Source organism: Enterobacter ludwigii (assembly GCA_023023105.1).
Taxonomy (GTDB): Bacteria; Pseudomonadota; Gammaproteobacteria; order Enterobacterales; family Enterobacteriaceae; genus Enterobacter; species Enterobacter adelaidei.
Genome location: CP083824.1, coordinates 2,820,056 through 3,281,428, shown reverse-complemented (window position 1 = coordinate 3,281,428; position 461,373 = coordinate 2,820,056). Strand labels below are relative to the sequence as shown.

The 461,373-nt window shown below is 52.7% G+C and carries 423 protein-coding genes, 9 tRNA genes, 17 pseudogenes, 1 riboswitch and 1 other annotated feature (1 of these 451 running past the window's edge); of the genes and pseudogenes, 247 read left to right on the top strand and 202 right to left on the bottom strand.

Going from position 1 to position 461,373, the window contains the following annotated elements:
- Positions 1-74 precede the first annotated feature (74 nt).
- From LCD46_15885 to LCD46_15855, 7 genes and pseudogenes are all read left to right on the top strand, one after another.
- Positions 75-1,195 (top strand): IS3-like element ISSen4 family transposase gene (locus LCD46_15885; GenBank protein UOY69547.1). Its coding sequence is split into 2 segments (ribosomal slippage): positions 75-333 and positions 333-1,195, totalling 1,122 coding nucleotides; the frame shifts between segments, so codons are not numbered across the junction.
- 51 nt (positions 1,196-1,246) lie between these two features.
- Positions 1,247-2,170, top strand: a complete 924-nt coding sequence (locus LCD46_15880) for an IS5 family transposase (GenBank protein ID UOY69546.1) — start codon at positions 1,247-1,249, stop codon at positions 2,168-2,170.
- 55 nt (positions 2,171-2,225) lie between these two features.
- Positions 2,226-2,984, top strand: a pseudogene (locus LCD46_15875) (IS30-like element IS30 family transposase).
- An 83-nt stretch (positions 2,985-3,067) separates the two neighbouring features.
- Positions 3,068-3,508 (top strand): IS66 family insertion sequence hypothetical protein, encoded by a 441-nt coding sequence (locus LCD46_15870; protein ID UOY69545.1) that lies wholly within the window; start codon positions 3,068-3,070, stop codon positions 3,506-3,508.
- On the top strand, positions 3,505-3,855 hold the full coding sequence (gene tnpB / locus LCD46_15865; GenBank protein ID UOY69544.1) for an IS66 family insertion sequence element accessory protein TnpB: 351 nt from the start codon (positions 3,505-3,507) through the stop codon (positions 3,853-3,855). The genes LCD46_15870 and tnpB overlap by 4 nt, the downstream gene beginning before the upstream one ends.
- Before the next feature lie 30 nt (positions 3,856-3,885).
- Positions 3,886-5,478 (top strand): IS66-like element ISKox1 family transposase, encoded by a 1,593-nt coding sequence (locus LCD46_15860; protein UOY69543.1) that lies wholly within the window; start codon positions 3,886-3,888, stop codon positions 5,476-5,478.
- A 31-nt stretch (positions 5,479-5,509) separates the two neighbouring features.
- A pseudogene (locus LCD46_15855) lies at positions 5,510-5,665 on the top strand (IS30 family transposase).
- A gap of 12 nt (positions 5,666-5,677) precedes the next feature.
- Here the strand turns inward: LCD46_15855 and LCD46_15850 are convergent.
- The 14 genes and pseudogenes from LCD46_15850 to LCD46_15785 form a co-directional block, all read right to left on the bottom strand.
- Positions 5,678-5,935 (bottom strand): annotated as a pseudogene (locus tag LCD46_15850) (transposase).
- A 74-nt stretch (positions 5,936-6,009) separates the two neighbouring features.
- The gene (locus tag LCD46_15845) at positions 6,010-7,509 is read right to left on the bottom strand and encodes a kinase (protein ID UOY72980.1); all 1,500 of its coding nucleotides are present in this window, start codon (positions 7,507-7,509) and stop codon (positions 6,010-6,012) included.
- A gap of 25 nt (positions 7,510-7,534) precedes the next feature.
- On the bottom strand, positions 7,535-9,172 hold the full coding sequence (locus LCD46_15840; protein ID UOY69542.1) for a protein phosphatase 2C domain-containing protein: 1,638 nt from the start codon (positions 9,170-9,172) through the stop codon (positions 7,535-7,537).
- Positions 9,172-10,212, bottom strand: coding sequence for a VWA domain-containing protein (locus LCD46_15835; GenBank protein ID UOY69541.1), 1,041 nt, complete (start codon positions 10,210-10,212; stop codon positions 9,172-9,174). Before LCD46_15835 ends, LCD46_15840 begins: the two co-directional genes overlap by 1 nt.
- Before the next feature lie 85 nt (positions 10,213-10,297).
- On the bottom strand, positions 10,298-10,936 hold the full coding sequence (locus LCD46_15830) for a VWA domain-containing protein (GenBank protein UOY69540.1): 639 nt from the start codon (positions 10,934-10,936) through the stop codon (positions 10,298-10,300).
- On the bottom strand, positions 10,936-11,577 hold the full coding sequence (locus LCD46_15825) for a TerD family protein (protein UOY69539.1): 642 nt from the start codon (positions 11,575-11,577) through the stop codon (positions 10,936-10,938). The genes LCD46_15830 and LCD46_15825 overlap by 1 nt, the downstream gene beginning before the upstream one ends.
- Before the next feature lie 22 nt (positions 11,578-11,599).
- Complete coding sequence (locus LCD46_15820) at positions 11,600-12,238, bottom strand: VWA domain-containing protein (GenBank protein UOY69538.1); 639 nt, start codon at positions 12,236-12,238, stop codon at positions 11,600-11,602.
- 464 nt (positions 12,239-12,702) lie between these two features.
- Positions 12,703-13,170, bottom strand: coding sequence for a tellurium resistance protein TerW (terW, locus tag LCD46_15815; protein ID UOY69537.1), 468 nt, complete (start codon positions 13,168-13,170; stop codon positions 12,703-12,705).
- 17 nt (positions 13,171-13,187) lie between these two features.
- A complete protein-coding gene (locus tag LCD46_15810) occupies positions 13,188-14,396 on the bottom strand; it encodes a DUF4236 domain-containing protein (protein UOY69536.1) in 1,209 nt (402 codons plus the stop codon).
- A gap of 10 nt (positions 14,397-14,406) precedes the next feature.
- Positions 14,407-15,363, bottom strand: coding sequence for an HpcH/HpaI aldolase/citrate lyase family protein (locus tag LCD46_15805; GenBank protein ID UOY69535.1), 957 nt, complete (start codon positions 15,361-15,363; stop codon positions 14,407-14,409).
- Complete coding sequence (locus LCD46_15800; GenBank protein UOY69534.1) at positions 15,363-16,442, bottom strand: cysteine protease StiP family protein; 1,080 nt, start codon at positions 16,440-16,442, stop codon at positions 15,363-15,365. Before LCD46_15800 ends, LCD46_15805 begins: the two co-directional genes overlap by 1 nt.
- Entirely contained in the window at positions 16,429-17,217 is a 789-nt protein-coding gene (locus LCD46_15795; protein UOY69533.1) for a hypothetical protein, read from the bottom strand. The genes LCD46_15800 and LCD46_15795 overlap by 14 nt, the downstream gene beginning before the upstream one ends.
- On the bottom strand, positions 17,210-18,352 hold the full coding sequence (locus LCD46_15790; GenBank protein ID UOY69532.1) for a phosphoribosyltransferase family protein: 1,143 nt from the start codon (positions 18,350-18,352) through the stop codon (positions 17,210-17,212). Before LCD46_15790 ends, LCD46_15795 begins: the two co-directional genes overlap by 8 nt.
- 9 nt (positions 18,353-18,361) lie before the next feature.
- Positions 18,362-19,420: an ATP-grasp domain-containing protein gene (locus tag LCD46_15785; protein ID UOY69531.1), complete on the bottom strand. Its 1,059-nt coding sequence runs from the start codon at positions 19,418-19,420 to the stop codon at positions 18,362-18,364.
- Between the two features lie 321 nt (positions 19,421-19,741).
- Between LCD46_15785 and LCD46_15780 the strand changes: the two genes are divergently transcribed.
- The 6 genes from LCD46_15780 to LCD46_15755 all read left to right on the top strand — a co-directional run bounded on the left by LCD46_15780 (position 19,742) and on the right by LCD46_15755 (position 24,292).
- Positions 19,742-20,323 (top strand): tellurium resistance-associated protein TerZ, encoded by a 582-nt coding sequence (locus LCD46_15780; protein ID UOY69530.1) that lies wholly within the window; start codon positions 19,742-19,744, stop codon positions 20,321-20,323.
- The gene (locus LCD46_15775) at positions 20,323-21,480 is read left to right on the top strand and encodes a TerD family protein (protein ID UOY69529.1); all 1,158 of its coding nucleotides are present in this window, start codon (positions 20,323-20,325) and stop codon (positions 21,478-21,480) included. The genes LCD46_15780 and LCD46_15775 overlap by 1 nt, the downstream gene beginning before the upstream one ends.
- 22 nt (positions 21,481-21,502) lie before the next feature.
- The gene (locus tag LCD46_15770) at positions 21,503-21,958 is read left to right on the top strand and encodes a tellurite resistance TerB family protein (protein ID UOY69528.1); all 456 of its coding nucleotides are present in this window, start codon (positions 21,503-21,505) and stop codon (positions 21,956-21,958) included.
- Positions 21,959-21,980: 22 nt separating this feature from the next.
- The gene (gene terC, locus LCD46_15765; GenBank protein UOY69527.1) at positions 21,981-23,021 is read left to right on the top strand and encodes a tellurium resistance membrane protein TerC; all 1,041 of its coding nucleotides are present in this window, start codon (positions 21,981-21,983) and stop codon (positions 23,019-23,021) included.
- A gap of 48 nt (positions 23,022-23,069) precedes the next feature.
- Positions 23,070-23,648: a tellurium resistance membrane protein TerD gene (gene terD / locus LCD46_15760; GenBank protein UOY69526.1), complete on the top strand. Its 579-nt coding sequence runs from the start codon at positions 23,070-23,072 to the stop codon at positions 23,646-23,648.
- Positions 23,649-23,716: 68 nt separating this feature from the next.
- Complete coding sequence (locus LCD46_15755; protein UOY69525.1) at positions 23,717-24,292, top strand: TerD family protein; 576 nt, start codon at positions 23,717-23,719, stop codon at positions 24,290-24,292.
- 559 nt (positions 24,293-24,851) lie between these two features.
- Here the strand turns inward: LCD46_15755 and LCD46_15750 are convergent.
- From LCD46_15750 to LCD46_15735, 4 genes and pseudogenes are all read right to left on the bottom strand, one after another.
- A pseudogene (locus LCD46_15750) lies at positions 24,852-25,073 on the bottom strand (transposase).
- Positions 25,074-25,216: 143 nt separating this feature from the next.
- Positions 25,217-26,416: a tyrosine-type recombinase/integrase gene (locus tag LCD46_15745; protein UOY69524.1), complete on the bottom strand. Its 1,200-nt coding sequence runs from the start codon at positions 26,414-26,416 to the stop codon at positions 25,217-25,219.
- 175 nt (positions 26,417-26,591) lie between these two features.
- Positions 26,592-26,666: transfer RNA gene (locus LCD46_15740), tRNA-Arg, on the bottom strand.
- Positions 26,667-26,741: 75 nt separating this feature from the next.
- On the bottom strand, positions 26,742-27,671 hold the full coding sequence (locus LCD46_15735; protein UOY69523.1) for a formate/nitrite transporter family protein: 930 nt from the start codon (positions 27,669-27,671) through the stop codon (positions 26,742-26,744).
- Between the two features lie 314 nt (positions 27,672-27,985).
- Here LCD46_15735 and mlaA point away from each other — a divergent pair, with 314 nt between their 5' ends.
- Positions 27,986-28,738, top strand: a complete 753-nt coding sequence (gene mlaA / locus LCD46_15730) for a phospholipid-binding lipoprotein MlaA (protein UOY69522.1) — start codon at positions 27,986-27,988, stop codon at positions 28,736-28,738.
- 43 nt (positions 28,739-28,781) lie between these two features.
- Here the strand turns inward: mlaA and fadL are convergent, their stop codons facing one another.
- The gene (gene fadL / locus LCD46_15725; GenBank protein ID UOY69521.1) at positions 28,782-30,122 is read right to left on the bottom strand and encodes a long-chain fatty acid transporter FadL; all 1,341 of its coding nucleotides are present in this window, start codon (positions 30,120-30,122) and stop codon (positions 28,782-28,784) included.
- Between the two features lie 372 nt (positions 30,123-30,494).
- Between fadL and LCD46_15720 the strand changes: the two genes are divergently transcribed.
- The 4 genes from LCD46_15720 (at position 30,495) to sixA (ending at position 35,115) form a co-directional block, all read left to right on the top strand.
- Entirely contained in the window at positions 30,495-30,779 is a 285-nt protein-coding gene (locus tag LCD46_15720) for a YfcZ/YiiS family protein (GenBank protein ID UOY69520.1), read from the top strand.
- A 183-nt stretch (positions 30,780-30,962) separates the two neighbouring features.
- The gene (gene fadI, locus LCD46_15715) at positions 30,963-32,273 is read left to right on the top strand and encodes an acetyl-CoA C-acyltransferase FadI (GenBank protein UOY69519.1); all 1,311 of its coding nucleotides are present in this window, start codon (positions 30,963-30,965) and stop codon (positions 32,271-32,273) included.
- Positions 32,273-34,420, top strand: coding sequence for a fatty acid oxidation complex subunit alpha FadJ (fadJ, locus tag LCD46_15710; protein ID UOY69518.1), 2,148 nt, complete (start codon positions 32,273-32,275; stop codon positions 34,418-34,420). Before fadI ends, fadJ begins: the two co-directional genes overlap by 1 nt.
- A gap of 209 nt (positions 34,421-34,629) precedes the next feature.
- Positions 34,630-35,115, top strand: a complete 486-nt coding sequence (sixA, locus tag LCD46_15705) for a phosphohistidine phosphatase SixA (protein UOY69517.1) — start codon at positions 34,630-34,632, stop codon at positions 35,113-35,115.
- Between the two features lie 48 nt (positions 35,116-35,163).
- Here the strand turns inward: sixA and smrB are convergent, their stop codons facing one another.
- Positions 35,164-35,715, bottom strand: coding sequence for an endonuclease SmrB (smrB, locus tag LCD46_15700; protein UOY69516.1), 552 nt, complete (start codon positions 35,713-35,715; stop codon positions 35,164-35,166).
- Positions 35,716-35,860: 145 nt separating this feature from the next.
- Between smrB and prmB the strand changes: the two genes are divergently transcribed.
- The 6 genes from prmB to LCD46_15670 are packed head-to-tail and all read left to right on the top strand — an operon-like array spanning position 35,861 to position 40,412.
- The gene (gene prmB, locus LCD46_15695) at positions 35,861-36,793 is read left to right on the top strand and encodes a 50S ribosomal protein L3 N(5)-glutamine methyltransferase (protein UOY69515.1); all 933 of its coding nucleotides are present in this window, start codon (positions 35,861-35,863) and stop codon (positions 36,791-36,793) included.
- A 60-nt stretch (positions 36,794-36,853) separates the two neighbouring features.
- Positions 36,854-37,939, top strand: coding sequence for a chorismate synthase (aroC, locus tag LCD46_15690; protein ID UOY69514.1), 1,086 nt, complete (start codon positions 36,854-36,856; stop codon positions 37,937-37,939).
- Positions 37,940-37,941: 2 nt separating this feature from the next.
- Positions 37,942-38,766 (top strand): penicillin-insensitive murein endopeptidase, encoded by an 825-nt coding sequence (gene mepA / locus LCD46_15685; protein ID UOY69513.1) that lies wholly within the window; start codon positions 37,942-37,944, stop codon positions 38,764-38,766.
- Entirely contained in the window at positions 38,766-39,578 is an 813-nt protein-coding gene (locus LCD46_15680) for a sulfite exporter TauE/SafE family protein (protein ID UOY69512.1), read from the top strand. Before mepA ends, LCD46_15680 begins: the two co-directional genes overlap by 1 nt.
- Positions 39,575-40,120 (top strand): elongation factor P hydroxylase, encoded by a 546-nt coding sequence (locus LCD46_15675; protein ID UOY69511.1) that lies wholly within the window; start codon positions 39,575-39,577, stop codon positions 40,118-40,120. Before LCD46_15680 ends, LCD46_15675 begins: the two co-directional genes overlap by 4 nt.
- Before the next feature lie 13 nt (positions 40,121-40,133).
- Positions 40,134-40,412: a YfcL family protein gene (locus LCD46_15670; GenBank protein ID UOY69510.1), complete on the top strand. Its 279-nt coding sequence runs from the start codon at positions 40,134-40,136 to the stop codon at positions 40,410-40,412.
- A gap of 45 nt (positions 40,413-40,457) precedes the next feature.
- Here LCD46_15670 and mnmC read toward each other — a convergent pair whose 3' ends face one another.
- Entirely contained in the window at positions 40,458-42,455 is a 1,998-nt protein-coding gene (gene mnmC / locus LCD46_15665) for a bifunctional tRNA (5-methylaminomethyl-2-thiouridine)(34)-methyltransferase MnmD/FAD-dependent 5-carboxymethylaminomethyl-2-thiouridine(34) oxidoreductase MnmC (GenBank protein ID UOY69509.1), read from the bottom strand.
- A 158-nt stretch (positions 42,456-42,613) separates the two neighbouring features.
- On the opposite strand from mnmC, the gene fabB reads away from it, so the two are divergent.
- Both fabB and LCD46_15655 read left to right on the top strand, forming a co-directional pair.
- Positions 42,614-43,831 (top strand): beta-ketoacyl-ACP synthase I, encoded by a 1,218-nt coding sequence (fabB, locus tag LCD46_15660; protein ID UOY69508.1) that lies wholly within the window; start codon positions 42,614-42,616, stop codon positions 43,829-43,831.
- A 208-nt stretch (positions 43,832-44,039) separates the two neighbouring features.
- Positions 44,040-45,218 (top strand): MFS transporter, encoded by a 1,179-nt coding sequence (locus LCD46_15655; protein UOY69507.1) that lies wholly within the window; start codon positions 44,040-44,042, stop codon positions 45,216-45,218.
- A gap of 42 nt (positions 45,219-45,260) precedes the next feature.
- On the opposite strand, the gene flk is transcribed toward LCD46_15655, so the two are convergent.
- Positions 45,261-46,265, bottom strand: coding sequence for a flagella biosynthesis regulator Flk (gene flk / locus LCD46_15650; protein UOY69506.1), 1,005 nt, complete (start codon positions 46,263-46,265; stop codon positions 45,261-45,263).
- Between the two features lie 113 nt (positions 46,266-46,378).
- Here flk and pdxB point away from each other — a divergent pair, with 113 nt between their 5' ends.
- From pdxB to hisP, 15 genes are all read left to right on the top strand, one after another.
- Positions 46,379-47,515: a 4-phosphoerythronate dehydrogenase PdxB gene (pdxB, locus tag LCD46_15645; protein UOY69505.1), complete on the top strand. Its 1,137-nt coding sequence runs from the start codon at positions 46,379-46,381 to the stop codon at positions 47,513-47,515.
- A gap of 67 nt (positions 47,516-47,582) precedes the next feature.
- Positions 47,583-48,596 (top strand): aspartate-semialdehyde dehydrogenase, encoded by a 1,014-nt coding sequence (locus LCD46_15640; GenBank protein ID UOY69504.1) that lies wholly within the window; start codon positions 47,583-47,585, stop codon positions 48,594-48,596.
- Positions 48,596-49,408 carry a tRNA pseudouridine(38-40) synthase TruA gene (truA, locus tag LCD46_15635; GenBank protein ID UOY69503.1) on the top strand — a complete coding sequence of 271 codons (813 nt, stop codon included), beginning with the start codon at positions 48,596-48,598 and terminating at the stop codon, positions 49,406-49,408. Before LCD46_15640 ends, truA begins: the two co-directional genes overlap by 1 nt.
- Positions 49,409-49,436: 28 nt before the next feature.
- On the top strand, positions 49,437-50,096 hold the full coding sequence (locus LCD46_15630) for a DedA family protein (protein UOY69502.1): 660 nt from the start codon (positions 49,437-49,439) through the stop codon (positions 50,094-50,096).
- A gap of 154 nt (positions 50,097-50,250) precedes the next feature.
- Positions 50,251-51,156, top strand: coding sequence for an acetyl-CoA carboxylase, carboxyltransferase subunit beta (gene accD, locus LCD46_15625; GenBank protein UOY69501.1), 906 nt, complete (start codon positions 50,251-50,253; stop codon positions 51,154-51,156).
- Positions 51,157-51,226: 70 nt separating this feature from the next.
- Positions 51,227-52,495 (top strand): bifunctional tetrahydrofolate synthase/dihydrofolate synthase, encoded by a 1,269-nt coding sequence (gene folC, locus LCD46_15620; GenBank protein ID UOY69500.1) that lies wholly within the window; start codon positions 51,227-51,229, stop codon positions 52,493-52,495.
- The gene (gene dedD, locus LCD46_15615) at positions 52,485-53,183 is read left to right on the top strand and encodes a cell division protein DedD (protein UOY69499.1); all 699 of its coding nucleotides are present in this window, start codon (positions 52,485-52,487) and stop codon (positions 53,181-53,183) included. The genes folC and dedD overlap by 11 nt, the downstream gene beginning before the upstream one ends.
- Before the next feature lie 165 nt (positions 53,184-53,348).
- Positions 53,349-53,837: a colicin V production protein gene (cvpA, locus tag LCD46_15610; GenBank protein UOY69498.1), complete on the top strand. Its 489-nt coding sequence runs from the start codon at positions 53,349-53,351 to the stop codon at positions 53,835-53,837.
- Positions 53,838-53,870: 33 nt separating this feature from the next.
- Positions 53,871-55,388, top strand: a complete 1,518-nt coding sequence (purF, locus tag LCD46_15605; GenBank protein ID UOY69497.1) for an amidophosphoribosyltransferase — start codon at positions 53,871-53,873, stop codon at positions 55,386-55,388.
- A gap of 89 nt (positions 55,389-55,477) precedes the next feature.
- The gene (locus LCD46_15600) at positions 55,478-56,047 is read left to right on the top strand and encodes a UbiX family flavin prenyltransferase (protein UOY69496.1); all 570 of its coding nucleotides are present in this window, start codon (positions 55,478-55,480) and stop codon (positions 56,045-56,047) included.
- A gap of 291 nt (positions 56,048-56,338) precedes the next feature.
- The gene (gene argT, locus LCD46_15595) at positions 56,339-57,121 is read left to right on the top strand and encodes a lysine/arginine/ornithine ABC transporter substrate-binding protein ArgT (protein UOY69495.1); all 783 of its coding nucleotides are present in this window, start codon (positions 56,339-56,341) and stop codon (positions 57,119-57,121) included.
- A 226-nt stretch (positions 57,122-57,347) separates the two neighbouring features.
- Positions 57,348-58,130 (top strand): histidine ABC transporter substrate-binding protein HisJ, encoded by a 783-nt coding sequence (gene hisJ / locus LCD46_15590; GenBank protein ID UOY69494.1) that lies wholly within the window; start codon positions 57,348-57,350, stop codon positions 58,128-58,130.
- An 88-nt stretch (positions 58,131-58,218) separates the two neighbouring features.
- Positions 58,219-58,905, top strand: coding sequence for a histidine ABC transporter permease HisQ (locus LCD46_15585; GenBank protein ID UOY69493.1), 687 nt, complete (start codon positions 58,219-58,221; stop codon positions 58,903-58,905).
- On the top strand, positions 58,902-59,618 hold the full coding sequence (locus LCD46_15580; GenBank protein ID UOY69492.1) for an ABC transporter permease: 717 nt from the start codon (positions 58,902-58,904) through the stop codon (positions 59,616-59,618). Before LCD46_15585 ends, LCD46_15580 begins: the two co-directional genes overlap by 4 nt.
- 8 nt (positions 59,619-59,626) lie before the next feature.
- The gene (hisP, locus tag LCD46_15575; GenBank protein ID UOY69491.1) at positions 59,627-60,400 is read left to right on the top strand and encodes a histidine ABC transporter ATP-binding protein HisP; all 774 of its coding nucleotides are present in this window, start codon (positions 59,627-59,629) and stop codon (positions 60,398-60,400) included.
- Positions 60,401-60,447: 47 nt separating this feature from the next.
- On the opposite strand, the gene LCD46_15570 is transcribed toward hisP, so the two are convergent.
- From LCD46_15570 to yfcG, 4 genes are all read right to left on the bottom strand, one after another.
- Positions 60,448-60,957 carry a GNAT family N-acetyltransferase gene (locus LCD46_15570; protein ID UOY69490.1) on the bottom strand — a complete coding sequence of 170 codons (510 nt, stop codon included), beginning with the start codon at positions 60,955-60,957 and terminating at the stop codon, positions 60,448-60,450.
- 44 nt (positions 60,958-61,001) lie between these two features.
- Positions 61,002-61,895 (bottom strand): TIGR01777 family oxidoreductase, encoded by an 894-nt coding sequence (locus tag LCD46_15565; protein ID UOY69489.1) that lies wholly within the window; start codon positions 61,893-61,895, stop codon positions 61,002-61,004.
- Positions 61,896-61,908: 13 nt separating this feature from the next.
- Positions 61,909-62,277, bottom strand: a complete 369-nt coding sequence (gene folX, locus LCD46_15560) for a dihydroneopterin triphosphate 2'-epimerase (GenBank protein ID UOY69488.1) — start codon at positions 62,275-62,277, stop codon at positions 61,909-61,911.
- A gap of 67 nt (positions 62,278-62,344) precedes the next feature.
- A complete protein-coding gene (gene yfcG, locus LCD46_15555; protein UOY69487.1) occupies positions 62,345-62,974 on the bottom strand; it encodes a GSH-dependent disulfide bond oxidoreductase in 630 nt (209 codons plus the stop codon).
- 139 nt (positions 62,975-63,113) lie between these two features.
- Here yfcG and yfcF point away from each other — a divergent pair, with 139 nt between their 5' ends.
- Genes yfcF through yfcD form a run of 3 tightly spaced genes read left to right on the top strand, consistent with a single transcriptional unit; the run spans position 63,114 to position 64,976 of the window.
- Positions 63,114-63,758 (top strand): glutathione transferase, encoded by a 645-nt coding sequence (gene yfcF, locus LCD46_15550; protein UOY69486.1) that lies wholly within the window; start codon positions 63,114-63,116, stop codon positions 63,756-63,758.
- A gap of 56 nt (positions 63,759-63,814) precedes the next feature.
- Positions 63,815-64,366 (top strand): phosphodiesterase, encoded by a 552-nt coding sequence (gene yfcE, locus LCD46_15545; GenBank protein UOY69485.1) that lies wholly within the window; start codon positions 63,815-63,817, stop codon positions 64,364-64,366.
- A gap of 55 nt (positions 64,367-64,421) precedes the next feature.
- Positions 64,422-64,976: an NUDIX hydrolase YfcD gene (gene yfcD / locus LCD46_15540; protein UOY69484.1), complete on the top strand. Its 555-nt coding sequence runs from the start codon at positions 64,422-64,424 to the stop codon at positions 64,974-64,976.
- 3 nt (positions 64,977-64,979) lie between these two features.
- Here the strand turns inward: yfcD and LCD46_15535 are convergent, their stop codons facing one another.
- A complete protein-coding gene (locus LCD46_15535) occupies positions 64,980-65,999 on the bottom strand; it encodes a LacI family DNA-binding transcriptional regulator (protein UOY69483.1) in 1,020 nt (339 codons plus the stop codon).
- 235 nt (positions 66,000-66,234) lie between these two features.
- On the opposite strand from LCD46_15535, the gene LCD46_15530 reads away from it, so the two are divergent.
- The 5 genes from LCD46_15530 (at position 66,235) to LCD46_15510 (ending at position 70,217) form a co-directional block, all read left to right on the top strand.
- Positions 66,235-66,678: a PTS sugar transporter subunit IIA gene (locus LCD46_15530; protein UOY69482.1), complete on the top strand. Its 444-nt coding sequence runs from the start codon at positions 66,235-66,237 to the stop codon at positions 66,676-66,678.
- 80 nt (positions 66,679-66,758) lie between these two features.
- Positions 66,759-67,031: a PTS sugar transporter subunit IIB gene (locus LCD46_15525; GenBank protein ID UOY69481.1), complete on the top strand. Its 273-nt coding sequence runs from the start codon at positions 66,759-66,761 to the stop codon at positions 67,029-67,031.
- A gap of 21 nt (positions 67,032-67,052) precedes the next feature.
- Positions 67,053-68,444 (top strand): PTS ascorbate transporter subunit IIC, encoded by a 1,392-nt coding sequence (locus tag LCD46_15520; GenBank protein UOY69480.1) that lies wholly within the window; start codon positions 67,053-67,055, stop codon positions 68,442-68,444.
- Positions 68,441-69,271 carry a transketolase gene (locus tag LCD46_15515; GenBank protein ID UOY69479.1) on the top strand — a complete coding sequence of 277 codons (831 nt, stop codon included), beginning with the start codon at positions 68,441-68,443 and terminating at the stop codon, positions 69,269-69,271. Before LCD46_15520 ends, LCD46_15515 begins: the two co-directional genes overlap by 4 nt.
- A complete protein-coding gene (locus LCD46_15510; GenBank protein ID UOY69478.1) occupies positions 69,264-70,217 on the top strand; it encodes a transketolase family protein in 954 nt (317 codons plus the stop codon). Before LCD46_15515 ends, LCD46_15510 begins: the two co-directional genes overlap by 8 nt.
- A gap of 44 nt (positions 70,218-70,261) precedes the next feature.
- Here the strand turns inward: LCD46_15510 and pta are convergent, their stop codons facing one another.
- Positions 70,262-72,403 (bottom strand): phosphate acetyltransferase, encoded by a 2,142-nt coding sequence (pta, locus tag LCD46_15505; GenBank protein UOY69477.1) that lies wholly within the window; start codon positions 72,401-72,403, stop codon positions 70,262-70,264.
- A 76-nt stretch (positions 72,404-72,479) separates the two neighbouring features.
- On the bottom strand, positions 72,480-73,682 hold the full coding sequence (ackA, locus tag LCD46_15500) for an acetate kinase (GenBank protein ID UOY69476.1): 1,203 nt from the start codon (positions 73,680-73,682) through the stop codon (positions 72,480-72,482).
- Between the two features lie 337 nt (positions 73,683-74,019).
- Here ackA and LCD46_15495 point away from each other — a divergent pair, with 337 nt between their 5' ends.
- From LCD46_15495 to LCD46_15480, 4 genes are all read left to right on the top strand, one after another.
- The gene (locus tag LCD46_15495; GenBank protein UOY69475.1) at positions 74,020-74,475 is read left to right on the top strand and encodes a DUF412 domain-containing protein; all 456 of its coding nucleotides are present in this window, start codon (positions 74,020-74,022) and stop codon (positions 74,473-74,475) included.
- 91 nt (positions 74,476-74,566) lie between these two features.
- The gene (locus tag LCD46_15490) at positions 74,567-75,061 is read left to right on the top strand and encodes a YfbU family protein (protein UOY69474.1); all 495 of its coding nucleotides are present in this window, start codon (positions 74,567-74,569) and stop codon (positions 75,059-75,061) included.
- A gap of 11 nt (positions 75,062-75,072) precedes the next feature.
- Positions 75,073-75,732: a sugar phosphatase gene (locus LCD46_15485; GenBank protein UOY69473.1), complete on the top strand. Its 660-nt coding sequence runs from the start codon at positions 75,073-75,075 to the stop codon at positions 75,730-75,732.
- A gap of 76 nt (positions 75,733-75,808) precedes the next feature.
- The gene (locus LCD46_15480) at positions 75,809-77,641 is read left to right on the top strand and encodes an SLC13 family permease (protein UOY69472.1); all 1,833 of its coding nucleotides are present in this window, start codon (positions 75,809-75,811) and stop codon (positions 77,639-77,641) included.
- A 40-nt stretch (positions 77,642-77,681) separates the two neighbouring features.
- Here LCD46_15480 and yfbR read toward each other — a convergent pair whose 3' ends face one another.
- Positions 77,682-78,281, bottom strand: a complete 600-nt coding sequence (yfbR, locus tag LCD46_15475) for a 5'-deoxynucleotidase (GenBank protein ID UOY69471.1) — start codon at positions 78,279-78,281, stop codon at positions 77,682-77,684.
- Positions 78,282-78,375: 94 nt separating this feature from the next.
- Positions 78,376-79,590, bottom strand: a complete 1,215-nt coding sequence (gene alaA / locus LCD46_15470) for an alanine transaminase AlaA (protein UOY69470.1) — start codon at positions 79,588-79,590, stop codon at positions 78,376-78,378.
- A gap of 936 nt (positions 79,591-80,526) precedes the next feature.
- On the opposite strand from alaA, the gene lrhA reads away from it, so the two are divergent.
- From lrhA to nuoN, 14 genes are all read left to right on the top strand, one after another.
- Complete coding sequence (gene lrhA, locus LCD46_15465) at positions 80,527-81,465, top strand: transcriptional regulator LrhA (protein ID UOY69469.1); 939 nt, start codon at positions 80,527-80,529, stop codon at positions 81,463-81,465.
- A 630-nt stretch (positions 81,466-82,095) separates the two neighbouring features.
- On the top strand, positions 82,096-82,536 hold the full coding sequence (gene nuoA, locus LCD46_15460; GenBank protein UOY69468.1) for an NADH-quinone oxidoreductase subunit NuoA: 441 nt from the start codon (positions 82,096-82,098) through the stop codon (positions 82,534-82,536).
- Between the two features lie 15 nt (positions 82,537-82,551).
- On the top strand, positions 82,552-83,226 hold the full coding sequence (gene nuoB, locus LCD46_15455; protein ID UOY69467.1) for an NADH-quinone oxidoreductase subunit NuoB: 675 nt from the start codon (positions 82,552-82,554) through the stop codon (positions 83,224-83,226).
- A gap of 89 nt (positions 83,227-83,315) precedes the next feature.
- Positions 83,316-85,118, top strand: coding sequence for an NADH-quinone oxidoreductase subunit C/D (gene nuoC / locus LCD46_15450; GenBank protein ID UOY69466.1), 1,803 nt, complete (start codon positions 83,316-83,318; stop codon positions 85,116-85,118).
- Positions 85,119-85,120: 2 nt separating this feature from the next.
- Positions 85,121-85,621 carry an NADH-quinone oxidoreductase subunit NuoE gene (nuoE, locus tag LCD46_15445; GenBank protein UOY69465.1) on the top strand — a complete coding sequence of 167 codons (501 nt, stop codon included), beginning with the start codon at positions 85,121-85,123 and terminating at the stop codon, positions 85,619-85,621.
- Positions 85,618-86,955 (top strand): NADH-quinone oxidoreductase subunit NuoF, encoded by a 1,338-nt coding sequence (nuoF, locus tag LCD46_15440; protein ID UOY69464.1) that lies wholly within the window; start codon positions 85,618-85,620, stop codon positions 86,953-86,955. The genes nuoE and nuoF overlap by 4 nt, the downstream gene beginning before the upstream one ends.
- A gap of 54 nt (positions 86,956-87,009) precedes the next feature.
- Entirely contained in the window at positions 87,010-89,733 is a 2,724-nt protein-coding gene (nuoG, locus tag LCD46_15435) for an NADH-quinone oxidoreductase subunit NuoG (protein UOY69463.1), read from the top strand.
- On the top strand, positions 89,730-90,707 hold the full coding sequence (gene nuoH, locus LCD46_15430; GenBank protein UOY69462.1) for an NADH-quinone oxidoreductase subunit NuoH: 978 nt from the start codon (positions 89,730-89,732) through the stop codon (positions 90,705-90,707). Before nuoG ends, nuoH begins: the two co-directional genes overlap by 4 nt.
- A gap of 13 nt (positions 90,708-90,720) precedes the next feature.
- Positions 90,721-91,263 (top strand): NADH-quinone oxidoreductase subunit NuoI, encoded by a 543-nt coding sequence (nuoI, locus tag LCD46_15425; protein ID UOY69461.1) that lies wholly within the window; start codon positions 90,721-90,723, stop codon positions 91,261-91,263.
- 10 nt (positions 91,264-91,273) lie between these two features.
- A complete protein-coding gene (gene nuoJ, locus LCD46_15420; GenBank protein ID UOY69460.1) occupies positions 91,274-91,828 on the top strand; it encodes an NADH-quinone oxidoreductase subunit J in 555 nt (184 codons plus the stop codon).
- Positions 91,825-92,127, top strand: a complete 303-nt coding sequence (gene nuoK / locus LCD46_15415) for an NADH-quinone oxidoreductase subunit NuoK (protein UOY69459.1) — start codon at positions 91,825-91,827, stop codon at positions 92,125-92,127. The genes nuoJ and nuoK overlap by 4 nt, the downstream gene beginning before the upstream one ends.
- Positions 92,124-93,965 (top strand): NADH-quinone oxidoreductase subunit L, encoded by a 1,842-nt coding sequence (gene nuoL / locus LCD46_15410; protein ID UOY69458.1) that lies wholly within the window; start codon positions 92,124-92,126, stop codon positions 93,963-93,965. Before nuoK ends, nuoL begins: the two co-directional genes overlap by 4 nt.
- A 76-nt stretch (positions 93,966-94,041) precedes the next feature.
- Positions 94,042-95,571, top strand: a complete 1,530-nt coding sequence (gene nuoM / locus LCD46_15405) for an NADH-quinone oxidoreductase subunit M (GenBank protein ID UOY69457.1) — start codon at positions 94,042-94,044, stop codon at positions 95,569-95,571.
- A gap of 6 nt (positions 95,572-95,577) precedes the next feature.
- Positions 95,578-97,035 carry an NADH-quinone oxidoreductase subunit NuoN gene (nuoN, locus tag LCD46_15400; protein ID UOY69456.1) on the top strand — a complete coding sequence of 486 codons (1,458 nt, stop codon included), beginning with the start codon at positions 95,578-95,580 and terminating at the stop codon, positions 97,033-97,035.
- 36 nt (positions 97,036-97,071) lie between these two features.
- Here nuoN and LCD46_15395 read toward each other — a convergent pair whose 3' ends face one another.
- Together LCD46_15395 and rbn are read right to left on the bottom strand one after the other, a co-directional pair.
- Positions 97,072-98,076: a chemotaxis protein gene (locus tag LCD46_15395; protein ID UOY69455.1), complete on the bottom strand. Its 1,005-nt coding sequence runs from the start codon at positions 98,074-98,076 to the stop codon at positions 97,072-97,074.
- 64 nt (positions 98,077-98,140) lie between these two features.
- Positions 98,141-99,058, bottom strand: coding sequence for a ribonuclease BN (gene rbn, locus LCD46_15390; GenBank protein UOY69454.1), 918 nt, complete (start codon positions 99,056-99,058; stop codon positions 98,141-98,143).
- A 71-nt stretch (positions 99,059-99,129) separates the two neighbouring features.
- Between rbn and LCD46_15385 the strand changes: the two genes are divergently transcribed.
- The 10 genes from LCD46_15385 (at position 99,130) to LCD46_15340 (ending at position 109,007) form a co-directional block, all read left to right on the top strand.
- The gene (locus LCD46_15385; protein ID UOY69453.1) at positions 99,130-99,591 is read left to right on the top strand and encodes a GNAT family N-acetyltransferase; all 462 of its coding nucleotides are present in this window, start codon (positions 99,130-99,132) and stop codon (positions 99,589-99,591) included.
- A gap of 53 nt (positions 99,592-99,644) precedes the next feature.
- Positions 99,645-99,950 (top strand): stress response protein ElaB, encoded by a 306-nt coding sequence (elaB, locus tag LCD46_15380; protein ID UOY69452.1) that lies wholly within the window; start codon positions 99,645-99,647, stop codon positions 99,948-99,950.
- Positions 99,951-100,046: 96 nt separating this feature from the next.
- The gene (menF, locus tag LCD46_15375) at positions 100,047-101,342 is read left to right on the top strand and encodes an isochorismate synthase MenF (protein UOY69451.1); all 1,296 of its coding nucleotides are present in this window, start codon (positions 100,047-100,049) and stop codon (positions 101,340-101,342) included.
- Between the two features lie 88 nt (positions 101,343-101,430).
- Positions 101,431-103,101 (top strand): 2-succinyl-5-enolpyruvyl-6-hydroxy-3-cyclohexene-1-carboxylic-acid synthase, encoded by a 1,671-nt coding sequence (gene menD, locus LCD46_15370; GenBank protein ID UOY69450.1) that lies wholly within the window; start codon positions 101,431-101,433, stop codon positions 103,099-103,101.
- A complete protein-coding gene (gene menH, locus LCD46_15365) occupies positions 103,098-103,859 on the top strand; it encodes a 2-succinyl-6-hydroxy-2,4-cyclohexadiene-1-carboxylate synthase (protein ID UOY69449.1) in 762 nt (253 codons plus the stop codon). The genes menD and menH overlap by 4 nt, the downstream gene beginning before the upstream one ends.
- Before the next feature lie 10 nt (positions 103,860-103,869).
- Positions 103,870-104,727: a 1,4-dihydroxy-2-naphthoyl-CoA synthase gene (menB, locus tag LCD46_15360; GenBank protein UOY69448.1), complete on the top strand. Its 858-nt coding sequence runs from the start codon at positions 103,870-103,872 to the stop codon at positions 104,725-104,727.
- Positions 104,727-105,692 carry an o-succinylbenzoate synthase gene (menC, locus tag LCD46_15355; GenBank protein ID UOY69447.1) on the top strand — a complete coding sequence of 322 codons (966 nt, stop codon included), beginning with the start codon at positions 104,727-104,729 and terminating at the stop codon, positions 105,690-105,692. The genes menB and menC overlap by 1 nt, the downstream gene beginning before the upstream one ends.
- The gene (gene menE / locus LCD46_15350) at positions 105,689-107,050 is read left to right on the top strand and encodes an o-succinylbenzoate--CoA ligase (protein UOY69446.1); all 1,362 of its coding nucleotides are present in this window, start codon (positions 105,689-105,691) and stop codon (positions 107,048-107,050) included. Before menC ends, menE begins: the two co-directional genes overlap by 4 nt.
- Positions 107,051-107,174: 124 nt before the next feature.
- Complete coding sequence (locus tag LCD46_15345) at positions 107,175-107,714, top strand: YfaZ family protein (GenBank protein ID UOY69445.1); 540 nt, start codon at positions 107,175-107,177, stop codon at positions 107,712-107,714.
- Positions 107,715-107,807: 93 nt separating this feature from the next.
- A complete protein-coding gene (locus LCD46_15340) occupies positions 107,808-109,007 on the top strand; it encodes a nicotinamide mononucleotide deamidase-related protein YfaY (protein ID UOY69444.1) in 1,200 nt (399 codons plus the stop codon).
- Between the two features lie 33 nt (positions 109,008-109,040).
- On the opposite strand, the gene glpC is transcribed toward LCD46_15340, so the two are convergent.
- From glpC to glpA, 3 genes are read right to left on the bottom strand one after another with little or no spacing between them, the layout of a single operon-like run.
- Entirely contained in the window at positions 109,041-110,231 is a 1,191-nt protein-coding gene (glpC, locus tag LCD46_15335; GenBank protein ID UOY69443.1) for an anaerobic glycerol-3-phosphate dehydrogenase subunit C, read from the bottom strand.
- Entirely contained in the window at positions 110,228-111,445 is a 1,218-nt protein-coding gene (gene glpB, locus LCD46_15330; GenBank protein UOY69442.1) for a glycerol-3-phosphate dehydrogenase subunit GlpB, read from the bottom strand. The genes glpC and glpB overlap by 4 nt, the downstream gene beginning before the upstream one ends.
- On the bottom strand, positions 111,435-113,063 hold the full coding sequence (gene glpA, locus LCD46_15325) for an anaerobic glycerol-3-phosphate dehydrogenase subunit A (protein ID UOY69441.1): 1,629 nt from the start codon (positions 113,061-113,063) through the stop codon (positions 111,435-111,437). Before glpA ends, glpB begins: the two co-directional genes overlap by 11 nt.
- A 256-nt stretch (positions 113,064-113,319) precedes the next feature.
- On the opposite strand from glpA, the gene glpT reads away from it, so the two are divergent.
- Positions 113,320-114,672 (top strand): glycerol-3-phosphate transporter, encoded by a 1,353-nt coding sequence (gene glpT / locus LCD46_15320; protein UOY69440.1) that lies wholly within the window; start codon positions 113,320-113,322, stop codon positions 114,670-114,672.
- Between the two features lie 11 nt (positions 114,673-114,683).
- Positions 114,684-115,736, top strand: coding sequence for a glycerophosphodiester phosphodiesterase (gene glpQ / locus LCD46_15315; protein UOY69439.1), 1,053 nt, complete (start codon positions 114,684-114,686; stop codon positions 115,734-115,736).
- A 23-nt stretch (positions 115,737-115,759) separates the two neighbouring features.
- Here the strand turns inward: glpQ and LCD46_15310 are convergent, their stop codons facing one another.
- From LCD46_15310 to ubiG, 4 genes are all read right to left on the bottom strand, one after another.
- Complete coding sequence (locus LCD46_15310; GenBank protein UOY69438.1) at positions 115,760-116,014, bottom strand: 2Fe-2S ferredoxin-like protein; 255 nt, start codon at positions 116,012-116,014, stop codon at positions 115,760-115,762.
- Positions 116,014-117,144 (bottom strand): ribonucleotide-diphosphate reductase subunit beta, encoded by a 1,131-nt coding sequence (gene nrdB / locus LCD46_15305; protein UOY69437.1) that lies wholly within the window; start codon positions 117,142-117,144, stop codon positions 116,014-116,016. The genes LCD46_15310 and nrdB overlap by 1 nt, the downstream gene beginning before the upstream one ends.
- Before the next feature lie 51 nt (positions 117,145-117,195).
- On the bottom strand, positions 117,196-119,481 hold the full coding sequence (nrdA, locus tag LCD46_15300; GenBank protein UOY69436.1) for a ribonucleoside-diphosphate reductase subunit alpha: 2,286 nt from the start codon (positions 119,479-119,481) through the stop codon (positions 117,196-117,198).
- A gap of 347 nt (positions 119,482-119,828) precedes the next feature.
- Positions 119,829-120,557, bottom strand: coding sequence for a bifunctional 2-polyprenyl-6-hydroxyphenol methylase/3-demethylubiquinol 3-O-methyltransferase UbiG (gene ubiG / locus LCD46_15295; GenBank protein UOY69435.1), 729 nt, complete (start codon positions 120,555-120,557; stop codon positions 119,829-119,831).
- Between the two features lie 146 nt (positions 120,558-120,703).
- Between ubiG and gyrA the strand changes: the two genes are divergently transcribed.
- Entirely contained in the window at positions 120,704-123,340 is a 2,637-nt protein-coding gene (gene gyrA, locus LCD46_15290) for a DNA topoisomerase (ATP-hydrolyzing) subunit A (GenBank protein ID UOY69434.1), read from the top strand.
- A 134-nt stretch (positions 123,341-123,474) separates the two neighbouring features.
- Positions 123,475-126,321, top strand: a complete 2,847-nt coding sequence (rcsC, locus tag LCD46_15285) for a two-component system sensor histidine kinase RcsC (protein ID UOY69433.1) — start codon at positions 123,475-123,477, stop codon at positions 126,319-126,321.
- Between the two features lie 65 nt (positions 126,322-126,386).
- Here the strand turns inward: rcsC and rcsB are convergent, their stop codons facing one another.
- Together rcsB and rcsD are read right to left on the bottom strand one after the other, a co-directional pair.
- Positions 126,387-127,037 (bottom strand): transcriptional regulator RcsB, encoded by a 651-nt coding sequence (rcsB, locus tag LCD46_15280; GenBank protein ID UOY69432.1) that lies wholly within the window; start codon positions 127,035-127,037, stop codon positions 126,387-126,389.
- A gap of 16 nt (positions 127,038-127,053) precedes the next feature.
- A complete protein-coding gene (gene rcsD, locus LCD46_15275) occupies positions 127,054-129,726 on the bottom strand; it encodes a phosphotransferase RcsD (GenBank protein UOY69431.1) in 2,673 nt (890 codons plus the stop codon).
- Positions 129,727-130,469: 743 nt separating this feature from the next.
- Between rcsD and LCD46_15270 the strand changes: the two genes are divergently transcribed.
- From LCD46_15270 to mqo, 7 genes are all read left to right on the top strand, one after another.
- Positions 130,470-131,582 (top strand): porin OmpC, encoded by a 1,113-nt coding sequence (locus tag LCD46_15270; GenBank protein ID UOY69430.1) that lies wholly within the window; start codon positions 130,470-130,472, stop codon positions 131,580-131,582.
- Positions 131,583-131,698: 116 nt separating this feature from the next.
- A complete protein-coding gene (apbE, locus tag LCD46_15265; protein ID UOY69429.1) occupies positions 131,699-132,757 on the top strand; it encodes an FAD:protein FMN transferase ApbE in 1,059 nt (352 codons plus the stop codon).
- A gap of 72 nt (positions 132,758-132,829) precedes the next feature.
- Positions 132,830-133,888: a bifunctional DNA-binding transcriptional regulator/O6-methylguanine-DNA methyltransferase Ada gene (ada, locus tag LCD46_15260; GenBank protein UOY72979.1), complete on the top strand. Its 1,059-nt coding sequence runs from the start codon at positions 132,830-132,832 to the stop codon at positions 133,886-133,888.
- The gene (gene alkB / locus LCD46_15255; GenBank protein UOY69428.1) at positions 133,888-134,538 is read left to right on the top strand and encodes a DNA oxidative demethylase AlkB; all 651 of its coding nucleotides are present in this window, start codon (positions 133,888-133,890) and stop codon (positions 134,536-134,538) included. The genes ada and alkB overlap by 1 nt, the downstream gene beginning before the upstream one ends.
- A gap of 75 nt (positions 134,539-134,613) precedes the next feature.
- Complete coding sequence (locus tag LCD46_15250) at positions 134,614-136,257, top strand: multidrug ABC transporter permease/ATP-binding protein (protein UOY69427.1); 1,644 nt, start codon at positions 134,614-134,616, stop codon at positions 136,255-136,257.
- 144 nt (positions 136,258-136,401) lie between these two features.
- Complete coding sequence (gene mgtE, locus LCD46_15245) at positions 136,402-137,838, top strand: magnesium transporter (protein ID UOY69426.1); 1,437 nt, start codon at positions 136,402-136,404, stop codon at positions 137,836-137,838.
- A gap of 255 nt (positions 137,839-138,093) precedes the next feature.
- Positions 138,094-139,743, top strand: coding sequence for a malate dehydrogenase (quinone) (gene mqo, locus LCD46_15240; protein ID UOY69425.1), 1,650 nt, complete (start codon positions 138,094-138,096; stop codon positions 139,741-139,743).
- Between the two features lie 35 nt (positions 139,744-139,778).
- On the opposite strand, the gene eco is transcribed toward mqo, so the two are convergent.
- Complete coding sequence (gene eco / locus LCD46_15235) at positions 139,779-140,282, bottom strand: serine protease inhibitor ecotin (GenBank protein ID UOY69424.1); 504 nt, start codon at positions 140,280-140,282, stop codon at positions 139,779-139,781.
- A 208-nt stretch (positions 140,283-140,490) separates the two neighbouring features.
- On the opposite strand from eco, the gene LCD46_15230 reads away from it, so the two are divergent.
- Positions 140,491-140,751 (top strand): DUF2534 family protein, encoded by a 261-nt coding sequence (locus LCD46_15230; protein ID UOY69423.1) that lies wholly within the window; start codon positions 140,491-140,493, stop codon positions 140,749-140,751.
- Positions 140,752-140,875: 124 nt separating this feature from the next.
- Complete coding sequence (locus tag LCD46_15225) at positions 140,876-142,063, top strand: MFS transporter (protein ID UOY69422.1); 1,188 nt, start codon at positions 140,876-140,878, stop codon at positions 142,061-142,063.
- 164 nt (positions 142,064-142,227) lie between these two features.
- Here LCD46_15225 and hcp read toward each other — a convergent pair whose 3' ends face one another.
- The 7 genes and pseudogenes from hcp to LCD46_15190 all read right to left on the bottom strand — a co-directional run bounded on the left by hcp (position 142,228) and on the right by LCD46_15190 (position 146,255).
- Positions 142,228-142,713 (bottom strand): type VI secretion system tube protein Hcp, encoded by a 486-nt coding sequence (hcp, locus tag LCD46_15220; protein ID UOY69421.1) that lies wholly within the window; start codon positions 142,711-142,713, stop codon positions 142,228-142,230.
- A gap of 13 nt (positions 142,714-142,726) precedes the next feature.
- Positions 142,727-143,164: a hypothetical protein gene (locus tag LCD46_15215; GenBank protein UOY69420.1), complete on the bottom strand. Its 438-nt coding sequence runs from the start codon at positions 143,162-143,164 to the stop codon at positions 142,727-142,729.
- Positions 143,142-143,534, bottom strand: coding sequence for a Rhs-Related protein (locus LCD46_15210; GenBank protein UOY69419.1), 393 nt, complete (start codon positions 143,532-143,534; stop codon positions 143,142-143,144). Before LCD46_15210 ends, LCD46_15215 begins: the two co-directional genes overlap by 23 nt.
- A 212-nt stretch (positions 143,535-143,746) precedes the next feature.
- Positions 143,747-143,881, bottom strand: a pseudogene (locus LCD46_15205) (recombinase).
- Positions 143,882-144,098: 217 nt separating this feature from the next.
- Positions 144,099-144,175 (bottom strand) — tRNA-Pro (locus tag LCD46_15200).
- 72 nt (positions 144,176-144,247) lie between these two features.
- Positions 144,248-146,008: an LPS biosynthesis-modulating metalloenzyme YejM gene (gene yejM, locus LCD46_15195; GenBank protein ID UOY69418.1), complete on the bottom strand. Its 1,761-nt coding sequence runs from the start codon at positions 146,006-146,008 to the stop codon at positions 144,248-144,250.
- Positions 146,009-146,027: 19 nt separating this feature from the next.
- Positions 146,028-146,255, bottom strand: coding sequence for a YejL family protein (locus LCD46_15190; protein UOY69417.1), 228 nt, complete (start codon positions 146,253-146,255; stop codon positions 146,028-146,030).
- A 134-nt stretch (positions 146,256-146,389) separates the two neighbouring features.
- On the opposite strand from LCD46_15190, the gene yejK reads away from it, so the two are divergent.
- A complete protein-coding gene (gene yejK / locus LCD46_15185) occupies positions 146,390-147,397 on the top strand; it encodes a nucleoid-associated protein YejK (GenBank protein ID UOY69416.1) in 1,008 nt (335 codons plus the stop codon).
- Between the two features lie 50 nt (positions 147,398-147,447).
- On the opposite strand, the gene rplY is transcribed toward yejK, so the two are convergent.
- Entirely contained in the window at positions 147,448-147,732 is a 285-nt protein-coding gene (gene rplY, locus LCD46_15180) for a 50S ribosomal protein L25 (protein ID UOY69415.1), read from the bottom strand.
- A 125-nt stretch (positions 147,733-147,857) separates the two neighbouring features.
- Positions 147,858-149,618 (bottom strand): DEAD/DEAH box helicase, encoded by a 1,761-nt coding sequence (locus LCD46_15175; GenBank protein UOY69414.1) that lies wholly within the window; start codon positions 149,616-149,618, stop codon positions 147,858-147,860.
- A gap of 151 nt (positions 149,619-149,769) precedes the next feature.
- Here LCD46_15175 and rsuA point away from each other — a divergent pair, with 151 nt between their 5' ends.
- The 3 genes from rsuA (at position 149,770) to LCD46_15160 (ending at position 152,313) form a co-directional block, all read left to right on the top strand.
- The gene (rsuA, locus tag LCD46_15170) at positions 149,770-150,477 is read left to right on the top strand and encodes a 16S rRNA pseudouridine(516) synthase RsuA (GenBank protein UOY69413.1); all 708 of its coding nucleotides are present in this window, start codon (positions 149,770-149,772) and stop codon (positions 150,475-150,477) included.
- 15 nt (positions 150,478-150,492) lie between these two features.
- Positions 150,493-151,689, top strand: a complete 1,197-nt coding sequence (locus LCD46_15165; GenBank protein UOY69412.1) for a Bcr/CflA family multidrug efflux MFS transporter — start codon at positions 150,493-150,495, stop codon at positions 151,687-151,689.
- Between the two features lie 279 nt (positions 151,690-151,968).
- Positions 151,969-152,313, top strand: a complete 345-nt coding sequence (locus LCD46_15160; GenBank protein UOY69411.1) for a YejG family protein — start codon at positions 151,969-151,971, stop codon at positions 152,311-152,313.
- Positions 152,314-152,316: 3 nt separating this feature from the next.
- Here LCD46_15160 and yejF read toward each other — a convergent pair whose 3' ends face one another.
- From yejF to LCD46_15115, 9 genes are all read right to left on the bottom strand, one after another.
- Positions 152,317-153,906, bottom strand: coding sequence for a microcin C ABC transporter ATP-binding protein YejF (yejF, locus tag LCD46_15155; GenBank protein UOY69410.1), 1,590 nt, complete (start codon positions 153,904-153,906; stop codon positions 152,317-152,319).
- A gap of 1 nt (position 153,907) precedes the next feature.
- A complete protein-coding gene (locus tag LCD46_15150) occupies positions 153,908-154,933 on the bottom strand; it encodes an ABC transporter permease (GenBank protein ID UOY69409.1) in 1,026 nt (341 codons plus the stop codon).
- Positions 154,933-156,027, bottom strand: coding sequence for a microcin C ABC transporter permease YejB (locus LCD46_15145; protein ID UOY69408.1), 1,095 nt, complete (start codon positions 156,025-156,027; stop codon positions 154,933-154,935). The genes LCD46_15150 and LCD46_15145 overlap by 1 nt, the downstream gene beginning before the upstream one ends.
- A gap of 9 nt (positions 156,028-156,036) precedes the next feature.
- Positions 156,037-157,842: an extracellular solute-binding protein gene (locus LCD46_15140; GenBank protein ID UOY69407.1), complete on the bottom strand. Its 1,806-nt coding sequence runs from the start codon at positions 157,840-157,842 to the stop codon at positions 156,037-156,039.
- A gap of 74 nt (positions 157,843-157,916) precedes the next feature.
- Positions 157,917-159,473 carry a cyclic di-GMP phosphodiesterase gene (locus LCD46_15135; protein UOY69406.1) on the bottom strand — a complete coding sequence of 519 codons (1,557 nt, stop codon included), beginning with the start codon at positions 159,471-159,473 and terminating at the stop codon, positions 157,917-157,919.
- Between the two features lie 127 nt (positions 159,474-159,600).
- Positions 159,601-160,170 (bottom strand): bifunctional murein DD-endopeptidase/murein LD-carboxypeptidase, encoded by a 570-nt coding sequence (gene mepS / locus LCD46_15130; protein ID UOY69405.1) that lies wholly within the window; start codon positions 160,168-160,170, stop codon positions 159,601-159,603.
- Positions 160,171-160,585: 415 nt separating this feature from the next.
- The gene (locus LCD46_15125) at positions 160,586-161,299 is read right to left on the bottom strand and encodes a phosphatase PAP2 family protein (GenBank protein ID UOY69404.1); all 714 of its coding nucleotides are present in this window, start codon (positions 161,297-161,299) and stop codon (positions 160,586-160,588) included.
- 33 nt (positions 161,300-161,332) lie between these two features.
- Positions 161,333-162,319 carry a GTP-binding protein gene (locus tag LCD46_15120; protein UOY69403.1) on the bottom strand — a complete coding sequence of 329 codons (987 nt, stop codon included), beginning with the start codon at positions 162,317-162,319 and terminating at the stop codon, positions 161,333-161,335.
- Between the two features lie 123 nt (positions 162,320-162,442).
- Complete coding sequence (locus tag LCD46_15115; GenBank protein UOY69402.1) at positions 162,443-163,909, bottom strand: fructuronate reductase; 1,467 nt, start codon at positions 163,907-163,909, stop codon at positions 162,443-162,445.
- A gap of 205 nt (positions 163,910-164,114) precedes the next feature.
- Here LCD46_15115 and uxuA point away from each other — a divergent pair, with 205 nt between their 5' ends.
- Complete coding sequence (gene uxuA, locus LCD46_15110; GenBank protein ID UOY69401.1) at positions 164,115-165,305, top strand: mannonate dehydratase; 1,191 nt, start codon at positions 164,115-164,117, stop codon at positions 165,303-165,305.
- A gap of 34 nt (positions 165,306-165,339) precedes the next feature.
- Here uxuA and yeiP read toward each other — a convergent pair whose 3' ends face one another.
- Entirely contained in the window at positions 165,340-165,912 is a 573-nt protein-coding gene (yeiP, locus tag LCD46_15105; GenBank protein UOY69400.1) for an elongation factor P-like protein YeiP, read from the bottom strand.
- Positions 165,913-166,076: 164 nt separating this feature from the next.
- Between yeiP and LCD46_15100 the strand changes: the two genes are divergently transcribed.
- Positions 166,077-166,331 carry a YkgJ family cysteine cluster protein gene (locus LCD46_15100; GenBank protein ID UOY69399.1) on the top strand — a complete coding sequence of 85 codons (255 nt, stop codon included), beginning with the start codon at positions 166,077-166,079 and terminating at the stop codon, positions 166,329-166,331.
- On the opposite strand, the gene setB is transcribed toward LCD46_15100, so the two are convergent.
- Positions 166,328-167,509: a sugar efflux transporter SetB gene (gene setB / locus LCD46_15095; GenBank protein UOY69398.1), complete on the bottom strand. Its 1,182-nt coding sequence runs from the start codon at positions 167,507-167,509 to the stop codon at positions 166,328-166,330. The two genes, LCD46_15100 and setB, sit on opposite strands and share 4 nt — an antisense overlap.
- Before the next feature lie 361 nt (positions 167,510-167,870).
- Between setB and fruB the strand changes: the two genes are divergently transcribed.
- Genes fruB through fruA form a run of 3 tightly spaced genes read left to right on the top strand, consistent with a single transcriptional unit; the run spans position 167,871 to position 171,641 of the window.
- Complete coding sequence (gene fruB / locus LCD46_15090) at positions 167,871-169,001, top strand: fused PTS fructose transporter subunit IIA/HPr protein (GenBank protein UOY69397.1); 1,131 nt, start codon at positions 167,871-167,873, stop codon at positions 168,999-169,001.
- Positions 169,001-169,939, top strand: coding sequence for a 1-phosphofructokinase (fruK, locus tag LCD46_15085; protein UOY69396.1), 939 nt, complete (start codon positions 169,001-169,003; stop codon positions 169,937-169,939). The genes fruB and fruK overlap by 1 nt, the downstream gene beginning before the upstream one ends.
- Positions 169,940-169,955: 16 nt before the next feature.
- Entirely contained in the window at positions 169,956-171,641 is a 1,686-nt protein-coding gene (fruA, locus tag LCD46_15080) for a PTS fructose transporter subunit IIBC (protein ID UOY69395.1), read from the top strand.
- Between the two features lie 46 nt (positions 171,642-171,687).
- Here fruA and nfo read toward each other — a convergent pair whose 3' ends face one another.
- Together nfo and LCD46_15070 are read right to left on the bottom strand one after the other, a co-directional pair.
- The gene (gene nfo, locus LCD46_15075; protein ID UOY69394.1) at positions 171,688-172,545 is read right to left on the bottom strand and encodes a deoxyribonuclease IV; all 858 of its coding nucleotides are present in this window, start codon (positions 172,543-172,545) and stop codon (positions 171,688-171,690) included.
- Between the two features lie 64 nt (positions 172,546-172,609).
- On the bottom strand, positions 172,610-173,656 hold the full coding sequence (locus LCD46_15070) for a YeiH family protein (GenBank protein ID UOY69393.1): 1,047 nt from the start codon (positions 173,654-173,656) through the stop codon (positions 172,610-172,612).
- 97 nt (positions 173,657-173,753) lie between these two features.
- Here LCD46_15070 and LCD46_15065 point away from each other — a divergent pair, with 97 nt between their 5' ends.
- The 3 genes from LCD46_15065 to cirA all read left to right on the top strand — a co-directional run bounded on the left by LCD46_15065 (position 173,754) and on the right by cirA (position 178,449).
- Positions 173,754-174,620 carry a LysR family transcriptional regulator gene (locus LCD46_15065; GenBank protein ID UOY69392.1) on the top strand — a complete coding sequence of 289 codons (867 nt, stop codon included), beginning with the start codon at positions 173,754-173,756 and terminating at the stop codon, positions 174,618-174,620.
- A gap of 164 nt (positions 174,621-174,784) precedes the next feature.
- Entirely contained in the window at positions 174,785-176,254 is a 1,470-nt protein-coding gene (locus tag LCD46_15060) for an amino acid permease (GenBank protein UOY69391.1), read from the top strand.
- A gap of 224 nt (positions 176,255-176,478) precedes the next feature.
- Positions 176,479-178,449: a catecholate siderophore receptor CirA gene (gene cirA / locus LCD46_15055; protein UOY69390.1), complete on the top strand. Its 1,971-nt coding sequence runs from the start codon at positions 176,479-176,481 to the stop codon at positions 178,447-178,449.
- A 111-nt stretch (positions 178,450-178,560) separates the two neighbouring features.
- On the opposite strand, the gene fghA is transcribed toward cirA, so the two are convergent.
- On the bottom strand, positions 178,561-179,388 hold the full coding sequence (gene fghA, locus LCD46_15050; protein UOY69389.1) for an S-formylglutathione hydrolase: 828 nt from the start codon (positions 179,386-179,388) through the stop codon (positions 178,561-178,563).
- A 138-nt stretch (positions 179,389-179,526) separates the two neighbouring features.
- Between fghA and LCD46_15045 the strand changes: the two genes are divergently transcribed.
- From LCD46_15045 to mglC, 7 genes are all read left to right on the top strand, one after another.
- Positions 179,527-180,675 (top strand): MFS transporter, encoded by a 1,149-nt coding sequence (locus LCD46_15045; GenBank protein UOY69388.1) that lies wholly within the window; start codon positions 179,527-179,529, stop codon positions 180,673-180,675.
- 102 nt (positions 180,676-180,777) lie between these two features.
- Positions 180,778-181,446 (top strand): GTP cyclohydrolase I FolE, encoded by a 669-nt coding sequence (gene folE / locus LCD46_15040; GenBank protein UOY69387.1) that lies wholly within the window; start codon positions 180,778-180,780, stop codon positions 181,444-181,446.
- 19 nt (positions 181,447-181,465) lie between these two features.
- A complete protein-coding gene (locus tag LCD46_15035) occupies positions 181,466-182,623 on the top strand; it encodes a DUF418 family protein (GenBank protein UOY69386.1) in 1,158 nt (385 codons plus the stop codon).
- A gap of 155 nt (positions 182,624-182,778) precedes the next feature.
- Positions 182,779-183,801 carry an HTH-type transcriptional regulator GalS gene (gene galS, locus LCD46_15030; protein UOY69385.1) on the top strand — a complete coding sequence of 341 codons (1,023 nt, stop codon included), beginning with the start codon at positions 182,779-182,781 and terminating at the stop codon, positions 183,799-183,801.
- A 295-nt stretch (positions 183,802-184,096) separates the two neighbouring features.
- Complete coding sequence (mglB, locus tag LCD46_15025; GenBank protein UOY69384.1) at positions 184,097-185,095, top strand: galactose/glucose ABC transporter substrate-binding protein MglB; 999 nt, start codon at positions 184,097-184,099, stop codon at positions 185,093-185,095.
- 79 nt (positions 185,096-185,174) lie between these two features.
- Entirely contained in the window at positions 185,175-186,695 is a 1,521-nt protein-coding gene (gene mglA / locus LCD46_15020; GenBank protein UOY69383.1) for a galactose/methyl galactoside ABC transporter ATP-binding protein MglA, read from the top strand.
- Between the two features lie 15 nt (positions 186,696-186,710).
- On the top strand, positions 186,711-187,721 hold the full coding sequence (mglC, locus tag LCD46_15015) for a galactose/methyl galactoside ABC transporter permease MglC (GenBank protein UOY69382.1): 1,011 nt from the start codon (positions 186,711-186,713) through the stop codon (positions 187,719-187,721).
- A gap of 49 nt (positions 187,722-187,770) precedes the next feature.
- Here mglC and LCD46_15010 read toward each other — a convergent pair whose 3' ends face one another.
- The 5 genes from LCD46_15010 to LCD46_14990 form a co-directional block, all read right to left on the bottom strand.
- Complete coding sequence (locus LCD46_15010) at positions 187,771-189,159, bottom strand: glutamine synthetase family protein (GenBank protein ID UOY72978.1); 1,389 nt, start codon at positions 189,157-189,159, stop codon at positions 187,771-187,773.
- 121 nt (positions 189,160-189,280) lie between these two features.
- Positions 189,281-190,000, bottom strand: a complete 720-nt coding sequence (sanA, locus tag LCD46_15005; protein ID UOY69381.1) for an outer membrane permeability protein SanA — start codon at positions 189,998-190,000, stop codon at positions 189,281-189,283.
- 127 nt (positions 190,001-190,127) lie between these two features.
- Positions 190,128-191,012, bottom strand: a complete 885-nt coding sequence (cdd, locus tag LCD46_15000; GenBank protein ID UOY69380.1) for a cytidine deaminase — start codon at positions 191,010-191,012, stop codon at positions 190,128-190,130.
- A gap of 129 nt (positions 191,013-191,141) precedes the next feature.
- Positions 191,142-191,837 carry a CidB/LrgB family autolysis modulator gene (locus tag LCD46_14995; protein ID UOY69379.1) on the bottom strand — a complete coding sequence of 232 codons (696 nt, stop codon included), beginning with the start codon at positions 191,835-191,837 and terminating at the stop codon, positions 191,142-191,144.
- Positions 191,834-192,229, bottom strand: a complete 396-nt coding sequence (locus tag LCD46_14990; protein UOY69378.1) for a CidA/LrgA family protein — start codon at positions 192,227-192,229, stop codon at positions 191,834-191,836. Before LCD46_14990 ends, LCD46_14995 begins: the two co-directional genes overlap by 4 nt.
- Positions 192,230-192,396: 167 nt before the next feature.
- On the opposite strand from LCD46_14990, the gene dusC reads away from it, so the two are divergent.
- Both dusC and mdtQ read left to right on the top strand, forming a co-directional pair.
- Positions 192,397-193,329 carry a tRNA dihydrouridine(16) synthase DusC gene (gene dusC, locus LCD46_14985; protein ID UOY69377.1) on the top strand — a complete coding sequence of 311 codons (933 nt, stop codon included), beginning with the start codon at positions 192,397-192,399 and terminating at the stop codon, positions 193,327-193,329.
- Positions 193,330-193,474: 145 nt separating this feature from the next.
- On the top strand, positions 193,475-194,893 hold the full coding sequence (gene mdtQ, locus LCD46_14980) for a multidrug resistance outer membrane protein MdtQ (protein UOY69376.1): 1,419 nt from the start codon (positions 193,475-193,477) through the stop codon (positions 194,891-194,893).
- 8 nt (positions 194,894-194,901) lie between these two features.
- On the opposite strand, the gene LCD46_14975 is transcribed toward mdtQ, so the two are convergent.
- The gene (locus LCD46_14975; protein UOY69375.1) at positions 194,902-195,474 is read right to left on the bottom strand and encodes a DedA family protein; all 573 of its coding nucleotides are present in this window, start codon (positions 195,472-195,474) and stop codon (positions 194,902-194,904) included.
- A 157-nt stretch (positions 195,475-195,631) separates the two neighbouring features.
- On the opposite strand from LCD46_14975, the gene LCD46_14970 reads away from it, so the two are divergent.
- Both LCD46_14970 and pbpG read left to right on the top strand, forming a co-directional pair.
- Positions 195,632-196,219, top strand: a complete 588-nt coding sequence (locus LCD46_14970) for a YIP1 family protein (GenBank protein UOY69374.1) — start codon at positions 195,632-195,634, stop codon at positions 196,217-196,219.
- 166 nt (positions 196,220-196,385) lie between these two features.
- Positions 196,386-197,309, top strand: a complete 924-nt coding sequence (pbpG, locus tag LCD46_14965) for a D-alanyl-D-alanine endopeptidase (protein ID UOY69373.1) — start codon at positions 196,386-196,388, stop codon at positions 197,307-197,309.
- A gap of 41 nt (positions 197,310-197,350) precedes the next feature.
- Here pbpG and LCD46_14960 read toward each other — a convergent pair whose 3' ends face one another.
- Positions 197,351-197,905 (bottom strand): N-acetyltransferase family protein, encoded by a 555-nt coding sequence (locus tag LCD46_14960; GenBank protein UOY69372.1) that lies wholly within the window; start codon positions 197,903-197,905, stop codon positions 197,351-197,353.
- 136 nt (positions 197,906-198,041) lie between these two features.
- Positions 198,042-199,766, bottom strand: a complete 1,725-nt coding sequence (gene dld, locus LCD46_14955; protein UOY69371.1) for a D-lactate dehydrogenase — start codon at positions 199,764-199,766, stop codon at positions 198,042-198,044.
- Positions 199,767-199,955: 189 nt separating this feature from the next.
- On the opposite strand from dld, the gene bglX reads away from it, so the two are divergent.
- From bglX to LCD46_14930, 5 genes are all read left to right on the top strand, one after another.
- On the top strand, positions 199,956-202,253 hold the full coding sequence (gene bglX / locus LCD46_14950; GenBank protein ID UOY72977.1) for a beta-glucosidase BglX: 2,298 nt from the start codon (positions 199,956-199,958) through the stop codon (positions 202,251-202,253).
- Between the two features lie 146 nt (positions 202,254-202,399).
- Positions 202,400-203,317: an ABC transporter substrate-binding protein gene (locus tag LCD46_14945; GenBank protein ID UOY69370.1), complete on the top strand. Its 918-nt coding sequence runs from the start codon at positions 202,400-202,402 to the stop codon at positions 203,315-203,317.
- A 12-nt stretch (positions 203,318-203,329) separates the two neighbouring features.
- On the top strand, positions 203,330-204,487 hold the full coding sequence (locus LCD46_14940) for an ABC transporter permease (protein ID UOY69369.1): 1,158 nt from the start codon (positions 203,330-203,332) through the stop codon (positions 204,485-204,487).
- Positions 204,480-205,430 carry an ABC transporter ATP-binding protein gene (locus LCD46_14935; GenBank protein ID UOY69368.1) on the top strand — a complete coding sequence of 317 codons (951 nt, stop codon included), beginning with the start codon at positions 204,480-204,482 and terminating at the stop codon, positions 205,428-205,430. Before LCD46_14940 ends, LCD46_14935 begins: the two co-directional genes overlap by 8 nt.
- Positions 205,414-206,151, top strand: coding sequence for an ABC transporter permease (locus tag LCD46_14930; protein UOY69367.1), 738 nt, complete (start codon positions 205,414-205,416; stop codon positions 206,149-206,151). The genes LCD46_14935 and LCD46_14930 overlap by 17 nt, the downstream gene beginning before the upstream one ends.
- Here LCD46_14930 and LCD46_14925 read toward each other — a convergent pair.
- Both LCD46_14925 and mlrA read right to left on the bottom strand, forming a co-directional pair.
- Entirely contained in the window at positions 206,126-206,239 is a 114-nt protein-coding gene (locus LCD46_14925) for a protein YohO (GenBank protein UOY72976.1), read from the bottom strand. The genes LCD46_14930 and LCD46_14925 overlap by 26 nt on opposite strands.
- A 69-nt stretch (positions 206,240-206,308) precedes the next feature.
- The gene (gene mlrA, locus LCD46_14920) at positions 206,309-207,049 is read right to left on the bottom strand and encodes an HTH-type transcriptional regulator MlrA (protein ID UOY69366.1); all 741 of its coding nucleotides are present in this window, start codon (positions 207,047-207,049) and stop codon (positions 206,309-206,311) included.
- Between the two features lie 217 nt (positions 207,050-207,266).
- Between mlrA and LCD46_14915 the strand changes: the two genes are divergently transcribed.
- Genes LCD46_14915 through LCD46_14905 form a run of 3 tightly spaced genes read left to right on the top strand, consistent with a single transcriptional unit; the run spans position 207,267 to position 210,182 of the window.
- Entirely contained in the window at positions 207,267-208,952 is a 1,686-nt protein-coding gene (locus LCD46_14915) for a sensor histidine kinase (protein ID UOY69365.1), read from the top strand.
- On the top strand, positions 208,946-209,665 hold the full coding sequence (btsR, locus tag LCD46_14910; GenBank protein UOY69364.1) for a two-component system response regulator BtsR: 720 nt from the start codon (positions 208,946-208,948) through the stop codon (positions 209,663-209,665). The genes LCD46_14915 and btsR overlap by 7 nt, the downstream gene beginning before the upstream one ends.
- Positions 209,666-209,711: 46 nt before the next feature.
- Entirely contained in the window at positions 209,712-210,182 is a 471-nt protein-coding gene (locus LCD46_14905) for a DUF1456 family protein (protein ID UOY72975.1), read from the top strand.
- A 31-nt stretch (positions 210,183-210,213) separates the two neighbouring features.
- On the opposite strand, the gene metG is transcribed toward LCD46_14905, so the two are convergent.
- A complete protein-coding gene (gene metG, locus LCD46_14900) occupies positions 210,214-212,247 on the bottom strand; it encodes a methionine--tRNA ligase (protein ID UOY69363.1) in 2,034 nt (677 codons plus the stop codon).
- Positions 212,248-212,384: 137 nt separating this feature from the next.
- Between metG and apbC the strand changes: the two genes are divergently transcribed.
- Positions 212,385-213,494, top strand: a complete 1,110-nt coding sequence (gene apbC / locus LCD46_14895; GenBank protein ID UOY69362.1) for an iron-sulfur cluster carrier protein ApbC — start codon at positions 212,385-212,387, stop codon at positions 213,492-213,494.
- 93 nt (positions 213,495-213,587) lie between these two features.
- On the opposite strand, the gene LCD46_14890 is transcribed toward apbC, so the two are convergent.
- Together LCD46_14890 and LCD46_14885 are read right to left on the bottom strand one after the other, a co-directional pair.
- Positions 213,588-214,067: a GNAT family N-acetyltransferase gene (locus LCD46_14890; GenBank protein UOY69361.1), complete on the bottom strand. Its 480-nt coding sequence runs from the start codon at positions 214,065-214,067 to the stop codon at positions 213,588-213,590.
- On the bottom strand, positions 214,018-214,350 hold the full coding sequence (locus LCD46_14885) for an RcnB family protein (protein UOY69360.1): 333 nt from the start codon (positions 214,348-214,350) through the stop codon (positions 214,018-214,020). Before LCD46_14885 ends, LCD46_14890 begins: the two co-directional genes overlap by 50 nt.
- Before the next feature lie 471 nt (positions 214,351-214,821).
- On the opposite strand from LCD46_14885, the gene LCD46_14880 reads away from it, so the two are divergent.
- From LCD46_14880 to LCD46_14865, 4 genes are all read left to right on the top strand, one after another.
- The gene (locus LCD46_14880; GenBank protein UOY69359.1) at positions 214,822-215,961 is read left to right on the top strand and encodes a polysaccharide export protein; all 1,140 of its coding nucleotides are present in this window, start codon (positions 214,822-214,824) and stop codon (positions 215,959-215,961) included.
- Positions 215,949-216,410 carry a protein tyrosine phosphatase gene (locus tag LCD46_14875; GenBank protein UOY69358.1) on the top strand — a complete coding sequence of 154 codons (462 nt, stop codon included), beginning with the start codon at positions 215,949-215,951 and terminating at the stop codon, positions 216,408-216,410. The genes LCD46_14880 and LCD46_14875 overlap by 13 nt, the downstream gene beginning before the upstream one ends.
- Entirely contained in the window at positions 216,410-218,608 is a 2,199-nt protein-coding gene (gene etk / locus LCD46_14870; GenBank protein ID UOY69357.1) for a tyrosine-protein kinase, read from the top strand. The genes LCD46_14875 and etk overlap by 1 nt, the downstream gene beginning before the upstream one ends.
- Positions 218,609-218,708: 100 nt before the next feature.
- Positions 218,709-219,224 (top strand): protein disulfide oxidoreductase, encoded by a 516-nt coding sequence (locus LCD46_14865; GenBank protein UOY69356.1) that lies wholly within the window; start codon positions 218,709-218,711, stop codon positions 219,222-219,224.
- A 36-nt stretch (positions 219,225-219,260) separates the two neighbouring features.
- Here LCD46_14865 and LCD46_14860 read toward each other — a convergent pair whose 3' ends face one another.
- The 3 genes from LCD46_14860 to LCD46_14850 form a co-directional block, all read right to left on the bottom strand.
- Positions 219,261-220,727, bottom strand: a complete 1,467-nt coding sequence (locus LCD46_14860) for an aspartate aminotransferase family protein (protein UOY69355.1) — start codon at positions 220,725-220,727, stop codon at positions 219,261-219,263.
- 18 nt (positions 220,728-220,745) lie between these two features.
- A complete protein-coding gene (locus LCD46_14855; protein ID UOY69354.1) occupies positions 220,746-222,122 on the bottom strand; it encodes a diaminobutyrate--2-oxoglutarate transaminase in 1,377 nt (458 codons plus the stop codon).
- A gap of 336 nt (positions 222,123-222,458) precedes the next feature.
- Positions 222,459-223,463, bottom strand: a complete 1,005-nt coding sequence (locus LCD46_14850; GenBank protein ID UOY69353.1) for a LacI family DNA-binding transcriptional regulator — start codon at positions 223,461-223,463, stop codon at positions 222,459-222,461.
- Positions 223,464-223,701: 238 nt separating this feature from the next.
- Between LCD46_14850 and LCD46_14845 the strand changes: the two genes are divergently transcribed.
- Together LCD46_14845 and LCD46_14840 are read left to right on the top strand one after the other, a co-directional pair.
- Complete coding sequence (locus tag LCD46_14845) at positions 223,702-224,943, top strand: MFS transporter (protein ID UOY69352.1); 1,242 nt, start codon at positions 223,702-223,704, stop codon at positions 224,941-224,943.
- A 16-nt stretch (positions 224,944-224,959) separates the two neighbouring features.
- Complete coding sequence (locus LCD46_14840) at positions 224,960-226,390, top strand: glycoside hydrolase family 32 protein (GenBank protein ID UOY69351.1); 1,431 nt, start codon at positions 224,960-224,962, stop codon at positions 226,388-226,390.
- 232 nt (positions 226,391-226,622) lie between these two features.
- Here LCD46_14840 and LCD46_14835 read toward each other — a convergent pair whose 3' ends face one another.
- Genes LCD46_14835 through LCD46_14825 form a run of 3 tightly spaced genes read right to left on the bottom strand, consistent with a single transcriptional unit; the run spans position 226,623 to position 227,529 of the window.
- The gene (locus LCD46_14835) at positions 226,623-226,955 is read right to left on the bottom strand and encodes a hypothetical protein (GenBank protein UOY69350.1); all 333 of its coding nucleotides are present in this window, start codon (positions 226,953-226,955) and stop codon (positions 226,623-226,625) included.
- Between the two features lie 18 nt (positions 226,956-226,973).
- Positions 226,974-227,228, bottom strand: coding sequence for a hypothetical protein (locus LCD46_14830; GenBank protein UOY69349.1), 255 nt, complete (start codon positions 227,226-227,228; stop codon positions 226,974-226,976).
- Between the two features lie 10 nt (positions 227,229-227,238).
- A complete protein-coding gene (locus LCD46_14825) occupies positions 227,239-227,529 on the bottom strand; it encodes a hypothetical protein (GenBank protein UOY69348.1) in 291 nt (96 codons plus the stop codon).
- Between the two features lie 199 nt (positions 227,530-227,728).
- Between LCD46_14825 and LCD46_14820 the strand changes: the two genes are divergently transcribed.
- Positions 227,729-228,849, top strand: a protein-coding gene (locus LCD46_14820; protein UOY69347.1) for an IS3-like element ISSen4 family transposase whose coding sequence is annotated in 2 segments (ribosomal slippage) — positions 227,729-227,987 and positions 227,987-228,849 — 1,122 coding nt in all. Because the reading frame shifts where the segments join, the coding sequence is not laid out codon by codon here.
- Between the two features lie 269 nt (positions 228,850-229,118).
- Here LCD46_14820 and LCD46_14815 read toward each other — a convergent pair.
- Positions 229,119-230,075: a YadA C-terminal domain-containing protein gene (locus LCD46_14815; protein ID UOY69346.1), complete on the bottom strand. Its 957-nt coding sequence runs from the start codon at positions 230,073-230,075 to the stop codon at positions 229,119-229,121.
- Between the two features lie 145 nt (positions 230,076-230,220).
- Here LCD46_14815 and LCD46_14810 point away from each other — a divergent pair, with 145 nt between their 5' ends.
- From LCD46_14810 to LCD46_14795, 4 genes are all read left to right on the top strand, one after another.
- A complete protein-coding gene (locus LCD46_14810) occupies positions 230,221-231,201 on the top strand; it encodes an IS5 family transposase (GenBank protein ID UOY69345.1) in 981 nt (326 codons plus the stop codon).
- Between the two features lie 865 nt (positions 231,202-232,066).
- Positions 232,067-232,163, top strand: a riboswitch (TPP riboswitch).
- Between the two features lie 35 nt (positions 232,164-232,198).
- A complete protein-coding gene (gene thiM, locus LCD46_14805; protein ID UOY69344.1) occupies positions 232,199-232,969 on the top strand; it encodes a hydroxyethylthiazole kinase in 771 nt (256 codons plus the stop codon).
- Positions 232,966-233,766 (top strand): bifunctional hydroxymethylpyrimidine kinase/phosphomethylpyrimidine kinase, encoded by an 801-nt coding sequence (thiD, locus tag LCD46_14800; protein ID UOY69343.1) that lies wholly within the window; start codon positions 232,966-232,968, stop codon positions 233,764-233,766. Before thiM ends, thiD begins: the two co-directional genes overlap by 4 nt.
- 42 nt (positions 233,767-233,808) lie before the next feature.
- Entirely contained in the window at positions 233,809-234,555 is a 747-nt protein-coding gene (locus tag LCD46_14795) for a GntR family transcriptional regulator (protein UOY69342.1), read from the top strand.
- On the opposite strand, the gene LCD46_14790 is transcribed toward LCD46_14795, so the two are convergent.
- The 3 genes and pseudogenes from LCD46_14790 to LCD46_14780 form a co-directional block, all read right to left on the bottom strand.
- Positions 234,529-235,482, bottom strand: coding sequence for a PfkB family carbohydrate kinase (locus LCD46_14790; protein UOY69341.1), 954 nt, complete (start codon positions 235,480-235,482; stop codon positions 234,529-234,531). The two genes, LCD46_14795 and LCD46_14790, sit on opposite strands and share 27 nt — an antisense overlap.
- Positions 235,479-236,483 carry an ADP-ribosylglycohydrolase family protein gene (locus LCD46_14785; GenBank protein UOY69340.1) on the bottom strand — a complete coding sequence of 335 codons (1,005 nt, stop codon included), beginning with the start codon at positions 236,481-236,483 and terminating at the stop codon, positions 235,479-235,481. The genes LCD46_14790 and LCD46_14785 overlap by 4 nt, the downstream gene beginning before the upstream one ends.
- Positions 236,480-237,756: pseudogene (locus tag LCD46_14780) on the bottom strand (nucleoside permease). Before LCD46_14780 ends, LCD46_14785 begins: the two are co-directional and overlap by 4 nt.
- A gap of 249 nt (positions 237,757-238,005) precedes the next feature.
- Between LCD46_14780 and fbaB the strand changes: the two are divergent.
- Positions 238,006-239,058 (top strand): class I fructose-bisphosphate aldolase, encoded by a 1,053-nt coding sequence (gene fbaB / locus LCD46_14775; protein ID UOY69339.1) that lies wholly within the window; start codon positions 238,006-238,008, stop codon positions 239,056-239,058.
- 68 nt (positions 239,059-239,126) lie between these two features.
- Here the strand turns inward: fbaB and yegS are convergent, their stop codons facing one another.
- The 7 genes and pseudogenes from yegS to LCD46_14740 form a co-directional block, all read right to left on the bottom strand.
- Positions 239,127-240,026 (bottom strand): lipid kinase YegS, encoded by a 900-nt coding sequence (gene yegS / locus LCD46_14770; protein UOY69338.1) that lies wholly within the window; start codon positions 240,024-240,026, stop codon positions 239,127-239,129.
- Between the two features lie 176 nt (positions 240,027-240,202).
- Positions 240,203-240,808, bottom strand: a complete 606-nt coding sequence (locus LCD46_14765; GenBank protein UOY69337.1) for a hypothetical protein — start codon at positions 240,806-240,808, stop codon at positions 240,203-240,205.
- A gap of 7 nt (positions 240,809-240,815) precedes the next feature.
- Positions 240,816-241,127, bottom strand: a pseudogene (locus tag LCD46_14760) (hypothetical protein).
- A 55-nt stretch (positions 241,128-241,182) separates the two neighbouring features.
- A complete protein-coding gene (locus LCD46_14755) occupies positions 241,183-242,151 on the bottom strand; it encodes an IS5 family transposase (GenBank protein ID UOY69336.1) in 969 nt (322 codons plus the stop codon).
- A gap of 33 nt (positions 242,152-242,184) precedes the next feature.
- Positions 242,185-242,322, bottom strand: a pseudogene (locus LCD46_14750) (sugar dehydrogenase).
- A gap of 65 nt (positions 242,323-242,387) precedes the next feature.
- The gene (locus LCD46_14745) at positions 242,388-243,089 is read right to left on the bottom strand and encodes a DsbA family oxidoreductase (GenBank protein ID UOY69335.1); all 702 of its coding nucleotides are present in this window, start codon (positions 243,087-243,089) and stop codon (positions 242,388-242,390) included.
- A 65-nt stretch (positions 243,090-243,154) separates the two neighbouring features.
- The gene (locus LCD46_14740; protein UOY69334.1) at positions 243,155-244,261 is read right to left on the bottom strand and encodes an alkene reductase; all 1,107 of its coding nucleotides are present in this window, start codon (positions 244,259-244,261) and stop codon (positions 243,155-243,157) included.
- A 212-nt stretch (positions 244,262-244,473) separates the two neighbouring features.
- Here LCD46_14740 and LCD46_14735 point away from each other — a divergent pair, with 212 nt between their 5' ends.
- Complete coding sequence (locus tag LCD46_14735) at positions 244,474-244,803, top strand: thioredoxin family protein (protein UOY69333.1); 330 nt, start codon at positions 244,474-244,476, stop codon at positions 244,801-244,803.
- Between the two features lie 29 nt (positions 244,804-244,832).
- Here the strand turns inward: LCD46_14735 and LCD46_14730 are convergent, their stop codons facing one another.
- The 4 genes from LCD46_14730 to LCD46_14715 all read right to left on the bottom strand — a co-directional run bounded on the left by LCD46_14730 (position 244,833) and on the right by LCD46_14715 (position 247,258).
- Entirely contained in the window at positions 244,833-245,171 is a 339-nt protein-coding gene (locus tag LCD46_14730) for a carboxymuconolactone decarboxylase family protein (protein ID UOY69332.1), read from the bottom strand.
- Positions 245,172-245,175: 4 nt separating this feature from the next.
- Positions 245,176-245,757 carry a TetR/AcrR family transcriptional regulator gene (locus LCD46_14725; GenBank protein UOY69331.1) on the bottom strand — a complete coding sequence of 194 codons (582 nt, stop codon included), beginning with the start codon at positions 245,755-245,757 and terminating at the stop codon, positions 245,176-245,178.
- Between the two features lie 141 nt (positions 245,758-245,898).
- A complete protein-coding gene (locus tag LCD46_14720) occupies positions 245,899-246,456 on the bottom strand; it encodes an OsmC family protein (GenBank protein ID UOY69330.1) in 558 nt (185 codons plus the stop codon).
- A 184-nt stretch (positions 246,457-246,640) separates the two neighbouring features.
- Positions 246,641-247,258: a recombinase family protein gene (locus LCD46_14715; GenBank protein ID UOY72974.1), complete on the bottom strand. Its 618-nt coding sequence runs from the start codon at positions 247,256-247,258 to the stop codon at positions 246,641-246,643.
- A gap of 24 nt (positions 247,259-247,282) precedes the next feature.
- On the opposite strand from LCD46_14715, the gene LCD46_14710 reads away from it, so the two are divergent.
- Positions 247,283-247,987, top strand: a complete 705-nt coding sequence (locus LCD46_14710; GenBank protein UOY69329.1) for an IS6-like element IS26 family transposase — start codon at positions 247,283-247,285, stop codon at positions 247,985-247,987.
- A 33-nt stretch (positions 247,988-248,020) separates the two neighbouring features.
- Here LCD46_14710 and LCD46_14705 read toward each other — a convergent pair whose 3' ends face one another.
- Positions 248,021-250,606 (bottom strand): EAL domain-containing protein, encoded by a 2,586-nt coding sequence (locus LCD46_14705; GenBank protein ID UOY69328.1) that lies wholly within the window; start codon positions 250,604-250,606, stop codon positions 248,021-248,023.
- A 222-nt stretch (positions 250,607-250,828) separates the two neighbouring features.
- Between LCD46_14705 and LCD46_14700 the strand changes: the two genes are divergently transcribed.
- Positions 250,829-251,526 (top strand): IS1 family transposase gene (locus tag LCD46_14700; GenBank protein ID UOY69327.1). Its coding sequence is split into 2 segments (ribosomal slippage): positions 250,829-251,078 and positions 251,078-251,526, totalling 699 coding nucleotides; the frame shifts between segments, so codons are not numbered across the junction.
- A 34-nt stretch (positions 251,527-251,560) separates the two neighbouring features.
- Here the strand turns inward: LCD46_14700 and LCD46_14695 are convergent.
- From LCD46_14695 to LCD46_14685, 3 genes and pseudogenes are all read right to left on the bottom strand, one after another.
- Positions 251,561-252,790, bottom strand: a complete 1,230-nt coding sequence (locus LCD46_14695) for an EAL domain-containing protein (protein UOY69326.1) — start codon at positions 252,788-252,790, stop codon at positions 251,561-251,563.
- Positions 252,791-252,893: 103 nt separating this feature from the next.
- Positions 252,894-253,598 carry an IS6-like element IS26 family transposase gene (locus LCD46_14690; GenBank protein ID UOY69325.1) on the bottom strand — a complete coding sequence of 235 codons (705 nt, stop codon included), beginning with the start codon at positions 253,596-253,598 and terminating at the stop codon, positions 252,894-252,896.
- 216 nt (positions 253,599-253,814) lie between these two features.
- A pseudogene (locus LCD46_14685) lies at positions 253,815-253,990 on the bottom strand (integrase core domain-containing protein).
- Positions 253,991-254,044: 54 nt separating this feature from the next.
- Between LCD46_14685 and LCD46_14680 the strand changes: the two are divergent.
- Together LCD46_14680 and LCD46_14675 are read left to right on the top strand one after the other, a co-directional pair.
- A protein-coding gene (locus LCD46_14680) for an IS1 family transposase (GenBank protein ID UOY69324.1) occupies positions 254,045-254,742 on the top strand; the annotation gives its coding sequence in 2 pieces (ribosomal slippage) (positions 254,045-254,294 and positions 254,294-254,742; 699 coding nt in all).
- Positions 254,743-254,970: 228 nt separating this feature from the next.
- A complete protein-coding gene (locus tag LCD46_14675; GenBank protein ID UOY69323.1) occupies positions 254,971-255,939 on the top strand; it encodes an IS5 family transposase in 969 nt (322 codons plus the stop codon).
- Positions 255,940-255,983: 44 nt separating this feature from the next.
- Here LCD46_14675 and LCD46_14670 read toward each other — a convergent pair whose 3' ends face one another.
- The 10 genes from LCD46_14670 to yegD form a co-directional block, all read right to left on the bottom strand.
- Entirely contained in the window at positions 255,984-256,658 is a 675-nt protein-coding gene (locus tag LCD46_14670; protein UOY69322.1) for a hypothetical protein, read from the bottom strand.
- Positions 256,659-257,074: 416 nt separating this feature from the next.
- Positions 257,075-258,436: a tRNA 5-hydroxyuridine modification protein YegQ gene (yegQ, locus tag LCD46_14665; protein UOY69321.1), complete on the bottom strand. Its 1,362-nt coding sequence runs from the start codon at positions 258,434-258,436 to the stop codon at positions 257,075-257,077.
- Positions 258,437-258,591: 155 nt separating this feature from the next.
- Positions 258,592-258,924: a YegP family protein gene (locus LCD46_14660; GenBank protein UOY69320.1), complete on the bottom strand. Its 333-nt coding sequence runs from the start codon at positions 258,922-258,924 to the stop codon at positions 258,592-258,594.
- A gap of 134 nt (positions 258,925-259,058) precedes the next feature.
- A complete protein-coding gene (gene baeR / locus LCD46_14655; protein UOY69319.1) occupies positions 259,059-259,781 on the bottom strand; it encodes a two-component system response regulator BaeR in 723 nt (240 codons plus the stop codon).
- Entirely contained in the window at positions 259,778-261,181 is a 1,404-nt protein-coding gene (gene baeS / locus LCD46_14650; GenBank protein UOY69318.1) for a two-component system sensor histidine kinase BaeS, read from the bottom strand. The genes baeR and baeS overlap by 4 nt, the downstream gene beginning before the upstream one ends.
- Positions 261,178-262,593 (bottom strand): MFS transporter, encoded by a 1,416-nt coding sequence (locus LCD46_14645; GenBank protein UOY69317.1) that lies wholly within the window; start codon positions 262,591-262,593, stop codon positions 261,178-261,180. Before LCD46_14645 ends, baeS begins: the two co-directional genes overlap by 4 nt.
- Positions 262,594-265,671: a multidrug efflux RND transporter permease subunit MdtC gene (gene mdtC, locus LCD46_14640; protein UOY69316.1), complete on the bottom strand. Its 3,078-nt coding sequence runs from the start codon at positions 265,669-265,671 to the stop codon at positions 262,594-262,596.
- Entirely contained in the window at positions 265,672-268,794 is a 3,123-nt protein-coding gene (locus LCD46_14635; GenBank protein UOY69315.1) for an MdtB/MuxB family multidrug efflux RND transporter permease subunit, read from the bottom strand. It lies immediately after the preceding gene.
- On the bottom strand, positions 268,794-269,996 hold the full coding sequence (locus LCD46_14630; protein ID UOY69314.1) for an MdtA/MuxA family multidrug efflux RND transporter periplasmic adaptor subunit: 1,203 nt from the start codon (positions 269,994-269,996) through the stop codon (positions 268,794-268,796). The genes LCD46_14635 and LCD46_14630 overlap by 1 nt, the downstream gene beginning before the upstream one ends.
- Before the next feature lie 159 nt (positions 269,997-270,155).
- The gene (gene yegD, locus LCD46_14625) at positions 270,156-271,508 is read right to left on the bottom strand and encodes a molecular chaperone (GenBank protein UOY69313.1); all 1,353 of its coding nucleotides are present in this window, start codon (positions 271,506-271,508) and stop codon (positions 270,156-270,158) included.
- Positions 271,509-271,638: 130 nt separating this feature from the next.
- On the opposite strand from yegD, the gene alkA reads away from it, so the two are divergent.
- On the top strand, positions 271,639-272,511 hold the full coding sequence (gene alkA, locus LCD46_14620) for a DNA-3-methyladenine glycosylase 2 (GenBank protein ID UOY69312.1): 873 nt from the start codon (positions 271,639-271,641) through the stop codon (positions 272,509-272,511).
- Here alkA and LCD46_14615 read toward each other — a convergent pair.
- Positions 272,476-275,805 carry a diguanylate cyclase gene (locus LCD46_14615; GenBank protein UOY69311.1) on the bottom strand — a complete coding sequence of 1,110 codons (3,330 nt, stop codon included), beginning with the start codon at positions 275,803-275,805 and terminating at the stop codon, positions 272,476-272,478. The two genes, alkA and LCD46_14615, sit on opposite strands and share 36 nt — an antisense overlap.
- Before the next feature lie 343 nt (positions 275,806-276,148).
- Here LCD46_14615 and udk point away from each other — a divergent pair, with 343 nt between their 5' ends.
- The 3 genes from udk (at position 276,149) to asmA (ending at position 279,336) form a co-directional block, all read left to right on the top strand.
- Positions 276,149-276,790, top strand: coding sequence for a uridine kinase (gene udk, locus LCD46_14610; GenBank protein UOY69310.1), 642 nt, complete (start codon positions 276,149-276,151; stop codon positions 276,788-276,790).
- 91 nt (positions 276,791-276,881) lie between these two features.
- Entirely contained in the window at positions 276,882-277,463 is a 582-nt protein-coding gene (gene dcd / locus LCD46_14605; GenBank protein ID UOY69309.1) for a dCTP deaminase, read from the top strand.
- A 22-nt stretch (positions 277,464-277,485) separates the two neighbouring features.
- Positions 277,486-279,336: an outer membrane assembly protein AsmA gene (gene asmA / locus LCD46_14600; protein UOY69308.1), complete on the top strand. Its 1,851-nt coding sequence runs from the start codon at positions 277,486-277,488 to the stop codon at positions 279,334-279,336.
- A gap of 42 nt (positions 279,337-279,378) precedes the next feature.
- Here asmA and LCD46_14595 read toward each other — a convergent pair whose 3' ends face one another.
- The gene (locus LCD46_14595) at positions 279,379-280,962 is read right to left on the bottom strand and encodes a TerC family protein (GenBank protein UOY69307.1); all 1,584 of its coding nucleotides are present in this window, start codon (positions 280,960-280,962) and stop codon (positions 279,379-279,381) included.
- Positions 280,963-281,654: 692 nt separating this feature from the next.
- Between LCD46_14595 and LCD46_14590 the strand changes: the two genes are divergently transcribed.
- The 35 genes from LCD46_14590 to ugd all read left to right on the top strand — a co-directional run bounded on the left by LCD46_14590 (position 281,655) and on the right by ugd (position 319,492).
- The gene (locus LCD46_14590; protein ID UOY69306.1) at positions 281,655-282,794 is read left to right on the top strand and encodes a polysaccharide export protein; all 1,140 of its coding nucleotides are present in this window, start codon (positions 281,655-281,657) and stop codon (positions 282,792-282,794) included.
- A 6-nt stretch (positions 282,795-282,800) separates the two neighbouring features.
- Positions 282,801-283,244, top strand: a complete 444-nt coding sequence (gene wzb, locus LCD46_14585; protein ID UOY72973.1) for a low molecular weight protein-tyrosine-phosphatase Wzb — start codon at positions 282,801-282,803, stop codon at positions 283,242-283,244.
- 2 nt (positions 283,245-283,246) lie between these two features.
- The gene (gene wzc / locus LCD46_14580; protein UOY69305.1) at positions 283,247-285,409 is read left to right on the top strand and encodes a tyrosine-protein kinase Wzc; all 2,163 of its coding nucleotides are present in this window, start codon (positions 283,247-283,249) and stop codon (positions 285,407-285,409) included.
- Between the two features lie 66 nt (positions 285,410-285,475).
- The gene (wcaA, locus tag LCD46_14575; GenBank protein UOY69304.1) at positions 285,476-286,318 is read left to right on the top strand and encodes a colanic acid biosynthesis glycosyltransferase WcaA; all 843 of its coding nucleotides are present in this window, start codon (positions 285,476-285,478) and stop codon (positions 286,316-286,318) included.
- Positions 286,318-286,809: a colanic acid biosynthesis acetyltransferase WcaB gene (gene wcaB / locus LCD46_14570; protein UOY69303.1), complete on the top strand. Its 492-nt coding sequence runs from the start codon at positions 286,318-286,320 to the stop codon at positions 286,807-286,809. The genes wcaA and wcaB overlap by 1 nt, the downstream gene beginning before the upstream one ends.
- Positions 286,806-288,023 (top strand): colanic acid biosynthesis glycosyltransferase WcaC, encoded by a 1,218-nt coding sequence (gene wcaC / locus LCD46_14565; protein ID UOY69302.1) that lies wholly within the window; start codon positions 286,806-286,808, stop codon positions 288,021-288,023. Before wcaB ends, wcaC begins: the two co-directional genes overlap by 4 nt.
- Positions 287,998-289,218 (top strand): putative colanic acid polymerase WcaD, encoded by a 1,221-nt coding sequence (gene wcaD, locus LCD46_14560; GenBank protein ID UOY69301.1) that lies wholly within the window; start codon positions 287,998-288,000, stop codon positions 289,216-289,218. The genes wcaC and wcaD overlap by 26 nt, the downstream gene beginning before the upstream one ends.
- Positions 289,219-289,230: 12 nt before the next feature.
- Positions 289,231-289,977 (top strand): colanic acid biosynthesis glycosyltransferase WcaE, encoded by a 747-nt coding sequence (gene wcaE / locus LCD46_14555; GenBank protein ID UOY69300.1) that lies wholly within the window; start codon positions 289,231-289,233, stop codon positions 289,975-289,977.
- Between the two features lie 16 nt (positions 289,978-289,993).
- Positions 289,994-290,542 (top strand): colanic acid biosynthesis acetyltransferase WcaF, encoded by a 549-nt coding sequence (wcaF, locus tag LCD46_14550; GenBank protein UOY69299.1) that lies wholly within the window; start codon positions 289,994-289,996, stop codon positions 290,540-290,542.
- A gap of 24 nt (positions 290,543-290,566) precedes the next feature.
- Entirely contained in the window at positions 290,567-291,688 is a 1,122-nt protein-coding gene (gene gmd, locus LCD46_14545) for a GDP-mannose 4,6-dehydratase (protein UOY69298.1), read from the top strand.
- A 2-nt stretch (positions 291,689-291,690) separates the two neighbouring features.
- Positions 291,691-292,656: a GDP-L-fucose synthase gene (locus LCD46_14540; GenBank protein UOY69297.1), complete on the top strand. Its 966-nt coding sequence runs from the start codon at positions 291,691-291,693 to the stop codon at positions 292,654-292,656.
- A 2-nt stretch (positions 292,657-292,658) separates the two neighbouring features.
- Entirely contained in the window at positions 292,659-293,252 is a 594-nt protein-coding gene (locus LCD46_14535; GenBank protein UOY72972.1) for a GDP-mannose mannosyl hydrolase, read from the top strand.
- Positions 293,253-293,257: 5 nt separating this feature from the next.
- A complete protein-coding gene (gene wcaI / locus LCD46_14530; protein UOY69296.1) occupies positions 293,258-294,481 on the top strand; it encodes a colanic acid biosynthesis fucosyltransferase WcaI in 1,224 nt (407 codons plus the stop codon).
- Between the two features lie 3 nt (positions 294,482-294,484).
- On the top strand, positions 294,485-295,921 hold the full coding sequence (cpsB, locus tag LCD46_14525) for a mannose-1-phosphate guanyltransferase (protein UOY69295.1): 1,437 nt from the start codon (positions 294,485-294,487) through the stop codon (positions 295,919-295,921).
- Between the two features lie 109 nt (positions 295,922-296,030).
- Positions 296,031-297,401, top strand: coding sequence for a colanic acid biosynthesis phosphomannomutase CpsG (cpsG, locus tag LCD46_14520; protein ID UOY69294.1), 1,371 nt, complete (start codon positions 296,031-296,033; stop codon positions 297,399-297,401).
- 46 nt (positions 297,402-297,447) lie between these two features.
- The gene (gene wcaJ, locus LCD46_14515; GenBank protein ID UOY69293.1) at positions 297,448-298,842 is read left to right on the top strand and encodes an undecaprenyl-phosphate glucose phosphotransferase; all 1,395 of its coding nucleotides are present in this window, start codon (positions 297,448-297,450) and stop codon (positions 298,840-298,842) included.
- A gap of 1 nt (position 298,843) precedes the next feature.
- Complete coding sequence (gene wzxC / locus LCD46_14510; GenBank protein UOY69292.1) at positions 298,844-300,322, top strand: colanic acid undecaprenyl disphosphate flippase WzxC; 1,479 nt, start codon at positions 298,844-298,846, stop codon at positions 300,320-300,322.
- A 17-nt stretch (positions 300,323-300,339) separates the two neighbouring features.
- Positions 300,340-301,620 (top strand): colanic acid biosynthesis pyruvyl transferase WcaK, encoded by a 1,281-nt coding sequence (wcaK, locus tag LCD46_14505; protein ID UOY69291.1) that lies wholly within the window; start codon positions 300,340-300,342, stop codon positions 301,618-301,620.
- A complete protein-coding gene (gene wcaL, locus LCD46_14500; protein ID UOY69290.1) occupies positions 301,617-302,837 on the top strand; it encodes a colanic acid biosynthesis glycosyltransferase WcaL in 1,221 nt (406 codons plus the stop codon). The genes wcaK and wcaL overlap by 4 nt, the downstream gene beginning before the upstream one ends.
- Positions 302,838-302,849: 12 nt before the next feature.
- The gene (gene wcaM, locus LCD46_14495; protein UOY69289.1) at positions 302,850-304,247 is read left to right on the top strand and encodes a colanic acid biosynthesis protein WcaM; all 1,398 of its coding nucleotides are present in this window, start codon (positions 302,850-302,852) and stop codon (positions 304,245-304,247) included.
- 180 nt (positions 304,248-304,427) lie between these two features.
- The gene (locus LCD46_14490; GenBank protein UOY69288.1) at positions 304,428-305,423 is read left to right on the top strand and encodes an NAD-dependent epimerase/dehydratase family protein; all 996 of its coding nucleotides are present in this window, start codon (positions 304,428-304,430) and stop codon (positions 305,421-305,423) included.
- A gap of 215 nt (positions 305,424-305,638) precedes the next feature.
- Positions 305,639-306,535 carry a GalU regulator GalF gene (gene galF, locus LCD46_14485; GenBank protein UOY69287.1) on the top strand — a complete coding sequence of 299 codons (897 nt, stop codon included), beginning with the start codon at positions 305,639-305,641 and terminating at the stop codon, positions 306,533-306,535.
- 351 nt (positions 306,536-306,886) lie between these two features.
- Positions 306,887-307,972 (top strand): dTDP-glucose 4,6-dehydratase, encoded by a 1,086-nt coding sequence (rfbB, locus tag LCD46_14480; protein UOY69286.1) that lies wholly within the window; start codon positions 306,887-306,889, stop codon positions 307,970-307,972.
- On the top strand, positions 307,972-308,835 hold the full coding sequence (rfbA, locus tag LCD46_14475) for a glucose-1-phosphate thymidylyltransferase RfbA (GenBank protein ID UOY69285.1): 864 nt from the start codon (positions 307,972-307,974) through the stop codon (positions 308,833-308,835). Before rfbB ends, rfbA begins: the two co-directional genes overlap by 1 nt.
- A 3-nt stretch (positions 308,836-308,838) precedes the next feature.
- Positions 308,839-309,234 (top strand): FdtA/QdtA family cupin domain-containing protein, encoded by a 396-nt coding sequence (locus LCD46_14470; protein UOY69284.1) that lies wholly within the window; start codon positions 308,839-308,841, stop codon positions 309,232-309,234.
- Complete coding sequence (locus tag LCD46_14465; GenBank protein UOY72971.1) at positions 309,234-309,698, top strand: N-acetyltransferase; 465 nt, start codon at positions 309,234-309,236, stop codon at positions 309,696-309,698. The genes LCD46_14470 and LCD46_14465 overlap by 1 nt, the downstream gene beginning before the upstream one ends.
- Complete coding sequence (locus LCD46_14460; protein ID UOY69283.1) at positions 309,695-310,798, top strand: DegT/DnrJ/EryC1/StrS family aminotransferase; 1,104 nt, start codon at positions 309,695-309,697, stop codon at positions 310,796-310,798. The genes LCD46_14465 and LCD46_14460 overlap by 4 nt, the downstream gene beginning before the upstream one ends.
- A gap of 2 nt (positions 310,799-310,800) precedes the next feature.
- Positions 310,801-312,057 (top strand): O-antigen translocase, encoded by a 1,257-nt coding sequence (locus tag LCD46_14455; protein ID UOY69282.1) that lies wholly within the window; start codon positions 310,801-310,803, stop codon positions 312,055-312,057.
- Positions 312,058-313,374 carry an oligosaccharide repeat unit polymerase gene (locus LCD46_14450; GenBank protein UOY69281.1) on the top strand — a complete coding sequence of 439 codons (1,317 nt, stop codon included), beginning with the start codon at positions 312,058-312,060 and terminating at the stop codon, positions 313,372-313,374. It begins immediately after the preceding gene.
- Positions 313,358-314,236 carry a glycosyltransferase gene (locus LCD46_14445; protein ID UOY69280.1) on the top strand — a complete coding sequence of 293 codons (879 nt, stop codon included), beginning with the start codon at positions 313,358-313,360 and terminating at the stop codon, positions 314,234-314,236. The genes LCD46_14450 and LCD46_14445 overlap by 17 nt, the downstream gene beginning before the upstream one ends.
- Positions 314,236-314,904 (top strand): haloacid dehalogenase-like hydrolase, encoded by a 669-nt coding sequence (locus tag LCD46_14440; protein ID UOY69279.1) that lies wholly within the window; start codon positions 314,236-314,238, stop codon positions 314,902-314,904. Before LCD46_14445 ends, LCD46_14440 begins: the two co-directional genes overlap by 1 nt.
- Positions 314,905-314,906: 2 nt before the next feature.
- Entirely contained in the window at positions 314,907-315,695 is a 789-nt protein-coding gene (locus LCD46_14435; GenBank protein ID UOY69278.1) for a hypothetical protein, read from the top strand.
- Entirely contained in the window at positions 315,688-316,515 is an 828-nt protein-coding gene (locus tag LCD46_14430) for a glycosyltransferase (GenBank protein UOY69277.1), read from the top strand. Before LCD46_14435 ends, LCD46_14430 begins: the two co-directional genes overlap by 8 nt.
- A gap of 178 nt (positions 316,516-316,693) precedes the next feature.
- A complete protein-coding gene (gene gndA, locus LCD46_14425; protein UOY69276.1) occupies positions 316,694-318,100 on the top strand; it encodes an NADP-dependent phosphogluconate dehydrogenase in 1,407 nt (468 codons plus the stop codon).
- 225 nt (positions 318,101-318,325) lie between these two features.
- A complete protein-coding gene (ugd, locus tag LCD46_14420) occupies positions 318,326-319,492 on the top strand; it encodes a UDP-glucose 6-dehydrogenase (GenBank protein ID UOY69275.1) in 1,167 nt (388 codons plus the stop codon).
- Positions 319,493-319,545: 53 nt separating this feature from the next.
- On the opposite strand, the gene LCD46_14415 is transcribed toward ugd, so the two are convergent.
- Positions 319,546-320,550, bottom strand: coding sequence for an NAD-dependent epimerase (locus tag LCD46_14415; GenBank protein ID UOY69274.1), 1,005 nt, complete (start codon positions 320,548-320,550; stop codon positions 319,546-319,548).
- 193 nt (positions 320,551-320,743) lie between these two features.
- Between LCD46_14415 and wzzB the strand changes: the two genes are divergently transcribed.
- Positions 320,744-321,724 carry an LPS O-antigen chain length determinant protein WzzB gene (wzzB, locus tag LCD46_14410; GenBank protein UOY69273.1) on the top strand — a complete coding sequence of 327 codons (981 nt, stop codon included), beginning with the start codon at positions 320,744-320,746 and terminating at the stop codon, positions 321,722-321,724.
- A 38-nt stretch (positions 321,725-321,762) separates the two neighbouring features.
- Here wzzB and hisIE read toward each other — a convergent pair whose 3' ends face one another.
- From hisIE to hisL, 9 genes are all read right to left on the bottom strand, one after another.
- Positions 321,763-322,374, bottom strand: a complete 612-nt coding sequence (gene hisIE / locus LCD46_14405) for a bifunctional phosphoribosyl-AMP cyclohydrolase/phosphoribosyl-ATP diphosphatase HisIE (protein ID UOY69272.1) — start codon at positions 322,372-322,374, stop codon at positions 321,763-321,765.
- Positions 322,368-323,144 (bottom strand): imidazole glycerol phosphate synthase subunit HisF, encoded by a 777-nt coding sequence (hisF, locus tag LCD46_14400; GenBank protein ID UOY69271.1) that lies wholly within the window; start codon positions 323,142-323,144, stop codon positions 322,368-322,370. Before hisF ends, hisIE begins: the two co-directional genes overlap by 7 nt.
- A complete protein-coding gene (gene hisA, locus LCD46_14395) occupies positions 323,126-323,863 on the bottom strand; it encodes a 1-(5-phosphoribosyl)-5-[(5-phosphoribosylamino)methylideneamino]imidazole-4-carboxamide isomerase (protein UOY69270.1) in 738 nt (245 codons plus the stop codon). The genes hisF and hisA overlap by 19 nt, the downstream gene beginning before the upstream one ends.
- Positions 323,863-324,453 (bottom strand): imidazole glycerol phosphate synthase subunit HisH, encoded by a 591-nt coding sequence (gene hisH, locus LCD46_14390; GenBank protein ID UOY69269.1) that lies wholly within the window; start codon positions 324,451-324,453, stop codon positions 323,863-323,865. Before hisH ends, hisA begins: the two co-directional genes overlap by 1 nt.
- Complete coding sequence (gene hisB / locus LCD46_14385; GenBank protein ID UOY69268.1) at positions 324,453-325,520, bottom strand: bifunctional histidinol-phosphatase/imidazoleglycerol-phosphate dehydratase HisB; 1,068 nt, start codon at positions 325,518-325,520, stop codon at positions 324,453-324,455. Before hisB ends, hisH begins: the two co-directional genes overlap by 1 nt.
- Positions 325,517-326,578: a histidinol-phosphate transaminase gene (gene hisC, locus LCD46_14380; GenBank protein UOY69267.1), complete on the bottom strand. Its 1,062-nt coding sequence runs from the start codon at positions 326,576-326,578 to the stop codon at positions 325,517-325,519. The genes hisB and hisC overlap by 4 nt, the downstream gene beginning before the upstream one ends.
- A complete protein-coding gene (hisD, locus tag LCD46_14375; protein UOY69266.1) occupies positions 326,575-327,879 on the bottom strand; it encodes a histidinol dehydrogenase in 1,305 nt (434 codons plus the stop codon). The genes hisC and hisD overlap by 4 nt, the downstream gene beginning before the upstream one ends.
- Positions 327,880-327,884: 5 nt before the next feature.
- The gene (gene hisG, locus LCD46_14370) at positions 327,885-328,784 is read right to left on the bottom strand and encodes an ATP phosphoribosyltransferase (GenBank protein ID UOY69265.1); all 900 of its coding nucleotides are present in this window, start codon (positions 328,782-328,784) and stop codon (positions 327,885-327,887) included.
- A 45-nt stretch (positions 328,785-328,829) separates the two neighbouring features.
- Positions 328,830-328,953: a sequence feature (His leader region), on the bottom strand.
- On the bottom strand, positions 328,929-328,979 hold the full coding sequence (gene hisL, locus LCD46_14365) for a his operon leader peptide (GenBank protein ID UOY72970.1): 51 nt from the start codon (positions 328,977-328,979) through the stop codon (positions 328,929-328,931). (Overlaps the previous feature by 25 nt.)
- A 175-nt stretch (positions 328,980-329,154) precedes the next feature.
- Here hisL and LCD46_14360 point away from each other — a divergent pair, with 175 nt between their 5' ends.
- From LCD46_14360 to LCD46_14345, 4 genes are all read left to right on the top strand, one after another.
- Entirely contained in the window at positions 329,155-329,979 is an 825-nt protein-coding gene (locus LCD46_14360; protein UOY69264.1) for an SDR family oxidoreductase, read from the top strand.
- A gap of 41 nt (positions 329,980-330,020) precedes the next feature.
- Positions 330,021-330,950 carry a LysR family transcriptional regulator gene (locus LCD46_14355; protein ID UOY69263.1) on the top strand — a complete coding sequence of 310 codons (930 nt, stop codon included), beginning with the start codon at positions 330,021-330,023 and terminating at the stop codon, positions 330,948-330,950.
- Positions 330,951-331,169: 219 nt separating this feature from the next.
- Positions 331,170-331,232: a membrane protein YoeI gene (yoeI, locus tag LCD46_14350; protein ID UOY72969.1), complete on the top strand. Its 63-nt coding sequence runs from the start codon at positions 331,170-331,172 to the stop codon at positions 331,230-331,232.
- Entirely contained in the window at positions 331,222-332,580 is a 1,359-nt protein-coding gene (locus LCD46_14345; GenBank protein ID UOY69262.1) for an APC family permease, read from the top strand. Before yoeI ends, LCD46_14345 begins: the two co-directional genes overlap by 11 nt.
- A 60-nt stretch (positions 332,581-332,640) precedes the next feature.
- Here the strand turns inward: LCD46_14345 and sbcB are convergent, their stop codons facing one another.
- A complete protein-coding gene (gene sbcB / locus LCD46_14340; protein UOY69261.1) occupies positions 332,641-334,065 on the bottom strand; it encodes an exodeoxyribonuclease I in 1,425 nt (474 codons plus the stop codon).
- Between the two features lie 181 nt (positions 334,066-334,246).
- On the opposite strand from sbcB, the gene LCD46_14335 reads away from it, so the two are divergent.
- Positions 334,247-335,425 carry a site-specific integrase gene (locus LCD46_14335; GenBank protein ID UOY69260.1) on the top strand — a complete coding sequence of 393 codons (1,179 nt, stop codon included), beginning with the start codon at positions 334,247-334,249 and terminating at the stop codon, positions 335,423-335,425.
- Here LCD46_14335 and LCD46_14330 read toward each other — a convergent pair.
- From LCD46_14330 to LCD46_14270, 13 genes are all read right to left on the bottom strand, one after another.
- Positions 335,406-335,597, bottom strand: coding sequence for an AlpA family phage regulatory protein (locus tag LCD46_14330; protein UOY69259.1), 192 nt, complete (start codon positions 335,595-335,597; stop codon positions 335,406-335,408). The two genes, LCD46_14335 and LCD46_14330, sit on opposite strands and share 20 nt — an antisense overlap.
- 106 nt (positions 335,598-335,703) lie before the next feature.
- A complete protein-coding gene (locus LCD46_14325) occupies positions 335,704-335,976 on the bottom strand; it encodes a hypothetical protein (GenBank protein UOY69258.1) in 273 nt (90 codons plus the stop codon).
- Positions 335,977-335,985: 9 nt separating this feature from the next.
- Positions 335,986-336,225 carry a DUF4222 domain-containing protein gene (locus LCD46_14320; protein UOY69257.1) on the bottom strand — a complete coding sequence of 80 codons (240 nt, stop codon included), beginning with the start codon at positions 336,223-336,225 and terminating at the stop codon, positions 335,986-335,988.
- Positions 336,203-336,700, bottom strand: a complete 498-nt coding sequence (locus LCD46_14315; GenBank protein ID UOY69256.1) for a class I SAM-dependent methyltransferase — start codon at positions 336,698-336,700, stop codon at positions 336,203-336,205. Before LCD46_14315 ends, LCD46_14320 begins: the two co-directional genes overlap by 23 nt.
- A 51-nt stretch (positions 336,701-336,751) precedes the next feature.
- On the bottom strand, positions 336,752-336,919 hold the full coding sequence (locus LCD46_14310; protein UOY69255.1) for a TraR/DksA C4-type zinc finger protein: 168 nt from the start codon (positions 336,917-336,919) through the stop codon (positions 336,752-336,754).
- Positions 336,920-336,921: 2 nt separating this feature from the next.
- Entirely contained in the window at positions 336,922-337,191 is a 270-nt protein-coding gene (locus LCD46_14305; protein UOY69254.1) for a hypothetical protein, read from the bottom strand.
- An 88-nt stretch (positions 337,192-337,279) separates the two neighbouring features.
- Positions 337,280-337,471, bottom strand: a complete 192-nt coding sequence (locus LCD46_14300) for a DUF1382 family protein (protein UOY69253.1) — start codon at positions 337,469-337,471, stop codon at positions 337,280-337,282.
- Positions 337,468-338,334 (bottom strand): MmcB family DNA repair protein, encoded by an 867-nt coding sequence (locus tag LCD46_14295; protein ID UOY69252.1) that lies wholly within the window; start codon positions 338,332-338,334, stop codon positions 337,468-337,470. Before LCD46_14295 ends, LCD46_14300 begins: the two co-directional genes overlap by 4 nt.
- The gene (locus tag LCD46_14290) at positions 338,331-338,549 is read right to left on the bottom strand and encodes a hypothetical protein (GenBank protein ID UOY69251.1); all 219 of its coding nucleotides are present in this window, start codon (positions 338,547-338,549) and stop codon (positions 338,331-338,333) included. The genes LCD46_14295 and LCD46_14290 overlap by 4 nt, the downstream gene beginning before the upstream one ends.
- Positions 338,546-339,097 (bottom strand): phage N-6-adenine-methyltransferase, encoded by a 552-nt coding sequence (locus tag LCD46_14285; GenBank protein ID UOY69250.1) that lies wholly within the window; start codon positions 339,095-339,097, stop codon positions 338,546-338,548. The genes LCD46_14290 and LCD46_14285 overlap by 4 nt, the downstream gene beginning before the upstream one ends.
- 10 nt (positions 339,098-339,107) lie before the next feature.
- On the bottom strand, positions 339,108-339,842 hold the full coding sequence (locus LCD46_14280) for a DNA cytosine methyltransferase (protein UOY69249.1): 735 nt from the start codon (positions 339,840-339,842) through the stop codon (positions 339,108-339,110).
- A complete protein-coding gene (locus LCD46_14275) occupies positions 339,839-339,991 on the bottom strand; it encodes a DUF1317 domain-containing protein (GenBank protein UOY69248.1) in 153 nt (50 codons plus the stop codon). The genes LCD46_14280 and LCD46_14275 overlap by 4 nt, the downstream gene beginning before the upstream one ends.
- 11 nt (positions 339,992-340,002) lie before the next feature.
- Entirely contained in the window at positions 340,003-340,611 is a 609-nt protein-coding gene (locus LCD46_14270; protein ID UOY69247.1) for a hypothetical protein, read from the bottom strand.
- Between the two features lie 89 nt (positions 340,612-340,700).
- Here LCD46_14270 and LCD46_14265 point away from each other — a divergent pair, with 89 nt between their 5' ends.
- From LCD46_14265 to LCD46_14230, 8 genes are all read left to right on the top strand, one after another.
- On the top strand, positions 340,701-341,108 hold the full coding sequence (locus tag LCD46_14265) for a hypothetical protein (protein ID UOY69246.1): 408 nt from the start codon (positions 340,701-340,703) through the stop codon (positions 341,106-341,108).
- Complete coding sequence (locus tag LCD46_14260; GenBank protein UOY69245.1) at positions 341,105-341,821, top strand: hypothetical protein; 717 nt, start codon at positions 341,105-341,107, stop codon at positions 341,819-341,821. The genes LCD46_14265 and LCD46_14260 overlap by 4 nt, the downstream gene beginning before the upstream one ends.
- Positions 341,818-342,150, top strand: coding sequence for a hypothetical protein (locus tag LCD46_14255; GenBank protein ID UOY69244.1), 333 nt, complete (start codon positions 341,818-341,820; stop codon positions 342,148-342,150). The genes LCD46_14260 and LCD46_14255 overlap by 4 nt, the downstream gene beginning before the upstream one ends.
- The gene (locus LCD46_14250; GenBank protein UOY69243.1) at positions 342,147-343,565 is read left to right on the top strand and encodes a baseplate J/gp47 family protein; all 1,419 of its coding nucleotides are present in this window, start codon (positions 342,147-342,149) and stop codon (positions 343,563-343,565) included. The genes LCD46_14255 and LCD46_14250 overlap by 4 nt, the downstream gene beginning before the upstream one ends.
- Before the next feature lies 1 nt (position 343,566).
- A complete protein-coding gene (locus tag LCD46_14245) occupies positions 343,567-344,271 on the top strand; it encodes a hypothetical protein (GenBank protein ID UOY69242.1) in 705 nt (234 codons plus the stop codon).
- A 325-nt stretch (positions 344,272-344,596) separates the two neighbouring features.
- Positions 344,597-345,379, top strand: a complete 783-nt coding sequence (locus LCD46_14240) for a hypothetical protein (protein ID UOY69241.1) — start codon at positions 344,597-344,599, stop codon at positions 345,377-345,379.
- A 1-nt stretch (position 345,380) separates the two neighbouring features.
- Positions 345,381-345,797, top strand: coding sequence for a tail assembly chaperone (locus tag LCD46_14235; GenBank protein ID UOY69240.1), 417 nt, complete (start codon positions 345,381-345,383; stop codon positions 345,795-345,797).
- A gap of 10 nt (positions 345,798-345,807) precedes the next feature.
- A complete protein-coding gene (locus LCD46_14230) occupies positions 345,808-345,972 on the top strand; it encodes a hypothetical protein (protein UOY69239.1) in 165 nt (54 codons plus the stop codon).
- A gap of 55 nt (positions 345,973-346,027) precedes the next feature.
- Here the strand turns inward: LCD46_14230 and LCD46_14225 are convergent, their stop codons facing one another.
- Genes LCD46_14225 through LCD46_14215 form a run of 3 tightly spaced genes read right to left on the bottom strand, consistent with a single transcriptional unit; the run spans position 346,028 to position 348,640 of the window.
- Positions 346,028-347,356, bottom strand: coding sequence for a hypothetical protein (locus LCD46_14225; GenBank protein UOY69238.1), 1,329 nt, complete (start codon positions 347,354-347,356; stop codon positions 346,028-346,030).
- The gene (locus tag LCD46_14220) at positions 347,349-348,281 is read right to left on the bottom strand and encodes a glycosyltransferase family 2 protein (GenBank protein UOY69237.1); all 933 of its coding nucleotides are present in this window, start codon (positions 348,279-348,281) and stop codon (positions 347,349-347,351) included. The genes LCD46_14225 and LCD46_14220 overlap by 8 nt, the downstream gene beginning before the upstream one ends.
- On the bottom strand, positions 348,278-348,640 hold the full coding sequence (locus LCD46_14215; GenBank protein ID UOY69236.1) for a GtrA family protein: 363 nt from the start codon (positions 348,638-348,640) through the stop codon (positions 348,278-348,280). The genes LCD46_14220 and LCD46_14215 overlap by 4 nt, the downstream gene beginning before the upstream one ends.
- Before the next feature lie 113 nt (positions 348,641-348,753).
- Here LCD46_14215 and LCD46_14210 point away from each other — a divergent pair, with 113 nt between their 5' ends.
- The 5 genes from LCD46_14210 (at position 348,754) to LCD46_14190 (ending at position 352,890) form a co-directional block, all read left to right on the top strand.
- Positions 348,754-349,143: a LexA family transcriptional regulator gene (locus LCD46_14210; GenBank protein ID UOY69235.1), complete on the top strand. Its 390-nt coding sequence runs from the start codon at positions 348,754-348,756 to the stop codon at positions 349,141-349,143.
- A gap of 342 nt (positions 349,144-349,485) precedes the next feature.
- Entirely contained in the window at positions 349,486-350,652 is a 1,167-nt protein-coding gene (gene dacD, locus LCD46_14205) for a serine-type D-Ala-D-Ala carboxypeptidase DacD (protein ID UOY69234.1), read from the top strand.
- Between the two features lie 119 nt (positions 350,653-350,771).
- On the top strand, positions 350,772-351,245 hold the full coding sequence (sbmC, locus tag LCD46_14200) for a DNA gyrase inhibitor SbmC (GenBank protein ID UOY69233.1): 474 nt from the start codon (positions 350,772-350,774) through the stop codon (positions 351,243-351,245).
- Positions 351,246-351,337: 92 nt separating this feature from the next.
- On the top strand, positions 351,338-352,396 hold the full coding sequence (locus LCD46_14195) for an FUSC family protein (protein ID UOY69232.1): 1,059 nt from the start codon (positions 351,338-351,340) through the stop codon (positions 352,394-352,396).
- 158 nt (positions 352,397-352,554) lie between these two features.
- Positions 352,555-352,890 (top strand): DUF496 family protein, encoded by a 336-nt coding sequence (locus LCD46_14190; protein ID UOY69231.1) that lies wholly within the window; start codon positions 352,555-352,557, stop codon positions 352,888-352,890.
- A gap of 47 nt (positions 352,891-352,937) precedes the next feature.
- Here LCD46_14190 and LCD46_14185 read toward each other — a convergent pair whose 3' ends face one another.
- Positions 352,938-353,273 carry a gamma-glutamylcyclotransferase gene (locus LCD46_14185; GenBank protein ID UOY69230.1) on the bottom strand — a complete coding sequence of 112 codons (336 nt, stop codon included), beginning with the start codon at positions 353,271-353,273 and terminating at the stop codon, positions 352,938-352,940.
- Positions 353,274-353,328: 55 nt separating this feature from the next.
- Positions 353,329-353,404, bottom strand: a tRNA-Asn gene (locus tag LCD46_14180).
- A gap of 6 nt (positions 353,405-353,410) precedes the next feature.
- Between LCD46_14180 and LCD46_14175 the strand changes: the two genes are divergently transcribed.
- From LCD46_14175 to LCD46_14165, 3 genes and pseudogenes are all read left to right on the top strand, one after another.
- Positions 353,411-353,503, top strand: coding sequence for a DUF5951 family protein (locus tag LCD46_14175; GenBank protein UOY69229.1), 93 nt, complete (start codon positions 353,411-353,413; stop codon positions 353,501-353,503).
- A pseudogene (gene emmdR, locus LCD46_14170) lies at positions 353,466-355,020 on the top strand (multidrug efflux MATE transporter EmmdR). Before LCD46_14175 ends, emmdR begins: the two are co-directional and overlap by 38 nt.
- A 103-nt stretch (positions 355,021-355,123) precedes the next feature.
- Positions 355,124-355,199 (top strand) — tRNA-Asn (locus LCD46_14165).
- A gap of 142 nt (positions 355,200-355,341) precedes the next feature.
- Here the strand turns inward: LCD46_14165 and LCD46_14160 are convergent.
- From LCD46_14160 to shiA, 3 genes are all read right to left on the bottom strand, one after another.
- Complete coding sequence (locus LCD46_14160) at positions 355,342-357,108, bottom strand: aminopeptidase P family protein (GenBank protein UOY69228.1); 1,767 nt, start codon at positions 357,106-357,108, stop codon at positions 355,342-355,344.
- 18 nt (positions 357,109-357,126) lie between these two features.
- On the bottom strand, positions 357,127-358,581 hold the full coding sequence (locus LCD46_14155) for an AMP nucleosidase (GenBank protein ID UOY69227.1): 1,455 nt from the start codon (positions 358,579-358,581) through the stop codon (positions 357,127-357,129).
- 73 nt (positions 358,582-358,654) lie between these two features.
- The gene (gene shiA, locus LCD46_14150) at positions 358,655-359,971 is read right to left on the bottom strand and encodes a shikimate transporter (protein UOY69226.1); all 1,317 of its coding nucleotides are present in this window, start codon (positions 359,969-359,971) and stop codon (positions 358,655-358,657) included.
- 256 nt (positions 359,972-360,227) lie between these two features.
- On the opposite strand from shiA, the gene pagP reads away from it, so the two are divergent.
- On the top strand, positions 360,228-360,803 hold the full coding sequence (pagP, locus tag LCD46_14145; protein UOY69225.1) for a lipid IV(A) palmitoyltransferase PagP: 576 nt from the start codon (positions 360,228-360,230) through the stop codon (positions 360,801-360,803).
- Here the strand turns inward: pagP and LCD46_14140 are convergent.
- The 3 genes from LCD46_14140 to LCD46_14130 are packed head-to-tail and all read right to left on the bottom strand — an operon-like array spanning position 360,800 to position 365,906.
- Entirely contained in the window at positions 360,800-361,765 is a 966-nt protein-coding gene (locus LCD46_14140) for an acyltransferase (GenBank protein ID UOY69224.1), read from the bottom strand. The two genes, pagP and LCD46_14140, sit on opposite strands and share 4 nt — an antisense overlap.
- Positions 361,762-364,824, bottom strand: a complete 3,063-nt coding sequence (locus LCD46_14135) for an efflux RND transporter permease subunit (protein ID UOY69223.1) — start codon at positions 364,822-364,824, stop codon at positions 361,762-361,764. The genes LCD46_14140 and LCD46_14135 overlap by 4 nt, the downstream gene beginning before the upstream one ends.
- Positions 364,824-365,906: an efflux RND transporter periplasmic adaptor subunit gene (locus LCD46_14130; protein UOY69222.1), complete on the bottom strand. Its 1,083-nt coding sequence runs from the start codon at positions 365,904-365,906 to the stop codon at positions 364,824-364,826. The genes LCD46_14135 and LCD46_14130 overlap by 1 nt, the downstream gene beginning before the upstream one ends.
- A 397-nt stretch (positions 365,907-366,303) precedes the next feature.
- Here LCD46_14130 and LCD46_14125 point away from each other — a divergent pair, with 397 nt between their 5' ends.
- Genes LCD46_14125 through ldtA form a run of 3 tightly spaced genes read left to right on the top strand, consistent with a single transcriptional unit; the run spans position 366,304 to position 370,435 of the window.
- Positions 366,304-366,735, top strand: coding sequence for a universal stress protein (locus LCD46_14125; GenBank protein UOY69221.1), 432 nt, complete (start codon positions 366,304-366,306; stop codon positions 366,733-366,735).
- Positions 366,736-366,782: 47 nt separating this feature from the next.
- Positions 366,783-369,479, top strand: coding sequence for a cation-transporting P-type ATPase (locus LCD46_14120; GenBank protein UOY69220.1), 2,697 nt, complete (start codon positions 366,783-366,785; stop codon positions 369,477-369,479).
- 59 nt (positions 369,480-369,538) lie between these two features.
- Positions 369,539-370,435: a L,D-transpeptidase gene (gene ldtA / locus LCD46_14115; GenBank protein UOY69219.1), complete on the top strand. Its 897-nt coding sequence runs from the start codon at positions 369,539-369,541 to the stop codon at positions 370,433-370,435.
- A 76-nt stretch (positions 370,436-370,511) separates the two neighbouring features.
- Here the strand turns inward: ldtA and LCD46_14110 are convergent.
- Positions 370,512-370,587: transfer RNA gene (locus tag LCD46_14110), tRNA-Asn, on the bottom strand.
- A 319-nt stretch (positions 370,588-370,906) separates the two neighbouring features.
- Here LCD46_14110 and nac point away from each other — a divergent pair.
- Both nac and cbl read left to right on the top strand, forming a co-directional pair.
- Positions 370,907-371,824, top strand: a complete 918-nt coding sequence (gene nac, locus LCD46_14105; GenBank protein ID UOY69218.1) for a nitrogen assimilation transcriptional regulator NAC — start codon at positions 370,907-370,909, stop codon at positions 371,822-371,824.
- Positions 371,825-371,920: 96 nt separating this feature from the next.
- A complete protein-coding gene (gene cbl, locus LCD46_14100) occupies positions 371,921-372,871 on the top strand; it encodes an HTH-type transcriptional regulator Cbl (protein UOY69217.1) in 951 nt (316 codons plus the stop codon).
- A 42-nt stretch (positions 372,872-372,913) separates the two neighbouring features.
- Here the strand turns inward: cbl and LCD46_14095 are convergent, their stop codons facing one another.
- Entirely contained in the window at positions 372,914-373,522 is a 609-nt protein-coding gene (locus LCD46_14095; protein UOY69216.1) for a glutathione S-transferase family protein, read from the bottom strand.
- Positions 373,523-373,692: 170 nt separating this feature from the next.
- Here LCD46_14095 and LCD46_14090 point away from each other — a divergent pair, with 170 nt between their 5' ends.
- Positions 373,693-374,586 carry a LysR family transcriptional regulator gene (locus LCD46_14090; protein ID UOY69215.1) on the top strand — a complete coding sequence of 298 codons (894 nt, stop codon included), beginning with the start codon at positions 373,693-373,695 and terminating at the stop codon, positions 374,584-374,586.
- A gap of 13 nt (positions 374,587-374,599) precedes the next feature.
- Here LCD46_14090 and LCD46_14085 read toward each other — a convergent pair whose 3' ends face one another.
- The 5 genes and pseudogenes from LCD46_14085 to LCD46_14065 all read right to left on the bottom strand — a co-directional run bounded on the left by LCD46_14085 (position 374,600) and on the right by LCD46_14065 (position 381,496).
- Positions 374,600-375,553, bottom strand: a complete 954-nt coding sequence (locus LCD46_14085) for an SPASM domain-containing protein (GenBank protein ID UOY69214.1) — start codon at positions 375,551-375,553, stop codon at positions 374,600-374,602.
- 168 nt (positions 375,554-375,721) lie between these two features.
- Complete coding sequence (locus LCD46_14080) at positions 375,722-377,332, bottom strand: bifunctional metallophosphatase/5'-nucleotidase (GenBank protein ID UOY69213.1); 1,611 nt, start codon at positions 377,330-377,332, stop codon at positions 375,722-375,724.
- A gap of 22 nt (positions 377,333-377,354) precedes the next feature.
- Positions 377,355-378,200, bottom strand: a complete 846-nt coding sequence (locus tag LCD46_14075) for a nucleoside-specific channel-forming protein Tsx (protein UOY72968.1) — start codon at positions 378,198-378,200, stop codon at positions 377,355-377,357.
- A gap of 91 nt (positions 378,201-378,291) precedes the next feature.
- Positions 378,292-379,854 (bottom strand): annotated as a pseudogene (locus LCD46_14070) (bifunctional metallophosphatase/5'-nucleotidase).
- Between the two features lie 88 nt (positions 379,855-379,942).
- A complete protein-coding gene (locus LCD46_14065) occupies positions 379,943-381,496 on the bottom strand; it encodes a bifunctional metallophosphatase/5'-nucleotidase (protein ID UOY69212.1) in 1,554 nt (517 codons plus the stop codon).
- Positions 381,497-381,628: 132 nt separating this feature from the next.
- Here LCD46_14065 and LCD46_14060 point away from each other — a divergent pair, with 132 nt between their 5' ends.
- Positions 381,629-382,756 (top strand): cytoplasmic protein, encoded by a 1,128-nt coding sequence (locus LCD46_14060; protein UOY72967.1) that lies wholly within the window; start codon positions 381,629-381,631, stop codon positions 382,754-382,756.
- A gap of 75 nt (positions 382,757-382,831) precedes the next feature.
- On the opposite strand, the gene LCD46_14055 is transcribed toward LCD46_14060, so the two are convergent.
- The 4 genes and pseudogenes from LCD46_14055 to LCD46_14040 form a co-directional block, all read right to left on the bottom strand.
- Positions 382,832-384,358, bottom strand: a complete 1,527-nt coding sequence (locus LCD46_14055; protein UOY69211.1) for an aryl-sulfate sulfotransferase N-terminal domain-containing protein — start codon at positions 384,356-384,358, stop codon at positions 382,832-382,834.
- 252 nt (positions 384,359-384,610) lie between these two features.
- A complete protein-coding gene (locus LCD46_14050) occupies positions 384,611-385,000 on the bottom strand; it encodes a M15 family metallopeptidase (GenBank protein UOY69210.1) in 390 nt (129 codons plus the stop codon).
- Positions 384,987-385,298, bottom strand: coding sequence for a phage holin family protein (locus LCD46_14045; protein ID UOY69209.1), 312 nt, complete (start codon positions 385,296-385,298; stop codon positions 384,987-384,989). The genes LCD46_14050 and LCD46_14045 overlap by 14 nt, the downstream gene beginning before the upstream one ends.
- A 348-nt stretch (positions 385,299-385,646) precedes the next feature.
- Positions 385,647-386,566: pseudogene (locus LCD46_14040) on the bottom strand (LysR family transcriptional regulator).
- A gap of 141 nt (positions 386,567-386,707) precedes the next feature.
- Here LCD46_14040 and LCD46_14035 point away from each other — a divergent pair.
- The 3 genes from LCD46_14035 to LCD46_14025 all read left to right on the top strand — a co-directional run bounded on the left by LCD46_14035 (position 386,708) and on the right by LCD46_14025 (position 387,978).
- Positions 386,708-387,097, top strand: a complete 390-nt coding sequence (locus LCD46_14035) for a RidA family protein (protein UOY69208.1) — start codon at positions 386,708-386,710, stop codon at positions 387,095-387,097.
- Positions 387,098-387,387: 290 nt separating this feature from the next.
- Positions 387,388-387,645: an antitoxin gene (locus LCD46_14030; GenBank protein UOY69207.1), complete on the top strand. Its 258-nt coding sequence runs from the start codon at positions 387,388-387,390 to the stop codon at positions 387,643-387,645.
- Positions 387,646-387,978 carry a type II toxin-antitoxin system PemK/MazF family toxin gene (locus LCD46_14025; GenBank protein UOY69206.1) on the top strand — a complete coding sequence of 111 codons (333 nt, stop codon included), beginning with the start codon at positions 387,646-387,648 and terminating at the stop codon, positions 387,976-387,978.
- A 54-nt stretch (positions 387,979-388,032) separates the two neighbouring features.
- On the opposite strand, the gene LCD46_14020 is transcribed toward LCD46_14025, so the two are convergent.
- The 6 genes from LCD46_14020 to LCD46_13995 form a co-directional block, all read right to left on the bottom strand.
- Positions 388,033-388,108: transfer RNA gene (locus LCD46_14020), tRNA-Asn, on the bottom strand.
- Positions 388,109-388,272: 164 nt separating this feature from the next.
- Positions 388,273-390,462, bottom strand: coding sequence for a TonB-dependent siderophore receptor (locus LCD46_14015; GenBank protein ID UOY69205.1), 2,190 nt, complete (start codon positions 390,460-390,462; stop codon positions 388,273-388,275).
- Between the two features lie 26 nt (positions 390,463-390,488).
- Positions 390,489-391,814 (bottom strand): SidA/IucD/PvdA family monooxygenase, encoded by a 1,326-nt coding sequence (locus LCD46_14010; protein UOY69204.1) that lies wholly within the window; start codon positions 391,812-391,814, stop codon positions 390,489-390,491.
- Complete coding sequence (gene iucC, locus LCD46_14005) at positions 391,811-393,520, bottom strand: aerobactin synthase IucC (protein ID UOY72966.1); 1,710 nt, start codon at positions 393,518-393,520, stop codon at positions 391,811-391,813. Before iucC ends, LCD46_14010 begins: the two co-directional genes overlap by 4 nt.
- A gap of 29 nt (positions 393,521-393,549) precedes the next feature.
- Positions 393,550-394,497, bottom strand: a complete 948-nt coding sequence (locus tag LCD46_14000) for an acetyltransferase (protein ID UOY69203.1) — start codon at positions 394,495-394,497, stop codon at positions 393,550-393,552.
- Entirely contained in the window at positions 394,497-396,239 is a 1,743-nt protein-coding gene (locus tag LCD46_13995) for an IucA/IucC family siderophore biosynthesis protein (protein UOY69202.1), read from the bottom strand. Before LCD46_13995 ends, LCD46_14000 begins: the two co-directional genes overlap by 1 nt.
- A gap of 138 nt (positions 396,240-396,377) precedes the next feature.
- Between LCD46_13995 and LCD46_13990 the strand changes: the two genes are divergently transcribed.
- Positions 396,378-397,589, top strand: a complete 1,212-nt coding sequence (locus LCD46_13990) for an MFS transporter (protein UOY69201.1) — start codon at positions 396,378-396,380, stop codon at positions 397,587-397,589.
- On the opposite strand, the gene mtfA is transcribed toward LCD46_13990, so the two are convergent.
- Positions 397,586-398,383 carry a DgsA anti-repressor MtfA gene (gene mtfA / locus LCD46_13985; GenBank protein ID UOY69200.1) on the bottom strand — a complete coding sequence of 266 codons (798 nt, stop codon included), beginning with the start codon at positions 398,381-398,383 and terminating at the stop codon, positions 397,586-397,588. The two genes, LCD46_13990 and mtfA, sit on opposite strands and share 4 nt — an antisense overlap.
- Positions 398,384-398,717: 334 nt before the next feature.
- On the opposite strand from mtfA, the gene LCD46_13980 reads away from it, so the two are divergent.
- Complete coding sequence (locus tag LCD46_13980; protein UOY69199.1) at positions 398,718-399,617, top strand: LysR family transcriptional regulator; 900 nt, start codon at positions 398,718-398,720, stop codon at positions 399,615-399,617.
- Here LCD46_13980 and LCD46_13975 read toward each other — a convergent pair.
- From LCD46_13975 to LCD46_13960, 4 genes are all read right to left on the bottom strand, one after another.
- A complete protein-coding gene (locus tag LCD46_13975; protein ID UOY69198.1) occupies positions 399,592-400,380 on the bottom strand; it encodes a substrate-binding domain-containing protein in 789 nt (262 codons plus the stop codon). The genes LCD46_13980 and LCD46_13975 overlap by 26 nt on opposite strands.
- Positions 400,377-401,690: an MFS transporter gene (locus tag LCD46_13970; protein ID UOY69197.1), complete on the bottom strand. Its 1,314-nt coding sequence runs from the start codon at positions 401,688-401,690 to the stop codon at positions 400,377-400,379. Before LCD46_13970 ends, LCD46_13975 begins: the two co-directional genes overlap by 4 nt.
- 482 nt (positions 401,691-402,172) lie before the next feature.
- Positions 402,173-403,822, bottom strand: coding sequence for a fumarate hydratase (locus LCD46_13965; protein UOY69196.1), 1,650 nt, complete (start codon positions 403,820-403,822; stop codon positions 402,173-402,175).
- Between the two features lie 55 nt (positions 403,823-403,877).
- A complete protein-coding gene (locus tag LCD46_13960) occupies positions 403,878-405,386 on the bottom strand; it encodes an anion permease (protein ID UOY69195.1) in 1,509 nt (502 codons plus the stop codon).
- Between the two features lie 608 nt (positions 405,387-405,994).
- Here LCD46_13960 and LCD46_13955 point away from each other — a divergent pair.
- Positions 405,995-408,775: a flavocytochrome c gene (locus tag LCD46_13955; protein ID UOY69194.1), complete on the top strand. Its 2,781-nt coding sequence runs from the start codon at positions 405,995-405,997 to the stop codon at positions 408,773-408,775.
- Positions 408,776-408,868: 93 nt separating this feature from the next.
- Positions 408,869-409,831 (top strand): FAD:protein FMN transferase, encoded by a 963-nt coding sequence (locus LCD46_13950; protein UOY69193.1) that lies wholly within the window; start codon positions 408,869-408,871, stop codon positions 409,829-409,831.
- On the opposite strand, the gene dcuR is transcribed toward LCD46_13950, so the two are convergent.
- Complete coding sequence (dcuR, locus tag LCD46_13945; protein ID UOY69192.1) at positions 409,812-410,531, bottom strand: two-component system response regulator DcuR; 720 nt, start codon at positions 410,529-410,531, stop codon at positions 409,812-409,814. The genes LCD46_13950 and dcuR overlap by 20 nt on opposite strands.
- A complete protein-coding gene (locus tag LCD46_13940) occupies positions 410,528-412,144 on the bottom strand; it encodes a sensor histidine kinase (protein UOY69191.1) in 1,617 nt (538 codons plus the stop codon). Before LCD46_13940 ends, dcuR begins: the two co-directional genes overlap by 4 nt.
- Before the next feature lie 165 nt (positions 412,145-412,309).
- Here LCD46_13940 and LCD46_13935 point away from each other — a divergent pair, with 165 nt between their 5' ends.
- Positions 412,310-413,173, top strand: a complete 864-nt coding sequence (locus LCD46_13935) for an N-acetylmuramic acid 6-phosphate etherase (protein ID UOY69190.1) — start codon at positions 412,310-412,312, stop codon at positions 413,171-413,173.
- 55 nt (positions 413,174-413,228) lie between these two features.
- Here LCD46_13935 and ompC read toward each other — a convergent pair whose 3' ends face one another.
- A complete protein-coding gene (gene ompC, locus LCD46_13930; protein UOY69189.1) occupies positions 413,229-414,392 on the bottom strand; it encodes a porin OmpC in 1,164 nt (387 codons plus the stop codon).
- 435 nt (positions 414,393-414,827) lie between these two features.
- Between ompC and drpB the strand changes: the two genes are divergently transcribed.
- The 4 genes from drpB to LCD46_13910 are packed head-to-tail and all read left to right on the top strand — an operon-like array spanning position 414,828 to position 417,799.
- A complete protein-coding gene (gene drpB, locus LCD46_13925) occupies positions 414,828-415,097 on the top strand; it encodes a cell division protein DrpB (protein UOY69188.1) in 270 nt (89 codons plus the stop codon).
- 51 nt (positions 415,098-415,148) lie between these two features.
- On the top strand, positions 415,149-415,850 hold the full coding sequence (locus tag LCD46_13920; GenBank protein UOY69187.1) for a phosphohydrolase: 702 nt from the start codon (positions 415,149-415,151) through the stop codon (positions 415,848-415,850).
- Between the two features lie 43 nt (positions 415,851-415,893).
- Positions 415,894-417,327, top strand: a complete 1,434-nt coding sequence (locus LCD46_13915) for a DNA cytosine methyltransferase (GenBank protein ID UOY69186.1) — start codon at positions 415,894-415,896, stop codon at positions 417,325-417,327.
- Entirely contained in the window at positions 417,308-417,799 is a 492-nt protein-coding gene (locus tag LCD46_13910; GenBank protein ID UOY69185.1) for a very short patch repair endonuclease, read from the top strand. Before LCD46_13915 ends, LCD46_13910 begins: the two co-directional genes overlap by 20 nt.
- Here LCD46_13910 and yedA read toward each other — a convergent pair.
- Positions 417,771-418,685, bottom strand: a complete 915-nt coding sequence (gene yedA / locus LCD46_13905) for a drug/metabolite exporter YedA (protein UOY69184.1) — start codon at positions 418,683-418,685, stop codon at positions 417,771-417,773. The genes LCD46_13910 and yedA overlap by 29 nt on opposite strands.
- Before the next feature lie 175 nt (positions 418,686-418,860).
- Between yedA and LCD46_13900 the strand changes: the two genes are divergently transcribed.
- From LCD46_13900 to yedQ, 3 genes are all read left to right on the top strand, one after another.
- Entirely contained in the window at positions 418,861-419,775 is a 915-nt protein-coding gene (locus LCD46_13900) for a DUF808 domain-containing protein (protein ID UOY72965.1), read from the top strand.
- A 77-nt stretch (positions 419,776-419,852) separates the two neighbouring features.
- The gene (locus LCD46_13895; protein ID UOY69183.1) at positions 419,853-420,035 is read left to right on the top strand and encodes a DUF2158 domain-containing protein; all 183 of its coding nucleotides are present in this window, start codon (positions 419,853-419,855) and stop codon (positions 420,033-420,035) included.
- Positions 420,036-420,110: 75 nt separating this feature from the next.
- Complete coding sequence (gene yedQ, locus LCD46_13890; GenBank protein ID UOY69182.1) at positions 420,111-421,811, top strand: cellulose biosynthesis regulator YedQ; 1,701 nt, start codon at positions 420,111-420,113, stop codon at positions 421,809-421,811.
- On the opposite strand, the gene LCD46_13885 is transcribed toward yedQ, so the two are convergent.
- Entirely contained in the window at positions 421,778-422,596 is an 819-nt protein-coding gene (locus LCD46_13885; GenBank protein UOY69181.1) for a mannosyl-3-phosphoglycerate phosphatase-related protein, read from the bottom strand. The two genes, yedQ and LCD46_13885, sit on opposite strands and share 34 nt — an antisense overlap.
- A 300-nt stretch (positions 422,597-422,896) precedes the next feature.
- The gene (gene yodD, locus LCD46_13880; GenBank protein UOY69180.1) at positions 422,897-423,124 is read right to left on the bottom strand and encodes a YodD family peroxide/acid resistance protein; all 228 of its coding nucleotides are present in this window, start codon (positions 423,122-423,124) and stop codon (positions 422,897-422,899) included.
- Positions 423,125-423,260: 136 nt separating this feature from the next.
- On the opposite strand from yodD, the gene dsrB reads away from it, so the two are divergent.
- Entirely contained in the window at positions 423,261-423,449 is a 189-nt protein-coding gene (dsrB, locus tag LCD46_13875) for a protein DsrB (protein UOY69179.1), read from the top strand.
- Between the two features lie 102 nt (positions 423,450-423,551).
- Here the strand turns inward: dsrB and rcsA are convergent, their stop codons facing one another.
- From rcsA to fliF, 14 genes are all read right to left on the bottom strand, one after another.
- A complete protein-coding gene (rcsA, locus tag LCD46_13870) occupies positions 423,552-424,175 on the bottom strand; it encodes a transcriptional regulator RcsA (protein UOY69178.1) in 624 nt (207 codons plus the stop codon).
- 294 nt (positions 424,176-424,469) lie between these two features.
- Positions 424,470-425,255 (bottom strand): flagellar type III secretion system protein FliR, encoded by a 786-nt coding sequence (gene fliR, locus LCD46_13865; GenBank protein ID UOY69177.1) that lies wholly within the window; start codon positions 425,253-425,255, stop codon positions 424,470-424,472.
- A gap of 7 nt (positions 425,256-425,262) precedes the next feature.
- Positions 425,263-425,532, bottom strand: a complete 270-nt coding sequence (fliQ, locus tag LCD46_13860; protein UOY69176.1) for a flagellar biosynthesis protein FliQ — start codon at positions 425,530-425,532, stop codon at positions 425,263-425,265.
- A 9-nt stretch (positions 425,533-425,541) separates the two neighbouring features.
- Positions 425,542-426,279, bottom strand: a complete 738-nt coding sequence (gene fliP / locus LCD46_13855) for a flagellar type III secretion system pore protein FliP (protein ID UOY69175.1) — start codon at positions 426,277-426,279, stop codon at positions 425,542-425,544.
- Positions 426,279-426,653 (bottom strand): flagellar type III secretion system protein FliO, encoded by a 375-nt coding sequence (gene fliO, locus LCD46_13850; GenBank protein ID UOY69174.1) that lies wholly within the window; start codon positions 426,651-426,653, stop codon positions 426,279-426,281. The genes fliP and fliO overlap by 1 nt, the downstream gene beginning before the upstream one ends.
- 2 nt (positions 426,654-426,655) lie before the next feature.
- Positions 426,656-427,069 carry a flagellar motor switch protein FliN gene (gene fliN / locus LCD46_13845; protein UOY69173.1) on the bottom strand — a complete coding sequence of 138 codons (414 nt, stop codon included), beginning with the start codon at positions 427,067-427,069 and terminating at the stop codon, positions 426,656-426,658.
- Positions 427,066-428,070 (bottom strand): flagellar motor switch protein FliM, encoded by a 1,005-nt coding sequence (gene fliM / locus LCD46_13840; protein UOY69172.1) that lies wholly within the window; start codon positions 428,068-428,070, stop codon positions 427,066-427,068. Before fliM ends, fliN begins: the two co-directional genes overlap by 4 nt.
- 4 nt (positions 428,071-428,074) lie before the next feature.
- Positions 428,075-428,545, bottom strand: coding sequence for a flagellar basal body-associated protein FliL (fliL, locus tag LCD46_13835; protein ID UOY69171.1), 471 nt, complete (start codon positions 428,543-428,545; stop codon positions 428,075-428,077).
- A gap of 106 nt (positions 428,546-428,651) precedes the next feature.
- Positions 428,652-429,881: a flagellar hook length control protein FliK gene (gene fliK, locus LCD46_13830; protein ID UOY69170.1), complete on the bottom strand. Its 1,230-nt coding sequence runs from the start codon at positions 429,879-429,881 to the stop codon at positions 428,652-428,654.
- Complete coding sequence (gene fliJ / locus LCD46_13825; protein ID UOY69169.1) at positions 429,878-430,321, bottom strand: flagella biosynthesis chaperone FliJ; 444 nt, start codon at positions 430,319-430,321, stop codon at positions 429,878-429,880. Before fliJ ends, fliK begins: the two co-directional genes overlap by 4 nt.
- A 21-nt stretch (positions 430,322-430,342) precedes the next feature.
- Positions 430,343-431,713 carry a flagellum-specific ATP synthase FliI gene (fliI, locus tag LCD46_13820; GenBank protein ID UOY69168.1) on the bottom strand — a complete coding sequence of 457 codons (1,371 nt, stop codon included), beginning with the start codon at positions 431,711-431,713 and terminating at the stop codon, positions 430,343-430,345.
- On the bottom strand, positions 431,713-432,420 hold the full coding sequence (fliH, locus tag LCD46_13815; GenBank protein ID UOY69167.1) for a flagellar assembly protein FliH: 708 nt from the start codon (positions 432,418-432,420) through the stop codon (positions 431,713-431,715). Before fliH ends, fliI begins: the two co-directional genes overlap by 1 nt.
- Positions 432,413-433,411, bottom strand: coding sequence for a flagellar motor switch protein FliG (gene fliG, locus LCD46_13810; protein UOY69166.1), 999 nt, complete (start codon positions 433,409-433,411; stop codon positions 432,413-432,415). Before fliG ends, fliH begins: the two co-directional genes overlap by 8 nt.
- A complete protein-coding gene (fliF, locus tag LCD46_13805; GenBank protein UOY69165.1) occupies positions 433,404-435,083 on the bottom strand; it encodes a flagellar M-ring protein FliF in 1,680 nt (559 codons plus the stop codon). Before fliF ends, fliG begins: the two co-directional genes overlap by 8 nt.
- A 228-nt stretch (positions 435,084-435,311) precedes the next feature.
- On the opposite strand from fliF, the gene fliE reads away from it, so the two are divergent.
- Together fliE and LCD46_13795 are read left to right on the top strand one after the other, a co-directional pair.
- The gene (gene fliE / locus LCD46_13800) at positions 435,312-435,626 is read left to right on the top strand and encodes a flagellar hook-basal body complex protein FliE (protein UOY69164.1); all 315 of its coding nucleotides are present in this window, start codon (positions 435,312-435,314) and stop codon (positions 435,624-435,626) included.
- Positions 435,627-435,700: 74 nt separating this feature from the next.
- Positions 435,701-436,114 carry a lipoprotein gene (locus LCD46_13795; protein ID UOY69163.1) on the top strand — a complete coding sequence of 138 codons (414 nt, stop codon included), beginning with the start codon at positions 435,701-435,703 and terminating at the stop codon, positions 436,112-436,114.
- Between the two features lie 42 nt (positions 436,115-436,156).
- On the opposite strand, the gene amyA is transcribed toward LCD46_13795, so the two are convergent.
- Genes amyA through fliD form a run of 4 tightly spaced genes read right to left on the bottom strand, consistent with a single transcriptional unit; the run spans position 436,157 to position 439,927 of the window.
- Complete coding sequence (amyA, locus tag LCD46_13790; protein UOY69162.1) at positions 436,157-437,644, bottom strand: alpha-amylase; 1,488 nt, start codon at positions 437,642-437,644, stop codon at positions 436,157-436,159.
- A 52-nt stretch (positions 437,645-437,696) separates the two neighbouring features.
- On the bottom strand, positions 437,697-438,071 hold the full coding sequence (gene fliT, locus LCD46_13785; protein ID UOY69161.1) for a flagella biosynthesis regulatory protein FliT: 375 nt from the start codon (positions 438,069-438,071) through the stop codon (positions 437,697-437,699).
- A gap of 5 nt (positions 438,072-438,076) precedes the next feature.
- The gene (fliS, locus tag LCD46_13780) at positions 438,077-438,481 is read right to left on the bottom strand and encodes a flagellar export chaperone FliS (protein ID UOY69160.1); all 405 of its coding nucleotides are present in this window, start codon (positions 438,479-438,481) and stop codon (positions 438,077-438,079) included.
- A gap of 21 nt (positions 438,482-438,502) precedes the next feature.
- Complete coding sequence (gene fliD, locus LCD46_13775; GenBank protein UOY69159.1) at positions 438,503-439,927, bottom strand: flagellar filament capping protein FliD; 1,425 nt, start codon at positions 439,925-439,927, stop codon at positions 438,503-438,505.
- Positions 439,928-440,314: 387 nt separating this feature from the next.
- Here fliD and LCD46_13770 point away from each other — a divergent pair, with 387 nt between their 5' ends.
- The 5 genes and pseudogenes from LCD46_13770 to LCD46_13750 all read left to right on the top strand — a co-directional run bounded on the left by LCD46_13770 (position 440,315) and on the right by LCD46_13750 (position 443,858).
- Positions 440,315-441,142: a flagellin FliC gene (locus LCD46_13770; protein ID UOY72964.1), complete on the top strand. Its 828-nt coding sequence runs from the start codon at positions 440,315-440,317 to the stop codon at positions 441,140-441,142.
- A gap of 193 nt (positions 441,143-441,335) precedes the next feature.
- A pseudogene (tnpA, locus tag LCD46_13765) lies at positions 441,336-441,794 on the top strand (IS200/IS605 family transposase).
- Positions 441,795-442,088: 294 nt separating this feature from the next.
- Positions 442,089-442,417 (top strand): annotated as a pseudogene (locus LCD46_13760) (IS630 family transposase).
- A gap of 71 nt (positions 442,418-442,488) precedes the next feature.
- Positions 442,489-443,609, top strand: a protein-coding gene (locus tag LCD46_13755) for an IS3-like element ISSen4 family transposase (protein ID UOY69158.1) whose coding sequence is annotated in 2 segments (ribosomal slippage) — positions 442,489-442,747 and positions 442,747-443,609 — 1,122 coding nt in all. Because the reading frame shifts where the segments join, the coding sequence is not laid out codon by codon here.
- Positions 443,610-443,639: 30 nt separating this feature from the next.
- Positions 443,640-443,858 (top strand): annotated as a pseudogene (locus LCD46_13750) (IS630 family transposase).
- A 678-nt stretch (positions 443,859-444,536) separates the two neighbouring features.
- On the opposite strand, the gene LCD46_13745 reads toward LCD46_13750, so the two are convergent.
- From LCD46_13745 to LCD46_13730, 4 genes are all read right to left on the bottom strand, one after another.
- On the bottom strand, positions 444,537-444,947 hold the full coding sequence (locus LCD46_13745) for a hypothetical protein (protein UOY69157.1): 411 nt from the start codon (positions 444,945-444,947) through the stop codon (positions 444,537-444,539).
- A gap of 1 nt (position 444,948) precedes the next feature.
- Positions 444,949-445,646, bottom strand: a protein-coding gene (locus LCD46_13740) for an IS1 family transposase (GenBank protein ID UOY69156.1) whose coding sequence is annotated in 2 segments (ribosomal slippage) — positions 444,949-445,397 and positions 445,397-445,646 — 699 coding nt in all. Because the reading frame shifts where the segments join, the coding sequence is not laid out codon by codon here.
- Positions 445,647-445,679: 33 nt separating this feature from the next.
- Positions 445,680-446,639 carry a hypothetical protein gene (locus tag LCD46_13735; protein UOY69155.1) on the bottom strand — a complete coding sequence of 320 codons (960 nt, stop codon included), beginning with the start codon at positions 446,637-446,639 and terminating at the stop codon, positions 445,680-445,682.
- The gene (locus tag LCD46_13730; GenBank protein UOY69154.1) at positions 446,632-449,028 is read right to left on the bottom strand and encodes a hypothetical protein; all 2,397 of its coding nucleotides are present in this window, start codon (positions 449,026-449,028) and stop codon (positions 446,632-446,634) included. The genes LCD46_13735 and LCD46_13730 overlap by 8 nt, the downstream gene beginning before the upstream one ends.
- A gap of 238 nt (positions 449,029-449,266) precedes the next feature.
- On the opposite strand from LCD46_13730, the gene LCD46_13725 reads away from it, so the two are divergent.
- The 7 genes from LCD46_13725 to sdiA all read left to right on the top strand — a co-directional run bounded on the left by LCD46_13725 (position 449,267) and on the right by sdiA (position 454,955).
- Positions 449,267-449,986, top strand: a complete 720-nt coding sequence (locus LCD46_13725; protein ID UOY69153.1) for an RNA polymerase sigma factor FliA — start codon at positions 449,267-449,269, stop codon at positions 449,984-449,986.
- A gap of 54 nt (positions 449,987-450,040) precedes the next feature.
- Positions 450,041-450,592: a flagella biosynthesis regulatory protein FliZ gene (fliZ, locus tag LCD46_13720; GenBank protein ID UOY69152.1), complete on the top strand. Its 552-nt coding sequence runs from the start codon at positions 450,041-450,043 to the stop codon at positions 450,590-450,592.
- 86 nt (positions 450,593-450,678) lie between these two features.
- Positions 450,679-451,479 (top strand): cystine ABC transporter substrate-binding protein, encoded by an 801-nt coding sequence (gene tcyJ, locus LCD46_13715; GenBank protein UOY69151.1) that lies wholly within the window; start codon positions 450,679-450,681, stop codon positions 451,477-451,479.
- Between the two features lie 106 nt (positions 451,480-451,585).
- Positions 451,586-452,572: a D-cysteine desulfhydrase gene (dcyD, locus tag LCD46_13710; protein UOY69150.1), complete on the top strand. Its 987-nt coding sequence runs from the start codon at positions 451,586-451,588 to the stop codon at positions 452,570-452,572.
- A gap of 21 nt (positions 452,573-452,593) precedes the next feature.
- Complete coding sequence (tcyL, locus tag LCD46_13705) at positions 452,594-453,262, top strand: cystine ABC transporter permease (GenBank protein UOY69149.1); 669 nt, start codon at positions 452,594-452,596, stop codon at positions 453,260-453,262.
- Positions 453,259-454,011 (top strand): L-cystine ABC transporter ATP-binding protein YecC, encoded by a 753-nt coding sequence (gene yecC / locus LCD46_13700; GenBank protein ID UOY69148.1) that lies wholly within the window; start codon positions 453,259-453,261, stop codon positions 454,009-454,011. Before tcyL ends, yecC begins: the two co-directional genes overlap by 4 nt.
- Positions 454,012-454,232: 221 nt before the next feature.
- Positions 454,233-454,955, top strand: coding sequence for a transcriptional regulator SdiA (sdiA, locus tag LCD46_13695; protein UOY69147.1), 723 nt, complete (start codon positions 454,233-454,235; stop codon positions 454,953-454,955).
- Positions 454,956-455,021: 66 nt separating this feature from the next.
- Here the strand turns inward: sdiA and LCD46_13690 are convergent, their stop codons facing one another.
- A complete protein-coding gene (locus LCD46_13690; GenBank protein ID UOY69146.1) occupies positions 455,022-455,246 on the bottom strand; it encodes a DUF2594 family protein in 225 nt (74 codons plus the stop codon).
- A gap of 466 nt (positions 455,247-455,712) precedes the next feature.
- Here LCD46_13690 and uvrY point away from each other — a divergent pair, with 466 nt between their 5' ends.
- From uvrY to LCD46_13645, 9 genes and pseudogenes are all read left to right on the top strand, one after another.
- Complete coding sequence (uvrY, locus tag LCD46_13685; GenBank protein ID UOY69145.1) at positions 455,713-456,369, top strand: UvrY/SirA/GacA family response regulator transcription factor; 657 nt, start codon at positions 455,713-455,715, stop codon at positions 456,367-456,369.
- Complete coding sequence (gene uvrC / locus LCD46_13680; GenBank protein ID UOY69144.1) at positions 456,366-458,198, top strand: excinuclease ABC subunit UvrC; 1,833 nt, start codon at positions 456,366-456,368, stop codon at positions 458,196-458,198. The genes uvrY and uvrC overlap by 4 nt, the downstream gene beginning before the upstream one ends.
- 56 nt (positions 458,199-458,254) lie before the next feature.
- Positions 458,255-458,803, top strand: coding sequence for a CDP-diacylglycerol--glycerol-3-phosphate 3-phosphatidyltransferase (pgsA, locus tag LCD46_13675; protein UOY69143.1), 549 nt, complete (start codon positions 458,255-458,257; stop codon positions 458,801-458,803).
- Positions 458,804-458,955: 152 nt separating this feature from the next.
- Positions 458,956-459,031, top strand: a tRNA-Gly gene (locus LCD46_13670).
- Between the two features lie 46 nt (positions 459,032-459,077).
- Positions 459,078-459,151 (top strand) — tRNA-Cys (locus LCD46_13665).
- 11 nt (positions 459,152-459,162) lie between these two features.
- A tRNA-Leu gene (locus LCD46_13660) sits at positions 459,163-459,249 on the top strand.
- Positions 459,250-459,509: 260 nt separating this feature from the next.
- Positions 459,510-459,803: pseudogene (locus tag LCD46_13655) on the top strand (type I restriction-modification system subunit M N-terminal domain-containing protein).
- A 51-nt stretch (positions 459,804-459,854) separates the two neighbouring features.
- Positions 459,855-460,552, top strand: a protein-coding gene (locus LCD46_13650; protein UOY69142.1) for an IS1 family transposase whose coding sequence is annotated in 2 segments (ribosomal slippage) — positions 459,855-460,104 and positions 460,104-460,552 — 699 coding nt in all. Because the reading frame shifts where the segments join, the coding sequence is not laid out codon by codon here.
- Between the two features lie 16 nt (positions 460,553-460,568).
- Positions 460,569-461,373 (top strand): annotated as a pseudogene (locus tag LCD46_13645) (type I restriction-modification system subunit M); it runs 437 nt beyond the window's last position.

Below are 461,373 nucleotides of genomic sequence, written 5' to 3'. Positions count from 1 at the left end.
CTCTGACCTGCTCCCCGTTGATTAGTACACCCCGATGTTAGTAATGTCTTCATAAGCCACATGAGGACATCCCCATGAAGAAGCGTTTTTCCGACGAACAGATCATCAGTATTCTCCGCGAAGCCGAAGCTGGGGTACCCGCCCGTGAACTCTGCCGCAAGCATGCCATTTCCGATGCCACGTTTTACACCTGGCGTAAGAAGTATGGCGGTATGGCGGTGCCTGAAGTTAAGCGCCTGAAGTCGCTTGAGGAAGAGAACGCCAGACTCAAGAAGCTGCTTGCCGAAGCCATGCTGGATAAAGAGGCGCTTCAGGTGGCTCTTGGGCGAAAGTACTGACGACAGACCAGAAGCGGGAAGCCGTGATGTTGATGTGTGATGCGACCGGTCTGTCGCAACGTCGTGCCTGCAGGCTTACAGGTTTATCCCTGTCGACCTGCCGCTATGAGGCTCACCGTCCGGCTGCTGATGCGCATTTATCAGGGCGCATCACTGAGCTGGCACTGGAGCGCAGGCGTTTTGGCTACCGTCGTATTTGGCAGTTGCTGCGCCGTGAAGGGCTTCATGTTAATCATAAGCGCGTGTACCGGCTTTATCACCTCAGTGGCCTGGGCGTAAAACGCAGAAGACGTCGTAAAGGGCTGGCAACAGAACGTCTGCCGCTGCTCCGTCCGGCGGCGCCCAATCTGACCTGGTCGATGGATTTCGTCATGGACGCACTTTCCACCGGTCGCAGGATCAAGTGTCTTACCTGCGTCGATGATTTCACAAAGGAATGCCTGACGGTCACTGTTGCCTTTGGGATTTCAGGCGTTCAGGTCACGCGTATTCTGGACAGCATTGCACTGTTTCGAGGCTATCCGGCGACGATAAGAACTGACCAGGGGCCGGAGTTCACTTGCCGTGCACTGGATCAATGGGCCTTTGAGCATGGTGTTGAGTTGCGCTTAATCCAGCCGGGCAAGCCAACGCAGAACGGATTTATTGAGAGCTTTAACGGACGATTTCGCGATGAATGTTTGAATGAGCACTGGTTCAGCGATATCGTTCATGCCAGGAAAATTATTAATGACTGGCGGCAGGATTATAACGAATGCCGCCCGCACTCCACGCTGAATTATCAGACACCGTCTGAATTTGCAGCGGGCTGGAGAAAGGGTCATTCTGAGAATGAAGATTCCGACGTTACTAACTGAGTGTTGTATCTAATCGTGGGGGCAGGTCATCCCGACAACACAGACCATTCCGTGGCAAAGCAAAAGTTCAGAATCACCAACTGGTCCACCTACAACAAAGCTCTCATCAACCGTGGCTCCCTCACTTTCTGGCTGGATGATGAGGCGATTCAGGCCTGGTATGAGTCGGCAACGCCTTCATCACGAGGAAGGCCCCAGCGCTATTCTGATCTCGCCATCACCACCGTTCTGGTGATTAAACGCGTATTCCGGCTGACCCTGCGGGCTGCGCAGGGTTTTATTGATTCCATTTTTGCCCTGATGAACGTTCCGTTGCGCTGCCCGGATTACACCAGTGTCAGTAAGCGGGCAAAGTCGGTTAATGTCAGTTTCAAAACGTCCACCCGGGGTGAAATCGCACACCTGGTGATTGATTCCACCGGGCTGAAGGTCTTTGGTGAAGGCGAATGGAAAGTCAGAAAGCACGGCAAAGAGCGCCGTCGTATCTGGCGAAAGTTGCATCTTGCTGTTGACAGCAACACACATGAAGTTGTCTGTGCAGACCTGTCGCTGAATAACGTCACGGACTCAGAAGCCTTCCCGGGCCTTATCCGGCAGACTCACAGAAAAATCAGGGCAGCCGCGGCAGACGGGGCTTACGACACCCGGCTCTGTCACGATGAACTGCGGCGTAAGAAAATCAGCGCGCTTATCCCGCCCCGAAAAGGTGCAGGTTACTGGCCCGGTGAGTACGCAGACCGCAACCGTGCCGTTGCTAATCAGCGGCTGAGCGGAAGCAATGCACGGTGGAAATGGACAACGGAATATAACCGTCGCTCGATAGCGGAAACGGCAATGTACAGAATGAAGCAGTTGTTGGGAGGTTCACTGACGCTGCGTGACTACGATGGTCAGGTAGCGGAAGCTATGGCCATGGTGCGTGCGTTGAACAGGATGACAAAGGCTGGGATGCCAGAAAGCGTGCGTATTGCCTGAAAATCCAGCCAGCTACAGGGTCGTTCGCACGAAATCTTATTTATTCAACAAAGCCGCGCTGAATCGCAGTCCTTCGACGATCTCACGTGAAGTTCAGCGTAATCGGGGCAGACGCTATTACAAAGCTGTTGATGCTAATAACCGAGCCAACAGAATGGCGAAAAGGCCAAAACCGTGCTTACTGGATCAAAATTTACCATTGCGAAAGCTTGTTCTGGAAAAGCTGGAGATGAAATGGTCTCCAGAGCAAATATCAGGATGGTTAAGGCGAACAAAACCACGTCAAAAAACGCTGCGAATATCACCTGAGACAATTTATAAAACGCTGTACTTTCGTAGCCGTGAAGCGCTACACCACCTGAATATACAGCATCTGCGACGGTCGCATAGCCTTCGCCATGGCAGGCGTCATACCCGCAAAGGCGAAAGAGGTACGATTAACATAGTGAACGGAACACCAATTCACGAACGTTCCCGAAATATCGATAACAGACGCTCTCTGGGGCATTGGGAGGGCGATTTAGTCTCAGGTACAAAAAACTCTCATATAGCCACACTTGTAGACCGAAAATCACGTTATACGATCATCCTTAGACTCAGGGGCAAAGATTCTGTCTCAGTAAATCAGGCTCTTACCGACAAATTCCTGAGTTTACCGTCAGAACTCAGAAAATCACTGACATGGGACAGAGGAATGGAACTGGCCAGACATCTAGAATTTACTGTCAGCACCGGCGTTAAAGTTTACTTCTGCGATCCTCAGAGTCCTTGGCAGCGGGGAACAAATGAGAACACAAATGGGCTAATTCGGCGTAAGCGTCAAGTCACTGCCGCCTGTGATTCCAGTCCCGGGATCGCTAGCTTAGAGCTCCGTCTAATTTAGAAGGAGCTCTGTTTATGGAAAATGCTGCCAACTGGCGAACTGAATCGCGTACCGTCTATTCCAGTGACTTCAAACTTCGGATGGTCGAACTGGCTTCACGACCAGATGCCAACGTCGCACAACTGGCGCGGGAACATGGCGTTGATAATAATCTCATTTTTAAGTGGCTACGCCTCTGGCAGAGAGAGGGGCGAATCTCTCGTCGAATGCCTGCAACTATCGTGGGGCCGGTGGTACCTCAATCTCTTCCGGCTTCTCCGACTCTGTTGTCCGTCGACGTTATCAACGACCCGTTGCCCGCAGCAGAGAATGACACTCTGTGTACGTTCTCCTCCGCTCACGCCAGCGCCACTTCCTGTCATGTTGAGTTCCGCCACGGCAAAATGACGCTGGAGAACCCGTCGTCAGAGTTGCTGACTGTGCTGATCCGCGAATTGACCGGGAGGACACCATGATATCCCTCCCGTCAGGCACCCGCATCTGGCTGGTCGCCGGGGCCACGGATATGCGTAAATCCTTCAACGGGCTGGGCGAACAGATACACCACGTTCTGGATGAGGATCCCTTCTCCGGCCATCTGTTTATCTTCCGGGGACGCCGTGGCGATACCGTGAAAATACTTTGGGCTGATGCTGATGGTCTGTGCCTGTTTATCAAACGCCTGGAAGAGGGACAGTTCGTCTGGCCTGCTGTACGCGACGGCAAAATCGCGATCACCCGCTCACAACTTGCCATGCTCCTTGATAAGCTGGACTGGCGCCAGCCAAAAATATCCCGCCTTAACTCACTGACAATGTTGTAAAAAAATCATAACCGCATTATAAAAGCGGTTATGAATCACGACTATCTCGCCCGTATCGCTGCGCTGGAAGACGCGCTTCGCCAGAAAGACAGTCAGCTCAGTCTCGTTGCAGAGACTGAGTCGTTCCTGCGTTCTGCACTGGCCCGCGCAGAAGAGAAAATAGAGAACGAAGAGCGCGAGATAGAGCATCTGCGGGCACAGATAGAAAAACTGCGTCGAATGTTGTTCGGTACCCGCTCCGAAAAACTTCGCCGACAGGTTGAAGAAGCCGAAGCCCTGCTGAAACAGCAGGAGCAGCAAAGCGATCGCTACAACGGACGGGAAGACGATCCGCAGGTACCTCGCCAGTTGCGTCAGTCCCGCCATCGTCGCCCGTTACCAGCACATCTTCCCCGCGAGATACATCGGCTGGATCCTGCGGAAACCAGCTGTCCGGAATGCGGCAGCAGTATGGCGTACCTCAGCGAAGTCAGCGTGGAGCAGCTGGAACTGGTCTCCAGCGCCCTGAAAGTGATCCGCACGGTCAGGGTGAAAAAGGCCTGCACCCGATGTGACTGTATCGTTGAAGCACCTGCGCCATCACGTCCCATCGATCGGGGTATCGCCGGGCCGGGTCTGCTGGCCCGCGTGTTAACGGCCAAATACTGCGAACACCTGCCGCTGTATCGCCAGTGCGAAATCTTTGCCCGTCAGGGCGTGGATCTGAGCCGGGCTCTGCTCTCCAACTGGGTGGATGCATGTTGCCGGTTAATGGCCCCGCTGGATGAGGCCCTTTACCACTACGTGATGGACTGCCACAAACTGCATACGGATGACACTCCGGTTCTGGTGCTTGCACCGGGCAGAAAGAAGACGAAAACCGGGCGTATCTGGACGTATGTACGTGACGACAGAAGCGCAGGTTCATCAGATCCGCCAGCGGCATGGTTCGCCTTCTCGCCAGACCGGCAGGGAAAACATCCTCAGCAACACCTTCGCCACTATCATGGTGTGCTGCAGGCGGATGCCTTCGCAGGCTACGATCGGTTGTTCAGTCCGGAACGTGAAGGAGGGCCGCTGACAGAAGCCGCATGTTGGGCCCATGCCCGCCGAAAAATCCATGATGTCTATATAAGCACTCACACAGCGACAGCGGAAGAAGCCCTGAAACGTATCGGTGAGCTGTACGCGATAGAAGAAGAAATACGCGGCCTCACGACAGAAGAGCGTCTGGCAGCCAGACAATCGCAAAGCAAACCACTGCTGGCATCGCTGCATGAATGGCTGGTAGAAAAAAATGAGACGCTGTCGAAAAAGTCCCGTCTGGGCGAAGCGTTCGCTTATGTCCTGAACCAGTGGGATGCGCTGTGCTACTACTGTGAAGATGGCCTGGCAGAGCCTGATAACAACGCTGCCGAACGAGCCCTTCGTGCCGTCTGTCTTGGGAAAAAGAATTTTATCTTCTTCGGCAGCGACCACGGTGGTGAGCGCGGAGCCCTGCTGTACGGACTGATCGGGACGTGCAGGCTGAATGGTATCGATCCGGAAGCCTACCTTCGCCATATCCTGAGCGTACTGCCGGAGTGGCCCAGCAACAAAGTGGCCGAACTGCTGCCATGGAACGTGGTTCTTACCGATAAATAACCGTCAATACGGCGCTCACTTAACGCTTACAATTCGGCAGTACTTTCCTAAAAAGACATGTCTTGCCCAATATACTCAACATGAACTAGATCTGGTTGCTGCTCAGCTAAACAACAGACCGAGAAAGACACTGAAGTTCAAAACACCGAAAGAGATAATTGAAAGGGGTGTTGCATTGACAGATTGAATCTACAGTAGCCTTTTTTAATATTTCATTTTCCATTTCAATACGTTGTAGCTTTTTCCTGAGCTCACGGATTTCAATTTGTTCCGGGGTAATGGGGGAGGCTTTTGGTGTTTTGCCCTGCCGTTCATCACGTAATTGTTTCACCCATCGCGTCATTGTGGAAAGGCCGACATCCATAGCGCTGGCTGCATCTGCCACGGTGTAGTTCTGGTCAACGACCAGTTGAGCGGATTCGCGTTTAAACTCTGCGCTGAAATTTCTTTTTTTCATTATGACACCTGTGTTGTTCTGAGGTGAGCATATCACCTCTGTTCAGGTGGCCAAATTCAGTAAACCACTTCACGTTAGTTTTCTACTAACTGAACGACGACTAGCCTGCCGCCTTCCTCCTTTGACAGAACAAACTGAGCGTTATTCGTCAGTTCAATTTTTTCACCAATGGCAATCTGTCGTTTATCCGGTAATGACATAAGCCCATTTATGCCTTCATTTACTAACCACCACTGATCGTTATGGAAAACAAAATACCCAACTCGTTTCCTTTGTGCATCGGTTGTGCGCTCATTTGGCGCAATGAGGCGATTCACATGCCACGCATAGATTGACTGCCCGCTCCACACCATCAACCGGTGATCGTCAGGACGATAACTGCCTTCCTTTCGGGATGAATATAAATTTAGAACCGGTAATTTACCCTTGTATGGCGTACCGCAGTAGGGACAAACCGGCTTTGTCTTACCTGAGAAAACGTACCATTTCTGTTCACACGCCTTGTTCTGGCAGGGCTGTATCAGATCGACTGTTTTAACCAGGGCACTTTCCCACTCATCGGCGGTCGGGCGTTTAGTGGCATCGTGTAAGCCATCAATAAAGGCGCGTTCAAACAAAGGCGTCAGATAAGGGCCCATGATGGTGTAAGGAATTTTCTCCGGGTCAGCCCAGGGCAGTGAAAAGGAGGATAGCTGACTGACTTTGACTGCATTGCTTTTGTCTGTCGGATGTTCAATGAAGAGTGCCTTCTCACCCATAGATAAGGTCTCATCACGTACTTCATCCGACATGTCATGTATTTTTCCGCCACGTAGCGGATGACGGAAGAACAGATACATGTAGATAAGCACCGACAGCGCATGACGGTCAGTAGAAATGCTTGGCAATACGCGGTTCGGATCCTCTTTGGAAAGATGGCTGGTTTTCACCACTTCCGGAGCGATAAAATCCGGGGTGCCCACGACGTCGGGAGGATACTTTCCAGGGACAACCAGGCCGTCTACGTCAATGATGCAGGCATGTCCCATTTCTGGATCGATAAGCACGTTTTTATAGCTTAGATCGCTGTGACAGAGACCTGCCGCATGCATCCTTCTGACGGCTCTTGTTAGCAGCAGACAGACCTTGAGATAGGTAAGCGTATTGCCTCGTTCACGTGGGTCGAGAAATTTATTCTGGTTGCTGGCGCTGGCAAACCATTTGCCTTCCTTTTCACGGCCTTTTATGCCAAGAAAATCATCGTTTTTAGAGCCGTATTTAAAGAAAAAGTAGCTTTTGTAGGTTGGAACCACGATGCCGATTTTATCCCCATGCTCAACAACGTGGGTCGGCCAGCAAAACAGGTCCTTCCAGTATTCACCTCCGGACTGGCCAAAAATGTTTTGCCTGTAGCGTCCGGTGATCATATCAATCCGATCCCGGGCCTGCTCGTTCTGCGGTTTATGATAAAAAGCGACGACGTATGATTTATCAGGCGAGAAGTAAACATCCTTCATCGAGCCCGAACCAATTACCTCGTCAACATACTGGACTGTTTCGCCGTCCTTTGTTTTGCACGTAACAATATTTGCCATATTGATCACCGAAGAAGCGTATGCCTTACCACAACACCGCAATAGTGCGGTCATCGTGGTTCCCTGTGGAGAAAAAGTTAAGCCAGTCGCCTAACCTCTCAGGCGCAATACTGGCGTCTGTAAGGACAGGGATGAGCTCATCAAGGAGACGGGTCCATTTTTCGTCACTGCGAAGCCCGTTATCTGTCTCAAACAGAGGGTCTGATACGCCATCTGTCATGAGGATCAAGTGAGATACATCATTCCATTTACCCACGCTGATGCGGCCGCTAAACGAGGGGTCTGCGATAATGCTCTGGTCAAGAAAGCGGGTTTGTCCTGCGTATTCTCCGCTATCGGGATTTCCCAGTATCCTGACTTTACCGGAAGGGCTGTATGCACCTATCGCACCATCACCAAGCCAGAATGCAGCCGCAAACAGCTCATTATCAGTTCGTAGCGCTACAGTTGCCAGTAGGGTTGTTGAATAGGATTTCACAGGTTGTTCTGCACAAATGGCTTCGTTCTGGATACTGTTGACCGCGAGCGTAGCTGCCTGTTTAAAATGATGAAGCATGGCGTTTATGGTTGCCTGCTGATCGCTCCCTTCCCACGCCGTGATGTGCTGCTTTAGATGGACGCCTTTCAAACCACTGAGCTGATTGAAAAGGTAATCGCCAGCCGTTTGGACTGCAATCCGGGAGCCTTCCCGGGAATTTACCGCACTACCGGCCCCGTCTGCGACCAGCATGACAGACCATCCTGTTTCCTGGCAGTGGTTGATATAGAAGTCGTCATCTCTGAAGCTCCCGGCATGCTCATGAGATCGTCCCCGGCGACTGGCGGCAGCAATACGTATGTCACCCTTGACCAGGCCAGCAGCGTCCAGATGGGACTTAGGGTAGGAAGCGCCTGCTGGTGGCTCTACCACCTTCCACAGGCTTCTCGGATCGGGATTGACTATAAAAAGCTGTTTTGTTTCGCATTCGTCGTGCGAAGCGCATGACCAGAGTACTGAAAGCTCTATATCGCCGCTTTCGGTGGGTGTACCTGTCAGCAACTTATGCTCTTTGTCAAAGGTCAGGCCAATGTTCCTGGGAAAGACAACGTCCCTGACAGTAGCCTGCTGGCCCTCATCCAGAACTATAGCAACCGGCGAAGAGAAACGTTCGCCTGCGCGGGCGTTGGGAATAACTATTTTAGCTCTCGGGGGAACGGCAGGTGGCACAGCTAATCCGGCCCGCTGCTGGCCTGTCGGTATCTGCCCGGGTTTTAATACCAGGGAAGACAGGTTTTCGTCTTCCCTCTGTGCTGGTTTATCAAATTCGTAATAAGGCATCAGCTTCCAGAACGGAGGATGAGGTTCATTTTCTGGCAGGGGTTGCAGTAATGGTGTATCGGTAGCGTCAATGCCCGGGTTATCTGCATCACTTACGACCGTTTGTTGCTGATCGGAAAGGCTGGATGCTGACGAGGGGGCGATCTCTGCGTCGTTATAACCTTCGCTAACCCGCGCAGATAAACCCTGTGCAAGGCTCTCAATCCGCTCTTTAAGCCGCATAATCTCTTCAGTAAGGGAAGGGTCGTGCGATAGAAGAAAAAGCCGCTCACCTTCTACAGGGTGGCCCAGCTCAGACAGCACTAAGCGGATAATCTTCTCTTCAAGTAAAGCATTTTGCGACATCAACCTCTCCCTCTGTTTACGTCGAAGTTAGTGTTTCCGCCATCATTGCTGAATGACAGGCCTGTTTCACACCACGGGCAGATCACGTCATCCGGGCCGTCAATGCACAGCAATTTTCCGCATGAGCACAGGGCAAACGCACTGGCATTACCGCAGTGAGGGCAACCCGGTACGCCATGCAGTTCGCTGGTGTTTACCTGCAAACCGGTAGCGGTGGCATCTGACCATGCAAAATAGTCCTCATCGATGGGATAGCATCCGGCAATATTAAAGCTGTTCAGGTTCAGGCTGAAATCGAGCCCGGAAATCCTTGCTGGTGGCCGTTCATACTTCATCAGATACGGACGACGGGTCTTGCTGCAACGGCCGGTAAGCGTAACGCAGTTTTCGTCGTACGCTTTTACTGGCTCGTCCTTGGCCAGCCGGACTATGTATTCAGTCTGGCTGAGCTCAGGTTGTTTGTCGTCTCCGACGCTGCGGCTGTGCGCCGTAACCGAGGCTGTGATCCATTTGATGAAGCGGGTAAAGTCCCCTTCCTGAGACTCGGTGAACAGCATGACATTCTCTGTCAGTTGCCGCAGGGTATTCAGGTCCGCTGACGGCCCCAGGCCAACGGCAATGAGATTCACTTTACTCGCGTAGTGATCCTTCCAGCGCTTCACTTCTGCGGTTGTGTCGTCAGTCGGACGTCCGTCGGTAAGGAGATACACGACGGGTTTCCAGTCGCCTTTAGCCTCATGAGTGGTTTTTCTGACCTGGGTATCAATTTGTACGGTCAGCTCACGCAATGCGGCCCCAAGGCTCGTACCGCCGCCAACGGGAAGGCGGGGAGGGTAGAACGAGGCAATTTCGTGAAGAGGTACAATCGTACGGGCTACACCGGCAAATGCGATTACCGAAACCCAGGCTGTTTCAAGTGCGTGTGGATCCTTTCTTAAATCTCCGACGATCATTTGCAGACCATCAGTCATTTTTTTCAGGTTTTCACCAATCATGGACTCTGAACAGTCCAGGACAAAAAACACGGGAAGGCGTCTCATAATTTTCCTCGTACGGCTGGTACGGCCAGCAGAAAACGTTGCTGTACAGAAAGGTGCTGCCCGGAAAGCAGCACCTTTCTGTCTGTCAGAGCACCAGCTGGATTTCTGGTGGAGGAGGGGGAAGGGTATCAGTTCCGTTATTGATCCCCGCGCTTGTGCTGCCGGAAGACACGCTGGCCGATACCCATTTAAAGAAACCTGCAAACGCGGTTGAATCTAGCGTCTCCAGAGACACAACCTTATCGGTGAGCTGTTTTAAGTGCTCATGGCCTGCTTTAGGACCAACGGCGCAGGCAATGATGGATCCGAATCCCCGGCCGCGAATCGCTTTTACCGCTTCACCGTACGCCAGGGCATCAGAAGGGGTTCCATCAGTCATCAGGAATACCAGAGGACGCCAGTCTCCTTTTGTATCACCATCTGAGCGACGTACATCCCGTTCAACACACTGCATCAGACATTCAAGGGCAGCACCGGTGAACGTCCCGCCTGCGCTTGGCACAACGATGTCAGAAAACTGGAAGTCTTCCAGCGGCGTGAGAGGAATGAACTCACGCGCCCCATTGTCATAGGTGATAATGGAGATATGAACGCTTTCGAGGGCGTAGGGATCCTGGCGAAGAGCGCTAAGCATCGCCTGAATTCCAACGTTAACGGAATGGATGGACTCACCGCGCATCGACCCGGATGTGTCGATAACAAGGTAAACAGGCAGGCGGCGCATCACATGTAATTCCTCAGGTGCGAGACAAACGAATCTGATTCTGAAGGCTCACCAATTGCCCTGAGTTTCCAGCCTGTAGCCTCGCGTATCAGCTCGGCAAAAACCATGGAGCGCTGGCTGGCGAAGGCGGGTCCGCCAGAAAGATCGAATCGTGCCATTTCAATATTACGGGCATCTACTGCCCGGATGAAGGCATTCTGAACTTTTCCAAAGTGCTGCTGGAGCTTTTCACCATTGTAGATCTGAACGATGAACACAATTTTCTCGTACTGAGCGTCAAGGGAATTCAGGCGCACAATAATTTGCTCATCGTCACCGTCACCGGCTCCGGTTCGGTTATCGCCCGTCAGCCAGATATTGCCTGACTTATGGCGAAGGCTGTTGAAAAAGATGATATCGCCATTCACAAGCGTTGGTTTACCATTTTCCACATTGCCGAGATCGGTCACCTTTCCGGCTGAATTACACAGGAAAGCGATCACATCAAGGTCGTATTCTTCTTCTTTTTTACCAAAGATCCCGCCGAGGAAACCTTTTTTTTCCTCATTAATATCCCAACCGAGGCCGATAGTAACGGACGAGAGATCGTATTCATTTTTTTTCAGGCTTACGCCCTGGCCTTTGCTCAGACTGACAGACATGACATCCCCTTAATCAATAAAATTATAAGACCACATTTACTTCTGGCGGCGGCGGTGGCAGGTCTTCAAGACCGATCACTTCTTTTTTGCTGGACTCCACTTTCTGACTGCCTACCGAAATGCTCGCACTGACCCATTTAAAGAAGGCTTTGATCGTCGAACTGTCAGCTGTATCGAGCTGAACCACGATTTCAGTGATTTCTTTGAGGACGCTGGTATCGGCATCATGCCCGGCTGCACATGCCACAACAACGCCGGTTCTGGCCGCTTTAAAGTCATTCAGGCCTTTGCGCCAGTCATCATTCGGACTTCCATCCGTCATCAGGAATACAAGGGGACGCCAGTCACCTTTAGTGTCAGCCGTCGTTTTCTGTACTTCTTTGGCAATGGAGCTGGCCGTGAGGGAAAGCGCTTCGCCAAGAGACGTGGTGCCGCTGGCTGTTAGTGCTGGCATCTGGAAACTCAGGAGGTCTGTCAGGGGGACTGCCTGTCGGGCTATAGAATCAAAGGTGATCACTGACACGTGAGCCGTTTCGAGTGCATACGGATCCTGTTTCAGCGTGGTAAGCAGCGTCTGAACGCCATTTTTAACCGCTTCGATAGGCTCTCCGTGCATAGAGCCGGACGTGTCGAGTAGCAGATATACGGGTAAGCGTCTCAAATGTAATTCCTTCTTAAGAGATCGGAAGAGGAGAGTAGTTTCAGGAAGAGGCCAGGGTTTGTTGATTTGATAAAACGGCACGACATCTGTCGGGTGGAGATTAAATATTCAGAAGCGGCATTATAGAAATAAGTTAACCACCATTGAATTACCGACATGTGAATGGCCCCTTATCAACAGAAAATAGCTCAGACTGGACTGGAATATAAGGTTACTGAAAAAAACTCCGGCAAAAATAAACTGTCTTATGTATGAAAATCATCATACATCACAGATCTGCATGAATGGAGTGTAAATCGCCCAAAGATTGATGTGTAGCACAAGAGGATGTCAAGACACCAGCTTTTGTAGGCAGTAAGGCGCTGCTGACATTGCGGGAGGAGAATAGACCAAAACTACGTCACGCCAATACAGAGGTGAAATATGACAAAACCGGAGTTTTCACCCCGGTCTGAGATTTAGCGTCAGGACTTTTTAGCGCTGTATTCCTTTATCAGTTCATCAACGGAGTGCAGAGCCAGCTTCTCTACGGCTTCACTTCGGGTCGAGCCACTCAGCGCAGCCAGACGGTCAATTTTTCTTAAGATCCGCATGCGTAGCGATAATGACACGGCTGTTTTTTTATCCTTATCGAGTACGACCTTCCCTGTAGACTCACCGGTTTTCAGTTCAGCATTCTGTGCGAGCGCTTCATTCATCCGGCGGAGGGTCTTTTTATCCAGCTGGCCCGGATTAACGAGATGGTAGGAATGACCTGCCTTGCTGTATTTGATCTCCGCAGAATATGACTCGCGTAGCTCTTTGAGGGCCCGGGTTAATGTCGGCTCTGAGCATTCCAGACTGGTTATAATGTCGGCAGCGGAAACGGGCTTGCCGGTGCCCAGTAAGTTGGCAAGCTTAAAAATCCGGGCCTGTCTGGTATTTAATTGCATCGTAAGATTTAGCCTGCTTAAAGGGTTAGTGGTTCAATAGGCTGAAAAATGAAGGTACTGCTCATCTTTCGAATAACCGGGTCATCGCCTAACGCTTCAACCGGATCAATGTGTTCTATGCCTGCAAAATTTACTGACGACATCTGGCTACGAGTGCATTTGCAGGACAGGATATACTCATCCTCCAGATAGCCGGTCCGTTTACTGACCCGTTGCGTAAAGCCTGACACAATCACGTTGTCGAACGGTAGCGTATGTAAAACGATACCGACCAGGCGGAACAAGCAGCCATGGACGTGGCGGGCATAGTTTTCGCGTACGGCTTTTTGCGTCATGGCTTTTTCCGTCAGCTCCGTGCCCCGGGCATTAACGCCGTAAATCTTATCAGGGAAATCTTCAATCTCAGCTAAATCAACGTCCAGCAGGACTGCTGATAGCTCCGGCTTTACTTCAAATGCAACAAGCGTTTCACGCGGCCATTCAGTTTCTGCCAGCACACCCGCCAGGTATGATTCGAAAAACGCGGCGTCTGTGCGGAACTGCTGCCGGGCATCTGCCTGAGCCGTGGCGAGCCGTTTTTCATGTTCTTCAGCCTCAAACTTCCAGTTTGCATACTGTTCGGCCCAGGCCGTCCGTTGTTGCTGGTACCGGTGCTGTCGAAGGGTATTCTCACGCTCCACATCAATCAGCTCCTGCTGCCACCTGCGAAGGTTTTCGGCGTGGCGCTCAGCTTTAGCTGATTCCGATTCAAACCATTTACCCAGAAAACTAATGCCTTCGCTCTCGGCAGGCTTTTCCGGCAATGCAAGGTAGTCTGGCTTTTCTGGACGCACCGGTGCCGGAAGCTGAAAAGGCGACGTTCTGTTATGCAGGTATACTGCTTCCAGCTCTGCCCAGCTGATGCCTGTTTTGGGATCCGGCGTCAGCTCGTGAATATTACGGATTGCGGTCACCGCTGACATGAGATCAGCGGCTGCCTGCTCAAGCGCCTGTCTGAGCCCCGGGTCGGTAGCCGTCCGGTTCCCACCTCCGGAACGCGCGGCCCGGTCAAGCCGGGTACGGTAACTCAGCCCGGTACCGGGCAAGCCCAGATTGGCATAGGTCCCCCGGCTTCCAAAAGAAACGGAAGCACCTCTCGTCCCGACACTCAGGCTCGGTGCACCGTTACTCAGGTTGAGGCGAACACCAGGAATAATGTTGATCGACTTTCTGAACCTGAACCCCATTATGATTTCCTTAATGATGCTGGGTCACGGTAAGTAATCTGATTCCATCAGCGCTTTGCTCGTTCTGTAACCCATAAAAACGAGCTCTGTCCAGAATGCCAGCCGCCCAGCGGCGATGTGTGGCGGGTTCACACATTGCTCCCTGCGACTTAAACACGGCCTGGGTAGAGTTCAGGATCCGCAGAGCGTCAGAATGCTCACCCTGAGTGACCATCAGCGCGTTTTGAATGACCTCTATCTGACCCGGGTGAATGGCCGTTTTCCCAACAAGCCCATGTGCCATATCAAGAGCCAGCTCTCTGGCCATAACGGCATGATCGTCAATATGCTCACATACGGGCGCGGTCAGGGCAAAATCACGCGGGCCGAAGACCGAAACGAGCATTTTGATGACGTAGCCCATCGGGCTGTCATACAGCGTCAGGTCCCGGGGACGGCGAAGCGACACAACGTTCATAAGATCGTTGCCGCCGATTCGAAGCGCAATAATGCGGTCGTGGCAGGGATGTTCCACCAGATGGGTGGCCAGCTCGCGCATCTGAACCACGTCAAAGACGTCTTCTGTTTCCAGCGTTGGCATCATGCACAGGTGAGTCCCGCCCATGATATCCCACCATTCAGCTAACGAACTGAGGGTAAATTTCGGCAACACAAACCCGTCGACAGCGGAAAGATCATAATGCGCTTTTAACCATCTGCCCATTTCGGCATGCCGGGGGCGAATGAACACCAGAGGCCAGTCATTTTTACCCAGGCTACGCATGCTGTTACTGAGCTCGTGCAGCAGGTGCTCCAGATTTTTGAGGGCGACGGGGATGTCTGCTTCACTGACAGCATCCTCCAGGCAAATTACCAGAGAGCGCAAACCCGGGATTTTCCCATGCAGGACGGCATCAGCAATATCTTCCCGTGTTGCAGGCATGTATAGCGTGGCTCCCAGATTCCAGGGAGAAAGACGATTTTTCATCAGAGTACCTTCTTGATAATGGTTACAGCCCGATACTGGCCGAGGGTTCCCCCCATTTCTGTAACAACTATTCCCTTTTCACGAGCAAGCCCTACAAGCAAGGCAACGTCCGGGTCGTCAATAGAACGCACAAATACATGGTCCGGTACCCGACGTAATACAGCCCGGGTTGCTTCAGCAATACCGGGTTTAATACGATTGACGCTGTCCACTTTAAATTCATCGGCCAGGAACGCGATAACGTCGCGACTTGTCTGCCACAAGGTCCGGGCTGACTCCGTATTCCAGCTCAGGGGAGCGAGGGATGTCGGTGTTAACTTCTTACGGAAATGAGCGACGGTATCGACAAGCATCCGGCTGCATTCGAATTCACTGAGATGCTCGCAAACCATGCACCCATGTAATCCTTCAGAGGACCATACTGACCGGGAGATAAGGCCTGACACCGGCGCACCCATGATGCCAAAAGGAATGAGCCAGTCATCATCACTGGCTGCAAGCCAGGAGCAGCCACAGGGATCGGCCAGGACAACCAGTCGCGGCTGCTCAGGATAGCCCGGGCGATCTTTCAGTGCGCGTACAAGCTCTCCGGTAATTGCGCCTTTACCTGTCCATCCGTCAACAAAGACAATACCGCTGGTACCATGCCGCTCTTCAATGACGTCGAGGGCTGCACCGTCAATTCCACGATCCCGGATGATGCTGATACCGTAATGCCATGAGGTTTTCCCCATGTCACGCAGGGCCTGGTGCAGCATAACGCCGAGCGGCACGCCAGCCCTGACAAGACTGGCCAGTACAATGGGCTCATCACCGAAGCGTTCGGCCAGAGCAATAGCGAGCTGTGTGACTTCTTTTGCAAGCCTCTCTGCGCCCCGATCCAGCGCCCGGTGAAACAAATCAAGATGCCATTGTGTTGGCGCTGGCTCCTGGCTGAGCATGTCTGAATAATGTTTCTTCCCGGACTGAATCAGCTCTTCTTTTTGATCAACCGGCGTCATCTCAATGACAACCGGCTTTAGAAGAAATTCCACGTCACCGGGCTGGTATGAGCCGGTAAATGTTTCATGTGGCTGCATTTTCATTTTCTCCAAAAATTCGCTGTGAAATGGCATCTGCAAACTGACTCTGACGCGGGATGCCAAACCAGCTGCACAGTTTCATAAAACGATGATCGCTCAGGCTGTCGCCCAGACCAATTACGGGGAAAACGCCGCGTTCAGCCCGAAGTTTTTCAAGCAGCCAGCTGACGGCCAGCCCTTTCTCAACCGGGGTGGGAAGCCAGGCCACGTTATTACTGTTGCGGTGGATATAGAAGCCCTCGGTCGGAAACACCGTTTCTATCTCATCTGCAATGGCATTGAGCTCGTCAAGGCGGGTGCTGTCGCGGTGTTTCATCACCATATAAACCGCCGTTTCACCGTATTCGAAGTTCAGTCTTGCCCAGGCATTAATCCCTTTTGCGTCCATCATTTCAGTGATCAGACGCTGCATCGATGTCAGCTTTTCCTGATAGGGAGCCAGCTGGCCGAGCATATGGGCCTTCCACTCCTCGTCGGGGTTGCCTTCAGGCGTGAGAATGACGGCCCCGTGCGTGGTGATTGCCCAGGAGTGGAAAGGGATCCGTACGCGGCTGATTTCTTCAGTTCCCCGTGCGGTAACGGGAATGAGTTCAGCCTGCTCCAGAAGCCAGTCCACTAACATGGACTGTTCTTCCGTCATAAAGCTTCGTGGATTCAGGGTGCGATCAACGGCACCGGTACGGAATGGCTCCAGGGCCAGCTCGTCCACCATTTTACGACGGGTCTGAAAGAGCGTGTCGTCAAGGTCGCTCAGAACAACGGGTTTATTCATAGGTAACAATCTCCACGACGGCCGCAACCTCAGCCAGCGCTTTAAGAAGCTGCGTGTCAATACTTTCTGCGGGTGTCTCAGTACACACAAGAATGCGGTCAAACTGCTGGTGGGCGACGTTATAGACAAAATTGGGGATGCCCAGCCCGTAGTTATCCGTAAAGGAAATGGCGGACTCAATGGCATAACCAACGGCGATAGGGGAGCGGGTGGTCGATCCATAAAATGCCTGTGCTCCGGCAGCTTCGAGCCGTTCAGCAAGCAGGAACGGCTCCCAGACGAATTCCCCGGTCCCGAGAACCAGAATACGTTCCCCCTTGTGGACGGAGACCTCATGGCCGAGATCGGCCGCAGGTGCGAGCATCCCCAGTCGGCCCCAGGACTGTTTTCCCTGGATGTCCCATTCTCCTCGTGAAGTTACGTTGACTTTCGGCATGTCCGGGACAGGTGCATCAGGTAATGGGGTCCATCCCCACTTACCGCTTACAAGAGAAACCGAAGTGACTGGTAAGGTGCTGCGCTCGGACAAGGCTTTGCCACTCCAGTCGGTAAGCGTAACGGCTATAACCTGTTCAATATGTTGAAGCTTGCCGGTATTACGCAGGGCAGAAAGCAGGTTAATAAAGGTATTACCGGTGGTTGCCTCGTCATCAATCAAAACCAGCGTTCGTGCGTTGGTAACACGACGTCTTTTCTCTTCATCATCTGGCAGATAGATCAGATGATCGGTGGCGTGGCTGTGTTCTTCCTTGAACTCGCAAAGCAACGTGCCATCAACCGGGTGACGGGTAGAGGTCAGATAGACAGATTCAGGATGCTGGTGGCGCACTTCATCAAATACACCGGCCCCAAGCCCAACGGCGGTTTCAGCCATACCGATAAACAGTACGGGTCCTGTCAGTGTCGAGGGGAACTGGCTGGCAAGCTGTCTGTAGGCCTGCCGCATGACTGAGGGTGGCACGGGAATGTGCCTGCCGAGTACTTTGCTGACAAACAGAAAGGCGCGTTTCGGGTTACGTCTTTCAGCGATGTCAAACAGGTCATCGAGCGAAACTTCACCCTGGTCGCGGGTTACCTGAATCGTACCGCATGAGAGGGTACGGCGATAAATCATATCTTCGAGGATATCAGACATAAATACGCCTTAATTCAGAAGGTTAGAGAGTGATTCCGGGTATACAATTACATCCGTAATGGATCTCACCGCAACCGGAGAAAAGGTGTTTTTAGCGCTCTGGCGCACCATATCTTCAGACATCAGACCGAGCTTAAAGGCAGCAAATAACCCAGGAAGGTTCACCCCGCTGTGAAGGGTATAACCCACCCCCCCTGACGGACGCATGTTGGTTTCAAGCAGCACCGGGTTGCCATTCACATCGTTTCGCGTCTGAACATTCACCAGCCCGTCGGCCTTCATAACCCTGGCGCAGTCACACGCCAGTTCCCAGGCGCTTCCTTCGTTTACCAGATACTGGATAACCCCTTCCTTACGGCGTCCCACGGCTGCGAGTATTTCGCCCTTATCCGCGAGGATATCGACGGAAAATTCCGGGCCTGGCAGGTACGGCATCAAAACAAGGGGTTTAAACGACTCAGCAGCTGATGCTGCTGCAATATACTGTTGCGGACTGACCAGACGATGTTCGGGATGATTAAAGACGGCCATAGGCGAAGCACTGTCATCAAAGCGCCAGAATCCCATGCCATAGATACCCGTCACCGGCTTCACGCATACCGGGCTGTCAGTGAACGGCGGGGCCGCGAGGTGTGTTTTTAATTCTGCCAGCGTATTCACCCGCCAGGATGGTACGACCGGGAGACCCTTTTGCTCCATAAACTGAGCAAAAGTAACTTTTTCGTCAGCCAGAGTTAACCAGTCGACGCCCGTTGCACCGGTAGTAAGGGTGGCACCGGTCGATTCAATGGCTGAACGGTGTTCTTCAAACCACTGGCTGTTACGGCCAGTATGAATATGGTGGATGCCGTAGGACTGAATGGTTTCCTGGATAAACTGAAGACGTTTTTGAGGATCTTCAGGTTCAGTCAAAGAATAGTCGGCAACGGAAAGGATTTCATTTCTTTCGTTACGGTGGGAGGCAAAAACGGTAATGGCAAAATTATTTTTTTGTGCAAATGATTTTACCCCCTGAATAATATCTCGCTGGGAGGATAAACCTTCCATAAACCAAATTTTCTTGTTCATTTTTTTTAATTATCCGGAACGCCATGCAAATTTATGATTGAGAAGTGAGTCTATGAGTGCCTAAGCTACATGTCAATCATAATATGATTAATAACTTCTGTGGTTATGGAGTGAGTCGTTAATTTTTGGATTCCCGATAAAGTATTGATATTTAAATTAAACATAGAAAATTAACACCCTGAAAAGATTTTCTTTTTGTGTTTTTACAGAAAACCACCAAAATTTCCCTTGTCAGAGAACTTCATCATGATATGATTTTCTTCGTCAGTTAATAAACAACCCTTTGATTGTCTCGGTCATTACCATTTTAAGGAATAAAACATGGTTTCATTAGTTAAGAACCAGACGGTATCACTCAGCAAAGAATCATCTGCATTAAGCCAGCTTCATTTCGGTCTCGGTTGGGATCCGGTTAAGAAAAAAGGTCTTCTTGGAGGATTGTTTGGAGGCAACGACTCAATCGATCTCGATGCTGGCTGCGTATTAATGGACAGCACCGGTAAAACAATTGACACCATCTGGTTCCGCAAACTGGAATCCACCTGCGGCGCTGTTGTGCACAGTGGCGATAACCTGACCGGTGAAGGTGACGGTGACGATGAGGTGATTAATGTCAACCTCTCCCGACTGCCTGCAAACGTTGAATACCTGGCGTTTACGGTAAACAGCTTCCGTGGTCAGTCGTTCAATGACGTCGAAAACGCGTTCTGCCGCGTTGTCGATCAAACCGGCAAAGAGCTGGCTCGCTACAAGCTGACTGAGCAGGGCTCACATACCGGGATCGTTATTTCTTCGCTGCGCCGTAATAACGGCAACTGGGACTTTACCGCCCTTGGCCATGCCTGTCGCGGCCGCACAATTGACGATATGCACTCCGATATCGTTTCAGCGGTTATCCGCTAATGAACCTGACGCCGGGGGGCAATGCCCCCGTTCCAGCCCAGGAGTTGCGGGTCCGGATCACCTCGGGCGGCCAGGTGGATGCTTCGGCGTTTCGCCTGTATGCCGACGGGAAGGTGCAGGGTGATGCGGACATGGTGTTCTATGGTCAGCCACGTAACGATGATGGTACCGTCAGCCTGGTCAGTGAAGGCCAGTACTCAACCTTTACTGTCGCGCTCAACCGGCTGAAACCTGATGTCCAAAAAATTGCGTTCACCGTGACCTGTGACGGTGGGCAGACGGTGTCCGGTCTTCGTAATCTTTCCATCGACGTGGAGCAAGGGGCTACCGGCCTGGTTAGCGGCAGTGTCGAATTGAGCGGCCGTCAGGAAGCAGCCTTAATTCTGGGTGAATTTTACCGTCGTAATAATGACTGGAAATTCCGCTTTGTTGCGCAGGGGTTCAACGGTGGACTTAAACCGCTGGCAGAGCATTTCGGCGTAAATATTGCCGACGAACCGGCTCCCGCAGCCCCGACTCCTCCGGTTGTAACCCCTCCGCCAGTTGAGACAAAAATCAGCCTGAGCAAGGTATCGCTGACAAAAGAGAAGCCTGCAATCAGCCTGACCAAACGGGATAACTTCGGTGAAATCCGGATCAACCTGAACTGGCACCGGGGCAGCGGCAAATCAGGCTTTGCAGGCATGTTCGGCTCCAAAGGAATCGACCTGGATCTGGGGGCCTTTGTTGAGCTTCAGGACGGGTATAAATCGGTCATTCAGGCGCTCGGTAATGCATTCGGTGATTATCGCGATGAACCGTATGTTCAGCTCAAGGGCGATGACCGGACGGGTGATGTATCAGACGGCGAGTGGCTGCATATCAATGGACGTGAATGGAAGCATATCCGCGAAGTGCTGATTTACGCCTTTATTTATGAAGGTGTTCCCAGCTGGGACAAGACTGATGGTGTGGTCACCATTCATGTGCCGGATCAACCGCCCATTGAGACCCGCCTGACCGAAGGTGAAAACCGTCGCACATTGTGCGCCATTGCCAGACTCGTAAACGAAAACGGCGCAATTAAAGTCGAGCGAATTAACCAGTACTTCAAAGGCCAGGACGAAATGGACCGGGCATTTGGCTGGGGATTTCGCTGGAGCGCCGGTTCTAAATAACACAGCAACAAAGGAAACAGGTATGAGCTTTTTCGACAAAGTTAAAGGTGCCATTAACTCAGGCCGTGACGAACTGACCCGCCAGGTTGGCCGTTTCAAAAACAAAAAATTCATGCAGGGCACCGTTGCTGTATGTGCCCGTATTGCCGTATCGAGTGACGGCGTAAGTTCGGAAGAAAAGCAGAAAATGATGGGCTTTCTGCGCTCTTCAGAAGAGCTGAAGGTCTTCGATACCAATGAGGTGATTGAGTTCTTCAATAAACTGGTTTCAAGCTTCGATTTCGATGTTGAAATCGGCAAGGGCGAAACCATGAAATACATCCTGGCGCTGAAAGATCAGCCTGAGGCCGCTCAGCTGGCCTTACGTGTTGGTATTGCCGTTGCGAAAAGTGACGGTAACTTCGATCAGGACGAGAAACTGGCCTCCCGCGAGATCGCTATCGCGTTGGGCTTCGACCCGGCTGAATTTGGCCTCTGATCCACATCCCTAAGGGTAAAATATGGTTTCCACACACATCGGCTTCCCGACTGAAACGGTCATTGTTTTTATTGCGCTTTCAGTCGGTGCCATCTTTATTGACCTGTTTATGCACCGTGATGACAAGCCTATTTCGCTGAAGAGTGCGGCGCTCTGGTCCGTATTCTGGGTTGTGGTTGCGATGGCATTTGCCGGTTTCCTCTATATCCACCACGGTGCTGAGGTTGCCAGTCTGTTTGTCACGGGTTATGCGCTGGAGAAAGTGCTGTCGGTCGATAACCTGTTCGTCATGATGGCCATCTTCTCCTGGTTCGCCGTTCCGGATCGTTATCGCCACCGTGTTCTCTACTGGGGGATCATTGGTGCCATTGTCTTCAGGGGCATCTTTGTCGCCATCGGTACGAGCCTGCTGAGTCTGGGGCCGTATGTTGAAGTTGTCTTCGCTATTATCGTTGCCTGGACAGCGGTCATGATGCTTAAAAGCGGTGATGACGATGATGAAATTGAGGATTACTCCCAGCATCTGGCTTACCGCATGGTTAAACGCTTCTTCCCTATCTGGCCGAAGCTCAGAGGGCATGCCTTCCTGCTTAACCAGAAGGAAGTGGATGCTGAACTGGCGAAACCAGAAAACAGCGATGTCACCATTGGCCGTGGTAAAAAAGCGGCGCTGTATGCGACCCCGCTGTTCCTGTGTGTGGCTGTGGTTGAACTCTCGGACGTAATGTTCGCGTTTGACTCGGTACCGGCAATCATTGCCGTCAGTCGTGAACCGCTTATCGTCTATAGTGCCATGATGTTTGCTATCCTGGGCCTGCGTACTCTGTACTTTGTCCTTGAGGCACTGAAACAGTACCTGGTTCATCTGGAGAAGGCCGTTATCGTGCTGCTGTTCTTCATCGCGGCAAAACTCGGCCTGAATGCGACCGATCACATCTGGCATCATGGTTACAGCATCGCGGCAACAACCAGCCTGTATGTTGTACTGGGTGTACTGGCGCTGGGCATTCTCGCAAGCGTCATGTTCCCGGGCAAACCTGAATCTGAGGAAAAGGGGAGTTAATCCCCTTAAGTGTTAACCTGAACAATTACTAATCGAAGAGGTTATTTTATGAGTGTTTCTCTTTCCAAAGGCGGGAACGTCTCCCTAAGTAAAGCAGCTCCGTCAATGAAAAACGTCCTAGTGGGCCTTGGCTGGGATGCGCGTTCAACAGACGGTCAGGACTTTGACCTGGATGCTTCAGCATTCCTGCTGGCCTCAAACGGCAAAGTGCGCGGCGATTCAGATTTCATCTTCTATAACAACCTGACGTCATCCGACGGTTCCGTAACACACACCGGCGATAACCGCACCGGTGAGGGCGATGGTGATGATGAATCGCTGAAAATTAAACTGGACGCCGTCCCGTCTGAAGTTGACAAGATCATCTTCGTTGTGACCATCCACGATGCTCAGGCTCGTCGCCAGAGCTTTGGTCAGGTATCCGGTGCGTTTATTCGTCTGGTTAATGACGATAACCAGACTGAAGTCGCTCGCTACGATCTGACCGAAGATGCGTCCACTGAAACCGCCATGCTGTTTGGCGAGCTGTATCGCCACAATGGTGAGTGGAAATTCCGCGCAGTAGGCCAGGGTTATGCTGGTGGTCTGGCATCTGTATGTGCTCAGTACGGCATTAACGCGTCCTGATCGAAAAGTAACTTTTCATATCCGGGGCTGTTAATTCAGCCTCATTCAACTGTTTGCAGGAGCTAAAAATGGCAGTTTCTCTCGTAAAAGGCGGCAACGTATCTCTGACCAAAGAAGCACCAACCATGAATGTCGCTATGGTTGGTCTGGGCTGGGATGCCCGTGTAACCGATGGTCAGGGTTTTGACCTTGACGCTTCCGTATTCGCAGTAGGTGAAGACGGTAAAGTGCTGTCAGATGCCCATTTCATTTTCTTCAATAATAAAACCAGCCCTGATGGCGCAGTAGAGCACCAGGGCGACAACCGTACTGGTGAAGGCGACGGCGACGATGAGCAGGTCAAAATTGATCTGACCAAAGTCTCAGCAGACATCAAAAAACTGGTGTTTGCCGTTACCATCTATGATGCAGAAGCTCGTAAACAAAACTTCGGCATGGTGAGCAACAGCTTCATGCGCGTTTACAACAACGACAACGGCACGGAAATTGCCCGTTTCGATCTGTCTGAAGACGCCTCAACTGAAACCGCAATGGTCTTCGGTGAACTGTATCGCCATGGCGCTGAGTGGAAGTTTAAAGCTGTCGGCCAGGGTTTTGCCGGTGGCCTGTCAGCGCTTGCTTCCCAGCACGGCGTCAATGTCTAAAAGACGCTGAGTCTGACCCCGGCAATGCCGGGGTTTTTTTTGGGTAACGATCCGCTATCAGCTGTTGAATCTGAGAAAGGGGGCCGGGCGTTTTCAGAAAGCAGAGTAATGTTAATTCTGGCGTGAACCTTTTTGCAGGATCCGGGTTTATCTATGGTTGCTGGTTAAGCCAGTATTCCGTGCCTTATATCAACAGCATGCCCCTCGGATATATGTTACTTTTGCGATTTATGAAGGAACGGGATCTGGAACATAAGATACCCGGGCAATGAAAATTCAAATTCAACAGGTATAGAAACTTCAGCGTGATGAAATATGGTGTCACACCATATTTACGCCTCACCGAATATCCAGCGTCCTGAACTAAGCCTGGGGAACATATATAAACGCTGCGCTTTAAAAATAATCAAAAATCAGGAGAGTTAATATGAATCTACAATCCGGGTAATGATACCAACGTGTTGATTTCGTATTTTCACTGACACCAGGATCATCCTGATGTTACAAGGATTGAATGACTACAGATTAAAATAGTCATCAACAGGTTGACAGCATTACCGGTAACCCGTTTCAGCTCTTTCTGGAGACGGTGGATCTCGGCCTGAGCATCTGACTGTTCTTTATTAGTGGAAGAATCCGGACCGTACTTCTTTATCCATGCATAAAGGCTGTGGGTGGTGATATCGAGACGTGTTGCAACTCTGGAAACAGAATAACCGCGATCAACAACCTGTTTGACTGCTTCAGTTTTAAACTCTTCGGGATAACGCTTACCGCTCATGGGCACCTCTCTTTAAGCCATCTTAAATGACTCTGAGGTGTCTGTTAAACCCGTGGCGATTCATTTTAGGCATAAAAAAAGACCTCAGTTGAGGTCTATTTACATACTGTTGGTGCGAAGGCCGAACTCGAATCGGCTCTTCATTAACTAACTCTGGCAACGTTTCCATCCAATCGCAATCCATCCAAATAGTCCCCATACCACTGCATCATCTCTTTCCTCCCTTCAAGATACTGCGCATGGTTATAGGTCCCGCGAATCGCGTTCTTGTCCACATGCGCGAGCTGGGTCTCAATCCAAGCAGTGTTGAATCCTTCCTCATGCAAGATTGTGCTCATGGTGTGACGAAAACCATGTCCGGTTGCTCTCTTATCGTAACCAATCCTTTTAATAACCATATTGATGCTGGCTTCGCTCATTGGTTTATTAACATCGTTTCGACCTGCAAAGATAAACTGGTAAGTACCGGTCAATTGCTTTAGTTGCCGAAGTGCTGCTAAGGATTGAGCAGAAAGGGGCACTATGTGGGGTCGCCTCATCTTCATTCTACTTTTCGGTATTTCCCAGATATGGTTTTCGAAGTCGATTTCACTCCATTCTGCCATACGTAATTCGACGGTTCGTAAGCCCGTAAGCATGAGTAGTCGGGTCGCCAGAAGCGTTACTAGACTGCCGGTGTATTGTGAAAGCTTTTGTAAAAACTCGGGTAGCTCAGCAGCAGTAAGAAAGGGATAATGTTGTTTCTCGTACCCCTGTAAAGCACTACCAAGATCAGCCGCAGGGTTGTACTCGGCTCGGCCAGTAACAATAGCGTAACGGAACACTTCGCTACAACGTTGGCGCACTTTACTGGCAAGCTCCGGCGCACCTCGCTTTTCCATACGCTGCAATACAGACAGAAGCTCCAGTGGCTTTATCTCATTAACCGGCTGCGATCCAACAAAGGGAAATACATTGTTTTTGAAGGCCCGGTTAACATAGTCAGCGTAGTTTTTTGACCAGCCAGAAACTTTTGCGTTGTACCACTCAACCGCTATCGCTTCAAAAGTATTCGTAACCGATAGTTTTTGGGCAAGTAGTTCGGCTTTTTTAACTTCACCGGGATCTTTATCATTTGCCAATGTTTTTCTCGCTTCATCGCGCTTAGTGCGGGCTTCCGCAAGTGAGATGTCAGGATAGGTTCCGAACGAGAGTTTTTTCTCTTTACCGGCAAATCGATACTTCATTCGCCAGTACTTTGAACCGTTAGTATTGACCATGAGATAGAGCCCTCCGCCATCAGCGAGTTTATAGGCTTTATCTCTGGGCTTTGCAGTCTCGACCTGACGAGCATTCAGTGGCATTTGGGGGCCTCATTTTCCGTTGAACAGGATAAGCCCCCACTTAGGCCCCCAAACGTTTATTGATTCACGTAGATATGGGTAGACTTCAGTTGACGTCGCATAGCCTGAGAAGAGGGGTTATGGCTGATTATAAAAGGTTTTTATTGAATTCGGTAGACATCAGGAGAGTTATATCTGGTGTCCCCTGCAGGAATCGAACCTGCAACTAGCCCTTAGGAGGGGCTCGTTATATCCATTTAACTAAGGGGACGAGGCGGCACGAGTATAACGTTATTTACACTTTGCGTTAAGCGCATTGCCGCCTGACTGCTCAAAGAGTCACCATTCATGCCGATTTTTTTGTCGATTTATCATCATTTTCCCGTGCCTTAAGCTCTGCTTTGCGTTTGTTCGACATGTCGTTACGGATTTGCGCATGGCTCAACAGCGCGAAGATGAATGTCCCGCCGCAGATGTTGCCCGCAAGCGTCGGCAGGGCGAATGGCCAGAAAAAATCGCTCCAGTGAAGTGTGCCATTAAAGACCAGATAGAGTATTTCAACGCTACCCACCACGATATGCGTCGTGTCAGCCAGCGCAATCAGCCAGGTCATCAAGATGATTACCACAATTTTAGCGCTGCCGGCTGAAGGAAACATCCAGACCATCGTGGCGATAATCCAGCCGGAGATGATGGCATTGGAGAACATTTCAGCTGGCGTATTTTTCATCACATCCATGCCAATTTTCACAAACGCATCGCGGGTGGGTTCATCAAATATCGGCATATATTCAAATGCCCAGGCCGCGACGCCTGTACCGATGATATTGCCCAGCAGGACCACGCTCCACAGACGCATCAGTAAACCGAAATTACCGAGGGTAGGGTTTTGCATTACTGGCAGAACGGCGGTAACGGTGTTTTCCGTAAACAGCTGCTGCCGCGCCATGATGACGATAATGAAGCCGAAGGTATAGCCGAGATTCTCGAGTAAAAACCCGCCGGGCACACCTTCCAGTTGCACATGAAAGATGCCTTTAGCAAGCAGAGAAGCCCCCATTGAAAGCCCGGCAGCGATAGCTGACCAGAATAGGGCCATGGCATCACGTTCCATCTCTTTTTCGCCATCCTGGCGAATATGCTCGTGGATCGCCATCGCGCGGGAGGGGAGGCGATCTTCGTCAACTTCTATCTTCTTGCCGCGGGCTTTCTCTTCGCTCTCAATTTCAATCTTCTCATTACTTTTTCCCACTTTTTCTTCGCCTACTTCTTTCATAATTACTCCCGCAGGTTGATTTTCTTCTAAGCGTAGCGGTTTTTATTGGGCTGCCTGTGGGGAAGCTCTTAAATTGGTGGCAATAGCAACAAAGGTGAGACATCTCTTTCAAACACATTATAAAATTGCCAGCGAAACGAATTCCAAAAGCCAGGCTATGCTGAGATCAGAGTCACGCTGGTTACTGCCCGTAATTGTGCTCATGGACATCGGTAAACGTGCTGTTACAATCGCTTGCATGTTTACAGGCGGAGCATTAAAGGCTCCGTTACGGATGGCAATCAACGATAGCCAAACTGAACAGGGAGATATTTATGAAACTTCGGCTGTCGGCGCTTGCGCTGGGTGCGACGATGCTTGTGGGCTGCGCCAGCTCTGGGGAGCAAACGGGACGCTCCGATCCTCTCGAAGGATTTAACCGCTCAATGTATAGCTTCAACTACAACGTGCTGGACCCGTATGTGGTTCGCCCGGTGGCAGTGGCATGGCGCGATTATGTTCCGCAACCCGCGCGTAATGGGTTAAGCAATTTTACCAGCAACCTCGAAGAGCCTGCGGTAATGGTGAACTACTTCCTGCAGGGTGACCCGTATCAGGGGATGGTGCATTTTACTCGCTTCTTCCTGAACTCTCTGTTGGGGATGGGGGGCTTCATTGATGTTGCAGGTATGGCCAACCCGAAACTGCAGCGTGAACAGCCGCACCGGTTCGGTAGTACTCTGGGGCATTATGGCGTAGGTTACGGCCCGTATGTCCATCTGCCGTTCTATGGCAGTTTCACCGTCCGTGATGATGGTGGCGATATGGTGGATACGCTGTATCCGGTTCTGTCGTGGCTAACCTGGCCGCTGTCGATTGGTAAATGGACGGTGGAAGGGATTGAAACACGTGCGCAACTGCTCGACTCTGATGGTCTGCTGCGTCAGTCTTCTGACCCGTATATTATGGTTCGCGAAGCGTACTTCCAGAATCATGACTTTATTGCCAACGGCGGTAAGCTGAAGCCGGAAGAGAATCCAAACGCGAAGGCCATCGAAAACGAATTAAAAGACATTGATTCGCAGTAAATAAAAAAGGTGAGCGATGCTCACCTTTTTTGATCCCGCGCGATTAGAACGCGTAGTTGAAGTTAGTACCGAACAGCCAGGCTTTACCTTCAGAACGGAACTCGTACGGACCTTCTTTGATGGTCACGGACTGACCGTGCATGTAAGAGGCACCTACGTCAACAGAAGCATCTTTATTGAACGCATAAGTCGCACCTGCGCTCAGCCAGAAGCGGTCCTGATCCGGGATAGAAATGGAACGTGTCTGAGCCGGAACCGGGCTATCATCAAAGGCAATACCGGTACGGAAGGTCCAGTTAGTATCGTAGTAGTAGGTGGTACCCAGCGCGATACGATAAGAGTCTTTGAAGCTCTCATCCTTATAGAAAAGCGTCTGGCCATTAGAGCCGGTCGCTTTCAGCTCCTGGAACTGACTCCAGCTGGTATAAGCCATGCTGTAGTGAATTGCCCATTGTGGCGCAACCTTGTTGTAACCTGAAACTTCCCACATTTCTGGCAGGTTAAGCGTCAGAGAGCCCGGAATAGTTCTGCCACCAGTTGGATACGGGAAACCTGGGACGGCGGTGTTCATGTTGCTGTTGTAATCTCCGTCGAAGTCGATTTTAACTTCAGAACGGTAGGTCAAACCCCAACGGTTGTTTTTATCCAGCTCATACAGAATACCCGCGTTCCAGCCATAACCCCACTCGCTGCCTTTCAGGCGTGCAATTTGGGTGTCGGCAGGGATGGCGGCCAGTTGTTTGGCTTTGGCGATGGCGGCCGGGCGTGCTGCCGCAGGCAGGTTTGGTACCTGAGAGAGAATCTGACCGGCAGCCAGCATACCGGCGTCACCTGCATAGCGCTCGATTTTAGCATCGGCGTAAACCGCATCAAAACCAAGACCAAAGCTCCAGTTGTCGTTCAGGCGATAAGCGCCGCTCAGGTTCAGGTTTACGGTTTTCAGGTCAGTTTTACCGCCCATTGTGCCCGCTGCATAGTTATCGCCATATTCAGTCGCCAGACCAAAGTTAGAGGTCACTGATGCCCCCCAACCAAACTGGTCGTTAATAGGTGCAACAAAATGTACGTTTGGAACCCAGGCGCTTGGGGCGATGTTGTCCGCATTCAGGCTCTTACCGGACGGCGATTTACCAGAAATATTAACATCCGGGTCAATATAGACAGCACCAGCAGAGAACGTTGGGCGGTCAAACATCATAATCAGTGCCGGGTTACGACTTGCGTTACCCGCATCATCAGCGATGGCGCCTTCCCCGGAATATGCGCGGCCAAGGCCAGAGGAAGAAAATTCGTTTAACTGAAAGCCCGCTGACCATGCGGAAGTGGAGACGAGTGCCACTGCGACTGCCAGCGCAGTCTTGTTGAACAGGGTTTTCTGGCTCATGACCATAACCTCATTGAGTTATTTTTATTCAATAATTGTTACATACCGTAACAGGAGCGCGAAGTGTAGGGTCTGAGGTATGACAGACAAATCAGACCAGTGGCGTGAGTATAGGTCTGACCAGCAGGAATGTTGCAAGTTTGTTTATTAATATTTTCAAACATGTTTCTTGAAACGAGATCTGCTTGGCAAAAATGTGACCATCGCGACTCACCCAAAAGGGGGGTTTTTGTTTTAGATCATTTTTTAGTGTGATATTGGTCACTTATCCGATTTTGCGCCATTAACGGCTGGAGAGAGCCAGCGTCGGGGCGTAAAATATCAGCATCGTGTTTATCTCGCGCATTGCGCGAATACAGAGGAAATTGAGCTATGAGTAAATGCAGTGCTGATGAAACCCCGGTTTGCTGCTGTATGGATGTTGGCACCATCATGGACAACTCCGATTGCACCGCCTCTTACAGCCGTGTATTCACTAACCGTGCCGAAGCGGAAGAGACCCTGACCGCGCTGAGCAAGCGTGCGCGTGATGTGGAATCCGATCCGTGTGAAATCAAGTCGACCTTTACCGAAGTGGAAGGTGGCGTGAAGCTGGATATCGACTTTGTGTTCGCCTGCGAAGCAGAAACGCTGATTTTCCAGTTGGGTCTGCGTTAATTCTTTTTGCCCGCTGACATACCTCGTAAATGCCTCTGCCATGCAGGGGCATTTTCTTTTTCTTCTCTGTGTTTTAGCTCGCACTTTTTCGTTTCCCTGATTGGCTGAATGTAAAAAAATGGTTAAGACTATTATCAGGTCAGACCACTTATGTTTGCGCAAAATATTTTACAGGGGAGTGTTATGAGTCAGGCATTACCGCTTATTACCCGTCAGGGCGATCGCATTGCCATCGTCAGTGGATTGCGTACGCCATTTGCGCGTCAGGCAACGGCGTTTCATGGCATACCGGCCGTTGACCTCGGGAAAATGGTGGTGGGGGAGATGCTGGCTCGCAGCGAAATTCCGCCAGAGGTCATCGAACAGCTGGTTTTCGGTCAGGTCGTGCAGATGCCTGAAGCACCGAATATTGCGCGGGAAATCGTCCTCGGTACCGGAATGAATGTCCATACTGATGCCTACAGCGTCAGCCGCGCGTGCGCGACCAGCTTCCAGGCTGTAGCGAACGTGGCTGAAAGCCTGATGGCGGGCACCATTCGTGCCGGGATCGCCGGCGGGGCGGACTCCTCTTCGGTACTGCCGATCGGGGTCAGTAAAAAGCTGGCGCGCATCCTGGTTGATGCCAACAAAGCCCGCACAACCGGACAAAAGCTCAAACTCTTCTCTCGTTTACGCCTGCGCGATCTCATGCCTGTGCCTCCTGCCGTAGCGGAATATTCCACGGGTCTGCGCATGGGCGATACCGCCGAGCAGATGGCGAAGACCTATGGCATTACCCGCGAGCAGCAGGATGCGCTGGCCCACCGTTCACATCAGCTGGCAGCGAAAGCCTGGTCTGAAGGTAAACTGGCTGATGAAGTGATGACCGCTTATATCCCGCCATACCGTGAACCGCTCGCCGAAGATAACAATATCCGCGGCACCTCGACGCTGGCAGATTATGCAAAACTGCGCCCTGCGTTTGACCGCAAACATGGCACGGTAACCGCGGCTAACAGTACGCCACTGACGGACGGCGCTGCTGCGGTGATCCTGATGACCGAATCCCGCGCGAAAGAGCTGGGTATCACTCCCCTGGGCTATTTGCGCAGCTACGCTTTTACCGCCATTGATGTCTGGCAGGACATGCTGTTAGGGCCTGCCTGGTCCACGCCGCTGGCACTGGATCGCGCAGGGCTGACGCTGGCTGATTTAACCCTGATTGATATGCACGAAGCCTTTGCCGCACAAACCCTGGCAAACGTGCAGTTACTGGCAAGCGAGCGTTTTGCGCGAGATGTGCTGGGCCGCGCCCATGCCACAGGCGAAGTCGATCAGAGTAAATTCAACGTGCTGGGCGGCTCTATCGCCTACGGTCATCCGTTTGCCGCCACAGGGGCGAGGATGATCACGCAAACATTACACGAGCTACGTCGCCGTGGCGGCGGGTTTGGCCTTGTTACCGCCTGTGCGGCGGGTGGACTTGGTGCAGCAATGGTTCTGGAGGCTGAATAATGGATATGCCATCTGCATTTAATCTGACGGTTCGCCTCGATAACGTGGCCGTTATCACTATTGATGTGCCTGATGAAAAGATGAATACCCTGAAGGCTGAATTTGGTGTTCAGGTGCGCGCGATGCTAAAGCAGATCCGCGACAACAAAGCCATTCGTGGCCTGGTGTTTATCTCTGCCAAGCCGGACAACTTTATTGCCGGAGCCGACATTAACATGATCGCCCGGGCGCAAAGCGCGCTGGAAGCCGAAGAGCTGGCGCGTCAGGGCCAGCAGGTGATGGCGGAGATCAACGCTCTGCCGATCCCGGTGATTGCCGCGATCCACGGCGCATGTCTGGGCGGAGGGCTGGAGCTGGCGCTGGCCTGTCATAGCCGTATCTGTACCGATGACGCAAAAACCATTCTGGGTCTGCCGGAAGTGCAGTTAGGACTTCTGCCAGGCTCCGGCGGAACGCAGCGTCTGCCACGCCTTGTGGGGGTCAGCACTGCACTCGAAATGATCCTGACGGGTAAGCAACTGCGTGCCCGCCAGGCCCTGAAAGCCGGCCTGGTTGATGAAGTGGTTCCTCATTCCATTTTGCTGGAGGCTGCCGTCGAACTGGCTCTGAAAGGACGCCAGGCTAAACGTCCTCTACCCGTGCGTGAACGCGTTCTGGCCGGGCCGTTGGGACGTGCTTTGCTGTTCAGTATGGTGGGTAAAAAGACTGAGCAGAAAACCAAAGGCAACTACCCGGCGGCGAAGCGAATTCTTGAGGTTATTGAAACAGGGCTATCGCAGGGCAGCAGTAGCGGTTATGCCGCTGAGGCAAAAGCCTTCGGTGAACTGGCGATGACGCCGCAGTCGCAGGCACTGCGCAGCATTTTCTTTGCCAGCACTGAGGTGAAAAAAGATCCGGGCAGTGAGGCTAAACCTGCTCCGCTACGCGCCGTTGGCGTACTGGGTGGTGGGCTAATGGGCGGCGGAATATCTTTTGTTACCGCAAGCAAAGGTAAATTGCCTGTACGTATCAAAGACATCGCTGCGAAAGGGATCAACCACGCGCTGCAGTATAGCTGGCAGAACCTTGATCAGAAGGTCAAACGCCGCCATATCAGGGCAAGCGAGCGTGATAAAACCCTGGCGATGATCTCCGGTACGACGGATTACAGTGGTTTTGCGCATCGCGATCTGGTGATTGAAGCCGTGTTTGAGGATCTGGCGCTTAAGCAGCAGATGGTGGCAGACGTTGAGCTACATTGCGCCCCGCACACCATTTTTGCCTCAAACACGTCGTCATTGCCGATTGGCGATATCGCGGCGAAAGCCGTGCGTCCGGAGCAGGTGATTGGCCTGCACTTCTTTAGCCCGGTAGAAAAAATGCCGCTGGTGGAAGTGATCCCGCATGCCACAACCAGCCCGCAAACCATCGCCACCGTGGTGAAACTGGCCAAAATGCAGGGTAAGACACCGATCGTTGTGGCGGACAAAGCCGGTTTTTACGTTAACCGCATTCTGGCTCCCTATATTAATGAAGCCATGCGGTTGCTGACAGAAGGCGAGAAAATCGAGCACGTCGACGAGGCGCTCGTCAAGTTTGGTTTCCCTGTTGGGCCAATCCAACTTTTGGATGAGGTGGGAATAGACACCGGAACTAAAATTATACCTGTGCTGGAAGCCGCTTATGGCGATCGTTTTACCCCGCCTGCAAATATTGTTTCTGCAATTTTGAAGGACGATCGCAAAGGCAGAAAAAATGAACGCGGTTTCTATCTTTACGGCGCGAAAGGGCGTAAAAGCAAGAAACAGGTCGACCCTTCTGTTTATGGGCTTATTTCGACCGCCGGTCAGGGAAAACTGTCTGCCGTTCAGTGTGCTGAACGGTGTGTGATGATGATGCTCAATGAAGCGGCGCGCTGCTTTGGTGAGCAGGTTATCAGGAGCGCGCGTGATGGTGACATCGGCGCGGTATTCGGCATTGGTTTCCCGCCGTTCCTTGGCGGCCCGTTCCGTTACATGGATACGCTTGGTGCGGGTGAAGTGGTTGCTATCATGCAACGTTTGGCCTCGCAGTATGGTCCACGGTTTACACCGTGTGACGAATTATTGCAGATGGCGGAACAGGGCCAGACATTTTGGCCTGTAAGGGAAACTGTCCTCGTAAGTTGAGGTCAAAGAAGGGTAAATCCTGAAGTGAATGAATCTGTTCTGGCGATTTTGTAAACAGAGATTGACTATACTTACGCCATTGAGGTAAAAAACAGCGTTTCATTCACCGAATGGATCAGGCACAATGCCCGGCCATCGGGTTTTCTACCTCTCAGCAGTTATCGCGGGTAGTTAACGCCGGTGATTCTGGTTAACAAAAGCGGTGCAATATGCAAGTTTTTATCATGCGTCACGGCGACGCGGCACTCGATGCCGCCAGTGACTCAGTACGTCCTTTGACCGTCTGTGGCTGCGACGAATCTCGTCTGATGGCGACCTGGCTTAAAGGTCAAAAAGTGGACATCGAGCGCGTTCTGGTGAGTCCGTTCCTGCGTGCAGAACAGACGCTGGACATGGTAGGGGAGTGTATGAACCTGCCTGCCAGTGTGGATGTTCTCCCTGAACTCACCCCGTGTGGCGATGTAGGCCTTGTCAGCGCTTATCTTCAGGAGCTGTACAATGAAGGTGTCGCTTCCGCGCTGGTCATTTCCCACCTGCCACTGGTTGGCTATCTGGTATCTGAGCTTTGCCCGGGTGAGACTCCGCCGATGTTCACTACCTCCGCCATTGCCAATGTCACTCTCGACGAAACGGGCAGAGGTACCTTCAACTGGCAGATGAGTCCGTGCAACCTGAAGATGGCAAAAGCGATCTGATGTGACGTGTGCTATAGCGGGGAGCAGAGCATGCTTCCCGCTGTTCTGTCAGGGTAATTCTGGCGGCTGCCACTCTTCTACTTCAATCAACACCAGCAATGCGGCATCTCCGCCGTACTCTTTGGGTGCCTGATGAAAAGCCATCACGTGCGGATGTTGAGCCAGCCACAGGGGTGTTTGTTGCTTGAGAATATGTTTGCCGTGGCCGTGCATCACGCAAGTGCAAAAAACATGTTCACGGCGACAGGCCGCAATTAAAGCTCCCAGCTCCTGCTTCGCCTGCATCTGCGTCAAACCATGCAGATCGAGAAACAGCTCGGGTGAATAATCCCCACGGCGTAATTTCTTCAGCTCAAAATGGCTGACGTCTTCACGAACATACTTCACCGCCCCTTGCGTATTGAGCAGCGGCTGAAATTCATCTGAAAAATAGTGGCTGTTATCCGCCTGCTCCTGCAGCAGCCGTTTGACCGGTACTTCGCTGATTTTTTTACGCTGTGGGCGATGGACAATAGTGTCCTGCGCGATTTTACGCGTCCCGGTCATCAGCTGTCGGAAGAGCGCCTGATCCTCCTCGCTGAGCGATGTTTTCTTTTTCATTTGTCATTCTCATCTCGTATTTCCGATAGTGTAACCGACTAAACGCATTTTTTAACCTCAAGCGGCACGCGTCATTGCTGATTTATCGCCGTCTTCATGGCAAACTAGCCGCCGAAAATTATGCGAGCATGCCCTGGAGGAAAGAGTGGATAAAATTTTTGTCGATGAAGCAGTAAACGAGCTGCATACCATACAGGACATGTTGCGCTGGTCGGTTAGCCGCTTCAGTGCCGCCAATATCTGGTACGGTCACGGTACCGATAACCCGTGGGATGAGGCTGTTCAGCTGGTGCTGCCGTCTCTCTATCTGCCGCTGGATATTCCTGAAGACATGCGTACCGCGCGCCTGACCTCAAGCGAAAAACACCGCATTGTTGAACGTGTGATCCGCCGCGTGAACGAGCGTATTCCGGTCGCCTACCTGACTAACAAAGCCTGGTTCTGCGGCCACGAGTTTTATGTCGATGAGCGCGTGCTGGTGCCGCGCTCGCCAATTGGCGAGCTGATTAATAACCACTTTGAAGGTCTGATCGGCCATCAGCCGCAACACATTCTGGATATGTGTACCGGCAGTGGCTGCATCGCCATCGCCTGCGCGTATGCTTTCCCGGAAGCGGAAGTGGACGCAGTGGATATCTCCACCGACGCGCTGGCTGTCACCGAGCACAACATTGAAGAACATGGTTTGATTCACCACGTTACGCCAATTCGCTCCGATCTGTTCCGCGACCTGCCAACGTTGCAATACGATCTCATCGTCACTAACCCGCCGTACGTTGATGCGGAAGACATGTCCGATCTGCCGAACGAATATCGCCATGAGCCGGAGCTGGGTCTGGCGTCAGGCTCTGACGGCCTGAAGCTGACGCGTCGCATCCTGGCCTGCGCGCCGGATTATCTGACCGACGACGGTGTTCTGATTTGTGAAGTAGGCAACAGCATGGTACATCTGATAGAGCAGTACCCGGATGTGCCGTTCACCTGGCTTGAGTTCGACAACGGCGGTGACGGCGTCTTTATGCTGACCAAAGCGCAGCTGCTCGACGCGCGTGAACACTTCAGTATCTATAAAGATTAATCCAGCGGGCTTCGGCCCGTTTCACAACGCTCAAACACAAACAACAACATCGGAGCCGTGATGGCAGGAAACAGTATTGGACAGTTATTCCGTGTGACCACTTTTGGTGAATCGCACGGGCTGGCATTGGGTTGTATCGTTGACGGCGTCCCGCCAGGCATCGAACTGACCGAAGCCGATTTACAGCACGACCTCGACCGTCGTCGTCCGGGCACTTCTCGCTACACCACGCAGCGTCGCGAGCCGGACCTGGTTAAAATTCTCTCCGGCGTCTTTGAAGGCCGTACCACCGGGACCAGCATTGGTCTGCTGATCGAAAACACCGATCAGCGTTCTCAGGACTACGGTGCTATCAAGGACGTGTTCCGCCCAGGCCATGCCGACTACACCTACGAGCAAAAATACGGCTTCCGTGACTATCGCGGCGGTGGACGTTCTTCCGCGCGTGAAACCGCGATGCGCGTGGCCGCAGGGGCGATTGCCAAGAAATACCTGCAGCAGAAGTTTGGCATTGTGATCCGTGGCTGTCTGACCCAGATGGGCGACATTCCGCTGGCCATCAAGGACTGGGAGCAGGTTGAACAGAACCCGTTCTTCTGTGCTGATGCCGACAAGCTGGAGGCGCTGGACGAACTGATGCGCGGCCTGAAAAAAGAGGGCGACTCCATTGGAGCGAAAGTCACCGTGGTGGCGGACGGCGTCCCGGCTGGCTGGGGTGAGCCGGTATTTGACCGTCTCGACGCCGACATCGCCCACGCGCTGATGAGCATTAACGCGGTTAAGGGTGTAGAGATTGGCGACGGTTTTGACGTGGTTCAGCTTCGTGGCAGTCAGAACCGCGACGAAATTACGAAAGCTGGTTTCCAGAGCAACCATGCGGGTGGCATTCTCGGTGGGATCAGCAGCGGGCAGCAGATTGTTGCCAACATCGCACTGAAGCCGACCTCCAGCATCACCGTGCCGGGCCATACGATTAACCGCGATGGCGAAGAAGTTGAGATGATCACCAAAGGACGTCACGATCCGTGCGTGGGGATCCGCGCGGTGCCGATCGCCGAGGCGATGCTGGCTATCGTGCTGATGGATCACTTCCTGCGCCAGCGCGCGCAGAATGCGGATGTGACGACCACCATTCCACGCTGGTAAACATGAAAAAGACCGCAATTGCTCTGCTGGCGCTGCTCGCCAGCGGAGCCAGTCTGGCCGCGACGCCATGGCAAAAAATCACCCACCCGGTGGCGGGGAGCGCGCAGTCCATTGGTGCCTTTTCGAACGGCTGTATCGTCGGTGCCCAGGAGCTTCCGCTGCAGTCCGATACCTACCAGGTGATGCGTACCGATCAGCGTCGTTATTTCGGTCACCCGGATCTGGTGTTGTTCATCCAGCGTCTGGGAAACCAGGTGCATAACCTGGGATTGGGCACGATGCTGATTGGCGATATGGGGATGCCTGCCGGCGGTCGTTTTAACAGTGGGCACGCCAGTCACCAGACAGGGCTGGACGTCGATATCTTCCTGCAGCTGCCGAAAACGCGCTGGACCTCCGCCCAACTGCTGAAACCGCAGGCGCTGGATCTGGTGGCGAGCGACGGCAAGCGCGTTGTGCCGTCACTGTGGACGCGGGACGTATCCAGCATGATCAAGCTGGCGGCAAAAGATAACGACGTCACGCGGATTTTCGTCAACCCGGCTATCAAACAGCAGCTCTGCCTGGATGCCGGAACCGATCGCGACTGGCTGCGCAAAGTCCGCCCGTGGTTCCAGCACCGTGCGCACATGCACGTGCGTCTGCGCTGCCCGGCGAACAGCCTGGAATGTGAAGATCAGCCGCTACCGCCGTCGGGCGATGGCTGCGGATATGAACTGCAAAGCTGGTTTGAGCCAGCCAAACCTGGAACCTCTAAGCCTGAGAAGAAGACACCGCCTCCGTTGCCGCCTTCCTGCCAGGCGCTACTGGATGAGCATGTACTTTAATGGATAATTTCGTCGATCTGTTTATGGTGTCGCCGCTGCTGCTGGTGGTGTTGTTCTTTGTGGCCATGCTGGCCGGTTTTATCGATGCTCTTGCGGGCGGCGGCGGGCTGTTAACCGTACCCGCGCTACTGGCGGCGGGCATGAGCCCGGCTCAGGCTCTGGCCACGAATAAGCTGCAGGCTTGCGGCGGTTCACTCTCGGCATCGCTCTATTTTATCCGCCGTAAGGTGGTGAGCCTTGCCGATCAGAAGCTCAATATCCTGATGACCTTTATCGGCTCGACGTCGGGCGCGCTGCTGGTCCAGCACGTGCAGTCCGATATTTTGCGCCAGATCCTGCCGATTCTGGTCATCTGCATCGGGCTTTACTTCTTGCTGATGCCAAAACTCGGTGAAGAAGATCGCCAGCGTCGTCTGCACGGTCTGCCATTTGCTCTGATTGCCGGTGGCTGTGTGGGTTTTTACGACGGTTTCTTCGGCCCGGGCGCCGGTTCATTTTATGCGCTGGCGTTCGTGACGCTAGCTGGGTTTAACCTTGCCAAATCCACTGCCCATGCCAAAGTGCTCAACGCGACCTCAAACCTTGGTGGCCTGTTGCTGTTTATCATCGGGGGCAAGGTTATCTGGGCAACCGGGTTTGTGATGATGGCGGGGCAGTTCCTGGGCGCGCGTGCAGGCTCGCGTCTGGTGTTAAGCAAAGGACAAAAACTTATCCGCCCAATGATTGTTATCGTCTCGGCGGTAATGAGCGCCAAACTTCTTTATGACAGCCATGGACAGGAGATCCTCACCTGGTTGGGGATGCACTCATGAACAGTACGCATAAATACGAACAGCTGATTGAGATTTTTGACGGCTGTTTTGCTGACGATTTTAATACCCGTCTGATTAAAGGCGACGACGAACCGATCTATCTTCCCGCAGATGCTGACGTGCCGTATAACCGCATCGTCTTTGCTCACGGTTTTTACGCCAGCGGGTTGCACGAGATTTCGCACTGGTGCATCGCCGGAAAAGCGCGTCGCGAGCTGGTGGACTTCGGCTACTGGTACTGCCCGGACGGACGTGACGCCGCAACGCAGGGGCAGTTTGAAGATGTTGAGGTTAAACCGCAGGCGCTGGAATGGTTATTCTGCATCGCGGCGGGTTTCCCGTTCAACGTGAGCTGTGACAACCTCGAAGGCGACTTCGAGCCAGACCGTATCGTGTTCCAGCGCCGCGTTCATGCGCAGGTGATGGAATATCTTGAGAAAGGCATTCCGGAACGTCCGGCGCGTCTGATCGAGGCTTTACAGAATTATTACCACACGCCGGCGATCGCGGCGGAATGCTTCCCCTGGCCGGAAGATCTTTAACTGAGGAAAGAAGATGATCGCAGAATTTGAATCACGCATTCTGGCGTTAATTGATGACATGGTGGAACACGCCAGTGATGATGAGCTGTTCGCCAGCGGTTATCTGCGTGGTCACCTGACGTTAGCCGTTGCTGAGCTGGAGGCCGGGGACGATCACACTGCCGAGGCCGTTCATGATGAAGTGACCCGCAGCCTGGAGAAAGCTATTCAGGCAGGAGAACTCTCTCCGCGCGATCAGTCACTGGTGCTGGGTATGTGGGACAATTTGTTCCAGCAGGCGAAAGCGAAGTAATTGTTTTCAGCCCTCTCCCGCAGGGAGAGGGCTCCAGACCACAGCCTACTTAACCTTTTTCCCCTTCAGCAGTTTCCGTACCCACAGTCGGTTTGGATTAAGCCCTGCAAGCGTAACCCTGTCCAGCGGAATCGGCTCTTCGCTCATTTGCGCGGCCAGTACTTCAGCCAGCAATGGCGCTGAACATAATCCCCGCGAGCCTAGCCCACCCAGCATAAACAGGTCCGGATACACCGGTGCACTCACTGCAGTATCTTTGTTTTCCGCAAGATCCTGATAAGCCTCCAGTGTTGCTTCATAGTCCGGTACGTTACCCGCCATAGGCAGATGGTCGCGGGTGGCGCAGCGCACGCCGCAGCGCGCTTCCCCCTCGCTGATGTCAACCTCTTTCGCCCACGCAGCATCCGGGAAACAGTCAATCAGTCGCTGGCGGTTTTGCTGTTGGTCCGCATCGCTGTAGTGCATATCCATTTCGCCACGATGGTAGCTGGCGCCGATGCAGTGATGGCCGTTAGACGGGTTTTGCGGCGTCAGATAGCCGTCATAGCACAGCACCTGACGCAGCTTGCTCAGTTCGGGCGCGGTCGGGATATGGCTCACCTGGCCGCCGACCGGATAAACCGGCAACGTCTCTGTCTGGATAAACTGGCTGATGTGATGCCCGTTTGCCAGCACAACGCTGGCATGGCTCGCCTCTTTACCATCGGCAAAACGGAGATTCCAGCGATCTGTGCGGCTCAGCGATTCAACCTTGTGAGCATAATGTGCCGTCAGTCCGCGCGATTGTGCCAGAGCAATGACCGCCGCGGTCAGTTCCGCCGGGCACAGCCAGCCGCCGAGCGGATACTGAATGCCTCCACAGCCGGTGTCCACGCCAGCGGTGTCTGCCACCTCTTGCGTACTTACCGCGCGGGCAATTTCGTCAGGCAGATCCAGCGACAGCATCTGCGTGATTTTTTGCTGGCTCTTTTCATCCCAGCCGAGCTGGGTCACGCCGCACCAGTCATGGTCGAATGCCACTGGCAGGGCGTCATACAGATGACGAGCGAAGATAAAGGCTGCCGGGAAAAACTGACTCAGTGCGGGATCGTGAGCGCTTAAAAGGGGATAGAGCGCCCCCTGACGGTTGCCGGAAGCCCCCCTTGCTGGCGTCTCGTCAGCACAGTAGAGTGTCACCTGCCAGCCCCGGTGGAGAAGGGCGAGAGAAAGCAGGGCGCTGGCGATCCCTCCGCCGACTATCGCCACTTCGCGCGATGCGCTGGCGCGGCGTGCAAACCAGGGCGCCTGAGCGGGAATGTCCAGCGTCTGATCCATCCTGCCGACCAGCATGTCGCGCTTGCGGCCAAAACCTTTGGTCTTCTGCATGGTAAAGCCCGCTTCCTGCAACCCCCGGCGGACAAATCCTGCCGAGGTAAAGGTAGCGAGCGTTGCACCCGGGCGCGCCAGCCGCGCCATCGCGGTGAACAGATGCTGACTCCACATATCCGGGTTTTTGGCAGGCGCAAAGCCGTCCAGGAACCATGCATCTACCTTCTGATTCATCGAATCATCGAGCTTATCGGTCAGTTCATTGATGTCGCCAAGCCACAGATCCAGTGTGATGCGTCCGCCGTCCAACAGTAAACGGTGACAGCCCCCAATATGAGGCGGCCACTGCGCCTGAAGCTGCTCTGCCCACGGTGCAAGTTCTGGCCAGTGCTGATGGGCGAGCCGCAGATCGTGCGCCGTGAGCGGGAATTTTTCGAAACTGATGAAATGTAATCTTTGTAGCGTAGCCTCAGGGTGTGCAGCGTGAAACTGATCGAACGCCTGCCAGAGGGTCAGAAAATTCAGCCCGGTACCGAAGCCGCTCTCGGCGACCACGAACAGATTCCGCGGATGTACAGGGAAGCGAATGCTGAGCTGGTTTCCGTCGAGGAAAACATAGCGGGTTTCTTCCAGTCCGTTATCATTAGAAAAATAGACGTCATCAAAATCTCGGGAAACAGGTGTACCCTCAGCGTTGAATTCGAGGTTGGCGGGTTGTATAGCATTTTGTTTCACGTAAGTTACTCGTCTGACAGGCAGTGGCACGATCTTAACGATGTGAGCCCATCGGTGCAAATTTCCGCAGAAAATGGCTGATCGGACTTGTTCGGCGTACAAGTGTACGCTATTGTGCGACTCGAAACTTACTATAGTGCGACTTACAGAGGTATTGAATGAAACGTGCAGTGATTACTGGCCTGGGCATTGTCTCCAGCATCGGTAATAACCAGCAGGAAGTCCTGGCATCTCTGCGTGAAGGACGCTCCGGGATCACTTTCTCTGAAGAGTTTAAAGATTCAGGTATGCGCAGCCACGTATGGGGTAACGTCAAACTGGACACCACCGGTTTGATTGACCGCAAAGTGGTTCGTTTCATGAACGATGCCTCTATTTATGCTTATCTCTCCATGCAGGAAGCGATCAAAGATTCCGGCCTGAGTGAAGAGGTTTATCAGAACAACCCGCGCGTGGGTCTGATTGCCGGTTCCGGCGGCTCATCAAAAGCGCAGGTATTCGGTGCTGACGCAATGCGCAGCCCGCGTGGTCTGAAAGCGGTAGGTCCGTACGTGGTAACTAAAGCCATGGGTTCCGCGGTTTCCGCGTGCCTGGCGACTCCATTCAAAATTCACGGTGTGAACTACTCCATCAGCTCCGCGTGTGCGACGTCTGCACACTGCATCGGTAATGCTGTTGAGCAGATCCAGCTGGGTAAACAGGACATCGTATTTGCTGGCGGCGGCGAAGAGCTGGGCTGGGAAATGGCCTGTGAATTCGACGCGATGGGCGCACTGTCCACCAAGTACAATGAAACCCCGGATAAAGCATCTCGTACCTATGATGCGCACCGTGACGGTTTCGTTATCGCTGGCGGCGGCGGTATGGTTGTGGTTGAAGAGCTGGAACATGCGCTGGCACGTGGCGCGCACATCTATGCTGAGATCGTGGGCTACGGTGCAACGTCTGATGGCGCTGACATGGTTGCGCCATCTGGCGAAGGCGCGGTACGCTGCATGAAGATGGCGATGCACGGTGTTGATACCCCAATCGACTACCTGAACTCCCACGGTACCTCTACTCCGGTAGGCGACGTGAAAGAGCTGGGTGCAATCCGTGAAGTCTTCGGCGACAACAGCCCGGCAATCTCCGCGACCAAAGCGATGACCGGACACTCTCTGGGTGCGGCTGGCGTGCAGGAAGCGATCTACTCTCTGCTGATGCTGGAAAACGGCTTTATCGCCCCAAGCATCAACATCGAAGAGATGGACGAGCAGGCTGCTGGCCTGAACATCGTGACCAAACCAATGGACGCGACGCTGACCACCGTCATGTCCAACAGCTTCGGTTTCGGCGGCACCAACGCCACGCTGGTGATGCGCAAGCTGAAAGCATAAGTTTTATGTTTGATTCAGAAAGGGAGCCATAAGGCTCCCTTTTATTATGCATTGACAACTGGCTGATCTGACAGGCAAACTTCACCACTCAACATTATCCTCACGATAATGCGTAAGCGTTTAACGTCAACCAACGCACCTTAATCCTGATAATCAGGTAGAGGGGGCGTGGCATTTCCCCGCCTTACTCTTCATTTCGGAGTAAAGCATGACTGCAATAACTCAAACAGAAACAACCCCTTCAGCGAACGTCTCGTTGTTCCGCATCGCCTTTGCCGTATTTCTGACCTATATGACCGTTGGCCTGCCGTTGCCGGTGATCCCGCTGTTCGTTCATCAGGAACTGGGCTATGGCAACACCATGGTCGGCATTGCCGTGGGCATTCAGTTTTTAGCCACGGTATTAACGCGTGGATACGCCGGTCGTCTGGCGGATCAGCACGGTGCTAAACGTTCCGCACTGCAGGGGATGTTTGCCTGCGGGCTGGCAGGTGGTGCGTGGCTGCTGGCTGCTCTCCTGCCGGTCGACGCCGCGTATAAATTTGCGCTGCTGGTGCTGGGCCGTTTAATCCTCGGCTTTGGTGAAAGCCAGCTGCTGACCGGTACCCTGACCTGGGGTATGGGTCTTGTGGGGCCTGCGCGTTCCGGAAAAGTGATGTCCTGGAACGGTATGGCCATCTACGGCGCGCTGGCCGCGGGCGCACCGCTTGGACTGCTGATCAATAGCCAGTTTGGATTTGCGGCGCTGGCTGCCACCACCATGCTGTTACCGCTCCTGGCGTGGGCGTTTAACGGTTCGGTCCGTAAAGTACCTGCCCATAAAGGGGAGCGTCCTTCCCTGTGGAGCGTGGTTGGTCAAATATGGCAGCCGGGTCTTGGTCTGGCACTGCAGGGCGTGGGATTTGCGGTGATTGGTACGTTCGTCTCGCTGTATTTCATGAGTCGTGGCTGGGCGATGGCGGGCTTTACCCTCACTGCCTTTGGCGGCGCATTTGTGCTGATGCGAGTGCTGTTCGGCTGGATGCCGGATCGTTTTGGCGGTGTGAAAGTGGCGGTAGCGTCGCTGATGATAGAAACCGTTGGCTTGTTGCTACTGTGGAACGCACCGGTCGCTTCTGTTGCACTGATCGGCGCAGCACTCACCGGTTGCGGTTGTTCACTGATCTTCCCGGCGCTCGGCGTTGAAGTCGTGAAGCGTGTTGCCCCGCAGGTGCGTGGTACAGCATTGGGCGGCTATGCGGCGTTTCAGGATATCTCATACGGTGTCACTGGGCCGCTGGCGGGGCTGTTAGCCACTTCGTTTGGCTATCCGTCAGTGTTCCTGGCCGGAGCGGTTTCTGCGGTGGTTGGGATTATTGTGACGCTGGTGGCGTTTCGCAGGACTTGAGCCGTTGTAGGCCCGGTAAGCGCAGCGCCACCGGGCAAAACCTCAGGCAACCAGCCAGAAAATCGCCAGCGCAATCATCAGCGCAATAAACAACAGCCCCGGACGGGCAGACAGCGTTCTGAAGGTCTCCACGACCGGTGCAAACAGCGGGTTGTAGATCGGCTGAATATCCCTGACTTCCGGCACGCCGCCTTCACGCTCGGCGCGGCGGATAAAGATCTGATTCAGCAAATCCTGCACCTGCGCGGTGGTCAGTACCGTTTGCGGCGTGGCCTGCCAGGTCTGCTGGGCGTAATCCCGAATCACCTCAAACTCATGCGGCTCAAGCGGCTGTTTCAGTGCCGCCTGGAGCGTATGCAGGGTAGGGGTATTCTGGGCACTCAGCGTCTGACGGGCCTGTAGCCAGGTCACCAGATGGGTAAACTGTTTCGCCGGGATCAGCTCGCCCGCTTTCACGCCGGAAAGCTCCAGCATCGACTGCCAGATTAGCTTCGTTGACTCGCCGGTGGCGGCGGCCAATTTGGTCACCATCTGGTTCAGTGTATTGTGTTCAGCAGGCAGCAGCGGACGCTCGGTTGACGGACGCTGTTGCGGTTGCGGGATGGTCAGCTGATTGGTTTGCAGTAGCGTCAGCACGGTTTTCAACTGCTCTGGCGTCAGCTGACTCAGGGTGGTCTGGCCAAACTGCTGGCGAATGAAATCACTGACCGCCTGTCGGTTATTACCCTGGCCTAACAGCTCGGTGAGCTGTGAGACAATCTGCCGGGTGGTGTGATTTTGCTGTGCGGCGGTAATACGCTGATTCAGATTTTGCTCGGCCGCAGGGAAATGGCGCGACTGCAGCGGTGCATCGTTCCGGACACCTAAATCATGCTTAACCCCGGCCCAGACTTCCGCGTTTTGCTGTGACGTCAGCGCAATCAGGCGCGTGATCAGTCGCTCCAGCACGGTGCGCTGTTGTGTGGATAGCGGTTGTTCACCGGCAACGTTCGGCGTGACAGGGCCTTCACCCGGAGGGCGTGGCGGCGTACCTGAAATGGGCTGCATCGTCAAAAATCCTTAAAGTCAAAACTCAGCGTAAACCAGGCATACGTATATGCCTGGCGGCCAGATTATGGCACACTTGGCAGGTTTTCTTCCTCTCAAACAGGTACTCAGACGTGAAAATCCTCGTTGATGAAAATATGCCTTATGCCCGTGAGCTGTTTAGCCGCCTGGGTAACGTTAAGGCTGTCCCTGGTCGTCCAATCCCGGTTAACGAACTGGATGATGCAGATGCGCTGATGGTGCGCTCGGTGACCAAAGTAAATGAGTCGTTGCTCGCCGGTAAAGCGATTAAGTTCGTCGGGACCGCAACGGCAGGGACCGATCATGTGGATGACAAATGGCTTAAGCAGGCGGGGATCGGTTTTTCCGCCGCGCCGGGCTGTAACGCCATTGCTGTAGTGGAATACGTTTTTTCCTCCCTGCTGATGCTTGCCGAGCGTGACGGTTTTGCGCTGCAGGATCGTACCGTAGGGATTGTCGGTGTGGGTAATGTGGGCGGACGCCTGCAAAAACGTCTGGAAGCGTTGGGTATTCGTACTCTGCTGTGCGACCCTCCGCGCAAAGACAACGGTGAGGAAGGGGATTTCCGCCCGCTGGATGAACTGGTTGAACAGTGCGATGTGATCACTTTCCACACGCCATTGTTTAAAGAAGGGCCGTATAAGTCGCTGCATCTTGCCGACGAAGCCCTGATCCGTCGTCTGAAACCTGGCACTATTCTGATAAATGCCTGCCGCGGTCCGGTGGTGGATAATGCCGCGCTGCTGACATGTCTGAATGATGGACAAGACCTCAGCGTGGTGCTGGACGTCTGGGAGCCAGAGCCGGATCTCAACGTTGAGCTGCTTAACAAGGTGGACGTGGGTACTGCGCATATCGCCGGTTACACCCTCGAGGGGAAAGCGCGCGGCACGACTCAGGTCTTCGAAGCCTACAGTGCCTTTATTGGGCATCCGCAGCAGGTCGCGCTGGATACCTTACTGCCTGCACCTGAATTTGGCCGCATTACGCTGCATGGTCCGCTCGATCAGGCGACGCTGAAAAGGTTGGTGCATTTGGTGTATGATGTGCGCCGCGATGATGCGCTACTGCGTAAGGTGGCGGGGATCCCGGGTGAGTTTGACAAGCTGCGCAAAAACTATGTTGAGCGCCGTGAGTGGTCCTCTCTGTATGTGATTTGCGATGACGCAAAGGCTGCAACGCTACTGCATAAACTGGGTTTTAACGCCGTTCATCACCCGGCGCATTAATGTCTTCTTAATGCTCCCTGTCGGATACTCCGACAGGGACGCTTTTTTATTTCTGGAGTAAACCACCATGTCTGAAGGCTGGAACATTGCCATTTTAGGTGCCACGGGTGCCGTGGGCGAAGCCCTGCTCGAAACCCTTGCTGAGCGTCAGTTCCCGGTGGGCGATATCTATGCGCTGGCACGTACCGATAGCGCGGGTGAGCATCTGCGTTTCAACAGTAAATCCGTGATGGTTCAGGATGCGGCAGCGTTCGACTGGACGCAGGCGCAGCTGGCATTTTTCGCCGCGGGTGCTGAAGCCACTGCTGCATACATTGAAGAGGCGACCAACGCGGGCTGCCTGGTGATCGACCTGAGCGGTCTGTTCTCCATGGAGCCGGATGTGCCGCTGGTGGTGCCGGACGTGAACCCGTTTGTGCTGGCTGATTACCGTAATCGCAATATCATCGCGGTACCAAACAGCCTGACCAGCCAGCTGCTGACCGCTCTGAAACCACTTATCGACGACGGCGGCCTGTCGCGTATTACTGTCACCAGTCTGCTGTCCGCCTCCGCAAATGGCAAAAAGGCCGTCGATGCGCTGGCCGGTCAGAGCGCGAAGTTGTTGAACGGTATCCCGATTGACGAAGACGATTTCTTTGGTCGTCAGCTGGCGTTCAACATGCTGCCATTGCTGCCCGATCGAGAGGGTTCCGTGCGCGAAGAGCGCCGGATCGTCGATGAAGTTCGTAAAATTCTGCAGGACGACGGCCTGATGATCTCCGCGAACGTCGTGCAGTCCCCGGTCTTCTACGGTCACGCGCAGATGGTAGGTTTTGAAGCGCTGCGTCCGCTGGCGGCAGAAGAAGCGCGCGATGCGTTTGGTCGTGGGGAAGACATTGTGCTTTCCGAAGAGAGCGAGTTCCCGACCCAGGTGGGCGATGCCACCGGTAGCGCGCATCTTTCCGTTGGCTGCGTGCGTAACGACTACGGTATGCCGGAGCAGGTGCAGTTCTGGTCCGTTGCTGACAACGTTCGTTTCGGCGGTGCGCTGATGGCGGTCAAAATCGCTGAAAAACTGGTACAGGAGTACCTGTACTGATGTCAGACGTGGATCAAAAGCCAGTTCATAAAATTGCCCTCGGTATTGAGTACGATGGCAGTAAATACTATGGCTGGCAGCGTCAGAATGAGGTGCGCAGCGTCCAGGAGAAGCTGGAAAAAGCGCTCTCTCAGGTGGCAAACGAGCCAATTAACGTCCTGTGCGCGGGCCGTACGGACGCGGGTGTTCATGGCACGGGGCAGGTGGTTCACTTTGAAACCACAGCCGTGCGTAAAGATGCTGCCTGGACGCTGGGTGTAAATGCGAATTTACCTGGTGACATTGCTGTTCGTTGGGTGAAAGCTGTGCCGAATGATTTTCACGCGCGCTTCAGCGCCACGGCGCGTCGCTACCGTTATGTCATCTACAATCAACGTCTTCGTCCAGCGGTGTTAAGCCAGGGTGTGACGCATTTTTATGAACCGCTTGATGCTGAACGTATGCATCGTGCGGCGCAATGTCTGATTGGTGAGAATGACTTTACGTCGTTTCGTGCGGTGCAGTGTCAGTCCCGCACGCCGTGGCGTAATGTCATGCACATAAACGTCAGCCGTTTTGGCGCTTATGTGGTGGTGGATATCAAAGCCAATGCCTTTGTACATCATATGGTACGGAATATTGTGGGCAGCCTGATGGAAGTGGGTGCCGGACACCAGCCGGAGAGCTGGATTGCTGAACTGCTGGCAGCGAAGGACAGAACGCTTGCGGCAGCCACGGCGAAAGCGGAGGGGTTGTATCTGGTCTCGGTAGACTATCCGGATCGGTTTGACCTGCCGAAACCGCCAATGGGCCCGCTATTTTTAGCGGACTAAACAAAGGTGCAATTAGGGCTTAAACAATATGGACGTAATTCGTTTTTTGATTGATTTCATCCTGCATATTGATGTTCACCTGGCAGAGCTTGTCGCGCAATATGGCGTCTGGGTTTACGCTATTCTGTTCCTCATTCTGTTCTGTGAAACCGGTCTGGTCGTCACCCCGTTTTTACCCGGGGATTCGCTGCTGTTCGTCGCCGGGGCGTTATCAGCGTTACCGACCAATGATCTGAATGTACATCTGATGGTTGTGCTGATGGTGATTGCCGCCATTATTGGTGATGCGGTCAACTATACGATTGGGCGAGTATTTGGTGAGCGGCTTTTCAGTAATCCGGACTCGAAAATTTTCCGTCGTAGCTATTTAGACAAGACCCATGCGTTTTATGAACGCCATGGTGGCAAAACCATTATCCTTGCGCGTTTTGTGCCTATTGTGCGTACATTTGCACCGTTTGTGGCGGGAATGGGACATATGTCCTATCGTCACTTTGCAGCATACAACGTGGTTGGCGCGCTGCTGTGGGTTCTGCTCTTTACCTATGCAGGCTACCTGTTTGGCGATCTTCCGGTGGTTCAGGAAAACCTTAAGTTACTGATTGTAGCGATTATTGTGCTTTCTGTACTGCCGGGCGTGATTGAAATTATTCGTCACAAACGTGCGGCGGCGAAACAAGCGAAGTAAATGCACACTGGCGGTTCGACCACTTTTTTATCCAAAGTTTCGGGCTGTTATGTTTTAATGTGCAACATTCATGGTCTGTTGGAGGCAAAAATGGCATTATTCGCCTCTTATAGCAAAACTGGCATACGACCAGGTTCAGGCAGAAAGGTTATCAATGAGCTGGATTGAACGAATTAAAAGCAACATTACCCCAACGCGCAAAGCGAGCATTCCTGAAGGGGTATGGACGAAGTGTGATAGCTGCGGCCAGGTTCTGTATCGCGCAGAGCTGGAACGCAACCTAGAGGTGTGTCCGAAGTGTGACCACCACATGCGTATGTCGGCGCGTAACCGCCTGCATAGCCTGCTGGACGAAGGTTCTCTGGTAGAACTGGGTAGCGAGCTTGAGCCAAAAGACGTGCTGAAGTTCCGCGATTCCAAAAAATACAAAGATCGTCTGGCCTCTGCACAGAAAGAGACCGGCGAGAAAGACGCGCTGATCGTCATGAAGGGCACCCTGCATGAGATGCCGGTTGTTGCTGCTGCGTTTGAGTTCTCCTTTATGGGCGGCTCAATGGGTTCAGTGGTGGGTGCGCGTTTTGTTCGTGCCGTTGAGCAGGCGCTGGAAGACAACTGCCCGCTGATCTGCTTCTCTGCCTCTGGCGGTGCGCGTATGCAGGAAGCGTTGATGTCTCTGATGCAGATGGCGAAAACCTCTGCTGCACTGGCAAAAATGCAGGAGCGTGGTCTGCCTTACATCTCTGTGCTGACCGACCCAACCATGGGTGGCGTCTCCGCTAGTTTCGCGATGCTGGGCGATCTGAACATCGCTGAGCCAAAAGCGCTGATCGGCTTTGCAGGTCCTCGCGTTATTGAGCAGACCGTGCGTGAAAAACTGCCGCCGGGCTTCCAGCGCAGTGAGTTCCTCATTGAAAAAGGTGCCATCGACATGATCGTCCGTCGTCCGGAAATGCGCCTGAAGCTGGCGAGCATTCTGGCGAAGCTGATGAACCTGCCAGCGCCAAACCCGGATGAGCCGCGCGAAGGCGTGGTGGTACCGGATCAGGAACCCGAGGCCTGATAACTGAAAAGGGCAGGGCCGGTTGGCGCTGCCCTTTTGCTTTCTAAACTGTTAATGACAACCGGGCATCATGGAAAATAAAAGCATTCCCCAAGCCACGTCGCCCCTGGCCGCGTGGCTTTCTTATCTGGAAAACCTGCACAGCAAAACCATTGATATGGGCCTTGAGCGCGTAAGCCAGGTCGCTGCGCGTCTTGATGTGCTGAAACCTGCGCCTTTCGTTTTTACTGTCGCGGGCACCAACGGTAAAGGGACGACCTGCCGTACGCTGGAATCCATTCTGATGGCTGCGGGTTATAAGGTTGGCGTTTACAGCTCTCCACACCTGGTACGCTATACCGAACGGGTTCGCGTGCAGAACAGCGAGTTGCCGGAATCGGCACATACGACCTCGTTCGCGGAAATTGAAGCCGCGCGCGGTGAGATCTCATTAACCTATTTCGAATACGGAACGCTTTCGGCGCTGTGGCTGTTCAAGCAGGCGCAACTCGATGTGGTGATCCTTGAGGTCGGACTGGGTGGGCGTCTTGATGCCACCAATATGGTGGATGCAGATGTGGCGGTGGTCACCAGCATCGCGCTGGATCATACCGACTGGCTGGGACCGGACCGTGAAAGCATTGGCCGCGAGAAGGCCGGTGTTTTCCGCGCAGATAAGCCCGCCGTGGTCGGCGAGCCGGATATGCCACACACCATCGCTGACGTGGCAAACGAGAAGGGCGCGCGTCTGCTGCGCCGCGGCGTTGACTGGCAGTATGAAGTGCGTGACAACGCCTGGTGCTTTAGCGATGCACAGGGCGCGCTGGACAACCTGCCTCTGCCGCAGGTGCCACAACCTAACGCGGCAACGGCACTGGCAGCACTGCGCGCCAGCGGCCTCGCGGTCAGCGAGCAGGCGATCCGCGATGGTATACAGAACGCGATTCTGCCCGGGCGTTTCCAGATCGTCAGCGAGTCACCACGTCTCATTCTGGATGTGGCTCATAACCCACATGCGGCGGCTTATCTTGCCGGACGTCTTAAATCGTTACCAAAAACCGGGCGCGTACTGGCAGTTATCGGTATGCTTCATGATAAAGATATCGGCGGGACGCTGGCCTGCATGGAGAGTGTGGTCGATAGCTGGTATTGTGCTCCTCTGGAGGGGCCGCGTGGTGCAACAGCCGAGCAACTGATGGAACATCTTGGCAAAGGCGCAATCTACAATAGCGTGGCCCAGGCCTGGCATGCCGCGATGGCGGATGCTAAACCAGAAGATACCGTGCTGGTGTGTGGCTCATTCCACACCGTAGCACATGTCATGGAAGTGATGGACGCGGGGAGAACCGGTGGCGAGTAAGTTTCAGAACCGTTTAACAGGAACCATTGTGCTGGTCGCGCTCGGGGTGATTATCCTCCCGGGTCTGCTCGACGGGCAGAAAAAGCATTATCAGGATGAGTTTGCCGCTATTCCGCTGGTCCCTAAACCGGGTGACCGCGATGAGCCGGATATGCTGCCTGCGGCGACGCAAGCACTTCCTGCTCAACCACCGGAAGGTGCGGCAGAAGAGGTTCGTGCGGGCGATGCTGCAGCACCGTCGCTCGACCCGTCCCGTCTGGCGGCAACAAGCAACAATGAGATCGACCCAGTGCCGGTAGAGCAGCCTAAACCTGTTGAAAAACCGAAGCCGGTCGACAAACCACAGCCGAAACCACAGCGCGATAAGACAGCAGAACAGCTGGCCGCTGCTTCAGAGACAGCTCCACCAGCGAAACCGGCTCAGCAAGAAGCCGCAGCCCCAACGGGCAAAGCTTACGTTGTGCAGCTTGGTGCGCTGAAAAATGCGGATAAAGTCAATGAGGTGGTGGGGAAACTGCGCAGTGCGGGGTATCGTGTTTACACTTCACCTTCCACGCCGGTGCAGGGTAAAATTACCCGTATCCTCGTGGGGCCAGAGGCGTCTAAAGACAAACTGAAAGGTTCGCTCGGCGAGCTGAAGCAGATCTCCGGTCTGAGTGGTGTAGTGATGAGCTACAGCGCTAACTAAGTACGACCTGCTCCTGAAAGAGAGAGGCGATAGGCCACGGCGTTGAACATTTTTTCAGCGCCTTTTTTATTTACGCGCGGGAAGGAAATCCCTACGCAAACGTTTTCTTTTTCTGTTAGAATTCGCCCCGAACTGGATGACAGGGCGTTAAATCGTGGGACACATATGGTCTGGATTGATTACGCCATCATTGCGGTGATTGGTTTTTCCTGTCTGGTTAGCCTGATCCGTGGCTTTGTTCGTGAAGCGTTATCGCTGGTGACATGGGGTTGTGCTTTCTTTGTTGCCAGTCATTACTACACTTACCTGTCTGTCTGGTTCACGGGCTTTGAAGATGAACTGGTCCGAAATGGAATCGCTATCGCGGTGCTGTTTATCGCGACGCTGATTGTCGGCGCTATCGTGAATTACGTGATAGGTCAGCTGGTCGAGAAAACCGGTCTGTCAGGAACGGACAGGGTGCTCGGGATCTGTTTCGGTGCATTACGAGGCGTACTGATTGTAGCCGCGATCTTGTTCTTCCTGGATACCTTCACCGGGTTCTCCAAAAGTGAAGACTGGCAGAAATCGCAGCTCATTCCAGAGTTCAGCTTCATCATCAGATGGTTCTTTGACTATCTGCAAAGCTCGTCGAGTTTTTTGCCCAGGGCATAAACCCTGAGATGTGGCTTAACGAGGAAAAGACGAATGTGCGGTATTGTCGGTATCGCCGGTTTCATGCCGGTAAACCAGTCGATTTATGACGCGTTAACGGTGCTTCAGCACCGTGGGCAGGATGCTGCGGGTATCATCACCATTGATGCAAACAACTGCTTCCGTTTACGTAAGGCGAATGGCCTGGTAAACGATGTGTTTGAAGCCCGCCATATGCAGCGTCTGCAAGGTAATATGGGGATCGGTCACGTTCGTTATCCTACTGCTGGCAGTTCCAGCGCCTCTGAGGCACAGCCTTTCTACGTCAACTCACCGTATGGCATTACCCTTGCCCATAACGGCAACCTGACCAACGCGCACGAGCTGCGTAAAAAGCTGTTCGAAGAGAAACGTCGCCACATTAACACTACCTCTGATTCTGAAATCCTGCTCAATGTGTTCGCCAGCGAGCTGGATAATTTCCGTCACTACCCGCTGGAAGCAGACAACATTTTTGCTGCTATTGCTGCCACAAACCGCCAGATCCGCGGCGCATATGCCTGCGTGGCGATGATCATCGGTCATGGCATGGTGGCCTTCCGCGATCCAAACGGCATTCGTCCCCTGGTGCTCGGCAAGCGCGACCTTGGCGATGGTCGTACCGAATATATGGTTGCCTCTGAGAGCGTGGCGCTGGATACCCTGGGCTTCGAATTCCTGCGTAACGTAGCCCCGGGTGAAGCGGTCTACATTACTGAGAAGGGTCAGCTGTTTACCCGCCAGTGTGCAGATAACCCGGTCAGTAATCCGTGCCTGTTCGAATACGTGTACTTCGCGCGTCCGGACTCGTTCATCGACAAGATTTCTGTCTACAGCGCACGCGTAAACATGGGCACGAAGCTGGGTGAGAAAATTGCCCGCGAGTGGGATGACCTCGACATCGACGTCGTTATTCCTATCCCGGAAACCTCCTGCGATATCGCCCTGGAAATCGCCCGCATTCTGGATAAGCCGTACCGTCAGGGCTTTGTGAAGAACCGCTACGTTGGCCGCACCTTCATCATGCCGGGCCAGCAGTTGCGCCGTAAGTCCGTGCGTCGCAAGCTGAACGCCAACCGCGCGGAATTCCGCGACAAAAACGTTCTGCTGGTGGATGACTCCATCGTCCGTGGCACTACCTCAGAGCAGATTATCGAGATGGCGCGCGAAGCGGGTGCGAAGAAAGTCTACCTGGCTTCCGCAGCGCCAGAAATTCGCTTCCCGAACGTGTATGGTATTGATATGCCAACCGCTAACGAGCTGATTGCCCACGGTCGTGAAGTGGACGAAATTCGCCAGATCATCGGTGCCGACGGCCTGATTTTCCAGGATCTGAACGATCTCATCGACGCAGTGCGTGCTGAGAACCCAGAGATTCAGCAGTTCGAGTGCTCCGTGTTCAACGGCGTCTACGTGACCAAAGATGTTGACCAGAAGTACCTCGACTATCTGGATTCGCTGCGCAACGACGATGCGAAAGCCGTCCAGCTGCAAAACGATCTCGAAAGTTTAGAGATGCACAACGAAGGTTGATGTCTCTGCAAGTGAGGGTATTCGCCCTCACTTGCAACTCCCCGCAAAATCCTGCACAGTCTGCCCTGAAATCAGTAAGGGCGAAAATCATGAAACGACTCATTGTTGGGCTCAGCGGTGCCAGTGGCGCGATTTACGGCGTACGGCTGTTACAGGTTCTGCGTAACGTAGCGGAAGTCGAAACCCATCTGGTGATGAGTCAGGCGGCGCGGCAGACTCTCTCTCTGGAAACCGATCTCTCCCTGCGTGACGTTCAGGCACTGGCAGATGTCGTTCACGATGCCCGCGATATCGCCGCCAGCATCTCCTCAGGCTCATTTAAAACCGCCGGCATGGTTATCCTGCCCTGTTCTATTAAAACGCTCTCCGGCATTGTGAACAGCTATACCGACACGCTGGTGACGCGCGCGGCAGATGTGGTGTTGAAAGAGCGCCGCCCTCTGGTTCTTTGTGTGCGGGAAACGCCGCTGCATCTGGGCCACCTGCGTTTAATGACGCAGGCCGCCGAGTTGGGGGCGGTGATCATGCCACCGGTGCCGGCGTTTTATCATCGTCCTGTCTCACTGGATGATGTGATTAACCAGACCGTTAACCGTGTACTGGATCAGTTTGATATCGACCTGCCTGAAGACCTCTTCACCCGCTGGCAAGGGGCCTGATTCTGTGCACAAACAGAGTGCATGAAAAGAGTCGTTGCCCTGTTTCAGGGCAATTATGCAACGGCGATCATATCCTCGACATTTAATTCGTTTTTTCCCTTTTTCTCTCTCCGGTTCGTTCGGCAGACCTGCTATCTTTCACCATTAAGGCAATATCGCAACGTTTTATTAACATATTTAACGTCGAAGTTTTGACCAGACGGCAATGTGGCATAAGACCTGCAAGATGAAGCCTGCAACACAACACACAACACAATACATAATAAAATCACGGTACTTGAGGGTAAATGTATGAAGAAGACGGTTCTGGCTCTGTCTTTGCTCGTGGGGTTAAGTGCGGCAGCAGGTAGCTACGCAGCGCTTCCACAGACAGTTCGTATCGGTACAGACGCAACCTACGCGCCATTCTCTTCCAAAGATGCGAAAGGCGATTTCGTGGGGTTTGATATCGATCTGGGAAATGAGATGTGCAAACGCATTGCGGTGAAATGCACATGGGTGGGCAGCGACTTTGACGCGTTAATCCCGTCGCTGAAAGCCAAGAAAATCGACGCCATTATCTCTTCTCTCTCCATCACCGAAAAACGTCAGCAGGAGATTGCCTTCTCTGACAAGCTCTACGCTGCGGATTCTCGCCTGATTGCGCAGAAAGGTTCCCCTATCAAGCCAACCATTGACTCGCTGAAAGGCAAGCATGTCGGTGTGCTTCAGGGGTCAACTCAGGAAGGTTACGCCAATGCAAACTGGCGTGAGAAGGGCGTAGACGTCGTCGCGTACCAGAACCAGGATTTGATTTATTCTGACCTGGCAGCAGGTCGTCTGGATGCGGCATTCCAGGATGAAGTGGCCGCAAGCGAAGGCTTCCTGAAGCAACCTGCGGGTAAAGACTACGCGTTTGCAGGCCCGTCAGTGAAGGACAAAAAGTACTTTGGTGACGGTACCGGTATTGGCCTGCGTAAGGATGATACCGAGCTGAAAGCCGCCTTTGACAAAGCGTTCGCAGAGCTGCGTAAAGACGGTACTTACGACAAACTGGCGAAGAAATACTTCGACTTCAACGTATACGGTGAATAACACCTGACGGTAACGCACCAGAAAGGTGCGTTACGGGAGCGGTTGACCCAATGCAGTGCATTTGTTGCACTGTATTGGATCGCTTTGTGCATACTTACGCATTTATAATGCAAAAAATCCCAGCTGAAGGGCATTAATCTTTGCCTGTCAGAGGGGATTGATGGCACATTAGCACCACCCCGTCGTCGTAAAAATCCCGTATGAAGACAGTTTGTTGAGGACAGATATGAAAAAACTCGTGTTATCACTATCTCTGGTACTGGCTTTTTCCAGCGCCACCGCGGCATTCGCAGCCATTCCGCAGAAAATTCGTATTGGTACCGATCCTACCTATGCGCCATTCGAGTCAAAGAATTCTAAGGGTGAACTGGTTGGTTTTGACATCGATCTGGCCAATGAGCTGTGCAAACGCATCAAAGCAGAATGTACCTACGTTGAAAACCCACTGGACGCGTTGATCCCTTCTCTGAAAGCCAAAAAAATCGACGTGATTATGTCCTCACTCTCTATCACCGAAAAACGCCAGCAGGAGATTGCCTTCACGGACAAACTCTACGCGGCTGATTCCCGTCTGGTGGTGGCGAAATCGTCTGACATTCAACCAACGCTGGAGTCGCTGAAAGGCAAACGCGTCGGCGTGCTGCAGGGCACCACGCAGGAAACCTACGGTAACGAACACTGGGCACCGAAAGGGATTGAAATTGTCTCCTATCAGGGCCAGGAAAATATCTATGCTGACCTGACGGCAGGCCGTATTGATGCGGCATTCCAGGATGAAGTCGCGGCGAGCGAAGGCTTCCTGAAGACGCCGGTGGGTAAAGATTACAAGTTTGGCGGTCCGTCCATTAAGGATGTGAAGTTGTTTGGCGTGGGCACCGGTATGGGCCTGCGTAAAGAAGACAACGAATTACGTGAAGCGCTGAACAAAGCGTTTGCCGAAATGCGCGCTGACGGCACGTACGACAAACTGGCGAAAAAATACTTTGATTTTAATGTTTACGGCGGCTAATCGCCCCGTCAAATAACGTGCGGCCCCTCCCGCAGTGGGAGGGGAAAAGACACGGTTCCACCACTCACGATACGACAGGGCTCGCGGTATGCTGTACGGATTTTCTGGCGTTATTTTACAGGGCGCGCTTGTCACCCTTGAGCTGGCGATCAGCTCCGTGGTGCTGGCGGTGCTGATAGGTCTGGCGGGTGCCGGTGCGAAGCTTTCAGCTAACAAACCACTGGCGTTGATTTTTGAAGGCTATACCACGCTCATTCGCGGTGTTCCCGATCTGGTGCTGATGCTGCTTATCTTCTACGGTCTGCAGATTGCGCTGAACAGCGTGACGGACGCGATGGGCATGGGACAAATTGATATTGACCCGATGGTGGCTGGTATTATCACCCTCGGTTTTATCTACGGAGCCTACTTCACTGAAACTTTCCGCGGTGCTTACATGGCCGTGCCGAAAGGTCACATTGAGGCGGCAACCGCATTTGGTTTTACCTCCTCACAAACGTTTCGCCGAATCATGTTCCCGGCCATGATGCGCTATGCGCTTCCGGGTATCGGTAACAACTGGCAGGTTATCCTCAAAGCGACGGCGCTGGTCTCGCTGCTCGGTCTGGAAGACGTCGTTAAAGCGACTCAGCTGGCGGGCAAGAGCACCTGGGAGCCGTTCTACTTTGCGGTGGTCTGTGGCGTGATTTATCTGGTCTTTACGACCGTCTCCAATGGTGTGCTGCTTCTGCTCGAGCGTCGCTACTCCGTGGGTGTGAAGAGGGCTGACCTGTGATTGAGATTATTCAGGAATACTGGAAATCGCTGCTGTGGACAGATGGCTATCGCTTTACCGGCGTGGCGATTACGCTCTGGCTGCTGATCTCCTCCGTGGTGATGGGCGGAATTCTGGCGGTGTTTCTTGCCATTGGCCGCGTGTCGAACAATAAATATATCCAGTTCCCGATCTGGCTGTTTACCTATGTGTTTCGCGGCACACCGCTGTACGTGCAGCTGCTGGTGTTCTATTCGGGGATGTACACGCTTGAGATCGTAAAAGGCACTGAGATGCTGAATGCGTTCTTCCGCAGTGGCCTGAACTGTACGGTGCTGGCGTTGACGCTCAATACCTGCGCCTATACCACCGAGATTTTCGCGGGGGCAATTCGTTCCGTGCCTTACGGTGAAATCGAGGCGGCGCGCGCGTACGGTTTCTCGTCAGTGAAACTTTACCGCTGCATTATTCTGCCGTCGGCACTGCGTATCGCGCTACCGGCGTACAGTAACGAAGTGATTTTGATGCTGCACTCCACCGCGCTCGCCTTTACCGCGACGGTGCCGGATCTGCTTAAAATTGCGCGCGATATTAACTCCGCGACCTATCAGCCGTTTACCGCGTTTGGCATTGCGGCGGTGCTCTATTTAATTATCTCTTATGTTCTGATTAGCCTGTTCCGTAAGGCTGAAAAACGCTGGTTGCAGCATATAAAACCTTCTTCGACGCACTGAGAAAGATGATGGCTGAGAACAAATTAAACGTTATTGATTTGCACAAACGCTACGGCGAACATGAAGTGCTGAAAGGGGTGTCGCTGCAGGCGAATGCGGGCGACGTGATCAGTATTATCGGCTCATCCGGCTCGGGAAAAAGTACCTTCCTGCGCTGCATCAACTTCCTCGAAAAACCGAGTGAAGGCTCGATTGTGGTGAGCGGACAGAATATCAACCTGGTCCGTGACAAAGACGGTCAGCTCAAGGTTGCAGATAAGAATCAGCTGCGACTGCTGCGTACGCGCCTGACGATGGTGTTCCAGCACTTCAACCTCTGGAGCCATATGACGGTGCTGGAGAACGTGATGGAAGCGCCGATTCAGGTGCTGGGCCTGAGCAAGCAGGAAGCCCGCGAGCGCGCGGTGAAATACCTGGCAAAAGTGGGTATCGACGAGCGCCAGCAGATGAAATACCCGGTGCATCTCTCCGGTGGTCAGCAGCAGCGTGTGTCCATCGCCCGCGCGCTGGCGATGGAACCCGAGGTATTGCTGTTCGACGAACCGACCTCCGCGCTGGACCCTGAACTCGTTGGCGAAGTGCTGCGCATCATGCAGAAACTGGCCGAAGAGGGGAAAACGATGGTGGTGGTCACCCATGAGATGGGCTTCGCCCGTAACGTCTCGAATCACGTTATCTTCCTGCATCAGGGGAAAATAGAAGAGCAGGGGCATCCGGACGAGGTGCTGGCAAATCCGCAAAGCCCGCGTTTGCAGCAGTTCCTGAAGGGCTCACTGAAGTAGATTTGCCTTTCTCCCTCTCCCCTTTGGGAGAGGGCTGGAGTGCGGCATCAAACTGTACCGCACTCCAGCCGATACACCCAGTCGTCATAGCGCACGCCGTCAATTTCATACGCTTTTTCCAGCACCTGCGTACGCACAAATCCGGCTTTCTCTAATACCCGCACCGAGCCGCCGTTATCTGCCAGCACGTAGGCGTTAATCGCTTTCACGCCGGTCTGGTTAAACGCATAGTCACACACCGCGCGCAGCGCCTCGCTGGCAATCCCTTTTCCCTGCGCGGCAGGCACAACCGTATAGCCGATATCGGCCTCTTCACGATTCTCAGGGCTGATTTGCAGGCCAATGTCACCAAGCGGTGTGTCATCATCCCGCAAACGAATGACAAATACATGGGCAGCAGTGAGTCGCGCGGCAAACACGCGTCGGGTTTCTTTTTCCGGGGCGATGGCGGCCATATAGCGCATGATGCTGCGATCTTCTCGCAGCGAGCGGAAGAAGGCCCAGTCAGTGGGTTCAAAAGGAGTGAGGTGAAGCCGGGGAGTGGTGATCGTTGCCATTGTTACGCCATTTATTCGGAACATGGTCTGTCACTGTAACATATTCACCGTACTACATCCCCCAGCGCCTCTTCTAATTCATACCAGCGGAACGCAAATCCGGCCGCTTCCAGCCGTTTTGGCAGCGCCCGTTGCCCACCTAATGCCAGCACCGATGCTTCCCCCATTATCAGGCGAATTACCGTTGCAGGGACACGTAAAATCGCCGGACGATGCAGGGCGTGCCCCAGCGCGTGGGCAAACTGTTCGTTACGCACCGGATACGGCGCAACCATGTTAAACGGCCCGCGCAGATCGTTATCCAGCAGCCAGAGAATGCCGTTCACCATATCGTCAATGTGGATCCACGCCATATACTGGCGGCCATTACCTATGGGGCCGCCGAGCCCGAGCCTGAAAGGGGGAAGCATCTTCGCCAGAATGCCGCCTTTCGGCGCAAGCACTACGCCGGTACGCAACAGGCAGACGCGGGTGCGATCGCTCTGCGCGGCACAGGCAATGCGTTCCCACTGGGCGCAGAGTTTGTGGGTAAACTCGTTATGGGGGGGCTCTTCCTCGGTCACTACCACTTCGCCGAGATCGCCGTAATAGCCCACTGCTGAGCCTGAAATCAACACCGAAGGCGGGGTGTGGCTATTGCGGATAAGCTCAACCAGCTTTTCGGTAATGTTCCACCGACTGCTGCAGAGCAACTGTTTTTGCTCTTCCGTCCAGCGTTTATCGGCGATGGGTTCGCCTGCCAGGTTGATGACGGCGTCAAAGCCGTCCAGATTTTGCTGCTCGGACAAATTTTTCCAGATGTCGACACCCGTCCCCAGCACCTGGCGCGCTTTCTCCGGGCTGCGCGTCACAACGGTAATGTCGTGATGCAGCGCCTGCAGGCGCGCAACGAGATGATGACCAATCAATCCTGTACCGCCGGTCAGCAAAATCTTCATACAACCTCCAGGTTTACGCCTGGTGTTGCCAGCTTAACGTCATGGAGACGGAATCGGCATAACGCAGGGCGTGAAGTTTATCGATCTCTACTTCAGCATAAGTGACCCAGTGATGTTCGCGTGCGATGTCGAGCACATCCTGAGTTAATTTTTCCAGCAGAGAGAAGCGGTTATTTTCCACGTACTGGATGATGTTTTTGGTGATGGTGCGGTAGTTCAGCGCATCATTGATGTCTTCACTCGCCCGCGCTTTATCTGCCGGGTAGTGAATCACCACGTTAATGACAATATCCTGACGGTTGGCGATCTCTTCCTCTTTGATACCGATGAAGGTACGCAGGCGTAAATTTTTTATACGAATAATAGCGTCTGGCTGTGACATTGCAGGTCTTCTCCGTGTCAGTATTTCCGGCTCATAATACATGAGAGGCACCCAGCCTCATACAGGGTTAAATTTGCTGAATTTTTTGCATCGCGCGTTCGGTGGCCGGGCGGGTCCGAATACGCTCAAACCAGTTGTTCACCGCCGGGTAAGAGGCCAGGTCAATTCGGTGCTTTTCGAAGGTATTCACCCATGGCCAGCAGGCGATATCAGCAATACTGTAATGATCGCCCCCGAGCCACGGCGTTTTCTCCAGGCGACGATTCAGGACGCCATAGAGCCGTTGAGTTTCTACCTGGTAACGTTCTATCGCATAGGGAATGGGCTGCGGGGCGTAAGCGGTAAAATGGTGATTTTGCCCCAGCATGGGACCCAGCCCACTCACCTGCCAGAACAGCCATTGCAAAGTATGGGGGCGTTCACGCAATTCACCGCTCAACAGTTTGCCGGTTTTTTCCGCCAGGTAGAGCAAAATTTCGCCGGATTCAAACAGGCTCAATGGTCTGCCCCCATCCACTGGCTGGTTATCTATGATGGCTGGGATTTTATTGTTTGGTGAGATAGCCAGAAAGAGAGGGCTAAATTGATCGCCTTTGCTGATATCCACGCGAATGATCCGGTAATCCAGTTCGGCCTCTTCAAGAAAGAGGGTGATCTTTTGGCCGTTTGGGGTAGGGGCATAATAAAGGTCGATCATTTTCAACTCTTCTCCATGTGAAGAATGGCGTCATGAAAATGAGTATAGGTGGTTGTTGTAAATCGTGAGTTTTCATCAAGTGACAGCAAGGCAAAGAGATTATATGTTGAGTAAAAACCGATCAGCCGATGAGGATGTTATGAACCAGCCTGTAATCACATTGTGGTCCGATGCGAATTTCTTTTCTCCCTATGTAATGAGCGTATACGTTGCGCTGGCTGAAAAGGGGCTCACTTTTACGCTGAAGACCGTTGATCTTGATGGTGGTGAACATCTCAAGCCGCAGTGGCAGGGCTACGACCTGACCCGACGTGTACCGGTGCTGGAAATAGATGGATTTGCGCTGAGCGAATCGTCAGCGATTGATGAATATCTGGAAGATCGCTTCGCGCCACCAGAATGGGAACGTATCTACCCTCACGATCTGCAAAAGCGTGCCCGGGCGCGGCAGATTCAGGCGTGGCTGCGTAGCGATCTGGTACCGATTCGCGTGGAACGCTCGACAGACGTTGTGTTTGCCGGGGTGAAAAAACCAGCCCTGAGCGCAGAAGGCACAGAAAGCGCGCAAAAACTGATTGAAACCGCCACCTCACTGCTTGCGCATGGCAACCCGAACCTGTTCGGCGAGTGGTGCATTGCCGACGCCGATCTGGCGTTGATGTTAAACCGCTTAATCCTCAACGGTGATGAAGTGCCGCAACTGCTGGTGGATTATGCTGCGTTTCAATGGCAGCGAGCCTCTGTGCAGCGCTATGTGGCACTCTCCGCTAAGCGTGCGGGCTGATAACCCCTGGCGCTTCAGGTATGATAAGGGTAGTTTGTTTTCCCGAGGAGTGACTGATGAAACTAATGTTTGCGTCGGATATCCATGGATCGCTGCCCGCTACCGAGCGAGTTCTTTCCCTGTTTGCGCAAAGCGGTGCGCAGTGGCTGATCATTCTGGGCGATGTGCTCAATCACGGACCGCGTAATGCGCTACCGGAAGGCTATGCCCCGGCGCAAGTGGCGGAAAAGCTCAACCAGCATGCCTCGCGCATCATCGCCGTTCGCGGTAACTGCGACAGCGAAGTCGATCAGATGCTGTTGCATTTTCCTCTTACCGCGCCGTGGCAACAGGTACTGCTGGAAAAAAGTCGCCTGTTTCTGACGCATGGGCATCTTTTTAGCCCGGATAATCTCCCGACGCTGGCGGCTGGCGATGTCCTGGTTTACGGTCATACTCATATTCCGGTTGCTGAAAAGCGCGGTGAGATTTATCACTTTAACCCGGGGTCGGTCAGCATACCCAAAGGCGGATACCCTGCGAGCTATGGCATGCTCGATGGAAATACGTTAAGCGTTATCGCACTTAATGATCAGCAAGTTATTGCGCAGGTAGCGATTAATCCGTAAGTTACACCTCAACTGCAAACGCGCCGAAAGAGCGCTTAGACGAGAAGGTTTCCCGATGGTGGAGCAGAATCATTTGGCAAGTACAGAGTGGGTTGACATTGTCAGCGAAGAGAATGAAGTGATCGCGCAGGCCAGCCGCGAACAAATGCGTGCGGAACGTCTGCGTCATCGTGCGACATATATCGTTGTTCATGACGGTATGGGTAAAATTCTGGTTCAGCGCCGCACGGACACCAAAGATTTTCTCCCGGGTATGCTGGATGCCACTGCAGGCGGTGTGGTCCAGGCTGATGAAGTGCTGCTGGATTCCGCGCGTCGTGAAGCGGAAGAAGAGTTAGGTATTGCGGGCGTACCGTTTGCCGAACATGGGCAGTTCTATTTTGAGGATGAAAACTGCCGCGTCTGGGGCGGGTTGTTTAGCTGCGTCTCTCACGGGCCGTTTGCCCTGCAGGAAGAAGAAGTCAGCGAAGTGAACTGGATGACGCCGGAAGAAATTACCGCGCGTTGCGACGAGTTCACTCCAGATTCATTAAAAGCGCTGGCACTGTGGATGAGCCGTAACGCGAATAACGAGTCGACCAAATCAGAGAAAGAGGAAGAGGCTGAGTAAGCCTTAGCAACTCTCTCGCAGACACAGACTGGACGCGATGGGCTTTTGATCGCGCCAGTCTCCGTCATTCAGACGTTCCAGAAGTGCTTTCCCTGCTTCAATCCCAATCTTACGATGCGGCACTGCCATCGTCGTCAGCGGCGGCTGACAGACGCGGCTCACATCGCTGTCGCCAAAGCCTACCACCGCCAGATCGTCTGGTACCTTGATTCGCCTGCGCTGACATTCATACAGCGCGCCACAGGCCAGTTCGTCTGAGACGCACACCAGCGCATCCAGTTCAGGCCATGCCAGCAGGAATTCCGGCAGTTGCGCGGCGCCGGTCGAGAAAACTGGCGGCATGGCAGCGTTAATGACCCGGTTCGGTGACATATGGTGGCGAAGCATCGCTTTGTACCAGCCCTGTAAATGCTGCTGGAAAATCCACTGTTCCTGGTTGGCGCACAGCAGACCAATATTTTGATAGCCGCGCTTAATGACCATTTCCGTCAGTTCGTACATGGCCGCTACGTTATCAATCCCGATATTCATATCAATCGGATCGGCACGCATGGCCCCCATTTCCATTACCGGAATGGAGGCATTTTTCAGCCAGTGGCGAACAGTGTCAGTGTGTTCAACACTGAGCAAAATGGCGGCGGCAATATTCGACGCCAGCAGTGTCTCCAGCAGCTTCTCTTCCTGTTCAAGACGATGCTGGGATTCTGCCAGCATGATCTGATAGCCGGCAGGCTGCAGCACCTGCTGTAGCCCGGCGAACATCTCTGAACAGCCGGCCTCGGAGAGATTAGGAACGACCATCGCAATCGTCCATGACGAGGCTGAGGCCAGTGCACTGGCCGCAAGATTGGGCATATAACCTAACTCTTGCACCGCGGCTTCAATTTTTTCTCGCAGTTTATCGGAAACCTGTTCGGGCGTGCGGAGTGCACGGGACACGGTCATCGTGCCCACACCGGCAAGCTGTGCGACATCGGCGAGTGTCACTTTACCGGTACTGCGCCGTTTTCGGGTTAGAGACATACACCTTCCTGCTGACCAGACGCGTTCTTATTTTCCTTCGTTTCACGTGACAGGCAGTATACGCCCTAAATCCCTTTTTTTGCTGTGATTTCACTCCATGATTACAATTTGATAGCGCTATCACATTTCTGAATGTTAGCGGTTGGTAGCGCTATCTTTGTGATCTTGATCGCAGCCAAGTATTGATGTGTTGAATAAAGTTTGCTCATCTTTTGCAGTGTGACGGGAGTGAAAAGTGCTGAATAAATGGATATATGATACAACCATCACGCTTCAGGAAAGCGTTGAAAGCTGGCCACAGGCGCTGGAGATCTGTGCAAAACCGTTGCTGGATCTGCAGGTGATCGCGCCGGAATACGTCACGGCGATCGTTGAACAACATCGTACATTAGGACCTTACTATGTGCTGGCACCAGGGCTGGCGATGCCGCATGCGCGGCCGGAGGAAGGCGCCAAAGGACTGGGGTTGTCTTTATTAAAACTAAAACAGGGCGTCTCTTTTGGTGCCGGTGAGTTTGACCCTGTCGATGTCATTATTATGCTCGCGGCGCCGGACAAACATAGCCATATCGAGATGATTTCTGCACTGGCTGAGCTATTTTCCAGCGATGAAGATATGGCTGAATTGCATCAGGCAAATACCCTGGAGGAAATTAAAACGATTATTGACCGCTTCTGATTTAATTCTTTAATTCGATTTTTCACAACATTACGCGCCGGCGTGATGGGGCGTGCTCTACTCAAAAAAAGGGGACAACAATGAAAATCATGGCTATTTGCGGTTCTGGCCTGGGCAGTAGTTTTATGGTCGAAATGAATATCAAAAAGGTGCTCAAAAAGCTGGAGATTGAGGCCGAGGTTGAACACTCCGATCTCTCCTCGGCCACACCGGGCGCGGCCGACCTGTTCGTGATGGCAAAAGACATTGCGGCCAGCGCCAGCGTTCCGGAAAGCCAGCTGGTGGTGATCAACAACATCATCGACATCAACGAACTTGAAGCGCAACTGCGTGCCTGGTTCGAAAGACAATAACCCTGATAAGGCGAGGTGGATATGTTTATCCTTGAAACGCTGAATTTCGTTGTTGATATATTAAAAGTCCCTTCGGTGCTGGTGGGGTTAATTGCGTTAATCGGTTTGGTTGCACAGAAAAAAGCGTTTTCGGACGTGGTGAAAGGGACAATTAAAACTATCCTGGGATTTATTGTGCTGGGTGGTGGTGCCACAGTACTGGTAGGTTCATTAAATCCTTTAGGCGGCATGTTTGAGCACGCTTTTACTATCCAGGGGATTATTCCAAACAATGAAGCGATTGTGTCGATTGCGCTGGAAAAATACGGTGCCGCGACCGCACTGATTATGGCCTTCGGGATGGTGGCGAATATTATCGTCGCCCGTTTTACCCGCCTGAAGTATATCTTCCTGACCGGGCATCACACCTTTTACATGGCGTGCATGATTGGTGTGATCCTGACGGTGGCAGGTTTTGAGGGCGTAGGGCTGGTCTTTACCGGCTCGCTGATCCTCGGTCTGGTGATGGCCTTCTTCCCGGCGATTGCGCAGCGTTATATGAAGCGTATCACCGGTAACGACGATATCGCCTTTGGTCACTTCGGCACGCTGGGCTATGTGCTTTCCGGCTGGATTGGCAGCAAGGTTGGCAAAGGCTCCCGCTCAACCGAAGAGATGAACCTGCCGAAGAACCTGAGCTTCCTTCGCGACAGCTCAATCTCCATCTCGCTGACCATGATGATTATTTATCTGATCATGGCGGTGAGTGCCGGGCGTGAATACGTTGAGGCCACCTTCAGCGGCGGTCAGAACTACCTGGTCTACGCCATCATCATGGCGATTACCTTCGCGGCGGGCGTGTTCATCATCCTGCAGGGTGTGCGCCTGATCCTGGCGGAAATCGTTCCGGCCTTTACCGGCTTCTCGGAAAAACTGGTGCCCAATGCGCGCCCGGCGTTGGACTGCCCGGTGGTCTATCCGTATGCACCAAACGCGGTGCTGATTGGCTTCCTGTTCAGCTTTCTGGGTGGGATTGTGGGGCTGATCATCTGCGGCCAGTTTAACTGGGTACTGATACTCCCGGGCGTGGTGCCGCACTTCTTCACCGGCGCAACGGCGGGCGTGTTCGGTAACGCCACCGGTGGACGTCGCGGGGCAATGATTGGCGCCTTTGCCAACGGGCTGCTGATCACCTTCCTGCCGGTACTGCTATTACCGGTGCTGGGCGCAATTGGCTTTGCTAACACAACGTTCTCGGACGCAGATTTCGGCGCGGTTGGGATTGTGCTCGGCAATCTGGCGCGCTTCCTGTCGCCGCTTGCCATTACCGGGCTGGTTGTGGCGCTATTCGCGCTGCTGGTGGCGTACAACGTCTTCGCGAAAAACAAACCTGCAGGCGGTAACGCGCAGGAAAACACCGGAGCCAAATCATGAATGAGAAAGAGATAACCGAACTCGCGCGTCAGATCCGTCTTGAGACGCTGAAATCCCTGACGCAGCTGGGCTTTGGACACTACGGTGGCAGTATGTCGGTGGTTGAAACGCTGGCCGTGCTGTACGGCGCGGTGATGAAAACCGACCCGGCCGATCCGGACTGGCCAGAGCGTGACTACTTTGTCCTGTCGAAAGGTCATGCGGGCCCGGCGCTCTACAGCACGCTGGCGATCAAGGGTTACTTCCCGGTGGAAGAACTGAGCACGCTGAACCAGAACGGTACCCGACTGCCAAGCCATCCGGATCGCCTGAAAACGCGTGGCGTGGATGCCACCACGGGATCCTTGGGGCAAGGGATATCCATTGCCGGGGGAATGGCGCTGTCGCACAAGCTGGCAGGGCGGCCAAACAGAGTCTTCTGCATCGTCGGTGACGGCGAGTTGAACGAAGGACAGTGCTGGGAAGCCTTCCAGTTTATTGCGCACCATCGTCTGAATAACCTGACGATATTCGTGGACTGGAACAAGCAGCAACTGGATGGCGAGCTGGACGATATTATCTGTGCGTTCGACCTGGAAGGAAAATTCCGCGCTTTTGGCTATGACGTGGTGACGGTCAAAGGAGACGATATTCCGGCGCTGCTGGAAGTGACCTCTCTGGTTCCGGCGAAAGATGCTCGCCCAAGAGTGGTGATCCTGGACAGCATTAAAGGGCAGGGGGTGCCGTATCTGGAGCAGCTCAGTAACTCGCACCATCTGCGATTGACCGCAGAGAGCAAAGCGGCCCTCGATGAGACTATCCGCCAACTGGAGGCTACACATGATTAAGGTTGCACCAGCAGGACAGAAAGATGCCATTGAGATGCGTAAAGTCTACGCGAGTTTTGTGGCTAAGCAGATTGAGGCGGGAAGTGAGATTATCGCCCTTGAAGCGGATCTGATGAGCTCTATGGCGATGGATAGCGTGGCGCGTGATTATCCGCAGCATGTGATTAACTGCGGCATCATGGAAGCGAACGTGATTGGTACGGCTGCAGGGTTGTCTCTCACCGGGCGTAAACCGTTTGTTCATACCTTTACCGCCTTCGCCAGCCGTCGCTGTTTTGATCAGCTGTTTATGTCCCTTGACTACCAGCGCAACAACGTGAAGGTGATAGCTTCAGATGCAGGCGTGACGGCCTGTCACAACGGCGGAACGCATATGTCGTTTGAAGACATGGGTATCGTTCGCGGTCTGGCGCACTCGGTGGTGCTGGAAGTCACCGACGCGGTAATGTTTGAAGACGTGTTGCGCCAGCTTATCGACCTCGAAGGCTTCTACTGGGTACGTACCATCCGTAAGCAAGCACCGAGCGTGTACGCGCCTGGCTCGACGTTTACCATCGGCAAAGGCAATGTGCTGCGCGAAGGCACCGATATTACCCTGATTGCCAATGGCATTATGGTGGCGGAAGCGCTGGAAGCGGCGCGTCAGCTGGAGAAGGAGGGCGTCAGCGCGGCGGTCATCGACATGTTTACCCTGAAGCCTATCGACCGGATGCTGGTGAAAAACTACGCCGAGAAAACCGGGCGTATCGTCACCTGCGAAAACCACAGTATTCATAACGGGCTGGGTTCAGCCGTTGCGGAAGTGCTGGTAGAAACCTGCCCGGTACCGATGCGTCGGGTTGGCGTGAAGGAGCGTTATGGCCAGGTGGGGACACAGGATTTCCTGCAGAAGGAGTATGGCCTGACGGCACATGACATTGTGTCGGCGGCGCGTGAGCTGCTGTAAATAAAAAAGGCGACCAGAGGGTCGCCTTTTTGTTGCAGTAAAACTTACTGCTGCTGTGAAGACTGGATCGCGGTCAGCGCGATGGTGTAGACGATATCGTCTACCAGCGCACCACGGGACAGGTCGTTCACAGGTTTGCGCATACCCTGCAGCATTGGCCCGATGGAGATCAGGTCTGCAGAACGCTGTACCGCTTTGTAGGTGGTGTTACCGGTGTTCAGATCAGGGAAGATGAACACGGTCGCGCGACCTGCAACCGGAGAGTTCGGCGCTTTGGATTTCGCAACGTCAGCCATAACCGCAGCATCGTACTGCAGAGGGCCATCGATCATCAGGTCAGGACGTTTTTCCTGTGCCAGACGAGTTGCTTCACGGACTTTCTCTACATCGCTACCTGCACCGGAGGTACCGGTAGAGTAAGAGAGCATGGCCACGCGTGGTTCGATGCCGAAGGCAATCGCGGAGTCAGCAGACTGGATAGCGATTTCAGCCAGCTGCTCTGCAGTTGGATCCGGGTTAATCGCGCAGTCACCGTAAACATAAACCTGTTCAGGCAGCAGCATGAAGAACACGGACGAAACCAAAGAGCTGCCTGGCGCTGTTTTGATCAGCTGCAATGGCGGACGAATGGTATTCGCAGTGGTGTGAACTGCACCAGAAACCAGGCCGTCAACTTCGTCCTGCTCCAGCATCAGCGTACCCAGCACTACGTTGTCTTCCAGCTGTTCACGCGCAACGGCTTCGGTCATGCCTTTGCTCTTACGCAGCTCAACCAGACGTGCAACATAGCTTTCGCGAACCACTTCCGGGTCAACGATTTCGATACCGGCACCCAGCTCAACGCCCTGAGAGGCCGCTACGCGGTTGATCTCGTCCGGGTTGCCCAGCAGCACACAGGTCGCGATGCCGCGTTCTGCACAGATAGCCGCCGCTTTAACGGTACGAGGTTCGTCGCCTTCTGGCAGAACAACGCGTTTGCCCGCTTTACGCGCCAGCTCGGTCAGCTGATAACGGAACGCAGGAGGAGACAGACGACGGCTGCGCTCGGAGGTCGCCGTCAGGGATTCGATCCAGTCTGCGTTGATGTAACCCGCAACGTATTCCTGAACTTTCTCGATACGCTCGTGGTCATCAACCGGTACTTCCAGGTTGAAGCTCTGCAGGCTCAGAGAGGTCTGCCAGGTGTTGGTGTTCACCATGAAGACTGGCAGGCCAGTGGCAAACGCGCGTTCGCACAGTTTGCTGACGCGCGGGTCCATCTCGTAGGCACCGGTCAGCAAGATAGCGCCGATTTCCACGCCGTTCATCGCGGCCAGGCACGCTGCAACCAGGACGTCAGGACGGTCTGCGGACGTTACCAGCAGGGAACCTGCGCGGAAGTGTTCCAGCATGTGCGGAATGCTACGCGCACAGAAGGTCACGGATTTCACGCGGCGGGTATTGATATCGCCTTCGTTAACGATGGTGGCGTTCAGGTGACGCGCCATGTCGATTGCACGGGTGGCAATCAGATCGAAACTCCATGGTACCGCGCCAAGTACTGGCAGCGGGCTGGATTCCTGCAGTTTAGCCGGATCAACTTTGATGACTTTCGCTTTGGAGGAGTCGTCGAAGATCTCGGACAGATCAGGGCGAGTACGGCCCTGCTCATCAACTGGCGCATTCAGTTTGTTAACGATTACGCCAGTGATGTTGGTGTTTTTCGCGCCGCCGAAGCTGCTGCGAGTCAGTTCGATACGCTCGTTCAGCTGCTCAGGGGTATCAGTGCCCTGAGACATCACGAAAACGATCTCTGCGTTCAGGGTTTTCGCGATTTCGAAGTTCAGAGACTGGGCAAACTGGTGTTTGCGGGTCGGGACCAGACCTTCAACCAGCACCACTTCCGCGTCTTGCGTGTTAGCGTGGTAGTTGGCGATGATCTCTTCCATCAGCACGTCTTTCTGGTTGCTGGACAGCAGAGACTCAACGTGGCTCATCTTCAGCGGTTCAGCCGCTGGCAGATTGGAGTTCTTGCGAACGATGGTGGTGGTTTGGTCTGGCGCATCGCCACCGGCACGAGGCTGGGCGATTGGCTTAAAGACGCTCAGACGAACGCCTTTGCGTTCCATAGCACGGATAACGCCAAGGCTGACGCTGGTCAGGCCGACGCTGGTTCCGGTAGGGATCAGCATAATAGTACGGGACACGGTTTATCCTCTTTCGTTACCGCCGAAATTGGGCGGGTTACAAAACAGCACCGCCAGCTTAGCTGGCGGTGTGGAATCAGGCGGTAAGACGGTTTGCGTCTTGCGCGATGACCAGCTCTTCGTTAGTTGGGATAACGATAGCCGGGCGGGTGCCTTCTTTGTTGATGAAACCAGACTTGCCGAAACGGGCAGCCAGGTTACGCTCGTGATCAACGTCGAAGCCCAGAACGCCCAGTTTGCCCAGGGACAGTTCACGCACCATTGCCGCGTTCTCACCGATACCACCGGTGAAGATAACCGCGTCCAGACGGCCTTCCATCAGCGCAGTGTAAGAGCCGATGTACTTCGCCAGACGGTGGCAGTAAACGTCCATTGCACGTTTAGCGTCTTCTTTTTCTGCGTAGTTGTCTTCAACATAACGGCAGTCGCTGGTCACTTCGGTCAGACCCAGCAGGCCAGACTCTTTGGTCAGCATCTTGTTGATCTGATCAACGCTCATGCCCAGGGTGTCGTGCAGGTGGAAGATGATTGCCGGGTCGATGTCACCGGAACGGGTACCCATCACCAGACCTTCCAGTGGAGTCAGACCCATGGAGGTATCAACGCATTTACCGTTGCGGATAGCAGAAACAGAGCCACCGTTGCCCAGGTGGCAGGTGATGATGTTCAGCTCTTCAACCGGTTTGTTCAGAACTTTTGCAGCTTCCTGAGTTACATAGAAGTGGCTGGTGCCGTGCGCGCCATAGCGACGAACGCCGTGCTCTTTGTACAGGCTATATGGCAGGGCATAGAGGTAAGACTCTTCCGGCATAGTCTGATGGAACGCGGTGTCAAACACAGCCACGTTTTTATCTTTCAGATTCGGGAAGGATTTCAGCGCTTCAGCGATACCGATCAGATGCGCCGGGTTGTGCAGCGGTGCAAATGAGGCAGCATCTTTGATGCCCTGAATAACAGAGTCGTCGATCACGACGGAGCTGGTGTATTTTTCGCCGCCGTGGACGATACGGTGACCAATCGCAGTCAGCTGAGCAGACAGTTCTGGTTTTTGTGCCAGAATAGTGTTAACGATAAAGTTCAGCGCTTCACTGTGAGCGGCGCCTGCACCTAAAGCCGCTTCTTGTTTGCTGCCGTCCATCTTCCACTTGATACGTGCTTCAGGCAGATGGAAACATTCGGCCAAACCAGAGAGGTATTCGTCACCGTTGAGCGCATCGATGATGGCGAATTTCAGTGAGGAGCTACCGCAGTTCAGAACCAGTACTAACTTACTCGACATGGAAGTACCTATTATTGATACGTGGCTAAAAAAACGTCAGTGAGTCTAACAGCGTAACGCATGATGACTCAGACATTTATGATTAACATCATGCCAAACGAACATTCTGGCATGATGAAAGAAATACCTATGATTTTATGCCATTTTGAACATTTTTCAGACAATGGCATAATATGCGATAATTTGACGAGTTAATGATTCTCGTCTATGGCCCTATCAGGCTGGCACAGGATACCCGATACGGGGTAGGGATGACAAAATATTTTGAACGTTGTCATCGCCTGTTGTGGTTTTGCACGAAAATTTTAAATTTTATATGTGAAGTTGAGGTACAGCCATGTCGACACCAGAGAACCCGACCGTAAATTTCTTTAGTCTGTTTCGTCGGGGACAGCATTACGCAAAGACGTGGCCGATGGAAAAGCGTCTTGCACCCATGTTTATAGAGAATCGTACCATCCGCGCAACGCGCTATGCGATTCGATTTATGCCTCCCGTCGCTATCTTTACCCTGTGCTGGCAAATCGCGTTGGGCGGTCAGCTTGGTCCGGCGGTCGCGACGGCGCTTTTCGCGTTAAGTCTGCCAATGCAGGGGCTCTGGTGGTTAGGTAAACGCTCCATCACACCGCTTCCGCCTTCTATTTTACACTGGTTTTATGAAGTGCGCGGAAAACTGGAAGAGGCAGGCCAGGCGCTTGCCCCGGTCGAAGGCAAGCCGGATTACCAGGCGCTGGCCGACACGCTTAAGCGAGCTTTTAAGCAACTTGATAAAACATTCCTCGATGATTTGTGATTGATCATCGAAACGACTATTAAAAGAAGGCACAGTAACAATCAGTTACCGTGTCTTTTTTTTAAGTGCAATGCGCTACAGGAGTCGAAAGATGGAAATGACCCATGCTCAACGTCTGATTTTGTCTAACCAGTACAAGATGATGACTATGCTTGATCCCGATAACGCTGCGCGCTACAGCCGCCTGCAGACCATCGTCGAACGCGGTTTTGGTTTGCAAATGCGCGAACTGGATCGCGAGTTTGGTGAGCTGAAAGAAGAAACCTGCCGCATCGTGATCGACATTATGGAGATGTATCACGCCCTGCATGTGTCCTGGACGAATCTTAAAGATCAGCAGTCCATTGACGAGCGCCGTGTCACCTTCTTAGGCTTTGATGCTGCTACAGAAGCGCGTTATCTGAGCTATGTTCGCTTTATGGTGAATACCGAGGGGCGTTATACCCACTTTGATGCGGGCACTCACGGCTTCAACGCGCAGACCCCAATGTGGGATAAATACCAGCGCATGTTGAGCGCGTGGCACGGCTGTCCGCGCCAGTACCATTTAAGCAGCAACGAAATTCAACAAATCATTAATGCCTGACGGAGGTGCGTGTGCAGTGTAGAGGTTTTCTGTTTGATCTGGACGGTACGCTGGTGGATTCGCTGCCGGTTGTGGAGCGCTCCTGGTGCCATTGGGCTGACAGACATGGTATCGACCATCAGGAGGTGCTGAATTTTATCCATGGCAAACAGGCCATAACCTCGCTAAGGCACTTCCTGGCCGGACGCTCTGAGGACGACATTCAGGCGGAGTTCAAATACCTGGAACACATTGAAGCCACCGATACGGACGGCATCACCGCGTTACCGGGCGCGCGCGAACTGCTTGAACATCTGAACGAGGCGCAGATCCCGTGGGCGATTGTCACCTCCGGTTCCGTGCCGGTTGCTCACGCCCGACACAAGGCGGCAGGTCTGCCAACGCCCGAAGTGTTTATCACGGCGGAGCGCGTTAAGCGCGGAAAACCGGAACCGGACGCTTTTTTACTGGGTGCTGAATTGCTGGGGCTCGCTCCGGCAGAGTGTGTAGTGGTCGAAGATGCAGCAGCAGGCGTCCTTGCCGGGTTAAACGCCGGTAGCCACGTTATCGCCGTCAACGTTCCGACGGGTTCCCCCCGGCTGAGTGAAGCGGACTTTGTACTTGATTCTTTGACGGCACTGGCTGTTTCAAAAGCACCAGACGGCGTTGTAACCGTCTCGCTGAAAATGTAATCCCATGATATAGCCCCACCTTGTTGGGGCTTTTTTATGGTAAAAAATTCTCATCTCCCACTGACAAGGACATGTTGTGAACGGTGAACTGATTTGGGTCCTTAGCCTGCTTTTAATCGCCATCATTCTTTTCGCCACGGGCAAGGTGCGTATGGATGCGGTCGCCTTGTTTATCATCGTTGCTTTTGTGCTGAGCGGTACGCTCACGCTGCCGGAAGCCTTCTCCGGGTTTAGCGATCCCAACGTCATTCTGATTGCCGCCCTGTTTATTATTGGCGATGGACTGGTGCGTACCGGCGTAGCGACCATCATGGGAGCATGGCTGGTGAAGGTGGCCGGTAGCAGTGAAACAAAGATGTTGATCTATCTGATGCTGACCGTCGCCGGGCTGGGGGCGTTTATGAGCTCAACGGGCGTGGTGGCGATTTTTATCCCGGTGGTGCTGAGTGTTTCCATGCGGATGCAGACCTCGCCGTCGCGTCTGATGATGCCTCTGAGTTTTGCGGGTTTGATCAGCGGTATGATGACGCTGGTGGCAACGCCGCCAAACCTGGTTGTTAACAGCGAGTTGATCCGGGAAGGATTCCAGGGGTTCAGTTTTTTCAGCGTAACCCCGCTTGGGTTGGTCATTCTTCTGTTGGGCGTGGTCTACATGCTGCTGACCCGTTTTGCTCTGAAAGGGGAAAAGCAGGATAAAACCAAAGAGGGCTGGAAGCGACGTACCTTCCGCGATCTGATCAAAGAGTACCGCCTCACAGGGCGTGCGCGCCGTCTGGCCATTCGCCCCGGTTCGCCGATGGTTGGGCAGCGGCTTGACGACCTGAGGCTGCGTGAACGTTATGGCGCGAATGTGATCGGTGTAGAGCGCTGGCGTCGTTTTCGCCGGGTTATCGTCAACGTTAACGGGGTTTCGGAATTCCGTGCGCGGGATGTCCTGCTGATTGATATGTCCACCGCAGATGTGGATCTACGTGAATTCTGCAGCGAGCAAATGCTGGAGCCGATGGTACTTCGCGGAGAGTATTTCTCAGACCAGGCGCTCGATGTCGGCATGGCCGAAGTGTCGCTGATCCCGGAATCGGAACTACTGGGTAAAACCGTGCGCGAAATCGGTTTCCGAACCCGCTATGGTTTAAACGTGGTGGGATTGAAGCGTGATGGCGTCGCGATGGATGGGGCCGTCGTGGATGAGCCTATCCAGTTGGGGGATATTTTTCTGGTCGTCGGTAACTGGAAGCTCATCAGCCAGCTCGGGCAAAAAGGGCGTGATTTTGTGGTGCTCAACATGCCAGTTGAGGAGAGCGATGCCTCTCCGGCCCACAGTCAGGCTCCCCACGCCATTTTTTGTCTGGTACTCATGGTAGCGCTGATGCTGACCGATGAAATACCTAACCCTGTGGCGGCGATTATCGCCTGTTTACTGATGGGAAAATTCCGCTGTATTGACGCCGAAAGTGCGTATAAAGCGATTCACTGGCCGAGCATTATTCTCATCGTCGGGATGATGCCCTTCGCCCTGGCGCTGCAAAAAACCGGCGGGGTAGATCTGATCGTTAAAGGATTGATGGACGTTGGCGGCGGGTATGGGCCGTACATGATGATGATCTGCCTGTTTATTATGTGCGCCACCATCGGTCTGTTTATCTCAAACACCGCGACGGCGGTATTGATGGCGCCGATTGCGCTGGCGATGGCGAAATCCATGGGCGTGTCGCCGTATCCCTTTGCGATGATGGTGGCGATGGCGGCATCAGCAGCGTTTATGACGCCAGTCTCTTCACCGGTCAATACCCTGGTACTGGGGCCGGGGAACTACCGATTCAGCGATTTTGTGAAACTGGGCGTGCCGTTCACCGTGCTGGTGATGCTGGTGTGCGTGGTATTGATACCGGTCCTGTTCCCGTTCTGAGAATTTTGCCGGGTAAGGCGAAGCCGCCACCCGGCAAAAGTTACAACGGCGAATCCTGGCTAATCTCGTCCAGCGATAAATGGAAGCTCGGTACAAACACCTGCATAAAATAATCCATCTCTTCGCTGCGGCGGGATTCAAGCGTTTTCTCCAGACGCGTTTTCGCCAGTAAAAATTCGTTGTTTCCTGCAGAGAGTTCTTCCAGACACTTCAGGTAGGCACATAGCGCGTCGGCCTGTTTGACCAGCGACTTTTCATCTTCCGTGTACTGATGCTCATCGATCAGTGGCTCAAAGATATCGCGTAACTCCTCAGGCACCATATCGATCAGCTTCTGCTGGGCAATTTTCTCGATGGCCTTATATTCCTGCGCAATCTGTGAGTTGAAATATTTCACTGGCGTAGGCAGATCGCCGGTCAGCACTTCTGACGCGTCATGGTACATCGCCAGCAGGGCAATGCGTTCCGCGTTGACCTGGCCGTTAAATTTGCGGTTTTTAATAGCGGCCAGCGCGTGAGCAACCATGGCAACCTGCAAACTGTGCTCCGATACATTCTCAGTGCGCACGTTGCGCATCAGCGGCCAGCGGTTGATGAGTTTCAGGCGGGAGAGGTGGGCAAAGAAATGACTCTGACTCATAAGGTACCTTTTGTCTTCACTGCGACAGACTTCATTGTGCGGGGAGGGGAGGGAAGATGCAAATCAGGCTACCGAGGTAGCCTGATTTTTAAGATTACTGATGATAGCCGGAAAGGAATCGCCCGAATCTGCTGATGGCCATTTCGAGATCGTCTTCGCGCGGCAGCGTCACGATACGCACGTGATCCGGCCACGGCCAGTTAAACGCCGTTCCCTGAACCAGCAGCACTTTTTCCTGCAGCAGGAAATCGAGCACCATTTTCTGGTCGTCATGAATATTAAAGCGCTTCGCGTCAATTTTCGGGAACATATAGAGCGCGCCATTCGGCTTTACGCAGGATACGCCAGGGATGTCGTTGATCAGTTCCCATGCGCGGTTACGCTGTTCGTACAGACGACCGCCAGGGACAATAAACTCACTGATGCTCTGATAGCCACCGAGCGCCGTCTGGATCGCGTGCTGCGCCGGTACGTTGGCACATAAACGCATGGAGGCCAGCATCTCCAGCCCTTCAATATAGCCTTTGGCGTGTTTTTTCGGGCCGTTCAATACCATCCAGCCCTGACGGAAACCGGCCACTCGGTAGGTTTTAGACAGACCGTTAAAGGTCACGGTCAGCAAGTCTGGTGCCAGCGCGGCGATAGAGTGATGCTGCGCCGCGTCGTACAGGATCTTGTCGTAAATTTCGTCGGCAAAGATGATCAGGTTGTGCTGACGGGCGATCTCGACGATCTCCATCAGGAGTTCTTTGGAATAGACCGCACCCGTTGGGTTGTTCGGGTTGATAATCACGATGCCACGGGTACGGGGGGTGATTTTCGCGCGAATATCATCGAGATCCGGGAACCAGTCAGAAGACTCGTCGCACAGGTAGTGCACCGCTTTCCCACTGGACAATGATACGGCTGCCGTCCAAAGCGGGTAGTCCGGCGCAGGTACCAGCATCTCGTCGCCGCTGTTCAGCAGCGCCTGCATCGCCTGCACGATCAGTTCAGAGACGCCGTTACCAATATAGATATCTTCAACGGTAACATCACGCATACCGCGAGCCTGATAGTGCTGCATGATAGCTTTACGCGCGGAGTAAAGTCCTTTTGAATCGCAATAGCCTTGTGCGGTGGGCAGGTTGCGGATCACATCAACCAGAATTTCATCCGGCGCTTCAAAACCAAATGGCGCAGGGTTACCAATGTTGAGTTTAAGAACCTTATTGCCTTCTTCTTCCAGGCGTTTTGCCTCTTTCAGAACCGGGCCACGGATGTCATAACAGACGTTATCTAGCTTGCTGGATTTTTCGATAGGGGACATGAACCTTAACCTTTTTGCTATTATTGCCACTCCCTGCCGTGGAAGTCAGCACGGAATAATGTACTCCCCCCTCGCTTCGTTTTGAAGGGTGTGCAGTAGAAGATTTTGTGAAGAGAGCAAAAGTCTGGCGAATCTATTTCGCTATAGATACGCCTCTTTACTGTCTTAAAGTTATGCACACAGCACATGCTTAGGTTAATTGTACTGTTCATTTGGAAAAATGCTGTATATTGTTCTGGCGAAAATAACTGGCGAGCGGCACCGAGTGGGAAGTCACGCTGCGTGACTTTTCGTAAAACCTGAATGCTTGCTACATTTGACCGTAATAGCATGATGTGGCTAAAAGTTACTCATGTGAAATTAATGTTAAGCATTATTAATGAAAGACCTTAATCTAAATTAAAATTTATTTATTATTAACGAACAAAATGCAACTTTAGTTAATATTAATAAAATCAGTTTAGAAGGTTAACAACCCGTTTTAATCCGCAATATTGCAATAAGACTTATAAATAAAGTGGATTTGGGTTAAGATGTCTTTCAGGAAAGCAGGCATCAGATGCATATGTTTTGTTTATCTGGAACTGCTTATCTGAATTAATTGATTGTTATTGTTGGAGTTATCTCTGGCTGGGATGTGTCGAACATTTCCCGCTACGTTGACAGCGCTGCGATATAGATGGCAGAAAAGGTGTTGTACCTTTAATGTAATTTACATAACCCTGCGAACATCTAAATATCCTGAACGTTTAAGAGAATAAAAATAACGTCATGAAACGTGCTTTCTGACTGTTGATATAAAGCAGCACAATAACTATCTGTCAGGCAGTCTGCCGGGCCGGGATGCGAGGGAAAACCTTCAGAGGGAATTGCTTAACTGTTACACACAGCTTCAACCCGGGCAGCTCCGCACGAGCAACCTGAAAGTGAATAGATATGATAAATGCAAATCGTCCGATAATGAATCTCGACCTCGATCTGCTGAGAACGTTTGTTGCGGTCGCCGATCTCAACACTTTTGCAGCTGCTGCTGCCGCCGTTTGCCGAACCCAGTCCGCCGTTAGCCAGCAAATGCAGCGGCTGGAGCAACTGGTTGGTAAAGAGCTTTTTGCCCGTCACGGGCGTAATAAGCTCTTAACGGAACACGGTATTCAGCTTCTGGGTTATGCCAGGAAAATTCTTCGCTTTAATGATGAAGCATGTATGTCATTAATGTTTAGCAACCTCCAGGGGGTGTTAACCTTAGGGGCATCTGATGAGTCAGCAGATACGATATTGCCGTTCCTTCTCAATCGAATTAGTTCGGTTTATCCGAAGCTTGCGCTGGATGTGAGCGTAAAACGCAATGCCTTTATGGTTGAGATGTTAGATGAGAAAAAGGTCGACCTGGTGGTCACCACGCATCGTCCCGGGCAGTTTGATTGCCTGACGTTGCGTACATCGCCAACGCACTGGTATTGCGCAGCAGAATATGTGTTGCAAAAAGGGGAGCCTGTTCCACTGGTTTTACTGGATGACCCGAGTCCTTTCCGCGATATGGTGCTGACGGCGTTAAATGAAGCCAATATTCCGTGGCGTTTAGCGTACGTGGCTTCCACGTTGCCAGCGGTTCGCGCTGCTGTGAAAGCAGGACTTGGCGTAACGGCACGCCCGGTAGAGATGATGAGCCCTGATCTGCGTGTGTTGGGTAAGTCTGATGGTCTTCCGGTGTTGCCCGATACCGAATATCTGCTTTGCCATAACTCGTCCACCCATAACGAGCTGGCGAAAGTGGTGTTCGAGGCAATGGAAAACTACCATAACCCGTGGCAGTTCGAACACGTTACCTCCGAAGGGGGGGATGATTCCCTGATCGTTGAAGGGGATTTTGAGTGATCGATAGCTCAAAATTCTGGTAACAAAATGTAAGTGTAAAAAAAAGCCGCTCATGCCATTTTCGCATGCAGTGGCTTTTTTTTGGCAATAATACCCGCTTATGGCGCATGGATTTTCAGGATACTCTCTATTTATCAATAGGCTAAATGCTTTTGCTGAAAACTTGTCCGTTTCCCGTTCTAACTTCATCCACATCTCTCCCATGTTAAAAAAACAGGAAATATGTTGCCGTTTTTCCGGTTGAATTAACAAAAGCGTGTCGCAGATCAAGAAAATACTCCTATTTGGGGGGAGGAATCGCTGGCAAATCCTGTCAAAATAGGAGGGTTATTTTTTTTACTTCCGAAACGGACACGATTCAACAACATACATTTGACGGAAAGTCATGTACCCACCAGGTTTAAAGGGCACCAAATGTTAATGAGAATCGCTCGATGTAATTTAATGTGAAGAAACCTTTGTTAAAGTTGACAAAAGGTTATAGAAAGGAGTAAAAAACCCCATCATTTTGCTGTCTCCGTCTCATTTCTGACAGTTAGTGTAAGGTTATTTGTTCCTCCCCATGAATCGATGTGATGCCCATCTGCCAGCAAGAGCAGTGTCGTAGGTATCACTTTTGATGAGTAAGCAATGAGTATGTCAACATCCACAGAAGTCATCGCTCATCACTGGGCATTCGCAATCTTTCTTATTGTAGCCATTGGCCTGTGCTGCCTGATGTTAGTCGGCGGCTGGTTCCTGGGCGGTCGCGCCCGTGCAAGGCACAAAAACACACCTTTCGAATCAGGTATTGATTCAGTAGGTTCCGCTCGCTTACGCCTGTCTGCCAAGTTCTATCTGGTAGCCATGTTCTTCGTCATCTTTGACGTGGAAGCGCTTTACCTTTTCGCATGGTCAACGTCCATCCGCGAAAGTGGTTGGGTGGGCTTTGTCGAGGCCGCAATTTTCATTTTAGTGCTACTGGCCGGTCTGGTTTATCTGGTGCGCATTGGCGCGCTTGACTGGACGCCTGCGCGTTCACGTCGTGAACACATCAACCCGGAAAACAGTATCTCTAATCGTCAGCAGTAACAGCGAGGCAATAAGATGGATTATACGCTCACCCGCATAGATCCTAACGGTGAGAATGACCGTTACCCCCTGCAAAAACAGGAGATCGTAACCGACCCCCTGGAGCAAGAAGTCAATAAAAGCGTGTACATGGGCAAACTCGAGCATGCCATGCACGATATGGTCAACTGGGGTCGTAAGAACTCCATCTGGCCTTACAACTTTGGCCTTTCTTGCTGCTACGTTGAAATGGTGACGTCATTCACTGCGGTGCATGACGTTGCGCGTTTTGGGGCAGAGGTACTGCGTGCTTCCCCACGTCAGGCTGACCTGATGGTGGTAGCCGGTACGTGCTTTACCAAGATGGCACCTGTTATTCAGCGTCTTTATGACCAGATGCTGGAGCCAAAATGGGTTATCTCCATGGGCGCATGTGCAAACTCTGGCGGTATGTACGACATCTATTCCGTCGTGCAGGGCGTAGATAAATTTATCCCAGTGGATGTGTACATCCCGGGTTGTCCGCCACGCCCGGAAGCCTACATGCAGGCGCTGATGCTGCTGCAGGAGTCTATCGGTAAAGAACGTCGCCCACTGTCGTGGGTTGTTGGCGATCAGGGTGTGTATCGCGCGAACATGCAGTCTGAGCGCGAGCGTAAACGTGGTGAACGTATTGCCGTCACCAATCTGCGTACGCCTGACGAAATTTAATTTGCGCCTGTAGGCCTGGAGAACACCTTCGCATATCACTACTCAAATAGCGCGAAGCCAGGCTCAACAGTCACCACGGACCATTTGCAATGGTGAACAATATGACCGACTTAACCGCGCAAGAAGCCGCCTGGCAGACACGGGATCATCTGGATGACCCAGTCATTGGCGAACTGCGCAACCGTTTTGGGCCGGATGCCTTTACTGTTCAGGCTACCCGCACCGGGGTACCCGTTGTTTGGGTGAAGCGTGAGCAATTACTGGAAGTTGTCGATTTCCTCAAGAAATTGCCAAAACCGTACGTCATGCTGTTTGACTTACACGGCATGGATGAACGTCTGCGTACCCACCGCCAGGGCCTCCCTGCTGCGGATTTTTCCGTTTTCTACCACCTGATCTCAATAGACCGCAATACGGATATCATGCTCAAGGTGGCATTGTCTGAAAACGACATGCATCTGCCGACGATCACCAAACTTTTCCCGAACGCCAACTGGTATGAGCGTGAAACCTGGGAAATGTTCGGCATGACCTTCGATGGCCACCCGCACCTGACGCGCATCATGATGCCGCATACCTGGACTGGCCACCCGCTGCGTAAAGACTACCCGGCACGTGCCACCGAATTCGATCCGTTTGAGCTGACCAAAGCCAAGCAGGATCTGGAGATGGAAGCGCTGACCTTCAAGCCGGAAGACTGGGGCATGAAGCGCGGTACCGACAACGAGGACTTCATGTTCCTTAACCTCGGTCCGAACCACCCGTCTGCGCACGGTGCATTCCGTATTATTCTTCAGCTCGACGGCGAAGAGATTGTCGACTGCGTGCCTGACATCGGCTACCACCACCGTGGTGCTGAGAAGATGGGGGAGCGTCAGTCCTGGCACAGCTACATTCCGTATACCGACCGTATCGAATATCTCGGCGGCTGCGTAAACGAAATGCCATACGTGCTGGCCGTTGAGAAACTGGCGGGTATCGTTACGCCGGATCGCGTTAACGTGATCCGCGTTATGCTGTCCGAGCTGTTCCGTATCAACAGCCACCTGCTGTACATCTCTACGTTCATTCAGGACGTGGGTGCGATGACTCCGGTCTTCTTCGCCTTTACCGACCGTCAGAAAATCTACGATCTGGTTGAAGCAATTACCGGTTTCCGTATGCACCCTGCCTGGTTCCGTATTGGCGGTGTGGCACACGACCTGCCGCGCGGCTGGGACCGTCTGCTGCGCGAATTCCTCGACTGGATGCCAAAACGTCTGGCCTCTTACGAGAAAGCCGCACTGCGTAACACCATTCTGAAAGGCCGTTCCCAGGGCGTTGCTGCCTACGGTGCGAAAGAAGCGCTGGAGTGGGGTACGACAGGTGCAGGTCTGCGTGCGACCGGTATTGATTTTGACGTGCGTAAAGCCCGTCCTTACTCTGGCTACGAGAACTTCGACTTTGAAGTCCCGGTTGGCGGCGGTGTTTCCGACTGCTACACCCGCGTGATGCTGAAAGTGGAAGAGTTGCGCCAGAGTCTGCGCATTCTTGAGCAGTGCCTCAACAACATGCCGGAAGGCCCGTTCAAAGCGGATCACCCGCTGACGACGCCGCCGCCGAAAGAGCGCACGCTGCAACATATCGAAACCCTGATCACCCACTTCCTGCAGGTTTCCTGGGGCCCGGTCATGCCGGCACAAGAATCCTTCCAGATGATTGAAGCGACCAAGGGTATTAACAGTTACTACCTGACCAGTGACGGCAGCACCATGAGCTACCGTACCCGCGTGCGTACGCCGAGTTTTGCGCATCTGCAGCAGATCCCGTCCGCCATCCGCGGCAGTCTGGTCTCCGACCTGATTGTGTATCTGGGTAGTATCGATTTTGTTATGTCAGATGTGGACCGCTAATTATGCACGAAAATCAACAACCACAGACCGAGGCTTTTGAGCTGAGTGAAGCAGAGCGTGCCGCCATTGAGCACGAGATGCACCACTACGAAGACCCGCGTGCGGCGTCCATTGAAGCGCTGAAAATCGTACAGAAACAGCGTGGTTGGGTGCCGGATGGGGCGATCTATGAGATCGCAAAAGTGCTGGGTATTCCGGCCAGTGACGTAGAGGGCGTAGCCACGTTCTACAGCCAGATCTTCCGTCAGCCGGTAGGCCGCCATGTGATCCGCTACTGTGACAGCGTCGTTTGTCACATTACCGGTTATCAGGGCATTCAGGCAGCAATTGAGAAGAAGCTCAATATCAAGCCGGGCCAGACCACGTTCGATGGTCGCTTTACTCTGCTGCCAACCTGCTGCCTGGGTAACTGCGACAAGGGGCCGACCATGATGATTGATGAGGACACTCACAGCCATCTGACGCCGGAAGCCATTCCTGACCTGCTGGAGCAGTACAAATGAAAACGGTAATTCGTACTGCTGAGACCCATCCGCTGACCTGGCGTCTGCGCGATGACAAACAGCCGGTATGGCTCGACGAATATCAGAGCAAAAACGGCTATGCCGGTGCGCGCAAAGCCCTGGGTGGCATGGCACCGGACGATATCGTTAACGCGGTAAAAGATTCCGGCCTGAAGGGGCGCGGTGGTGCAGGCTTCTCCACGGGTCTGAAGTGGAGCCTGATGCCAAAAGACGAATCCATGAACATCCGTTACCTGCTGTGTAACGCCGATGAAATGGAGCCGGGCACCTATAAAGACCGCCTGCTGATGGAGCAACTGCCGCACCTGCTGGTGGAAGGTATGTTGATCTCCGCGTTCGCGCTGAAAGCGTACCGTGGCTACATCTTCCTGCGTGGTGAGTACATCGAGGCGGCAGAAAACCTGCGTCGCGCGATTGCCGAAGCCACCGAAGCGGGTCTGCTCGGTAAAAATATTCTGGGCACCGGTTTTGACTTCGAACTGTTCGTGCACACCGGTGCCGGGCGTTACATCTGCGGTGAAGAAACCGCGCTGATTAACTCCCTGGAAGGTCGTCGTGCGAACCCGCGTTCCAAGCCACCGTTCCCGGCAAGCTCCGGCGTATGGGGTAAACCGACCTGCGTAAACAACGTAGAAACCCTGTGTAACGTTCCGGCTATCCTCGCGAACGGCGTGGAGTGGTATCAGGGCATCTCCTCAAGCAAAGATGCCGGTACCAAGCTGATGGGCTTCTCCGGTCGCGTGAAAAACCCTGGCGTCTGGGAGCTGCCGTTCGGTACCACCGCACGTGAAATTCTTGAAGACTATGCTGGCGGTATGCGTGATGGCCTGAAATTCAAAGCCTGGCAGCCGGGTGGGGCAGGGACAGACTTCCTGACCGAGGCCCACCTTGATCTGCCAATGGAATTCGAAAGCATTGGTAAAGCAGGCAGCCGCCTGGGTACGGCGCTGGCGATGGCCGTCGACCACGAGATCGGCATGGTGTCGCTGGTGCGTAACCTGGAAGAGTTCTTTGCCCGCGAGTCCTGCGGCTGGTGTACACCGTGCCGTGATGGTCTGCCGTGGAGCGTGAAGATCCTGCGTGCTATCGAGCGTGGCGAAGGCCAGCCGGGTGATATTGAGACACTTGAGCAACTGTGTCGATTCCTGGGCCCAGGCAAAACCTTCTGTGCCCACGCACCGGGTGCCGTCGAGCCACTGCAGAGCGCGATTAAATATTTCCGCGACGAATTCGAAGCAGGCATCAAGCAGCCGTTCAGCAATACCCATGCCATTAATGGGATTCAGCCGAACCTGCTGAAAGCGCGCTGGTAAAGACAGAATTTTGATTAACGCTCGGTTTCGACCGAGCCAACTGGAAGCATGCTAATGGCTACGATTCATGTAGACGGCAAAGAATATGAGGTCAACGGGGCGGACAACCTGCTGGAGGCTTGTCTGTCGCTCGGCCTTGATATTCCGTACTTTTGCTGGCATCCGGCGCTGGGCAGCGTCGGTGCTTGCCGCCAGTGTGCGGTGAAGCAATATCAAAACGCGGAAGACACGCGTGGTCGCCTGGTGATGTCCTGTATGACGCCAGCCACCGAAGGCACCTTTATTTCGATTGATGACGAAGAAGCTAAACAGTTCCGCGAAAGCGTTGTGGAATGGTTGATGACCAACCACCCGCACGACTGTCCGGTCTGTGAAGAAGGCGGTAACTGCCACCTTCAGGATATGACCGTCATGACCGGTCACAGCTTCCGTCGCTATCGCTTTACCAAGCGTACCCACCGTAACCAGGACCTGGGGCCGTTCATCTCTCACGAAATGAACCGCTGCATCGCCTGCTACCGCTGCGTGCGTTACTACAAAGACTACGCAGACGGCCAGGATCTGGGCGTATATGGTGCGCATGACAACGTTTACTTCGGTCGTCCGGAAGACGGTACGCTTGAAAGCGAATTCTCCGGTAACCTGGTAGAAATCTGCCCGACCGGCGTATTCACCGATAAAACCCACTCCGAGCGCTACAACCGTAAATGGGACATGCAGTTTGCACCAAGCATCTGCCAGCAGTGTTCTCTCGGCTGTAACACCAGCCCGGGTGAACGCTACGGCGAACTGCGTCGTATCGAAAACCGTTATAACGGTACCGTTAACCACTACTTCCTGTGCGACCGCGGTCGTTTCGGCTATGGCTATGTGAACCTGAAAGACCGTCCGCGTCAGCCGGTTCAGCGTCGTGGCGATGACCTGATCACCCTGAATGCTGAACAAGCGATGCAGGGCGCGGCAGATATTCTGCGTCAGTCGAAGAAAGTGATCGGTATCGGCTCCCCACGTGCCAGCGTTGAAAGTAACTTCGCGCTGCGTGAACTGGTCGGGGCTGAAAACTTCTACACCGGTATCGCCCAGGGTGAGCAGGAACGTCTGCAACTGGTGCTGAAAGTGCTGCGCGAAGGCGGTATTCATACTCCTGCGCTGCGCGAAATCGAATCCTATGATGCAGTTCTGGTGCTGGGTGAAGACCTGACTCAGACCGGCGCTCGCGCGGCTCTGGCGGTTCGCCAGGCGGTGAAAGGTAAAGCACGTGAAATGGCAGCAGCCCAGAAAGTGGCTGACTGGCAGATTGCGGCAATCCTGAACATCGGTCAGCGCGCCAAGCATCCTCTGTTTGTGACCAGCATTGATGACACCCGTCTGGATGATATCGCGGCGTGGACCTACCGCGCGCCGGTTGAAGACCAGGCCCGTCTTGGCTTTGCCATTGCACACGCGTTGGACAACAACTCTCCGGCCGTTGAGCTGGATCGCGACCTGCAAAACAAGGTTGACGTGATTGTTCAGGCCCTGGCGGGTGCGAAGAAACCGCTGATTATTTCTGGTACTAACGCCGGAAGCGCGGAGATCATTCAGGCGGCAGCGAACGTTGCCAAAGCCCTGAAAGGCCGCGGTGCTGACGTTGGCGTGACCATGGTTGCCCGTGCGGTTAACAGCATTGGTCTGGGTATGATTGGCGGCGGCTCGCTGGAAGCTGCGTTGAGCGAACTGGAATCCGGTGCCGCTGACGCCGTTGTGGTGCTGGAAAACGACCTGCATCGCCATGCTTCTGCCGCACGCGTTGACGCCGCGCTCTCCAAAGCGCCGCTGGTGATGGTGATTGACCATCAGCGCACCGCGATTATGGATAAAGCGCACCTGGTCCTCTCTGCGGCAAGCTTCGCAGAAAGCGACGGTACGGTTATTAACAACGAAGGTCGCGCCCAGCGTTTCTTCCAGGTTTATGACCCGGCGTACTACGACAGCAACACCGTGATGCTGGAAAGCTGGCGCTGGCTGCACTCCCTGCACAGCACCGTGCAGAGCCGTGAAGTGGACTGGACGCAGCTCGACCACGTTATCGACGCGGTTGTCGAAAAACTGCCTCAGCTGGCAGGCATTAAAGATGCTGCCCCTGAAGCGAGCTTCCGCATTCGTGGCCAGAAACTGGCGCGTGAACCGCATCGTTACAGTGGCCGTACCGCAATGCGCGCCAACATCAGCGTGCACGAACCGCGTCAACCGCAGGATAAAGACACTATGTTCGCCTTCTCCATGGAAGGGAACAACCAGCCGTCTGCCCCGCGTTCACAGATCCCATTCGCATGGGCACCGGGCTGGAACTCCCCGCAGGCATGGAACAAGTTCCAGGCGGAAGTGGGCGGTTCTCTGCGTCACGGCGATCCGGGCGTGCGTCTGATCGAAGCCTCCGAAACCGGTCTGGATTTCTTCACGACTGTTCCGGCGAGCTTCCAGGCTCAGGAAGGGAACTGGCGTATCGCCCCGTACTACCATCTGTTTGGTAGCGACGAGCTGTCCCAGCGCTCTCCGGTATTCCAGCAACGTATGCCGCAGCCATACATCAAGCTCAACCCGGCGGATGCCGCGAAGCTTGGCGTTAATGCGGGTGCGAACATCGCCTTTAGCTACGACGGTCAGACAATCAGCCTGCCGCTGATTATCTCTGAAGGCCTGACAGCAGGGCAGGTGGGTCTGCCAATGGGTATGCCTGGCATCGCGCCGGTACTGGCGGGTGCGCGTCTTGATAATCTGCAGGAGGCAAAAGCATGAGTTGGTTAACGCCGGATCTTATCGACATCCTGCTGAGCATTCTGAAAGCGATTGTTATTCTGCTGGTGGTGGTCACCTGCGGCGCGTTCATGAGCTTTGGTGAACGTCGTCTGCTCGGTCTGTTCCAGAACCGTTACGGACCGAACCGCGTGGGCTGGGGTGGTTCACTCCAGCTGGTTGCGGACATGATCAAGATGTTCTTTAAAGAGGACTGGATCCCGCGCTTCTCTGACCGCGTGATCTTTACTCTGGCACCGATGATCGCCTTCACCTCACTGCTGCTGGCGTTTGCCATCGTTCCTGTCAGCCCGACCTGGGTTGTGGCTGACCTGAACATCGGCATTCTGTTCTTCCTGATGATGGCAGGACTCGCGGTTTACGCGGTGCTGTTCGCAGGCTGGTCCAGTAACAACAAATACTCCCTGCTGGGTGCGATGCGTGCTTCCGCGCAGACGCTGAGCTACGAAGTGTTCCTGGGGCTCTCCCTGATGGGCGTGGTGGCGCAGGCCGGTTCATTTAACATGACCGACATCGTCAACAACCAGGCTGACATCTGGAACGTTATCCCGCAGTTCTTTGGTTTTATTACCTTTGCTATCGCGGGCGTGGCGGTGTGTCACCGTCACCCGTTTGACCAGCCAGAAGCCGAACAGGAACTGGCCGACGGTTACCACATTGAATATTCCGGTATGAAATTCGGTCTGTTCTTCGTGGGCGAGTACATCGGTATTGTCACCATTTCCGCGTTGATGGTAACGCTGTTCTTTGGTGGCTGGCATGGCCCGTTCTTACCGCCGTTCATCTGGTTCGCGCTGAAAACCGCGTTCTTCATGATGATGTTCATTTTGATTCGCGCAGCGTTACCTCGTCCGCGTTATGACCAGGTAATGTCCTTCGGCTGGAAAGTGTGCCTGCCGCTGACGCTCGTCAACTTGTTGGTAACGGCCGCTGTCATTCTCTGGCAGCAGCCATAAGGGGCTATAGACCATGACCTTAAAAGAATTACTGGTAGGCTTCGGTACCCAGGTACGCAGTATCTGGATGATCGGCCTGCACGCGTTTGCGAAACGCGAAACCCGGATGTACCCGGAAGAACCGGTATATCTGCCGCCGCGCTACCGTGGCCGTATCGTGCTGACGCGCGATCCGGACGGTTCCGAGCGCTGCGTTGCCTGTAACCTGTGTGCGGTAGCGTGTCCGGTCGGCTGTATCTCTCTGCAAAAAGCAGAGACGGTAGACGGCCGCTGGTATCCTGAGTTCTTCCGCATCAACTTCTCACGCTGCATCTTCTGCGGCCTGTGTGAAGAAGCGTGCCCAACCACGGCGATTCAGCTGACTCCAGACTTCGAGCTGGGTGAGTACAAGCGTCAGGACCTGGTGTACGAGAAAGAGGATCTGCTGATTTCCGGTCCGGGCAAATACCCGGAATATAACTTCTACCGGATGGCGGGTATGGCAATCGACGGCAAAGATAAGGGCGAAGCAGAGAACGAAGCTAAGCCTATCGACGTCAAGAGCCTGTTACCGTAAGGAGAGGGCAATGGAATTCGCTTTTTATATCTGTGGCCTTATCGCCATCCTGGCTACGCTGCGAGTGATCACGCACACCAACCCGGTGCATGCGCTGCTGTACTTAATCATTTCGCTGCTGGCCATTTCCGGGGTGTTCTTTGCATTGGGCGCGCACTTCGCCGGTGCGCTGGAAATCATCGTCTACGCTGGGGCCATCATGGTGCTGTTCGTGTTCGTGGTGATGATGCTGAACCTGGGCGGCTCTGAAATTGAGCAGGAACGTCAGTGGTTAAAACCGCAGGTGTGGATTGGCCCGGCAATTTTGTCGGCCATCATGCTGGTGGTGATTGTTTACGCCATTCTGGGCGTGAACGATCAGGGCATCGACGGCACGCCGATCGGCGCGAAAGAGGTCGGCATTACACTCTTTGGCCCATACGTTCTGGCGGTGGAACTGGCGTCGATGCTGCTGCTGGCTGGTCTGGTTGTTGCCTTCCACGTTGGCCGCGAAGAGCGTGCTGGCGAGGTGCTGAGCAACCGCACTGACGACCGCGCGAAAAGAAAAACGGAGGAGCGCGCATGATCCCCTTAACACATGGACTGATCCTCGCTGCGATTTTATTCGTTCTGGGTTTGACCGGTCTGGTTATCCGCCGCAATCTGCTGTTTATGCTGATCGGCCTGGAAATCATGATTAACGCCTCCGCGCTGGCCTTCGTGGTCGCCGGAAGCTACTGGGGCCAGACCGATGGTCAGGTGATGTACATTCTCGCCATCAGTCTCGCGGCTGCCGAAGCGAGTATTGGCCTGGCGCTGTTACTGCAGCTCCATCGTCGCCGCCAGAACCTGAACATCGATTCAGTAAGTGAGTTGCGTGGATGAACATGCTTGCCTTAACCATTATTTTTCCGCTGATTGGCTTCGTGCTGCTGGCGTTTTCTCGCGGCCGCTGGTCTGAGAATCTGTCTGCGACCGTAGGCATTGGCTCTATCGGCCTGGCTGCGCTGGTGACGGCGTATGCGGGTATCGACTTCTTCAACAACGGACGTCAGCCTTTCAGCGTGCCGCTGTGGACCTGGATGTCGGTCGGTGATTTCAACATCGGTTTCAACCTGGTGTTGGATGGTCTCTCGCTGACCATGCTCTCCGTGGTGACCGGCGTGGGCTTCCTGATCCACATGTTCGCCTCCTGGTATATGCGCGGTGAAGAGGGTTACTCCCGCTTCTTCGCCTACACCAACCTGTTTATCGCCAGCATGGTGGTTCTGGTGCTGGCCGATAACCTGCTGCTGATGTATCTGGGCTGGGAAGGCGTGGGTCTGTGTTCTTACCTGCTGATCGGTTTCTACTACACCGATCCGAAGAATGGCGCAGCGGCGATGAAAGCGTTCATCGTGACCCGTGTGGGTGACGTGTTCCTCGCTTTCGCGCTGTTCATTCTTTACAACGAACTGGGCACGCTGAACTTCCGCGAAATGGTGGAATTGGCGCCGGCGCACTTCGCTGCAGGCAACAACATGCTGTGGTGGGCAACGCTGATGCTGCTGGGTGGTGCTGTAGGTAAATCCGCACAGCTGCCGTTGCAAACATGGCTGGCCGACGCGATGGCGGGTCCAACTCCTGTCTCCGCGCTGATCCACGCTGCGACCATGGTTACCGCCGGTGTTTACCTGATCGCGCGTACCCACGGCCTGTTCCTGATGACCCCGGAAATTCTGCATCTGGTGGGTATCGTTGGTGCGGTAACACTGGTGCTGGCAGGCTTTGCCGCGCTGGTGCAGACCGACATCAAACGCGTTCTCGCGTACTCCACCATGAGCCAGATTGGTTACATGTTCCTGGCGCTGGGCGTTCAGGCGTGGGACGCAGCCATTTTCCACCTGATGACACACGCGTTCTTTAAAGCGCTGCTGTTCCTGTCATCCGGCTCTGTGATTCTGGCCTGCCATCACGAGCAGAACATCTTCAAGATGGGCGGACTGCGTAAGTCCATCCCGCTGGTATATGTCTGCTTCCTGGTGGGCGGCGCGGCGCTGGCGGCACTGCCGCTGATCACTGCGGGCTTCTTCAGTAAGGACGAAATCCTTGCGGGTGCCATGGCGAATGGTCATATCAATCTGATGGTTGCGGGTCTGGTCGGTGCATTCATGACCTCCCTGTATACCTTCCGTATGATTTTCATCGTATTCCACGGTAAAGAACAAATTCACGCTCACGCAGGGAAGGGGATTACCCATCACCTGCCGCTGATTGTGCTGCTGGTACTCTCCACCTTCGTTGGCGCAATGATTGTGCCACCGCTGCAGGGCGTACTCCCGGACACCACCGAGCTTGAGCACGGTCGCGTTCTGACGCTTGAAATCACCTCCGGTGTGGTCGCTATCGCGGGCATCCTGATCGCTGCGTGGCTGTGGCTGGGTAAACGTACGCTGGTGACGTCTGTTGCCAACAGTGCGCCTGGCCGTCTGCTGGGCACCTGGTGGTACAACGCATGGGGCTTCGACTGGCTGTACGATATGATTTTCGTCAAACCGTTCCTGGGTGTTGCGTGGCTGGTGAAACGCGATCCACTGAACAGCATGATGAATATCCCGGCGATCCTTTCCCGCTTTGCAGGTAAAGGCCTGCTGTTCAGCGAGAACGGTTACCTGCGCTGGTATGTGGCGTCCATGAGCATCGGTGCGGTTGTCGTGCTGGCGCTGCTGATGGTGTTGCGTTGATCGTTAAGTGAATTTTATTCGAATTCGTTGAAAATCAGGCCCCTGCTGGGGGCCTTTAAAAGGAATGTAAATCGCCATGTTACTACCCTGGCTAATATTAATTCCCTTCATCGGCGGCTTCCTGTGCTGGCAGACTGAACGCTTTGGCGTGAAGATGCCGCGCTGGATTGCGCTGATCACCATGGGATTGACGCTCGCGCTTGGTCTGCAACTGTGGTTGCAGGGTGGCTACTCTCTGACCCAGTCTGCGGGTATTCCGCAGTGGCAGTCTGAGTTTATCCTGCCGTGGATCCCACGTTTCGGCATTACGATCCACCTGGCGATTGACGGTCTGTCGCTGCTGATGGTGGTGCTGACCGGTCTGCTCGGCGTTCTGGCGGTACTTTGCTCCTGGCGAGAAATCGAAAAATACCAGGGCTTCTTCCACCTGAACCTGATGTGGATCCTGGGCGGCGTAATCGGCGTGTTCCTTGCCATCGACATGTTCCTGTTCTTCTTCTTCTGGGAGATGATGCTGGTGCCGATGTACTTCCTGATCGCGCTGTGGGGCCACAAGGCGTCCGACGGTAAAACGCGTATCACGGCGGCAACCAAGTTCTTCATCTATACCCAGGCGAGTGGTCTGGTGATGTTGATTGCCATTCTGGCGCTGGTGTTTGTTCACCACGATGCGACCGGAGTCTGGACATTCAACTATGAAGACCTGCTGAAGACGCCAATGTCTCACGGCGTTGAATATCTGCTGATGCTGGGCTTCTTCATCGCCTTCGCGGTGAAAATGCCGGTGGTTCCGCTGCACGGCTGGCTGCCAGACGCGCACTCCCAGGCACCAACGGCGGGTTCCGTTGACCTGGCGGGCATCTTGCTGAAAACCGCGGCCTACGGTCTGCTGCGTTTCGCGCTGCCGCTGTTCCCGAACGCCTCCGCTGAGTTCGCACCGATTGCCATGTGGCTGGGTGTGATCGGTATCTTCTACGGTGCCTGGATGGCCTTCACGCAATACGACATTAAGCGTCTGATTGCTTACACCTCCGTTTCCCACATGGGCTTCGTACTGATTGCTATCTACACCGGCAGCCAGCTCGCGTACCAGGGTGCGGTGATCCAGATGATTGCGCACGGTCTGTCCGCAGCCGGCCTCTTCATCCTGTGTGGTCAGCTGTACGAACGTCTGCACACTCGCGATATGCGTATGATGGGCGGTCTGTGGAGCAAAATTAAATGGCTGCCAGCGCTGTCCATGTTCTTCGCGGTGGCTACTCTGGGTATGCCTGGCACCGGTAACTTCGTCGGCGAATTTATGATTCTGTTCGGCAGCTTCAAAGTGGTTCCGGTCATTACCGTGGTTTCGACTTTCGGTCTGGTGTTCGCTTCCGTTTACTCGCTGGCGATGCTGCACCGTGCCTACTTCGGTAAAGCGAAGAGCGAAATTGCTGCACAAGAACTGCCGGGGATGTCGCTGCGTGAGCTGTTCATCATCCTGCTGCTGGTCGTACTGCTGGTGCTGTTGGGCTTCTATCCGCAGCCGATTCTGGATACCTCGCACTCCGCGATGGGCAATATCCAGCAGTGGTTTGTTAATTCTGCTTCTACTACAAGGCCGTAATTCGCCATGACAATAACTCCACAACAACTGATCGCGCTGCTACCGCTGCTGATCGTCGGATTGACGGTGGTGGTTGTGATGCTCTCCATTGCGTGGCGACGCAATCACTTCCTGAATGCGACCCTGTCCGTTCTGGGTCTGAACGCTGCGTTGGTTTCTCTCTGGTTTGTTGGCCAGGCGGGCGCGATGGATGTCACCCCGCTGATGCGCGTTGACGGCTATGCCATGCTGTACACGGGTCTGGTTCTGCTGGCGAGCCTGGCAACCTGTACCTTTGCGTATCCGTGGCTTGAAGGCTACAACGACAACAAAGAAGAGTTTTACCTGCTGGTACTGATTGCCGCACTGGGCGGCATTCTGCTGGCGAATGCGAACCACCTGGCCGCGCTGTTCCTCGGTATTGAGCTGATCTCTCTGCCGCTGTTTGGCCTGATTGGTTACGCCTTCCGTCAGAAACGTTCACTGGAAGCGAGTATCAAGTACACCATTCTGTCTGCTGCAGCGTCGTCCTTCCTGCTGTTCGGTATCGCGCTGGTGTATGCTCAGTCTGGTAACCTCTCCTTCGTTGCGCTCGGCAAGAGCCTCGGCGACGGCATGCTGCATGAGCCGCTGCTGCTGGCGGGGCTGGGCATGATGATTGTTGGCCTCGGCTTCAAACTGTCTCTGGTTCCGTTCCACCTGTGGACGCCAGACGTATACCAGGGTGCTCCGGCACCGGTTTCCACCTTCCTGGCGACAGCGAGCAAAATCGCTATCTTCGGTGTGGTGATGCGTCTGTTCCTGTACGCCCCGGTGGGTGATAGCGAAGCGGTTCGCGTTGTGCTCGGCATCATCGCGTTCGTATCCATCATCTTCGGTAACCTGATGGCGCTGAGCCAGACCAATATCAAACGTCTGCTGGGCTACTCGTCTATCTCCCATCTGGGTTACCTGCTGGTGGCACTGATTGCGCTGCAAAGCGGCGAGATGTCGATGGAAACCGTGGGCGTGTATCTGGCAGGTTACCTGTTCAGCAGCCTCGGCGCGTTCGGCGTGGTGAGCCTGATGTCCAGCCCATACCGTGGCCCGGATGCGGATTCACTATTCTCCTACCGTGGTCTGTTCTGGCACCGTCCGATTCTCTCTGCCGTGATGACAGTGATGATGCTCTCTCTGGCGGGTATCCCGATGACCTTGGGCTTTATCGGTAAGTTCTACGTGCTGGCCGTCGGTGTGCAGGCGCACCTGTGGTGGCTGACTGCGGGCGTGGTTATCGGCTCTGCAATCGGTCTGTATTACTACCTGCGTGTGGCGGTGAGTCTGTATCTGAGTGCACCTCAGCAACTCAACCGTGATGCCCCAACCAACTGGCAGTACAGCGCCGGTGGTATTGTGGTGCTGATCTCCGCGCTGCTGGTGCTGATCTTCGGTATCTATCCGCAGCCGCTGATTGATATCGTGCAGCACGCGATGCCGCTGATGTAAAAACAAAAAACCCGCCTCGGCGGGTTTTTTTATGCTTTAAGCCAATTGCTTGCGACTAATCAACGGCCCATCAATCTTCTTCATCGAACGATCCAGAACTTCCTCAATCACCGACGACAGCTCGTTCAGTTCAAATTTCGCCACATACCCGTCAGCTTTCACTTTACGAATATGATCTTCGTTGGCGTTACCAGAAAGCGACGAGTGGATCACCACCGGAATATCTTTCAGTACCGGGTCGGTTTTGATTTTGCGCGTCAGCGTAAAACCGTCCATCTCCGGCATTTCGAGGTCGGTCAGCACCAGGGCAATTTTATCAGTGATCGGGACCCCTTCCGCCTGCGCCTGAGCAGCGAGAACGCCAATTTTTTCCCACGCATCTTTACCGGTGATATGTAGCTGCGCCGGGATCTCCATCGCCTGCAAACCTTTTTCCAGCATGGAGCGCGCGACTTTGGAATCTTCCGCGACAATCGCGACAGCACCCGGCTTGATATGGAATTTTGTGGTTTGCAGATTAGTGGCGTGCAGATCGTGGTTAGCTGGGGTGATGTCATACAGAATCTGCTCAACATCAAGTACCATCGCCAGTTCGTTGGTATCAGTCTTCTCGTCCAGACAGGCGATACTGGTGATGTAACGTCCGCTGACGGCGGTTTCCGCCGCGTGTACCTGTTTCCAGTCGAGGCGCATGATGTTCTCAACGGATTCCACGGCAAACGCCTGCACGCTGCGGGCATATTCTGTGATCAGCAGGATGTTGAGCCCCGTTGTCGGTTTACAACCCGCTACGGCGGCCAGGTCGATCACCGGAATCACCTGATCGCGAATATTCACCATCCCCATCAGCGGTGATTTCATCCCGGCGGGTTTCGTGAACTCTGGCATCGGCACAATTTCACGCAGCTTGAAAACGTTAATGCCAAAAAGCTCTGATTTGTTTTCGTTCAGAGACGTGCCCAGCCGGAATAACAACAGTTCAAAACGGTTCGACAGGGTTAGATTCGCCCTGTCATCAATATCTTTCTGGAAATTATCCATTCTACCCTCGAGAGAAATGCTGACCTTTTAATCGTTATCGGCATCCTGAGGGAAAAATGAAGGACTAAACGCTGACTTGAGTGAAATCTTCTGCCAGCTCACATTTCGGGAACACTGCGCGGCACTCAGCCAGCAGACCTTCACATCCCCGAGCATCGTAGCGCGAGCTAACATGAGTAACGATCAGTTTCCCGACGCCTGCGTCACGGGCAAGCTGTGCCGCCTGACGGGTTGAGCTATGCCCACGGCTGTTGGCTTTCTCTTCCATGGCCGTTTCAAGCGTTGCTTCATGTACCATGACATCCACGCCCTGAGCCAGTTTCAATGCTGTCGGGCAGGGGGCGGTGTCGCCAAAAATCGCCAGTTTTTTGCCGGGCTGGGGTGCCGCGAGATAATCCTGACCATTGATAACGCGCCCATCCTCCAGCGTGACCGTCTCTCCCTGCTTCAGACGCTGGAACAGCGGCCCGGCCTTTACCCCCGCGGCGATTAACGCGGCGGCATCCAGTGCGCCGGGTTTGTCATGCGCTTCAATGCGGTAACCATAACACTCTACCGGGTGGTTAAGAGGGTGAGCGGTGACGACATAATCCTCATCATCGAAAACCAGCCCCCCGGCGATCTCAACGACCTCCAGCGGATAATCAGTCCAGGACCCACTGAGGCGTAGCGTGGTTTCAACAAATTCCCGGATACCTGCAGGCCCGTAAATCGTCAGCGGATTAGCGTTCCCGGCCATTGAACGGCTGCACAGCAGGCCAGGCAGGCCAAACAGATGGTCACCATGCAGATGCGTGATAAAAATTTTATCCAGCTTGCCTGGGTGATAAGCGGTATGTAACAGCTGATGCTGCGTACCTTCACCACAGTCAAACAGCCATAGCCCACCACGGGTTGGGTGTTTAAGATCCAGCAGAATCGCGGTCACATTTCGTGAGCGGGTTGGCACACCAGCGGACGTACCCAGAAAAATCAGTTCCATAACGCAATCAGCCCTTTGCTGAACGGGGAGGGGTTTAGTATAACGTGATGAACCCCAGGAAGGAGACTGACATGATCCAGTGGCAAGATTTACACCATAGCGAGCTCACCGTTAATTCACTGTATACGCTGCTCAAACTGCGCTGCGAAGTGTTTGTGGTAGAACAGACCTGCCCGTATCAGGACATCGACGGCGACGATCTCGTCGGCGAGAACCGGCATATCCTCGGCTGGCGGGATAACGAGCTGGTGGCGTATGCGAGGATTCTGAAAAGCGAAGACGATTTCGAGCCTGTGGTGATTGGCCGCGTCATCATTAGCGGTAAGGCGCGCGGTGAAAAACTGGGCTATCAGCTGATGGAAAAAACGCTGGAGGCGTGCCAGAAACTGTGGCCGGACAAGGCGTTATACCTGGGCGCGCAGGCGCATCTGCAATCTTTCTACGGTTATTTTGGCTTCACGCCGGTCACTGACGTATATGACGAAGACGGTATACCGCACATTGGCATGGCGCGGGAGGCTAAGCAGGCGTAATGGGTCGTCGTTGGCTATAGTTAGCGGACTGGTGTACTAACATGGAGAAAAATATGTCATTTCAATCTTGGGATACCCGTATCGATGACGACCTGACGTTATTGAGAGAAACGCTGGAAGAAGTATTACGTTCGTCGGGCGACCCTGCCGATCAGAAATATATTGAGCTGAAAGAACGTGCAGAACAGGCGCTAAATGACGTTAAAAACCGCGTCAGCCATGCGTCCGACACGTACTACTACCGCGCCAAAAAGGCGGTTTATCGTGCCGATGATTATGTTCACGAAAAACCGTGGAGAGGCATTGGTGTGGGCGCAGCTGTCGGGTTGGTGTTTGGGCTGCTTCTGGCTCGTCGTTAATTTTATGTTTAACGCTTAACCACTCCCTATACGTGGGTACTGCTATTTATAACCAGTACCCCGTATAATATGAGGTTTCAACAGGGAGAGGTTCGCGTGAATTCGATTTTCCTCGCGTTGGAGCACCTGCGTAGTCAGCTTACGCAAGCGTTACCCGCAATACCCGGTCTACGTCATTTCGACGTCACTTTCCCGTTAAACGACGCTTTCGATCCTCTTGCCTGGCTTGGCGCGCAGCAGTGCTATCCCCAGTTTTACTGGCAACAGCGTAATGGTGATGAGGAACTGGCTGCCCTGGGGGCTGTCACCCAATTCTCCTCGCTGGCGTTAGCCTCGCAGTTTTTGCGTGAGCAGAATGCGGCAAATGATACCCGTATTTGCGGCCTGAATGCATTTAACCCGGAGCAGGGCAGTCTCTTTTTACCTCGCCTGCTCTGGCGACGTTCCGCCGGAAATGCCACGTTGCGCCTGCAACTGTGGAGCGATGACTCTCTTCAGGACGATGCCCGCACCGCGTTGGATTTTCTGCAGCAACTCCATGCCGCCAGACCTATCCGCCCGCTGTCTGTGCAGGTTGAGTGCGAAACCCATCATCCGCAAAAGCAGGAATGGCTGGAGCTTATCCGCAAGGCAACAGAGACTATCGCGCGCGGTGAATTTGAAAAGGTGGTCCTCGCCAGGGCAACCGATCTGCAGTTTAAACAGCGCGTTAACCCTGTCGCACTGATGGCCGCCAGCCGCGCCCTGAATTTAAATTGCTATCATTTCTGCATGGTTTTCGACGCCAGCAATGCGTTTCTCGGCTCAACGCCCGAGCGTCTCTGGCGGCGGCGGGGAAAATTGCTTCGTACCGAAGCGCTGGCGGGCACTGTCGCCAGTCATGTTGATGATAAACAAGCCCGGCGTTTGGGCGAATGGTTGCTGAATGATGATAAAAACCAACGCGAAAATATGTTGGTAGTGGAAGATATCTGTCAGCGCCTTCAGCACTTTACCCAGACGCTTGATGTGTTGCCTGCTCAGGTTGTGCGTCTGCGCAAAGTGCAGCATTTGCGCCGCTGTATCTGGACCGAGTTGAAACAGGCCAGTGATGAACAGTGTTTACATATTCTGCAGCCTACGGCGGCCGTTGCCGGGCTGCCGCGTCAACCTGCACGGGCGTTTATTGAGAATGTTGAACCCTTTAACCGCGAGTGGTACGCCGGGTCGGCCGGGTATTTATCACCCGAACAAAGCGAGTTCTGCGTGGCATTACGCTCTGCACGTGTCCAGGATGACGCCCTGCGGCTGTACGCCGGAGCCGGAATTGTCAGCGGGTCTGACCCGGAGCAGGAGTGGCAGGAGATAGAAAACAAAGCCGCAGGGTTGCGTTCTCTGCTCCTTAGGGATTAATACTGATTCGTGCATTCCCGATTCATATCAAAATTCCAAATTTTTCTATTATTTATACTGTGTCGTAATCTTGATTCCGGACAATCTCATGTCAGTAAGTTCTTTTAACCGGCGCTGGGCGGCGGTGATCCTTGAAGCCCTGACGCGCCATGGCGTCAGGCACGTGTGTATTGCGCCGGGTTCTCGCTCAACGCCGCTGACGCTGGCGGCCGCTGAAAACCGGGCATTCATTCACCATACTCATTTTGATGAACGCGGTCTTGGCCATCTGGCACTGGGGCTGGCGAAGGTCAGCAAAGAGCCTGTAGCGGTGATTGTCACCTCTGGTACCGCCGTGGCGAACCTCTATCCGGCACTGATTGAAGCCGGTTTAACCGGTGAAAAACTGATCCTGCTGACGGCTGACCGCCCACCTGAGCTTATCGACTGTGGCGCTAATCAGGCTATTCGTCAGCCGGGACTCTTTTCCTCGCACCCTTCGCAGGCAATCTCGTTGCCGCGTCCCACGCAGGATATCCCGGCAAGCTGGCTGGTATCCACCGTCGATCACGCCATGGAGACATTGCGCAGTGGGGCGTTGCATATCAACTGCCCGTTTGCCGAACCGTTGTATGGCGAACTGGATAACACCGGCCTTGAGTGGCAGCACTCCCTCGGTGACTGGTGGGTAAGTGAAAAACCGTGGCTGCGTGAGCAGACGCATCTTGAGAGTGCTAAACAACGTGACTGGTTCTTCTGGCGGCAAAAACGCGGCGTGGTTATCGCCGGGCGCATGAGCGCTGCTGAAGGAAAATGGGTTGCTGAATGGGCGCAAACACTTGGCTGGCCGCTGATTGGTGACGTGCTCTCCCAGACCGGTCAGCCGCTGCCGTGCGCCGATCTCTGGTTGGGGAATGCGAAAGCCGTCACTGAGCTTTCACAGGCGCAGATTGTTGTCCAGCTTGGCTCAAGCCTAACCGGTAAGCGATTACTGCAATGGCAGGCAACGTGCACCCCGGAAGAATACTGGCTGGTGGATCCGCTGGAAGGGCGGCTCGACCCGGCGCACCATCGCGGGCGTCGTCTGGTCAGCAGTATCGACACCTGGCTTACGCTCCATCCGGCGGAAAAACGCAAACCCTGGGCCGTTGCGATCCCGGAACTTTCGCGTCAGGCGTGGGAGCTCACCAAAGCGCATTGTGAAGCGTTTAGCGAGGCCGGACTGGCGCACCGTATTCGCCAGTATCTGCCTGAGCAGGGGCAACTGTTTGTCGGAAATAGCCTCGTTGTCCGCCTGATTGACGCGTTTTCGCAGCTGCCTGCGGGTTACCCGGTTTACAGCAACCGTGGCGCGAGCGGCATTGATGGGCTGATCTCAACGGCTGCAGGCGTGCAGCGCGCCAGCGCGAAATCGACGCTGGCAATCGTGGGCGATCTCTCTGCACTCTACGATCTCAACGCGCTGGCGCTGCTACGACAGGCGTCGGCCCCGTTTGTGCTGATTCTGGTCAACAACAACGGCGGGCAGATCTTCTCTCTCTTGCCAACGCCGCAAAGCGAGCGTGAACGCTTTTACCTGATGCCGCAGAATGTCCAGTTTGAACACGCCGCGGCGATGTTCAGCCTGAAATACCATCGCCCGGAAAACTGGGAACAGCTTGATATAGCGCTGAGCACCGCCTGGAAACAGCCGGGAGCAACGTTGATTGAGCTGGTGGTGAATGATGCTGACGGCGCGCAGATGCTGCAAAGCCTGCTGGCACAGGTGAGCCAGCTGTGATCCTCTCGGGTGTGCAACAGGCTGGAAAACCAGGTTATCCCTGGCTGGTCTTTTTGCACGGTTTCTCCGGGGATTGCCGTGAGTGGCAGGTCGTTGGCGAGATGCTCAGCAATTATCCCCGGCTGTACCTGGACCTGCCGGGTCACGGTGGATCCGGGAGCATTGGCGTGACGGGGTTCAACGAGATGAGCAATATGCTCACCCGAACCTTGTTTAGTTACAACATACTTAACTTCTGGCTTATCGGGTACTCCCTCGGCGGCCGCGTTGCGATGTTCCATGCCTGCCAGCAGCCACAGGGGCTGCTGGGGGTGATTGTGGAAGGTGGGCATCCGGGTCTGCAGGATGACGAAGAGCGCAACAGGCGGCGGGTATCTGATCGCCGCTGGGCACAGCGTTTTCGTACTGAACCGCTGGATAAAGTCTTTACTGACTGGTATCAACAGCCCGTGTTCGCCTCCCTGACGGACACCCAGCGCGAAGCGCTGGTTACTTTGCGCAGTCAGAACAACGGCATGACGCTGGCGATGATGCTGGAGGCGACATCGCTGGCCGTGCAGCCTGATTTGCGTGCCGCGCTCAGCGCCCGCAATTTCCCATTTGAATATTTATATGGTGAACATGATGACAAGTTTGCGGCCCTTGCCGCGGAACTGAACGCCGTTCGCCATGCAATTCCCAACGCCGGACACAACGCCCACCGGGAAAACCCGGGTGCAGTTGCTGCGTGTCTGGCTCAGATACTGCGTCTTCGATAAAGGACTCTCTATGATCTATCCTGATGAACACATGCTCTATGCTCCGGTTGAATGGCAAGACTGCTCCGAAGGTTATACCGACATCCGTTACCACAAATCCGCAGACGGCATTGCTAAAATCACCATCAATCGTCCACAGGTACGTAACGCCTTTCGTCCGCTGACCGTGAAAGAGATGATCCAGGCGCTGGCAGATGCGCGCTATGACGACAACATCGGCGTGATTGTTCTGACCGGCGAAGGTGACAAAGCGTTTTGCTCCGGTGGCGATCAGAAAGTGCGCGGTGACTACGGCGGATACCAGGATGATGCGGGTACACACCACCTGAACGTGCTCGATTTCCAGCGTCAGATCCGTACCTGTCCAAAACCGGTCGTGGCGATGGTGGCAGGCTATTCCATCGGTGGCGGTCATGTGCTGCACATGATGTGCGATCTGACGATTGCCGCAGAGAACGCTATTTTCGGCCAGACTGGCCCGAAAGTGGGCTCTTTCGACGGCGGCTGGGGTGCCTCTTACATGGCGCGCATTGTCGGGCAGAAAAAAGCCCGCGAAATCTGGTTCCTGTGCCGTCAGTACAATGCTCAGGAAGCGCTGGATATGGGGCTGGTCAATACTGTCGTACCGATTGCCGATCTCGAAAAAGAGACCGTGCGCTGGTGTCGTGAAATGCTGCAAAACAGCCCGATGGCGCTGCGCTGCCTGAAAGCCGCGCTGAACGCCGACTGTGACGGTCAGGCGGGTCTGCAGGAACTGGCGGGCAACGCCACGATGCTGTTCTACATGACCGAAGAAGGTCAGGAAGGGCGCAACGCGTTTAACGAAAAACGCCAGCCAGATTTCAGCAAATACAAACGGAACCCGTAATGCGTCGCGCGCAGGTTTACCGCTGGCAGATACCGATGGACGCGGGTGTGGTACTGCGTGAACGGCGGTTAAAAAACCGTGACGGCTTCTTCGTTCATCTGCAGCAGGGTGAGCGGGAAGGCTGGGGGGAGGTTTCACCTCTGCCGGGCTTTAGCCTTGAGTCGCTGGATGACGCGCAGTCTGCATTACTGGCGTGGGCCGGAGAGTGGCGTGAGGGAGCGGATCCGGCGTTGCCGGACGTTCCTTCCGTGGCTTTTGGCATTAGCTGTGCGCTGGCTGAGCTCGACGGTAGTTTGCCTCAAGAGGCTAATTACCGTGCGGCACCGCTCTGCACCGGCGATCCGGACGAACTGTTCGCCCTGCTTTCCGCCATGCCCGGTGAGAAAGTGGCGAAAATCAAAGTTGGCCTGTACGAAGCGGTGCGAGATGGAATGGTCGCTAACCTCCTGCTGGAAGCGATCCCGGATCTGCATCTGCGTCTGGATGCTAACCGCGCGTGGACGCCACTGAAGGCGCAGCAATTCGCGAAGTACGTCAATCCGGCATACCGCAGTCGCATTGCCTTCCTGGAAGAACCGTGTAAAACCCGCGATGATTCGCGTGCGTTTGCCCGCGAAACGGGGATTGCCATCGCCTGGGATGAAAGCCTGCGCGAAGCGGATTTTGAATTTGTCGCCGAGCCCGGCGTCAGCGCGGTAGTGATTAAACCAACGCTGACCGGCAGTCTGGCGAAAGTGCGCGAGCAGGTCGCAGCGGCACATGCGTTGGGGTTGACGGCGGTGATCAGCTCCTCCATCGAATCCAGCCTTGGGCTGACCCAACTGGCACGTATCGCTGCCTGGTTAACGCCAGACACGATCCCAGGTCTCGACACGCTAAACCTGATGCAGGCTCAGCTTATTCGCCAGTGGCCGGACAGTCCGCTGCCGTGCCTCGACGTTGAGGCGCTGGAGCCATTGCGATGAGTTTTACCGACTGGCCGTGGCGGCACTGGTGTGCGCAGGCTGCCGATAAGCCGGCGCTGAGGCTGAACGATGAGGTGCTTACCTGGCAACAGCTATGTGCGCGTGTCGACCGTCTTGCGGCAGGATTTCAGCAGCAGGGCGTCGGAGAGGGCGACGGTGTGCTGCTGCTGGCCCATAATCATCCGCAAACCTTGACGGCATGGCTGGCACTGCTCCAGTGCGGGGCGCGCATTCTTCCCGTTAACCCGCAGTTGCCGCGTCATCTGCTGGATGTTCTGCTTCCGCAGATGACCCTGCGCTTTGCGCTGGTGCTGGACGGCATCTACGACGATCTTCCCGTCCTGAACATGTACGAGCATGCTGGCGAACATCGCGTTACGTGGCAACCGGCGCGGTTGGCCTCCATGACGCTGACCTCCGGCTCCAGCGGGTTGCCGAAAGCGGCGGTCCATACCTGCGAAGCCCATCTTGCCAGCGCGCGCGGTGTGCTGGCGCTGATGCCCTACGGTGATGAGGATGACTGGTTACTTTCGCTGCCGCTGTTTCATGTTTCCGGTCAGGGGATTTTATGGCGCTGGTTGCAGGCCGGGGCACGTTTAACCGTTCGCGAAAAGCAGCCGCTTGAGCAGGCACTGCAGGGCTGTACCCACGCTTCTCTGGTACCGACACAGCTCTGGCGTCTGCTTAACACTCAGCATCATATTGCGCTGAAAGCCGTTCTGCTCGGCGGAGCGGCAATACCTGTTGAACTGACAGAGGAAGCGCGAAAACAGGGCGTTCGCACCTTCTGTGGCTATGGCTTGACGGAGTTTGCTTCAACAGTCTGTGCGAAAGAGGCGGACGGCGAGCCGGATGTGGGCGGTGTGCTGCCGGGCAGAGAAGTGCAGGTGGTTGACGGTGAAGTCTGGATCAAAGCGCAAAGTATGGCCTCAGGCTACTGGCGTGACGGGGTGTTGATCCTGCTGACGAATGAGCAGGGCTGGTTCGCGACCCGCGATCGCGGTGAATGGCATGATGACCGGCTGACAATTCTGGGGCGTATGGACAACCTCTTTTTTAGCGGCGGAGAAGGGATCCAGCCTGAAAGTCTTGAGCGGGTTATCGCCCGTCATCCGCAAATTAACCAGGTGTTTATCGTCCCGCTGGACGATGCCGAGTTTGGGCAGCGCCCGGTAGCCGTGGTGGAGTGTGAACCGGGAACGGATATCACCTGTTTACCTGACTGGGTCCGGGATAAACTGGCGCGTTTTCAGCAACCCGTCCGGTGGCTAGTGTTGCCGACTGAGCTCAAAAATGGCGGCATTAAGGTCTCCCGTCGCGCGCTGCAACAGTGGGTGAATGCATCGCTTAAGGGATAGTAGCCGTTTCAAATAGTTACAATCTACCGACTTGCCGCACGCAGAGTGCTTGATCCCATGGAGACTCCGGTTAAAATCTCGCGGTTTTGGGACTTCTTTATAATAATTGTGCGGGATCACGACAATGAAAAAAGTGGCATTACTGGGCTTCGGCCTGATGGTTGTTTCTGCGGCGGCAAACGCCATTAGCATTAACGGCTCGGCGGGTCAGGATTACACCCACCTGGGCTTTGGCATGGGCACCGAGACTTCTGGTCTGGCAATGACCGGTGGCTGGACACATAACGATGACGACGGCGACGCAGCCAGCCTTGGCCTGGGTCTGAACATTCCTCTTGGTCCGTTCCTGGCCACTGTCGGCGGTAAAGGTATTTATACCAACCCGAACGACGGTGATGAAGGCTATGCGGCGGCAGTGGGTGGCGGTCTGCAGTGGAAAATTGGCGACAGCTTCGGTCTGTTTGGTGAGTATTACTATTCCCCGGACTCGCTCTCCAGCGGCATTGAAAGCTATGAAGAAGCCAACGCCGGTGCGCGCTGGACCATCATGCGTCCAATTACCATCGAAGCAGGCTATCGCTACCTGAACCTGGCCGGTAAAGACGGCAACCGCGACAACGCGCTGGCCGATGGCCCTTACGTGGGCGTCAGCGCAGGTTTCTAATCACTCCGGCGCGGCATTCTGTCGCGCCAGTTTCTCTCTTCTCCATCCTGCGTTTGCGTTATAGTGTTTTGACCATTTAAGCGGGAGAACATAATGATTAACGTGGAGATGTTATCCACCGGCGATGAAGTGCTGCATGGACAGATTATCGACACCAATGCTGCCTGGCTTGCCGATCTTTTCTTTGAGCAAGGATTACCGTTAACGCGCCGCAACACGGTGGGCGACAATCTTGAGTCACTGGTCAATATCCTGCGTGAGCGCAGCGAACAGTGTGACGTGCTGATTGTGAATGGCGGACTTGGCCCCACCAGTGACGATCTCAGCGCACTGGCCGCCGCCACAGCAAAAGGTGAAGGGCTGGTGCTGCACGAGGCGTGGCTCTCGCAGATGGAGCGCTTTTTCTCCGAACGTGGCCGCGTCATGGCACCCAGCAACCGCAAACAAGCTGAAATTCCCGCCAGCGCTGAGTTGGTTGACAACCCGGTCGGTACCGCATGTGGATTTGCCATGCAGCTGAACCGCTGCCTGATGTTCTTCACGCCGGGCGTACCCTCAGAATTTAAAGTGATGGTCGAGCAGCAGATCCTGCCGCGCCTTCGCGATCGTTTTACCCTGCCTGAACCCCCGATTTGCCTGCGTCTGACCACTTTTGGCCGCTCGGAAAGCGACCTGGCCCAGAGTCTTGATCACCTGCAACTGCCGCCTGACGTATCAATGGGGTATCGGTCCTCCATGCCAATCATTGAACTCAAGTTGACGGGGCCTGCAGAGCAGAAAGCGGCGATGCTGGCACTCTGGCCTGAGGTGCAGCGTGTGGCGGGTGAAAGCCTGATCTTTGAAGGGACGGAAGGGTTGCCCGCGCAGATTGCGAAGCAGCTGCAGTCTCGTCAACTGAGCGTGACCTTAAGCGAGCAGTTCACCGGCGGCCTGCTGGCGCTGCAGCTGTCGCGCGTCAATGCGCCGCTGTTGGCCAGCGAAGTGGTGCCGTTCCAGCAGGAGACGCTGGCGCAGACCGCCCGTTGGGCTTCTGAAAGAAGGGTAAAACATTTTGCCGGGCTGGCGCTGTTTGTCGGTGGGCTGGATGAGGAATACCTGAACTTTGCGCTGGCGACACCGGAAGGCACGTATGCCCTGAGGGTAAAAATGAGTATCACCCGCCACAGTCTGGCGATACGGCAGGAAGTTTGCGCCATGATGGCGCTGAACATGCTGCGCCGCTGGTTGAATGGCAAAGAGGTTGCCAGCGAGCACGGCTGGATAAACGTTGTCGAGTCGCTGTTCGTTGAGTAAAACACTGACCGGGGCTTCTCGCCCCGGCCATGTTCAGCCCAGAGCCCTCGCCAGTAAGGTGATCGGATGTTCGCAGCGCTTGCTGGTGGACATCTCTATTTGCCACTTGCAGGTTTCGCAGTCGGTTACCACGATATCCGCGCCGCTTTCCTCAATCTGACGGAACAGTGGGGCGCCAATCGCCTGTGACGTTTCGTAATTTTCACTTTTGAAGCCGTACGTTCCCGCAATACCGCAGCAGCGGGAATCCAGCACCGTCAGCTCCAGCCCAGGAATTAAGCGTAACAGTTCAAGCGTATAGAGCGACCAGCCCATTTTTTCCATGTGGCAGGGCGTGTGATACACCACTTTCAGCGGCAATTTTCCCAGCGGCAACGTCTGCCCGCTATCCAGTTTGCGCCACAGGAAGCGTGTTGCCAGTTCAATGTGCTCACGCAGCCCGGTGTTATCCACGTCCAGCAGATGCGGGTACTCATCTCGCAGGGTGAAGGTACAGGTAGACGAGGTGGCCAGCACCGGAATCCCCTTGTCGACGATGGCTTCACGCAGTGAGGTGACATTGCTTTTGGCCTGCTTGCGCGCTTTATCCGTAAATCCGTTGGCGATCAGTGGTACGCCGCAGCATTTTTCCTTACTAAGTAACTGAACGCCCGTCCCCATCGCATTCAGCACTTTAAGCAGATCTTTACCCAGCTGCGGGTGGTTGTAATTCACATAGCAGCCATGGAAGAACGCCACCTGTTCGGCATACTGCGCCTGTTGCGCCGCGACGGATTTATACCAGCGACGGAAGGTACCGTGAGAATATTTCGGCAGGCTGCGGTGATGGTCTATTTTAAGCGTCGTATCCAGCAGCTGGCGCACCGGTTTGAGCGCGGTCGCGGCATTCACCAGCGGGGCAAACGGCGTCGAGATGCTCCCCATCAAATCGGTGTGACTGAGAATGGCATCCCGCAATGATGGCTTTTGCGTGCTATAACGCGCCCGGGCGCGCTGGATAATATCGCCAATGTTGACATCCGACGGACAGGCAACTTCACAGCGTTTGCAGTTGATGCAGTACTTCAGCGCCTCATCATACAGCTTGCCGTCCTTCAGACGCAGACGCTCACCGTCCGGCCCGGCCTGTTTCGGACCAGGATAACGTGGATTTACGCCGCTGACCGGGCAGACGGTAGTACACACCGTGCATTTAATGCAGCTTTCAAAACGGGTATCGCTCATTGTTCAGCCTCCATGCGCTGGCTAATTTGCTCTGCCACATACAGCGCCGTGACGGCGCAGACCCCGCCACCGCAGCCCTGGGCGATAGGATCATATCCGCCAAGAAGCGAGCCGATAGCAAAGAGATTCCTGACTGACTTACCCGAAAGCTGCGGGTGCAGGTGGTTATCGACAATGACGCCGAACTGTTGCCAGGGTTGCGGCGTGAAGAAATCACTCTGATACCAGTCCGCGCGGGAGGCGCTTTGCCGGACATCCAGGCCCATTATGGCTTCGCGGATGCCGTCCCGACTGCTCAGCAGCCCGTTACTGAAGAAACTGCCGCTTGCCAGCACCGTAAAGCGGGCGCGAAGCGGAATATCATCGTGGTTGCGCGTCCAGATTTCGCTCACTTCCCCGTCAGTCAGGGTGATTTTTTTCACCTCATCACCCGCCATCCAGACGCCACCCTGCGCAACAAATTTGCGCTGGAGCTGGGTATGCAGGCGAATACCGGGAACCGACGGGGGTAGCGTCGGCAGTAAACCGAGTGTGCAGGGCAGTCGATCGGACAGCCAGCGCCAGAGTCGATTGTCGTTTAAGCCAAAGCAGGCGGGCATAAACAGCGCATCGCACCCTTCTGCAAGCGGTTTGAGCGCCTCATACAGCAGCGGCCATCTCTCTTCATGATCAAGAAAACGGGCAATATTCACCGCGCGAAACTCACTCGGGTTGTCGCGCAGGACATCAAGCTCAGGCAGCTCTATTTCTGCTGTTTCAGCGTTTACCCCCTGGCGACAAAGTGATGCCGCCGCGAGATGGGGCTGAAAATCCAGAAAACCGCTAATACCTACCACCCGCACACGCGCTGAGCTGAGCGGGGTAACGGGCACCTCCTCCGGGCTGAGCCAGGCGGAGCGTAGGGTGCCGAGTGGTGTAACACGCTGATGATTTTTCCTGGCGCTTCCCTGCAGACGAGCGCCGCAATCCGCCAGTAGCGCTTCGGTTTCCAGGGCAAAGCGATCGATATGCTGCGCGCCTGTCAGGTGATAAGGGTGCTCTGGCGGAAGTTTTTCTCGGTACGTTTCGTCCACCAGATCCAGCGAGCCCGACGAGAAGTGCAGGGCGCTCTGACCCCGGGTGATAATGGCGCAGCGTAGCCCCTGTTTTGTGAGTTTGATGCCACAGAGCAGACCCGCCAGCCCACCGCCGACGATCACGGTATCAAATTTCATCGTGTTGCTCCTTCTCCAGACCGCAAAGCCCCTGGTAGACCCAGCGGGTAAATTCACTTTCACGCAGAGCATCGCCCCAGGCGACAGGCTGAATACCTTTCCAGCGCTCGTTTAAAAAAGCACTGAGTTGATCGAGCGACTGGGTCGCGGTGGTGGTATGAAAGCGTTGCAATAACCCGGCGGCACGGCAGGCGCACAATTCACCCTGACACGTCCCCATTCCAACCCGGGTGCGGCGGCGGAGATCGAGCAGAGAATTGACGGTCAGATTTTCCACCGCATATTGTACTTCGCCCGCGGTTACGGCTTCGCACTCGCAGACCAGGCTGCGACTAAGCCGGCCTTCACCCAGCCAGACCGGCGTCCTGTCACCATGACGATAGATGGCCGAACCGCGCAGGGGAGCGGGCAGGGAGATAATTTTTTGCAGCGTCTTCTCGGTAGACTGACGTGAGCCGGGCAGGGGCTGTTCTGCCGTTTTGCACGGCTCGGTGTTGCCCAGTTTGCGGCAGACGGCATCGGTTGCCCATTCGGCCATCAGACGATAGGTCATAAGTTTGCCACCGGTGATGGTGATAAACCCTTCCATGCCGTCGCGTTCAGCATGATCGAGCAGCACAATGCCCCGGCTGACGTTACGCCCGCTTGGGTCGTTATCGCTGGCAACCAACGGACGCACACCCGCGTAGGCGCGCAGGATCCGGGTCTGCGCCATCACCGGGGCCAGTTTTTCCCCTTCACGCAGCAGAATCTCCACTTCTTCAGCAGTGACGCGGTTGTAATCAATCTCGCTATAGTCCACGTGGGTTGAGGTGGTACCGATTAATGAAATGGTATCGCCCGGAACCAGAATATCGGCATCAGACGGTTTACGGCAGCGGTTAATCACATGGTTATTGATGCGATGGTCGAGGATCAGCAGCGAGCCTTTTGCCGGAAACATGCGAACGGACAAGTCTGCATACTCCGCAATCCGCTGCCCCCAGATCCCCGCTGCGTTGACGACCACGGAAGCATACAGTTCACTGTGTTCGGTATATTGCTTATTAAAAAGCCGCACGCCACGGACGCGGTGACCTTCCCGGATAAGCCCGGTCACTTCATGCCCGGTCAGGATGTGCGCGCCATGTTCGCGGGCATCAAGCATATTGGCGGCCGTCAGGCGGAAGGGATCAACCGTGCCGTCTGGCACTTTTACCGCCCCTGTCAGGATCGGGTTGACGGAGGGCTCAATGCGCCGCGCCAGGGCCGGGTCAATGGCCTCGGCCTGAATCCCCGCCGCGCGACAGGCGGTAATGAAGGTAGCCTGAAAGGCGAGATCGTCTTCGGGAAGCGTGATAAACAAGCCGTCTGTAGGTTCAATGCAGTGGCGAGCAATCCGTCGCAGGATCTGGTTTTCGGCAATACATTCACGAGCCGATTCGCCATCGGTAACGGCGTAGCGGGCACCGCTGTGAAGCAGGCCATGATTGCGCCCGGTGGCGCCTGTCGCAATATCATGGCGCTCCAGAAGCGTGACGCTCAACCCCCTGAGTGCGCAATCACGTGCGATGCCGGCACCGGTCGCACCGCCGCCAATGATAATCACATCGCTGTAGCGTGGATCGTGAATTGTCATTGTCATCCCTCTGTGTTCGTTTTTTTACCATTTAGCCACATGAAAACTATGGTTTGTTTGATTTCGAACACAAACGAGCGAAATTCGAAAGTGAAACGTGATTTCATGCGCTTTTTTGCGCATTCTGTCATATTTCTGTAACAATCTGTGCGTTGATTCACAGTAACAATCACCGTGATTTCTTAACATCGCCGCCTCTCTGGAGTATGGGGCAGTAAAACCCCTGTAAATTCAATACATGGCCACGGAGGCTGTCATGCTCAGTATCTTCAAACCCGCGCCGCATCGTGCGCGTCTGCCTGAGGCAGAAATTGATCCGCTATACCGTCGTCTGCGTTGGCAAATTTTCCTGGGGATTTTCTTCGGGTACGCGGCGTACTACCTGGTGCGTAAAAACTTCGCCCTCGCCATGCCGTATCTGGTGGAGCAGGGCTTTTCGCGGGGGGATTTAGGGTTCGCGCTGTCGGGAATTTCGATTGCCTACGGTTTTTCCAAATTCATCATGGGTTCCGTGTCGGATCGCTCGAACCCGCGTGTGTTTCTGCCAGCCGGTCTGATCCTGGCGGCAGCGGTGATGTTGTTTATGGGCTTTGTGCCGTGGGCAACCTCCAGTATTGCCATCATGTTCGTGCTGCTGTTCCTCTGCGGCTGGTTCCAGGGAATGGGATGGCCACCATGCGGACGCACCATGGTGCACTGGTGGTCGCAGAAGGAACGTGGCGGCATCGTGTCGGTATGGAACTGTGCGCATAACGTGGGAGGCGGTATTCCACCGCTGCTGTTCCTGTTGGGGATGGCCTGGTTCAACGACTGGCACGCGGCGCTCTATATGCCTGCTTTTGGTGCTATCGTCGTGGCGATTATCGCTTTCGCGCTGATGCGCGACACGCCTCAGTCCTGCGGTTTGCCTCCGATCGAAGAGTACAAAAACGACTATCCGGATGATTACAGCAAGGAGCACGAAGAAGAGCTGACTGCAAAACAGATCTTCATGAAGTACGTCCTGCCGAACAAGCTGCTGTGGTACATCGCGGTGGCGAACGTGTTCGTTTACCTGCTGCGCTACGGCATCCTCGACTGGTCGCCAACCTACCTGAAAGAGGTGAAGCACTTCGCGCTGGATAAATCCTCCTGGGCCTACTTCCTGTACGAATATGCCGGGATCCCAGGCACGCTGCTTTGTGGCTGGATGTCGGACAAAGTGTTTAAAGGTAACCGCGGTGCGACAGGCGTGTTCTTTATGACCCTGGTGACCATCGCTACCGTGGTGTACTGGCTCAACCCGCCGGGCAACCCGGGTGTGGACATGGCCTGCATGATCGTCATCGGCTTCCTGATTTACGGCCCGGTGATGCTGATCGGTCTGCATGCGCTGGAGCTAGCGCCGAAAAAAGCGGCGGGCACGGCGGCAGGCTTTACCGGCCTGTTTGGCTACCTCGGCGGGTCGGTCGCGGCAAGCGCCATTGTGGGCTATACCGTTGACTTCTTCGGCTGGGACGGCGGCTTTATGGTGATGATTGGCGGTAGCGTGCTGGCGGTACTGCTGCTGGTTGTTGTGATGATCGGCGAAAAACGTCACCACGCTGAAGTGCTGGCGCGTCGTCAATAAGGAGCATTGCGATGAAATTAACTCAGTTAGCCACCGGTCTGCTGCTAGCCGGTTTGATGACAGGCTCCGCGCTGGCGGCAGATAAAATCGTTATTGCCCACCGCGGCGCAAGCGGCTATCTGCCGGAGCATACGCTCCCGGCAAAAGCGATGGCCTATGCGCAGGGCGCGGATTACCTGGAGCAGGATCTGGTGATGACGAAGGACGACCAGCTGGTCGTCCTGCATGACCACTATCTTGACCGCGTGACGGACGTGGCGGAGCGTTTCCCGGACCGCGCCCGCAAAGATGGCCGTTTCTACGCCATCGACTTCACGCTGGCGGAAATTCGCTCGCTGAAGTTTACCGAAGGCTTTGAGATCGAAAACGGCAAGAAGGTGCAGGTCTATCCGGGACGCTTCCCGATGGGCAAATCTGACTTCCGGATCCATACCTTCCAGGAAGAGATTGAGTTTGTTCAGGGGCTGAACCACTCAACCGGTAAAAATATCGGTATCTACCCGGAAATCAAAGCGCCGTGGTTCCACCACCAGGAAGGGAAAGACATTGCGGCCAAAACGCTGGACGTACTCAAGCAGTACGGATACACCAGCAAGAAGGACAAGGTGTATCTGCAGTGTTTTGACGCCGCTGAGTTGAAGCGCATCAAAACCGAGCTGGAGCCGAAGAGGGGGATGGATCTCAATCTGGTGCAGCTGATTGCCTATACCGACTGGAACGAAACCCAGGAGAAGCAGCCGGACGGGAAGTGGGTGAACTACAACTACGACTGGATGTTTAAGCCGGGTGCGATGAAGCAGATAGCGCAGTACGCCGATGGCATCGGGCCGGATTATCACATGCTGGTGGCGGAAGGCTCAACGCCTGGGCACGTGAAGTTGACGGCGATGGTGAAAGAGGCGCATGCCAGCAAGATGCAGGTCCATCCGTACACGGTGCGTGCAGACCAGTTGCCGCCGTATGCCACGGACGTGAATCAGCTTTACGACGTGCTGTATAACCAGGCGGGCGTGGACGGACTGTTTACGGATTTCCCGGATAAAGCAGTGACGTTCTTAAAATAGAAAAAGGGCCGTAAGGCCCTTTTTTACATCTCGATCTCGATATCGCCTTTTGCCCGGCAGCAGCAGGGCAAAATTTCCCCTTCACTGATAAAGGCCAGCGGCTCGGTCAGCCAGTCCACCTGACCTGTCACCAGACGGCAGCGACAGGAGCCGCAATAGCCTTCACGACACTGATACTCAACCGCCACCTGGTTCGCCTCAAGCGCCACCAGCAGAGAAGGGTGCTCTTCCTGACACAGCACTTCGGTGCCAGAAAGACGTAGCGTTACGCGTGTCATCAGAGCTGGAAGTTGCTCAGGTCGTCAGTATCAACTTCGGAGTCAATCTGACCGACCAGGTAAGAACTCACTTCCACTTCCTGCGGCGCAACCTGCACGTTATCCGATACCAGCCAGGTGTTGATCCACGGGATGGGGTTGGAGCGCGTCTGGAACGGCAGGTCGAGGCCGACAGCCTGCATACGGATGTTGGTGATGTACTCAACGTACTGGCACAGAATGTCTTTGTTCAGGCCAATCATGGAGCCGTCGCGGAACAGGTAGTCTGCCCACTCTTTCTCCTGCTGGGCCGCCAGCACGAACAGGTCATAGCACTCCTGTTTGCACTCTTCGGCGATTTCCGCCATTTCCGGGTCGTCCACGCCGCTGCGCAGCAAGTTCAGCATGTGCTGGGTGCCGGTCAGGTGCAGGGCTTCGTCACGGGCGATAAGACGGATGATCTTGGCGTTACCTTCCATCAGCTTGCGTTCAGCAAAGGCGAAAGAGCAGGCAAAGCTCACGTAGAAGCGAATGGCTTCCAGCGCGTTGACGCTCATCAGGCACAGATACAGCTGTTTTTTCAGCGCACGCAGGTTCACGGTAACAGTTTTGCCGTTCACGTTATGGGTGCCTTCGCCCAGCAGATGCCAGTAGCTGGTCATCTCGATCAGTTCGTCGTAGTAGTGGGCAATGCCTTCTGCGCGTTTCTGGATCTGCTCGTTAGTGACGATATCGTCAAACACCACCGCCGGATCGTTAACGATATTGCGAATGATATGGGTGTAAGAACGGGAGTGGATCGTCTCAGAGAACGCCCAGGTTTCCACCCAGGTTTCCAGTTCCGGAATGGAGATCAGCGGCAGCAGCGCCACGTTCGGGCTGCGGCCCTGAATGGAGTCCAGCAGCGTCTGGTACTTCAGGTTGCTGATGAAGATATGTTTTTCGTGATCCGGCAGCGACTGGTAATCAATACGGTCGCGGGAGACGTCAACCTCTTCCGGGCGCCAGAAGAAGGAGAGTTGCTTTTCAATCAGCTTTTCGAAGATGTCATATTTTTGCTGATCGTAGCGTGCCACGTTGACTGGCTGGCCGAAGAACATCGGCTCTTTGAGCTGGTCGTTTTTCGTCTGTGAAAAGGTGGTGTATGCCATGAATTGGAGTCCTGTCTTACGAAATAAAGGCGGGGAAATCCCCGCCCTTTATTAGATCTTACATGCGCCGCTTTCGCAGCCATCGTCCTGAATTGACGGTACAAGGTCGTCCTGCGCGTCTTCTGCACCATCACGGGTGTTGTGATAGTACAGGGTTTTCACGCCAAATTTATAGGCAGTGAGCAGGTCTTTCAGCAGTTGCTGCATCGGAACCTTGCCAGACGGGAAGCGCGTTGGGTCGTAGTTGGTGTTTGCAGAGATCGACTGGTCGATAAACTTCTGCATGATCCCAACCAGCTGCAGGTAGCCGTCGTTGTTCGGCATTTCCCACAGCAGCTCGTAGTTGTTACCCAGCGTCTCGTAATCCGGCACCACCTGGCGCAGAACACCGTCTTTCGACGCTTTAATGCTGACGTGGCCGCGAGGTGGCTCGATACCGTTGGTGGCGTTAGAGATCTGCGAAGAGGTCTCAGACGGCATCAGGGCAGAGAGCGTAGAGTTACGCAGGCCATAAGTCTTAATGGATTCGCGAAGGCCTTCCCAATCCAGATGCAGCGGCTCGCTGACAATCGCGTCCAGATCTTTTTTGTAGGTATCGATCGGCATAATGCCTTTCGCGTAAGTGGTTTCGTTAAACCACGGGCACGCACCTTGCTCTTTCGCCAGCTCGTTGGACGCTTTCATCAGGTAATACTGAATAGCTTCAAACGTCTGGTGGGTCAGGTTATTGGCGCTGCCGTCAGAGTAACGCTTGCCGTTTTTCGCCAGCCAGTAGGCAAAGTTGATCACGCCAATGCCCAGGGTACGACGACCCATTGCACCACGTTTAGCGGCCGGGATTGGGTAATCCTGGTAGTCCAGCAGGGCATCCAGCGCACGAACCGCCAGCACGGCCAGCTCTTCCAGCTCGTCGAGGCTCTTAATCGCACCCAGGTTGAACGCAGACAGCGTACACAGCGCAATTTCACCGTTTTCGTCGTTAACATCGTCCAGCGGCTTGGTCGGCAGGGCGATTTCCAGGCACAGGTTAGACTGGCGCACTGGCGCAACAGCCGGATCGAACGGGCTGTGGGTGTTGCAGTGGTCAACGTTCTGGATGTAGATACGGCCGGTAGAGGCACGTTCCTGCATCATCAGAGAGAACAGGTCTACCGCTTTCACACGCTGTTTACGGATGCTGTCGTCTTTTTCGTATTTGGTGTACAGGCGTTCGAACTCATCCTGATCAGCGAAGAACGCGTCGTACAGGCCAGGGACGTCGGACGGGCTGAACAGGGTGATGTCTTCACCTTTCAGCAGACGGGTGTACATCAATTTGTTGATCTGTACGCCGTAGTCCATGTGACGCACGCGGTTGCCTTCCACGCCACGGTTGTTTTTCAGTACCAGCAGGCTTTCCACTTCCAGGTGCCACATCGGGTAGAACAGGGTCGCAGCACCGCCGCGTACGCCGCCCTGAGAGCAGGATTTAACCGCCGTCTGGAAGTGCTTATAGAACGGGATACAGCCGGTGTGGAATGCTTCACCGCCGCGAATTGGGCTGCCCAGAGCACGGATGCGACCGGCGTTGATACCGATACCAGCACGCTGGGAAACGTATTTCACAATGGCGCTGGAGGTGGCGTTGATAGAATCCAGGCTGTCACCACACTCGATCAGCACGCAGGAGCTGAACTGGCGGGTAGGGGTGCGCACGCCAGACATGATTGGCGTAGGCAGAGAAATTTTAAACGTGGATACCGCATCATAGAAACGCTTCACGTATTCCAGACGGGTTTCACGTGGGTAGTTAGAGAACAGGCAAGCGGCCACCAGAATATAGAGGAACTGGGCGCTTTCGTAGATCTCACCGGTCACACGGTTTTGAACCAGGTATTTGCCTTCGAGCTGCTTCACCGCCGCGTAGGAGAAGTTCATGTCGCGCCAGTGATCGATAAACCCGTTCATCTGCTCGAACTCTTCTTCCGTATAGTCTTCCAGCAGATGCGTGTCGTATTTGCCCAGCTCAACCATTTTCACTACGTGATCGTAAAGCGCAGGCGGCTCAAACTGGCCGTAGGCTTTTTTGCGCAGGTGGAAAATGGCCAGGCGTGCAGCCAGGTACTGATAATCCGGTGCTTCACGGGAGATCAGATCCGCCGCCGCTTTAATGATGGTTTCATGGATATCAGACGTTTTGATGCCGTCGTAGAACTGGATGTGAGATTTCAGTTCAACCTGGGAGATAGATACGTTGTTCAGTCCTTCTGCTGCCCAGTCGAGAACTCGATGGATTTTGTCCAGATTGATACGCTCGGTGGTACCGTCGCGCTTTGTCACCAGCAGACTCTGATTCATGTGGGTTTTACCTGTCCGTGAAATAAAAAATATCCCCCGTTTATCCACAGATCCGTCTTGTGACTAACTCTGTGGATAAATACTACATATAGGGGGTTTGCGATAAGAAAAACGCTATATGGTGAGTATTCTAGTATCGATTCTTTTCAGCACAAGGGTTGATTTTGACGTTAAATTGAGGTTGTGAAAGGGTAAAAAAGCGTAAGTCCTCGTACCGTAAGGCCTGGAAGACATGTCAATAATTAAGAAAAAAAATTCAAAATTTGATCGAGTGCTGATTTCTTCAACGGGCGGTCAGAATTGCGCAACATGATGTCGCGCAATCTTTATAAGAATAACAGATGACGTTAGTCGTTTTTGGCGGTTGTATGCAACATATAGTTAACATCTACGCCCGGTGCGAGTTTGAATTTATCGGTCAATGGATTGAAATGCAGACCGGTGATGTGTTGCTCTTTAAGCCACGTCTGGTCAACCCAGCTCAGTAACTCAGCAGGCTTAATGAATTTCTTCACGTCGTGTGTCCCTTTCGGCACCATGCGCAGCACATACTCTGCGCCGACGACGGCCATCAGCCAGGCTTTACCATTACGGTTGATGGTCGAGAAGAAGACCTGGCCGCCCGGTTTCACCAGTTTTGCGCAGGCGTGCACTACGGACTGCGGATCGGGAACGTGCTCCAGCATCTCCATGCAGGTCACCACATCGTACTGATGCGCATATTTGGCCGCGTGCTCTTCCACGGTTTCCTGCACGTATTCTACCTTTATGCCGGACTCCAGGGCATGGAGACGGGCAACCTGCAGCGGCTCAAAGCCCATGTCCAGACCCGTGACAGTAGCCCCTTCGCGCGCCATGCTCTCTGCCAGGATACCGCCACCGCAACCGACATCGAGCACTTTCTTACCGAACAGACCGCCGGAACGCTCAGCGATATAGCCCAGACGCAGCGGGTTAATACGGTGCAGAGGTTTGAACTCACCCTCGAGATCCCACCAGCGGGACGCCACCGCTTCAAATTTGGCAATCTCTTCATGGTCAACGTTGTGAGACACCGGGGATTTTTCGGCATTCATGGGCGCTTTTACTCCTTATTTAGCAAGACGAATGAGTATATCAGGCAATCCCTGTGAATAAAGCGTATAGGTTTACCTCAATCACCTCGGCTGTGTTATAATTTGCGACCTTTGAATCCGGGATACAGTAGAGGGATAGCGGTTAGATGAGCGACCTTGCGAGAGAAATTACACCGGTTAACATCGAGGAAGAGCTGAAGAGCTCCTATCTGGACTATGCGATGTCGGTCATTGTTGGCCGTGCGCTGCCGGACGTCCGCGATGGCCTGAAGCCGGTACACCGTCGCGTACTATACGCCATGAACGTATTGGGCAATGACTGGAATAAAGCCTACAAAAAATCTGCCCGTGTCGTTGGTGACGTAATCGGTAAATACCATCCTCATGGTGATTCCGCGGTGTACGACACTATCGTCCGTATGGCGCAGCCATTCTCGCTGCGTTACATGCTGGTAGATGGTCAGGGTAACTTTGGTTCTATCGACGGCGACTCCGCCGCGGCAATGCGTTATACGGAAATCCGTCTGGCGAAGATTGCCCATGAGCTGATGGCCGACCTGGAAAAAGAGACGGTTGATTTCGTTGATAACTACGACGGCACGGAAAAAATTCCTGACGTTATGCCAACGAAAATCCCTAACCTGCTGGTGAACGGTTCGTCCGGTATCGCCGTCGGTATGGCAACCAACATTCCGCCACACAACATCACGGAAGTGATCAACGGTTGCCTGGCGTATATCGACGATGAAGACATCAGCATTGAAGGGCTGATGGAACACATCCCGGGCCCGGACTTCCCGACGGCGGCGATCATCAACGGTCGTCGTGGTATTGAAGAAGCGTACCGCACCGGTCGCGGCAAGATTTACATCCGTGCCCGCGCAGAAGTGGAAGCGGACGCCAAAACCGGCCGTGAAACGATCATTGTTCACGAGATCCCGTATCAGGTGAACAAAGCGCGTCTGATTGAAAAAATCGCCGAGCTGGTAAAAGAAAAACGTGTTGAAGGTATCAGCGCGCTGCGTGATGAGTCTGATAAAGACGGCATGCGCATCGTGATTGAAATCAAACGCGACGCCGTGGGTGAAGTTGTTCTGAACAACCTGTACTCCCAGACTCAGCTCCAGGTTTCCTTCGGTATCAACATGGTTGCACTGCACCATGGTCAGCCGAAGATCATGAACCTGAAAGAGATCCTGAGCGCGTTCGTGCGTCACCGCCGTGAAGTGGTGACTCGTCGTACCATCTTTGAACTGCGCAAAGCGCGCGACCGTGCGCACATCCTTGAAGCGCTGGCGGTTGCCCTGGCTAACATCGACCCGATCATCGAACTGATCCGTCGTGCGCCAACCCCGGCAGAAGCGAAAGCGGCACTGATTTCCCGTCCGTGGGATCTGGGTAACGTTGCAGCAATGCTGGAACGTGCGGGTGATGATGCTGCGCGTCCTGAGTGGCTGGAACCCGAGTTCGGCGTGCGTGACGGTCAATACTACCTGACTGAACAGCAGGCCCAGGCGATTCTGGATCTGCGTCTGCAGAAACTGACCGGCCTTGAGCATGAAAAACTGCTCGACGAATACAAAGAACTGCTGGAACAGATTGCTGAGCTGCTGCACATCCTGGGTAGCGCAGAACGTCTGATGGAAGTGATCCGTGAAGAGCTGGAGCTGGTCCGCGATCAGTTCGGCGATGAGCGTCGCACCGAAATCACCGCGAACACCGCGGACATCAACATCGAAGACCTGATCAACCAGGAAGACGTTGTTGTGACCCTGTCTCACCAGGGCTACGTGAAGTATCAGCCGTTAACCGACTACGAAGCACAGCGTCGTGGTGGTAAAGGCAAGTCTGCGGCACGTATTAAAGAAGAAGACTTTATTGACCGCCTGCTGGTGGCGAACACCCATGACACGATCCTCTGCTTCTCAAGCCGTGGTCGTCTGTACTGGATGAAGGTCTACCAGTTGCCGGAAGCGAGCCGTGGCGCGCGTGGTCGTCCAATCGTTAACCTGCTGCCGCTGGAAGCGAACGAACGTATTACCGCCATTCTGCCGGTACGCGAGTACGAAGAGGGCGTGAACGTCTTTATGGCGACCGCCAGCGGTACCGTGAAGAAAACCGCGCTCACCGAGTTCAGCCGTCCACGTTCTGCGGGTATCATCGCTGTGAACCTGAACGAAGGTGATGAGCTGATTGGCGTCGATCTGACCTCCGGTTCGGATGAAGTGATGCTGTTCTCTGCGGCCGGTAAAGTGGTGCGCTTTAAAGAGAACGCCGTCCGTGCAATGGGTCGTACCGCTACGGGCGTTCGTGGTATCAAGCTGGCTGGCGAAGACTCTGTGGTTTCCCTGATTATTCCGCGCGGTGAAGGGGCTATCCTGACCGTGACGCAGAATGGTTACGGTAAACGTACGGCGGAAGGGGAATACCCAACCAAGTCTCGCGGCACGCAGGGCGTTATCTCTATCAAAGTGACCGAGCGCAACGGTTCCGTTGTGGGCGCGGTTCAGGTAGATGATACCGACCAGATCATGATGATCACCGATGCCGGTACGCTGGTGCGTACGCGCGTTTCTGAGATCAGCGTGGTGGGTCGTAACACCCAGGGCGTGATCCTCATCCGTACTGCGGAAGATGAAAACGTTGTGGGTCTGCAGCGTGTTGCAGAGCCGGTGGACGACGAAGAGCTCGATTCCATCGACGGCAGCGTCGCTGAAGGTGATGATGATATCGCACCGGAAACCGACACCGACGACGATGCAGCGGATGACGCTGACGAGTAATATTGCATGATGCAAAAAAGGGCCGGATTCCGGCCCTTTTCTTTTGCAGAAGCAGATAACTCAACGTTGCGACAAGGCGCGTTTACCGCTACCTTAACCACATCTTTTGACCCCGACGGCGGAGCCTCGCCCCTTTGAAATACCTCGTCTCCTTTCGTACTACGCTGAAAGTTTCTCGCTATCTGTTTCGGGCGCTGGCGCTCTTGCTTTGGCTGCTGGTGGCATTGTTCTCGGTGTTTTACATCGTTAACGCGCTGCATCAGAAAGAAGCGGAGATCCGCCAGGAGTTTAATTTAAGCTCCGACCAGGCACAGCGCTACATTCAGCGAACGTCTGATGTAATGAAGGAGCTGAAGTACATTGCTGAAAATCGTCTGACGGCGGAAAATGGTATTCTTGCTCTTCGCGGTCGTAACGACAAAACCGAAGTCCCGGACTTCCAGCCGTTGTTCCCGGATTCCGATTGTTCCACCATGAGCAATACCTGGCGTGGGTCACTGGAATCTCTTGCCTGGTTTATGCGCTACTGGCGCGACAATTTTTCTGCTGCTTATGACCTCAATCGCGTGTTCCTGATTGGCAGTGAAAATCTCTGCGTGGCGGATTTTGGCCTGCGCGATCTTCCCGTCGAGCGTGATGATGCGTTGAAAAGCCTGCACGAACGCATCGTGAAATACCGCAATGCACCGCAGGATGAGCGCGGAAATAACATCTTCTGGATAAGCCAGGGCCCGCGCACGGGGGTGGGTTATTTCTACGCCCTGACGCCGGTGTATCTGGGCAATCGCCTGCAGGCGCTGCTGGGGATTGAACAGACCATTCGTATGGAAAACTTCTTCACCCCGGGCAGTCTGCCAATGGGGGTGACTATTCTTGATGAAAATGGACATCAGCTTATCTCCCTTGCCGGGCCGGACAACCGTTTAAACGTCGATCCGCACTGGATGCAGGAGCGATCGTGGTTTGGTTATACCTCGGGGTTCCGCGAACTGGTGCTGAAGAAGAGCCTGCCGCCTTCGTCGCTGAGTATCGTCTATTCGCTGCCGGTGGATATGGTGCTTGAGCGGATACGTATTCTTATCATGAATGCGATTCTGCTCAACCTGCTGGTGGGGGGCGCGCTGTTCACGCTGGCGCGCATGTATGAGCGGAAAATCTTTATTCCTGCCGAAAGCGACGCCCAGCGGCTGGAGGAACACGAGCAGTTTAACCGCAAGATTGTTGCCTCGGCGCCGGTGGGGATCTGTATTCTGCGTACCCAGGACGGGACCAATATCCTGAGTAATGAGCTGGCACATAATTACCTGAACATGCTGACGCATGAGGATCGGCAAAGGCTGACGCAAATTATCTGTGGTCAGCAGGTTAACTTTGTCGACGTGCTGACCAGCACGCACACTAACCTGCAAATCAGCTTTGTGCATTCCCGCTATCGCAATGAAAACGTGGCGATTTGCGTGCTGGTGGATGTTTCTGCACGCGTGAAGATGGAAGAGTCGTTGCAGGAGATGGCGCAGGCGGCAGAGCAGGCCAGCCAGTCGAAATCGATGTTCCTTGCGACCGTCAGCCACGAGTTGCGAACGCCGCTGTACGGGATTATCGGTAACCTCGACCTGTTGCAGACGAAGGAATTGCCGAAAGGGGTCGACAGGCTGGTGACGGCGATGAACAACTCCTCCAGCCTGCTGCTGAAAATCATCAGCGATATTCTCGACTTCTCCAAAATTGAGTCTGAGCAGCTGAAAATCGAACCGCGTGAGTTCTCTCCGCGTGAGGTGATGAACCACATCAGCGCCAACTATCTGCCGCTGGTGGTGCGTAAACAGCTGGGGCTTTACTGTTTTATTGAGCCGGACGTGCCGCTGACGCTGCACGGCGATCCCATGCGCCTGCAGCAGGTCATCTCTAACCTGCTCAGCAACGCCATTAAATTCACCGATGTAGGCTGTATTGTGTTGCACGTTTGCCGGGCCGGAGATTACCTGAGCATTCGCGTGCGCGACACGGGCGTCGGCATCCCGGCGAAAGAGGTGGTTCGTCTGTTCGACCCGTTCTTCCAGGTGGGGACCGGCGTGCAGCGTAACTTCCAGGGCACCGGACTGGGGCTGGCAATCTGTGAAAAGCTCGTGAGCATGATGGACGGCGATATCTCTGTTGATACTGAGCCCGGCATGGGTAGCCAGTTCACTATCCGCATTCCGCTCTATTCGGCTCAGTATCCGGCAAAAACGACGGTTGACGGCCTGAGCAATAAGCGCTGCTGGCTGGCGGTGCATAATGCCTCTTTGAATGACTATCTCACTGCGCTGCTCACTTACAGCGGCGTGAGGGTGTCCCGCTATGAAGGTCAAACACCGGATGTGGACGATGTGCTGATTACCGACGATATGCCGGAACAGCCGTGGCAGGGAAGAGGGACGGTACTCTTCTGCCGTCGTCACATCGGCATCCCGGTTGAGCGTGCGCCGGGAGAATGGGTACATAGCGTAGCAACGCCGCATGAGCTGATGAGCCTGCTGGCACGCATCTACAAAGTGCATCTGGAAGAGAGTGACGGCGCGGGTGGATTACCGTCACCGGAGTCTCTGGCGTCGGTGAATGACGATATGATGATTCTGGTGGTGGATGACCATCCGATTAACCGCCGCCTGCTGGCCGACCAGTTGGGTTCGCTTGGCTATCAGTGCAAAACGGCTAATGATGGCGTGGATGCGCTGAATGTACTGAGTAAAAATCATATTGATATCGTTCTCAGCGACGTAAATATGCCAAATATGGATGGCTATCGTCTGACGCAGCGCATCCGCCAGCTTGGCCTGACGTTACCGGTTGTGGGCGTGACGGCGAACGCGCTGGCGGAAGAGAAACAGCGCTGCCTGGAGTCAGGTATGGACAGCTGTTTATCAAAACCGGTGACGCTGGATGTGCTGAAGCAGACACTGTCTGTTTATGCGGATCGCGTGAGAAAAACGCGGATATAAAAAAAGGCCCGCAAGGGCCTTTTACGTTTCACCCCTCCCTGTGGGAGAGGGGCACACGTAGGGAATCAATCCTTATCCGTTGCGCTCAGCGTGACGGAGGAGAGATAGTTCAGCAGGGCAATATCGTTGTCCACACCCAGCTTCATCATCGCTGATTTCTTCTGGCTGCTGATGGTTTTAATACTGCGGTTCAGCTTCTTGGCAATTTCGGTCACCAGGAAACCTTCGGCGAACAGGCGCAGTACTTCGCTCTCTTTCGGCGACAGGCGTTTGTCACCGTAGCCACCTGCGCTGATTTTTTCCAGCAGGCGAGAGACGCTCTCAGGCGTGAATTTCTTGCCTTTCTGCAGCGCCGCGAGCGCTTTTGGCAGATCGGTTGGTGCGCCTTGTTTCAGCACAATGCCTTCGATATCCAGATCCAACACCGCGCTCAGAATCGCCGGGTTGTTGTTCATGGTCAGAACGATAATCGAGATATCGGGGAAGTGACGTTTAATATATTTGATGAGCGTGATCCCATCACCGTACTTGTCCCCAGGCATGGAGAGATCGGTAATGAGCACGTGTGCATCAAGCTTTGGGAGGTTATTGATCAGTGCTGTAGAGTCTTCAAATTCACCGACTACATTCACCCACTCGATCTGTTCAAGTGATTTGCGAATACCGAACAGTACAATCGGATGGTCATCGGCAATAATTACGTTCATATTGTTCATGTATAAGGCTACCTTGCTACAGCAAGCTTTTGACGTAGGCGTCAATGTCGCTGATGTATTTTTCAATGCCAGAGGCATCTTTCTCACGAATTAGATGTTCCAGCGTTTCACATAACTGCTTGCCGGGAACCAGATTAAGCATGGCAAACACCCCTTTAAGCCGGTGTGCTGTCTGTGCCAGCGCTGCAAAATCATTCGCAGCGGACTCAGTATACAACCGCTTAACATCATCTGGTACTGTATCAACAAAGAGCGAATAATATCCGCTGGCGTGAAGCTCGGCATTTTCATTGCTGCCTTGCGGGGATTCCGCTATCTCTTCCTGCGCCAGCTGTTCTTCTATTAGTTGTAGTACAGCTTCCTGCATCGCATTGCTTATATTAAAGTTGACGCGCAGCTGGCCAGGGCCGATTTTCCGCACGCCTGACTCATCATCGCTTAAAAGCAAGCCGGAGGCAGTAAGATTAGACGGATTATCAGTTAAAAACAGATCAAATTCTTGACTTGCCAGCCTTTCATCCGGCGTGATGCAGGCCGCGCCCCAGTTTTCTAACTGACGAACCACAATATTGCGGATCTCATTTGAGGTCACATCGACCATCACCACAACATCATCCAGCAGACGTTCTTCATCTTCTTCTTGTGGATTGGCGGCCATTTTAACGTGCAGAGAATACCGGGTGCCGAGGGATTCACGGGCCTTGATATTCAGGTGACCACCAAGCTTACGCGCCAGTTGATCGCATAACCAGAAGGTCAGCGCATTGGCTTTGCCGTAATGATCGCTCTGCGTGTCATTAAGGAACGGGAAGTGCAGATTATCAATTTCGCTCGTTGTGACGCCTTCCCCGGTGTCCAGGATGCGGAACGTCAGACGATCTTCAGCAGACTCGTCTGTGCTCACCTCCAGGGTGATCTTGCCAATCTGCGTGGTGGTCACCGCATACTGAATAAGCATCAGCAGAATGCGGCGCAGTGCTTCGCGATCGCCATGACGTTCATCATTCGCGGATAAATGGTTATTGATTAGCAGTTGCAGTCCTTTGCGCTTAATCACGGGCAGGACTTCCGGAACCACTTCATCGATCAGATTCTGAATGGAGAAGAGGGTAGGTGTTCCTTTCCAGAAATCATTCTCCAGCATATTCGCCAGTTGGATCTCATCAACCATACGAACCAGTGAGTCGGCCTGGCTGGCAAGCTGGTGGCTTTCTGACGTATTTAACGCTGCCGCCTGGGTTGCCAGCGTTTTTAATGGCTGTTTGAAGGCATCACCAATATTCTGCATGAATGCCGCGCGCCCCTGCTGGTTTTTCTCATACAGTCTTTGCGCCTGCTTCAGCTTTTTATTCACCAGCACTTCTCTATCCTGATCGCGGATAATGAAAATTTGCGTGCGTGGGGCGATTTGACTGCGGAACTGACGGATCTCGTACAGTTCATTGTTGATGGTGGCCTGAATCACCCCCTGGTGCTGATCCGCCATGGTGGTGATGTTTTGCAGGTTAAGATGCGGCAGCAGATGGTCGGCAATTTTGTTGCTCATCACCGTACGATTCGCTTCCTGGTCGTGAACTAAGACCCCAAGCGGCAGCACGGAAACAATCTCTTCATTCAATGCACGTAACACGCGCAACTCATTAGTGGTGCCCGCCGGAACCGCAGAGGCGTCGCTTTGACGACCCGGCTGGAAACGAAACGTACTGTAGCCAAACAGAGCCAGCGCCAGCAGACCGATATTCAGCAGCAGAGGCAGCAGGATATTTTGCAGGGTGTCGAGCAACAGCGTGCCAAACGGCACCTGCCACACCAGACGCATACCGGTTGAGTTCAGCGAAGAGGCAATTTCAATTTTCGAGCCATTAAAAGAGATCGATACGCTCTCTGCGGCCTCTTTGTCAGACGCCGCACGCATATTCTGTGTGCTGCTGTCTGGCTCAAGGCGGAAGCTGTCGAGCGGCATATCCGGCGGGATTAAATCATTAATTGGCAAATCGAAGGCCACCACCGTCGCCAGATGCCCTGGCTGGTTGAACGTGGTGCGCAGGGTAAAATAGTGACCATTTTGCCAGGCCAGGCGACGCAGGGAAGAGAAGCTCTCACGTTCATCGAGAGCATTTGCCTGCTGCAACATCTCTGCCCGACGGGAATCGACGATGCTGCCCACGGTTGTCTCTTTAAACCCGGAAGAGAGATCTTTCAACGGCAGCGTCGAGATCAGGATCATGCTGTTGTCCTGACCATTCAGATAGTACATCGACCACGGCACGGTTTCGGCTCCCCAAAGGGTATCCAGATAGGTCGAAATGCGCTGCGTCATCTCCAGCGTCGCACTGTCGTGAGAGCCAAAGATAAGTGCCTCCGTTTTGCGCTGCGGTTTTTCGAGATAATAGACGTCCTGCTTAAGACGTGTCTCCTGCAGCCCATCCCCGGATGAGGTTGCGGGCGCAGCCGCAATATTGTCGTAAATCTGCCAGGTGGCGTAGCGCCAGGTATCAATGCGTTTGTGTACGGCATGGGTGATATCAACAACCTGATAGCTTTTGTCCTTTAGCCAGGCGTTCACCGCGCTCTGCACCATAACCCCCATGGTGACTAACAGCACAACGATCAAAAGAAGAAAGAAACGGGTGATGCTCCCGGGGAGGAGGGAGAATTTGCTCGGGGCGGTAGTTTCAGTCTGACTCATTGATATCTCTAACCTGTGATGGTCGTGCTCTGTCGCGATAGGGCAGTATAAAGGGTAATAACTGAATTTCCAGCGCCACTGGTCTGGAAGCGACGACTTTTTCCACAGGTAATATCAGAGATGGAAAGTGTCCTAAACATGTACACACTCACCGGGAATGTACAAATATAAAACAGTGCTATATGGCAAAAAGCACGAATTAACAAGAAATTGAGTTTTTCATCATTTTTTCTACGTCGGGGGATACGCGGCGAGAATTTAGTTAATAGTCGTTACAATTTCAGGGTGGTAGCACAGGAAAAGAAAATTTACGTAAAGAAAGGTAAAAAAAAACCGAATGCGAAGCATCCGGTTGAATTAGGGATAAACAGACATTCAAAACTGAATGACGGTAATAAATAAAGTTAATGATGATAGCAGGGGTTATTTTAGAGATTAGGCGCGATCTTGTTTTGTCATTCAGTGCTGTAACGAATTTTATTGTAAATCGTTGATATTTATGTGGTGATTTTTCTGTTTGATTATGCGTGCTAAATTTATAAGCTATTTGTGCTTTGTAAAAGTTCCTTGATATTTACAAATTGAAACATGTTGATGCATAAATGAAACATCTTCAAAGTTTTAGTATCATATTCGCATTGGATTATTCTGTAATTTTGCGGAGAATGAAATTGCCGACTGGTTAATGAGGGTTAACCAGTAAGCAGTGGTAATTATAAGGCATATAACAGAGGGTTAATAAAATGAAAGTTAAAGTACTGTCCCTCCTGGTACCAGCACTGCTGGTAGCAGGCGCAGCAAATGCGGCCGAAATTTATAACAAAGATGGCAACAAATTAGATCTGTACGGTAAAGTCGATGGTCTGCACTATTTCTCTGACGACAAGGGTAACGACGGCGACAAGACCTATATGCGTCTTGGCTTCAAAGGCGAAACTCAGGTTAACGATCAGCTGACCGGTTACGGCCAGTGGGAATACCAGATCCAGGGCAACACCACTGAAGGTGACAACCAGTCCTGGACGCGTGTGGCGTTCGCGGGTCTGAAATTCGCTGAGGCGGGTTCTTTCGATTACGGTCGTAACTACGGCGTAATCTACGACGTAACCTCCTGGACTGACGTTCTGCCAGAATTTGGCGGCGATACCTACGGCGCAGACAACTTCCTGCAATCCCGTGCTAACGGCGTTGCAACCTACCGTAACCAGGACTTCTTTGGTCTGGTTGACGGCCTGAACTTTGCTCTGCAATATCAGGGCAAAAACGGCAGCGTAAGCGGTGAAAACACTAACGGTCGCAGCCTGCTGAACCAGAACGGCGACGGCTACGGTGCATCCGTGACCTATAACCTGGGCGAAGGCTTCAGCGTGGGCGGCGCAATGTCCTCCTCCAAACGTACCGCCGACCAGAATGCAGCTGGCGTATACGGTAAGGGCGATCACGCAGAAGTCTATTCTGGTGGCCTGAAATACGATGCCAACAACATCTATCTGGCAGCGCAGTACTCTCAGACCTACAACGCAACCCGTTTCGGTACCTCTAACGGCAGCAACCCAACTACCGCTTACGGCTTTGCCAACAAAGCGCAGAACTTCGAAGTTGTTGCTCAGTACCAGTTCGACTTCGGCCTGCGTCCTTCCGTGGCTTACCTCCAGTCTAAAGGTAAGGACATCGAAGGTTACGGCGATCAGGATATCCTGAAATATGTTGATGTGGGTGCGACTTACTACTTCAACAAAAACATGTCTACCTATGTGGACTACAAAATCAACCTGCTGGATGACAACAACTTCACCAAACAGGCTGGTATCGGTACTGATGATATCGTAGCGCTGGGTCTGGTTTACCAGTTCTAATCGCTTCGCAATTTGACAAAGGGGCCTGATGGCCCCTTTTTAGTCTGTTTTTTTAGGATCTCACAACTCACCCGTTTTGGTGTACTCTTGCCGCCCTGGCATGAGGATAATAATGAATGGACATGACTTTTTTACGCGCCAGCTTTCTGGCTACTTTTTTTTTCCTGACCGCTTGTGACTCTTCCACGCCGCCGGTGGCGAAAGCCGATGCACCTGCGGCGACGGTGCTTGAAGGTAAAACGATGGGCACCTTCTGGCGCGTCAGCGTGATGAACCTTGATAAAACGCGCGCAGACGAACTCCGTGGCAAAATACAGTCTCAACTGGATGCCGACGATCAGCTACTTTCAACGTATAAAAATGACTCGGCGCTGATGCGCTTTAATCTCTCAAGCAGTACTTCCCTGTGGCCGGTTAGTGAAGCGATGGCCGATATCGTGACGGAGTCACTCCGCGTGGGCTACAAAACCAACGGCGCGATGGACGTCACCGTTGGACCGCTGGTAAATCTCTGGGGGTTTGGCCCCAACAAGCAGCCGGTCACCACACCCGATCAGGCAGCCATTGATGATGCCCGTGCCAGAACCGGTCTACAGCATCTGACGGTGATCAATCAGTACGGTCAACAGTACCTGCAAAAAGATATCCCCGATCTGTTTGTCGACCTGTCAACGGTTGGGGAAGGCTATGCGGCAGATCACCTGGCAGCGCTGATGGCCCAGGAAGGGATTTCGCGTTATCTGGTGTCTGTGGGGGGCGCCTTAGTGAGCCGCGGCATGAACGCCAGTGATAAGCCCTGGCGGGTGGCCATCCAAAAGCCGACCGATCGGCAAAACGCCGTGCAGGCGATGGTGGATATCAACGGGCATGGCATCAGCACATCCGGAAGCTACCGTAACTATTACGAACTTGACGGTAAACGCATTTCGCATGTCATTGACCCACAGACCGGGCGCCCAATCACGCATAATCTGGTTTCAGTGACGGTCATTGCCCCCACTGCGCTGGAAGCCGATGCCTGGGATACCGGGTTAATGGTACTCGGACCGGAGAAAGCCAAAGAGGTGGTTCGTCAGGAAGGGCTGGCGGTTTATATGATCATCAAAGAGGCTGACGGATTTAAAACCTGGCATTCGCCGCAGTTCAACAGCTTCCTGGTGAGCGAAAAAAATTAAAAAGCAAGGTTGCGGGTTTTTTATCAGTGGCACTCAGGCACGCTGTATGTATGCTTGTAAGAGGAGTTGATGATGAAAAACCCGACCTTTATTACCGATGAAGAGCGCTGGCAGGCCGTGCTGGCCCGCGATCCACGCGCTGACGAACAGTTTGTCTTTGCCGTGCAGACCACGGGGATCGTGTGCCGTCCGTCCTGTCGTGCCCGCCACGCGCTGCGTAAAAATGTCTGCTTTTATGCGGATGTCCACCATGCCATTCAGGCAGGGTTTCGCCCGTGCAAGCGCTGTATGCCGGATAAAGGCAATCCGCAGGAACTGAAGCTGGCAAAAATAGAGCACGCCTGTCGCCTTCTGGAGCAGGATCCCACCCTGACACTGGAAAAGCTGGCTAACCAGGTTGCCATGAGTCCTTTCCATTTCCATCGTCTGTTTAAATCCGTGACGGGTATGACGCCAAAAGCCTGGCAGCAGGCGGCGCGGGGACAGCGACTGCGCACGGCGCTTGCGCAGGGAGACAACATTACCGACGCCGTGCTGGCGGCAGGATTTCCTGATAGCAGCAGTTATTATCGTAAAGCCAGCGATACGCTGGGTATGACGGCGAAACAGTATCGTAAAGGAGATGTGGCCGTGCGTTACGCCATTGACGACTGTTCGTTAGGACGCTGTCTGGTTGCTGAAAGCGAGCGGGGGATCTGCGCGATACTGCTGGGTGACAGCGATACAGAATTAACCGAAGAGCTTGCTACGCTGTTTCCAAAAGCAGAGCGCGTACCGTTGGAAGACGCTTTTGCGCTGCGGACCCACCAGGTGATCGCCAGTATTGATAACCGTGCAGTGCCGCTGTCACTGCCGCTGGATATACGTGGAACTGCTTTCCAGCAGCGCGTCTGGCAGGCACTTCGCGACATTCCCTGCGGCGAAACGGCAAGTTATCAGCAGGTGGCAAAAGCAATTGGTAAACCCAATGCCGTACGTGCCGTTGCCGGAGCCTGTGCTGCAAACAAACTGGCAATTGTGATCCCCTGCCATCGCGTTGTTCGCAATGACGGTGCGCTATCGGGTTACCGATGGGGAACGGAACGAAAAGCGTTATTACTGAAACGTGAGGCGGAACACCAGGAGGGATGATGCTCGATCTTTTTGCGGATGCTGAACCCTGGCAGGAACCCCTTGCTCCGGGCGCGGTGATCCTCCGCCGCTTTGCACTTTCACGTGCGGCGGCGCTGCTTGCCGGTATTGAAGAGGTAACGGCCGTTTCACCGTTTCGCCATATGGTGACGCCGGGAGGCTACACCATGTCGGTGGCAATGGCCAACTGCGGAGAACTCGGTTGGGCGACGAACGAACGGGGCTATTTGTATGCCCCTGTCGATCCCTTAACCGGTCAGCCGTGGCCTCCCATACCTGCTGTTTTTCAGTCTCTCTGCCACGAGGCCGCAGTGGCTGCGGATTATCCAGACTTCCGCCCGGATGCCTGTCTGATCAACCGCTACGCCGTGGGCGCGAAGCTCTCGTTGCATCAGGACAAAGATGAGCCTGACCTGCGCGCGCCTATCGTATCCGTCTCCCTGGGTCTGCCTGCGGTCTTCCAGTTCGGCGGGTTACGCCGCAACGACGCGCTCAAGCGCCTGATGCTGGAGCATGGCGATGTGGTGGTGTGGGGCAGGGAAGCGCGGCTGTTTTACCACGGCATTCAGCCTCTGAAACCCGGGGTTCACCCATTAACTGGCGAGTACCGATTTAACCTGACCTTTCGCCAGGCAGGAGAGAGTAAATAAAAATAAGAATTATTCTTGATGTAACCGCAGGGCAGTTTACACTGCTGGCTGATTTTTATTGTCCGGATTGCCTGCATGCAACTACTTCTTCTTGTCTGGCGTCAGTATCGCTGGCCCTTCATTGCAGTAATGGCGTTAAGCCTTGCCAGTGCCGCATTAGGTATTGGCCTGATCGCGTTTATTAACGTACGTTTGATTGAAATGGTCGACACGTCACTCTCCGTTTTACCGGAGTTTCTTGGCCTGTTGCTGTTGTTGATGGCGGTCACGCTCGGGTCACAGCTGGCGCTGACTGCGCTTGGGCACCATTTCGTTTTTCGTTTACGCAGTGAATTTATCAAGCGGATTCTGGACACCCAGGTCGAGCGTGTTGAACAACTCGGAAGTGCTTCTCTGCTGGCGGGACTGACCAGCGATGTGCGCGCCATCACTATTGCATTCGTCCGTTTACCGGAACTGGTCCAGGGGATCATTCTGACCTTTGGCTCTGCGGCCTATCTCGCCTGGCTCTCCAGCAAAATGCTGGCAGTGACTGCTCTATGGATAGTCATTACCATCTGGGGCGGTTTTGTGCTGGTGTCACGCGTCTATAAACACATGGCGGTGCTGCGCGAAACCGAAGATAAGCTCTATAACGATTACCAGACGGTGCTGGAAGGGCGTAAAGAGCTGACGCTGAACCGCGAACGTGCCGAGCATATCTTTAACCATCTCTACCTACCGGATGCGCGCGAATACCGACACCATATCATTCGCGCCGATACCTTCCACCTGAGCGCGGTGAACTGGTCAAACATTATGATGCTGGGCGCCATTGGCCTGGTATTCTGGATGGCGAACAGCCTGGGCTGGGCGGACACCAACGTGGCGGCAACCTACTCATTAACGTTACTGTTTTTACGCACACCGCTGCTCTCCGCTGTCGGCGCACTGCCTACCTTGCTGAGTGCGCAAGTTGCGTTTAATAAACTCAAAAAATTCGACCTTGCGCCGTTCAAAGCCGAATTTCCGCGCCCGCAGGCCTTCCCCAACTGGCAAACGCTGGAGCTTCGTAACGTTACGTTCCGCTATCGGGACAACGCCTTCTCCATAGGACCGGTCAACCTGACGATACATCGCGGTGAGCTGTTGTTCCTGATTGGGGGCAACGGTAGTGGTAAATCGACGCTGGCAATGTTGCTGACCGGGCTCTATCAGCCGCAATCGGGCGAGATTTTGTTGGACTGTAGGGCGTTGAACGCGGAGAAACCTGAGGATTACCGCCAGCTTTTCTCGGCGGTGTTCACCGATGTCTGGTTGTTTGAACAACTGCTTGGGCCTGAAGGGCAACAGGCCAATCCTGCGCTGGTGGAGAAATGGCTGGCACAATTGCAGATGTCGCACAAGCTGGAGCTACAGGACGGAAAGATCCTCAACCTGAAACTCTCTAAAGGGCAGAAAAAACGCGTGGCGCTGCTGCTGGCGCTGGCGGAAGAGCGCGACATTATTCTGCTGGATGAGTGGGCAGCGGATCAGGATCCGCATTTCCGCCGCGAGTTTTATCAGGTTCTGCTGCCGCTGATGCAGGAGATGGGCAAAACCATTTTCGCCATCAGCCACGACGATCATTACTTCATTCATGCTGACCGTCTGCTGGAGATGCGCGACGGTAAACTGAGCGAGTTGACCGGTGAAGAGCGAGATGCGGCGTCGCGTGACGCGGTGGCGCGTACGGCATGATGCCGTTACCCTCTCCCCCACAGGGAGAGGGGATAAATCGCGGTCGAAATGCCGCTTTTTTTTTCATCCCGCCCTGTTGTTTATTCTTATTTACATATCCCCGCGCTATGCTTAATACCATCTTATTTCATGGATTTATGATTGATGTCGGTATTAACGAAAAACAGCGCCAGACAGCGTGACCAGGAACGCGCGCGACTGATCTGGCTTCTCACGACCGATAAAGCGGTCACTTCTGCGTTATTGGGCAAACTGACCCTGGCTGAGCAATATGATGTCGGCACCTTAGCCGACGATATTGCTGAGGTAGGTGCGCTGGTTGCCCATTTACCCCCGCCTGACCTGGCCGATACCCTTGAGGCGCTCCCTTCGGAGGAGCGCCATGCGTTGTGGCGTCTGGTGCAGGATCACGAGCGTGGTCAGGTGCTGCTTGAAGCCTCGGAAAACGTCTGGGATGACCTTATCGACGAGATGAGCGACCGGGATATTCTTGATGCGCTGAAAACGCTGGATATCGACGAACAGATTTACCTTGTTCAACATCTGCCGCGTAATCTGACCGGCCGCCTGCTGGCCTCTTTGCCAGCCGAAGAGCGGGCACGTGTGCGTCAGGTGATGCACTACGAGAAACACAGCGTTGGCGCGATCATGGAGTTTGGCGTTATCACGGTACGCCCGGACGTTACGCTTGGTACCGTCCAGCGCTACCTGCGCCGCCTCGGCAGTATGCCGGATAACACCGATAAACTGTTTGTGACCTCGCGGGATAAAACGTTGCTCGGTGAGCTGGAACTGAAAACGATCCTGCTCAATAGTACCCAACGGCGGGTGAGTGAGGTGATGGAGACCGAGCCGATGGTCTTCTCTCCGGAAGACGATGCTGAAAAAGCGGCGCGTACCTTCGAACGTGATGACCTTGTAAGTGCGGCGGTGGTCGATTCTGTCGGCAAGCTGATGGGACGCCTGACCATTGATGAGATCGTTGATGTGGTGTACGAAGAAACTGATAACGATTTACGTGCTCTCGGTGGGATCAGCGCGGAGGACGACGTCCATGCATCCGTTGGCAAGGCCGTCAAAACCCGCTGGGCGTGGCTTGCCATTAACCTGTGTACTGCGTTTATCGCTTCCCGCGTGATTGATGGTTTTGAACACACTATTTCTCAGTTAGTCGCGCTGGCATCGCTGATGCCGATTGTGGCCGGGATTGGCGGCAACACCGGAAACCAGACTATCACTATGATCGTCCGCGCCCTGGCGCTGGAGAACATTCAGCCCGGCAACTTTACCTTCCTGATCTTAAGAGAAATGGGCGTTGCGCTGATTAACGGCCTGGTATGGGGCGGCATTATGGGCGGTATTACCTGGTGGCTGTACGACGATATGGCGCTAGGAGGCGTGATGATGCTGGCGATGGTACTGAACCTGCTGGTGGCATCAATGATGGGCGTGATTATCCCTCTGACGATGACCAAACTGGGACGCGACCCTGCAGTGGGGTCGAGCGTGATGATCACTGCCATCACCGATACCGGTGGCTTCTTTATTTTTCTTGGGCTGGCGACGATTTTTCTTCTTTAATCAGATGCTTAATACGGGCGGGAAGCAGTACCATGATGATAATCCCGCCCAGTACACCCAATCCTTTCACTGCGTTTGCAAATTAATCGGTACCAGCAGCCAGCGTAATTCCCCACAAACAATCCATCATTAAATTTCACAATTACAATAATTTCGTAACCTTTAAACAATATTTAAAAGTTGTTACCGTGCCCCCGCAGCTTTTTTCACCTGCAATTTCCACGCATCAAGCACTTTTACACTAAGGCATAAATTATGAAAAAAATGACTGCCATGCTCTTTTCTCTGGCCGTGGGGCTTAACACCGTCTCAATGGCGGCGAAAGCTGACGCACCAAAAGAGCAGGAAACGGACGTCCTTTTAATTGGTGGCGGTATCATGAGCGCCACGCTGGGAACCTATCTGCAGGAACTGCAGCCAGACTGGTCAATGACCATGGTCGAACGCCTCGATGGCGTGGCGCAGGAGAGCTCGAACGGCTGGAACAACGCCGGTACGGGACATTCGGCACTCATGGAACTGAACTATACGCCGCAGAAAAAGGACGGTTCCATTAGTATCGAGAAGGCGGTAGAGATCAACGAAGCATTCCAGATTTCACGCCAGTTTTGGTCACACCAGGTCAACAGCGGTGTGATGCATGACCCGCACTCCTTCATTAACACCGTGCCGCATATGAGCTTTGTGTGGGGCGAGCAGAACGTCAACTTCCTGCGCGCGCGTTACGCGGCTCTGCAGCAGAGCACGCTGTTCCGCGGTATGAAATACTCTGAAGACCACGCTCAGATCAAAGAGTGGGCCCCGCTGGTTATGGAAGGTCGTGACCCGAACCAGAAAGTGGCGGCAACCCGTACTGAAATTGGTACTGACGTTAACTACGGTGAAATAACCCGTCAGCTGGTGACGTCTCTGAAGAAAAAAGAGAACTTCAATCTGCAGCTCAGCACCGAAGTGCGTGGCTTTAAGCGCAACGCGGACAACAGCTGGAGCGTGACCGTTGCTGACCTGAAAAACAACGAAGCCGAGCACGTCATCAAGGCGAAGTTTGTCTTTATTGGAGCAGGTGGTGCGGCGCTGAAGCTGCTGCAGGAATCCGGTATTCCGGAAGCTGACGATTATGCCGGTTTCCCGGTCGGCGGCCAGTTCCTGGTGTCCGAAAACCCGGAAGTGGTGAATCGCCATCTGGCTAAAGTGTACGGTCAGGCTTCTGTTGGTGCGCCGCCAATGTCTGTGCCGCACATCGACACCCGTATGCTTGACGGCAAACGCGTGGTGCTGTTTGGGCCGTTCGCGACCTTCTCAACTAAGTTCCTGAAAAACGGCTCTCTGTGGGATCTGCTCAGTGCAACCACCACCTCTAACGTTAAGCCAATGATGGATGTGGGACTGGATAACTTCGACCTGGTGAAATACCTGATTAGCCAGGTGATGCTCTCTGACGACGATCGTTTCGAAGCGCTGAAAGAGTACTACCCGGAGGCGAAGAAAGAAGACTGGCGTCTGTGGCAGGCGGGTCAGCGTGTGCAGATCATCAAGCGCGACCCGAAAGAGGGTGGTGTGCTGCGCCTGGGTACCGAAGTGGTGAGCGATAAGGATGGCACAATTGCTGCGCTGTTGGGGGCGTCACCTGGTGCATCTACTGCTGCGCCAATCATGCTGCACCTGATGGAAAAAGTGTTTCAAGATAAAGTCTCCAGTCCTGAATGGCAGGCTAAGCTGAAAACTATTATTCCATCCTACGGTACAAAGCTGAACGGTAACGTGGAGGCAACGGAGCAGGAGCTGGAATACACCAGCCGTGTACTGCAACTGCAATACGTCAAGCCGCAGGCTGCTGATGCTGCGCCAAAAGCGGAGCTTAAACCTCAGGCAGAAAACAAACCGGTTGCGGATATCGCGCTGTAAATAAAAAAGCCGGGTATTGATTACCCGGCTTTTTTTCAACGTACTACCGCTTGTCCGACATTCTCATCTGCCTTCCAGACGCGATACTTCACTTCCACGTTTTCCGGCGTGTAGACCACGATCGGCAGCTTGCTGTTGTAGCGCAGCAGACTGTTGTCACCCAGATACGCCGTCACAAATTTCTTCTCTTTCTTGCCATCCGGGCAGGCCATCATGGTAGAGACCGGAGAGGTGACTTTATCGAAGACGTAATAGTCATAACCCCAGCCTTCCAGGGTTTTACTTTCCAGTTGACCGCCCAGACGGTGCTGGTTGCAATCCACTTCCAGCGTTTTGCCAATTAACAGCTCCACTTTGAAATTTGCTTCATCCTGCTGAGCCGGTAACTGAATCACCTGACGCTTCATCCCTTTGTCCGCTTTCGGATATGGGGCAACTTTTTCCAGCGGCTGCTCTTTTGGGGTTTCGCTGGCAAAAGCGCTGGTGCTGACGCACGCGGCGGCGATCAGAGCGATGGCAAACTTAGGTGCGTTTTTCATTGTCATTCCTTTATGTCAAAACGATCCTGAACAGATTAGCATAGCGCTCATGAATGATTGGTTTTATTTACTTACATTTTCAATATTCTCAGTGTTATAAACTTAATTTTGGCGTTTTTAATGGTTGTTTGTGCTGGTGTGGAGTCTGACGATAGTTCGTGTTATTTTAAACACCTTATAATGTTATTCATCTGTAAAGGGAAGTGAGATGGTTCGTGCAAAACTTAAAACACCTGAAGGCCGTAAGTTCCTCCTGGCGCTACTGGTTGTGTTTATGATTGCTGCCGCATGCGTTGGGCGGGCAACCATTGTTGGCGTTATCGAACAATACAACATCCCCCTCTCAGCATGGACGACCAGCATGTATGTCCTGCAATCAGCAATGATCTTTGTCTACAGCCTGGTGTTCACCGTGCTGCTGGCTATCCCGCTGGGTATTTTCTTCCTGGGTGGACGCGAAAAGCACTAAGCCTTCATGAGCCAGCCTGCGGGTTGGCTTTTTTATAGCCCCATTATTCCTCCTCAGGTTTTTTAATCCGCCATATCCTATTCTGTAAACATTCAGGCAACTGTTTTTAAAGCAGGAGTCGCGCATGCTTTCCAGATTTCCAGTACTCAGCCAGATCCCAAAAGGCGTCTGGGTTGTGGGAGGCGTCAGTATGCTGATGGACATCTCTTCAGAGAGTATTCACAGCCTGCTCCCTCTTTTTATGATGACCACGCTCGGGACCAGCGTGTTATTCATCGGTCTGATTGAAGGGCTGGCGGAGGCAACCGCTCTCTTTATTAAGGTCTTTTCGGGAGCGATAAGCGACTATCTTGGTCAGCGCAAAGGTCTGGCACTGTTGGGATATGGCCTGGGCGCGCTAAGCAAACCCCTTTTCGCTTTGGCCTCTTCCTCAGGTATGGTTTTAGGTGCACGTCTGATGGACCGAACGGGGAAGGGGATCCGGGGAGCACCACGAGACGCACTGGTTGCAGACGTCACACCGCCGGAAATGCGCGGTGCGGCATATGGGCTGCGTCAGTCGATGGATACCACTGGGGCCTTTCTCGGACCATTACTGGCGGTGAGTTTGATGTTGTTGCTGGATAATGATTTCCGTACCGTTTTCTGGATAGCGCTCATCCCCGGTCTGCTTTCAGTTGCACTGCTTTATTTTGGTCTGCAGGAACCGAAAACCCCTGTCGAGCACAAACGTACTAACCCCATCAAAAGAGCGAATTTAAAGCGTCTGGGGAAAGCGTGCTGGTGGGTGATTGGCCTTGGCGCGGTGTTTACTCTGGCCCGTTTCAGCGAGGCATTTCTTGTGCTTCGTGCGCAACAGTCGGGTGTTCCACTGGCGTTTATTCCGCTGGTGATGGTGGTAATGAACGTTCTCTATTCATTCTCGGCCTATCCCTTTGGCAAGCTTTCTGATGGTATGAGCCATACTCGACTCCTGCAGTGGGGGTTAATGGTATTGATTGGCGCAGATGTCGTTCTGGCGCTGAGTAGCCACTGGATCGGTATTATTGTCGGTGTCGCACTGTGGGGAGTTCATATGGGAATGACTCAGGGGTTGCTGGCGGCCATGGTAGCTAAAACCGCTCCGGCCGATCTGCGAGGTACGGCTTTTGGTATTTTTAGCCTGGTCAGTGGCGTGGGATTGTTAATCGCCAGCGTGAGCGCCGGAGCGATCTGGGAAATGTTTGGCGCACAATACACGTTTTATGCCGGGGCGGTGATTTGTCTTGTTACGCTGGCGTACCTGCTTAAAACACCGGGTGAGGCGCAATAAAAAAAACCAGCTATCAGGTGCTGACACTACCACCAGGAAGATAAAAGGGAAATCAGGCCGAAGAAATCAAAATACTCTTTAAAACAATGCTGGTCACCTTAGGTGACTAGCATTAGGCTCGATGCCCCTTTATTTTCATTTCTTAATAGCCAATCATTTAACGTTTAAGCTGTTGGGCGTTCGTTCCATGCGTCTGTATATTGGATATTCCCATCTTTATAAAGCCAGGTGATTTTTTCATAACGTAGTTGCACATTTTCCATGTGACCAGTACCGGGGCAATCTCTTGTGTCGTGCATTACTGGAGTGATGGAAATAACTTTTACTCTTTCCATTTTTATATTGAAATATTCAACTTCCTGACCTGCATCGTTGATATGGTAAAACTTAAATTCAGCGCTTTGCAGTGTCTGACCAGTGGCAACGGCTTTGTAAAGGTAGGGGGATGCAGAATCAATTGCTTTAGTCAGGCTGAAAGCGGAATGTTTACGAGTTCCGGTTAGCTTACCTGTTGCCCCGTCCGTTGGGATGCAGAGATTATGAATCAGGTCCCTAAGCTCAATACTTCCTTCACGGCCTTCAACATCTGAACCACCGCGGATCATAGCTCCGCCGTCATCTTTCAAAAATAAGTGAACTGGTACAGCCATTAATCTAACTCCTTTAGTCTCGTGTGCCGTTGGCTATGAGGTTGATAACGGGCATCACAGCGATCCCGTCTATGTAGAACAAATCTGAATTTGTGAAGTTATAAATTTTTCCGGTTACTTTCAGGTTTACAGTGTTTCCGTAACCTGTGGCCGTATATGAGTTGGTTTTTGCTTCCATGAAAGGAGTACGTTTTTTAAGCGCCTCCATGACATCGGAATCGCCTTCATCTTTATCAAGATAGAAGCGGTAAAAATCCGACACAGTGGCGTTACCTTCATCGTACTTTGTGACGTACAACCAAATGCTATCAGATAGTTTTTGCTTACTAACAAAAACATCTTTCGGTGGGAGATTGAACCAATATTGATATGCACAATAACCACTAACTATCAGGAGTAGGGCAACTGTCAGCATACAGTGAAGGGTTTTAATAACCGATCTTTCTTGCATAGTCGATACCTTGTCTTATCCAGAACTGATCATGGGGGTCATCACCGTGTGGTGCTTGCTGATACCAGTGGCCCCATTCCTTTCGGCTAGTTCCTGCATGTTCCTGAGCAAATCCAGCACCCATTAAAAGAATTTCGGCAGGTATGCCGGCAGCATAACCGATAGCCCCGTAGTGAAAGTTACCAAAATTTTCTAGTTCAGGGTGATGTTGCTTATAATCCCACGGCCCACGATTTCTAACCTGATAGTAAAACCATTTGTAAGTCATTGGGTTAGCCATATCTCTAGACATGCCGTGAGCGCGAGCAATGCGCATATGGTCTAAAACTAATCCTATTCCCTGTGGAGGGAGGAAAGGTATAACAGCCATGTTAACCCATTAATTTATAAGTGATTAACAATCATACGCTTAATGCAATCAGAAAGTGGAGATAATATCTCTTGATAAATTCTTAAAAATTAAAATGTTTTTAAGTAAAAACAAACGATTGTTTTAGATTTTCTACAGTGTGCTGCCCCTGAAATTTTCGACACATAGCGCAACCTGAGAGCAAAGGCGGTCTTTGGTCACCGTCTAATGAATGCGGTGAATGCTCGAATTAAATAATCTGGTACTACCTGTGTGGGATGTGAGACCTCTTTACTCCGTTTTACCTGCCGTTCTGGTCTCTGGTGAACGACTTACGGACTAGCAACATTATCTCGACTGTCATCAATTCAACTGTCGGGCGATTGAAACTTCATGTGGCTGGGCCGTTATTAACATCAGCTTGAATTCAGAAAAAAGGGATACGTTGCTGGTAAACATGGACGGGAGAAACCAATTATGTAGCATGTAAATGTCGGTTTTTTCCCCATTATTCCCCAGTACTTCCCCACACAAAATTTAGCCATAAAAAAACCAGCCATAAGTGGCTGGTTTTCAATGTATTTTTGGTCGGCACGAGAGGATTTGAACCTCCGACCCCCGACACCCCATGACGGTGCGCTACCAGGCTGCGCTACGTGCCGACGCATGAAAAGAATACTACTCGATTCCGTTTTGAATGCAAGGGAATCTATCGCTAACTGGTTTATTATTAATCAGTTAGCGATGAAGCGCTTCTCATCCGTCAGGACCTGCAGCAGCAGGCTTAACTGCGGTTTCTGGTCTTTCAACCGTTCGCCCTGCAGGTTATATGTCTGATAATTTCCGTTGCTGTTCAGCACCAGCGTCAGCTTAGGCGTGGTCACCACCAGAGTGTTATTCCCGGCAGCCGTAACCCAGTTATGGCGGCGCGTGGCACTGAAGAGATCCTGCCCCTGTGAATACTCGTTTGCTGGCGTGCTGACATGCAGCAGGCGTTGCATCAGGGTGGTCATCACATCTTTATGCTCGGTAAGCATAGTAATGCGCTGAGCCGGCGTGCCAGGCCAATGGATCACCAGCGGAACCTGAAGATTCGGGCGAGACCAACTCATACCCTTCGTCTCGTCACCCAGCGGGACGCCATGGCCAGCGGTCACGATCACCACGGTATTATCCAGTTTGCCTGACTCACGCAGCGCCTCAAGCACTCGGCCTATCTGCGCATCCACATCGCCAGCCGCGCGGCTGTAGCGGCGCGCAAAGTCATTCTTATTGCTGTTAGCGAGCGTTGTGCCGTTAAAGGCAACCCACGAGAACCAGCGGTTATCTTCCTGGGCGTATCGTTGCAGCCAGTTTATCCATTGGCTGGCGGTCTGCGCATCAGACTGATTTTGTGCCGCCGGCAGGGAGAAATCAGACAACAGCGCCTGGCGGTAAAGCGGGCTGTTAAAACCATCAGAGGAGAACAACCCTAACTGATAACCTTGCTGATTCAGCCCGGTGATCAGTGCCGCAGGCGTACGGGCAGACAGCACGCCGTCCATGTATCCGGCTGAGATGCCATAGAACAGCCCAAAGATACCCGCATCGGTAGAATTACCGGAGCTCATATGCTGGGTGAACGTGACGTTTTGACTCGCGAAATCGGCCAGCGCAGGCATCTGCTTCTCATAACGGGAATAGTTCAGGCCATCGACGGTAATCAGCAGGACGTTTTGCCCGCGACCCATATCGCGATAGTGCAGATCGCTCAGAGGGTACTGAACGCTGACTGCTTCCGGATTACCCTGTTCGACCAGACGGCGCTGGTACTCCTGCGCGTCAAGCAGACCGTGTTTTTCGAGGAAACGACGGGCGGTCATTGGATACGAGAGCGGCAGGTTAGCGCGCTGCATGGTAATAGGGCGATAGAAGTTTGCATCCGCCCAGATATACATAATATGCGAGCTGATAAATGAGACAAAAAAGAGCGCGGCGACGGGCTTGGCATAATGCCGCCGCCGGGTCAGGCTGCGAAGTTTTTGCCAGCTCCAGGTGGCAAACAGCATCTCAATCAACAGGATCACCGGGACGCTGATAAACATCAGCTGCCAGTCACGGGCCGTTTCATTCTGGTCGGGGTTAATCACCAGTTCCCAGACGATGGGATTGAGATGCAGGTGGAAGCGGGTGAACACTTCGCTGTCGATAAGCAGTAGTGTCATCCCCACCGTCGCAAGGATGGCGGACAAGAACCGCATCAGACGCTGCGACATGACGATAAACGTCAGAGGGAACAGGATCAGCAGATAGGTGGCGAAAACCAAAAAGCTAAAGTGACCCACAACGCTCATCCAGGAGTAGATACGCCCGGTTAGCGTTGTTGGCCAGTCTGCGACAAACAGATAACGACAGCCAATGACCGTCGCCAGCAGAATGTTGAACAGGGCAAACCAGTGCCCCCAGCTGACCATCTGGGAGACTTTTTCACGGTAGCGCTGACGATTCGTCACCATAAACTGTTGTTCGTATCCCTTAATGGGCCTGGTCGTTGCTGACGGATGACTGTAAAGCCTGGGCGAAAGATTTGGCGATCGCCTGACGCTGAGCCGGAGCAACGCTGGTATTAATCAGGTTGGTGACCATATTTCCCAAAACCATCAGGGAGAGATCGGTCGGCGTTTTATGTTTTTCCAGTACGTTAACCAGCTCACTGAGCAGCTGTTCAACGTGTTCATCACTGTAGCGGGAATGTTGTGGCATAAATCAAAATCAGTTTGTTGATGAAAGGGCAACATATTACCGTAGCAACAGCTTTTTTTCCCCTTTTTTATCTGTTGTTGCACACATGCCCTGGTGGTGGTTGAATACCGCCCGGTCTAAAAGGAGAGTTTATCATGAGTCTGGAAATCAACCAGATTGCCTTGCACCAGCTTATCAAGCGTGATGAGCAAACCCTTGAAGTGGTGCTGCGCGATTCGTTACTGGAACCCACGCCTACTGTTGTAGAGATGATGGCGGAGTTACACCGTGTCTACAGCGCTAAAAATAAAGCCTATGGCCTGTTCAGTGAAGAGAGCGAACTGGCTGATAGCCTGCGTCTGCAACGTCAGGGCGAAGAAGATTTTCTGGCGTTTAGCCGCGCCGCGACCGGACGTCTGCGCGACGAGCTGGCGAAATATCCCTTCGCCGACGGCGGGATTGTGCTGTTCTGCCACTACCGCTATCTGGCCGTAGAGTATCTGCTGGTTACCGTACTGAATAACTTAAGCAGCATGCGCGTGAACGAACAGCTGGATATTAGCTCAACGCATTATCTGGATATTAACCATGCGGATATCGTGGCCCGTATTGATTTGACCGAGTGGGAAACCAACCCGGAGTCGACTCGCTACCTGACTTTCCTGAAGGGGCGCGTGGGCCGCAAAGTGGCGGATTTCTTTATGGACTTCCTCGGCGCCAGCGAAGGCCTGAACGCCAAAGCGCAGAACAAAGGGCTGCTCCAGGCGGTTGATGACTTCACGGCAGAAGCGCAGCTCGATAAATCTGAGCGGCAGAACGTGCGCCAGCAGGTCTATAGCTACTGCAACGAACAGCTGCAGGCGGGGGAAGAGATTGAGCTGGAGTCGCTGTCAAAAGAGCTGGCGGGCGTCAGCGAAGTCAGCTTCCAGGAGTTCACCGCGGATAAAGGCTATGAGCTTGAAGAGAGCTTCCCGGCGGATCGCAGTACGCTGCGTCAGTTAACCAAGTTTGCCGGCAGTGGCGGCGGGTTAACCATTAACTTTGATGCGATGTTGCTGGGAGAACGCATTTTCTGGGATCCTGCCACCGATACGCTGACCATTAAAGGAACGCCGCCGAACCTGCGCGATCAGCTTCAGCGCCGTACTTCTGGCGGTAAATAGCAGGCACAAAAAACCCCGCAGAAGCGGGGTTTTTCTCGACGAGTTTGCGATTACGCGCGAACGAAGTCGATGTGAGTCAGTTTTGGCTTGAACGCGTGACGCTGAACAGCCTGAACTTTCACTTTTTCTTCTTTACCGCCAACAACGATGGTCAGAACTTCGCTATAGAATTCAGCTTTGGTCTGCAGGTTCCACAGTTTGTCGTGATCCAGTTCGATTGCAACTGGAGCAGCTTCGCCACCGTAAACGATAGCCGGGAACTTGTTAGCGTTACGCAGGCGGCGGCTCGCACCCTTACCCTGCACGTTACGTACTTCTGCTTCGATAGTAAACATTGATTTCTCTCTGTATTTAAAACCCTACTACAGGCGACCCAGCAGCAGGTGAGTGTTCTGCCTCACGGATGTGAAGCGGGCGGCATTTTATACTCAAATGCTCCTCACATCAATCAAAAGTCCCGTTAACCGCGCAATTCGTTGGCGCGACGAAAGCGACCTTCATAGTCAAAGACCTTCTCACGGACCTGCCAGAACTGGCCTTTCTTGCGAGCAACAACAAAATCCGGATGGCGCAGTAACGCCTGCTGGTGCACGATATCGGCCACGGTTATCCAGCGCAGAGGAACCCCTGGCGTACGGGTGTGCGGGCGAATAAAGAGTTGCTCGAAGGCCGTGCGTTGAGCGGGAGTTTGTACCCTGAAGCGCTCACTGACGTCCGCCCCGTCCTCATCGTAGTAGGTGATTTTTAACCACTCGCCTTTTTCATCCGCACCGGGCTGTAGTGCCATGCCTGAGCAGCGGAGCACCAATGCATCTTTTAACTTCAGTGCCGCTTTTAACATGTCGTCAGGATCGACCAGTACCGTGTCACATTCCCGGCAGCGGCGTGCGGCAATGTCATTTTCGGCGTTGCATTGTGGGCAGTTCTTGAAGCGGAAACGGAAATCGCACTGCTCGCGATGCCCTTCGTCATCTTCAAACCAGCCCTGACAGCGGCGGCCAAAATGCTCAATTAGCGTGCCGTCGGCGGTGGTTTTACCCCAGAAGGTGTTGGCAAAACCACAGGCAGGACAAAAAACCTGTACCGGCACGTTGTCGCTTTTTCCTTTTGGCGCGCCGACCTCAGGCGTATAGAGATCGTGCGGGTTACCGGCATAATCCAGAATCAGACAGTCGGTTTTACCCGGCGCCAGACGCAGGCCGCGGCCAACAATTTGCTGATACAGACTGACCGATTCGGTCGGGCGCAAAATAGCGATCAGGTCGACGTGCGGGGCGTCAAAGCCGGTGGTCAGTACCGACACGTTAACCAGATAGCGGAACTGCTGGGCTTTAAAGGCGTCAATCAGGCTGTCGCGCTCAGGGCCTGGGGTCTCGCCAGTGATTAATGCCGCGTCGCCGGAGGGCAGTAACCCGGTAATTTCCCGCGCGTGCTCAACGGTGGCGGCGAAGATCATCACTCCTTTGCGCGTCGCGGCGAACTCCTCAATCTGGCTAATGATGTGCGGCGTAATGCGCTTTTGCTTTTTCAGCTCCTGGTTAAGATCCGCTTCGCTGAACAACCCGTTGCTCTGTGCCTGCAGACGGCTGAAATCGTACTGCACCACCGGCATATCCAGGCGTTCAGGCGGCGTCAGGTAACCGTGTTTAATCATGTAGCGCAGCGGAAGCTCGTAGATGCAGTCGCTAAACAGGGCCTTGTCATCACCGCGCACCATGCCGTGATAATGGTAACGATAGATCCAGCCTTTCCCCAGACGAAACGGGGTCGCCGTCAGGCCCAGCAGGCGCAGGTGTGGGTTCACTTCTTTCAGGTGCGTCAGGATTTGCTGATACTGGCTGTCGTCGTCATCGCTGATGCGGTGACACTCGTCAACAATCAGCAGCGAAAATTCGCTGCGAAACAGATCCAGATTGCGGGCCACCGACTGCACGCTGCCAAAGACCACTTTACCGTGGCTCTCTTTACGCTTTAGCCCGGCGGCGAAAATGTCGGCTTTCAGCCCGAGTGCGCAATATTTGGCATGGTTTTGCGCGACCAGTTCTTTGACGTGCGCCAGCACCAGCACACGACCGCGGGCCAGACGTGCCAGTTCGGCGATGACCAGGCTCTTGCCTGCACCGGTTGGAAGCACAATAGCCGCAGGTTCACGATGTTTACGGAACCACGCGAGGGTGGCATCAACGGCTTCCTGCTGATAGGGACGAAGTGTAAAAGTCATGGGGTCTCGGTTTCATTATTCCGCACATAGTATGCCACGAAACTTTTTCCCTTGAGTGGCGCAACCAGACCATTATACTGAACCGTTCCAGACTGCTTCTTTTTCGGACGTACTGTTCGACTTCCAGCACCATTAAGGCTAAAAAGATTTCATGCGACTTGATAAGTTTATCGCTCAGCAACTCGGCGTAAGCCGCGCTATTGCCGGGCGTGAAATTCGCGCCAGCCGCGTTACCGTGGACGGCGACATTGTGAGAGACAGCGCTTTCAAACTGCAACCGGACCATCAGGTTGAGTATGACGGCAATCCGCTGACCCAGCAGCATGGCCCACGCTATTTCATGCTCAACAAGCCGGAAGGCTATGTCTGTTCAACGGACGATCCGGACCACCCGACAGTACTCTATTTCCTCGACGAACCGGTTGCGCACAAGCTGCATGCCGCTGGTCGCCTGGATATCGACACCACCGGACTGGTACTGATGACTGACGACGGGCAGTGGTCGCACCGTATTACCTCTCCGCGCCATCATTGCGAGAAAACCTATCTGGTGACGCTGGAGTCTCCGGTGGCGGATGACACGGCAGAGCAATTCGCCAAAGGCGTTCAGCTGCATAATGAGAAAGATCTCACCAAACCCGCCGTCCTTGAGGTGATCACCCCGACCGAAGTTCGCCTGACCATCAGCGAAGGGCGATATCATCAGGTAAAACGGATGTTTGCTGCAGTGGGGAACCACGTTGTCGGCCTGCATCGTGAGCGGATTGGTGCGATTGAACTCGATCACGACCTGGCGCCAGGCGAATACCGCCCGTTAACGGAAGAAGAGATCGCCAGCGTCGGTCTGCCTTCGCATTAATCTCAGGAGAACTCTGTGACCACCAGGCCACACTCGTCGTTCAAAATTGTCTTCATTCTTGGCCTGCTGGCCATGTTGATGCCGCTGTCGATTGATATGTATCTGCCTGCGCTGCCGGTTATTGCCGCGCAGTTTGGCGTACCGGCAGGCAGCGCGCAGATGACACTCAGCACCTATATACTCGGCTTTGCTCTTGGACAGCTGTTTTATGGCCCGATGGCGGATAGCCTGGGACGCAAGCCTGTTATTCTGGGTGGGACGTTGGTCTTTGCGGCCGCGGCAGTTGCCTGTGCGCTGGCTCAGACCATCGATCATCTGATTATCATGCGCTTTTTTCACGGTCTGGCGGCGGCAGCGGCAAGCGTGGTGATTAACGCCCTGATGCGCGATATCTACCCGAAAGAAGAGTTCTCCCGCATGATGTCGTTCGTGATGCTGGTGACGACAATTGCGCCGCTGGTGGCCCCGATGGCGGGTGGTGCGGTGCTGGTGTGGTTTAGCTGGCATGCGATTTTCTGGATCCTGGCGCTGGCCGCGCTGCTGGCCTCCGCGATGATTTTCTTCTTTATTGATGAAACGCTTCCCGTCGAGCGCCGCCAGAAATTCCACATCCGCACCACAATAGGTAACTTCGCCTCACTGTTTCGCCACAAGCGCGTGCTCAGCTATATGTTGGCAAGCGGGTTCAGCTTTGCCGGGATGTTCTCCTTCCTGAACGCCGGGCCGTTTGTCTACATCGAACTGAACCACGTTTCGCCGCAGCACTTCGGCTATTACTTTGCGCTTAACATCGTCTTCCTGTTCATCATGACCATCATCAACAGCCGTTTTGTCCGGCGGGTGGGGGCGCTGAACATGTTCCGCGCCGGGCTGTGGATCCAGTTTGTGATGGCGATCTGGCTGGTGGTGAGCGCGTTTCTGGGCGTGGGCTTCTGGGCGCTGGTAGTGGGTGTGGCGGCTTTTGTCGGCTGCGTGTCGATGGTATCGTCGAATGCGATGGCGGTGATCCTCGATGAATTCCCGCATATGGCGGGAACAGCATCGTCACTGGCAGGAACGTTCCGCTTTGGTATTGGGGCGATTGTCGGGGCGTTGCTTTCTATGGCTACCTTTACGACGGCCTGGCCGATGTTATGGGCGATGGCTTTTTGCGCAACCAGCTCCATACTCTTCTATCTTTACGCCAGTCGACCGCGAAAAACGGCTCACTAAAGCACAAAAAAGGCCCTACAGGGCCTTTTTTGTTGATACATATCAACCAAACCCACGTTGACACACCCGGCGTTTGTTTCTTTTATGTAAAATCTATTTATGTAAAAAGTCACATCATTGTATTCAAAAAGGTTGAGTTAGATCGCAGAAACGGGTACATATAGCGCCGACGCAAGCCTGGATTCCTATAAAAAAGCGCTGAATAGTGCAGGTTAGCGATGATGTGTTACTATAAATGTAAATAAATTGTGAAGTAAATTTTGCTTCCGGGGAACGAACGTGAATACATTACAACTCTCCATTGTCCATCGCTTGCCCCAGAGCTATCGCTGGTCAGCGGGTTTTGCAGGTTTGAAAGTTGAACCGATTCCGCAAAGTGCCGCGGACTGCGATAATTGTCTGGTTGCGCTCAAATTGCTTAGCCCGAGCGACGAAAACGCATGGCCGGTTATGGAACGCTTAAGCCAGGCGTTGACGGATATCGAAGTAGACAGCTCTGTACTGGAGTGCGAAGGTGAGCCGTGCCTGTTTGTTAAAAGCCAGGATGAGTTTGCCGCGACCTGCCGTCTGAAAAATTTTGGCGTTGCTATTGCGGAGCCTTTCTCTGGCCAGTATCCATTCTGAGCGCTAGTCTGCTGAAAGCAGCTGGCGCGTGTAACTCTGCGTTGGCGCAGTAAATACGCGCTGGCACTCCCCCTGTTCGACCACTTCTCCCTGTCTCAACACAATCACCTGATGGCATAGCGCCCGAACCACCTGTAAATCATGGCTGATAAAGATATAGGCCAGCCGGTGTTTTTCCTGTAACCCCTTGAGCAGTTTCAGGATCTGCGCCTGGACGGTTCTGTCCAGCGAAGACGTCGGTTCATCCAGAATAATCAGTTCCGGTTTCAGGATCAGCGCACGGGCAATAGCGATACGCTGACGCTGCCCGCCGGAGAATTCTGCCGGATAGCGGTGACGGGTATCGGGATCTAAGCCCACTTCGTTCATGACCCGCATGACCTCCTGTTCCCGTTGTTGGGCATTCAGGCTGGGCTGATGAACACGCAGACCCTCTTCAACGATCTGTAACACGCTGAGCCGTGGGTTAAGCGAGGAGTTGGGGTCCTGAAATACCACCTGCATACGGGGGCGCACCGGGAGCATCTGGCGTCGGTTCCACCGATGCAGCGGCATATTGTCAAAGAGGATCTCGCCCTGAGAAGCGATTAAACGCAGCAGCGCCAGGCCGGTGGTGCTTTTACCCGAACCGGATTCACCTACCAGTCCCAGAGATTCCCCCGGGCGCAGAGAGAAGCGGATATTTTTCAACACCGGATTCTGGTCGACGACGCGCCGCAGAATTCCTTTGCGAATGGGAAACGAGACGGACAAATCCTCAACACGCAACAGCGGTACGCTGTCAGCTGACAGAGGAACCGGGTCGCCAGAGGGCTCACTGTCGAGCAGACGCTGGGTATACGGGTGTTGTGGCGCGTTTAACAGCGTGGATGCGATATTCTGCTCGACACATCGCCCGTTTTGCATCACCGCAACGCTGTCGGCCAACTTTTTCACAATACTCAGGTTGTGCGTGATAAACAGCAAACTCATGTTCAGCTCGTCACGCAACTCGCGCAGCAGCGTCAAAATTTGCGCCTGCACCGTCACGTCCAGTGCCGTTGTAGGTTCATCAGCAATTAACAGTTCGGGGCGCGTGAGCAGGGCCATGGCAATCATCACGCGCTGGCGCTCGCCGCCGGAGAGCTGGTGCGGAAAATCATTCAGCCGTTTGGCTGCATTGCGTATGCCGGTTCGTTCAAGGCAGTCCAGAATTTCCCCGCGTGCGGCTTCTTTGCGCATACCTCGGTGTAGGGACAGGACTTCATAGAGCTGTTTTTCCAGGCTGTGAAGGGGGTTAAGAGAAACCATCGGTTCCTGGAAAATCATGGCAATCTTATTACCGCGGATTGCGCGCAAGGTATGTTCGTCAGCATGCAACAGCGAGTTGCCGTGAAAAAGAATGTCGCCTTGCGGGTAACTCACGGGCGGAGAGGGCAGCAGACGCAGGATGGAGAGAGCTGAGACGCTCTTGCCTGAACCTGACTCACCCACCAGTGCCAACGTTTCACCGCGCTGTATCTGGAGTGACAGGTCGGTGACGACGGTACGCATCTCACCCTGTGTTGAAAAAGCAATCGACAGGTTATCAATACTGAGAAGGGGCTGCGTCATCTTATACCGCCTTATTAGGATCGAAGGCATCGCGCACGGCTTCGCCAATAAAAATCAGCAACGAAAGCAGCACGGCCACAGAAAGAAAGGCGGTAATACCCAGCCACGGCGCCTGCAGGTTGTTCTTGCCTTGTAACAGAAGCTCGCCGAGCGACGGGGAACCCAGTGGTAACCCGAAGCCAAGAAAATCCAGCGAGGTGAGGGTGGTGATGGAGCTGCACAGAATAAACGGCAGGAAGGTAAGCGTGGCCACCACGGCGTTAGGCAGCATATGGCGGAAAATAATCCCGCGGTCGCTCACGCCCAGCGCCTGCGCGGCGCGAATATAGTCGAAGTTGCGGGTGCGCAGAAATTCCGCCCGCACGACACCCACCAGCGCCATCCAGCCGAAGAGTACGGTGATACCTAACAGCCACCAGAAGTTTGGCTGTACCACACTCGAAAGCAGGATGATCAGAAACAGCGTCGGCATGCCTGACCAGACTTCAATAACACGCTGGCCCCACAGGTCTATTTTTCCACCGTAATAGCCCTGAACCGCGCCGGCCACGACCCCCATCACACTGGAAAAAAGCGTCAGCATAAGTCCAAAGAGGAGCGATATCCGTGTGCCATAAAGGATGCGCGCCAGGACATCGCCACCGTTGGCATCCGTTCCCAGCCAGTTTTGCGCGGAGGGTGGGGAAGGGAAGGGCGTTGTGGTGGCAAAGTTAATGCTGTTTGCGCCAAAACGCACCGGTGCCCAGATAGCCCAGCCATGTTGCTCAATTTGCTGGCGAAGCCACGGGTCCTGATACTCCGCAGGCGTTGCAAACGGGCCACCAAAATCGCTTTCACTGTAATTAGCGAGAACCGGTACATACCAGCGGTCGTTAAAATGCACCAGCAAAGGCTTGTCGTTGGCAATCAACTCAGAGCACATGCTTAAAATAAACAACACGGCAAAAATCCACAGTGACCAGTAGCCGCGGCGGTTGTGGCGAAAACGGGCCCAGCGGGCCTGGTTTACGGGGCTTAAACGCGACATTAGCGGCCCTCAAAATCAATTCGGGGATCAACCAGCGTATAGCTGATATCACTGACGATATTCAGCAGCAGGCCAATCAGGGTGAAAATGTAGAGTGTGCCAAACATCACCGGATAATCGCGCGAGACGGTGGCTTCATAGCCCAGCAGGCCCAGACCGTTGAGTGAGAACATCACCTCGATCAGCAGTGAACCGGTAAAAAACATACTGATGAACGTGGCAGGAAATCCGGCAATGACCAGCAGCATGGCGTTGCGGAATACGTGCTTCCACATAATCTGCTTCTCGCTTACGCCCTTGGCGCGGGCCGTGACGACGTACTGTTTTCGAATTTCATCAAGAAAGGCGTTTTTGGTCAGCATGGTCAGAGCCGCAAACCCGCCAATAACCGTTGCCAGAACCGGTAGCGTGATATGCCAGAGATAGTCGGTGATTTTCTGGTACCACGGCAGGGTACTGAAATCAGCGGAGACTAACCCTCGCAGCGGAAAGATATCGAAATAACTCCCCCCGGCAAAAAAAACAATCAGCAGGACGGCAAACAGAAACGCCGGGATGGCATAACCGATGATGATGAACGTGCTACTCCAGATATCGAAACGGCTGCCGTTATAAACGGCTTTACGGATCCCGAGCGGAATCGAGACCAGGTAGATAATCAACGTTCCCCATAACCCCAGCGTAATGGACACTGGCAGGCTTTGCTTAATCAATGTTAAGACTGATGCACTGCGAAACAGGCTATCGCCGAAATCAAAGCGAATATAGTCCCAGAGCATTTTGAAATAGCGCTCGTGAATGGGTTTGTCAAAGCCATAGCGGTGGGTGATCTCGGCGATCACTTCAGGATCCAGTCCACGCCCACCGCGATAATGACTTTCACTGATATTCCCTACGCCGGTTCGCGCATGGCTCGCGCCCATTCCTTCACCGCCGCCGCCTGGCATACCGCCGCTATTACCAAACTCGATAGCGGCAATAGCCTGATCAACCGGGCCGCCAGGCGCGATTTGCACGATAAAAAAGTTAATCGTGATGATGGCCCACAGGGTCGGGATGACCAACAGCAGACGGCGGATAAGATAGGCACCCATGATGATTCCTTAGCGTCGCTCAGCGGGGAGTCTGGCGGCTTTGTTGACGTCATACCACCAGGTATCAAAGCCCAGTGAATAGACAGGGCGTACGGCAGGCACGGAGAACTTGTCCCAGCGAGCAAGACGATCTTCGCCCATATACCACATCGGCAGCATGTAGTAGTTCCAGGTTAAGACCCTGTCGAGCGCCCGTCCGAGCGGCAGGAGTTTTTCTTTATCGCCTTGCGCCGCCACTATTTTTGCAATCAGTGCATCAATCGCCGGGCTTTTCACCCCCGGGGCATTATATGAGGAGTCGATGTAGCTGGAGGCCCATGAAATTTGCAGATCGGAGCTTGGCCACGGCTGTGCGGGCCACAAGCGCTGCATCATGTCGTAATCACGGCTGCGCATGCGATTGGTAATCTGCGCGTTATCAACCTGACGAATGTTCATGGTAACGCCCAGCCGCTCAAGGTTGTGCTTAAACGGCAGTACCCACTGATCGTTGCCCCCGGATGAAAGCAGCAGCTCAAAGCTGAGAGGCTTACCCGTTTTGGCATCAACACGCTTTTGATTCTTCAGGGGCCAGCCCGCGTCCTCCAGCAGCTTGCTGGCTTTCAGCAGGTTGGCGCGGTCGTAGCCGTCACCGTTCGACACGGGCGGCTGAAACACCGAGGTGAACACTTCCGCGGGTACTTCCGCTTTCAGCGGTGCCAGCAGGACCAGCTCGTCAGCTTTCGGGTAGTCGCGCGCGGCATATTCCGTGTTCTGAAAATAGCTGTTCGCACGGCTGTAGGCACCGTAAAAGAGCGCTTTGTTCATCCACTCAAAATCAAAGGCCAGGGAAATCGCTTCCCGTACCCGGCGGTCATTAAACACCGGACGCTGAATATTAAATGCCAGCCAGCGGGTGTCCTGGGCGGACTCATTTTTGTGCTCATCTTTAACGATGTAACCTTTCGCGAAATTTTTCCCGATATACCGCGTGGCCCAGTTTTTGGCGTTGCTCTCGACGCGCAGATCGAAGGCACCGGCTTTAAATGCTTCAAATGCCACGTTATCGTCGAGGTAGTAATCATAACGAAGGGTGTCGAAATTCCAGCGCCCGCGGTTAACTGGCAGATTTGCGGCCCAGTAGTCTTTGACGCGGGAATAGACCACATATTGCCCCATGCGCCAGTCGGTAATGCGGTAAGGACCACCTGCCAGAGGGGGAGTAGAGAGCGGGTCGCTCAGTTTGTGATCTTTCCAGAACGATTGAGGCATCACCGGCAGTGAGAACAGGCTGAGCATATTCTCTTTGTTGGGTTCGCTCAGCTCGATGCGTACGGTGAGCGGCGCAATGGCTCTGACGGATGCGCCTTTGTACACGATGCGGAATTGGGGCACGCCTTCAGTCATAAATTTGTGAAAGGTGAACGCGACGTCACTGGCCTTAACCGGTGAACCATCGTGAAAACGTGCCCGAGGGTTTATCGAGATTTCAGCCCAGGCAAAGTTATCCGCGTAACGCACGTTATCGGCAATCAGTGGATAGTAGCTGCCGGGCTCATCATCAGACGTGACAAAAAGCGTATCGTAAAGTGATTCCGTTCGCGCGGCCGCCACGCCACGCAGGGCGTAGCGGTTGAAGTTGTCGAACGTTCCCGTGGCGGAAAGTGTTACCTTCCCACCTTTGGGGGCGGCTGGGTTGACGTAATCGAAATGTGTAAAATTGACCGCGTATTTCGGCTCGCCAATCACCGCGAAGGCGATATTTTCTTTGATGGCTTGCGCCTGGCTGGACAGGCTCGTGAATGCCAACATCAGCAACATAAAGCGCATAAGCATCTCGTGGCGGCTCCTTCTTTTACAAACCAGCTCAGTTAAGCTGAATAATAAGTGACGTCACGGGCAATGTGAAATTATTCACTGCCGGGCGAAACGTCAGGCCGCCAGTTGCGGAACTGATCCAGTGGCATCGGGCGGCTAATCCAGTAGCCCTGCAGGAAATTGACGCCATGCTCGCGTAGCCATGCAGCCTGTTCCGGGGTTTCCACCCCTTCGGCGACGGTCAACATATTCATTCGTCTTGCCAGCGTCAGGACTGCATCCAGCACCGGTGACGTCACGGTCTCCGTGCCTATTGCATTAACAAAACCACGATCAATCTTGAGATAGTCCATGGTGAAATGTTCAAGATAAATCAGCGCGCTGTGACCAGTACCAAAATCATCAATGGCTATCTCAAACCCTTCGTTATGCAGCCATTCGAAGAGGCTGTTGGCTTCCCGATGATTAAGCATGTCGCGCTCGGTAATTTCCAGCACGATCTGGAAGTAATCCGGCGGCAGTAACGCTTTGAAGGTGAGCATGTCTTCTTTGAAGCTTTCCGCATGCAAATGCCCAGGCGCAATGTTGATGCCGAGTTTTGCGCCCGGCGGTAGCACGGTCTGTAATACCGGCGCATCGTGAATGATGAGATCAAAAAGATGCAGCGTCAGCGGAACGATCAGCTTCTGTGCCTCTGCAAAATTGATAAAGGCGTCAGGCGGAATCTCACCCATGGTCGGGTGTTTCCAGCGCATCAACACCTCGACACCGCGCATTTTCAGCTCTTTTGCGTCCACCACAGGTTGATAGACCACATAGAATTGATCGCGCTTAATGGCGCTTAAAATCTCTTTACCCGGATTCAGCCGTATGCTGAGGATATAGTAATTGAGCGATCCGGCCGCAATGCCGCACACCAGTCCGAAGAACAGAGCGTAAAGGATTTCATCGCTGGTCCAGGCGTCCGCATACAGTTTAATGGTCAGGGGGACGTTTTTCAGCGTAGCGATGCGGCTCGGTGCTTCATCTAAATCACGCGCTTTGACCAGCTTGCTGGACATCGTCGTTAGGGCATAATCGCCAATGATGATGGCGATGCCAGCGAACTCGTCCTGGCGGGCTGTGTAGAGCAGATAAGGTGTCAGATTGATATTCACCGAGGTGAACACACCGCCATCTTTAACTAACGGGTTACGATACCAGATGGCAATCGCGGGCTTGTTGGGCAACATCGGGGTGCCTGGAAGCAAGGCCATATCGATCTGCTTATTAATGTGCAGCTCGGGTATCAGCTCCTCCATCGGGACATTCATTGGACCTGTGGCGGATGAACAGAACGCAATTTTGTCCCTGACCAACAAAAAGGCGCGCACGTTGAGGCTAAATGCTGCGCGTGAAGTCAGTTCTGCATTGACGTCGTGGCAATTGTTCAGCGTGAGTGGCTGGAGGATGTCGATAGAGGTTTTTAACTCTGCAAAATAGCTCTCCATGTAGAGGTTGACATCGTTAATCAGAGTGTCGAATTTTACGTCCCGCTTGTGGTAGCTCCAGAAAAATTGCAATGAACCCAGGAGCAGGGCAGCGATCAGGCCTGTGATAATGCTGAGGATCAGTATCTTGCGATTACTGGAGAAGTAGCGGGTGAACATAGACGTTGTGGTTCCTGAATTGCCGCCGAATGTATTCAGTGTAACGGGCAAAAAAAAACACCGCCGAAGCAGTGCTTTTTTTCATCATATCGCCAGCCAAGGGATAACCAACGATACAATTTCCATATTAACTGCGGGTCAGTACTCGGCGCGCTTCGTTGTAGCGCTTTTTCCAGTACGGTTCGTTCATGCTGGAAATGGTCACACCGCTACTGGTGGAGGCATGTACAAACTGGTCATTACCAATATAGATGCCCACATGTCGACCTGTAGAACCGGCGCGGAACAGAACTAAGTCACCGGTGCGCAGTTTAGTTCGTGAAATCGACTTGCCCATCTCCTGCTGTTCGTAAGTCGAACGCGGAAGATCTAACCCGAATTGCTCACGGAAAGTACGCTGTACAAAACCGGAACAATCAATACCTGTTTTCGTGCTGCCGCCAAGACGGTAACGCACGCCTTTCCAGTCAGCATACTGGTCCATAATGCGGGACTTCACGTCCAGATTACGTACCATATTTTCAAATTCATCCTGAGAGGCTTGCAGTGACGAGGAATCTTCCATTCCCACAACACGCGTCTCAGGATGCATATTCTTTGCGGTGTTCGATGTACTACATGCAGACAACAGTACCGCGACTGCTATCGCCGGGATCCCCCGTAAGATATATCTCAGAAACGGTTGAGATTTGACCATTTTGTTTATTTTCCCTTGAAGTCCTTAACGACAAATATCGTTATAAAAATGCCAAACGTGACGAGACTAATTATCTGTTCACATTGAGACAATTCTTTCTGCTCACATTTGTGGCACAGCGCACAAAATTATTAGCCAGTGAAATAATTATCTCTATGGGGCAAAACGAGTTCGAGATTAACCGATTGCCTGGGGTATTGCGAGTAAAAAAAGCCTTTTTTTTATAAGAAATTGTGATACAGAAAGTAAAAACATGGAAATGCTCAAAATACCGACAGATCCGCCACCTTATCGCGTAATTGATTCATTTTTATCATGAATGTGATGACAGGAATATGACAGTGAGAAAAGATCGCGGCAGGAGACCTGTCAGGGATCATGTCGATCCCTGATAGCTAACGTTAATTTAGGTTAGTTATTTGTTTAATTGTTGTTGCGTTTTTCCGGGAAGATAGCGATCAAACAGCGCTATTATCCCGTCGCTCAACGGTGTCATCAAACACCACGGTAGAGCAATCAGAGCAACGGAGAGCGAACCGACGGCAATATCGGTGAACCAGTGGGCGCCAATCATTACGCGTGGAAAAGCAAAAACCACAAAAATAATCAGGGCTATTGCAAAGGCTTTTTTGCCGAAATAACGAAGCATAACTGCGGAAAAAATAAGCAGCATCATGCCGTGGTCGCCAGGGAAACTGTCCTTCGAGGCATCTTTTGTTGGAATATGCAGCAACTCACTGACGCGATAAATATCGCTAAAGAAGAGCGTTGGGCTGGAGCGCTTAACCGGAATAATCGCGGTTGCCAGCTGGTTAATGACCACGGCAAACAGCAGCATCACCAGACCGATAATCATAATACGCCGACGCCCTGCTTTATCCTCTTTCAACCAGAAGGAGAGCATCAGGCAGCCCATTGCCAGCAACGAAAAACCGTCGAAGGCGCGGTTGTTGGTGATAGCTACCAGCCACAGAAAGGCATTGCTCTTCACCAGCTCCTGGTTGAAGAAGTGAAAGATTGCAGAATCCAGCGGGAACCAGAAACCATGATTCGCCGGGATATACCAGGAGAAAAAGAGCGCCAGACCGGCGACATTAAGCAGTAATATCAGGGGAAATCGAGTCGTCATAACGTTCAGCAAAGAGTGAAAACAGGGGCAACGTTAGCCGCCCAAACTTAAACGAAGCTTCAACAGGCTGGACTGCAGGGCATTCCAGTCGGCGTTAACCGCACTAATTAACTCAATTCGGCTGTCCGGCGGGGCGACATTTTGCGTTTCAATAAAGAAATCTTCACCCTGACGATTGATCCGTACCAGTCCGTCTGGTGTGCGCATGATCCCTTTAACGCGATCGACCGGAGCAAGTCTGGCCCACTCAAGGATCCCGATGGTGTCAAAAACGGTATCTGCATCGAAGATCCATCCACAGGCCTGATACCCCTGACCACTATTCAGATTACGACGCCAGCGCTGGTGTTCCGGCAGGCTGAGGGCAGCCAGACCTTGTTTCACCGGGTGGCTATGGGCATGCTCTGCACTGGCCGGAAGTTCCGCTATGTTCAGACGAGGAAGGTCGAGCAGGGCGCTATCAATCCTCCCCTGAGTGGTCTGCACCCGTTGACGATTACTCCCGAAATGTTGCCACCACGCGTCCAGCGCGGACTGGCTTTCAGCCGTGGCGCGATCTTCTTTATTAGCAACGATAATGTCTGCTGAGGCGAGTTGATCGCGGAAGTTCTCATTGGCCACCGCTTTATCATCCAGAAGCTGGCGAGGATCGAGCAGGCACAGGGTGGCACGCAGATCAATCCACGGCTCGTAAACCGGTGCGGTCAGTAAATCAAGGATCTGCTTCGGGTGACCCAGCCCGGTGGGTTCAATCAGCAGGCGATCGGGTTTTCCCTGACGTAGCAAGGTATTGAGTCCTACCTGCATGGGCAAGCCATTGACGCAGCACATGCATCCGCCTGGGATCTCTTTGATCATCGCGCCGCTGTCCGACAGTAATGCGCCGTCGATGCCCACTTCGCCAAATTCATTGACCAGAACGGCCCATTTCTCGGCCGGATCTTTGTTCGCCAGCAGGTGAAGAATTGACGTGGTTTTACCGCTGCCGAGAAAACCGGTGATGAGGTTGGTTTTGGTCACGTGCGCTCCAGAAGAGAATTGTGATGCTATAACAATTATCTCTTATCCTGGCGAAAAAAGGGCGCAATGAGAAGGGGAAGGGCGAACGGAGGTCACCTCCGTTCGTGTTAAGCGCAATAATCGTTAAAGATTTAACGTTTCAATAACAGCCTGACGTGCACCGTGGCGGGCAATGCGCTGATATGCCTGGCTGACAGCTTCAACAAAAACGCTATTTTGGGCGAGATCGTGTCCAAAGACCTCGTTCAGCCCCAGCAGCGCGTTGACGCGATCGTCGTCGCTGCTGGCGTCAACAATCGTGCGGATTTTATCGCTGAGGGGATCGCGGACGTCAATTGTGTTTCCGTGTTCGTCAGTCCCGCTGACGTAGCGTATCCAGCCGGCCACGCCCAGAGCCAGCAGCAGCCACGGCGTTTTTCGCTCAAGATGGACGCGGATCCCGTCCAGCATTCTCTGGGGCAGCTTCTGGCTACCGTCCATTGCAATTTGCCAGGTACGGTGCTGCAAGGCCGGGTTAGCAAAGCGTTCAAGCAGGCTATCGGCGTATGCGGTGAGATCGACATCCTTAATGCGTAATGTGGGTGCCTGTTCATCGAGCATGAGCCGACGGGCGGCTTTGCGGAAGGCTGCGTCTTCCATACATTCATTGATATGCGCATAGCCGGCGAGATACCCGAGATAAGCCAGGAAAGAGTGGCTGCCGTTAAGCATGCGTAACTTCATCTGCTCCCACGGCAGAACATCCTGCACCATCTGGACGCCCGCCACTTCCCACGCCGGACGGCCGGCAACAAAATTATCTTCCACCACCCACTGAATAAACGGTTCGCAGCTGATGGCGCACGGATCTTCAACGCCGAGCGTTTCGGTGATTTCCGCCAGTGAGGCCTCTGTTGCAGCAGGAACAATCCTGTCGACCATGGTTCCGGGAAAACTCACGTGGCTATCAATCCACGCAGCGAGTGCCGGAGAGCGTTTTTGCGCCATGCCCAGCACGGCATTTTTCACCACATGGCCGTTGTCAGGGATATTGTCGCAAGAAAGCACGGTAAAAGCAGGTAAGCCGCGCTCACGGCGACGATGGAGCGCTTCGACAAGGATCCCCGGGGCGGAATGCGGCTCAGATGGATTTTCCAGATCGTGGATAATCCGCGGGTTTTGCAGATCCAATTTACTGGTAGCGGGATCGATGCAATAACCTTTCTCCGTGATAGTGAGCGACACAATCGCCACCTGAGGCTCACAAAATTTCTCAATAATAGCGGGCAGAGAGTCCAGCTTTGCGTTCAGACATTCATGGACGGCACCGACGATAATTGCCTCATTTCCTTTTGCACCTTTCTCCAGAACGGTGAACAAGTGATCCTGCGCACGCAGCTGGCTCATCAGCACATCACCGCTAAAGAGGCTAATCTCACATATTCCCCAGTCGCCGCCTTTCTCATTCAGCACCCGATTTGTTAACAATGCCTGGTGCGCACGGTGAAACGCACCAAAGCCAAAATGGACGATGCGAGAGCGTAATTGCCGACGATCGTAGCGCGGTTGCTGAACATGGGCAGGAAGGGCGGTGGAGGCAATTGTCTTCATGAGATACACACCTGATTAACCATTAATTAACAATGCCAGTGTAAAGTTATATGACAGCAAATAAAATTGGTAAGCCGTAAATATCCCTGTTCTGTGAGTTTGATCAATCAATGCGTGGCGGTATATTGACCCTTCATGGTAAACATGTATGGTAGTCGTCATTGCGGTAACGCATATTGGTATAACAACTTAAGAGGGTGAGGCAATGGAACAAACCTGGCGTTGGTACGGGCCGAACGATCCGGTTTCTCTTGATGATGTGCGTCAGGCTGGCGCAACGGGTGTCGTCACGGCGCTGCATCATATTCCTAACGGCCAGGTATGGCCGGTTGATGAAATTCAAAAGCGTCAGGCTCTGCTGGCAGAGAAGGGATTAACCTGGTCTGTGGTGGAAAGCATTCCGGTTCATGAAGATATCAAAACCCATTCAGGGGAGTACCAGACCTGGATTGCCAACTATCAGCAGAGTATTCGCAACCTGGCGGCATGCGGCATTGATACGGTGTGCTATAACTTCATGCCTATCCTGGACTGGACGCGCACTGACCTTGAATATCAGATGCCGGACGGTTCAAAAGCACTGCGTTTCGATCAAATTGCCTTTGCGGCATTTGAACTGCACATTCTGAAACGTCCTGGCGCCGAAGCGGATTACACCGCGGAAGAGCAGCAGCAGGCGCGCGCGTGGTTTAACGCCGCCAGTGATGCTGACATCGAAAAGCTGACCCGCAATATCATTGCTGGTCTGCCAGGTGCGGAAGAGGGCTATACGCTGGATCAGTTCCGTGCACGTCTGGCGGAATATGGCGACATTGATAAGCATCAGCTTCGTGAAAACATGGCGTACTTCCTGCGCGCGATTGTGCCCGTCGCAGAAGAAGCGGGCGTTCGCCTGGCGATACATCCGGACGATCCTCCGCGTCCTATTCTCGGCCTGCCGCGTATCGTCTCGACGATTGAAGATATGCAGTGGCTGAAAGAGACGGTAGACAGCATCTACAACGGCTTTACCATGTGTACCGGCTCCTACGGCGTGCGTGCGGATAACGATCTGGTGCGGATGATTGAAACCTTCGGCGATCGTATTCACTTTACTCACCTGCGCGCGACCTGTCGTGAAGAGAACCCAAAAACCTTCCACGAGGCAGCGCACCTTGGCGGTGATGTGAATATGGTCGCGGTGGTGGATGCCATCCTGGCGGAAGAAGTACGTCGTAAGCAGGTTGGTGATGTGCGTCCTATTCCATTCCGTCCGGATCACGGGCATCAGATGCTGGACGATCTGCGTAAGAAAACGAACCCAGGTTATTCGGCAATCGGTCGTCTGAAAGGGATGGCGGAAGTGCGCGGCATTGAGCTGGCGCTGAAGATGACGAAGTATCCTGAATTGCTGTAAAAGAAAAACCCGGCGCAAAGCCGGGTTTTTTGTGTTAGTCAGCACGACCCATATAGCGTTTTTCTTCGATATGGATGCGAATTTTCTCGCCTGCAGACAGGTATTCTGGCACCTGCACAACCAGTCCGGTTGTCAGGGTTGCTGGTTTGTTACGGGCGCTTGCAGATGCGCCTTTGATACCCGGTGCCGTTTCAACGATTTCCAGATCGACGGTCTGAGGCAGTTCCAGCGCCAGCAGCACGCCATCCCAGGTCAGAACCTGCATGTCTGGCATACCGCCTTCGGGAATAAACAGCAGCTCTTCTTCAATCTGATCTTTGGTGAAGATATACGGGGTGTAATCTTCTTTATCCATGAACACGTATTCGTTGCCGTCGATATAGGAAAAATCGACATAGCGACGGGTCAGGGTCACGGTATCAACGATATCGTCACCTTTAAAACGTTCTTCAACTTTCAGACCGGTACGCACATCGGCGAAACGCATTTTGTACAGCGTCGCTGCACCACGGGCGCTAGGTGCCTGAATATCGATATCTTTCACAATCAGCAGTTTGCCGTTGTAATTCAGTACCATACCTTTCTTAATTTCGTTCGCTCTTGGCATTGCAGTAATCCTGTATACGGAAGGTAAAAAATATCGCGCCAAATTACTCGTGCGCGGCCTTTCAGGCAAGAGGAATTCGTGGCTTTTGCTATCAATACGCAAAAGGTGTTACTGTGCGCGCGATGCCCGGCTGCGCGGGCCTTCGTCAGCGAAAGAGAGCGTTTATGGATTGTCGTCCAGATTGCGGCGCGTGCTGTACCGCACCGTCCATTTCAAGCCCCATTCCAGGAATGCCAGAAGGCAAGCCTGCCAATACCCGCTGCGTTCAGCTCTCTGAAACTAACCTGTGTATGATCTTTGGTTCGCCCCTGCGCCCGAAGGTTTGCTCCGGACTTCAGCCAACAGCCGAAATGTGTGGCAGCACGCGAGCGCAGGCGATGACGTATCTGCTCGAGCTGGAATCGCTCACCGCGCCTTAAACGTCTTTGATCCTCGCCAGACAGCCAATCGTCAGCGTGCACATCACCAGCGCAATCCAGAACACCGTGTGATAGTTCCAGATTTCTGCGACGACCCCCGCCATTGAGCCTGCGATAATCCAGCCCACACGGGTGGTATTAGTATAAAGGGTCGTGGCCGAGCCTGCCTGACCCGGCATTAGATCCTGGAAATAGAGCATGCCAATCCCGGCCAGAATGCCGATATAGATAGCGTTCAGCAGCTGTAAAGCCAGTAACAACCCCGGCGTATGTAGCGTCAGCATACCGATATAGAAAAGCAGACCGGCGACGGCGGCGATACGCATCAGAAAACGCTTGCCGAAGCGCTTTGCGTAATAGCCTGCGATGAGCATCGTCGGGATCTCAAGCCCGGCCGCTGTTCCCATCATGATACCTGCCAGCTTCTCTGGCAGATGCAGTTCATCAATAATAAACAGCGGCATATTGATGATATACAGGCTGTTAGTGCCCCACATCAGGGTGCAGATAACAAACAGAAGCAGGGCATCGCGGCGGTTGCGGCGCGGGGCTTCCAGCGTGCCCGTCGCCACTTTGGGCTCTTTGCGCATCGACGGCAGAAAGAACCACACCAGCGCGCCACATACCACAAATGCGACAGCCGCACTCAGGTACATCACCGTAAAACCAAACCCCATCGCCAGCGCGTAAGCCAGCGGGGGGCCGATCACCCATGCCAGTGACACCTGAGCACGCATTACCGAGCTGAACATCACCGCTTCACGCCCGGTATGGTCGGCGTGCTCGCGGGCAAGCGCGAACATCTGTGGGTTAGCCGTCGAACCAAAGCTGCTCAGAAATACCCCGATGAACAGCAAAATGAAATAGTTGCGGTTCCATGCAAACAGAACGCAGGCGAGCACCCCAAGCAGACAGCAAAAGACAATCAGGCTTTTACGATCGCCTTTTCTGTCGGATCGGCCCGCCAGAAACTGACTCACCAGAATGCCGATGATGGCGCTTCCGGTAAAAAAGAAACCCACCATGGCCGGACGAGCGTGAACCTCATTGGTCAGAAATAAGCTCAGCGTCGGCGTCTGTAACGCACCGGCAATACCCGTAAAAAAGGCAACAATCAGGAACGCCGCTGAAGTCAAATCAAAGGGCTTTGGCGAGGTGGCCGCGGGGGTGTTATGCATGTTTTATAATTAACGAGTGACAGAGAGAGGCGGAGTTTACGCTGGCACTCATTAAATAAACAGAGGGTGCGGTCAATGATGCCACGAAAAATCAAAATGGCATTTCAACTTATAGAAGGTTTGACTGACCTTAGCTGAAACTGACTTGCTGAACTTCAGCAATATTCAGCTGAACGAAGAAGAAATGTGCTGTATCTCTAAATTCTGAGATCAGAAATACGAGTTTACTTGCAAGGCATTGCAGAAAGCGCAAGACTTTTTGAAACGTTTCAGCGCTATCTTGTTTAAGCAAACGGAGCAGGCTAGCGCATTTTTTCTCATTAAAGCTGAAACGATTCAATTTCAGCAGGAGTGGAGAACCATGTTCCAGTTATCTGTTCAGGATATCCACCCGGGCGCACAGGCCGGGGATAAAGAAGAGGCCATTCGCCAGGTTGCCGCTGCCCTTGTGCAGGCAGGTAACGTCGCGGACGGTTATGTAAATGGCATGCTGGCGCGTGAGCAGCAGACCTCAACCTTCCTCGGCAATGGCATTGCTATTCCGCACGGCACAACCGACACCCGCGACCAGGTGTTGAAAACCGGGGTGAAGGTTTATCAGTTCCCACAGGGCGTGCTCTGGGGTGACGGTCAGGTGGCGTATGTGGCCATCGGTATCGCGGCCAGCAGCGACGAACACTTAGGCCTGCTGCGTCAGCTGACCCACGTACTGAGCGATGATTCCGTTGCTGAACAGCTGAAGTCAGCAACGACTGCTGAAGAGCTGCGCGCCTTGCTGATGGGCGAAAAACAGAGTGAAGCGCTGAAACTGGATAATGAAACGCTGACGCTGGATGTAGTTGCCTCCGATCTGGTGACACTCCAGGCGCTGAATGCCGGTCGCCTGAAAGAAGCCGGTGCAGCAGATGCCACATTTGTGACGCGCGTAATCAATGATAAGCCGTTGAATCTCGGTCAAGGTATCTGGCTGAACGACAGTGCTGAAGGCAACCTGCGTAGCGCTATCGCCGTGAGTCGTGCGGCAAATGCGTTTGACGTCGACGGCGAGCGTGCGGCCATGCTGCTGACCGTGGCGATGAACGATGAACAGCCGGTTTCCGTGCTGAAGCGCCTGGGCGATCTGCTGCTGAATAACAAAGCTGAAAAACTGCTGAACGCAGATGCGGCGACGGTGCTGGCTCTGCTGACCAGCGATGATGCGCTGACTGACGATGTTCTTAACGCTGAATTCGTGGTGCGTAACGAACACGGCCTGCATGCCCGTCCAGGTACCATGCTGGTAAATACCATTAAACAATTTGAAAGTGAGATCACCGTGGCCAACCTTGATGGCACAGGTAAACCGGCCAACGGCCGTAGTCTGATGAAAGTTGTCGCGCTGGGCGTGAAGAAAGGTCACCGTCTGCGTTTCACCGCACAGGGTGCGGATGCTGAACAGGCGCTGAAGGCGATTGGCGACGCCATCGCGGCAGGTCTGGGGGAGGGCGCATAATGAGCAGACGTGTTGCGACTATTACGCTGAACCCGGCTTATGACCTGGTGGGGTTTTGCCCGGAGATTGAGCGCGGCGAAGTAAACCTCGTGCGTACCACTGGCCTGCATGCTGCGGGTAAAGGGATTAACGTCGCGAAAGTGCTCAAGGACCTTGGTATTGATGTCACCGTGGGTGGATTCCTCGGTAAAGATAACCAGGATGGTTTCCAGCAGCTGTTCAGCGAGCTGGGCATTGCCAACCGTTTTCAGGTTGTTCAGGGCCGCACCCGTATCAACGTCAAGCTGACGGAGAAAGACGGCGAAGTGACCGATCTGAACTTCTCGGGCTTCGAAGTGACGCCGTCAGACTGGGAGCGTTTTGTTAACGACTCTCTGACCTGGCTTGGTCAGTTCGACATGGTGTGCGTCAGCGGTAGTTTGCCGTCCGGCGTCAGTCCGGAAGCATTTACCGACTGGATGACGCGCCTGCGCAGCCAGTGTCCATGCATTATTTTTGACAGTAGCCGTGATGCACTGGTCGCGGGACTGAAAGCGTCACCGTGGCTGGTGAAGCCTAATCGCCGCGAACTGGAGATCTGGGCCGGTCGTAAGCTGCCAGAATTAAAAGATGTGATTGATGCTGCCCATGCACTGCGCGAGCAGGGTATCGCCCACGTAGTTATCTCTCTTGGTGCAGAAGGAGCGTTGTGGGTTAACGCTTCTGGCGAATGGATCGCCAAACCGCCGTCGGTCGATGTTGTCAGCACCGTCGGTGCAGGGGATTCCATGGTTGGCGGCCTGATTTATGGTCTGCTGATGCGTGAATCCAGTGAACATACTTTACGTCTTGCCACCGCCGTTGCTGCCCTGGCCGTAAGCCAGAGCAATGTCGGTATTACCGATCGTACCCAGTTAGCCGCGATGATGGCGCGCGTTGACTTAAAACCTTTTAACTAACAGCAGGAGAGGAATAATGAAAACGCTGCTGATCATTGACTCCGGTCTCGGACAGGCTCGCGCCTATATGGCGAAGACCTTGCTGGGAGCGGCGGCGAACAAAGCACATCTCGAGATGATTGATAACCCGGGCGATGCCGAACTGGTCATTGTTCTGGGCGATAAAATCCCGGCTGACAGTGCGCTTAATGGCAAAAATGTCTGGCTGGGCGATATTAATCGTGCGGTGGCACACCCGGAACTGTTCCTGAGCGAAGCGAAAGGTCACGCGTCTGTTTACAGCGCCCCTGTTGCTGCGGCACCGGTTGCGGCTTCTGGACCAAAACGCATTGTTGCGGTGACGGCCTGTCCTACAGGGGTAGCTCATACCTTTATGGCGGCTGAAGCCATTGAAACCGAAGCGAAAAAACGCGGCTGGTGGGTAAAAGTTGAAACGCGCGGCTCCGTGGGCGCCGGCAATGCCATCACCCCAGAAGAAGTGGCTGAGGCCGATCTGGTGATTGTGGCGGCAGACATCGAAGTGGATCTGGCGAAATTTGCCGGTAAGCCGATGTACCGCACTTCGACAGGTCTGGCACTGAAAAAGACCGCTCAGGAGTTTGATAAAGCGCTGGTTGAAGCGAAGCCGTATCAGGCAACGGGCACCAGTCAAAGTGCGACTGAAGGTAAGAAAGAGTCAGCAGGCGCTTATCGCCACCTGCTGACCGGTGTTTCTTACATGCTGCCGATGGTGGTTGCGGGTGGTCTGTGTATCGCGCTGTCATTCGCGTTTGGTATCACCGCATTTAAAGAGCAGGGGACGCTGGCAGCTGCATTAATGCAGATTGGTGGGGGTTCTGCGTTCGCGCTGATGGTGCCTGTGCTGGCGGGCTTTATCGCCTTCTCCATCGCTGACCGTCCGGGTCTGACGCCAGGTCTTATCGGCGGTATGTTGGCGGTGAGCACGGGTTCTGGTTTTATCGGCGGTATTATCGCGGGCTTCCTGGCCGGTTACGTTGCGAAGCTGATCAGCTCGAAGCTCAAGCTGCCACAGAGTATGGAAGCGCTGAAACCGATTCTGATCATCCCGCTGATTTCCAGCCTGGTGGTCGGTCTGGCGATGATTTACCTGATTGGTAAACCGGTTGCGGGTATTCTGGCGGGTCTGACCCACTGGCTGCAAACCATGGGTACCGCCAATGCGGTCCTGCTGGGTGCAATCCTCGGTGGCATGATGTGTACCGACATGGGTGGCCCAGTGAACAAAGCGGCCTACGCCTTTGGTGTTGGCCTGTTGAGTACCCAGACCTACGCGCCAATGGCAGCCATCATGGCGGCAGGTATGGTGCCTCCTCTGGCTCTCGGTCTGGCGACGATTGTTGCCCGCCGTAAGTTTGACAAAGCGCAGCAGGAAGGCGGCAAAGCGGCACTGGTCCTGGGTCTGTGCTTCATCACCGAAGGGGCGATTCCGTTCGCGGCGCGCGACCCAATGCGTGTATTACCGTGCTGTATCGTGGGTGGTGCCGTGACAGGTGCAATCTCGATGGCGATTGGCGCAAAACTGATGGCTCCACACGGTGGTCTGTTTGTTCTGCTGATCCCAGGCGCTATCACCCCGGTTCTGGGGTACCTGATGGCGATTGTTGCCGGTACGCTGGTGGCGGGTTTGTCTTACGCCGTGCTGAAACGTCCGGAAGCGGAAGTGGTCGCGAAAGCAGCCTAAGTAGTAAACAACAAAAAAGCCGGGTGCAAATGCAACCCGGCTTTTTTTATGCCATTTGTTCAGCGGTCTGCTGCGCCTTCAACCAGGCAATCTCTTCTGCCCAGATATCGGGGTTGATGGTTTCAAGCACCATCGGAATGCCGTCGAAGCGGGCGTCCTGCATGATAAAGCGAAACGCATCATGACCAATATTGCCTTCGCCAAGGCTGTGGTGGCGGTCAACGCGGCTGCCAAAAGCGCTTTTCGCATCGTTTAAGTGCATTCCGCGCAGGTACTTAAAGCCAACTATGCGCTCGAACTCATCAAACGTGTTTTTCGTTGCCTCGGTTGTGCGCAGATCGTAGCCGGCCGCAAAGGCATGGCAGGTATCAATACACACGCCGACACGGGTTTTATCCTCAACACCGTCGATAATCGCCGCCAGATGTTCGAACTTAAAGCCGAGGTTGCTACCCTGACCGGCTGTGTTCTCAATTACCGCGGTGACACCTTTGGTTTTATCCAGCGTGATGTTAATGGATTCGGCAATGCGCGCCAGACAGGCATCTTCATCAATTTGCATCAGATGACTGCCTGGATGGAAGTTCAGCAGCGTCAACCCAAGCTGTTCGCAGCGCTGGACTTCATCAAGAAACGCCTCGCGGGATTTTTCCAGTGCCTCTTCAACCGGATGGCCGAGGTTTATCAGATAGCTGTCGTGGGGAAGGATTTGGCCCGGCCCGTAATGATACTTCTCGCAGGCGGCTTTGAAATCATCAATCACGTCAGCGGTGAGCGGTGCGGCGCGCCACTGGCGCTGATTTTTGGTGAACAGGGCGAAAGCGGTCGCCTCGATTTCGGCGGCGCGAATGGCGGCATTCGCAAGGCCACCGGCAGCGCTAACGTGCGCTCCAACATATTTCATAAAGGGACTCCTGTTAACCCGAAATGCTTATGATAGCGGGTTAACAGGAGAAGGATGTAGTGGTTTATGCCATCAGGCTATGGACCACAAGGTTAATCGCACCCCCGCCGACTATCAGCCAGACAAAGAGTACCAGCGCCATCAGCAGCGGTTTTGCACCGGCCTTTTTCAGCGCGCTGACGTGAGTTGTCACACCCAACGCCGCCATCGCCATCGCCAACAGAACGGTATCCAGCGTCACCAGCATATCCACTACCGCTTTGGGCAGGAGGTGGAAGGAGTTAAAAATTGCCACCACGATGAACAGGATCGCAAACCACGGAATGGTAATTTTGCTTTTCTGATTACTGCCCGCTGGAGCCAGCTGTTTTACCCGTGCTGCCAGGAAAATCAGGAAGGGCGCCAGCATCATCACGCGCAGCATTTTGGCAATTACCGCCGCGTTTTCTGCATCCGGGCTAATGGCGTGACCCGCTGCCACCACCTGCGCGACTTCATGCACGGTCGAGCCGATATAGATGCCATAGGTTTCCGGGCTAAACCAGTGGGCCACCAGTGGATACATAGCCGGATAGAGGAAAATCGCCAGCGTACCGAAAATCACCACCGTCGCCACTGCAACTGTCACTTTACTGGATTCAGCTTTAGCGACAGGCTCTGTTGCCAGCACCGCTGCTGCACCACAAATACTGCTCCCTGCACCGATTAACCAGCTGGTTTGCTTATCCAGACCAAAGACTTTCTGACCAATAAAACAGGCCAGTAAAAAGGTGCTGGTCAGGGTCAGGACATCGATAGCAATCCCGCTGACGCCGACATCGGCGATCTGCGAAAAGGTAAGACGAAAACCGTAAAGAATAATCCCGAGGCGCAGCAGGTGCTGTTTGGCAAAAATCACGCCGCCATCGCACGATTTCCAGATGCGTGGGTAAACGGTATTTCCCACGACCATGCCGAGCAATATCGCCAGTGTTAAGGCGCTAAAGCCTGCTCCAGCGATGGCTGGAATGCTGCCGCCCCATAACGCGACGCCGGTTATCACTGCGCTGAGCGCAAGACCCGGCACGAAGTGCCACAATGTACGATGATGCTGTAAGGTGAGTTCTGACATAACCTTCTCCTTTGTCTGGCTAAAGACTACGTCTCTCTGGTTTAAAAATAAAATTGATTATATACTTATAATTAATCTATATAAGTGGTAAGCAACCATGCACATTACATTGCGTCAGCTGGAAGTTTTCGCCGAAGTGCTGAAGAGTGGGTCGACGACGCAGGCCTCGCAGATGCTGGCCCTCTCTCAATCTGCGGTCAGCGCGGCATTGACCGATCTCGAAGGACAGCTAGGCGTTCAGCTTTTCGACAGGGTAGGGAAGCGCTTAGTCGTCAACGAACATGGTCGTCTGCTCTACCCGCGTGCTTTGGCATTGCTTGAACAGGCTACCGAAATCGAACAGCTGTTCCGTGAAGACAACGGTGCGATCCGCGTGTTTGCCAGTAGTACGATTGGGAACTACATCCTTCCGGAAGTGATTGCCCGCTACCGCCGGGATTTTCCGACCCTGCCGCTGGAGATGAGCGTTGGCAATAGCCAGGATGTCATCAACGCAGTGATCGATTTTCGTGTGGATATCGGTCTTATCGAAGGACCCTGCCACAACGTCGATATCATTGCTGAACCCTGGCTGGAAGATGAACTGGTGGTGTTCGCTTCTCCGGCCTCGCCTTTGCTACAGGGCGAAGTCACGCTGGAAAGACTGGCACAGGCGCAGTGGATACTGCGTGAACAGGGCTCTGGCACGCGTGAAATTGTCGATTATCTGCTGCTTTCCCATCTGCCGCATTTCCAGTTAGGGATGGAGCTGGGGAACTCCGAGGCGATTAAACATGCAGTACGTCATGGTTTAGGTATTAGCTGCCTTTCCCGGCGGGTCATTGCCGAGCAGCTTGAGACGGGCTCGCTGGTCGAAGTCCCCGTTCCACTGCCGAAACTGGTGCGCACACTCTGGTGTATCCATCATCGGCAGAAGCATCTTTCCAGCTCTTTGCAGCGTTTTCTGCGCTACTGCGAGATGTAATCGTCCCCTCACCCCAATGGAGATAGGGGAAAGACCCGATTTCTGCTTTGCTTATAATCCTGGCCGAGTCATGAAGCTCTCTTATAACTGCCTATTTCTGCCGGAAGGAACGCGGATCGTCTGCTACAATCGCGCCTCATTTATTAAATGGACAGCATTTTCACATGGTTTCAGAAATTAAAACCACAGAAGCGCCCACGCTACGTCGTGAACTGAAGGCGCGTCACCTGACGATGATCGCTATCGGCGGTTCCATCGGTACAGGTCTTTTCGTTGCGTCTGGCGCAACAATTTCGGCAGCAGGCCCGGGTGGGGCACTTTTCTCTTATATCCTGATTGGCCTGATGGTTTACTTCCTGATGACCAGTCTGGGCGAACTGGCCGCGTACATGCCGGTATCCGGTTCGTTTTCGACCTATGGTCAACAATACGTTGAAGAAGGCTTTGGCTTCGCGCTGGGCTGGAACTATTGGTACAACTGGGCCGTAACGATTGCCGTTGACCTGGTTGCTGCACAGCTGGTGATGAACTGGTGGTTCCCGGATACGCCGGGCTGGATCTGGAGTGCTCTGTTCCTGGCCGTCATCTTCCTGCTGAACTACATCTCTGTTCGTGGTTTTGGCGAAGCGGAATACTGGTTCTCTTTGATCAAAGTGGCAACCGTCATCATCTTTATCGTCGTCGGTGTGGCGATGATCGTTGGTATTTTCAAAGGCGCAGAACCGGCCGGGTGGAGTAACTGGACGATAGGCGATGCACCGTTTGCCGGTGGGTTCTCGGCCATGATCGGCGTGGCAATGATCGTCGGCTTCTCCTTCCAGGGTACTGAGTTGATTGGTATCGCTGCGGGTGAATCAGAGAACCCGGAGAAAAATATTCCGCGTGCAGTCCGTCAGGTTTTCTGGCGTATCCTGCTGTTCTATGTGTTCGCTATCCTGATTATCAGCCTGATCATTCCGTATACCGATCCGAGCCTGCTGCGTAATGATGTGAAAGACATCAGCGTCAGCCCGTTCACGCTGGTCTTCCAGCATGCCGGTCTGCTTTCTGCAGCGGCAGTGATGAATGCCGTAATCCTGACTGCAGTACTTTCAGCCGGTAACTCCGGTATGTACGCATCGACTCGTATGCTCTATACCTTGGCATGTGACGGTAAAGCCCCGCGTATTTTCTCAAAATTGTCCCGTGGCGGTGTTCCTCGTAACGCCCTGTATGCCACAACGGTGATTGCCGGTCTGTGCTTCCTGACCTCTATGTTTGGCAACCAGACGGTATATCTGTGGCTGCTTAACACCTCAGGGATGACGGGCTTTATCGCCTGGCTTGGGATTGCCATTAGCCACTACCGTTTCCGCCGTGGTTACGTCAAGCAGGGGCACGATATTAACGACCTGCCGTATCGCTCAGGGTTTTTCCCGCTGGGTCCCATTTTCGCCTTCATTCTGTGCCTGATTATTACCCTGGGACAGAACTATGAAGCGTTCCTGGCGGACACCATTGACTGGGGCGCCGTTACGGCAACCTACATTGGTATTCCGCTGTTCCTGGTAATCTGGTTTGGCTACAAACTGACGAAAGGAACACACTTCGTTCGCTACAGTGAAATGGAATTCCCGGAACGATTTAAAAAATAACCGCAGATCCTCTCTTTCAGCCCGCTCATTCGAGCGGGCTTTTTTATTCCCGCACGTTGAAACAAAGATATATTTCTTAACAATTTAATTGATAATAATTATCGTTTGCTTTATCGTTATCAAAAATAAGCATGTCACCGACCCACCGCAGATGTGGGCGGCATGGAAGACGCTGTGAGCAATGATGATTTGATTTAGTTGTATTTACCTCATGGAGATATGGAATGTTTAGGTTGAATCCCTTCGTCAGGGGAGGACTTTGTGCGTCCGCAATGTCCCTGGCCCTGCCTGGTATCGCAGCGGAATCCGGCGACACAATGGTTGTCACAGCCTCCGCGACCGAGCAAAACCTGAAAGACGCACCGGCAAGCATCAGCGTGATTACCCAGGAAGATTTGCAGCGCAAACCCGTTCAGAATCTGAAAGATGTATTACGGGATGTGCCGGGCGTTCAGCTCACGAGCGAAGGGGACAACCGTAAAGGGGTAAGTATTCGCGGACTGGACAGCAGCTACACGTTAATCCTGATCGACGGCAAGCGCGTCAACTCCCGCAACGCCGTATTCCGCCATAATGATTTCGATCTCAACTGGGTGCCGGTTGACGCCATCGAACGCATCGAGGTGGTGCGCGGACCGATGTCTTCTCTTTATGGCTCCGATGCGCTGGGCGGCGTGGTGAACATTATCACCAAAAAAATCGGGCAGAAATGGACGGGCACTCTGAGCGCCGATTCAACGATTCAGGAACATCGCGATCGTGGAGACACGTATAACGGCCAGTTCTATACCAGTGGTCCGCTGGTGGATGGCCTGCTGGGCCTGAAAGCCTACGGTAGCCTCGCGAAGCGTGAGAAAGACGGTCAGCAGAAATCCTCTACCACGGCGAGCGGTGAAACACCGCGCATTGAGGGCTTTACCAGCCGCGATGCCAATGTGGAGTTCGCCTGGACACCGTCTGAAAATCACGATTTTACGGCGGGCTACGGTTTCGACCGTCAGGATCGTGACTCAGATTCCCTCGACAAAAACCGCCTTGAGCGTCAGAACTACTCCCTGAGCCACAATGGTCGTTGGGGGGTCGGCAGCAGCGAGCTGAAGGTTTACGGCGAGAAGGTGGATAACAAAAACCCGGGCAACAGCAATCCGATCACCTCCGAGAGCAACGCGGTGGACGGGAAATATGTGCTGCCTCTTGGCGAAATTAACCAGCTACTGACCTTCGGTGGCGAGTGGCGTCACGATAAGCTGAAAGATCCGGTCAACCTGACGGGGGGCTCCAGCAGCAGTACGTCAGCAAGCCAGTATGCCCTGTTCCTTGAAGATGAGTGGCGTCTCTTTGAACCCCTGGCGCTGACCACCGGCATCCGTATGGACGACCATGACACCTACGGTGACCACTGGAGCCCGCGTGCATACCTGGTCTACAACGCGACCGATACCGTAACGGTGAAAGGGGGCTGGGCAACAGCGTTTAAAGCGCCGTCGCTGCTGCAGCTCAGCCCGGACTGGGTCACCGGCTCGTGCCGCGGTGCCTGTGAGATTGTCGGTAACCCGGATCTGAAACCTGAAACCAGCGAGAGCTTCGAATTCGGTCTTTACTACAGCGGGGAAGAGGGCTGGTTAGAGGGCGTACAGGCTAGCGTCACCACCTTCCAGAATAATGTGGATGACCGCATCAGTATCAGCCGTACAGCCAATGTTAAACAGGCGCAGAGCTACCCTAACTACGTTGGTCTGAATGCGGACGGTGAGCCTATTTTCCGTTATTACAACGTCAACAAGGCGCGCATCCGTGGGGTGGAGACCGAGCTGAAATTCCCGCTGGCGGAAGACTGGAAAGTGACGCTGAACTACACCTATAACGATGGTCGTGACATCAGCAATGGCGGCAACAAACCGCTGTCCGATCTGCCGTTCCACACTGCCAACGGAACCGTTGACTGGAAAGCTACCCAGGACTGGTCGTTCTATGTCCAGGGTAACTACACCGGTGAGAAGCGCGCGCTGACCAGCAGTGCACCAACGCCAGGTGGCTATGTGATCTGGAATACGGGTGCGGCGTGGCAGGCCACGAAAAGCGTGAAGCTGCGCGCGGGTGTACAGAACTTGCTGGATAAAGACCTGAGCCGTGACGATTACAGCTACACGGAAGATGGCCGTCGCTACTTTGTCGGTGTGGATTATAAGTTCTGATAAAGCCAGGGTAAAAGCGAAACGGCAACGTAAGTTGCCGTTTTTAGTGTTTGTTCCCTCTCCCACCGGGAGAGGGCCAGGGTGAGGGTATCAGAGCGCACGCAGCCGCACTTACCCAAACAAGTGCTCCGCATGGAAGCGGAGATGATCCTCAATAAAGGATGCGATGAAGTAATAACTGTGGTCATATCCCGGCTGAATGCGTAGCGTCAGCGGCCAGTCCTTCTGGCGTGCGGCTTCTGCCAGTACCGCAGGCTGCAGCTGGCCGGCGAGGAACTGATCGGCATCACCCTGATCGATAAGCGTTGGAATTGCGTCTTCGGGCTTGCTGGCCAGCATCAGTGCGCAGCTATCCCACGCCTGCCACTTTTTCGCATCATCACCCAGATAATTTGCGAAGGCTTTCTGGCCCCACGGCACCTGAGTCGGGTTCACAATTGGTGCGAATGCCGACACACTGACGTATTTCCCCGGGTTTTTCAGCGCCATTATCAGCGCTCCGTGTCCACCCATGGAATGTCCGCTGATGGCGCAACGGTTGCTTACGGCAAACTCAGCCTGAATCAGCGCGGGCAGCTCGTCACGAATGTAATCATACATGCGGTAATGGTTTGCCCAGGGTTGTTCAGTCGCGTTCAGATAGAATCCGGCACCTTTACCCAGGTCGTATCCTGCATCGTCAGCCACATCATCCCCACGCGGGCTTGTATCAGGCATCACCAGCGCAATACCGAGCTCAGCTGCAATGCGTTGTGCACCTGCTTTAGTGGTGAAGTTTTCGTCGTTGCAGGTCAGGCCTGAAAGCCAGAACAAAACCGGCGGATTTTCCGTCGGCGGCAGGAAAATGCTGAACGTCATGGCACAGTTCAGGACGCTGGAGTCGTGCCGCCAGCGCTGCTGTCGACCTTCAAAACAACGGTGCTCTTCGAGCAGTTCCATGCAAGGCTCCTTAATGAGAATGCGTATTCATAAAAACCATAATACAGCCTTTTCATTGACCTGTGAGTAACTTTCACTTTCGCCAGACGACAAGATGCTGCATCATAAATTTACTTTTTTTTAACAATTGGAGCGGTCATGGCGCTGCGTATTGCGCTCAGTGGGTTTGTCGTTCTGGTGGTGGCGATGGGGATAGGGCGTTTTGCTTTTACACCTCAGGTTCCATTGATGATTGCCGCCGGGCAGCTCACGCTAACCAGTGCGGGCCTGGTGGCGGCGATGAATTATCTGGGCTATCTGGTGGGCGCATGGGATGCAATGCGTGCGCATCGCTTCGTTGAAACACGCCTTTGGCTTGGTATCACCGGTGCGGTTGCGTTGACGCTGCTCTCCGCCGCGGCGGATAACGCCATCGTGCACGGACTGCTGCGCTTTGTGATTGGCTGCATGAGCGGCTGGTCTATGGTGCTGATTGCGGCGTGGACAAATGAACGTCTGGGGCAGTTGGGCAAACCGGGCATGAGTGCTGCCGTGTTTGCCGGCCCAGGCGCGGGTATTGCCCTGAGCGGGCTGCTCGCTGTCTATATCCAGGCGAAATCCCTGTCGGCCGGGGCAGCATGGCAAATCTACGGCGTGCTGGCGCTGGTGCTGATTGCCCTGGTGGCGCGCTACCTGCCGCGATCCGGGCAGCTCCATCGACCCGGCACCGCGCCAGAGCCGCTGGTGCTGACGGCGGATTTAAAGCGCCTGGTCTGGAGCTATAGCCTGGCCGGATTTGGCTATATTCTTCCGGCAACCTTTTTATCGCAAATGGCGGCAGTGCGTTTTCCTGGCAGCCTGTTTGCCCAGTTTGTCTGGCCGATTTTTGGTATCGCTGCCGTGGTGGGCATTGCGCTTAGCATTCTTTTACGCCACACCTCAACGGCTAACCGCAGGCTGGCTATTGTGCTGTGGTTGCAAGGCGCTGGTGTGCTGGCGGCCTGGCTGCTGCCGGGGATTGGCGGGTTGCTGACGGGGGGATTGCTGGTCGGCGGCGGCTTTTTGTGTGCCGTGCAGCTCTCTCTTTTATACGGTCGCGAGCTGGCACCAAACCACACGCGTTATATGGCCGGCCTGCTCACCACCGGGTATGCCATTGGCCAGTTGATTGGTCCGATGACCTCAGCGTTATCGACCTGGCTTACCCATCGGCTTGAGCCTGCGCTGGGGCTGGCGGGTATCGCGTTGTTTGTTGGTGGTGCTCTGGTCTGGAACCGTCACGCTGAAAGGCAACAGCAATTGCAATAATTATCGTCGTGAATACTGGATTATGTGCGCGGCCTCACGCACAATGAGCGCATACTTTTGCCACAACGAGGGCAAAAGACGCCACACCTGCAGGAGAACAAAATGTCATCACTCAGTAAAGAAGCTGCCCTGGTCCACGAAGCCCTGGTTGCGCGCGGTCTTGAAACGCCGCTGCGTCCACCCGTTCAGGAATTGGACAATGAAACCCGCAAGCGTCTGATTGCCGGTCATATGACCGAGATCATGGAGCTGCTGAATCTCGATCTGAGCGACGACAGCCTGATGGAGACGCCGCACCGCATCGCAAAAATGTACGTCGACGAAATTTTCTCAGGTCTGGATTACGCCAACTTCCCGAAAATCACCGTCATCGAAAATAAAATGAAAGTGGATGAGATGGTAACGGTACGTGACATCACGCTGACCAGCACCTGTGAACACCACTTCGTGACTATCGACGGTAAAGCAACCGTGGCGTATATCCCAAAAGATACGGTGATTGGTCTGTCGAAGATTAACCGCATCGTGCAATTCTTTGCTCAGCGTCCACAGGTACAGGAGCGTCTGACGCAGCAGATCCTGACCGCGCTGCAAACGCTGCTGGGCACCAATAACGTGGCTGTCTCTATCGACGCGGTTCACTACTGCGTGAAAGCGCGCGGCGTGCGTGATGCGACCAGTGCGACCACCACCACGTCGCTGGGCGGTCTGTTTAAATCGAGCCAGAACACCCGCCAGGAGTTCCTGCGCGCAGTGCGTCACCACAACTAAGTCTTACAGGGCAGGGACCATGGAGCGAAACGTCACGCTCGATTTTGTTCGCGGCGTCGCCATTCTCGGTATCCTGCTGCTTAATATCAGCGCCTTCGGTCTGCCGAAGGCGGCTTATCTCAACCCAGCCTGGTATGGCGACATCACGCGCAGCGATGCCTGGACGTGGGCAATCCTCGATCTCTTTGCACAGGTTAAATTCCTCACCCTGTTTGCCCTGCTGTTTGGCGCTGGTCTGCAACTGCTCCTTAAACGCGGTACGCGCTGGATCCAGTCGCGCCTGACGCTGCTGGTTCTGCTCGGGTTTATCCACGGCCTGTTCTTCTGGGACGGCGATATTCTTCTTGCGTATGGGTTAGTCGGGCTCATTTGCTGGCGTCTGATTCGCGATGCGCACAGCGTAAAAAGCCTGTTTAACACCGGCGTGATGCTCTATGTCATGGGGCTTGGGGTACTTTTACTCCTGGGGATGATCTCTGGCGAAGCGACAAACCGTTCCTGGATCCCGGATGCCGCTAACCTCCAGTACGAGCAATACTGGAAGCTGAAAGGTGGCACGGAGGCGATAAGCAACCGTGCGGATATGTTGGGTGATAATCTGCTTGCGCTGGGAGCGCAATATGGCTGGCAGCTGGCGGGTATGATGCTGATGGGCGCGTCACTGATGCGCACCGGCTGGCTGAAAGGCGAATTTAGCCTGCGCCACTATCGCCGCACGGGCACCGGGCTGGTCCTGCTCGGCGTGCTGATTAACCTCCCGGCGGTGATTGCGCAGTGGCACCTCCACTGGGATTACCGCTGGTGTGCGTTCCTCCTTCAGGTGCCGCGCGAAGTGAGCGCACCGTTCCAGACCATCGGCTATGCGGCGCTGATCTATGGTTTCTGGCCGACGCTTTCCCGCCTGTGGATCGTCAGCGCCATCGCCTGCGTGGGCCGTATGGCATTGAGCAATTACATTCTGCAGACCTTGATATGCACCACGCTTTTCTATCGATTTGGCCTGTTTATGAAATTCGACCGCCTGGCGCTGCTGGCGTTTGTTATTCCGGTCTGGGTGGTTAACCTGGCGTTTTCTGTTATCTGGCTACGTTATTTCCGCCAGGGACCGCTGGAGTGGATGTGGCGTCAGTTAACCGCACTTGCGTCAGGGGTATCATTAAGAAATACATCCAGATAACGATCTGGATCACAATCATTAACAAAACGGATGTAAGCGTTTTCATCTGTGTGAGCTTCTTCACGTAGTCCCCTTTCTCTCGCTGCCAGAATAGCCACCTTGCTAAACACAGGGGGTGTCTGTGAGTTGCTGCAATCCTTTGAAGGATGGTGAATATGATCACCATTCGTGACGTCGCCCGCCAGGCGGGTGTTTCTGTGGCTACCGTCTCACGCGTGCTGAATAACAGCGCGCTGGTCAGCCCTGAAACCCGTGAAACCGTAATGAAAGCCGTGACTCAGCTCGGGTATCGGCCAAATGCCAATGCCCAGGCGCTTGCGACGCAGGTCAGCGACACCATCGGCGTGGTGGTAATGGATGTTTCGGATGCCTTTTTCGGCGCACTGGTGAAAGCGGTCGATATGGTCGCCCAGCAGCATCAGAAATATGTCCTGATCGGCAATAGCTACCATGAGGCGGAAAAAGAACGTCATGCCATTGAAGTGCTGATCCGCCAGCGCTGTAACGCCTTGATTGTCCATTCAAAAGCCTTGAGCGATGAAGAGCTAACCGGATTGATGGAGCAGATCCCGGGTATGGTGCTGATCAACCGCATCGTCCCCGGCTATGCCCACCGCTGCGTCGGGCTGGATAACGTCAGCGGCGCCATGATGGCCACGAAAATGCTCATCAACAACGGACATCAGCGGGTCGGTTATCTGGCCTCCAGCCATCATATTGAAGATGACGATCTGCGGCGCGAGGGGTGGCAGAACGCCCTGAAAGAGCACGGCATTACGCCATCCGAGAGCTGGGTGGGAACCGGCACGCCGGACATGCAGGGCGGTGAAGCGGCGATGGTGGAGCTACTGGGCCGTAATTTGCAGCTGTCTGCGGTGTTTGCCTATAACGACAGCATGGCGGCAGGCGCCCTGACGGCGCTGAAAGATAACGGCATTGCGGTGCCACAGCATTTATCACTCATTGGTTTTGATGATATTCCAATTGCCCGTTACACCGACCCGCAGCTGACAACGGTGCGCTACCCCATTGCCTCTATGGCGAAACTGGCGACTGAGCTGGCGTTACAAGGGGCGGCAGGGCTGCTGGATCAAGGGGCAACCCACTGTTTTATGCCGACTTTAGTTCGCCGTCATTCTGTCGCCGCTCGGCAAATTGTGGTTCCGATCACTAACTGATTACATGAGCTGATGTAACCGTTTTCAATCTGTGAGTAAATTCACAGTATCTTAACAAGGCGCTGACTATGATGTCAGCGTTTTAGGGGCTGAAACGCTATGTAACAGTGATTATTCACTTTCACTATAGCCAATGTGCCGCAAACAACGAATAAAACGCATTTCTGGAGCGTTACCGAACACGGAAGATAGAAATTTTATAAGTGAACTTCGGCGGTCAGTAACGTTTTATTAACACCCGCCTGCCGATCGTTATTCACAAGAACTACCCTGCATAAAAAAAACCGGAGATACCATGAATAAGAAGGTGTTGACCCTGTCTGCTGTAATGGCAAGCATGCTTTTTGGTGCAGCAGCGCACGCTGCGGATACCCGTATTGGTGTGACCATCTATAAATACGACGACAACTTCATGTCTGTTGTGCGTAAAGCGATCGAGAAAGATGCGAAAGCAGCGCCAGATGTTCAGCTGCTGATGAATGACTCCCAGAACGACCAGTCCAAACAGAACGACCAGATCGACGTTCTGCTGGCTAAAGGCGTGAAAGCGCTGGCAATCAACCTGGTTGACCCGGCTGCAGCAGGCACAGTTATCGAAAAAGCGCGCGGCCAGAATGTGCCAATCGTCTTCTTCAACAAAGAACCTTCCCGTAAAGCGCTGGACAGCTATGACAAAGCGTATTACGTCGGTACTGACTCCAAAGAGTCCGGCATTATTCAGGGCGATCTGATCGCTAAACACTGGGCGGCGAACCCGAACTGGGACCTGAACAAAGACGGTCAGATCCAGTTCGTTCTGTTGAAAGGCGAACCAGGCCATCCGGATGCTGAAGCCCGTACCACTTACGTTATTAAAGAGCTGAACGATAAAGGCCTGAAAACCCAGCAGCTGGCGTTAGATACCGCAATGTGGGATACCGCTCAGGCGAAAGATAAGATGGACGCGTGGCTGTCTGGCCCGAATGCTAACAAAATCGAAGTGGTTATCGCCAACAACGATGCGATGGCAATGGGTGCAGTAGAAGCGCTGAAAGCACACAACAAATCTTCCATTCCTGTATTCGGTGTGGATGCGCTGCCAGAAGCACTGGCACTGGTTAAATCGGGTGCAATGGCCGGTACCGTTCTGAACGATGCCAACAACCAGGCGAAAGCAACCTTCGATCTGGCGAAAAACCTGGCCGACGGTAAAGGCGCTGCTGATGGCACCAACTGGAAGATTGAAAACAAAATCGTTCGCGTACCTTACGTGGGCGTAGACCAGTCCAACCTGGCTGAGTTTATCGGTAAATAAGTAATTAGTACTGTCTTCACTGGGCGCAACTTGTTGCGCCCTTTTATAACGCGATATGCGAGGCCAACAAGGTATAATTATGGTCAGCACAACTACTCAGTCGTCCGGTGAATACTTGTTGGAAATGAACGGTATCAACAAGTCATTTCCCGGTGTTAAGGCACTCGATAATGTTAATTTAAAAGTTCGTCCTCACTCTATTCATGCTTTGATGGGAGAGAACGGTGCAGGTAAATCAACATTATTAAAATGTCTTTTTGGGATCTATCAAAAAGATTCTGGCAGTATTCTTTTTCAGGGGAAAGAGATCGATTTCCATTCAGCAAAAGAAGCACTGGAAAACGGTATCTCGATGGTTCACCAGGAATTAAACCTGGTGCTGCAGCGTTCAGTGATGGATAACATGTGGTTGGGTCGTTATCCAACCAAAGGTGTCTTTGTCGATCAGGACAAAATGTACCGCGACACCAAAGCGATTTTCGATGAGCTGGATATTGATATTGATCCGCGCGCCCGCGTAGGGACATTATCTGTATCTCAAATGCAGATGATCGAAATTGCCAAAGCGTTCTCCTATGATGCAAAAATCGTCATCATGGACGAACCGACATCGTCATTAACGGAAAAAGAGGTTAACCACCTTTTTACCATTATTCGTAAACTTAAAGATCGCGGCTGCGGCATTGTGTATATCTCCCACAAAATGGAAGAGATCTTCCAGCTCTGTGATGAGATTACCATCCTGCGTGACGGTCAGTGGATTGCCACTCAGCCTCTCGAAGGGCTGGACATGGACAAGATCATCGCCATGATGGTCGGCCGCTCGCTGAACCAGCGCTTCCCGGACAAAGAAAACAAGCCGGGTGAAGTGATCCTTGAGGTGCGTAACCTGACTTCACTGCGTCAGCCATCCATTCGCGATGTCTCCTTCGACTTGCATAAAGGCGAAATTCTGGGGATCGCAGGGCTGGTCGGAGCCAAACGTACCGATATCGTGGAAACCCTGTTTGGTATCCGTGAGAAAGCGGAAGGCACCATTACGCTCCATGGTAAGAAAATCAATAACCACAACGCCAACGAAGCCATTAATAATGGTTTTGCGCTGGTGACGGAAGAGCGTCGTTCTACCGGTATTTACGCTTATCTGGATATTAACTTTAACTCGTTAATTTCGAATATTCGTAACTATAAAAACAAAGTTGGTCTGCTGGATAACTCCCGCATGAAAAGCGATACCCAATGGGTAATTGACTCTATGCGTGTTAAAACACCTGGCCACCGCACACAAATTGGTTCGCTTTCGGGCGGCAACCAGCAGAAAGTGATTATCGGTCGTTGGTTATTAACTCAGCCAGAAATTCTGATGCTGGATGAACCGACCCGCGGTATTGACGTTGGTGCGAAATTCGAAATTTATCAACTGATTGCTGAACTGGCGAAAAAGAATAAAGGGATCATTATTATTTCTTCCGAAATGCCGGAATTGTTAGGGATCACAGACCGTATTCTGGTTATGAGCAATGGTCTCGTTGCCGGTATTGTTGACACCAAAACGACAACGCAAAACGAAATTTTGCGTTTAGCGTCTTTGCACCTTTAAGATCAGGGGCTCCTCATGAGTGCGTTAAATAAAAAAAGTTTTCTCACTTACCTGAAAGAAGGCGGTATTTACGTTGTTCTTTTAGTCCTGCTGGCTATCATCATTTTCCAGGACCCTACGTTCTTAAGTCTGCTGAACCTGAGTAACATTCTGACCCAGTCATCCGTGCGTATTATCATCGCGTTGGGCGTGGCGGGGCTGATTGTGACCCAGGGTACTGACCTTTCCGCAGGGCGTCAGGTTGGCCTTGCTGCGGTTATTGCAGCCACCCTGTTGCAGTCGATGGAAAACGCCAACAAGGTGTTCCCGGAAATGGCAACCATGCCGATTTTCGTGGTGATCCTGATTGTCTGTGCCATTGGCGCGGTGATTGGTCTGATTAACGGCATCATTATCGCTTATCTGAACGTGACGCCATTCATCACCACGTTAGGTACGATGATCATCGTTTACGGTATCAACTCCCTGTACTACGACTTCGTCGGTGCGTCTCCAATTTCTGGTTTCGACAGCGGCTTCTCGACCTTTACGCAAGGGTTTATCGCGCTGGGCAGCTTTCGCCTGTCGTATATCACCTTCTATGCGCTGATTGCGGTGGCCTTCGTCTGGATCCTGTGGAACAAAACCCGTTTCGGTAAGAACATCTTCGCTATCGGCGGTAACCCGGAAGCGGCGAAAGTCTCCGGCGTAAACGTTGCTCTGAACCTGCTCATCATCTATGCCCTGTCTGGTGTGTTCTACGCCTTCGGCGGGATGCTGGAAGCGGGCCGTATCGGCTCTGCAACCAACAACCTCGGTTTCATGTATGAGTTGGATGCGATCGCAGCCTGTGTGGTGGGTGGCGTCTCCTTCAGCGGCGGCGTGGGTACTGTGCTCGGCGTGGTGACCGGTGTGATTATCTTCACCGTGATCAACTACGGTCTGACCTACATCGGTGTGAACCCGTACTGGCAGTACATCATCAAAGGCGCCATCATTATCTTCGCGGTTGCGCTGGATTCCCTGAAGTACGCACGTAAAAAATAATGCCTTTTTGCGTCACCCGGCCCGCTCATTGAGCGGGCTTTTTTATTCCTCACGCCAGATTCGACTCTTCTTTGGTCACGATGCTCTCAAACCAGTCGAGTTCAGCAAGCTTGCAGGCGATCCACTGTTCGGAAAAAGCCTCGCCCAGGCTGTTGGTGAGATACTGACAGCGGGCAAATGTCTCAATGGCTTCCTGCTGAAACAGCGGCAGAACCGGGTCATCCTGCTGCGGTTCTGGTAAATCTTCTTCGTCGATGTTTTCCAGCCCGTACAGCATACCGGTCAGGATGGTGGCTGCCACCAGATATGGATTCGCATCGGCCCCGGCCAGTCGGTACTCAATACGACAGTTGTTCTCATCCGAGCAGGGAATGCGCAGTGCAGCGGAGCGGGTGTTATAACCCCAGGAGTTAAATAAGGGTTCTGTCAGGTTTTTACGCAGGCGGCGAAACGCGTTGACGCCCGGAGCAATCACGGCGATGGAGGCAGGCATCAGTGCAAGCTGGCCCGCGATGCATAAACGCATCATGCTATTAAGCTCATTCCCTGGTGAGGCAAAGACGTTTTTGCCGTGGCTATCGTTCAGACTGAAGTGGAAATGCAGGCCGCTGCCGGACTGCTGACTGAACGGTTTTGCCATAAAACTGGCCTGCAGGCCATGCTGTTCAGCCACGTGTCGGGTCAGACGTCGTAGTGCCAGCACGTTATCACATACTTCAACGACACGATGGCTATGCTTCAGGTTTAACTCGAACTGGCCGGGTTCAGCTTCTGCCACGATCCCGGTCAGAGGGATGCGTTGAAGTTGAGCTAGCTGTTCCAGCTCGTCAAACAGCGCTGCGTGTGCTGTCGAGGTATCCATATGAAAGCAGCCCTGATTCTGTGGATCCTGAGTTTCTCTGCCCGTCAGATAGAACTCAATTTCCGGGGCAATCACCGGGAATAGCCCGTGCTGGTGGAAACGGGCCAGGACATTTTGCAGTATTACTCGTGGTTCAAATGGGCAGGGCTGGCCGTTGCTGTCTTTCATCGTCAGCAGGATCTGCGCATTGTGCTGTGGATCTTGCGCAGAAGGGCACAGGGAACCGGAGACGGGGATGCACAGCCGGTCTGGTTCATCATGAAGCGGGGCGGAAATTATTCCTTTCTGGCCCATGGAATAGACGGAGAGAGGAAAGTAGCAGCCTTTTTCCAGCGTCAGCATGCTTTCCACTGAGAGACGCTTGCCGCGCATAATGCCATTGATATCGTTCAGGTAAACATCAATATGTTTTGTCAGCGGATAACGCTCCAGATAATCCGTGACCTCCATCGGGATACTGTGCTGCATCGCCTCAATTTTTTCATCCAGCCAGAGGCCTGAATTGAGCGCCGTCGGGAGAGATAAGCCCGGGAAGTTAAAATACGGACGGAGACTTTTCAGGAAAAACGCATTTATGATTGAGTTCATAGTCATTCTTCAATGAAGCCGTAGCGGCAGTGAACTCAGCTTAAAGGGGGCGGCATAAAGGGGAGATAAAAAGCGTCAGGCCCGGCGTAAAGAAAGTATAAAGGTGATGCTATTTTTTCTCTTTTTTCTGCATATCAAGCAGTTGTTCTGGCGTGACGGCAGGGTAACCCTGCGCATCTTCCGGCACTTCATGCATCGCCGGGATCGGCACCAGCGGGCCTAAAAAGCGCGGTTCGCGTTTGAAAATGTACAGGTCTGCCAGCGCGCCAAAACGGGCACCAAACTCGCGTACACGCACGCTCAGCATATCTTTTGGTGACGGTACCGCGTAGCACTGCGCCTGAATGCCCATATGCAAGGCGATAAACAGCGCGCGCTCGCAGTGGAAGCGCTGGGTGATGATGATGAAGTCGTTGGTGTCGAAGACTTTACGCGTGCGCACGATGGAGTCCAGGGTGCGGAACCCGGCGTAATCGAGCACGATATCCGCAGGGTCGACGCCAGCGGCAATCAAATCCTTACGCATCGTCACCGGTTCGTTATAGCTTTGCAGGGCGTTATCACCGCTTAACAGCAGGTAATTCACTTTGCCACTGTTGTAGGCGTTCAGTGCGCCCTGAATTCGGTAACGGTAGTACTGATTGATCACACCGGTGCGGTAATACTTGGCCGTACCGAGTACCACACCCACCTGACGGTAGGGCAGGTCCTGCAGGTCATCAAAGATATAGGGGGCGGTTTTCCAGCTCATCCAGCGATCGAGGCCCAGCACGATCAACAGCAGTATGCCGACCAGGACAGACAGGCTGTAAAAAACGCGCTTTAACATGCAGATGGCTCGTTCCGAAGATGAAATTTAACTCAGGCTACTTTACCCGCCTGGATAGCGCAAGAAACAGCGACTCAACTGAGGGGTTTTTCAGCAACGTGGCGGGCATTTCTGCCCGCCGGAAGGATTACGCGAGCAGTACGCGGTCGATTGTTGTGCAGCCCAGCGCTTTTAACGTGGCAGCGGTGGCATCCCACTGAATCAGTGGCGCATCGGCAATTTCTGCCAGAATGGCGCGCTGAATATCCGGATAGTCATAGCCGTTCAGGCTCAGCAGGTTGAGTGCGCCCTGCAGCGGTGGCAGCGTTGGGTTAAAGGCGGCGTTTTCGGCATAGCTGCCGCTAAAGATACGACCATCCCGACACTGCAGCGCGACACCGCTCGGGGATTTGCTGTACGGCGTGTGGCTTTTGTTGGCAGCGCGAATGGCAGCCTGGGCCAGGTCATCACCGGACAGGGCAAAACCGTGGTCCTGTTCGTCCATCAGCAGGGTTTTGATCTCAAGATCTTTCGGGCCAAAGGCATCAGGCAGGTAATCCCCCAGCGTATGCGGTGCGCGGCCAGGCAGGTTAATGCGCAGTTGCAGCCCGCTGTTCAGCTCATTCATAAACTGACGGCAGTGACCACACGGCGTGTAGTTAACGGTGATGGCGTTCAGCGCTTTTTCACCGCGCAGCCAGGCATGGCTGATGGCGCTCTGCTCAGCGTGAACAGTCTGTTGCATGGTCGCGCCCAGAAACTCCATATTACCGCCGAAGTACCATGTCCCGCTGATGCCGCGTGCAATGGCCCCGACGTTGAAGTGGGAGAGGTCAGCACGCGCACAGGCGGCAGCCAGTGGCAGCAGAGCAAAAGCCAGCGCGTCTTCGTCCAGTCCCGTTGCCTGTTTCAGCATCGTGACCTGCTCCGCCGTCAGCAGGGCGGGGAAATGCTCATCCGCCAGAATCGGGGTCAGAGCGGTTTGCAAATTCTCGGCAAGCTGGGCGAAAGCAGCTTGAAAACGTGGATGCATTGCGTTTGCCTCATAAAGGTTAATGGATCGGTAGTTTACGGAGCCGATGGGGCTTTATATGTGATCCAGTTCTCAATATGTATGCAACTTATGAAATCAAAATGAAATTTGCGCGACGCATCGCAAATTTTAGCCCATTACCACCAGAATCAGCGGGAAAATGAATGGGGCCAGCAGGGAGGTGATGATCCCGCAGATGACCAGTGCCAGTGAGCTAAACGCCCCTTCCTGATAATCCAGTTCTGCACAGCGTGCTGTCCCCAGTGCGTGCGATGCTGTCCCCATTGCCAGGCCCCGCGCAGCTTTGGTATGAATGCGCATGCCATTGAGCAGAGTATGTCCAAACACAGCACCCAAAATACCAACGAAAATCACACACATGGCGCTGATGGCTGGAATCCCTCCAAGGCTACCGCCAACCGCCATCGCAATTGGCGTGGTGACGGATTTTGGCAGGATAGAGGCTGCAATTTGTGGAGACGCTCCCATCAGCAGCGCTACCGACGTCCCGGTGATCATTGCCACCAGACTGCCCACAAAGCAGATCGTAATGATGGACTTCCAGCGAGCGCGGATCTGGTGAAGTTGCTCATATAAAGGAAAGGCGAGTGCCACAACGGCGGGCTGTAGCAAATCATTTAAAATTTTGCTGCCGGCAAAATAGCGTTCGTAAGGAATGCCGGTGAGAAGCAGGAATGGAATGATCACCACCATGGCCACCAGCAGTGGATTCAACAGCGGCATTTTGAAACGTGCGGCAAGTTTGCGTGCGGCGAAGAACACCACCAGCGTTAACGGTAGCGACCACCAGATATTGGCTATCATTTTTTTGTTTTCTCCCCGACAACTTTACGTTCGCCATGCACCAGATGAGAGCTCCAGCTCACGACCAGGAAAACCACCAGCGTACTGACCGCACAGGAGACTACGATCGGGCCGAACTGGGCTTTAAGCAAATCAAAATACTGCATGACCCCGACGCCGATAGGCACGAAAAGCAGCGCCATATAGCGAATAAGGACGAAGCAGCCAGGGTTGACCCACTTAGCGGGTAGAATTTGCAACGCCAGTAAAACAAACAGGATTAGCATGCCGATAATGCTACCGGGGATCGTGATGGGCAGCAGCGACGCGATGAAAATCCCGGCATACAGGCAGGCATAAATCAGGACGAATGCACGCAGATATTGCCAGATAATGTTCAATGATTTGCTCATGAAGAAAGTCCTTGCTGAAACGCATTCATCATACAATTAAACCTGAAAATGTGCCATGGATCACATCATGAATTTTGAGCATACCAGACATTCCAGAATGGAACGTCGGACTTTCCACATACATACAGAGCAGATACTATAGCGCGTCTTTTTTCACAGGTACTGATATGCGTGTTTTACTGGCCCCAATGGAAGGCGTGCTCGACTCTCTCGTGCGCGAGCTTCTGACCGAGGTGAACGACTACGATCTCTGCGTGACGGAGTTTCTGCGCGTGGTCGATATGTTGTTGCCAGTAAAATCCTTCTACCGACTTTGCCCCGAGCTGCACAACCAGAGCCGTACCTCCTCCGGTACGCTGGTACGTATTCAGTTGCTCGGTCAGTACCCTGAATGGCTGGCGGAAAACGCTGCCCGCGCGGTCGAGCTCGGGTCTTACGGGGTGGATCTCAACTGCGGATGTCCGTCGAAGCTGGTGAACGGCAGCGGCGGTGGGGCGACACTGCTGAAAGATCCAGAACTCATTTACCGTGGTGCGAAGGCGATGCGTGAAGCTGTGCCTGGGCATTTACCGGTGACGGTAAAGGTGCGTCTGGGCTGGGACAGCGACGCCCGGCAGTTTGAAATTGCCGATGCTGTACAGCAGGCCGGTGCCACGGAGCTGGTGGTGCATGGCCGCACGAAAGAAGATGGCTACAAAGCCGAGCGTATTAACTGGCAGGCGATCGGTGAGATCCGTAAAAGGCTGACTATTCCTGTTATCGCCAACGGTGAAATCTGGGATTACGAGAGCGCGCAGGCATGTCTGAAAGAGACAGGCTGCAATGCGGTGATGATCGGCCGCGGCGCGCTTAACGTACCTAACCTCAGCCGGGTGGTAAAATATAACGAACCGCGAATGCCGTGGGCAGACGTCGTCACGCTGCTGCAAAAATACAGTCGTCTGGAAAAACAGGGTGACACCGGGCTATATCATGTCGCGCGAATTAAACAGTGGCTGAGTTATTTGCGCAAAGAATATAGCGAGGCGTTGGGGCTGTTTCAGGAGATCCGCACACTACAAACGTCTGGTGATATTGCGCGGGTTATTCAATCAAAATAATAAATATGAATATATAATTAATTCATTTAGTGAATATTTTTCCAATTATGTAAATGTATAACAATGTCCCCATTGCCACGCATTCCTAAAAAAATAAACAGCATTAAGCGTAATTTTCGCCTTTATTTTTTGAGTGTGTGGCGTAATGAAACGTTCTCTTATTTTATCTCTGAGTTTCCCCGTTGCTTTTATTCTGGTGGCCTGCGCGCCGGAACATACCACGGTATCTCCCCTGAAGACGCAATCAGTAACAGCGTCGGTTAATACAACACTCCATGCTTCAGCATGGCCGAAAAATGAGTGGTGGAAAGACTATAACGATCCTGAGCTTAATTCGCTGATTGCCAAAGCGCTGAACGACGCGCCGGATATGCAGATTGCCCGCCAGCGCATTACGCTTGCCGAAGCTCAGGCCAAAGCCGTCATGGCGGCAGACGGTCCGCAAATTAATTTTTCCGCCGATGCGGAACGCCAGAAAATGTCCGCTGAAGGGCTGATGGGACCCTTTGCGATTACCGACCCGGCGGCAGGTACTACCGGGCCCTGGTACACAAACGGCACCTTTGGTCTGACCGCTGGCTGGGATCTCGATCTGTGGGGGAAAAATCGCGCGCAGGTTGAAGCCCGTATAGGCCGAGTGAATGCGCAAAAAGCGGAGCTGGAGCAAACCCGACAACTGCTGGCCAGCAGCGTGGCCCGGCTCTACTGGGAGTGGCAAACTCAGGCCGCAGTGCAGGATGTCCTCGTCCAGATCAAACATGAACAGGACAACATTATCGGCGCCGACCGTGAGCTCTATCAGCACGGGATCACCTCTTCCGTTGAAGGGGTTGAAACCGATATCAACGCCAGCAAAACCGAAGAACAGCTGGCGGAAGTCAACGGGAAGATGAAAGCCGTTGAGGCGCGTCTGGTTGCGCTAACGAATTCCTCCTCCGTGACGCTTTCGCGGCATGCGCTGCCGACGGTCGATGCCTCTCTACCGTCAACGCTGGGGTATGAACTGCTGGCGCGTCGACCGGATCTTCAGGAGGCACACTGGTATATCGAAGCCTCCATGAGCGAGGTGGAGGCGGCCAGAGCGGCTTTTTATCCTGATGTGAATCTGATGGCATTCTTACAGCAGGATGCGCTCCACCTGAGCGACCTGTTCCGTTCTTCAGCGCAGCAGATGGGGGTGACAGCGGGGCTGACACTGCCGATTTTCGACAGCGGCAGACTAAATGCGAACCTTGATATCGCCCAGGCGCAAAATAATCTCTCGGTCGCCAGTTACAACAAAGCGGTGGTGGAGGCGGTTAATCAGGTGGCACGTACAGCCAGTGAAGTCGAAACCCTGATGGCGAAAAATCGCCAACAGCTGCAGGTCGAAAATGATGCGGCGCGCGTTGTGGCCCTGGCGCAGGCACGTTTTAGTGCGGGTATTATCGCGGGTTCACGGGTCAGTGAAGCCAGAATACCGGCACTCAAAGAACAGCTCGCCGGGTTGATGCTGAAAGGTCAGTATATCGACGCCACGCTGCAGCTGACGTCGGCACTGGGTGGCGGTTATCATCATAGCTGAAAGGGTCATCAATCCTCATCGCGAGTTTTCTCGCGATGCTTCAGCCACAGCCGTACTGCAATCACCGCCACAACCACCAGAATTAACCACGCCCAGTGCTTCAGGTGCTGGTCAAGGTTATGCAGCCATGGACCAATCACTTCGCCACCGACGTAACCGAGCGTCGTAAAGATAAGCGCCCAGGCAATCGCGCCAAGAATATTGAGCGGTAGGAAAATTTTCGGAGGCAGATGGCTGGCACCTATCAGTATTGGGCCGATAATTCGAAAGCCGTACATAAAGCGTGTGCCAATGACGAACAGATAGGGATGACGTTGAATGAGCCGCTGAGCGCGTCGAATTTTCTTCTGATGCTTTTTGAAACGCTTAAGTAGCCCTGGCCCAAAGCGCAGCCCCAGAAAGTAGAGCAGCTGGTCGCCAATCATCCCCCCCAGGGCGACGGCGGCGACGACCAGCGGGAATTTCAGTAACCCCTGATGCGCGGCGACGCCGCCGAGCAATGTGATGGTTTCGCCTTCTGCCACGCTGCCAGCAACCAGCGCGGCGTATCCATATTGTTCAATAAGATTGTTGATATCCATTACGTAAACGTCATCTCCCTCGGTATACCTCCGTTAATCATATACCCCATGAATCAACAGCGGGGAAATCAACGGAAATTTCCTGCTGTACATAAAATAATCTAAAGCCTGCATTATACTTAAAGTATCGCTGACGGACCGACAACAAGGGGGCTCTATGAACCATGTCTGGGGACTTTTCTCCCATCCCGATCGTGAAATGCACGTCATCAAAAGTGAGAATGAAACCGTCTCGCATCATTACACGCACCATGTGTTGCTGATGGCCGCGGTGCCGGTAATATGCGCCTTTATCGGAACAACTCAAATCGGCTGGAACTTCGGGGATGGCACCGTAGTTCAGCTTTCATGGTTTACCGGGCTTTATCTGGCCATCATCTTTTATGGCCTGATGCTGGCGGGTGTTGCCGTCATGGGGCGTGTCATTCACTGGATGGCGCGTAACTACCCGCAACGTCCATCGCTGGCGCACTGTATGGTCTTCGCCGGATATGTCGCGACCCCGCTGTTCTTAAGCGGTATTGTTGCGCTCTATCCACTGGTCTGGTTGTGCGCGCTGATCGGTACCATTGCCCTCTTTTACACCGGTTATTTGCTGTATCTGGGGGTTCCAACCTTCCTGAATATTAATAAAGAAGAGGGCCTGAGCTTCTCCAGTTCAACACTCGCTATCGGTGTGCTGGTGCTGGAGGCGTTACTGGCGCTGACGGTAATTCTTTGGGGTTATGGATACCGTCTCTTCTAAGTTCACTGCATTGCTGGCGTAAATGCCAGCAATGCAGCATCTGCTCACGATTATCCGCTGGCGACAAAGCGCGGTGACGGCTATGATGCCGAAGCCAGCCTGTGTTTACCGTCGACACAGGCGGTGTACGTCATTACGTGCGTGAATAATTATCAGAAGTCTCACCATGCTGAAATTCCGAGTCTCTTTACTTAGCCTGGCACTGTTGCTGGGGGCGTCCGCTGCCGTGCCAGCCATCGCCAAAACGCCCGCGGTGACTGCTGCTGCTGCCCAGCCGCAAATTGCCTCCGGCAGCGCAATGATTGTTGATCTCAACACCAATAAGGTCATTTACGCCAGCCATCCGGACCTGGTGCGCCCGATTGCCTCCATTACCAAATTAATGACCGCGATGGTGGTGCTTGATGCACATCTGCCGCTGGACGAAAAACTGAAAGTGGATATTAGCCACACGCCGGAGATGAAAGGGATTTATTCCCGCGTGCGACTGAACAGCGAAATCAGCCGTAAAAATATGCTGCTGCTGGCGCTGATGTCATCTGAAAACCGCGCTGCGGCGAGCCTCGCCCACCATTATCCGGGCGGCTACGACGCATTTATTCGTGCGATGAATGCGAAAGCCAAATCGCTGGGGATGAACAATACGCATTATGTTGAACCGACAGGTCTGTCGATTAACAACGTCTCCACCGCCCGCGATCTGACAAAACTGCTGATCGCCAGCAAACAGTACCCGCTGATTGGTCAGCTCAGTACCACCCGTGAAGAGACGGCGACGTTTGCGAACCCAGCCTATACGCTGCCGTTCCGTAATACTAACCATCTGGTTTACCGGGATAACTGGAATATCCAGTTAACGAAAACCGGTTTTACCAATGCGGCGGGACACTGTCTGGTCATGCGTACTGTTTTTAACGGCAAACCGGTAGCGCTGGTGGTGATGGATGCCTTCGGCAAATACACCCACTTCGCGGATGCAAGCCGACTGCGTACCTGGATTGAAACGGGGAAAGTGCAGCCTGTTCCGGCTGCGGCATTGACCTATAAAAAGCAGAAAGCTGAACAGATGGCGACCGCGCAAAACGACTGAGCCGCCTGTCAGCGCCGGGTGGCGGCTTCGCCTTACCCGGCTTACTCCGGCAGCGTCCAGTCTCCATCGTTGAGTGGACGCTGCATAATCACCGTATCCCGCCAGTCGCCTTTCTTATACCCCACGCTGCGCAACTGACCGACAATCTCAAAGCCGTGTTTTTTGTGCAGCCGTAACGAGCCGGGATTATTACTGCCATCCCCCACAACGGCAATCATCTGGCGCCATGGGCCTTGTTCGCAGCGCGCAATCAGCGCACTCATTAATGCGGAGCCAAAACCGCGTCCGGTGGTGCTGGCATCCACGTAAATTGACTCTTCCAGAGTATAGCGATAGGCGTGTCGCGGGCGGTAAGGTGTGGCATAGCAATAGCCGACAACGATGCCGCGATAAAGAGCGATAAGCCACGGTAAACCGTTCTCTGCCACACCTTTCATACGTTGACGCATTTCATCAATGGTGGGGGGAATTTCTTCAAATGACGCACGCCCGTGAAGCACATGCCAGGCATAGATGGCCGCGATGGCATGCACATCATCGGGAAGGGCATCGCGCACTTCCAGTTCGGTTTCGGATAAAACATCAACAGCCGACATGATGTGCCTGCTCCTCGTTATAGAATGCCGGAGAAACGTTTCTCCGGCGTCAGACAGTTACTCTATTACGATTAAGGAGCGCTTAACAATCTCTCAAATTTGGCTGTAGGAATTAATCAGAAGCTTGCGTAATCTGCTATTCCGTGTCAGCACTCTCTTTCCAGTATTTCTTCCGCGTTGTTTTACCGATACCGGGATTCATGCTGTTTGTAGGGTCATTCTCGCGATAAAACTGCTTAAGTGCGTCAGGGGCTTTATAAAGATGACCGACGTTGTGTTCCGCAGGATATTGTGCGCCACGTTCACGTAACAGGGCGAGCATCTGCTCCTTCAGTTCGTGCGCATCAACCCCTTTTTTAACGATGTAATCCTGATGGAAGACGTAGCACATAAAGTGGCCATAATAGAGCTTGTGTACCAGCTTGCTGTCGATCTCCGGCGGCAGGTGTTCAAACCACTCGGTATCGTTGCGTCTTAGGGCGATATCCAGCGCCAGAATATCTTCTACCTCTTCTGAATGTACCGCCTGATAACGGATGGCGGCACCCGCAGCGGCAAAACGGTGCAGGAAGGCTTTGCTGCCTTCTTCAGGAGTACAGGCAAAGAAATCCCCGTCGGCGGTTTTGAAGAATTCGGTCAGCCAGGTCTGCGCTTCGGTAATCCCGTCACCGGCCATTTTCAGCAGTAAATGGTGTTCATATTTGTCGCGCCAGGTTTTCATCCGCTCCGGTAAATGCGCCGGGAAGACGTTGCCTAACTTCTGCATAAAGCGGTCAGTGAAGTGAGGTTTAAACAGCGACACTTTCTCCAGCATCGCGTCGGTGCGGCCCTTCATAGTGAAGAAGAACGGCATTTTGTCGGTGCCGAGCTTGTCGATCATCAGGAAGGTGTCTTTGCCGTAGCGCTCGGCAATGTCGTAAATATCCCGATGCATATATTCGCCCGCCACGGGCAGGTGCGTGAATTCACCCAGAATATGGCGGCGGATCTCGGTCAGCACCTCAGGCTGATTAGTACCGATGTAAAATACCTGCTGTTTTTTCTCTGCCGGGAACGTATCAAGGCGTACCGCAAAAACCGCCAGCTTGCCCGCGCAGCCAGAAGATTCAAACAGGCGATCCGGATCGGCGTTGTAACGGGCTGGCGTATCGGCTTCGATATCCCGCACGCGGGTAACATAATCGTGATCGTGCGCATGGCGGCCATCGTGCTGAACGTCTTCATCTTTAACGCGATCGTCGTCAAGTTTGCTGAGGATTTGTTCCGGCGTAACGCCCAGATCAATCCCCAGATGGTTAACCAGCGTCAGTTTGCCGTTTTCGTCAATACGGGCAAAAAGCGACATTTCGGTATAAGCGGGGCCACGCTGCACCAGCGAACCGCCGGAGTTGTTGCAGATCCCACCTACCACCGAGGCGCCAATGCAGGAGGAACCGATCACCGAGTGCGGCTCACGACCCAGCGGCTTAAGTGCTTTTTCCAGAGAGTAGAGCGTTGTACCAGGGAAGGCGAGCACCTGCTCACCTTTATCCAGAAGGTGTAATTTGTCGAGGCGCAGGGTGCTGATGATGACAATGTCACGATCGTAATCGTTGCCGTTCGGCGTTGAGCCTTCGGTCAGGCCAGTGTTTGCTGCCTGCATTAATATAATCTTGTCTGCGGCGACGCAGGCGCTCAGCACGCGCCATAGCTCCAGCAGCGTGCCGGGGAAAACCACCGCCAGCGCCTCGCCCTGACCGGAGCGAAACCCCTTACGGTAGCGGGCGGTTTTGGCCGGGTCGGTAAGCAGGTGAGAGGAGCCAACCAGGCGCGACAGTTCGTTGATAAACGTCGTGTTATTGTGAGTTTGAACAGAAGACATCTTCCACTCCTTGTGGTGGGGCAAATTTCTCGCAATAAAGCATAGCGCGATTAACTGTTAAGCGGTCGAGTATTCACGAGAAAAATCAGAGAATAACCCTGCAACGTTCAGAGGGTTTGTGGCACACTGCGCCTTTCGCACGGTTTGGCCGAGATCTTCCGGCGGTTATTGATGAGAGAGTATAACAACATGAAATGGCTATGTTCTGTAGGTGTTGCCGTCAGCCTGGCGCTGCAACCCGCGCTGGCAGAGGATTTGTTTGGCAATCATCCGCTTACGCCTGAAGCCCGGGACGCGTTTGTGACGGAATTGCTCAAGAAAATGACGGTCGATGAGAAAATCGGCCAGTTGCGTCTTATCAGCGTTGGCCCGGATAACCCGAAAGAGGCCATCCGTGAAATGATTAAGGATAGTCAGGTCGGGGCGATTTTTAACACCGTTACCCGCCAGGACATCCGTAAAATGCAGGATCAGGTGATGGAACTCAGTCGCCTGAAAATACCGCTGTTCTTCGCCTATGACGTGCTGCACGGTCAGCGCACCGTCTTCCCCATCAGCCTTGGTTTAGCCTCCTCCTTTAACCTCGACGCGGTGAAAACCGTGGGGCGAGTTTCCGCGTATGAAGCGGCAGATGATGGCCTGAACATGACCTGGGCACCGATGGTCGACGTCTCCCGCGATCCGCGCTGGGGCCGTGCGTCCGAAGGCTTTGGTGAAGATACTTATTTAACCGCCACGATGGGCAAAACCATGGTGGAAGCGATGCAGGGCAAAAGCCCGGCAGACCGTTACTCTGTCATGACCAGCGTGAAGCACTTCGCCGCTTACGGTGCAGTGGAGGGCGGCAAAGAGTATAACACCGTTGACATGAGCCCGCAGCGCCTGTTCAACGACTATATGCCGCCGTACAAGGCAGGTCTGGACGCGGGCAGCGGCGCGGTGATGGTGGCGCTCAACTCGCTGAACGGCACGCCTGCGACGTCTGATTCCTGGCTGCTGAAAGACGTACTGCGCGACCAGTGGGGCTTTAAGGGCATCACCGTTTCTGACCACGGCGCCATTAAAGAACTGATCAAACACGGTACCGCATCCGATCCGGAAGATGCCGTGCGCGTGGCGCTCAAGTCCGGCATTAACATGAGCATGAGCGACGAGTACTACAGCAAATACCTGCCGGTGCTGGTGAAGAGTGGCAAGGTAACGATGGCGGAGCTGGACGATGCCACGCGTCACGTGCTGAACGTGAAATACGACATGGGGCTGTTTAACGATCCGTACAGTCACCTGGGGCCGAAAGACTCTGACCCGGTAGATACCAACGCCGAAAGCCGTCTGCATCGTAAAGAAGCGCGTGAAGTTGCGCGTGAAAGCCTGGTACTACTGAAGAACCGCCTCGACACGCTGCCGCTGAAAAAATCTGGCACCATTGCCGTGGTCGGTCCGCTGGCCGACAGCAAGCGCGACGTGATGGGGAGTTGGTCCGCGGCGGGCGTCGCTGACCAGTCCGTGACCGTGCTGACGGGTATTAAGAACGCTGTCGGTGAAAACGCCAGTGTGGTCTATGCCAAAGGGGCTAACGTCACTAACGATAAAGACATCGTGACGTTCCTCAACCAGTATGAGGAAGCGGTGAAGGTTGACCCGCGCACGCCGAAAGAGATGATCGACGAAGCGGTTAAAACGGCAAAACAGTCTGATGTCGTTGTGGCGGTTGTGGGAGAAGCGCAGGGGATGGCGCATGAAGCTTCCAGCCGTACCGATATCACCATTCCGCAAAGCCAGCGCGATTTGATCGCTGCCCTGAAAGCGACGGGCAAGCCGCTGGTGCTGGTGCTGATGAACGGTCGTCCGCTGGCGCTGGTGAAAGAAGACCAGCAGGCTGACGCGATTCTGGAAACCTGGTTCGCCGGTACCGAAGGCGGTAACGCGATAGCCGACGTACTGTTTGGCGATTACAACCCGTCAGGCAAATTGCCAATGTCCTTCCCGCGCTCCGTTGGTCAGATCCCGGTCTACTACAGCCACCTGAACACCGGTCGTCCGTACAACGCCGACAAACCGAACAAGTACACGTCTCGTTACTTCGACGAAGCTAATGGCCCGCTGTACCCGTTTGGTTATGGCCTGAGCTACACCACCTTCAAGGTATCTGACGTGAAAATGTCGTCCCCGAGCCTGAAGCGTGACGGTAAAGTGACAGCCAGCGTTGAGGTGACAAACACCGGTAAGCGCGAAGGGGCTACGGTGATCCAGATGTACGTTCAGGATGTGACTGCCTCCATGAGCCGTCCGGTGAAGCAGCTGCGTGGCTTTGAAAAGGTCAACCTGAAACCGGGTGAAACCAAAACCATCAGCTTCCCAATTGACGTGGACGCGCTGAAGTTCTGGAATCAGCAGATGAAATACGATGCTGAGCCTGGCAAATTCAACGTGTTTATCGGTGTGGATTCTGCCCGGGTGAATAAAGGCGAGTTCGAACTGCTGTAACCTTTCCTTCCTTTGCATCCCCCGTTCGCGGGGGATGCGTCTTATCTTATGCTAAAAAGGCATTTTGACGGTTAATCACGCCGTTTTAAGCTACGCTTTTCTCTCAAGCCTCTGAAAAAGGCAGCAAAAAATATGAGGATAGCGGAATGACGATTGCAAAGGGGATGTTGGGAGCTGCGGTGTTGCTGGCGGCAATAAGTCTGCCCTTACAGGCGGCGGAGCCGGTAAAAGTGGGCTCAAAGATAGATACCGAAGGCGCGCTGCTCGGCAATATCATTTTGCAGGTGCTCGAAAGCCACGGCGTCAAAACCGTCAATAAAGTCCAGTTGGGCACCACGCCCGTCGTGCGCGGCGCGATTACTTCCGGCGAGCTGGATATCTACCCGGAATACACCGGCAACGGCGCATTCTTCTTCAAAGATGAAAACGATCCGGCCTGGAAAAACGCCAAAGCCGGATATGACAAAGTCAAAAAGCTCGACGCTGAACAGAACAAGCTGGTCTGGCTGACCCCGGCTCCGGCCAACAACACCTGGACTATCGCCGTGCGTAAAGACGTGGCGGAGAAAGGGAAGCTGACTACCCTGGCCGATCTCAGCCGCTACCTGAAAGAGAAGGGCGACTTTAAGCTTGCCGCGTCGGCAGAGTTTATCGAGCGTCCTGATGCGCTGCCTGCGTTCGAAAAAGCCTATGACTTCAAGCTTGACCAGGCGCAACTGCTCTCTCTGGCAGGCGGCGATACGGCGGTGACCATCAAAGCCGCTGCACAGAAAACTTCGGGTGTTAACGCGGCCATGGCCTACGGTACCGACGGCCCGGTCGCGGCACTTGGCCTGCAAACCCTGACCGATCCAAAAGGCGTGCAGCCGATTTATGCCCCGACGCCGGTGGTACGTGAGGCAGTGCTGAAAGCCTACCCGGAGATTGCCGACTGGCTCAAACCTGTTTTCGAAAAACTGGATGAAAAAACGCTGCAACAGCTGAATGCCAGCATTGCCGTCGAGGGGCTGGATGCCAAAAAAGTGGCCGCCGACTTCCTGAAACAACAAGGGCTTGTGAAGTAACGGGAAAAGGCTGTGCCAATAAAATGTCATAACCGCGTCCTGCTGCTGTTGGCCTGTGTGACCATCGCAGCGGTCGCGTTACCGTTTGTGAATGTCGCCCCTAATCGCCTGATGTCGGGGGAGGGGCGTTCTCTCTGGGAAGTCTGGTCGTTTACACCGTGGTTGCTTGCGGTGGCACCGGGGGCGTGGGTTGCGCTATCGCTCTGGCAAGGTCGTACAGCACAATGGTTGACGTTGCTGCTCTCTGAAGGGCTTTTTATCACCCTTTTCTGGGGAGCCGGGCTTGCGGCAACGCATATGGCTTCGGCGGAAAGCCCGCTGGCAAGAACAACGGTGGGGAGCGGCCTGTGGCTGTGGCTGGCGTTGTGCCTGCTCGCCTGCAGCGATGCTATACGTCGCCTCATCTCTGCGTCCGTCTGGCGTTGGGTGCTTAATGCACAGATATGGGTTATTCCATTGCTCCTGCTGTTTAGTGGCGAACTGAATAATCTCTCGCTGTTAAAGGAGTACGCCAACCGTCAGGAGGTGTTTGATGATGCCCTGACGCAACATCTGACCATTCTCTTCGGGACGCTCTTCCCGGCTCTCCTGCTCGGGATCCCGTTGGGCATGTGGTGCTATCGTCACCCTTCACGTCAGGGGGGCGTTTTTGCCGTGCTGAACGTTATCCAGACTATCCCTTCCGTTGCGCTGTTTGGTCTGCTGATTGCCCCCCTGGCCGGGCTGGTGAAGTCATTTCCTGTGTTGGGAACAATAGGTATCGCCGGTACGGGATTAACCCCCGCTCTGATCGCGCTGGTGTTGTATGCACTGTTGCCGCTGGTACGCGGCGTGGTCGCGGGCTTAAGTCAGGTCGCCCCGGATGTGCTGGAAAGCGCCCATGCGATGGGGATGAGCACGAGACAATGTTTCTGGCAGATACAGCTTCCGCTGGCACTGCCTCTCCTGCTGCGTAGCCTGCGGGTAGTGGCGGTGCAAACCGTTGGCATGGCGGTCATTGCGGCGCTGATTGGGGCGGGCGGTTTCGGCGCGCTGGTATTCCAGGGGCTGCTGAGTAGTGCCCTGGATCTGGTGTTATTAGGCGTGGTTCCTACGATTGCGCTGGCGGTTGTTGTCGACGCGCTGTTTGCCTTATGGCTCGCGCTGCTCAGGAGAAGAGCCAATGATTGAATTTCATGATGTCAGTAAAACTTTTGCGGGACGCCCGGCGGCAAGCCATCTGAACCTGAACTTTGCCGAGGGTGCGTTTTCCGTGCTGATAGGTACCTCGGGCTCGGGAAAATCCACCACCCTGAAGATGATCAATCGTCTGGTTGAGCATGATAGCGGTTTGATCCGCTTTGCCGGAGAGGAGATCCGCAGCCTGCCGGTGCTGGAGTTGCGTCGCCGGATGGGATATGCCATTCAGTCGATAGGCCTGTTTCCGCACTGGACGGTGGCGCAGAACATTGCCACTGTGCTGCAGCTGGAGAAGTGGTCGCGGGCAAAAATAGCTGACAGAGTTGATGAACTGATGTCTCTACTGGGGCTAGAGTCCACACTGCGTGACCGCTATCCGCACCAGCTTTCCGGGGGACAGCAGCAGCGGGTGGGGGTAGCGCGCGCCCTGGCGGCCAACCCACAGGTATTGTTGATGGATGAACCCTTTGGTGCGCTTGACCCGGTCACGCGCGGGGCGCTACAAACGGAAATGACCCGTATTCACCGCATTCTCGGACGTACGATCGTTCTCGTGACGCACGATATTGATGAAGCCCTGCGCCTGGCCGACCATCTGGTGCTGATGGATCACGGCGAAGTGGTTCAGCAGGGGAGCCCGCTCGAACTGTTAAGCCATCCGAAAAGTGATTTTGTGCGTGAGTTTTTTGGCCGTAGTGAACTGGGGGTCAGGCTGCTCTCCTTGCGGACGGTCAGCGACTATATGCGTCGGGAAGATGCGCCGGTGAGCGGTGAACCGTTGCAGGAGCAGATGAGCCTGCGGGATGCGCTCTCCGCGTTTGTTGCGGGTCAGTGTGAGGTGCTACCTGTTGCGGACGCCCGCGGTGCGCCGTGTGGTGCTTTGCATTTTCGCGATCTGCTGGCCGGGGAGGTGATACGTGAAAACACTGCGTGATCCGCTTCTCTGGCTGGTAGCCATCTTTGTCGCCTTACTGTTTCTGATGCCACACAGCGCGGCGCTGTTCAGCACCCTTTTTCCCGGGCTGCCACGACCGGTCTATCAGCAGGAGAGCTTTATTAATCTTGCCCTGGCACATCTCTGGCTGGTGGTCCTCTCAAGCGCTATTGCTGTTGTGCTGGGAGTGGGGGCGGGCATTGCGGTGACACGTCCAGCAGGCCGGGAATTTCGTCCGCTGGTTGAGACGATAGCGGCCATTGGTCAGACGTTTCCGCCGGTGGCGGTGCTGGCGATAGCGGTTCCGGTCATGGGCTTTGGCCAGCAACCGGCAATTATTGCGCTGATTTTATATGGCGTATTGCCCATTCTGCAGGGCACGCTGGCGGGTATCGCGGCAGTACCGGCATCTGTATTGAGTGTGGCTGAAGGGATGGGAATGAGTCGCGGGCAGCAGCTACGTAAGGTTGAATTGCCATTAGCGGCGCCCGTTATTATTGCCGGGATCCGCACGTCGGTCATTATCAACATCGGAACGGCAACAATTGCGTCGACGGTAGGAGCCAATACGCTGGGAACGCCGATTATAATCGGCTTAAGCGGGTTTAATACGGCCTATATTGTGCAGGGGGCGGTGCTGGTCGCGCTGGCGGCGATCGTCGTCGATCGCGTTTTTGAGCGGCTGACGCTGCACCTCAGCCGACACCGCCGCGAACAATAAACGAGTATCCTGCCAGCATCACGCCGCCGATACCGCTCACGGCCATCAGGACAAAAAGGGTAATAATGGCCAGTTTGGTTGCCTTCATCATCTGCTCCTGTTGTTAACGGAACAATTATACGGTGAAGCGCAGCTGTTAATGAACCATTAAATGCCGTTACGGTTCATCCGGGCCAAGTGAGTAAACCGGGTAACCATGTTCACGCCATTCCGTCAGCAGCTGTTGCTGCGAGGCGGATGGCACTTCGCCACACCAGACCAGCAGAGTCTGACCATCGAAAAATTCGGGTCGCAGCTGCGCCAGCGAATGCGCAAGGACATCCACGCGCCAGCCCTTTTGCGTCGCAATCCAGGCTTCCAGCCACAGGCGGGTGGTATCGTGCACGTTCCAGCCGACCACCAGCGCATCTTTCCCGGCCTTGTTCTTCGCGGAGGCAAGGCAGACGGCGATGTAGTTGATAAGCACACCATCAAGCATACTGAGCAGCGCCTGCAGGGTGGACTGTTGGCACTGCAGACGACGGCGAAGCGGAATGAAAAGATGCGTGATCAGCGTTTGTGCCGGATAATCGCGCCCTTGCTCTTTTATCCATGCGCGCAGGCGCTGCAGGTTGCCTGCCTGCAGAAGTCTTAGCAGGGTTTCCTGTTGTTCGCGCCAGAGGTGTTGTGTGTCAGGATCGTCCTGGCAAAGCAGAGACTTTACTTTGCCAACCTGCACACCGTTGTCGATCCAGCTTTTAATCTCACGGATCCGGTCGATATCGGCATCGTTGAAAAGGCGATGTCCGCCATCTGTTCTTTGCGGCTTGAGTAATCCATACCGCCGTTGCCACGCCCGTAGGGTAACGGGATTGATATCACAAAGGAGTGCTACTTCACCTATTGTGTAAAGCGCCATATTCGCCCCCTGGCTCACGCTTTCCCAGTTTAAATGTAGACCCACTTTGCCGAACCAGGAAGAATTGATTGATTTTTGAACAAACAATGCGAAGCATGCGCGATATTCAGAAAAAGGTGTGATAACGGACACGATTTTGCGCTTTTTTGGGGTGCTTCAAAGAAAGTAGCCCCTTATCAGTGTATGTTACGCGTTTTTAGCGTGTGCGGTTTTGAGTATGTACGAGTTTAATCTGGTGCTGCTGTTGCTTCAGCAGATGTGCGTGTTCCTTGTCATCGCCTGGCTGATGAGCAAAACGCGCCTGTTTATTCCGCTGATGCAAGTCACCGTCCGCCTGCCGCACAAATTCCTCTGCTACGTGGTATTTTCCATATTCTGCATTATGGGGACCTGGTTTGGCCTCCATATCGAAGATTCTATTGCTAATACGCGCGCTATCGGCGCGGTGATGGGGGGATTGCTTGGCGGTCCCGTCGTCGGTGGTCTTGTCGGTTTAACGGGTGGCCTGCATCGCTATTCCATGGGCGGGATGACGGCACTCAGTTGCATGATTTCCACGATCGTAGAAGGGCTGCTCGGTGGCCTGGTGCATAGCTATCTGATCAAACGTGGCCGTCCGGATAAAGTCTTCAGCCCACTGACCGCAGGTGCGATTACCTTTGTCGCCGAAATGGCGCAGATGGCGATCATTTTGCTGATTGCCCGCCCGTTTGAGGATGCGCTGCACCTGGTCAGCAGCATTGCCGCCCCGATGATGGTGACCAACACCGTGGGGGCGGCGCTGTTTATGCGTATTTTGCTCGATAAACGTGCCATGTTTGAGAAGTACACCTCGGCGTTTTCCGCAACTGCGCTGAAGGTTGCAGCTTCGACGGAAGGGATCCTGCGCCAGGGCTTTAACGAAGAAAACAGCATGAAGGTTGCGCTGGTTCTCTATAAAGAGCTGGATATCGGTGCCGTGGCGATAACAGACCGTGAGCGGCTGCTGGCTTTTACCGGTACCGGGGACGATCACCATTTGCCCGGGAAACCCATCTCCTCAGCCTATACGTTGCGCGCCATTGAAACTGGTGAAGTGGTTTATGCCGATGGTAACGAAGTGCCTTATCGATGTTCGCTGCATCCGCAGTGCAAACTGGGTTCTACGCTGGTCATTCCGTTGCGCGGAGAAAACCAGAGAGTGATGGGTACCATCAAACTGTATGAAGCGAAAAATCGCCTGTTCAGTTCCATCAACCGCACGCTGGGGGAGGGGATCGCCCAGTTGCTTTCCGCACAGATCCTGGCCGGGCAGTATGAGCGCCAGAAGGCGTTGCTGACCCAGTCAGAGATAAAACTCCTGCATGCTCAGGTGAACCCGCACTTCCTGTTTAACGCCCTTAATACGCTTAAAGCGGTCATCCGCCGCGACAGCGATCAGGCCGCGCAGCTGGTGCAGTTTCTGTCGACCTTTTTCCGTAAGAACCTGAAGCGTCCTTCTGAGATCGTGACCCTGGCCGATGAGATTGAGCACGTTAATGCTTATCTACAGATTGAGCAGGCACGTTTCCAGTCGCGCCTGCAGGTGTCGCTCTCCGTCCCGGATGAGCTGGCCCATCAACATCTTCCTGCTTTTACCCTGCAGCCTATTGTAGAAAATGCCATCAAACACGGTACCTCACAGCTTCTGGGTATCGGGGAGGTCACTATTTCCGCCAGCCGTTTTAATCATCATCTGGTGCTCGATATCGAAGATAACGCCGGGCTTTACCAGCCTTCCGCTACAGGAGGTTTAGGGATGAGTCTGGTAGATAAACGTCTGCGTGCCCATTTTGGCGATGACTGCGGCATCACCGTCGCCTGTGAGCCCGATCGATTTACCCGAATTACCGTACGACTGCCGCTGGAGGAGAACGCATGTTAAGAGTGCTGATTGTGGATGACGAGCCGCTGGCACGGGAAAACCTGCGCGTTCTGCTGCAGGAACAGCCTGATATTGAGATTGTGGGTGAGTGTGCGAACGCCATTGAGGCTATCGGTGCTGTCCACAAACTGCGCCCGGACGTGCTGTTCCTCGACATTCAGATGCCCCGAATCAGCGGGCTGGAGATGGTCGGGATGCTCGATCCGGAGCATCGTCCCTACATCGTGTTTTTAACCGCATTCGACGAATATGCCGTTAAAGCCTTTGAGGAGCACGCGTTTGATTATTTACTCAAGCCAATTGAAGAGAAGCGGCTGGAAAAGACCCTGACCCGATTACGCCAGGAGCGTACCGTTCAGGATGTCACGCTGTTGCCCGAGAACCAGCAGCCGCTGAAGTTTATCCCCTGCACCGGACACAGCCGGATTTATCTTTTGCAGATGGATGATGTGGCATTTGTCAGCAGCCGCCTGAGCGGCGTATTTGTCACCAGTGCGGAAGGAAATGAAGGGTTTACCGAGTTGACCTTGCGGACGCTGGAGAGCCGCACGCCGCTCATTCGCTGCCATCGCCAGTATCTGGTCAATATGGCGCACCTGAAAGAGATCCGCCTGGAAGACAACGGTCAGGCAGAGCTGGTGCTGCGCGCCGGGCAAACGGTGCCGGTTAGCCGTCGCTACCTGAAGAGTTTGAAAGAGGCGATTGGCCTGTAAAGCTGGTACACTGCGCGCCATTGCATCATCGACATTCGAAGGCTCTATGCTCAGTAACGATATTCTCCGTAGCTTGCGCTACATCCTGAAAGCGAATAATAACGACATGGTGCGCATTCTTGCGCTCTCCGACATGGAGTCCACGTCGGCCGGTTTCGATACCTGGATGACCAAAGAAGACGAAGAGGGCTTTGTCCGCTGCCCGGACATTATTCTGTCTGGCTTCCTGAACGGCCTGATCTATGACAAGCGCGGTAAAGATGAGTCTGCGCCAGAGCTGGCGCTGGAGCGTCGCGTAAACAACAATACGGTGCTGAAAAAGCTGCGTATTGCGTTTTCACTGAAGACTGACGATATCCTGGCGATCATGACCGAGCAGAAATTCCGCGTCTCGATGCCAGAGATCACCGCCATGATGCGTGCCCCGGACCATAAGAACTATCGCGAGTGCGGAGACCAGTTTATGCGCTATTTCTTGCGCGGGCTGACGAATCGCATACACAGCGCGAAGCCATAAAAAAAGCCGGAGATTATCTCCGGCTTTTTTGTTATTTCACCTGCTGACCAGGCTTCGCGCCTTCGTCAGGACTTAACAGGAAGATATCTTTCCCGCCAGGGCCTGCGGCCATCACCATGCCTTCAGAAATACCAAAGCGCATTTTGCGTGGTGCCAGGTTAGCCACCATGACCGTCTGGCGGCCAATCAGCACCTGTGGGTCTGGATACGCAGAACGAATACCCGAGAAGACATTACGTTTCTCGCCGCCCAGATCCAGCGTCAGACGCAGCAGTTTATCGGAGCCATCCACAAACTCCGCGTTTTCAATCAGCGCCACGCGCAGGTCAACTTTCGCGAAATCATCAAAGGTGATGGTGTCCTGAATCGGATCGTCAGCCAGCGGGCCGGTAACCGGCGCAGCAGCGGCTTTCACCTCTTCTTTCGAAGCTTCAACCAGCGCTTCAACCTGCTTCATCTCGATGCGGTTGTACAGCGCTTTAAAGGTGTTCACCTTGTGGCCGAGCAGCGGCTGAGCAATCGCATCCCAGGTCAGTTCAGTGTTCAGGAACGCTTCTGCACGTGCAGCAAGCTGTGGCAGAACCGGCTTCAGGTACGTCATCAGTACGCGGAACAGGTTGATCCCCATGGAGCAGATAGCCTGCAGATCGGCATCACGGCCTTCCTGTTTCGCCACAACCCACGGAGCCTGCTCGTCCACATAGCGGTTAGCCAGGTCTGCCAGTGCCATAATTTCACGCACGGCTTTACCGAACTCACGCGCTTCCCACGCTTCGCCAATGGTGGCTGCGGCATCGGTGAAGGTTTTGTACAGGGCAGGGTCAGCCAGTTCGGCTGCCATCACGCCGTCAAAACGCTTGGCGATAAAGCCCGCGTTACGGGATGCCAGGTTCACCACTTTGTTGACGATGTCGGCGTTCACGCGCTGCACGAAATCTTCCAGGTTCAGGTCGATATCGTCGATGCGGGAAGAGAGCTTCGCGGTGTAGTAGTAGCGCAGGCTGTCCGCATCGAAGTGGTTCAGCCAGGTGCTGGCTTTGATGAACGTCCCGCGGGACTTGGACATCTTCGCGCCGTTTACCGTCACGTAGCCGTGTACGAACAAATTGGTCGGCTTGCGGAAGTTGCTGCCTTCCAGCATTGCTGGCCAGAACAGGCTGTGGAAGTAAACGATGTCTTTACCGATGAAGTGATACAGCTCGGCTGTGGAATCTTTCTTCCAGTATTCGTCGAAGCTGACGGTATCGCCACGCTTGTCGCACAGGTTCTTGAAGGAGCCCATGTAGCCGATTGGCGCGTCCAGCCAGACGTAGAAATATTTACCCGGTGCATTCGGAATTTCGAAACCAAAGTACGGTGCATCGCGGGAGATATCCCACTGCTGCAGACCGGACTCGAACCACTCCTGCATCTTGTTCGCTACCTGCTCCTGCAGCGCGCCGCTGCGGGTCCATGCCTGCAGCATTTCACTGAAGGATGGCAGGTCGAAGAAGAAGTGCTCGGAGTCACGCATCACAGGCGTTGCGCCGGACACCACGGATTTCGGCTCGATAAGCTCGGTCGGGCTGTAGGTCGCGCCGCACACTTCGCAGTTATCGCCGTACTGGTCCGGGGATTTACATTTTGGACAGGTGCCTTTGACGAAACGGTCCGGCAGGAACATGCCTTTTTCCGGATCGTACAGCTGGGAGATGGTGCGGTTTTTGATAAAACCGTTCTCTTTCAGACGCGTGTAGATCAGCTCCGACAGCTCACGGTTTTCGTCGCTGTGCGTGGAGTGATAGTTGTCGTAGCTGATGTCAAAGCCAGCAAAATCAGTCTGATGCTCCTGACTCATTTCGGCAATCATCTGCTCCGGGGAAATCCCCAGTTGCTGAGCTTTCAGCATGATCGGCGTGCCGTGGGCATCATCCGCACAGATGAAATTAACCTCGTGGCCGCGCATTCGCTGGTAACGGACCCAGACATCAGCCTGGATATGCTCCAGCATGTGGCCGAGGTGGATTGAGCCGTTGGCGTACGGCAGTGCGCACGTTACCAGAATTTTCTTCGCGACTTGAGTCATAGTAGGCATTACTTCTTTTAACTGTGAAAAGGGTTTTTGATATTACCAAAAGGGGCATTATTAAGTAAGCACAAACCACGGCCTTTCAGGTAAACTTGTTCATCTAAGGTCTTATTCACAAGAACAAAGGAGTCGGGATGAGTTCTCAATCCCAGGCCAAATCACCGGAAGCCTTACGAGCAATGGTCGCCGGGACGCTGGCTAACTTTCAGCATCCAACCCTGAAACATAATCTTACGACGCTGAAAGCGTTGCACCACGTCGCTTGGCTGGACGATACCCTGCACATTGAGTTGCAGATGCCGTTCGTCTGGAGCAGCGCATTTGACGCGTTGAAAGAGCAAACCAGCTCTGAACTGCTGCGCATTACCGGTGCAAAAGCGATTGACTGGAAGCTGACCCACAGCATCGCTACCCTGAAGCGGGTGAAAAACCAGCCGGGCGTGAACGGTGTGAAAAATATAATTGCCGTAAGTTCAGGCAAAGGCGGGGTAGGTAAATCCTCCACCGCGGTTAACCTGGCGCTGGCGCTGGCGGCAGAAGGGGCAAAGGTCGGTATTCTTGATGCCGATATCTACGGGCCTTCTATTCCAAACATGCTGGGGGCGGAAAACCAGCGTCCAACCTCGCCGGATGGCACTCACATGGCCCCCATCATGGCTCATGGCCTGGCGACCAACTCCATTGGGTATCTGGTCACCGATGATAACGCCATGGTCTGGCGTGGCCCGATGGCCAGCAAAGCGCTGATGCAGATGCTGCAGGAGACGATGTGGCCGGATCTGGATTATCTGGTGCTGGATATGCCGCCGGGGACCGGTGATATTCAGCTCACGCTGGCGCAGAATATTCCGGTTACGGGAGCGGTTGTGGTGACCACGCCGCAGGATATCGCGCTGATCGACGCCAAAAAAGGCATCGTGATGTTCGAGAAAGTGGAAGTGCCGGTGCTCGGTATTGTTGAAAACATGAGCATGCACATCTGCAGCAACTGCGGTCACCACGAACCGATCTTTGGTACGGGTGGGGCAGAAAAACTGGCCGCGAAATATCACACCCAACTGCTTGGCCAGATGCCGCTGCATATCACTCTGCGTGAGGATCTCGACAGCGGAAAACCGACGGTCGTCAGCCGTCCGGACAGCGAATTTGCTGAGATGTATCGCCAGCTGGCGGGGCGCGTTGCAGCGCAGCTTTACTGGCAGGGTGAAGTGATACCGGGTGATATCGCGTTCCGCGCGGTGTAAGTTCCCAGCTCCGAATTGCCGGGTGGCGGTTTCGCCTTACCCGGCCTACGGAATACGGTTTTGTAGGTCAGGTAAGCGTAGCGCCACCTGACTTTACCCAAGCCGGTAATGCATCAGATAGTACTCTCCGTCCGGAGAAATTCCCTTCGACTCAATGTGCCAGCCGTGTCGCTGGTAAAACGCAACAGCCCGCGAATTCTTCTCCAGACACTTAAGCGAACCTGAGCTGGCAAACGTCTTCTGCACCTGCTCCAGGAGCAAGTGTCCGACTCCAAGGCTCTGATACTGCGGGTCAACAAACAGGTTGTGCAGGAAATTATCGTTCGTCCAGACTGAAGCAAAACCCAGGCGATGACCGTTCTGCACGGCGACCCAAATTACTTCGTCACGGGTTGCTGCATCAAAGTCTTCAAGCTGCCACTGTGAATTGTCCAGCCACGGCCAGGCTTCACGCCGGGCGTGGAGGTAGAGCGTGCGCAGGAAAGGGCGATCGCTCTCCTGCCACGGGCGAATCAGGATCGAATCAGCGATGATAGAAGATATCTCCGTTATAGGCTTTGTAGATTTTGCCATCAGTATCACCGATCAGGACGTAATTCTCGCCCATATAGGTCCAGTGTGTACCGGCATCCGGTGCCGGGAGGTTACGCAACTGGTACTGTTTGATGGTGTACTCGGGCGTTTGATACTGCGCAGGTGCGGTGTCGCCAATTTTGAACTTCGTGAAATCAGCGATGAACTCTTGTTCTTCATAAGCTTTGATGCCGCCAGACGCTGACGCTGTTTGCGGGGCTGCTGAAGCCGCACTCGCAAGAGACATTATTACACCCAGAAGTAGCCATGTACGCTTAGCCATTTTTTCTCCAGTTATATCGTTACTGATACTCTCAGCCTGCTGTAGTGATGACGATGTGGCAGACAGCCTATTTTAAGTATCCCAGCAGACCCTGTTAGAAAAAAAATGTAACAAAAGTGGACGATTTTGTGTAGATCAAATGGTTAATACCATTTTGCTTATGAATGATATTTCCTAAAAGCAATTCAGTACAGAAATGTGTTTTTTAATTAATTCTGAAAGTATAAATTTACTCTAAGTTTGTGATCTGAAAGACATGCGTTTTTTTTAAAGACAAATTAAACTTATAAAAGCGGAGCGGTTTAATTTTCAATTCAACTTCCTTCCGTTTCTTAAATTAATCCAGCGCATCATTCGATGATGTGTTTTTTTATTTAACTGCATGAAAAACAGAGCGTTGATGGGTTCAGTAATTCTTCCTGAATTTTCTGTTATACGTTTGTTGTGCTCATGAATCATAAATTAATTTTAATGAAAAACACAACTACACTATTTGTAATATTCTTAGCGATAAGTCAGTTGACTGGCTGTGTATTTTCTCCCGGGCAAGCATTAAGCTCATCAGGGAAAAATATCATCACGACGGGTGATGAATATAATAATGTTGATAAGCGTGTGGATCTTTATCCACTTACCCCTTCCCTGATTGAAAAATTGCGTCCCGCCGTCGTGAAATCTCAGCCAAATCCTAAGCTGGATGAGCAGCTCAGAAACTGGGAATACCGCATTGGAGCAGGTGATGTTTTAACCGTTACCGTTTGGGATCACCCTGAACTGACAACACCGGCTGGGCAATATCGTAGTGCCAGTGATGCCGGTAACTGGGTGAACGCGGATGGTACCCTCTTTTATCCCTATGTCGGAAAGGTCACTGTGGCGGGAAAAACGGTCTCTGAAGTGAGAGAGGAGATCGCCACACGACTGGAGAGCGTTATCGAAAGCCCGCAGGTGGATGTCAGCGTGGCGTCCTTCCGCTCGCAAAAAGCTTATGTCACTGGCGAAGTCGCCAAATCTGGCCAGCAGGCTATCACTAATATTCCAATGACGGTTATGGATGCCGTCAACGCGGCGGGTGGGCTTTCTGCTGACGCTGACTGGCGCAATGTGGTTCTCACTCACGAGGGGAAAGATTTACACCTCTCTCTGTACGCGCTGATGCAGCACGGCGACCTGACGCAAAATAAGCTGCTCTACCCGGGCGATATTCTTTTTGTTCCACGCAATGACGCACTGAAAGTCTTTGTGATGGGGGAAGTGATTAAGCAGAGCACGCTGAAGATGGACAGGAGTGGGATGACCCTTGCCGAAGCGCTGAGCAATGCGGGCGGGTTGAACCAGGACATGGCCGATGCGACGGGTATTTTTGTCATTCGCTCCATTGCTAAAGGCAACAATGCGGGAAAAATCGCCAACATTTATCAGCTTAATGCGCAGGATGCCTCTGCGATGGTGTTGGGCACCGAATTCCAGCTTGAACCCTACGACATTGTTTATGTCACCACGGCTCCGCTGTCGCGCTGGAATCGCGTCATTACTCAGCTCGTGCCGACCATCAGCGGTGTTCATGATCTGACCGAAACGGTCCGTTACATCAGATCGTGGCCGCAATAATGTTCGATTCCATCTTAGTGGTTTGCACCGGCAATATTTGTCGCTCACCGATTGGAGAGCAGTTGTTACGCCAGTTGCTACCGGGAAAACAGATCACCTCGGCAGGCATATTTGGGCTGGAAGGAAGCCCGGCGGATATCCACGCTCAGGACGTGGCCGGGCGACATGGGCTCTCACTCGGTGAACATCGCGCGCGCAAATTAACTCCGCAGATCATGCGGGAATCGGATCTTATTCTGGTGATGGAACCTGCTCATCTTCGCTTTATCTCTGCCATAGCCCCGGAAATTCGCGGCAAATCGCTGCTCTTTGGGCAATGGCTGGAGCCGCAGGACATCCCCGATCCCTATCGTAAAAGCCGTGAAGCATTCGACTATGTTTTCGGACTGCTGGGCAAAGCCAGCCAGGAATGGGCTCATCGATTGAGTCAACAAGGAATAAAGCGTTAATGTCGTCTTACACAACAGGCAGTTACGGTGCCACAACACCGGAAAATCATGAAATTGATCTCATTCGTCTACTCGGCGAAATGATCGATCATCGTGCAGTCATTTTATCGATGACTGTCATTTTTACCTTGCTGGCAGGCCTGTATGCTTTTTTGGCCACGCCCGTATACCGCGCGGATGCCTTAATTCAGGTGGAAGGAAAGCAGGATAATAGCCTGCTCAAAAATTTAAGACAGTTTGGTAATGAGATGTCTCCCGATGTGGAACCCGAAATACTCCTGCTTAAATCGCGCATGATCCTGGGCGCTACCGTTGATGAATTAGGTTTAACGCAGCACGTGACGTGGCGTACTTTCCCTGTCGTAGGGCAGTTGTGGGCGCAGTTGCAGGGCCGTAAGCCAGCGACGATCGCCCTTGGTTGGTTACAACTGCCACTTGTTGATGGAAAACCACGATCCCTTTTGCTCACGGTGCTGGAAAAAGGCGCATACCGGCTGGAAGGCGACAATTTTTATGCTGAGGGTAGGGAGGGAAAACCTTTTGAAAAAGATGGGATTTCCCTGCTGGTGGCGAAACTGAATGCCCCAACGGGCACGCAATTCACGCTACAAACCTGTTCCCGTCTGGAGGCAATCAATGCGCTGAGCAACCAATTTAGCGTAGTTGAATCGGCAAAACAGAGTGGAGTAATGACGCTCACCCTGACCGGCAACGATCCTGATCGTATTGCCCATGTGCTCAACCGTATTGCCAACAATTACCTGCAGCAAAATATTGCCCGTCAGGAAGCGCAGGATTCGCGAAGCCTTGCGTTTTTACAGCAGCAGTTACCTAAAATCAGAATCGAGCTCGAGCAGGCCGAAGAGCGGCTGAATCAGTATCGCAAACAGCGTGACTCGGTCGATCTTTCGCTGGAAGCGAAATCGGTTCTTGAACAGATTGTTAATATCGAAAACCAGCTTAACGAGTTGACGTTTCGTGAGGCGGAGATTTCTCAACTCTTCAAGAAAGATCACCCGAATTACCGCGCATTGCGTGAAAAACGCCAGACGCTGGTACAGGAGAAAGTTCGCCTGAATCAGCGTGTCTCAGCCATGCCTTCGACTCAACAGGACATTTTGCGCCTCAGTCGGGATGTGGAGTCAGGTCGGACAATCTACCTGCAGCTACTCACACGTCAGCAAGAGTTGAACATCTCACGTTCCAGCGCCATCGGTAACGTGCGAATTATCGACAGCGCTGTGACGCAACCTGATCCTGTTAAACCGCGAAAGCCGCTGATTATTGTTTTTGGTGCCCTGCTGGGGTTGATATTCTCAATGGGGCTGGTGCTGGTTCGCATTGCGCTCAGACATGGTCTCAACACCGCCGAGCAGCTTGAAGGGCTGGGAGTTCAGGTGATGGCTACCTTGCCGCGTTCGATGTGGCTGTGGAAAAAAACGCACCTGCACAGGAAAAGAGTATTTGGCTCGCGCTGGAGTCACACGATTACCGATGTGCCTTTCCTGCCTGTTGACCGGCCCGCAGATATTTTTGTTGAGGCTGTGCGGGGGTTACGCACCAGCTTGCATTTCACGTTGCAGGATGCCGCTAACCGGATCGTCATGATTTCTGGCCCGACGCAGGACTGCGGAAAAACGCTGGTCAGCACCTCACTGGCTGCGATTGAGGCACAGGCCGGGCTCAGGGTGTTATTCATTGACGCGGATATGCGTGAGGGATATGTCCATAACGTATTCGGTTTAAAAAACCACACCGGACTTTCCGGGGTGCTTGACGGAAAATGTGCGTGTCAGGAGGCGATTCAGCGCTATGAAAAAGGCAATATTGATGTGCTGACCTGTGGGCCGGTTCCATCGCAACCTTCAGAACTGCTGATGAGCGATCGCTTCAGAGTGTTAATGACGTGGGCAGATGAACATTATGACCTTGTGATCCTTGATACCCCGCCGGTGTTGGCTGTTACCGATGCCGCAGTGGCAGTCAGGGTGGCTGCAACTTCATTGCTGGTTGCTCGCTTTGGCAAGACCAGCCTGAAAGAGATGGAGAACTGCATCAAGCGCCTGCAACAAATGGGGGCGTGCATAAAAGGGACCGTGCTGAACGACGTGGTGAAGTCAGCAGCTCTGTATTACCACTCAGGCTATGGTCAATACGAATATGGCCATAGCACGACACGGCAACCGCGCAAGGATTAAAGTTTTACCAGCGTGGCAAAGCGGTACACTCGCGACACTTCTTTACAGCGAAACGACGCATAGCTCGCTAAGATGACCTTCGTTAACTCTCGAGGTCATAATGGAAAACCGCAAATTCAGCAAACTGCGCCGCTGGGCGCGGGAAGGGATCGTACTCGTTCTGCTGGCGCTGGCCGTGATGTGGGGTGTGGATCAGTACCGCAAGCCGACATTACCTGCCACGTTTAGTGCAACTCCGATGCAGGGGATTGATGGCACGATGCACGACATTGCGGCGCTCAGTCAGGACCGACCGCTGCTGATTTACGTCTGGGCCACCTGGTGCAGCATCTGCCGTTATACCACGCCTGCAGTCAATAAGCTGGCAGAAGAGGGTGGCAATGTGGTGAGTATTGCCATGCGTTCCGGTGATGACGCAAAGCTTGCGCGCTGGGTTGAAAAGAAACAGCTGAAAATGCCGGTGATAAACGATGAAAACGGCGCGCTGTCGCAGGAATGGCAGGTAAGCGTAACGCCGACGCTGGTCATTGTGTCGAAGGGGGACGTTGTCAGCACGACTACGGGGTGGACGAGTTACTGGGGATTAAAAGCCAGAATGTGGTGGGCAGGGGTATAAAAATAACCCCTCTCCTTGCGGAAGAGGGGTTTTGTATTACTTCGCCAGAACTTCCTGAGCGGTGCGCTCAACCAGAGACAGCAGGATTTTAATATCTTCCAGCGTCACGGTTGGGTTCAACAGCGTCAGCTTCAGGCAAGTGACACCGTTATGCTCAGTCACGCCGACGTTTGCACGGCCGGATTCCAGCAGCGCATCACCAATTTTCTGGTTCAGCAGGGCGATACCCGCTTCATCGGTCTGCACCTGTCCGCGGAAGCGGAACAGTACGCTTGCCAGCTGCGGTTGCATAACCAGTTCCAGAGCAGGCTGCTCTTGCACATAAGCCGCAACCTGCTGTGCCAGCGTCACGCCGTGATCGATGATCGCTGCGTATTGCTCCTGACCCAGCGCTTCCAGGCTCATCCACAGCTTCAGCGCGTCGAAACGGCGCGTGGTCTGCAGCGATTTGGACACCAGGTTAGGCACGCCCGCTTCTTCGTCGAACTCAGAGTTCAGGTAAGCCGCCTGATAGCGCATCAGTTCATAGTGGCGTGCTTCTTTCAGCAGGAACGCACCGCAGCTGATGGTCTGGAAGAACTGCTTGTGGAAGTCCAGAGTAACGGAATCCACCAGTTCAATGCCGTCCAGGTAGTGACGATACTGCTCAGACATCAGCAGCGCGCCGCCCCATGCCGCATCAACGTGTACCCAGATATTCTGCTTTGCCGCCAGCTCAGCAATCGCACGCAGAGGGTCAATAGCACCGGCATCGGTGGTCCCTGCTGTCGCGACAATCGCCAGGATCTGTTCGCCATTCGCGTTGCACTGTTCGATTTTCGCCGCCAGATCGGTCAGATCCATGCGCGAGAATTCGTCCGTTTTCACCTGCACCACGGACTGGTAGCCCAGACCCATCAGCGCCATGTTTTTCTGCACGGAGAAGTGCGCGTTTTCTGAGCACAGCACGCGGAACTTACGCAGATCGCCCGTCAGGCCGTCCTGCTGAACGGAGTGGCCCTGACGCGCAAAGAACGCATCACGAGCCAGCATCAGACCCATCAGGTTGCTCTGGGTGCCACCGCTGGTGAAGACACCTGCGTCGCCAGCCTGATAACCCACGCGGGTACGCAGCCATTCGATCAGTTTGATCTCAATGATGGTTGCGGACGGGCTTTGATCCCAGGAGTCCATACTCTGGTTAGTGGCGTTGATCAGCACTTCTGCCGCCTGGCTTACGACCAGGCTTGGGCAGTGCAGGTGCGCCACACACTGTGGGTGATGAACGGACAAACTGTCTTTCAGGAAGAACTCCACGGCGCGTTCAATTGCCGCTTCGTTGCCCAGCCCTTTCGGGTTGAAATCCAGCTTAATACGGTCGCGCAGTTCCGCGACCGTTTTGCCCTGGTACATCTCAGGCTGTTTCAGCCACTGCATCACAGCCTGAGTGCTTTGTTCAATCGCCTGCTGGTAAGCTTCAATGCTCTGTGCAGAGGAGAACAAAATTGGGTTTGAATCTGACATCGTGTTCAACTACTCCGGTTACGCCGGGCGAACGCCCGCAGCAAGCAGTGCCTGCTCGAATTTATCCAGGAAGATTTTCAGCTCTTCATCGCTGATCAGCAGGGAAGGCAGCAGACGCAGAACGATACCGTTGCGACCACCACGCTCCAGAATCAGACCGGCTTCGAAGCACTTCTTCTGAATCAGGGCAGACAGCTCGCCATCACCCGGGAAGCAACCCATGTGGTCAGCAGCTTCGTTTGGCTTAACGATCTCGATACCGATCATCATGCCCAGACCGCGAACGTGGCCGATTACCGGATAGCGCTTCGCCATCTCTTTCAGCTGGCCTTTCAGCCATTCGCCCTGTGCAGCTACTTTGCCTGCGATGTTCTGATCTTTCAGGATTTTCAGCGTGGTCAGACCGGTTGCCATCGCCAGCTGGTTGCCGCGGAAGGTACCGGTGTGGTGACCTGGCGCCCATGCATCGAACTGCTTTTTGATACCGAGCACAGCCAGTGGCAGACCGCCACCTACAGCTTTAGACATCACGATGATGTCTGGCTCGATGCCAGCGTGTTCGAAGGCGAAGAATTTACCGGTACGCGCAAAGCCAGCCTGCACTTCGTCGAGGATCAGCAGAATGCCGTGTTCCTGAGTCACTTTGCGGATACGCTGCAGCCACTCAACTGGAGCCGGGTTCACACCGCCTTCACCCTGAACGGCTTCCAGAATGACGGCTGCAGGTTTGCGCACGCCACTTTCCACGTCGTTAATCAGGTTTTCGAAGTAGTAGGTCAGCGCTTTCACGCCTGCTTCACCACCGATACCCAGCGGGCAACGGTATTCGTGCGGGTAAGGCATGAACTGTACTTCTGGCATCATACCGTCAACCGCTTCTTTTGGAGACAGGTTGCCGGTCACGGACAGTGCGCCGTGGGTCATACCGTGGTAACCACCAGAGAAGCTGATGATACCGCTACGGCCGGTGACTTTTTTCGCCAGTTTCAGCGCCGCTTCCACGGCGTCAGCACCGGATGGACCGGTGAACTGCAGGCAGTACTCTTTGCCCTGACCTGGCAGCAGAGAGAGCAGGTATTCTGAAAACGCGTCTTTCAGAGGCGTAGTCAGATCCAGGGTATGTAACGGCAAGCCGCTGGTAATGACATTTTGGATGCTTTTCAGCACATCAGGATGGTTATGGCCAAGCGCAAGGGTCCCTGCGCCTGCTAAACAGTCAAGGTATTCTTTATTATCTGCATCGGTGATCCACACGCCTTCTGCTTTAGTGATGGCTAAAGGCAGTTTGCGCGGATAACTCCTGACGTTAGATTCAAACTCGGCCTGACGGGCCAGATAGGTTTCGTTGCTTTTGTGGGCATCTACGGTGTCAATACGGACTTTATCCGTCATCATATCACTCCTACAACCGCCGCTTCGTTATGAGCCACGATTGAATAAAAAGTTAAAAAACAGATGGGGGCCTGAAAAAAACGCCGCCAATATAGAGCCTTTTGCCACGGGGCTCAATGGTTAATTTGTTTACTGTTTTGTGACATGGGGCACAGGGGAGGGAATATCCCTCTTTTCTGAAAGAAAATTGCACTTTATTACAAAGTAAAACAGCCGGTTATGGGCAGTCGGCCTGGAGTGTAAAAGCAGAAAAAAGAGTGTGACAAATCGTGCCATTCGCTGACATAAAAGAAGGTATACGACCTCCTTGCCACCATGATATGCAAAAATCCCTGGTCTCTATAGATGCGCAACGGAATCGCGCATTAAAAATGGACTTTCAACACGCGTTGTTTCCCGATGGTTTTCACCGTTAATAATATGCAGGGCACTCAGACGTCCAATTTCATAATGTGGCAGTTGAACCGTTGAAAGAGGGGGGAGAAAGAGTTCTCCGATGCCCACCATATTGTCATAACCGATAACCGCAATATCTTGTGGGATGCGAAGCCCTTGAGCCAGTAGCGTCTGGTACACCATCAATGCGATACGATCGTTGCCGCAGATAACGGAGTCGAATCGGGGAATGCCGTTCTGAATGTGCGCCAGCAAAACTGACGGAATGTCACGATAGTGCTCGTCCCCGAACGCCATATAGCTATGTTCCAGACTGTTCGGGTCGAGCCCAGCTTCATAGCATGCACGTTCCAGCCCCTGACGGCGTCGGGTTGTGGCCAGATGGTCCACGGGTAAATGCAGGCACAGGGGCTGTCGATAACCCTCGGCGAGTAACGCATGCACGGCAGTGTACTGTCCCTGTTCATCATCAGGGATGTAGCTGGCAACTTTTTCATTGATACTTTCGCAGTTAGCCAGCACGCAGGGAAGGGTGAGGAGTTTGGCCGGGAGAGGAACCTGACGTAACCCCATGGTGGTGTAGATAATCCCGTCAGGCCGATGAGAGAGGAGAAGGTCGACAATCGCGTCCGGGTTGTCATCGGTAAACATATTCATCACGAAGCTGTTCCAGCCGTGCATCCGGGCCGTCTCTTCAATGGACAGCGTAATCTCTACCGAGAAAGGTGTCGTCACTGTATCGAGCGCCAGTACGCATATGGTTTTAGGCGAGGCATGCGCACCGCGTATTTTTTTGGCGGACAGGTCAGGCACGTAGCTGGTCTGCTCGATAGCCAACTGAACGCGCGCCAGCGTTTCCGGTTTAAGGCGCTCCGGGCTGTTAAGCGCGCGGGAAACCGTCATCAGCGATACGTTAGCCAGCTTTGCGACGTCCTTCAGGGAAGCCATTTTCTTACTCCGTTAGTGCTCTGTGTGAGAGGGTATACAACTAAGTCGCTGATGTAAAAGGAAGGCTGATGCCCAGGCCTGGTCATGCTTACCTCAGTGATGAATATTTGATCGCGATCTCATTCCTTTAATGTTAACGTTAACTTTCGTGATTAACATCTTAAATCTTAGGCAAACAGCATGAGAAAGAAACGATGTTAACGTTACCATTGAGTCATTACTCCAACATGAGAATGTCATGATGAAAACGCATCACTCTCACAGCTACCCTTTACTGAGCGCATTACTGTTTTTCTTTTTTGTCACCTGGTCATCTTCAGGCTCGTTGCTCTCCATCTGGCTTCATCAGGAAGTGGGCTTAAAAGCGGGGGATACCGGCGTTATCTATGCCGTGCTTTCCGTCTCCGCACTTTTTGCTCAAATCTGCTATGGATTCATTCAGGACAAACTCGGTCTGCGTAAAAACCTGCTCTGGTTTCTGACTTGTCTGCTCATTCTTTCTGGTCCGGCTTTTTTGCTATTTGGTTATCTGCTGCAGGTTAACGTTTTACTCGGCAGCATTTTCGGCGGGATTTATATCGGCCTGACGTTTAACGGCGGAATAGGGGTACTGGAGTCCTATACCGAGCGCGTGGCCCGCCAGAGCCAGTTTGAGTTCGGCAAGGCGAGGATGTGGGGATCGCTTGGCTGGGCGGCGGCAACCTTTTTCGCGGGACTCCTGTTTAACATTAATCCGAAGCTGAACTTCGCTGTTGCCAGCTGTGCGGGCCTGGTGTTTTTTGTTTTGCTGGCGCGTCTCAGGGTCTCTTCCGCCCCGCACGCCATGCAGGAGGCGGTGTCCGGCGGTAAGGTCACGCTGGAAGACGCCTTGCGGCTGCTGACGCTGCCGCGCTTCTGGGCGCTGGTGTTTTTCGTTATCGGGACCTGTATTTATGGCGTTTACGACCAGCAGTTCCCGGTCTATTTCTCCTCCCAGTTCCCGACGTTGCAGGAAGGGAACGCCATGTACGGCTATCTCAACTCCTTCCAGGTGTTCCTTGAGGCGGCTGGTATGTTTTGTGCCCCGTGGCTGGTGAATCGCCTTGGCGCGAAGAATGGTCTGATTTTCGCGGGAATGGTGATGGCGATGCGTATGGTGGCATCGGGTCTGGTTGAGGGGCCGGTATTGATCTCCATTACCAAGCTATTACACGCTGTTGAGCTGCCCGTTTTGTTGGTCTCAATCTTTAAATACAACAGTTTGCATTTTGATAAGCGGCTCTCATCCACCCTCTATTTGGTGGGCTTTGCCTGTACAAGCTCGGTGATTGCCTCGGTCTTGTCGCCGCTGGCAGGCTACAGCTATGAGAAGTACGGCTTTGCCCAGTCCTATCTCATCATGGGGCTACTGGTATTCAGCACCACGTTTATCTCCATCTTCCTGTTGCGCTCGGGTAAGTCCTCTTCTGACCCGCTCATGCCGCAACCTTCCACCATCTGATCGAAAGAGTAGACAAATGACGTATTCTATTACGAAAGCAGAACAGGAACTGCAGTCCAGACGCGAAGGGCTTAACCTGCGCTGGTATCCCCGTTACCACCTCGCCGCACGTGCCGGCTGGATGAACGACCCGAATGGTCTGGTCTGGTTTGACGGCTGGTATCACGCCTTTTATCAGCATCATCCTTATTCGACCCAATGGGGGCCGATGCACTGGGGCCATGCGCGCAGCCAGGATTTAGTTCACTGGGAGCACCTCCCGGTTGCGCTGGCACCGGAAGGACCAGACGACAAGGACGGCTGTTTTTCTGGTTCAGCGGTGGTGGATGGCGATACGCTGGCGCTGATTTACACCGGACACAAATTCCACGGCGATCCCGACGAGGCTAATCTCTATCAGGTGCAGTGTCTGGCAACCAGCCGTGATGGTGTCCATTTTGAGCGACAGGGAATGGTAGTTGATACGCCACCTGGCCTGCATCACTTCCGCGATCCGAAAGTGTGGCGTGAAGGGGATAGCTGGTACATGGTTGTCGGTGCGCGGGATGGCGAGACGGGTCAGGTACGCGTTTATCGTTCTGCTGATCTGCATGAGTGGCTGGATATGGGCGTACTTGCGGTGGCGGAAAAAGAGATGGGCTATATGTGGGAATGCCCGGACTTTTTCACTCTCAATGGCAAGCGCGTGCTGATGTTTTCGCCTCAGGGGCTGGTGGCTGAAGGCTACAAAAATCGTAATCTTTTCCAGAGCGGCTATCTGTTGGGCGAGTGGCAGCCCGGTCAGCCCTTTGTGCGTGAAGGTGAATTTGTGGAGATGGATCGCGGGCATGATTTCTATGCACCACAAAGTTTCCTGACACCTGATGGCCGCCGCATCGTCATTGGCTGGCTGGATATGTGGGAGTCCCCGCTGCCGGAACAGGAGGATAGTTGGGCCGGCATGCTCTCTTTACCGCGCGAGCTGACGCTGAGTGCGGATAACCGTCTGCAAATGCGGCCGGCCAAAGAAGTTGAAACCCTGCGCGGGGCGTGGTTCCCCTGGCCGATAAGTACGCTTAATAATCAGCAGATGACGCTGGTGGAACACTGCGAGGCGATGGAGGTCATTCTGCAGTGGGATTGCGCTAATAGCAGCGCGGAACAATACGGCATTCGTCTTGGAAGCGGGTTACGTGTTTATGTTGATGCGCAGATGCGGCGCCTGGTACTGGAGCGAGACTATCCACAGTATGGCCTGTGCGGTACCCGAAGCGTCGCGCTTAACCTGAACGACGCACTCAGTCTGCGCCTGTTCTTTGACTGCTCTTCCGTAGAAGTGTTTGTTAACGAGGGCGAGGCGTGCCTCAGCAGCCGCATATATCCTGATGCAGAATGCCGTGAGCTGGCATTGTTTGCCTGGACGGGGGGAGCGTCGCTTATACATGGCGGGGCGTGGCAGCTGGAGTAAAGCGTGACCGGGGGATACGGGTAGCAGGTCAGATCAATTTAAAATAAAGCCCCATATTAATGGGGCGTCTTAAATCCGGGATTGCATTGACCAGCTGATAACGTTGCGCGAGAACAGGTCAACAACTCCGGCCAGATACAGCCAACCTTCGTATGCCCGGATGTAAGTAAGAGCGGCTTTAGCAGTGTACTAAAGTCTTATATGCCGCTTACTTTTGTGAGCATTACCTCAATTATTTAGAAATCTGTGAATTTACCACTTTATCATCTTCAACCATTAACGTAAGTGTATAACCTGTTTTATGCCATTTTCCGTTATTGGGTTTCCATCCCTTAGAGAGTAGGTACTCAGAAGCAGTAGAGATAGACATGTTCATCACATGATCTGCTTCATTGGCTGGAGTAGAAACTTTTTGTTTCGTTGAAGCTGTAGCGTTACATTTTCCTGTGGCTTCATCTACTTGCGTACAGCCAGAGTTAGCAAGTTCTTTTCGATGGTGCTCACTTATAGCGGCGGCGTTAAAAGCAGCAACAGAAAGCAAAAAAAATATTAAAACTCTTTTCATGATTGATACTCTGTTTAATTAATCATTGTTATGGTGCTTGCCGCTGTTCTTTGCCCAAATACCAGTACCTGCAGCCGCATCACGGGCATTAGCATATGCGGCATTTTGAGCAGCGTTATTAATTGAATCTTGTCTATTGTGCTCGACTGTGTAACAGGTATCACGACTTATCCCTTGCGCTTCACATTCAGCCATTCGTTGAGCAGGAGAAGAGCAAGCAGATAAGGATGTCGCAAGACTAGCAACGAATACGACATTTACTAATTTCTTCATTACCATCACCTTAGATTAGAACGCTATCAACCGATATTAATTTAAATGCACTTATAGAGTTTAAAGCTATCTCTTCACATTCAGTTGCTTTTATATTGAAATTGCCCTCTTTAATTCTTCGCTTAATGACAGTTCTGGTTTTATTGAAATCTTCTTTATTGTTAGATGCTTTCATTATCCCTAATGCAGCACATACCGAAGAAGGGGATGAATCACTATAAATAGTGGCTTTTGGTACGTTACCAGAAGTACATCCAGTGACAATGCTAACCAGAGCCAATAAATAAAAGTATTTTTTCAATGTTGTTCATTCCTGTCTTGTGTGATTAAAGAAGAAATCTAATAAGCACCTCAGAAAATACAGCTAAAATTATTCCACATAAACCCAATCCAGATACCTACAAAAATCAAAATAAAATACAATACAGCTGACCTGCTCCCCGTTGATTAGTACACCCCGATGTTAGTAATGTCTTCATAAGCCACATGAGGACATCCCCATGAAGAAGCGTTTTTCCGACGAACAGATCATCAGTATTCTCCGCGAAGCCGAAGCTGGGGTACCCGCCCGTGAACTCTGCCGCAAGCATGCCATTTCCGATGCCACGTTTTACACCTGGCGTAAGAAGTATGGCGGTATGGCGGTGCCTGAAGTTAAGCGCCTGAAGTCGCTTGAGGAAGAGAACGCCAGACTCAAGAAGCTGCTTGCCGAAGCCATGCTGGATAAAGAGGCGCTTCAGGTGGCTCTTGGGCGAAAGTACTGACGACAGACCAGAAGCGGGAAGCCGTGATGTTGATGTGTGATGCGACCGGTCTGTCGCAACGTCGTGCCTGCAGGCTTACAGGTTTATCCCTGTCGACCTGCCGCTATGAGGCTCACCGTCCGGCTGCTGATGCGCATTTATCAGGGCGCATCACTGAGCTGGCACTGGAGCGCAGGCGTTTTGGCTACCGTCGTATTTGGCAGTTGCTGCGCCGTGAAGGGCTTCATGTTAATCATAAGCGCGTGTACCGGCTTTATCACCTCAGTGGCCTGGGCGTAAAACGCAGAAGACGTCGTAAAGGGCTGGCAACAGAACGTCTGCCGCTGCTCCGTCCGGCGGCGCCCAATCTGACCTGGTCGATGGATTTCGTCATGGACGCACTTTCCACCGGTCGCAGGATCAAGTGTCTTACCTGCGTCGATGATTTCACAAAGGAATGCCTGACGGTCACTGTTGCCTTTGGGATTTCAGGCGTTCAGGTCACGCGTATTCTGGACAGCATTGCACTGTTTCGAGGCTATCCGGCGACGATAAGAACTGACCAGGGGCCGGAGTTCACTTGCCGTGCACTGGATCAATGGGCCTTTGAGCATGGTGTTGAGTTGCGCTTAATCCAGCCGGGCAAGCCAACGCAGAACGGATTTATTGAGAGCTTTAACGGACGATTTCGCGATGAATGTTTGAATGAGCACTGGTTCAGCGATATCGTTCATGCCAGGAAAATTATTAATGACTGGCGGCAGGATTATAACGAATGCCGCCCGCACTCCACGCTGAATTATCAGACACCGTCTGAATTTGCAGCGGGCTGGAGAAAGGGTCATTCTGAGAATGAAGATTCCGACGTTACTAACTGAGTGTTGTATCTAATCGTGGGGGCAGGTCACAGCAGAAAGGAAAACATATTTTGCCATGATCGCTATCATCAGTATAATTAGACAGACCCCGCCAGCTAAAATTCATGAGGTAATTTTGTAGCAATATTATGTTTAGCTAGTCTCTTCTTTTTAGTTGCAAATCAAGCTACCGCCTGGAGTTGTGTAGTAGTGCTTTGCACCATATCACCCGTACTACCATCTCTTTCTCATTATATTAGCCCCCATTTTGAGGGCTGGCAGGTCATTAATCAAAAACCAAAACCTACCCCGGCGCCGAGAGCGAAATCATTATTTGTGCTAGTTGATACACCCGTTTTAACTGTAGCGGCGCCCGCGTGGAAAGAAGCGCCTACGCTTACGGCTTGCTCGTCTTTAAAGCTACCTACGCCAGCAGAGAACATTACATTTTGACCTGCTTCCACTTGAGGCATAGAAGCAATCGCAATTGCACTCGCAGCGCCAGAACGGGCTTCTTTCTTATTACTGTCTACTTCATCGCGCAATGATTTGAATTGTGCGTTGGTGTTGGCTTGTTGCTGGCTAAACACTTTCTTAGCGTCTTGCAGATCTTGAGCCACGCCAGCAGCCTGGTTAGACGTTGAAGAGATAGCAGCAGTGTTAGCCGCTACTTTAGCTTGTGTAGCTGTGTCTACTTGTGTGATGGTGGTTGTTACACCGTTAGCCCCATCTTTCCCGTCTTTACCATTAGCACCAGTAGCGCCAGTGTCGCCCTTATCACCTTTTGCACCGTCTACGCCGTCTTTAGGCTTAGGCGCATTTTCAAGAGCAGATAAACGCCCATCTTGCTGAATGTTCTGATTCAGGAAAGCATGATTAACCTGATCTTGTGCATCTTTGTTTTGCGTGATCTCGCCTTGCAATTGCTGATCAGCAGTAACACGGTTTGCTGTTTCCTGGTTAGCGTTGCTATTGATGGTGTTAATCTCACCTTGCATATTAGCAACTTCCATTTTATCAGCCTTACCATTTTGAAGAGTGGTAATAGCTGAATCATGATCAACAGTCATTGTAGCAATTTTATCGAGGTCATAACCCGCGCCTTGTTGACCGATGATAGTGATCCCGTCAGTGTCGGAAGTAACAGGGAAAGCAGCGGCTTTAGCTGGTACTACAGCAGCGAACATAGAACCAAACACGATAACAGCCAGAGTAGTTTTAGCAGTAGTCTTAACGATAGTTTTCATTTAAAGCTCTCATCACATAAGTAAATAAGGTTATTTCGCTATCCAGGCGGGAAGATATAACACCCTGTTATATCTAGGGAAGGTGCGAACAAGTCCCTGATATGAGATCATGTTTGTCATCTGGAGCCATGGAACAGGGTTCATCATGAGTCATCAACTTACCTTCGCCGACAGTGAATTCAGCAGTAAGCGCCGTCAGACCAGAAAAGAGATTTTCTTGTCCCGCATGGAGCAGATTCTGCCATGGCAAAACATGGTGGAAGTCATCGAGCCGTTTTACCCCAAGGCTGGTAATGGCCGGCGACCTTATCCGCTGGAAACCATGCTACGCATTCACTGCATGCAGCATTGGTACAACCTGAGCGATGGCGCGATGGAAGATGCTCTGTACGAAATCGCCTCCATGCGCCTGTTTGCCCGATTATCCCTGGATAGCGCCCTGCCGGATCGCACCACCATCATGAATTTCCGCCACCTGCTCGAGCAGCATCAACTGGCCCGTCAATTGTTCAAGACCATCAATCGCTGGCTGGCCGAAGCAGGCGTCATGATGACCCAAGGCACTTTGGTGGATGCCACCATCATTGAGGCACCCAGCTCTACCAAGAACAAAGAGCAGCAACGCGATCCGGAGATGCATCAGACCAAGAAAGGCAATCAGTGGCACTTTGGCATGAAGGCCCACATTGGTGTCGATGCCAAGAGTGGCCTGACCCACAGCCTAGTCACCACCGCGGCCAACGAGCATGACCTCAATCAGCTGGGTAATCTGCTTCATGGAGAGGAGCAATTTGTCTCAGCCGATGCCGGCTACCAAGGAGCGCCACAGCGCGAGGAGCTGGCCGAGGTGGATGTGGACTGGCTGATCGCCGAGCGTCCCGGCAGGGTAAAAACCTTGAAGCAGCATCCGCGCAAGAACAAAACGGCCATCAACATCGAATACATGAAAGCCAGCATCCGTGCCAGGGTGGAGCACCCGTTTCGCATCATCAAGCGGCAGTTCGGCTTCGTGAAAGCCAGATACAAGGGGCTGCTGAAAAACGATAACCAACTGGCGATGTTATTCACCCTGGCCAACCTGTTTCGAGTGGACCAAATGATACGTCAGAGGGAGAGATCTCAGTAAAAACCTGAAATAACGCCAGAAATGGTGGAAAAAATAGCCTAAATAGGCTGATTCGATGTGTTTGCGGGAAAAAAATCGGCCCAGATCCGCGAAATTTTAATCAGCGAGTCAGCTTGGGAAGAAATGACCTGCTTATTCGCACCTTCCCTAGATGATTTCATGCGGCTTACGGCGATTTTTGTTTAATCACTTATTTCGTAACGTGTAGTAACTATCTTGTAATACATAAATTTGGATATTGACCTGGATCACTAAAAGCACTGAAAGCTAAAATGCCCTTACGCGAGTGATTTTAAATAAAACCAATAAATACATGTAGATATAAATCTCCTCATTAAATCCACTGCATGCCAGGCTTTCATAAATACATTAATTATATTTATGTGTTTTGTCCGTAAAACGTATAAATCAAGCTCATTCAGTAAAGTTAATTAATATATTTGTGAAAGTTCCTTCTTTTCGAATTAATAGAAACTTTTGAATGAAGGGGGCTTTGACGTGGAGAAAAATATTTTTAATCGAGAATAAAACAGGGTTTTGATTGCTATAAATCAGTGATTGAATTGTTGTAAAAAATGATGTTTTTATTTCTCTTAATTAGAAAATTAGATTGATAGGATTACAAAAAAGATATTAAAGGCAGGTGCACCAACGAGTGACTGAGCGCAAAGCGATAGTAACGATAGAGGGAAAGGGGTAAAGGAACGGTTATGCGAGATACTAACAATAAGAATTTTATTGATTTCATGTGAGAGACAAATTGGGGTACAAGGTGAGGTACAGCGTGAAGAAAGGATAAACGTAAGTGCAAGCTTGCATCGCCAGGCTACATCCCCTAAGCTGGTAATTAATAAAGAAATGTAATCTACATGACTCGGGGTGCCCTTCTTTGTGAAGGCTGAGAAATACCCGTATTACCTGATCTGGATAATGCCAGCGTAGGGAAGTCAGATGCCTTCCCGGTCATCGCTTCTTCACGCAAGGCAGGAGCGAACCCATGCAGCCTGACCTGCTCGATTTACACGTTTTACATCAGTTCCGAACCCGTTCCCCGCTTACGCATTGTATGACTAACGACGTCGTACAGACCTTTACTGCCAACGTTCTGCTGGCGCTTGGCGCCTCTCCGGCGATGGTGATTGAGGCCGAAGAAGCTGAGCAGTTTGCCGCGATCGCCGATGCATTGCTGATAAACGTTGGCACGCTGACCTCACCGCGAGCGCAGGCGATGCGTCGGGCGATTGAGAGTGCGGTAGCTGCGGGTAAACCCTGGACGCTGGACCCGGTTGCCGTGGGCGCTCTAACGTTTCGCACCCGTTTTTGTCATCAAATCCTCGCCCTGAAACCCGCCGCCATTCGCGGCAATGCTTCTGAAATCCTTGCCCTTGCCGGGATGAGCGCCGGTGGTCGCGGCGTCGATACGACTGACACCACAGCCAGCGCGTTACCTGCTGCACAGGCGCTGGCTCGCCAGACCAATGCCATTGTGGTGGTCACCGGTGAGGTGGATTACATCACTGATGGACAACGAACCCGAACGGTTACCGGCGGCGATCCATTGATGACGTGCGTCGTGGGAACCGGGTGCGCACTCTCTGCCGTTGTGGCGGCGAGTTGCTCACTGCCGGGCGACAGGCTGGATAACGTCTCCGCCGCGTGCGGATTTATGAAGCGAGCCGGAACGGCAGCCATTGCGCAGTCTCGTGGCCCGGGCAGTTTTGCCAGCATGTTCCTGGATGCGCTCTACACCCTGGAGGAACTGGCATGAAACGCATTAACGCCCTGACCATTGCCGGCACCGATCCCAGCGGCGGCGCGGGTATCCAGGCCGACCTGAAAACCTTCTCTGCTCTTGGCGCGTACGGATGCTCGGTCATTACCGCGCTGGTGGCGCAAAACACGCTCGGCGTGCAGTCGGTTTACCGTATTGAACCGGATTTTGTTGCCGCGCAGCTGGATTCCGTATTCAGCGACGTGCGAATTGATACCACCAAGATCGGTATGCTGGCAGAGACAGATATTGTTGAAGCGGTGGCTGAGCGACTTAAACGTTATCAGGTACAAAACGTGGTGCTGGATACCGTGATGCTGGCAAAAAGCGGCGATCCATTGCTCTCCGCCTCCGCTGTTGAAACGCTGCGTAAAAAGCTACTGCCACAGGTGGCTCTCATCACGCCCAATCTGCCGGAGGCTGCGGCACTGTTGGGGGCAACACATGCGCGAAATGAACGGGAAATGAAAGAGCAGGGGAATGCGCTGCTGGCGATGGGCTGCGGGGCCGTGCTGATGAAAGGTGGTCATCTTGACGATGCCGAAAGCCCGGACTGGCTCTTCACCCGAGACGGCGAGCGGCGGTTCACGGCGCCACGCGTACACACTAAAAACACCCACGGCACTGGCTGTACGCTCTCTGCCGCGCTGGCGGCATTACGCCCACGGCATGATAACTGGGCCGATACGGTGAGCGAAGCGAAAACCTGGCTCTCAGCCGCGCTGGCAAAAGCTGATACTCTGGAGGTGGGTCACGGTAATGGGCCGGTACACCATTTTCATGCCTGGTGGTAAGCCGTATACTGGCAGGAAACACCACGCCTGAGAAAAACAGAGATGGAACAAGCGCATACCCGGTTAATCGATCAACTAAATGAACGGATCGCCGCGCCCGACAATACGCCGCTGTATCTGAAATTTGCCGAAACGGTAAAAAATGCGGTGCGCAGCGGGGTGCTGGAGCACGGCAATATTCTGCCCGGCGAGCGCGATCTGAGTCAGTTAACCGGTGTGTCGCGCATTACAGTGCGCAAAGCGATGCAGGCTCTGGAGTCCGAAGGGGTGGTGACGCGTGCCCGGGGTTACGGGACGCAAATTAACAACATCTTTGAATATTCGCTTAAAGAAGCGCGCGGTTTCTCTCAGCAGGTGGTACTACGCGGTAAAAAGCCCAATACGCTTTGGGTGAATAAACGCGTGGTGAAGTGTCCGGAAGAGGTCGCCAGCCAGCTGTCGGTGGAGCCGGAGAGCGAGGTCTTTCTCCTTAAGCGTATTCGCTATGTCGACGATGATGCGGTGTCGATTGAGGAGTCGTGGGTTCCGGTGGGGCTGATTCACGATCCGGATGCCATTGGTATCTCGCTGTACGACTATTTTCGCAGCCAGAACATCTTCCCGCAGCGTACCCGTTCACGGGTGAGCGCCCGTATGCCGGACAGCGAATTTCAGGCGCATATAAAGATGGATGACAAAATTCCGGTGCTGGTGATCAAGCAGGTTGCACTTGACCAGCAGCACCGGCCGATTGAGTACAGCATCAGCTACTGTCGCAGCGACCTATACGTCTTTGTGTGCGAGGAGTAATTCCTCGAGAGTAGGGGCGCAATCACCGCCACGGTGGCTGACAACCCAGGCGGCTACCGCATTACCCAGCAGGACAGAGTCTGCAAGACTCCACCCCGCAGCCAGCCCGGCAAGCGTTCCGCCAGCATGACTGTCACCTGCCCCGATTGTGTCGACCACGGTGGCGGGAAACGCCGGAACAGAACCTGAGGCGTCACCGTCATGCCAGGTCGCACCGTCTTTGTCGTGGCGAATAATTAGCGCCGAGCCAAAACGCTGCTGCCACTGTGCCCCTAAGCGTGCAGGCGCCATATCAAATCGTTCAGCAGCAATCTGCGCCTCCTGGCGATTAAGCGAGACGATCGGTTTACAGGCCATAATTCGCGCCATTAGTGCGTCAGGAATATCGGCGATGCGTGGGCCAAAATCAATAAAGGCGGCGATCGCCTGTAACCCTTCCAGCCAGGACGTCAGGAGCTCGCCGCACGGCGATGCCAGCTGATAGCCGGAGAGATATACCAGACTCGCTGGCGGCACGTGAAGTGCTTCCAGCCAGCGCTGTTGCCACTGGTTCTCCACACCGCTAAACGACATAAAAGTGCGTTCACCATCCGGCTCTACCAGCGCCAGACACCAGCCGTTATCGCCGGTTTCGGCCTCTACGGCGCTGTGCAAATCCTGCTTCGCCATGGCGTTACGGATAATATCCGCCCAAACGCCATGGCCGACGGGCAGGGCGTTTTGCGCCGTAATGCCGAGCCGTTTAAGGGCGATGGCAATGTTCAGCGCACAGCCGCCGATATTGACGCCCTGCTGTTTAAGCTCGATATCACATCCGCGCCAGGGCAGGGCGTAGGCATCGGCAATAACGTCAATGACCGCTGCGCCCAGCACCGTCACCGGTCGTGTCGCGTGCAGTGTTTTAAGGCGTTGGGCAAAAGAATTCATACGCCCTCCCTTTGCTCCCGGTAGCGCAGAAGTTTCTCGCAATAGTGACCAAAATCAAGCTGGTTCACAGCGTCGAGTTCCTCTTTCAGCTGCGGATCAATAGCCTGCACCCCGTGGAGTGCGCCGCATATGGCCGTCGCCATCGCGCCAATGGTGTCCGTATCACCGCCCAGGTTGGCACATAAAATGGCACAGCGGTTCGGGTCGGTTCCTGCCAGTTCAACCATTGCAATGGCCGCCGGAACGGACTCGATGGTGCTGGTTCCAGCCCCGACGAGCTGATACACCTGCTCGCTGGCCGATTCTGTGCCGTTGGCTTCACGCACGGTTTTAAGCGCCAGCTCAATACGTGCTGCCAGCGACGCGCTGAAGGTGGTGGTTTTCACCTCCTGCGCATAGCGGGCGATACCCGGCAGGGCATCGACGATGTTCTGCCAGCGTTCGCCGTCGATGGCGCGAGAAACCGCCCAGGCAATCACCACCGCGCCGGCAATCGCGAGATCCGATTTATGGGTCGGACTGGAAGCCAGCGCCACCTGTTCAACAAAGTGTTCCAGACGCGTGGCCGGGAGCAGGCAGCCCAGCGGGGAGGCGCGCATCGCCGCCCCGTTAGTCACGCCGTTGTTTTCCAGTTCGCTAACCGGTTTCCCGTCGCGAATCGCGTTAAGCGCGATTTTGGAGGTCGGGCCGAGCACGTTTTTATTAAACGCGTCGAAATCGAGCGCCCAGTGCAGAATATGTTTGCCGATAACGTCTGCGCTAATCTCCCCATCGCATTCGATAATCGCATCCGCCAGACATAGTGCCATGGAGGTGTCATCGGTGAACTCGGCCTGTTTGAAATAGCAGGCCGCATTATTCTCTGCCGGGCCGGGTAAAAAGCGGTCGATCCAGCCAAAGTGCGCTTTGACACGCTTTCTCGGCCACAGCTCCGACGGCATGCCCATTGCATCCCCTAACGCCTGCCCGTAAAGGGCACCGAGAACACGTTCTTGTTTCATTTCACTTCCCCTTGTGTCAGCGCGGCATCGCCATCAACCACCTCAATTGCGGTGATCTCTTTATCCGATTCGCGGAAAAACAGCATAAACAGCACGGCGATCACGGCAATCATGATCCCTCCGAATGCCCACATTCCGGCCCAGTTGAAGGTCAGCCCGTTCACCGGCTCTTTGTATGCGAACATTTTTTCCATCATCACGCCGCCCAGACGGTAACCCAGCAGGCTACCAAAGCCCTGGCAACACAGCGTAATCAGACCTTGTGCGGCGGTGCGCATATGCACCGGCGCTTTTTTATCCACATAGATATAGGCGGTCACATAATAGAAGTCGTAGCTCACGCCGTGCAGCAGAATGCCGAGGAACAGCAGGGCGTAAGTGAAGTACTGTTCCGCACCGCCGTAAACGAAGAACCCGTAGCGGATAGCGGCGGTGATCAGGCCCAGCAGTAAGACCTTCTTAATACCAAAGCGTTTGGTGAAGAACGGCAGTGCCAGCATAAAGAAGATTTCGGAGAACTGGCCGAGCGTCATCCAGCCGGTGGCGTTTTTCATCCCCACTTCGGTGAGATAGCCGTTAGCGAAGATGTAGTAGAAGGCCAGCGGCATGGCGAACAGGAACGAGCAGAAGAAGAACACGAGGAAGTTTTTATCGCGCAGCAGAATTAACGCATCCAGCCCCAGCATCACTTTGAAATCCAGCTTGCCGGTGCTCTTCGGCGGGGTATTCGGCAGGAACAGGGCAAATACGCCGAGCAGGGCGGAGCTGGCTGCGGTCATCAACAGCGGAATATTGGTATCGGAAATATCGCTAAAGCCCAGCATCTGCGGCAGGAAACCGCACGCCAGACCGGAAGCAATCCAGCCAATCGTCCCCATCACGCGGATACGTGGGAAATCGGCCTCGACGTCGTCCACGTTGGCGAAGGCAATACTGTTAGTCAACGCGATAGTGGGCATATAGGTCAGAGAGTAAACCAGCAGCAGCGGGAAGAAGGTGCTGAACTGGTTTGCTGTGCGGCGAAGTACATCAGAATGGCACCGGCAAACATCAGCACCGCCAGCACTTTCTGCGCGGCAAAGAAGCGGTCCGTCAGCGAGCCGACCAGAATAGGTGAGAGAATGGCGGCAATCGCTGTACAGGCGTAAGACCAGCCAATTTCTCCGGCGGTAAAACCGCTCTTGCTCAACCACAGCCACAGCGGCACAAACCACGCGCCCCAGATAAACCATTCAACAAACATCATGAACGACAGTTGGACTTTCGTTTTCATTTTTTAATCCTGCATGTCAGAGAGGGTACGCCTTTAACATACCATTCAATAATACCTTTTAAATACCTTTGTGGCGAATGTTTGATCGGTGTAACAGTTTTGTTGTACACGAAACGAGCCAGCAGATTGCGCTGAAAAAAATGCAAAAGCTGGAAAATCTGTTAAGTCGGTACCAGGCTTAGTCTGCCCGCAAATATGTGGGAATGGATTACATTCACCGACATGACGTCGGACTTACGGGAGTATCACATGACTGATATTGCACAGTTGCTTGGCAAAGACGCCGACAGCCTTTTACAGCATCGTTGTATGACCATTCCAGCCGACCAGCTCTATCTGCCTGGTCACGACTACGTTGACCGCGTAATGGTTGATAACAACCGTCCGCCTGCGGTCCTGAGAAATATGCAGACGCTCTACAACACCGGGAGACTCGGCGGCACCGGGTATCTCTCTATCCTTCCGGTTGATCAGGGGGTTGAACATTCAGCCGGTGCATCTTTTGCGGCTAACCCGCTCTATTTCGATCCAAAGAACATTGTTGAGCTGGCGATTGAAGCGGGCTGTAACTGTGTGGCGTCGACCTATGGCGTGCTGGCATCCGTTTCACGTCGCTATGCCCACCGTATTCCATTCCTGGTGAAGCTGAACCACAACGAAACCCTCAGCTACCCGACAGAATATGACCAGACCCTCTACGCCAGCGTAGAGCAGGCGTTCAATATGGGCGCGGTAGCCGTCGGGGCGACCATCTACTTCGGTTCCGAGCAGTCGCGCCGCCAGATTGAAGAGATCTCTGCGGCCTTTGAACGCGCGCACGAGCTGGGGTTGGTGACGGTGCTGTGGGCGTACCTGCGTAACTCGGCGTTCAAAAAAGACGGCGTGGACTATCACGTGTCCGCTGACCTGACCGGCCAGGCGAACCACCTGGCGGCGACCATCGGCGCAGATATCGTGAAGCAGAAAATGGCCGAGAATAACGGCGGGTACAAAGCGGTAAACTTTGGTTACACCGATGACCGTGTCTATAGCAAGCTGACCAGCGATAACCCTATCGACCTGGTGCGCTACCAGCTGGCGAACTGCTATATGGGACGCGCGGGGCTTATCAACTCCGGTGGTGCTGCGGGCGGTGATACCGACCTGTCCGACGCGGTGCGTACGGCGGTGATTAACAAACGCGCGGGCGGCATGGGGCTGATCCTGGGCCGTAAGGCGTTTAAGAAATCAATGGCCGACGGCGTGAAGCTGATCAATGCCGTTCAGGATGTGTATCTGGACAGCAAAGTGACGATTGCCTGACGCCTCCATCTCCCTCTCCCGGTGGGAGAGGGTTGGGGTGAGGGCATCATCGTGCACTGTGTAAAACATCAGCGCAAAAGCGCACAATCCGGCGGCAATCTGCATTGTAGCGCGCCGGGCAAAACTTCTATGCGGAAATGCTTCCCGCTCAATGGCTCTCCGTCCAGATTAAACGTCATTCCGTGCGGAGCATCCACTTCAAACCATGCTGATTTCCCGTCAATAATATTCGGGCTCTCTTCCGGGCGGGTCAATGTGGTAAACAGTGCGGGCAGCAGTCCATCACCTGTGAAAATACGCAACTGCAGCTGACCGTCATTAATCAGCGCTTCCGGGCAAAGCTGCTGCCCACCGCCTGCCTGACGGCCATTACCGATACCAATCACCAGCGCGTCACCTTGCCACTGAAAATCTTCACCGCGAATTTCACAGCGGTCTGGCTTTAGGGTGTCCATTCGCATCAGTCCATGGATCAGGTATGAAACACCACCCAGCGCCGCCTTCAGTTTTTCCGGCGTTTCGCTGGTAATGCGCGTACCAAATCCGCCGGTCGCCATATTGATAAAGCAGGTTTTGTCATTCACCTGGGCAATATCCACGGCGGTGGCCTTGCCAAGGATTGCCAGCTGGAGTGCTTTCTCTAAATCTTCCGGGATCCCGACGCTGGTAGCAAAATCATTGGCGGTACCGAGCGGCAAAATCCCCATCACCGGGCGGTTGGCCTGGTTTAAATCAATCAGGGCAGACGCGATCTCATTGATGGTGCCATCACCGCCGCCGGAAATAATGGTTTTGACACCCAGGCCGAGCGCTTCATTGATATAACGTGCCGCGTCGCCTTTTTCCCATGTCACTCGCACGTGGATACGCGCACCGTCTTCACGCAAAACCTGAATTGCCTGACGCAACAGATCGTTGCCTGCACTTTTGCCATTGAGAATCAATAAACTGTCTGGATAGGTTGCCATCCGCGCTGCTCCCTTTTTTAGCGTTAGTAAGAGTGTATAGCAGGGAGGAAAAAAGCGCGTAAGAACAGGATGAAAGGGAAAAAATAAGCCTGTGTAAAAAGGGGCTCCTTTACAACGAAAGATGTCCCCCGTGTTGTTGACTCTTTGTACGGCTTTCGCTCAATAGACTCTTACCGTCAACCTTTGAGGCCTGCCATTTGCTTTGCCTCAATTTTCAACTGCTTACGCCAAACCCGATTATGTAGCGTTAGAGCGATTGAACGGTAAAAGACCGATGTATTCATCCACGCGATATTCAGGCAGAAAAATACCAGCCCTAAAAAAGAAGTTATTTGTGGTGTGTAATTCTCAACAGAGCCGAATAAAAGCGAATTCCACGTCCAGATAAAATAAACGATGTTCATCAAGCCAGTCAGCGTGATAACGGAAATATGCAGTTTATATCCTGTCAAGGAACCCCGGGCAGCCAGGAACATTGTGGTCATCACTATCATGCAATACGCTACTGCTGCCAGGAATACTCCCATCATTACTTTGAATTCAGGTAAGCCGAGCAGACGAAATAGCCACATCCAGACAGAAACTTGTAGCATAGCGTAGCAAAAAATAGTGAGTAAGGTACTTATTGCTAATGGAATGCCTGTCATATGTACACCCACAGGAACACCGAACTGACCTTTTAAGCGATCTTTCAATGATTCAAGCCGTTGGCGATCGTCAGTCGCCATTTCACCTGTTATTACAGTACTTAATGCAAGGCTCTTCTTGATGTAATTTATCATGTCCGGGTCAATAACTTCCTGTAAATGAAAAAGACTGAATCAAACCAAAAACGTATTTACCAGATTGTGTAATATTCTGCGGATTCCTGATTGTACCCGAGACAGCACTTCCAACAAATGCCGAGGAGTTTGAAATGGCATTCAACAGTTCACGCTGTAAGAGCAACTGCAACGCTTCCGATGGATAACGTTTAGGGTAAACCCCAGCTTTCATCGCTGCTTTTACACCTGAATTCGAGATGCCTGGATTTCGGATACGAATGATCTCTTCTGTCAACCTCGAGCGGTCCGCTCGGCTCATTTTTTGCAGCAAAGAGAGGCTTTGTTGAATAAATCAGATTTCGGGTAAGTCTCCCCCGTAGCGGGTTGTGTTTTCAGGCAATACGCACGCTTTCAGGCATACCTGCTTTCGTCATTTTGTTCAGCGCTCGTACCAGGGCCATAGCCTCCGCAACCTGACCATCGTAGTCACGCAGCGTCAGTGAACCCCCGAACTGCTGTTTTACCCGGTACATCGCCGTTTCCGCTATCGAGCGACGGTTGTAATCTGTTGTCCATTTCCACCGCGCATTACTCCCGGTCATTCGCTGATTCGCAACAGCACGGTTACGGTCTGCATATTCACCGGGCCAGTAACCCGCGCCTTTTCGGGGCGGGATAAGCGCGCTGATTTTCTTACGCCGCAGTTCATCGTGACAGAGCCGGGTGTCGTAAGCGCCGTCTGCCGATGCTGCCCCGATTTTCCGGTGGGTTTGCCGGATTAACCCGGGGAAGGCCTCTGAGTCCGTAACGTTGTTCAGCGACAGGTCAGCGCAGATGATTTCATGTGTTTTACTGTCAACGGCGAGATGCAGCTTACGCCAGATACGGCGGCGTTCCTGGCCATGCTTTTTGACTTTCCACTCGCCTTCACCGAAGACCTTCAGCCCGGTGGAATCAATTACCAGGTGTGCGATTTCACCCCGGGTGGGCGTTTTGAAACTGACATTAACCGACTTTGCCCGCCTGCTGACACAGCTGTAATCCGGGCAGCGTAGCGGAACGTTCATCAGAGAAAAAATGGAATCAATAAAGCCCTGCGCAGCGCGCAGGGTCAGCCTGAATACGCGTTTAATGACCAGCACAGTCGTGATGGCAAGGTCAGAATAGCGCTGAGGTCTGCCTCGTGAAGAAGGTGTTGCTGACTCATACCAGGCCTGAATAGCTTCATCATCCAGCCAGAAAGTTATGGAGCCACGGTTGATGAGGGCTTTATTGTAGGTGGGCCAGTTGGTGATTTTGAACTTTTGCTTTGCCACGGAACGGTCTGCGTTGTCGGGAAGATGCGTGATCTGATCCTTCAACTCAGCAAAAGTTCGATTTATTCAACAAAGCCCCGCTTCGGCTTTGTCTTTTTTATTCCCGGTCAGCACCACACTGCCGCCCGCTTCCAGTACCATGCGTGCCACGGCGAGACCCATGCCGCTGGTGCCGCCGACGACAAGCAGTTTTTTACCTTTGAAAAATGTATTCATTTTCAGACTCCATTACTGGTGGGTAAGACGTTGCCGGCAGCGTGAAACTGCCGGCGGTTGACGGATTAAATGCTGCAGCCATCCGTTCCGCAGGTCTGACCCGCTGTGGCTGAAAATTCGGTTTGCTGTTCATCCCAGACCTGACGCAGGGCATTCAAAAAGTTGTCTGCCCCCTGAGCCCCGCTGATGGCGTATTTCTCGTTCATCACAAAAACCGGAACGCCGCTGAGGCCAATAGACTGTGCGTGGGCTTCATCGTCGGAAACGGTGGCGCGAAAATCGTCATTTTCCAGAGCGGCTTCGGCGTCAGCTTTCTCCATACCGGCTTCTACGGCCATTGCAACGAGCTGCTGACGGTCAAAGAGAGAGCGACCTTCGGTGATACTGCCGTGATAAAAACGTTCTTCCACCGCGTCCGCAATTCCGGCCTTACGCGCGGCAACCAGCAGGGTGTGTGCATCTTCTGTATCACCAAACATCATGCCGTCAAAGTTGTAGATCAGACCTTCAGATTTACCGGCGGTGCCCACCTGATTCATCATCAGCTCCGCTGAATGTTGACTGCCCAGTTTTTTAACGATGGCATCCTTAAAAGGCATAGCGGGAGTACCACCGGCCAGACGGTAGCTGTGATGACGGATCACCACCTGATCGCGAAATTCAAAGCGATTCAGACCCTGTTCAAATCTTTTCTTAGCAATCCAGCACCACGGGCAGACCAAATCTGACCAGATATCGATGGTGAGGGTGGGTTTCAGCGTTTGCATAATGATTCCTCAAAGACCTTGGGCGGTCGGGTCTCACTTATCAGAGAACCGCGACCGTATGGGATTTATTGCGCCTGCCAGACCGGGTAATCGGTATAGCCTTTTTCCGGGGAACCACTGACGCCGTAGTAGGTGGCGCGGTCACTTTCTGCCAGTGGCCAGCCGTTTTGCATTCTTTCAACCAGATCCGGGTTAGCGATGTAGGGCACACCAAATGCCACCAGATCCAGCTCATCATCTTCCAGAGCCTGCTCTGCGATATCACGGGTGAAACCGCCGGCAGCGATGATGGTGCCTTTAAACGTGTTGCGAAAACGGCGGCGGAATCCTTCCGGAAGTGGCGCTTTGGTGTACACCGGCTGATAGTAAAGGTGTACGTAAGCCAGCTCCCGCTGACCGAGCGCGTCGGTGATGGCTGACCAGGTTTGCTCTTCACCTTCATACGGCGCGAGGTCATAAATGCGGCCGAACGGTGACAGGCGCACGGCAACGTGGCTGTTACCCACGGCTTCCGCCACGGCGTCAATGGTCTCCAGCAGGAAACGCTGACGATTTTCCACCGAGCCGCCGTATTCGTCAGTGCGGGTGTTCAGTTCGCTACTGAGGAACTGGTCAAAGATGAATCCGTTTGCAGCCATGATTTCCACACCGTCAAAGCCGGCTTCCATCGCCAGGCGTGCGGAGTGCACGAAGTCTGCAGTGATGCGTTTCACTTCATGCGTTTCCAGCGCGCGTGGCTGGCTTGGTACAACCGGGCCCGGTTCTCCGGATTCGGTCAGCGCAAAAACGGTGGTATTGACCGCCTGAACGGTGCCCGCTGAAACCGGCGCTATGTGGCCTGGCTGAAGAGAGACGTGAGACATACGGCCGACGTGCCAGAGCTGCGCGAAAATACGGCCACCTTTGGCGTGAACCGCTTGTGTCACCTTACGCCAGCCCTGGACGTGTTCGTCGTTGTAGATACCAGGGGTATAGAGGTAACCCCGGCCTTCTTCTGAAACCGGCATCCCTTCGGTGATGAGCAGGCCAGCAGAAGCACGCTGTGCATAGTACAAAGCCACGACCTCATCCGGCACGTCATTCATGGTGCGGGTGCGGGTCATCGGTGCCATGACTACACGGTTTTTTAACGCCAGGCCAGACAGATTGTAGGGGGTGAAAAGCTTACTCATCGTATACCTCACAGAAACAAAAAGGAGTATCCCGGCAGGGATTTGCACAACCCGGAAGTATCATCGACCGGACGTCGCGCACTGGAGTTGCATAAACATCTGATGGATGGCAATATACCAACCATCTAGTAGGTAGGTCAACGGGTGTGCCGTATTTTTTTGTCATAACGCAGCCATTTCTGAATTGTCACTCATTTTGCGAGGTCATCACCATGCGTACATTAACAGCTTATAACGAAGATAATTTCCGCCAGATAGAGCAGTACAAAGGAATATCGGTGGTACGTTTCTCTGCACCCTGGTGTCCGCCCTGTCAGGCCAGCGAAGAAATGTTCAGTCAGTTTGCAGACCGGCTCGATGGAGATATTCAGGTGGGGAAAGTCAATGTAGATCAGGCGCCGGTGCTGACAACCAAATACGAGATCTGGGGGCTGCCGTCTGTGCTGATATTTCATGAAGGGCAATTAGTTAAACGCATACCGGGTGTGAAACCTGCATCGGTATATGCTCAGGCGATTGCGGACATAAAAAAAGGGCAGTAATGCCCTTTTAACGTGGAATTTATTAATGCTTAACCGCGTGCCTGACCGACGGCATCCAGAGTGCGGGCTGAATAAATGACCGCAGCGCCAGCGTTGAGGTTAATCGCCACGCCCAGCGCTTCAGCAATTTCAGCGTCGGTTGCACCGGCTTTCACAGCGGCGTCGGCGTGAAAAGCAATGCAGCCGTCGCAGCGAGTTGTGACTGCGCACGCCAGGGCAATGAGTTCACGCACTTTTGCGCCTAAAAGGTCAGTTTTGTTACCTGCGTTGCCCAGGGCAACCACGCCTTTCATGGTCTCGGGGGTCAGTTTGCCCAACTCGCCTAAACGTTGCATTAACTCTGAGCGATAGTTGTTCCAGTCCAGCATAGTGTCATTCTCCTGAATGTGGGGTATTAAGAAGCAGTTTTATATACTTAAGGCTGTTGGTGAAGACTTCGGGTCTGGCCGTTGCATGCGCCACTACGCTTGAGCCTTCACAGACATTAATGATCATCAAAGCAATATCTGATGGTTCGGCATGGGATGAAAACTCACCTGACTCCATGCCCGCCCTGACGACTTTTGTGAGCCACTCGATTTGCATATCGAAATAAAGTGATGTCTGTACAGTAATTGCCTGAGGCAGATTGGCGGTCTCTGCTGACAACGCACAACACAGTGGCAGTAGTGAAGCTTTATGGCTTTGCGCGAAGATATCGATGTAGGCCGCAATTCTTTTCTCCGCGCTTTTCTCAGTAGCCTCTATCTGCTCAAATACGCGTTGCGTATCAGAGAACGCCTGTATTACCACCTGCTCACCCAGAATATCTTTGGTCGGGAAATGGTGATGAATACTGGCCTTGGTGATACCCACTATTTTTGATAAATCAGCATAGCTGAATGCTGAATACCCTTTTTCGCGCATCAGGTGTTCTGCTTCGCTGAGCAGCCGTTCCCGTGTCATGGTTGTCATAATTACTCCATATAATCTACTAGTTGATAGATTATATTGTTGCTATTTTTCCGTAGCAAGTTGTATCACTGACTCAGTATCGTGCAGAGCTGAACGTCACTGCCATCCTGCATTCTGAATGGCAGCATTACATCTCTGACATCACGCCAGGCGTGTAATCATTTCAACCGGATTAGCCAGAGTATCGTGGATTGGCGAATTCTTTTGCATTTCGCTGACCAGCGCTTCTAACTCCTCGCGACTGGCGGTCTTGCTCGTAAGGTGAACATCGACGCGAATAGATTTCGCACCTTTACGCACGTTGCTGTCCAGCCCAAGGAAGCCGTTGAGGTTGATATCGAAATTAAGATCCAGCTCGATACCGTCCAGGTCGATCCCTTTTTCAGCAGCCATCATGGTGAGGGTGGCGGTATAACAGCCAGCCAGCGCCTGCATGATGTATTCAGTCGGGCTCATGCCGGTATCGGTGCCGAGTAAACCTGCGGGTTCATCACCGATATTAGAAAATTTCCCCACGCGGCTGGTATCGATAACGCCGTTCTGGATTGTGGCGCCGGTCTCTGTGCGAACGGTTAATCCGCCGCTGGAACGGGCTTTCATCTGGAAAGTCAGGTTACCCAGGCCAGGCTGGCTGCGAACTGCTTCACGGGTATTGTGGATCGCAGCTGCGTCTGCAGAAGGTTTAACGGTAGTAGACATAATGGCTCCTGTAATTTCTTGATAAAAGTTATAGCTGGTGTAATCAGTGCCAACCATCTAGTTGGTAGGTTAATATCGCGAACCTCTTTTGTCTACTCTTTTATAAAAAATAGGGGGAAAAGAACCCAGAAGGCTGTTTTATTTCATAATAACCATTTGATTTTTTTATAATCTTCCCAGCCGCTCACTCTTGCAGCAATCCAGCCTTTACCCGAAGGATAGTCTGGCGGGTGGTATTAAATTCCCGGGCAATAGCACTGATACTGATGCCAGCATTTAGGCGCTCTGTCACTGTTTGCTTTTGTTCCTCGCTCAGGATGGGAGGGCGACCGAAGCGTTTTCCAGCCGCTTTTGCCCTCGCAATACCTGAATGCGTTCGCTCAAGCAGCAAATCCCGCTCAAACTCCGCTACAGCAGAAATTACCTGCATAGTCATTTTTCCGGCCGGACTGGTCAAGTCAACGCCTCCGAGTGCGAGACAATGAACGCGAATATCTAAAGCCGCCAGTTGCTCTACTGTTTTTCGGATATCCATCGCATTACGACCCAGACGGTCAAGTTTGGTGACAATCAGTACATCCCCATTTTCCATGCGATCTAGCAACCGGATAAATCCGGGGCGTTCGCTGGCAGCAACCGAGCCACTGATATGCTCCTCAATAAGTCGTTGGGATCTGATGGCAAAACCCGCCGCTTCAATTTCACGACGCTGGTTTTCTGTGGTCTGTTCCAGAGTTGAGACCCTGCAGTAGGCAAAAACACGGGCACTGTTGCAAATAGTCGGTGGTGATAAACTTATCATCCCCTTTTGCTGATGGAGCTGCACATGAACCCATTCAAAGGCCGGCATTTTCAGCGTGACATCATTCTGTGGGCCGTACGCTGGTACTGCAAATACGGCATCAGTTACCGTGAGCTGCAGGAGATGCTGGCTGAACGCGGAGTGAATGTCGATCACTCCACGATTTACCGCTGGGTTCAGCGTTATGCGCCTGAAATGGAAAAACGGCTGCGCTGGTACTGGCGTAACCCTTCCGATCTTTGCCCGTGGCACATGGATGAAACCTACGTGAAGGTCAATGGCCGCTGGGCGTATCTGTACCGGGCCGTCGACAGCCGGGGCCGCACTGTCGATTTTTATCTCTCCTCCCGTCGTAACAGCAAAGCTGCATACCGGTTTCTGGGTAAAATCCTCAACAACGTGAAGAAGTGGCAGATCCCGCGATTCATCAACACGGATAAAGCGCCCGCCTATGGTCGCGCGCTTGCTCTGCTCAAACGCGAAGGCCGGTGCCCGTCTGACGTTGAACACCGACAGATTAAGTACCGGAACAACGTGATTGAATGCGATCATGGCAAACTGAAACGGATAATCGGCGCCACGCTGGGATTTAAATCCATGAAGACGGCTTACGCCACCATCAAAGGTATTGAGGTGATGCGTGCACTACGCAAAGGCCAGGCCTCAGCATTTTATTATGGAGATCCCCTGGGCGAAATGCGCCTGGTAAGCAGAGTTTTTGAAATGTAAGGCCTTTGAATAAGACAAAAGGCTGCCTCATCGCTAACTTTGCAACAGTGCCTCTAAATTTAACACATCAAGCGCGACAGGCTTCCCGATGAAATACCCTTGCGCCTCGTCACAGTGATAATGTTTAAGCCTTTTCAACTGCTCCGCCGTTTCCACGCCTTCAGCGGTGACAGCCAGCGAATAGGCTTTGCCAAGGCCGATAATATTCTCAACGATGATTTTGGCGTTTTCCGATTCCTCCATGGCGAACACAAAAGATTTATCCAGCTTTATTCCGTCGAACGGGAAGCGTTTCAGATAGCTTAATGCCGAGTAGCCGGTTCCAAAGTCATCAATCAAAAAGCGTACGCCGATATCCTTCAGCTGCTTCATGGTTTCCAGCGTGATATCCGGATTGGAAATCGTCACGTTTTCGGTAATTTCTAACTCCAGCCGGGACGGTTTAAGCCCCGATTTTTGCAGCGCAGCCTTTACCCGTTTCGCCAGGCCACGGGTATTAAACTCCACCGCCGAAATATTGACCGAAATAACCAAATCGGGCGAGAGATGCACCATATCTTTACAGGCTTTCTCCAGCACCACATCACTCATGGCAACGATCAGGCCCGTCTCTTCCGCAAGCGGGATGAACTGATCCGGCATCAGTAAACCGAGACGCGGATGCTGCCAGCGAACCAGTGCTTCGACAGCAGCGATACGCGAGGTTTTAATGTCGTAACGGGGCTGATAAACCAGCTGAAACTGGTCTGTGCATAACGCTTCACGAAACTCTTTTTCCATTTCCCGGCGCTGAATTAAGTACTCGCCCATGTTGGGTTCGTAAAACACCCAGTTATTGCGACCGGTATTTTTCGCTTTATACAATGCGATATCGGATAACCGAATCAGATCGCTGGCGTTCATTGCATCCTGAGGCGCCAGTGCAATCCCCATACTCACGCTGATATACACTTCATTGCCGTTAACGATAAAAGGCCGGCTTATTTCACTGGCAATGCGCTGGCAGAGCGTCTCTATGTCTTTACGCACATAAATATCCGGCAGAATAAGGATAAACTCATCTCCGCCCTGCCGGGCAACCAGATCGATTTTACGGGTACAGGACCGCAACCGGCTGGCGACTTCATTGAGTAACGCATCGCCCGCATTGTGGCCGAATAAATCATTTACCGGTTTGAATTTATCCAGGTCGAGGCTGATCATGGCCAGGGGATGATCCGGATCGGGTAAAGAACGCAGCTCACTTTCCAGAAACTCTTTCATTCTGACCCGGTTTGGTAGGCCGGTTAATTCATCATGCCGCGATAAATACTCGGCACGCTCCTGCGCCTCCACTTCCAGAGTGACATCGGTCATCGTACCGCGAAAGCCCATAGAACCATCATCCATAATGGCGCGCTTCGCCACCACATTGCAGTAACGCTGATGGCCCTGAGCTGAGAAATAGCGGGCCTTTTTGAGCGTGTAATTACTGCTCGTCTGCGGATTCAGCAGCCAGTGATGAAAAAGGATTTTGTCGCTGTGGATGAAATCCAACATGTTCCGCCCAAGCCAGTCGTCAGAATGATGACCGGTAACGCCGGAAAAACGGTCGGATAACCACGTTAGCCGTGCCTCGCTGTCCGCTTCCCAAATCCAGTCGGTGGTGGCTTCAATGACGTCGCGAAAGCGTCGTTCACTTGCCGTAAGCGCTTGTCGGCTTTGCTCAAGCAGGAAAACATTTTCGTCATTAATTTGCGCTTTGATTAACGCACCACGCCGCATCAACCAGGTAAATGCAATGGTCGATAACATCAGAATGATGATTAACGGCAGCTCCCGGTTCATCAGCGCTCTGCCCGGATCGTCGCTTAGCCACTCAATCAGAACATCGCCATTATCAATGGGTAAAATAAGCTGAGCTTCCCGGTAGTCGGCTTTCAGGTGTGGCTCCATTCTGCCGAACGTATGCGCATTATGAATGCCGTATTCGTTGCCCATTTTCTCCAGTTTAACGGGCGTTAACACGTCGGCGAAAATCAGTACCGAGGCATCTTCCGCCACCGGCGTGATGCTTTCATCGTCTCCCGACGTGATCCGGGCCGCCGCCAGTAAGGTGAGTTGCCCGTTGGTCATCATAAGGCGTGAGACGGCTTTACCCTGGCTTTGTGAGAGGTCGTTAAAAAGTTCTTTGGTGATGTTCCGGTTAAGCCATTTCTCGAAAGGCTGGCTGACAAGATTTCCTTCAATGACGCTATAACGCGTCTCCCCGGCGGGAGACAAAACAAATACGCCTTCATACTGGTAATTCGTGTAAAGCGATTCACCAAGGTTCTGGCTGTCCCATGCCCATTTAACATTCACCTGCTTGTGCAAATTATTATACGCTTCGCCCCAGTCGGCATTATCCATTAAATTTGTGCGTATCTTTTCCTGCCGGTTAGTGAGGGCTTTTTGCAAAAGTAAACTGCTGCGCGCGTCTGCTTTATTATTAAGATTATCCGCGATATATAAAAGATTCACTATTGCCGCCAGAAAGAGACTGCTCAGCAACGCCGCGGTAATAATAAAATTTTTCTTTACTATGCCACTGGTTTCTCCTGAAAAACTACTTACTTTGTTGAAGCGCTGCCAGTTCATTTTCCCCATCTCTTAACGGGTGAGAGTCCATTGGCCTGAAATAGGCACAGCCCGCAGAGGCAGTATCGGCAGAAACGGATTTTTATTTAGTGCCAGCTTTCTGTTTTGCTAAGGAAGGTGCGAATAAGGGCACTGTTGCAAAGTTAGCGATGAGGCAGCCTTTTGTCGGTGATGCTGCCAACTTACTGATTTAGTGTATGATGGTGTTTTTGAGGTGCTCCAGTGGCTTCTGTTTCTATCAGCTGTCCCTCCTGTTCAGCTACTGACGGGGTGGTGCGTAACGGCAAAAGCACTGCCGGACATCAGCGCTATCTCTGCTCTCACTGCCGTAAAACATGGCAACTGCAGTTCACTTACACCGCTTCTCAACCCGGTACGCACCAGAAAATCATTGATATGGCCATGAATGGCGTTGGATGCCGGGCAACCGCCCGCATTATGGGCGTTGGCCTCAACACGATTTTCCGCCATTTAAAAAACTCAGGCCGCAGTTGGTAACCTCGCGCATACAGCCGGGCAGTGACGTCATCGTCTGCGCGGAAATGGACGAACAGTGGGGATACGTCGGGGCTAAATCGCGCCAGCGCTGGCTGTTTTACGCGTATGACAGGCTCCGGAAGACGGTTGTTGCGCACGTATTCGGTGAACGCACTATGGCGACGCTGGGGCGTCTTATGAGCCTGCTGTCACCCTTTGACGTGGTGATATGGATGACGGATGGCTGGCCGCTGTATGAATCCCGCCTGAAGGGAAAGCTGCACGTAATCAGCAAGCGATATACGCAGCGAATTGAGCGGCATAACCTGAATCTGAGGCAGCACCTGGCACGGCTGGGACGGAAGTCGCTGTCGTTCTCAAAATCGGTGGAGCTGCATGACAAAGTCATCGGGCATTATCTGAACATAAAACACTATCAATAAGTTGGAGTCATTACCTGTCTTGTGATAAATATCCTTAACAGACGGCGAGCTCGTCCGCCCATTTTGTTGCGGCCTGCATGGTTTCTATAACAGTGAACTCGCTGATATTGAGGGTATTACATATTTTCGCGGTTTCCTCCCAGTTAAGTTTCTCATAACATAACGACAGGGTCAGTATGTCAAAAAGTTCACCTTTATGTTCACAAAGCGCGGCAGTTACGTTTTGCGGGATTGAAATCTGTTTAATTAAATCGTCCATGGGGAGTTCAAGAATGACATCCAGCAATGAAAACAGACCGCATATAAATGCGTTATAGGATAATGAAACATTATTTATTTTTCCGGCAATTAATTCGCAGAATTTTCCGCGAACCATGCTCAGATGATAAAGTTCACTGATGCCGGAACGCCCCATATTTGAAAGGGCGGCCACCGCAACAAACCGCCGGAGTTCATTGCCCCCCAGATACATCAGCATTTCTTTCAGGGTAAGATTGTCCGCCTGAATTATGCCATGTGATTTAAACAGCATGTTTCTGACGTAGCGCATGATTTTATATGACAGCGTCAGATCGGTTTTAAGCAGACGTTCGACCGCGGCAAAGTCCAGGTTTTCCCTGTTCACCTCCATCATCAGCCTGGAGAGTGGCAGGGGGTTCTGGGAAAGGCATTTATTTCTGAGGATTTCCGGGCGACTGAAGAAAAATCCCTGGAAAAGCGCGAAACCCGCCCGGCTGTAAAGCTCAAACTCGTCCCTTGTTTCCACTTTTTCAGCAAGGAATTTTATGCCCTGCAGAAGCTGACTTTTTCTGTGGATATATTGCCGGATATCTTCATAGTCATTGTCTCTGACATCAAATTTGATGACAGAAATATACTGCATAAAGCGGTCCCATTCATCATCCATCGTGAAATCATCGAGCGCAAGCTGGTAACCCCTGTCGTGCATATCCTTTACGGCACAGAAAAGCGCATCATCCGGGACTGCATTTTCCAGAATTTCGATGACCACTTTTTCATTCGGCAGCGTATTGCCCAGTCCGTTAATGATCATCTGGTGCGGCACATTAATAAAAGAACTGTGATTGTTGGCTATACGGGGAACAGGGATGCATAAAAACTGGTCAGAAATCATTCTGGACGTGGCGTATTCTGGTGAAACATCGGGAAAGGCATTGTTCATTCCGTCCCTGAAAAGCAGCTCATAAGCGACGGTCTGCATTTTTGTGTCAAAAATAGGCTGGCGTGCGATAAATGAATACATATTCCCGGTCCCCAGGTCAGCGTTATAATTTTTAGAAATGTAACCTTTCCAGGCACTGTTGCAAAGTTAGCGATGAGGCAGCCTTTTGTCTTATTCAAAGGCCTTACATTTCAAAAACTCTGCTTACCAGGCGCATTTCGCCCAGGGGATCTCCATAATAAAATGCTGAGGCCTGGCCTTTGCGTAGTGCACGCATCACCTCAATACCTTTGATGGTGGCGTAAGCCGTCTTCATGGATTTAAATCCCAGCGTGGCGCCGATTATCCGTTTCAGTTTGCCATGATCGCATTCAATCACGTTGTTCCGGTACTTAATCTGTCGGTGTTCAACGTCAGACGGGCACCGGCCTTCGCGTTTGAGCAGAGCAAGCGCGCGACCATAGGCGGGCGCTTTATCCGTGTTGATGAATCGCGGGATCTGCCACTTCTTCACGTTGTTGAGGATTTTACCCAGAAACCGGTATGCAGCTTTGCTGTTACGACGGGAGGAGAGATAAAAATCGACAGTGCGGCCCCGGCTGTCGACGGCCCGGTACAGATACGCCCAGCGGCCATTGACCTTCACGTAGGTTTCATCCATGTGCCACGGGCAAAGATCGGAAGGGTTACGCCAGTACCAGCGCAGCCGTTTTTCCATTTCAGGCGCATAACGCTGAACCCAGCGGTAAATCGTGGAGTGATCGACATTCACTCCGCGTTCAGCCAGCATCTCCTGCAGCTCACGGTAACTGATGCCGTATTTGCAGTACCAGCGTACGGCCCACAGAATGATGTCACGCTGAAAATGCCGGCCTTTGAATGGGTTCATGTGCAGCTCCATCAGCAAAAGGGGATGATAAGTTTATCACCACCGACTATTTGCAACAGTGCCACTCGACGATGAGTTGGTAAAGCACTACGGTGGAGCACAGGCCGCTCAAAAAAACCACAAGAGGGATTAGCCTCGGCGACAGTCGGCTTGGTTTGCCAGAGGGGATCATTCGCTATGCCGTCTTGTTGATTTCCCAAAGCTTAAACTTAAAATCTACTGGATTTGACCCCATAGGTCCAGACACTTTTTCCCGCTTAGGATTGTGATACCCGACTGCGCAGAAATTCCCGGGGTGAACGGTATCCCAAGGCGCTGTGCGGGTGGTGCTCGTTATAATGCTCAAACGCGATAGCCAAATTGCCTACCGCTGTTCGGCTATCCGGTTTTGGGTAATGGTGCCAACTTACTGATTTAGTGTACGATGGTGTTTTTGAGGTGCTCCCGTGGCTTCCATCTCCATCAGTTGTCCCTCCTGCTCAGCTACTGAAGGCGTGGTGCGTAACGGTAAAAGTACTGCCGGACATCAGCGCTATCTCTGCTCTCACTGCCGTAAAACATGGCAACTGCAGTTCACTTACACCGCTTCTCAACCCGGTACGCACCAGAAAATCATTGATATGGCCATGAATGGTGTTGGATGCCGGGCAACCGCCCGCATTATGGGCGTTGGCCTCAACACGATTTTACGTCACTTAAAAAACTCAGGCCGCAGTCGGTAACCTCGCGCATACAGCCGGGCAGTGATGTGATTGTCTGCGCTGAAATGGACGAACAGTGGGGCTACGTCGGTGCTAAATCACGTCAGCGCTGGCTGTTTTACGCGTATGACAGGATACGGAGGACGGTTGTGGCGCACGTCTTCGGTGAACGCACTCTGGCCACACTGGAGCGTCTTCTGAGCCTGCTGTCGGCCTTTGAGGTCGTGGTATGGATGACGGATGGCTGGCCGCTGTATGAATCCCGCCTGAAGGGAAAGCTGCACGTAATCAGCAAGCGTTACACTCAGCGAATTGAGCGGCATAACCTGAATCTGAGACAACATCTGGCAAGGCTGGGACGGAAGTCACTGTCGTTCTCAAAATCGGTGGAGCTGCATGACAAGGTCATCGGGCATTATCTGAACATAAAACACTATCAGTAAGTTGGAGTCATTACCCCGGTTCTAAATGAAATAAGTATTTCTATATATTTCAGTAGGTAACCAATAATTAAATCGCTCACTATTCATACTGGTGTAAAACCCTGCATGCCGTGTATTATTTGGTTTTTTGTGTTAGTTATCCACATTAAGTTGATTCTTAGGTTGATGTTCAACGTAATGAGTTGCTATTAACTACGGCTTTGTTGAATAAATCGAACTTTTGCTGAGTTGAAGGATCAGATCACGCATCCTCCCGACAACACAGACCATTCCGTGGCAAAGCAAAAGTTCAGAATCACCAACTGGTCCACCTACAACAAAGCTCTCATCAACCGTGGCTCCCTCACTTTCTGGCTGGATGATGAGGCGATTCAGGCCTGGTATGAGTCGGCAACGCCTTCATCACGAGGAAGGCCCCAGCGCTATTCTGATCTCGCCATCACCACCGTTCTGGTGATTAAACGCGTATTCCGGCTGACCCTGCGGGCTGCGCAGGGTTTTATTGATTCCATTTTTGCCCTGATGAACGTTCCGTTGCGCTGCCCGGATTACACCAGTGTCAGTAAGCGGGCAAAGTCGGTTAATGTCAGTTTCAAAACGTCCACCCGGGGTGAAATCGCACACCTGGTGATTGATTCCACCGGGCTGAAGGTCTTTGGTGAAGGCGAATGGAAAGTCAGAAAGCACGGCAAAGAGCGCCGTCGTATCTGGCGAAAGTTGCATCTTGCTGTTGACAGCAACACACATGAAGTTGTCTGTGCAGACCTGTCGCTGAATAACGTCACGGACTCAGAAGCCTTCCCGGGCCTTATCCGGCAGACTCACAGAAAAATCAGGGCAGCCGCGGCAGACGGGGCTTACGATACCCGGCTCTGTCACGATGAACTGCGCCGCAAAAAAATCAGCGCGCTTATTCCTCCCCGAAAAGGAGCAGGTTACTGGCCCGGTGAGTACGCAGACCGCAACCGTGCCGTTGCTAATCAGCGGCTGAGCGGAAGCAATGCACGGTGGAAATGGACAACGGAATATAACCGTCGCTCGATAGCGGAAACGGCAATGTACAGAATGAAGCAGTTGTTGGGAGATTCACTGACGCTGCGTGACTACGATGGTCAGGTAGCGGAAGCTATGGCCATGGTGCGTGCGTTGAACAGGATGACAAAGGCTGGGATGCCAGAAAGCGTGCGTATTGCCTGAAAATCCAGCCAGCTACAGGGTCGTTCGCACGAAATCTTATTTATTCAACAAAGCCGCAAAGAGAGTAAACTTTCAGATGTCGAGCGATTGAGAAGACGGTAGGTTAATACAGCGCTTTTTAGACCCGCGGCAGCCCCGGCAAGTGAAATTGCATCGAGAGCGGTATTGGTTGCGGTATACCACTCCTGGGAATCCATCCACGCTATATAGTCATTATGATTCATGGCAATAAGTGACAATCGGCCAAGCCCGTTTGCACACTGAATTCCTGTTGCCACACCACCGGCGACAATCACAGCGGCAACAGCGCCGGAGGAGCCTGCGGTGAGAGGAATGGCCATACCTGCACCTGCGGCGAGGACGACAGTAAGAATTGCGGCTCCGCAAGAAATCGCCGTAGAACCGATCTCGGTCGCTAATGAAGGTGACTGAATCGTAGTCGTCGTAGCCTGGATGGGATTATTCGAAGAGGCATTCACTTTAGTTATGACTACATGACTTACCGAGCTTTCGTTTGGTGTTGCAATCCGTCTTGAGGGTCTTACCAGCCACTGGCGCGCACCGTCTGAATAGATGATCCCAACCTGACTAAAGTTTCGGCTGCAGTCCAACTGACTGGCAAGGGCGGTGAAATTTATATCGCCACCGGAGGCAAGACCAAGACTGCGTGCGAGTTCGTAATCCGGAATATCCTTTGAAATCTGACCAGGAAATGCCATGTTGTCTCTCCATCCATGTGAAATCGTATAGTGCTAAGAAATCAAGAGTAAAGGGCATGTCATGGTTGGGGGTTAGGAATTCTCCGAATAGCATGCCTTTCTGCCAGATCCAACAAAAAGTGCGATGTATGTCATATCCCCCTGATTTTCACAAAAGGTGTTCCCGCAGACGCAGCCCCGACTCTACACTCTTCATACGGTGGGTCTTTGCAGTTTAAATCTTAATAAGTGGACTGAATTTTACAAAAAAATAAGCCCGCGTAAGGGAGATTACGCAGGCTAAGGAGGTGGTTCCTGGTACAGCTAGCATTTATGGGTTATGTTTTTCAGCGCTGAGGATAATACCCGTATTGAACGAAGCGGTATGTGATCCGATTCTAAGAATTATCCCAGCGTGAAAAAATTCCCCTGATTAACTATTTGCTGTGTGGGTTTCGGGTGCTTTCGCCATCGAAATTACGCATCAGCAGTGCGAACTTCAGCTCCACCTCTTCCGGAACCGGCAACCAGACGGTATGACCGTCACCCGGTGCAACTTCAATCGCTTCGCCTTTACCGTTTTCCAGGTGTTCCAGCGTGAAGTTCATGTTGCCCTGCGGGGTCATCAGCTCCAGGCTGTCGCCTTTGGTGAACTTGTTTTTCACCGCCACAGCCGCCAGCGCGCCTTTGCGCTCGCCGGTGAAGTCACCGACAAACTGCTGGCGCTCGGAAACGGAGTAGCCGTGCTCGTAGTTCTGGTAGTCGTCGTGGGTGTGACGGCGCAGGAAGCCTTCGGTATAGCCGCGATGCGCCAAGCCTTCCAGGGTTTCCAGCAGGCTGGTATCGAACGGTTTACCGGCTGCTGCATCGTCGATGGCCTTGCGGTAGACCTGGGCGGTACGCGCGCAGTAGTAATAGGATTTGGTGCGGCCCTCAATTTTCAGTGAGTGCACGCCCATCTGGGTCAGACGCTCGACGTGGGCGATGGCGCGCAGATCTTTTGAGTTCATGATGTAAGTGCCGTGCTCGTCTTCAAAAGCGGTCATGTACTCGCCCGGACGTTTGGCTTCTTCAATCATAAACACGCTGTCGGTTGGCGCGCCGATGCCCAGCGTAGGCTCAACGTTGGTCACCGGAATCGGCTCATGCTTATGAACGATGTTGCCGATGTCATCTTCTTTACCTTCCTGGACGTTATACTCCCAGCGGCAGGCGTTGGTGCAGGTGCCCTGGTTCGGGTCGCGCTTGTTGATATAACCGGAGAGCAGGCAGCGGCCGGAGTAGGCCATGCACAGCGCGCCGTGAACGAAGATTTCGATTTCCATATCCGGCACCTGGGTGCGGATCTCTTCGATCTCTTCCAGCGAAAGCTCGCGGGACAGAATAACGCGGGTCAGTCCCATCTGTTTCCAGAACTTCACCGTCGCCCAGTTAACGGCGTTAGCCTGTACGGAGAGGTGAATATCCATCTCCGGGAAGTGCTCCCGAACCAGCATGATTAAACCCGGGTCCGACATGATCAGCGCGTCCGGCCCCATATCCACCACCGGCTTCAGGTCACGGATGAACGTTTTCAGCTTGGCGTTGTGCGGCGCGATGTTCACCACCACGTAGAATTTTTTACCCAGAGCATGCGCTTCGTTGATGCCAAGCTGGAGGTTTTCGTGGTTGAATTCGTTGTTGCGCACGCGCAGCGAGTAGCGAGGCTGGCCCGCGTAGACAGCATCGGCACCATAAGCGAAAGCGTAACGCATATTTTGCAGCGTTCCCGCCGGGGAAAGGAGTTCCGGTTTAAACATGTTTGTTCTCGTTCTGATGACAGGTCAGATCCGCGTACACCCGGTGCAGCGGTAAGGGGAGATCCCCCACTTTAAGGGCGGGCATTGTAGCGCTGCGGGACGGGGAGGTAAAGCGCCGGGGCGTTACGCCACTAACCCGGCGAGTATAAACTGTGTCAGGCGTTGTCTTTTACGGTCTGGCTCGGACCATTAGTTTTCACTGATGCAATGCCCTTATCCCGCGATTGCTCAGATGCGTACATCTGGCTGGTGCCAATTACCTGATGATTGCCCGCTTTGAGGTTGAAATAAAATTTGCCGTTAGAGGCTGTTTTCTTCTCATAACGTTCCTCCAGCGGGCTGTTTGAGCGCACGGAGGCAATACCGTTCTCAGCGGCACTTTTGGTGGTGTACAGCTCACTGGTAAGAATGGTTTCTGCGTTCCCTGCTTTAAGAACAAACCTGAACTGACCATCACTGCTTTTGCTTAATTCGAACCAACCAGACATAAGAACTCCTTGATCGAAAGTGAATTTATCAGTGCCGATGATAAATAAACGCATCGGTAAAGAGAGTATGGTTGATTATCGTGTGGATTCCAGAAATGAAAAACCCGCCGGTGGCGGGTTTGATAGCGAAAATGTCACGCAATCCTGCATGCATCCGCTTCCCATCTATACCCCACGCCATACACCGCGCGAATAAACGACTGCTCGGCATCCAGCGCTTCCAGCTTACGGCGCAGGTTCTTGATATGGCTGTCGATGGTGCGGTCGGTCACCACCCGGTAATCGTCATACAGGCGGTTCAGCAACTGTTCGCGGGAGAAGACTTTCCCCGGCTCGTGGGAGAGGGTTTTCAGCAGGCGGAACTCAGCAGGGGTCAGGTCCAGCATCTTGTTACGCCAGCTCGCCTGAAAACGGCTTTCATCCACAATCAGCGGACTTTCTGCGTCCAGCACCTGCAGTTCACGATGAGGCTTGCAGCGGCGCAGAATGGTTTTCACGCGGGCGACGACTTCACGTGGGCTGTAGGGTTTACAGATGTAATCATCTGCACCGATTTCGAGCCCCAGCAGGCGGTCAATCTCTTCAATTTTGGCAGTGACCATGACGATGGGCACGTCGGAGAAGCGACGAATTTCCCGGCACAGGGTCAGGCCATCGGTACCGGGGAGCATCAGATCCAGCAGGATCAGGTCCGGCGGCGTCTGGCGCACGTACGGCAGCACCTGGTCGCCATGATTAATCAGCGACGGGGCATAGCTTGCCGCGCGTAAATAGTCGATCAGTAACTGCCCAAGTTTCGGCTCATCTTCCACAATCAAAATGCGCGGCGTGTTTTCGTCAATCGGTAACTCGGTCATGCTTCTCTCGATAAATCCCGTTCCAGAGGTAACTCTACTGTAATGCTAACCCCGCCAAAAGGCGAATGGGCGGCGCGGATCGTGCCATTATGCGCCTCAACGATGTTAACGCAAATTGCCAGTCCCAGACCGGAACCGCCGCTGGCACGGTTGCGCGAGCCTTCGGTACGGTAGAAACGCTCAAACAGTTTTTCCAGCTGTGCGTCCTGCACGCCGGGGGTGGAATCGGCAAAGGTTAGGGCAAAGTTCCCGTTTTCCTGTTTGCCGGAGATATGCAGCCCGCCACCGCTGTCGGTGTAGCGCAGGCTGTTTTCCAGCAGGTTGTTGAAAAGCTGCATCAGCCGGTCTTTGTCGCCAAACACCACCGCGCTGTCTGGCAAGGAGAGATCAATTTTCAGATTGCGGCTGGCAAAACGTTCCCTGAAAGCACCGGTGGTGACTTCCAGGACGCTAATCACGTCGACGGGCGCTTTCTGGTAGGCCAGCGCCCCTTCGTCGGACATAGAGAGCTGGTGGAGGTCATCCACCAGTTTGGTGAGCGTGCCCACTTCGGCCTGCAATGAGGCCACCGATTCAGGCGTGAACTGGCGTACACCATCCTGAATGGCCTCCAGCTCGCCGCGCAGCACCGCCAGAGGGGTGCGCAGCTCGTGCGAAATGTCGGCCATAAAATCGCGGCGCATCTGCTGGTTTTTCTCCAGGGTACTGGCGAGCTGGTTAAAGTCCTGAGCCAGCTTACCCAGTTCATCCTGGCTGCGGGTATCGACGCGGGTCGTGAAATCCCCGGCGGCCAGCTTGTGCGTGCCCTCCACCAGCCGTTTCACCGGGGCGAGCAGACCGCGCGCCAGCGGGAAGGTGGCAAGCGCGGCGAGCAGGGTGGAGAGGGCGACAATCAGCCAGCTTGTCCGACGCTGCTGACGGTCAAAGTTAATATCGGTATTACGCGTCAGGCGCTCCACCGGCGAGGCGATAACCCAGCCGACGGTAGCGTTATTCACTTTGATCGCACGACGGGTGCCGTCCGGCGGAATCGGCGCGCGCGGGCCAACCAGCGGGCGCATATCCTGATCGATCACCCAGAACTGCGTGCGCCAGCCGTGCGGGGGCATGCCAGGCCCAGGGCGATCGTCACCGGTGTCATGCTCAAGCGAGCGCAAGATCTGGAAAATAAAGCGGTCGTTGTTGCGCAGAAAACGCCAGTTGCCGTGCTGGGCGTACTGTTCACTCAGCGCATCGCTTAAGCCCTGTAAACGCTGTTCATTGCCATGCTTGATGTAATCAATAAAACCGCGCTCAAAGCTGATCCGCACGGCCCAGTGCATGGTGATCAGCAGGACAATACAGGTGGCAAATATTGCGACAAAGAGCTTACCGGTAATGCCCGGTCGCCAGAATTTCATGATTCACTCCTTTTACTGCGCCGGATAACGACATTCTGGCTGGTATCATCAGGCACTCTGGCGAAGATGAAAGCGGGCAGGGCGATGATGACCGCCATGCTGAGATAGGTGTATAAAAAGACCTGATGCGCGACCGGGGTATCAACGCTGAGATGGTGTTGTCCGTACATACCGAGCAGTAAACCCGCTACGGTGACGCCCACGCTCATCGACAGTTGCATAACCATCGACAGCAGGCTGTTGCCGCTGCTCGCCAGATCGTCCGGCAGGTCCTTCAGCGTCAGCGTGTTCATCGACGAGAAGCGCATGGAGTTAATGATCCCCTGGCAGAACAGCACCAGCGGCAGAACGTAGTACCAGCCCATCAGCGCCACGGCCATAAACAGCAGGCTGACCAGCCCCAGACCCAGCGTGGCGGTTACCAGCACGTGACGGTAGCCAAAGCGGTTCACTACCTGCACCACGATTCGCTTCATTCCCATGCTACCGAGCACCATCGGGATCATCATCAGGCCCGCGTGGAACGGCGAAAATCCCATCCCGATTTGCAGGAAAACGGGTGTCATAAACGGCAGCATGCCGCTGCCGACTCGCCCGGCGAAGCTGCCGAACAGGCCAAGGCGATAGGTCGGGTTTTTAAACAAGTTCAGGCTGAACAGCGCTTTATCGTTACGTCTGGCGTGCCACAGGTACCACAGTATGGCGGTAACGCCGAGCGCGATCAGGAGCCCGAGCGTCAGGGGCGAAATCCCAAGACCTTTTTGTCCGTCGAGTGCCAGCGTCAGCGTTGCCATTCCTCCCGCCAGCAGGATAAAACCAAAGAAATCAAAGCGTCGGGTTTGCATGGTGTAGTTAGGCATCAGCATCAGCGTGGCAATGGCACCGATGATGCCAACAGGAAGGTTGATTAAGAATATCCAGTGCCAGGACGCGTATTCCACCAGCATACCGCCCAGCGCCGGGCCCAGCAGCGGCCCCACCTGACCGGGAAGGGTCACAAAGGTCATTGCCGCCATGTATTGCTCACGTGGAACAATTTTCATAACTGTTAACCTTCCGACGGGGACCATCATCGCCCCGCCAACGCCCTGCAACACCCGCGCCATGATTAGCTGGTCGAGGGTGTTGGCCTGAGCGCAAAACAGCGAACCCGTGGTAAACAAGACGATCGCGGTAAAGAAGATATTCCGCACGCCGACTTTGTCCGCCAGCCAGCCGCTGGCCGGCAGCATCACCGCAACCGTCAGTACGTAGGAGACAATCACCATATGCATATGCAGCGGACTCTCTCCCAGACTTTTCGCCATCGAGGGGAGGGCGGTATTGACGATGGTCGTGTCCAGCGACTGCATAAAGAAGCCGAAGGCGACAATCCATAGTTGCCAGCGAACGTTAGCGGGGAGGTCGGTCATTTATTCGGTCACCGTAGTTCTGTTTTTCCGCGAAAAACGCAGTCGCAGACGGTCAAAGAACAGATAGACCACCGGCGTGGTGTACAGCGTCAGCAGCTGGCTCATGACCAGACCGCCGACAATGGTGATCCCCAGCGGCTGGCGCAGCTCTGAGCCGTCTCCGCCCGAGATAACCAGCGGCAGCGCGCCAAACAGCGCCGCCAGGGTGGTCATCATGATCGGACGAAAACGCAGCAGACAGGCCTGGTATATCGCCTCTTCTGGCGACAGGTTGCCGTTACGCTGAGCATCCAGCGCGAAGTCCACCATCATGATCGCATTTTTCTTCACAATGCCGATTAATAGCATGATCCCGATTAAGGCGATTAAGCTGAATGGCGCACCAAACAACTCCAGCGCAAGCAATGCCCCGACACCTGCCGACGGCAGCGTCGAGAGGATCGTCAGCGGATGAACGTAACTCTCATACAGTACGCCAAGCACAATATAGACCGTGGCAATGGCGGCCAGGATCAAAATCACCTGCGAGTTCATTGTGTCCTGGAATACCTGCGCCGTTCCGGCAAAGCTACCGCGTACGGTAGACGGCACGCCAAGCTGTGTCATCGCGCGGTTGATCGCATCACTGGCCTCGGAAAGTGATGAACCGGCTGGCAGGTTAAAGGAGATGGTCGATGCTGCCGACAACCCCTGATGGTTCACCGACAGCGGCGCGTTGGCAGGCCGCCAGCTGGCAAAGTATGAGAGCGGTATCGCCTTGCCGTCGTTATTGATTACAAACATTTTATCCAGGGCACTAATGTCCTGGGTGTAACGCGGATCAACTTCCATCACCACTTTATACTGGTTCATCGGCTGATAGATGGTGGAGATCTCGCGCTGACCGAAGGCATTGTTCAGCAGGCTGTTGGCGGCTTCAACATTAATGCCCAGACGTGACATGGTCTCGCGGTCGTAGGTCAGGGCCATCTCTGCACCGTTGTCCTGCTGATCGGAATTCACGTCCGCCAGCTCCGGCAGGGCGGCCAGCGCCTTGCGGATCTTCGGCTCCCACTCGCGCAGGGCCGCTAAATCATCAGAGAGCAGCGTGTACTGATAGCTGGCATTCGCCTGACGCCCGCCAACGCGGATATCCTGAACGGCCATCAAAAACAGATTGGCACCGGGCTCTTTGGCGAGTTTCACCCTAAGACGGTCAATCACCTGCTGGGCGGTTTCGTTGCGCTCTCCGCGCGGTTTCAGAGTAATAAACATCATCCCGCTGTTGACGCGCGACCCGCCTGTAAAGCCGGTGACGTTATCCACGGCTTTGTCTTCACGAATGATCTTCATAAAGTCCTGCAGCTTGCCGCGCATCGCCTGGAACGAAATGCTCTGGTCAGCCTGAATACCGCCCATCAACACCCCGGTATCCTGTTCCGGGAAGAAGGTTTTCGGGATGGTGATGTACATCCAGACGTTGAGCACAATGGTACCGATGAGCACCAGGCCGACCAGGCGGGTATGGTTCAGCACCCATTTCAGTGATTTGCCGTAGCGCTCCTGTATGGCCATCAGGATGCGACCAAAGCCTTTACGGCGCGGCTGCGAGTGCGGTTGGCTGCGTTTTAACATCCAGCCGCACATCATTGGCGTGAGCGTAAGGGAGATGATCAGCGAAATACCGATAGCGACGGAGAGGGTGACGGCAAACTCCCGCAGTAACCGGCCCGGCAGCCCGCCCATCAGCAGCAGTGGCAGGAACACCGCCACCAGCGACAGGCTCATGGAGAGCACCGTAAAGCCCACCTCGCGCGTTCCCTGAAGCGCCGCCTGTAGCGGTTTGACACCTGCTTCCAGATGGCGGGATATATTTTCCAGCACCACGATGGCGTCATCGACCACAAATCCCGTTGCGATGGTCAAGGCCATCAGCGACAGGTTGTTGAGGCTAAAGCCACACAGATACATGGCGGCAAAGGTACCAATCAGCGACACCGGTACGGCGACTGCCGGGATCAGCGTCGCGCGGCCGGATCGCAGGAACAGGAAGACCACCAGGATCACCAGCGCGACGGAGATAACCAGGGTTTGCTCCACCTCTTCAAGCGAGGCGCGAATGGTTGGGGAGCGATCCTGGGCAATCTGCAAATTGATCTCAGCCGGGATCGTCTCCTGCAACACCGGAAGACGCGCGCGAATGCTGTTCACCGTCTCAATAATGTTGGCTTCCGGCAGCTTGCGGATCATCAGCAAAATCGCCGGTTTGGCGTTGGTCATCCCGGCGTTACGCACGTCCTGCACCGAGTCCGTGACGCTGGCCACGTCGCTTAAACGTACCGCTGCACCGTTGTTATAGTGGACGATCAGCGGCTGATATTCGGCGGCAGTTTTTAGCTCGTCGTTCGTCTGGATCTGCCAGCGATGGCTGTTGTTCTCGACGGCACCCTGCGGTTTACGGACGTTGGCAGTGCTGATGGCGGAGCGCACGTCGTCCAGCGACACGCCCTGGTTGAACAGCGCCTGTGGGTTTAAGCCCACGCGCACGGCGGGCAGGGAGCTCCCGCCGACGCTCACGTCACCGACGCCGTTAATTTGTGAGATTGTCTGCGCCAGCTGGGTAGACGCAAAGTCGTAAAGCTGCCCCTGCGAGTAGGTATCCGAGGTCAGCGTCAGGATCATGATCGGCGCGTCGGACGGGTTTGCCTTGCGGTAGGTCGGGCGGCTCGGCATTCCGCTCGGGAGCAGGCTTTGCGCGGCGTTAATGGCGGCCTGCACGTCGCGTGCCGCACCGTTAATATCCCGATCGAAGCTGAACTCCAGAATGATACGCGTGCTGCCTAGCGAGCTGCTGGAGGTCATCTCATTAATTCCGGCAATCCGCCCGAGTGAACGTTCCAGCGGTGTGGCGACTGACGAGGCCATCGTTTCCGGCGATGCGCCAGGCAGCGAGGCGCTAACCATGATCACCGGAAAATCTACCTGCGGCAGGGGAGCCACCGGCAGCAGCCGGAAGCCCAGTACGCCGCAAAGGGTGATGGCGAGCGAGATTAAAATCGTCGCCACCGGGCGATAAATGAAGAGAGCGAAAAACTTCACTTATGCCTCCTCTTCACGTTTCGGGAAGCGGCTTTTGGTCCACAGCGCCAGGCGGTCGAACAGCAGGTAGATCACCGGCGTGGTGAAGAGGGTCAGCACCTGGCTCACCAGCAGACCGCCGACCATGCCGATCCCCAGAGGACGACGCAGCTCCGCGCCGACGCCGGCACTGAGCATCAGCGGCAGCGCGCCCAGCAGGGCGGCCAGGGTGGTCATCAGGATCGGACGAAAACGCAGCAGGCAGGCCTGGAAAATCGCATCGCGCGGGTTCATCCCCTGCTCGCGCTCGGCAGCAAGAGCAAAGTCGATCATCATAATGGCGTTTTTCTTCACGATCCCGATAAGCAGGATGATGCCGATAATCGCAATCACATCCAGCTCGCTACCCGCCAGCATCAATGCCAGCAGAGCCCCGACACCTGCCGTCGGCAGGGTAGAGAGGATGGTGATCGGATGGATAAAGCTTTCATACAGCACGCCGAGCACGATATACATTGCGACCACCGCCGCGACAATCAGCCAGATGGTGTTGCCGAGCGCCGCCTGAAACGCCAGCGTACTGCCCTGGAACTGGGTCTGAATATCGGACGGGAAGCTCAGCGTTTTCTCTGCGGCCAGAATCGCTTCCACGGCTTCGCCAAGAGAATAGTTATCCGGTACGTTGAAAGAAATGGTGGTGGACGGGAACTGGTCCAGATGGTTAATCGACAGCGGGGTATAGCGCTCTTCCACGGTCGAGATGGCGCTTAATGGCACAATTCCCCCGTCTTTGCTGGTCAGGCGTACCGAGTCCAGCCCCGCCAGGCCAGGCGTGTGCTCGGTGTTGTGCTCCAGCACCACGCGATACTGATTCGCCTGAGTGTAAATCGTGGAGATCAGTCGCTGCCCAAAGGCGTTATACAGCGCGTTATCGACGTCTGCCATCGTGATGCCCAGACGGCTGGCGGTGTCACGATTCACATTCACATACGCTGCCAGACCTTTGTCCTGCCAGTCGCTGCTGACGTCAGAGAGCTGCGGCAGGGTTTTTAGCTTATCCACCAGCTGCGGTACCCAGGTGCTGAGGGCATCAAGCGTGGTGGCCTGCAGCGTGAACTGGTACTGGGTGCGGCTGACCTGGGTATCAATGGTCAAATCCTGAATCGGCTGCAGATACAGTTCCACGCCAGGCACGCGCGCCACGGACTCTTGCAGACGTTCAATCACCGCGTTTACGCGATCGTCGCGCTGACTCAATGGCTTAAGGTTGATCTGCAGACGTGCGCTGTTCAGAGAGGGGTTGGTGCCATCCACGCCGACATAGGAGGTCAGGCTCTCCACCGCCGGATCTTTCATGATGATCTCAGATACCTGCTGCTGCCGCTGGGCCATGTTAGCGAAGGAGACCGACTGCGGTGCCTGAAGCGTGCCCTGAATAATGCCGTTGTCCTGAACCGGGAAAAAGCCCTTCGGGATCACGATCCACAGTAAGACGCTGAGCGCCAGCGTACCGAGTGCCACGCCGAGCGTTGCCCACGGATGGTTGAGCACTTTCGCCAGCAGACGTCCGTACGCCGCGATAATACGTTCAAACATGCGTTCGGAGGCGCGGGAGAAACGGTTTTGCTTGCGCAGGGACTCATGGCTTAGCATGCGGGCGCACATCATCGGGGTCAGCGTCAGCGAGACGACCGCAGAAATCAATATGGCGACCGCAAGGGTCACGGCAAACTCGCGGAACAGACGGCCGACGATATCGCCCATAAACAGCAGCGGGATCAGCACCGCAATCAGCGAGAAGGTCAACGAGATAATGGTAAAGCCGATCTCACCCGCACCTTTTAGCGCGGCCGCCAGCGGTTTTTCCCCTTTCTCGATATAGCGCGAGATGTTCTCGATAACCACGATGGCATCATCCACCACGAACCCGGTGGCGATGGTGAGCGCCATCAGCGTCAGGTTATTGATTGAGAAATCGAGGAACACCATCACCGCAAACGTCCCCACCAGCGAGAGCGGGACGGCGACGGCGGGAATGATGGTTGCCGGAACGTTGCGCAGGAACAGATAGATAATCATCACCACCAGCGCAATCGCCAGCATCAGCTCGAACTGGGTGTCGGTGACCGACGCGCGAATATTCGTGGTACGGTCGGAAAGCACCTTCACGCTGACCGATTTCGGCAGGCTTTCGATCAGCTGTGGCAGCATGGTGCGAATGCTGTCTGCGGTTTCAATGATGTTTGCGCCCGGCTGACGCTGGACGTTCATCACGATCGCCTGCTGTTTGTTGGCCCAGGCACCCAGCCAGCTGTTTTCCGCTCCTTGTTCGACGGTCGCCACATCACCCAGACGCACCGGCGCACCGTTCTGGTAGGCGATAATCAGCTGACGGTATTCATCGGCGGACTGCATCTGGTCGTTCGCGGAGAGCGTAACGGCACGGGTTGGTCCGTCCAGCGAGCCCTTCGCCGAGTTGACGTTAGCATTGCTGATGGCGCTGCGAATGGTTTCGCTGGTCAACCCCAGAGCGGCAATCGCCTGGGCGTTGAGCTTCACGCGTACCGCCGGGCGTTGCCCGCCCGCCAGCGTGACGAGGCCAACGCCGGAAACCTGAGAAATCTTCTGCGCCACGCGGGTTTCGACCATATCTTCCACCTGCGTCATCGGCATGGCGGAGGAGGTCACGGCCAGCGTCATGATCGGCGGATCCGCCGGGTTCACTTTGCTGTAGACCGGTGGATTAGGCAGGTCTGACGGCAGCAGGTTGGTGGCCGCGTTGATGGCGGCCTGTACCTCCTGCTCGGCGACATCCAGTGACAGCGTCAGTTGGAACTGGAGCGTCACGACGGATGCGCCACCGGAACTCTGGGAGGACATCTGCTTCAGGCCAGACATTTGACCGAACTGACGCTCCAGCGGCGCGGTAATGGCTGACGTCACCACGTCCGGGCTGGCGCCAGGATAAAGCGTTACCACCTGAATGGTGGGGTAATCCACTTCCGGGAGCGCCGAAACGGGCAGAAAGCGATAGCCGATAATCCCGGCCAGCAGAATTGCCACCATCAGCAGCGTGGTAGCGACGGGACGTAAAATGAACAGGCGTGACGGCCCACCTGTCGAGTCTGGAGGCATGACCTGCATCAGGCTTTCTCCCCTTGTTTCGCAGGCTCAACCACTTCCACTTTCGCCCCTTCGGTCAGACGGTCAATGCCGTCGGTGACCACGCGGTCGCCCGCGGAAAGTCCGGCGCTGATGACCACCATCTGGCTGTCCTGAATCCCGGTTTTCACCAGATGTTTACTGACTTTATTGTCGCTGTTCAGTACCCAGACAAAGTTCCCTTCATTACCCATCTGCAGTGCCGCCGATGGGATCACCACCGCGTTTTCTTCGGTCGCAACCAGCATGCGCGCATTGACGAACTGGTTCGGGAAGAGGGCGTCGTCCTGATTATTAAACCGTGCTTTGAGCTTGATGGTGCCGGTGGTGGTATCGATCTGGTTGTCCAGACTGAGCAGGGAACCTTCGCTGAGTTTCTGCTTGTTGGTACGGTCCCAGGCTTCCACCACCAGGCCTTTACCGGCTTTTTGCGCCTGCACCACGGTCGCAATGTCGCTTTCCGGCAGGGTAAAGACTAAATCAATCGGGTGGGTTTGGGTGATCACTACGATGCCCGTGGTGTCGCCACTTGAGATTTGGTTACCGATATCGACCTGCTTCAGGCCCACGCGCCCGTCAATCGGCGCGGTGATGCGGCTCCAGTCCAGCTGCAGCTGTGCACTGGCGACGGCAGCTTCATCGGCTTTAGTGGTGCCCTGCGTTTCGCTGACCAGCGACTGCTGGGTGTCCAGCTCCTGCCGCGATACCAGGTTGGTTTTGACCAGCTGCTGGTAACGCGCTAAATCGCGCCGGGCATTGGCGAGCGTGGCGTTGTCCTTTGCGAGCTGTCCCTGCGCCTGGGCCAGCGCCACCTTGAACTGGCTCGGGTCGATTTCCGCCAACAGATCGCCCGCTTTGACCTGCTGACCTTCCTGGAAGTGAATGGCCATCAGCTGGCCGTCGACGCGACTGCGTACTGTTACGGTGTTGGCGGCGGTAATCGTCCCAAGACCTGTAAGATAGCGCGGAACGGCTTTATTCACTGCCGTAGCTGCCTGTACAGGTGCCAGCGCACCGCCGCGCATACCGTGACGCCCTCCGCCCGTCGGGCGCTGTGGCTGGCTGGTGGCACCCGCGGGTGCTGCGGAGTTTGCGGATTGACTGTGCCAGTACCAGGCGGCGGCAAGAACCACCACAATGATGCCAGCGGCGATTGCCCAGCGGGATTTATTACGGCCTTTCATCGTTATACGTTCTCATCCTGAATACTTCGGGGAATGATACTAGTTTAGTCAGGTAACACAGCGGAAAAATGGAGGAAATATGGAAGACTGTCAGGAATGGTCTGAGTATGGTGCTCTTTTTAGCCGGGTGGAGCGGATACGCCACCCGGCACAATGAGACTAGCTAAACATCACCTGCGCCCAGCGCGCCAGACCGGCGGTAACGGAACCAAAGTCATCGCCACCCGCAATCGGAATGCCCGGCAGCTGTTCCGCCAGCGCTTTTTTGATCAGCGGTGAACGCGCGCTCCCCCCGGTCAGATAGATAACGTCCGGTTTCTCTTTGCCGTTTTCCAGCGCCAGCTGCACCTGCTCCAGAATACGCTGCAGCGGCTGCGCGAGCGCAGCCTCCAGCCCGTCCTGAGAAATCGCAGTGGCCAGATCGTCGCTGATAAACGGCAAGGAGACCGCATGCTCAGCGCGGTCGGAAAGGGCGATTTTGCTCTCTTCTGCGGTACGTACCACGCGATAGCTAAGACGCTGACGCCACACTTTATACAGCAGGGCGACTTTTTCGGCGTCCTGCGCGTCGCGTACCAGGTCGTTCAGGAAACGGCCATTTGCAGTGCTGTAAAAATCACTCTGCGCCGGGACGTCGTTAATCGCGATAGCGTTCCACCATGGCAGGATTGGCAGAGCGATACCTTTTTCAGTTTGTCCGCCCATGCCGAGCAGTGGCATCAGGCTCTTGAACGCCAGGGCAATATCGAGATCGTTACCGCCGATACGGCAGCCACTGTGCCCCAGCAAGCTGTTTTCGCGGTCGCGACGGTTATGCCATTGTGGCCCCATCAGCAGCAGCGAGCAGTCCGTCGTACCGCCGCCGATATCCACGACTAATACGCGTTTCTCTTCCGTCAGTGTGGCTTCAAAATCCAGTCCCGCCGCAACGGGCTCATACTGGAACACCACGTCACGGAAGCCTGCACGGTGCGCCGCACGTTCAAGGATACCCTGCGCCTGCTGGTTAGCGTCATCTCCCCCCAGACCCTGGAAGTTGATCGGACGGCCAATCACCGCCTGGGCGATCGCTTGCGACACCTGGGTTTGCGCCTGATTGCGAATGTGCAGCATCATGGCGCAGACCAGATCTTCAAACATCGCCACCTGCTGTGGCTTCAGACCGCTGGCACCCAGGAAGGATTTTGGTGATTTAACGAAGTAAACCTCTTCGGGATCTTCGATGTAGTGCCCGAGCGAAGAGAGGCCGAACTGCACGCTGGAAGGCGTAACGTCGATATCTTCCTCGCGGTTAAAACTGACCGCGCGGCGCAGCAATGCCTGAGTCTCCGACGCGGTGGCCGGAACCTGATGATGGCGGAACAGCCATTCGCTGACCGCTTCGCGGGTAGGTGCGCAGAGCATTGAGGGCAGCAGCGTACTCTCTTTTTCCATTTTCAGGAGCTGTGGCTGTCCGTCCTGCATAATTGCAACCGAGCAGTTTGCCGTACCGTAATCAAATCCAATAAACACGAATAATCCCCATGCCAGTGAGAAGGGGCGAGACTTTAACGAAATGTCTGCATCGCGACAACAGGAATATGAAAGCAAGGCGAAACAAGGTCTTTCGGTTTATGCTGAGGGGAACAAAAAAGGAGCGACAATGTATACCCTGACCTGGCAACCCCCTTACGACTGGCAATGGATGTTTGGCTTTCTTGGCGCGCGTGCGGTAGAGGGCGTTGAGACCGTCACTGAACACTATTACGAGCGCAGTTTCGCCTTTGAGGGGCACCAGGGGATCTTTCGCGTCACACCGGATAACCTGACCCACACGCTACAGGTGACGCTGAGCCCCGGGTTAATCCCGGTTGCGCAAACCTGTCTTGAACGTATTGGGCGTCTGTTCGATCTGGCCTGCGATCCGCATGAAATTCACAAGACGCTTGGCGATCTCGGCGTTGCACGGCCAGGCTTGCGTTTGCCTGGGGCGATGGACGCGTACGAACAGGGCGTGCGGGCGATTCTCGGGCAACTGGTGAGCGTGGCGATGGCGGCGAAACTGGCCTCGCGCGTGGTGGCGCTGTGCGGCGAACCGATCGCGGATTGTCCGGGGTATCTCTGCTTCCCCACACCACAAGCGCTGGCCGCAACGGACCCGCTGGCGCTGAAAGCGCTCGGGATGCCGGTCAAACGCGCTGAGTCGTTGATTCATCTGGCGCAATCGGTCATTGAAGGCACGTTTCCGCTGACGCCACCTGAGGATGTTGAGGCAGGCATGAAGGCCTTGCAACAGCGGCCTGGAATAGGGCGCTGGACGGCAAACTATCTGGCTCTGCGCGGCTGGCAGGCGAAGGATGTTTTTCTGCCGGATGATTATCTGATTAAGCAACGCTTTGCCGGGATGACGCCAGCGCAAATTCGTCGCTATGCTCAGCGCTGGCAGCCCTGGCGTTCTTACGCGCTGCTGCACATCTGGTATACCGACGGCTGGGCGCCGTCAGTTGATAGCGAAATAACTGGTATTGAGAAGTAGATCCAGCGGCTGTGGCTCGGCAATCGTGTCACCATAAATAAAATCGAGCCCGATGCCAGAGAGTGTATCCATCATGATCGGCTGATTACAGGGACCCGCGATGGTTTTCATCCCCAGGCGCTGGGCATGGCCCTGGATGATAGTCACCATCATTTCATCCATCAGGTTGCCATAAACATTGGTTACCACTTCCGCATCCAGCATTAGATAGTCGGCCATATTCGCGCTCAGGTGGGTAAAGACGTTCATGTCACGCCCCACCTGACTGAAAATCACGCGACAACCCGCCTGACGAAGCTTTTGCAGCCCCCGTTGCAGGTTTTCATCTGGGTTGCACACCACATCGGCAGGGATGATCAGATGCAGAAGACGGCCCGGCAGTGGGCTTTTATCCAGCAGGTCGAGAAGTTCATCGACCAGCGTCACGCTGGCCAAACCGGCTTCAGAAAGCGGCAGTGCAACGCCCATACCTTTACTGGCGACCTGTGCGGCAGAGGTACGGAAAAACTCACTAAAGATCCGTCTGTCGAGAGCGTGCAACAGCTCAGGCTCCGCCAGGCCAGATCGGAAGGCGTGTTCTTCCTGTACTTCGCCCTGGCTGGTCCACAGGCGTAACGAAATGAGCCAGAAGTTACAGCTTTCCGGTATGCGTGGCGAGGCGACACTGCGGGCTATCATCATCAGATGATTGTCTTTAATCATGTGCCACTGTTCATCCAGTGACATCATGCTGCGTGCGCTGTGGTCCCGCTCCTGCTGAGGTTCGTAAACCGTGACGATGCCGCGCCCACTGTTTTTCGAGGCATAACAGGCGATATCAGCCTGTGACATGATCTCCGATGCCTGATGATTATTTTCATCAATCAACGTGATACCTGCGCTGGCACCAATTCTGTGCAGGCGTCCTTCCCACATAAAGTGATAGCCATTGATGGTATGGATCAGGCGGCTGGCGATATAACGTGCGCTCTCTATGTTGCAGTCCGGCAACAGCAAACCGAATTCGTCCCCGCCCAGACGCGCCAGCACATCACTCGAGCGAAGCATGGTCAACATTAATGAAGAGAGCTCCCTGAGCAGGGCATCACCTGCGGCATGGCCTGCCGTATCGTTGACCGCTTTGAAACGATCAAGATCGATAAAGACCAGAGCATGACGCTGGCGCGTTTCGCGAACGGTCTGCAAGAGCCGTTTGAGATGATTTTCAAAGCTAACCCGGTTTGCCAGGTGGGTCAGGGCATCGTGGGAGGCGCTGTAACTCAACTGGCGCAACATTTTGCGCGACTCTGTCACATCCTGAATCACGATAACCGAGCCAATGTTTTGTCCGTCCAGTGTGCTGAGCGGCGTAATGCTGTAATGAATATCAAAATTACCGCCGGTGCGGCAGTTCAGGACCACGTCCTGATCGATATCGGAACGGGACATATCACCGCTATGAATGTTCTCCATCAGCGGCCCTTTTTCACCAAAGGTAATATGCAGCACCCGCAGGATGGGCTGACCGATAGCTTCGGTCTGCAGCCAGCCACTCATTTTCTCGGCAACCGGGTTCATGAAGGTGACATTCATGTTGATATCGGTGCACAGCACCGCTTCGCCGATGGAGTCGAGGGTTATGTGCAGACGCTCTTTTTCCTGGAACAGGGCCTCGTTGAGTTGCTTAACTTCGGTCATGTCCATGTTGATACCGAGCAGGCGTTCGACTTCGCCCTGCTTGTTCAGCACCCGGTTCGCCAGAGAGCGGATATGTCGCACGCCTTCCTTCACGCGGATGCGGAATTCAAGCTTAAACGGCAAACGGGCGATCAGAGAGTCCCGCAGCACCTTTTCTGCATGCGCGCGATCCTCAGGCAGCATCGCTTCATGCCAGAGTTGCCAGGTGGGCTTGATGTGCGGCGGTATTTCATACAGCTCGAACATTCGCTTATCCCAGCTGATAATGTCTGGCTCCAGATCCCACTCCCAGATGCCGATCCCCCCCGCTTCGTTGGCAAGCGTAATACGCTCCATCAGACGTTTGTTGACCCATTCGGTCTGTTTCAGGTCGTTAATATCTTCGATCTGCGCGATAAAATAGAGGGGTGAACCGTCGGTATGGCGCACGACAGAGACAGCAAGAAGCGCCCAGACCACCTCTCCATTGCGCGTGTAGTAGCGCTTCTCAAGGGTGTAGGTATTAATCTCTCCGTTGACCAGTTGCTCCAGTTGTTTCAGGTCGGTATGCAAATCTTCCGGCCAGGTTAACTGCTGGAAGGTGAGCGACTGGAGCTCACTCTGGCTGTAACCGAGAAAGTTGCACAGTGCCTTGTTGGCCTGAAGCCATTTACCCTCAATGCTGACCAGCGCCATCCCGATAGCGGAATACTCCATCGCGTTACGAAAACGCTCCTCGCTCTCGGTAATGTGTTTGCGTTCTGCGCGGAAAGCATACATCACCATGGTCATTACGTTGGCAGGCAGGAGCAGCATCAGGAACGGTAGCCACGGCGCATTCAACATGGCGTTAGTATGTTGAGTGGTCAACGCCAGAGGGTTGCGGGCGATCATCAGGGAAACCACCATAACGGTGACCAGAAACACCATGAACGCTTCCATTCGCGGCAGGCGCACGGCACTCCACATAAGCAGAACGATAACGCAGGTAAAGGGCCACGGCAGCCAGATAATGGCTGCCCAACTGAGGACTAACGTCACCGCCATGGTGGTCAGCGTTTCAAGCAGCAATCTCGGGTCACGATGGCGCAGCAGATAATGCGGTTTAAAAAGCAATCCTAACGGCACCAGCGCCAGCGCACCGATGGCTTCAGACAAGACCCAGACGAGGAAATTACGCAGTGGTTCTGGAGTAGGGATCAGACAATAGACCAGAACACCGCCCACCAGTGGTGGCACCAGCGCGCTGCCAATGGCCAGACGGATCCAGTCATTCAGATTTTGCAGCGGGTTATACCACGGGAGCAATTTGCGCAGTAGCAACGCGCCAATCACAGCCTCAATCACGTTGATTGAGGGGTAGATGAAGCTTGTCGCCCCCCACGAAAACAACATCCATGAAGCCAGAATATTGCCAAACGAACAGGCCAGAGCAATCCCCGGCCACATTTTTCCTGCATGGCGGTAAAACGCCACCACCATGATGGCGGTGGGAAACCAGAGCGGCGCCAGCAGAGTACCGAAGCGAGTTAGCTCAAGCGAAAATAAGGTAAAGATAAAGGTGACCAGGCCCAGACAGACAAGTCGTAATAAAGGATGTGGGGTGGTAACCAAAACCCGCTGGTATTGTTTATTCATTACCGCTTTATCCAGAGACGCCATGCCGCCAGGAAAGAAGTCCGGACGAGTGAATTTGATAATTTGGTTTATGCTAGTACAAACAATTTACAATTCATATGGTGACTGCTCATAATTTGACATCATAGACTTATTAAATAGTTACTCTTAAAAAAATCCATGTTAATTGCTGAAAAAGTGTTCATTTAAATTTAACTAAAGGAAGAATGCGCCACTTTTCAGGCTGTCTCGCAGAACCTGTGCTTTCGACTGGTATCACGCTCCCGAAATCCCTATAATTGCCGCGTTTGACGCTCCGGCGTCGTCCTTCCTTAACATCCAGGTTAATCAGGTCGCTAAATTTATGACTGATAAGTCTCATCAGTGCGTCATTATAGGCATCGCCGGCGCATCGGCTTCAGGTAAAAGTCTAATTGCCAGTACGCTTTATCGCGAACTGCGTGAACAAGTAGGTGATGAGCACATCGGCGTCATTCCCGAAGACAGCTATTACAAAGATCAATCCCATCTGTCGATGGAAGAGCGTGTAAAAACCAACTATGACCACCCAAATGCAATGGATCACAGTTTACTGTTCCAGCATCTGGAAGCGCTTAAGAGCGGCCAGGCGATTGAACTGCCGGTTTACAGTTATGTAGAACATACCCGCACTCAGGAAACTATCCGCATCGAGCCGAAGAAGGTCATCATCCTGGAAGGCATTCTGCTTCTCACTGATGCCCGTCTGCGTGAGTCCATGAACTTCTCTATTTTCGTCGATACCCCGCTGGATATCTGCCTGATGCGCCGCATCAAACGTGACGTTAATGAGCGCGGTCGTTCGATGGACTCCGTCATGGCGCAATACCAGAAAACGGTCCGCCCAATGTTCCTGCAATTTATTGAACCGTCCAAGCAATACGCCGATATCATCGTGCCGCGTGGGGGCAAAAACCGCATAGCTATTGATATCTTAAAAGCGAAAATCAGCCAGTTTTTTGAATAAGCCGCGTGAATTGTGTACCGTTCAGAGATAACCTGGTTTTACCCTGAGTGTTTACCGCCTCAGGGTACGATGCATGAAAGGAGAAAGTGCCATGCGTCTTTGTGATCGCGATATTGAAGCCTGGCTGGATGAAGGCCGTTTGTCTATTACCCCACGTCCACCGGTGGAGCGTATCAATGGTGTGACCGTTGATGTGCGGTTGGGGAATAAATTCCGTACCTTTAGTGGCCACACCGCGCCGTTCATCGACCTCAGCGGGCCGAAGGATGAAGTCAGCGCCGCGCTCGATCGCGTGATGAGTGACGAAATCGTCATTGACGAAGGCGAAGCCTTTTATTTGCACCCAGGTGAACTGGCGCTGGCGGTGACGTATGAATCCGTGACGCTCCCAGCGGACCTGGTTGGCTGGCTGGATGGTCGCTCATCACTGGCGCGTCTGGGGTTGATGGTTCACGTAACCGCGCACCGTATTGATCCCGGCTGGTCTGGCCGTATCGTACTGGAGTTCTTCAATGCCGGTAAACTGCCTCTGGCTCTACGCCCTGGAATGATGATCGGCGCGTTAAGCTTTGAACCTCTGTCAGGTCCTGCCGATCGTCCTTATAACCGCCGTCAGGACGCAAAATATCGCGACCAGCAGGGCGCGGTTGCCAGCCGTATTGATAAAGACTGATCGTTAGTCCATCGAGGATGCCATGAGAAGAGTTCTGACAACGCTGATGATTTTGCTGGTGGTGCTGGTTGCTGGCCTTTCGGCGTTGGTTTTGCTGGTTAACCCGAACGATTTCCGCACTTATATGGTGCGGCAGGTCGAGGCACGCAGTGGTTATCAACTGAAGCTTGACGGGTCGCTGCGCTGGCACGTCTGGCCACAGCTCAGCATTCTCTCTGGTCGCATGTCATTAACGGCGCCGGGGGCTGCTTTGCCGCTGGTCTCAGCGGATAACATGCGTCTCGATGTGGCACTAATCCCGTTGTTCTCTCACCAGCTGCAGGTTAATCAGGTGATGCTGAAAGGCGCGGTGATTCAGCTCACTCCGCAAACCGAAGCCGTTCGTGACGCGAATGCGCCGGTTGCGCCGCGAGAAAACACCCTGCCCGATGAACCGTCTGATACGGGCTGGTCCTTTGATATTGGTAAACTGAAAGTTGCTGATAGCGTGTTAGTTTTCCAGCATGAGGATGAGGAGCAGGTTACCGTAAGAAATATCAACCTGCAGATGGAACAGGATGCGCATCATCTGGCAACGGTTGAATTTAGCGGACGGGTGAACCGCGATCAGCGCGATCTGACCCTGTCGCTGAATGCCAACGTGAATGCATCGGATTATCCGCATCAGCTTACCGCCGACATTCAGCAACTGAACTGGCAACTGACGGGAGCCGATCTGCCCTCTCAGGGGATAACCGGTCAGGGAACGTTGCAGGCCGTGTGGCGTGAAGAACAAAAACAGCTGGAACTGGACAACCTCAACCTGCAGGCGAATGACAGTAGCCTGAAAGGGCAGGCGAGCGTCTCTCTCGAGGAAAAACCTAAGTGGGTTTTGAATCTGCAGTTTGACAAGCTTAACCTGGAAAACCTGCTGCCCCCTCTGCCTGCAAGCGCAACGGACAGCGATGCCACGCAAACGGGGCAAAGCCAGACACCGGTCTCACGCCCGGTTATCTCGTCGAATCTTGAACAGCCTGACTATAATGCCCTGCGCGGATTCACGGCAGATATTCTGCTGAAAGCCAATAGCCTGCGCTGGCGCGGCATCGATTTTACCGATGTAAGCAGCCAGATGTTCAACCATAACGGTTTGCTGGTGATCTCTGAACTGAGCGGCAAACTGGGGACCGGACACCTCTCACTGCCGGGCACGCTGGATGTCCGTAAAGATGTTGCCAGCGTCGAATTCCAGCCGCGTCTCGATAACGTTGAGATTGGTACCATCCTGAAAGCCTTCAACTACCCGATATCTCTGACCGGGCAGTTGACGCTGGCGGGTGACTTCTCCGGTACAAAAATTGATGCCGATGCTTTCCGTCGCGAGTGGCAGGGGCAGGGGCATGTTGATCTGAAAAACTCCCGAATGGAAGGCCTTAACTTCCAACAGCTGGTGCAGCAGGCGGTTGAACGCAGCAGTGATGTGAAAGCCCAGGAAAACTACGATAGCGCCACGCGCCTCGACAGCTTCACCACCGACCTGACGCTGGATAACGGACAGCTTACTCTGGACAGCATGGAAGGAACCTCTTCCATGCTGTCACTGACGGGGGACGGTTCACTGGATCTGGTGAAAGAGACGGCGGACACCCGTTTTAATGTCAGGGTACTTTCCGGCTGGCAGGGTGAAAGTAAGCTGATTGACTTCCTGAAAGAGACGCCGATCCCGCTTAGCGTATATGGTAAATGGCAGGCGCTGAATTACAGCCTTCAGGTGGATCAGATCCTGCGTAAGCATCTGCAGGATGAAGCCAAACGTCGGCTTAACAGCTGGGCGGATCGTAATAAAGATTCACAGACAGGCAAAGATGTGAAAAAGCTGTTGGATAAGCTTTGATGTCTGTTGTGCCGGGTAAGGCGCTGCCGCCTCCCGGCTTTTTTACACCTCAAAATCCAGCTCTTCTTCATCTCGCAGGGGGATGATCTGAACCTTTTGCACGCGATGGTTTTCAATCTGTAGCGTTTTAAGCAGATAGTCGCCCACCTGAACCTCTTCCCCCTGCTGCGGGATACGCTGCAAATACTCCATCAGCAGACCGGCGATGGTGTGATATTCACGTTTTTCATCCAGCGGTAGCGGTACATATTGCACCAGGTCCTCAAGCGGCATATGGCCGTTGGCCGTCCAGGAACCGTCAGCATTTTTCTGGATGTCATGGCGGGCATCAATCTCATCCACCTCGTTGGGTAAATTACCGGCGATGGTTTCCATCACGTCGCTGAGCGTGACCAGTCCTTCAACCGAACCAAACTCATCTACTACAAAAGCGAAGTGGGTGCGCGCATTACGGAATTGCTCAAGAGCAGAGAGCAGGTGCAGCCCCTCCGGGAAAACCAGTGGCTGACGCACCAGGGCGCGCAGGTTTAACGCTTCACCGTGTAACTGCTGTTGCAGCAGGTCGATGACATGCACCACACCCAGTAACTCTTCCTCTTCCTCACCGCCAGTCACAACTACGCGGGTATGCTGATTTTTATCCAGCAAAGCGCGAATGTGTTCTTCCGGTGCTGTCAGGTCGATATGCTCAATGTCATGACGTGAAGTCATGATGCTGCTGACCGAACGCTGATTCAGATTGAGCACCCGCTCAATCATTAGCCGCTCCTGCGGATTGAAGATCTGCCCGTCGTTATGATCGGCCAGCATCGCAGAAGATTCGGCATCTAATTCCGCGTCCTCTTTTTGCCCGCTGAGCAGGCGCATCACGGTATCAGCGGTCCGCTGGCGCAGGCTCTGGTTTGCCGACAAAAAGCGACGACGGTTGAATATGGCGAGCTGGTTCAGGGATTCAATCATCACCGAGAAGCCGATCGCGGCGTACAGGTAGCCTTTTGGAATATGGAAGCCAAAACCGTCGGCGACCAGGCTAAAGCCAATCATCAGCAGGAAGCTCAGGCAGAGGATAACGATGGTCGGGTGGCTGTTCACAAACCGCGTCAACGCTTTGCTCGCCATGACCATCAGCGTGATGGCGATAATTACCGCAGCCATCATGACGGCAAGATGGTCCACCATTCCGACGGCAGTGATCACCGAGTCCAGAGAGAAGACCGCATCCAGTACCACAATCTGTGCCACGACCGGCCAGAATTTAGCTCCCCGTCGCTGGGTGGGATTTTCGCTGTCTTTCCCTTCGAGCCGTTCGTTCAGTTCTACTGTGGCTTTGAACAACAGGAACAACCCGCCGAAGAGCATGATCAGGTCGCGGGCGCTAAAGCTGATATTGTATAGAGTAATCAGTGGCTTAGTTAGCGTGACAAGCCAGGAAATTGACGCCAGCAGCAGCAGTCGCATCGCCATCGCCAGCAGTAAGCCCGTTACGCGCGCGCGGTCGCGCTGGGAAGGGGGGAGTTTTTCAGCGAGGATGGCGATAAAGACCAGATTATCAATACCGAGAACTAATTCGATGACGACCAGCGTAACCAGCCCGGCCCAGATTGATGGATCGGCAATCCATTCCATAGTAATAGCAATACCTTCTGTTATATGACCAATGTCACACTTCGATCATGGATAAAGCTGAAAGAAATTGCAATGCCGGGCTGCGATTTCTCTTAATACGATGTACTAAACAGAGTGGCATTGATTGAAACTGTAAATAAGGTAAATGCGTAGATTTAATTACAGAAAGGAATTTTAGGATATATCGCAGCTAATGGTTTTTATTTTTATATTGTCAATATAAAGAAAATCCTAAAAGGTGAAAACTTTGCTCTTAATATTAATCTTAAAAACAGATATTGAGAGAGATGTCTCCTTGCCTGCTATTAGGTAAGCTGCAACAATTCTCCCGGCACCAAATGTTAAATCACGGTGTTGCAATTATTGTTTTGGTCTTCAGACAGGGTTATTCATTGTCCGTTGGATGTTTCAGGCGGTTGATATATTTCCAGAAGACCATCCTCAAGAGGGCGTCTATCCATAACACATTGTTTAGTCAGTGGATTGGTAACTGAAAGCCAAGGGCGGTAGCGTGTCTGAAAGCGTGTGAATCAGCCCCGGTTATTCTGTCAAGAGCCAATGGATGAATAAGCTTTTTTTAGGACTGATGCCAGTTATATTTCTATTTGATTAACTGCATGCTGAAACCCAATACAACACGAGCTTATTTAAATTGAACGGGATAATTACTCTGCCAAAGTGATAAATAATCAATGATGAAATCCAAAATGAAATTGATGCCATTATTGGTATCTGCACTCTTGATGAGCGGTTGTACGGTCTTTCCCGGCAGCAATATGTCCACGATGGGCAAGGACGTGATTAAACAACAAGATGCCGATTTTGATCTCGACAAAATGGTGAATGTTTATCCGCTCACGCCGCGTCTGGTGGAACAATTGCGTCCACGTCCAAATGTTGCCCAGCCGAATATGTCTCTGGACCAGGAGATCGCCGCTTACCAGTACCGCGTGGGGCCGGGTGACGTTATCAACGTGACCGTCTGGGATCACCCTGAACTGACCACCCCTGCGGGTCAGTACCGTAGCTCAAGCGACACCGGGAACTGGGTGCAATCTGACGGCACCATGTTCTATCCCTATATCGGCAAAGTGCATGTTGCCGGAAAAACGCTTGCCGAGATCCGTAGTGATATTACCGGCCGCTTAGCGCAGTACATCGCTGACCCGCAGGTGGACGTTAATATCGCCGCATTCCGCTCGCAAAAGGCCTATATCTCCGGCCAGGTGAACAAATCAGGCCAGCAGGCCATCACCAACGTCCCACTGACTGTGCTGGACGCCATTAACTCTGCGGGTGGCTTAACCGATGGTGCCGACTGGCGCAACGTGGTGCTGACCCACAACGGTAAAGAGCAGCGTATTTCGCTGCAGGCGCTGATGCAAAACGGCGATCTGACCCAGAACCGACTGCTCTATCCGGGTGACATTCTTTACGTGCCACGCAATGACGATCTGAAAGTCTTCGTGATGGGGGAGGTGAAGAAACAGAGCACCCTCAAAATGGACTTCAGCGGTATGACCCTGACCGAAGCGCTGGGCAATGCGGAAGGTATCGATCTGACCTCGTCTAACGCCAGCGGCATCTTTGTGATCCGTCCGCTGAAGGGTGAGGGCAGCGCGAAAGGCAAGATTGCCAACATTTATCAGTTGGATATGTCCGATGCGACCTCTCTGGTAATGGCCACGGAGTTCCGTCTCCAGCCATACGATGTGGTGTACGTCACCACCGCGCCGGTTGCCCGCTGGAACCGCCTGATCAACCAGTTGCTGCCAACCATCAGTGGCGTTCGCTACATGACGGATACGGCGCGCGACATTCATACCTGGTAATCCATGATGTTTAACAAAATTCTGGTGGTATGCGTGGGGAACATTTGCCGTTCCCCCACGGCTGAAAGGTTGCTGAAACAGTACCAGCCTGCATTGGTCGTTGAGTCCGCAGGGCTGGGGGCGCTGGTCGGCAAAGGCGCTGATGAGCACGCAGCGAGCGTGGCCCGGGATCATAACCTTTCTCTTGATGGCCACATTGCCCGCCAGGTCACCGGCCGGATGTGCCGGGAGTATGACCTGATCCTGACGATGGAAAAACGCCATATTCATGCGCTGTGCGATATCGCTCCGGAGATGCGCGGCAAGGTGATGCTGTTTGGTCACTGGGACAATGAACGCGAAATCCCTGACCCGTATCGCAAAAGCCATGAGGCCTTCGAGGCGGTTTACACCTTACTTGACCAGTCTGCCCAACAATGGGCGCAGGCACTGAAAGCTCAGCAGGGATAACAATGACAGAAAAAACAAGACTTTCCGCCGCCCCGACTTCGGGCAGTGATGAAATTGATATTGGGCGCCTGGTCGGCACGGTTGTAGAGGCAAAGTGGTGGGTGCTTGGGATCACCGCCGTGTTTGCCGCGGCCGCTGTCGTCTATACGCTGTTCGCAACGCCTATCTACAGCGCTGATGCGCTGGTACAGATTGAACAAAATACCGGCAACTCGCTGGTGCAGGATATCGGCTCTGCGCTGGCGAACAAACCGCCGGCCTCCGACGCTGAAATTCAGCTGATCCAGTCACGTCTGGTGCTGGGTAAAACGGTTCACGACCTCGGGCTCGATATCTCCGTCACCAAAAATACCTTCCCGATATTTGGTGCGGGCTGGGATCGGCTGATGGGCAGAAACAACGACACGGTGAAGGTCACAGACTTCGTGCTGCCGAAAGGGGCTGCCGATCAGACCTTTACCCTGACGGTGCTCGGCCCGAAACAGTATCAGTTGACCAGCGACGCGGGCTTTAGCGCGCGCGGCGAAGTGGGACAGATGCTGACCAAAGAGGGCGTCAGCATGATGGTCAGCGCGATTAACGCCCACGAAGGGGGGGAATTCACCGTCACCAAATTCTCCACGCTGGGGATGATCAACAATCTGCAAAACAACCTGACCGTCACTGAAAACGGTAAGGACACCGGCGTGCTGAGCATGACCTTTACCGGTGAAGATAAAGATCAGATTCGCAATATCCTGAACAGTATCACCCGCAACTATCTTGAGCAGAACGTTGAGCGTAAGTCGGCGGAAGCGGCGAAAAGCCTGGCCTTCCTCGCGAAACAGCTCCCGGAAGTGCGCGCCCATCTGGATGAGGCCGAGAACAAGCTGAACGCCTATCGTCAGGATAAAGACTCTGTCGACCTGCCGCTGGAAGCAAAATCAGTTCTTGATTCAATGGTCAACATTGATGCTCAGCTCAACGAGTTGACCTTCAAAGAGGCGGAGATTTCCAAGCTCTATACCAAACGTCACCCGGCCTACCGCACGCTGCTTGAGAAACGCCGCACGCTGGAAGAGGAAAAGGCAAAGCTCAACGGTCGCGTGACTGCGATGCCGAAAACGCAGCAGGAGATCGTGCGTCTGACCCGCGACGTGGAATCGGGCCAGCAGGTTTACATGCAGCTGCTGAACAAACAGCAGGAGCTGAAAATCACCGAAGCCAGTACCGTCGGGGACGTCCGTATTGTTGACCCGGCCATTACTCAGCCTGGTGTGCTGAAGCCGAAGAAAGCGCTGATTATTCTCGGGAGCATTATTCTTGGCCTGATGCTCTCCATCGTTGGCGTGCTGCTGCGCTCGCTGTTTAACCGCGGTATCGAAAGCCCGCAGGTGCTGGAAGAGAACGGTATCAACGTCTACGCCAGCATCCCGCAGTCTGAATGGCAAAAATCCCGTGACAGCGTCAAAACCATCAAAGGCGTTAAGCGTTACAAACAGAGCCAGCTGCTGGCGGTGGGTAACCCGACTGACCTCGCCATCGAAGCGATCCGCAGCCTGCGTACCAGCCTGCACTTTGCCATGATGCAGGCCAAAAACAACGTCCTGATGTTAACCGGCGTCAGCCCGTCAATCGGTAAGACTTTCGTCTGCGCCAACCTGGCGGCGGTGGTCAGCCAGACCAACAAGCGTGTGCTGCTGATCGACTGCGATATGCGCAAAGGCTATACCCACGAACTGCTGGGCACCAACAACGTTAACGGTCTGTCGGAAATCCTGCTGGGTAAAGGTGAGATCGGCCAGAGTGCAAAACCGACAACGATCCCGAAATTCGACCTGATCCCACGTGGACAGATTCCGCCGAACCCATCTGAACTGCTGATGAGCGAGCGTTTTGCCGAGCTGGTGGAGTGGGCAAGTAAGCATTACGACCTGGTGCTAATCGATACTCCGCCAATTCTGGCCGTGACCGATGCCGCCGTGGTTGGCCGTCTTGCTGGTACTACGTTGATGGTCGCGCGCTATGCGGTGAACACCATTAAAGAAGTGGAAACCAGTCTGAGCCGCTTCGAGCAGAACGGGATTGAGGTCAAAGGGGTGATCCTGAACTCCATCTTCCGTCGCGCGAGTGGGTATCAGGATTACGGCTATTACGAGTACGAATACAAATCTGACAGTAAATAAAAATCCCCTTCACCCTAACCCTCAGCCCACAGGGAGAGGGTCGGGGTGAGGGATAAGGGGAAGACCATGACCACACAACGCCCTTTAGTTTCAATCTATATGCCGACATGGAATCGTCAGCAGCTGGCGATCCGTGCAATCAAATCTGTACTGCGACAGGATTACGATAACTGGGAGCTGATCATCGTTGACGACTGTTCCTCCTCTTTCGAGCAATTGCAGAAATTTGTGGCCGACCTCAACGACCCGCGCGTGATGTATACGCATAACGAGATTAATTCCGGCGCGTGTGCAGTACGCAATCAGGCGATCACGCAGGCCAAAGGGCAATACCTGACCGGAATTGATGACGATGACGAATGGACGCCGAACCGTCTGTCGACATTCCTGTCACACAAGGAACAGCTGGTCACGCATGCTTTCCTGTATGCCAACGATTATGTCTGTCAGGGCGAAGTCTACTCGCAGCCTGCCAGCCTGCCGTTGTACCCAAAATCACCGTACTCCCGCCGCCTGTTCTACAAGCGCAACATTATTGGTAACCAGGTCTTTACCTGGGCGTGGCGCTTTAAAGAGTGCCTGTTTGATACCGAACTCAAGGCCGCGCAGGATTACGACATCTTCCTTCGGATGGTGGTGGAATACGGTGAGCCGTGGAAAGTGGAAGAGGCCACGCAGATCCTGCATATCAACCACGGGGAGATGCAAATCACCTCCTCGCCGAAGAAATTCTCGGGCTACTTCCATTTTTACCGCAAGCACAAGGACAAGTTTGATCGTGCCAGCAGGAAGTATCAGCTCTTTACCCTCTATCAGATCCGCAACAAGCGCATGAACTGGCGCACGTTGCTGACATTGCTCTCCGTGCGTAACGGCAAGCGTCTGGCTGACGGGCTTCGGGGGAAATAATGTTTCTGGAAGATTGCCGCGCAAACAGCTGGAGCCTGCGCCCGTGCTGCATGGTCCTGGCCTACCGCATCGCGCACTTTTGCTCGGTGTGGCGCAAGAAAAATGTGCTGAACAATATCTGGGCTGCACCGGTGCTGGTGCTGTACCGCATCATCACTGAATGCTTTTTTGGTTATGAGATTCAGGCCGCAGCCACCATTGGCCGCCGCTTTACCATCCACCACGGCTATGCGGTGGTGATCAACAAGTTCGTGGTCGCCGGGGATGATCTCACTATTCGTCATGCGGTCACCATCGGTAACCGTGGGCCAGACAGTCTGGCGTGCCCGGTTATCGGCAATAACGTTGAGCTGGGCGCGAACGTGGTGATCATTGGCGATATTACGATTGGTAATAACGTCACCATTGGCGCTGGCAGCGTGGTGCTGGACAGCATTCCGGATAACGCGCTGGTGGTGGGAGAAAAAGCCCGCGTGAAGGTGATTAAATGAATATTCTGCAATTTAACGTACGCCTCGCAGAAGGCGGGGCGGCCGGCGTGGCGCTGGATCTGCATCAGCGTGCGCTGCAAAAAGGGTTACAGTCCCGTTTTGTCTATGGCTATGGCAAAGGGGGTAAGAAAAGCGTTAGCCACGATCGCTATCCGCAGGTGTTGAAACAGACCCCACGATTGACGTCGATCGCCAACATTGCGCTGTTCCGCCTGTTTAACCGCGATCTGTTTGGCAACCTGAATAACCTCTACCGCACCGTGACGCGAACCACCGGTCCGGTGGTGCTGCATTTTCATGTGTTGCACAGCTACTGGCTCAACCTGGAAGAGGTGGTCGCGTTTTGTGAGAACGTGCAGGCACATAAACCGGACACCCGCTTTGTCTGGACGCTGCACGATCACTGGAGCGTGACCGGCCGCTGTGCGTTTACCGACGGTTGCGAAGGCTGGAAAAATAACTGCCGGAAATGCCCGACATTAAGTAACTACCCACCGGTGAAAGTGGATCGTGCTCATCAACTGGTGGAGGGTAAGCGCCAGCTGTTCCGCGACATGCTTTCGCTGGGGTGCACGTTTATCTCCCCAAGCCAGCATGTGGCGGATGCGTTCAACAGCCTTTACGGGGCAGGGCGCTGCAAGATTATCAACAACGGCATCGACGTGGCGACGGAAGCCATTCTTGCCGAGCTGACTCCGGTGGCCGAAACCACGGGCAAACCTAAAATCGCTATCGTTGCGCATGACCTGCGTTATGACGGTAAAACCAATCAGCAGCTGGTGCGCGACATGATGGCGCTGGGCGACAATATCGAGCTGCATACCTTCGGCAAGTTTTCCCCGTTCGAAGGGACAAACGTGGTCAATCACGGGTTTGAAACCGACAAACGCAAACTGATGAGTGCACTGAACGAAATGGATGCCTTGGTGTTCAGCTCCCGGGTGGATAACTATCCCCTGATCCTTTGCGAAGCACTCTCTATCGGCGTGCCGGTGATTGCCACCCACAGCGACGCTGCGCGTGAAGTGCTGGAAAAATCGGGCGGTAAAACGTTCGCTGAAAACGAGGTGCTGCCGCTGGTGCAACTGCCGAAAGCCGATATCGCGCAGGCCGTATTTGGTACTGACCTGGAATCGTTCCGCAAGCGCAGCCGCAAGGCCTACAGTGGACAACAGATGCTGGAGGAGTATGTCTCGTTCTATCAGAATCTGTAGTTATCTGTTGCTGCCGCTGATCTACCTGCTGGTTAACGTTAAGATTGCCCAGCTAGGCGAAAGCTTCCCGATAACTATCGTTACTTTCTTGCCTGTCCTGCTTCTGCTGTATGTCGATAAAATCAACCTTAAGAAGCTGATGATTGCCCTGGGGATGGGGACGTGCCTGACGCTATTTAACTACATCTTTGGACAGTCACTGGATGCCAGTAAATACGTCACCTCGACCATGCTGTTTGTTTATATTGTCATTATTATCGGAATGGTCTGGAGTATTCGTTTTAAAACCATTTCTCCACACAATTATCGGAAAATCCTCAGGTTCTTTTATATTGCCGTTGCGTTAATTGTTATGCTTGCCGCACTGGAAATGGCACAAATTATTCTCACCGGTGGTAGTAGCCTGATGGAGATAATTTCGAAATATCTCATTTACAGTAACAGCTATGTATTGAACTTCATCAAGTTTGGCGGGAAGCGTACTACGGCCCTCTATTTTGAACCGGCGTTTTTCGCTCTGGCGTTAATCTCAATTTGGCTCAGCATCAAACAGTTTGGTATCAAAACGCCTAAGACCGATGCTATGATTCTTGCAGGAATTGTTCTGTCAGGATCGTTCTCGGGGGTAATGACATTTATCCTGTTTTACCTGCTGGAGTGGGCGTTCCAGTACCTGAACAAAGAGGCAATTAAGAAAAAACTGCCGCTGGCAATTATCTCCCTGACGGTATTCATGGTCGGCGTTATATTTGCTTTCCCGTACATCTCAGAACGTCTGGGTGATTTGGGAACGGAAGGGTCTTCATCTTATTATCGCATCATTGGTCCGCTGGTGATGGTGGGTTATTCCTTAACCCATATTGATGGTGTAGTAAGATTTGGCTCACTTTACGAATATGTTGCATCATTCGGAATCTTTAACGGTGCGGATGTCGGTAAAACCATAGACAATGGTCTGTATCTGTTAATTATTTATTTTTCGTGGTTTGCCGTACTGTTGACAATTTGGTATCTGTTTAAAGTTTTCAAAATGATGATTAACGCGTTTGGTGATAACCAGAACTTTCGCGTGCAGCTTTATCTGTTTACGCCAATGTCGCTGTTTTTTACCGGTTCAATATTTAGCCCGGAATATGCTTTCTTAATTGTTTGTCCGTTTATTCTGCGTAAAGCGCTTAATATTACGAATTCATGACGAGGTGGTCTTATGTTTCTAAGCGTCATTACTGTCGCTTTTCGTAATTACGAAGGGGTGGTAAAAACCTGGCGCTCGCTGCGCAATCTGGCGCGCGATCCGAGCCTTACCTTTGAGTGGATCGTGGTTGATGGCGGCTCAAACGACGGTACGGCAGAGTTTCTGGAAAAACTCAACGGTGAGTTCAACTTACGCTACATCAGTGAGAAAGATAAAGGCATCTACGATGCGATGAATAAAGGCATTGAGATGGCGAAGGGCCGCTATGTGATCTTCCTGAATTCGGGTGATGTGTTCCACGATGACGTGGCGATGTTTGCCCGACAGCTGGCTCGCCAGAAAGAAGAGGCCATGTTTATTGGCGATGCGCTGCTCGATTTCGGGGATGGACATAAAGTTTGCCGCAGTGCGAAACCAGGTTGGTATATCTATCACAGTCTACCCGCCAGTCATCAGGCCATTTTCTTTCCGGTAAAAGGTCTGAAAAAACAGCCGTTCGACTTGCAGTATAAAGTGTCATCCGATTATGCGCTGGCAGCCAGTTTATATAAGTCTGGCTACCCGTTCCGTCGAATTAAGGGGCTGGTGTCCGAATTTTCCATGGGCGGTGTATCCACTTCGAACAACCTGGAGTTGTGCCAGGATGCAAAAAACGTACAGCGAAAAATATTGCGCGTGCCGGCCTTCTGGGCAGAACTGTCTTATTTATTACGTCTGAAAACCACAGGTAAAACCAAAGCCTTATATAACAAAGCCTGAAATATAAGGAAACGCAATGCAGGATCTTAAAGGATTCACCGTGCCGAAAGGTTTTCGCGGGGGTAACGGTATTAAGGTGCAGTTGTGGTGGGCCGTTCAGGCAACGTTATTTGCCTGGTCGCCGCAAATACTCTACCGCTGGCGAGCATTCTTATTGCGGCTTTTTGGCGCAAAAATCGGAAAAAACGTAGTTATTCGTCCGTCGGTAAAAATTACCTATCCCTGGAAATTAACGCTTGGGGATTACGTATGGGTAGGGGATGACGCAGTGTTATATACCCTTGGCGAAATTACGATTGGCGCAAATTCGGTGATTTCACAGAAGTGTTATCTGTGCACCGGCAGCCACGACTTTATGAGTCAGCATTTTGATATTACCGCGTCACCTATTGTGATCGGTGAAAAATGCTGGCTGGCGACAGATGTTTTTGTTGCACCGGGTGTTTCTGTTGGCGATGGCACGGTAGTGGGTGCCCGCAGCAGCGTTTTTAAATCGCTACCGGCAAATAAAGTTTGCCGTGGCAACCCCGCAGTGGTGATACGCGAACGCGTTGAAACTGATTAAATTCATAAGTAGAGGAATATAAACATGTCTAAAGTCGCTCTCATCACCGGCGTTACCGGGCAGGATGGTTCTTACCTGGCAGAGTTACTGCTGGAAAAAGGGTATGAAGTGCACGGTATTAAACGTCGTGCGTCGTCTTTCAACACTGAACGTGTGGATCATATTTATCAGGATCCACATGCGGCGAACCCGAAATTCCATCTGCACTACGGCGACCTGACCGATACCTCAAACCTGACCCGTATTCTGCAGGAAGTGCAGCCGGATGAAGTGTACAACCTGGGGGCGATGAGCCACGTAGCCGTTTCTTTCGAATCCCCGGAATACACCGCTGACGTTGATGCCATGGGCACCCTGCGTCTTCTGGAAGCGATTCGTTTCCTTGGTCTTGAGAAGAAAACCCGTTTCTACCAGGCATCTACCTCTGAGCTGTACGGTCTGGTGCAGGAAATTCCTCAGAAAGAGACCACGCCGTTCTACCCGCGTTCACCTTACGCGGTGGCGAAACTGTACGCCTACTGGATCACCGTAAACTACCGTGAATCCTACGGCATGTACGCCTGTAACGGCATTCTGTTCAACCACGAATCTCCGCGCCGCGGCGAAACTTTCGTGACCCGCAAAATCACCCGCGCTATCGCCAACATTGCGCAGGGTCTGGAATCGTGCCTGCACCTCGGCAACATGGACTCCCTGCGTGACTGGGGCCATGCCAAAGACTACGTGAAAATGCAGTGGATGATGCTGCAGCAGGACAAACCAGAAGACTTTGTCATTGCGACCGGCGTGCAGTATTCCGTCCGTCAGTTCGTCGAAATGGCTGCCGCTCAGCTGGGTATCAAACTGCGCTTTGAAGGCACCGGCGTGGAAGAGAAGGGCATCGTGGTCTCCGTGACGGGCCATGACGCACCGGGCGTGAAGCCGGGCGACGTAATTGTTCAGGTTGACCCGCGCTACTTCCGTCCTGCTGAAGTGGAAACCTTGCTGGGCGACCCAACCAAAGCGCACGAGAAGCTGGGCTGGAAACCAGAAACCACTCTGCAGGAGATGGTTTCCGAGATGGTAGCCAAAGATCTTGAAGCAGCGAAAAAACACTCCCTGCTCAAGTCTCATGGCTACGAGGTTGCCATCGCGCTGGAGTCCTGAGAATGACAAAACAACGTATTTTTGTCGCCGGTCATCGCGGAATGGTGGGTTCCGCGATTGTTCGCCAGCTGGAGCAGCGCGGTGACGTTGAAGTGGTTGTCCGCACGCGTGACGAGCTAAACCTGCTCGATAGCCGTGCGGTACAGGACTTCTTTGCAAATGAACGCATTGACCAGGTGTATCTGGCGGCGGCGAAGGTGGGCGGCATTGTTGCCAACAACACCTACCCGGCGGATTTCATCTACGAGAACATGATGATTGAGAGCAACATCATTCACGCGGCGCACCTGCACAACGTGAATAAGCTGCTGTTCCTCGGCTCATCCTGTATCTACCCGAAAATGGCAAAGCAGCCCATCGCCGAAAGCGAACTGCTGCAGGGAACGCTGGAAGCGACCAACGAACCTTACGCCATCGCCAAGATTGCCGGGATCAAGCTGTGCGAGTCTTACAACCGTCAGTATAACCGAGACTATCGCTCGGTGATGCCGACCAACCTGTACGGGCCGCACGACAACTTCCACCCGAGCAACTCGCACGTGATCCCGGCGCTGCTGCGTCGTTTTCACGAGGCGACCGCCGAGAACGCGCCGGATGTGGTGGTGTGGGGTAGCGGCACGCCAATGCGTGAATTCCTGCACGTGGACGACATGGCGGCCGCCAGCATTCACGTGATGGAGCTGGATCGCGAAGTGTGGCAGGAGAACACCGAGCCAATGCTGTCGCACATCAACGTCGGTACCGGCATTGACTGCACCATCCGCGAGCTGGCGCAAACCATCGCGCAGGTGGTGGGCTACAAAGGCCGCGTGGTGTTTGACGCCACGAAACCGGACGGCACGCCGCGCAAACTGCTGGACGTGACCCGTCTGCATCAGTTGGGCTGGTATCACGAGGTGTCACTGGAGCAGGGACTGGCCAGTACCTACCAGTGGTTCCTGGAAAACCAGCACCGCTTCCGGGGGTAATGATGTTTTTAAGTCAGGAAGATTTTGCCACGATCGTTCGTTCCACTCCGCTCATCTCAATAGATTTGATTGTGGAGAACGAACGCGGCGAGTTCTTGCTGGGGAAACGAACCAACCGTCCTGCACAGGGCTTCTGGTTCGTGCCCGGCGGGCGCGTGCAGAAGGATGAGATGCTAAGCGATGCGTTTGAGCGTCTCACTCTGGCAGAACTGGGCCTTAAGCTGCCGATGGCGGCGGGCCAGTTTTACGGGGTCTGGCAGCACTTCTATGACGATAACTTTTCGGGCACCGGGTTCAGCACGCACTACATCGTGCTGGGGTTCCGCCTGAAGGTGCATGAGGCAGACCTGCGTCTGCCTGATGCTCAGCATGACGACTACCGCTGGCAGACGCCAGAGGCGTTGCTCGCGAGCGACAACGTCCACGACAACAGTCGGGCGTATTTCCTTGCGGATCGTCAGTCCGGAGTGCCGGGATGTTACACGAAATCATTCAGCCTGAATCAAGGCGGCAAGTCTGGGAATCCCCAGGAGCTTGCTGAAGCAAGTGACTGGGGTGAGCAGACGCAGCCAACGCAGAGTCAGGTTGAAGGATGAAGTGTATGAAAATTTTAGTGTATGGAATCAACTACTCACCGGAGCTAACCGGTATCGGGAAATACACCGGCGAAATGGTCGAGTGGATGGCGAGCCAGGGACATGACGTGCGGGTCATTACCGCGCCGCCGTACTACCCGGAATGGAAAGTGGGCGAGCGCTACTCAAGCTGGCGCTACCGGCGCGAAGAGGGCGCGGCGACCGTCTGGCGCTGCCCGCTGTATGTGCCTAAGCAGCCGTCAACGCTGAAACGCTTGATTCATCTTGGCAGCTTCGCCCTGAGCAGTTTCTTCCCGCTGATGGCGCAACGTCGTTGGAAGCCGGATCGCATCATCGGTGTGGTGCCGACGCTGTTTTGCACGCCAGGCATGCGCCTGCTGGGCAAACTCTCCGGCGCGCGCACCTTGCTGCATATTCAGGATTATGAAGTGGACGCCATGCTTGGCCTGGGGATGGCAGGCAAAAGTAAAGGCGGCAAAGTGGCGAAACTCGCCAGCGCGTTTGAGCGTAGCGGTCTGCATAACGTGGATTATGTCTCGACCATCTCGCGCTCAATGATGAACAAAGCGCAGGAGAAGGGCGTTCCGGCTCAGAAGGTGATCTTTTTCCCCAACTGGTCCGAAGTGGCGCGTTTTCGCGACGTAACTGAAAGTGACGCTCAGGCGCTACGCGCCCAGCTCGGTTTGCCTGATGATCAAAAAATCATTCTTTACTCAGGCAATATCGGCGAAAAGCAGGGGCTGGAGAGCGTGATTGAAGCGGCCCAGTTGCTCAGCAAGCAGCCGTGGATGTTTGTGATTGTCGGGCAGGGGGGTGGAAAGGCGCGGCTGGAAAAAATGGCAAGCGAACGCGGCCTGACCAACGTGAAATTCTTCCCGCTTCAGTCCTACGAAGCTCTGCCTGCGCTGCTGAAGATGGGCGATTGCCATCTGGTTGTGCAGAAGCGTGGCGCGGCGGATGCGGTGCTGCCGTCCAAACTGACCAACATTCTGGCAGTGGGTGGCAACGCGGTGATTACAGCAGAAGCCGAAACAGAATTAGGCCAGCTGTGTAACAGCTATCCGGGGATTGCCGTGTGCGTGGAGCCGGAATCGGTCCCGGCGCTGGTTACCGGCATTGAACAGGCACTTGCCATGCCAAAAGTGAACACGGTGGCACGTGAATATGCCGAACGCACGCTCGAAAAAGAGAACGTGTTGAGCCAATTTATTGCAGATATACGGGGATAAATCATGAGTCAAACCACTTTGTATCCGGTTGTGATGGCTGGTGGCTCTGGTAGCCGGTTGTGGCCGCTGTCCCGCGTGCTCTATCCAAAACAGTTCCTCTGCCTGAAAGGGGATCTCACCATGCTGCAGACCACGGTGAACCGTCTGCATGGCGTGGAGTGTGAAAGCCCGGTGGTGATTTGTAACGAACAGCACCGTTTTATCGTGGCTGAGCAACTGCGCCAGCTGAATAAACTCACCGAAAACATCATTCTGGAGCCGGCCGGTCGTAATACCGCGCCTGCTATCGCCCTGGCAGCCCTGGCAGCAAAACGCAGCAGTCCGGATTGCGACCCGCTGATGCTTGTGCTGGCGGCAGACCACGTTATTCAGCAGGAAGAGGCGTTTCGCAATGCAGTGCGTGCGGCCATTCCTTATGCCGAGAGCGGCAAACTGGTGACGTTCGGCATCGTGCCGGATCTCCCGGAAACTGGCTATGGCTACATTCGCCGTGGCAGCGTGACGCCCGGTGAAGGCGACAGCGTGGCGTTTGACGTGGCGCAGTTTGTTGAAAAACCGAATCTGGAAACCGCGCAGGCCTATGTCGCCAGCGGTGAATACTACTGGAACAGTGGGATGTTCCTGTTCCGCGCCGGACGCTATCTGGAAGAGCTGGAAAAATATCGCCCGGATATTCTGAACGCCTGCGAAAAAGCGATGGCAGTGGTGGACCCGGATCTCGACTTTATCCGCGTGGATGAAGAGGCTTTCCTCGCCTGCCCGGAAGAGTCTATTGACTATGCGGTGATGGAACGCACGGCTGATGCCGTCGTGGTACCGATGGATGCGGGCTGGAGCGATGTTGGCTCCTGGTCATCGCTTTGGGAGATCAGCGCCCACACCCCGGAGGGAAATGTCCACCATGGTGATGTAATCAGCCATAAGACGGAAAACAGCTACGTTTACGCTGAATCCGGGCTGGTTACCACGGTGGGCGTGAAAGATCTGGTGGTGGTGCAGACGAAAGACGCGGTGTTGATTGCCGACCGTAACGCGGTGCAGGACGTTAAAAAAGTGGTGGAGAAAATTAAGGCCGATGGTCGTCATGAACACCACATTCACCGCGAAGTGTACCGTCCGTGGGGGAAATATGACTCCATCGACGCGGGCGATCGTTATCAGGTGAAACGCATCACCGTGAAACCGGGTGAGGGACTGTCCGTTCAGATGCACCATCACCGCGCCGAGCACTGGGTGGTGGTGGCAGGTACCGCGAAAGTCACCATTGACGGTGAAGTCAAACTGCTGGGTGAAAACGAGTCCATTTACATTCCACTGGGGGCGACGCACTGTCTGGAGAACCCCGGGAAAATTCCGCTCGACTTAATTGAAGTGCGTTCTGGCTCATATCTGGAAGAGGACGATATCGTGCGCTTCCAGGACCGCTACGGGCGCGTGTAACACCGTCTTTAACGCCGGATGGCGCTTCGCTTATCCGGCCTACGAATGAATAAAAACAATTTTGCCTGTTAATCGGGCGGGCCGACTGTTGCCTGAAAAAGGGGTCATCATGGAAAAGTTAACCTGTTTTAAAGCCTACGATATTCGCGGCAAGCTGGGCGAAGAGCTGAATGAAGACATCGCGTGGCGCATTGGTCGCGCGTACGGCGAATATTTAAAACCGCAGACCATCGTGCTGGGCGGCGACGTGCGTCTGACCAGTGAGTCCCTGAAGCTGGCGCTGGCGAAAGGGCTGCAGGATGCGGGCGTGGACGTGCTGGATATCGGTCTCTCCGGGACCGAAGAGATTTACTTTGCCACCTTCCACCTGGGCGTGGACGGCGGTATCGAAGTGACGGCCAGCCACAACCCGATGGACTACAACGGCATGAAGCTGGTGCGCAAGGGCGCGCGCCCAATCAGCGGCGACACCGGCCTGCGCGACGTGCAGCGTCTGGCGGAAGCTAACGATTTCCCGCCGGTGAACGACGCGAAGCGCGGCAGCTACAAAAAAATCAATCTGCAAAAAGAGTACATCGACCATCTGCTGGGCTACATCAACGTGGCGAACCTCAAGCCGCTGAAGCTGGTGATTAACTCCGGTAACGGCGCGGCCGGTCCGGTTGTCGATGCCCTGGAAGCCCGCTTTAAGGCGCTGAACGTGCCGGTGACCTTCGTCAAAGTGCACAACACCCCGGACGGCAACTTCCCGAACGGTATTCCTAACCCGCTGCTGCCGGAGTGCCGCGACGACACCCGCAACGCGGTGATTGAGCACGGCGCGGACATGGGCATCGCCTTTGACGGCGATTTCGACCGCTGCTTCCTGTTCGATGAGAAAGGGCAGTTCATCGAGGGCTACTACATTGTCGGCCTGCTGGCGGAAGCGTTCCTTGAGAAAAACCCGGGCGCGAAAATCATTCACGACCCGCGTCTCTCCTGGAACACCGTCGATGTGGTGTCCGCGGCAGGCGGCACGCCGGTGATGTCCAAAACCGGCCACGCCTTCATCAAAGAGCGCATGCGCGAAGAAGACGCCATCTACGGCGGCGAGATGAGCGCCCACCACTACTTCCGTGATTTTGCCTACTGCGACAGCGGAATGATCCCATGGCTGCTGGTGACCGAGCTGCTGTGCCTGAAGGGACAGACGCTGGGCGAGCTGGTACGTGACCGTATGGCGGCATTCCCGGCGAGCGGGGAGATTAACAGCAAGCTGGCGCAGCCGGCCGAGGCCATTGCCCGCGTGGAGCACCACTTTGCCCTGCACGCGCTGGAAATTGACCGCACGGACGGCATCAGCATGGCGTTCCCGCAGTGGCGCTTCAACCTGCGCTCGTCCAACACCGAGCCGGTGGTGCGCCTGAACGTGGAATCCCGTGCGGATACTGCGCTAATGGAAGCACGAACGAAGGACATTCTGGCGCTGTTGAATCAGTAAAAATTGCCCCTCCCGGCGGGAGGGGGAACCGAAAACAGGAACAACGATGACGAATCTAAAAAAACGCGAGCGAGCGAGAACGAATGCATCGTTAATCTCTATGGTGCAGCGTTTTTCTGATATCACCATCATGGTCGGTGGATTATGGGCGGTGTGTCGGATCGGCGGGCTACCGTTCTTATACATGCATCTGCTGATGGCATTGATTGCGCTGGTTGTGTTTCAGATGATCGGCGGGATGACGGATTTCTACCGCTCGTGGCGCGGTGTGAAAATGACCACCGAACTGATGCTGCTGCTGCAGAACTGGACCTTAAGCCTGATCTTCAGCGCGGGTCTGGTGGCGTTTAGCCATGATTTCGATAATCGCCTCGTGACCTATCTGTGCTGGTATCTGCTCACCAGCGTTGGCATGGTGGTCTGCCGTTCCCTGATCCGTTTTGGCGCGGGCTGGCTGCGTAACCGGGGTTATAACCGTCGCTTTGTCGCCGTGGCCGGTGATTTGCCGGTGGGGCAGGTGCTGCTCGACAGCTTCCGCAAAGAGCCGTGGTTAGGTTTTGAAGTGGTCGGGATTTATCACGAACCTAAGCCTGGCGGCGTGCCTGCGGGCTGGGCCGGCAATTATGACCAGCTTATCGACGATGCGAAAGCCGGCAAAATTCACAACGTCTACATTGCCATGCAGATGAAAGACGAATCCCGCATTAAGCAACTGATGCGCGAGCTGGCGGATACCACCTGTTCGGTGATCCTGATCCCGGACGTCTTTACCTTCAACATTCTTCACTCCCGTATTGAAGAGGTGAATGGTGTACCGGTCGTACCGCTGTACGACACGCCGCTGTCGGGTATCAACCGCGTGCTAAAGCGCCTGGAAGATATCGTGCTCTCTTCGCTGATTTTGCTGCTGATCTCTCCGGTGCTGTGCTGCATCGCGCTGGCAGTCAAGCTGAGCTCTCCGGGGCCGGTCATCTTCCGCCAGACCCGCTACGGTATGGACGGTAAGCCGATCATGGTGTGGAAATTCCGCTCCATGAAGGTGATGGAGAATGACAAGGTGGTGACGCAGGCAACGCAGAACGATCCGCGCGTCACCCGCGTGGGTAACTTCCTGCGCCGTACCTCTCTTGATGAGCTGCCGCAGTTTATCAATGTGTTCACCGGTGGAATGTCGATTGTTGGCCCGCGTCCGCATGCGGTGGCGCATAACGAACAGTACCGCTCGCTGATTGAAGGTTACATGCTGCGCCATAAAGTGAAGCCAGGCATTACCGGCTGGGCGCAGATCAACGGCTGGCGCGGAGAAACCGACACGCTGGAAAAAATGGAAAAACGCGTTGAGTTTGACCTGGAGTACATCCGCGAATGGAGTCTCTGGTTCGATATCAAGATCGTCTTTCTGACCATCTTCAAAGGTTTCGTGAACAAAGCGGCGTACTAAGATGAGCTTACGTGAAAAAACCATCAGCGGGGCGAAGTGGTCAGCGATGGCGACCATCGTCATCATTGGCCTCGGTCTGGTGCAGATGACCGTGCTGGCGCGCATTATTGATAATCACCAGTTCGGCCTGCTGACCGTCTCGCTGGTGATTATCGCCCTGGCCGATACGCTGTCTGACTTTGGTATCGCCAACTCGATTATCCAGCGCAAAGAAATCAGCCATCTTGAACTGACCACGCTCTACTGGCTGAACGTGGGGCTGGGGATTTTCGTGTTTGTGCTGGTGTTCCTGTTGAGCGACAGCATCGCCAGCGTGCTGCACAACCCGGATCTCGCTCCGCTGATGCGCACGCTGTCGTTTGCTTTCGTGGTGATCCCGCACGGACAGCAGTTCCGCGCGCTGATGCAAAAAGAGCTGGAGTTCAACAAGATCGGCATGATTGAGACCAGCGCCGTTCTGGCGGGCTTTACCTTCACCGTGGTGAGCGCCCATTTCTGGCCGCTGGCGATGACCGCTATTCTGGGATACCTGGTTAACTCTGCCGTGCGTACGCTGCTGTTCGGCTACTTTGGCCGCAAGATCTACCGTCCGGGGCTGCATTTCTCTCTCGCTTCCGTCTCCTCCAACCTGCGTTTTGGCGCATGGCTGACGGCGGACAGCATCATTAACTATGTGAACACCAACCTCTCAACGCTGGTGCTGGCGCGTATTCTGGGCGCAAGCGTGGCGGGGGGCTACAACCTGGCCTACAACGTCGCGGTCGTTCCTCCGATGAAGCTGAACCCGATTATCACCCGCGTCCTGTTCCCGGCGTTTGCCAAGATTCAGGACGACACTGAGAAGCTGCGCGTTAACTTCTACAAGCTGCTTTCCGTGGTGGGGATTATTAACTTCCCGGTGCTGCTGGGGCTGATGGTGGTTTCCAGCAACTTCGTGCCGCTGGTGTTTGGCGAGAAGTGGAACGGCATCATCCCGATCCTGCAGCTGCTGTGCGTGGTGGGGCTGCTGCGCTCCGTAGGGAACCCGATTGGGTCCCTGCTGATGGCAAAAGCGCGCGTGGATATCAGCTTTAAGTTCAACGTGTTCAAAACCTTCCTGTTTATCCCGGCGATTATTGTTGGCGGACATATGGCGGGGGCCATCGGCGTCACGCTGGGCTTCCTGCTGGTGCAGATCGTCAATACCGTTCTGAGCTACTTCATCATGATCAAGCCGGTGCTGGGCTCCAGCTACCGTCAGTACATCCTGAGCCTGTGGCTGCCGTTCTATCTCTCATTGCCAACCCTGGCGGTGAGCTACGGTCTGGGTGTGCTCCTCAATGGTCATCTGCCGCTGGCCGCGCTGCTGGCGGTGCAGGTAGTGGCGGGTGTGCTGGCATTCGGCGTGATGATTGTGCTTTCACGCAATGCGCTGGTGGTGGAGATGAAGCGCCAGTTTTGCCGTAACGAAAAAATGAAAACGCTGCTTCGCGCAGGCTAGTTATTTAAGAGGCCATTATGAAATTATTAATTCTTGGCAACCATACCTGCGGCAACCGTGGCGACAGCGCCATCCTGCGCGGTTTACTGGATGCAATTAACACCCTTAAGCCTGAGACCGAAGTGGATGTGATGAGCCGTTATCCGGTGAGTTCATCCTGGCTACTGAACCGCCCGGTAATGGGTGACCCGCTTTACAGCCAGATGAAACAGCATAACAACGCCGCGGGCGTGATGGGGCGCGTGAAGAAAGTCCTGCGCCGTCGCTACCAGCATCAGGTGCTGCTTTCCCGCGTGACCGATACCGGCAAGCTGCGCAACATCTCTATCGCGCAGGGCTTTACCGATTTCGTTCGTCTGCTGTCGGGTTACGACGCCATTATCCAGGTCGGCGGTTCGTTCTTCGTCGATCTCTACGGCGTGCCGCAGTTTGAGCATGCGCTGTGTACGTTCATGGCGAAAAAGCCGCTGTTTATGATTGGTCACAGCGTTGGGCCATTCCAGGACCCTCAGTTTAACCAGCTGGCAAACTATGTCTTCGGCCACTGCGATGCCCTGATCCTGCGCGAGTCGGTCAGCCTTGAGATGATGAAGCGCAGCGAGATTGATACCTCAAAAGTTGAGCACGGCGTGGACACGGCCTGGCTGGTGGATCACCAGGACGACAGCTTCCAGGCAAGCTACGCGGTGCAGCACTGGCTCGACGTGGCGGCGAAACAGAAGACAGTCGCCATTACCCTGCGTGAGCTCGCTCCTTTCGATAAACGTTTAGGCACGACGCAGGCGGCGTATGAGAAAGCCTTCGCCGACGTGGTGAACCGTGTGCTGGACAGCGGTTACCAGGTGCTGGCGCTCTCAACCTGTACCGGTATCGACAGCTACAACAAAGATGACCGCATGGTGGCGCTGAATCTGCGCAGCCTGGTTAATGACCCGTCCCATTATCACGTGGTGATGGATGAACTGAACGATCTTGAGATGGGCAAGCTGCTCTCTGCCTGCGACCTGACGGTGGGCACGCGCCTGCACTCGGCCATTATCTCCATGAACTTCGGTACGCCGGCCATTGCCATCAACTATGAGCACAAGTCTGCAGGGATAATGCAGCAGCTTGGAATGCCGGAAATGGCCGTGGATATTCGTCATCTGCTGGATGGTTCGCTCGGTGCGATGGTGGGGGATACCCTGGGTCAACTGCCTGCCATCAATGAACGCCTGGCCGTGGCGGTGAAAGCCGAGCGCGAGAAGGGCATTGGGATGGTGAAATCGGTGCTTGACCGCGTTCGGGAGGGGAAATGAAGGTTGGTTTCTTCTTACTGAAATTTCCGCTGTCGTCAGAAACGTTTGTCCTGAACCAAATCACTGCGTTTATCGATATGGGGTATGACGTGGAGATTATCGCCCTGCAAAAGGGCGATACCAAAAACACCCATGCGGCCTATACCCAGTATGGGCTGGAGGCGAAAACCCGCTGGCTGCAGGATGAGCCGTCCGGGAAGCTTAATAAGCTACGCCACCGCGCCAGCCAGACTTTACGTGGATTCCATCGCGCATCGACATGGCGGGCGCTGAATGTTTCCCGCTATGGGTCCGAATCTCGCAATCTGATCCTGTCGGCCATCTGCGGACAAACGGCGCAGCCGTATCGTGCGGATGTGTTTATCGCCCACTTTGGCCCGGCGGGCGTCACCGCCGCGAAGCTGCGCGAGCTGGGCGTGATTGACGGTAAAATTGCGACCATTTTCCACGGTATCGACATTTCCAGCCGCGAAGTTTTGAACCACTACACGCCGGAGTATCAGCAGCTTTTCCGGCGCGGAGATATGATGCTGCCCATCAGCGACCTGTGGGCCGGGCGCCTGAAAAATATGGGCTGTCCGGGGGAGAAAATTACCGTTTCGCGGATGGGCGTGGATTTAACGCGGTTTACCCGCCGCCCGGTGAAGGTGCCGGGTAAACCGCTGCAGATCATTTCTGTTGCGCGTTTGACGGAGAAGAAAGGTCTGCATGTGGCCATCGAAGCCTGCCGCCAGCTGAAAGCGCGTGGGGTAGATTTCCACTATCGCATTCTTGGGATTGGGCCGTGGGAGCGTCGTCTGAGGACGCTTATCGAACAGTATCAGCTGGAAGATGTCGTAGAGATGCCGGGCTTCAAGCCAAGCCACGAGGTCAAGGCCATGCTTGATGAGGCGGATGTGTTCCTGCTGCCCTCGGTAACGGGCGCTGATGGCGATATGGAAGGTATTCCGGTGGCGCTGATGGAGGCGATGGCCGTCGGTATTCCGGTGGTTTCTACCCTGCACAGCGGGATCCCGGAGCTGATTAAGTCTGACCATTCCGGCTGGCTGGTGCCGGAGAATAATGCTATGGCCCTGGCCGATCGATTAGCGGCATTTAGCGACATCGACCAGCAGGCGCTGGAGCCTGTGCTCCACAATGCCCGACAAAAAGTTGAAATCGATTTTAACCAGCAGGTGATTAATCGCCAGTTAGCGAGCCTGCTGCAAACGCTGTAACGCCGAGGTTGTATGCTGAAAAAGATTACCCGACGCACCTTCGTCTCTTCGCTGTCCGTTCTGGCGGCCACGCCGCTGCTGTCGTCCCGCATTGCGCGGGCGGCAAGCGGAAAGACGGTCTCTGTTAATCAGTACAATAACAACGACTGGATTGCCGCCTTTAAGCAGGCGTTTAACGACGGTGATACGGTCGTTGTACCTGCGGGACTCACCTGCGAAAACATCAATACGGGCATTTTCATTCCCGATGGTAAAACGCTGCTGATCCGCGGGGCATTAGCCGGCAACGGCCGCGGCCGCTTTGTGTTGCAGGAAGGCAGCAAAGTGATCGGTGAAGGCGGAGGGCGTACAGAGAATATCACCCTGGACGTTCGCGGCTCTGACTGCGTGATTAAAGGGCTGGCGATGAGCGGTTTTGGTCCTGTGGCGCAGATTTATATCGGCGGTAAGGACCGCAGTGTGATGCGCAATCTGGTGATTGACAACATCACTGTCAGTCAGGCCAACTACGCCATCCTGCGGCAGGGCTTCCATAATCAGGTGGACGGTGCCCGCATCACCAACAGCAAGTTTAGCCACCTGCAGGGCGATGCGATCGAGTGGAACGTGGCCATCAACGATCGCAATATCCTGATTTCCGACCATGTCATCGACAACATTAACTGCACTAACGGCAAGATCAACTGGGGCATTGGCATTGGCCTTGCCGGCAGCACCTATGATAATGACTATCCGGAAAAGCAGACCGTCAAGAACTTCGTGGTGGCCAACATTACCGGCAGCAACTGTCGTCAGCTGGTGCACGTTGAAAACGGAAAACATTTTGTTATCCGCAATATTAAGGCCAAAAACATAACCCCTGACTTCAGTAAAAAGGCGGGAATAGACAACGCCACCGTCGCTATTTATGGTTGTGATAATTTCATTATTGATAATGTCGATATGGTCAATAGTGCCGGTATGTTAATCGGTTACGGGGTGATAAAAGGCGATTATTTGTCCATTCCGCAGAACTTCAAACTCAACAATATTCGTCTGGATAATCGGCAGCTGGCGTATAAGCTGCGCGGAGTACAAATTTCATCCGGTAACGCGACGTCTTTTGTGGCGATTACCAACGTTGAGATGCAGCGCGCTACCCTGGAGCTGCACAATAAGCCACAGCATCTTTTCTTACGAAATATCAATGTTATGCAGGAAGCTGCCGTGGGGCCTGCCCTGAAGATTAATTTCGACCTGCGTAAAGACGTTCGGGGCAAATTTATGGCTAAAGACGAGACGCTGCTGTCGCTGGCGAACATCAAAGCCGTTAATGAGAAGGGGCAAAGCTCAGTGGATATTGACCGGGTGGATCAGCAGGTTGTGAATGTGGAAAGGCTGAATTTTGCGCTTCCATCAATGCGAAAGTGAATTTTTAAGAGGCATAGCACGGACTCATCGTAAACACCTAAAATTTGTTACTGAACTCAGCGATTTTAGGGTTTATAATCCGTGCCACAATTTCCAGATTTGTCTTGTCATTAGCGATACCTCACGGAATATCATGACTCCCGGAGGTTTGCCAAACACACATAACGCATTGAGTGGTTTATGAACGATAAAGTTTTGTTTATTGGCGCGTCCGGTTTCGTTGGGACTCGTTTGATCGAGATTTCTAAGTCCGAGTTTGATGTTACCAACTTCGACAAACAGCAGAGTCATTTCTATCCAGATATTACTGTTTCTGGTGATGTGCGTAATCAGGAGCAGCTCGATCAAGCACTTGCCAGTTTCGGAACGGTGGTACTGCTAGCTGCCGAACATCGTGATGATGTTAGCCCGACTTCACTCTACTATGATGTAAACGTACAGGGTACACGTAATGTACTGGCAGCAATGGAAAAAAATAATGTTAAGAACATTATTTTTACCAGTTCAGTTGCTGTTTATGGTCTCAATAAAGTGAATCCTGACGAATCTCACCCGCACGATCCTTTTAACCACTATGGCAAAAGTAAGTGGCAGGCGGAAGAGGTACTGCGTGAATGGTTCAACAAAGCGCCTGAAGAGCGATCTCTTACGATTATCCGTCCAACGGTCATTTTTGGTGAGCGCAATCGAGGCAATGTCTTCAATCTTCTGAAGCAAATTGCGGGTGGAAAATTCGCAATGGTGGGCGCCGGAACTAACTACAAGTCAATGGCTTATGTAGGTAATATTGTTGAGTTTATCAAATTCCGATTGAGCAACGTCAAACCTGGTTACGACGTATACAACTATGTCGATAAACCCGATCTGAATATGAATCAGCTGGTTGCCGAAGTAGAAAAGAGCCTGAGCAAAAAAATCCCATCAGTACATCTCCCTTATCCTTTAGGGATGCTCGGCGGTTATTGCTTTGATATTCTGAGCAAAGTTACCGGCAAGAAGTATGCGATTAGTTCCGTACGTGTAAAAAAATTCTGTGCCACCACTCAGTTTGATGCAACTAAAGTGCACACCTCTGGTTTTAAAGCGCCTTACACCCTATCTCAAGGACTGGACCGTACGTTGAAGTACGAGTTCGTGCATGAGAAGAAAGATGACATCACGTTTGTTTCTGAGTAGCAACGGATGATCTGGGATTTGTCGGAATCACGTTTTTAATCTTCTTTATTGATAGGGTTTCCGACGATTCTGGGTCACACTTATGACGTAATGAGTTTTAGTAATCAGAGTTCTGAGCCAAACGTGATTTGCATTTGACGCAGTAGACTTTCTTCATCAGGCATTTTTCCTGACACGGTTTATACTTCGTCAACCATATTAAGGTGGAAGAGATAATGATCAATTTGAAAGCAGTCATTCCGGTAGCAGGTCTGGGCATGCATATGCTGCCGGCCACAAAAGCCATTCCTAAAGAGATGCTGCCGATCGTCGATAAACCAATGATTCAGTACATTGTCGACGAGATTGTTGCTGCAGGGATCAAAGAAATCGTTCTGGTTACCCACTCTTCCAAAAATGCGGTAGAGAACCACTTCGACACCTCTTACGAACTCGAAGCTCTGCTTGAGCAGCGTGTTAAACGTCAGTTGCTGGCGGAAGTTCAGTCTATTTGTCCTCCAGGCGTGACCATTATGAACGTGCGTCAGGCGCAGCCGCTGGGTCTCGGCCACTCCATTCTGTGTGCCCGTCCGGTTGTGGGTGATAACCCATTCATCGTTGTGCTGCCGGATATCATTATTGATACCGCTTCTGCCGATCCGCTGCGTTATAACCTGGCGGCAATGGTGGCACGTTTCAATGAAACAGGCCGCAGCCAGGTGCTGGCAAAACGCATGAAGGGCGATCTCTCTGAGTACTCTGTTATCCAGACGAAAGAAGCGCTAGAGACAGAAGGGCAGGTGAGTCGCATCGTTGAGTTCATCGAAAAACCGGATCAGCCACAGACGCTGGATTCCGATCTGATGGCGGTTGGCCGCTATGTGCTGAACGCCGATATCTGGGCCGAACTGGAAAAAACCGAGCCAGGTGCCTGGGACCGTATTCAGCTGACTGATGCGATTGCCGAACTGGCGAAGAAGCAGTCTGTTGACGCGATGCTGATGACTGGCGACAGCTATGACTGTGGTAAGAAAATGGGCTATATGCAGGCGTTTGTGAATTATGGACTGCGTAATCTGAAGGAAGGGGCGAAGTTCAGGGCCCGTATTGAGAAGTTACTGGCAAACGACTGATATTTCTGCCACGACTTGAACAAGCGGCAGTCATTATTTTGGTGTGTTGAAATATAACCCAAATGATGACTGCCGTTTTTTGTTATTAATTCTATGATTACATAGAGTTATCGGGTTTAAATCTCGACAGCTTTGTAGCGATTTGTGCTTGTTTCTGAGGTCGTTTAGGACGACAATTAAAGCCAGTTTTTGCCTGAATCCAGGCAATAGAATCATTTAATCCAACATCGCTCAGTGCACTGGTAGCTGTTAAGCCAGGGGCGGTAGCGTGCTCAATTTCTGAAACCGTCAAAAAACGATCGGGTTCAGAGCGTAAGTATCCAGACATTTCCAACAGACGGAACAGATAACGTGAAAATTCTTGTGACGGGCGGGGCCGGTTTTATCGGCTCAGCGGTTGTACGACATATTATTAAAAATACCCAGGACGAAGTCGTCAATGTGGATAAGCTGACGTATGCCGGTAACCTTGAGTCACTTATTGATGTCAGCGATAGCGATCGTTATGCCTTTGAGCATGCTGATATCTGTGACAAGGCAGCAATGGATCGAATCTTCGCTGAGCATAAACCCGATGCCGTAATGCACCTTGCAGCCGAAAGCCACGTTGATCGTTCTATTAGCGGCCCTGCTGCGTTTATTGAAACCAATATCGTAGGTACCTACGTGCTCCTGGAAGCCGCCCGAGGGTATTGGTCCACATTAGATGATGCTGCTAAGAAAGCCTTCCGTTTTCATCATATTTCAACCGATGAAGTTTATGGCGATTTACCGCATCCTGATGAGCATTCTGCATCATTCGAGTTGCCTCTATTCACGGAAACTACCGCTTACGCACCAAGCAGTCCATATTCGGCATCAAAGGCCTCGAGTGACCATCTGGTTCGCGCGTGGTTGCGTACCTACGGTTTCCCTACGATTGTCACCAACTGTTCAAATAACTACGGCCCATATCACTTCCCAGAAAAGCTGATTCCGCTGGTTATTCTGAATGCGCTGGAGGGTAAAACTCTGCCAATTTACGGTAAAGGCGATCAGATCCGTGACTGGTTGTATGTAGAGGATCATGCACGTGCACTCTATACCGTAGTGACACAGGGCAAAATTGGCGAAACCTACAACATTGGCGGTCACAACGAAAAGCAAAACCTCGATGTGGTACACACTATTTGTTCTCTGCTGGATGAAATTGTGCCAAAGGAAGGTTCCTATCATGACCAGATCACTTATGTTGCTGACCGGCCTGGCCATGATCGCCGTTATGCGATAGATGCTGAGAAAATTGGTCGGGAATTGGGTTGGAAACCGCAAGAAACCTTCGAAAGTGGCATTCGCAAAACAGTAGAGTGGTATCTGGCAAACATTCAGTGGGTGGAAAACGTGAAAACCGGGAATTATCAGTCCTGGATAGAGCAAAATTATAGAGAGCGTAAGTAATGAAAGGTATTATTTTAGCTGGTGGTTCTGGTACCAGATTATATCCAATTACAATGGGTGTATCAAAGCAGTTACTCCCTATTTACGATAAACCAATGATTTATTATCCCCTCTCTGTGCTCATGTTGGCTGGAATCAAAGATATTCTAGTGATCACCACTCCAGAAGATCAGGCTGGTTTTATCCGTTTACTCGGTGATGGAAGCCAATTTGGTATAGAAATCAAATATGCAATTCAACCGAGTCCGGATGGATTAGCACAGGCATTTATTATTGGTGAAAGTTTTATTGGGAATGATTCCGTTTGTCTGGTACTTGGAGATAATATTTTCTTTGGTCAAGGGTTTACTCCCAAACTTAAACTTGCATGTGAGCGTTCTCGAGGTGCCACTGTCTTTGGATACCAAGTAATGGATCCTGAAAGATTTGGTGTCGTTGAGTTTGATAGAGAATTTAAAGCGTTAAGTATAGAAGAAAAACCAAAAAATCCAAAGTCAAATTGGGCTGTGACTGGTTTATATTTTTACGACAACGATGTAATAAATATAGCTAAAAATATTAAACCCTCTTCACGAGGTGAGCTTGAAATTACTACCGTAAATGAAGTGTATTTAAAAAATAATGCGTTGAATGTGGAACTACTTGGGCGTGGCTTTGCCTGGCTCGATACAGGAACCCATGATAGTTTGATTGAAGCGGGTAGCTTCGTTGAGACAGTTCAGAAGCGGCAGGGGATGATGGTTGCCTGTCTTGAAGAAATCGCCTGGAGAAATGGTTGGCTAACAAAAGAAAATCTATTCGAAAGAGGCCAGCAACTTTGTAAAAATCATTATGGTCAGTATTTAATAAAATTAGTAGGGTGAATTATGAATATCCAACTTATCCCATTACAGGTTCATGGTGATGATAGGGGCGCTCTTGTTTCTTTAGAAAGAGATAAGAATATAGACTTTGAAATTAGGCGAGTGTATTACATTTTTGATACAAAAAAAGGTGTAGTCAGAGGCTACCATGCCCATAAAAATCTGAAACAGTTAGTAGTCCCTGTCAGAGGATCGTGTCGTTTTACGCTAGATGATGGATACGAAAGAGTAAGTGTTCTTTTGGATAACCCAGCTCAAGGATTACTTGTTAATTCATTAATCTGGAGGGAGATGTCAGATTTTTCTGACGACTGTGTATTAATGGTTTTAGCCAGTAATGAATATGATGAATCTGATTATATCAGAGATTACGATGCATTTAAATTGGCGGCAAAATGATGTTTATACATAAACTAAGTGATGTCCAGTCAACATCTATTGGTGAAGGTACAAATATATGGCAATTTGTTGTTATCCTCAAAGAGGCAAGAATTGGTAAAAATTGCAATGTTTGTGCTAACTGCTTTATTGAAAATGACGTTGTCATTGGAAATTCAGTAACTATTAAATCAGGTGTTTATATCTGGGATGGCGTAAGGGTACATGACAATGTATTTATTGGACCTTGCGTTGCGTTTACTAATGATAAATATCCTCGTTCTAAAAATTATGATACACAATTTTATGAAACTATAATTGGTGAGAATTCATCGATTGGCGCAAATTCGACTATTCTCCCTGGAGTAAAGATTGGGCGCAATTGTATGATTGGGGCAGGTTCTGTTGTAACGAAAGATGTTCCTGACAATGCTCTGGTTTTAGGGAATCCAGCAAGAATCGTGAAATTTTTGGAGGCAGAATGATTGATTTTCTTAATTTACAGAAGTCCAATGCACGCTACAATAATGAATTAATTAAAGCTGCAGTACGAGTTATTGAAAGCGGATGGTATATCTCAGGTTCAGAATTAAATGCATTTGAGGAAAGTTTCGCTAAGTATTGTAACGTTAAGCATGCTATAGGTGTTGCTAATGGGCTTGACGCTCTGACGTTAACTCTTAAAGCATGGCAAGAACTGGGCAAAGTAAAAAGAAATGATGAAGTGCTTGTCCCGGCTAATACTTATATAGCTTCAATTCTGGCCATCAGCGAGGCAGGGTTAAAGCCTGTTTTAGTTGAACCAAATGAGTCCAGCTATAATCTCTCAATTGAGAATATTAAATCCAAAATTACTGCCAATACGCGGATCATACTCCCTGTCCATCTCTATGGTTTGATTTCCCCAATGGACGAAATCATGAGTTTTGCAAGAGATAATAACCTATTAGTATTGGAAGACAGTGCCCAAGCGCATGGTGCTTCAATCGATGGTAGAAAAGCCGGAAGTTGGGGTGATGCTGCCGGGTTTAGTTTTTACCCTGGCAAAAACCTTGGCGCGCTAGGAGATGCTGGTGCTATAACTACTAATGATACTGAATTAGCAGATACGGTAAGTTACTTGAGGAACTATGGTTCAAAAGTAAAATACAGACATGATTTCAAAGGTGTAAATAGTCGATTGGATGAAATTCAGGCTGCCTTCCTGAATGTAAAACTGAATTATTTGGATGAAGATATTTGTATTAGACGAAATATCGCAAATCGCTATTTAAAAGAAATTAAAAATGAATTAATAGTACTCCCAACCATTACCTGCGAAGAGAATCATGTATGGCATCTCTTTGTCATCAGGACAAAGAACAGGGATGCACTTCAGCGTTACCTGACAGATAATGATATCCAGACCGTTATTCATTATCCAACGCCACCTCATCGCCAACTGGCTTATAAAGAACTCAAAGACTTGAGTTTCCCGCTTAGTGAAGAGTTGCACCGTGAAGTAATTTCAATACCAATGGATCCCACTCTTACAGAAGAGCAAGTTAGTTATGTCATTGATGTATTAAATAAATTTAATTGCTAATCATGAATTTAATTAAAGTCAGTTTTTATAATGGTATTTCTGTAATAATTAAAATGCTGACTATGCTAGGGCTTAATAAAGTCCTAGCTATTTATGTCGGTCCTGGTGGTTATGCCATAATAGGTCAGTATCAGAGTTTTGTTCAAACACTCGCTACATTTTCCGCGGGCTCAATTGCAAATGGCATTACAAAATATACAGCTCAAAATGTAAGTGAGGAAAAAGAATTAATAGATGTTTGGAAAACAGCGGGAACAGTCAGTATTGTTTCTAGCTTGTTTGTGTCAATCATTATTTTGATCTTTTTTAAAGATATAAATGTTATTTTTTTTAATGACAAAATAGATAATAATCTTTCATATTGGCTTGCTACCTCATTTGTGTTTATGATGTTGAATAGTTATTTGATGGCTATTCTAAATGGGATGAAGGCAATAAAAGCGTATGTATTACTTAATATATCCAGTAGTATATTAGTGTTAGTGGTGACTGGCCTTTTTGCATTTAGCATGGGCCTGAAAGGAGCCTTGATAGCATTAACAATAAATCAATCATTAAATTTTATAATAACCTTCTCATATTTTATTAAACAAAAATGGTTCAAAGTTCGTTTTTTGGCGGGGAATTTAAACAAATCTGTTGTCAAAGGTCTTAGTCGATTTGCTTTTATGGCTTTGTTCTCATCTTTAGCCGTCCCTTTAACTCAGATGTTTCTTAGGAATTTTATAGGTACTAATATTTCTTGGGAGATATCCGGTTATTGGGAAGCCATTAACCGAATAAGCGCAATAAATATTATGTTAGCAACGACTACATTAACCCTTTATTATTTGCCAAAACTATCTGAAACACATGAGAAAAGGAAATATAAGTATGAGCTAATCAATATATCTAAGTTGCTAGTGCCGGTTACAGCTATTGGATGCTTTTGTGTTTTTTATTTAAAGTTTTATATTATAAATATACTCTTTACTCCTTCATTTGTTAACATGTCACCGCTATTTGGCTGGCAGATGGTTGGAGATTTTTTCAAAGTTTTTAGTTGGATTTTCTCTTTTGCACTATTAACGAAAGAAAAATGGAAGGTCTTTATAGCATGTGAAATCTTATCAGCGGTTGTCCTTGCAGTGTCAACAACCATAATTGTTTATTTTATGTCCTGGCATTATCTTTCTTTGGCATATGCTGCAACGTACTTTATATATCTGATATTCACATCATTTTTCTTCTATCAGTCCATATATAAAAAGGCATCCTAGATGGAGTTTACTCTAAATTTCCTTATAATAATACTGAGTTTTATTCCTGGGTACTACTTGGGTGTATTTCGTTTTAAAAGGCTCAACTATTATTGTGTTCTTTACTGGTCGATGCTGCTATTCTGCATTATTGGATCATTTATAATACATTCTGGCTTCATGGATGATTCATTTTTTATAGAGCCAATTGCAAATAATGCTGAGGCAAAAAACCTTGGTTTATTTATTACTACTATTTCTTTCTTTATATTCTTTCTTTCTGCTTTTGTTGTTGAAGTTTTGTGTTCATTATGTTCAGGGCAGCGTTCGGGAATGATTCGCTGGGAAAATTATTACTCCAGTCCTATGATTATGAGCAGTCGCAAGGTAACACTAACACTCTTTATATTATCTTGTGCATTAGTTGTGTATTACATAATATCAATTTATCCAGCACCATTGTTTATGGCATTCCAAGGGGCTTCTGCGGATCAAATTGCTATACGAAGGCTGGAAGTGACAAAAAATTATTCTGGAATTGGATATTTCAAAACACTAGCAGGTGTTATACCTATAATTCTTTCGTATTATTGTTTTATTGCATATCTAAGATTTAAAAAACATTTTCTTCTTTTTGTCTTTATCACTTTCATTTCAATATTAACATTGGCTATTAATGGGGAAAAAGCACCTCTGGTTTTTTATTTCTTGGGGCTTTTAGTTTCATATTCATCGGTAAGAAAAATTAGTAAAAAGGTTTATGTACTTTCCTCAGTATTAATATTTTTCTTGATATTGCTAATGTATATTGTTCTTTTCCAATTTGATAATTCTGATTACCTCCTTTATATTCTTATCGAGAGGTTATTTATAGCTCAAGAGGCAGCGGTGTTTTATGCGGCAGATTATTTTTCTTCCCATAGTTCGCTGGGGTTATCCAGCATGGATACTATTTTTAACAAAATACTTAATGTCACTCCAACAGCCAGGGCATCAGAGATATTCATGAACCAATATTTGCCAAGTATGGTGGCGAATGGTGGTTGGAATGTAAATGGATTTTTTGCACATGAGACTTTCTCTAATTTCGGTTACATGGGAATTGTTCTTGGAAGTATGTACGGTGGAATAGTAAATAGTTTGTTATGCATCTATTTTAGAGCAAGAGAAAAAACTTTATTAACAATGAGTTTTTATAGTTTTTACATTGTGTCCGTAACAACCGTTCTCAGTAGTTTTAATGCAATGCTGTTTAATACGCAGCTGATTTTAGTTTTTATTATTTATTTGCTATTGTCAATTCTCGACGGGAGAAGAAAACATGCAGTACCAGAGTGATAGGGTCTCTATCATTATAATATCTTATAATCATGACCAGTTTATAAAAAGTGCAATCGAAAGTATATTATGTCAGACTTATAAAGATATTGAGCTTATTATCGTCGATAATAACTCTTCGGATACAACACCTGAGATATTAAAAGAATACAAGAACGTCGGTAACGTAAAAACAATTTTTCTTGAAAGTAATACGGGGATTACAGGTGGGATTAACGAAGGCTTAAAACATGCTAGTGGAGAGTTTGTAAGTTTCTTTGCTAGTGATGACATTATGGTATCGAATCGAATTGAATTACAAGTTAATGCATTAAGAAAAGAACCTGAGGCCATTGCTTGCTTTGGTAATATGATAAGAATCAATAGTGATGGCTCAATCAACAAACGTGGTTTGCTACCTATGGTCGATTTTAAGTGGTGGACACTCAACGATATACTGACAGATAGAATATGTTTATACTCTCCAACACAATTGTATAGAGTAGATGTTTTTAAACATAACTCAATAACCTTCCCAAAAGATATCAGGATTGAAGATATCTGGCTATATTTTAAACTCCTCAATGCAGGTTATAAGTTTATTACTATTCCTTACCTCCTGACAATGTATCGAGTTCATGATAATAACACTCATACTCGTTATAAAATGATGATGCTAGAGAAAATAAAAATTCTAAAGGATTATAAGGATGAAGCCTTTTATGAAAGAGCACTTCATTTTATCCACCTTGAACATTTCTCTAATTTTGGTTCGACTTCCAAGAAAGATGCGTTAAGACTTCTACCTAAAGTTATATTAAGTATTAAGTCTAAATATTTATATATCGGCCTGGCCAGGCTACTTTTTGATTGGAGAAAGTAATGTTTAAGCATGTTTACGTTGATTTGTGTGATACCTTAATCAAAGGCAACACAACGTTCATGTTCCTGGATTCCTTCTTTAGCCATCACCCAAATAAACGCTATTGGTTTTACAGAAAACTCAGCACCTCATTTATAATGAGAGTCATATTTAAATTGCTGTTTTCAGCCAAAATAGATCTAAATCGAAGAATTGCGATCCGTTTTTTAAATGGATACAGCATTGATTTTCTTAGAGAACATGTGAAATGGATGCTAGCCAATGGTATTTTTATAGAGAATAAGGAACTTGTTGATGTTATGCAATGTGCTAAAAGTAAGCATATTCCGGTAACAATTATTTCTGCTTCCTTAGATTTCATTGTTGAGGTTGTAGCATCGCATTATGCTATTAATTGCTACAGTAGTAAACTTGCATATAAAGACGGAAACTGTCAAGGACGTATCACCCTTGATCTCCTTTTTAATAAGAATAAAATTTTTGATGATGTAGAGCAAAACAATAATGCTTACTGTTTTATCAGTGATAATATTCAAGATATTAAAATATTGAAAATATGTAGTTATGGTTTTGGTGTTCCGAACTTGAAGAATGAAAAGGCATTTATTGATAATAATATTAAACTTATCAACTATGATCGGCTTATTAACTTAATTAAAAGTGAGTGATTGTGAAAGGCTATAATATCTTTTATCTTCCATTCTGGTATTCTAAGCAAACTAGATTTCGAACAATCACAAGATTTTTTTCATGGATTATAATTTATTTAATCCCTGTTTCTTTATCTTTTTTGTTTGTATACCCAGAATTTAGATATATTAATTTATTTAAGTCGCTCTTGGCTATCTTGTTAGTCTATAATTTGTATGAGATTGGATATATATACAATGATGCTGAAACAATAAAAAAAGAGATTTCACCAACATTAAGGCTTGATTATCTGCAATTGCAATATTATGAAAATAATAAAAAAAATATTTATTGCTTCCGCTTTTTAGTTGCGTTATTAATAACCTTTGCATTATCCTTCAATGATGGTTCATGGATTTTTTTGCTGGTCAGTTGGGCAATAATTCCAACATATGCATTATATAACACAGTTAGAAGTAGATTAAATATACCATTGCATTTTATATTGGTTACTTTAAGATATTGCTCACCAGTATTGTTATTTACAGGAATGAGTGAAGTCTTTATCTTTCTTTTTATGATTTTATTATTCCCGCTGATTAATACTCTTGAGAGATGTACCGAGAGAAGATTTGATTTTGATTTTTTTAACGATTTTTTCCTCACCAATAAAAAAAGCGGTCGATACCTCTATTACTTCATTTTGCTTATTATTGGGCTTTCTTGTTGCTACATTTTTGGTGGTTATATATTTTATGTGTTTTCGATCTATGCATTTTACTATATGACCTTTAGGTTCTTGTCTGCGCAGGTAAATCTTAATGAATGATAGTTCAAAATCATTTAGTGTATTAATGTCTTTATACCATAAAGAAGAACCAGTCTTTCTTGACACATGTTTTGCAAGTCTTGCCAATCAATTATTGTCTCCAACAGAAATTGTTTGTGTTTTTGATGGTCCACTTAATGCAGGATTAGAAAATGTTGTATTCAAATGGTCTGAGAAAATGAATATCAACATAGTAAGGTTACCGGTTAACGTCGGGTTAGGTAATGCTTTAAACAAAGGTCTTGCACATTGTTCATATGATATTGTTGCCCGAATGGATTCAGATGACATTTGCCTCCCTGAACGTTTTCAAAAACAAATACCTCTCTTTTTTAGTGATAATGACCTTATATTGCTAGGATCGGGAATTGATGAGTTTGAAGTATGTGAGAATAAAGTTAAATCAGTCAGGAAAGTTCCTTTGTCAGAGGCTGAGATTCGTGAGTGTTGTAAAATAAAAAATCCTTTCAATCATATGACTGTGGTTTTTAGAAAAAAAGAAATTTTATCACTTGGTGGTTATCAACATCATTTCCTTATGGAAGATTATAATCTTTGGCTCAGAGTTATTGCTAAAGGATATAAAGTTGGGAATATCGATTGCTCACTCGTTAAAGCTCGTGTTGGCAATGGGATGGTAGGGAGAAGAAAGGGGGTTAAATATATTAAAAGCGAGTGGGAGCTTTTTATACTTAAGAAAAATCTTGGATTGCATTCTTTCTTTTCCGGGCTTTGCATTTTCTTGATACGTTCTATTCCTCGCTTACTCCCTGTAACAATGCTCTCAATGCTTTATAATATTTCAAGGACTCGCAATTAAACATTTCAGTTATTATCCGTAGAATATCTCTGGGTATATGAACTAAACTTGCTGTTTAGCAGTATTTTGTAGTTATCTCAAATGACGCCGCTACCAAGCTAAACGATATTGAGTTAACATCAACAGCACATTAAAGCCGCGCACAAGCCGTGGTGACCACACCTGACAGGAGTATGTAATGTCCAAGCAACAGATCGGCGTCGTCGGTATGGCAGTCATGGGGCGCAACCTGGCGCTCAACATCGAAAGCCGTGGTTATACCGTCTCCGTTTTCAACCGCTCCCGTGATAAGACCGAAGAAGTCATTGCCGAGAACCCTGGCAAGAAACTGGTTCCTTTCTATACGGTGAAAGAGTTTGTTGAGTCTCTGGAAACGCCTCGTCGTATCCTGTTAATGGTAAAAGCGGGCGCAGGTACCGATGCAGCTATCGACTCCCTGAAACCTTACCTCGAAAAAGGCGACATCATCATTGATGGCGGTAATACCTTCTTCCAGGACACCATCCGTCGTAACCGTGAGCTGTCTGCTGAAGGCTTCAACTTCATCGGTACCGGTGTTTCCGGTGGTGAAGAGGGCGCTTTGAAAGGCCCATCTATCATGCCTGGCGGCCAGAAAGATGCATACGAACTGGTTGCACCTATCCTGACCAAAATCGCAGCCGTGGCTGAAGATGGTGAGCCTTGCGTAACCTATATCGGTGCGGACGGTGCAGGTCACTATGTGAAAATGGTGCACAACGGCATCGAATACGGCGATATGCAGCTGATTGCTGAAGCGTATTCCCTGCTGAAAGGTGGTCTGAATCTCTCCAATGAAGAACTCGCGGAAACCTTCACCGAGTGGAACAAAGGCGAGCTGAACAGCTATCTGATCGACATCACCAAAGATATCTTCACTAAAAAAGATGAAGAGGGTAAATACCTGGTTGATGTGATTCTGGATGAAGCTGCGAACAAAGGCACCGGCAAATGGACCAGCCAGAGCTCTCTGGACTTGGGCGAGCCACTGTCTCTGATCACCGAATCTGTCTTCGCGCGTTACATCTCTTCTCTGAAAGAGCAGCGCGTTGCGGCATCCAAAGTGCTGTCTGGCCCTCAGGCCAAACCTGCTGGGGATAAAGCTGAATTTGTTGAGAAAGTGCGTCGCGCACTGTACCTGGGTAAAATCGTTTCTTACGCGCAGGGATTCTCTCAGCTACGTGCTGCGTCAGACGAGAACAACTGGGATCTGAACTACGGTGAAATCGCGAAGATCTTCCGCGCGGGTTGCATCATTCGTGCGCAGTTCCTGCAGAAAATCACCGATGCGTATGCAGAAAACGCCGGTATTGCTAACCTGCTGCTGGCACCGTACTTCAAGAAAATTGCAGACGAATACCAGCAGGCGCTGCGTGACGTGGTTGCCTACGCTGTCCAGAACGGTATCCCGGTTCCGACCTTCTCTGCTGCAGTAGCCTACTACGACAGCTACCGTGCTGCGGTTCTGCCTGCTAACCTGATTCAGGCACAGCGCGACTACTTCGGTGCGCATACTTATAAACGCACCGATAAAGAAGGTGTGTTCCATACCGAATGGATGGAATGAGTTAGCTAACTCACTGTAATTTCAACCCGGGGCCTGTCTCCGGGTTTTTTATGCAAAAAATGCCGCGTGTTACTCGAAGTAGTCTGAATCTCATCCCACTCGTCGCGATTACTCCTGGTTTGCCTTGACAGTGCTGTTTGCCAGGAGGTACAAAGCCCAACAGTTATGTTTATCGCGATGGTCTGGCGGCCATCAGTACAGTTAACTCACAGAAGTCATTAGCGAATGAAAATAACAATCTCCGGAACAGGCTATGTCGGTCTTTCTAACGGCATTTTGATTGCTCAGAATCATGAAGTGGTTGCGCTGGATATCGTGCAGGCCAAAGTGGATATGCTCAATCAGAAGCAATCGCCGATTGTCGACAAAGAGATCCAGGACTATCTCAGCCATAAACCGCTGAATTTCCGCGCCACGACAGATAAAGAAGATGCATACCGCGATGCGGATTACGTCATCATTGCGACGCCTACTGACTACGATCCAAAAACTAACTACTTCAACACCTCAACCGTAGAGGCAGTGATCAAAGATGTTATCGCGATCAACCCCCGTGCGGTGATGGTTATCAAGTCAACTATCCCTGTCGGCTTCACCAAATCCATCAAAGAGAAGTTTGGTATTGATAATATCTTCTTCTCGCCGGAATTTCTGCGTGAGGGCAGAGCGCTTTACGATAACCTCCATCCTTCGCGTATCGTCATTGGCGAACGTTCTGAGCGCGCTGAACGTTTTGCTGCACTGCTGCAGGAAGGGGCACTGAAGAAAGATATTCAGGTGCTGTTTACTGATTCCACCGAAGCTGAGGCGATTAAACTCTTCGCGAACACTTATCTGGCAATGCGAGTGGCTTATTTCAATGAACTCGACAGCTATGCAGAGAGTCTTGGACTGAATACCCGTCAGATTATTGAAGGGGTATGTCTTGACCCGCGCATCGGCAACCACTACAACAACCCGTCATTTGGCTACGGCGGTTACTGTCTGCCTAAAGACACCAAACAGCTGCTGGCAAACTATCAGGCGGTACCAAACAACCTGATTTCGGCGATTGTTGATGCTAACCGTACCCGTAAAGATTTCATCTCTGATTCCATTCTGGCGCGCCAGCCGAAAGTCGTCGGTGTATACCGTTTGATCATGAAGAGTGGCTCCGATAACTTCCGCGCCTCTTCAATCCAGGGGATCATGAAGCGCATCAAGGCGAAAGGGGTTGAGGTTGTTATTTATGAACCGGCCATGCAGGAAGATCAGTTCTTCAATTCCCGCGTGATTCGCGATCTGGATGCCTTCAAGAAAGAAGCGGATGTCATCATCTCTAACCGCATGGCGGAAGAACTGGCTGACGTGGCGGATAAAGTGTATACCCGCGATTTGTTCGGTAGCGACTGATTCTCTGTTTTATTTCGTAAAAAACCCGGCTGATTTGCCGGGTTTTTTTATTTTCAGACTTTGTAGAAATCGCGGTACCAGTCGACGAAGTTCTTCACCCCATCTTTAACGGAGGTTTGCGGTTTAAATCCTATCGCGTCATAAAGTGGCTGGGTATCGGCACTGGTTTCCAGTACATCTCCCGGCTGCAGCGGCATCATGTTTTTCTCTGCTTTCTTTCCGAGTGCTTCTTCCAGAGCGGTGATGTAGTCCATCAGTTCAACAGGCGCGCTGTTACCGATGTTATAAACACGGTATGGTGCTGAACTGGATGCCGGAGAGCCTGTCTCAACGGTCCAGTTTGTGTCCGGCTGAGGAATAACGTCCTGCAGGCGAAGAATGGCTTCAGAGATATCATCGATGTAAGTGAAGTCACGCTTCATCTTTCCGTAGTTATAGACATCAATACTTTTGCCTTCAATCATCGCCTTCGTAAACTTAAACAGCGCCATGTCCGGGCGCCCCCACGGACCATACACGGTAAAGAAACGCAGTCCAGTTGTTGGCAGGTTGTAGAGATGCGAATAGGTATGCGACATCAATTCATTGGCTTTTTTGGTCGCGGCATAAAGTGAAACTGGGTGATCCACTGAATCCTCAGTGGAGAATGGCATCTTACGGTTCAGTCCATATACAGAACTGGAGGAGGCATAAAGCAGATGCTGAACCTTGTTATGGCGGCAGCCTTCCAGCACGTTGAGATGACCAATAAGATTAGCATCCGCATACACATGTGGGTTTTCCAGGGAGTAGCGTACGCCTGCCTGTGCGGCCAGATGAATCACGCGATCAAACTTCTCGCTGGCGAAAAGCGCTGCCATGCCTTCCCGGTCGGCCAACTCCAGCTTGTGAAAGCTGAAGCTCTCAGATTTTAACAGTTCCAGGCGCGCCAGCTTCAGGTTGACATCATAGTAATCATTCAGATTATCAATACCGACAACCTGATAACCGGCCTCGAGGAGGCGTTTACTGACATTAGCACCGATAAAACCCGCTGCACCCGTTACCAAAAATTTCATAGCTTCCCTCATAAACCCATATTCTTACAGATGCCATAGCGCATCACATGACGTCTATGATAGCGCGAAGGGTGTAAGTTACATAACTCATCTTTCTGATATCACTCATCGGATTCTTATAGAAAAATCCCCAGCAATAGATACACTATGCAAACATAATTATGTTTGCCCTTTTTAATCTGTTAGGGATTGTATGACGCAAAACGACAATCGCCAGGTCAGCCAAAGCAATGACCCTGAGCAAATTGATTTACTTGATTTAGTGCTTCAACTGTGGCGTGGCAAGTCGACGATAGCAATATTTGTTATTGTTTTTATCGCCCTGGCTATTGGATATCTCTTCGTCGCGAAGGAAAAGTGGACTTCAAGTGCGATTATTGCGCAACCTGATGCGGCTCAGATAGCGACCTACTCAAACGCATTGAACATTCTCTATGGTAGTGCAGCTCCCTCGATGCTGGACAACCAAACGCGCGCTATCGGTCGCTTTAGCTCCTCATTCTCGGCATTATCTCAGGCGCTTGAGAACCAGGAGGAACCTGAAAAACTGACGATAACACCGACTGTGACTGGACAGCCACTCCCGTTAAGTGTTTCCTATACCAGTACATCCGCTGAAGCTGCTCAAAAACAACTGGCTCAGTACATACAGCAGGTTGATGAGCAAACGGCAAAAGAGCTCGCCGTTGACCTCAAGGACAATATCAAAGAGCAGATTAAAACCCTGAACGATTCTCTGGAAAACCAGGAAAAAGTCGCTCAGGAGCAGAAAGATCTGCGCATCAAACAGATTACTGAGGCGCTGAAGAATGCTGAAGCAGCAAAAATCACCTCGCCGCAGATTCAGCAAACCCAGGACGTGACGCAGGAAACGATGTTTCTCTTGGGAAGCGAGGGGCTGAAATCGATGATTGATAACGAAGCTTCTCGCCCGTTGGTATTCTCAGCAGCTTACTATCTGACCAAGCGAAACTTGCTGGATATCGAGAAGCTGAACGTAAACCCGGACACTATCCACGTCTACCGTTATGTCATGAAGCCTGACCTTCCTGTTCGCCGTGACAGCCCGAAAAAAACCGTGATTCTGGTTCTTGCCGTGCTGCTGGGTGGAATGATTGGTTCCGGAGTCGTGCTGGGGCGCAACGCATTGCGCAATTACAAACCAAAAGCCTGATGCATTGATAAAAAAACCGGGGAAATTCCCCGGTTTTTTTATTTGTGCCGCTTACGAAGATTCTCAATCACCGCCGTCAAGTCCAGCTCCTGATCCTGCAGCAGCACCAGCAGGTGATACATCAAATCAGACGCTTCATTGGTCAGTTCCTCACGGTCATGCACGGTCGCGGCCAGAGCCGTTTCAACGCCTTCTTCACCGACTTTTTGTGCGATACGCTTAGTCCCGCTTGCGTACAGCTTCGCGGTATAGGAGCTCTCAGGATCCGCTGTTTTACGTTCAGCCAGCAGCTGCTCCAGTTGATACAGGAACAGCCACTGGTGGCTCGCCTCACCGAAGCAGCTGCTGGTGCCCTTATGGCAGGTTGGTCCGATTGGGTTTGCCAGTACCAGCAGGGTATCGTTATCGCAGTCGGGCGTAATGCTGACCACGTTCAGGAAATGACCTGAGGTTTCCCCTTTGGTCCACAGACGCTGTTTGGTGCGCGAGAAAAACGTGACTTTGCCGCTGTCGAGCGTTTTAGCCAGCGCGTCCTGGTTCATATACCCCAGCATAAGTACTTCGCCCGAAACGGCATGCTGAACCACCACGGGCAGTAGTCCGCCCGTTTTTTCCCAGTCCAGCTGTGCCTGTTGTTGCTCTGTTAACATACCCTGATCTCCACGCCCTGGCCGGCCAGGAACGTTTTTAACTCACCAATATTAATAATCTGTTTGTGGAACACGGACGCGGCCAGCGCGCCGTCGACGTTCGCGTCGCGGAAGGCTTCCAGGAAGTGTTCCATGGTGCCCGCGCCGCCGGAGGCGATCAGCGGGACGTGGCAAACCGCACGCACTTTTTTCAGCTGTTCGAGGTCATAGCCGTTACGCACGCCGTCCTGGTTCATCATGTTGAGGACAATCTCGCCCGCGCCACGCTTCTGCACTTCCTGCACCCAGTCGAGGGTTTCCCATTGGGTCACACGGGTTCGACTTTCATCGCCGGTATACTGATTAACGTGATATTTGCCCGTTGCGTCGTCATACCAGGTGTCGATCCCAACGACAATGCACTGCACGCCAAAGCGATCGGCCAGGCGAGTAATCAGCTCCGGGTCTGCCAGGGCAGGGGAGTTGATGGAAATCTTGTCGGCACCAAACGAGAGAATTTTGGCCGCGTCTTCAGCTGATTTAATCCCACCCGCTACGCAGAATGGAATATCAATCACTTCTGCTACGCGCGCTACCCAGCTTTTATCGACCACTCGGCCATCGCTGGAGGCGGTGATATCGTAAAACACCAGCTCGTCAGCCCCTTCATCAGCATAGCGTTTTGCCAGCGGGACGATATCGCCAATGATCTCGTGGTTGCGGAACTGCACGCCTTTCACCACCTGGCCGTCGCGTACGTCCAGGCAAGGGATTATCCGTTTTGCCAGCATTGAATCGCCTCCGTCACAGTAAATTTTCCTTCCAGCAGGGCGCGTCCAACGATCACGCCCTGCACGCCCGTTCCGCGCAGTGCGGCGATATCTTTCAGATCGCCAATTCCACCCGAAGACTGGAAAGCCACCTGCGGAAAACGTGCACAGACCTCGTCATACAGCGAGACGTTAGAGCCGGCCAGCGTGCCATCGCGAGAGATATCGGTGCACAGCACGTGCTTCAGGCCAACGGGTTGATAAATAACAACCAGCTCTTCCAGCGTCACGCCGGAGTTTTCCTGCCAGCCGCTGACCGCAACCTGTTTATTACCCTGTTCATCAATACGCACGTCCAGCGCCAGTACCAGCGCATCCGCGCCGAAACGGCGGAACCAGCCTTTGACCATTTCGGGGTCTTTTACGGCGGTAGAGCCAACGACAACGCGCGCCACACCTGCTTCAAGCAGAGCCGCAACGTCCTCTTCAGTGCGCACGCCACCACCTACCTGGACGGGGACATTCACGCCAGCGACCAGCTTTTTGAGTAGCGGGATCTGGCGTTTCGCCGGGTCTTTCGCGCCCGTGAGATCCACCAGGTGCAGCACTTCTGCACCCTGCGCCGCGTAATCCTGCAGACGTGGCAGCGGGTCGTCCCCGTAGTCACGCTGCTGCCCGTAATCGCCCTGATGAAGACGAACAACCGTGCCGTCAATTAAATCTAAAGCGGGAATAATCATCACATCTCCAGGAAGTTTTTCAGCAGCTGCGCGCCTGCGGCGCCAGAGCGTTCCGGGTGAAACTGCACGCCGAAGAAGTTATCTTTCTGCACCGCTGCGGTAAACGCTTCACCATAATTGCACTGAGCGATGGTGTACGGATTTACCGGCATGGCGTAGCTGTGCACGAAGTAAAAATATGCGCCGTCTTCAATGCCGCGAAACAGCCTGTCGCCCGCTTTGGCGTACACGCGGTTCCAGCCCATATGCGGCAGAGGCAGGCCGTGGTCGGTCATTTTCGGCACGTCTTCTTCAATAATGCCCAGCAGGTCGACGCCGTTGCTCTCTTCACTGCGGCGGCCCAGGATCTGCATACCCAGGCAAATGCCCAGCACCGGCTGGGTACAGGCTTTGATCAGGTCGACCAACTCGCGTTCGCGAATCTGATCCATCGCGGCCTGCGCGGTTCCCACGCCCGGTAAAAAGAGTTTGTCGGCGCGCAGCACCACGTCCGGGTCACGGCTCACCACCGGCTCATAGCCGTGGCGCGCAATCGCCGATTTTACGGAGTTCAGGTTGGCGCATCCGGTATCCAGAATCACCACATTCATTACAGCACTCCTTTCGATGAAGGCAGGGCGTCACCTTCCACGCGGATCGCCTGGCGAAGGGTACGGCCAAAAGCTTTGAACAGACTCTCCACGCGGTGGTGGTCGTTTTTGCCCTTGGTCTTAAGGTGCAACGTCAGGCCCATGGTGTAGGACAATGAACGGAAGAAGTGCTCAACCATTTCAGTGCTGAGATCGCCCACGCGCTGGTAGTTGAAATCGGCTTTATATTCCAGGTGCGGACGTCCGGAGATATCCATAGCGCAGCGCGCCAGGCACTCGTCCATCGGCAGGACAAAGCCAAAACGGTTGATGCCGCGTTTATCGCCGAGCGCCAGCTTCAGGGCTTCACCCAGCGCCAGGCCGGTATCTTCCACGGTGTGGTGATCGTCAATGTAAAGGTCGCCTTTTACGGTAATTTCCATGCGGAAACCGCCGTGGGTGGCAATCTGATCCAGCATATGGTCGAAGAAACCGACACCGGTGTGGATCTTGCTGCCACCTTCGCGATCCAGCCAGACCTTCACGTCAATCTGCGTCTCTTTGGTGTTACGTTCAACGTGGGAATAGCGGTCACGTTTGGTTAGCTGCTCACCAATTTTCGCCCAGTTCAGACCGTTACGATCGTAGCGCAGCCCCGCAATACCCATGTTTTCCGCCAGCGTAATATCGGTGATGCGATCGCCGATGACATAGCTGTTGGTTTTATCCAGCACATCTTCCGTCAGATAGCGCTCCACCAGTTTTACTTTCGGTTTACGGCAGTCGCACTCATCGGCCGGCATGTGTGGGCAAATCAGCACTTCATCAAAGACCACGCCCTGAGAGGTCAGCACCTGCATCATCAGATTATGCGGGCCGTCAAAGTCCGCCTGCGGGAAGCTGTCGGTACCCAGACCGTCCTGATTAGTGATCATCACCAGCTTATACCCGGCGTTTTGCAGCTTAAGCAGTACGGGGATCACGTCCGGTTCAAAAGCCAGCTTGTCGAAACGATCGACCTGAAAATCGGCTGGTGGCTCCGAAATAAGGGTGCCGTCACGATCGATAAAAAGGATCTTCTGGGTCATACTTTCTCCGCTTTCAGGGCGTCAATCACGCGCTGGCTCTCTGCGCGGGTGCCTACGGTAATGCGCAGGCACCCGCTCAGGGAAGGTTGTTTATTCTGGTCTCGTAAGATAATGCCCTGATCCCACAAAGATTTAAATACGGCACTGGATGCAGTGAAACGCACCAGGATGTAGTTGGTTTCCGAATCGAACACCTGCTCCACGCACGGGATATCCTTCAGGGCGGTCACCAGATACTGACGTTCCTCCAGGATTTGCGCCACACGATCGCGCATCGCGTTGATCCCCTGTGGGGTCAGCGCCTGTGCTGCAATATCGGCAACCGGCGTGGAGAGCGGGTACGGGGCGATCACTTTCAACAGCAGGTCGATGACCTCTTTATTGGCCAGCGTGAATCCACAACGTAGACCGGCGAGGGCGAAGGCTTTCGACAACGTACGCAGCACGACCAGGTGCGGATATTCTTCCAGCCAGCCTGTCAGCGTCGCCTGCGGGCAGAACTCGATGTAGGCTTCGTCAGCGACCACCAGGGCTTTGCCGCGCGTCATCTCCAGCAGGGTACGGATATCCTGCGGGTTGATAATCTGCCCGGTCGGGTTGTTTGGGCTGCAGACAAACACCACCTTTACACCATCGAGATTATCGGCAATGCCCTGCAGGTCCAGCTGCCAGTTCTCCAGCGAGAGGACGTTGCGACACGCCACTCCGAAGGTTTCCGCGCTGACGCTATACATGCCGTAGGTAGGCTGGCAGTACATCACCGCATCTTTGCCCGGTTCGCAGAAGGCGCGGATCAGCAGTTCAATACCTTCGTCTGCTCCACGGCTGACCAGCACCTGCTCCGGCTTCACTCCCGCATACTGCGCGTAGTTTTCGATAACGGCCTTTGGCTGACACTCCGGATAGCGGTTCAGGGTTTGCTGAGACAGCTCAAACTGGACCGCTGTCGGGAATTCGTTAGCGTTCAGCCAGACATCACCTTTACCACCTAAACGACGTGCAGACTGATACGGAGTCAGTTGACGGACATTTTCACGGGCTAATTCTTCAATGTTCATGCTTGCTCCTTCAGGGCTGCAACGCGCAGCGTAACGGCATTTTTGTGGGCGGTCAGGCGTTCCGCGGCTGCCAGCGTTTCAATGGTGGATGCCAGCGAGGCAAATCCTTCACGGGACAGTTCCTGCACGGTCATGCGTTTCTGGAAATCCGCCAGGCCGAGGCTTGAACAGGTTGAGGTATAACCATACGTCGGCAGAACGTGGTTGGTGCCGGACGCGTAATCGCCAGCGGATTCAGGTGACCAGTCACCCAGGAAAACCGAACCTGCGCTGGTGATGCTGTCGACCAGGTCGCGTGCATTTCGGGTCTGAATAATCAGGTGCTCCGGGCCGTACTGGTTAGAGATGGCAATGCACTGCGCCAGATCGCGCGCCACAATCAGACGGCTGGCGGCTAACGCCTGACGTGCCGTTTCGGCGCGGGGCAGGTCAGCAAGCTGGCGCTCGACGGCTTCGCCGACGCGCGTTGCCATATCGGCATCCGGCGTCAACAGAATGACCTGCGAGTCAGGGCCGTGTTCCGCCTGAGAAAGCAGGTCGGACGCGACGAAGTCCGGCGTGGCACCGCTGTCGGCAATGACCAACACTTCAGACGGACCGGCAGGCATGTCAATTGCCGCACCGTCCAGACGCTGGCTGACCTGGCGCTTGGCTTCGGTGACGAAGGCGTTGCCCGGGCCAAAAATTTTGTCGACCTTTGGAATGGATTCGGTGCCAAACGCGAGGGCAGAAATCGCCTGTGCGCCACCCACTTTATAGACCGCCTGTACGCCGCACAGCTTTGCTGCGTAGAGGATCTCATCGGCAATCGGTGGCGGAGAGCAGAGCACCACTTTCTGACAACCCGCGATACGCGCCGGGGTAGCCAGCATCAATACGGTGGAGAACAGTGGAGCCGAACCGCCAGGGATATACAGCCCAACGGACGCTACCGGGCGGGTCACCTGCTGGCAACGCACGCCAGGCAGGGTTTCAACATCCACAATTTGCAGCTTTTGCGCGGTGTGGAAGGTCTCGATGTTTTTCACCGCGACGGCCATCGCCTGCTTGATGTCATCACCCAGACGATTACTGGCATCAATAATTTCCTGTTCGGTAACCTTCAGCGCATCCACTTCAGTCTTGTCGAATTTGGCACTGTATTCACGCAGCGCGTCATCGCCACGAGCTTTGACGTTATTGAGGATCTCTGCCACGGTACGAGAGATACTTTCTGAGGCGGAAATCGCCGGGCGCATCAGCAGCTCGCGCTGTTGCGCGTCGCTACAATTATTCCAGTCGATGATTGTGTTAAAACCCATGGCCGTTACTCCATCATCTTCTCAATTGGCAGCACCAGGATAGAGCTTGCCCCCAGCGCCTTCAGTTTTTCCATGGTTTCCCAGAACAGGGTTTCGCTACTGACCATATGCATCGCCACGCGCTGCTGATCGCCCGCCAGTGGCAGAATAGTTGGGCGCTCGGCGCCTGGTAACAGAGCAATCACTTCATCCAGACGCTCGGTTGGCGCGTGCATCATGATGTATTTGGATTCACGCGCCTGGATCACGCCCTGAATACGGGTCAGGAGCTTGTCGATCAACTGCTGCTTGGCATCGGCCATGTCGCCGTCACGCTGAATCAGACAGGCTTTTGAGCGATAGATAACTTCCACTTCGCGCAGGCCGTTCGCTTCCAGCGTCGCGCCAGTTGAGACGAGGTCACAGATGGCGTCCGCCAGACCTGCACGCGGGGCGACTTCAACAGAGCCGTTCAGCAGACAGGATTTAAACTGCACGCCTTTCTGGTCCAGGTAACGCTTTAACAGGTGAGGGTAGGAGGTGGCGATACGTTTGCCGTTCAGTGCAGCCGGGCCATCCCAGGCTTCATCGACCGGCGTTGCCAGCGACAGGCGGCAGCCGCCGAAATCCAGGCGACGCAGGGTGAAGTAACGCGGGTCTTCGCCCTGTGCACGGCGGGTCAGGAGTTCTTCTTCCAGCACGTTTTCACCGATGATGCCAAGGTCAACGACGCCATCCATCACCAGGCCTGGGATATCGTCATCACGCACGCGCAGAATGTCGATGGGCATGTTTTCAGCCAGAGCAATCAGGCGCTGGGTGTGCAGGTTAATTTTGATCCCGCAGCGGGCCAGCAGTTCGCGTGAATCGTCACTCAAACGACCTGATTTTTGAATAGCTATGCGTAAACGTGAGTTATCTAACATTCTTTATTCCTCGTTAACCTGTTTTAACCTGTCTGAATTTGGTCCAAAAAAAAGCCCCCGGAAGAAGATCTTCCGGGGGCTTTTTCATGCGTTCATGCACCACTGGAAGATCCAAACGTCTTCCAGCACACATCGCCTGAAAGACTAGTCAGGATGATGGTGATGATGGTGGTGTTTAAATTGAACGCGTGTCATATAAATTCTCGATGAATGCTTATTCATTTGATGTCTTTTAACCTAAACCAGTTGTGCAACATATTGCAAGGGCTTTTTTTGATCATTAATTCATTTCATATTGATGCTATGAATTGTGTGTTCTGCCGGGCTGGCGTAGCCTTATGAAAGACGAGTACGAGTCAGGAGAATTCGCATGAAAAAGGTCGCGATTGTCGGTTTAGGATGGCTGGGAATGCCGCTGGCGATGTCATTAGCCGCGAAAGGCTGGCAAGTGACCGGGAGCAAAACCACGGCGGATGGGGTAGAAGCAGCGCGTATGTGCGGTATTGATGGTGTCGAACTGCGTCTGGAACCCGAGCTGGTGTGTGATGCTGACGATCTGGACACGTTGATGAACGTCGATGCGCTGGTAATTACGCTACCCGCGCGGCGCAGTGGTCCGGGCGAGTCGTTTTATCTGCAGGCGATGCAGGAGATTGTCGACAGCGCGCTGGCACACCATGTTCCGCGCATTATTTTTACCAGCTCGACGTCAGTCTATGGCGATGTCGAAGGTGTGGTGAAAGAGAGCTCCGGGCGCAATCCTGTTACCGTGAGCGGCCAGGTACTGAAAGAGCTGGAAGACTGGCTGCATAATCTACCCGGCACGCAGGTTGATATCGTCCGTCTGGCGGGTCTGGTGGGGCCAGGGCGTCATCCGGGACGTTTTTTTGCCGGGAAGTCAGCGCCAGACGGGCAACATGTTGTCAATCTTGTGCATCTTGACGATGTTATTGGCGCAATTGAGCTACTCTTACAGGCTCCAAAAGGTGGACACATCTATAATATATGTGCGCCTTCTCATCCGACGCGTAGTACGTTTTACCCGCTAATGGCACGTCAGTTGGGCCTGGCTCCGCCGATTTTTGGTGAGACAAAGGATGAAAGCAAAGGCAAAATTGTTGATGGCAATCGCATTTGCCATGAGCTGGGATTTGAGTATCAGTATCCCGATCCGCTGGTGATGCCCATGGAATAAGTCTCGCAGCGGAGACGATCGCACACCAGAAGGGGGCGAGCATGAAACCGCTGCTTGATGTTCTTATTATTCTGGATGCACTGGAAAAAGAAGGGAGCTTTGCAGCCGCCTCAGCAAAGCTCTACAAAACCCCTTCGGCGCTGAGCTACACCGTTCAAAAACTGGAAAGCGATCTCAATATTCAGATCCTCGATCGCTCCGGGCACCGCGCGCGTTTTACCCGTACCGGGCAGATGCTGCTGGAAAAAGGACGTGAAGTCCTCCATACCGTTCGCGAACTGGAAAAGCAGGCCGTCAAGCTTCATCAGGGATGGGAAAATGAGCTGGTTATAGGAGTCGATGATACCTTTCCGTTTTCGCTTCTGACGCCGCTGATTGAGGCATTTTATCAACACCACAGCGTGACCCGGCTTATCTTTATAAACGGTGTGCTGGGCGGTTCCTGGGATGCGTTAATCCAGGGAAGGGCGGATATTTTCGTCGGTGCACTCCATGAACCTCCCCAGTTGAGTGATTTTGGTTTTGCCCGTCTGGGCGTGCTGGAGCAGGTTTTTGCCGTTGCGCCGCATCATCCGCTTGCTCAGGAGCCGGAGCCTATTAATCGCCGGATTATTAAAGGCTACCGTGCGATTGTGGTGGGGGACAGTTCACGGCCAGAGTGTGCGGTTTCCTCGCAATTACTTGATGAGCAGGAAGCCATTACCGTTTTTGATTTTAAAACCAAGCTGGAATTGCAAATCAGTGGTCTGGGTTGCGGCTATTTGCCTCGTTATCTTGCGCAGCGGTTTATTGATAGCGGGGCGCTGGTTGAAAAACAGGTGCTTGCTCAAAGCAGTAATGAATCAGCGTGGGTGGGCTGGAATGAACAAACCTCTGGACTGGCAAGCAGCTGGTGGCGAGACGAAATTTTAGCAAATAGTGCTATCGCTGCCGTTTACTCTCAGGCCAGCGTCGAGAAATCAGCCAGTTAGCAAAAAGAAAATCACCCAGGGCATTGCAAAGTATTGCCTTTTGTATCCGATGTGGGGCAAAATGCGGCCGCTGCAACCAAATGAATAATCGACGATATAAAAGGCGTCGGTTATTTTTTTTTGCATGTACGAAACGAAACTAAAAACCAAGAGGCCGGGCTTCGTACCGGATAGATATTTACTAAAATCCGACAGTTGTTGTCGCTGAGGAATAAAGAAATGGGGCAATTTTTCGCTTACGTGGCGGTTATCACCGTAAAGGAGAATAACTATGTCGCATAACGCAACTCCAAACACCTCTCGCGTGGAATTACGTAAAACACTTACGTTGATTCCGGTTGTTATGATGGGCCTGGCCTATATGCAACCAATGACGCTGTTCGATACATTCGGTATCGTATCAGGCCTTACTGACGGTCACGTTGCAACGGCGTACGCCTTTGCGCTGGTCGCTATTCTCTTTACTGCGCTGAGCTACGGTAAACTGGTTCGCCGTTTCCCGTCCGCAGGCTCTGCGTACACCTATGCTCAGAAATCCATTAGCCCGGCGGTAGGCTTTATGGTGGGCTGGTCATCACTGCTGGACTACCTGTTCATGCCGATGATCAACATTCTGCTGGCAAAAATTTACTTTGAAGCGCTGGTACCTTCCGTACCGTCGTGGATCTTCGTTGTGGCGCTGGTGGCCTTTATGACCATCTCTAACCTGCGCAGCATCAAGACCGTGGCGAACTTCAACACCCTGATTGTTATTCTGCAGATGGGTATTGTTGCGGTAATCGTTGGCCTGATCATCTACGGTGTTTCTCACGGTGAAGGTGCAGGTACACTGACCAGCACGCGTCCATTCTGGTCTGAAGGTGCGCATGTAGTGCCGATGATCACCGGTGCGACGATTCTGTGCTTCTCGTTCCTCGGCTTTGACGGTATCTCTTCTCTGTCAGAAGAGACCAAAGACGCTGAGCGCGTGATCCCGAAAGCGATTTTCCTGACCGCGCTGATTGGCGGTATGATCTTCATCGGTGCCTCTTACTTCCTGCAGCTGTACTTCCCGGATATCTCTCGCTTTAAAGATCCGGATGCGTCACAGCCTGAAATCATGCTGTACGTGGCAGGTAAAACCTTCCAGTGGGGCGTGTTGATCTTCTCAAGCGTAACCGTACTGGCATCCGGTATGGCGGCGCACGCAGGCGTTTCTCGTCTGATGTACGTGATGGGCCGTGACGGTGTGTTCCCGACTCGCTTCTTCGGTTATGTTCATCCGAAATGGCGTACTCCTGCATGGAACGTGCTGCTGGTAGGTGCAATTGCTCTGCTGGCGATTAAATTTGACCTGGTGACAGCAACTGCGCTGATTAACTTCGGTGCGCTGGTGGCGTTCACCTTCGTTAACCTCTCTGTGATCTCGCAGTTCTGGATCCGTGAGAAGCGCAACAAAACGCTGAAAGACCACTTCAACTATCTGGTGCTGCCAGTGTGTGGCGCGCTGACTGTTGGCGCACTGTGGATTAACCTGGAAGAGAGCTCTATGGTTCTGGGTCTGATCTGGGGTGCTATCGGTCTGATTTACCTGGCCTGCGTAACAAAAAGCTTCCGCAACCCGGTTCCTCAGTACGAAGACGTTGCCTGAGTTTTAACGCATTAAAAAAAAACCGGAGACCATCGCCTCCGGTTTTTTTATATCTCTAATTCAGACTATCTCTTGTGCGTACTGGAACAGGGATTTCAACAGTGCCTGTTTTTCAGCATTCCCTTCATACTGCGCATAAAGCATCTCCAGCTCCTGAGCATAGCTATGCAGGAACTCCGGCGTAAAGACATTACGACGATGTTGCAACCAGCGTTCCTGTTCCGCTTCATCGAGGGTTCCCGGGTAGTTACGCGCACGGTAATTAAACATCAACTTTTCAATGCGCTTGTCAGCAAAAGTGATATCCAGCGCCGGCAGGTTACGCGGATCGGTTTGCAGGACGATATTCATCGCCGCGCGGTCGGCATCGCCGAAGAAACCGTTGTATAGCTGGGCATCCACGTTTTCAGACGGAACGAACGGTTCTGCTTCTGCAAAAATGGCGACCACTTTCTCACGCACCTGCGGGTTTTCGCGCAGCACTTTCAGGTTATCCAGGCAGTGTTGTCGGTTAATGCCCAGTCTGTCAGCATCTTCCGGGCGCAGGGTATTAGCCTGCGCCAGTACCGGACATTTATTGATATGCACCAGTTTAACCGGCACCGCAGGCAGATCGCCGAGTTCATTTTTCGGGGTGTAAAGCCGTTCACGCAGAGTATCACTGTCGAGCTCCAGCAGCGGCGAGATATCGCCAGCTAAGTCCACCATAATGACCGCATTACGGTTGTCCGGATGCCAGGCCAGTGGCGCAACCCAACTGGTGTTGCCGCGCCAGGCACCGAACATACCGGAGATATGCACCAGCGGTTTCATCTGCGGTACATCAATCAGCGTGGTCAATTTCTGTTTGCTGCGGTGGCTCAGCAGATACTCAAACAGCCTTGGCTGAGCGGTTTTCACCAGCTTCGCCATGGCAATGGTGGCATACACGTCTGCCATCGCATCGTGGGCATTACTGTGCTCAATGCCATTGGCGCGCGTCAGATGTTCCAGCCTGAAGCTCGTCAGTCCTTCATCATTCTCCGGCCAGTTAATACCTTCCGGACGTAACGCGTAGCAGGCGCGCATGATGTCGAGTAAATCCCAGCGAGAATTACGGTTCTGCCAGCTCCAGGCATACGGGTCGTAGAAGTTGCGATAGAAAATATTGCGCGTCACTTCATCATCGAAGCGGATATTGTTGTAACCGACCACGCAGGTATTGGGGACGGTAAACAGATCGTGGATGCGTCGGGCGAATTCTGCCTCGTTAACGCCTTTTTCCCGCGCTTCCTGCGGGGTAATCCCGGTAACCATAACCGCTCCAGGCTGCGGCAGGTAGTCATCAGCCGGTTTGCAGTAAAAGACCTCAGGCTCGCCGATAATATTGAAGTCGTCATCGGTACGGATGGCGGCAAACTGCGCCGGTCGGTCCAGCGCCGGGTGCGTACCAAAGGTTTCATAGTCGTGAAAGAGGAAGGTAGGTTGTTTATCTGTGTCTGCCATTGTTTAAGATTGTCCACAATAGTTAATTAACTGCCTGTTATCACTCGAAAAACAACCCTTTTCTCACCTGAGTTTGTCCACGAACGTTAAATATAGTTGTTTACTGTGTCTTGATGTCCATGTGATATTGCGTACCAGAAGTGTACCAAACCACTATTTCTGAGCGTACCAAATATTATTTATGGCTATCAGCGACACAAAACTGCGTACCATTCATGGTAAACCATATTCGGGCCCACAAGAAGTGGCTGATGCTGATGGCCTCAGCGTGCGCATTTCTCCAAAGGGGGTCATCCAGTTCCAGTACCGGTATCGCTGGAATAGTAAACCTCATCGTCTTGGCATTGGCCGCTACCCGTCAGTGTCATTAAAGGATGCCAGGCAGATCACGTCTGATTTACGGAACCTTTATTTCTCAGGTACAGATCCTCGCTCCTACTTTGAGGAGAAGACGCAAAGTGCTCTTACGGTCGCTCAGTGCCTCGATTACTGGTTCGATAATTACGTCTCTACAACACTCAGGGAAAAGACCCAGGCACTATACCGCTCAACGGTTATGAAGCGGATGCATGGCGCATTCCAAAACAGACCTGCATCCTCAATCACCGTTAAGCAGTGGGTTGATCTCCTCACCGAAGAGGAAAGGGATAATCCACGCCGCGCGCGCCAGGTGCTCAGCCAGCTTAGATCGGCGATAAGCTGGTGCATGCGGCGTCAGGTGATAGATAGTTGCGCAATTATGAGCATCCAGCCAAGAGACTTTGGCTCCCGTTCTGCTGTGGGCGACCGTGTTCTGTCTTATAACGAGCTGGCTCAGATTTGGATGGCTATTGAAAGAAGCCGGGCGTCTACCTCAAACAAGCTTCTTCACCAGATGCTGATGCTGTGGGGGGCGAGGCTCTCAGAGCTCAGGCTGGCAACCAAGGCAGAATTTGACCTGCTGGACAATGTCTGGACCGTTCCGAAAGAGCACAGCAAGATGGGCAACGTCATCCGCCGCCCCATCTTCGAACAGATTATGCCTTTCCTCGAAAAGGCCATGACAACTTACAATGATGTGCTTTTCCCCGGGGAGGACATAAACGAACCGATCAGCATTGCGGCCGCCAACCGGTTCGTAAATCGAATAAGGGGAGGGATGGACCTTGGATACTGGCGAACCCACGACTTCAGGAGGACGCTGGTAACAAGGCTGTCTGAAATGGATGTTGAGCCCCATGTTACTGAGAGGATGCTCGGGCATGAACTTGGCGGGGTAATGGCCGTGTACAACAAACACGATTGGATTGAGGCTCAGCGCAAAGCGTATGAGCTTCACGCTGATAAGCTGTTCTGGCACATCAGGAACATTTCTGGTTAACGCCGCCATTGAGGATCCATCCATCAACAGCTTCCCGCAGGTACGCTTTCGGGTGGGTCCTGACTGGCTTGGGAAACCCGTGCCGGTTGGTGTAGTTCCAGATTGTCTGGCGTGATGAAACCCCAAGCTTGTTCATCACTTCTTTTTCGGGAATCAGGCTGGTGTCGCTCATTGGTGTCTCCAGGCAAAAAAGAACCCGGCGAGTGGCCGGGCGAAAAGGGATAACGGAGCAGTGCTTTCGCACCCAATAGCCAGCTCATAACTGGCTATCAGTTGCGTCAACGCAATAAGCCAAGGTCGTAGTTGAGGTTCTCAAGGCATTCTCGGTCCTGCTCGAAGCAGTAATCCCACAACTCCTGATCGTGCCATTCCCGAACCAGTTGCCATTTCCAGCCACCGTCATGCTTCACTCGGCGGACTTTTCGCTTAACTATGGCGTCCTGGTCGAAAATCACTCCCCAACCTGAACCAATGCCATTGCGTAGCACATCCAGATCAACCTCGATAACGCGGAAAAGCTTCGGTAGCTTCGGTAACTCTTCAATGCGCATAGCATCTCCTTACGCCGCGCGCTGGGCGCGCAGATTCTTCAGGTGTTCTGCTGTTTCGATTTCTTCGGCGATCCGCTCGGCCTGTGCTTTGGTCAGCGGTTCGAATTCTGATTGAAAGCGGCCCATGCTGGCGATGCAGGTGCGACCGTTGCGGATGTAGTGGATGACTTCGTGGGTGGCGCGGAGGATTTTGCAGGGTGCGCCGTGGGGATCGGCGTACCAGGTGTTAGGCTGGATTATCCTGAACATTGGTACCACCTTTGACGAAGATCACCCAGTGGGTTTTGTCTGACTTGCCGGTGCGCTGCCAGATGACCGGCCTCTCGTCGGTAAGCGCAAGGATATTGCTTACCGGGATCTGCGTTTCGTTCCATTTGAAGATGAGCACACCTTGTGGCCACAACACCCTGAATGCTTCAGCGAATCCGGCACGCAAATCGTCGCGCCATGTTTCTTTGTTGAGCCGGCCGTACTTTTTCCCCATCCATGCATTATCACCGACACGCTCGAGGTGCGGAGGATCGAACACGACGACAGGGAAAGTGTTATCGGCAAAAGGGAGGGCGCGAAAATCGGCAATAAGGTCCGGACTAATGACCAACTGGCGACCGTCGCAAAGTTCATGCTGTTCGGCGCGGATATCGCTGAACACCGCGCGCTCGTCCTGCTTGTCAAACCAGAACATGCGCGACCCGCAGCACATGTCTAAAATTGACTGCTGCATTACAGCCCCCCCCTGCTTATTCTTAAGCTCGATCTCTTCCTGGCAACTGGCTCACGTCTGACAGCCGGGAACGGCAGCGCGGCGCGGCTCGGGAATTGGTTCGTCGCATTCTTCACAACGCTCAGCTGATACGGCGTTGCGGTTTAGGCGATGAGCGGAAAGGGCAGCGTTACGCTGAAGCTCTTCAATCTCTGCTGCGGTATCGATGATATCGGCCATGGTCACTCCTTACCGAGGGCTTTGTGGATGGCCGCGCGGGCTTTGTTGATTACGCCGTACCATTCCGGGTATGTAACGTTTCGGCCTTCTGCCATTGCTTTCTCGGTTAGCTGTAACGCTTCCAGTAAATCTGGTGCGGCGGCCATGAGCGCGCCGTTATCATCTTCGGAGCCATTAATCAGTAACTCGGCGATAAGGCCGCCGTCGCCGCGAATTGTTCCGGTCTCTTTGCTGTATGACCAATTACCTTTAGTGCCTTTAAAATCTTCCATAGTCACTCCGCGAACTGTCTGTTAATTCGGTTGAAGGTGAACGCCAGCAATAAAAAAGGCCGCGATAGCGACCTGGTGATTAGTGCCTTCATGCTGCACCGCCTTCATTCTTTTCGGCTTCGACAGCCATCTGCTCAAGCCGTCGCGATAACTCGGCGGCCAGCGTCTGGAACTCTTCCTCGGTCGTCACCGGGATCGGCACGAAGCGAATGCCGATGTGCGCCAGGTGGTTGGCAATTTCGAGGCTTTTTCTCAAATCAACGGGTGAGGCCCTGTTCATGCGGCTTTCTCCCCGGGTAATTGTTTCAGACCGTCATTCAGCGTGCGCTCAAGGTTGGACAATATTCCTCGCAACCTCTTTACCTCTTCATCCTCGGTCAGTCGGCGCGTTGCTTCCCATAGCGTCCTTGTCAGGACATAGATAGGGACATTCGGGTCGAGGCCAAGCGTTTTCGCCAGATCTTGCTGAGCGTCGGTTAACCTTTCCTCCGATTCCTCCCGGCGCTTACGTCGGCGTTGCAACTCCTCTTCACTTTCCTGGTGCAGGTTCTTCAGCCTTTCATCGTTATCCCTAATTTGCTGCTCAAGCCGCTCCTTCGACCGATATGCTCGACTGACAAGATCGGCGATTTCGTTGCCGTGTCGCTTCATTAGTTTTTGGTCGCTGAGATAGGTGTTGATTACGCGGCTTTTTATTTGGGTTCTCTCTGCCTGCCGGGTCATGCCATCCATAAGCAGCTTCATCCAAGCATCACGTGGAAGGGTATCAATCTGGCGCATTGTCGGCCCCTTGAGGGTATGCCATCCAGTTTCCTTCCGGATCATCAAGCCGCAACCATCTGGGATGTCGCTTTTCTTGAGCATGCCTTCAGGAACAGCAAAAACAACGCCACCTGCGTAGTTGAAGTATTTGGTGTATTTGCCTGCTGTAACGTCAGCCCGGAAATCACTTACGCTAACTTTGACCTCATAGACGACAGGGCAGAACTTGCTGTAGCTGTGAGCAATAGAGTAGACATCGGGTCGACACGTACCGGCGGGCCCTAGCTGCATGTCCTCCCAGCAGATGCGCGCTGTGTTCTGGCGCAAATGCTCTGCAAGGTCATGAGCAAGCTCGTTATGACCCCATTTTTTTGTTGTCATTGTTCGGCTCCAAACCGCCCATTAAGGCGGCCAGTTTTGACGACGAACTCCAGGAGGCTAACTCCCAGAGCTTCAATTTTCTTGTGATGCTTGTTGATGATGGGAGGCACCGTTTCGTTCCAGTTAGGCTTTGGCTTCTTGCGCATGGCCTGCTGTATTTCTTCGGTGCAGCGGCGGCAGGCTGCGCGGATGGCGTTTTCATTTGCTGGCGTCATGCGGCCTCCCGGCGGGCGAGAATTTTCGCCCCGAAAGCCATGAGCTCGTCCCGGTCCACAGTTGCGAAGTGGCAGTGTGTACGCGGGTACGGTCGCCAGATGATGAGCATCGAACCTTTGTTGTTGCCGCTTACCGGCTTACCGGTGACCGGGTTGATAAATGCCAGCCGCCCAGCGGTGATGAAGCGAACCTCGCTGGCGGTCTGGATAGCTTCCTTGAACCAGCCAACAGAAGTGTCTGCCGGAACCAGCATGACCGTGCCGATCTGATTGTTGCTCTCGGCGGCGGCCTTCTTCACAAACGGCGTGATGTCGCTGTATGGCGGGTTCAGCCAGACGTAACCGGGTACGTTCAGGTAATCAGCCCAGGGCGCTTCCAGCGTGTTTAGCTCAGCGGTGATGAACTTCCGGCACAGCGCGTTATGCGGCGCAGCGGCGGCATCAAGCTGGAAGCAGAACTCAGCATTAAGTGAAGCGAAGAGGGCTGGTGGAGTGCGCCAGAGGTCACGCTGATCCGCTGGTGTTTTTGTTTCGTATACGTAATCCATCTTCACCTCACTATGAATTTTTGATGATGGAGAATGCTGTTGCTGCCACTCGAGGAACCTGTCCATTGCCAAGGGCTTTAATTCGGTCCACCCTATGGGCCAGCCCATGAACCACTCGACCCATTCCGGGTTCAACTGTCCATCTTGGTGTGGCTGCGACCCATCCGGCAACGGACGCATCTTTATCGCACTCGGCAAGTCTGGAGTTCTGCGCAGCCGTTCGCTTGGACAGTCGCCGCGGATCGTTGCCTTCGCTGTAGGCCACAATCCACATCCTGTCTCTTTCATGGGGCGCTCCGCAGTTCGATGCTGAAAGACGAAACCACTCGCAGCCATACCCCATTTCGGCAAGGTCACCGATGACCACGGCAAGACCTTTTCCCCTGAGTCGCGGCGAATTTTCCACGCAGACGAATACAGGTCGTACTTCACTGACGATTCTCGCCATTTCTGTCCACAGTCCGGAACGACGTCCGTTGATGCCGGCGCCATTGCCATTTGCGCTAATGTCCTGGCAGGGAAACCCGCCAGAAACGACGTCAACAATTCCTCGCCATGGCTTCCCGTCAAAACTACGCACGTCAGACCAAATCGGGAAAGGTCGGAGAATTCGATCGTTTTGTCGTTGCGCGAGAACTTGCGCTGCGTAGGCATCACGTTCAACTGCGCAAACTGTTCGCCAGCCAAGGAGGTGTCCTCCGAGTATTCCTCCGCCAGCGCCTGCGAAAAGAGCCAGCTCATTCATGCCGCCTCCTGCCTTTCCCGATATTCCTCAGCGAGCCGCTGCGCCTTTAATGGATTGCTGACCACTTCACCCCATGGCATTAGCCAGCCGTTACCAATGAAGGGAAGGCACAGTGTGCTAACCCTGATGTCGTCGTGAGCGTGAGTCATAGCGATGCCTTTCAGAAGGGGATATCATCGTCGAACTGAGGATGTTGATTGCTCTGCGATACCTGACGGTTGGCCTGCTGCAGGCGCGATTCAGGTACCGCATTCGGATCCTGCTGATTACCACCCCATCCACCACCGCTATGTGATGGTGCACCCCAGCCCCCGCGAGAAGAGTCGTGAGGTTTACGGTCGTCTTTGTCTTTCATGGTGCGTTCGAGTGTGGCGATCGCTTCTGCTGGCGTTTTGTCGGTGAACTCTTTATAGGTCAGACGACTTCCCGGCTGGAAAACATGCCGGACTTCGAATTTGTAGCTGTCACTGCCATCTGTCTTGGTGGTGAGGATTTTTTGCAGGAACAAGCCGACACGCTTACCTTCCAGTGCCGGCAAACACCATTCAGGACCGCTTTGCCCCTGACGCTGTTGCGCCTGAGCGTCTTTAACCTGCGCAGCCCACATGATGGCGGCGATCAAACCCATACCAAAAGTCTGTGTGCCGTCGCGCCCGAGGAAGTTGATGCGCAGGAAATTTGCTTTCTGGCCGTCAGCGTCGAGCGAAAGAACAAGTGCCTGCGACTGTGAGCCGTCCTTGCCGAACTCATACACAGCCGAGGTGATCACCCCTTCGTATGCGCCGGTTTCAGAAATTCCAGCGGAGGATCCTGCTTTGAGTGCTGCTTCGGCCGACTGCTGGTTCCAGGTATACGGGCGTGGAAATTGCCGTAGTCAACGGCAACGAAATCCGGGTATGGGATAACGATTACGCTAACCATCCAGATCAGGGATCGAAAACCAGCGCGACGGAAAGGAGTAAAAATCCTGTCCAGATAAATTTCAATGACCTGATCGGCCAGCCAACGTGGATCAGTTTTGGCGTTGTCAGCGTCATCTGCGTCATGCGCGCAGACCTGCAGACTGGTGACCATATCCTTATGCCGGAAAAGTCCAGGCCAATGATTCAGGCTTCTTCCTACTCGCAGTTTCGCGATGACTCGGCTTTCAACGGTGAATTCGTCGTTCAATCGGTAAGGTTGCTGGGTAACAGCAGGCAGCCAACAGCGGAAGCGTGGATCACCGTGATTGAGGCATACCCGGCGGAGGCGGTTAAGACAAAATGAGTGTTGACCAGAAGCTTAATTTCGGCAGGAACATGAACAGGTTCGCCGAGCAGAAGTTTAATGAGGCGTTCCAGGCGGCCGGGAAAATCCTGCCGGCCAGCATTGTTGAGCAGCAGGGAAACATGGTCACCGTGTCTTTCGAGCTACATGACACGCCATACGTTTTCCCGAATGTCACGATCCCACTTTTCGGCCCGCAGTACATCCGATATCCGATGCAGCCGGGGGACAAAGGCATTGTCATTCCTGCCGACACCTATCTTGGGGGCGTAAGCGGGCAGGGCGGCGGTATTGCTGACCTGACCCCGCCGGCCAACCTGAGCGCTCTGGTATACCTGCCGATCAGTAACACCGAATGGGAGGCCGTCGACGGGAACGTTGTCACTATTTACGGTCCTGAGGGTGTGACTATCCGGGACCAGGGAAGCAACACGACGTTTCTGTTAACGCCTGAAAGCGTGACGATTGCGGCCGTCGATTTGTTTAAGGTAACAGTCGGCAGCACGGTGCTAACACTTACGCAGGGAATGTGGAGTATTACAGGCCAGAGCGGAAAGCTGCAGGATTCAACTGCCAGCACCAGCCCTGAGATTATGCATACCGGCTGGGCCGCCTTGGTTGCATGGGTGAATTCTCATCAGCATTCAAACGGTAATGGCGGTTCAAATACTGGGGTCCCAACCACCACTTTCAACGGGAATATCACACAATGAGAACCTACGGGAGAGATGCAAATGGTAAGTGGGTGCTGGTGGTTCCGGATGAAAATGGCTTCAACGACTCCATCTATCTTACGACGCTGATCCAGAATCTGAAGCTGGCGCCGCAGGAGTCACCATTTTTTGCAAATAATGGCATTCCGGCGCAGAGCTCGGTCATTCAGCAGGTGCTACCCACCTATTATGTCGACAGGCTTCAGCGGCAATTTAGTCCGTATTTTTCATCGCTGCAGATCGCCCTTGTGAGTGATGACCCGCCTGTATACAACATTTCGGCGATTACGAACGCCGGTTCTAAAATTATCACAACGGTGAACGTATGAGTGATTTGTCCGTTAGCTATGACGCAGCCGGGCCAGTGCCGAAAACATCCGAAGAGCTGCGCGCCGACTTAGTTTCAAGAGCCACAGAATTATCACCAGGCATCACGACAGATCTCCCAGGCTCTCTGATTGAGGATATCGTTGGTACCGACGTTGGCGCGCTGCTCATTGCCGATCAGATCCGCGTTGACCTAATCAACTCCGTAGGTCCGCTGAAGGCGAATATGTACATGCTGAACCTTCTGGCTCAGCAGTCAGGTATCAGCCCACAAAAAACTCAAGGAGAAACTACCGTTCCGGTTACGTTTTCTGGCCCGGCTGGATTCGTTATCCCGCAGGGTTTTCTGGTCAGCGACGGAACGTATACCTACCAGATCTCCGATGCGACAGTGGTCCTGTCTTCTGGTGTCAGCTCGATGGTAACAGCCATTGCAACGAATACGGGTTCGTGGGCTGTTCCTGTGGGCTCAGTTAACCAGATCCTTACCAGTCTGCCGTCGGATATTACCCTGACCTGTACCAACCCTGTTTCCGGTACGCCAGGCGGTGCGAAAGAAACTGATTACGAGTTTCGCGAGCGCGTCTGGGAAGGCCAGATGTCAACCGTTCAGGGGTATCCTGGCTTTATCCGCCAGAAATTAACCGACCTGAGCAATGTTCAGGCCCGGCTGGTTTCAGTCGTTCAGAGCGGCAATGCATGGATTGTAATGTGCGGCGGTGGCGATATTTATGAAATGGCAGGAGCCATTTATAAATCAGCAGGAGACATCAGCAGGCTCAAAGGCACGGACCTCAATGTCACGGGCATTACCAATGCAAACCCTGGCGTTATCACGACTGACATCACCCACGGATTCAGCACTGGGCAAGTTATTAATATCACCGGCGTCACCGGAATGAGCGGCGTCAATAACGTGCCACTTACCATTACCGTTCTGAGTCCGCATACCTTTTCCATCGGCATAAACACGGCTTCATCCGGCACGTGGACGGGCGGAGGCATTGTCACCCCGAACCTGAGGAATAATGTCGTTACGATCAATGACTGGCCTGACAACTACGTCATTCCCTTCGTGATCCCGCTTCAACAGTTGGTGACAATAAAGTTTGAGTGGGCGACGGAAAGTGCTAACTACCTGACGGATGCGACTATCGCCTCACTGGTATCACAGCCAGTTATCGACTACGTGAACGGTATATTTGCCGGAAAGCCGATGAATATCAATAACGTCAAGGATGTTTTTCTTCAGGCGATTAACAGCACGCTGGATATGAGCCTGATTTCAACACTGAACGTTATTGTTACGGTAAATGGTGTTATCACAGGAGTCGATTCCGGAACAAATATAATCAGCGGTGACCCATACAGTTACTGGTACATAGCCTCGAATGGGGTAATTGTCGACGGGATATAACATGCTGGAAGATATCATTAAATCATACCTGTATACGCAGTATAACGACGATGATGATCTACAGGCGTTCGTCACCGCGTATAACACAATGGCTCAGGATATTTATTCATGGATGATTAAAGCCAACCTTCCGATCTTTGTCGGGGGGTACAATGCTGGCGATCAGCTAAAATGGATAGCCAGAGGGATTTATGGCGTAAAGCCGCCAGTGCTTATAAGTGGGAAGCGAAGCGTGTTCGGACCTTACAACTCCGTCCTGTTTAACCAGCTTCCATTCAATGGGCGCAGGGTTGTCAATCAGTCCGAGCAGGTCGTCGTTTCCGATGACCTGTTCAAACGTATAATGACATGGAATTTTTACAAGGGTGATGGGTATTATTTCACCATCCCCTGGTTAAAGCGCCGAATCATGAGATTCTTGACCGGAATTGATGGTGTAGATGTCGTTAACGATCAGCGGTGGAGTATTTCAGTTCTATTCTCTGGGGCTGGCGCGAGCATATCAATAATCAAGGGGTACAGAAAACTAACCGACGCAACCCTTTTTAATGGATTTTCTTTCAATACACGGTCATACAATCAGAAGAATAGCCTGCTTATAAAGAGCGACAATTATGAATATGCCGCTCTATTCAAGCAGGCCTTTGACAGCGGGTTGCTACACATGCCGTTTTATCAACCAGTGAGCGTGACTATCATTGGTTAGTGTTGTTTCGACCATCAATTGCCATGTCTGTAAAATATTTAAGGCACTGACATATAACAAGTAGCATGATAACTGTAAAGAAAACAGCAATGCTGAATTTAATGTTTTCGAAAGGTGGGATTCCTTCCTGAATCCACATATCGAAAATTAAAAATATAAGGAAAGTTGAAAGTAATATTGTAATCGCGCCTACTGATGATAAAAGAAATTTAGAAATAGACACTGGTAAGTTTTTCATTCATAAACCCTCGTTAATTTTAAATTCATTTTAACACTAAGAGCCCGCCTTGCGCGGGTTTTTTATTGCCCGTATCCCGGAGGATAAATGGCACTTCAACTTTTAGCTGCTAACAATGCCCAGAGCGTTCTGGCGGCGGGCATAAGCGCCTCAGCAACATCATTGACACTTAATACCGGAACGGGGGCTCTTTTCCCTTCTCCGGTATCCGGCACAAGCTTTTTTAAGTTGACGTTGATTGATGCTGCAACAGGACAGCTCAATGAAATTGTTCACGTAACAGCAAAGTCAGGTGATGTGCTTACGATAGTTCGCGGCCAGGAGGGCACATCCGCTCGGGCATGGTCTGCTAACGACATTGCCGCCAATATGCTTACCGCAGGAACAATCCAGTTGTTGGCTCAACTGGAGAGCCCATCATTTACAGGTACGCCAGCTGGACCTACACCTGCCCCTGGCACAAACACAACGCAACTTGCAACAACTGCCTTTGTAAGGGCTGCTATTACAGCACTAAGCCTTGGAACGGCATCGACAAGAAACGTGGGCACTGGTGCGAGTCAAATACCTGACATGAGTTATTTCCCTGCCGGATCTACCTCATCTGCGTTCTGGTACAAACTACCTGGCGGCATGGTGATGATGGGAGGGAACGCATCTGGAATCTCCTCTGGCTCTGCAGGTAATGGGGTCTTCTTCCCAATACCATTCCCAAATGCTTGCTCAAGCGTTGTCGTGACATTAGTCAGCAACGGGTTATATGCCAACACAGTCTCGTTTAATACATATATCCCTGGAACTGACCGTTTTAACGTTTATACGAATACAAGCGGCACGTACGCTATTTATTACCTGGCGCTTGGGAGTTGATATGAACAATTACGTATGGTCAGCATTACATGTTTCATTTTTCCCTAAGGCGATGTTGCAAGATTATGAATCTGCCGGGTGGGATTTGTCTGATGCTGTAGATGTTGGTGACAGTCTTTTTCACACATACAGAGCAATGCCACCAGATGGAAAGATGCTTGGTGTTGTTGATGGCATGCCTGCATGGATTGACAAGCCAGCAGCGCCAAATAGCGCATTGCTTTCTGACGCACTTACCTCTTTGGTATCCGATTACAAAAATGACATTGCGCAACTAAACACTGCATATCTGGCCGCTATCGTAAATGATGGCCCATCTGAAACAACAAAGCAGCAAGTTGTTAGAGACCAAATTACCCAGCGCAAAGCTAAGTACGTCTCAGATATCGCTGCTGCAAAATTACAATATCCTGTATAAGGCGGTCATCATGGCAACACAATCAAACGAAGAGCAACAACAGAGCCTGCAGCAGCAGGATTCTACCGTTAAGTTCTGCCCGATATGCGGCTCAACAATGCATCAGCAAGATTATCTGAATGGGAAGTGGTGGTTTTGCGATGATGAAGAATGCGGGTTTTTTGAGCCTGTGTAACAATCAATTCTTCAGAAAATGAAACAAGAAATGGGCGGCAAATGCCGCCCTGCAATCATGGGTATATAAAAATAATCTTGTTATCAACTTTGTTGATGCCTGGGTTAATTGCTTTTTTGCAGTCATCAGCAGATGCTTCTCCAACATCAATACCGTGTGTTTTCTTAACTGCCATTTTTATGTTTATTCCATGGATGAATTTTGGCTCTCCGCATGTTAAGACAAAGCCATCCTTTGCCTGATCCATTTGAACCCCTACCATATCTACATATTTTGCCACCCTGTTGTAATAATCTGCCTGAACTCTCCATGTGTTCATACCATAAAAGAAAACAACACTTAATATAATTAATCCTGCAGTCCTGGAAAATGCACAGCGTCTAGCTTCCTTTGAGTTACTGTTAAATACCAGTAACCCGACACATGCAACCATATAAAACCACGGCCATATAAAGTTCCTGTCGGAAACATCCATTCCTGTGTATGTTGTAAGTGCCGCATCCAGACCAAAGCAGAATAATCCAATTAATAGCAATGAAATGGTATGCCTGTTTTTATTTAACGCCCCATACACTATGCTGGCAATGGAAAGAGACAAAGACAGCCAGTATACATCAACAAAGAAGATTAAAATACCATATGCTTTTTTTATGTTAAACACCAAATCAGCGACCGATGCTATCTGGTGATAATTTCTCCACCCCTCTGGAATAATGCCAAAGTGACCATGGAAAGCATAATTAAGTATATATATGCAGAGCACGCCAAAAATAAACCCTGAAAAATAAGACAGGCATTTGAATATTGTGCTAATAGAGCCGCCTGACCACCCAGCAAAGATAAGGCACACAAGCCCTAATGGAGGGTACACCAGAGACATGACTGTAGCCACGATAAAGTATGCGATGTATGAATTAGAATATCTGTATAGACACGATAATGACACAAGACACACCCATACTGAAGGGGTTGTGGTGGCAGGCCATGACGAGAACGCAGAATAAAGCGGACAGGCAAACAATGATAGTGCAACAATATATCTCTCAATTCCACCACTTGATATTGCTAAAGAAATTCTCCAGCAAAGCAATGAGTAGCCTGACATAAAAATAACGTAAAGCACAGATGGCGATAGATTAATGGCTATTTTAGACCACATAAATGTAATCCATCGACCTTCAGACAGCGTTTTGCTCCATGGCGTAGCATATTGACTAAATTCTGGTCTAAGCATGAAATCCCAGTCATCATGCTCTATGTAGATGTTGTTTATTCGTCCAAGCGCGATAAGTATTACAAGGACAGAAAAAACAAACATCATGAAATCAAGTTTAATCTCACAATTTAACTTCAAATCGTTTTTTAGTGACCCTCCATTAATCATGGTAACATTCCTTTTTGCTCTTGATGAGATATCTTGGCCTGTTCTTCGTCTCTATATAGATTCGCCCGATGTATTCCCCAAGGACTCCTATTCCAATAAGTTGAATCCCACCCAGGAAAAGTATAGAGACAAGCAATGAAGGATAGCCTCTTACTGGATTTCCAAAGGCGATAGTGTCTACAATCATCCAGGCTCCATAAATAAAAGCAAGACTAGCTACAGCGAGTCCTATATATGTCCACATTCTTAATGGCACGGTTGAAAAGCTGGTTATTCCTTCAATGGCTAAGTTCCATAATTTCCAGCCATTAAACTTTGATTCACCAGCAACGCGTTCAGCACGGGCATACTCAACAACATCAATTCGACCGCCAACCCAGCTCAGTACCCCCTTCATAAATAGGTTGCGTTCTGGCATGAGTTTAATTTTTTCCACAACATCACGCGACATCAGGCGGAAGTCACCGACGTTCTCTTCGATCTGCGGGTTGCTGATTTTGTTGTGGAGTTTATAGAACCACTCAGCGGTTTTGCGCTTCATCCGGCCATCACTGGAACGATCAGAGCGTTTAGCCAGAACCATATCCGCGCCTTCCTGCCATTTCGCAATCAGGTGAGGGATGACTTCGATTGGGTCCTGCAGGTCAACGTCTATAGGGATGATTGCATCACCGGTAGCATGATCCAGCCCAGCAAACAGTGCTGGCTCTTTGCCAAAGTTTCGCGTGAAAGACAGCGGAACTACAAGCGGATCAGCTATAGCGAGCGCGTTAATGATGGATTCTGTCGCGTCTTTGCTCCCGTCGTTGATGAAGACGATTTCGACTTCATGCGGCTTGAGTCCTTCAAATTCCCGAACAGTTTTATAAAAAATAGGTATCGCGTCTTCTTCGTTAAAGACGGGAACGACCAGAGAAATTTTCATTTCGCATCCCTAAAGACAATGAACTTTGAATAAATAAAACCGCATACCAGACTGATGGCGGAGAAAACAATCAGAGTCACGAGCGGAACCATGCCGGACTTATCGGCAGCCCAGCCAACAGCCGCGCTCAGCGAGCCCATGAATCCAACATAAAGCATGTAACGCATGGTTGTAGTGGAAGACTTGAACGTGAACCTGGCGTTTGCAAAGAAGCTGAATGACACCGCCACGACGAACCCGGCAAAGTTGCCAAGAGCCTGTCCTGTATGGAATGCATAGATGCAAATGGCGAACACCACCCAGTGAATGAGCGTGTTAATAACACCTATCGATGTGTACCTGGCGAATAACTTTAACATTATAGAAATCAGTGAATTCGGAAAGGTCTGAAGTGTAGCACCACAAACGCTATTGATCGACACCGCCGATCGATAATACTGTATACACATACAGTAACTATCGGAGGTGCATTATGGGGTTCCCGAGTCCTGCAGCAGACTACGTTGAAGAGCGCATATCGCTCGACAAGCGCCTTATCGCGCATCCGGCAGCCACGTACATGATGATAGCCGGCACAACATACCTGCGCGCCGGAATCATGAAAGGCGCCATGCTTATCGTTGATTCGTCACTGACACCTAAAGATGGTTCTCTGCTTGTCTGTGCTATTGATGGTGAGTTCAGGATCAGGCGTTACAGGACTCACCCGCAGCCTTATCTGGAAAACCCTGAAAATGGAAGGAGGGAGTCGTTACCGTTGAAGGACGATGTATCGGATACTTCGCGGCCGGTGTTTGGGGTGATCACGTACAGCATCAACGATGCTCGCTCTGGCGAGTTCGACGACTGCCCGGTGATGTGAAAAATGTGTTGTGTACCAAATTGCGTACCAAACAAAATCGGCACATCACATTACCCTTACTGGTGGCTGTTCTCAGCGTTGCTGCGCGTAATCATGAAATAAAAAAGTCGGGCGAGCGGCAGAGTCAGACACCAGTAATACCATCCTGTTAAAAAATGACGCCACTATGGTAAACGATCGTGCGGTCGAGACCGAATAAAAAGCACCTCCGCGTTGCAGATTTGCGCGCCAGCTTCAGAGAAAAATCTGCGTTCTGTCACATTTTTTTGCAATTAAGCCAGGTAACGACATCAGAACTCCCGTAAAAAGGTCAGCGATTTTTAATGACCTGAGGATATACCGTTGAAACGCCGTCTGTTTATTGCTGTTTCTTTACTCGCTTCGAGTGTCTCATCTGCTTTTGCGGCCGAACCACTGGATTTTTCGCCGCAGCCTCCTGCTATTCAGGCTGGCTCCTGGGTGCTGATGGATTACACGACTGGTCAAATCTTAACGGCGGGCAACGAACATCAACAACGTAATCCGGCAAGCCTGACCAAGCTGATGACGGGGTATGTGGTTGATCGGGCCATTGATAGCCATCGTATTTCGCCCGATGACGTTGTTACCGTCGGGCGCGATGCCTGGGCAAAAGGCAACCCGGTTTTTGACGGTTCGTCGCTGATGTTTCTGAAAGAGGGCGATCGCGTCACCGTGCGCGACCTGAGCCGTGGTCTGATTGTGGATTCCGGTAACGATGCCTGCGTGGCGCTGGCCGATCACGTGGCGGGCGGGCAGCCGCAGTTTGTGAAGATGATGAACGACTATGTGCAAAAGCTGAACCTGCGCGATACCCATTTCGAAACCGTTCATGGGCTGGATGCGCCAGGACAGCACAGTTCCGCTTATGACCTGGCCGTCCTCTCCCGGGCCATCATTCATGGCGAACCTGATTTTTACCATATGTACAGTGAAAAGAGCCTCACCTGGAACGGGATCACCCAGCAAAACCGTAACGGCCTGCTGTGGGATAAAACCATGAACGTAGATGGACTTAAAACGGGGCACACCTCGGGCGCAGGTTTTAATCTGATTGCTTCCGCGGTTGATGGGCAGCGCCGTTTAATCGCGGTGGTGATGGGGGCCGACAGTCCGAAAGGGCGTGAGGACCAGGCCCGTAAACTGCTGCACTGGGGGCAGCAGAATTTCGATACGGTGCAGATCCTGCAAAACGGTAAAAAAGTAGGTACAGAGCGTATCTGGTACGGCGATAAGGAGCAGGTGAAACTGGGTACCGACCAGGACTTCTGGCTGGCGCTGCCAAAAGCGGAAGTCCCGAACATCAAAGCCAAATATGTGCTGGATAAAAAAGAGCTGGAAGCACCGATTGCTGCGCATCAGCGGGTTGGGGAGATTCAGCTCTATGACCGTGACAAAGTGGTTGCACACTGGCCGCTGGTGACGCTGGAAGCCGTTGATAAAGGCGGCCTGTTCTCACGCCTGAGCGATTATCTGCACCACACGCTCTAACTGCAGATGAGCAGACTGGCAGGGTTGCGAGTCTGCTCACATAATAAACACTCTTCGTTTGCTGAACAGTTAAAATCTGCTTTATAGTGTATAAATATACAGTAATGGGTGGAGGCAGCATGGACTACAGCATTAAGCAGCAACAGAAACGTAAGATTGCCGGTTTTCATTTGGTTGGACCGTGGGAACAAACGGTAAAACAGGGCTTTGAACAGCTGGTGATGTGGGTGGACGGTCGCCACATTCAGCCGCTTGAGTGGGTTGCAGTTTATTACGATAACCCGGATGAAGTTCCGGCAGAAAAATTGCGCTGTGATACTGCTGTGACGGTACCGGACGATTTCGTTATTCCGGAAAACAGCGAAGGCGTCATGATGACGGAAATCGTGGCCGGTGATTATGCCGTGGCGATGGCGCGCGTGGAAAACTACGACTTTGCGACCCCGTGGTATCAATTCTTCAACTCCCTTCTACAGGACAATAAATACCAGATTGCCCCTAAACCCTGTTTCGAGCGCTATCTTAATGATGGCAACGCAGACGGCTACTGGGATATCGAAATGTTTATCGCCGTTGAGCATAAAACGGTTTAAGCCTGCTAAATGAAGGGTTTTTCAGTCGGGTGTGATCCGCCCGGCTGAAAACACAGTACAATTGTGGTTTGCCGTGTAGCTGGAGAGCGGGTGTGCGTCCCGACAAATCATTAACCCCTTTTGAAATTCGGTTGTACAAACATTACCGAGTGGTGCATGGGTGTCGCATCGCGCTGGCGTTCGTGTTGACGTTTGTCCTTGTCCGCTTGCTGGATGTTCCGGAAGGAACGTGGCCGCTGATCACGCTGGTAGTGGTGATGGGGCCCATCTCGTTTTGGGGAAACGTTGTTCCTCGCGCCTTCGAGCGAATTGGTGGGACCGTTTTAGGCTCGGCTCTCGGGCTTATCGCCCTGAAGCTGGAGCTGATTTCGTTTCCGGTCATGCTGGCATGGTGCGGTGCCGCCATGTTCCTGTGCGGCTGGCTGGCGTTGGGCAAAAGACCGTATCAGGCGCTGCTGATCGGGATTACTCTCGCGGTGGTTGTCGGTGCCCCTGCCGGGGATATGACCACGGCGCTGTGGCGAAGCGGGGATGTTATCCTGGGGTCACTGCTGGCCATGCTCTTTACCGGTATCTGGCCGCAGCGTGCTTTTCTGCACTGGCGTATTCAGATGGCCAACTACGTCACCGCGTTTAACCGCGTCTATCAGGCTGGTTTTTCCCCTAATCTGGTTGAGCGCCCCAGGCTGGAAAAGCATCTGCAAGCCATCCTTAACGATGTAGTCAAAATGCGTGGTCTGATTACCCCGGCCAGCAAAGAAACCCATATTCAGAAAGCGATTTTCGAAGCTATCCAGACGGTAAGCCGCAATCTGGTCTGCATGCTCGAACTGCAAATTAACGCGCACTGGGCTTCTCGCCCGAGCCATCTGTTGATGCTTAACGCACAGACCCTCAAGGAGACACAGCAGATGACGCAGCAAACTCTGCTGACCATCGCCCATGCGCTCTACGAAGGTAACCCACAGCCTATACTGGCGAACAGCGAGCGTCTGAATGAGATCGTCGCTGAGCTGAAGCAGTTAATCAACGAACGCCAGAGCGATAACGTGGCCGAAACACCTATTCATGGCTATGTCTGGCTGAGCATGGAACTGGCGCGACAGCTTGAGCTGATATCACACCTGATTTGCCGCGCACTGCGCAAATAAAACGCGGATGTGACGCCTGCTGCTTCGATTCAGCAGCAATTGGGGTTATGATAGCTTTAAACGATATACTCATTGTCATTCGCGGCCGCTGTCAGTAAGGTTAATGTTACAACGGTTGCTTTAACGAATCCGAATCTCACATTATCAGGGGTGTAAAAATGGAAACTACCAAGCCTTCGTTCCAGGATGTTCTGGAATTCGTCCGCCTGTTCCGCCGCAAAAACAAGCTGCAGCGTGAAATCCAGGACGTTGAGAAGAAGATCCGTGACAACCAGAAACGTGTTCTGCTGCTCGACAACCTGAGCGACTACATTAAGCCAGGCATGAGCGTTGAAGCTATTCAGGGCATCATTGCCAGCATGAAAAGCGACTACGAAGACCGTGTTGATGATTACATCATCAAAAATGCCGAGCTGTCTAAAGAGCGTCGGGACATCTCTAAGAAGCTGAAAGTGATGGGTGAAATCAAGAACGGCGAAGCAAAAAGCGAGTAATCGCAGTGAATTGTGAAAAAGGCTCTCTGGTGACAGAGAGCCTTTTTTTATGACTCAGAGCGCGGTTGTAGCTGGTAGATCCAGGCCTTAACATGTTGCTCGTCAGGTGTGGTCACCATGACCTCAACCCGATCATAACCGTCTTCAAATTCATCCAGCATTTGCCAGTGTGCGGCAAGGTTATCGGAAATAAACAGATAACCTTCGACGCGGGGGCCATCAGGGTGGAGGACGATCCCCGGAAAATCTGCCGCCGCTCCCCAGCCACGTTCATAGAACGTGCCGGTTACGAAACCGGTCTGCCATTCGCCGCCAATGTTTTCAAGGATATGTGCGTTAGAGTGGCCCGGGCGCAGCGTGCCGTAGACAAACAAAGCGTTCATATTTTCCCTCACCAGCAAAGCAAAAAGCCTGCTTTAAAAGCAGGCTTTTTAAATTTGGCTCCTCTGACTGGACTCGAACCAGTGACATACGGATTAACAGTCCGCCGTTCTACCGACTGAACTACAGAGGAATCGTTGTGGAGGCTTATCTTAGCGGCGAAAAAAGTTTTGTCAAACCTGATCTTAGGGAAAATCGATCGATTGCTGGTTCTGTCGTCAGTTTGTTGTAAATCCAAACATCTTTTTCTGGAAAATACTTTGCAGGATTAGCATTTCTCCCTCATTATTTGAAATGGAGTTTCAACTTTTCTCGCTAAGGTCCATTTTGAACGTCACTGCTCCCCTGCGCCAGGTGATAACGCGCACACCATGGTACGCAAAACGTAAAAGTTATCGTGTTCTGTTCTGGCGTGAAATCACCCCTCTTGCGGTACCTATCTTTCTGGAAAATACCTGCGTTCTGCTAATGGGGGTACTGAGTACCTTCCTGGTAAGCTGGCTGGGAAAAGAAGCGATGGCAGGGGTCGGGCTGGCGGATAGCTTTAATATGGTGGTGATGTCATTCTTCGCCGCCATAGATCTCGGGACGACGGTGGTGGTTGCGTTTAGCCTGGGTAAGCTTGATCCCAAACGCGCCCGTGAGGCGGCACGCCAGTCGCTGATGATCATGACCATTTTTTCAGTCATCCTCGCGGCAGTGATCCACTATTTCGGTAAAGAGATTATCGACTTTGTCGCGGGTGAAGCGACGGCCGAGGTTAAGGACCTGGCGCTGACCTATCTGGAAATGACGGTCTTAAGCTATCCGGCGGCAGCCATTGCGCTGATTGGCAGCGGCGCGCTGCGCGGGGCAGGCAACACCAAAATTCCGTTACTGATTAACGGTGGGATGAACATCCTGAATATCATCATCAGTAGCGTACTGATCTACGGTGTGTTCTCGTGGGATGGGCTGGGATTCGTCGGTGCCGGGCTGGGGTTAACCATTTCACGCTATATCGGTGCGGCGGCCATCCTTGGTGTGCTGATGACGGGGATTACCCCCTCGCTGCGGCTTACGCTTAAAAGCTATTTCCGCCCCTTTAATTTCGCCATTATCTGGGAAGTCATGGGGATTGGTATTCCCGCCAGTATTGAATCGGTATTGTTCAACGGAGGTAAGCTGCTCACGCAGATGTTTGTTGCCGGGATGGGGACCGACGTGATTGCCGGTAACTTTATCGCCTTTTCCATCGCTTCCTTGATTAACCTGCCTGGTAATGCGCTGGGTTCGGCATCGACCATCATTACCGGTAAACGACTCGGTAAAGGGCAGATAGGGCAGGCGGAACGACAGCTGCGACACGTATTCTGGTTGTCGACCATTGGGTTAACGTTGATTGCCTGGGGAAGCGCGCCTTTTGCCGGGTTAATGGCCTCATTCTATACCCACGAAGACGATGTAAAAGAGGTTGTTAAGATCCTTATCTGGCTCAACGCGGCCTTTATGCCCATCTGGGCGGCTTCATGGGTACTGCCCGCCGGGCTGAAAGGGGCGCGCGATGCCCGTTTTGCCATGTGGGTGTCGATGCTCGGCATGTGGGGTTGCCGCGTTGTCGCGGGTTATACGCTGGGGGTGATGCTCGGATGGGGAGTGGTTGGCGTCTGGCTGGGGATGTTCCTTGACTGGGCCGTGCGCGGGGCGTTGTTCTACTGGCGTATGGTGAGTGGGCGCTGGCTGTGGAAATATCCACGGAAGAATGCCTGATAAATGCGCGAAATGGAGAATAAATCGGCAAACAATCAGAAATATGCATTCTGCCTTTGACATCCCTGGGGAGCCTCGATAATATGCGCCCCGTTCACACGATTCCTCTGTAGTTCAGTCGGTAGAACGGCGGACTGTTAATCCGTATGTCACTGGTTCGAGTCCAGTCAGAGGAGCCAAATTTAAGAAGCCTGCTTTTAAAGCAGGCTTTTTGCTTTTCTGCGCAAGGTAAACGCAAAACGGCAACCTTGTTGCCGTTTTTAGTGTTTGTTCCCTCTCCCGTGGGAGAGGGATGGGGTGAGGGCACCAGACCGCACGAAATTACACGCGAATAGGCGCCGTTGCCTCAACCAGCCACGGGCGTGCATCGCTTTCCACCAGTGGTGAGAGGGTCTCGCGGACCTGCTGGTGATACTCATCCAGCCACTGTTTTTCCTGCTCGCTCAACAGATGCAACTCAACCTGGCTTAAGTCGATAGGGATGAGCGTCAGCGAAGAGAATTTGCAGAATCCTGGGCGGCTTTCAACAATCTCTACCTGGTTCTCAATACGAATACCGTGGCTATCGCCGAGATAGTAGCCTGGTTCGATAGTCATGATATTGCCCGCTACCAGCGGCCACGGGTTGACCTTTTTGGCGATACGATGCGGGTTCTCGTGGATCAGCAACTGATGCCCCACGCCGTGCCCCGTACCGTGATCGTAATCCAGCCCCATCTCCCATAGCGGGCGACGCGCAAACGCATCCAGCTGATGCCCCTGAGTCCCGGAAGGGAACTGCAGGGTAATAAGCGACAGGAAGCCTCTCAGCACGGCAGTGTAGTGCAGGCGCTGCTGCGGGGCGACCTTACCCCATGCCAGCGTCCGCGTGGCATCGGTGGTGCCGTTAACATACTGACCGCCGGAATCATTCAGGTAAAAATGGTCATGCCCGATGGGCTTGTTGCTGTCTTCGCTCGAATGATAGTGGCACATCGCCGCATTGCTGGATGAGGCGGAGATAGTCGCAAAACTTTGTTCAATAAAACCAGGCTGCTGCTTGCGGAATGCAAGCTGCTGCGCCTGAACCTCCAGCTCGGTCAGGGGGTGTCCCGCAGCCTCACGCTGCGGCACCTCACGGCTCAGCCACGCCAGGAAGTTCACCCATGCGGCACCGTCCTGGTGATGGCATTCGCGATATCCTGCCAGTTCTACCGGGTTTTTGGTGGACTTCATCAGGGTAATGGGATCGGTTTGCCAGACAATTTCCCCCTGTGGCTCAATGGCAAAGCGCAGGGCTACCGGCGCGGAACCGGCATCCATCATCACCCGTTTGCCTTCGGCGTTCTGCTGACAGCGCGCGATAAAGGCGTCCTGAGGTGCAATGGTGAAAGCATTACGCACCGCGTCCGGAAGGGCGCTGAGCTTAGTGTTGTCAACAAACCACTCAACGTTCCCGTCCCGGCCCAGAAGGGCAAAGGAGAGGGGAACCGGGCTGTATGGGATATCCGAACCGCGCACGTTTAACAACCAGGCAATGTTGTCCGGCAGGGTAACGGCCAGATAATCGGCGTTGTTTGCAGCCAGCACTGCGGCGATGCGCTGACGCTTGTCGGCACTGCTTTCGCCACTCATCTCGATCGGCATTTCACGGATAAGCCCCGCCGGAGCCGCAGGGCGATCGGTCCAGAGCACGTCGAACGGAGAGGCACTCAGAGGGACCAGCTTGCACGGTGTAGCAGAGAGTTGCTCAAACTCCGTATTGGTCATCAGCAGCGCTTCAAAGCCGATACGTGTACCCGCCTCAACGTTTGCGGATAACCATTCTGCCAGCGGCTCGTTGTGCAGATGATGGATCTCAACCTCATCCGTATTCACCTGAACGCGGGCCTGAACCTGATAGCGGCCATCAACGAACAGCAACGCTTTGTTTTTCAGTACCAGGGCCAGACCAGCAGAGCCGTCAAAACCTGTCAGCCAGGCCAGCTTTTCGTCGTAAGGCGCGCAGTATTCGCTCTGCCAGGCATCCGCGCGCGGGACGATCATCCCGTCGAGATTGTTTTCCTGTAGCCACTGACGCAGGGCTGCTAACGGTGATGTAGAGTACATTTTTTTTCCTTATTGTTATTAGCGGAATGGCGGCTCGTTGAAGGTACGTAGCTTGCGGGAATGAAGCTTGTCACCTTCGGCCCTCAGCAAATCAATGGCACGAATACCAATTTGCAGATGTTCGGATATTGCCCCTTCATAAAAACGGTTGGCCTGGCCGGGCAGCTTAATTTCACCATGCAGCGGTTTATCAGAAACGCACAGCAGCGTGCCGTAAGGGACGCGGAAGCGATATCCTTGTGCGGCAATGGTGGCGCTCTCCATATCAATCGCTACCGCGCGGCTGAGGTTGAAGCGCAGCGCAGAGGCGGAGTAACGCAGCTCCCAGTTGCGGTCATCCGTCGTGACGACCGTACCGGTGCGCAGGCGCTGTTTAACCTCTTCACCCGGCATGCCGCTGACCTCTTTGGTAGCGTCATACAGCGCGCGCTGTACTTCGGCGATGCTTGGAATAGGGATATCTGGCGGAAGAACGGCATCAAGTACATGGTCATCACGCAGATAGGCGTGAGCCAGCACGTAGTCGCCAATCAGCTGGCTTTCACGCAGCCCGCCGCAGTGTCCAATCATCAGCCAGACGTCAGGACGCAATACCGCAAGATGATCGCAGATGGTTTTGGCATTAGACGGGCCAACGCCGATGTTAATCAACGTGATCCCCTGCCCGTCGGCGGTGATCAGGTGCCAGGCGGGCATCTGGTGTTTTTTCCACGCCAGGTCGGAAATGGCCTGCTCGGGGGCTTCGGTCTCTGCGGTTATCCAGATCCCACCCGCGCAGGAAAGCGCGATGTAAGGACTCTCCGGGTCGAGGATCTGGCTGCAGCCCCAGCGCACAAACTCGTCGACATAGCGGGTGTAGTTGGTAAACAGCACAAATGGCTGGAAATGTTCAGCGGGCGTACCCGTGTAGTGGCGCAGGCGCGCCAGGGAGAAGTCGACGCGGCGAGCATCAAAGTGCGACAGAGGAGCGTACTCCGCCGGATGGAAGATGCCGTCAGCCGTCTCATCGCCAATCTGGGAAAGCTCTGTCGTCGGAAAATGGCGGGTCAGACCCGCGCTCATGGAGCGGTCAAGGGTTAACGCTGAACCGTCAATGACATAAGGATAGGGGATTTCATGTTGCGATGGCTCAACGGCGATATGCGCGCCGTAATCCTGATACAGCAGCGTGAGTTGCTCTTCAAGATAGGGGCGGAACAGTGCAGGGCGGGTGACGGTGGTGCTATAGCAGCCGGAGTGGGTAAAACGGGCGTAGGCGCGGGTTTTCGGGGTATTACTGGCGCTACCGTCCCAGGTCACAGAGAGCGATGGATAAACAAAAAGGCCCTCGGTTCTGGCCTTTTCATCGGGAAGTTTCCCTGTTTCGATGTATTCGCTGATGGCGCTGCGCAGCGCGTTGACGGACTGTTCATACAGTCCGTCGAGTTTTTCCAGCGCCTGAGCCGGGGTCAGGCTGGAGCCCTTATTATTCATCTCTGTCTCCTTGTTCCACAGGTGTGCGACTCTACCCGATAGTATGTCACACGCCTGTGAAACAAAAGTGAGATCAGCGGTGGCTCGTCTCTTTCATAAACAGGGCTGTGGCGGCGGACAGCAGGCAACCGGCCAACAGATAAATCGCCACGCTGTGCCAGTTCCCGCCGGAGAAGGTCACCAGCGCGGCAGCAATAAACGGCGTAAACCCGCCACCGACCACGCTTGCCACCTGATATCCCACGCCTGCACCACTGTAGCGGTAGCTGGCGCCAAACAGCTCGGTAAACATCGGCTGCTGGACACAGACCACCATATCGTGAGCGATGTTCGCGAGCATGATGGCAAAGAAGACAATCCAGAAGATCGACTGCGCTTCCAGCGCCATAAAGAATGGCCAGGCGCTGAGGGTGCCGATCAGCGCCCCGGTGATGTAGACGCGACGGCGACCAAACCGGTCTGCCAGCCAGGCGAAGCAGGGGATCGTCAGGCAGCTGATCCCACCAACCACCAGACCGATATTCAGGAACAATTCACGCGGCAGTCCGAGGTTCTGCGTCGAGTAATTCAGTGCAAATGCGGTGACGATATACATCGTCAGCAATTCGCACAGGCGCAGGGCGATGATTTTCAGAAAAGCGCCAGGATGCTGAACCAGGGCTTCCATCACTGGCAACCGCGTTTTGACGGCGGTTTTTTCGCGCTGCTGCTGTTCGAATTCAGCGGACTCTTCCATTCCATTACGGATCCACAGGGCAGCAATCACCAGCACGATGCTGAAGATAAACGGAATGCGCCAGCCCCAGCTCAGGAACTGTTCGTCGGTGGTGAGCTGACTGATTAAGGATACCAGCCCGGTAGAAAGCAGCAGACCCACGCCATACCCGACCTGCACACCGCTGCTGTAAAACGCTTTCTTATTTTTCGGCGCACTCTCAACGGATAGCAGCGCCGCGCCACCCCATTCGCCACCCACGGCAAATCCCTGAATAGCGCGTAGCGTCACCAGCAGCACCGGTGCCCACCAGCCAATAGTGGTAAACGAGGGGAGAATGCCAATCAGCGCGGTGGCGAGCCCCATCATCCAGACGGTAAGCATTAACATGCGCTTGCGCCCGAGACGGTCACCAAAATGGCCGAAAATCACACCGCCTAACGGTCGAAACAGAAAACCGACACCGAAGGTGGCAAACGCCGCGAGCGTGCCCATCGCGGGGCTAATCTGCGGGAAGAATTCACGGTTAAACACCAGTGCCGCGGTGATGCCGTAGAGCAGAAAATCATACCAGTCGACGACGGCGCCAGCGAAGCTACCCAAAGCGGCACGGCGGGCGCGGTTCAGCGAAGGGGTCTCCTCGTTGGGGCGATCGGAGATGAGGGTGGAGTCCATAGTAGTCCTGTCTGTACTGATTTTTAATTATTGGTATAAGAAAAGGTCACTCACATAGCAGCCGTCATATAAACGGAACCTATGAGACTACCGCGACAGAACGCTGGAGAAAACGTTTTTATCTTTCCGGAAGGTGCAGAATAAATAAATTTCATCGACACCTGCTACAACATAAATCAGGCTGTTTGGCTCTGGTTCGCACTCAATGGTTTACAGTTATAGAGACCGCTGCGTGACGGAAGCTGAGGGATTAACGATGCAACGCACTTTTCTGACATTCTGGATTGTCCTGTCTTTATTCATGGCACCGCTCCATGCTGAACCCAAAGTCTATGGCGAACAGCGTCTGGGCGGCTGGTGGAATGCGCTGACGGATGATATTTCGCAAACCTGGGAGCAGCCTCAACGCTACGATCTCTACCTGCCGTTTCTGAGCTGGCACGCGCGCTTTATGTACGACAAAGAAAAAACGGACAAATACAACGAAATGCCGTGGGGCGGCGGGCTGGGCGTCTCCCGCTACAACGACGAGGGCAACTGGAGCGCGCTTTTCGCAATGATGTTCAAAGACTCGCACAACGAATGGCAGCCCGCGATGGGCTATGGCTGGGAGAAGGGCTGGTATCTGGATAATGCCAAAGACTTCCGGCTTGGGCTTGGTGCCGCCGCGGGGATTACGGCGCGCGATGATTTTGCGAACTATGTGCCCCTGCCGTTTATCTTCCCGCTGTTCTCTGCTGGCTATAAGCGCGTTACCGTCCAGTTCACCTATATTCCCGGGACCTATAACAACGGTAACGTGCTCTTTGCCTGGTTGCGCTTGGGTTTTTAAAGGGTGATCACTTTTTTTGCTACGGCATTTGAAAGCACCAGCATGGAGAACAGAACCGAGGTGACGAAAGTGAGCACGATCAGGGTCAGTTTCATACCGAGAGACGTCACCGGGAAAAGCGCCGTCAACAGGTGAAATACCGAGTAGTGCACAATGTATACGCCGGTCATCGTTTTACTGATGGCGGCCAGAATGGACTCTTTGAATTCTGCATTGCGGCGAAAGCGTACGCCGTTCGCCGCGATCACCAGCGCAACGATCAGAATGTAGATTTGCGAGCCGGTGAGAATAAAGGCGTTTCTGTCAGCCTTGAACAGGGCAAAAAAGAAGTGGCGCTCGTAAAACCAGGTGAAGAGATAAATAAACGGGATGGCGATAACCGCGGCCCTGACCACATTCCTGCGGCTTATCCACTCGGCGATGCTGGGATCGCAGAAAAGCTGCCCCGTCAGGTAAAACAGTAACCACGTCCACAGGCGGTACTGTGGCGAAAGGGAAAAGACGTGGACGTCCGGATAGAGCGCTGAAAGCAAATCATACCCGTAGGAGAAGATCAGCAGGCAGGCAATCACGCCGCAAAACAGCGCGCGCCGCTGGCTGAGCCACTCCACCGCCGGGTGGAAAGTGTAAATCACGACAAACGCAAACACGAACCACGGCTGGATTAAATATCCGCGCTGATACGGTTCCCACAGGTAGTAGATCGTTATCCAGAACAGAAAGACAATCACCAGGCTTTTAATCTTGCTCAACTGCCAGCGGGTGCCGTGCCGGGACTGGCCGTCGAGATAGCCCGCGACCACAAAAAACAGCGGCGTGGCGATGGTCGAGATAAAGGTTAAAAACCCCAGGATCCAGTGATAGTCATAATCATAATGATCCCAGGTATTGTAGATGGTGAAGAAGGTGACCGCCGTCATACAGCCCAGCGTCTTGATAATGTTCAGGCCTGTCGCATTCATTGTTGTTCCGCTTTGTCCTTACGATGGAAGCACGCATAAATCACGGGAAGTACCAGCAGCGTCAGGATTGTCGCAAACCCAAGTCCGAACATAATCACAACGGCCATGCTCTGGAAGAAAACATCCAGCAGCAGCGGCGCCAGCCCCAGAACGGTGGTGAACGCGGTGAGCAAGATAGGGCGCAGGCGCGAGGTGGCGGCGTAAACGATCGCCTCGTGCTGTTCTTTATGCGCTTTCTGCTGCTCGATCTCTTCCACCAGCACAATGCCGTTACGGATCAGCATCCCGCTCAGGCTCAGCAGTCCAATCAGCGCCATAAAGCCGAACGGAATTCCGGTTACCAGGAATCCCGGCGTGACGCCAATCAGCGCCAGCGGCACGGTCAGCCAGATGGCAACGGCGTTTTTCACCGAGCTGAACATCAGAACCGTAATGACAAACATCACCAGGAACCCGATTGGCAGCGTGGTGAAGAGCCCCTGCTGTGCTTCGCTGGAGTTTTCAGCATCGCCTCCCCACTCGATGCTGTAGCCATGGGGCAGGGCAAGGGCGTCAATGTGTGGTTTCACCCGGGCGAGAATGTCGCCTGACGTTTGCTGGCTAAGCGGGTCGGGATCGGTCTGAACCGTCAGCACTCGCGAGCGGTCGCGTCGCAGAATAAGCGGATCTTCCCACTCCAGCGAAAAGCGGCTGACGACGTTACTCAGCGGGATATACTGCTGCCGGGTCTGGCTCCAGACCAGCACGTTGTTCAGGTGATTGGCGTCCAGCCGTTCGCTTTCCGGCGGGCGCACCACGACGGGAAGCAGATCGCTCCCTTCGCGATACAGCCCCGCACGACTGCCGGAGAAATTCATCTCCAGCGCGTTGTCGACATCCTGTTTATCCACGCCAAGTTCGCGTCCCAGCGCGGCGACATATTGAGGACGGATCACCTTGCTGCGGTTTTGCCAGTCGTTTCTGACGCTACCTGTGGCCGGATCGCGTGCCAGAATATCATCCACCTGGCTGGCAATCAGACGTAGTCTGTCAGGATCTGGGCCCTTGATGCGCACCTCTATGGCGCTGTCGCCGGAAGGGCCAAACATCACGCGTTTGGTGCTGGCGTTGACCTGCGGGTAGTTCCGGGCGATGTACTCGTCGACGTAGCGCGTCAGTGCGGAGATGTTGCGCTGGTCATCCATGCGCACCATGATCTGCGCGTAGTTGCTGTACTGCCGCTGTCCGCTGTAGGTCAAAATAAACCGCATACTGCCCTGGCCAATGGTTGAAACGGTGGTTTCTACGCCCGGCTGGCCGTTAATGGTTTTCTCAATATCGCTGGTCATTTTCTCGGTCCATTTGATATCGGTGCCGTAGGGTAACCAGAGGTCGACAAAGAAAATCGGCGTATTGGACGACGGGAAAAAGTTTTGCCGCACCGCGCCAAACCCCCAGACAGACGCGGCCAGCAGGGCGGCCATCACTACCAGCGTCGGTGCCTTATAGTGCAGCAGCGTGTTAAGCAGGCGCTGGTAGAGGCGGTACAGACGTTTGTCGTAAGGATCTGACTCGTCGGCGTTGTCCGGCGCGCTGTCGTTTTTAAACAACCACCACTTAATCAGCACCGGCGTGATGGTGAGCGCCGAGAACCAGCTCAGCATCAGGGAAATCAGCAGTACCTGGAACAGGGATTTACAGTATTCCCCGGTAGAATCCTGCGACAGCCCGATAGGTGCAAACGCCAGGATGGCGATCACCGTCGCCCCCAGCAGCGGCAGGGCGGAGCGACGGATGATGTAGTTAATGGCGGTCAACAGCGAGGAGCCCTGCTGCCTCGCAATCAGCACTCCTTCAACAATCACGATGGCGTTATCCACCAGCATACTGAGGGCGATAATCAGCGCGCCAAGCGAGATGCGCTGCAGTTCAATGCCCCACAGATACATGATCAGCAGCGTGCCGAGCACGTTGAGCGCGAGGGAAAAGGCGATGATAATCCCGCTGCGCACGCCCATAAAGATCAATAGCACGCCGATGACAATCGCCAGCGCCATCAGGAAGTTAATGATAAAACCGTTAACCGAGTGGCCCACTTCGGCGGCTTGATCGTAAAACAGATTTATGTGTATTCCCGCCGGTTTTTCCGCCGACATCTGTTTTAGCTTTGCTTCCAGGGCGTGACCCACGTCAATCACGTTCACGCCAGGGATAAACGAGACGCCCATGGTAACGGCTTTTCTGCCGTTGGCATGATAGATACTGGCAGGTGACTCGTTCAACCCGCGCGACAGCGTGGCGATATCCCGCAGACGCGTCGCTGCCCCGGTACCGGACGGCGTAATAATCAGGTCCGCCAGCTCGTCAAGATTTTCAAACTCACCGGTCGGATGCAGGCGAATCGACTCCGTGCCGGAGGTAATCTCCCCGGCGCTGGACACCACATTAAGGCGACTCAGCAGGGCCGAAAGCTGGCTAAGCGTAATACCGCGCGAGGCCATTTTGGTCAGGGAAATATCAATATTGACCTGCTGGCTAATGGCCCCACCAATTGCGACCTTCGCGACGCCGGGGACCAGAATTAATTCGCGACGCAGTTGCTCAGCGTAACGCACCAGCTCAGGGTTGCTGAATTCGTCTCCGGAAATTGCGAAGAAAAAGCCGAACACGTCGCCGAAATCGTCATTCACGAAGGGCGTGACGACGCCGGGCGGGAACTGGCGTGAGGCATCGCCCACGCGGCGGCGCAGTTCGTCCCAGATCTGCGGCAGTTCGTTCGAATGATAGCGTGAGGCAATGTTCACGGTGATCTGCGACAGGCCGTTTGAAGAGATGGAGCTGACATTGTCCAGATAAGGCAGCTGCTGGAGGGCATTCTCCAGCGGCAGCGTAACCTCCTCTTCAACCTGCTGAGCAGAGGCGCCGGGATAGTGGGTGATGACCACAGCAGTTTTGATCGTAAACGCGGGATCTTCCAGCCTGCCGATATTCAACAGGGCGAAAATGCCCCCGACGCCCAGCAGCAGAATCGTCAGCCAGACACGAATGGGGTTATTGATGAATTGACGAGAGATATCCATTACAGTCCCCGTTCACGCGTCCAGATGCGAACCGGCTGGTTAGCATGGAGCTCTCCTACGCCAGCGGCCACCACGCGTTCGCCTGCCTTAAGGCCACTGGTAATTACCACGCCCTCTGTGGTCACTTGCCCCACGCTGACCTTGCGATCTTCCAGGTGGAGCGTGTCGCCTTCCCCGGCCACAACCCAGACGTGCGGTTCATTGCGCGGGCTGTTGTCCGGGTTAAAGACCGCCTCGACCGGCACAACCAGCGCCTGAGCGCCTGCGCCAGCCGGAAGGTTGGTTAGATTGATGGTAACCGTACCGCTTACACCTCCCACGACGGGAAAATCGTCCGGGCGGGGCATGGTTAAAATCACCTGCCAGGTCAGCGTATTGCTGTCGCTGCTGCCCGAGTGTTCTTTGTAGACGGCGGTAAATTCACGATCCGGAATGGCGTTAATTCTCACCACGGGGCGATACTGCGCGTTACGGATATCAAAGGTGTTGAACAGGTTCTCAGGAATACTAAACACCACGTCCAACAGGTCGGTGCGGGTCAGGGTTGCAATCGGTTGACCGGCAGACACCACCTGATGGTTTCGAACGTGTACGCTGGCCGCCGTCCCGCTGAAGGGGGCGACGAGCGTCATCTGATTCAGCTCTTCACGGGCTATTTGCAGCGCTGCATTCGCCGAATCGCGGTTCGCGCGCTGTACGTCCATTTCTGCTTTCGAGACAGCCTGGCGTCCCGCCAGCGTCTGGAAGCGTTCGAACTGTCGCTGGGCGAGTGTCGCTGCGGTTTGTCTGTCGTTTACCCGCTGCTGGGTTTCACGGGCGTTCAGCCTGGCGAGCTGCTGCCCTTGCTTAATGGCTGCACCCTGACGTATATCGAGCGCCTCGATTTGACCTCCTCGCTTGAAGGAGAGGTCTGTTGCATCACCCGATTCAATACGTGCGGGAAAAACACGCTGCTGGGCGTGAGCGGGGATAGTTACCTCCGCCACTTTAACCATTCGCGGCAGGGGTGCGGCTTGCTCGGGTTTTGGGTCGCACGCCGTGAGCGTTAGGATAACGAACGGTAAAATGAGGTAGCGATTCACTGTATTCCCCTAATAAATAACTGTTTTATTTCTTCCGTAGCAAGGGCAGGGGGTGACACTATTCTGCCAGAACAGTGACAACCATATAGGTGAATAGCCCAATTGCCGTGCTGGCAATAATGGCAAGTGCAATAAACAAACCAAGACGGAAAAGGCTTAAACCGTACATTCATTCCTCCATGCGCTGTATAGAGCGTCTTTCTAAGAGCATAGTTGGAGAAAAGATAAATGTTAAATAACCAATATCAGTGGGTAAGCGTTAAACCTGATATTCCTGTGCTACGTTTAATATCATTCATCTTTTTTTCCCGTAACTGGCATTAAGGGTAACTCCCTGCATTTAATGCATTTTATTGCTTCACTCACTACTGTGTTGGTTATAAAAAGGATGCTCGATATGTATAAAAATATTCTGGTTCCGGTGGATGTTTACGAGACTAGCCTGGCTGATAAAGCCCTTCAGCATGCACAGTTCCTGGCACAAAGCGCATCGGGTGACATTCATCTGCTGCACGTCATGCCTAAGTTTTCTGCCGAACTGACGCGTGGTTTTATTTCAGATGCGCGCAAGATGGATGAATATATGATTAATAATTCTAAAGAAAAACTGTCTGACCTGGTCAAAAAACTCAATTTGCCAGAAGAACGTGTTCACCTCCATGTCCGTAGCGGAAATGTTCGTGATGAGGTTATTAAGCTGGCGGATGAACTTGCTGCCGGGGCAATTATTGTCGGCTCTCGAAATCCCAATATTCAAACCCATCTCCTGGGTTCAGAGGCGGCAAGTATTGTGCGTTACGCACATGTTCCTGTTTTCGTTATTCGTTAATTGCATGAAAGCAAGGTGATTTCTGAAAAGAACCTGAGGAAGGAACGATGAAAACAGAAAAACCTGAACGTCCTTATTATCAACAAACCGTTGACGACACCCTGGCGAATATCAACTCCACTGCGGAGGGGCTGAGCAGCAGTGAGGCATCGGTCCGACTCCAGCAGTATGGTGAAAATGCGTTACCGCAAAAAAAAGGCAAACCCGCCTGGCTGCGCTTCCTGGCCCATTTTAACGATGTGCTGATTTACGTTCTGCTGGTGGCTGCACTACTCAAGCTCTTTATGGGCCAGTGGGTCGATATGTTTGTCATCCTCGGGGTTGCCATCGTTAACGCACTGATTGGTCACATTCAGGAGAGCAATGCTGAAAAATCGCTGCAAAGTATTCGCAATATGCTCTCCAGCGAAGCCGTGGTGGTTCGACAAGGTAATCATGAAACGATCCCTACCACGACGCTGGTTCCGGGTGACATCGTGGTGATCCGCGCCGGGGATCGTATTCCTGCGGATTTGCGTGTGATTGAAGCGCATAACCTTCGCGTGGAGGAGGCCATTCTGACCGGTGAATCCACCGTTGTAGAGAAAAACAGCGATGTGTTAAGCGGGGAATTGCCTTTAGGTGACCGGTATAATCTGCTTTATTCAGGTACTACCGTCAGCTCCGGCGGTGGAAAAGGCGTGGTGGTGGCAACCGGGTGCGAAACCGAGCTTGGACACATCAATCAGATGATGTCTGATATCGAAAAACACCGCACGCCGCTGATGGTGCAGATGGATAAGCTCGGTAAGACTATCTTCATCACTATCCTGGTGATGATGGTGGCGCTGTTTGTCTTCAGTCTGCTGTTCCGCGATATGCCGGTTTCCGAGCTGGTGTTGTCGCTCATCAGCCTCGCCGTTGCTGCGGTGCCGGAAGGCCTGCCGGCGATCATTTCCATCATCCTTTCGCTTGGCGTACAGGCTATGGCGCGCCGCAAGGCCATCATCCGTAAGCTGCCTACGGTGGAAACGCTGGGCGCGATGACGGTCATCTGCTCGGATAAAACCGGCACCCTGACGATGAATGAAATGACGGTCAAAGCGGTGATTACCGCTGACACAACCTATCGCGTGGAGGGAGACAGCTACGAACCGGTGGGGAACATTCACCCCGTAGACGACCCGACGCCCGTCAGCGTGGTGCAGGGTTCGTTACTGGAACGCTACCTGCGCACCATCGACCTCTGTAATGACAGCCAGTTGATCAAAGACGAGCAGGGGCTGTGGAAAATCACCGGGGGGCCGACCGAGGGCGCACTGAAGGTGCTGGCGGCGAAAATTCAGCTCCCGCCGCTCGATACCGAAATGCGCAGTAAAATCCCGTTTGATTCGCAATATAAATACATGTCCACGCTTTACCGTCTGGACGATGAAGAAGTGATTCTGATTACCGGTGCGCCGGACGTGCTGTTCCGCCTCTGTCAGTACCAGCAGACGAATGACGGAATGCAACCGTTCGATCTGCCTTACTGGGAAGGGAAGATTGAAGAGTATGCCCGTGAGGGGCTGCGCATGGTGGCTGCGGCCTGGAAACCCGCCCGCGACGGTCAACGAGAGCTGGATCATCCGGACCTGCAGGATGGAGTGATCCTGCTCGGGATTGCCGGAATGATGGATCCGCCGCGTCCGGAGGCCATTACCGCGATTGCCGACTGCCTGCAGGCGGGGATCCGCGTGAAGATGATCACCGGCGACCACCCGCAAACGGCGATGAGTATTGGGCAAATGTTGGGTATTGGTAACGCCGCAAGCGCTATCACCGGACGTGAGCTGGAGGCGATGGACGATCGTCAGCTGAGCGATGCCGCGCAGCAGTACGATATTTTCGCGCGAACCAGCCCGGAGGATAAATTCCGCCTTGTGCAGGCCCTGCAAAGTAAACAGGAAGTGGTGGGCATGACCGGGGACGGCGTGAACGATGCCCCGGCGCTCAAGCGGGCGGATGTGGGTATTGCCATGGGGATTAAAGGCACGGAAGTCACCAAGGAAGCCGCCGACATGGTGTTAACGGATGACAACTTTGCCACTATTGCCCGCGCGGTACATGAGGGACGGCGGGTTTACGATAACCTGAAAAAAACCATTCTGTTCGTTATCCCCAGCAACATCGCTCAGGCCCTGCTGATCATCATCGCGCTGCTGGCGGGGAACCTGATCCCGCTGACGCCGGTCCTGATCCTGTGGATGAACATGGCGACATCGGCGACGCTCTCTTTTGGGCTGGCGTTCGAGGCGGGCGAGAAAGACATCATGAACCGACCGCCTCGCAAGGCGAATCTGCATGTGATGGACGGCTATGCCATCTGGCGCGTGGTATTTGTCGGCCTGATGATTGCCATCAGCGCCTTCATCCTGGAGGCCTGGCTGCAACCGCGTGGCTACTCGGCGGAATTTATCCGTACCGTGCTGCTGCAAACCCTGGTGACGGCGCAGTGGTTTTACATGCTCAACTGCCGCGTGAATGATGGTTTCTCGTTGAGCAAAGGTCTGCTGGCAAATAAAGGGATTTGGATCGTGAGTGGTGTGCTGCTGGCGCTTCAGCTCCTCATTATCTATGCACCTTTCATGCAGATGCTGTTTGGCACAGAAGCGCTGCCGTTCCGCTACTGGGTCATCACCTTGCTGATTGGTTTTGTGATGTTCCTTATTGTTGAAGCGGAAAAAGTTCTGACACGCAAGTGGCGCAAAACTGAGGCGAAATAGCGTAAACTGAGAAAGCCTGCTTATGTTCAGGCTTTCTCTATTTTCGAGCTCAGGACACTATGATTCGACTTGCCTCGTTCGTTCTCACGCTTTGTGCCGCCGTTCCCGGCGCGTTTGCCGTGACCTATACCTTGCCACCCGAAGGCAGCCGTCTTGTGGGTGCTCCGATAACCATCACTGTTCCACAGGGTAACACGTTGCCCCTTGAAGCCTTTGCCGCGCAGTACGGACTGGGGCTGAGTAATATGCTGGAGGCCAACCCAGGCGTGGATCCTTTTCTCCCCAAATCAGGTGCGACATTAACGATCCCTCAGCAGCTGATTTTGCCTGATACTGTCCGCGAAGGAATTGTGGTGAATGTGGCAGAAATGCGTCTCTATTACTATCCGCCGGGCGGCAACACCGTTGAAGTGCTGCCCATCGGCATCGGTCAGGCCGGGCGTGAAACACCGCGTAACTGGGTGACGGCCGTTGAGCGTAAGCAGGTGGGGACGACCTGGTCGCCTACGCCGAATACGCGCCGTGCCTATGCGGCTGAAGGTAAAACACTGCCAGCGTTTGTCCCTGCCGGGCCAGATAACCCAATGGGGCTGTATGCGATCTATATCGGCAGGCTGTATGCCATTCACGGCACAAATTCGAATTTCGGAATCGGTCTGAGGGTGAGTCAGGGCTGTATTCGTCTGCGTAATAACGACATCAAATACCTTTTCGACCATGTTCCTGTCGGAACCCGAGTGCAGCTTATCGATCGACCCGTTAAAGTCACCACGGAGCCAGACGGTAGCCGTTGGGTGGAAGTGCATGAACCATTATCACGTAACCGTGCGGAATTTGAATCGACCCGAAAAGTGCCCCTGCCAATTTCAGCCGCGCAGCGGACGCAGTTGATTAACGAGGGCGCAGGAACTGAACTTGAACGGCGCTCGGGGATGCCGGTTAAGCTTGGCATGTGAAGCCCTTTTCGCCCCCGGCAATTTTACCTGGCGCAGAAAAGCAAAAAGCCTGCTTTAAAAGCAGGCTTTTCAAATTTGGCTCCTCTGACTGGACTCGAACCAGTGACATACGGATTAACAGTCCGCCGTTCTACCGACTGAACTACAGAGGAATCGTGTGAACGGGGCGCATAGTATCGACGTCAGCCGAGCTTGTCAAAGGGTGGAGCACCGCCTTTTGATCGTTTGCTGACAAAATCGGCAAAGTGATGTTTTTGACAGCGGAATGCACCGTAATGGTGCGGTTATACCTCTAATGGGGCAGATCATAAACTGCTGTTTCAGTAATAAATGCCCCCTCCATGATTAGGTTTCCTTATTTTCAGCCGCTTAGCAACAAATCAGACCTCTTCGAAAAACTGGCATTCATATTGCAAAACCTGTTCAACAACGACAGCCGGTTACGGCACAGCATTTCGAACAGGGGGCAAAATGAACTTAAGACGACTGAAATACTTCGTAAAAATCGTCGATATCGGCAGCCTGACTCAAGCGGCAGAAGTGCTGCATATCGCGCAGCCTGCGCTGAGCCAGCAGGTGGCTACTCTGGAAGGCGAGATGGATCAGCAGCTGTTGATCCGCACCAAACGCGGCGTTACGCCAACGGAAGCAGGTAAGATCCTTTATACCCACGCACGCACCATCCTCCGCCAGTGTGAACAGGCGCAGCTGGCAGTAAACAATGTCGGTCAGACCCTGAGCGGGCACGTCTCCATCGGTCTGGCGCCGGGAACGGCCGCATCGTCTATTACCATGCCGCTGCTGCAGGCCGTGCGCGCCGAGCTGCCGGAAGTGCTGGTATACCTGCACGAAAACAGCGGTTCCGTACTGAATGACAAACTGCTCAACGGCCAGCTGGATATGGCTGTGCTCTACGATCGCTCTCCGGTCGCCGGGATCACCAGCCAGCCGCTGCTGAAAGAAGATCTCTACCTCGTGGGTACTCGCGACTGCCCGGGGCAGAGCGTAGACCTGACCGCCGTGGCTGAGATGAATCTCTATCTTCCGCGCGACTACAGCGCCGTGCGCGTGCGTGTGGATGAGGCATTTTCTCTGCGCCGCCTGACGGCAAAAATTATTGGCGAAATCGACTCTATCTCCACGCTGACCGCAGCTATCGCTAGCGGAATGGGAGTGACGGTTCTGCCGGAATCCGCTGCACGCTCGCTGTGCAGTGCGGCAAATGGCTGGATGGCGCGCATCACAACGCCGTCTATGAGCTTACCTTTGTCGCTGAACATGTCCGCGCGCGGTTCGCTGTCACCGCAGGCGCAGGCGGTAAAAGAGATTTTGATGTCGCTGGTCAGCAAGCCTTCGCTGGAGAATCGTGAGCTGCAGCTCGTGAGTTAATATTCCATAAAAGCATAAGATGCTGGTTTTTATTATTTGTTCTGCAGCTCAGCTGACTCTAACAATAGAGCTATGTCAGATGCGCCGGAGTGAATCGTGAATTTCCAGCAACTTAAAATTATCCGTGAGGCGGCCAGGCGGGACTTTAACCTGACCGAAGTCGCCAATATGCTTTATACCTCTCAGTCCGGTGTCAGCCGCCATATCCGCGAGCTGGAAGAGGAGCTGGGCATAGAGATTTTTATCCGTCGTGGTAAGCGACTGCTTGGCATGACGGAGCCTGGCAAGGCATTGCTCACCATCGCGGAGCGGATCCTCAACGAGGCCAGCAACGTTCGTCGTCTGGCGGATCTCTTTACCAATGATGCCTCGGGCGTACTCACCATCGCCACCACCCACACCCAGGCTCGCTACAGCCTGCCGCCGGTGATTAAAGCGTTCCGTGAACTTTTCCCTGATGTCCGTCTGGAGCTTATCCAGGGCACGCCGCAGGAAATTGAAGTGCTGCTGCAAAACGGGGGAGCGGATATCGGTATTGCCAGCGAACGCCTGAGCAACGACCCGCTGCTGGTGGCGTTCCCGTGGTTCCGCTGGTACCACAGTTTATTACTTCCCGTTGATCATCCGTTGAATCAGGTATCCCCCCTGACGCTGGAAGCCATCGCTAAGTGGCCACTGATTACTTACCGCCAGGGCATTACCGGGCGCTCGCGCATTGATGAGGCCTTCAACCGCAAAGGGTTAACGCCGGACGTGGTGCTGAGCGCGCAGGATTCTGATGTGATTAAAACCTACGTCGAACTGGGTCTGGGTATTGGTCTGGTGGCGGAACAGTCCAGTGGAGAACGTGAAGACGGGAACCTGGTGCGTCTTGATACGCGTCATCTGTTTGACGCTAACACCGTATGGCTTGGCCTGAAGCGTGGACAGCTACAGCGCAACTATGTGTGGCGCTTTATCGAGCTATGCAATGCAGGGCTCTCTGTGGACGAAATTAAGCGCCAGGTGATGGAGCCGGAAGAAGTGGCGATTGATTATCAGATTTAGGTGCGGGTTTGCCCGGTGGCGAGTGCTTACCGGGCTCGCCACTTAGCTGAATGGGTATTTTCTAAAGAACGCCTGTGATTCGAATGATTCGGCAAGCGACTGGATCGCGCTAAACTCCACTGCATTAACGACGTGGGGGATCATCGACTGAATAAACGTCCAGACCACGGTACTGGTGACGGTAACTTGATTGGGAACTGCGGTGGCAGGACGCGGCTCCAGCAAGGTATTCCATTCTTTGCAGGCTGCCAGCAGCTGGATTGTAATACGTTCACTCCATGAGCTGTACTGCTTGTCCGCCGGGCGCAGGTTATGTTCATACACATTTTGCACGGCTTTCTCACAGGCAGCGAGGATAAAGCCCAGCGTCTGGAGATCGTTTGCCAGCGCATCCGGATCGACGGGCAGGAGCTTGCGCTCAGGGTCGGCCTGAGCCTCAAAATAATTCAGTATCAGCGAGGAATCCATCAGGCGTATTCCGTTATCCAGAACCAGCGTCGGGGCTTTTACCGCGGGATTGATCCGGGAGAACGCGTCGAAGGTGCTAAAGACTGACAGCGGCTGGCTTTCAAACTCAACGCCATAAAGCTCAAGGGAGATCGCCACGCGCCGTACATAAGGTGAATCCATCATGCCAACAAGCTTAATCATCTTTCCCGTTTTCCTGTCTCTGTGAAAGAACGCGTCATTGAAAAGGATGACCCGACATTACAATACAATTTGCATGGCGAATATCTTCAGTATCTTACCGTAAGGGTTAGTATTACTGACATATGGTCAGGTTGCCGCTGTATATCCAGCGCAGATAAGGAAGTGCTTTTATGTCGGATTTTCCACCCATTGCTAGTTTGCGAAGTTTTGAAGCCGTCGCCCGTCTTGGCAGCGTGACTCTGGCGGCGAAAGAACTCCACGTTACCCATTCCGCTATCAGCCAGCAGATCAAAACGCTGGAGGAGATGGTAGGCGTAAAGCTGTTTATCCGTCAGGGGCGAGGGGTGCAGATCAACGAAGAAGGGCGGCTCTATGCCTTACAGGTACGCGAAGCGTTGAACCACATCGCGGATGCGACCCGACTCGTACAGGTGAAGCCGAGAAAGCAGGAGTTGACGTTGGCAATGGTGCCGTCATTTGGATGCCACTGGTTATTACCGCGTCTGGCTCGTTTTCGGGCGAAATATCCGCTTATCACCCTGCGGATCCAGGCCAGCCTGACGGTCACCAGCCTGCAGCAGGAAGGGATAGATATCGCGATACGGATGGGGCAGGGGAACTGGGAAGGGAGTGAAAGCCATTATCTTTTTTCCGATGAGCTTATTGTGGTGGCCGCACCGGGCTATAACGGCGGCGTGCTGCCTGCTACGCCAGCGGAGATTGCAAAGAGTCATATTATTTTCTCCATGGAGTCGTGGAAAACGTGGTGCGTGAATGCGGGGCTGGAGAAAGAGATCGTACCTGGCGGTTTATGTATTAACGACTCCAATATCATTATCGAAGCCGTTCGGCTCGGGAAAGGTATCGCGCTGGAGCGTCGCTCTCTGGTCCAGGATGCCATCACCCGAGGTGAACTGGTCCAGCTAACCTCTGTCACCGCGCCGTATCCATGGCCTTACTGGCTGGTGACGGCGCAGTTAACAGACATGAAACCCGAGGTGACGCTCTTTGTCGCGTGGCTGAATGAGGAGGTGGGCATCTGGCTTGAACAGACGGCATACTGAACTGCTCCTTTCATCAGGCCAAATATTGACGAATAGCGGAAGGTGCATAGTTTTTTTCCCACAATGCCCTCATCATTAACATATAGGGTTCAATATAAGTAAAAAAAGCCTGATAGCTTTCGCAAAAATAATTAAGCTGCGAAACACCTCCCTCGGAAAGGGCTATGCGTTCTCTTGCGCAACCGCCGCGGCAGACGAATTGCACTTTACAATGTGTACATTCTTCTGCCAGCGTTGTTTTGAATTGTTCAACTCTTTGTTTAGCCATGCCTTCCTGCATCGTGGTTTTAGTAAGCTGATTGCTGTCTTCACAGGCAGCATAAACGCAGGCCGGCACAGATAACCCACGCCACGAAGCAAATGCATGTTCAAAAATGGGTATGTGAATTGTTCCAATGTCGAGACGTATCCAGGTATAAAAAATCGTTTTCAAAAAAGTGCCCAGTGCGGCGGGGTCAAGGCTTGACGTATCAACACCATCTTGTTCAGACGGTTTAATAAAGGGGATAAACAACATATGGCGACCGCCAAGACTCTTCAGGTAATTATAGGTTTGCAGTGGTTGCTGGCTATTTATGTTATTAATGAAGGTAAGCGTATTGAATGTAATATTGTGCTTTTGCAGTAACCTCACGTTTGTTTCAATTATATTAGTTACTGTTCTTTCAGACATCGTTATGCTGAACGTGTCGCATGACTGACTATCACCATCTACCGAAATGCAAATAAGAAAATCATTTTTTTTGAAGAATTCACACCAGTCATCATTTAACGTAGTACCATTGATAAGCAATGTATTAATAATATTTTTGCCTTGTGCAAATCGCTGTTGTAAGTTAATGATGCGTTTTAAAAAATGTAAACTATAAGAAGTTGATTTACCATCCTGCCAGAAAAAATGCACATCGTCAGTTTTCCATGTGTCAATTTTCTGAAGAATATATTGCTTAAGCGTCGTTTCGTTCATTGAACACGGTTGGTATTCCGGAGGAAATCGCGTTTTATGGAGATGAGAGCAATGTGCACAGTGTAAATTACAGAGTGCAGTTAAGTGTTTTTCCGTCATAGGGAAACTTTCCATCTTTATATAAAATGATGCCATCCATAAACATAAATGAATGGCATCATTGTTTTTTTACTTACTGGCTTCAACCCGCATTTTATTAACTTGTGCAGGAACGATTTTGTGCCCTGACTTCAGATAGTCAATGACCACATCGGACATATTGTGTCCGGCACGGACTTGAATATTTTTCCCTTCTTTAAATGCCAGAAAACCATCGCCTCCTAAAGCAAGGAATGTCGTCGTAGCAACATGGTACGTCTCCGTATCGGCAATCTCTTTGCCGTTAATTGTGAAAGATACTACGCGCTTAACGGCCGGTTTCTGCGGCATATAATGCATTTCGGCCCCCTTTGACATTTGCAGTATGCCATTCGTGAGCGATGCTCCATGCTCCACCAGATTACGCAGATCCTTACCGCTGAGATCCATCTCAGTAAGCTCATTCTTGAAGGGGAATATGCTGGTAATGTCGCCAAAGGTAATGGGGCCTGCGTTGAGATCGGCCCGTAAGCTACCGGAATTAATCAGCGCAATCTGTGCTTTCGGCGCGGCGACAAGCATTGCATCCGTAAACAAGTTGCCCAGTTGTGATGATTCGCCATAAGCGCGGGTAAGCATGATCGGCGATTCACCCACTGGCTGACGTACAATATCCGCGAGTTTTTTATTCCAGCCATCGATAACTCTCTGTGTTGTTGGATCGGGCTTCCATTCATCGGCATAAAGTGTTTTCAGCTCAAAGCTTTTAACTTTTTTGGTTTTCGCCCCAGGTTCAACGTCAAGTATCAACTTACCAACATCGATACCACCGCTGTCCGTAGACAGGATTAGCGTATTCCCCACCTTGATAGGTTCCGGTGTGCCAACATGAGCGTGTCCAGTGATGAGAATATCAAGACCTTTGACCTGACTGGCGGTCTGAATATCTTTATCGAGTGCGCGCCTGACGTCTGTACTCCCAATACTGGACTGACGTGCCGGAACGCCTTCATGCACGAGCGCAACGGTGACGTCAACTTTACCCCGTAACTCATCCAGGTAATGCTGCAGATATTTCACCTCATCGCGAGCCTCAATTCCCTGATTTTTTAGGGCTGCGGCTGATTTATCAAAGCGGTTGTTTTTATCATTATCGAGCCCCTGGATCGAGAGCTCTGAGATGGTGTCATTAAACGCATACACGCCGTGCAGCCCAATAACGCCAATTGTTACACCGTCCTTTTCCAGGATAGTGTACGGTTTGTTCCAGAAAGGTATCTCGCTGTCCTTATGGAACACATTCCCCAACAGTACCGGGAAGTTTGCCTTGCTTAATTGTCGCAAGAGATTATCCCAGCCATGGTCAAACTCATGATTACCAATTGATACCGCGTCAAAGGGCATGGTATTCATAATATCGATAATCGCCTGACCCTTAGTCAGAGTACTGATATATGGCCCGGTAAAATAGTCGCCTGCATCAAAATAGAATGTGGCTTTATTTTTGGATTTTTCCTGTTTGACTAAAGTGGTGATATTAGCGAATCCTCCAATTGCTCGTTTACCGTCTGCGACATACGGGAGTTTGTAAGTATCAACATGAGCATGGAGATCATTGGTATAAATGATAGTGACATCTTTGGCGCAGGCCCAGAATGGCAACGTTAACAGAATACCTGCGGTAACCGTTTTTATTTTCATGGTTAATCCCTTGCAGTGATAATTAAAAAGCGTAACCCACAGTTAAATAGTATGCCCACCCCGTTGAATCTATAGAGGTGATGTCTCCATCGCGGCTAAACGCTTTACTCCCTTCGTCAAATTGTCCACCATGATAGAAATAACGAAGGGTCGCGCCATAGTTCCAGTGGGGATAAACTAAACTGAGTACATTGGTGGAAACAATAGAGCTATTGGTACGGGAGTAAAATTGCTGCTCGCCGCCTGACTCTTCTTTAAGATCTGAACCAAAATCAAAATTGGTAAAGCCGACGTAATTTAGTTTTCCACCAAATAGTGTTGTAATTGGGATGACATATTTGACTTTGAAGCGATATCCATCCCACTCGTTCTCGTTGGCCGCATTGTAGTTGTTTCCTTGATACCTGGCATAGATGTTTGCAGATAACGTCATTGGTAGCCCCGTATCAATATCGGTCCCTATCCCCATATACCATGTGCTCTGACGCTGTCCTGCATTCGTGCCTGCATCATAGATATAGTTGTGGGCAAAATACCATTCTTTGAATGGACCAAAACTTAGGTCGAGCCCCGTTAACTTGTCGATGCTAAAGCGCGGTTCTATCTCCATAAAAAATGGAGAGCCATTATCCCAAATACCGATATCATTATCATTGCCTATACCAAAAAACTTAGGTAAGTCCGCATAGCCATAAAAATAAAACCAATCGACATGCGCCCATGCACGATACTCTGGATATAAGTCCGCTCTTTTTAATGGTCCAAAACGAGTGGAGTTGCTGCCTACGATATTAATACTTTGATGCCACCAGTCTGACAGGTATTCGTTATTCCCGGTGTCTGCCAATGCTACCGTGGGTAAAAGCATAAAAGCGCCTGACAATATATGTTTTATTTTATTCATACGTAGGGTTCCTTCCACAGAGATTTGTTAATTAAGAATATTTATGTTATTGAAACTATTTAGCTGCGCTTACATCGACCACTCTCTTTTCAAGATCGGGTTTCAATGGGGTATGGGTCTTGACATACTCAATAATCGACTCGGCAGAGGTAGTACTGTTGATCGTTTTAACATTCGTGCCTTTTAAGAATGCCTCAAATCCATCCCCACCTGTTGCACAAAACGAGTGTGTAGCAACCCGATATGTTTTGGTTGGATCTACCGGTTGATTATTAATAGTGAATTTAACGATCCGCTCACCCAGCGGTTTTTTGCTGTCGTATTCAACATGAACGCTTTTTGATACTTGCAAAACGCCATTGGTAAGATTCGTTGCATGAGTCATCAAGTCAGTGAGATCTTTTCCGGTGAGATCCATTTCAACCAGTTCGTTATTAAATGGGAAGGTAGTAATGACATCACCATATCGTAAATTTCCTTGTTGGAAATCAGCACGCAATCCTCCGCTGTTTTGTAATCCCACGACGGCGTCAGGCGCTTTGGCCATCATGGCGTCAATGACTAAATTACCAACAGGTGATGATTCACCATAAGAGCGAGTGAAGGGGGCCGTTGTCGACCCAATAATCTGGCCAGTGATACTTTTCAGCTTAGCATTCCACTCATCAATCCTGACCTGAACGTTAGGGTCTGGTTTGTATTCGTCGGCAAATACAGTGATTAATTTACCGCTATAGCCCTCAATTTTTATAGTTTGAGGGTTAAAATTCAGGACTAATTTACCAATATCAGTACCATACGCATCTGTAGAAACAACAAGCGTATCATTAACTTTAATGGGCTCTGGTGTGCCTACATGAGCATGTCCTGTGATTAATACATCAATACCCTTAAATTTTTTTGCGGTATCGATATCAGCTTGCAGCATTCTGGCTACATCTTTATTCCCGTAACTTGATTGACGCGCGGGTGTACCTTCATGGATAAGCAGCACGATGATATCCACTTTGCCTTTTAACGCATCAAGTCCTTTTTGAATATAAGGTGCCTCATCACGAGCCTCTGAGCCAGCGTAAGCCTTTGCCGCAACAGTGTCATAAAAGGCAAATTTTTGATGTACCCCAATGACACCAATTTTAATGCCATCTTTTTCGACAATCGTCCAGGGGGTATCCCAGACAGGTTTATCACTATTAGTATAAAAAACATTACCCAGCAAAACGGGAAACGTTGCTTTTGACAATTGCTTAACCATATTATCAACACCATGGTCAAATTCATGGTTCCCCACTGACACAGCATCAAAAGGCATTGCGTTCATTATGTCAATGATGGCTTCACCTTTGGTCAGGGTGCTTATATAGGGTCCGGTAAAGTAATCTCACGCATCGAAGAAAAAGACATCTTTATTTTTTTTCTTAGCATCATTAACGATAGTAGCTATATTAGCAAAACCGCCAACTGCACGTTTTTTATCGACGGCTGGGATTTTTCCTGGGGAGACATGAGCATGTAAATCGTTGGTGTAATAAATAGTCACATCCTTCGCGCTAACTGATGCAACTAACGCAGCGGACATGCACAATGCAATCAGACTAAGCTTTATATTTTTATTCATAACGAGTTCCTTTGAAAAAAAACAATAAGTTAAATAAGGGTTCATGGAAATATATGAACCCTTTTAATATTTACAGTCGAATAAACTGTTATTTTTTCACATCAACAACGCGCATGCCCCTGAGCTGTTCATCCGTAATGGTATTGCCTGCCTTGAAGTAATCGATCACTGCGTTAGAAACGTAGTAACCGCCTGTTGTATTACGCGCTTTACCCTCGGTAAATGTGGTAAAACCATCTCCGCCGTCGGCAAGGAAGCTCTGGGTGGCAATGTGGTAGACTGTCGCATCCTCAATCGGTTTACCATTAAGGGTAAATGAGACGACCCGCTGACCGATGGGTTTACTGCTGTCATACTTCATCTCCACGCCTTTTGATACCTGCAAAACGCCATTAGTTAGGCCTGCGGCATGTTCCATCAACGTACGCAACTGTTTACCCGTGAGATCCATCGTGGCCAGTTCGTTAGGGAATGGGAAGGTACTGATGACGCCCCCTATTGAAATTGCGCCAGACGGGATCTCATTGCGAATCCCCCCCGAGTTGGTTAAGGCGAGCTGTGTATTTTTACCCGCTGCCGCCAGCAAAGCATCCGCTGCCAGATTTCCCAGCGAGGCTGATTCACCATACGCACGCGTCAATTCAACCGGCGACTGCGCCACCGTTTTTTGAACCTCTTCATCAAGTTTCTTATTCCAGACGTCGATTACCCGTTTCGTCTGCGGGTCGGGCTTCCACTCATCTGCGTAAATGGTTTTAAGCTCAAATTTTTTCATCGTAAACTGATGCGGCTTCGTGTAGTCCAGTACCAGTTTACCCACATCAATACCGCCGCTGTCGGTCGAGAGGATCAGCGTCTTGCCGACTTTAATCGGTTCCGGCGTACCGACATGCGCATGTCCCGTAATCAGGATGTCCAGACCTTTCACCTGGCTTGCCGTTTGAATATCTTTATCCAGGGCACGGCGTACGTCGGTTCCCCCCATGCTGGACTGACGTGCCGGCGTACCTTCATGGACCAGCAATACGGTTAAGTCGACTTTTCCTTTCAGTTCATCGAGATAGCTCTGCAGCCACTTAATTTCATCTCGCGCTTCAATACCTACGCGCGTTGCCGCAGAAACGGTATCATTGAAGGCAAACACGCCGTGCAAGCCAATGACGCCAATTTTCACGCCATCTTTTTCGACGATGGTATAAGGTTTATCCCAGAATAGTTTGTTGCTGTTCTGATAAAATATATTGCCTTGTACAACAGGGAATTTCGCCTGGCTTAGCTGTAATAACGTATTATCCCAGCCATGATCAAATTCATGATTACCTATCGTGACAGCATCAAACGACATGGTATTCATAATATCAATAATTGCCTTTCCCTTCGTTAAACTACTAATATAAGGGCCCGTAAAATAGTCACCTGCATCAAAAAACCATGTTGCTTTACTTTTAGTTTTTTCCTCTTTCACCAGGGTGGTGATATTCGCCCAACCACCAACATCGCGTTTCCCGTCAGCAATCCAGGGGACTTTATAAGGTTCCACATGCGCATGGAGATCGTTGGTATAAATAAGCGTGACATCCTTGGCGCTGGCCCAAAATGGTAATGCCAACAAAATACCTGCGGTAACCGCTTTTATTTTCATAACTCGTTCCTTTCAGTTATATAAAGATGCGTTACTTTACGGTCTGAAAGCGTTTTTTATGCGAGTCTGTTCACACAATCAATCAGGAGCTATGAGGCAATATCAACGACCTCTTGAAATCGTTGGTGACGCATAGTGACTCTGTTTACGATTAATACATGCAAATCGTTTGGTTGCCGAAATTTAGGGCTACCCATATCAGCCTCTGAAGACTACAGCTGGCCAGACTACAGGCTGGGGTTTCCGGCCTTACACTGTCGGGCATGCGGGAGTTATCCGCCGCTGTTTGATGAACAACAGTTTAATGAATGGCTGTCTGCTCATTTAAGTGCCTGCGCCTCAGAATACGGTTATTTTTGTCCTGAATGCTATCACCCTAAAACTATTTGTTATGGTTATAATCCGGGGGGGGCACAGCGCGTTCAGTGCCGATCGTGCAGAAAAGTCTGGACACCCAAACGACAAGAAAAAAGAAAAACAGTCCCTCCAGATCAAATTGAAACTATTCCACTCATTGCACCATTTCAGGGGAGTAGCACAGAACAGAAACTGTATGTTTTGATCAGTTTTGATGCCGTCTGCGGTAATATCCTACATATTTCCACAAATTTTACTCAACATGATATTGGTGAATCGTTAAGGTATCGATGGCGCGGGAATAGTGAGCCTGATTTGCATCATATTGACATCGTAAATCGTGTTGATATGCGCGAGATGCAATTTCTTTATCGGAGCCAGTTTGATGAAATTCAGTATGGAAGTGCGGCACTCAAACGTAACGCAAGAGGTGCGATTCTTCGTCCGGTTATCGCGGCTCACGGACATTTTCGGGTGCTGAACCTTCAATTTCCTAAGGTAAAGAGACATGTCATTTCACACGAATGCTTTCTCCGAGGGGCTGTCATTACCGTCTGGGCAGATCTTTTCCGTCAGCGGCAAGGTGAGCTTTGGTTTATAGAAGAGGAAATCAATGACGGTGAGAGTGATATACCCTGGACTTTTCTGAGAACAACACAGCATGGCTGGTGGCAAAGCCAGTGGCAGCTTTGGGGGCAGGGGAGAAACCGCAAGATGGTATGTCCGTTAACGGGGGGGGATAAGCGTAACGCTAAAACACTCTCTTTAACTGCAAGCAGGCACTTTATCCACTGGCTATACAAACAAACGTGTTTTACCTGCAGCGCCCAATTATCCGCAGGACGTGTAACGCAAATACTCCTTTCCCTGGCGCATGACTATAACGATAAACTGGCCGGATAGGTCCAAACAATTTATATACATGAGAAAGGGTTCATGTGGATACATGAACCCTTTTAACATATGGAGTTAGATCAATTAATTTACAGTAATTGATGCCGTAGTGATTAAATCAGATAGCTCTGTTTCGTTAAACAGTCTGGCACGGTAACCCTCAGCGGGGAACTGAGGCGCGCCATCAGGTAGCGAAATGACATCGTAGATAGAGGCAATCATATTGCCGTTCACGTCGGAGATAAAGAATGAACGGGCATGGTTGGTAAAAATAACGAAGTAATCATCGTGGTCAAACACCCCGCCCATAAAATCAGTCCATTGGACGATGGGGGTTGTTGGCAGTTCAATAGGCGCGTGAATTTCCACGGCTGTTTTGGCTGCCAGGTCTACAGCATAGAAGAGAATACGAGCCGGAGGTGTTGAATAGGCATCGTCTGTTGCGTCGTCATTCATCGGGCGGACAACAGGATTTTCATCTACATCAAGGCAGGATCGGTTATCAAAGACGGATAAAACAAATTTCCCCACGGAAGCGTCAATATTTGCTGAAAATGCACTATTGTTGGTGATACATACAGTGTGAGCCCCGTTTTCAAAGTTAGTAATACCGGTATTATCAATAGGGATAGCATCTGGATTTACCGGGAATTGAGGGTTGAAATTACCTGTGTCGATCGCCCACAAGATTCTGCCGTCAACGATGGAGATACCATAAGTTGTACTCGTTGAACGGGAATGAACAATAACCGCCTCCTCATTATTTGGACTGCCTGCAATCCATGAAAGCGAGTTCAAATGAATATCATTAGGCGTGCTGTTATTTAAGATTTGAGTACCGCTATACTCGCTGGTATAGTTTTTTGCCCAAATCATTTTCCCGGTCCGGTCGTTAAATTTCATAACCAGTGAATCTTGTCCTCGCGTATTGGTTATCCGGTTAGGAACATCGTTACCAAACATATAGATATCACCCGCTGAATCCCAGACTAAATCATGGGTGTTTGAATAATGATTGCCGTCAGAATCACGCATGTCGAATTCAAAGATGACATTACCGAGAATGTCAATTTTGAAAAAGCGACGACCATACCACGACATATCTTCATCGCTACCCGTATAGATATAACCATTGTGAATTCTTAACGGCTGGAGATGATAAACTGATAAAAAGTTAAAACGCAGGTCACCATTTCGGTCGTAACCGCGACCAGTCGATTGCATTAACCAACTGTTTCCCCATACAGATGTGAACAGAGCAGGATCTGTTTGTTCAATATCGAGGTGGAAAATAACGGATTTATCATAAACCTGATCTACCGTGCTTACAGGGATTGATTGACTGAAAACCTCAGCCCCGGTTTCATCCTTAAACACGACCTGGACGTCGTTTGCATATTGCGCATAAAGGCCAATGACAGGGATTTTTATGCTCTGAGAAACACCATAAATCAGATCAGATGTATAGGTGAAATCAACGCTGGTTGGGCTGGTTGTTCGTTTTGAAACAGTGTAAGAATAGCTCACTGGCGTATCTGTAGTAAAATAAATATAGGCCGCGAGCTGATTGTCGGCCGGAGCAAGTTCAGTTTTAATAAATGTAATAGTCATAATTGTATTCCTTATGGTTTCGTTAAGTAAAATCTAAATACGGTTCTTGTCAGCGCAGCAAGGCTTCGCCAATAGAAATAATGAGCATTAAAATGTCTGCGTCTGCTTTTTTTGCTGTGGTAATTAAAAACAAATATGTACTATAATCCTCCTCTTATAAAATGGCTTAGTAAACAGGGATGTCGTTAATCATCCGCAAATACCGGTGTGCTGGAATATCTGTGGGAATAGAACTGCTATACAGTAGAGATACTATTCAGGGTACATCTTTCGTGAGAGTTGAAAATGAACGCCATCCTTTATTTCCGTCCAGTTGCCGCCCCACTCAACATCAACAGACAACTCCTTAGCGGCCTGAAACACCGCCGTTGAAATTGTCTGATAATGTTTAAACTCCCATGATGCGGCGCCGTTTATGACGGCGAATACATCTACGGCGTGTCCTGTTAAATGCCTGCTTTTTGACGTTAATGATTTTCCTGCTGCCAATAGCTCAAGCTGCCGTTTCTGGTTTTTTACCCCTTCTGAAATACCAAAATCAATAGGTGATAATTTCAATGCTTTTCTCATCACCTCAGAAAGATCTTTATGTACGCCTTTAAGTTTTTTTTCAGTCGTTTTACTAAACTCATGATTTATCATTACTATCTCCAGAGATTTTTTTCCAGTAATAATTAAGAGCAACAACACCCATTGCACCTGATATACCGCTGACGGCAAGCGAGGTATGAAATACAGTTCCCAGGCTTTGTGACATCAATCCAGCAAGTACACCGGTGAATCCTGACACAATAATTTGTGCTACTGCCGAAAATAAATTTCTTCCTGACTGCCCAGACTTAACGTCAAGGAGATATCTAACAAGACCTCCCCACGCGCCGAATAATATTATGTAAATCCAGCTAAAAAATGCATTTGATGATGGGTCTTTCCATGGCAAAACAATTACCTCCATAGGTTGGATAAGTTAAAAACTTTACCTCGTGATGAGATTATTTTTTCCTGACCGAACGATATGTTTTTGCTATGCAGTAAATAATAAAAGTTAAGCAACCCCGTTTTGTGAGGAATGTCACACGGAATGCAATTAATAGTTTTTGTCGATCAATTGTTGCTGAATGATAGTTATGTGTTATTGATATTAATGATTATATTTAGTAGTGGAATACATAACAGGACAAGCGGGAGGAAAATAACCCGATAGCACGTCAATTAATGGGAACGTTGCTTGTCGAGACCACCAGAATGATCGCTAATCGATGTTGATGAACGAATGGCTGGAATGTCGTTACTTATTATTGGAGTTAGGGACATGTTGCTGCATCAATTCAACGATCCAGTCAATAAAAACGCGCAGTTTAGCGTTGACATGGCGGTTCGGCGGAAACGCCAGGTGCAGGGGCATTGGACTGATACGCCATTGTGTAAACAACGGAATCAAAGAGCCGGCAGCCTGATGTGCCGCAGCCATATAGACTGGCAGCGCAATCACGCCTAATCCCGCGAGCCCTGCTTCGAGGTAAGCGTTGCCATCATCCACTGCAAGCACATAGCTGCAGTTTATTTCAATATGTTCACTCTCACCGTGCAGAACCAGAGGATCAATCTTACCGGTGCGTGAGGACAAGAATCCCACTATGCGATGGTCGGTGTTTTCCAGCTCTCGCGGATGCGTAGGGGCGCCAAGGCGTTCCACATAACTCGGTGCGACGTAAACACCCATTTGCAAATCGCCGACATGGCGTGCGATCAGGGACTGATCGTTGATTTCGCCACCGCGAAGGACGCAATCCACGTTGTCGCCGATCAGATCCACCACCCGGTCGCTCACGCCCATGTCGAACTGAATATCAGGGTAGCGTGCGTGAAAAGACGGTAGCGCGGGTACCAGCACCAGACGGGCGAGAGGAGTGGGCACATCTATCCGTAGCCGTCCCCTGGGCGTCATCGCCGAACTGGACAGGCTGTTTTCAGCATCTTCCATATCCGCCAGCAGACGGATGACGCGCTCGTAGTAGACCGCGCCATCAGGAGTGACACCGAGCCTGCGGGTGGTGCGATGGAGCAGCTTGACGCGCAGGCGCGTTTCAAGCTGCTGAATAAGCTGTGTCATCGTGATTTTGCTCATATGAAGCGTTTGGGCAGCCTTTGTGAAACTGCCTGCCTCCACCACGCAGCAAAGGCGCGCATCGCATCGAAACGGTCCATTCCTTGTCCTCTCTTTTCACCGATTGTTTGGATATTACAAACAATGTTGGACAAAGTCGCTTGTTTATCCGCCCGATCCTACACCTGTAAAGTGTCTTTATGTTCACCGGGCAGATTTCGCCCCATTACAAAGGTACAAACATGACAACACGCGAAGCCGTTTTTCCCTTCGGACGCCAGGCGCTCTATGAGCGCAATCGCTATTCACCTGCCATCAAATCCAACGGTTTTCTGTTTGTTTCGGGGCAGGTTGGTAGCCGGGAGGATGGTTCGCCAGAAGAGGATCTAGAAGCTCAGATCCGGCTGGCATTCGATAACCTTAATGCTGTTCTTACGGCTGCGGGCTGCACGTTCGCTGACGTGGTTGATGTTACCCTCTTTGTCGTCGATCCCGAGTCAAACCTCGACGCTATCTGGAGTATCCTTCCAGAATATTGGGGGGAAGCGCCTTACCCTACGTTGACGGGGATCGGCGTGACGTGGCTGTACGGATTTCAGTTTGAGATTAAGGTGATTGCCAGGCTGCCTTAGCGTTACGGGTCTTTCCGCCGGTCGAAAGATAAGACTGCGGGCGCAGCTCCGATCCGGAAGCCGCCTCGCATTTCGTTTATCCTATCCGGCATAATCCTTTAAACCGCAAAAACAGTTTTCTATTATCTGCCTTCTTAGTGACGCACTTCGTTCCCACCTGCGCTGCCCTTCGAGGGATAACAGCTTTCTGCCCACTTAATTACGAAAAGGAAATCACCCTGAATCTGATGACTAATTGTACACCTACCTCCATGGATGTTATATTAAAATATAATATTCGGAGGTGTGCTATGTATACAACTCGCCTGAAAAAGGTTGGCGGATCCATCATGCTGGCGGTTCCTCCCGCCGTGCTGAAAACGCTGGAACTGTCGACGGACAGCGAAGTCGGCATGACCATTAATAATGGTTGCCTGATTATTGAACCCCAGAAACGGCCTCATTATTCCCTTGAGGAGCTGCTGGCGCAGTGCGATCCGCATGCTGAAATGAGCGAAGAGTATCGGGAATGGATTGATGTGCCTGCGGTGGGTAAGGAGAACCTGTAAATGGACAGAGGGGAAATCTGGCTTGTTTCACTGGATCCGATTGCTGGTCACGAGCAAAGTGGAAAACGCCCGGTACTCATCGTATCTAAGGCATCGTTTAATAAGCTGACCCGGCTACCGGTAGTGGTTCCCGTCACCAGCGGCGGTAACTTTGCTCGTACAGCAGGTTTCACCGTTTCACTGGAAGGGGCGGGGACAAAAACAATGGGCGTTATTCGCTGCGATCAGCCCAGAACCATTGATATGGCGGCCCGGAACGGCATGCGACTGGAACGCATACCTGACGCCGTGGTAAATGAAGTGATTGCCAGGCTGGATGCGATTCTGAGTTAACATCAGAGACGTAGAAAAGCAAAAAGCCTGCTTTAAAAGCAGGCTTTTCAAATTTGGCTCCTCTGACTGGACTCGAACCAGTGACATACGGATTAACAGTCCGCCGTTCTACCGACTGAACTACAGAGGAATCGTGTGAACGAGGCGCATAGTAGCGACCTCGGTACGCCTTGTCAAAGGGTGAAAACGCACTTTTCGTTCGTTTGCCGACAATTTCAGCAAATCGCTGATTTTATAGTAAATTTGCTTCGAAATTACACAGCAAAATGCGCCGCCCGCAGGCGGCGCGCGGTATTAGAACAGTACGGAGTAGTTCAGACCAAACGTGCGTCCACGGCCCTTGTAGGTATAAAGGCCCGGTGCACCGTAGGTTGGGCTATACAGCCCCGGCGCGCGCTGGCCCCAGGCGGTGGTGTAGTCTTTGTCCAGCAGATTTTCCACGCTGAAGCTGACTTTACCCACCGGCAGGGCGTAGCTGCCCAGGAAGTCGACCGTGTTATAGCCATCGATCTTCTTGCCGTCGGAGTCAGAGACGTCAAAGGTCTGCGTGCTCTGTACTCGCAAGGTCCAGTCGCCCGGTGCCCAGTTGACCCATGCGCTGGCTTTCGACGGGCTGGCGCTGTCAACCGTCAGCTTCTCCCATTTACCGTTTTCACGGGTTTCAGACTTGATGGCGTTAAAGTTCGCGCCCGTGCTCCAGTCGCTGTCGGTGAAGAAATAGTCCACCTGACCTTCCACCCCATAGATACGACGTTTGTCGTCTTCCAGGTTGATGGTCATGTCCGTCTTGTTAATGGTGATGGTTTTATCCGAGAGCGAGTAGTAGGCCGCGACCTGCGTGCGCAGGTTATCGCCGGTGTAGCGCCAGCCCAGCTCGTAAGCGTTAACCTTGATACCGTCCAGTTTTGAGTCGTTCACGTTCACGCTATTCAGCAGGCGATAGTGACCATTGCTGAGCTGATAGGTGCCGGCACCGTAGTACTTCGCCAGGTCAGGAATTTCAAAGCCCTGCGAGAAGTTAAACCACACCTGCTGCTGCTCGGTCAGGCGACCGAGGATCCCGGCGTTAAACAGGAAGTTGTTGTAATCGGTTTTCCCGCCCGGCACCGCGTCTGCGGAGGTGGCTTTGCCAGTGGCGATAGCCTGCTGCTGCGCGTAACCCACAAAGTCATCTACTTTGTTTTCGGTGTACTGGTAACGCACGCCGCCACTCAGGGTGATGGCGTCAATATCGTAGCTGGCCTGCAGGAACGGGGCGAGGTTGGTGATGCTGTAACCCGGGTAACGACCTACTTTATACGCATTGTCCAGCTCCATGCCGCCACTCGCCGCGGCTTTGCTCAGGTTGAAGAACTGCTGGTTGGCATCGAAGGTTTCGTGGTCGGCGTCGACACCCCAGGTAAGGTTCAAATCATCCACTGGCTTGCTGTTCAGCGTCAGCTTACCGCCGTAAAAATCGGTTTTCTGCTGAGAGGCGCCGATACTGGTCACCACACCTTTGGTCAGGGTCGGGAACGGATAATAGGTCAGGCTCTCGTCACGATAGTAAATCTGCGCAACCAGATCCTGGCCCAGGAAATCGGTATTGGAGTACTGCAGGTTGATCAGATGGCGCTCGGTACCCGGCACGCGGTCAGAGTCGAGATTCCCTTTGTTGTACGCGTCAGCATCTCCCGTTACCGCCGAGAAGTTCTTCCCGAGATACAGCCCATGCTTACCGTCTGACTCACTTTTGTAGTACTGCGTCGTCAGCTGCAATTGCTGGCGATCGTCGATGTTGATGGTGCCTGTCCCCATCACGTCAATACGGTCTGAATACTGTAAGCCGGTCTGGGTGTTATCAATGATCACCTCGTTGCCTTTGCCGTCGTACCAGCCACCGTAGCGCTGATAGGAGACCGACAGGCGACCGGAAGCATTGTCGTTGCCCCCGCTGACGGCTGCCGACACGTTTTCATCGTGGTCGTTATGGCTGTTAAAGCCACTTTTTGTTCCGGTCTGGAACTCAACTTCGGTCTCCGGCTGGCCTTTTTTGGTGACGATGTTCACCAGGCCGCCGGTGCTGCCGCCGCCGTAGAGCGAGGTGGCGCCGGAGATCACTTCAATACGATCGATGTTGAACGGATCGATAGAGTCCAGTTGTCGGCTGTCGCTGCGGGACGAGTTCAGGCGTACGCCGTCGACCATAACCATCATCGAACGGCCGCGCAGGTTCATACCGTAGTTGGTGCGTCCCTGGCTGCTGACGTCCATACCCGGGATCAGCTGTGCCAGTACCTCTTTAATCTCTTTTCCGCCCTGAACCTGCTGCTCAATTTCAGCCCGCTCAATGACCCAGGTGGTCTGCGCCATCTCCGCCACGCTGCGATGCGCACGGCTGGCGGAGACAACGATATTTTCTTCCTTTTGTTCTTCCGCCCACGCAGAGGTAGAAAGCATTGCAAGCAAACAAGGATTTAAAACCCAAAGATGAGAACGTTTCATTGTTATGTCGATCCTGATTGTGTGTGTCAGTACTCAGTCGTTTTTGATAACGATTTAAAAACCTGGCTGCTTTCCGGGCTGGTGGTGGTACGCCAGTGGATCACGCTAGGGGAGGTAGCCAACTCAAACGGCTCGTCAGCATGTGCGCGATTCAAAATTCGTGCGGCACGCCAGGCCATCAGGCTGAGCTGGGGTTCAGCAATACCGAGACGGTGCATCCCGGCATTCACGGCAAACAGGCGGTTGCTCTGCGGGCCGTCCCATTCGAGGGTGAAATCGTTGTTAATGCAGAAGGCTTCGTCCGTATCCAGATGGAGGCGGTGAGACAGTGGGGCGAGAAAAGCAGGCTGTACGCTGCGGTAACCGGTGGCGAAGATCACCACATCGGTCTCCAGCTGTTCGCGTCCGCCGTCGAGATGATGCTGTATTGCCAGGCGCTGCCCGCTTTGCAGCCTCGTAAGCTCGGTCACCGAGCGGGACGGCAAAAGGTGCGCCCAGGGTTTTTCACGCAGCACTTCGAAGCGGTGGTACATGGCGCGATAAATCGCCAGCAGAGACTCGGTGGTGATACCGTCGGAGGTCATCTTCTGCTCGTGCAGCATCTGGCGACGCGCCTCTTCACCGAGCGTGGAGAAGCTGTCCACGTACTCCGGCGTGAAGTACTCGTTGGCAAAAGCGGCTTCATCCAGGGCGTTGTAGTTATTACGTCGCGATACCCAGTTCAGGCTCAACGGTTGGCCCCACTCGCCACGGAAAATATTCAAAAACAGGTCGGCACCGCTCTGGCCGCCACCGACAACAGTGACGCGCTTGCCCGCGAGATCCGGCGTGCGCAGCATCATCTCGCTGGCGTGGAAGCAGGTATCGTCCTGAGTTGTGACGCAGTCAGGAAGATTGATCTGTTTGCCAATCCCCACGCAGACATGGCGTGCCAGGAAGCGGTCACGCTGAGTGACCACCTCAAACAGGCCGTTTTTCTCATCAAAACTCACCTGCTGTACCTGCTGGCTGAATGACAGGTTGGTGAGGTTTTCCGCCGCCCAGCACAGGTAATCGGCAAATTCCTCACGAGAAACGGTGCGCTGCTCGGTGGTCAGAAAGCGGTAGAACTTTTTACGCTGTACCAGGTAGTTGAGAAAACTATGTCGGTTGGTAGGCTCGACGGCACTGACCAGATCCTTGAGGAAGCTGGTTTGCATATGGCAGTCCGGCACCATCATGCCAGGGTGCCAGGAAAAATGCGGCTTGCGCTCAAGGAACAGCGAGCTAAAACCGTCCAGCCCTTCCGCCAGCGCGGCGATGCTGAGGTTAAACGGGCCAATACCAATGCCGATGAAATCATAGGTTTTCATTGTGCTGACTCCCGGGAGGCCAGAAAAAGAGGGTTATCAAGGTCGGTGACATAGTTCGGCAGCATGCGGCTGCCGCCGTCGTGTTCGGAGAAGGTCAGTTTGACCGGGTTGAGGATCACGCGAATAATTTGCGGTTTGAACAGGTCGAATTTCGCGAACCGCTCAGCAAGATCCGGGTGAGCCGCCATATACTGGCGCAGCTCTCCGGCCAGGATCTGATAGAAACGCGTTTCGCTGATGCCGCTTTGCTGGGTGAGACGCGAGATAAAGCGCAGCACCGTGACAAAGTTGCCGGTTTGAAGGTCATGGATGATGTAATCCGCGCTCAGGCGTGCCGTCACGGCTTTCACCTGTTCCGGCAGGCTTTCCGCCTGCGGGAAGTCTTCATCCACCAGACGCATGTCGCCCTGGAAATCTTTCAGCAGGATGCGCTGCGGAATAGAGTCTTTCATCACCAGCGTCACGTTCTGGCCGTGGGCGATCAGCGCCACGCCGTAGCGGCAGAGCAGGTGATAAAACGGGATCACCGTTGCCTCAAACAGTTTTTCCAGCCACGCTTCGGCGCTTAAGCCCGAGCGTTTAATCCACGCGTCGATCAGCGGGCGCCCTGCGTTGTCGGTTTCCATCAGCGCCGCCATCAGCACCGCCTGTTCACCGTCCTGCAGATAACACGACGGATTTTCGCGCCAGATCACGCCCAGCATTTCCTGATAGCGATAGGGCGCTTTCGGCAAGGCGGCATAACCCGGATGCGACAGATACCCGGCTGCGGGTTCGCCAAGCACCTGCGCGCCTGAGCGGGTAAGCGTGGCGTCGGTGGCGAACTGCTGCTGCAGCCAGCGCGAAGCCAGCGGCCCGGCGGCAATGTACTTGCCCGGAATGCCGCGATAGCAGGAGGTGTTGTAGATGGTCAGCGGCAGCTTGATGTCATACCGCGCGCGACGGCTGGCGTTGGTCAGCGTGCGCAGAGATTGTTGCGCCAGATACTCATCGCCAAATTCCCCCAGTTCCACCATCTCACCACGCGCGAGCTGCGCCAGGAAATGAATGGCAATTTTTTGCTGCCACTGCCACGGATGCAGTGGCACAGGTAGCCAGTTGTCGTCCAGACCCAGCTTCTGCCAGCGCGCGTCAAACCGCGCGCGCTCGGCATTGTCCATGGTGCTGGCCAGCAGGGTGTTGATATCGCAATCGGCGTCGCTGCTCCAGACCAGATGCTCACGTTGAACGGCAACCCAGTGCAGGCGAAAACGCCCGCGGTATTCCGGGGCGTACTGGCGCAGTGCATCCAGACCCCATCCGCGGCGTCCTTTGTTAAAAATAAACTTAGGATGACCGCTCATCAGGCACTGCAATTCATCCGGGTCGAGATGAATGAGCGCGTCGGCATCCAGCGTTTCACGCGCCTGTAAAAGCTGAATATCGCCCCGCAACGTCGCGTAGAGATCTTCCAGATGCTCCGCCGTTTGCGCATCGCTCATCTCCAGCACCGTCGCCAGCTGTAGCAGCGCGCTTTCCGCTTCCACGGCGGCACCGCTGGCGGTGGTCAGGCTATTTGGATCGATATGCAGCCAGCCCCAGATCCCGCGCGTGGCATGAAACTGCCAGCTCTCCGCCCCCATGGTGATTTGCCACCTGTCGGCGGCCAGAGAATGAGCGCGCAGGGTGCGTTCGTATTCCAGCTCGGCGAGGATCTTCGCCACCATCTCGTGGTTCACTTTTTGCCACAGTGCGTTCACAGTCCCACCTCGCTGAAGAAGCGATGACGCTGGCTCATGATGAGGCGCGAACGTTTATGCGGGAAGTCGAACTCTTTCACGGTATCAAAACCGGCAGACGCCAGATGGCGGAACAGGCGCTGGTTGTCGAAGCGCGGCTCGGCGACAATGCGCGTGGTGCGCGGTTCATCGAGATACAGATAGTGGCTAAGGCCGCGCAGCCAGCTACGGATGTATTGCGCACCACGCCAGTTCTCTTCGCCCACCAGCATGTGCAGCCCACGGTCAAATGGCTGCCAGCGGTAGTGGCGACCAATACGGTCTTCTGGAGCCCAGTAGAGTTCAAAATAGCCGAACGGCTGGTCGTCGAAACAGCCGATAACCGGGTAGCAATAGGTCGAGTCGAGCTGACGACGCAGGTAGTTTTCCTGCTCGGCCTGCGGTCCGGCCATCTCCCAGAAGGCATTGACGCGCGGGTTATTCATCCAGTGGGTGAAGCGTTCGCCGTCCAGCGCCACGTCGGCCACGCGGAAGCTGAGGGTGCGCTTGATTTGTGGGTCATAACGGCGGTATACCTCGCCCTGCGGGCGGTGAGGACGCAGCGGGAAGTACAGCTGACGGCTCTCATCAAACTGCATACCGCCGCTGGCCAGGGGGCGTTCACCTTTCAGCCACAGCGGCAGCTGCCAGAAAGTTTCGCGCGCCAGATAATCGCCACACGCGTGGTTAAACAGTGCCTGTGCCTGCGGTTCATCCTTCCAGGTAGCCCAGGGGAGGGTGATCCCGCTGAGGGCAGGCGCGGCGACAAACAGCTGATCCAGCGCTTCAGCCAGCCAGCCGTCCGGGATATCGCGCAGGCGCTCCAGCACCGCGCTACCGTCGAGACCCAACGTCAGCGGCAGGGGCGTGTCAGTTGCGGTGCAACGAAAGCCGTAGCCGGAATGAACGATGTTCGCGTTAGCCATCACACCTTCTCCTTGTAAAACGGGTTGCTAAAGTCGAAATAGATCACTGCCGGGTCTGCAATCGTGTTTTCGTTGCGATCGTGCAAATAGCAGAAAAAGTTGCCTTTGCAGTTCCAGGTCGGGCTGTCGAGCACGTAGTCGAGACAGCGGGTCTGCTTCGCCGTAGCGCGCAGGTCGGCCAGCGCGTCACGCACGCGTGTCATCAGGTTTTCTTCGCTGTCGAAACCAGCGGCGGCGAGGGCTGCGGTGACGGCAAGGGTAGAGTTCAACAACAGGTAGTAAGGGAAGTAGCGCAGCAGCTGGCTCTCACCGAAGCGGTTTTCCACATCAGTTTCGCCCGCCTCTTTCAGCCATGCGTCGGCTCCTTCGGTCCAGGCGCTGCCCTGGCAGTCGCGGTAGATAAGCCCGACGGGGAAATCCTGCTGCATCTCAACGAGAATGTTTTGCTGGTGTGCCAACAGGACCAGACCGTAATCGGCTTCGGCACTGAACAGCGGAAGTAATACGCGGTCGCAATAGGCGTCCAGCCAGCAGCGCGCGGCCCGGGCGAGCGGTAAATCCAGGCGCTCACTCAGACGACGCACCGCAGCGGCAAGCAGGCTGTCGCCGCCGTCTGGGGCGGCCTGCGTCAGGCTCACCAGCACATTGGTTTGCGTATCCGGAGTATCAAACAGCAGATTGACGCGCAGGGCCATCAGGCTCTCTTCCTGAATCACGCCGTTTTCGTCGCGCAGCCCCGCCCAGCCATCTTCCTGCATCACGCGCATGGTCGGGTAGCGCGCCTGTAGATCTTGCCAGCGTTCGGTTTTAGCCAGACGAGCCAGACGCATCCCGCGCTTAACTTCTTTCACCGACAGCGTGCGCACGGAGTTGGTCAGGCGCACGCTGAGGGAAAACTTAATCATGTCGCTGTTGGTTTCGCTGTACAGCGAGCGTGAAGAGCTGGTTGGCAGCCACTGTGCGCCCGCTTCACCCAGGTCCTGCAGTGAACCGTTGGTCACCAGCCGCTGGCACCACTCCTGGCCGAGCAGGTACTCCGCCTGCCACGGATGCATAGGCAGCAGCCAGCGGGTGTCGGTGAAGTGGCCGAGAAGTTCAGGGGCGCTCTGGGCTGCAAAGCGCAGTAAACGTTCGCGCAGGGAAACATTCAGGCTGTCACCGGCAATAAGCGTGTTCTCAACGGCGAACCAGCGCAGCGGGAAGCGAGAAGCGAAATCGGGTAAATAGCGACGCGCCTCGGTTTCGTTAAACGGCTCGTGCGACTTTGGCGCAGGGTGGAATGCATGGCCGACCAGCAGCGCCTGTTCCGCTTCGGCAAAGTTTAGTGGCTTATCGCGCAGGGTTGGCCAGCTGTGGCGCAAATCAATCGCCTGCCAGGTGTGCGCATGGCTTTCAAGGGCGCGTTGCTTAAAACGCGCCAGCGTATCGGCATCCAGTGAACCTTTTATTGACGGTTTTTCAAGAATTAAATCAATCAGTTGGTGGAATGTGACGGCGTCACTACTGTCATTGTCACTTTGGATAAGCGTTGCCGGGAAACAGTACTGATGATGCTGGGTCGGGGAAAAATACCGTACCGGAACCCGAAGAGCCTGGGCTGGAGAAAGCGGAATATGTATGTGCGATAACTCATCCGCAGAGGTTGCGGAGTGATAGTGCCAGTCCTTCGTTTCACGCAACAGGGCGTTTAAAAAACACTGGGCCGCAACGTCTGTACCGGCGGAGCGGGGCAGAGTACGCATAGATGAACCTCATTCCATGATTGATAATAATTCTCGTTATGATATTCATTCTGTTTACAGTCGCAACCATTTTTGCAATATTTGTTTTCATAAACTTCATGATTTCCACACATTTATTGACACTATGTTCACATTCTCATGCGCACTGACTCTGAAACGTTGACGGAAAACGTCACCCCAAAAGCCAACTGGCCCCTGGCGTTATGTGCAGGTTTATTAGGGATTGGGCAAAACGGTTTGCTGGTCATGCTTCCGCAATTGGTCACCCAGACAGGGCTTTCGCTTTCGGTCTGGGCCGGGCTGTTGATGTTCGGATCCATGCTCTTTTTACCCGCATCGCCCTGGTGGGGACGCCAGAGCGAGCGACATGGCTGTAAGGTCGTGATGCTGGCCTCGCTGAGTGGCTATCTGGTCAGTTTCGGGGTGATGTCGCTGGTGGTCTGGGCGATGGCGGCCGGGATGCTGGATAAGGTCTGGGGCCTGACGGGGTTGGTTCTCTCGCGCACGCTCTATGGTCTGACGGTCTCAGGTCTGGTGCCTGCTGCTCAGACGTGGGCTATCCAGCGCGCGGGGCTGGAAAAAAGAATGACCGCACTGGCGACAATTAGCTCCGGCCTGAGTTGTGGTCGTTTGCTTGGGCCACCGCTGGCGGCGCTGATGCTCAGCGTCAATCCGGTAGCACCGCTCTGGCTGATGGCGATTGCGCCTTTCATCGCTTTGCTGCTAGTGCTTCGCGAAGTGGCGGACCCACCGTTACCGCCAGTGGCGCATCAGTCGACACGTTTGCGGGCTTCAATGCTGCCGTTCCTGTTATTGGCGCTGCTGCTGGCGGCCCTGGTGAGTTTAATGCAGCTTGGCCTGTCACCGCATCTTAGCCCGCTGCTGGAGGGTAACGCCCGGGACATCAGCCATCATGTTGCTCTCCTGCTGAGCCTGGCCGCGCTGGCCACGCTCGCGGCGCAGTTTCTGGTGGTCCGCCCGCAATATTTCAGCCCGGTGACACTGCTCTGCATGGCCGCGGTATTGATGGTAGTGGGGCTTGGGTTGATGTCTGTGGCGGGTCTGGCTCTTTTCTACGTGGGGATTGTCATTACGTCGCTCGGGGCAGCCATGGCAACACCGGGATATCAGCTACTGCTTAACGATCGGCTAACCACGGGCAAAGGGGCGGGAGCGATCGCCACCAGCCACACATTAGGCTACGGTGTTAGCGCGCTGCTGGTACCTGTAGTGACACGTTTTTACGGTGAACAGTTTTTAACGATGGCTGCATTAGGCATGGCATTGATGTTTTTAGTGCTCAGCATAGGGGTGCGATCAACTGAGCGTCCCCTTGCTGAAAAAAATTAATGGACCTGGCGGGGAGAATGGCCGCCAGCATCCTCATTCTGCCGTAAACGCTGCAGGGGATCTTGCTGGTAAAACTGGCAGAATCGCTGCCACAGTGCCGGGAATCGGGGGGCGAAGAGTTCTGGTGCGCTGAAGAAGTATTCAGAGAGTACCGCAAAGCACTCTGCGGGATCGGTCGCCGCATAGGCGTCAATGCTGGCTGCGCTTTCCCCCACCAGGTCTATTTCATCCTGGATATTATCCATCGCGGCATGCAGGTCGTGCTCCCATCCCGCAACCTCACGAAGCGGAATCAATGGCACGCCGCTGGCGCGATCGCCATTGCGGGTATCGAGCTTATGCGCCACCTCGTGAATAATCAGATTAAAACCTGACGCATCGAACGAGTCCTGAATATCGAGCCAGTTGAGGATAATCGGTCCTTGCTGCCAGCTTTGTCCGGACTGTACCACGCGCTGGTTGTGCACCAGCCCGATATCGTCCTGCCATTCGTCATCGACAACAAACGGCGCGGGATAGATAAGCACTTCGTGGAAACCGTCCAGCCACTCGATACCCAGTTCAAGAACCGGCAGGCAAAACAACAGGGCGATACGCGCGTTTTTCAGCGGGTCTAGTTCGAATCCCTGCAGCGGGACCAGGCGTTTTTGCTGCAAAAAACGATCCGCTAGCTGAACCAGTTTCGATTGTTCATCCGGGTTTAGATTAGCCAGAACAGGGATCGTCAGCGCGTCATCCCATGGCAGCGCCACATCCCGGCCAGCCTCATTCGTTTTCCAGGGCCACTTTATCATCGCTTTGCTCGCAAACTCGTCACTTGAACAAAAATGGGAAAGTCAGGTTCGGTTAAGATGCCAGAAAATCGCTCGCTGCGACAATTCCAGCCTGAATAAACTATCATTCGTACGTAGCGGTGGGTAGCGGTTTGCGGGCATCACCTTCATTTTGTGAAGTCTGTCGTGGCCTTGTCTGTAGTCTCAGTGAATTCACCGACAAAGAGAAACCATCGTTACCTTGACTACAACGAACGCTAATCTGAATTTCAACACCTCACCGGTTGCGGTAGGTCAATAAGACGCTATTATTTTTGACTTTGTTGCGTATTCCCTGACAGGACATCCAGACGCCATGCCCGTGAATTTTGACCTTAACGATCTCTATGCTTTCAGAGCGTTAGTGGAATACGGTAACTTCCGTGTCGCTGCTGAATCTATCTGCTTATCCCAGTCGGCGCTGAGCCGCAGGATTGAAAAGCTGGAAGCCGCGCTGGGAAACCGGCTGTTCGATCGTACCACCCGCCGCGTGGCCTTAACCCTATACGGGCAAAACTTTGCTGAACGATCCGCTCAGCTGCTCGACAGCGTAGAGTCAATGCTGGCTGATGTTGATAAAGTCAGTGAAGAACGGACAGGGCTTATCACGGTCGCCACGGTACCCTCAGCGGCCTGTTATTTTATGCCTGACGTGATTCGTCGTTTTCAGTCTCGCTATTCCCGCGTTCGCATTAAGCTCATCGATAGCAGTGCAGGAAATGTGATTGACGCCGTGGCCCGAAGCCAGGCGGATTTTGGTATCTGCTTCGCAGGAAACTTGCCGCCTGACATCGAATTTTTTCCGCTGGTGGAGGATGTTTATGTCGCGGCGTGCAGAAAGGATCACCCGCTGGCACAAAAAAGTCACCTGACGTGGCAGGCGTTTTATCAGCAGGATTATATCTCTCTCGATAAAACGTCAGGTAACCGTAACCTGCTCGATCGGATGCTGGGAGATATTGTTCCCGAGCGCCCCAGCGTCTGTGAAACCCGTCACGTCACCACGATGCTTGGTATGGTAGAGGCGGGGATTGGCATTGCTGCCGTTCCCGCCATGTCGATGCCGACGTCAGAGCATACGCTGCTGACCCATCTGCCGCTGGTGGCGCCGGAAGTGAAACGCACCGTGGGGCTTATCCGGCGCCGGGGGCGCATCCAGTCTTACATAGCGGCTGAACTGGAAAAGCAGATCACCGAGCAGTATCGCCGGACGTAACGGGGATCATCCCCGTCTCCTTGATGACGGCCCTTGAGGGCGGTGAGGCGAGATAGGTCAGCAGCGCTTTCCCCTCCGCGGGATGTTCGGCATGGCGGGTGACCGCACCCGCGAAGCGCGTGATGTACTGCAGACTATCAGGGATTTTCCCGATAAAGGTAACGCCCTGAACCGGCAGCAGCTCGCTGACCTGCTGGAAGCCCACGGCGTATTTTCCTTTCGCCACTTCTGAGGCGACCGGGATACGCTCGACCATTGTCGCTTTGCCCGCCACTTCCTTTTCAATCCCCAGCTTTTTGAACAACGCCTGGCTGACATACCTGCCGCTGGCGCTGTCAGAGTAGGCAATGGAGCTGGCCTGCAGCAGCGCGTTACGCAGGGTCGCCTCGCTGCTGATATCAGGAACATCCGCACCTTTTTTCACCACCATGCCAACGGGAGAGTCCGCGAGTTCAGTTCGCGAACCCGGCTGGGTCTGGCTGGCTTTTTCGAGCTTCTCCAGCGCATCGCCCACCATAATCACCACGTCGGCTTTCTCGCCGCGCGCCAGGCGGTTTGGGATCGCCTGCGGCGTCGTGCCCATTGAGGGGCCGGGGATGATCACGATTTTATCCCCGGTCTGGTGTTCATATTCCGGGGCCAGCTTTTCCAGGGCGGCTTTGAAGCCGCCTGAGATCATGACCGTCACGTCCTGAGCACAGGCATTGGCGCTCATGAACGTCAGCACCAGCGCGCTGGCGGTATAGCGATAAGTGCGTTTCATACAGCCTCCTGTGACTTGACGGTGTTTTGCAGCGATACCGCACGGCGGCGGTAGAGGTAGAGCGTGGCCAGCAGGGCACACACGGCAGCGAAACTCATCCAGTAGCCAGGCGAGGCTTTGTCACCGGTGTATTCAATCAGCGCGGTGGACATTACCGGGGTAAAGCCGCCAAAGACCGCCGTTGCCAGGCTGTAAGCCAGAGAGAAGCCCGCCACGCGCACTTCGGCAGGCATAATCTCCGTCAGGGCCGGGATCATCGCGCCGTTATAAAGGCCGTAGAGGAAGGAGAGCCACAGCAGTACGCTCAGCATCATGGAGAAACTGGGGGCGCTCGCCAGCAGCGTCAGGGCCGGATAGCTGGTCGCCAGCGCCAGCAGCGTCATGGCAATCAGCACCGGCTTGCGGCCAAAGCGATCCGACAGCGCGCCGCCCACCGGCAGCCAGACGAAGTTAGAGATAGCCACCAGCAGCGTGACCAGCAGGCTGTCCGAGGCGCTGAGCATCAGCACCTTTTTGCCAAAGGTGGGGGCGTAGACGGTGATCAGATAGAACGCGGTGGTGGTCATCGCCACCATCAGCATGCCTGCGACCACCACCTGCCAGTTGCCAAGCAGCGTTATAAAGACCTGACGCATCTCCAGATGATGGCGGCGCGCGCTGAACTCTTCCGTCTCCTCCAGCTTGCGGCGCAGGAAGAAGATAAACGGCACGATTAAACAGCCGAACAGGAACGGGATGCGCCAGCCCCATTCGCGAATGGCGCTCTCCTCCATCAGGGCATTCAGGGCAAAACCCATCGCCGCGGCGACCATAATGGCGACCTGCTGGCTGCCGGACTGCCAGCTGGTGTAAAACCCTTTGCGGCCCGGTGTGGCGATTTCAGCCAGATAGACCGAGACGCCTCCAAGCTCTGCACCGGCGGAAAAGCCCTGCAGCAGACGGCCCGTCAGCACCAGCAGCGGTGCCCACAGACCAATGCTTTGATAAGAGGGGATAAGCACAATCAGGAACGTCCCCGCCGCCATGATGGAAAGCGTGACGATCAGCCCCTTTCTGCGGCCCACCTTGTCGATATACGCACCAAGCACAATGGCCCCGATGGGCCGCATCAAAAAGCCCGCGCCGAAGACGGCAAAGGTCATCATCAGCGATGCAAATTCACTGCTCGCCGGGAAGAACGTGTGGGCGATGTAGGTGGCATAGAAGCCGAAAAGAAAGAAATCGAACTGTTCAAGAAAATTGCCGGACGTCACGCGAAGTATCGCGCCCGCCTTAGACCGTACGGTTGCAGGTGAGGTTGAGGAAAACATAGTTATCTCCAGTTATTGTTGACGTTTTACGCGTCTGTTTCTGAAAACTGGATCAGGACGAGGAAATAGATAAGCGCAAATGCCGCATCGGCTGATGCATTTTTTGCATGAATACCATTCACTGTGTAAATACAATTAATGGCAACAATAACTTAACAAGTTGTTGGCTTTTTATTCCCCAATATTCTGTAAGTCTCTGATATTGCGATTTTGTGATGTGGCGCAGAGGGGCGCTTCAGAAAGTGCCGGGTAACCGCTCATTACCCGGCGGGGGCAATTTAGCGCAGCGCCCGGGCAATGGCGCTAAACATCAGAGAGGCCTCCAGCGGCTGGGCGCTAAAGGACGGCTCCGCCTGCGGCCAGGGATTCTTACCAACCCATTTTCATGCCGTGCAGTGGCAGAACGTAAAAAGGCTGCGCACCGAAGTGGGCAGCCGGGGGATTAGTCAGACGATGGTCACCATCTGGAAGCCGGGAAGCGCTCAGCGCTGTGAACACCCTTTGCACTGTTGGTTCTGGATCTGCTGGAAGAAATCGTTGCCTTTGTCATCCACCAGGATAAACGCCGGGAAGTTCTCGACTTCGATTTTCCAGATGGCTTCCATACCCAGTTCAGGATACGCCACGCATTCCAGACTCTTAATACTGTTTTGCGCCAACACCGCAGCCGGGCCGCCGATGCTGCCCAGGTAGAAGCCGCCGTGCTTATGGCAGGCATCCGTTACCTGCTGGCTGCGGTTGCCTTTTGCGAGCATGATCATGCTCGCACCGTGGGATTGCAGTAAGTCCACATATGAGTCCATACGTCCCGCGGTGGTCGGGCCGAGTGAACCAGACGCATAGCCTTCCGGCGTTTTAGCAGGGCCCGCATAGTAGATTGGATGGTCTTTCACGTACTGCGGCAGTTCTTCGCCATTGTCGAGCAACTCTTTCAGCTTCGCGTGGGCGATATCGCGCGCGACGATGATAGTACCGTTCAGCGACAGACGGGTAGAGACCGGGTGCGCTGAGAGCTGCGCCAGGATCTCATTCATCGGCTTGTTGAGGTTGATGCTGACCACGTCGCCTTCGCCCTGCTGGCGCAGAGATTCAGGAATATACTGACCCGGGTTGTGTTCCAGTTTTTCAATCCAGATCCCGTCGCGGTTGATTTTCGCTTTGATATTACGGTCTGCGGAGCAGGAAACACCCATGCCGATTGGGCAGGACGCGCCGTGGCGTGGCAGGCGGATCACGCGGATATCGTGGGCGAAGTATTTACCGCCAAACTGTGCGCCGAGACCCAGGTTCTGCGCTTCCTGGAGCAGTTCCTGTCCGAGCTGAACATCACGGAACGCCTGGCCGTGTTCGTTACCTTCCGTTGGCAGTGCGTCGTAATAGCGGGTGGACGCCAGTTTCACGGTTTTCAGGGTACTTTCCGCAGAGGTACCGCCAATCACAAACGCGATATGGTAAGGCGGGCAGGCTGCAGTGCCCAGAGTACGCATCTTCTCAACCAAATAATTTTTCAGTTTCGCCGGGGTAATCAGCGCTTTGGTTTCCTGGTAGAGATAGGTTTTGTTGGCTGAACCGCCACCTTTTGCCATGCACAGGAATTTGTATTCGTCCCCGTCCACGCTGTAGAGATCAATCTGCGCGGGTAGGTTGGTGCCGGTATTCACCTCTTTATACATATCCAGCGCGGCATTCTGGGAGTAGCGCAGGTTGTCTTCGATGTAGGTGTTATACACCCCCTGGCTCAGGGCTGCTTCGTCGCCGCCACCGGTCCAGACGCGCTGGCCTTTTTTCCCCATGACGATCGCCGTTCCGGTGTCCTGGCAGGTTGGCAGCACGCCTTTGGCGGCAATCTCGGAGTTGCGCAGGAACTGCAGGGCAACGTACTTGTCGTTCTGGCTGGCTTCAGGATCGTTAAGAATGGCGGCAACCTGCTTCTGATGAGAAGGACGCAGCATAAACGCAGCATCGTGGAAAGCCTGCTGTGCCAGCAGCGTCAGCGCCTCTGGCTCGACTTTCAGGATCTCCTGACCCTCGAACTCGGCAACGGAGACGTGCTCTTTAGTCAGCAGATAGTATTCGGTGTCGTCATGCGCGAGAGGGAAGGGGTTCTGGTAGATAAACGGTTTGTTTGACATAGCGTATTGCTCCACAAAAATAAAACCGCCGGAGGATGAGCCCGGCGGTCAGGAATCAGAACATCATGGACATCCACGGATAACCAATCAGCAGCAGGGCCGCCAGGAAAATGGCACCGAAGATGGTGCCGAGGCGCCAGTAGTCTTTGGTTGGCAGGTAGCCACTACCATAGTAAATCGGGCTTGGGCCGGTACCGTACGGGGTGATGATCCCCATCACGCCCAGCGAGGTCACCATCAGCAGAACAAACACTTCCATATTCATACCAGGAATGGTGGAGGCGATGGTCAGCATCGCTGGCAGCAGCGCGGTGGTATGCGCGGTGGTGCTGGCAAACAGGTAGTGCAGCAGGTAGAACGCCAGCAGCAGAACGATGGTCGCAACTCCCGGTGAGATACCGCTCATTAACAGACCACCTTCTTTACCCAGCCAGCTGATAAAGCCGGTAGACGAGAGGCCATCCGCCAGCGCAACCAGGGTGGCGAACCAGACGAAGGTGTTCCACGCGGCTTTGTTGCCGGTGATATCGTTCCACTCCAGCACGCCGGTCCACAGCATCAGGCCGACGATGAGCAGGGCAGCCATGGCAGGTTCGATCCATGCGGCAGCGAAAATCCACATCAGCAGTGCACAGCAGACGAATACCAGCAGCAGGATTTCGTTGCGGGACAGTTTGCCCAGTTTTTCCAGCTCACGGGTCGCCCACAGCGGCACTTCGTTGTTCACTTTGACTTCTGGCGGGTAGAACCAGTAGGCCAGCAGCGGCATGGTCAGGATCAGCAGGATGCCCAGCGGCAGGAAGGCGAGGAACCAGGTACCCCAGGAGATATCAATCCCAACCGTACTTTTCACCAGCGCCAGCGCCAGCAGGTTCGGCGCGAGTGCGGAGAGGAACATTGAGCTAGTAATACAGGCTGCAGTGATCGCCACCCACATCAGATACGAACCAATTTTACGCGCGCTGGGATCGTTTGGTTTTGAACCATACAGCGGCGGAAGGTTAGCGATAATCGGGTAGATGGTCCCGCCGCTACGCGCGGTGTTGGACGGCGTGAACGGTGCCAGCAGCAAATCTGCGAAGGTAATGGCGTAACCGAGCGTCAGGCTGCGACGGCCAAGATACTTCACCAGAATCAGCGCCAGACGGCGTCCGAAGCGGGTTTTATCATAACCAGCGGCGAACATAAAAGCGCCGAAAATCAGCCAAACGGTTGAGTTACCAAAACCGCTCACGGCCCATTTAAAAGAGGCACCGGCCAGCTTGAATTTCGGGTCGGCCAGCTGTTCGGGGCTGAACAGTACCCACTGGCTACAGAGCGCAATGGCCACCACGCCCGTCAGGCCAATCACCGCGCCCGGCAGCGGTTCGAAGATCAAACCAACGATCACACCGACAAAGATGGCGAAGTAGTGCCATGCGTAAGGAGGCAGCCCTTCTGGTACCGGAACAAACAGCAGCAGTACGGCGACGATGACGGGCAGTGCCATCATCAGCAGACGTTTTGCGTTTCCATTTGATGCCTGGTTCGCCACAGGGGGCGTTACAGCAGTTTTTGTATTCATAGTTTCACGTCTTAAGTTGTCAAAAATTCGGTCGTACTGAAAAACAAAATGGCTTTCTTAAGTTTCTTTGCTTTTTTTAGTTATTAAAGGTGCGCTTTTGTATTTTCAGTAATAGCGATTTAACGCATTTTTGATTGCGCTAAATTAAAAAATGATGATGTTTTTATATTGCGCTTTTGGATGCCATAACTATTGATCACGATCAAAAAAACAGAATGGCAGTGTTATTTTTATTCTTTTATTAATAACCACTCAGACGTATGTGGGTATTACGTGTTTTATTGGTTTGTTTTATCATTTTCGTAACATTTATGTTTTCTTTGTTTTGTATCTTGTTGTTTTTAATTGTTTTGTTATTTGTGTGGAAATTGGTTTTACCAATTTTTATTTAACGTATTTTAAATTATTGTGAATGACTGAATTACATTCGCTAACACCAATGTGTTATTTGTGTTATTGCAGGGATTAAATAGTTTTTTAACTAACGTAATAACTTTAGAAACTAAAAAAATCATTATATTAATATCATGACATCGGCAAAGAACGACGAAATAAAAAATCAATCCGATAACGAATTCTTAATTTTTAAAAGTTTGGAGTTTTCTATTATGAGCACTAACGAACGCATTCTGAGTTCCTTCACATTACCGAATGGTACCGAACTGAAAAACCGTTTGTTAATGGCCCCAATGACAACCTGTACCGGCTACTATGACGGTACGGTGACCAGCGAGCTGGTGGAGTACTATCGGGCCCGTTCCGGCAGCATTGGCACCATTATTGTTGAGTGTTGCTTTGTCGACGATCTCGGTCTTGCCTTCCCGGGTGCGATCGGTATTGATAATGACGAGAAAATCGCCGGGCTGGCGAAAATCGCTGAGGCAATTAAATCTAAGGGTTCTAAAGCCCTGCTGCAGATCTACCACGGCGGCCGTATGGTTGACCCGAAACTGATCGGTGGCCGTACGCCGGTAGGGCCAAGCGCAGTTGCCGCTCCACGTGACGGTGCCGCGACGCCGGTTGCGCTGACCACTGCCGAAGTCGAAGGCATGATCGGTAAGTTTGGCGATGCCGTGCGCCGCGCGATTCAGGCTGGTTTTGACGGTGTCGAGATCCACGGGGCCAATACCTATCTGATCCAGCAGTTCTACTCCCCGAACTCAAACCAGCGCACGGACGAATGGGGCGGCAGCCGTGATAACCGTGCGAAATTCCCGCTGGCGGTGCTGGAAATTACTCACAAAATGGTGCGCCAGTACGCGGACGACGCGTTTATTATTGGCTATCGCTTCTCCCCTGAAGAGCTGGAAGTGCCGGGCATCCGCTTTGAAGACACCATGTACCTGCTGGAGAAACTGGCGGCGCGCGGCGTGGATTATCTGCACTTCTCCGTCGGCGCTACCCTGCGACCTTCCATCGTCGATACCCAGGACCCGACGCCGCTTATTGAAAAATACTGCGCCATGCGTTCAGAAACGCTGGCACAGGTTCCAGTCATGGGCGTGGGCGGCGTGGTGAATGCGTCAGACGTGAATGAAGCGCTGGACCACGGTTACGACCTGATTGCCGTTGGCCGCGCCACTATTGCTTACCCGGACTGGACTGACCGCATCGCGGCCGGTGAAAACCTTGAGCTGTTTATGGACAGCACCAAACGTGAAGAGCTGAACATCCCTGAACCGCTGTGGCGCTTCTCACTGGTGGAAGCGATGATCCGCGACATGAGCATGGGTGAATCCAAATTCAAACCGGGCACCTTTGTTGAGAAAGTACAGGACGATGCTAACGAGCTGGTGATTAACGTCAGCCTGGAGACCGACCGCATTGCGGATATCGAACTTGCATCGGGTCCGAGCGAAGACGTTGAGTTTGTGACCAGCTTTGAAGAGATCCGTACCCGCATTCTGGATGCCAACACCCCGCATGTGGATGCCATCACTGGCGCAACCAGCCAGAGTGAGGCGGTGAAAAAAGCGGTCTCGAAAGCAATGCTGAAATCCAGCAAAGCGCTGGCCGCAGAAGAGGGCGCCGACCCGAATGAAACCCGCAGCGTGGACGTGGTGGTGGTCGGTAGCGGTGGTGCCGGTCTGGCCGCAGCCATTCAGGCACACGACGAAGGCGCAAGCGTGCTGATTGTTGAGAAGATGCCAACCATCGGCGGTAATACTATCAAAGCGTCAGCCGGGATGAACGCCGCAGAGACGCGCTTCCAGCGGGTGAAAGGGATTCAGGACAGCAAAGAGCTGTTCTATCAGGAAAGCCTGAAAGGCGGCGGTAACAAGAACAACCCGGAACTGCTGCGCCGCTTTGTTGAGAACGCGCCGCAGGCGATTGAGTGGCTGGCAACACGCGGCATTATGCTAAACGACATCACCACCACCGGCGGGATGAGCATCGACCGTACTCACCGTCCAAAAGACGGCTCTGCGGTGGGTGGCTACCTGATTAGCGGTCTGGTGCGTAACGTCAACAAACGCAACATCGACGTCATGCTGGACACCTCCGTCAGCGATATTATCTTCGAAAACGGTGAAGTAACCGGCGTGCGCCTGACCACCGAAGAGAATGAAACTATTACCGTCGCAACCAAAAGTGTCATTGTTGCCACCGGTGGTTTCAGTGCCAACAGCCAGATGGTGGTGAAATACCGTCCGGACCTGGAAGGTTTCGTTACCACCAACCACAAAGGGGCGACCGGTGGCGGTATCGCGCTGCTGGAACGTATTGGTGCAGGCACCGTTGATATGGGTGAAATCCAGATCCACCCAACCGTTGAGCAGAAAACATCGTATCTGATTTCCGAATCTATCCGCGGCGGCGGGGCGATTCTGGTGAACCAGCAGGGGAATCGCTTCTTCAATGAGATGTCGACCCGCGATAAAGTCTCCGCGTCAATCATCGCGCTGCCAGAGAAATACGCTTACATCGTCTTTGATGAACATGTTCGTGCCAAAAACAAAGCCGCAGATGAGTATATCGCCAAAGGATTTGTGACCAGCGCCAGCTCGCCAAAAGCACTGGCTGAGGCCCTGGGGATGGATTACCACCAGTTCCTGGCAACCCTTGAGCGCTACAACGGCTTTGTTGAAAAACAGCACGACGATGATTTCGGCCGTACCACTGCGTTGCGTGCGCCAATCAACGAAGGGCCGTTCTACGCCATTCAGATTGCACCAGGCGTGCACCACACCATGGGCGGCGTGACCATCAACACCGAAACCTGCGTACTGGACAGCAACCACAACGTATTGCCAGGAGCGTTTGCTGCCGGTGAAGTGGTCGGCGGGATCCACGGCGGTAACCGTATCGGTGGTAACGCAGTGGCAGATATCATTATTTTTGGTACTCTGGCCGGACACCAGGCGGCTATGCGTTCGAAAATGAGGTAAGGCACCTGTTTCTCAGGCCGGATAAGCGCAGCGCCATCCGGCTATTCCCCGGCGGCGCGGTGCTTGCCGGGGTTACATTTGAGGATACATCCCATGCCCGATAGCCATCGCGTTTACAGCTACTCCGCCGTCCTGATGGGCTCACCCATCCTCCTGAAACTCTTCTCCCATGACGAAGCCCTCGCTTCCCGCGTGTTTCGCCTGATCAAACAGTATGAAGATCTGCTCACCGTCAACCGCGCGCACTCGCAGGTCATGGATATCAACCATGCAGCAGGCCAGCATCCGGTCACCGTCAGCCGACCCGTATTTGAACTGATCCGCTGTGCAAAAGCGGCTAGCCTGCTCAAGGACAGCGCCTTTAACCTGGCCATTGGCCCGCTGGTGAAGCGCTGGAAAATTGGTTTTCAGGGAGACAGCGTTCCGCCTGCCGATGAAATCGCGTCACTGCTGGCGATTACCCGTCCTGAGGATGTCATCCTTGATGAGGCCCGCAGCAGCGTTTTTCTGACCAGCACGGGTATGGAAATCGATCTGGGGGCCATCGCCAAAGGATATATCGCCGACAGAGTACGGGATTATCTGCACAAAGAGGGGGCCGATCTGGGGCTGATTAACCTCGGCGGCAATATCCAGACATTAGGCTCGCCGGAAGGGGGCTGGAGCGTGGGGCTCAAAAAACCGTTCGCCGGTGATGCGTTGATCGGCACGATGACGGTCGAGAACATGTCAGTCGTGACGTCCGGAACATACGAACGCTACTTTGAACAAAACGGCAAACGCTACCACCACATTCTCGATCCGCGCACCGGGTATCCCCTGGATAACGAACTGGATAGCGTGACCATCATTTCTAAAAACTCCATTGATGGAGATATCTGGACCACGTTGATGTACGGCATGGGCGTAGAGAAGGGGTGTGCCACGCTGCGCGCGCGCCCCGATATTGAAGCTATCTTTGTGACCAAAACAAAAGAAGTGGTGCTCTCTTCAGCGCACCACTTCCGGTTTACCTTGCTGGATAACAGCTACTGCGTTACTGACAATACTGCTTGAGCAGGCCTGTTTGCTCCGGCTGGAGGCGGTAGCGATACACCGGACGCCCGGTGGCACCGTAGTGAATGCTGGTGAACAAAATGTTGATTTGCGCCAGCCAGATCAGATATTTGCGGCAAGATACGCGGGAGATATTGACCGCGCCTGCCAGGTCATCGGTGGAGAATTCTGTCTCCGGATGGGCATCAATCCACTGACAAATCGTGCGCAGCGTCTGCGGCGTTAACCCTTTCGGCAGCTTTTTGCTGTCCGCCAGCTCTGGCGCTCCGCCGTGGATCAGTCTGTCAACGTCGGCCTGCTCGTAGTACTGGTGCGATCCCATCAGACTGTGCTTTGCCTTCCAGCCGTTTAGTGCCTCTTCAAAGCGCGGGAACTGGAACGGTTTAATCAGATAATCCATCACGCCGTAATGGATGGAGGTCTGGATCGTGGCGGCGTCAGCAGCGGAGGAGATCATAATGACATCAATCGGGCGGCCCGAAGCGCGAATAACGGGCAACAGATCCAGCCCGTTATCCTGCTGCATATAAACGTCCAGCAGCACCAGGTCGACAGGCTGGTTGGGGTTATTGATAAAGGCCTCGGCCTGGTTGAGCGTAGAGGCGACTCCGCAGCAGCTAAAGCCTTCAACACGGTTGACGTACAGACGGTTGAGGTCAGCTACCATGGCATCATCATCGACAATTAATACATTTATCACGCGATATTCCTCTCGCTATCCCAGGGGATGTGAACAAAAAATTGGGTAAAGACACCAGGCTCAGACTCGACGGAGATGTCTCCGCCCAGGTTCTGGATTTGCTGGCGAGCAAGGAATAACCCAACACCGCGGTTTTCACCTTTGGTTGAGAATCCCTTTGTAAAAATAGCCTCCAGCTGAGTGGGATCAATACCGGGGCCATCATCACTGACTTCACAACTGAGCCAGCCATTCTGATAATGCAACAGCAGAGTGATTTCGCCTTCCTGCTGTCCTTCCATCGCGTCGAGAGCGTTTTCAATAAGGTTACCCAGCGCGGTGATCAGCACCGCAACCTGCTCTTCACTGGCGGTATCCGGAATCTGGCACTCATCGGCCAGCGACAGGGTGACGCCCGCTTCTTTCGCCCGGTTTATTTTACCCAGCAGGAACCCCGCAATCACCGGAGATTTTACCTTGCTCTGTATCTCACCGATATCTGTCTGGTAATTGTGCGCGGTCTGGATGATGTACTCTTCCAGCTTGTCGTAGCGTTTCATGTGCAGCAGGCCAAGGATCACGTGCAGTTTGTTCATAAACTCATGTGTATGGGTGCGCAGGGCGTCAACGTAACTGACCATGCCATCAATCCGCTGCATCAGCTGGCTGATTTCCGTTTTATCGCGGAAGGTGGTGATCGCGCCGATCACCCGATCCTGGCTTTTGACTGGCACCATGTTGCACAGCAACAGCCGCCCGTTACAGCTGATCTCCTGATCCTGGCGGGCAATACCCGTTTTCGAGACTTCCCGCAGGCTGGCCAGCAGCGGCGCGCTGGCGTTTTCAGTCTGCTTGCCTGAAGGCAGGAGTAAAATCTCTCTGGCGGTTTGATTAATCATCGTCACCCGGCCATGAATATCGACAGCCAGCACCCCTTCACGAAGCGACTGCAGCATCGCCTGACGCTGTTCAAACAAGGCGGAGATTTCGTAGGGTTCGAGCCCGAACAGGATGCGTTTCAGTACCCGAACCAGACCCCAAATCGCCATAGAACTCATAAAGATACTGAATAAGATGGTCCAGACGGCGTTCATCCGTCCACGGGCGATCTGATCTTCCACTTTTTTGAGGGAGATACCGACCACCACCACACCGATCTGATCGTGCTGGCTATCATAAACAGGGGTGAAAACGCGGAGCGCTTCGGCGAGCGCACCACGGTTTACGGAGACATTCTCTTTACCTTCCAGCGCAGGCTCGAGGTCATTACCAATAAAGTGCAGGCCGATCAGCGCTTCGTTCGGGTGCGAGTAGCGAATCCCCCGCATGTCGGTCACCACCGTGAGCAGCAGGTCATTGCGCTGGGTGACGGCTCTGGCGATGGGTTGAATAATATCTGCCTGCGGGGGCTGCATCAGACCTCGCTGGATCTCCGGGCTGTCGGCCAGCGTGCGGGCGATACCCAGCGCGGTATCTTTAACATCATCGCGGGTCGCCCGGGTAATTTGTACTGAATAGAGTGCAAAGACCACCAGCAGCACAGAGGCAATAATCGCGCATACCATCAACGTGACCAGCGTATTCAGTTTCATGGGGCGCTTGCGCGTCAGAAGGAAAGGCTGCAAATCGCTCATCAACACTCCGCGATGATTAAGAAAGGGGGTAATTATCGCCGATGACGCGCTTTTCTTAAAGCCATGTAAAGGCGTGGATTTGCTCCTCTTTTCGTGACCCTCCTCGCATGTCATCCATATAAAACACTTTATAGTGTGTGGGTACTCATAATAAGGAGGCTGTTTATGAGCATTATGCTTACCGGTTCGGTCAAGGAAAGACGGCACGCCAGCACGATGAATATTGATAGATTGTCCACGCTGGACATGCTGAAAGTCATTCACCAGGATGATGCACTTATCACTGCAGCTATTACCCCCTGTTTAACAACTATCGCCCGCGTGGTGGATAACGCCGCCGCGACCCTCAGCCACGGTGGTCGTTTAGTCATTGTTGGCGCAGGCCCGTCGGGCCGTGTCGCGCAACAGGTAGCGGATGAATATGCTCCGGGTAAAACTCCTGTCATTGCCGTTACAGCAGGCGAGGGAGAAGGAAGCTATGAGCGTGGCGTTGCCGACCTGCAGGCCATCACCTTTGGCGAACACGATATGATGCTGGCGGTGACCATTAGCGGAAAAACACCGTGGGTTTGGGGCGCGATGCGGCATGCATGGTCGCTGGGCTCTTCGGTTGCTGTCATTACCGGCGACGCGCAAAGTGAAGCGGCGCAGCTGGCGAGCATGGTGATTGCCCCGGAACTGGGTGCTGATGTGGTCGCAGGCTATATCAATACCAAAGCGGGGATTGCGCAGAAAATGATCCTCTCGATGATTGCTACCGGATTGGCCGTCCGAACCGGTCGCGCATACAGCAACCTGCGTGTGGATCTTGAGGCAAGCAATACCAAATGGGCCGAGCGACAAATCGCAATAGTGATGGAAGCAGGCGGATGTACCCGGGCGGAGGCGAAAGCCGCGCTGGAAGGGTGTAACCATAACTGTAAAACAGCGGTGTTGATGGTGCTGACAGGGCTGGATGCCTGGAAAGCCCATGAGCTACTGGCGCAGAATAACGGATTTATTCGCGTGGCGTTGCAGGAAGCGCCATAGAGCCTGACAAATGGCATAAAAAAGCCCGCGAAAGCGGGCTTTAGTATTTTAGATATTAGAACTGGTAGGTCATACCGATGCCAACGATGTCATCGGTGGAAATACCGTATGTTTCATACAGTGCTTCATCGTTGTCCAGCATGTTGATTTTGTAATCAACATAAGTAGAGAAGTTCTTGTTTAAGCTGTAGGTCATGCCCACGTCAATGTAGTTAACCAGATCCTGATTGAATCCCTTACCGTCCAGGTCTTTACCTTTTGAGTAAACCCATGCCAGGGAAGGACGCAGGCCGAAGTCGAACTGGTACTGGGCAACCGCTTCGAAGTTCTGAGTCTGGTTTGCGATACCAAGGTTACCGATTGGCGTCATGTTGCGGGTTTCCGCATACATCATTGCCAGGTAGATGCTGTTTGCATCGTATTTTGCGCCAACGGTCCAGGCTTCAGCTTTTTCGCCACCGGCATAACCGATGCCTTCCGCGGCTTTGCCATAAGCAACCTGCTCGTTAGTACGATCAGAAGACGAATACGCTGCACCCAGGCTCAGGCCGGACAGGTCGCCAGAGAAGTCGTAGGAAGTCGACATACCGAAGCCGTCGCCATTCTGGAAACGCACATCTTTATGACCATTTTTCGTGCCTTCCTGAACATCAATATTATTACCGAATTGATCTTCGTGTGGACCACTTTCGTTATTACCTTGATATTGCAGCGCAAAATTCAGACCATCAACCAGACCAAAGAAATCTTTATTACGATAAGTCGCCAGACCGTTAGCACGGCCATTCATAAAGTTATCGGTCCAGGTGTAAGAATCACCGCCAAATACCGGCAGCATATCGGTCCAGGCTTCAACGTCGTACACGACGCCGTAATTACGGCCATAATCAAATGAGCCGTATTCACCATATTTCAGACCTGCATATGCCAGACGGTTAAAGGATTTATCACCCGCGCCTTCAGTATCATTTGCGTAGGTTTTATATTCCCACTGGCCGTAACCGATCAGATCGCGAGTAATCTGGGTTTCGCCTTTGAAACCAATCTGTACATAGGTTTCATCGCCGTCGTCACCTGGGTTGTCAGAGAAGGTATGACGTGCATCGACTTTGCCATACAGGTCAACTTTGTTGCCGTTTTTATTGTACATCTCTGCCGCATTTACCGCGCCAGCCATTAATAAAGCGGGTACAAGAAGTGCCAGAACTTTTCTTTTCATTATATATTCCCTTTAAAGATAATTTATATGAATATATGTAATTACTCTCCGCAATTACATGGTTGATACTATTCTATGGTTTGTTATTTTTGTTCAAAAATAAATGTAATTAAAGTCGTATAAATATTGCAAAATATTTCTAAATGTCGCTTTATTTTTCTTGTGAATTATTCGATTGAACATATAGAGGTTAATTATTATTAAGTATTTCACGCTATTATTATTTCATTTTTATAATTGCTTGAAATTATATATCTCGGCCTTTCTGAGCAAAAATAACACAACCGTTAATCTTGCCTGAGATCAACTTAACGCAAACTGAGCGTAAGAAATCTTCCCACACTGCCGCGTTTAATGACAAAATGTGATGATTGTCACAAAACTAAGTGAGCAGGTGAAAACGATAGTGCAGCTATCGTGGAGTGAAGGATAAAGATGGAACGAAAAATTGAACGCAGCCTGGGAGGCAAACTGGCTCTGTGGGTGTTCTACGCATTTTGCGGTTATTTTGTCTGGGCTATGGCGCGCTACGCGTGGGTGGTAAGTAAAATTCCATCACTGCCTGATACCGTGGCTGACGGGGATTTAGGGTCGACCAGCGGGAAGTGGCTTGGAGCCATTCTGGGGTTTATGGTGCTGGGCACCGTCGGTCTGATTCTGGGCGCGATTGCCTGGTATACGCGTCCCCGTCAGGACAACCGGTGATAGCAGCGGGGAAAGTTGCTATTGTTACCGTTTCACCGACAGGATGTGATCATGGAACTTACGCAGTGGCAGCACCGCTTTGAACGCTGGCTCGACGAAAACCACACCACCGACGACGCCGCTCATGATATTTCACACTTTCGTCGTGTCTGGATGACCGCGCAAAAAATTATGGACAACCAGACGGTTGACCCGCTGGTTGTGCTGACCGCATGTTATTTTCATGACATCGTTAGCCTGCCCAAAAACCATCCGGAACGCAGTCAGTCATCCCGTCTGGCGGCGCGTAAGACACGTAGCATTCTGCAATGCGATTTCCCTGATTTTCCGCCCGAATGCTATGCCGCAGTGGAACATGCCATCGAGGCACACAGTTTCAGCGCCGGGCTGACGCCGCAAAGTATTGAGGCCAAAATTGTCCAGGATGCAGACCGTCTGGAAGCACTGGGTGCCATCGGTCTGGCGCGAGTCTTTGCCGTGTCAGGCGCTTTGGGGGTGGCACTGTTTAATGCTGACGATCCGTTCGCCGATGCACGATCGCTTGATGACCGGGCGTTTGCCCTTGACCATTTTCAGACCAAGCTGTTGCGGTTGCCTGATACAATGCAAACGGATGTCGGGCGCGAGCTCGCGCATCACAACGCCGATTTTCTGATCCAGTTTATGGCGAAACTCAGTGCCGAATTACGCGGTGACTGCATCGGGCTGGATAGCCAGGTTCAGAGCCGCTTCCGTCGCAGTTTGCGCAAATGAACTGTGGTAATCTGTTTCCAGTCTTTATTGTCCGGTTAAAACAATGCAGGAAAATCGATCAGTGACTGAGCCCGCACCTGAGCAGGCTGAGAAATCAACGGCAACGGTGCAGGCGTTATTGCACCAGTTGTTAGATATCTATGATGCTAAAACCCTGGCAAATCAGCTGGTGGCACACGGTGAGAGCCACTGGAGCCCGGCAATCCTGAAAAGACTGCTGACCAGCGAGCGGGCAGGGCGTCGCCTGAGCGAAGGCGAGTTTCGTTACCTGCAGAGCCTGCTTCCACGCCCTTCAGCCGCGCACCCGAACTATGCTTTCCGCTTTATCGATCTGTTTGCCGGTATCGGTGGCATCCGACACGGCTTTGAAGCCATCGGCGGTCAGTGCGTGTTTACCAGCGAGTGGAACAAACATGCTGTGCGCACCTACAAAGCAAACTGGTACTGCGATCCCCATGAACATCATTTCAACGCGGATATCCGCGATGTCACCCTGAGCCATAAAAGTGGCGTGAGCGATGCACAAGCCGCGGAGCACATTCGCCAGACGATCCCGGCGCATGATGTGCTGTTGGCGGGTTTCCCGTGCCAGCCTTTCTCCCTGGCGGGCGTCTCGAAAAAGAACGCCCTCGGACGCGCCCACGGTTTCGCCTGTGATACCCAGGGAACGCTGTTTTTTGATGTGGCCCGCATTATTGACGCCCGACGCCCGGCGATTTTTGTGCTGGAAAACGTCAAGAATCTAAAGAGCCATGATAGTGGAAAAACCTTCCGCATCATCATGCAAACGCTGGACGAGTTGGGCTATGACGTGGCCGACTCACAGGACATGGGCGCGGATGACCCAAAAATCATTGATGGGAAACATTTTCTGCCCCAGCATCGAGAACGAATCGTGCTGGTGGGTTTCCGCCGCGATCTCAATCTGAAGGGGGATTTCACCCTGCGTGATATTCCTTCTTTATATCCGGCGCACCGTCCCACCGTGGCTGAGCTGCTGGAGCCTGTCGTCGACGCGAAATTTATCCTCACTCCGGTGCTGTGGAAATACCTCTACCGCTATGCCAAAAAACATCAGGCGAAGGGCAACGGCTTCGGTTTTGGGATGGTCAACCCAAACGATCCGCACAGCGTTACCCGCACGCTTTCTGCCCGCTACTATAAGGACGGTGCAGAAATTCTGATCGACAGAGGCTGGGACAAGGCGCTTGGCGAGCAGAATTTCGACGACCCGGACAACCAGCGTCACCGTCCACGACGCTTAACGCCGCGGGAATGCGCCCGGTTAATGGGGTTTGAAACCCCGCAAGGCTACAGCTTCCGCATTCCGGTTTCGGATACGCAGGCTTACCGCCAGTTTGGTAATTCTGTGGTGGTTCCCGCCTTTGCGGCGGTGGCAAAACTGCTGTCTTCCCGCATCAAACAGGCTGTGGCGCTACGTGAGAGTGAGGCCGTCAATGACGGATGTTCACGATAAGGCCACGCGCAGTAAAAACATGCGTGCTATCGGCACGCGTGATACCGCAATTGAAAAACGCCTGGCCGCGCTTCTGACGCAGGCCGGCGTTGATTTCCGCGTGCAGGATCCCGCGCTTGCGGGGCGACCGGATTTCGTTGTCGACGCGTACCAGTGCATCATCTTTACTCACGGCTGTTTCTGGCATCATCACGACTGCTACTTGTTCAAAGTCCCGGCGACACGCACCGATTTCTGGCTGGAGAAAATTGGTAAAAATGTTGATCGTGACAACCGGGATCTCACCACGCTTATTGCTCAGGGCTGGCGAGTGCTGATCGTCTGGGAGTGTGCCCTGAGAGGCAGATTAAAACTGAACGATGCCGATCTCACGGAACGGCTGGAAGAGTGGATCTGCGGCGGCGGTCAGACCGCGCAGATCGACACTCTGGGTATTCATCCGCTTACGGTTTTTCCACCTCGCAAGGTGTGACAACCGGTTTGGCAGGCAGCAAATATTTGCCCAGCGTGACCAGCACAACAGCAAAAACAATCACCCCGAGTGCCAGCCATTCTACCGACGAGAGCGTTTCACCGCCCAATCCTGTGCCGAGCAGCACGGCCACGACCGGGTTGACATAGGCATAGCTGGTGGCGACGGCCGGAGAAACATTGCGGATCAGGAACATGTAGGCATTAATGGCGATGAGCGATCCAAACAGCGCCAGATAACCGACCGCCAGAAAGCCCGACAGACCCGGCATTGTCGTCAGCTTTTCTCCCGTCAGCGTTGAGGCGAGTAAGAGCACAATCCCCGCAGCGAGCATCTCTACTGCGCCAGCCATCATGCCGGAGGGCAGCTCAATACGGGAGCCGTATACGGAACCGAATGCCCAGCTCATAGAGCCGATCAGAATAATCACGGCGCCCCATGGGTTCCCGCTCAGGTTACCGCCGCTGTTGAGCAGAATAATGCCAGCAAGCCCGATGCCAATCCCCAGCCATTCCAGTTTGCGGGTACGAATGCCAAAAAGGCGGCTAAAACAGAGGGTAAACAGCGGGACGGTGGCAACAACCACGGCGGCGATCCCTGACGGTACATTCTGGTGCTCGGCAATGGTCACAAAACCATTGCCCACGGCCAACAGCAGCAGACCAATCAATGCAGCATTAAGCAGCGGGCGAAGTGGGGGAAGTTTATGACCGCGTAGCAGCAGGAATGCCAGCAGAAGCACCCCAGCCGAGAGGAAGCGAATACCCGCCATCATCAGCGGCGGCCAGCTTTCTACCCCGATGCGAATGACAAAGTAGGTTGAACCCCAAATGATATACAGTGAAAAAAGTGCCCCAATGAGCGGTAGCAATTGCCGGAAACGCATAATCCCTCACGACGAAATAAAAAGGTCGCTGATAGTAAACGCGAAAACTATCGTGCTGGCGAGCCCTTTAATTGTGTGGTTGATGTGAATTTTTTGTTGACGAAAGGTGCCTGTTTCCGGGTTCACGCTTTTGCTCCATACTATTCACTACATTAGCAAAAAAAGAAGGATTGAGATTTTGGCAGGAAGTAGCTTATTAACATTGCTGGATGATATTGCCACCTTGCTGGATGACATTTCAGTGATGGGGAAACTGGCAGCGAAGAAAACCGCTGGCGTTCTGGGAGATGATTTATCGCTTAACGCCCAGCAGGTGAGTGGGGTTAGGGCTAATCGTGAACTGCCGGTGGTGTGGGGCGTTGCGAAAGGTTCATTCCTGAATAAAGTGATTCTGGTACCACTGGCGCTACTGATCAGCGCGTTTATTCCCTGGGCCATCACGCCGTTACTGATGATTGGTGGGGCATTTTTATGCTTCGAGGGCGTCGAGAAAGTCCTGCATTCGTTCGCGGCACGTAATAAGAGCGATACGCCTGAAATGCGCCAGCAGCGTCTTGAAGCACTGGCCGCGCAGGATCCGAAAACCTTTGAGCGCGATAAAGTGAAAGGGGCTATTCGTACCGACTTTATTCTCTCTGCTGAGATCGTCGCCATTACGCTGGGGATTGTGTCTGAAGCACCGCTGATGAACCAGGTTCTGATCCTCTCCGGGATCGCTATTCTGGTCACGGTAGGGGTGTACGGTCTGGTGGGGTTGATCGTTAAGCTGGATGATATCGGCTACTGGCTGGAAGAGAAATCAAGCGCGGTGGCAAAAGGGGTAGGCAAAAGCTTACTGGTGCTGGCGCCCTGGCTGATGAAGAGTTTATCCGTAGTCGGCACGCTGGCGATGTTCCTCGTTGGCGGCGGTATTGTGGTTCACGGTATTGCGCCATTGCATCACGCTATCGAACATTTCTCCACTGCGCAGGGTGCTGTTGTCGCGGCGATTCTGCCCACGCTGCTGAATCTTGTGTTGGGCTTTATCATTGGCGCTATCGTGGTGGCGGCAGTAAAGTTGGTCGAAAAAATGCGTGGCACGGCGCACTAATTGCTACCTGTTACAGATGCAAAAAGACCATTCCTCGTCTAAATTGAAAAAGTTTCACCCTGATACAGGAGGCAGGTATGGTCTTTTTGGTCAGTGATGAAGTTAAGCCTAAGAAGGGCGGCCCACGTATGATTGTCACCGGGTATTCCAGTGGAATGGTGGAGTGTCGGTGGCACGATGGCTACAGCATCAAGCGGGAAGCATTTCGTGAAGATGAGCTTCAGCCGGGTGATGGGCAGCAGAAACGAGACAAGGCTTAATCACATAACGCCCGGCTTTGTCGGGCGTTTTTTATTTCAGGTACCGGGTGTAGGCAGTCATCAGGGAGAGTGTGTGTGCAGCGCGATACATTTGTTGTAAGACGATCTTTTTTTCAATGGCTGCAAAAGCGCAGCAACCCTGGCCTGATTGTTAATTCCTGTTTTATCGTCGTACTGATCTTCTCCACTCTTCTGACCTGGCGCGAGGTGGTGGTGCTGGAAGAGGCCTATATCTCCAGCCAGCGCAATCATCTGGAAACGGTTGCCAGCTCGCTCGACAGACAGCTGCAATTTGGCGTTGATAAGGCGCTATTTTTCCGCAACAGCATGCGGGACGCACTGCAGAAACCGCTGGCATTTGACGTTTTGCATCAGGCTGTTGATCGTTTTGACCTCCTCCGGAATCGACCTGCCTGGCAACTGGCGGTGGATAAAGAACGCACACTCCCCATTAATGGCGTATCAGACGCCTTTGTTGAAAAAACGGTACTCCTCAACCGTGACGATGAACGTATCCGTAATGAAATTTCTGCTGCACTTGAAGTCGGTTACTTACTACGTCTGGCCTCATCGACGGTACAGAATGAAGAGCGGATTATCTATATCTCCCGCGCCGGGTTTTATCTTTCCACGGATACGCCTGCGCAGAGTGACGACATCATTACGCGTTATTACCACCTGGTGACCCAGCCCTGGTTTACGCAGCAGTCTGAACGTAACAATCGTGCGCGGGCGGTGCGCTGGTTTATCTCTACCGCGTCCTCCTGGACCGGCAACGAACGCATGATTACGGCCAGCATACCCATCTATTTTGAACATTACTGGTACGGCGTAGTGGCGATGGATTTTTCGTTTAGCACCATGAAGCGTTTGCTGGCAGATGCAACGGACGATCATGCCGAAGGGGAATATCAGCTGTACGATTCGCGCCTCAACTTGATTGCCTCTTCGGAATCCCCTGCCAGCCTGATGAACCGTTTTGACGAACGTGAAATGGCGCAAATCGCACATGCCATTGAAAGTGACACGGAAGGCGGAGTCCGTCTCGGCAGTCGTTTTATCAGTTGGGAACGGCTCGATCACTTTGATGGCGTCGTTCTGCGAGTGCATACCCTGCATGAAGGTGTTCAGGGTGATTTCGGTAGCATCAGCATTGTGCTGGCTCTGCTGTGGGCACTGTTCACGGCCATGCTGCTTATCTCCTGGCTGGTGATCCGCCGAATGGTGAGCAACATGTATGCACTGCAAAGCTCACTGCAGTGGCAGGCCTGGCATGATCCGCTCACCCGTCTGAATAACCGTGGTGCGCTCTTCGAACGGGCCAGAATACTGGCACAACAATGCCAGCAACAGTCGCTACCGTTTTCCGTGATTCAGATCGATCTGGATCATTTCAAAAGCATCAATGACCGCTTTGGCCATCAGGCGGGTGATAAGGTGCTGTCTCATGCTGCCGGGATTATTGCCAGCGGACTGCGTGAAAACGATGTCGCCGGGCGCGTCGGCGGGGAAGAGTTTTGCGTGGTATTACCTGGAGTGGCGCTTCCCGAGGCCTCGGTGGTAGCAGAGCGCATCCGCGCAAGGATTGACAGCAAAGAGATTCTGGTGAAAAAAAGCACCACATTACATATCACTGCATCATTTGGCGTGAGCTGTGCCCATGAAAAAGGGAACTACAACTTTGAACAGCTGCAGTCGATTGCCGATACCCGTCTGTATCTGGCAAAACAGGGGGGACGTAATCAGGTTATCTGGCGCGATGACGACAAGAAGTGATCCAGCCCCTCACTCCAGCCAGCCGGTCCGGGCTGCTGAGTGTAATAGACCCGCGCAGGGGAAGTGTCTCGCAGCACGATACCCTGTCGGTTTATCCCTTTGATGACGACAGCGAAGTCCATGCTGTCCAACAGGGGGGCATCATTGGGGCCATCACCGAGTCCCAGGGTGACAGGAGTGATATCTTCCTGCTCGCGGTACTGCTCAATAAGCCAGTTAACCGCAACGTCCTTACCACAGCGGGCGTCCAGAATATGCCAGAAACGGGCGCCTTGCAGGCATTTCAGGCCACTTCGCGCCAGCACCTCTTCAAACTCAACCATTTTCTCATCGGTGTCGCGCCAGATAAGCGTGACGGAGGCTTCATGCTTACGTGCGAGGGCTGAGCGATAGCGCGTCAGCCCGGTCCACTCGCTGATAACCCGTTCATCGACGTCGTCAAAGGTGGTGAATTTAACGCGCAACTGCAGGCGGATTTGTTCAATCAGCCGGTGGATATCCTGGTGCGACATCCCTCTGATGTGGCGCTGACCCATTTCCCAGCGGACATCAGGCTGAATCACTGCGCCGTTTTCGGCAATAAGCGGTAAACCTTCCAGCCCCAGATCCTGCTGGATCTCAAGCATCTCTGCCACCGTCTTACTGCTGCAAAGAATAACCGGTACCTGGTTATCCAGCAGCCTGTCGAGCCAGGGTATCGCTGGCTGCCAGTCATAGGTATGAATATCCAGCAACGAGCCATCCAGGTCAGAAAAAATCAGCAGCGTGTCCTGCAGTGAAGGCATAGTGGCTCCAGATAACGGATGCGTCAGAGATTAAGAATATTCCTAAAAAATAACGGAAAGGGAAATCCTGGAAAAGGGAACTATCCCAGGCAAACCCGCATTCGGCGTATGTTATCGCTCATAACAAAAATCAATATGTTAAAAATGTTATATTCATTCCGAGAATATATGCTTGTCAGGCAAAATTGTTGGGGATAGTGTGGCATGTACATCAGGTTTCCTGGTGTAACGAATTTCAAGTGCTTCTTGCATAAGCAAGTTTTGATCCCGGCCATCCCCATGACCGGGATTTTTTTCGTGCTACCGATTTGCTTCAGACACGCTAAAGTCATGAATATCAAGCTCGAAGGCCTCAGCCAGTTCACGATAGGTGTGATAATCCCTTCCGTTAACAATGACGCGGTCAGAATTATCGTCCATACGGCGGACTTCTGATTCACTGATCTCATTGATCGCGGCCAGCAGGGCATCGACATCCACTTCGACGTCGCGTTTGATGGTGTCGCTGTACGCTTTGTCGGTCTTCATTACGGGACTCCTCTTTCAACCTACAAACGTGTCCAGGGTTAAGTATAGCCTGTGTATAAAAACGCCATTCGCGCCGGACGGCGATGTGCGTTTTTGCGTTTTGTTCTAAACTGGCTCAAAACCAGAGGAGGAATGTATGAAGGTCAACGATCGGGTAACCGTTAAAACGGACGGTGGGCCGCGCCGCCCGGGTGTGGTACTGGCAATTGAAGAGTTTAGCGAAGGCACAATGTACCTGGTATCACTGGAAGACTACCCGCTTGGCATCTGGTTTTTTAACGAACTGGGGCATCCTGACGGTATTTTTGTTGAGAAAGCAGAGTAGCTCGGCGTCGGGTGGCACAGCGCGTACCCGACAACGTTCTCAGAAGCAAAAATCTCTGGCCAGGCCAGAGATCAAAGGTAGGGTGCACAGGGTCTTAAGCGACTAACGCATGTTGACGAAAATCCCGTTCGTCACATTATCGGTCAGGCGTACTACGTGGTAGATCACTTGCTTATTATGCGTTTTAATTTTCCTTTTAATATTTCCTTTGTGTGACGAAACGGTTTTAGCTTTAATATTCATCTGGTCTGAGATCTGAATAGTTCCTTGGCCCGCCATCCACATTCTCAGCATACTTGATTCAGTCCTGCTTAATGATAGGGTGGGTAAGTTAACCGCTCCTACATTTTTAACTTCTTTATTCAAATAATCACCCAGAATGTCATCCAGCGACTCTGGTTTAATCGATTTAGAGCTGATTAATAAGTTTTTACGGACCAATAAATACTCATCGAAATGGATATTCGCGATCGCCATAAAAACAATAAACAGGGTTTTTGGATGCTGATTAATGATTTGCTTAATGTGCTGACTGTTGGCTGGATCGTGAATGAAACAGTCCTCATTAATAAACACCACGCCTGGTTTTAGTTCGTCACAAGCGGCTGCGAGTTCGTCAACGGTGTGTGCATCGTTGATGTCTCTCTTTCTTACCCCTCTGCTTGCCAGGTACCCGGTTAACCCTAGCCGGGTGTAGCTGCATAAATCCATAATGATCGTTGACATGGCATACCCTCACTCAATGCGTAACGATAATTCACCATCTGCCTGAGAGCTCAAAACAGCCATACGGGATGGAAAAAAATAATAAACCTGTGAGCATGACAAAGACTTTCAGGCGGACTCACTATCCCGTAAAGTTACGTATAATTTGCCAGGAATCTTCTTAAAGTAAAGTAATTATTAAGTATTGTGAGGTGCTTAGAAACAATTAAACCGCGTCAGATATATCCTGGAAGATGTTTTTCAGGTTTTATTTTAGGAATATCCTCAGAAAGACAATATCAATAGTGAGGGCTATTATTTACGTGGCAGTTCGCTGACAATATCCGCTAACAGGTTGAATATCTCGCCGAATAAATGTTCACAGAAGGGGGCGATAAGTGGCATGAGTAATGACATTAATAAAATTCCGACCGTCAACGTCAGCGGAAAACCAATGACAAACACCGATAACTGCGGCGCCATTCGGTTCAGTAAACCTAATGCCAGGTTTACTGTCAGCAGCAGCGTGATAATCGGTAGCGCGAGCATCAGCCCGTTCAGGAATATCAGCCCTGCGGCACGGGTGAGCGCCAGAAAAGCATTGCTGTTCACCGGGTTCTCACCAATTGGCAGCGTATGGAACGTATCCACCAGCATGGAAATGAGCCACAGATGACCGTTGAACGACAAGAATAGCAGCATGGCCAGCAGGTCGATAATGCGCGCCAGCACAGGCATGTTGAGATGGCTGCCGGGATCGACGAACGTGGCGAACGATAATCCCATCTGCAGGCCGATGAGTTCCCCTGCGGTGCGCACGGCGGCAAAGGCGAGTTGCATGGTAAAGCCGACGGCGACGCCAATCATCACCTGCTGCAATGCCACCCATATCGCATTGGCCGAGAAAATCGGAATATCCACAGGGGGAAGAGAAGGGGCGACGATAATGGAAATGATGATGCCCAGCCCCACTTTGACACGCTTGGGGATCGATTTCTCACTGAGAATGGGCGCCGTTGAAATCAGCGCCATGATGCGCAGCATCGGCCAAAAGTAGACGCCAAGCCACTGAACCCACTGGTCGCTGGTGAAGTGCAGCATTGTCAGGTCAGCCGATGATGTACGGCAGGTTGGTAAACAGGTTGCGCATATAGTCCAGCAACAGGTTCAGCATCCACGGCCCGGCAACGATAATCGCCACGAACACGGCGATGATTTTCGGGATAAATGACAGCGTCATTTCGTTAATTTGCGTGGCGGCCTGCAGAATACTGATAATCAGACCGGTTACCAGCGCGACAAGCAACAAAGGTGCGGCAACGGCTATCGCGATTTTCATCGCTTCCGTGCCCATCATCATGACCGATTCGGGTGTCATTGCCGTTCCTTAACTGTAGAAACTCTGGGCCAGAGAACTGACCAGCAGCTGCCAGCCATCGACCAGCACGAAGAGCATGATCTTAAAGGGCAGGGCAATGGTGGCGGGAGGAACCATCATCATACCCAGCGCCATCAGCACGCTGGCGATCACCAGGTCGATAATCAGGAACGGAATAAAAATGGTAAAGCCAATCTGAAACGCGGTTTTCAGCTCGCTGGTGACATAGGCGGGCAGCAGAATACGTATCGGAACTGCTTCCGGTCCCTGAAGCTCACCGGTGTTGGACAGGCGAGCAAAAAGCGCCAGATCCGCTTCACGCGTCTGGCGCAGCATAAATTCCCGTAACGGCTGAGCGCCTTTATCCAGCGCCTCCTGCATGGAGATTTTGTCTTCGCTGAACGGCTGGTAGGCGTCGGTGTAAATCTTATCGATCACCGGCGACATAATGAAAAAGGTCAAAAACAGCGCCAGCCCCAGCAGAACCTGGTTTGGCGGTGCGGAAGGGGTTCCTAGCGCGTTTCGCAGCAGGCCAAAGACGATGATGATGCGGGTGAAGCTGGTCATCATCAGCAGGATGGCCGGAATAAACGTCAGCGAGGTGATAAAAACCAGTGTCTGAACCGGGAGCGACCAGCTTTGGCCGCCGCCAGCGAGGGGCGTTGAGACCAGACCAGGCAGTTGCGCATAAACCGCGGGAGCAAACAGACCCACGCCCGCAAGCGTAAGGGATAACAAACGGCGCATCAGGATCTCCCGGAACGCTTAAGCAAACTCTTCATAACGGACTGGAAATCCGCAGGGGCGTCTGCGCGCTCGTCCACCAGAACAGGAGCGGGCGGCAGTTTATGTAATACGTTGATGTTTGAGGCAGTGACGCCCAGAACCAAACGCGCATCTTCCACATCGACAATGACCACGCGTTCCCGTGGCCCCAGTGTGGTGCTGGCGCTGACCTTCAGACCGCGGGTACCGGCGGTTTTACCCGCCAGACCAACGCGTTTCGCCAGCCATGCGGCGATAAGAATAAAGGCAATAATACCGAACAACGCCCCGCTCACCTGGAGCAGAGGTGAGCCGGGGACGGCAGAAGGTTGTGATATTGTTGCCTGAGTTTTCATGCTTAACGGCTCAGACGACGCATACGTTCTGATGGGGTAATGATGTCGGTGATGCGAACGCCGTATTTATCGGCAACCACCACCACTTCACCCTGGGCAATCAGATAACCGTTGATCAGAATATCCAGCGGCTCACCGGCCAGACCGTCCAGCGCCACCACGGAACCCTGCGTCAGGCGCAGCAGTTCTTTAATGGTCATACGGGTACGTCCCAGTTCCACGGTCAGCTTAACAGGGATGTCCATAATCAGGTCGATGTCCTGCAGCGTGCCGCTGACATCACCCCCACCAAGCTGCTGGAATACCGCATCCGCCGCGCTTTTACTCGGGGTGGATTGTTGCTCGTTTAACGCGTCAGCCCACAGATCGTCCAGTGCTCCGCTGTTTTCATCGGACGGATTGTTCATGTCACTCATTTGGGCTGTTCCTCATTCAGCGAATTCAATATCGGGTTGATCAAGTGCTCAACGCGTAACGCATACTGACCGTTAAGTGTGCCGTACTGGCTTGTCAGCACCGGGACACCATCCACATGGGCAATAATGCGGTCGGGTTTTTCTATCGGCAGGACATCGCCGGGTTGTAATTTCAGTATCTGGGATAACCGCAGCGGGATATCGGCAAAACTCGCGATCAGCTCAAGCTGCGAACGCTGAACCTGACGTACCAGGTTTTCACGCCAGTTCTGGTCTTCGTTGCGTGAGTTCTCCAGCGGGGGGTTAACCAGCAGTTCGCGCAGCGGTTCGATCATGCTGAACGGCAGGCAAATGTTGAATTCCCCGGTCAGGTTACCGATTTCTACATGGAACGGCGTGTTGACGACGATATCGTTTGGAGAGGTGGTGATATTGGTAAATTTCACCTGCATCTCAGAACGTACATACTCCACGTCCAGTGGGTTAATGGCTTTCCACGCGTCGCTGTAAGATTCCAGCGCCAGCTTCAGCATACGGTTAATCACGCGCTGCTCGGTGTGGGTAAATTCACGACCTTCTACTTTGGTCGGGAAACGCCCGTCGCCGCCGAACAGGTTATCCACCGCAATGAACACCAGGCTTGGCGAAAACACCACCAGTCCAGTGCCGCGCAGCGGCTTCAGATGAATCAGGTTAAGGTTGGTTGGCACCGGCAGGTTGCGGGCAAACTCATGATACGGCTGAATACGGATCGCACCGACCGTGATGTCCGGGCTACGACGCAGCAGGTTAAACAGCCCCATACGGAACTGACGTGCAAAACGTTCGTTAATGATCTCCAGCGCCTGCAGACGTTCACGTACCACGCGACGCTGGGTATTCGGGTCATAGGGGCGAATATCGCTATCGCCGCCAAGACCCGGTTGCGGATCATCACTCTTATCGCTGTCGCCGTTAAGCAGCGCATCGATTTCTGCCTGAGAAAGAATACTGTCGCCCATGTCGTTACCGCAGAATGAAGGCTGTATACAGAACGTCAGTGACTTCCTGCTTAGGTTGGCCGTTTACCAGCGGGGTCGCCAGCGTTTGTTTAATGGCGTCGACCAGCTTTTGCTTGCCGACATCGGTGGCCAGCGTCGAAGCATCCTGACGAGAGAACAGCAGCAGAAGGCGGCTACGCACTTCAGGAAGATAATCATTCAGGCGCGCACGCGTGGCCTCATCCTTCAGGCGCAGCGTAATACCGACATACAGCACACGATCCGCATCACCGAGATTCACGGTGAAGGTATCGAGAGGGAAAAATACCGGTGCCGGCGGTGGTGCTGGTTCGGCTTTGGCCGCAGCGGTCGAAGGTTCCTGCTGCATACGCCAGTAACTATAGCCCGCGGTGGCGCAGGCGGCGAGCGTGATCAACACCAGCAGCGGGATCCAGATGGAACGCTTACTTTTTTTGGTGATAGCGGAGTCAGTCATCTGATACGAGCTTCCTGTTTCGGTACAGCTTAATAAGGTGATTATCCCGTGTCCTGCCGACGTCAAAGCGTGGAAAAGACGGGGATAATCACGTTACCTCTGGCGTTTAGGCGAAGATGTCTACGGCGCTGTTGCCACGTGCTGCAGATTGCAGGGCGGCAGGGGTAGGCAGTATCTCATCACTCTCTTCATTAAAGCCGCCGGTATTACCGGAACGCGAAGCCTGCTGTTGCTGCTGGGAGAAGGACTGCTGCTGCCCGGCAAAGCTCTCACTGCTGACGCTGCTCTGCGCAAGCTGAATACCGTTCTCAGCCAGCGATGTCCGTAGTACCGGCAGGGCTGCTTCCAGTGCTGCACGCACGTGGCTGTGCGCCGAGACCATCTGCAGTTGCGCCTGGTTATCATCCAGTTTAAGCGAAATTTGCACCTGACCCAGATCTTCCGGGTGCAGACGCAGCTCCGCTGTCTGTTGTCCCTGCTTAGTGAACAGCGTGATGTGCTGGCTCAGGGATTGCTGCCATTCGTGAGTTCCCAGAGGCTGGCTTAACACCGGCGCAGTGGCAACGGTGGCGGCCGGCTGGCTGGTCGCGTGGCTGGACATCACTGGCGCCAGGGTTGCGGTCGGCGATGTTGAAGACGACGCGCTGGCGAGTTCTTGTTTCTCCACGGCAGCGGTTACAGCCGGTGTCGCGGGCGCGTTGTCAGGCAGAACAGGGTCGCTGTGTTTGCCCTGACTCTGATACGACGCAGAAAGCTGGGCTTTATCATGGCCTGCCAGCGGGGTGTTCTGGGACGATTGTCCCGCGCCATTCTGTGCAAGCGTCGCTGAACTCAGAACAGACTTCGCGGTAATACCGTCAGTGCCTGTCGCGTGAGCAGTGCTGGTCTGCTGGTGGGGGAGCATCGCCATCAGCGCACTTAATCCTGCCAGTTCTTCTTCGCTCAGTTCGCTTTTGCTGTCATCTTTGCTGGCAGTATTCAGTGTCTTCAGGGCATCTCCCTTTGACAGCGGTGTCAGCCCGGAAACCAGCGTTTCCAGCGGTGTGGTTGAGGGTGCTTCATCGCCATTCAGCGCACCCTGACGCGAGAGCAGGTCCGCAATTTTAGCCTGCAGCGTGGTATCGCCCCTGGCGTCCTGAGCGACTTTTGACAGCTTACTGCCAGCCGCTTTCAGGTCAGCCAGGGTCAGTGGCGCATCCTTGCCTTTGCCGGTTGCATCCGTCAGGGCGCCCGCCAGCAGAGAGAGAAAATCTTGCGCACCGTCAGTGCCTTTCCCTGTCAGCGTGCCGCCTGACAGGTCGCTGTCGCTCATCAGCAGTTGTTGCAGTGTGATCATTCCGGTTTCCTCATTGATGCGCGCTGGGCAAACTCATCCATTTTTTTCTGATCCAGACGGTTTTCCGCCAGGGTCGAGGCTGCAATCTGCCGATCCTGTAAGGTTTGCCAGGCCTGCAGCCGCTGTTTTTTCTCGCGCCAGAAATTCAGCGCGGTATCCACTTTCTGGGTCCACTGGTTAAGCTGCTGGCGATGCTGCTCTATCGCCTTCTCCAGCGTCTGGATAAACTGCTGATAGTTAATCCAGCGCTGACTGCCAATGCCCTGTGTCATATCGGTATTGAGGTTGGTGCGATATTCATGCTGATAGTCGATTAACATCTTCAACTGTTCTTCAGCCTGCTGGCACCCGCGTCGCATTGCGCCAAGCTGCAATGCGGCATCATCAACTTCTTTTTCAGCCAGATCTTTCAGCGTTGATAACGCGCTGTTTTGCGCCATAACCTTCGCCCTCCACCTGTGTTACACCTGCGGGAAAATCAGCTCCAGTGCCTGAATTGAATCTTCCCAGTCGGCACGTTCAAAAATGCCTTGTTGCAAAAACGCCTCCAGCTGCGGCCACAGGTTAATCGCTTTGTCGAGCATCGGGTCGCTGCCTTTGGCATACGCCCCCACGCTGACCAGATCGCGGTTACGCTGGAAGCTGGAGAGGAGTTGTTTGAAATTACGCACGCGGGCGTAGTGTTTCTCGGTTATCAGCGCCGTCATTGCGCGGCTGATAGAGGCTTCAATATCAATGGCCGGATAGTGCCCGGCTTCGGCCAGACGACGCGACAGCACAATGTGACCGTCAAGGATCGCACGCGCGGAATCGGCAATCGGGTCTTGCTGATCATCTCCCTCGGTCAGTACCGTATAGAACGCGGTAATGGAGCCGCCGCCGCTGATGCCGTTCCCTGCACGTTCTACCAGAGCAGGGAGCTTGGCGAATACCGAAGGCGGGTAGCCTTTGGTCGCCGGAGGCTCACCAATAGCCAGCGCGATTTCACGCTGTGCCATCGCGTAACGGGTCAGGGAATCCATGATCAGCAGCACGTGCTTGCCGCGGTCACGGAAATCTTCGGCGATACGGGTGGCATACGCTGCACCCTGCATACGCAATAACGGCGAGACATCTGCCGGTGCGGCGATAACCACCGAGCGGGCGCGACCTTCCGCCCCCAGAATGTTTTCGATAAAGTCTTTAACTTCACGCCCACGCTCGCCGATCAGACCCACGACGATAACATCGGCTTGAGTGTAGCGTGCCATCATGCCGAGCAGCACGGATTTCCCCACGCCAGACCCGGCGAACAGGCCCATACGTTGTCCACGGCCTACAGTCAGCAGGGCGTTGATCGGACGCACGCCGGTATCCAGCACATGCTCAATAGGCGTTCGTTGCAGGGGGTTAAAGGGCTGAGTAATGAGTGCGCCGGTTTCCGTGGTGTCCGGTGAAGGCAGACCGTCAAGCGGTTTACCGCTGCCGTCCAGCACGCGGCCCAGCAGGGCAGGGCCAAGCGGCAGCTGTTTCCCGCTCTGCAGTCCATCACCGATAATGTTTTTGGCGTATACGCGTGCGCCGGGAAGAATGCCTTCCACCTCTTCAAGCGGCATCAGAAACAGACGCTGGCCGTTAAAACCGACCACTTCGCTTTCGACTTCGCGCGTTTCCAGACCATCCTGACGCTCAATGACGCAGGTCGCACCCAGCGGAAGCTGCAGGCCGGTGGCCTCCAGTACCAGCCCGGTGGCGCGCGTCAGTCGCCCATAACGACGAACAGATGGCAGTTGCGCCATCTTTGTCTCAAAGTTGTCGAGCGTGGTGAGCCAGCGGGTGAGGCGTGCGGTCATCAGACGACTCCCGGTGCCGCAAGGCGACACAGTTCCTGCCAGCGGGTAGCCACGCTGGCATCCAGGTCACCTTCATCGGCAGAGACTTTGCAGCCGCCGTGATGTAACGACGGGTCGCCGCGCAGACGCCAGCCGTGCAGGTTTAGCGTCGCCCCCAGGCTCTCTTCCACGCGCTGCAGGTCGTCCGGGTGAACGCGTAGCTGAGGCTTCCCGCTGAACAGCGGCTCTTGTTGCAGCAGCCCCTGAATTTGTTTGATCAGCGCAGTGTTATCCACCACCGGCGTCTGGCCGATAACCTGACGCGCGGCTTCCAGCGCCATCTGCATTAGTCGTGATGCAATCACGCTGTCCAGCGCATCCAGCGTGTGCTGGAACTCGCTGACCAGCTGCTGCATGCGGGCATGGATCGGCGCCTGCTGCTGACGCGCCTGATCAATACCGTGCTCTAACCCTTTCGCCAGACCTTCCTGATACCCTTGCTCGTGGCCCTTCTGCCGGCCTTCGTTCAGACCGGCATTATAACCTTGCTCGTGTGCCTGCATTTGCAGCTGAGCCAGCATCTGTGCTTGTTGCTCCTCTTCACTCAGTTCGGGCTGCTCAGCGTCCGGGTCGAGCTCCACGGGCGATACCACCGCTGGTGTGAATTCGGAGAGGGGAGGTGCCAGATCGTCCGGTGTCCAGCGCTTCCACGGCATCTCATTAGACATAGGTGTCGTCTCCGCTGCCAATCACCATCTCGCCGGTTTCCGCCAGACGACGAACAATAAGCAGGATCGCTTTCTGTTCGTTTTCCACCTGAGACAGACGTACCGGGCCACGGTTGGCAAGGTCGTCGCGCAGGATATCTGCCGCACGCTGAGACATGTTGCGCAGGAACTTCTCGCGCAGTGGCTGCTCGGCACCTTTGAGGGCGATAAGCAGCGACTCGGAGTCCACTTCCTGGAGCAGGCGCTGGATGCTGCGATCGTCCACTTCGACCAGGTTTTCGAACAGGAACATCTCGTCGATAATTTTCTGTGCCAGCTCGCCGTCGAATTCGCGTACTGCGGTAATAACCGCCTCTTCCTGCTGGGTTTTCATCAGGTTGATGATTTCCGCCGCCGTTCTCACGCCGCCCATTTTGCTGCGCTTGAGGTTCTGACCGTCGAGCAGGTTGTTCAGTACTTCTGTCAGCTCCGCCAGTGCGGCTGGCTGCACGCCGCCGAAGGTCGCGATACGCAGCATCACATCGTGGCGCAGACGCTCTTCGAACAGCGCCAGAATATCGGCCGCCTGACCACGTTTGAGGTGGACAAGGATGGTGGCAATAATCTGCGGGTGCTCGTCGCGAATAAGGTCGGCGGCACTCTGCGGTTCCATAAAGTTGAGCGTTTCGATACCGCTGGCGGTATCGCGCGTTTCCAGAATATCTTCCAGCAGGCTGGCGGCACGCTCTTCGCCCAGCGCCTTGACCAGCACGGAGCGCAGGTAGTCGTTGGCGTTGACGTTGAGCGCGGCAAACTGTTCGGCTTCCTGCTCAAATTCCGACAGCACTTCGGTCAGCTGTTTATTGGAGATTTGACGCACGTTGGCCATGGCCGCACTGAGAATTTGCACTTCTCGCTGGGAGAGGTGTTTAAACACCTCTGCCGCGCGATCTTCGCCAATGGTCATCAACAGGATGACGCTTTTATCGGTGCCTGTAAGCGTATTACTCATGTTCGTTACCCATCCACTGGCGGATGACCAGCGCCACGACGCGCGGATCGTTATCTGACATTTCGCGAATGCGCTGGCTCATGACCTCAGCGCCCATGCGCTGGTTAGCACGGCGTTGCTGCATTTGTTCATCTTTGCTGAGGCGTACTTCAACCGCTTCTTCCACTTCCTGACGCGCGCTCATCTGTTCGCGAGCGGCTTTCTCGGCTTCAGCTCGACGCTGGAGCTGCGGACGAACGCCTTTACGCCACAGCAGCCACGCGACAATCAGCACCAGCAGCCAGCGTCCCGCGGACATCAGCTGATCGATAAACGCCTGCTGTTGCCAGAACGGCAGTTCACCGCCGGTCTCATCCACCGCGTTGAACGGTGAGTTCACCACGTTGAGGCTATCGCCACGCTTCTCGGAGTAACCCATTGCTTCACGGGTCAGGTTTTCAATCTGCTTCATCTGCTCGGCTGTCAGCGCCAGCGGTTTGCCATTTGGAAGCGTCTTGTAGTTCACCACTACCGCAACAGAAAGACGCTGAATATCGCCCACGTTCAGTTTAGTGTGGCGAATCGTCCGATCCACTTCGTAGTTCGTGGTTTCGTTACGACTGCTGGTATGCGGACCGGCATTATTGGCCGTTGACGTAGTCTGCTGGTTATTTTGCTGACCGTTCTGCTGGTTTGCCGGAGGTGTAGAAATAGGTGCTGCGTTAGCAGGGGCAGGCTGGTTAGACAGCGCACCAGGAACACCGCCAGGGTACGCACCACCAGACTGTTCGCTGGAGTTAATCTGGCGAGAACGCATCACCGCCTGAGCGGCATCACCGTTCGGGCTGTACTGTTCTTCAGTTTGTTCTTTATTAGCGAAGTCAATCTGCGCGGTAACCTGCGCGTGCACGTTACTGTTACCCACGACCGGGCCGAGGATCGCTTCAATACGACGCTGGAGACGGTTTTCTACATCGGCGGCATATTTCAGCTGCGCGTCATTCAGATCGCGACCGGCGGTATTGGATTGCGTCAGCAGATGACCACTCTGGTCGACCAGCGTCACGTTACCCGGCGGCAGACCGGCGACAGCGCTGGAGACGAGATGCGTCACAGCGCTAATTTGCCCTTCATCCAGCGCGCGGCCAGGTTCGAGATTCACGGTCACGGAGGCGGAAGGGGATTTCTGTTCGCGGACAAATAAGGAAGGTTTAGGCATCGCCAGGTGCACTCGGGCACTTTTCACCGGGCCTAACGTTTCAATGGTACGAGCCAGTTCGCCTTCCAGGGCACGCTGGTAGTTCACCTGCTCGCTGAACTGGCTGATACCGAATTTTTCCTGATCCAGCAGTTCAAAACCGACCGCGCCGCCCTTCGGCAGCCCCTGCTGCGCCAGACGCAGACGCAGTTCGTGCACCTTATCCGCAGGAACCTCAAGCGCCCCCCCGTTATCGGCAAAGCGATAAGGGATGTTCATCTGGGTAAGCTGGGTGACGATGGCACCGCCATCCTGATCGGAAAGGTTACTGTAGAGCGTCCGGTAATCAGGGCTTTTCGCCCACAGGACCATCGCTACAAGGATCGCAATTGCGGCAGCGCCTGCCACGATCAACGGGATTTTAGGATTCGCGCGAAGGCGGTTCATCCACTCGAGTGATTTATTTTGTGGCGCTGTCGATGCTGTTGCACTCATTGCGCACCTCTTAAATCCTGGTGGTTTACGTTATTCGTGTAGAGAAACAAAACTGACTCCCGGGTCGGCAAACACGACAAAAGTTCCATATTGATGGCCCTGCCATTATTTGATGATTCGTGATTTTCTATGCGTCAAATAACCTGGTTTTTTCACGCTATTTACCGCCATTATCTTATTGACAAGCTGTTAGTCTTGACCGCGTAAAAAACCATCCAGGGGAGAGTCATGGCTATACAGGGTATTGAAGGGGTAATCAGTCAGTTGCAGGCAACGGCGATGACGGCCCGTAATCAGAATGTGGCAGAACAACAGCCGAACATCAGCTTTGCAGGGCAACTGCATGCCGCTCTTGACCGTATCAGCGATACCCAGACCGCCGCACGGACCCAGGCAGAGAAGTTCACCCTTGGTGAACCGGGTGTGGCCCTGAATGATGTGATGACCGATTTGCAAAAAGCTTCGGTGTCCCTGCAGATGGGGATCCAGGTGCGTAACAAGCTGGTGTCGGCTTACCAGGAAGTCATGGGGATGCAGGTTTAAGACCTGTCGATCTTCGCTGGCAGCCTTAGCGCTTTAATGCCACAATATTTTTTTCTTCGAATGCAGGAAAGGTGATGAAAAAAATAGCAATTGCTGGTGCGCTGCTGGCACTGACCGGGTGCGTTCAGGTCGATAACTATAAAGAAGTGATCAAGCATCCTGTTCCGGCGGAACTGGCGGGATACTGGCAGTCAAAAGGGCCGCAGAGCAAAATGGTCAGCCCGGAGGCGATTGCCACGCTGGTGGTGACGGAAGAGGGCGATACGCTTGACTGCCGTCAGTGGCAGCGCGTGATTGCCGTGCCGGGTAAAATCATGCTGCGTTCAGACAGTTATTACAACGTAACCCGCAAGCTGGATATCTATCCGCTGGAACGTGATGGTTTAACGCTTGAGTACGACGGACTGGAGCTGCAAAAAGTCGACCGCCCAACGGTTGAGTGCGCTGATTACCTGAGCAAAAATCCGCTGGAGAGCAAGGCGCCTTAACCTTTTTTGCCGGGTGGCGCTGACGCTTACCCGGCATTGTTTTTACAGCGCTTCCTCTATTACCCAAATGCTGACGCTCCCGCCTTTACAGGTAAACGTCCCTTCGCCATCCGCGGCCGTGGTGATGGTCTCTTCGCGATTGCCGAGAAAATCACGCCACGTTTTATTACCGTAATTTTCCCCAAGACAAATCACTTTCTCTCCATCGTCACCATTTGACAACACGACCACACAGCCGGGATCGTCCTCGGTACCGCTGCGGCTGAAGGCGATACAGTTAGGATGGTCAAAAAAGAGCGTCTGCACGCCGTGGGCAAAGCGCTGACGAGCAAGGATCAATTCGTGGAGCTGCTCAATGACCGGCATGTCTATATGGTACATTTCACCGTCGCCCCCCGTATCGTCATAACTGGCACCGAAGAGATCGGGATAAAAGACGCTCGGCACACCATTTTCCCGTAGCAAGATCAACGCATAAGCCAGGGGTTTAAACCAGGCTTCGACCGGTGCCTCCAGGGCCTGCAAAGGTTGGGTGTCGTGGTTAGCCACAAGGGTTACCGCATGAAACGGATCGGCTTCCACCAGCGTACCGGTGAAGATTTGGCTCATGTCGTAATCCCGTCCCTGGCGTGACGCTTCGTGGAATTTCATCTGCAGGGGGGCGTCAAACAGCATCGTTTTACCCTCGACCTGGTCAATATAGGCCTGGAGCTTATCCACTTCGTGGGACCAGTATTCCGCCACGATAAACAGCGGCTGGTCCGCGACTTCCTGTACGTGTTCAATCCACTCTTTGTAAAACCAGGCGGGAATATGTTTAACGGCGTCCAGACGAAAACCGTCGCAGCGCGTCTGTTCCATGACCCAGCGGGCCCAGTATTTGATCTCTTCCGTGACGGCGTGATTGCGAAAGTCGATATTTTCGCCCATCAGATAATCGAAGTTACCCATTTCATCATCAACCTGATCGTTCCAGCCTTCGCCGGTGTAGTCGTTGACGATTTTAAAGATGCCGTCTTCAGCAGGGTTTTCAATATGGTCGACGCCGCTGAAACATTTGTAATCCCAGATAAACTGCGAATATTGCCCGGCGCGGACAGGGAAGGTGTAACGTGTCCAGGCTTCACACTCGATGACCTCGTCATCAATTTGCGTGCGGTCCTGTTCGTTTACACGCTGAACGCGGACAGACTCTTTCTCATCTGCCCCCATTTTATGATTCACCACAACATCCAGCAGCACCGCAATGTCGTTGCTTTTAAGCGCGTCAATGGCTTCCAGCAACTGTGCTTTTTCGCCGTATTTGGTGGCGATGCTGCCTTTCTGGTCAAACTCACCGAGATCGAATAAGTCGTAAGAATCATACCCAACCGAATACCCACCAGACGCGCCTTTATAAGCGGGTGGCAGCCAGATCATATTGATGCCGATTTCGTTAAGATTGGGGGCTAATGCCGTGACCTCTCGCCACAATTCACCGCCAGCAGGGTAGTACCAGTGAAAACATTGTAACAGGGTGGGGTTTTTCATCGTCCGTGCTCCAGAAGCCGTTTGGCTGACTTCTGGAGTATGGATGAAGAAATCATAATTGTGTGTCGCGGGTCAAACTTTCTGGATAAAGAATATTCCCTGACAGCTTTCCATAGGTAGATGTGATGGATTGCTGTTTACCGGTTTGATCAATGAGACTGCGCAGTTCGTCCATCCGGACTTTCAGCAGCGCCTTTAGCGTATTCTCATTCTCAAGGATCATTTCCAGCAGCGCACGCGCTTGCTCAACCTGAGCCGGAGGGCATGACATGATGGGTGTTTGCGAAATCTTTTCCACCAGTTGAACGTAATGCATTTCCTGCTCAATAAGCGCATCCCATTGACCAGAATGTGCGAGATTTAGCATAGCAATGCTCTGAGCATGTAACGCCTGCCAGTGGCTAAGCGCTGCGCTGGGATTATTCATTAAAATTATCCTGAAATAGAGGACGCATTGGGGCCAATTTGCTTCCACGCATCCGCAATGTTGTTTAATAAACCCTCGACTTCAACAATTGCGTCTACGTCGTTACTGACATTCGCCAGTAACAAACGTCGAACCATATATTCGTACAAGGAGGCAAGATTACCGGACAACTCGCTCTCAACCTCCATGTTCAGTCCTGCTTTTAAACCATTGTCGATGATGTTGATGGCTTTAGATAAAGCCTCACCTTTTTCACGAATTTGCCCGGCTTCCATGAACAAACGCGCGCGGACGAGGGCGCTATGCGCCCCGTCAAACAGCATGACAATCAGTTGGTGTGGACTGGCATTCATGACTGCACTTTCTACACCTATCTGCTGATAGGATTGAACACCAGAGGTCTTATACATATCCACTCCTGAAGGCTACGACTACTTTTGTGAGAACTGTTGGGTCAGATAGTTGGCTGTACTGGTCATTTTGGTGACTAATACGTCCAGGCTGGTGAACTGCGTTTTGTAACGCGCCATGGTGGCATCAATAGTGGCTTCCATCGCATCGTAACGTTCACCCAGCGTTTTCAGCGTCTTATTGATCCCGTCTTTTGCGTTCTGGATCACACCTGCGCTACCGGTGCTGGTGCTGAGCATGGTATCCAGCGTTTTACTCATCTGGGTGGCCATACCGGTGGTTTTCCCGTCGCCCACAAAGTACTGCTGTACGGCGGTAGGGTTGTCGGTGAGCGCTTTTTTCAGTTTATCGGTATCAATTTTCAGGTTACCGACCGTACCGTCAGACCCTTTTACCGGATCCTGGGTAATGCCCAGTTGAGCCATGATCTGAACGGAACCGCTCTGCACTTCAGTCAGCAGGCCGCGCAGCTGAGACTGAATGCCACGCACGTTCGCGTCGCCAACGAGCGCACCGTTACTGGTGGACTGGCTTCCTGAACCTGCGTCGACAGGAACATATTTCGTCAGGCTGTTAATGGTGGACTGCAGTGAGTTATATGCGGTTACCCAGTCAGCGATGGCTTTCTGGTTAGCATCTGTTGCGCGACTCACCTCAAGTGTCTCGTCGGCCTTGCTTTCTGCCTTCAGCGAGAAGGTCATACCTGGCAGCGCATCGGTGATGGTATTCGACTGGCGCTCAATCGAGATGTTGTTCACCACCACAATCGCGTTTTGCGCATCGGTATTTACCGTCAGTGCGCCCGTTTTGGTGGTTGAATCGTAGCCAATTGCGCTTTGCAGTTTGGCGTCACCCGTAACGCTAACCGTCATCGCCCCATCCGTACCGGTGGTTTTCGATGACAGCATCAGGCGGTAATCGCCGTCTTTCGCTTTAATCACGCTGGCGGTGACGTTGCCGTTCGCTTTATTAATGGCGCTCGCGATCCCTGCCAGAGAGGTATCGCCATCCGCCAGGTTCACCTCTAAAGGTGTCTTCGTACCCGGCTGGGTGATAGTGATTTTACGTGTCGTACCTGTCGTATCGCCCAGCAGATCCGTGTTGTTTGCATAGGAGCCCGTGGTGAGAGCCTGTGCCTTCGCGACCTGGTTGACGTTGACAACAAAAGAACCCACGGATGCGTCAGCGGTCGTTGTGGCTGTAAAGGCCGTGTTCGTGCTGCTAACAGACGTGGAGTTCCAGGTGGTTGCTTTACCCAGCGCAGCGGTGGCAGTCTGCAGCGATGTCATGGCGCTCTGCAGTTTGCCGTAAGCGCTTAACTGTGCGTTATACGTTGATTGCTGGGAAGTAATCGTCGTCAGCTTGGTTCTTTCTGCTGCATCCAACTGATTATATAAATCCCCGAGTCCTGCAGAACCTATCCCGAGGTTACTGATAGTAGCCATGCATATTTTCCTTAAAATACGAAAGTAGTTCAGGACTCTTATCGGCCTCTTAACGTAAAAGTTTACGATGGTGAGAAAAAAATAATCCAAAGAATAGACAGGTCCCGGTGGGGTAAATGCAAGGATTGCACTTTAGGGTAATTTTCAGCGCGCTGAAAACACATTGAAAAGTGTGTCTATTCCTTGCGCTAAAAAGCCGTAAATAATAAGTCGATAGTGAACCTTAATTGCTTTTTTAAAAATAAACACCTTAAAAATCAGTTAATTATAATTTTTTCAAAATTGATTCTAAAGTCTTTTGGGGACCCGTCGATAACCTTATTGACGGTGAGAGACGCTGTGAGTGTTAGGCACCGGACCTAAAACCCAATTTTTGAAGGAAAGAAAATTATGGCAGTTATCAATACTAACCTGTTGTCCCTGACCACTCAGAACAACCTGAACAAATCTCAGTCTTCTCTGGGCACTGCTATTGAGCGTCTGTCTTCAGGTCTGCGTATCAACAGCGCGAAAGACGATGCCGCTGGCCAGGCGATTGCAAACCGCATGACCGCTCAGATCAAAGGTATGACTCAGGCAGCACGTAACGCCAACGACGGTATCTCCATGGCGCAGACTGCTGAAGGTTCTCTGAACGAAATCAACAACAACTTGCAGCGTGTTCGTGAGCTGGCTGTTCAGGCAAGCAACGGTACCAACAGCACATCTGACCTGGCCTCTCTGCAGGATGAAGTTACAGCACGTCTGGCTGAAATCGATCGCGTAGCGGGCAAAACTGACTTCAACGGTATCAAACTGCTCGACGGTTCTGCAGGTGCTTCTGGTGTGGTTAAAATTCAGGTTGGCGCAAACGACCAAGACACCATAGATCTTGACCTGAGCGGTGCTAAAGCGGACTCTACTACTCTGGCTGTGAAAAGCATCGACCTTAAATCCATGAAGTCTACCGATCTGGCAACTATCGATGCCGCTATCGCTAAAGTTGATAAAGCACGTTCTGGCCTGGGTGCGGTGCAGAACCGTTTCACTTCTGCAATCAACAACCTGAACAACACCTCTAATAACCTGTCTGCTGCTCAGTCCCGTATCCAGGATGCTGACTACGCAACTGAAGTTTCCAACATGTCCCGCGCGCAGATCCTGCAGCAGGCTGGTACTTCTGTTCTTTCTCAGGCAAACCAGGTTCCACAGACTGTTCTGTCTCTGCTGCGTTAATAAATTTTTAGTTCTTATATTCAAAAAGCCAACCTAAAGGTTGGCTTTTTTGTGCACTGAAAACCCCCAGCTAGGCTGGGGGTTCCGGAAAGCTTTCAGCTATGAGTCAGTTATAAAAAAACCTTTTGATTTGTTAAAACAACTGCGGTCTGGCAACTGCAAGAGAGAAACAAAAAATCAAAAGGGGGTCCCAATGGGGGACGAAAAGAGCTTAGCGCACACCCGATGGAACTGTAAATATCACATAGTCTTTGCACCAAAGTACCGCAGACAGGCGTTCTACGGAGAGAAACGTAGAGCGATAGGAGCGATTTTAAGAAAGCTATATGAGGGGAAAAACGTGAATATTCTGGAAGCATAATGCTGTGTGGATCATATCCATATGCTTCTGGAGATCCCACCGAAGATGAGTGTGTCGGGCTTCATGGGGTACTTGAAAGGTAAAAGTAGCCTGATGCTTTACGAGCAGTTTGGCGATTTGAAATTCAAATACAGAAACAGGGAGTTCTGGTGCCGGGGATACTATGTCGATACGGTGGGTAAGAACACGGCGAAGATACAGGACTACATAAAGCACCAGTTGGAAGAGGATAAAATGGGAGAGCAGTTAGCGATCTCGTATCCGGGCAGCCCGTTCACAGGCCGTAAGTAATCCATAGATGCAAAAGATGCAAATATCAGATTGCGATGCGCCTGTTAGGGCGCGGCTGCTAACAGAGCCTTACAGGCGCATATGAAAAACCTCCGGCTATGCCGGAATATATTTATTATTGAATATAGATAATCCCCAGCTAAATAGCTGCGCGGAATTGTAGATCACTTTGAGGGAACTCAGCCCGGATTGTGCGATCTGAACAATCGCCAAAAAGAAACAAACCACCAACCGGACTGAGCGATGCCGATCATAGCACCAATTCCCTGTGACGAACGATGCCTGATGCAAAAAGCAATCCATAAAGCACTGGGCGAATGAAGCACAGTACTTCCGGTTTTTTATGAAGACGAAGTGGATATTCATTTCAATCCCAAAATTGGCGCATACTGGCAGCTTCGCGGCCAGCAAAAGCGAGTCGTTACGCTGGGACAGAATGAAAAATACTTTCTGGCCGGGGCGTTACTTACTGGCAGAGGAAAGTCAGCTACGTTGGAGGCAGCTGTAAAATCTCCTCGTTATTTTTAAGTCTATTAAAGCATCTCAAAGTGACATACCGGCGAGCCGAAACCACCACTCTAATCGTGGATAACTATATTATCCATAAAAGCCGTGAGACTCTGTGACCTGCTCCCCGTTGATTAGTACACCCCGATGTTAGTAATGTCTTCATAAGCCACATGAGGACATCCCCATGAAGAAGCGTTTTTCCGACGAACAGATCATCAGTATTCTCCGCGAAGCCGAAGCTGGGGTACCCGCCCGTGAACTCTGCCGCAAGCATGCCATTTCCGATGCCACGTTTTACACCTGGCGTAAGAAGTATGGCGGTATGGCGGTGCCTGAAGTTAAGCGCCTGAAGTCGCTTGAGGAAGAGAACGCCAGACTCAAGAAGCTGCTTGCCGAAGCCATGCTGGATAAAGAGGCGCTTCAGGTGGCTCTTGGGCGAAAGTACTGACGACAGACCAGAAGCGGGAAGCCGTGATGTTGATGTGTGATGCGACCGGTCTGTCGCAACGTCGTGCCTGCAGGCTTACAGGTTTATCCCTGTCGACCTGCCGCTATGAGGCTCACCGTCCGGCTGCTGATGCGCATTTATCAGGGCGCATCACTGAGCTGGCACTGGAGCGCAGGCGTTTTGGCTACCGTCGTATTTGGCAGTTGCTGCGCCGTGAAGGGCTTCATGTTAATCATAAGCGCGTGTACCGGCTTTATCACCTCAGTGGCCTGGGCGTAAAACGCAGAAGACGTCGTAAAGGGCTGGCAACAGAACGTCTGCCGCTGCTCCGTCCGGCGGCGCCCAATCTGACCTGGTCGATGGATTTCGTCATGGACGCACTTTCCACCGGTCGCAGGATCAAGTGTCTTACCTGCGTCGATGATTTCACAAAGGAATGCCTGACGGTCACTGTTGCCTTTGGGATTTCAGGCGTTCAGGTCACGCGTATTCTGGACAGCATTGCACTGTTTCGAGGCTATCCGGCGACGATAAGAACTGACCAGGGGCCGGAGTTCACTTGCCGTGCACTGGATCAATGGGCCTTTGAGCATGGTGTTGAGTTGCGCTTAATCCAGCCGGGCAAGCCAACGCAGAACGGATTTATTGAGAGCTTTAACGGACGATTTCGCGATGAATGTTTGAATGAGCACTGGTTCAGCGATATCGTTCATGCCAGGAAAATTATTAATGACTGGCGGCAGGATTATAACGAATGCCGCCCGCACTCCACGCTGAATTATCAGACACCGTCTGAATTTGCAGCGGGCTGGAGAAAGGGTCATTCTGAGAATGAAGATTCCGACGTTACTAACTGAGTGTTGTATCTAATCGTGGGGGCAGGTCATCTGTGCTGGCTGAAAGCGAACCCGAAGCTCAGCGTGATTTATCAACCTGTTTACTCAACGTGTGTGAACCACGTAGATCAGTTATGGCAGGCACTTCATGATACGAAAACGCGTAAGCATCAGTGCCGTCGATGTGGCAGTTACTGAAAAAAGGTACGGTATCTTATGGAAACCGCCAGCCCATTTCCGGGAGGAAAACATGGGCTGGCAAAAGAGTAGCGGTATTAGGTGCAGCTATTTAGTCTTCAACTAAATTTGTAGTGGGCTGGCGAAACAGAAAGTGCGAATAAGATCCAACCGATATTAATAACTGAATGTTTTCAAATCCTGGGGGCAAGTCAAACCCAATGAAGATGAGTGTGTCAGATTTAATGGGATATGTGAAAGGCAAAAATAGTCTGATGTTTAACGAGTAGTTAGGTGATCAAAAACTTAAGAAATAGGAATTAAAAGTTCTGGTGTCTGGGACGCTACATGAATAACGTGGGTTAAGCAAGGTAAATATAAAATAGTGATTTTAAGGGGTCGGCGTGAGAGAGGGAATAGTGTTTTCGTAACTTGGTGGCCCATTTTTGGCCACAAGTGATTCGTAATGTTAATTTAAAATTGTGATGCTTTATTTTATTTATTAAAAATAAGGATTGTAATGACTTTTGTAATTTTATTAAGTTACGCATTCGAGGTTAAATATTATTTGTGTGGGGTGAGTGGTAATATAAAGGCCACTCACCCCAAGTGACCTTTAATTTCAACCAACAACTGAACCATTATGATTGGTTATTAAACGTTAAGAGATAATATATTGCGAGCTAAAGGTAATTGGGAACTAAAAATATTTACAGGATATTTATCTCTGAATACATTAACAAGCAAAAATAGAAGCTCCTTTTGGGTGATTTAATGATTGCACCAACGCGCAATGAATTTTTCAAGGGAGTAAATGATTTCTATATTTACTGGAAGGCCATAGCGAGCTAAAAGATTGCTGACACGCTGACTCTCACTTCCTCTGTTTTCATCATCATTTTTTATAAGAAAATAATGATAGATAAATGATAGCCATTTTTTCGAACGCTGCTGGTGTAGTTCGTAGTCCTTGTCAGTAATAAGAGCATTTAGAAATTCATCTATATCATCATAGCAATCACTTTCATAGACTCCTCCATGTATACCGAGAACACTTCTTGAAAGAAGTCCCATAGGTTTTTGATAAAAAGCTGCTTCGTACTGAATAGTTGATTGTGTAAAAAGATAGTAATCAGCAGCATTCAGAAGAGTATGTATATTCTCTTCTGGTAATGACTCCAACTTACTGATAGTGTTTTATGTTCAGATAATGCCCGATGACTTTGTCATGCAGCTCCACCGATTTTGAGAACGACAGTGACTTCCTGCCCAGCCTTGCCAGATGCTGCCTCAGATTCAGGTTATGCCGCTCAATGCGCTGCGTATATCGCTTGCTGATAACGTGCAGTTCTCCCTTCAGGCGTGATTCATACAGCGGCCAGCCATCCGTCATCCATACCACGACCTCAAAGGCCGACAGCAGGCCCAGAAGACGCTCCAGCGTGGCCAACGTGCGTTCACCGAATACGTGCGCCACAACCGTCCTCCGTATCCTGTCATACGCGTAAAACAACCAGCGCTGGCGTGATTTAGCGCCGACGTAACCCCACTGTTCGTCCATTTCCGCGCAAACAATGACGTCACTGCCCGGTTGTATGCGTGAGTTTACCGACTGCGGCCTGAGTTTTTTAAGTGTCGTAAAATCGTGTTGAGGCCAACGCCCATAATGCGTGCACTGGCGCGACATCCGACGCCATTCATGGCCATATCAATGATTTTCTGATGCGTACCGGGTTGAGAAGCGGTGTAAGTGAACTGTAGCTGCCATGTTTTACGGCAGTGAGAGCAGAGATAGCGCTGATGTCCGGCAGTACTTTTACCGTTACGCACCACGCCTTCAGTAGCTGAACAGGAGGGACAGCTGATAGAAACAGAAGCCACTGGAGCACCTCAAAAACACCATCATACACTAAATCAGTAAGTTGGCACCATTACCTTCTCTTCTGTTTTTATAATATAAGGTGAATTAGGTAATTTAATTCCTGTATTATCATATAATGATAGCGGGTGCTCCTGATAAGTGATATAAATTTTTCTTTTGATGCACTGTTTGATTATCGCGTTTATCTTTTCATTAACTTCATCAGTTTTCAGTTTATTGATGGCACGGTATCGGCTATTACTATGCTTAACAGCAAGTCCGAGAGGCCCATGATTGAATATCGCGATAATAGCGCTTTTTTCAGGAATACCATACTCTGCTTTGAATCGAACAGTTTCTTTAAAAGCAGTTGAGTGGTACTTTCCGACAAGATTATGCTTATCAAGTACTATGGATTTTAGTTTCTCCCACAATTCAGGTTCAGGCACGTATTTATCATATAAATTCTCTATCATCAAGCTTGTTAATAATTCTGATTGAAGGTAATTATCCCCAATATCCATCATCAATGTATTTTTTAGGAATCCACGCTCCATTGACCAAAAAGGGATACCTCTCTGTAATGCAATATTACGTAGAATCCAATTTGTTATATCATTACTTTGCCAACCAATTATAGTTGCTGGCTTAATGGCGGTGATCAACTCACTATAAAATGCTATGCCACAATTAGCAATTTCATGTGAAATAGATAGACTACAATGATATTGCGTAGATAATGAGCTAAGAATATCCTCCGTAGCAATAAAATTAGAATTTTGCAGAACAATATTATTGGCATCTTGGTGATATAAATCCGCAATGTGATAGTGTATGGGGATTGTAAAAAAAGACGCATCAGGTAGTTCTGTAGTAGTTGCAACAATTAAATGCATTTGTTTTTTTTGAAGTTCTAAAGACAGAGTTTCCCAGAATAAAAAAACACTATCATCTACTTCAACAGGTACATTATTAAATGCTAAAACAAGCCCATTGGAGAAAAAATCATCCATTTACAATCTCCGCGTCACAGCTATCGCCAATGGGGCGATATACAATATGAATAACATCATCATTGCGGGAATTGCGAGGTCTGAAGTATAAAATCGAGGTAGGGGTAAGGCCTGTGATTATACCTTTTACCACATCAGCGCCATCTATAAACCAATCATTATTTATAGTTAGCTCTTGCATTTGAGAATCATTGTATATTTTGTATACGAGATTTGTTTTGATTCTGGATACAGAGATCAGTTCTATACCATTATACTTATCATTCAATTTCATTACTATTTCTGCCGTAACTATAGGAATGTAGAGAGAGTAACATCCTTCATGAGTATACATAGCGGTTAATTTTTTTGTAACAACAGTAGTGTTGTTAATATAAAGAACATCAACCATTTTCTTGCGGTAGGAAGCATCGGTTAAGGACCAAGTAAGCCCATAGCGATAACTGCTTAGGAGTGCGATAGATTGTTCTATACCACCATAACGTAATTCTGTTGGGGTATTAGTAATATTTATATTGGCATTACTATCAGTTAGTAAAGAAGGTCCGAATTTTTTCATCTGATAATTATGTTTACTTAGATTGTAGAGTGTTGAAGTCTGTTCAGAGCCAAGATTGATATCGAATTTCATATTACTGAAGCAGCGTATTTCGTTTTCTGTTGGGAAATAAATAAAACGGAATAAGTCAATGATTGAGGAAGTAATTTCATACTCCGCTTCGTATGCCAAATTGGTAGCGGGTGAACCGATAAAATATAATGCTTCGTTCTGTATCTCTCTTATTAAAGATAGATGCTTCTGACTGATGCTTGGTTCTTCGCCTACAGGAATACCTTCGTCAGTATAATCTACAGTTGAATTCCTATGAGATGAGCAAAGGGATTCATAAATTGCAATATGGTTTGTCAAGGCTTTTATTGTACGGCAGTCAAAAGTCTCAGGGTTCACCATCCCCGTTCGGTTATTTTTCCATTCTGGGGTATATGAAACAATCATGTAACAACCAGAAATACTAATAGATAACTCTTCTTGTAAAATTGTTTGCAATAAATTCTGTGTTGTGCCTTCGTAACCTAAATCAACTAATAATAAGTGATCTCCAGCCTTAATTCCCGTACTGTTTATAATGTGTTTAATTAGCTTTTTACGATATTGCTTGGAATTATAAATAATATGCTGTGTATAATTTTCACTGAGAATTATTTTTATTAGCTCATTGATTTTATAGCTTCCTTGGTTAATATTTTTTTTAAGTGGCATCATCTCTTTTTGATTAATACCAAAGTGTTTGGACACTAAATTTAGTGTCTCATCATTAACATATTGATTCGCAATGTCATCATCTATATTATTAAAAAGAGTAATGAGATGGTCACTAACACTTTCTTTTGATATGAAACTTGCGCGAATAGAACACAAACGAGAAATATTAAGATCATGCGTTTCTATTTCCGGGTATAAAATATTAAATGCTGAGCGTGGCATAAAACCATCCCGCATTAAAAAAGCAACTTTTGTATTATTTTTCTTTTTATAATCTTCAAAAATTTTCTTTGCAAAGCTACGCAGCGTTGGACCGAGAACACTCCAGCCAATTAATTTTTGTGGCGATGTATCATCATCGACATTTTCTGAAAACCAACCATGCCACAAGTTAGGGATAGGTGCTTCCTTGCGTAATTTAGGGAAGATGAGAGTCGCTACGCTCTCTCGTTGTCTAAAAACTTTATTTATTTCCTTATGAGTATGGCGAAAATGAATGGCTTCAATGCCCAATTTATTTGGTGAAATAAAATCAGCTGCTTTATTATCACCGATGTGAATTAACTGCGCAGCAGGTATTTTTTCTTTATTTAAAACTTTACCCCATAGTCCTGTCGTCTTTCCAACACCGTGTTCGCTGGAACAATAGATATCATCAATTAAATCTGAAACTTCAGGTGACAACGATGTTATAATATGCCTTAATTGTGTTTTATTAAAGTAAGTGTCACTGACAATGATGGTTTTATATTTTTTCTCTTTCGCAAGCTTCAATATATTTATGGTTGGCGCATGTAGAAAGCCATGTTTTATTTCTGCGGCAATCTCTTTTTGAATATATTCATCAAGAATGATCGGATTGTCTAATGGGAATAATTGCTTGTATATTTCAGCTAGATTTACCTCTGAGTGACCACAATTAAGCATTTTTTTCGCGCGTGCACGTTGCTCAGCTTGTACCCGACTGACAATATCTATTGACGGGTCAATGACGGTAAAAACATCTATAGGCGAAGCCGTTTTTCGCCAGAAAAGAGTATCGAAGCAATCAAACGAAATTACTCTGGCATTAGTATCTGCAATATATTCATAAAGTTTAGTTAAAGATGTGTATTCTGCTTTCATGCTCGTCACCTAAGGCAAATGAAGTCTATTGTCGCGGTTGCTTGAGCAAAGTTATGCATCGAAAAACGAGGTTAATTTCCTTTTGTTCATACGATTCGTGCATGGTGGCGCTTCAACAGTGCTTGAAATTTTTTTAGTCTCCAAATAACCCCTCATTTCACCCACTATTCACCCGATTAAAACCTCTGCAGAATCGGATAATCATGCCGATAACTCAACTAACGCAGGGCTGTTTATCGTGAATTCACTCTATACCGCTGAAGGTGTAATGGATAAACACTCGCTGTGGCAGCGTTATGTCCCGCTGGTGCGTCACGAAGCATTGCGCCTCCAGGTGCGCTTGCCGGCGAGCGTGGAACTGGACGATCTGCTACAGGCGGGCGGTATCGGGTTATTGAATGCAGTTGACCGATACGACGCTCTGCAAGGAACGGCATTTACGACTTACGCAGTTCAGCGTATTCGTGGTGCGATGCTGGACGAACTGCGCAGCCGCGACTGGGTGCCGCGCAGTGTTCGCCGTAACGCCCGCGAAGTGGCGCATGCGATAGGGCAGCTGGAACAGGAACTGGGACGTAACGCAACGGAAACTGAAGTGGCGGAACGTCTTGGCATTGCTGTTGAAGAGTATCGTCAGATGTTGCTCGATACCAACAATAGCCAACTCTTCTCTTATGACGAGTGGCGCGAAGAGCATGGCGATAGCATCGAGCTGGTGACGGATGAGCATCAGCAAGAAAACCCGTTACACCATTTAATGGAAGGCAATTTACGCCAGCGCGTAATGGAAGCGATTGAAGCTTTACCGGAACGCGAGCAACTGGTGTTGACCCTTTATTACCAGGAAGAGCTAAACCTCAAAGAGATTGGCGCTGTTCTGGAGGTGGGAGAATCGCGGGTGAGCCAGTTGCACAGCCAGGCCATTAAACGCTTACGAACAAAGCTGGGTAAGTTATAGGTGATTAATTCACCTGGGAAATGCCGCACAACGTATTGACAACCAGGAGTTATCATGACGGTGCAGCAATCTAAAAGACGGCCTTTAAGCCGCTACCTGAAAGACTTTAAACACAGCCAGACGCATTGCGCCCACTGTAACAAGTTACTCGATCGTATCACGCTGGTTCGTCGTGGCGAAATCGTCAATAAGATCGCGATTTCTCGTCTCGACACGTTGATGGATGAATCAGCATGGCTCGAAGAACAGAAAGAGTGGGTGGCGCTTTGCCGTTTCTGTGGCGATCTCCACTGCAAAGAGCAAAGCGACTTCTTCGATATTATCGGCTTCAAACAGTTCCTGTTTGAACAAACGGAGATGAGCCATGGGACCGTTCGCGAATATGTCGTTCGCCTGCGTCGCCTCGGGCAACATCTGACCGTAAACAACATTTCCCGCGATCTGCTGAAGACCGGTTATCTGGATGAAAATCTGGAGCCGTGGCTGCCTGCAACCAGCACCAACAATTACCGTATTGCGCTGCGCAAGTATGCACAATACAAGGTGCAAATGCCGGGTGTTATGAAGCAGAAAGCGCTCGCCGGAACAACTTCTGATATATATTAAAAAAGAATAAGATGTAGCGCAGTCGCCTTTGACGTTGCAGGCGATTTCTCTACACTACGTAAAAATTCCACTATATCGGGGTATTTATGAAATTTGCACTTCTGGGTCGTCAGGCGCTGATGGGTGTTATGGCCGTTGCGCTGGTTGCGGGCATGAGCGTGAAAACGTTCGCCGCAGAAAACCTGCTGAATAAAGTAAAAGAGCGCGGTACGCTGCTGGTCGGGCTGGAAGGAACGTATCCTCCGTTCAGCTTCCAGGGCGATGACGGTAAGCTGACCGGTTTTGAAGTGGAGTTTGCAGAAGAACTGGCGAAGCACCTTGGCGTTAAAGCGTCCCTGAAACCGACCAAATGGGACGGTATGCTGGCGTCGCTGGATTCCAAACGTATTGATGTGGTGATTAACCAGGTGACCATTTCTGACGAGCGTAAGAAGAAGTATGACTTCTCTACGCCGTACACCGTGTCCGGTATTCAGGCGCTGGTGAAGAAAGGCAACGAAGGTACCATCAAAACCGCTGCAGACCTGAAAGGGAAGAAAGTCGGTGTGGGTCTGGGAACCAACTACGAAGAGTGGTTGCGCCAGAACGTTCAGGGCGTGGATATCCGCACCTATGATGATGACCCGACGAAATACCAGGACCTGCGCGTGGGCCGTATTGACGCGATTCTGGTTGACCGCCTGGCGGCGCTGGATCTGGTGAAGAAAACCAATAATACCCTGGCAGTAGCGGGTGATGCGTTCTCTCGTCAGGAATCAGGTGTGGCCGTTCGTAAAGGCAACGAAGACCTGGTAAAAGCCATTGATACCGCGATTGCTGACATGCAGAAAGACGGAAGTCTGAAAGCACTCTCTGAGAAGTGGTTCGGGGCAGACGTCACGAAATAAGTTTCTGACGTTAAAAAAGGCGCTTTTAAAAGCGCCTTTTTTATTTCTTACGCGTCTGCGTGCATAATGAAAAATATCACATTTTGTCTGAGCTACCGGAGAACCCATGTCACTACAGAATTTAACGCGCTTTCCTCGCCTGGAGTTTATCGGCGCACCGACTCCGCTGGAGTATCTGCCGCGATTTTCTGATTATTTAGGACGCGATATTTTTATTAAGCGTGATGACGTGACGCCAATGGCAATGGGTGGCAACAAACTGCGCAAGCTGGAGTTTCTGGCGGCTGATGCGCTGCGCGAAGGGGCGGATACGCTCATTACTGCCGGGGCTATTCAGTCCAACCACGTTCGTCAGACGGCGGCAGTGGCAGCAAAACTCGGGCTCCATTGCGTGGCCTTGCTGGAAAACCCGATTGGGACGCGGGCAGAAAACTATCTGACCAACGGTAACCGTCTGCTGTTAGATCTCTTTAACGTGCAGATTGAGATGGTGGATGCCTTGAACGACCCGACCGCACAGCTTGATGAACTGGCAACACGTCTGGAAGCGCAGGGCTTTCGTCCCTACGTTATTCCTGTCGGTGGCTCGAACGCGCTGGGTGCGCTGGGGTATGTGGAAAGCGCGCTGGAAATTGCTCAGCAGTGCGAGGGCGCGGTTAACCTCTCATCCGTCGTGGTGGCCTCAGGCAGTGCGGGCACGCATGCCGGGCTGGCGGTGGGGCTGGAGCAGTTGTTGCCCGATGCTGAGCTGATTGGCGTGACGGTCTCTCGTAGCGTCGCGGACCAGAAACCGAAAGTGGTCACCTTGCAGCAGGCGGTAGCGGAACAACTGGAGCTCAAGGCAAAGGCCGATATTGTGCTCTGGGATGACTACTTTGCGCCGGGTTATGGCACGCCTAACGAAGAGGGCATGGAAGCGGTTAAGCTACTGGCTCGCCTTGAGGGTATTTTGCTTGATCCGGTCTATACCGGTAAAGCGATGGCCGGGCTTATTGACGGCATTGCACAGAAACGCTTTAAGGATGAAGGGCCAATTTTATTTGTCCATACAGGTGGCGCGCCCGCGCTGTTTGCCTACCATCCTCATGTCTAAAAATCAGGTCGAAAAATAATAATGCAAGAAAGTATTCAACTGGTTATTGATTCGCTGCCGTATCTGCTGAAAGGTGCGGTATTTACGTTACAACTCAGTATTGGCGGGATGTTCTTTGGGCTGGTGCTGGGCTTTGTGCTGGCCTTAATGCGCATGTCACCGGTTTTACCGGTGCGTTGGCTGGCGCGTTTTTATATCTCTGTGTTTCGCGGCACGCCACTTATCGCTCAGCTCTTTATGATTTACTACGGTTTACCGCAGTTTGGTATCGAGCTGGATCCGATTCCGGCGGCAATGATTGGCCTGTCGCTTAATACCGCGGCATATACCTCAGAAACGCTGCGTGCGGCCATCTCCTCTATTGACAAAGGACAATGGGAAGCCGCCGCCAGTATCGGGATGACGCCATGGCAGACGCTGCGTCGGGCCATTCTGCCGCAGGCCGCGAGAGTCGCGCTTCCGCCACTCAGCAACAGCTTCATCAGTCTGGTGAAAGATACTTCTCTGGCGGCGACGATTCAGGTGCCGGAGCTGTTCCGCCAGGCGCAGCTCATTACCTCGCGTACGCTGGAAGTCTTCACGATGTATCTGGCGGCCTCGCTGATTTACTGGGTGATGGCGACGGTGCTGTCTGCCCTGCAAAACTATTTCGAAAACCAGCTTAACCGCCAGGAGCGTGATCCAAAATGAGTGCTATCGACGTCAAAAACCTGGTGAAAAAATTCCACGGTCAAACGGTGCTCCACGGGATTGATCTGGAAGTTGAGCAAGGGGAAGTGGTGGCAATTATCGGACCGAGTGGTTCGGGAAAGACGACGCTGCTGCGCAGCATTAACCTGCTGGAACAGCCGGAAGGTGGAACCATCCGTGTCGGTGATATAACCATTGATACCGGCAAATCCATCAGTCAGCAGAAAGGGTTAATTCGCCGTTTGCGCCAGCATGTTGGCTTCGTTTTCCAGAACTTCAATCTTTTCCCGCACCGCACGGTGCTGGAAAACATTATTGAAGGGCCGGTAATTGTGAAAGGGGAATCAAAAGAGGAAGCAACAGTTCGAGCGCGTGAACTGCTTGCCAAAGTCGGGCTGGCGGGTAAAGAGACTAGCTACCCGCGCCGTTTGTCAGGGGGGCAACAGCAGCGCGTGGCAATCGCGCGCGCGCTGGCCATGCGTCCTGACGTGATCCTGTTTGATGAGCCTACCTCTGCACTCGACCCTGAGCTGGTGGGGGAAGTGTTGAACACTATTCGTCAGCTGGCTCAGGAAAAACGTACGATGGTTATCGTGACACATGAAATGAGCTTTGCCCGCGATGTTGCCGACAGAGCCATCTTCATGGATCAAGGGCGAATTGTGGAGCAGGGGCCGGCGAAAAGCCTGTTTGCTAACCCTCAGCAGCCGCGAACTCGCCAGTTCCTGGAAAAATTCCTCATGCAGTAGCATTTTTGCACTAATTTGCTCCAGGAATTTAGCCTGGGGCAAATTATTCTCCTTTATCGCCTTATCCCATGTTTTTTTATTCCATCCAGCTCGGATAAACCTTATCAATAGTAAAGTTAATTGTGCTATTGCCGATATTTTGTAGTTAGAAATAAGTTTTATGTGTTAATTTATATTCACCATAATAATGATTATCTTTTCAGAGGCTTCATTTAGTAAGTATGAAGGATTCAGACTTTTTCACCTGGCGACGGGATTGCTCCCTCCGGTTTCAGGAATTGACCTGTGCCGACGAGGTATATCAGGAACTACAGAGACAAACTCAGGCGCTTGAATTTGATTATTACGCACTCTGTGTGCGTCATCCCGTGCCATTTACGCGTCCTAAGATTGCAGTGCATACCACTTACCCAAAGCAGTGGATGGCGCAATATCAATCTGCGAACTATTTCACGGTTGATCCAGTGTTAAAACCCGAGAATTTCATTCATGGTCATTTACCCTGGACCGATGAATTATTTGCGGATGCTCAGGAATTATGGAGCTGCGCGCAAGACCACGGTTTACGTAAAGGAATAACGCAGTGTCTGATGCTGCCGAATCACGCACTCGGTTTTCTGTCGGTTTCCCGTACTAGTGTGCTGGAAATACCCTTAGCCAGCGAAGAAATAGAATTACGCTTGCAGATGCTGGTACAAATGGCCTTAACCACGCTGACCCGTTTTGAAGATGAGATGGTCATGCAGCCTGAAATGAAATTCAGCAAGCGTGAGCGCGAAATTCTGAAATGGACCGCGGAAGGGAAGACGTCAGCGGAAATAGCGATCATTCTTTCAATTTCGGAGAATACCGTTAACTTCCATCAGAAGAATATGCAGAAGAAATTCAACGCGCCAAACAAGACGCAGATTGCGTGCTATGCGGCGGCAACGGGACTGATCTGATTAAACTCTACGTTCTGCGTGCCAGACGAGCTAACGGCTGAATGCAATGCATCCAGCCGTTTTTTATTACTGGCGGTAGGCTTGTTTGATTTGCTTAACGGTGTTGGCAAATACCGCTGATTCCGCCTGGTCTTCCATCTGCGCGATTTGTTTTTCCATTTTAATGATCACACGACCGGCATCAGCCTGGCCCATCGCCTGTAGCATCAGTGTTAGCAACGCCTTCAGACAGTTTACTTCCTGTGCCAGTTCCTGGTTATTCTCCGCAGTGGCAAATTCAGGTGTGCTCATTTATTTTCCTCATTATTAAACGGCGCTAAAGCGCGACGACGAAAGTCAAGGCGGCGGAGTATACCACAAGCTGCAGCAAAAAATGCAGCGGTTGTTTTTCGTACTTTTACGCAGATGTTTAATTGCGTAAACAGAGCGTGCCCGTAAACTGAGCGACAGCCAGTGGCTATTAATTGTTTATGTCCGGTTCGCTTGCCGTTAATTATTGTTACAAAAATTTGAACGCTGTTTTCTGGTGGGGAATCTCTGCAATTTTTTTGTAACTATTTGAATACAGATGCTTAAAAATAGCCGCAAAAGCCCTGAATGCACGGACCCGCTTTCCAGAGCCTGTACAGGCTAATTTCCAGAAACGAGAGCAAAATCGAATAGCCAGTTTTTTAACGTTTTAATCTTGCGAGGAAAACCGTTAATATAAACCAAATTATCACTCAGTAGCGTTATCCCTATTCTGGAGACATTTCCTTTGATCAACGTCCTTCTTGTTGATGACCACGAACTGGTGCGCGCAGGGATACGACGCATTCTTGAAGATATTAAAGGTATTAAAGTTGCCGGTGAGGCGTGCTGTGGGGAAGATGCCGTAAAATGGTGCCGCACAAACTCGGCGGATGTAGTGCTGATGGATATGAACATGCCCGGTATCGGTGGACTCGAAGCAACACGCAAAATTGCGCGGACTTTCGTCGATACGAAAGTCATCATGCTGACCGTGCATACCGAAAATCCTCTGCCCGCGAAAGTGATGCAGGCGGGTGCTGCGGGTTACCTGAGTAAAGGTGCCGCACCACAAGAAGTTGTTAATGCTATCCGCTCTGTGTTTGCCGGACAGCGTTACATCGCCTCCGACATTGCTCAGCAGATGGCGCTAAGTCAGATCGAGCCTGAGAAAAACGAATCACCGTTCGCCAGTTTGTCTGAGCGTGAATTGCAGATTATGCTGATGATCACCAAAGGTCAGAAGGTGAATGAGATCTCGGAGCAACTGAATCTCAGCCCGAAAACGGTGAACAGCTATCGTTATCGGATGTTCAGTAAACTGAACATTCATGGTGATGTCGAACTGACTCATCTGGCCATCCGACATGGTTTGTGTAATGCGGAGACGTTGTTAAGTCAGTGAGCGATGTGTTCGATTCAAAAGCGTTTCTGAAAACCGTAACCAGCCAGCCTGGCGTCTATCGCATGTATGACGCTGGCGGCACGGTTATCTATGTGGGGAAGGCAAAAGATCTTAAAAAACGCCTCTCCAGCTATTTCCGCAGCAACCTTGCCTCCCGTAAGACCGAAGCATTGGTCTCACTCATTCAGAACATTGATGTCACCGTCACGCATACCGAAACCGAAGCGCTGCTGCTTGAACACAACTATATAAAGCTCTACCAGCCGCGCTATAACGTCCTGTTGCGTGATGATAAATCCTATCCATTTATCTTTCTGAGTGGTGATACCCATCCGCGTCTTGCTATGCACCGCGGTGCAAAGCATGCGAAAGGTGAATATTTTGGACCGTTTCCTAACGGCTATGCCGTTCGCGAGACGCTGGCGCTGCTGCAGAAAATTTTCCCTATCCGCCAGTGTGAAAATAGCGTCTACCGTAACCGATCGCGTCCGTGCCTGCAGTACCAGATTGGGCGTTGTCTGGGGCCCTGCGTTGCCGGGCTGGTGAGTGAAGAAGAGTATGCCCAGCAGGTTGATTATGTGCGCCTGTTTTTGGCTGGAAAGGACGATCAGGTATTAACGCAACTGATCGAACGGATGGAAAAAGCCAGCGCCGCACTCGAGTTTGAAGAGGCAGCGCGTATCCGCGACCAGATCCAGGCGGTGCGCAGAGTCACTGAGAAGCAGTTTGTCTCAAATACTGGTGACGATCTTGACGTCATCGGCGTGGCCTTTGACGCCGGGATGGCCTGTGTGCATGTTCTCTTTATTCGTCAGGGCAAAGTGCTCGGCAGCCGCAGCTATTTCCCAAAAGTGCCTGGCGGCACCGAGCTGGGTGAAGTGGTGGAAACCTTTGTCGGCCAGTTCTATCTGCAGGGGAGCCAGATGCGCACGCTGCCATCGGAGATCCTGCTTGATTTTAACCTCGGTGATAAAACGCTGCTGGCCGATTCGCTTTCTGAACTCGCCGGTCGTCGGGTTAACGTACAAACCAAACCGCGTGGCGATCGCGCGCGTTATCTGAAGCTGGCACGAACCAACGCGGCGACGGCGCTCACGACGAAGCTGTCTCAGCAATCTACGGTGAGCCAGCGCTTAACCGCCCTGGCGACGCTGCTGAAGCTGCCGGAAGTGAAACGTATGGAGTGTTTCGACATCAGCCATACGATGGGTGAACAGACGGTGGCGTCCTGCGTGGTGTTTGATGCCAATGGCCCACTGCGCGCCGAGTATCGCCGCTATAACATCACCGGCATCACGCCGGGTGATGATTATGCGGCCATGAACCAGGTGCTGCGCCGTCGCTATGGTAAAGCGATTGAAGAGAGCAAGATCCCGGATGTGATCCTGATTGACGGTGGGAAAGGGCAACTCGGCCAGGCGAAAGCGGTATTTGAATCGCTTGATGTCAGTTGGGATAAAAACCATCCGCTGCTGCTGGGTGTCGCAAAAGGGGCCGATCGCAAGGCTGGCCTTGAGACGCTTTTCTTCGAGCCGGAAGGTGAGGGCTTCAGCCTGCCGCCGGACTCCCCGGCGTTGCATGTCATTCAGCATATTCGTGATGAATCACACGACCACGCCATCAGCGGTCATCGCAAAAAACGGGCAAAGGTAAAAAATACCAGTACCCTGGAAACGATTGAGGGCGTGGGGCCAAAACGTCGTCAAATGCTGCTGAAATATATGGGCGGATTGCAAGGATTACTCAACGCCAGCATAGAGGAAATTGCAAAAGTGCCGGGTATTTCGCAAGGGCTGGCAGAAAAGATCTACTACTCGTTGAAACATTGAGGGCTCTGTAGCAACATAGAGCTAAATTTTACTGACAACAAACAGTTACCGTCATTATGCAATTTAATATCCCTACGTTGCTCACTCTCTTTCGTGTCGTGCTTATTCCGTTCTTTGTACTGGCGTTTTACCTGCCGGTTGTCTGGGCACCTTTCGCCTGTGCATTGATCTTCCTGATTGCAGCAGTCACCGACTGGTTTGATGGCTACCTGGCACGTCGCTGGAATCAAAGTACCCGTTTTGGTGCCTTTCTCGATCCCGTTGCTGATAAAGTGATGGTCGCTATCGCGATGGTGCTGGTGGCCGAGCATTATCATACCTGGTGGGTGACGCTGCCTGCGGCGACGATGATCGGCCGTGAAATTATTATCTCTGCACTGCGTGAGTGGATGGCCGAACTGGGGAAACGCAGCAGCGTGGCGGTCTCCTGGATTGGTAAAGTGAAAACAACCGCGCAAATGGCGGCACTGGTCTGGATGCTCTGGCGTCCGAACGCCTGGGTTGAGTGGGCGGGGATTGGTCTGCTGTGGGTTGCGGCAGTGCTGACGCTGTGGTCAATGCTGCAATATTTAAACGCTGCCCGCGGGGATTTGCTTGATCAGTGATCGTTTCGCCGTAATTTTCAGCAAACGATCCAGGGATGCAAAAAATAACGTTGACTCATAACGTCATATCAGTAGAATGCAACGCATCGAACGGCGGCACAGCAAGCCGGACGATAATGAAATCAAGTGGTTAGAAGTCAACTTGATGACATGCGGGAATAGCTCAGTTGGTAGAGCACGACCTTGCCAAGGTCGGGGTCGCGAGTTCGAGTCTCGTTTCCCGCTCCAGATTAAAGACATGCGCAGTAGCGGGTGTCAGTTTGAAAGATTTAACGGCGCGTTAGCAAAGCGGTTATGTAGCGGATTGCAAATCCGTCTAGTCCGGTTCGACTCCGGAACGCGCCTCCACTTTCTTCCCTGGCCGGATGGTGGAATCGGTAGACACAAGGGATTTAAAATCCCTCGGCGTTCGCGCTGTGTGGGTTCAAGTCCCACTCCGGCTACCATGGGAAACAAAGAATAATCAAAGCAATAAGCAGTGTCGTGAAACCACCGAAAGGTGGTTTTTTTGTATCTGCGATTCACGCATTAACTGCACATATTCCCCGGATGACCTCGATTTAATTAACTCATTATGCGTGCGCGTTTTGGGTCAAAACATAGTGACTTAACGTGTCCGATTGCGTGTTTTCAGGTATTATCAAAACCCTATTTCCTTCTATATTTCCCGGCATTTCGGGCTGGCATTCTCATACCAGGATGATTCATGAACGACAAAATCAGTCAGGATACGATCAATAAAGCCCTGTGGGCCGCGTGTGATACGTTCCGTGGCACCATCAGTGCTGATACCTATAAAGACTTTATCCTTACCATGCTGTTCCTCAAGTACATTTCGGATGTCTGGCAGGATCACTATGACGAATACAAAGAACAGTATGGCGATGCGCCGGAACTGATTGAAGCGATGATGGCTAACGAGCGTTTTGTGCTGCCAAAAAGTGCCAGCTTTTATGCGCTGTACGAACGCCGTCATGAGCCGGGTAACGGCGAGCGGGTAATGGTGCCAACTTACTGATTTAGTGTATGATGGTGTTTTTGAGGTGCTCCAGTGGCTTCTGTTTCTATCAGCTGTCCCTCCTGTTCAGCTACTGAAGGCGTGGTGCGTAACGGTAAAAGTACTGCCGGACATCAGCGCTATCTCTGCTCTCACTGCCGTAAAACATGGCAGCTACAGTTCACTTACACCGCTTCTCAACCCGGTACGCATCAGAAAATCATTGATATGGCCATGAATGGCGTCGGATGTCGCGCCAGTGCACGCATTATGGGCGTTGGCCTCAACACGATTTTACGACACTTAAAAAACTCAGGCCGCAGTCGGTAAACTCACGCATACAACCGGGCAGTGACGTCATTGTTTGCGCGGAAATGGACGAACAGTGGGGTTACGTCGGCGCTAAATCACGCCAGCGCTGGTTGTTTTACGCGTATGACAGGATACGGAGGACGGTTGTGGCGCACGTATTCGGTGAACGCACGTTGGCCACGCTGGAGCGTCTTCTGGGCCTGCTGTCGGCCTTTGAGGTCGTGGTATGGATGACGGATGGCTGGCCGCTGTATGAATCACGCCTGAAGGGAGAACTGCACGTTATCAGCAAGCGATATACGCAGCGCATTGAGCGGCATAACCTGAATCTGAGGCAGCATCTGGCAAGGCTGGGCAGGAAGTCACTGTCGTTCTCAAAATCGGTGGAGCTGCATGACAAAGTCATCGGGCATTATCTGAACATAAAACACTATCAGTAAGTTGGAGTCATTACCCGGCGAGCGTATTGATCAGGCATTACACGCTATTGAAGAAGCCAACGGCACCAAACTGAAAGATGCCGGGAAAAGCGTGTTCCAGGATATTTCGTTTAACACTGACCGCCTGGGTGAAGAAAAACAGAAGAACACCATCCTGCGTCAGCTGCTGGAAGACTTTGCCGGTGAAGATCTTAACCTGAAGCCAAGCCGTGTAGGTACTCTGGACGTTATCGGTAATGCCTATGAATATCTTATCAAAAATTTTGCTGCCAGCGGTGGACAGAAAGCCGGGGAATTCTATACCCCGCCGGAAGTCTCGGACCTGATTGCTGAACTGCTCGATCCGCAGCCGGGTGATACCATTTGTGATCCTGCCTGTGGTTCGGGTTCATTGTTAATGAAGTGCGGACGTAAGATTGTCTCCGGATATGACAGCCGTAACTATGCATTGTTCGGTCAGGAAGCGATTGGCTCCACGTGGTCGCTGGCGAAAATGAATATGTTCCTCCACGGCGAAGACAACCACAAAATCGAGTGGGGCGATACCATTCGTAACCCGAAGCTGCTCGATAAAAATGGCGACCTGATGCTGTTTGATATCGTGACCGCAAACCCGCCGTTTAGCCTGGATAAGTGGGGCCATGACGAGGCTGAAAACGATAAGTTTGGCCGTTTTCGTCGAGGTGTACCGCCGAAGACTAAAGGAGATTACGCCTTTATCTCGCATATGATCGAAACCCTGAAACCAGGAACGGGGCGTATGGGCGTAGTTGTGCCACACGGTGTGCTGTTCCGTGGCTCCAGCGAAGGTAAAATTCGCC

Excerpts from the sequence above, each read along its gene's own strand:
- LCD46_15870 (UOY69545.1), top strand. The coding sequence starts at position 3,068 with ATGGAAAATGCTGCCAACTGGCGAACTGAATCGCGTACCGTCTATTCC.
- tnpB (UOY69544.1), top strand. The coding sequence starts at position 3,505 with ATGATATCCCTCCCGTCAGGCACCCGCATCTGGCTGGTCGCCGGGGCC.
- LCD46_15860 (UOY69543.1), top strand. The coding sequence starts at position 3,886 with ATGAATCACGACTATCTCGCCCGTATCGCTGCGCTGGAAGACGCGCTT.
- LCD46_15845 (UOY72980.1), bottom strand. The coding sequence starts at position 7,509 with ATGGCAAATATTGTTACGTGCAAAACAAAGGACGGCGAAACAGTCCAG.
- LCD46_15840 (UOY69542.1), bottom strand. The coding sequence starts at position 9,172 with ATGTCGCAAAATGCTTTACTTGAAGAGAAGATTATCCGCTTAGTGCTG.
- LCD46_15835 (UOY69541.1), bottom strand. The coding sequence starts at position 10,212 with ATGAGACGCCTTCCCGTGTTTTTTGTCCTGGACTGTTCAGAGTCCATG.
- LCD46_15830 (UOY69540.1), bottom strand. The coding sequence starts at position 10,936 with ATGCGCCGCCTGCCTGTTTACCTTGTTATCGACACATCCGGGTCGATG.
- LCD46_15825 (UOY69539.1), bottom strand. The coding sequence starts at position 11,577 with ATGTCTGTCAGTCTGAGCAAAGGCCAGGGCGTAAGCCTGAAAAAAAAT.
- terW (UOY69537.1), bottom strand. The coding sequence starts at position 13,170 with ATGCAATTAAATACCAGACAGGCCCGGATTTTTAAGCTTGCCAACTTA.
- LCD46_15810 (UOY69536.1), bottom strand. The coding sequence starts at position 14,396 with ATGGGGTTCAGGTTCAGAAAGTCGATCAACATTATTCCTGGTGTTCGC.
- LCD46_15805 (UOY69535.1), bottom strand. The coding sequence starts at position 15,363 with ATGAAAAATCGTCTTTCTCCCTGGAATCTGGGAGCCACGCTATACATG.
- LCD46_15800 (UOY69534.1), bottom strand. The coding sequence starts at position 16,442 with ATGCAGCCACATGAAACATTTACCGGCTCATACCAGCCCGGTGACGTG.
- LCD46_15795 (UOY69533.1), bottom strand. The coding sequence starts at position 17,217 with ATGAATAAACCCGTTGTTCTGAGCGACCTTGACGACACGCTCTTTCAG.
- LCD46_15790 (UOY69532.1), bottom strand. The coding sequence starts at position 18,352 with ATGTCTGATATCCTCGAAGATATGATTTATCGCCGTACCCTCTCATGC.
- LCD46_15785 (UOY69531.1), bottom strand. The coding sequence starts at position 19,420 with ATGAACAAGAAAATTTGGTTTATGGAAGGTTTATCCTCCCAGCGAGAT.
- LCD46_15780 (UOY69530.1), top strand. The coding sequence starts at position 19,742 with ATGGTTTCATTAGTTAAGAACCAGACGGTATCACTCAGCAAAGAATCA.
- LCD46_15775 (UOY69529.1), top strand. The coding sequence starts at position 20,323 with ATGAACCTGACGCCGGGGGGCAATGCCCCCGTTCCAGCCCAGGAGTTG.
- LCD46_15770 (UOY69528.1), top strand. The coding sequence starts at position 21,503 with ATGAGCTTTTTCGACAAAGTTAAAGGTGCCATTAACTCAGGCCGTGAC.
- terC (UOY69527.1), top strand. The coding sequence starts at position 21,981 with ATGGTTTCCACACACATCGGCTTCCCGACTGAAACGGTCATTGTTTTT.
- terD (UOY69526.1), top strand. The coding sequence starts at position 23,070 with ATGAGTGTTTCTCTTTCCAAAGGCGGGAACGTCTCCCTAAGTAAAGCA.
- LCD46_15755 (UOY69525.1), top strand. The coding sequence starts at position 23,717 with ATGGCAGTTTCTCTCGTAAAAGGCGGCAACGTATCTCTGACCAAAGAA.
- LCD46_15745 (UOY69524.1), bottom strand. The coding sequence starts at position 26,416 with ATGCCACTGAATGCTCGTCAGGTCGAGACTGCAAAGCCCAGAGATAAA.
- LCD46_15735 (UOY69523.1), bottom strand. The coding sequence starts at position 27,671 with ATGAAAGAAGTAGGCGAAGAAAAAGTGGGAAAAAGTAATGAGAAGATT.
- mlaA (UOY69522.1), top strand. The coding sequence starts at position 27,986 with ATGAAACTTCGGCTGTCGGCGCTTGCGCTGGGTGCGACGATGCTTGTG.
- fadL (UOY69521.1), bottom strand. The coding sequence starts at position 30,122 with ATGAGCCAGAAAACCCTGTTCAACAAGACTGCGCTGGCAGTCGCAGTG.
- LCD46_15720 (UOY69520.1), top strand. The coding sequence starts at position 30,495 with ATGAGTAAATGCAGTGCTGATGAAACCCCGGTTTGCTGCTGTATGGAT.
- fadI (UOY69519.1), top strand. The coding sequence starts at position 30,963 with ATGAGTCAGGCATTACCGCTTATTACCCGTCAGGGCGATCGCATTGCC.
- fadJ (UOY69518.1), top strand. The coding sequence starts at position 32,273 with ATGGATATGCCATCTGCATTTAATCTGACGGTTCGCCTCGATAACGTG.
- sixA (UOY69517.1), top strand. The coding sequence starts at position 34,630 with ATGCAAGTTTTTATCATGCGTCACGGCGACGCGGCACTCGATGCCGCC.
- smrB (UOY69516.1), bottom strand. The coding sequence starts at position 35,715 with ATGAAAAAGAAAACATCGCTCAGCGAGGAGGATCAGGCGCTCTTCCGA.
- aroC (UOY69514.1), top strand. The coding sequence starts at position 36,854 with ATGGCAGGAAACAGTATTGGACAGTTATTCCGTGTGACCACTTTTGGT.
- mepA (UOY69513.1), top strand. The coding sequence starts at position 37,942 with ATGAAAAAGACCGCAATTGCTCTGCTGGCGCTGCTCGCCAGCGGAGCC.
- LCD46_15680 (UOY69512.1), top strand. The coding sequence starts at position 38,766 with ATGGATAATTTCGTCGATCTGTTTATGGTGTCGCCGCTGCTGCTGGTG.
- LCD46_15675 (UOY69511.1), top strand. The coding sequence starts at position 39,575 with ATGAACAGTACGCATAAATACGAACAGCTGATTGAGATTTTTGACGGC.
- LCD46_15670 (UOY69510.1), top strand. The coding sequence starts at position 40,134 with ATGATCGCAGAATTTGAATCACGCATTCTGGCGTTAATTGATGACATG.
- fabB (UOY69508.1), top strand. The coding sequence starts at position 42,614 with ATGAAACGTGCAGTGATTACTGGCCTGGGCATTGTCTCCAGCATCGGT.
- LCD46_15655 (UOY69507.1), top strand. The coding sequence starts at position 44,040 with ATGACTGCAATAACTCAAACAGAAACAACCCCTTCAGCGAACGTCTCG.
- flk (UOY69506.1), bottom strand. The coding sequence starts at position 46,265 with ATGCAGCCCATTTCAGGTACGCCGCCACGCCCTCCGGGTGAAGGCCCT.
- LCD46_15640 (UOY69504.1), top strand. The coding sequence starts at position 47,583 with ATGTCTGAAGGCTGGAACATTGCCATTTTAGGTGCCACGGGTGCCGTG.
- truA (UOY69503.1), top strand. The coding sequence starts at position 48,596 with ATGTCAGACGTGGATCAAAAGCCAGTTCATAAAATTGCCCTCGGTATT.
- LCD46_15630 (UOY69502.1), top strand. The coding sequence starts at position 49,437 with ATGGACGTAATTCGTTTTTTGATTGATTTCATCCTGCATATTGATGTT.
- accD (UOY69501.1), top strand. The coding sequence starts at position 50,251 with ATGAGCTGGATTGAACGAATTAAAAGCAACATTACCCCAACGCGCAAA.
- folC (UOY69500.1), top strand. The coding sequence starts at position 51,227 with ATGGAAAATAAAAGCATTCCCCAAGCCACGTCGCCCCTGGCCGCGTGG.
- cvpA (UOY69498.1), top strand. The coding sequence starts at position 53,349 with ATGGTCTGGATTGATTACGCCATCATTGCGGTGATTGGTTTTTCCTGT.
- purF (UOY69497.1), top strand. The coding sequence starts at position 53,871 with ATGTGCGGTATTGTCGGTATCGCCGGTTTCATGCCGGTAAACCAGTCG.
- LCD46_15600 (UOY69496.1), top strand. The coding sequence starts at position 55,478 with ATGAAACGACTCATTGTTGGGCTCAGCGGTGCCAGTGGCGCGATTTAC.
- argT (UOY69495.1), top strand. The coding sequence starts at position 56,339 with ATGAAGAAGACGGTTCTGGCTCTGTCTTTGCTCGTGGGGTTAAGTGCG.
- hisJ (UOY69494.1), top strand. The coding sequence starts at position 57,348 with ATGAAAAAACTCGTGTTATCACTATCTCTGGTACTGGCTTTTTCCAGC.
- LCD46_15585 (UOY69493.1), top strand. The coding sequence starts at position 58,219 with ATGCTGTACGGATTTTCTGGCGTTATTTTACAGGGCGCGCTTGTCACC.
- hisP (UOY69491.1), top strand. The coding sequence starts at position 59,627 with ATGGCTGAGAACAAATTAAACGTTATTGATTTGCACAAACGCTACGGC.
- LCD46_15570 (UOY69490.1), bottom strand. The coding sequence starts at position 60,957 with ATGGCAACGATCACCACTCCCCGGCTTCACCTCACTCCTTTTGAACCC.
- LCD46_15565 (UOY69489.1), bottom strand. The coding sequence starts at position 61,895 with ATGAAGATTTTGCTGACCGGCGGTACAGGATTGATTGGTCATCATCTC.
- folX (UOY69488.1), bottom strand. The coding sequence starts at position 62,277 with ATGTCACAGCCAGACGCTATTATTCGTATAAAAAATTTACGCCTGCGT.
- yfcG (UOY69487.1), bottom strand. The coding sequence starts at position 62,974 with ATGATCGACCTTTATTATGCCCCTACCCCAAACGGCCAAAAGATCACC.
- yfcF (UOY69486.1), top strand. The coding sequence starts at position 63,114 with ATGAACCAGCCTGTAATCACATTGTGGTCCGATGCGAATTTCTTTTCT.
- yfcE (UOY69485.1), top strand. The coding sequence starts at position 63,815 with ATGAAACTAATGTTTGCGTCGGATATCCATGGATCGCTGCCCGCTACC.
- yfcD (UOY69484.1), top strand. The coding sequence starts at position 64,422 with ATGGTGGAGCAGAATCATTTGGCAAGTACAGAGTGGGTTGACATTGTC.
- LCD46_15535 (UOY69483.1), bottom strand. The coding sequence starts at position 65,999 with ATGTCTCTAACCCGAAAACGGCGCAGTACCGGTAAAGTGACACTCGCC.
- LCD46_15525 (UOY69481.1), top strand. The coding sequence starts at position 66,759 with ATGAAAATCATGGCTATTTGCGGTTCTGGCCTGGGCAGTAGTTTTATG.
- LCD46_15520 (UOY69480.1), top strand. The coding sequence starts at position 67,053 with ATGTTTATCCTTGAAACGCTGAATTTCGTTGTTGATATATTAAAAGTC.
- LCD46_15515 (UOY69479.1), top strand. The coding sequence starts at position 68,441 with ATGAATGAGAAAGAGATAACCGAACTCGCGCGTCAGATCCGTCTTGAG.
- LCD46_15510 (UOY69478.1), top strand. The coding sequence starts at position 69,264 with ATGATTAAGGTTGCACCAGCAGGACAGAAAGATGCCATTGAGATGCGT.
- ackA (UOY69476.1), bottom strand. The coding sequence starts at position 73,682 with ATGTCGAGTAAGTTAGTACTGGTTCTGAACTGCGGTAGCTCCTCACTG.
- LCD46_15495 (UOY69475.1), top strand. The coding sequence starts at position 74,020 with ATGTCGACACCAGAGAACCCGACCGTAAATTTCTTTAGTCTGTTTCGT.
- LCD46_15490 (UOY69474.1), top strand. The coding sequence starts at position 74,567 with ATGGAAATGACCCATGCTCAACGTCTGATTTTGTCTAACCAGTACAAG.
- yfbR (UOY69471.1), bottom strand. The coding sequence starts at position 78,281 with ATGAGTCAGAGTCATTTCTTTGCCCACCTCTCCCGCCTGAAACTCATC.
- alaA (UOY69470.1), bottom strand. The coding sequence starts at position 79,590 with ATGTCCCCTATCGAAAAATCCAGCAAGCTAGATAACGTCTGTTATGAC.
- lrhA (UOY69469.1), top strand. The coding sequence starts at position 80,527 with ATGATAAATGCAAATCGTCCGATAATGAATCTCGACCTCGATCTGCTG.
- nuoA (UOY69468.1), top strand. The coding sequence starts at position 82,096 with ATGAGTATGTCAACATCCACAGAAGTCATCGCTCATCACTGGGCATTC.
- nuoB (UOY69467.1), top strand. The coding sequence starts at position 82,552 with ATGGATTATACGCTCACCCGCATAGATCCTAACGGTGAGAATGACCGT.
- nuoC (UOY69466.1), top strand. The coding sequence starts at position 83,316 with ATGGTGAACAATATGACCGACTTAACCGCGCAAGAAGCCGCCTGGCAG.
- nuoE (UOY69465.1), top strand. The coding sequence starts at position 85,121 with ATGCACGAAAATCAACAACCACAGACCGAGGCTTTTGAGCTGAGTGAA.
- nuoF (UOY69464.1), top strand. The coding sequence starts at position 85,618 with ATGAAAACGGTAATTCGTACTGCTGAGACCCATCCGCTGACCTGGCGT.
- nuoG (UOY69463.1), top strand. The coding sequence starts at position 87,010 with ATGGCTACGATTCATGTAGACGGCAAAGAATATGAGGTCAACGGGGCG.
- nuoH (UOY69462.1), top strand. The coding sequence starts at position 89,730 with ATGAGTTGGTTAACGCCGGATCTTATCGACATCCTGCTGAGCATTCTG.
- nuoI (UOY69461.1), top strand. The coding sequence starts at position 90,721 with ATGACCTTAAAAGAATTACTGGTAGGCTTCGGTACCCAGGTACGCAGT.
- nuoJ (UOY69460.1), top strand. The coding sequence starts at position 91,274 with ATGGAATTCGCTTTTTATATCTGTGGCCTTATCGCCATCCTGGCTACG.
- nuoK (UOY69459.1), top strand. The coding sequence starts at position 91,825 with ATGATCCCCTTAACACATGGACTGATCCTCGCTGCGATTTTATTCGTT.
- nuoL (UOY69458.1), top strand. The coding sequence starts at position 92,124 with ATGAACATGCTTGCCTTAACCATTATTTTTCCGCTGATTGGCTTCGTG.
- nuoM (UOY69457.1), top strand. The coding sequence starts at position 94,042 with ATGTTACTACCCTGGCTAATATTAATTCCCTTCATCGGCGGCTTCCTG.
- nuoN (UOY69456.1), top strand. The coding sequence starts at position 95,578 with ATGACAATAACTCCACAACAACTGATCGCGCTGCTACCGCTGCTGATC.
- LCD46_15395 (UOY69455.1), bottom strand. The coding sequence starts at position 98,076 with ATGGATAATTTCCAGAAAGATATTGATGACAGGGCGAATCTAACCCTG.
- rbn (UOY69454.1), bottom strand. The coding sequence starts at position 99,058 with ATGGAACTGATTTTTCTGGGTACGTCCGCTGGTGTGCCAACCCGCTCA.
- LCD46_15385 (UOY69453.1), top strand. The coding sequence starts at position 99,130 with ATGATCCAGTGGCAAGATTTACACCATAGCGAGCTCACCGTTAATTCA.
- elaB (UOY69452.1), top strand. The coding sequence starts at position 99,645 with ATGTCATTTCAATCTTGGGATACCCGTATCGATGACGACCTGACGTTA.
- menD (UOY69450.1), top strand. The coding sequence starts at position 101,431 with ATGTCAGTAAGTTCTTTTAACCGGCGCTGGGCGGCGGTGATCCTTGAA.
- menB (UOY69448.1), top strand. The coding sequence starts at position 103,870 with ATGATCTATCCTGATGAACACATGCTCTATGCTCCGGTTGAATGGCAA.
- menC (UOY69447.1), top strand. The coding sequence starts at position 104,727 with ATGCGTCGCGCGCAGGTTTACCGCTGGCAGATACCGATGGACGCGGGT.
- menE (UOY69446.1), top strand. The coding sequence starts at position 105,689 with ATGAGTTTTACCGACTGGCCGTGGCGGCACTGGTGTGCGCAGGCTGCC.
- LCD46_15345 (UOY69445.1), top strand. The coding sequence starts at position 107,175 with ATGAAAAAAGTGGCATTACTGGGCTTCGGCCTGATGGTTGTTTCTGCG.
- LCD46_15340 (UOY69444.1), top strand. The coding sequence starts at position 107,808 with ATGATTAACGTGGAGATGTTATCCACCGGCGATGAAGTGCTGCATGGA.
- glpC (UOY69443.1), bottom strand. The coding sequence starts at position 110,231 with ATGAGCGATACCCGTTTTGAAAGCTGCATTAAATGCACGGTGTGTACT.
- glpB (UOY69442.1), bottom strand. The coding sequence starts at position 111,445 with ATGAAATTTGATACCGTGATCGTCGGCGGTGGGCTGGCGGGTCTGCTC.
- glpA (UOY69441.1), bottom strand. The coding sequence starts at position 113,063 with ATGACAATTCACGATCCACGCTACAGCGATGTGATTATCATTGGCGGC.
- glpT (UOY69440.1), top strand. The coding sequence starts at position 113,320 with ATGCTCAGTATCTTCAAACCCGCGCCGCATCGTGCGCGTCTGCCTGAG.
- glpQ (UOY69439.1), top strand. The coding sequence starts at position 114,684 with ATGAAATTAACTCAGTTAGCCACCGGTCTGCTGCTAGCCGGTTTGATG.
- LCD46_15310 (UOY69438.1), bottom strand. The coding sequence starts at position 116,014 with ATGACACGCGTAACGCTACGTCTTTCTGGCACCGAAGTGCTGTGTCAG.
- nrdB (UOY69437.1), bottom strand. The coding sequence starts at position 117,144 with ATGGCATACACCACCTTTTCACAGACGAAAAACGACCAGCTCAAAGAG.
- nrdA (UOY69436.1), bottom strand. The coding sequence starts at position 119,481 with ATGAATCAGAGTCTGCTGGTGACAAAGCGCGACGGTACCACCGAGCGT.
- ubiG (UOY69435.1), bottom strand. The coding sequence starts at position 120,557 with ATGAATGCCGAAAAATCCCCGGTGTCTCACAACGTTGACCATGAAGAG.
- gyrA (UOY69434.1), top strand. The coding sequence starts at position 120,704 with ATGAGCGACCTTGCGAGAGAAATTACACCGGTTAACATCGAGGAAGAG.
- rcsB (UOY69432.1), bottom strand. The coding sequence starts at position 127,037 with ATGAACAATATGAACGTAATTATTGCCGATGACCATCCGATTGTACTG.
- rcsD (UOY69431.1), bottom strand. The coding sequence starts at position 129,726 with ATGAGTCAGACTGAAACTACCGCCCCGAGCAAATTCTCCCTCCTCCCC.
- LCD46_15270 (UOY69430.1), top strand. The coding sequence starts at position 130,470 with ATGAAAGTTAAAGTACTGTCCCTCCTGGTACCAGCACTGCTGGTAGCA.
- apbE (UOY69429.1), top strand. The coding sequence starts at position 131,699 with ATGGACATGACTTTTTTACGCGCCAGCTTTCTGGCTACTTTTTTTTTC.
- ada (UOY72979.1), top strand. The coding sequence starts at position 132,830 with ATGAAAAACCCGACCTTTATTACCGATGAAGAGCGCTGGCAGGCCGTG.
- alkB (UOY69428.1), top strand. The coding sequence starts at position 133,888 with ATGCTCGATCTTTTTGCGGATGCTGAACCCTGGCAGGAACCCCTTGCT.
- LCD46_15250 (UOY69427.1), top strand. The coding sequence starts at position 134,614 with ATGCAACTACTTCTTCTTGTCTGGCGTCAGTATCGCTGGCCCTTCATT.
- mgtE (UOY69426.1), top strand. The coding sequence starts at position 136,402 with ATGTCGGTATTAACGAAAAACAGCGCCAGACAGCGTGACCAGGAACGC.
- mqo (UOY69425.1), top strand. The coding sequence starts at position 138,094 with ATGAAAAAAATGACTGCCATGCTCTTTTCTCTGGCCGTGGGGCTTAAC.
- eco (UOY69424.1), bottom strand. The coding sequence starts at position 140,282 with ATGAAAAACGCACCTAAGTTTGCCATCGCTCTGATCGCCGCCGCGTGC.
- LCD46_15230 (UOY69423.1), top strand. The coding sequence starts at position 140,491 with ATGGTTCGTGCAAAACTTAAAACACCTGAAGGCCGTAAGTTCCTCCTG.
- LCD46_15225 (UOY69422.1), top strand. The coding sequence starts at position 140,876 with ATGCTTTCCAGATTTCCAGTACTCAGCCAGATCCCAAAAGGCGTCTGG.
- hcp (UOY69421.1), bottom strand. The coding sequence starts at position 142,713 with ATGGCTGTACCAGTTCACTTATTTTTGAAAGATGACGGCGGAGCTATG.
- LCD46_15215 (UOY69420.1), bottom strand. The coding sequence starts at position 143,164 with ATGCAAGAAAGATCGGTTATTAAAACCCTTCACTGTATGCTGACAGTT.
- LCD46_15210 (UOY69419.1), bottom strand. The coding sequence starts at position 143,534 with ATGGCTGTTATACCTTTCCTCCCTCCACAGGGAATAGGATTAGTTTTA.
- yejM (UOY69418.1), bottom strand. The coding sequence starts at position 146,008 with ATGGTGACGAATCGTCAGCGCTACCGTGAAAAAGTCTCCCAGATGGTC.
- LCD46_15190 (UOY69417.1), bottom strand. The coding sequence starts at position 146,255 with ATGCCACAACATTCCCGCTACAGTGATGAACACGTTGAACAGCTGCTC.
- yejK (UOY69416.1), top strand. The coding sequence starts at position 146,390 with ATGAGTCTGGAAATCAACCAGATTGCCTTGCACCAGCTTATCAAGCGT.
- rplY (UOY69415.1), bottom strand. The coding sequence starts at position 147,732 with ATGTTTACTATCGAAGCAGAAGTACGTAACGTGCAGGGTAAGGGTGCG.
- LCD46_15175 (UOY69414.1), bottom strand. The coding sequence starts at position 149,618 with ATGACTTTTACACTTCGTCCCTATCAGCAGGAAGCCGTTGATGCCACC.
- rsuA (UOY69413.1), top strand. The coding sequence starts at position 149,770 with ATGCGACTTGATAAGTTTATCGCTCAGCAACTCGGCGTAAGCCGCGCT.
- yejF (UOY69410.1), bottom strand. The coding sequence starts at position 153,906 with ATGACGCAGCCCCTTCTCAGTATTGATAACCTGTCGATTGCTTTTTCA.
- LCD46_15150 (UOY69409.1), bottom strand. The coding sequence starts at position 154,933 with ATGTCGCGTTTAAGCCCCGTAAACCAGGCCCGCTGGGCCCGTTTTCGC.
- LCD46_15145 (UOY69408.1), bottom strand. The coding sequence starts at position 156,027 with ATGGGTGCCTATCTTATCCGCCGTCTGCTGTTGGTCATCCCGACCCTG.
- LCD46_15140 (UOY69407.1), bottom strand. The coding sequence starts at position 157,842 with ATGCTTATGCGCTTTATGTTGCTGATGTTGGCATTCACGAGCCTGTCC.
- LCD46_15135 (UOY69406.1), bottom strand. The coding sequence starts at position 159,473 with ATGTTCACCCGCTACTTCTCCAGTAATCGCAAGATACTGATCCTCAGC.
- mepS (UOY69405.1), bottom strand. The coding sequence starts at position 160,170 with ATGGTCAAATCTCAACCGTTTCTGAGATATATCTTACGGGGGATCCCG.
- LCD46_15125 (UOY69404.1), bottom strand. The coding sequence starts at position 161,299 with ATGACGACTCGATTTCCCCTGATATTACTGCTTAATGTCGCCGGTCTG.
- LCD46_15115 (UOY69402.1), bottom strand. The coding sequence starts at position 163,909 with ATGAAGACAATTGCCTCCACCGCCCTTCCTGCCCATGTTCAGCAACCG.
- uxuA (UOY69401.1), top strand. The coding sequence starts at position 164,115 with ATGGAACAAACCTGGCGTTGGTACGGGCCGAACGATCCGGTTTCTCTT.
- yeiP (UOY69400.1), bottom strand. The coding sequence starts at position 165,912 with ATGCCAAGAGCGAACGAAATTAAGAAAGGTATGGTACTGAATTACAAC.
- LCD46_15100 (UOY69399.1), top strand. The coding sequence starts at position 166,077 with ATGGATTGTCGTCCAGATTGCGGCGCGTGCTGTACCGCACCGTCCATT.
- setB (UOY69398.1), bottom strand. The coding sequence starts at position 167,509 with ATGCATAACACCCCCGCGGCCACCTCGCCAAAGCCCTTTGATTTGACT.
- fruB (UOY69397.1), top strand. The coding sequence starts at position 167,871 with ATGTTCCAGTTATCTGTTCAGGATATCCACCCGGGCGCACAGGCCGGG.
- fruK (UOY69396.1), top strand. The coding sequence starts at position 169,001 with ATGAGCAGACGTGTTGCGACTATTACGCTGAACCCGGCTTATGACCTG.
- fruA (UOY69395.1), top strand. The coding sequence starts at position 169,956 with ATGAAAACGCTGCTGATCATTGACTCCGGTCTCGGACAGGCTCGCGCC.
- nfo (UOY69394.1), bottom strand. The coding sequence starts at position 172,545 with ATGAAATATGTTGGAGCGCACGTTAGCGCTGCCGGTGGCCTTGCGAAT.
- LCD46_15070 (UOY69393.1), bottom strand. The coding sequence starts at position 173,656 with ATGTCAGAACTCACCTTACAGCATCATCGTACATTGTGGCACTTCGTG.
- LCD46_15065 (UOY69392.1), top strand. The coding sequence starts at position 173,754 with ATGCACATTACATTGCGTCAGCTGGAAGTTTTCGCCGAAGTGCTGAAG.
- LCD46_15060 (UOY69391.1), top strand. The coding sequence starts at position 174,785 with ATGGTTTCAGAAATTAAAACCACAGAAGCGCCCACGCTACGTCGTGAA.
- cirA (UOY69390.1), top strand. The coding sequence starts at position 176,479 with ATGTTTAGGTTGAATCCCTTCGTCAGGGGAGGACTTTGTGCGTCCGCA.
- fghA (UOY69389.1), bottom strand. The coding sequence starts at position 179,388 with ATGGAACTGCTCGAAGAGCACCGTTGTTTTGAAGGTCGACAGCAGCGC.
- LCD46_15045 (UOY69388.1), top strand. The coding sequence starts at position 179,527 with ATGGCGCTGCGTATTGCGCTCAGTGGGTTTGTCGTTCTGGTGGTGGCG.
- folE (UOY69387.1), top strand. The coding sequence starts at position 180,778 with ATGTCATCACTCAGTAAAGAAGCTGCCCTGGTCCACGAAGCCCTGGTT.
- LCD46_15035 (UOY69386.1), top strand. The coding sequence starts at position 181,466 with ATGGAGCGAAACGTCACGCTCGATTTTGTTCGCGGCGTCGCCATTCTC.
- galS (UOY69385.1), top strand. The coding sequence starts at position 182,779 with ATGATCACCATTCGTGACGTCGCCCGCCAGGCGGGTGTTTCTGTGGCT.
- mglB (UOY69384.1), top strand. The coding sequence starts at position 184,097 with ATGAATAAGAAGGTGTTGACCCTGTCTGCTGTAATGGCAAGCATGCTT.
- mglA (UOY69383.1), top strand. The coding sequence starts at position 185,175 with ATGGTCAGCACAACTACTCAGTCGTCCGGTGAATACTTGTTGGAAATG.
- mglC (UOY69382.1), top strand. The coding sequence starts at position 186,711 with ATGAGTGCGTTAAATAAAAAAAGTTTTCTCACTTACCTGAAAGAAGGC.
- sanA (UOY69381.1), bottom strand. The coding sequence starts at position 190,000 with ATGTTAAAGCGCGTTTTTTACAGCCTGTCTGTCCTGGTCGGCATACTG.
- cdd (UOY69380.1), bottom strand. The coding sequence starts at position 191,012 with ATGCATCCACGTTTTCAAGCTGCTTTCGCCCAGCTTGCCGAGAATTTG.
- LCD46_14995 (UOY69379.1), bottom strand. The coding sequence starts at position 191,837 with ATGATAGCCAATATCTGGTGGTCGCTACCGTTAACGCTGGTGGTGTTC.
- LCD46_14990 (UOY69378.1), bottom strand. The coding sequence starts at position 192,229 with ATGAGCAAATCATTGAACATTATCTGGCAATATCTGCGTGCATTCGTC.
- dusC (UOY69377.1), top strand. The coding sequence starts at position 192,397 with ATGCGTGTTTTACTGGCCCCAATGGAAGGCGTGCTCGACTCTCTCGTG.
- mdtQ (UOY69376.1), top strand. The coding sequence starts at position 193,475 with ATGAAACGTTCTCTTATTTTATCTCTGAGTTTCCCCGTTGCTTTTATT.
- LCD46_14975 (UOY69375.1), bottom strand. The coding sequence starts at position 195,474 with ATGGATATCAACAATCTTATTGAACAATATGGATACGCCGCGCTGGTT.
- LCD46_14970 (UOY69374.1), top strand. The coding sequence starts at position 195,632 with ATGAACCATGTCTGGGGACTTTTCTCCCATCCCGATCGTGAAATGCAC.
- pbpG (UOY69373.1), top strand. The coding sequence starts at position 196,386 with ATGCTGAAATTCCGAGTCTCTTTACTTAGCCTGGCACTGTTGCTGGGG.
- LCD46_14960 (UOY69372.1), bottom strand. The coding sequence starts at position 197,905 with ATGTCGGCTGTTGATGTTTTATCCGAAACCGAACTGGAAGTGCGCGAT.
- dld (UOY69371.1), bottom strand. The coding sequence starts at position 199,766 with ATGTCTTCTGTTCAAACTCACAATAACACGACGTTTATCAACGAACTG.
- bglX (UOY72977.1), top strand. The coding sequence starts at position 199,956 with ATGAAATGGCTATGTTCTGTAGGTGTTGCCGTCAGCCTGGCGCTGCAA.
- LCD46_14945 (UOY69370.1), top strand. The coding sequence starts at position 202,400 with ATGACGATTGCAAAGGGGATGTTGGGAGCTGCGGTGTTGCTGGCGGCA.
- LCD46_14935 (UOY69368.1), top strand. The coding sequence starts at position 204,480 with ATGATTGAATTTCATGATGTCAGTAAAACTTTTGCGGGACGCCCGGCG.
- LCD46_14925 (UOY72976.1), bottom strand. The coding sequence starts at position 206,239 with ATGAAGGCAACCAAACTGGCCATTATTACCCTTTTTGTCCTGATGGCC.
- mlrA (UOY69366.1), bottom strand. The coding sequence starts at position 207,049 with ATGGCGCTTTACACAATAGGTGAAGTAGCACTCCTTTGTGATATCAAT.
- LCD46_14915 (UOY69365.1), top strand. The coding sequence starts at position 207,267 with ATGTACGAGTTTAATCTGGTGCTGCTGTTGCTTCAGCAGATGTGCGTG.
- btsR (UOY69364.1), top strand. The coding sequence starts at position 208,946 with ATGTTAAGAGTGCTGATTGTGGATGACGAGCCGCTGGCACGGGAAAAC.
- LCD46_14905 (UOY72975.1), top strand. The coding sequence starts at position 209,712 with ATGCTCAGTAACGATATTCTCCGTAGCTTGCGCTACATCCTGAAAGCG.
- metG (UOY69363.1), bottom strand. The coding sequence starts at position 212,247 with ATGACTCAAGTCGCGAAGAAAATTCTGGTAACGTGCGCACTGCCGTAC.
- apbC (UOY69362.1), top strand. The coding sequence starts at position 212,385 with ATGAGTTCTCAATCCCAGGCCAAATCACCGGAAGCCTTACGAGCAATG.
- LCD46_14890 (UOY69361.1), bottom strand. The coding sequence starts at position 214,067 with ATGGCAAAATCTACAAAGCCTATAACGGAGATATCTTCTATCATCGCT.
- LCD46_14885 (UOY69360.1), bottom strand. The coding sequence starts at position 214,350 with ATGGCTAAGCGTACATGGCTACTTCTGGGTGTAATAATGTCTCTTGCG.
- LCD46_14880 (UOY69359.1), top strand. The coding sequence starts at position 214,822 with ATGAAAAACACAACTACACTATTTGTAATATTCTTAGCGATAAGTCAG.
- etk (UOY69357.1), top strand. The coding sequence starts at position 216,410 with ATGTCGTCTTACACAACAGGCAGTTACGGTGCCACAACACCGGAAAAT.
- LCD46_14865 (UOY69356.1), top strand. The coding sequence starts at position 218,709 with ATGGAAAACCGCAAATTCAGCAAACTGCGCCGCTGGGCGCGGGAAGGG.
- LCD46_14860 (UOY69355.1), bottom strand. The coding sequence starts at position 220,727 with ATGTCAGATTCAAACCCAATTTTGTTCTCCTCTGCACAGAGCATTGAA.
- LCD46_14855 (UOY69354.1), bottom strand. The coding sequence starts at position 222,122 with ATGATGACGGATAAAGTCCGTATTGACACCGTAGATGCCCACAAAAGC.
- LCD46_14850 (UOY69353.1), bottom strand. The coding sequence starts at position 223,463 with ATGGCTTCCCTGAAGGACGTCGCAAAGCTGGCTAACGTATCGCTGATG.
- LCD46_14845 (UOY69352.1), top strand. The coding sequence starts at position 223,702 with ATGATGAAAACGCATCACTCTCACAGCTACCCTTTACTGAGCGCATTA.
- LCD46_14840 (UOY69351.1), top strand. The coding sequence starts at position 224,960 with ATGACGTATTCTATTACGAAAGCAGAACAGGAACTGCAGTCCAGACGC.
- LCD46_14835 (UOY69350.1), bottom strand. The coding sequence starts at position 226,955 with ATGAAAAGAGTTTTAATATTTTTTTTGCTTTCTGTTGCTGCTTTTAAC.
- LCD46_14830 (UOY69349.1), bottom strand. The coding sequence starts at position 227,228 with ATGAAGAAATTAGTAAATGTCGTATTCGTTGCTAGTCTTGCGACATCC.
- LCD46_14815 (UOY69346.1), bottom strand. The coding sequence starts at position 230,075 with ATGAAAACTATCGTTAAGACTACTGCTAAAACTACTCTGGCTGTTATC.
- LCD46_14810 (UOY69345.1), top strand. The coding sequence starts at position 230,221 with ATGAGTCATCAACTTACCTTCGCCGACAGTGAATTCAGCAGTAAGCGC.
- thiM (UOY69344.1), top strand. The coding sequence starts at position 232,199 with ATGCAGCCTGACCTGCTCGATTTACACGTTTTACATCAGTTCCGAACC.
- thiD (UOY69343.1), top strand. The coding sequence starts at position 232,966 with ATGAAACGCATTAACGCCCTGACCATTGCCGGCACCGATCCCAGCGGC.
- LCD46_14795 (UOY69342.1), top strand. The coding sequence starts at position 233,809 with ATGGAACAAGCGCATACCCGGTTAATCGATCAACTAAATGAACGGATC.
- LCD46_14790 (UOY69341.1), bottom strand. The coding sequence starts at position 235,482 with ATGAATTCTTTTGCCCAACGCCTTAAAACACTGCACGCGACACGACCG.
- LCD46_14785 (UOY69340.1), bottom strand. The coding sequence starts at position 236,483 with ATGAAACAAGAACGTGTTCTCGGTGCCCTTTACGGGCAGGCGTTAGGG.
- fbaB (UOY69339.1), top strand. The coding sequence starts at position 238,006 with ATGACTGATATTGCACAGTTGCTTGGCAAAGACGCCGACAGCCTTTTA.
- yegS (UOY69338.1), bottom strand. The coding sequence starts at position 240,026 with ATGGCAACCTATCCAGACAGTTTATTGATTCTCAATGGCAAAAGTGCA.
- LCD46_14765 (UOY69337.1), bottom strand. The coding sequence starts at position 240,808 with ATGATAAATTACATCAAGAAGAGCCTTGCATTAAGTACTGTAATAACA.
- LCD46_14745 (UOY69335.1), bottom strand. The coding sequence starts at position 243,089 with ATGCAAACGCTGAAACCCACCCTCACCATCGATATCTGGTCAGATTTG.
- LCD46_14740 (UOY69334.1), bottom strand. The coding sequence starts at position 244,261 with ATGAGTAAGCTTTTCACCCCCTACAATCTGTCTGGCCTGGCGTTAAAA.
- LCD46_14735 (UOY69333.1), top strand. The coding sequence starts at position 244,474 with ATGCGTACATTAACAGCTTATAACGAAGATAATTTCCGCCAGATAGAG.
- LCD46_14730 (UOY69332.1), bottom strand. The coding sequence starts at position 245,171 with ATGCTGGACTGGAACAACTATCGCTCAGAGTTAATGCAACGTTTAGGC.
- LCD46_14725 (UOY69331.1), bottom strand. The coding sequence starts at position 245,757 with ATGACAACCATGACACGGGAACGGCTGCTCAGCGAAGCAGAACACCTG.
- LCD46_14720 (UOY69330.1), bottom strand. The coding sequence starts at position 246,456 with ATGTCTACTACCGTTAAACCTTCTGCAGACGCAGCTGCGATCCACAAT.
- LCD46_14715 (UOY72974.1), bottom strand. The coding sequence starts at position 247,258 with ATGATAAGTTTATCACCACCGACTATTTGCAACAGTGCCCGTGTTTTT.
- LCD46_14710 (UOY69329.1), top strand. The coding sequence starts at position 247,283 with ATGAACCCATTCAAAGGCCGGCATTTTCAGCGTGACATCATTCTGTGG.
- LCD46_14705 (UOY69328.1), bottom strand. The coding sequence starts at position 250,606 with ATGAACTGGCAGCGCTTCAACAAAGTAAGTAGTTTTTCAGGAGAAACC.
- LCD46_14695 (UOY69326.1), bottom strand. The coding sequence starts at position 252,790 with ATGTATTCATTTATCGCACGCCAGCCTATTTTTGACACAAAAATGCAG.
- LCD46_14690 (UOY69325.1), bottom strand. The coding sequence starts at position 253,598 with ATGAACCCATTCAAAGGCCGGCATTTTCAGCGTGACATCATTCTGTGG.
- LCD46_14670 (UOY69322.1), bottom strand. The coding sequence starts at position 256,658 with ATGGCATTTCCTGGTCAGATTTCAAAGGATATTCCGGATTACGAACTC.
- yegQ (UOY69321.1), bottom strand. The coding sequence starts at position 258,436 with ATGTTTAAACCGGAACTCCTTTCCCCGGCGGGAACGCTGCAAAATATG.
- LCD46_14660 (UOY69320.1), bottom strand. The coding sequence starts at position 258,924 with ATGTCTGGTTGGTTCGAATTAAGCAAAAGCAGTGATGGTCAGTTCAGG.
- baeR (UOY69319.1), bottom strand. The coding sequence starts at position 259,781 with ATGACCGAGTTACCGATTGACGAAAACACGCCGCGCATTTTGATTGTG.
- baeS (UOY69318.1), bottom strand. The coding sequence starts at position 261,181 with ATGAAATTCTGGCGACCGGGCATTACCGGTAAGCTCTTTGTCGCAATA.
- LCD46_14645 (UOY69317.1), bottom strand. The coding sequence starts at position 262,593 with ATGACCGACCTCCCCGCTAACGTTCGCTGGCAACTATGGATTGTCGCC.
- LCD46_14635 (UOY69315.1), bottom strand. The coding sequence starts at position 268,794 with ATGCAGGTCATGCCTCCAGACTCGACAGGTGGGCCGTCACGCCTGTTC.
- LCD46_14630 (UOY69314.1), bottom strand. The coding sequence starts at position 269,996 with ATGAAAGGCCGTAATAAATCCCGCTGGGCAATCGCCGCTGGCATCATT.
- alkA (UOY69312.1), top strand. The coding sequence starts at position 271,639 with ATGTATACCCTGACCTGGCAACCCCCTTACGACTGGCAATGGATGTTT.
- LCD46_14615 (UOY69311.1), bottom strand. The coding sequence starts at position 275,805 with ATGAATAAACAATACCAGCGGGTTTTGGTTACCACCCCACATCCTTTA.
- udk (UOY69310.1), top strand. The coding sequence starts at position 276,149 with ATGACTGATAAGTCTCATCAGTGCGTCATTATAGGCATCGCCGGCGCA.
- dcd (UOY69309.1), top strand. The coding sequence starts at position 276,882 with ATGCGTCTTTGTGATCGCGATATTGAAGCCTGGCTGGATGAAGGCCGT.
- asmA (UOY69308.1), top strand. The coding sequence starts at position 277,486 with ATGAGAAGAGTTCTGACAACGCTGATGATTTTGCTGGTGGTGCTGGTT.
- LCD46_14595 (UOY69307.1), bottom strand. The coding sequence starts at position 280,962 with ATGGAATGGATTGCCGATCCATCAATCTGGGCCGGGCTGGTTACGCTG.
- LCD46_14590 (UOY69306.1), top strand. The coding sequence starts at position 281,655 with ATGATGAAATCCAAAATGAAATTGATGCCATTATTGGTATCTGCACTC.
- wzb (UOY72973.1), top strand. The coding sequence starts at position 282,801 with ATGTTTAACAAAATTCTGGTGGTATGCGTGGGGAACATTTGCCGTTCC.
- wzc (UOY69305.1), top strand. The coding sequence starts at position 283,247 with ATGACAGAAAAAACAAGACTTTCCGCCGCCCCGACTTCGGGCAGTGAT.
- wcaA (UOY69304.1), top strand. The coding sequence starts at position 285,476 with ATGACCACACAACGCCCTTTAGTTTCAATCTATATGCCGACATGGAAT.
- wcaB (UOY69303.1), top strand. The coding sequence starts at position 286,318 with ATGTTTCTGGAAGATTGCCGCGCAAACAGCTGGAGCCTGCGCCCGTGC.
- wcaC (UOY69302.1), top strand. The coding sequence starts at position 286,806 with ATGAATATTCTGCAATTTAACGTACGCCTCGCAGAAGGCGGGGCGGCC.
- wcaD (UOY69301.1), top strand. The coding sequence starts at position 287,998 with ATGTCTCGTTCTATCAGAATCTGTAGTTATCTGTTGCTGCCGCTGATC.
- wcaE (UOY69300.1), top strand. The coding sequence starts at position 289,231 with ATGTTTCTAAGCGTCATTACTGTCGCTTTTCGTAATTACGAAGGGGTG.
- wcaF (UOY69299.1), top strand. The coding sequence starts at position 289,994 with ATGCAGGATCTTAAAGGATTCACCGTGCCGAAAGGTTTTCGCGGGGGT.
- gmd (UOY69298.1), top strand. The coding sequence starts at position 290,567 with ATGTCTAAAGTCGCTCTCATCACCGGCGTTACCGGGCAGGATGGTTCT.
- LCD46_14540 (UOY69297.1), top strand. The coding sequence starts at position 291,691 with ATGACAAAACAACGTATTTTTGTCGCCGGTCATCGCGGAATGGTGGGT.
- LCD46_14535 (UOY72972.1), top strand. The coding sequence starts at position 292,659 with ATGTTTTTAAGTCAGGAAGATTTTGCCACGATCGTTCGTTCCACTCCG.
- wcaI (UOY69296.1), top strand. The coding sequence starts at position 293,258 with ATGAAAATTTTAGTGTATGGAATCAACTACTCACCGGAGCTAACCGGT.
- cpsB (UOY69295.1), top strand. The coding sequence starts at position 294,485 with ATGAGTCAAACCACTTTGTATCCGGTTGTGATGGCTGGTGGCTCTGGT.
- cpsG (UOY69294.1), top strand. The coding sequence starts at position 296,031 with ATGGAAAAGTTAACCTGTTTTAAAGCCTACGATATTCGCGGCAAGCTG.
- wcaJ (UOY69293.1), top strand. The coding sequence starts at position 297,448 with ATGACGAATCTAAAAAAACGCGAGCGAGCGAGAACGAATGCATCGTTA.
- wzxC (UOY69292.1), top strand. The coding sequence starts at position 298,844 with ATGAGCTTACGTGAAAAAACCATCAGCGGGGCGAAGTGGTCAGCGATG.
- wcaK (UOY69291.1), top strand. The coding sequence starts at position 300,340 with ATGAAATTATTAATTCTTGGCAACCATACCTGCGGCAACCGTGGCGAC.
- wcaL (UOY69290.1), top strand. The coding sequence starts at position 301,617 with ATGAAGGTTGGTTTCTTCTTACTGAAATTTCCGCTGTCGTCAGAAACG.
- wcaM (UOY69289.1), top strand. The coding sequence starts at position 302,850 with ATGCTGAAAAAGATTACCCGACGCACCTTCGTCTCTTCGCTGTCCGTT.
- LCD46_14490 (UOY69288.1), top strand. The coding sequence starts at position 304,428 with ATGAACGATAAAGTTTTGTTTATTGGCGCGTCCGGTTTCGTTGGGACT.
- galF (UOY69287.1), top strand. The coding sequence starts at position 305,639 with ATGATCAATTTGAAAGCAGTCATTCCGGTAGCAGGTCTGGGCATGCAT.
- rfbA (UOY69285.1), top strand. The coding sequence starts at position 307,972 with ATGAAAGGTATTATTTTAGCTGGTGGTTCTGGTACCAGATTATATCCA.
- LCD46_14470 (UOY69284.1), top strand. The coding sequence starts at position 308,839 with ATGAATATCCAACTTATCCCATTACAGGTTCATGGTGATGATAGGGGC.
- LCD46_14465 (UOY72971.1), top strand. The coding sequence starts at position 309,234 with ATGTTTATACATAAACTAAGTGATGTCCAGTCAACATCTATTGGTGAA.
- LCD46_14460 (UOY69283.1), top strand. The coding sequence starts at position 309,695 with ATGATTGATTTTCTTAATTTACAGAAGTCCAATGCACGCTACAATAAT.
- LCD46_14455 (UOY69282.1), top strand. The coding sequence starts at position 310,801 with ATGAATTTAATTAAAGTCAGTTTTTATAATGGTATTTCTGTAATAATT.
- LCD46_14450 (UOY69281.1), top strand. The coding sequence starts at position 312,058 with ATGGAGTTTACTCTAAATTTCCTTATAATAATACTGAGTTTTATTCCT.
- LCD46_14445 (UOY69280.1), top strand. The coding sequence starts at position 313,358 with ATGCAGTACCAGAGTGATAGGGTCTCTATCATTATAATATCTTATAAT.
- LCD46_14440 (UOY69279.1), top strand. The coding sequence starts at position 314,236 with ATGTTTAAGCATGTTTACGTTGATTTGTGTGATACCTTAATCAAAGGC.
- LCD46_14430 (UOY69277.1), top strand. The coding sequence starts at position 315,688 with ATGAATGATAGTTCAAAATCATTTAGTGTATTAATGTCTTTATACCAT.
- gndA (UOY69276.1), top strand. The coding sequence starts at position 316,694 with ATGTCCAAGCAACAGATCGGCGTCGTCGGTATGGCAGTCATGGGGCGC.
- ugd (UOY69275.1), top strand. The coding sequence starts at position 318,326 with ATGAAAATAACAATCTCCGGAACAGGCTATGTCGGTCTTTCTAACGGC.
- LCD46_14415 (UOY69274.1), bottom strand. The coding sequence starts at position 320,550 with ATGAAATTTTTGGTAACGGGTGCAGCGGGTTTTATCGGTGCTAATGTC.
- wzzB (UOY69273.1), top strand. The coding sequence starts at position 320,744 with ATGACGCAAAACGACAATCGCCAGGTCAGCCAAAGCAATGACCCTGAG.
- hisIE (UOY69272.1), bottom strand. The coding sequence starts at position 322,374 with ATGTTAACAGAGCAACAACAGGCACAGCTGGACTGGGAAAAAACGGGC.
- hisF (UOY69271.1), bottom strand. The coding sequence starts at position 323,144 with ATGCTGGCAAAACGGATAATCCCTTGCCTGGACGTACGCGACGGCCAG.
- hisA (UOY69270.1), bottom strand. The coding sequence starts at position 323,863 with ATGATTATTCCCGCTTTAGATTTAATTGACGGCACGGTTGTTCGTCTT.
- hisH (UOY69269.1), bottom strand. The coding sequence starts at position 324,453 with ATGAATGTGGTGATTCTGGATACCGGATGCGCCAACCTGAACTCCGTA.
- hisB (UOY69268.1), bottom strand. The coding sequence starts at position 325,520 with ATGACCCAGAAGATCCTTTTTATCGATCGTGACGGCACCCTTATTTCG.
- hisC (UOY69267.1), bottom strand. The coding sequence starts at position 326,578 with ATGAACATTGAAGAATTAGCCCGTGAAAATGTCCGTCAACTGACTCCG.
- hisD (UOY69266.1), bottom strand. The coding sequence starts at position 327,879 with ATGGGTTTTAACACAATCATCGACTGGAATAATTGTAGCGACGCGCAA.
- hisG (UOY69265.1), bottom strand. The coding sequence starts at position 328,784 with ATGTTAGATAACTCACGTTTACGCATAGCTATTCAAAAATCAGGTCGT.
- LCD46_14360 (UOY69264.1), top strand. The coding sequence starts at position 329,155 with ATGAAAAAGGTCGCGATTGTCGGTTTAGGATGGCTGGGAATGCCGCTG.
- LCD46_14355 (UOY69263.1), top strand. The coding sequence starts at position 330,021 with ATGAAACCGCTGCTTGATGTTCTTATTATTCTGGATGCACTGGAAAAA.
- LCD46_14345 (UOY69262.1), top strand. The coding sequence starts at position 331,222 with ATGTCGCATAACGCAACTCCAAACACCTCTCGCGTGGAATTACGTAAA.
- sbcB (UOY69261.1), bottom strand. The coding sequence starts at position 334,065 with ATGGCAGACACAGATAAACAACCTACCTTCCTCTTTCACGACTATGAA.
- LCD46_14335 (UOY69260.1), top strand. The coding sequence starts at position 334,247 with ATGGCTATCAGCGACACAAAACTGCGTACCATTCATGGTAAACCATAT.
- LCD46_14330 (UOY69259.1), bottom strand. The coding sequence starts at position 335,597 with ATGAGCGACACCAGCCTGATTCCCGAAAAAGAAGTGATGAACAAGCTT.
- LCD46_14325 (UOY69258.1), bottom strand. The coding sequence starts at position 335,976 with ATGCGCATTGAAGAGTTACCGAAGCTACCGAAGCTTTTCCGCGTTATC.
- LCD46_14320 (UOY69257.1), bottom strand. The coding sequence starts at position 336,225 with ATGTTCAGGATAATCCAGCCTAACACCTGGTACGCCGATCCCCACGGC.
- LCD46_14315 (UOY69256.1), bottom strand. The coding sequence starts at position 336,700 with ATGCAGCAGTCAATTTTAGACATGTGCTGCGGGTCGCGCATGTTCTGG.
- LCD46_14310 (UOY69255.1), bottom strand. The coding sequence starts at position 336,919 with ATGGCCGATATCATCGATACCGCAGCAGAGATTGAAGAGCTTCAGCGT.
- LCD46_14305 (UOY69254.1), bottom strand. The coding sequence starts at position 337,191 with ATGGAAGATTTTAAAGGCACTAAAGGTAATTGGTCATACAGCAAAGAG.
- LCD46_14300 (UOY69253.1), bottom strand. The coding sequence starts at position 337,471 with ATGAACAGGGCCTCACCCGTTGATTTGAGAAAAAGCCTCGAAATTGCC.
- LCD46_14295 (UOY69252.1), bottom strand. The coding sequence starts at position 338,334 with ATGACAACAAAAAAATGGGGTCATAACGAGCTTGCTCATGACCTTGCA.
- LCD46_14290 (UOY69251.1), bottom strand. The coding sequence starts at position 338,549 with ATGACGCCAGCAAATGAAAACGCCATCCGCGCAGCCTGCCGCCGCTGC.
- LCD46_14285 (UOY69250.1), bottom strand. The coding sequence starts at position 339,097 with ATGGATTACGTATACGAAACAAAAACACCAGCGGATCAGCGTGACCTC.
- LCD46_14280 (UOY69249.1), bottom strand. The coding sequence starts at position 339,842 with ATGAATGAGCTGGCTCTTTTCGCAGGCGCTGGCGGAGGAATACTCGGA.
- LCD46_14275 (UOY69248.1), bottom strand. The coding sequence starts at position 339,991 with ATGACTCACGCTCACGACGACATCAGGGTTAGCACACTGTGCCTTCCC.
- LCD46_14260 (UOY69245.1), top strand. The coding sequence starts at position 341,105 with ATGAGTGTTGACCAGAAGCTTAATTTCGGCAGGAACATGAACAGGTTC.
- LCD46_14255 (UOY69244.1), top strand. The coding sequence starts at position 341,818 with ATGAGAACCTACGGGAGAGATGCAAATGGTAAGTGGGTGCTGGTGGTT.
- LCD46_14250 (UOY69243.1), top strand. The coding sequence starts at position 342,147 with ATGAGTGATTTGTCCGTTAGCTATGACGCAGCCGGGCCAGTGCCGAAA.
- LCD46_14245 (UOY69242.1), top strand. The coding sequence starts at position 343,567 with ATGCTGGAAGATATCATTAAATCATACCTGTATACGCAGTATAACGAC.
- LCD46_14240 (UOY69241.1), top strand. The coding sequence starts at position 344,597 with ATGGCACTTCAACTTTTAGCTGCTAACAATGCCCAGAGCGTTCTGGCG.
- LCD46_14235 (UOY69240.1), top strand. The coding sequence starts at position 345,381 with ATGAACAATTACGTATGGTCAGCATTACATGTTTCATTTTTCCCTAAG.
- LCD46_14230 (UOY69239.1), top strand. The coding sequence starts at position 345,808 with ATGGCAACACAATCAAACGAAGAGCAACAACAGAGCCTGCAGCAGCAG.
- LCD46_14225 (UOY69238.1), bottom strand. The coding sequence starts at position 347,356 with ATGATTAATGGAGGGTCACTAAAAAACGATTTGAAGTTAAATTGTGAG.
- LCD46_14220 (UOY69237.1), bottom strand. The coding sequence starts at position 348,281 with ATGAAAATTTCTCTGGTCGTTCCCGTCTTTAACGAAGAAGACGCGATA.
- LCD46_14215 (UOY69236.1), bottom strand. The coding sequence starts at position 348,640 with ATGTTAAAGTTATTCGCCAGGTACACATCGATAGGTGTTATTAACACG.
- LCD46_14210 (UOY69235.1), top strand. The coding sequence starts at position 348,754 with ATGGGGTTCCCGAGTCCTGCAGCAGACTACGTTGAAGAGCGCATATCG.
- sbmC (UOY69233.1), top strand. The coding sequence starts at position 350,772 with ATGGACTACAGCATTAAGCAGCAACAGAAACGTAAGATTGCCGGTTTT.
- LCD46_14190 (UOY69231.1), top strand. The coding sequence starts at position 352,555 with ATGGAAACTACCAAGCCTTCGTTCCAGGATGTTCTGGAATTCGTCCGC.
- LCD46_14185 (UOY69230.1), bottom strand. The coding sequence starts at position 353,273 with ATGAACGCTTTGTTTGTCTACGGCACGCTGCGCCCGGGCCACTCTAAC.
- LCD46_14160 (UOY69228.1), bottom strand. The coding sequence starts at position 357,108 with ATGTACTCTACATCACCGTTAGCAGCCCTGCGTCAGTGGCTACAGGAA.
- LCD46_14155 (UOY69227.1), bottom strand. The coding sequence starts at position 358,581 with ATGAATAATAAGGGCTCCAGCCTGACCCCGGCTCAGGCGCTGGAAAAA.
- shiA (UOY69226.1), bottom strand. The coding sequence starts at position 359,971 with ATGGACTCCACCCTCATCTCCGATCGCCCCAACGAGGAGACCCCTTCG.
- pagP (UOY69225.1), top strand. The coding sequence starts at position 360,228 with ATGCAACGCACTTTTCTGACATTCTGGATTGTCCTGTCTTTATTCATG.
- LCD46_14140 (UOY69224.1), bottom strand. The coding sequence starts at position 361,765 with ATGAATGCGACAGGCCTGAACATTATCAAGACGCTGGGCTGTATGACG.
- LCD46_14135 (UOY69223.1), bottom strand. The coding sequence starts at position 364,824 with ATGGATATCTCTCGTCAATTCATCAATAACCCCATTCGTGTCTGGCTG.
- LCD46_14125 (UOY69221.1), top strand. The coding sequence starts at position 366,304 with ATGTATAAAAATATTCTGGTTCCGGTGGATGTTTACGAGACTAGCCTG.
- LCD46_14120 (UOY69220.1), top strand. The coding sequence starts at position 366,783 with ATGAAAACAGAAAAACCTGAACGTCCTTATTATCAACAAACCGTTGAC.
- ldtA (UOY69219.1), top strand. The coding sequence starts at position 369,539 with ATGATTCGACTTGCCTCGTTCGTTCTCACGCTTTGTGCCGCCGTTCCC.
- nac (UOY69218.1), top strand. The coding sequence starts at position 370,907 with ATGAACTTAAGACGACTGAAATACTTCGTAAAAATCGTCGATATCGGC.
- LCD46_14095 (UOY69216.1), bottom strand. The coding sequence starts at position 373,522 with ATGATTAAGCTTGTTGGCATGATGGATTCACCTTATGTACGGCGCGTG.
- LCD46_14090 (UOY69215.1), top strand. The coding sequence starts at position 373,693 with ATGTCGGATTTTCCACCCATTGCTAGTTTGCGAAGTTTTGAAGCCGTC.
- LCD46_14085 (UOY69214.1), bottom strand. The coding sequence starts at position 375,553 with ATGAACGAAACGACGCTTAAGCAATATATTCTTCAGAAAATTGACACA.
- LCD46_14080 (UOY69213.1), bottom strand. The coding sequence starts at position 377,332 with ATGAAAATAAAAACGGTTACCGCAGGTATTCTGTTAACGTTGCCATTC.
- LCD46_14075 (UOY72968.1), bottom strand. The coding sequence starts at position 378,200 with ATGCTTTTACCCACGGTAGCATTGGCAGACACCGGGAATAACGAATAC.
- LCD46_14065 (UOY69212.1), bottom strand. The coding sequence starts at position 381,496 with ATGAAAATAAAAGCGGTTACCGCAGGTATTTTGTTGGCATTACCATTT.
- LCD46_14055 (UOY69211.1), bottom strand. The coding sequence starts at position 384,358 with ATGACTATTACATTTATTAAAACTGAACTTGCTCCGGCCGACAATCAG.
- LCD46_14050 (UOY69210.1), bottom strand. The coding sequence starts at position 385,000 with ATGATAAATCATGAGTTTAGTAAAACGACTGAAAAAAAACTTAAAGGC.
- LCD46_14035 (UOY69208.1), top strand. The coding sequence starts at position 386,708 with ATGACAACACGCGAAGCCGTTTTTCCCTTCGGACGCCAGGCGCTCTAT.
- LCD46_14030 (UOY69207.1), top strand. The coding sequence starts at position 387,388 with ATGTATACAACTCGCCTGAAAAAGGTTGGCGGATCCATCATGCTGGCG.
- LCD46_14025 (UOY69206.1), top strand. The coding sequence starts at position 387,646 with ATGGACAGAGGGGAAATCTGGCTTGTTTCACTGGATCCGATTGCTGGT.
- LCD46_14015 (UOY69205.1), bottom strand. The coding sequence starts at position 390,462 with ATGAAACGTTCTCATCTTTGGGTTTTAAATCCTTGTTTGCTTGCAATG.
- LCD46_14010 (UOY69204.1), bottom strand. The coding sequence starts at position 391,814 with ATGAAAACCTATGATTTCATCGGCATTGGTATTGGCCCGTTTAACCTC.
- iucC (UOY72966.1), bottom strand. The coding sequence starts at position 393,520 with ATGGTGGCGAAGATCCTCGCCGAGCTGGAATACGAACGCACCCTGCGC.
- LCD46_14000 (UOY69203.1), bottom strand. The coding sequence starts at position 394,497 with ATGGCTAACGCGAACATCGTTCATTCCGGCTACGGCTTTCGTTGCACC.
- LCD46_13995 (UOY69202.1), bottom strand. The coding sequence starts at position 396,239 with ATGCGTACTCTGCCCCGCTCCGCCGGTACAGACGTTGCGGCCCAGTGT.
- LCD46_13990 (UOY69201.1), top strand. The coding sequence starts at position 396,378 with ATGCGCACTGACTCTGAAACGTTGACGGAAAACGTCACCCCAAAAGCC.
- mtfA (UOY69200.1), bottom strand. The coding sequence starts at position 398,383 with ATGATAAAGTGGCCCTGGAAAACGAATGAGGCTGGCCGGGATGTGGCG.
- LCD46_13980 (UOY69199.1), top strand. The coding sequence starts at position 398,718 with ATGCCCGTGAATTTTGACCTTAACGATCTCTATGCTTTCAGAGCGTTA.
- LCD46_13975 (UOY69198.1), bottom strand. The coding sequence starts at position 400,380 with ATGAAACGCACTTATCGCTATACCGCCAGCGCGCTGGTGCTGACGTTC.
- LCD46_13970 (UOY69197.1), bottom strand. The coding sequence starts at position 401,690 with ATGTTTTCCTCAACCTCACCTGCAACCGTACGGTCTAAGGCGGGCGCG.
- LCD46_13965 (UOY69196.1), bottom strand. The coding sequence starts at position 403,822 with ATGTCAAACAAACCGTTTATCTACCAGAACCCCTTCCCTCTCGCGCAT.
- LCD46_13960 (UOY69195.1), bottom strand. The coding sequence starts at position 405,386 with ATGAATACAAAAACTGCTGTAACGCCCCCTGTGGCGAACCAGGCATCA.
- LCD46_13955 (UOY69194.1), top strand. The coding sequence starts at position 405,995 with ATGAGCACTAACGAACGCATTCTGAGTTCCTTCACATTACCGAATGGT.
- LCD46_13950 (UOY69193.1), top strand. The coding sequence starts at position 408,869 with ATGCCCGATAGCCATCGCGTTTACAGCTACTCCGCCGTCCTGATGGGC.
- LCD46_13940 (UOY69191.1), bottom strand. The coding sequence starts at position 412,144 with ATGAGCGATTTGCAGCCTTTCCTTCTGACGCGCAAGCGCCCCATGAAA.
- LCD46_13935 (UOY69190.1), top strand. The coding sequence starts at position 412,310 with ATGAGCATTATGCTTACCGGTTCGGTCAAGGAAAGACGGCACGCCAGC.
- ompC (UOY69189.1), bottom strand. The coding sequence starts at position 414,392 with ATGAAAAGAAAAGTTCTGGCACTTCTTGTACCCGCTTTATTAATGGCT.
- drpB (UOY69188.1), top strand. The coding sequence starts at position 414,828 with ATGGAACGAAAAATTGAACGCAGCCTGGGAGGCAAACTGGCTCTGTGG.
- LCD46_13920 (UOY69187.1), top strand. The coding sequence starts at position 415,149 with ATGGAACTTACGCAGTGGCAGCACCGCTTTGAACGCTGGCTCGACGAA.
- LCD46_13915 (UOY69186.1), top strand. The coding sequence starts at position 415,894 with ATGCAGGAAAATCGATCAGTGACTGAGCCCGCACCTGAGCAGGCTGAG.
- LCD46_13910 (UOY69185.1), top strand. The coding sequence starts at position 417,308 with ATGACGGATGTTCACGATAAGGCCACGCGCAGTAAAAACATGCGTGCT.
- yedA (UOY69184.1), bottom strand. The coding sequence starts at position 418,685 with ATGCGTTTCCGGCAATTGCTACCGCTCATTGGGGCACTTTTTTCACTG.
- LCD46_13895 (UOY69183.1), top strand. The coding sequence starts at position 419,853 with ATGGTCTTTTTGGTCAGTGATGAAGTTAAGCCTAAGAAGGGCGGCCCA.
- LCD46_13885 (UOY69181.1), bottom strand. The coding sequence starts at position 422,596 with ATGCCTTCACTGCAGGACACGCTGCTGATTTTTTCTGACCTGGATGGC.
- yodD (UOY69180.1), bottom strand. The coding sequence starts at position 423,124 with ATGAAGACCGACAAAGCGTACAGCGACACCATCAAACGCGACGTCGAA.
- dsrB (UOY69179.1), top strand. The coding sequence starts at position 423,261 with ATGAAGGTCAACGATCGGGTAACCGTTAAAACGGACGGTGGGCCGCGC.
- rcsA (UOY69178.1), bottom strand. The coding sequence starts at position 424,175 with ATGTCAACGATCATTATGGATTTATGCAGCTACACCCGGCTAGGGTTA.
- fliR (UOY69177.1), bottom strand. The coding sequence starts at position 425,255 with ATGCTGCACTTCACCAGCGACCAGTGGGTTCAGTGGCTTGGCGTCTAC.
- fliQ (UOY69176.1), bottom strand. The coding sequence starts at position 425,532 with ATGACACCCGAATCGGTCATGATGATGGGCACGGAAGCGATGAAAATC.
- fliP (UOY69175.1), bottom strand. The coding sequence starts at position 426,279 with ATGCGCCGTTTGTTATCCCTTACGCTTGCGGGCGTGGGTCTGTTTGCT.
- fliO (UOY69174.1), bottom strand. The coding sequence starts at position 426,653 with ATGAAAACTCAGGCAACAATATCACAACCTTCTGCCGTCCCCGGCTCA.
- fliN (UOY69173.1), bottom strand. The coding sequence starts at position 427,069 with ATGAGTGACATGAACAATCCGTCCGATGAAAACAGCGGAGCACTGGAC.
- fliM (UOY69172.1), bottom strand. The coding sequence starts at position 428,070 with ATGGGCGACAGTATTCTTTCTCAGGCAGAAATCGATGCGCTGCTTAAC.
- fliL (UOY69171.1), bottom strand. The coding sequence starts at position 428,545 with ATGACTGACTCCGCTATCACCAAAAAAAGTAAGCGTTCCATCTGGATC.
- fliK (UOY69170.1), bottom strand. The coding sequence starts at position 429,881 with ATGATCACACTGCAACAACTGCTGATGAGCGACAGCGACCTGTCAGGC.
- fliJ (UOY69169.1), bottom strand. The coding sequence starts at position 430,321 with ATGGCGCAAAACAGCGCGTTATCAACGCTGAAAGATCTGGCTGAAAAA.
- fliI (UOY69168.1), bottom strand. The coding sequence starts at position 431,713 with ATGACCGCACGCCTCACCCGCTGGCTCACCACGCTCGACAACTTTGAG.
- fliH (UOY69167.1), bottom strand. The coding sequence starts at position 432,420 with ATGTCTAATGAGATGCCGTGGAAGCGCTGGACACCGGACGATCTGGCA.
- fliG (UOY69166.1), bottom strand. The coding sequence starts at position 433,411 with ATGAGTAATACGCTTACAGGCACCGATAAAAGCGTCATCCTGTTGATG.
- fliF (UOY69165.1), bottom strand. The coding sequence starts at position 435,083 with ATGAGTGCAACAGCATCGACAGCGCCACAAAATAAATCACTCGAGTGG.
- fliE (UOY69164.1), top strand. The coding sequence starts at position 435,312 with ATGGCTATACAGGGTATTGAAGGGGTAATCAGTCAGTTGCAGGCAACG.
- LCD46_13795 (UOY69163.1), top strand. The coding sequence starts at position 435,701 with ATGAAAAAAATAGCAATTGCTGGTGCGCTGCTGGCACTGACCGGGTGC.
- amyA (UOY69162.1), bottom strand. The coding sequence starts at position 437,644 with ATGAAAAACCCCACCCTGTTACAATGTTTTCACTGGTACTACCCTGCT.
- fliT (UOY69161.1), bottom strand. The coding sequence starts at position 438,071 with ATGAATAATCCCAGCGCAGCGCTTAGCCACTGGCAGGCGTTACATGCT.
- fliS (UOY69160.1), bottom strand. The coding sequence starts at position 438,481 with ATGTATAAGACCTCTGGTGTTCAATCCTATCAGCAGATAGGTGTAGAA.
- fliD (UOY69159.1), bottom strand. The coding sequence starts at position 439,927 with ATGGCTACTATCAGTAACCTCGGGATAGGTTCTGCAGGACTCGGGGAT.
- LCD46_13735 (UOY69155.1), bottom strand. The coding sequence starts at position 446,639 with ATGGATGATTTTTTCTCCAATGGGCTTGTTTTAGCATTTAATAATGTA.
- LCD46_13730 (UOY69154.1), bottom strand. The coding sequence starts at position 449,028 with ATGAAAGCAGAATACACATCTTTAACTAAACTTTATGAATATATTGCA.
- fliZ (UOY69152.1), top strand. The coding sequence starts at position 450,041 with ATGACGGTGCAGCAATCTAAAAGACGGCCTTTAAGCCGCTACCTGAAA.
- tcyJ (UOY69151.1), top strand. The coding sequence starts at position 450,679 with ATGAAATTTGCACTTCTGGGTCGTCAGGCGCTGATGGGTGTTATGGCC.
- dcyD (UOY69150.1), top strand. The coding sequence starts at position 451,586 with ATGTCACTACAGAATTTAACGCGCTTTCCTCGCCTGGAGTTTATCGGC.
- tcyL (UOY69149.1), top strand. The coding sequence starts at position 452,594 with ATGCAAGAAAGTATTCAACTGGTTATTGATTCGCTGCCGTATCTGCTG.
- yecC (UOY69148.1), top strand. The coding sequence starts at position 453,259 with ATGAGTGCTATCGACGTCAAAAACCTGGTGAAAAAATTCCACGGTCAA.
- sdiA (UOY69147.1), top strand. The coding sequence starts at position 454,233 with ATGAAGGATTCAGACTTTTTCACCTGGCGACGGGATTGCTCCCTCCGG.
- LCD46_13690 (UOY69146.1), bottom strand. The coding sequence starts at position 455,246 with ATGAGCACACCTGAATTTGCCACTGCGGAGAATAACCAGGAACTGGCA.
- pgsA (UOY69143.1), top strand. The coding sequence starts at position 458,255 with ATGCAATTTAATATCCCTACGTTGCTCACTCTCTTTCGTGTCGTGCTT.